This window comes from Paraburkholderia sartisoli, assembly GCF_900107685.1.
Taxonomy (GTDB): Bacteria; Pseudomonadota; Gammaproteobacteria; order Burkholderiales; family Burkholderiaceae; genus Paraburkholderia; species Paraburkholderia sartisoli.
This window is the reverse complement of record NZ_FNRQ01000001.1, coordinates 55,829-517,201: the sequence shown is the minus strand read 5'-3', so window position 1 is coordinate 517,201 and position 461,373 is coordinate 55,829. Positions and strand designations below refer to the sequence as shown.

The following is a 461,373-nucleotide window of genomic DNA, read 5'->3' as shown; positions in this document are numbered from 1 at the left end:
CCGGCTGGTCGGCGATCGGTTCGCCACCGCCTGACCGTACAGCCTTGTCACGCGTGAGTTCTGCACCGAGCCGATTGCGGATCCGGCTCACGGGACTGGCATAAAGCCTATCCCGAAAACTGCAGTCGAAACGAGTATCGCACAACCCGTCAGATCAGGCGGGGGGACGACCGCGATGCCCGTCTGGTCTGAACCTCATGTGAGTCGATTATGCGTCTTTTCAAGATGCGCCGCTTGCGCCACCGCACATAAGAAAAGAAGGAAAAACCCTGGAAATTGGGTCTTTACAACGTGCCCACGGCCGTCTCAAAATTTTCTTGACAGTCGAATTAATAGCCACAACAATCAAGCTGGCACTTTTTTCCACCCAGCCGGAATAACGGAAAAATGCCGTGGTGAGCTTGTAACGAGGAGCGGCAGCAACTGCGGTCGTTAAGCTTTTCGAGGGGCTCGTGGTAGGGACATGAGTTACAGGGGAAGTTGGCATGGCAACTGGTACGGTCAAATGGTTCAATGACGCGAAAGGTTTCGGATTCATTACGCCCGACGAAGGCGGTGAGGATCTGTTTGCACACTTTTCGGCAATCCAGATGAACGGTTTCAAAACGCTCAAGGAAGGCCAGAAAGTAAGCTTCGAGGTCGTGCAAGGCCCCAAAGGCAAACAGGCATCGAACATCCAGGCTGCCGCCTGACCCGTTCGATACCCAGACCCTGAAAACCCGGCCTCGTGCCGGGTTTTTCGTTTTGTGCCTTTGTATTTCCGGCCTGTTGCCGGAATTCCGAGGTCGCGTTCAGATGACCTTGAGCGTGCCCATCATGCCGAGGTCCTCGTGTTCGAGGATGTGGCAATGGAACATCCGGTCGCCCGCCATCTTCTGAACCGTGGCGATGCGCACGGTCTCGCCGGGCTGGACGTTCACCGTGTCGCGCCACGCGAGAAGCGGCTCGGGCGTGACCGCCCCGCCGCGCGCCCGCCCGACGACCTGAAACTGCGTGCCATGCAGATGGAACGGATGATCCATGTCCGTGCGGTTCTCGATGGCCCATTCCTCGACTGCGTCGCGCCGGCTCGTCAACGTAACCCGCTTCGGATCGAACGAGGTGCCGTTGATCATGAACCGCATTCCCGCCGGCATGCCGTGGACCGATGCGCCAGAACGGTGCATCGCGGCCATGTCCATCGCTTCCGAAAAAACCACCGACTTCCGCGCGACTGGTGCAGAAAGCGGCACGATGGTCCGCAACGTTGCAGGTATTGCACGCATTCCTCCGCTGGCCTCGCTGGCCTCGCCAGCCGGTTGCGGCTGGAACGCGACGTCGGCGAGCACGCGCGCCGGGTCGGGCGGCAGGCTGCCCGCCGACATCGCCATCTTGCGACGGTCGTAGACATCGGCGGTGAGCGTTGCCTGCGACGGTGCGCTGCCGGCGCGCACGATCACTTCGGCGCGCTCGCCGGGCGCGAGCAGTAGCTCGGTCAAGCCTTCGCGCGGCTTTTCCAGCAAACCGCCGTCCGTGCCGACCTGAACGAAGCGCTGCCCGGCGCCGAGCGAAAATCTCAGATAGCGGGCACTGCATGCATTCCACAGGCGCCAGCGTTCATCTTCCTTGACGGCGATGCGTGGACGGTGCGCGCCGTTCACCAGCACGAACTGCCCTTCGCGGCCGTTCATCCAGTCCATCATGTCGTTCGCGGGAATCGAGCCGTCGGCCGCGAGTTTCAGGTCGGAGAAAAACAGGTGACGCTCGGGAAAGCCGGCGAGCGGATCGTCGGCGGCGCGGACGATGATCGGTCCGGCGAGCCCGCGAAACACCTGTTCCGCCGACATCATGTGCGGATGCGGGTGGTACCAGTACGTGCCGGCGCTTCCGGGCGGCAGCGTGAAGCGGTACACATGCGTGGCGCCCGGCGCGATCATCAACGACGGGTTGCCGTCCTGATCGGGCGGGACCGGCAGGCCGTGCCAGTGAATCGTCGATGGCTGCGGCAGACGGTTCACGAAACGGATCTCGACGGTATCGCCTTCGCGGACGTCGATCAGCGGACCGGTGACCGGGCCCTGCGCGCTGTCCGCATCCGGTCCGTTGTATTGCCAGAACGTTGTCGGCTGGCCCGCGAGCAGCGTGTGCTTCGCGGGCGCGGCGACGAGCGTCGCGCGAAACGTGCCGGCCTCGCCGCTGGAATTCACCAGCGTGCGCAATTCAGGGAGCGGCGCGCCGGCCGGCAACGCGTCGTCAGCGGCCAGGGAAACCTGAGGCGGCGTTTTGGGCGACGGCATCGCGTGGTGCATGCCGGCCATCCCGGGCATGTCGTCCATGCCTTCCATGCCCTGCATCGAATGGCCGGCGTGCTGGGCGAAAGCGCTGCGTGCAAATAGCGACGCGATGGCCGTGCCCAGCGAGCGGGCGAGAAATTGCCTGCGAATCATGATGGTTTCCTTGTTTCGGCGAACGGGCGCAAGGCGCCGCGCGTTCGCGTGTGGGTCGTGCGTTGGCCCGGCAAGGCGCTTGCCGGGCGCATCTTCGATGGATATCCGCACGATGCGCGCGCATGGACGGCGCGCACATGGCGTGATGTCATGACGCGATCGGCGGACGCAGCAGCGGCGCGTGCGTCACGCTGTCATGGCGCGGTTCGGAAACAGGCAGTCTGATCGGGACATCGGGGGCGCGCGGTTCGAAATACACCGCGCTTGGGAAGACGCAGCAATGAAAACCGCACGCGCTCGTGCAGCAACCGGAATGATCGTGACGACACGGCGCGCCTGTCGCGGGCCCTTCCGGGCGACCCGTCGCGGGCCGGGCGAGTTCACCGGATACCTGCTCAGTGCCTGCCACATGCTGCGCATGCCGCGTCGCACCGGCGCTGGCTAGTTGCGTGACCTGTTCATGCGCGAACGCGCCCTGCCCGAAGAGCAGCGCGATCGAGAACACGACAAGCATTCGCCACATCAACGACATTGCAGGTTAGCCAGACAGGATGTGAAAGCACGAACAAAAGATAATATCAGCAGGTCTCGGCCCATTTGCTCGCTAACGGCTCCGCCGCCAATATTGCCTTGCGTGTGGTCTTTGTCTGGTGTGTGGACGACCTCACTTCGCGCGGTTTTTTTACGACGCTATCAGCAGGAGTGTCCTCGACACCGGGTAATTGACCCCAAACCTCGCAAATAAAAAAAGCCCCGGCGATAAACCGGGGCTTCTTCACAACAGCGAAAACACGCTCACATATTCTCGATCAACACCTGACCAAAGCCCGAGCACGACACCTGTGTCGCGCCTTCCATCAAACGCGCGAAGTCGTACGTCACGCGCTTTTGCAGAATCGACTTTTCCATCGCGGCGATGATCACGTCCGCCGCTTCGGTCCAGCCGAGGTGCCGCAGCATCATTTCAGCCGACAGGATTTCCGAACCCGGGTTCACGTAATCCTTGCCGGCGTACTTCGGCGCCGTGCCGTGCGTCGCTTCGAACATCGCGACCGAATCCGACATGTTCGCGCCCGGCGCGATGCCGATGCCGCCAACCTGCGCGGCCAGCGCGTCCGATACATAGTCGCCGTTCAGGTTCAGCGTGGCGATCACGTCGTATTCAGCCGGGCGCAGCAGGATCTGCTGCAGGAACGCATCCGCGATGACGTCCTTCACGACGACGTCGCCGCCCGTCCCCGGGTTCTTCACTTTCATCCACGGGCCGCCATCGATCAGCTGCGCGCCGAACTCCTTCTGCGCGAGCGCGTAGCCGTAGTCACGGAATGCGCCTTCCGTGAACTTCATGATGTTGCCCTTGTGAACCAGCGTGACCGAGCGGCGATCGTTGTCGAGCGCATACTGGATCGCCTTGCGCACGAGACGTTCCGTGCCTTCGCGCGACACCGGCTTGATGCCGATACCGGACGTATCCGGGAAGCGGATCTTCTTCACGCCCATTTCTTCGCGCAGGAACTTGATGACCTTCTTCGCTTCCGGCGACTCGGCGGGCCATTCGATGCCGGCGTAGATGTCTTCCGAGTTCTCGCGGAAGATCACCATGTTGGTCTTTTCCGGCTCACGCACGGGCGATGGCACGCCCTTGAAGTATTGCACCGGGCGCAGGCACACATACAGGTCGAGTTCCTGGCGCAGCGCGACGTTCAGCGAACGGATGCCGCCGCCAACCGGCGTCGTCAGCGGTCCCTTGATCGACACCACGTATTCCTTCAGCACCTCGAGCGTTTCTTCCGGCAGCCACACATCCGGGCCGTACACTTTCGTCGCCTTTTCGCCCGCGTAGATTTCCATCCAGTGGATCTTCCGCTTGCCCGCGTACGCTTTCTCGAGCGCGGCGTCGACGACCTTGATCATCACCGGCGTGATGTCGAGGCCCGTGCCATCGCCCTCGATATAAGGAATGATCGGCTGGTCGGACACGTTGAGCGAGTAATCCGCGTTGACGGTGATCTTGTCACCGCCCGTCGGAACCTTGATGTGCTGATACGGCATGATCGGACTCCGTGATAGCTATGCTGGTAGAAGCAACGATATGGAAGCTGATGGGGGACTGTGGAACCGGGCGCTCCTCGATACGCGCAATGCCGGACGCCCGCGAGCGGCCAGGCCGCTATTCTAGCCCACGCTACCGTGCAGGCACGGGCGAGGACCGGGCAGGAAAAAACGCAAAAGAAACCGGGCAACGCGAACAGATTGAAGCAACGCCTTTCTCTTATGTCTTATATAAGACATAAGACGTACCGTTCCGTATTATGCATTAATATCCCGCCATCCGCCACAGCGCGCAACGCCTGCGCACGCCGCCCATGCGGCATGGCATGCACGCGAACCGTCGTCTGCGTCGTCAACGGGTGCGGACACGTCCACCGGAATTTATTGCATGCGTCTTATCGCGCTCAACAAGCCATTCGGCACAATCTGCCAGTTCTCGCCGCACGAAACGCGCGCGTCGCTCGCGGATTGGGTGAAGACACCGGGCGTCTATCCCGCGGGCCGTCTCGACTCGGACAGCGAAGGCCTGCTGCTGCTCACCGACGATGGCGCGCTGCAGGCGCGCATCGCCGAGCCGCGCCACAAACTCGTCAAGCGCTACTGGGCGCAGGTGGAAGGCGTGCCTGCCCCCGACGATCTGAAGAAGCTCTCACGCGGCGTCGATCTCGGCGATTACGTGACGCGTCCGTGTCGCGCGGAGTGTGTCGAGCCGCCCGGATCGCTCTGGCCGCGCACGCCGCCGATCCGCTTTCGCGCGGCGATTCCCACTACGTGGATCGAACTCTCGATCACGGAAGGCAAGAACCGCCAGGTTCGACGCATGACAGCGGCGGTCGGATTTCCCACGCTGCGGCTCGTGCGGGTTGGGGTCGGCGCGCTCGATATTTTTGCGCTGGGGCTCGCGCCTGGCGAGCATATCGATGTGTCATCGCAGGCGCCATGGAACGGCATCGTGTGATTCGCGACACGTTCGCAACGCGCGCACGTCAAGTGCGTTTTCGATCTAAGCCGTTGTAGTACCAGTCATTTCTCTTCCCGAAGCAACGCGCTGCAACGCGCGCTGTTCGCGCATTCGCAGCCACGCGCGAACTTTCACGAGAATTCGCGTCAACCACCTCGTAACCTCACGCGTTATTCGACGCAGATGCCATCCGAAGCTATCCGGCATTCAGCCTCAAGGGCCTTTGTGCAAGCCACTCTCGCGGCGAACACATGAGGTCCGTGCGGTGGCGGACATCATCGAGGATTTGTTCGATATGACTGTCAACCGAAAGGTGGATGGCACGTTTACCGATCTGACTCAAGAACCGGGTCATTGGTTAATTAACCGCAACTCATGCTGAGGATTTACAAAATGAACAAACTGATCGCCGCTCTGGTCGCTGGTCTCTTCGCAACGGCAGCATTCGCACAAGCTTCGGCACCGGAAGCATCGGCATCCGCTCCGGCAGCTGCTACGTCGGCAAAGAAGGTCACGAAGACCACGAAGAAGTCGACGCACAAGAAGTCGCACAAGAAGGCAGCAGCTGCTGCTGCAGCTTCGGCCGCTTCGGAGTAAGTTGGTTGTAAAACGCAGTCAAGAACCAGCAGTACTGCCGTTCTTACGGCGTTGAAAGGCAGAAGGCCGCGAGGCACTCTGCCTTTTTCTTTTTTGACGCGCTCGCGTAACATGCGCGGGTCAAGTTCCAGCCAGGAGTCCTGTCGTGCGAATCACCTTGCGTTCACTCGTCGCGCGTTTCGCGTTTGCGATTGCCCTGCCCGTCGCGGCCCTTTCGTTCGTCGCCACCGGTTCGAATGACGCATACGCGCAGCAGATGCCGCCCGGCGCAAAGCAGCCTGGTGACTTTCCGCGCGCGAAGCTCACCGCCGGCATGTTCGTGATCGACGCCGCCGTTGCCGCGAACGATGCAGACCGCGAACAGGGCCTCATGTATCGCACGAAGCTCGCGCCGAACGAAGGCATGATTTTCGTCTTCAACGAAAACGCCGTGCATTGCTTCTGGATGAAGAACACGTTGATTCCGCTGTCGGTCGCGTTCATGCGCGCCGACGGCACGATCACCGACATCGACGAAATGCAGGCCGAAACCACCAGCAATCACTGCCCGAAGAACAACGGCGTGTATGTGCTCGAAATGAGCAAGGGCTGGTTCACGGATAAAGGCATCAAGCCGGGCATGAAGATTCAGGGTCTGCCCGCGCCGCAATAAAACGCAGCGGTCTTCGAAAGACCTCGCGCGCGCATCGGGCAAGGCCGGCGACACCCCTTGGGGTCGCCGGCCTTCTGTTTTCCGCGCCGCGGTTGTCGCCCGAAACCGCTGGATGCCGCGTGAACGCGCCACTTGTCTCCGGGCGCCGACCGGGCCGGACACCGCTGACGGCCCTAGCCGCCCCGTCTGGCAAGATTCCTGCAAAAGCCCGACGGTAGCGCTATGCTTATGGTCTTCACACCGCAGCACCGCGGCCGTCCGGCCGGCGCAAGCCGAAGCCCGACGCCTCCCACCGGCGCGCCTTTCCAAGGAGATTCACGTGCCCAGAAAGACTCCCATTGAACGCTACCGGAACATTGGTATCAGCGCTCACATCGATGCCGGCAAAACCACCACCACGGAACGCATCCTGTTCTACACCGGCGTGACCCACAAGATCGGCGAGGTTCACGACGGTGCGGCGACGATGGACTGGATGGAACAGGAGCAGGAGCGCGGCATCACGATCACGTCGGCCGCGACCACCGCGTTCTGGAAAGGCATGGCCGGCAACTATCCGGAACACCGGATCAACATCATCGACACCCCGGGCCACGTCGACTTCACGATCGAAGTCGAGCGCTCGATGCGCGTGCTCGACGGCGCGTGCATGGTGTACGACTCGGTCGGCGGTGTTCAGCCGCAGTCGGAAACCGTGTGGCGCCAGGCGAACAAGTACAAGGTGCCGCGCATTGCGTTCGTCAACAAGATGGACCGCGTCGGCGCCGATTTTTTCCGCGTGCAGCGGCAGATCGGCGATCGCCTGAAAGGCGTCGCGGTGCCGATCCAGATCCCGATTGGCGCCGAGGAACATTTCCAGGGCGTCGTCGACCTCGTCAAGATGAAGGCGATCGTCTGGGACGAAGAAAACCAGGGCATCAAGTTCGAGTACCGCGAGATTCCGGCTGAACTCGCGGCCACCGCGAAGGAGTGGCACGACAAGATGGTCGAGGCCGCCGCCGAAGCCAGCGAGGAACTGCTCGACAAGTATCTGGGCGGCGAAACGCTGAGCGAAGAGGAAATCAGGCACGGCATCCGTGTGCGCACCATCGCCAACGAGATCGTGCCGATGCTGTGCGGCAGCGCGTTCAAGAACAAGGGCGTGCAGGCGATGCTCGACGCCGTGATCGACTACCTGCCGTCGCCCGCCGACGTGCCGGCCATCACCGGCCACGACGAGCACGACAACGAAATCGAGCGTCACCCGAAAGACGACGATCCGTTCTCGGCGCTGGCGTTCAAGATCATGACGGACCCGTTCGTCGGCCAGCTGATTTTCTTCCGCGTCTATTCGGGCGTGGTGAATTCGGGCGATACCGTCTACAACGCGGTCAAGGAAAAGAAAGAGCGCCTTGGCCGGATCCTGCAGATGCACGCGAACGAGCGCAAGGAAATCAAGGAAGTCTACTGCGGCGACATTGCCGCGGCAGTCGGCCTGAAAGAAGCGACCACGGGCGACACGCTGTGCGATCCGCAAAACGTGATCATCCTCGAAAAGATGATCTTCCCGGAACCGGTGATCTCGCAGGCCGTCGAGCCTAAGACCAAGGTCGACCAGGAAAAGATGGGCATCGCGCTCAACCGTCTCGCGCAGGAAGACCCGTCGTTCCGCGTGCAGACGGATGAAGAATCCGGCCAGACGATCATCTCCGGCATGGGTGAGCTTCACCTGGAAATTCTCGTCGACCGGATGAAGCGCGAGTTCGGCGTGGAAGCGACGGTCGGCAAGCCGCAGGTCGCGTATCGCGAAACGGTGCGCACCAAGGTCGAGGACGTCGAGGGCAAGTTCGTCAAGCAGTCGGGTGGCCGCGGCCAGTATGGCCACGCGGTGATCACGCTGGAGCCGGCCGCGCAGGGCAAGGGCTACGAGTTCGTCGATGCGATCAAGGGCGGCGTGATTCCGCGCGAATTCATCCCGGCCGTCGACAAGGGCATTGTCGAAACGCTGAAGGCCGGCGTGCTGGCGGGCTATCCGGTGGTCGACGTGAAGGTCACGCTGACGTTCGGCTCGTACCACGACGTCGACTCGAATGAAAACGCGTTCCGCATGGCCGGCTCGATGGCGTTCAAGGAAGCGATGCGCAAGGCGAAGCCGGTGCTGCTCGAACCGATGATGGCGGTCGAAGTGGAAACACCGGAAGACTTCATGGGCAACGTGATGGGCGACCTGTCGAGCCGTCGCGGCATGGTGCAAGGCATGGAAGACATCGCGGGCGGCGGCGGCAAGCTGGTGCGCGCCGAAGTGCCGCTCGCGGAAATGTTCGGCTACTCGACGTCGCTGCGTTCGGCGACCCAGGGCCGCGCGACGTACACGATGGAGTTCAAGCATTACGCCGAGACGCCGAACAACGTCGCCGAAGCCGTGATCAACGCGAAGCACAAGTAAGGCGGCCGTTGCAGCATGCGGTCGTTACAGCACGCGGCCGTTACAGCATGTTTTGCGCTGCGATTGAAGAAGGCACGCGAAGCCCGTCCCGCAAGGACGGGCTTTTTTTACATCCGCGCCGCCGCCTGGACCGGACAGCCACACACGCGCTTTTGAACGTGCAAGAATGCAGGACAGCGCCGCTGCGCGAGGCCAGCGAGGAGACACACCATGAGCCACGATCACGACCATCCGCATGACCACGACACCCCGCCGTCGGAGCCGGTAGACTGGCGCGAGCACGGCGTGAAGGTCATCAGGGGCGACCAGCTGGACAGCAACACGGCGCAGACGCCCGGCATGAACCGCGCCGCCGCGATCAACGCGGCGCGCGTCGGTGCGCAGAAGATCTGGGCGGGTACCGTCACGATCCACCCGAACGCGAAGACAGGCGCCCATCATCACGGCGCGCTCGAAAGCGTGATCTACGTGGTGCGCGGCCAGGCACGCATGCGTTGGGGCGAGCACCTCGAATTCACCGCCGAAGCCGGCCCCGGCGACTTCATCTTCGTGCCGCCGTACGTGCCGCATCAGGAAATCAACGCGAGCACCGACGATCCGCTCGAATGCGTGCTCGTGCGCAGCGATAACGAAGCAGTCGTCGTGAACCTGAACATCGACGCGGTCGAGGCGCCCGAAACGGTGTACTGGGTCGATCCGATCCACAAGCATCCGCATGATCATTGAACCGCCCACCGGCCAGCAGACCGTGGACCTCGACAGCCAGCAATCGCTTACACTGAACCCGCCCCGTCGTCGCGCGCCATCGTGTCCAGTTGCGCCGGGTTGGGCCGGAGACACCGGAAGCACCGGAAGCACCGGAGCCCACCCCATGGCGCGCGTCGCCCGATAGAACCCAACGGAACACCATTCGATGAAGAATTCCGCGGATCGCCATCCGGCCCGCCTCGCTCTCGACACCGCGCGGAGCACCGCCAGTGAACTTGGCCAGCACGCCCTCGACGAGTTCGCAGCCGGCCGCCTCACGCGCCGCGAACTGCTGCGCCATGCGGGCGTGATCGGACTTTCGCTCGTGGGCGGCGGCCTGCTCGCAGCGCCGCGCGCGCACGCGCAGGGCACCCCCAAAGGCGCGAACGCGACGATCCGCGTCGCGCATCTGATGCCGGGCGGCGCGGTCGATCCGCTGACCGTGACGGACGCAGGCGGCCTCTCGCTCCTGAACCAGACCGGCGAATTCCTCATCAACGACGACGAGCATTCGCAACTGCAACCCGCCCTCGCGCTGTCATGGCAGCCGAACGCGAAGGGCGACGTGTGGACGTTCAAGCTCCGTCAGAACGTGAAATTCCACGACGGCCAGACATTCGGCGCGAAGGACGTGGTCGCCACGTTCGACCGGCTTGCCGATCCCGCGACCGGCTCGGCCGCGCTCTCGGTGCTGAAGGGCGTGCTGTCGAAAGGCGGCACGAAGGCCGTCGACGAACACACCGTCGCGTTCCATCTCGACGCGCCGAACGGCAACTTTCCGTACTACGTCTCGTCGGACAATTACAACGCCGTGATGCTGCCGGCGAACTACGCGGGCAACTACGAGAAAACATTCATCGGCACGGGCGCGTTCAAGCTCGAGTCGTATCAACCGAAGGTCAGCGCCTCGTTCGTGCGCAATCCCGATTACTGGGGTGAAAAGGCGCTGCCGCAACGCGTGCTGTTTTCGTTTTACGCCGACGAACAGGCGCAGATTCTCGCGCTGCAGGGCCGTCAGGCCGACGTGATGGGCACGTTCACGGTGCAGGGCGGCTCGGGCATTCTCAACAATCCCGGCTTCAAGGTGATCGGCGTGCGCTCGAGCGCGCATCGTCAGATGCACATGCGCAACGACAATCCGCTCTTCAAGGACAAGCGCGTGCGCCAGGCGCTCGCGCTGTCGCTCGATCGCGAGGTGATGGTGCGCGGGCTCTTCAAGGGCCGCGCGATGGTCGCCAACGACAACCCGTTCGCGTCCGTCTTTCCTTCGTCGGACATGAGCGTGCCGCAGCGCAGGCTCGACGTCGCGAAGGCGAAGCAACTGCTCGCGCAGGCAGGCGTTCCCAACGGTTTCGACGCCACGCTCACGACCGAGAAATACATGGAGATTCCCGATCTCGCCGTCGTCGTGCAGAACGCCGCGAAGGCGATCGGCGTGCGGATCAACCTGAAGGTGGAAAGCCAGTCGCTGTATTACGGCGCGGGCACGCCGGGCAAATCGGACTGGCTCGACTCGCCGCTCGGCATCACCGATTACGGTCACCGCGGCGTGCCGAACGTGTTCCTGAACGCACCGCTCACGAGCGGCGGCACGTGGAACGCAGCGCATTTCAGGAACCCGCAGTACGACAGGCTCGTCGCGGATTTCGTCGGCGCGCTCGACGTCGCATCGCAGAAGAAAATCGCCGGACAGATCGAAACCCTGCTGCTGGATGAAACGCCGATCATCATTCCGTACTTCTACGACCAGTTGATCGCGACCCGCAGCGCGCTCTCCGGCGTGCGTTTCACCGCGATCGCGCAGCTGTATTTCGACCGCGCGGTGCTGGCGGCCTGAGCGGTCCAGGCGACCCAGCGGCCACGCCATCCGCACATCGTCGTCGCCTCCCGCGCCAGTACCCCAAGCCCATCAGCGAGCATTCGATGTCGACAACGGCTACTTCTCCCACACAGCGCGCGACGCGCGGCAACGCGGGCCGCGTCGCGCGCTTCGTGGCGAAGCGCGTCGCGCTCTCGCTGGTGACGCTGTGGCTGCTCTCCGTGCTCGTGTTCGCGGGCGGCCAGTTGCTGCCGGGCGATATCGGCCGCGCGGTGCTTGGGCCACTCGCCGATGCGCGCGCGGTCGCCGCGCTCAATCATCAGCTCGGTGCGGACCGGCCGCTTCTCACGCAATACGTCGACTGGATCACGCACTTCGTGCGCGGCGACATGGGCATCTCATACATATTCCGCACGCCGGTCGCGCCGTTTGTCGTCACCGCGCTGGGCCTTTCCGCGAAGCTCGGCCTGCTTGCGTTCGTCGTCGTGGTGCCGCTCGGGATCGCGGGCGGCGTGTGGGCGGCCATGCACGCGGGACGCTGGATCGATCGCACCATCAGCATCACCGGGCTTTCGGCGACGGTCGTGCCGGAGTTCGTGTCGTCGATCGTGTTGATCCTGATCTTCGGCATCTGGCTGCAATGGTTGCCGATCGAGGCGTCGTATCCACCCGGCGCCAGCGTGTTCGAACAACTGAGGCATCTGGTCCTGCCGGTGCTGCCGCTCATATTCGTGTTCTTCGGCTACATCGCGCGGATGGCGCGCGCCGGCACCGTCGAAGCGCTCGACGCCGACTACACGCGCACCGCCATCCTCAAAGGACTCCCGCGGCACGTCGTGATCTGGCGGCACGTGCTGCGCAACGCGCTGCTGCCGACGATCACCGTGGCCGCCACGCAGCTCGGCTACATGATCGGCGGACTCGTTGTCGTGGAGACGCTCTTTCACTATCAGGGCATCGGCTCGCTGATCTACAACGCCGCGAAGGCGAAGGACTTTCCGATGCTCGAAGCCGGCGTGCTGACGATCGGCGTCGTGTACACCGTGGCGAATCTCGCCGCCGATGCGCTACACGTGCTGCTCAATCCGCGTCTGCGTGTGGAGGGGGCCGAATGAGCGCCGTCGTCCCGCCGGAAACCGCGCATCACGAGGCGCCGCGCCATGACCGCCTGCGCGCGCTGCTGCGTTCGCCGACGTTCGTCACCGGTGCGCTGATCGTGCTCGGCTGGGTGGTGTGCGCGATAGCCGGGCACTGGATCGCGCCGCTCGACCCCTACGCGTCCGACCCGCTCAATTCGCTCACGCCGCCCGATCACACGCACTGGTTCGGCACCGATCAACTGGGCCGCGACGTGTTCTCGCGCGTCATCACCGGCGCGCGCGACATCCTGACGATCGCGCCGCTCGCGACGCTGCTCGGCACGCTCGCCGGAGCGGCACTCGGTCTTGTCGTCGGTTATTTCGACGGCTGGATCGACAACGTGATCGGCCGTGCCATCGACGCCGTGCTCGCGCTGCCGCTCGTGATCGTCGCGCTACTCGCGCTGGCGGCTGTCGGCACGTCGAACTTCACGGTGATCCTCGTGATCGGCATCACGTTCACGCCGATGACCGCGCGCACGGTGCGCGCCGCCGTGCTGGCCGAGCGTCATCTCGACTACGTCGCCGCCGCGCAGCTACGCGGCGAAAGCGCGCTGTACATCATGTTCGCGGAGATCCTGCCGAACGTGCTGCCGCCGATCGTCGTCGAAGCGAGCGTGCGGCTCGGGTATGCGATCTTCGCGGTCGCGACGCTGTCGTTTCTCGGCTTCGGCATCCAGCCGCCTTCGGCCGACTGGGGGCTCGCGCTGTCGGAGTCGTACACGCTGATGGCGGGCGGCGCGTGGTGGACCGTGGTGTTCGATGCAGCGGCGATTGCGTCGCTCGTGGTCGGCGTCAACCTGATCGCGGATAGCGTCGAAGGCGTGCTCGACCGATGAACGCGCCGCCCTCCGCTTTCCCCGCCTTCGACGTCTCGAAGAGCGAGCGCACCGATGCGCTGACGATCGTCGGTCTCACGGTCAGTTACCGCTCGCGTGGACGCGATCGCGAGGTGCTGCAGGACGTGTCGTTTCGCGTGAGGCGCGGCGAGGCGTACGGCCTCGTCGGCGAATCCGGCTGCGGCAAGTCGACGGTCGCGATGGCCGCGCTGCGCTATCTGCCGCGTAACGGCAAGGTGAAGGCCGGCCGCATCCTGATCGCCGGCCAGGACCCCAGCGCGCTCGATCCCGACGCGTTGCGCACGATGCGCGCGAAGTCGATCTCGATGGTGTACCAGGATCCGGCGCGCGCGCTCAATCCTTCGCTCACGGTCGCGCGCCAGGTGTCGGAGGCGTTCGAGGCCGCGGGCGCGACGCCTCGCGAAGCGCTGGAGCGCACGGTCGAGATGTTGCGTCGCGTGCAGATCGCGACGCCCGAGCGCGTGATGAGCAGCTATCCGCATCAGCTGTCCGGCGGCATGCAGCAGCGCGTCGTGATCGCGATGGCGCTCGCGTCGAATCCCGCGCTGCTGATTCTCGACGAACCGACGACGGGTCTCGACGCCACCGTCGAAGCCGAGGTGCTCGATCTCGTCGCGCAGCTACGCGCGGAGTCCGGCACGGCGGTGCTCTTCATCAGCCACAACCTCGCGGTGATCGGGCGGATGTGCGAGCGCGTCGGCGTGCTGTATGCGGGCAAGCTCGTCGAGGAAGGCGCGACGCGCGACGTGTTCGCGCGGCCGCGCCATCCGTACACGGTTGGCCTGCTGCGCTGCCTGCCGGTCACGGGTCGCAGCAAGGACACCGACCGGCTCGACACGATCGCCGGGCATCTGCCGCTCGCCGGCCCGGTGACGCACGGCTGCATCTACGCCGAACGCTGCCGTCTCGCCGACGACCGTTGCCGCCGCGAAGCACCGCCGCCGTATCGCGTGAGCGCGAAGCACGGCGACCAGATGTCGCGCTGCCACTATCACGAGCGTGCCATCGATCTGCCGCGCAATGCCGGTGAACCGCCGGACGCCGCCGCGCAGTCCCAGTGCGCACCGTCCGCGCGCGGCGGCACGGAACAACCCGTGCTCGTGCTGCGCGCCGAACACGTATCGAAGACGTTCCACGTACCGGGCGGCACGCTACGCGCGGTCGACGACGTCTCGCTCGATCTGATGAAAGGCGAGACGCTCGGCCTCGTCGGCGAATCGGGCAGCGGCAAGACCACGCTCGCGCGTCTGCTGCTCGGCCTCGTTTCGCCCGATGCGGGCAGCGTCATCGAACTCGACGGCACGCGGTTGCCCGCGCGCGTGACACGCCGCAACGACGCGCAGGTGAAGTCGCTGCAGATCGTGTTCCAGAACCCGGATTCGGCGCTCAACCGCTCGCATTCGGTGAGGCGGCTGATCGGCCGCGCGCTGTCGCGACTCGGCGCGCTGCGCGGTCAGGCGCGCGACGCACGGCTTGCCGCGCTCGCCGCCGCCGTGCGTCTGCCCGACCGGTATCTGGGCGTGCGCACACGCCAGCTGTCGGGCGGCCTCAAGCAGCGCGTCGCGATTGCGCGCGCGTTCGCGGGCGAGCCGCGTGTCGTCGTCTGCGACGAACCCACTTCCGCGCTCGACGTCTCCGTGCAGGCCGCGATTCTCAACCTGCTCGCCGACCTGCAACGCGAACGCGGCGTGAGCTATGTGTTCATCTCGCATGACCTGAACGTCGTGCGCTATCTGTCCGATCGCATCGCGGTGCTCTATCTCGGCCGCCTGATGGAAACCGGCCCGGCCGCCGCGGTGTTCGACGGACCGCATCACCCGTATACCGAGGCGTTGATCTCGTCGATCCCAACGCTCGATTCAAACGGCGACGCGCAACGCGTCCGTCTGTCCGGCGAACTTCCGTCGGCATCAGCGCCGCCTTCGGGTTGCGTCTTTCATACACGCTGCCCACGCAAGCTCGGCGCGATCTGTGAACAGCAGGACCCACCGATGCACATGGCCGGCGACGCGCACCAGATCCGCTGCCACATCCCCGTCGACGAACTGCGCGTGCTTCAACGCGACACCGCGCACAGCACGACATAATCTCGCGCGCCACGCGATGCGTGACATCGCCTGGCGACATCCCGCTTCCTCTGCTGAATGCAGGCGATTCATCGATGACACGTCACGCGTGGCGTATCGCACCCGCGTTTCAGCGTCGAAACGTTTTCACGCGATTTGTAAGCGTCCGCAGCCGTTTCTGTTTGCACGAGCAAGGCTTGGCGCGGGTTTGCGGAGAGTGGCACGGTTGTCGCTATGGAAGGTTCGTGCAGCCGGCACGTGAACAGCGAAAACAGGGTTGAGCTTTCCGGTCCGGTTGACGGGTTGAGATAACTGCTTCGTGCTTCGCCGACAGTCTGCGAAGCGCACACGTGCGGATCTGACACGGGGAGCGATGAGGCTCGCGACGACGAGCCCTCCGCACGCGAGGTGACCAACAAGAGACGGCGACAGGCGAGGCGTCGCCCTCTCGTCGGGAGCGTAGTGATGAATAACACAAGAAATAAGTACTACTACTGGCTACGGGGTGCGACAGCGATTGTCGCTGGCGCGGGGACTTTCTTGACGGCACATGCCGTACACGCTGCATCGGTGAACGAGGTGATCCCGCAATGGATTCTCGTCGCCGATGCGCCTTTGCCGGCCAGCGGCGGACAGGCCGGCACGGCACAGGCGACGCTCGCGGCAGGAGGCGTGGCGGTACTCGCGCAACAGGATTCGTCGTCGACGGGCCAATCTTCCGACGCAGGCGTCACGGCAGCCGACGATGCAGCGGCCGTCTTCAAGGTTTCGCACGGATGTCGTGGCGATACGGTCGACAACTGCGATCCGAAAGGATCCAACGGCGCACGCGGTGGAAGCGGCGGCGCGGCTTCGAGCGGCTCGAACGGCGGCGGTGGTGGCAGTAGCGGCAGCGCGGGTGCGGCGGGATCAGCGGCCGCCGGTGGTGGTGGCGGTGGTGGCGGTGGTGGTGGCGGTGGCGGTGGCGGTGGTGGCGGGGGCGGTGGCGGTGGTGGTGGCGGTGGCGGTGGTGGCGGTGGTGGTGGCGGTGGTGGTGGCGGCTGTGGTTGTGGCGGCGGTGGCGGCGGCAGTGGCGGTAGCAGCAGCGGCGGCCACGGTGGTGGCTTCGGCGCGGGTGGCCCTGGTGGTGGCTTCGGTGCCGGTGGCCCTGGCGGTGGCTTCGGTGCTGGTGGTCCCGGCGGTGGGTTTGGTGGTGGTTTCGGCAGAGGTGGCGGCTCCGGCGGTGGCTATGGTGGCGGCTCCGGCGGCAGTGGTAGAGGTGGTGGCAACGGACGCTAGATCCACGACTACCGGACGGCGCCCCCGCGCCGTTCCGCATACCCGAAACTTCAGACCCTGTCGGTCCGTGCAGGCGGCGGCGTCCCGATCCCCCGGTCGGACGTCGCCGCCCTGACCGGATATCTTTCCCCGAATTTCTCTTCGTAACTTCGCATCACGCGTGCAGCCAATGCAACGCGTCTCCCCGACACACACGCAGCCCGTGTCCATCCCTGAAGCGTTGCGTGTGCATGCGCGTCACAGCATTTCGAGCGACCGCTTGCTGCGCGGCGGCCGGAAATATGCATCGATGGCGGCATGTTCGCCGGCAGTGAGTTGCAGGTCCAGCGCGCGCCGGTTGTCGCGCACATGTTCGATGCGGCCTGACTTCGGAATCGCGAATACCTCCGGCCGGCGCAGCACCCACGCGAGCGCCACCTGAAACACCGACACGCCACGCGCACTGGCAATGTCGTCGAGCGGCGAGCGCTTTGGAAGGCGCGCGTGATCGACCGGGCTGTACGACATGGCCGGCATCGAACGTTGCGCGAGCCACGGCAGCAGATCGAACTCGGGTCCGCGTCGCGCGACGTTGTAGAGAACCTGGTTCGTCGCACACGCGTCACCGCCAGGCACGGAAAAGAGTTCTTCCATGTCGTCGGTGTCGAAATTGCTGACGCCCCAGTGACGAATCTTGCCCGCGCGACGCAGCACCTCGAACCCTTCGACGGTCTCGGCGAGCGGCACCGAACCGCGCCAGTGCAGCAGATACAGATCGATGCGATCGGTCTTCAGACGCTGAAGGCTCTGCTCGCACGCCGCCTGCACGCCGCGACGGCTCGCGTTGTGCGGATAGACCTTGCTGACGAGAAAAACGTCGTCGCGCACGCCGTGCAATGCTTCGCCCAGCAGCGATTCCGTCGCGCCGTCGCCGTACATTTCGGCCGTGTCGATGAGCGTCATGCCAAGGCCGATGCCTTCGCGTATCGCGGCGATTTCGGCGGCGCGGCGCGACGGCTGCTCGCCCATTTCCCACGTGCCCTGCCCCAGCTTCGGAATGCGTTCGCCGTCCGGCAGGCTCACGCTTGCGATCTCATTCGACATGGTTGCTCCTTGTGTGCCGGTTTCCCCGGCGTGCGCCGCGCGGCTCCACCCGCAACCCAGCCGATGAACAACCAGGCAGGCCCGCGCGACGGCCATCATTCGAACGAGTGTATCCGCTCACGAAAGCGCGAACAGATGCACGCGCAAAAGCCCGCCATAACGCAAACGCGCCAATGACATAGAATTGCCGCTTGCCCTTCTTGCGTCCGTCACATGAACTCTGCCTCGGAAGACCGCTGGCGCAACCTGCGCCCGGACCCGGAAAACGACACACCGCTCTACCTGCAGCTCGCCCGCAAACTCGGTCACGCGATCCACGAGAACCGCTGGAACGCCGGCGAAGCGCTGCCCTCCGAACGCGTGCTGTCGGACGCGCTGGGCGTCTCGCGCATCACGGCACGCAAGGCGATCGCGCTGCTGGTCGAACAGGGATTGATCCGGCGCACCCAGGGCGCGGGCAGTTTCATCACACCGCGCTATGAAGATCCGCTGTCGCGTCTGTCGAGCTTCAGCGAAATGCTGCGCCGTCGTGGCTTCACGCCGAGTTCGCAGTGGATCTCGCGCGAGATCCAGCCCGCCAATCGCGACGAGGTGATCCAGTTGGGATTATCGCCGGCGGCGGCCGTGACGCGCCTGCGACGTCTGCGGCTCGCGGACGGCATCGTGATGGCGGTCGAAAATTCGACGTTTCCTTCGTCGGTGATTCCCGATCCGCAGGCGATCGGCGATTCGCTGTATAGCTACCTCGAACAGCGCGGCCTCTCGATCGTGCGCGCGTTGCAGCACTTCCGCGCGGTCAACGCCAGCGAGGAAATCGCGCACCAGATGAGCATCGCGCCGAACGAGGCGCTGCTGTTGATCACACGCGTCGGCTACACCGCCGACCAGCGCGCGATCGAACTCACCGATACCTACTGTCGCAACGATTACTACGACTTCGTCGCCGAGCTTCGCAAGTAGGCGCGTCCAGGTTGCGCGTCATATCCGGCGCGCTTCATCGGTGTCAGCTGGCATGGGCGGGCGCGTTGACCACACGCCCTGCCTGATCGCAAAACGACAAGGCGCCTGCCTGGTTCCGGCCTGCGCCTCCCCACACCGCTTACGACTAACGGCCGACGTTCAGGCCGTGGCGAACCAGCGCGGCATCCAGTCGCGCAGCGAGCGCCCGGACAATCTGGACAGCAGCGATGCGTTCGCCGGGAACATGCGCTCGCGCAGCGTGCAGCCGGCAACCGCCAGCGCGACGCGCGCATTGTCCGGCCCGGCGCTGACCCACGCGCGCGCGCCACGCGGCAGTTCGAAGGTTGCGCCAGGAGCGAGCCAGTAATCTTCCGGATCGCCATCGATCGTGAGCCATACCTGCCCCGCCATCACCTTCAGGATGAGGGGTTCAGTGATGCGCCATGCGGCCGCCGGCTCGTCATGTTCCAGTTCGAAGGTACGGATTTCGCGCATTGCAGTGCTCCTTGAAACGGCTTTGTGGTTGCGTCATTATTGCGACGCGGCGACCGGAACCCCATGCACACTTCCGGACAGTTTCATCGAAACTGTACAGTCGAAAAATCAAACAGTAGCGGTTAACCCGAACCGTACACCGGACCATGAGGTGGTATGAAACTCGAACTCGACCGTGACAACGGCGTGCCGCTCACGGAGCAGATCGTCAATGGCGTGCAGACGTGGATCCGCTCGCGGGTCGCGCATCCGGGCGCGAAACTGCCGTCGATCCGCCAGTTCGCCGCCGATTACCAGATCAGTCGCTTCCCCGTGATCGAGGCGTACGACCGGCTCGTGTCGCTGGGTTTCATCGATTCGCGGCACGGCTCGGGCTTTTACGTCGCCGAACGCTCGCGCGCGATGCTGGCGGGCCAGGGCACGTCCGACCCGCGCCGCGCGGACGAGGAGTCGGATCACATCCTCCAGCAGTTCAACCATCCGGGCGAATCGCTGAAGCTCGGCAGCGGCTTCATTCCCGAAGCGTGGCGCGACATGGAGAGCATCGCGCAGGCGGTCCGTCACGTGTCGCGCGTCGACAGTTCGAGCCTGATCGATTACGCCACGCCGCTTGGCAACGCGACACTGCGCGACCATCTGCAGGGGCGCATCGCGCAGCTCGGCATCCAGGTGGACGCGTCGCAGGTCCTGATCACGAACGGCGCGAGCCAGGCGCTCGACATGCTGATGCGCTACCTGCTGAAAGCCGGCGACACGGTATTCGTCGAGGATCCCGGCTACTACAACCTGAACGGCCTGCTGAAGATGCATGGCGTGCGGCTCGTCGGCATTCCGCGCACGCGCAACGGCCCCGACCTCGACGTGATGCAGGCGATGCTCAAGGAACACCGTCCGCGCCTCTTCTTCGTCAACACGGTGTTCCACAACCCGACCGGCACGACGATCGCGCCGCCCGTCGCGTTCCGTCTGCTGCAACTCGCGCGCGAGCACCAGTTCACGATCATCGAGGACGACATCTACGCGGACTTCCAGCCCGAGCCGACCGACCGCCTCGCCACGCTCGACCAGCTGGAGCACGTGGTGTACGTGGGCGGGTTGTCGAAGACGCTGTCGTCTTCGCTGCGGATCGGCTATCTCGTCGCGAGCCCGACGATCGTCAAGGATCTCGCCGACGTGAAAATGCTGACGAGTATCGGCAGCTCGCGTTTCGCCGAAGCGGTGGCCGTCGCGCTGCTGGAGCGCGGCATGTACCGCAAGTATCTGGAGCGCCTGCGCCGCCGGATGCGCGACGCGCTCGGGCTCACGGTGCAGACGCTCGAAGACAGCGGCTGGGAGCTGTTCGACAAGCCGCTGGGCGGCAAATTCGTGTGGGCGCGCGTGCCGCACGTCGCGGATGCGGCACGGCTCGTCGAGTGCGGCGCGCCGCTTGGCGTGACGGTCGCGCCGGGGACCTACTTCCGCCCGAACGCCGAGCCGAGCCCGTGGATACGCGTGAACGCCGCGTTCACGCACGACCCGCGCGCGCGGGCGTTTTTCGACGCCGCCGCCGCGCTGCCGGGCTGACGCGCGAGCCCTCGCGCAACGGGGCAGCCGGCCCCGCGCGGCCACGTCACGACGTGCCGCGAGCCTGCAGGATCACCCCGGCCTTGCCCGCCGTACTGCGGGCGCCGGCCCGTCTGCCGGTAGAATGGCCGCTCCTCGCCCAGCCTCTTCACGCGTACACGCGCGCCCGCCAGCCCTCATGTCCATTGCCCACACCGCGTCCGCCCCGTCGCCGAAAACCCTCACGATCATGCTGTGGCTGGTCGCCATCGGGTTTTTCATGCAGACGCTCGACGCGACGATCGTCAACACCGCGCTCCCCGCCATGGCGGCGAGCCTTGGCGAACTGCCGCTGCGCATGCAGTCGGTGGTGATCGCGTATTCGCTGACGATGGCGGTCATGATTCCGGTGTCGGGCTGGCTTGCCGACAGGTTCGGCACCCGCCGCGTGTTCATGAGCGCGATCTTCGTGTTCACCGCCGGCTCGCTCCTTTGCGCGAACGCGCACACGCTGAACCAGCTGGTGGTGTTCCGCGTCGTGCAGGGCTTCGGCGGCGCGATGCTGCTGCCCGTCGGGCGGCTCGCCGTGTTGCGCACGTTTCCGGCCGAACGCTATCTGCCGGCGCTTTCTTTCGTCGCGATTCCGGGCTTGATCGGACCGCTGATCGGCCCGACGCTCGGCGGCTGGCTCGTGAAAATCGCATCGTGGCACTGGATCTTTCTGATCAACGTGCCGGTGGGCATTGCAGGCTGCATCGCGACGGCCATCTCCATGCCGGACAGCCGCAACCCGGATACCGCGAAATTCGACCTGAAGGGGTATCTGCTGCTGATCGTTGGCATGGTCGCGATTTCGTTCGCGCTCGACGGGCGCACGGAGTTCGGCATCCAGCACGCCACCGTGCTCGTGCTGCTGATTCTGAGCCTCGCGTGTTTTGTCGCGTACGGGCTGCATGCGGTGCGCGAGCCGCAACCGATCTTCTCGCTCGATCTGTTCAAAATCCACACGTTCAGCGTCGGCCTGCTCGGCAACCTGTTCGCGCGGATCGGCAGCGGCGCGATGCCGTATCTGATTCCGCTGCTGTTGCAGGTGAGCCTTGGCTACAGCGCGTTCGAGGCCGGTCTGATGATGCTGCCGGTCGCGGCGGCGGGCATGTCGTCGAAACGGATCGTGACGTCGATCATCACGAAATACGGCTACCGTCGCGTGCTGGTGACGAACACCGTGCTCGTCGGTCTCGCGATGGCAAGCTTCTCGCTGACGAGCGTCAACCAGCCGCTGTGGTTGCGGCTCGTGCAGCTCGCGCTCTTCGGCGGCGTGAACTCCGTGCAGTTCACCGCGATGAATACGCTGACGCTGAAAGACCTCGGCACGGGCGGCGCGAGCAGCGGCAACAGCCTGTTTTCACTCGTGCAGATGCTGTCGATGAGCCTTGGCGTCACCATCGCCGGTGCGCTGCTCGCGACGTTCACCGGCCTGCTGCCGCGCGTGACGCAAGCCAGCTCGCTGCCGGCGTTTCACGCGACGTTCCTGTGCGTCGGCATTATCACGGCGGGCTCGGCGTGGATCTTCGCGCAACTCGCGCCGGAAATCCGCACGCCGGCGAAGAAAACCGATCCGTCCGAGCGCACCTGACGCCATGGTTTCGCGCCCATGCGCGACGCGGAAAACCGCGCGCTCCGGTCGCGTCGCTTCGCACGACGTTACCCGCCGCGGGGCGCGAGGCGCACCACCGCTGTGCGCGAAGCGGCGCCGAAGTGCGAGCCGCGCCGTCACCTGACGGATAGCGCCGCACGCAGGCAGCGATTTCGCCACGCGCATGCTTCTTGCTGCCCTATCCTGTAAACTTGCATTTTCGGCGGCCTGCGCGCAGCGGCTGATCACCCCACGACCGATATGATGAGCATGATCGACCTCGATCCCCCCGGCTTCCAGCCGCCGCGTCCGACGGCAGGCGACGAAGGCGCGCGTCGAACCGTCCTGTACGGGGCCTATACCGTCTTCAGCGTGTTCCAGCCGGTGTTTTCGGTGTCGCACCGTCGCGCGATCGGTTATCACGCGTCCTTGCGCGCGCGCGACGAAGAGGCGCGCCACGTGCCCTCGCACGAGGTCTTCACGCAGGCGGCGCGGCGCGGCGATCTGCTGGAGCTTGGCCGGCTCGCCGAATCGCTGCATCTCGGCAACTTCAACGCCTTCGACAGCCACGACGAGTGGCTTTTCCTGAGCCTGCATCCCGCGGCGCTGATGGACACGAGCTACGGCGACGCCCTGCTCGCGGGGCTGAAGGCGCTCGGCCTGCCGCCGCAGCGCGTGGTGCTCGAAGTGTCGGAACAGGCTGGCGGCGAGACGACGCGCTTCGCCGAGATCATCGACGCGCTGCGCAAGTCCGGCTTCCTGATCGCGCTGGATGGCTTCGGCGCGAAGCACTCGAACATCGACCGCGTGTGGCACCTGCACCCCGACATCGTCACGCTCGACCGCTGCATTCTTGCGCAGGCGAGCGAGCATTCGCATATCGAACGCGTGTTGCCGGGCCTCGTCTCGATGCTGCACGAGTCCGGACAGCTGGTGCTGATGGGCGGCCTTTCCACTGAACGCGACGCGCTGATCGCGCTCGAGTGCAACGTCGATTTCGTGCAGGGCGCGTATTTCGCGGGCCCGAGCGTCGATCCGGTGAAGCCGCAAGCCACGGCCGGCCTGATGGATGCGCTCTCGGCCGCGTTGCGCGAACGTGTTGCGGCGCGCGAGCATGCGCAGGTTGCGCGCCTCGCGCCGTACGTCAAGGCGCTCGAAGCGGCCAGCGCCCAGCTTTCCGCGGGCGAAACGGTCACCCACGCAACAGCGCCGCTGCTCGCGCTCGGCGAAACCGCACGCTGCTTCCTGCTCGATGCGTCGGGCCGCCAGATCGGCGACAACGTCTTGCCGCCGGGACGCGCCTCGCAGCGCGCGAAGCGCTTCCGTCCGCTGCTGCATTCCGAGGGCGCAAGCTGGGAGCGCCGGCCCTATTTCATCGCGGCGGTCCGCGAACCGGGCCAGGTCCAGCTGACGCCGCCGTATCTGTCGATCAACGAGGCGCACCTGTGCGTCACGGCTTCGATTGCCGCCCAAACGGCGAGCGGGCTGCAGGTGCTGTGCGTCGACATCAACTGGGAAGTCGCCGCGCACCGCAATTAAGCGATGCGGCGCGGCTGCAGCATGCAGCCGCCGCTCGATCAGCACATCACCGGTTCAGCGCGGCCGATGCGCCTCAGAAGACGCATCACCGCGCGCGCGCCCCACGCCGCGTTCACCGCCCGAAGACTCCCCGCCGACGACACGACGCCAAGCCGCACGATGCGTCCGTCGCGTACGCCCACGACGTCCAGCAGCCCGGTGATCTCGCCCTCCGGCGACAGCAGCGCGACGCCTGCCCTGCCGTTGATCGTCACGGCCTCGGCCGTGTGTACGGATGACGACACCTGATCCACCCAGCGCGCCGACGCGATTGCCGCGCCCGCGTCGACCTCTTCCGCGTCGCCCAGCACGACTGCATCTTCCGCGAAGAGGCACAGCAACTGCGCGCGATCCTGTGCCTCGATGGCCGCGCGCAACCGCTCGACCACCCGTGCATGCGCGGACGGATCGACGGTTGGCTCCGGCTTGCCGCCTGCGCGACGTCCGTCGCCTGCGCGCTGCAACCGCGTTTTCGCGCGATGGACGATCTGCCGGCAGTTCGCCACCGACTTGCCGATCGTCTGCGCAATGTCCGCGTAGTCGCAATCGAACGCTTCGTGCAACACGAAGGCCGCGCGCTCGTCGGGCGTGAGCCGCTCCAGCAGCAACAGCAGCCCATACGACATCGCCGACGCGCGCAGCGCCTCCTCTTCCGCCGAAGGCGCGATACCGTCGAGCCACGGCTCCGGCAGCCAGCCCGCCGCCCGCGACTGGCGCTCCATGCGCAGATGCCGCAGGCGATCGATCGCAAGCCGCACGGTGAGGGTGGTGAGCCACGCCGCGGGCGTGAGAACAGTGCTGGCGTCGGCGAGATGCCACTTGAGCCACGCGTCCTGCACGACGTCCTCCGCTTCCGCGCGACTGCCGAGCATCCGGTACGCGAGCGACATCAGTTTTCCACGGGATGCCGCGAACGTCGCGACCTTGTCGATTTCGTCCTGGGTCATGCGTGATGCTCCGTCATCGTGGTGAAAACACTTCGGCGCGTGAAATGCGCGCCCGGTCTTGCTGGACGAACCAGCCGGCGAAAGTGTGACAGCGCCCGGCAAAAATAAATTCTGTCACGCGCCGCGCGGCTCCTGCGTCTTCGAGACAACGTGCGGCGTAGCAGGCCAGCCTGGCGCCGTTTTCGTCCCCCACCGCAAGAGGAACCCATGTCATACCCGCCTCCCCCATCGTTTTCCGGTCTGGGCCTCGTGCCAACCGTCATCGAACAGTCCGGCCGCGGCGAACGCGCGTACGACATCTATTCCCGGCTTCTGCGCGAGAGGATCGTGTTTCTGGTCGGGCCCGTGACCGAACAGTCGGCGAGCCTGATCATCGCGCAGTTGCTGTTTCTCGAATCCGAGAACCCTGACAAGGATATTTCGTTTTACATCAACTCGCCGGGCGGCTCCGTGTACGACGGTCTCGCGGTCTACGACACGATGCAGTTCATCAAGCCCGACGTGTCGACGTTGTGTACCGGCTTCGCGGCCAGCATGGGGACGTTTCTGCTCGCCGCCGGTGCGCGCGGCAAGCGCTACGCGCTGCCGAACGCGCGCATCATGATTCACCAGCCGTCGGGCGGCAGTCAGGGCACCGCCGCTGACGTCGAGATTCAGGCAAGGGAAGTGGTGTATCTGCGCGAGCGTCTTAACGCGATGATGGCGGAGCGCACCGGCCAAAGCGTCGCGCAGATCGAAAAGGACACCGATCGCGACAACTTCATGTCCGCCGAAAGCGCGCAACGCTACGGCCTGATCGACGACGTGCTGACGACGCGCACCGCGCTGTCCGACGAGGCGAAGCGCAACGACATGTGACAGGTGACCGCGAAGCGCGGGTGAAGGTCTGCGCGCCTGGGCTGATGAATACGGAAAGCGACCTTGCGAAGTCGCTGTCTGGTCAGCGCGCGCCGTAAAGCAGCGCGCGAACGAAAAGCCGACGGGCGACACGCAGGTGCCGCCCGCTTTTTTACGCGTGCGGCGAGAGGCCCACACGCGTTATGAAAACACCTTGTCGACGAACGTCAGTACTGCGTCGTTGAAGAGATCCGGCCTTTGCAGCGGCGCGAAATGGCTCACGCCGGGCAGGATCACCCGTTCCGCGCCGGGAATGCTGCGCGCCAGATATTCAGCGTGTTCCGGCTTGATGAACTCATCGTTTTCGCTTTGCACGATCGTGACCGGAACGCGAATTTTCGCGAGATCGTCCGCTGCATAGTTCGGTTGCGTGCGCATCATTTCGCTCACCGCGCCGACAAACGCATCGAACGCATCGGGTGTCGACGAGAGGTGTGCATAGTCCTTGCGATGCCGGCTGAAACATCGGTCGATCACGGGCGTGGGCACGAATTCCTTCGTCCCGCTGGGGTCCATGTTGCAGCCGAAGAAAAACACGCCCGCCACCCGTTCGGGCGCCTGCATGCCGAGAATCAACGCAGTACACGCACCGTCGCTCCATCCCGCCAAGGCGGCTTTTTCGAGCTGCAATGCGTCCATGACGGCGAGCACGTCGGTCGCCATCCGTTCGTACAGGTAGGGCTTCGCATCGCGCGTGCTGCGTCCGTGACCACGGCTGTCGATCACGACGACACGACGGCCGGCGCTCACCAGCGCGGGCACCTGATAGCCCCAGTTGCCGCCATGACCAAGGCCGCCGTGCAGCAGGATCACCGGCGCGCCGGCACCGTATGTTGCGTACCATATGCGGGCGCCGTCGTTGTCCACGGTGCCCTGCTCACCGTTGACAGGTAGCGGCGCCGCGCCGTGGGCTTCGAAGTGCTTGAGGTCGTCGTCGAATTCCATGCGTGTCGAACTCACTCCAGGGTGGACGTTTCAGAAGGATGCCACCGGTCTGGCAAACGTGCTTGCCGCCCGACAACCGCGGGTAGCCTGTCACTCAACGCTCGGTATGCCGCTGGCAGTCGTGACTCAATGAGCGCAGGCCTGCGTCCACAACCACAACTTGTGGGCGCAACATTGACACCATACCCTTCAGCAGCGCGTTATCGATCAACTCAATTGACGGAGATAAAACAATGACAGTTTCGACCACGAGGAAAATCGCGCTTGTCACCGGCGCAGGCAGCGGCATTGGCCGGGCCACCGCGAACGCACTGCTTGCAGACGGGTTTTGCGTCGTACTGGCAGGCCGCCGTATCGAGCCGCTTGCCGCGCTTGTCGAGACAGCAAAAGCAGCGGGCCAGGAAGCGCTGGCCGTCGTGACCGACGTTCGCGATCCGTCGAGCGTCGATGCGCTTTTCGACACGATCGAGCGCACGTACGGCCGACTCGACGTTCTGTTCAACAATGCAGGGGTCAATGCGCCCGCTGTACCGATGGACGAGTTGCCGGTCGAAACCTGGACCAACCTCATCAATACCAACGTGACCGGGGTCTTCCTGTGCGCGCGCGCTGCCTTTGGACTGATGAGACGGCAATCGCCCCAGGGCGGACGGATCATCAACAACGGTTCGATTTCGGCGCATACGCCCCGTCCTTTTACGTCTCCCTATACGGCCAGCAAGCATGCGGTGCTGGGTCTCACGAAAAGTATCGCGCTCGACGGCCGCGCGTTCAACATCGTCTGCAGCCAGATCGACATTGGCAATGCGCTGACCGAACTGTCCGAGCGCATGACGCGTGGCGTACTGCAGGCCAATGGAACGACCGCACCGGAACCGATGGTCGACGTGAAGCATGTCGCCGACGCGGTCCGTTACATCGCGAGCCTGCCCCTGAGCGCCAACGTCCTGAACATGACGGTGATGGCCAGCAACATGCCTTTTGTCGGACGTGGCTAATTCCATTTCCGGTTCAGCAGTGAATCAGTGATCCCGGGCTACGCGCCAGCACGACCAGAAGACAAAAAACCGAAAGCCCTCACGAAGGAGGGCTTTCGGTTTCGATACCATTTCCAGACTTTATTACAGCACTACCGCTACATCGTGTGCTTACGCGAAATTCTTCGCAGCGAATTCCCAGTTCACGATGTTCCAGTACGCTTCGACAAACTTCGGACGCGCATTGCGATAGTCGATGTAGTACGCGTGTTCCCACACGTCGATCGTGAGCAGCGGCTTTGCGTCCGTGGTGAGCGGCGTTGCGGCGTTGCTGGTCGACACCAGGTCGAGTGAGCCGTCGGCTTTCTTCACGAGCCATGCCCAGCCCGAACCGAACGTGCCGACTGCGACCTTCGTGAATTCTTCCTTGAACTTGTCGTAGGAACCCCACTTCGCGTTGATCGCGTCAGCGAGCTTGCCGGTCGGCGCGCCGCCACCTTGCGGCGACAGGCTGTTCCAGAAGAACGTGTGATTCCAGATTTGCGCTGCGTTGTTGAACACGCCACCCGACGACTTCTTGACGATGTCTTCCAGCGACAGGTTCTCGAACTCGGTACCCGGGATCAGCTTGTTCAGGTTGGTCACATAGGTCTGATGATGCTTGCCGTAGTGAAATTCGAGCGTCTCTTCCGACATGTTCGGGGCGAGCGCGTTCTTCGCGAACGGCAGCGGCGGGAGCGTATGTTCCATGATTGCGTTCCTTGTATCGTGTTATGGGGAGTCTGCGGATAACGCTGTAGAGCACTCGATTGTAGGCGACCAGGAATAACCGTGCAAACCGCCGGTCTTTATGGCGAAAATCGCGTGAACACGCAGCAGAGGCAGCGTAAAACATGCTCGTGCAACGCGCGTGACGAGGTCAAAAATACGGAATCAGAAGCCTTCCGTAAGACGCGGCTGCACATCGGAAAGCGCGATGTCCGCGGAACCTTCGGCGAGATGCACGATGAGCCGCCGGCCGGGTTTCAGGGCCGCCGGCGCGCGCAGCGCACGACCGTTCTGCGCATCGAGCAATGCCGCGTAGCCGCGCTCGAGCGTGCGTTGCGGGCTCAGCACCTCGAGCCGCGCGCCGAGCGTCGCGACGCGCGCCGACTGCCGTTCGTGCAGACGCTGCTGCGCGCGTTCGAGCCGTTCAGCGAGCCCGGTCACCTTCGCATGATGTGCGGCGAGATCGGGACGCCAGCGCTGCCAGCGCATCTGCAGGAGCGAGAAGCGCCCGCGTGCGTCACGCACCGGCCGCGCACCCGCGGAGGCCAGCCGCACGGAAAGCTGATGCAGATGCATGCGTTGCCGCGCGAGCCTTTCAGCGGGCGAGACGAGACGGCGCGCGAGCCAGTCGAGTTGCTGCGCGCGGCGCTCCATCATGCGGCCGAAGCCGCGGGCGAGCGTGGCGTGACGGTGATCGAGATCGCGCAGCAGCAACGCACGCTGCGGGCTGACGAGTTCGGCGGCGCCCGTCGGCGTGGGCGCACGCACGTCGGCCGCGAAATCGGCGATCGTGAAGTCGGTTTCGTGACCCACGCCGCTCACCACCGGCACCGCGCTTTCAGCGATCGCGCGCGCGAGCACTTCTTCGTTGAACGCCCACAGGTCTTCGATCGAGCCGCCGCCGCGACACACGATCAGCACGTCGACTTCGCGCCGTGCGTTCGCGGTCTCGACCATCGCCGCGAGTTTCGCGCTGACGCCCGCGCCCTGCACGGGCGCCGGATAGACGATCACCGGAATATGCGGCGCGCGGCGCTGAAGCGTCGTCAGCACGTCGCGCAACGCGGCAGCCTGCAATGACGTGACGATGCCGATCGCGCGCGGATGCGGCGGCAGCGCGCGCTTGCGTTCGGGCGCGAAAAGCCCCTCGGCTTCGAGCTGCGCCTTCAGCTTCAGGAACGCTTCGTACAGACGACCCTGGCCGGTACGCCGCACCGCTTCGACGTTCAGTTGCAGCTCGCCGCGCGGCTCGTACATCGTCACGAGCGCGCGCACTTCGATGCGGTCGCCCTCGCGCGGCGTGAATTCGGCATGCTGCGCGCGGCCGCGGAACATCACGCAGCGCATCTGCGCCTGCGCGTCCTTGATCGAAAAGTACCAGTGACCGCTGGCCGCGCGCGTGAAATTGGACACTTCGCCGGCTACCCAGACGAGCGGAAACGAGCGTTCGAGCATCGTGCCGATCGCACGATTGAGCGCCGATACCGGCACGACGACCTCGCCGCCAGGCTGTGACGACGATGCAAAAGGACTTTCGGGATTCATGCGAGGAATGAGTGTTGACAGGCCGGACAGACGATAGACCGACTGGCCACTCGCGTCCAGCGCACTGTGCAAAATGTGGGAAGTGTCCACATTGGCGCACTATCGTGCGCCCGCGTCTGGCAGACTCCCCGCGAAGGCCGTGAATTCGTGGCATGCGTTTGATTATTATGGGTTTTATATCTCCAAAAGGGTAAGCCATGGTGGCCCGCCGCGAGCCTGGCGGCCCTTCACCGGCGACCACGGGCGGGTTCTCCACAGAGTTATCCACAGGGGCGCCCACACCGTTCTGGCGATTGCCGTGGCACGTTTTGCGCTACCCGACTTGCGGCGTACGCCGCTCGCACGCTAGAGTGCCGGCTTCCCGAAGCACCTTGTTGCCGGCCGGCGTCGAGCGGTTCCCGCTCCTTCTGTTTCATGTCGCCACCCACCGTGCGCGGGTGCCCGGCTCGACCGGCTGGTCGCCATCTTTTCCGTTCACCGCCCGGAGAACCCGCGTTGCTGCCTGCCCTGTCCTTCTCGCGTCCCTCACCCGCCATGCGCTCCGTTGCGGCGGTCCGTTCATGAGCGGACTGAAATCCCGGATCGAAGCGCGTCTCGCGCGGGAATGGCAGCGTCGCGGTCCGCTCGCCTGGGCGCTGACGCCGTTTGCCTGCCTGTTCGGCGCCATAGCCGCGTCGCGTCGTGCCGCGTTTGCGCTCGGCTGGATGAAAAGCGTGCGCATCGGGGTGCCCGTCGTGGTGGTGGGCAACGTGACAGTCGGCGGAACCGGCAAGACGCCGACGGTGATCGCGCTCGTCGATGCGCTGCGTTCCGCGGGCTTTACGCCGGGCATCGTCTCACGCGGCTACGGCGCGAAGATCACGCGCGCCACGCCAGTCACGCCGGCTTCGCCGGCGCAACTGGCGGGCGACGAGCCGCTCCTCATCGCGCGTCGCACGGGCGCGCCCGTCTGGGTCTGTCCCGATCGCGTGGCCGCAGCCGAAGCGTTGTGCGCGGCGCACACCGATGTCGACATCATCGTGAGCGACGACGGCCTGCAGCACTACCGGCTCGCGCGCGACGTCGAGCTCGTCGTGTTCGATCACCGGCTGGGCGGCAACGGCTTCCTGCTGCCGGCGGGGCCGTTGCGCGAGCCGCTGTCGCGTCGGCGGGATGCCACGCTCATCAACAATCCCTATGACCGCACGCTGCCCGCGTGGCCTGACACCTTCGCGCTCGCGCTCACGCCTGGCGACGCATGGCATCTCGAGCGGCCCACGCTGCGCCGCCCGCTTGCGCAGTTCGCCGGCGACCGCGTGCTGGCCGCCGCCGGCATCGGCGCACCGGAGCGCTTTTTCGCGACGCTGCGCGCCGCCGGCCTGTCGCCCGCCACGCGCGCGCTGCCCGACCATTACGCGTACACCACGAATCCTTTCACCGACGTCGACGCCGACGCCATCCTGATCACCGAAAAGGATGCGGTAAAATTGGGGTCCTGGCATGATGCGCGGATCTGGGTTGTCCCGGTCGAAGCCGCGCTGGATCACCGCCTTATCGCTTTAGTCGTGGAGAAAGTCCGTGGACGCTCGCCTGCTTGAAATTCTCGTCTGCCCGATCTGCAAGGGCCCGCTCAGCTACGACCGCGCCGCGCAGGAACTGATCTGCAACGCCGACAAGCTGGCCTATCCGATCCGTGATGGCATTCCCGTGATGCTCGTCGACGAAGCGCGTCAAACCGTCGAAGGCACGCTGGTCGACCCGGCCGGTCCTGGCGGTCCGGCTCCGGACGCATAACGCCTGGACTCACGCCTCGCTGATCGCGGCGCTTCCGGGCGCCTTGCACGCTGTCCCCGCCTCTCTCTCACGCCCGTATCTTCGCGCTTCCGGCTTGCCGCTTCGAGTATCGAACGCCGGGGGCGCAGCGGGCCCTCACGAGCCGTCAAGTCCGTCCCATGACTGAATCTCCCCGTCCCACTGCCCCGCCGTTCATCGCCGTCGTTCCGGCACGGCTCGCGTCCACGCGTCTGCCGAACAAGCCGCTTGCCGACATCGGCGGCAAGCCGATGGTCGTGCGCGTCGCCGAACGCGCGCTCGAGTCGGGCGCGCAGCAGGTACTGATCGCATCGGACGCGCAATCGGTGCTCGACGTCGCCCGCGCGCATGGGATCGAAGCGGTGCTGACGCGCGCCGATCATCCGTCCGGCACGGACCGGCTCGCCGAAGTCGCCGCGCATTTCGGCTGGCGCGACGACACGATCGTCGTCAACGTACAGGGCGACGAGCCGTTGATCGACCCGGCACTCGTGCGCGGCGTGGCGTCGCACCTGGCCGCGAACAGCGGCTGTGCGATCGCCACCGCGGCGCACCCGATCACCGATCCCGCCGAAGTCTTCAATCCGAACGTCGTGAAGGTCGTGCTCGACGCCCAAAGCGTCGCGCTCTACTTCTCGCGCGCGCCGATTCCGTGGGCGCGCGACGCGTATCAGCCGCACTGGCCCGACGTCGCCACGATGCCCGCGCCGCCCGCGCTCGCGCACGTCTACCGGCACATCGGCCTCTATGCGTATCGCGCGAAATTCCTGCGTACGTACCCGACGCTCACGCTCTCGCCGATCGAACAGGCCGAGGCGCTCGAACAGTTGCGCGCGATGTGGCACGGCGAGCGCATTGCGGTGCTCGTCACGCAGGACGCGCCGTTGCCCGGCGTCGATACACCGGCCGATCTCGCTCGCGTACAGGCGTTATTCGGGTCGCGAGCATAAAAACCCATGGCATAATCAAACGGTTGCGCGAGCCGCCCGGAGCCATGCTTCGTCAGGGTTTCCCCCGTTTGTGCCGCTGGCAGCCTTGCAGCGCCGTCGTTCACGACGTGCTGCGCGAGGGCCACTGCCGCACAGGGGTTCTACGGGGTGTCAAAACGGTACTGAGCGAAGTTTCGTCGATATTCCGTCTGCCTCGCGTCACCACAGAATTCACATAGATCTGGAGATATCACAATGCGTTTGATCCTGTTGGGCGCCCCCGGTGCGGGAAAGGGCACCCAGGCAAACTTCATCAAGGAAAAGTTCGGCATCCCGCAGATTTCCACGGGTGACATGCTGCGCGCGGCCGTCAAGGCCGGCACGCCGCTCGGCCTCGAGGCAAAGCGCTTCATGGACGCAGGCGAACTCGTCACCGACGAACTCATCATCAACCTCGTGAAGGAACGTCTGCGCGAGCCGGACTGCGCGAACGGCTATCTGTTCGACGGTTTTCCGCGCACGCTGCCGCAGGCCGAAGCCATGAAGCAGGCCGGTGTCGCGATCGACTACGTGCTGGAAATCGACGTCCCGTTCGACGAGATCATCGTGCGCATGAGCGGTCGTCGCATGCACCCGGCGTCGGGCCGCACGTATCACGTGAAGTTCAATCCGCCGAAAGTCGAGAACACCGATGACGTCACCGGCGAGCCGCTGATCCAGCGCGACGACGACAAGGAAGAAACCGTCAGGAAGCGCCTCGACGTATACGTCGCGCAGACGAAGCCGCTGATCCAGTACTACAACGACTGGGCGAGCCGCGGCGCCGAAAACGGTCTGAAGGCGCCGGCTTACCGTCGCATTTCGGGCCTTGGCGCCGTGGACGAAATCCGCGCGCGCGTGTTCGACGCGCTGAAGTAAGCGCATTCGAACGCCATTGAAGAACCCGCTGCCATGGCGGGTTTTTTATTGCCCGCGTGGCTACATCCCGCCGCGCAGCCACCCCGCCCGGGGTGTTGCGACGGAATTTTCAGCCGTTACAATCGTCGGTCAACCCATCCCCATGCGACCGGCCGACGACCGGAACAACAGGAGCAGTCATGGACATTCGCGACAACGTATTTCTCATCACCGGTGGTGCATCGGGCCTCGGCGCGGCCACGGCGCGTCTCGTCGTTGAAAACGGCGGCAAGGTCGTGCTGGCCGACCTGAACGTGGACGCCGGCAACGCGCTCGCGAAGGAACTGAACGGCGTGTTCGTGAAGTGCGACGTCAGCCGCGAAGACGACGCCACCCAGGCCGTCGCCGCTGCGACGCAGGCCGGCACGCTGCGCGGCCTGATCAACTGCGCGGGCGTCGCGCCGGCCATCAAGACGGTGGGCAAGGACGGCCCGCATCCGCTCGATGCCTTCGTCAAGACCATCTCGATCAACCTGATCGGCACGTTCAACATGATCCGCCTCGCCGCTGCGGCGATGTCGAAGAACGAAACGAACGCGAACGGCGAACGTGGCGTGATCGTCAACACGGCTTCGGTGGCCGCGTTCGACGGGCAGATCGGTCAGGCGGCATACGCGGCTTCGAAGAGCGGCATCGTCGGCATGACGCTGCCGGTCGCGCGCGACCTGTCGCGCAACGCGATCCGCGTGATGACGATCGCCCCAGGCATCTTCGAAACGCCGATGCTGCTCGGCATGCCGCAGGACGTGCAGGACGCGCTCGGCGCGATGGTGCCGTTCCCGCCGCGCCTCGGCAAACCGGCGGAATACGCCATGCTCGTCAAACAGATTCTCGATAATCCGATGCTCAACGGCGAAGTGATCCGGCTGGATGGCGCGATCCGGATGCAGCCGAAGTAACCCTTCTCGCGCGGTGTTTTGTTGTGCGCCGCGATGCCTGCCACAACGAAAAACGCCTGCGATTTTCATCGCAGGCGTTTTTTTGTGCCGTTGCAGAACGCCAGCCGCCGCGCTCAATCCCGGTCGTTGTGCTGCGTGCGCTGACGCAGCTCGTGCAATTGCGACTCGACGACGGTCGCGTCTTCCGCATCCGGACGGTCGCCAAGATAGTGCTCGAGATCTTCCAGCGCCGGGCGCAGGTAATCGAGCCGCGCATACGCGAAGCCGCGATCGCGCACTTCCTCGATGTTTTCCGGCAGCAGGATCACGAGACGCTGCTGCACCGCGAGCAGCCGCTGCCAGCGTTCGGTCTGCAGATAGGTACTCTTCAGGTTGCGCAGCATGCGCGCGATGATCTCGCGCCGCGTGGCCGGTTGCAGCAACATGCGCAACGCACGTCCGACCGATTCCCCGGCCTTCGCGACATACGGTTCCAGCATCTCGACCATCTCCGATTCGGACAGCGAATGCCCGGTTGTCGGATCGAGCATCACGTCGCCGTCGGGCGTCGTCACGCGCAGCAGGAAGTGGCCGGGAAACGATACGCCGCGCACCGGCACGTCGATCTGGCTCGCCATCTCCAGATACAGCACGGCGAGCGAAATCGGAATGCCGCGGCGGCGCCGCAGCACCATGTTCAGATAACTGTTGTCGGGATCGTAATAGTCGTTGAGATTGCTGGCAAAACCCAGCTCGCGGAAGAAAAACCGGTTCAGAACGCCGACTTTCTGCCTGAGATCGGCATCTTCCGGCATGCGGCGCCGCAGGCGCAGCACCAGCTCGTCGATCTCGGCGAGGATGCCGGTCAGGTCGAGATCAGGGTACACATCCTGCGCGAGCGACAGGGCCGCCTCGGTGAGCGGCAGGCTGTCGTCTTCGGCAACGAGCGTGCTGAAATAGTCGAGAACCCGCGTCGTCGTGATCACTTCACCCGCCTTCTGAAATACGCGTACTTGAAGCCCATCAACCAGAGCATACCGAAATATAGCGCGGCGAACAGCACGAGGCACGCACCCAGCAACGCGATGCGGTGCACCGGTTCCGCGTGCATGCCGATCCAGTCGAAACTGATCGCGAACCAGTGCATGACGCCGCCCATCACGAGACACGCGCCAAGCAGTTGCACGAAGAAGCGCATCCAGCCGCTCGACGGCATGTAGATGCCGCGGCGGCGCAGCATCACGAACAGCGCCGCCGCGTTCACGCACGAGCCGAGGCCGATGCTGAGCGTGAGCCCCGCGTGCGCGAAAATCGGCACGAACACATAGTTGCAAAGCTGCGTGACGATCAGCACACCCACCGCGATTTTCACCGGCGTCTTGATGTCCTGCTTCGCGTAGAAACCGGGCGCGAGGATCTTGATGAGAATCAGGCCGATCAGGCCCACGCCGTACGCCGACAGCGCGCGACCGACCATCACGACCGAATTGCCGTCGAACTTGCCGTAGTGAAAGAGCGTGGCCGTCAGGGGCTCGGCGAAGAAGAAAAGCGCGATGGCGCTTGGCGCGGCAAGCAGGAACGTGACGCGCAAACCCCAGTCGAGCAGCGACGAATATTCGTGCGGATCCGCGTCGACGTGCGCCCTCGAAAGACTCGGCAGCAGGATCGTGCCGAGCGCGACGCCGAGCAGCGCGGTCGGAAACTCCATCAGCCGGTCGGCGTAGTTGATCCACGAGACGGCGCCCGGCCCGATATGCGACGCGATGTTCGTATTGATGATGAGACTGATCTGCGACGCCGACACCGCGAACATCGCCGGGACCATCTTCGCGAGCACGCGCTTCACGCCGCGATGCGCGAGCGCGCGCACCGGGTTCAGCCCGATGCGCGGCACCATGTCGATCTTTTTCAGGCCGGGCAGCTGCACGAGAAACTGCAGCACGCCGCCCGCGATCACGGCCCACGCGAGCGCGTACACCGGCGTCTTCATGTGCGGCGCGAAGAACACCGCCGCGACGATGAACGCCACGTTCAGCAGCACCGGCGCGAACGCGGGCAGCGAGAAGTTCTTGTACGTGTTGAGCACCGCCGACGCCAGCGACGTCAACGAAATGAAGATGATGTACGGGAACATGATCCGCGTCATCGCGACGGCGAGCGGATACGCCTGCCCGTCGGCCCGGAGGCCCGACGCGACGACGTACACGACAAACGACGCGCCCGCGATCCCCAGCGCCGACAGCACGACCAGCGCCCACGCGAGCACGGTCGACGTCGCGTCGACGAGCGCCTTGGTGGCGTCGTGGCCCTGCTGGTTCTTGAATTCGGCAAGGATCGGCACGAATGCCTGCGAAAACGCGCCTTCGGCGGAAATGCGGCGCAGCAGGTTCGGGATGCGGAAGGCGACGTAGAACGCGTCGGTGTACTGGCTGGCGCCGAACGCTCGGGCGATCAGCGTCTCGCGGGCCAGGCCGGTCACGCGCGACAGCAGCGTGAATCCGCTGACCGTCAGCAGGGCTCGGAATAGATTCATGGGGCGCTTATTATACGGGTGCCGCTCACATCAGCGGACGACGGGACGAGCCGGAACGCGAGTCGGACCGTTTCCGGCCAGGGACGTTCGCGAAATAATCATCTGGTGCGCGGTTTGTCCGGGGTTTGTCCACGGTTGATGCGCAGTTTGCCCGGCATTCCGGAGCACAGCGGGGCGAAGACTCCGCCCGCGGGCGTCCGTCCAGCAACCGCAGGCGCGGTGCCGCCGGCAAGCCAGCGCGGACGCGGCACAAGAGACGGCGGCCTATTTCCGTTGCCACGTGCCTGATTTTGTTGCTATAATCGCCGGTTTCGAGGCTCGCTCGGCCGTCGGATCACGTCTTTGCATGCATGGGCCTCGCTGCCCGGCACGATGTAACAGGCGTGAAGCGAACGGGGCGCGAACCGAAACAGGTGCGCTTTGTGTCGCTTTCGCGTATCTGCCGGTCTTGAGTTTCGTTCTCGAAGTCAGACCGGATCGGACCCAAACGAACTCTTTTGCGCCTCTGGGCAATCGCTTCCAGAGGTTCGGATCAAAGCAGCGCCAACCCACTTGAAGGCTGGCACTGGAAACAGGAACAGGATAAGGAACCGTCATGGCAAATACCGCACAAGCACGCAAGCGCGCCCGCCAGGCCGCCAAGGCCAACTCGCACAACTCGGCGCTGCGCTCGAAGTTCCGCACCGCGATCAAGGCAGTCCGCAAGGCGATCGACGCCGGCGACCAGGCCAAGGCCGCTGAACTCTTCAAGGCATCGTCGAAGACCATCGACATCATCGCCGACAAGAAAATCGTTCACAAGAACAAGGCCGCTCGCCATAAGAGCCGCCTCGCTGCAGCCATCAAGGGTCTGCAAGCGCCCGCAGCGCAGTAAATCCGGTCAGCTCGCTTCGGCGGGCTACCTCCTGTTTCCGCTGCGTCATGAAAGCCCGCCCTGGCGGGCTTTTTTGTATTCGCGCACGAATAATGCCCGCCGCGCGACGATGTTCGGGCTCCGGCGCGCCCTCGATTCAGCGCGCGACGGACGTAAAAAAACCCGCTTCGGCGGGTTTTTGTTCGCTCGGGCCGTAGCCCTTCTGCTTTGGGCCTTGCGCCCTGCCTGCTATCGCGCTTCGTCGCGCCAGCGAGGCCTTGTGTCCTGTTCCTGTGCCCTGTACTACGCCTGTTCCGCGATCTTCTGCTGCGTACCGTGATGCGCTGGCAGTTCGCACGCCTCGGTCACGACCAGGTCATTGTCTTTTGCAAAATTCATGACGAAATCGAAAGCCATCGGCTCGATGTCACGCAGACGCGAATCGAGAATGACGACCTTGAGATCGCCAAGCAAGGTCGGACGGACGTAGAGCGAGTACTGAAGACGGGCGTTCGGTCCTTTCGCGCCGGGACCGAAACACGACATGACACCGGCAAGCCGTTCCGACCAGTCGCTCGGACGAAACTTCTTTCCTTTCGACGTGATGCCCTGAATGAAATACTCGGTTGGAGGTGCTTCGGCCATGTAGGGATTCCTGTATGACTGCCCTGGGAAGTGCGTGCCCGTGGACCCTTGAGGCTGCCTGAAGATCCGGAACGACGTGTGCAAACCGCGCCGTGACGCCCTGAAACACGCCGCCAGGCGGAAAGCGTATCGCACGAAAGGGATTGCGTGACCCCACGCGCGCGAGCCGTGCCCCGAAAGCTCGGCGCCTGCCTGCCGGGCTTGGGAAAACCCTGAGATTATAGCTCAGCGGGTGTTGTTCCGCACTGCACACAAGCCCCCTGACACAGGGCACAAGGAATGGCGCGCACGCCCCCGCGGACGCTCACATGGCCATCCGGCTGACTCGTCAAACCAGGCAAAATCCTTTATGCTCCATTGAGTTACCACAAACGACGGCGGCGCCGTCCGGCAATTCTGCCGGGTGAGACCGCCGTATTTGTTTCATGACCGCCAAGAAAATTCGTCACTATCTGCAGTTCAAGGATTTCTCGCTGGAAGACTACGAGTACGTGCTTGAGCGCGCCCGCATTCTGAAGCGCAAGTTCAAGAACTACGAGACTTACCATCCGCTGCACGACCGCACGCTCGCGATGATCTTCGAGAAAAACTCGACGCGCACGCGCCTGTCGTTCGAAGCCGGCATCTTCCAGCTCGGCGGCCACGCCGTGTTCATGAGCACGCGCGACACGCAACTCGGCCGCGGCGAACCGATCGAAGACGCCGCGCAGGTCATCTCGCGCATGGTCGACATCATCATGATCCGTACGTTCGGCCAGGACATCATCCAGCGCTTTGCCGACAACTCGCGCGTGCCGGTCATCAACGGCCTCACGAACGAGTTTCACCCGTGCCAGGTGCTGGCGGACATCTTCACGTACTTCGAGCATCGCGGTCCGATTCGCGGCAAGACCGTCGCGTGGGTCGGCGACGCGAACAACATGCTCTACACGTGGATCGAAGCCGCGCACATTCTCGGGTTCAAGCTGCGTATCTCCACGCCGCCGGGTTACAAGCTCGATCGCGCGCTCGTCGCCGCGGAGAGCGCGCCGAGCTGGCAGGCGTTCGACGATCCGAACGAAGCGTGCGCGGGCGCCGATCTCGTCACCACCGATGTCTGGACCAGCATGGGTTTCGAAGCTGAAAACGAAGCCCGCAAGCAGGCGTTCGCCGACTGGTGCGTCGACGCCGACATGATGGCGCGCGCGAATGCCGATGCGCTGTTCATGCACTGCCTGCCGGCGCATCGCGGCGAGGAAGTGAGCGCCGACGTGATCGACGGGCCGCAGAGCGTCGTGTGGGACGAAGCGGAAAACCGTCTGCATGTGCAAAAGGCGCTGATGGAATTCCTGCTGCTCGGCAAGCTCAACCACTGAGCGCGCCACCCCAAAACCGCGGGTACGCCCGCGGTTTAGTGTCAAAATAGCGTTTTTACGTGCCCGGATCAGCCGGCGCGCACCGTTTTCCCGCATTTTTCCAGCTACGAGTTCACCATGAGCGATATCAACAAAGTCGTGCTCGCCTATTCGGGCGGCCTCGACACCTCCGTCATCCTGAAGTGGTTGCAGGACAACTACGACGCCGAAGTCGTCACGTTCACGGCCGACATCGGTCAGGGCGAGGAGCTGGAACCGGCGCGCAAGAAGGCCCTGCAGCTCGGCATCAAGCAGGACAACATCTTCATCGAAGACCTGCGCGAAGAGTTCGTGCGCGACTACGTGTTCCCGATGTTCCGCGCCAACACGATCTATGAAGGCGAGTATCTGCTGGGCACGTCGATCGCTCGCCCGCTGATCGCAAAGCGCCAGATCGAGATCGCGCGCGCGACCGGCGCGCAGGCCGTTTCGCACGGCGCGACCGGCAAAGGCAACGATCAGGTCCGCTTCGAACTCGGTTACTACGCGCTGGAACCGGGCATCAAGGTCATCGCCCCGTGGCGCGAATGGGATCTGCTGTCGCGCGAAAAGCTGCTCGCGTACGCCGAAAAGGCCGGCATTCCGATCGAAATGAAGCACAAGCAGGGCGGCGCGCCGTACTCGATGGACGCGAACCTGCTGCACATCTCGTTCGAAGGCCGTCACCTCGAAGATCCGAAGGCCGAAGCCGAGCCGGATATGTGGCGCTGGACGGTCTCGCCGGAAGAGGCGCCGGACCAGCCGGAATACCTCGACATCGAATACGAGCGCGGCGATCCGGTCGCGCTGAACGGCAAGCGCCTGTCGCCAGCTGAGATGCTGACCGAACTGAACCGCCTCGGCGGCAAGCACGGCATTGGCCGTCTGGATCTGGTCGAAAACCGTTACGTCGGCATGAAGTCGCGCGGCTGCTATGAAACGCCGGGCGGCACGATCATGCTGAAGGCGCACCGTGGTATCGAGTCGATCACGCTGGATCGCGAAGTCGCGCATCTGAAGGACGACCTGATGGCGCGCTACGCTTCGCTGATTTACAACGGCTACTGGTGGGCGCCGGAGCGCCGCGCAATCCAGGTGCTGATCGACCATACGCAGGAAAAGGTCAACGGCTGGACGCGCGTGAAGCTCTACAAGGGCAGCGTTTCGGTGGTGGCGCGCGATTCGAAGGAAACGCTGTTCGACAAGAACATCGCGACGTTCGACGACGACGGCGGCGCCTACAACCAGGCCGACGCCGGCGGCTTCATCAAGCTGAACGCGCTGCGCATGCGGATCGCCGAGAACGCGCGCCGCAAACGCGGTTAAGACCTGCCGCGCCTGCGGCGGTCGAACTGGGCGCAAGCGACAGGCGATGACAGCTGCCGCAAGCTGAACCGAAGCCGTTGCGGCGAGGTTCAGGCAGATCGAAGACGATGCGTGGCTGATCGCGCATTATCGAAAAAAGCACCGGGATCATAGATCCCGGTGCTTTTTTCATATCCTTCGCATGACCCTGAGCAGCGCGCACCCGTCACGCACGCGCTACGAAGCTACACAGCTACAAACAAACCGGCTCCGGCTCCAGTTCCACGCCGAAGCGCGCAAGCACATCCGCCTGGACGGCCCGCGCGAGCGCCAGAACGTCCGCGCCCGTCGCGCCGCCGCGATTCACCAGCACCAGCGCCTGCCGGTCATGCACGGCCGCCGCGCCGATCGCGCGCCCTTTCCAGCCGCACCGGTCGATCAGCCAGCCCGCCGCCAGCTTCACGCTACCGTCCGGCTGACGATACGACACGACATCCGGCTCACGCTGCTGCAACGCGTCGAACCGCGCGCCATCGATCACCGGGTTCTTGAAGAAGCTCCCCGCGTTGCCGAGTTCGAGCGGATCGGGCAGCTTGGCCCGTCGCACGGCGACCACCGCATCGAAGATCGCCTGCGCATCCGGCGCGGCATCGCCCAGACCGCGCGCTGACAGTTCGCGCGCGATGTCCGCATATCCCGTCCGTGGCGCCCACGCTTTCGGCAGACGGAACGTCACCGACGTAATCACGAAGCGATTCCGCCCTTCACGCTTGAAGAAACTGTCGCGGTAGCCGAAACGGCACGCGTCGGCGTCGAACGCGACGGCTTCGCCCGTCGCCAGTTCCACCGCACTCAGCGACGCGAAGCGCTCGCACATTTCAAGGCCGTACGCGCCGATGTTCTGGATCGGCGCCGCGCCGACCGTCCCCGGAATCAACGCGAGGTTCTCGAGCCCCGGCAAGCCCTGCGCGAGCGTCCACGCCACGAACGCGTGCCAGTTCTCGCCCGCCGCCGCCTCGACGTACCATGCATCGTCGTCTTCGCGGACAACTCGCCGCCCGCGCAGCGCAATCAGCAGCACCAGACCGTCGAAGTCGCCCGTCAGCACGACGTTGCTGCCGCCACCCAGCACCAGTCGCGGCAACGCGGCCGCGCGCGGATCGTTCACCGCGGCCGCCAGTTGCGCCTCGTGCTCGATGCTGCACGCGTAGCGCGCCGCCACGTCGAAGCCGAACGTGTTGTGCGCCTTGAGCGGAAAATGCGAAACAAATGAGGCGGGAGCGGCTTGAGGCATCGGGATTGCTGGATAAACGTGTTAAACGCGCGTGTTAAACGTGCGTGTTGAACGGGGTTGCGGCATCGGCTCGCCGCGCGGGCCCGCGGCGCACACGGCAATCAGGCGGAAACCAGCGAGGCCACGCCGCGCACTGTTGCGCGACAGCCTTGGGCAAATGGGAGCGGCGTCGGTAAAATGGCGTCGGTTCGTGATTATAGCGAGTGCGTCACGCGCGGCCTGCCGGCCGCGTCCGCCCCGCGGCACTATTGGGAGAATGCAATGCCATCGTTTGACGTTGTCAGCGAAGCCAACATGATCGAAGTCAAGAACGCGATCGAGCAGTCCAACAAGGAAATTTCCACCCGTTTCGACTTCAAGGGCTCGGATGCCCGCGTCGAGCAGAAAGAGCGCGAGCTCACCGCCTACGCCGACGACGACTTCAAGCTCACGCAGGTCAAGGACGTGCTCGTGTCGAAGATGGCGAAGCGCAACGTCGACGTGCGCTTTCTCGACTACGGCAAGATCGAGAAGATCGGCGGCGACAAGGTGAAGCAGGTCATCACCGTGAAGAAAGGCGTGTCGGGCGATCTCGCCAAGAAGATCGTCAAGCTCGTGAAGGACAGCAAGATCAAGGTCCAGGCGAGCATTCAGGGCGACGCGGTGCGCGTGACGGGCACCAAGCGCGACGATCTGCAAAGCACGATCGCGATGCTGCGCAAGGACGTCACCGATACGCCGCTCGACTTCAACAACTTCCGCGACTAGCCAACGCGAGGCGTCGCGCAATCGTCAGATGAGGCCGCCGCGGCGTGTGCCAGACCGGCCGCCGGAAACTCAATGCGCCTTGCCCGCGGGCGGCGGCGCATGGCGCTTTTTCTTGTCGCCGATGCGGCTTTCCTTGCCGGCAAGCAGCTTCGCGATATTCGAGCGGTGACGCCAGATCAGGAGCGCGCTCATCGCCAGCACGGCCAGCGCGATGATGTTCGCGCCGAACAGGAACCCGTCGAAGAGCGGCGCGAACACGGCGGCCACCAGCGCCGCCAGCGACGAATAGCGAAAGAAGAACGCGATGATCAGCCACGTAAGCGCGGTCGCGATGCCGAGCACCGGGTTGATCGCGAGCAGCACGCCGGCCGCCGTCGCCACGCCCTTGCCGCCCTTGAAGCGGAAAAAGACCGGATACAGATGGCCGAGGAACACGGCGATGGCGGCGAGCGCGATCGCCGGATCATCGAGGCCGTAGCGCGGGCCGAAGTGGCTGGTGAGCCACACGGCGAGCCAGCCCTTGAACGCGTCGCCGAGCAGCGTCAGGATCGCGGCAAGCTTGTTGCCGCTGCGCAGCACGTTGGTCGCGCCGGGGTTCTTCGAGCCATACGAGCGCGGGTCGGCGAGCCCCATCGCGGCGCTCACGATCACGGCAAACGACACCGAGCCGATCAGGTAGGCCAGGACGGCGGCGATCAGGTTTTCCATGCTGGGAACTCTTTTTGTAGTGTGCCGGAAAGGCGAAGGGGTTACGAAAGCGAAACCGTCGGTGCAGCACGAACACGAAGCCGCATATTCTACCGAACGCAGCCGGCGAAACCCGCGCGGACATCATGCGCTGACGTCGGTGCGGTTGCTAGTCGTCGATCGCGCATTGCACCGGCTTTGCCTGCAGCAGATCCGTCACCACCTTCGGCGCGATGCTGACCAGAAACCCGCGACGCCCGCCGTTGAGCCAGATCCGGTCGAGTTCGAGAACCGTCGATTCGACGTACACCGGCATCGTCTTTTTCGTGCCGAACGGCGACGTGCCGCCGATCAGATACCCTGAATGCCGGCTCGCGACCTCCGGCTTGCAGGGCTCGACGCGCTTCGCGCCGATCTGCCGCGCGAGATTCTTCGTCGATACGGTGCGGTCGCCGTGCATCAGGACGATCAGCGGTTTTGCGTGCTCGTCTTCCATCACGAGCGTCTTGACGACGTGATGTTCGTCGATGCCCAGCTGGCGCGCGGATTCCGCCGTGCCGCCGTGGTCGACATAGTCGTAAGGATGCTCGCCGAACGCGACGCCGTGACGTCGCAGAAACTGCGTCGCGGGCGTTTCGGAGACGTGTCTGGATTTGCTCATCGGCGCATTGTAATGGCGTCACCGCGCAACAGCTATTTGCTCAAACCTGAATTGTGCGTGCCGGTTGAATGTGGCACGATCGTTCGAAAATATTCCGCCGCCGCGCGCCGCGGCGCCACGAGGAGACAGTCGTGACGGCCAGCACCGCCCCGCATTCGCACGCATTCGACATCCCCGCGCTGCTCGCCGCCCTGCCCGCGCGCATCGCCGATATTCCGGCGCTGGCGGCCGCGCGCGACCCGCATCGCGTCTCGCTGATCGAGGACGCACGCCAGCTCACGCGCCAGCAACTCGCCGACGCGGTCGAGGAGACCGCCGCGCAACTGCGCGAGCTGGGCGTGCGCGCGGGCGACCGCGTGATGATCGTCGCGGAGAACAGCATCGTGCAGGTGGTGCTTCTGTTCGCCGCCGCGAAACTCGACGGGTGGGCGCTCATGTCGAACGCGCGGCTTTCGGCGGCCGAGCTTGATGCGATCCGCGCGCACGCAGCGCCGCGCGTGATCGCGTACGCGGTCGATGCGTCGTCCGATGCGCGCGGTCATGCGCAGCATCATGGCGCGACAGCCGCACCGGCAAGCGCAAGCGCGGCGGCAATCGATATCGGCGCGTGGTCGTTCGTCGCCGATGCGAACGTGCATGCCGAACCCGTCGAAGCCGCCAGCGAAAAGCAGTGCGCCGCGCTCATCTACACGACGGGCACGACCGGCGCGCCGAAAGGCGTGATGCTCTCGCACCGGAACCTGATGTTCATCGCGACGATTTCGAGCACGCTGCGCCGCGTCGGCCCCGACGACGTCGTGTACGCCGTGCTGCCCATTTCGCACGTGTACGGGCTTGCATCGGTGTGTCTCGGCAGCCTGCACGCAGGCGCGACGTTGCGGCTTGCGTCGCGCTTTGCGCCCGAAGCCGTGCGTCATGCGCTCGCGCACGAGAACGTGTCGATTTTTCAGGGCGTGCCGGCCATGCACGCAAAACTGCTCGAACATCTGCAGGCGCACGGCCATGCGTGGTCGGCGCCGCGTCTGCGGTTTGCGTATTCGGGCGGCTCGCCGCTCGACGCCGCGCTGAAGGCGCGCGTCGAAAGCGTCTACGGCGTGACGCTGCACAACGGCTACGGCATGACCGAAAGCAGCCCGACCGTGTCGCAGACGATGCTCGACGCACCCTGCGCGGACGTATCGGTCGGACAGGTGATCCCCGGCGTGGAAGTGCGTTTCGTGATGCTCGACGGCGTCGAGGCGGCACGCGGCGAAATCGGTGAGCTGTGGGTGCGCGGGCCGAACGTGATGCTCGGCTACTACCGCAACCCGGAGCAGACCCACGCGACCGTCACCGAAGACGGCTGGCTCAAGACCGGCGATCTCGCGCGCGAGGAAGCGGACGGCACGCTCTCCATCGTCGGACGCAGCAAGGAACTGATCATCCGCTCGGGCTTCAACGTCTATCCGGCCGAGGTCGAGCACGTGCTGAACGCGCATCCCGATGTCGTGCAGTCGGCGGTGATCGGACGCGCCGTCGAGGGCAACGAGGAGGTGGTCGCGTTCGTCGAACTCGTGGCCGGCGCGAGGGTCACGCCGGCTGAGCTGATCGAATGGTGCGGCGCGCGGCTCGCGCCTTACAAGCGGCCCGCCGAAGTACGCGTGCTCGCGGCGTTACCCGCGGCATCGACAGGCAAGATTCTCAAGCACCGCCTTCGTGAGATGGCTTGAGCGTGAAATCACGGCGTCATCCACGCGGATGGTGCGTCGCGTGCAGCGACTTCAGCCGCTCGCGTGCGACGTGCGTATAGATCTGCGTCGTTGAAATATCGGTGTGGCCGAGCAGCAGTTGCACGACGCGCAGGTCGGCGCCGTGATTGAGCAGATGCGTCGCGAACGCGTGGCGCAGCGTGTGCGGCGACAGCGGCGCGCGCACGTCCGCAGCCGCCGCGTGACGCTTGATGATGTTCCAGAACTGCTGACGCGTCATGCCTTCCGCGCGCGACGTCACGAAGAGCGCGTCGGTTGCGCGCGCGCCGAGCAACGCGGGCCGCGCCTCGCGCAGATAGCGCTCGATCCAGCCGTGCGCTTCTTCGCCGAATGGAATCAGGCGCTCCTTCGAGCCCTTCCCCATCACGCGCACGACGCCTTCGTTCAGCCCCACTTCCACGGTTTTCAGCGTGACGAGCTCCGTCACGCGCAGCCCGCTCGCGTACATCAGTTCGAGCATCGTGCGATCGCGCAGGCCGAGTGGCGTGTCGATATCCGGCGCGCCGAGGAGCGCCTCGACCTGCGCCTCGGTCAACGTCGAAGGAAAGCGCGGCGGCTGTTTCGCGGAACGGATGCGCAGCGTCGGATCGGCGCTCGCGCGGTGCTCGCGCACGGCCCACGCGTAATAGCGGCGAAACACGGAAAGACGCCGGTTCGCCGACGTCGACTTGTCCTTCTGCCGCGCCGCGCTGTACGCGTTCAGATCGGCTTCGCTCGCGGTATCGAGCGAGCCGTTGCGCGTGCCGGCCAGCCATCCGGCGAAGAGCTTCAGATCGCGGCGATACGCATCGAGCGTGTTGCGCGAAAGGCCGTGTTCGAGCCAGAGCGCGTCGCAGAACGCGTCGATGGACGCGTTGCTCGCGGCGAAGAGCGGCGATTCGATGGGTGCGTCTTCGAGAACGGTTTCGCTCATGCCTTTCGTGCGATTCGTGCGGTTCGTGCCGGTCATGCCCGTCATGCGTAAGGGACACCTTCGTGGGCGAGCAGCCAGCGTTTGACCTTGCGGAAATAGCCGTCGTCGGCGTGATTCGCAAATCCGCCGATGCCGCCCGACGCGACCACACGATGACACGGAATCACCAGCGGAAAATAATTCGCGCCACACGCCTGCCCGACCGCGCGCGGCGCGCTGCCGACCTGCCTCGCGACCTGTCCATACGTGTACACGATGCCCGGCGGAATGTCGCTGATCACCTCCCACACGCGACGCTGAAACGCGCTGCCCACGTCGGCGAGCGGCAGGTCGAACGTTGCCGACGCGCGCTCGAAATAACGCTCGATCTGTCCGACCGCTTCTTTCGCGAGCGGCGAATCCGGCTCGACGTTGCGCATCGAGTCGGGCAGATAGACGATCTCGCGCACGGCATTGCCTTCGATGCGGATGCCGACCTTGCCGAACGGCGCATCCATGACTGCGTTGAACATGACGGCCTCCTTGCCGGTACAGGTGCGGTGCGCTTCCCGGTTTCCGGGTACACAAAGGTTGATCGCAATGCCGGCGCCACGCCGGATTGCCGCTACTTTACGCTGCTTCGAGCGCCCATTCCACGTGCTCGCGGACGATGGCCGATGCGTCGCCCGCGCGCCCGCGCAACGCGTCGACGATCGCCGCGCGTGCATCGATGGAAAGGCTCGCGCGATCCACACGCAACGCGTTGCCCATGCCGACCGCAAGATTGCGCAGCCACGACTCGTAGCCGATGCGGCGGATCGCGCTGCCCTGCATGCGGGTGTCGAAATCGTCGGCGCTCCACGCGAACAGGTCGACGAGCGTCGCCCGGTCGAGGCCGTGCCGCACGTCGAAATCGGCGACGGGCGCGGCCTGCGCGAACTTGTTCCATGGACACACCGTCTGGCAGTCGTCGCAGCCATACACACGATTGCCGATCAGCGGCCGCAAGTCCTGGGGAATACTGCCTTTCAGTTCGATCGTCAGATAGGAAATGCAGCGGCGCGCATCGACCCTGTAAGGTTCGACGATCGCGCCTGTCGGGCAGGCCTCGATGCAGCGCGTGCAGCTGCCGCAATGCGCACCAGGTGTTTCGGGCGCGCGTTCGGGCGTGGTTTGCGCGTCAGTGGGCAGCGGCACATCGACGTAGATCTCGCCGAGAAAAAACAGCGAGCCCGCATCGCGCTGAAGCAGCAGCGTGTGCTTGCCGCGCCAGCCGATGCCCGCCTTCTGCGCCAGCTCGATTTCGAGCACCGGCGCGGAATCGGTGAAGACGCGAAAGCCGAACGCACCGATCTCTGCTTCGACTTTTTCGGCGAGCTGTTGCAAACGGTTACGCATCACCTTGTGATAGTCGCGACCGCGCGCATAGATCGAGACGACGGCCGCGGACGGGTCCGCGAGGCGCAACGTTTCCTGCGCCCGCCAGTCATGCGGGACCGCCTGCGCGGCGCTTTCGGCGAGATTCGATGCAGCCGCCGCGTGGCTTTCAACGCGCTTTCCCACCAGCGTTTCAGCGGGCAAATAAGCGATTCGCGCGGTAATCACGCGTAGCGTGCCGGCCACAAGCTCGGCCGGTCTTGCGCGTTTCATGCCGTGTTTCGCCATATAATCCATCTCGCCGTGGCAGCCCGCTTCGAGCCATGCGGCGAGCCCCGCCTCGGCAGCCGTGAGGTCGGTGTCGCTGATACCGACTGCACTGAAACCGAGTTCGCGGCCCCACGTTTTGATGCGTTGCGCGAGTGCCTCCAGCGCCGCTTCATCGAAATGACGCACGGCACGCACATCGTCATCAGACGCAGGCGTGCAGGATTCTGGGGGTTCCGGACTTCGGTTCATCACGCCATTTTACGAGAATGCCTGACCAAGCCATCACGCCCGCCGCTACCGTCCTGCTCGAACGCCACCTCGCGCTCGCGGACGAAGCCGCCACCAGCGCGTTCGGCGTTCGCCTCGCTCACGCCATCGATAGCGTACGCAAGGCCGCCGGCGAACAGGGCGGCGCGCGTGCGTTCCGTGGCTTGCAGGTGCAGTTGACGGGTGACCTCGGCGCGGGCAAAACCACGCTCGTTCGCGCGACGCTCCGCGCGCTCGGTCACACCGGACGCGTGCGCAGCCCGACCTATACGCTCGTCGAACCGTACGCGGTCGAGAGGCCCGATGGGGAACTTGAGCTGTATCACTTCGATCTCTATCGTTTTACCGATCCGGCCGAATGGGCCGACGCGGGCTTTCGCGAGTATTTCGACAGCGGCGCGATCTGCCTCGTCGAATGGCCGCAGCGCGCGGGTACCCTGCTGGGCGTGCCGGATATCGTCTTCTCGCTCGACGTGGAGGGCGAAGGACGCCTTCTCGTCGCGCGCGCATTCAGCGAATCAGGAAAGGCATGTCTCCAAAGATGTTGATCAAACCGTTCCGCTCGATCGAATCGGCCGCTACCGCCACGCACAACTGGCGTCGCCGGCAGATTCTGCGCGCGGGCGCGTCGACGCTCGTGCTCGGACTCGTCGCGGCGCCGCGTCTTGCGTGGGCCAGTTCGGTGCTCGGCGTGCGCGTCTGGCCCGCTCGCGACTACACGCGCGTCACGATCGAATCGGACCAGCCGCTGGAGAACGAGCAGCATCTGCTGCAAGGTCCCGACCGGCTCGTCGTCGATCTGAACGGGCTCGATCTCGACCAGGCGCTGCGCGATCTCGTCTCGAAGATCACGCCGAACGATCCGCAGATCCAGTCGGTGCGCGTCGGGCAATACCAGCCGCACGTGGTGCGCATGGTGTTCGATCTGAAGGGTTCGGTGAAGCCGCAGGTGTTCACGTTGCCGCCGGTCGGCACGTACAAATACCGGCTGGTGTTCGATCTTTATCCCGCGATCGCGCCGGATCCGCTGATGGATCTCCTCGCGCAGACCGAGCGCAAGGAACAGCGGCTCAACGAAAACAGCGAGCCGCCCGCCACGCTCAGCGGGCCAACCACGCCGGCGCAGAGCGAGAGCGACGCGTTCTTCCAGCGTTACGCGCAGGAAAGCGGGCCGTCGGCGGGATCGCCGGACGCGCCACGTCCGCCCGCGCACCTCACGCCGACACCGCACCCGGCCATCCCGAAGCCGACGCAGCCGCCATCCGCCCTCGCGCGCAACAACGATGGCGCCGACAGCGACGACGACACATACAAGTTCACCGCGCCGAAGTCCGGCCGGGGCAACACGGTGCGTCTCCTGACGGTCGCGATCGATCCGGGCCACGGCGGCGAGGATCCGGGCGCGATCGGCGGCGCGGGCACCTACGAAAAGCACATCGCGCTCGACGTTGCAAAGAAACTGCGCGCGAAAATCGACGCGCAGCCGAACATGCGCGCCATGATGACGCGTGACGCCGACTTCTTCGTGCCGCTCAACGTGCGCGTGCAGAAGGCGCGGCGCGTCGGCGCGGACCTCTTCGTGTCGATTCACGCCGATGCGTTCACCGATCCTTCCGCGCGCGGCTCTTCGGTGTTCGCGCTCTCGGAACACGGCGCATCGAGCGCGGCCGCGCGATGGATGGCGAACAAGGAAAACGCGTCGGACCAGATTGGCGGCATCAACATCAAGTCGAAGGACGCCACCGTGAACCGCGCGCTCTTCGACATGTCGACCACCGCGCAGATCCGCGATTCGATGCGCTACGGCAACTTCGTGCTGAAGGAAATCGGCGACATCAACCGGTTGCACAAGGGTTCGGTCGAGCAGGCCGGCTTTGCCGTGCTGAAGGCGCCGGATATTCCGTCGATCCTCGTCGAGACCGCGTTCATCAGCAACCCGGAAGAAGAGAAGCGCCTGAACGACGATGCCTATCGCGACCGGATGGCCGACGCGATCATGACCGGCATCAAGCGTTATTTCGCGGCGAATCCACCGCTCGCGAAAAACCGCATGACGTGATGCGCTTCTCGTTGCCAGCGTCACGCTAGAAACACATAACGGCCGCTTCGCGCGGCCGTTATGCATTGAGATGCGTTTTGTCCTCGGCCGGGTCGCTGCACGCGGGCACGCAGGTCCCGGTACTCAGCGCGCCGCCGCGAACCTTTGCACGATCCATCCGCCGAACACATTCACGGCGAGGCCCGCCATGACGAGCGCGGCGCCGGCAATCTGCGCCTGCGACAGATGCTCATCGAGAAACAGCGACGCCGACGCCAGTCCGACAATCGGCACGAGCAGCGAGAACGGCGCGACCTGACTGGCCGGATAGCGCGACAGCAGGCGGCTCCACAGTCCATAGCCGAGCAGCGTCGCGATGAACGCGAGGTAGACGACCGCAAAGATCGACTGCGCACCGATACCCGTGAGCGCGGCACCGATCCGCTGCGGTCCTTCGAGGCAATACGACAGCACGAAAAACGGCACGGGCGGGATCAGGCTCGCCCACACCACGAGTCCGACCAGATCGACCTTCCCTGCTTTCTTCGTGACGATATTGCCGAGCGCCCACGACACCGCCGCGCACAGCGTCAGCACAAAACCGGCGATGGTCATCGAATGGCCGCCCTGCATGCCGATCAACGCAAGACCAGCAGCCGCGATCAGCAGGCCGGCAAGATTCTGCACACGCAGACGCTCACTCAGGAACATCACCGCGAACAGCAGCGTGAAGAACGCCTGGGCCTGCAGCACGAGCGAAGCCAGTCCGGCCGGCATGCCGACGTACATCGCGGTGAAGAGAAACGCGAACTGTCCAAAGGAGATCGTCGCGCCGTAAGCGAACAGCCAGCGCAACGGGATGCGCGGACGTTTGACGAAGAAGACCGCCGGCACGGCGGCAAGCAGGAAGCGCAACGCGCCGAGCAGCATCGGCGGCACGCCGTGCAGGCCCACCTTGATCACCACGAAGTTGATACCCCACGCAACCACGACGACCAGCGCCAGTACAAGGTCCTTCGGCGACATTCCAGCTTCCTCTCATTCCGGGTTTCGCTCCATGAGCTTCGAAGTGTAACGGAGCGCGCCACGTAAAACGCAGGGTGAAGCGCGTCCCTCGTGTCCAGTCTTGCGCTTTTTCCGACCGCTTTTCGGACGGCGTCCCGACGCACCGCTGCCGGCGCGAGTTTTCGTCGAGCCGCCACCGGTCGCGCGCGGGCGTTAGAATCACCTGTCCCCTCAAACGCCTCCGCCTGGAACCCACGCCATGTCTTCCTCGATCAAAGCGGTTCTCAAGCCCCATCTGCGCGACGTCGGCAGCCTCACCGTGCGGCGCGTGCTGCCCGCGATGGCCGCGCGGCTCATCGGGCCGTTCATCTTCTTCGATCACATGGGCCCGGCGACGCTCGCGCCCGGCGTCGGGCTCGACGTGCGCCCGCATCCGCATATCGGCCTTGCCACCGTCACCTATCTGTTCGAAGGCACGATCATGCATCGCGACAGCCTCGGCTCGGAGCAGAAGATCGTCCCCGGCGACGTGAACTGGATGACCGCCGGCCGCGGCATCGTGCATTCGGAACGCACGCCCGCCGAAGACCGCGGTCGCGGCCTGTCGATGCACGGCGTCCAGACGTGGGTCGCACTGCCGCTCGCGCATGAGGACGACGAACCGTCGTTCGAACATCACGCCGCCGCCACGCTGCCGCAGATCGAACGCAACGGCGTCACACTGCGCGTGATCGCCGGCACCGCGTTCGGTCACACGGCGCCCACGACGACGTTTTCCGGCACGCTCTACGTTGCCGCGACGTTCAACCCGGGCGGCGCGTTCGCCCTCGAGCCGGAACACGACGAACGCGGCGTCTATCTGGTCGAAGGCGATCTGCGGATCGACGGCGAGCCGCTCGAAGCCGGCCAGATGGCCGTGCTGATGCCGGGCGAAACGGTCACGCTCGCAAGCGCGAACGGTGCGACCGCGATGCTGCTGGGCGGCGAGAAGCTCGACGGCGAACGCTTCATCGAGTGGAATTTCGTTGCGAGTTCGCGCGAGAAGATCGAGCGGGCCAAAACCGCGTGGACGAACCAGGAAATGGGCAAGGTGCCGGGCGAGACGGAATGGATTCCGCTGCCCGAACGCAAAGCGCAGTAACCCTGCATTGAATTCGGGATAAACGTCCCCACTTTCTGCCGAGACAGTTTTTCCGACGAGGACGCAATGGATACCACGCTGGCCACCTTTGAAAAAGACGTGATCGCAGGCTCGACGCTGGCACCGGTGCTGGTCGATTTCTGGGCGCCATGGTGCGGCCCGTGCAAGACGCTCGGGCCGATGCTCGAAAAGCTCGAAGCCGAATACGCGGGCAAATGGACGCTCGTGAAGGTGAACGTCGATGAAAATCAGGAGCTCGCCGCGCATTTTCAGGTGCGCAGCATTCCGCACGTCATCGCGTTCGCCGACGGCCGTCCGGTCGACCAGTTCGTCGGCGTGCTGGCGGAAGGCCAGTTGCGCGAATTTCTCGACCGCCTTGTGCCGGATTCCGCCGATGCCGAACGCAATCACGCGCAGATCGCCATCGCCGAGGGGCGTCTTGACGACGCGCACGATCATCTGAAAGCGGCGCTCGCGTTCGATCCGGGTTACGAAGATGCACGTCTCGACCTGATCGAACTGCTTCTCTCGCAGAACCGCTTCGACGATGCGCGCAACGAAGTCGACCTGCTGTCGCCGAAAACGACGCAGGGCATCGACGCCCGCTTTAATGCGATCAAGACGCGGCTCGACGCCGTGGACGCCGCCGCCGACCTGCCGCCCACCGACGCGCTCGAAGCACGCGTCGCCGCGCAGCCGGACGACCTGGAAGCGCGCTTCGATCTGGCGAGCGCGTTCATCGCGCGACGCAAATATGCCGAGGCGCTGGAGCAACTGCTCGTGATCGTGCAGCGCGACCGCACGTTCCGCGAGGACATCGGCCGCAAGACGATGCTGTCCGTGTTCGATCTCGCCGCGCATCAGCACGAACTCGTCGCGCAGTGGCGACGCAAGCTGAGCGCGGCGTTGAACTGATCGTCCGGGCTGGCGTTTTGCCGGCACGATGAAAAAACGCGACCCACGGGTCGCGTTTTTTTGTGCATGCGTGCTTGCATGCGCCTGGGCGAAGCGCCCGGGCGCTTCGCGCCGCCGGCTATTTCGCGTTGGCCTGCTGGGCGAGTGCGCGCAGCACATGCGCGACCGCGGCGAATCCGAAGCTCGCCGTCACGCACACGCTCGATCCGAAACCCGCGCAGTTGAGCCCGACCGGCCCGGTGTGTCCTGGCGACGTCGTCACGTGCTCCGCTTCCTCGTCGATATCGCAGACAGCGGCTTCCGGATAGATCAGCGGCTCGTCGGAATACACGGCGCTCACCTTGAACTTCGCCTTCGGGCCGCGCGGAAACCCGTGCTGTTTGCGCAGTTGCGCGCGCACTTTCGAGAGCAGCGGGTCCTGGATCGTCAGCGCGAGGTCGTCGATACGGATGCGCGTCGGATCGAGCTGGCCGCCCGCGCCGCCGACCGTGATGAGCGGCAGCTTCTGCGCGACGCACCAGGCGATCAGCGCGGTCTTCGTGCGCACGCTGTCGATCGCATCGACGACAAAGTCGAAACCGCCGCCGCCCAGCACCGACGCGAAATTGTCCGGCTCGATGAAGTCCTCGACGAGACGCACGTCGCACTGTGGATTGATCTGCCTGATGCGCTCCGCCATCGCTTCGACTTTCGGCTTGCCATAGTTGCCGTCGAGCGCGTGGATCTGCCGGTTCGTGTTGCTTTCCGCGACGTTGTCGAGATCGATCAGCGTGAGCGTGCCGATCGCGCTGCGCGCCAGCGCCTCGGCGGCCCACGACCCGACGCCGCCGATGCCGATCACCGCCACGTGAGCCCGCCCGAACGCCGTCAGCGCCGGCGCGCCGTAGAGCCGCGCGATGCCGCCGAAACGCCTCGCGTGATCGGCGGATTCACTCGCGTCGATGCCGGTAGTAACATCGAACAAGGCGTTGGAAGGCGGGGTTGCGTGCGGCGTGGACATGATCGGGGACCTGACGGATACGGGCTTCTACCTGCATGTATGGCTTGCTGCTGTCTTGAAGCCGGCTTGATATGCGCTGGCGTGTGCCCATGGCCGGGCTGGACAGCGCAGCCCGTATTCTGCCTGAACATCGGCTTTCAGGTCGGCGGCCGGAGACGCGCCCGCCCACGGATGCGGCGTTCCCATGGTGACGGCAACGATCCTGCATGAGAGCGAAGTACGTGCTTTGCACGAATCCGGGTTGACAGGACGCAGCGCAGATTTTTCGTTCCTTCGCTATACTGACCCTACTGTAGCGCTCGCATAAGAACATGACGACCCTCGCCGAACTCCGGAAGAATTACTCACTCGGTTCGCTGGACGAAGCCGAGGTCGATCGCGACCCGATCCGGCAGTTCAACACGTGGTTCGCGCAGGCACTGGAAGCCAGGCTCCCCGAACCGAACACGATGACACTCGCCACCGTCGACGGCCGTGGCCGCCCTTCGGCGCGCATCGTGCTCATCAAGGGCGTGGACGAGCGCGGCTTTACCTTCTTCACGAATTACGAAAGCCGCAAGGGCCGCGCGCTGGCGGAGAACCCGCAAGCGAGCCTGCTCTTTTACTGGATCGAACTCGAGCGCCAGGTGCGTATCGAGGGCACCGTCATCAAGACGAGCGAAGCCGAAAGCGACGCGTACTTCGCGTCCCGTCCGGCCAGCTCGCGCATCGGTGCCTGGGCATCCGAGCAGAGTCAGGTAATTGAAAGCCGCGCCGTACTCGAAGCACGCGAGCGTGACTTCACCGAACGCTTTGGCGACGATCCGCCGCGCCCGCCGCATTGGGGCGGTTACCGGCTCGTACCGGACACCATCGAATTCTGGCAGGGACGGCCGTCACGGCTGCACGACCGTCTGCGCTATACGCGCACCGCCGCCGGCGAATGGCAAATCGCACGGTTGTCGCCTTGACGTCATAACAAGATGCCGGTGCGCGGCGCGCCCTTACCGGGTGGCCGCGCCGACCGGCCGGATCGCGTGGGCATCCGGCGTCGGAGTCACACAGCGATCCACAGGCTTTGCTTTTATTTCATTGGACACGGAGAAATCACATGTTCTGGGAGAAGAAGCTGGCGCAGTGGGCAGAAGATGTAAGAAGCACGGCCAACCTGCCGGCGCGTCTCGTGCTGTGGGACGGCCAGCAGCACGACTTCGGGCAGTTCGCCGCGCCTCGTGTCACGCTGCACGTGAAGAGCGCAACCGCGCTGCCCTATCTGCTCGAACCGAGCCTCGACAATCTCGGCGAGGCGTACGTGAAGGGCAAGATCGACATCGAAGGCAAGCTGTCGGACATCATCAACATCAGCTATTCGCTCGCACGCAGCACGGTGACCAGCGCCGGCAAGCTCGCGCGCGTGCGACGCTACTTCAATCACTCGAAAACGTCCGACAAGAAAGCGATCCAGTATCACTACGATGTCTCGAACGAGTTCTACCAGCTCTGGCTCGACGAGAACATGGTGTACTCGTGCGCGTACTTCGAGAACGGCGACGAAGATCTTGCCACCGCGCAGATCAAGAAGATCGATCACATCCTGACGAAAATCCAGTTGCAGCCGGGCCAGCGTCTGCTCGACATCGGCTGCGGCTGGGGCGCGCTCGTGCTGCGCGCCGCGCAGAAGTTCGGCGCGAAATGTACCGGCGTGACGCTGTCGCAGAACCAGTTCGATCTCGCGACGGCACGCGTAAAAGCGGCCGGGCTCGAAGGCCAGATCGAAATCCGTCTGCAGGATTACCGCGACATCGAAGGCCAGTTCGACCGGATCACGAGCGTCGGCATGTTCGAGCACGTTGGGCGCAAGAATCTGCCGGGCTATTTCAAGAGGATTCACGACCTGCTCGTCGACGACGGCATCGCGATGAACCACGGCATCACGTCGACCGACTACAACAGTGGCGAAACGGCGCTCGGCGGCGGCGAGTTCATCGACCGCTATGTGTTTCCGGACGGCGAGCTGCCGCACATCAGCCTCGCGCTCGAAGCGATGCAGCGTGGCGGACTGGAGGCGGTTGACGTCGAAAGCCTGCGCCGGCACTACGCGCGCACACTCGATATCTGGGCCGAGAATTTCGAAGCGCATGCGGACGTTGCGCGCAGTCTCGTCGACGACGAGAAATTCCGCATCTGGCGCGTGTACCTGGCCGGTTGCGCGTACGCGTTCGAAAACGACGACGTCTCGATCTTTCAGGTGGTCTGCCGCAAGGCCGGTCGCAGCGCGAAAACGCTGCGGTGGTCGCGGCGGTATATGTACGACAGGCCGCAGTGATGCAGTGATGCAGTGACGCCGGGCGGTGCGCGGGCGCGCGAGGTCGGGCGCCCGCGCCCGTCACGGAGACGAGCGGACGGGCGGCCCGGGGATTAGCTGGCCTTGATGCGGTGCGCGAACTTCTGGCGGAACTTCGCGACCTTCGGCGCGACGACGAACGCACAATAGCCCTGGTCCGGATGCTGCGCGAAGTAGTTCTGGTGATACGCCTCGGCCGGCCAGTAATTGCCGTCGAGCGGCAGCACCTGCGTGACGATCTTGCCGTCATGGATGCCTTCGGCGGCGATCTCGCGGATCGCCTGTTCCGCCATGTCGCGCTGCGCATCCGAGTGGGTGAAGATCACCGACCGGTACTGCGTGCCGACGTCGTTGCCCTGACGGTTCAGCTGCGTCGGATCATGGATCGCGAAGAAGATATCGAGAATCTCGCGGTAGCTGATCTTCGACGGATCGAAGTCGACATTCACTACTTCCGCATGACCGGTGTCGCCGTCGCAGACCTGTTCGTAGGTCGGCTGGTCGACCTGGCCGCCCGCGTAGCCGGATTCCACGGCGTTCACGCCGTCGACACCCAGATAGACCGCCTCGAGACACCAGAAGCAGCCGCCGCCCAGGGTGGCGACTTCACTTGTCTGACTCATGCTGATCACTCCTTGCTCAATGCGGCATCGCACGCCCCGCCCGTGCAGCGATTCCGGCGGAATCTGTTCAACCTGGCGGGTTTTGCGTACACCGGCCGCGGTGCGCGGCTGGCCTGCCCGCGATTCCGATAGAATTGGGGCAATTCGCCAATTTTCTACATGACTTTCGAATCAATTCTTCCTGCCCGGCGCACTGTACCGCCCGCACCGCTCCCACTGCCCGCATCCGGAGCACGCGTCCGATGAAAACCGCGAGCCCGCCCAACTTCGATCAGGATGCGTTCAGGCGCGCCCTCAGCCAGTTCGCCACCGGCGTCACGGTGATCACCACGCGCGCCCCGTCCGGCCAGCTCATCGGCATCACCGCCAGTTCGTTCAACTCGGTTTCGATGGCGCCGCCGCTCGTGCTCTGGAGCCTCGCGCTCCGCTCGGCTTCGATGCCCGTGTTTCGCGACAACAGTCATTATGTAGTGAATGTGCTGGCGGCGTCACAGCTCGACCTGTGCAAGCGCTTCGCCACCGTCAAGGGCGACCGCTTCGAAGGTGTCTCGCACGCGGCCGGCGACTCCGGCATGCCGGTGCTCGACGGCGCGCTCGCATGGTTCGAGTGCCACAACCGCAGCCGTTACGAAGAAGGCGATCACGTGATCTTCGTCGGCGAAGTGGAGCGCTGTGGTTTCGTCGATCAGGCAGGCGAAGCCCAGCCGCTCGTGTTCCAGAACGGCAACTTCCACGCCCTCGGGCCGCTCTGAGCGCAGCGGGCGCCGGGCCCAACAGCCCGGTTGCTGCAAATCGAGGACGCAGACGAGCGACAGCCGGCCGTCGCGGCGGCTACTTCGCCGCCACGCTGGCGCTTGCGCCCGATACCAGTTGCACCGGCACGCCCGAATCTTCCTTGAGCGTCTGCAGCACGATGTTCGAGCGGATATCCATCACGCCGGGCGCCTTGTACAACCGGCTCAGCACGAAGTCCGAATAGTGCTTGAGGTTGTGCGCCAGCACGCGCAGCACGTAGTGGCTCTCCCCCGTCACGACGAACGCGCCGACCACCTCCGGCCAGTCCCGCACCGCCGCCGCGAAACGCTCGTGCCAGTTCTCCTGGTCGTTGCGCATCGACACCTGCACGAACGCCTCCAGCTCGAAGCCCAGCACCTCGCGGTTCAGGCACGCCCGGTAGCGCTCGATGACGCCCTGCTCTTCCAGCAGGCGCAACCGCCTGAGACAGGCGGAAGGGGACAGCGAAATCCGTTCTGCCAGATCGAGGTTACTGATCCGTCCTTCATGCTGAAGCACCGCCAGGATACGGCAATCGGTGGCGTCGAGCGAGATCGCGTTCATATTCGGTCTCCCTTTCCCATTTATCTCAAATTATGTTCCAGGACAGGCCAAAGAAGGTGATTTTTTCGCAATCACATTTCGCGGGGGCGCGCCTATCATTTCAGGATTGGACCGATATGACGATGGAGACATGGACGGACTCTGGGACATCACCCCGCCGATCGACCCCGCAACGCCCGTCTGGCCGGGCGACACGCCGGTTGGCATCGAGCGTGTCTGGCGCATGGAAGCCGGCTCGCCGGTGAATGTTGCGCGGATGACACTGTCGCCGCACACCGGCGCCCATACCGACGCGCCGCTGCATTACGACGCCGAAGGTGCCGCGATCGGCGCCGTGCCGCTGGATGCGTATATCGGGCGGTGTCGCGTGATTCATTGCATCGGCGCGGCGCCGCGGGTGATGCCCGCGCACATCGCCGCCGCGCTGGACCGGGGCGACGCGCTGCCGCCGCGCGTGCTGCTGCGCACCTACAGGCGCGCGCCGACCACCGCGTGGGACAGCGCGTTCTGCGCGGTGGCCCCGGAGACGGTCGACCTGCTGGCTTCGCGTGGTGTCCAGCTGATCGGCATCGACACGCCTTCGCTCGATCCGCAGGAATCGAAGACGATGGACGCCCATCACCGCGTCCGCGCGCACCGGATGGCGATTCTCGAAGGCATCGTGCTGGATGCCGTCGAAGAAGGCGACTACGAGCTCATCGCGCTGCCGCTCAAGTTCACGACGCTCGATGCGAGTCCGGTACGCGCCGTGCTACGGGCTCTTTGAATCCCTGAACACCTGAACCCCATGGATCGCGTTCGGGCGCACCGCGCGCTGGCTCATCCGAATACCTTTTGACAGGATCATCATGAATACCCGTGAAGAAGCCGTGGCACTCGACAGCGCCGACCCGCTCGCCGCGTTACGCAACGAGTTCGCGTTGCCCGCGGCGACGATCTATCTCGACGGCAACTCGCTCGGCGTCGCGCCGGCCGCCGCCGCGCAACGCGCGCAGACCGTCATCGCCGCCGAATGGGGCGAAGGCCTGATCCGCAGCTGGAACAGCGCCGGCTGGTTCGCGTTGCCGCGGCGGCTCGGCAACAAGCTCGCGCCGCTGATCGGCGCGGGGGAAAACGAAGTGGTCGTCACCGATACGATTTCGGTCAACCTTTTCAAGCTGCTGTCCGCGGCGTTGCGGCTACAGGACAGTCGCGATCCGAAGCGTCGCGTGATCGTGTCGGAGCGCTCGAACTTCCCGACCGATCTGTACATCGCGCAAGGTCTGATCGAACAGCTCGACCGCGGCTATGAACTCCGTCTGATCGACGACCCGTCGGCGCTGCCCGCCGCGCTCGGCGACGACACGGCCGTCGTGATGATCACGCACGTGAACTACCGCACGGGCTACATGCACGACATGCCCGCGCTGACGAAGCTGATTCACGAAGCGGGCACACTTGCGCTGTGGGATCTCGCCCATTCGGCGGGCGCGGTGCCGGTCGATCTGAACGGCGCGAACGCGGATTATGCCGTCGGCTGCACGTACAAGTATCTGAACGGTGGCCCCGGCTCGCCCGCGTTCGTGTGGGTCGCGGCGCGGCATCAGAACGCGTTTTCGCAGCCGCTTTCCGGCTGGTGGGGACATCGCGCGCCGTTCGAGATGAATCCCACGTACCGTCCGGACGACGGCGTCGGCCGCTTTCTGTGCGGCACGCAGCCGATGGTCTCGATGGCGCTCGTCGAATCCGGTCTCGACGTGTTCCTGCAGACCGACATGCAGGCGATCCGCAAAAAGTCGCTGGCGCTGACGGATCTCTTCATCGAACTCGTCGAGTCGCGTTGCCGTGAATTTCCGCTCACGCTCGTCACGCCGCGCGAGCACGCGCAGCGCGGCTCGCATGCGAGCTTCGAGCATCCGGACGGCTACGCAGTGATGCAGGCGCTGATCGCGCGCGGCGTGATCGGCGACTATCGCGAGCCGCACGTGCTGCGCTTCGGCTTCACGCCGCTCTATACGCGCTACGTCGACGTATGGGACGCGGTCGAAACGCTGCGCGACGTGCTCGCGAACGAAACCTGGCGCGCCCCCGAATTCGCGACGCGCGGCGCGGTAACCTGAGGAGCGCGCAATGACCGACCACATGCAGTTGCCCGGCGACGAACCCTCGCAGGGCTGTCCGTTCGGACATGGCGCGGCGACGGGCGCCCACGCGCCCCACGTGCCACCTTCCAGCGCCGAAGGCTGGCACGACGCGCAGCTCGATTTCTCGAAGTCGATGAGTTACGGCGACTATCTGTCGCTCGGGTCGATCCTGTCGGCGCAACATCCGCTTTCGCCGGATCACAACGAGATGCTGTTCATCGTCCAGCATCAGACGAGCGAGCTGTGGATGAAGCTCGCGCTCTACGAACTGCGCGGCGCGCTCGCCTCCGTGCATGGCGACAAACTGCCGCCGGCGTTCAAGATGCTCGCACGCGTGTCGCGCATCCTCGAACAGCTCGTGCAGGCGTGGAGCGTGCTCGCGACGATGACGCCCTCCGAATACACCGCGATGCGGCCTTACCTGGGCGCGTCGTCCGGCTTCCAGTCGTATCAGTACAGACAGCTGGAGTTTCTGCTCGGCAACAAGAACGTGCAGATGCTGAAGCCCCACGCGCATCGCCCCGACGTGCTCGCCGAAGTGCAGGCCACGCTCGAAGCGCCGTCGTTCTACGACGAGGTGATCCGCCTGCTCGCGCGCCGCGGTTTCGCGATCAACCCGGAGCGGCTCGAGCGGGACTGGACGCAACCCACCACGCACGACGCATCCGTCGAAGCGGCTTGGCTCGAGGTGTATCGCAATCCGTCGCAGCACTGGGAACTGTACGAGATGGCCGAAGAACTGGTCGATCTGGAAGACGCGTTTCGCCAGTGGCGTTTCCGGCACGTGACGACCGTCGAGCGGATCATCGGTTTCAAGCAGGGCACGGGCGGCACGAGCGGCGCGCCGTATCTGCGCAAGATGCTCGACGTCGTGCTGTTTCCGGAACTGTGGCACGTGCGCACGGTGCTTTGACGCACGCGCTTCGGCGTTCGCGGCGCGCTTCCGGTGCCTCGCCGGATTGCGCCATATAACCGTTACCGCCTGACCGGCGCAGGATCGGGCCGGCCAAGCAGTAACAGACAAAAAACCAGGGGATCGTCGGACGGATCGTGTGAACGCCGTCACCCTGCGGCAAACGACGCTACTGTCGCAGCGGGCCTCACCGGCGGAACTTCCGGCCCCACGGCGCTTGCCGCATTGAGCTGCTGGTACGCGCGGAACTTCGACGGCGGCATGCCTTTCAGCAACAGGAACTGCCGGTTGAAGTTCGACAGGTTGTTAAAGCCGACCTGATAGCAGATCCCGGTGATGCTCAGTTCATCCGACATCAGCAACTGGCACGCCATGTTGATGCGCAGACGGTTCACGTACTGCACGAACGGCAGGCCGGTATGACGGCGGAAGTAACGTGAGAAAGCGCTGACGCTTTGCCCGGCAAGCTGCGCGAGATCGGCTTCGCGCATCGGCTGCGCGAGGTTCTTGTCGATATACGCGAGCGCGTGGTTGATGCGCGTCGACGCATAGCCCGACGGATCGGTTTGCCACGTCGCGCTTGCGAGCGTCCTGCGCCCCGTGCATTGCGCGAGCAGTTCAAGCAGTTGCAGGAACAGCGTGATGCGCCGGAAGCCATGCGCGTGAAGCAGTTCCGTGAGCACCGGCTTCGCGGCCTCGCCGGCGGCTTCGTCGAACAGCAGGCCCGAGCGCGAATCCTCGAGCATCGTTTCGATGTGCTTCAACTCCGGAAACGTATCGATGCACTTCGCGATGAAGTCGGCGCCGAACTGCAGCACGAGGCACCGCTGCTCGACGGTCTCGCCGCGCGGCACTTCGCTCACCCAGTTGTGCGGCAGGTTCGGGCCCGTCATCACGAGATTGCCCGGCACAAAACTGCCGATGTAATCGCCGACGAACACCTTGCCCGTCGTCGCGGTGATCAGGTGAATTTCGTATTCAGGGTGAAAGTGCCAGCGCACGGTGCGGTACGGATAACCGTGCGACCACACCTTGAACGACTCGTCGCGGCGGACGGCTACCAGTTCGAGATCGGGTTGCACGGAGCCCTCCTGATGACGTCGCGCGCGCTTCATGCGGCGGCAGCCGCATGCAAACGCCGCTGCATTCGGGGAACGGCCTTCGATGCCGATGCGATGGCGATCATCTCGTGTCTTCCTCCATTGGACGTTGGACGGCTGCGGCCCGTGTGGGGCGCCCCTGCACAGTGCGCCGCGGCGCTTCATCCTGTATAGCGAAAAGTAGACGTCAAACGCGTTTCGATCCACTCAAAATGAAACCGCTTACCGATACTTTTTTGCATCGGGGTAAGCACTGACGCGGAAAACGTCAAATTTGATGCATCGCAGCAGCCGGGGGTTGGCGGTCGTGTTGCGCACTGCACACCGCCACCGGCAACGCGCGGAAAGCCTTTCACGCCGCGCTGCGCCACAGAAAGCATCCCGCATTGCCTTGACTTTCGATTCGCCGGATACGATCATTCGTTCACGTACAGAGCAAATGCTCTAGCACCAAGCAAAGCGCACGCTAAAGACGCGCGCAACAGTACAGCAACCATCTTGCATGGGACCAGAGTAAGACGCTAAAGCGTCAACTCTGGTCGACAGGAGACGAGTATGAGCAGCGACGCGAACGTCCAGGTGATCCTGCACATCGGCGCGGGATCGTTTCACCGCGCGCATCAGGCGTGGTATCTGCACCGGCTCAACGCGGCGCGCGCGGCCGGCGAGCCGCACTGGTCGCTGACCGGCGGCAATATCCGTGGCGACATGAACGCCGTGCTGGAGGCGCTTGCCTCGCAGGGCGGCGTCTATACGCTCGAAACCGTCACGCCGCACGGCGAGCGCGCGTACGAAACCATCCGCTCGATCGAACGCGTGCTGCCGTGGTCGGCCGATCTCGCGGGGCTCGTCGAAGCCGGTTCCGATCCGGCCTGCAAGATCATCGCGTTCACCGTCACCGAGGGCGGCTATTACCTCGACGAACACGACCACCTCGATACCGCCAACGCCGATCTCGCCGCCGACCTCAAAGGCGGCCGCATCACCATCTATGGTGCGCTCTCAGCGATCCTCGAAGCGCGGATGAAGCGCAACGCGGGCCCCGTCACGCTGCAGTCGTGCGACAACCTGCGCAGCAACGGCGAGCGCTTTCATGCGGGCATGAGCGAGTTTCTCGACCGGCGCGGCGACACGGCGCTCAAAGCCTGGTTCGACGCGAACACGAGCTCGCCGAATTCGATGGTCGACCGCATCACGCCGCGCCCCACGGACGACGTCCGCGAACGCGTACTCGCGGCAACCGGCTTCAACGACGCCTGCCCGGTGATGGGCGAGGCGTTCATCCAGTGGGTGATCGAAGACAACTTCCGCGCGGGGCGTCCCGCGTGGGAAAAGGTTGGCGCGGAACTGGTCGAATCGGTGCTGCCCTACGAGGAAGCGAAGATCCGGATACTGAACGCGACGCACAGCTGCATCGCGTGGGCGGGGACGCTCATCGGGCTGCGCTATATCCACGAAGGCACGATCGACCCCGACATCCAGAAGCTCGCGTACGACTACGTCACGCAGGACGTGATTCCGTGTCTCACGCCGAGCCCGCTCGACCTCGAACGCTATCGCGACGTCGTGCTGGAACGCTTCAGCAATCCCTTCATCCAGGACACGAACCAGCGCGTTGCCGCCGACGGCTTCTCGAAGATTCCCGGCTTCATCGCGCCCACACTCTCGGAGTGCTTCGCACGCGGCGTCGAACCGGCGGCGACGGCGATGCTGCCCGCGCTGTTCTTCCGCTTCCTCGACCGCTGGCAGGCCGGCACGCTGCCGTACGCGTATCAGGACGGCGTGATGGACGAGCGCGTCGCGCGCGGTTTCTTCGCCGCGCCGGACCCGCTACAGGCGTTCTGCGCCGATCGTCTGCTGTGGGGCAGCATGGCGCAGACACCGAAGCTGGAAAGCGCACTACGGGCCGCGTTGAGCCGCGTCGACGCGTGGCTCGCGAAGCGCGGCTGATCGCAACGCGATCGAACCCGCGCGTGGTGAAACACGGGCTCGACGCGCATGCACGCGAGCCAGGTCTAATGCGCATGGCGATGGCTGCCGTGTGCGGATAAAGTAGCGCATCCCAATGACGAAGGTTCCGCGCCCATGTATCTCGGCATCGACCTCGGCACGTCCGAAGTAAAAGTCCTGCTGCTCGCGCCCACCGGGCGCGTGATCGGCACCGCGGGCTCACCGTTCACCGTTTCGCGCCCGCATCAGCGCTGGGCCGAGCAGAATCCGGCCGACTGGTGGGACGGCACGCGCGCCGCGCTCGCCGCGCTGCGTGCGCGCCATCCCGACGAATTCGCGCAGATCCGCGGCATTGGCCTGTCGGGCCAGATGCACGGCGCCGTGCTGCTCGATGCCGAAGATCGCGTGCTGCGGCCGGCGATCCTGTGGAACGACATGCGCAGCGTCGAGGAATGCGACGAGCTGACCGCGCGCGCGCCGGACCTGCATCGCATCGCGGGCAATCTGGCGATGCCCGGCTTCACCGCGCCGAAGCTGCTGTGGGTGCAGCGGCACGAACCCGAACGCTTCCGCAAGACGGCCTGCGTGCTGCTGCCGAAGGATTACCTGCGTCTGATGCTCACCGGCGAGAAGGTGTCCGATCCGTCGGACGCGGCCGGCACGCTGTGGCTCGACGTCGCGAAACGCGACTGGTCGGACGCGTTGCTCGCCGCGTGCGACATGCGACGCGCGCAGATGCCGCGGCTTGCCGAAGGCAGCGCGCCGTCGGGCACGTTACGGCCGCAGGTGGCGCGCGAATTCGGCTTGCAGGATGGCGTCGTGGTGGCAGCCGGCGGCGGCGACAACGCAACGAGCGCGATCGGCATCGGCGCGATCCAGCCGGGCGACGGCTTCGTGTCGCTCGGAACGTCGGGCGTGCTGTGCGTGGTCGGCGACCGGTTCCGGCCGAACCCCGCATCGGCGGTACACGCGTTCTGCCATGCGATTCCGGACCGCTGGCATCAGATGAGCGTGGTGCTCTCGGCGGCAAGCTGTCTGCGCTGGGTCTGCAAGCTGACCTCGACGGACGAGCCCACGCTGCTCGCCGAAGTCGCCGCCCTTGCGCCCGATGCGCTCGCCACCGCGCCGCTCTTTCTGCCGTATCTCTCGGGTGAACGCACGCCGCACAACGACCCGTACGCGCAGGGCGTGTTCTTCGGCATGACGCACGCGACCGACCGCGCGCTGCTCGGCTACGCCGTGCTCGAAGGCGTGACGCTCGCGCTCACCGATGGCCTCGACGCGCTGCGTGCCGCCGGCACCGAAGCGTGCGCGCTGTCGCTGATCGGCGGTGGCGCGCGCAGCAACTACTGGGCGCAGCTGCTCGCCGACGCGCTCGACACGCCGACGCGCAAGCACGGCGGCGGCGAAACCGGCGCGGCACTCGGCGCGGCTCGGCTCGGCTGGCTCGCAGCCGGCGGCGATCCGGCGACGGTGCTCACGAAGCCGCCCGTCGAAACCGAATTCACACCGGACCCCGCTCGGCATGCCGCGCTGCGCGCGCGGCTCGACACGTACCGCGCGCTCTACCGGCATGTGCGGCCGCTCTTCGATCCGGCGCGCGCACCACTGGCGTGAGCCATTGATGTGAGCGCGTCCGGCGTCTGGACGCGCAACTGGTTTTAGAAAGACGACTGCTATCATCGGCGCGCGATCCCTTCCCGTTCGTCGACGCAGCGAACCCTGTCACGCGGCGCAAGCCGCTCACGTCAAAGATCCATCGTGTCCAGGTCTACCGAAAAACTCGATCTCGCCACCCGCGCCGCGTGGCTCTATTACGTCGCGGGCAACACCCAGAACGAGATCGCCGAAAAACTCCAGGTGTCACGCCCGGTCGCGCAGCGGCTCGTCGCGTTCGCGGTCGAGAAGAACCTGATTCGCGTGCGCGTCGATCATCAGCTGGCCGACTGCCTCGCGCTTGCCGACCAGCTGTCGAAGCGCTACGGGCTGTCGTTCTGCGAAATCGTCCCGGTCGACGACGACACGCCCGAAGAGATCGACCGCAAGCTGGCCGTCGCGGGCGCACAGGTGATGGAGCGCTATCTGCTCGATGAAAAGCCGATGATCGTCGCGGTGAGCAGCGGGCGTACGCTGAAGGCCGCCGTCGACCAGATCGCGCAACTCGACCGGCCGCAGCACCGGCTGGTGTCGATGGTGGGCGCGATCGCGCAGGACGGCTCGTCGAACCGCTACGACGTCGCGCTGCATATCTCCGAGAAAACCGGTGGCAAGCACTTCTTGCTGCCCGCGCCGCTGATCGCCGATAGCGAAGCCGAGCGCGCGCAGTGGGTCAATCACCGGCTGTATCGCATCGTCGAATCGCTGTCGGGGTCGGCGGATGTCGCGTTTGTGGGGATCGGCAATATCGGGCCGAACTGTCCGCTACATGAGGACGGGTTCATCACGTCGGCCGAGGTGAAGGACCTGGTTCAGCGCGGCGCGGTGGCGGAAATGCTGGGGCTGCCGATCAACGCGGCGGGCGCAAGGGTCGTGTCACCGACCGGCAATCGCGTCACGAGCCTCTATCTGGATTCGCCACCGAAGCGGCCGACGATCGGCTTCGCCGGCGGCGAGCGCAAACGCGATGCGGTGATTGCCGCGTTGAAGGGCGGCTGGCTGTCGGGTCTCGTGACCGACGAGCGCTGCGCGCGCGCGGCGCTGGAAGAGGGAACGCAGCAATAACTTGCGTGGGACCGGAGTAACGCGCTAAAGCGCGAACTCCGGTCGACATGAGACGGCCAAAGCCGGCCGCAAGCGCTAACGCAAAAAAAGCTGCGCCGCAGCGGAGACGGCAGACGGCGCAGCAGTCAATTGCCCGTTCGGGCTTTGCGGCGCGACTGGCTTTAGCGCCGCGCCACGACACAACACACCGAAACTTCAGGCCGCCAGCACCTCGATGATCTTGCGCTCGAACGCCTGGCCGTTCGCATCGAACAGATGGCAGTGATCCGGCGTCGCGCCCAGCTTCAGCGTCTCGCCACGGTCATGGTGTTCCAGCGGCGGAATGCGCGCGATGACACCATCGGGCGCCACGCTCGATTCGGCATACAGATACGCCGCGTCGCCGAGCGATTCGATCGCCATCGTCGTCACCGAAACACCGTATTCGCCCGAATTCACGTGCGTGTGTTCAGGCCGGATACCGACAGTCACCTTGTCGCCTTCCTTCACGTTCGAAGGCTCCACGGCCACGCGCTGCGTTTCGCCCGTGTCGTAGCGCACCGTCACGCCATCCGCCGTCACCGACTGCACCGTGCCTTCGAAGAAGTTCATCTTCGGCGAGCCGATGAAACCCGCGACAAAACGGTTCGCCGGCGCGTGATACAGCCGGTTCGGGCTGCCGACCTGCTCGATGTTCCCCGCTGACAGCACGACGATCTTGTCGGCAAGCGTCATGGCTTCGACCTGATCGTGCGTCACGTAGATCATCGTGGTCTTCAGCTCGTCGTGCAGGCGCGCGAACTCGAGACGCATCTTCACGCGCAGTGCCGCGTCGAGATTCGACAGCGGTTCGTCGAACAGAAACACCTTCGGCTTGCGCGTGATCGCGCGGCCAATCGCGACGCGTTGACGCTGGCCGCCCGACAGCTGCTTCGGCTTGCGGTCGAGCAGATGGTCGATGTGCAGGATCTTCGCCGCGTTGCGCACGGCCGCGTCGATTTCCGGCTTTTTCGTGCCGGCGAGTTTCAGGCCGAACGCCATGTTGTCGTACAGCGTCATGTGCGGATAGAGCGCGTACGACTGGAACACCATCGCGATGCCGCGCTTGGCCGGCGGAATGTCGTTGACGCGTGTGCCGTCGATGTTCAGGTCGCCGCTGCTGATGTCCTCGAGGCCGGCGATCATGCGCATCAGCGTCGATTTTCCGCAGCCGCTCGGCCCCACGAATACGACGAACTCGCCGTCCGCGATGTCGAGGTTGATGTTGCGCATCACTTCGGTTTCGTCGTAGCGCTTCGCGATGTCGCGCAGGGTCAGGCTTGCCATGATGTGTCTCCCGATGGTGCTGCTGATGCTTTCACTTTCACGTTAATCGTGCGCGCCGCTTCGCATCAATGCGAGCCAATGGCGACGCGCTCCATCCATTGCGTGACGAATACCGGCAGTTGCCGCATGTCGTCGAACACGTGTACCGCGCCGGCTGCGCGCAGCGCCTCGATCTGCGCCTCGTTCGCGTGGCCGCCGCCGATAAAGCCGATCACGGTCATGCCGGCCGCGCTCGCCGCGCGCACGCCCGTCACGCTGTCTTCAACCACGAGGCACGCGTGCGGCGTCAGGTTCAAACCGCGCGCGGCGGCCAGATAAACGTCCGGCGCGGGCTTCGGTTGCGCGACGCTGTCGGCGCAAAACACGCGATCGCCGAAAAACTCGACGAGCCCGGTACGCGCCAGCACCGCCTGCACATAGGCCGTGTTGCTGTTGCTCGCGCAGGCCTTGCGCAGTGGAACCTGCCCGAGCGCCGCGACGATACCCTCGACGAGCGGCGCTTCCATCGCGCCGACGCTCACCGCATCGCGGATCGCCTCGATGTCGGCGGCGCTCAGCGTGCGCTCGAGCTGCGCGGCCGTCGCATCGAGCACGTGCTCGGTGCGCATGCCGAGGAGCGGCATCACGATGGGCGCGACATCCGCGTCGGGCCAGCGCGATTCCAGTTCGTGTACGAGCATCCGCGCCGCGATCGCTTCGCTGTCGATCAGCACCCCGTCGCAATCGCAGATCAGCGCGTGAGTCGACACTGTCATTTGACCGCCCCGAACGTAAGGCCACGCACCAGCTGCTTCTGCGACAGCCAGCCGACGATCAGGATCGGCGCGACCGCCAGCAGCGAAGCCGCCGAGAGCTTGGCCCAGAAGAGGCCTTCAGGGCTCGAATACGACGCGATGAACACCGTCAGCGGCGCGGCGTTCGAACTCGACAGGTTGATGCTCCAGAACGCTTCGTTCCACGACAGGATCACGAGCAGGAGCGACGTCGACGCAAGACCCGGCAACGACATCGGCATCAGCAGATAGACGATCTCCTGCCACGTCGCCGCGCCGTCGATCCGTCCCGCTTCGAGGATGTCGCGCGGTATTTCAGCGAAATACGTGAACGACATCCAGATCGCGATCGGCAGGTTGATGAGCGTATAGACGATCACGAGGCCAGACACCGTGTCGAGCAGTCCGGTGTCCTTCCACAGCAGATAGATCGGCACCAGCACGCCGACGGACGGCATCATCTTCGTCGACAGCATCCACAGCAGCACTTTCTGCGTGCGGCGCGTCGGGAAGAACGCCATCGCGTACGCGGCCGGCACGGCGAGGATCAGGCACAGCACCGTCACGCCCACTGAAATCAGGATCGAATTCCAGGCGAACGCAAAGTAATTGCTGCGCGCGAACACCTCGCGAAAGCTGTCGAGCGTCGGCGTGAAAAAGAGCGACGACGAGTACGCCTGCTGCTCCGTCTTGAACGCGGTGATCGTCATCCAGAAGATCGGGAAGAACAGCAGCAGCGCGACGAACCACGCGAGGATGCCGGGGATGCTGCGTCGAAGCTTCGCCATCGGCGAATTGATCGACGAAGCCGTTGCAACGGAGGTAGCGGCAAGCTGGCTCATTTTTCGTACTCCCCTTTCAGGTTCTTCGCGAGCATACGCACGAGGAAGATCGACACGATATTCGCCAGCACCACCGCGAGAATCCCGCCTGCGGAAGCCAGCCCGATGTCGAACTGCTGAAGCCCGAGCGCGTAGATCAGGTACGACAGATTGGTTGTCGCCGTGCCCGGACCGCCGCCCGTCGTCGTATAGATTTCGGCGAAGATCGACAGCAGGAAAATCGTTTCCATCATCACCACCACCGCGATCGCCCGTCTCAGGTGGGGCAACGTGATGTAGAAGAACATCGAGATCGGGCCGGCGCCGTCGATGCGCGCCGCTTCCTTCTGCTCCTGGTCGAGCGACTGGATTGCCGTGAACAGGATCAAAAACGCGAACGGCAGCCACTGCCACGCGACGATCATCTCCACGGCGATCAATGGATAGTCGGCGAACCAGTCGATCGGCGTGAGGCCGATCGCACGCATGCCCTGTGCGATGAGGCCATACACCGGGTGCAGGATCATGTTCTTCCAGATCAGCGCGCTGACCGTCGGCATCACGAAGAACGGCGCGATGGCGAGCAGGCGCGCCACGCCCATGCCGTAGAACTTGCGGTCGAACAGCACCGACATCAGGATCCCGCCGACCACGGTAATGAGCAGCACCGAGCCAATCAGCTCCAGCGTGATCAGGATCGACGGCCCGAAGGCTGGATCAGTGGCGAGATACTTGTAGTTGTCGAGACCCGCGAAACCCTTCAGGTCGGGATTGAGCAGGTTGTAGCGCGAGAACGAAAACCAGATCGTCATCGCGAGCGGAATCGCCATCCACAACACGAGCACGGCAACCGATGGCGAAACCAGCCATCGCGCGGACGCCGCCTTGCGGGTCTCGCGTTCCTTTTCGGTTTGGGGAGGGGCTTGCATGAGCGGAAGGCGCAGATGAGGCATGATCGGACCACCTGTCTGGGGTAGTACGCGGGCTACGGGACACCGGCAGCCCGCTGAGCTGCTGCGTTCCGGCTGACGCGTATGCGTCAGCCGGCGCTTTGACCGCGGGTTACGTCTACTTCTGGTAACCCGCCTGACGCACGGCGCGATCGGCGGTTGCCTGACCGGCGGCGAGCGCCTGATCGACCGTCATCTGGCCCGCGACGGCGCCCGAGATGCTCTGGCCGACCACCGTGCCGAACGACTGGAACTCCGGAATGCCGACGAACTGCACACCGGTGTACGGCACGGGCTTCGCGGTCGGATGGTTCGGATCCGCCGTTTCGATCGCCTTCAGCACGAAGCTCGCGAACGGCGCGGCCTTCTGGTACTCGGGGCGCGCGTACGTCGACTGACGCGTACCCGGCGGCACCGATGCCCAGCCTTCATCCTTCGCGACGAGTTCGATGTACTGCTTCGAGGTTGCCCACGAGATGAACTTCTTCGCGGCTTCCTGCTGCTTCGACGACTTCGGAATCGCCAGCGCCCACGACCACAGCCAGTGTGAGCCGTTCGGCGTGACTTCCGTCGGCGCGGCGGCGAAACCGATCTTGTCGGCAACCTGCGATTGCGTCTTGTTGTAGAGCATGCCGGCCGCGACCGTCGCGTCGATCCACATCGCGCACTTGCCCGAGGACATCAGCGTCAGGTTTTCGTTGAAGCCGTTCGAACTGGCTCCCGGCGGGCCGTCTTTCTTCAGCAGGTCGACGTAGAAGTTCACCGCCTTCTTCCATTCCGGCGACGTCAGCTGTGCGTGCCACTTTTCGTCGAACCAGCGGCCGCCGAACGTGTTGACGAGCGTCGTCACGTACGCCATGTTTTCGCCCCAGCCCGCCTTGCCGCGCAGACAGATGCCGTACGTGCCGCTGGCCTTGTCGGTGAGCTTGTCGGCGAATTCCTTGATCTGGTCATAGGTCGGCTGGTCGGGCATCTTCAGGCCCTTCGCCGCGAACAGGTCCTTGCGGTAGAACGTCATCGAGCTTTCGACGTAGAACGGCAACGCGTACAACTGGTTGTTGTACGACAGGCCGTCACGCGCGGTCTTCACGACGTCGTTGAGATCGTAGTCGGCGGAGAGGCCCGTGATCGGCGCGAGCCAGCCGCGCTTGCCCCACTGCGGCGCTTCGTACGTGCCGATCATCATCACGTCGAACTGGCCGCTGTTGGTCGTGATGTCGGTCGTGGCGCGCTGGCGCAGCACGTTTTCCTCGAGAATCACCCAGTTCAGCTTGACGTCCGGATTGGCCTGCTCGAAGTTCGACGAGAGCTTCTTCAGTTCGATCATGTCCGGGTTGTTGAGGGCTGCGATCGTGACGGTCGCGGCCGATGCGTTCAACGCGGCACAGGCGGCCGCGCTGGCGCCGAACAGCTTGAGCGCGGTCTGGAAGGCGGGTTTCATGAGTTGTCTCCTTCTGGATTAGTCGTTCTTCGTGTGATGCTTCTGGCGGATGGGTACAGCGTGCTGGTTCAGCTCATCCAGTTGCCGCCGTCGACGTTGAGCGTCTGGGCGGTGATGTAATCGGCGTCGGCGGACGCGAGGAAGAGCGCCGCGCCGGTCAGGTCGTCCGGCACGCCCATGCGGCCGAGCGGCACCGCTTCGCCGACGAGACGCTTCTTCTCGCCAGGCGGACGGTTTTCATAGCGCGCGAAGAGGGCATCGACCTCTTTCCACATCGGCGTATCCACGACGCCGGGTGCAATGCCGTTCACGTTGATCTGATGCGGCGCGAGCGCGAGCGCGGCGGATTGCGTATAGCTCAGCACGGCGGCCTTGGTCGCGCAGTAGTGCGACACGAGTGCCTCGCCGCGGCGGCCCGCCTGCGACGACATGTTGATGATCTTGCCGCCCTGCCCCTGCTCGACCATCTGCCGCGCGACACGCTGCATCAGAAAGAACATGCCCTTCACGTTGACCGCGAAGAGGCGGTCGAACACATCCCAGGATTCGTCGAGCAGCGGGCGCATGTCGAAGAGCGCCGCGTTGTTGAAGAGAATGTCGATGCGGCCAAAGCGCCCGAGCGTGGCCGACACGATGCGCTCGATGTCATCGCGCCGCGTGACGTCGGCGGAAACGGCCAGCACGCGCTCGCCGTGGCTTTGCGTCAGCGCCTGCGCGAACTCATTCGCGGGCTTCACGTCGACGAGCACGCAGCGCGCGCCTTCGTCGAGATAACGCCGGGCCACCGCTTCGCCGATTCCGCTGCCTGCACCTGTCAGGATCGCCACCTTGTCCTGCAATCGCGCGTTCAATGCTGTCTCCTGTCGACCAGAGTTAGCGCTTTAGCGCTTACTCTGGTCCCATGCAAGGTACTTGCGGTCGACCAGAGTTAGTGCAAAGCACTTACTCTGGTCCCATGCAATTTATTGCTGGGTCGTTTTACATCCTGCGCAGTGAGCGAACGCCCATTACGCGAACAATTGCTCTGTTGGTGATCGAATGATCGGATACGCATCGGGCCATGTCAAGGCGCAATGCAGGATTTCGATGCTGCAACGCGGCAGTGTTTACCCGCCTCCTGCCTGACTCTCCCCGTCCTCGAACACTTGGCGCGCGCACGCGTTGTACCAAAAAAATCACGTTATGTTATATCATTCACGACTCGCGACACGGTGACCCCGGCGTCGAACCTGCCTGACCGCCTGCACCGCGCCCCGCCCATCTTTCAAGGACCGGAAACAACATGATGAGAACACCTGGCTCGCTGTGGAACCGCGTGCGGCACGCGCGCGTTATATCGACGTGTCTCACAGCCGGCGCGCTCATGCTGGCGGCCGGCCACCCCGCCTTCGCCGCCGGCACGAAAATTCCAGTGGTGGCCGCGGAGAATTTCTACGGCGACGTCGTGCGCCAGCTGGGCGGCGATCATGTGAGCGTGGTGAGCATCCTCAGCAATCCGGATCAGGATCCGCATCTGTTCGAAGCCAGCCCGAAGACGGCGCGCGCGTTGCAGAACGCGAGCCTTGTCGTGTACAACGGCGCCGACTACGATCCGTGGATGGCGAAGCTGCTCGGGGCATCGAAGAACGCGAAGCGCACGACGATCGTCGCGGCGGACCTCACCGGCCACAAGAGCGGTGACAATCCCCATCTCTGGTACGCGCCTTCCACCATGCCGGCGGTGGCGCGCGCGGTGAGCGCGGCGCTCGTCGCCGCTGATCCTTCGAACAAAACGGCGTACGATGCGAACCTCGCGACGTTTCTGGATTCGCTGAAGCCGGTCGATGCGAAAATCGCCGCGTTGCGCGCCAGCTATGCGCACGCACCCGTCACGGCAACGGAGCCGGTATTCGGCTACATGTCGGACGCGATCGGTCTGGAGATGCGGAACCTGCGTTTCCAGCTCGCCGCGATGAATGACACGGAAGCGAGCGCATCGGACATCGCCGCGTTCGAGCGCGACCTGCGCGACAAACGGGTGCGCGTGCTGATCTACAACAGCCAGGCAACGGGGGCGCTCACGAAACGCATGTTGCAGCTCGCACAGCAGTCGAACGTGCCGACGGTCAGCGTCACCGAGACGCAACCGGCCGGCCGGACGTTCCAGCAATGGATGCTGTCGCAACTCGACGACCTCGGCGCGGCGCTCGCAAAAGGCGACGCTGCCGGCAAGGCAAAAGGACAATCGCAATGACACCGACTGGCGCCGCGCCGCGCGGCTCCGCACCTGTGCTTGAACTCGACCGCGTCACGCTCGAGATGGGCGGCCGCGCGATCCTGAGCGACGCGAGCCTCGTCGTGAACCAGAACGAGTTCATCGGCGTGCTCGGGCCGAACGGCGCGGGCAAGACCACCTTGATGCGCGCGGTGCTCGGCCTCGTGCCGGCCGCGAGCGGCGCGATCCGCGTGCTGGGCGAGACGGTCGAACGGGGCAATCCGTCGATCGGCTATATGCCGCAGACGCGCAGCGCGCTCGCCGGCCGCCGCGTGCGCGGCCGCGACTTCGTCGCGATGGCGGCCGACGGACACCGCTGGGGCCTGCCGCATCACAACGCGCAGGCGCGCAAGGAAGTCGATCGCGTGCTCGAACTGGTCGGCGCGCGTGAACTCGCGATGCGGCCGCTGTCGGAGCTGTCGGGCGGCGAGCGTCAGCGGCTCCTGCTTGCGCAATGCCTGCTGGGCAATCCGCGTCTGCTGCTGCTCGACGAACCGCTGATCAGCCTCGATCCGCATCATCAGAAGAGCGTCGTCGAACTCGTGCGGCGCGTGCAGCAGGAGCTCGGCATCACCGTGCTGTTCTCCGCGCACGAACTGAACCCGCTGCTGCACGCGCTCGACCGCGTGCTGTACCTCGGCAGCGGCGTGGCGGCGCTCGGCACCGTCGACGAAGTGATCACGAAGCCCGTGCTGTCGCGGCTCTACGGTTCGACGATCGACGTGATGCGCGTACACGGACGCATCTTCGTGATGTCCGGCGACGTCGAAGTCGAAAAGCGCGACCACGAACACGAAGACGATCATGGCCACGACCATGGCGGCGGCCACGCGCACGGCCATGACCATGGACATGCGCATTCACCCGCAAAGACGCACGGACACACGCACGATGTTTGAATACGATTTCATGGTGAACGCATTCGCCGCGTCGGGGATCGTCGCGGTGCTGGCGGGCGTCGTCGGCTATTTTCTGGTGATGCGCGGGCAGACGTTCGCCGGCCACGCGCTGTCACACGTCGGCTTTACCGGCGCGACCGGCGCCGTGCTGATCGGCGTCTCGCCGATCTGGGGAATGATCGGCTTCACGCTCGCCGCGGGCGTTGGCATGGGCGCGCTCGGTGAGCGGCTGGCCGGACGCGACGTCGCGATTGGCGTGATTCTCTCGCTCGCGCTCGGCTTCGGCCTGCTGTTCCTGCACTTCTTCACCGCTTACGCGACGCAGGTCACCGCGCTGCTGTTCGGCAACGTGCTCGGCGTGAACACGTCGACGCTCGCGGTGCTCACCGGCCTCGGCATCGTCAGTCTGCTGGCGCTCGCGGCGATCATGCGGCCGCTGCTGTTCGCGTCGCTGCAGCCCGAACTCGCCGAAGCAAAAGGCGTATCGCCGCGGCTCGTGTCGGTGCTGTTTCTCGCGATCGCCGCGCTCGCCGTCGCGGCGTGTACGCAGATCGTCGGCGTGCTGCTCGTCTTCACGCTGATGGTGGGCCCGGCGGCGGCCGCGCAGAATCTCACGACGCGCCTGTCCACCGGCCTCATTCTCGCCGCGCTGCTCGCGCTCGCGCAGGCGTGGCTGGGCGTCACGCTCGCGTTCTACACCGACTGGCCGACGAGCTTCTGGATCACCGCGCTCGCCGCGCTCGTGTACGGCGCAAGCCTGTTGCGTCAACGCTAGCCGTCGGTTTTGCCCACAAAAAAGGGACGCCGGATCATCTCCGGCGTCCTTTTTTACGTCGTGCTTCTGGACGCGGCGCTTATCCGAGCAGCACCTTCGCGTGATGCGCGAGATGGTCCTCGATAAAACTCTGGATGAAGTAATAGCCGTGATCGTAGCCTTCGTGCCGACGCAGCGTGAGCGGTTGTCCCGCGGCGCGGCACGCTGCTTCGAACACATCCGGATTCAGCTGTTCGGCGAGAAACTGGTCGGCCATGCCCTGATCGATCAGAATGCCTTCGGCGAATGTGTGCGATGCGCGCGCCACCAGTTCGCTCGAATCGTACTGCTGCCACGCGCCGCGATCTTCGCCGAGATAGCCGGTGAACGCCTTCACGCCCCACGGACACCGCGACGGCGCCGCGATCGGCGCGAACGCCGACACCGAGCGGAAGATTTCCGGATTGCGCAGCGCCATCATCAACGCGCCGTGCCCGCCCATCGAGTGACCGAAAATGCCAAGCCGCGCGCCATCGATCGCGAGATTCGCCAGCACGGTTTCGCGCAGTTCGTCGCGCACGTACGAGTACATGCGGAAATGCTTCGACCACGGTGCCTGCGTCGCGTCGACGTAGAAACCCGCGCCGACGCCGAAGTCCCACGCCGCGCTTTCGTTCGGTATACCGGCGCCACGCGGGCTCGTATCGGGTGCGATCAGCGCGATGCCGTGCCGCGCGGCAAGGCGCTGCGCGCCCGCCTTGATCGGAAACGTTTCCTCGGTGCAGGTCAAACCGGCCAGATAAAACAGCGCCGGCACGTTGCCGTGCGACGCCTGCGGCGGCAGATAGACCGAGAAGCGCATCGGCAGGCCGATGGTCGTCGAATCGTGACGATAGAACCGCTGCACGCCACCGAAGCAAGCATGCGAAGACAGTAGTTCGAGCATGGGGGATCTCCGTTGCTTCAGTACAGCACGACGGAGCGGATCGACTCGCCCTTCTTCATCAGATCGAAGCCCTCGTTGATGCGCTCGAGCGGCAGACGGTGCGTGATCAGGTCGTCGATGTTGATCTTGCCTTCCATGTACCAGTCGACGATCTTCGGCACGTCGGTGCGCCCGCGCGCGCCGCCGAACGCGGAGCCTTTCCATTCGCGGCCCGTCACGAGCTGGAACGGACGCGTGCTGATCTCCTCGCCCGCCGCGGCCACGCCGATGATGAACGACTGGCCCCAGCCCTTGTGCGTGCATTCCAGCGCCTGACGCATCACCTTCGTGTTGCCGATGCATTCGAACGAATAGTCCGCGCCGCCATCGGTGAGTTGCACGATGTGATCGACGACGTTCTCGACTTCGTTCGGGTTGATGAAGTGCGTCATGCCGAACTTCTTCGCCAGTTCGACGCGACCCGGGTTCAGGTCGACGCCAATGATCCTGTCCGCGCCAACCATTTTGGCGCCCTGAATCACGTTCAGGCCGATTCCGCCGAGACCGAACACCACCACGTTCGCGCCCGCCTCGACCTTCGCCGAGTACACGACCGCCCCGACACCCGTCGTCACGCCGCACCCGATGTAGCAGATCTTGTCGAACGGGGCGTCTTCGCGCACCTTCGCCACCGCGATTTCCGGCACGACGATGTAGTTCGAAAACGTCGACGTGCCCATGTAGTGAAAGAGCGGCTTGCCGTCGAGCGAGAAACGCGACGTGGCATCGGGCATCAGGCCACGGCCCTGCGTCGAGCGGATCGCCTGGCACAGGTTGGTCTTGCGCGACAGGCAGAACTTGCACTGGCGGCATTCCGGCGTGTAGAGCGGAATCACGTGGTCGCCCTTCTTCAGCGTGCCCACGCCCGGGCCCACATCGACGATCACGCCTGCGCCTTCATGGCCCAGAATCGCCGGGAAGATGCCTTCCGGGTCCGCGCCCGAGAGCGTGTAGTAATCGGTGTGACAGATGCCCGTGGCCTTCACCTCGATCAGCACTTCACCCGCACGCGGGCCTTCGAGATCGACTTCCTCGATCGTGAGTGGTGCGCCCGCTTTCCATGCGATGGCTGCTTTGGTCTTCATCGTGAATGCTCCTAAAGGTCGGTAGATGCGACGATCGATGCCAGGCGCCGATCGCCACGTTGCAAATTCAGTCAGGCGCGGCGGACGCAGGAAACCAGTCCTCCACGCGTGCGTAAAGATCGAGGAAGCGTGCATAGCGGGCGGCCAGCGCGCGATCGTCCCGCGGACCCGCGACGCGGGTTGTCGCCGGCGCCAGCGACGCCAGGTCGGACGCGTGCCAGTGACCGCCCGCAAGACCGCCCAGTATCGCAGCACCGCGCCCCGCCGCGTCAGGACAATCGACCGCGTGCAGCTCGACATCGAGCGCGTCGGCGAGCATCTGCCGCCAGCGTGCATCGACGGAGCCGCCGCCCGCGAGCCGCAGCGTCGTCACTTCGACGCCACTGCGGCGGATCGCGTCGAGCCCCGCACGCAACGAAAACGCGCCGCCTTCGAATGCGGCGCGCATCATCGTGCCGCGCGAATGACCGAGCGCGAGCCCGAGCCAGCCGCCTCGCGCCGACGGGTTGAGCCACGGCGAGCGCTCGCCGGTGAGATATGGAAGGAACGTGAGGCCGGGTGCGGCGTCATCGGCGAACGCATCGCGATAGGCGTCCGTCCATGCGTACGACAGCCAGCCGCGCACCGCTTCGAGCGCGACGCCGACGTTCTGCATGGCCGCCATCCGGTACCAGTGGTCGGTTGCCGCGCGATAGCGATGCAGCCCGCGCGCGGCGGCCGGCTCACCGGTCGCGAGCACGACGATCTGGCCGCCGCTGCCGGTGGTGAGCAGCGCGTCGCCATCGTTTGCAAGACCGCTGCCGAACGCGGCACACGGTGTATCGGCCGCGCCCGTCGCGAGCGTGATGCCGGCACGCAGGCCCAGCGCGCGCGCCGCTTCGTCGGAGAGCACGCCGCCCGATGCGTACGAAGGCGCGAGCGGCGCGAACCATGCGTGCGGTACGCCGAGCCGGTCGAGCATCGCGTGATCCCAGACGCCGGCCGGATCGGCGAGCGCGGTCGCGCACGCATCGGACGGATCGGTGACGAACGCGCCGCCCAGCGCGACGCGCAGCCAGTCTTTCGGTTGCAGGGCCCAGCGCGTGGCGTCCACGGTGTGCGGCTCGTTCAGCATGATCCAGCGCAGCAGCGGGCCCGCCATGCCGGGCGCAACAGGGTTGGGCTGCGGGTCGGGCCATGCATCGAGCAGCGACAGCGCGCGCGTATCGGGCCACAGCATCGCGGGGCGCACCGCGCGGCCGTGCCCATCGGTAAGCACGACGCCGTGCATCTGCCCGGAAAAACCGATCGCGCGAACGTCGTCGCGCTCGGCGGCGGGCAGCTTCGCCGCCGCGTCGCACAGGGCGCGCCACCACGTGTCGACCGACGTTTCGGCCCAGCCGGGATGCGGCGTCGCGATCGCATACGCGACGCTCGCCGTCGCACGTTCGCGCCCTGCTTCATCGACGGTCGAAAGTTTCAGTGAACCGGTGCCGAGGTCGATGCCAAGAAAACGCATGGGCGAGGAAAGGTCGAAAAAGAGGGGAAAACGGGTGCGAAAACAGGCGGCTTTCCGCGCGATGCATCCGCTACGTCAAAAGCGCAAATCGCGGGTTAACCCGGCCAGACGAGCGAGCGCGTCGAAACGACACTATGCGCTGCGTCGAATACGCTTCATCGATTTTCACACATATCGCGACGCAAGGGCTTCGGCGGCTGCATTCGCGCGGTACTCCGCCCCACGGGCCTGAGCGCCGGTTTGCGATGAGCGCGCATTTCACGCAGCTTTCAAATGTACCGCGCGTATATGATCGCCGCGAAGCCCGGAATAGGCCACAGCGGTCTTGTTGCATCTTTTCGTTCCCCCTACCTTGGAGTCATCCCGAAAACGAGATGTGGAGAGAGACAAAATGCAATCGAACACGGTTCACCCGTGCGACGAGCGGCTGCCCGCCGGCCAGTTGCTGACACTGGGCATCCAGCATGTGCTCGTCATGTACGCCGGAGCGGTCGCCGTTCCGCTGATCATCGGCAGCGCCCTCAAGCTGCCCAAGGACCAGATCGCGTTTCTCATCAGCGCCGACCTGTTTTCATGCGGTATCGCCACGCTGATCCAGACGCTCGGCCTGTGGATCTTCGGCATCCGTCTGCCGGTGATCATGGGCTGCACGTTCGCCGCCGTCGGCCCGATGGTCGCGATCGGCACCAATCCGTCGCTCGGCATTCTCGATATCTTCGGCTCGACGATCGCCGCCGGCATTGTCGGCATCCTGCTCGCGCCGGCGATCGGCAAGCTGCTGCGGTTCTTTCCGCCCGTCGTGGTCGGCGTGGTCATTTCGGTGATCGGGCTCTCGCTGATGGAAGTCGGCATCAACTGGGCGGCGGGCGGTGTCGGCAATCCGGATTACGGCAATCCCGTCTATCTGGGCCTGTCGTTTGTCGTGCTGATGCTGATTCTCCTGATCAACAAGTTCGGCAAGGGCTTTGTCGCGAACATTTCCGTGCTGCTTGGCATCGTCGCGGGCTTCGTGATCGCCGCGCTGCTCGGCCGTGTCAACATGGACGGCGTGACGGCGGCGCCGTGGGTCGGCTTCGTGATGCCGTTCCACTTCGGCTTGCCGCACTTCGATCCGCTCTCGATCGCGACGATGGTGACCGTGATGTTCGTCACGTTCATCGAATCGACGGGCATGTTCCTCGCGGTCGGCGACATGGTCGACCGGCCGGTGGACCAGAAGACGCTGGTGCGCGGCCTGCGCGTCGACGGGCTCGGTACGCTGCTCGGCGGCATCTTCAACTCGTTCCCGCACACGTCGTTCTCGCAGAACGTCGGGCTGATCGGCGTGACGGGCGTGAAGAGCCGGTTTGTCTGCGCGATGGGCGGCGTGATCCTCGTGCTGCTCGGCCTCTTTCCGAAGATGGCGCAGGTGGTCGCGTCGGTGCCGGCATTCGTGCTCGGCGGCGCCGGCATCGTGATGTTCGGGATGGTCGCGGCAAACGGCATCAAGGTGCTCTCGAAGGTCGACTTCGTGAAGAATCACCACAACCTCTTCATCGTCGCGGTGAGCGTCGGGCTTGGCCTCGTGCCGGTCGTGTCGCCGCAGTTCTTCTCGAAGCTGCCGCCGGCGCTCTCGCCACTGCTGCATAGCGGCATCTTGCTGGCGGCGGTATCGGCGGTCGCGCTGAACCTGATCTTCAACGGCGTGAAGGGCGAGCGCGCGGCGAAGAACGCCATCCGGCGCGCGGGCCACGATTTCGACGGCCGCGCGCAAGCTGAGCTGCCGTCACGCGACGATACCCTGCAGATGGCGAACGACTTCGAAGCGCGCCCCGCGGACGCGCACTGAAAGACGCGCACCGCGCGATCTGCGTCGTGCGGTGCGGTGATGAAGCGGCGAAGCAGCGCCAGAACTGAAAATGCCACGGTTTTCCCGCTGGCCGTTGCGTCGAGGAAGTGCCAGGGCCGAGTCGGCAGGTTCATTGACAGCTCGCCGGCCTCTGGCGCCAGTGCCTGCCGGACAATCTGCTCAAATCCATGGGTCACCGCGCCTGTCTGCTCAGTATCTGCTCAAAATTTGAAGTATCTGCTCATTCTGCTAGTATCTGCTCAATATTGAGCAGATACTGAGCAGATACATGAGCAGATTGACCCCGGAAGCTATCCTCGACGCCATCCGACGTCTGGCCCAGGCGGGCGAACTGGAAGTTTCCTCTACCGACGTCATCCACGCTACCCACGGCAGTTCTGCCACTGTCCGGCGCCACCTCGATGCGCTGTGTTTCAGCGGGCAGCTCATGCGTAGTGGCGAGGCGCGCGCCACCCGCTACCGGCTGGCCGGCGTGGCTGCGGCCGTCCAGACCGCCCCCCTCGACCCGCCTTCCGCCGGCCTGCATCCGGCATGGTCACCCGAGGCCGTTGAGCTCGGGCGCAAACTCGATGTCCCTCTGGCTGCGCGTGACCCGGTCACCTACCGGCGCGATTTTGTCGAAGACTACGTGCCCAATGAGAGCTGGTTGATGCCACAGGACCTGGCCGAAGAGCTCTATCGCGCCGGTCGCCTGCGCGAACAACAGCCTGCGGGGACCTACGCGCGCAAGGTGCTGGAGCAACTGCTCATCGACCTGTCCTGGTCGTCCTCTCATCTGGAGGGCAACCGTTACACCTTGCTCGCGACAGAGGAGCTGTTCAGGCGCGGGACCGCCGGCAGCGACGCCGACGCGGTGATGCTGCTCAACCACAAGACGGCCATCGAGTTTCTGGTCGAGGCCGTACCGGTGCAGGGCCTCTCGAGCGCGCTCATCCGAAACCTGCATGCGGTGCTCATGCAGGACCTTCTGGCGGATACCGACGCGCTGGGCACCATCCGCAGGAAGCTGGTCAACATCAGTGACACCGTCTACGTGCCGACGCAAGTGCCAGCCGTACTCGAGGAGATGCTGGAGACCATTCTGGCCAAGGCCAGGTTCATCAAGAATCCGGTCGAGGCTGCCTTTTTCCTGTGGGTGAATCTGGCGTACCTGCAACCATTCGAGGATGGCAACAAGCGCACCAGTCGCCTGGCAGCCAACATTCCGCTGATGCTCTATAACTGCTCGCCGTTGTCCTTCCTGGACGTCGACCCTCACGACTACGCCCAGGCGATGCTGGGCGTGTACGAATTCCGTGATGTCTCGCGCGCAGTGGATCTATTCGCCTGGACCTGGCGGCGCTCGATGAAGAAGTATGTCGTCCTGATGGAGTCCATGGGCGCCCCGAACCCTCTGAGACTGCGATACCGGGAGCATCTGACCGAGGCCATTGGCCTCGTGGTTCTCGACAGAAAATCCGCCCAGGCCACCGTGGAGAAGTTGGGGCTCACCGAGGACAAGGCCCCGGGCTTCCCGGCAATGTTGCTTGAGGAGCTGAAGAAACTGGAGGTATTCAACTGCGCGCGATACCGGCTGCCGTTGACCGCCACCCAGGCCTGGATCACCGCCAATCGGCCGCACTAAACAAAAATGCGCTCCAGCCATCGACTGGAGCGCATCTTGTAGCAATCAGGCACCGCGTGGCCACGCCTCATCGGAACGGCTGGCGGTTTCCCGAAGCATTTTTTCTGCTCGCTGCTCACGATCCGGCGGCAACTGCAACGAACCGCCGGACCGATCAACCCACCCGCATCACCCCGCCGACGACGGCGCCGAAGCCGCTGCCGGCGCGCTGGCCGCGCCGTAGTCGACAGGCGCATCGGCCGGACGCGGCGTTTCGCCGGCCCGCTCGATCCACCCACCGCCCAGGAACTGGTACAGATCGACGAGGTTCGTCAGACGCTGCAGGCGCGCGTTGATCAGCGTCTGTTGCGCCGCGTACAGATCGGTCTGCGCGGTCAGCACGGAAAGGTAGCTGTCCACGCCGTTCTTGTAGCGCAGGTCCGACAGATCGAAACGACGCTGCTCGGCAAACGTATTGCGTTCCCGCGCGGCGATTTCCTGATCGAACGTGCCGCGCGCGGCAAGACCATCGGCGACTTCGCGGAAGGCTGTCTGGATCGCCTTTTCGTACTGCGCGATCTGGATGTTCTTCTGCACGTTGGCGAGGTCGAGATTCGCCTTGTTCGCGCCACCTTCGAAGATCGGCAGCGTGATCTGCGGTGCGAACGCCCACGCCGCGGAACCCGCCTTGAAGAGGCCACCGAGCGTCGGGCTCAACGTACCGAAGTTGCCGGTCAGCGAAATCCGCGGGAAGAACGCAGCACGCGCCGCCCCGATATTCGCGTTGGCCGCGAGCAGGTTCTGCTCGGCTTCGATGATGTCTGGACGACGCTGCAGCAGATCCGACGGCAGACCGGCCGGAATATCCGTGAGGAGATTCTGGTCGTTGAGCGGCAGGCCCGGCGGCAGATCGGAAGGCAGCGGCTCGCCCACCAGCAGCACCAGCGCATTTTCAGCCTGCGCCCGCAGACGCGCCTGCGCCTGCAGGTTCGCCTGCGCCTGCTCGACCACGCTCTGCGCCTGACGCAGGTCGAGTTCGGAACCCGTGCCCGTCTCGAACTGCAGCTTCGTGATGTTGTAGGAATCCTGCGCTGTCTTCAGCGTGCCTTCCGTGACCTTGAGCAGGTCGTCGGTGGAAAGCAGCGTCAGATACTGATCCGCCACCGAGGACACCAGCGCGATTTCCGCCGCCTTGCGCGCCTGCGCCGTCGCCAGATATTGCGCCAGCGCCTGATCCTTCAGGCTCTGGACACGACCGAAGAAGTCGATTTCCCACGATGCATTCAACCCGACCGAATACGAGTTGGTGATCGTATTGCCTGAAACCGACAGATTCTTCGGCGTGCGCTGCTTGCTCTGCGATGCGGCGGCGTCCAGTGTCGGGAACAGTTCGGCACGCGTGATCTGGTACTGCGCGCGCGACGCCGCGATGTTCAGCACCGAGACGCGCAGATCGCGGTTGTTCTTCAGCGCGATCTCGATCAGGCGTTGCAGGCGCGGATCAGTGAAGAAATCGCGCCAGCCGATATCCGTGGCCGCCTGGCCGTTCGCGCTACGCGTGCCGTTGTCGGCCGCGCCGGGCTGCGTCGAGTAGACCCCGCCCGTCGGAAAACTGTCCGAAACGGGCGCGGCCGGGCGCTCGTACTTCGGCGCCATCGTGCAACCCGCGGCGAGGAACGCCACCGCGACTGCGATCAATGAATGTTTTTGCATCTCAATGCCCTTCCTTGCCCGAGCCGTTGCCACCCGCGCCGCCTTCCGGATCGTGCGGATGGTGCTGGTTGTAGTGTTCCATCGCAACATCCGGGTCTTCCTTCTCGCCGCCGAACTTCGCGCGGATCACGACGAAGAACATCGGGATCATGAAGATCGCGAGGAACGTCGCGGTCAGCATCCCGCCGATCACGCCGGTACCGATCGCGTGCTGGCTCGCCGAGCCCGCGCCGTTACTGATCGCGAGCGGCAACACGCCGAGAATGAACGCCAGCGACGTCATCAGGATCGGACGCAACCGCAGACGCGAGGCTTCCAGCGCCGCTTCGATCGGCCCCATGCCTTGCGACTGCTGCAGCTCGCGGGCGAATTCCACGATCAGAATCGCGTTCTTCGCCGAGAGCCCCACCGTCGTCAACAGACCGACCTGGAAGAACACGTCGTTTTCGAGCCCGCGCAACGTGGCCGCCAGCAGTGCGCCGATCACGCCGAGCGGCACCACCATGATCACCGAGAACGGAATCGACCAGCTCTCATACAACGCCGCGAGACACAGGAACACGACGAGGATCGAGATCGCGTACAGGATCGGCGCCTGCGAACCCGACTGACGTTCCTGGAACGACAGACCGGTCCATTCGTAGCCGATACCCGCCGGCAGCTTCGCCGCGATGGCTTCCATCGCGTTCATCGCCTGACCGGTCGACTTGCCCGTCGCCGCCGCGCCCTGGATTTCCACCGCGGAAATACCGTTGAAACGCTCGAGCTTCGGCGAACCGTACGTCCACGTACCGGTGGCGAACGCCGAGAATGGCACCATGCCACCCGCGGAATTGCGCACGTACCAGTCGTTCAGGTTTTCCGGAGTCATCCGGAACGGCGCATCGCCCTGCAGGTACACCTTCTTGATCCGGCTGTCGACGTCGAGGAAGTTGTTGATGAACTGCGAAGCCCACGCGATCGAGAACGTCTGGTCGATCGTCGACAGCGACACGCCCAGCGCCGCGGCCTTTTCGTGGTCGATGTCCACCTTGAACTGCGGCGTGTCGTTCAGGCCGTTCGGTCGCACCTGCGCGAGCGTCGGGTCTTTCGCGGCCATGCCGAGCAGCTGGTTCCGTGCGGCCATCAGCGCCTCGTGGCCGACACCCGCGCGATCCTGCAGTTCGAAGTCGAAGCCCGCGGCCGTGCCGAGCTCCGGAATCGACGGCGGATTCACCGGGTACACCGTTGCGTTCTTGTAACCGGAGAAGTGCATGAACAACCGGCCGACCAGCGCCTGCACCTTCTGGTCCGAATGCTGGCGCTCGGCGTAGTCCTTCATCCGCACGAACACGAGACCCGCGTTCTGGCCGCGGCCGGCGAAGCTGAAGCCGTTCACCGTGAAGGTCGATTCGACGATGCTCTTTTCGGTGTTGAGCAGGTAGTCGGAGACGTCCTTCAGCGCGCGCGCCGTCGTTTCCTGCGTCGAGCCCGACGGCGTCTGCACGAGCACGAACATCGTGCCCTGGTCTTCGTCAGGCAGGAACGACTTCGGCAGCTTCACGAACAGCAGGCCGACCGCGAGGATCACCACCATATAGATGATGAGCCAGCGACCCGAACGCTTGATCACGTGGTGAACACCGACGTGATATTTGTCCCGGCTCTTTTCGAACGTGCGGTTGAACCAGCCGAAGAAGCCCTTCTTCTCTTCGTGATGGCCCTGCGGAATCGGCTTCAGGATCGTCGCGCACAGCGCCGGCGTCAAAATCAACGCGACCAGCACGGACAGCACCATCGCCGCCACGATCGTCAGCGAGAACTGCCGGTAAATCGCGCCGACCGAGCCGCCCGAGAACGCCACCGGCACGAACACCGCCGACAGCACCAGCGCGACGCCAATCAGCGCGCCCGTGATCTGGTCCATCGCCTTGCGGGTCGCTTCGCGTGGAGACAGCCCTTCTTCGGCCATCACCCGCTCGACGTTTTCCACCACCACGATCGCATCGTCCACCAGCAGCCCGATGGCCAGCACGAGCCCGAACATCGACAGCGTGTTGATCGAGAAGCCGACGAGACCCATGATCGCGAACGTGCCCAGCAGCACCACCGGCACGGCGATCGTCGGAATCAACGTCGCGCGCAGGTTCTGCAGGAACAGGTACATGACGAGGAACACCAGCACGATACCTTCGAGCAGCGTCTTGACCACTTCCTCGATCGACAGGCGCACGAACGGCGTCGTGTCATACGGGTACTTCACGACGAGACCGGTCGGGAAGTACTTCGACAGCTCGTCGACCTTCGCCCGCACCTCTTTCGCCGTGGCCAGCGCGTTCGCGCCGGTGGCCAGCTGGATACCGAAACCGGCCGTCGGCTGACCGTTGTACTTCGTGTCGAAGTTGTAGTTTTCGCCACCGAGTTCGACCCGCGCGACATCCTTGATCCGGACCTGCGAGCCGTCCTGGTTCACCTTCAGCAGCACGTTGCCGAACTGCTCCGGCGTCTGCAGCAGCGTGGCTTCGGTGATGGTGGCCTGCAGCACCTGACCCGGCACCGAAGGCGTGCCGCCCAGCGAGCCGCCCGCCACCTGCACGTTCTGCGCGAGGAGCGCCGTCTGCACGTCGATCGGCGTGAGGCCGAAGTTGGTCAGCTTGTTCGCATCGAGCCAGATCCGCATCGCGTACTGCGAGCCGAACAGCGTCACCGTGCCCACGCCGTCAAGACGGCTGACCGGATCCTGAATGTGCGACGCGACGTAGTTCGCCAGGTCGTACTTGTTCATGCTGCCGTCTTCGGAGACGAACGCCATCACCAGCAGGAAGCTGCTGCTGGACTTCGTCACCTTGGTGCCGAGCTGCTGGACGACCTGCGGCAACAGCGGCGTGGCGAGCTGCAGCTTGTTCTGCACCTGCACCTGCGCGATGTCGGGGTTGGTGCCGGCCGCGAAGGTCAGCGTGATCGTGGCCGTACCCGAATCGTCCGACGTGGACGACAGGTACAGCAAGTGGTCGAGACCGCTCATCTGCTGCTCGATCACCTGCGTGACGGTGTTTTCAACCGTCTTCGCCGATGCGCCCGGGTACGTTGCGCTGATCTGCACAGCCGGCGGCGCGATGGTCGGGTATTGCGCGATCGGCAGCGTGAAGATCGACGCGATACCCGCGAGCATCAGGATAATGGCGATCACCCATGCAAAAATCGGGCGATCGATAAAGAACTTTGCCATGAAGCGGGCTCCCTGTTATTGCGCGCCCGATGCAGCAGAGGCAGCCTGAGCCGTCTGCGCACCGCTGGCCGCTGGTGCGCCTTGAGCCTCGGCGCCGGAGGCGGGGGTGGCCGGCAGTTGCGCGGCGACCGGCTTCACTGTCGCGCCCGGACGGACCTTCTCCGTACCCTGCACGATCACGCGATCGCCCGGATTCAGCCCGCTTTCGACGACCCAGTTCGACTGGTACGTGGTGGTGGCCACCAGCTGACGCAGCGAGACCTTGTCGTCCGGACCCACGACGAGCGCGGTCGGCTGGCCCTTCTGGTCATGCGTCACGCCGATCTGCGGCACCAGCAGCGCCTTTTCGTTCACGCCTTCCTCGATGCGCGCGCGCACGAACATGCCCGGCAGCAGCACGCGGTCCTTGTTCTGGAAAATGGCGCGGATCGTCACCGAACCGGTGGTCTGGTCGACCGTCACGTCGCTGAACTGCAGCTTGCCGGTTTCGGCATACGCGCGGCCGTCTTCCAGCACCAGCGTGACCTTGGCGGCGTGGATGCCGCTCGTCTTCAGACGCCCTTCCTGGATTTCGCGGCGCAGCTTCAGGCCTTCGAGGCTCGACTGCGTCAGGTTGACGTAGACCGGGTCGAGCTGCTGGACCGTCGAGAGCAGCGTGGCCTGGCTGGCCTGCACGTACGCGCCCGGCGTGACCGACGAAATGCCGATGCGCCCCGTGATCGGCGACGTGACGTCGGTATAGCCGAGGTTGATCTGCGCGGTGTCGACGGCGGCCTTGCCGGCGGCGACGTCAGCCGCGGCCTGACCCTGCGCGGCGACGGCGTTGTCGTAATCCTGCTTGCTGACCGCGTTCGCCGCGACGAGCACCTTGTAGCGGCTCGCCTGCGCGGTGGTCGTGGCGAGGTTCGCCTGCGCCTTGGCAAGCGTTGCCTTCGCGTTATTCAGCGCGGCGATATACGGTGCCGGATCGATCTTGTAGAGACGCTGGCCGGCCTTGACCTCGGCGCCTTCCGTGAATTCACGGCGCAGCACGATGCCGTCCACCCGTGCGCGGACTTCCGCGACGAGGAACGCGCTGGTGCGGCCCGGCAGCTCGGTGGTGACCGGGACGACCTGCGGCTCGACGGTCACGACGCCGACTTCAGGCGTTTGAGGCGGAGGGGCTGATTGTTTTTGACCGCATGCTGCGAGAAATACGGCAGCCGTCGCGGCACAGATTAAGCGGAATGGAACCCGTTCGACGCGCATGGAGCGACCTCTGTCAAAGACTGAGAATGAAAAAGTGCGCGCATCCCTACCCCGGGGACGACGGCGCACACATGCGTCGTTAGACGCCTGATCGATAGCCCTGACAATGCCACGTGCAACCCGGGCGAAGTCCTGACAGAAGCGCGCCAAACCGGGAAATGCCGCACTGCGACGCCCTTTCAGACGATTCGCAAGTGTTTTTAAAGACAACAGTGTCGGATATTAACCGGTCGACACGGCTTGGGCTATCCGATCGATGGGGTGCTATTATATATACATTCATGATTGCACGTAAAAGACCGTTTACAACGTCTCACGTGCCGTTGCGGCAAGATCCATTCCAGATAGCCAGACTATTGAACGGATTGTCACTGGCCGCACTTAATAACATTCGGGACAACCCGCACTCTCGCACACGCAGGACAGACAGATATGGTTCGCCGAACCAAGGAAGAAGCGCTGGAGACGCGCAACGGCATCCTCGACGCCGCAGAGCAGGTTTTTTTCGAAAAAGGCGTGTCGCGCACGTCGCTCGCGGACATCGCGCAGGCCGCCGGTGTGACGCGCGGCGCAATCTACTGGCATTTCGCGAACAAGGGCGATCTCTTCACTGAGATGTTCGACCGCGTGCTGCTGCCGCTCGACGAACTGAAAGCCGCGTCGCTCGATCCCGGGGAACCCGATCCGCTCGGGCGCCTGGTCGATATCTGCGTCGTGTGCCTGCGCGACACGGCGAACGATCCGCGTCGCCGGCGCGTGTTCGACATCCTGTTCATGAAATGCGAATTCGTCGAGGACATGGGCCCCGTGATGGCGCGCTGCCAGAACAACATGCGCGAGGGGCTGGAAAATCTCAGGGGCGGCGTGCGCAACGCGATCTCCAAAGGCCAGTTGCCCGCCGATCTCGACGTGGCGCGCGCGGCGGCGATGATTCACTCGTTTATCAGCGGGTCGTTGCGTGACATGCTGTTTCTGCCCGGCGCGTTCGATTTTGGTGAGCATGCCGAATCGATGGTCCATGCGCTGTTCGATTCGCTGCGGACAAGTCCCGCGCTGCGCACGGGCAGCGCGAACGGTTGAAGGCCCGGCGCGGGCTGCGCGGGGCTCGATGGAAGAGACGGAAATTTCGCGACGTGTGAGCGGCGCTGGAGTCGTCAGGTAAAGGCCGCCTCACCAATCGCTGGACACGCCGACGCACGGCGAGTCACGGCGATCCACCGCAAATCGAAAATGCCCGCCAAAGCGGCGGTGTGCAAACCGCCGCGCCACCGGGACGGCTAACCCTGGCTGAACCACCGCGCCAGATACAGCAGCACCGCAACGAAGAAGATCATCCCGGCCCACGCCCAGTTCGGCACCGCGTGCGGATCATGCTGATGGTCATGCGCGCGCGTACCGAGCATCGTGCTTGCCGCGCGCCCGGTGAGCGCGCCGCCGTGGTCGTGCGGCCGCGCGCGGCGCGCGAGCGCGCTCAGGTTGACCGGCCGCAGGAACACGTGCTGACGCCGCGCCGGCGTGCCCTGCACGCGGTTCGGCTTCATGCCGTGCTTGGCCTGCACGACTTCACAGAACTCGGTGAAAAACGTGTCGGCGAGATCGTGCAGCGCGTTCTCGATCTGGCGGACGGGCAATTGCGACAGCGGCCCGGTAAGCGTCGCCCAGACCGAATAGTCGATGCGCGTATGTGGATGTCTGGAGCCGCTCATCCAGTGGTCGTCCGCGCGCAGTCGCACTTCCATCTGCCCGCGCAGCGCGCCGACCCCTTGTGCGCGCGCCTTGAAGTTGAGCATCCGGTGCATGGTGGCCGGCTCCACGCCGTCCGGGCTCACGACATGCGCGCGGACGTCGTAATGCGCGCGCAGCGGCCCGAGCGGTACCGTCATCGTCAGTGCGTATTCACCGCCGGGCGTGCGGGCGAACGACTCGCAGTTGTCGAGGCTCGCGCGCAACAGCGCGAGATCCTGCAACGCTTCCCACACGTCCGATGGTGCAAGCGGAATCCGCAACGCGTCGTTCAGTTCCATGACGGCCTCCCCATGAGCCCTCTCACCGCGCGATCAGGAGGTCTGATCGATGCGGTCCACCTTCGATGTGTAAAACGCCAGATAACCCGTGATCTGCTGAACGGCCTCGATGGGCGTCTCGTACGTCCACACGGCGTTTTCGACGACGCCTTCTTCGGTCAGCAGATGATAGTAGGACGCCTCGCCCTTGAACGGGCATCGGGAGGTGTGCGTGGAACGTTCAAGCCGCGCCATGTTGACGTCGGCACGCGGAAAATAGAACACGTCCGGAAGGCCTGTTTCGGAGACGGTCAGCGCCGCCTGCGTATCGGCCACGGTCACGCCGAGATGGATGACCCGCACGCGATGCCGGTTAGCGGCGACGCCGACGCGATGACCGCCGCCCAGGCTGCCGTGGCCCGCGCCCGGCTTGCCCGGGTCCTTGCCTGACGGTTTGCCGGTGGCGTCGTCCGGATCGGGACTTGCGTTGCCTGCCGGGGCGTCTTCCATCATGTCCAGCTCCGAGATGCGGTGGAAACCCGCGTGACAGCACGACGGCTATCCGCCGCCAGTCCGCTTGCCGCGCGTGCGCGTTCCGGCAGGCCGCGCGGCTTCGAAACGAAAAAGCCACGGGGCGTGCCCGTGGCTTCATTATCGGCGAAACTTCGGCGGCTTGCGCGGCCTTTGCGTATCCTCGCGCACCTGCACGCAACGTTTGTGCGACGCAGCAAAAGCACTGCGCACGTTACTTTTACTGCGTGTTCCAGGCGAACGCCGCGCGCGTCGTGCCCTTGCCCGTCACCGAAACCGGTTTGGTCTGCTCGCGGTCCTTGTAAGTGGCATGGACCGTGTAGCGGCCCGGACGCAGTCTGACCAGCATATAAGGGCCGCGCGACTTCGCCTCCAGCACGCTGGCGCCATGGGCGTCGACCACCTGCACTTCGACATCAGCGAGGAAGTCGGAGCCCGGCCCCGTGAAGCGCAACGACAGCGGCCACTGGCTTTGCGCGGCCCGCAACGCCTTCGATTCATCCTGGCCAACGCCACCCGACGTGAACGACACGTCGCCCTGCTGCTGGATCTGCGGCAGGCCGCCGCCGTTCGCATTGCCGGCACTGGTGGTGTCGGTCGTCGTGCCACCGGTCGTCCCGCTCGCCTGGGCGAACGCGCCGGTCGCGGTGCAAAGCGTCAGGGCCGCCGCGACCGCCGCGGTGATGACCCTTCGCTGAGTACTCTGTGTTTTCATCTGCATCGCTCCTTGCCATGGTTCGTGCTGAAAACTGTCGGCCGCAAGCTCCATGCCCGGAAACGTCCTGGCGCCGTGAAACACCGCAGCCTCGATGTGGCTGCGGCCCGAAGATCGATGGACCGGCGGGCCGCAGAGCCGGAGAAAAAACCAGCGACGGTATTTCTTACATCAACCGAGGTCGACTGGTACAAAGATCTGCGCATCGTCGCGCTGGATCAGGAGCGCAATGCTGTTGCCCGCTCTTTTCACCATCTGCTTCAACTGGTCGACGGTCGTCACCGGGTTGCCGTTGACCGCGAGGATCACGTCGCCGGGCTGAACGCCGGCGCTCGCGGCGGGACCGTCCGCCTGCTGCACGAGAAGGCCATGCGTCAGCGACGCGCCGCTCTTTTCCTGCGGCGTGAGCGGGCGAACCGCGACGCCCAGACGCCCCTGCTCCTGCGCCGGCGTATCCGCCGATGCCACCTTCTCATCCGACAGCGTGCCGATCGTCACCTTCAGGTCCTTCGTCGCCTTGTTGCGCCATACCTGAACGTCCGCAACCGTACCCGGCTTCATGCTCGCGACCTGCGAGGGCAGATCCGCCGAATCCGCCACCGGCGAGCCGTTGACCGACAGGATCACGTCGCCGGGCTGCAGGCCGGCCTTTGCCGCCGGCCCGGTCGCGTCGACCGAGCTCACCAGCGCGCCTTGCGGCGTCTTCATGCCGAACGAATCGGCGAGCGTCTGGTTCATCGACTGCACCGCGACGCCGAGGCGTCCGCGGCTCACGTGGCCGGTCTTGACGAGATCGTCCTTGACCTTGATCGCTTCGTTGATCGGAATCGCGAACGACAGGCCCTGGAAGCCGCCCGTCTGCGAATAGATCATCGAGTTGATGCCGATCACTTCGCCTTGCAGGTTAAAGAGCGGGCCGCCCGAATTGCCCGGGTTCACGGGCACGTCGGTCTGGATGAACGGCGTGTAGTTTTCGTTCGGCAGCGAGCGCGATTTCGCGCTGATGATGCCCGAGGTCACCGTGTTGTCGAAGCCGTATGGCGAGCCGATCGCGACCACCCACTGGCCGACCTTGCTCTGGCGCGGATCGCCGATCTTCACGGTTGGCAGATTGGTCGCGTCGATCTTCAGCACGGCGACGTCCGACTGCTTGTCCGCGCCGACGACCTTCGCCTTGAACTCGCGCTTGTCGGTCAGCTTGACGGTGACGACGTTGGCGCCATCCACGACGTGCGCATTGGTGAGGATGTAGCCGTCGCTGCTGACGATAAAGCCTGAACCGAGGCTCGCGCTCGGTGCGTCGGGCTGGTCGTCGCCGCCCGCGCCCGGGCCACCCGGCATGCCGCCGAAGAAGTGCTTGTAGAACTGGTAGAACGGATCGGACGGGTCCATCGGCAATTGTCCGGCGTTCCCGCTGCCGCCGCGCTGCGCGACGTGTTTAACCACGTGCTTCGCGCTGATATTGACGACGGCCGGGCCGTAGGTTTCCACGAGGCCAGAGAAATCCGGCACACCGGTTTTGGCAGCCGCTTCCGCGGGCATCATCGCGGCCTGTGCCGGCGCGATGACTTCAGGCGGCGCCACGTTCCGGTGACCGGCCACATAGCCCGCCGACAGTGCCACTGCGACCGCCATCGCGACGGCGCTACGTTTGAGGGTCTTCGCTTGCATCGTGTACTCCTGACAAAGAGGTGCGCTTCTGAATGATTTGAAGCGTACGCGGCGTCACTTAAAGGAGTCTTAATTTCGAAACTGGCCGCACAGCCTTGTCTGTCGACCAGAGTTGGCGCTTTAGCGCGTTGCTCCGGTCCGGCGCAAGATACTTGCTGTCACGGGGTTTCCCGCGACCCGGACGCGCCGCTCAGAACCGCACGGTCACGAGCAGCCCGCCGGAAGCGGATTCGCCGAGCGTCACGTCGGCGTGATGCTGAAGCGCGATGCGCCTCACAATCGCAAGCCCGAGGCCGCTCCCCGCGATATCGCTGCGCGCGCGGTTCGCACCCGCGCCCACGCGATAGAAACGGTCGAACACGCGCTCGCGTTCCTCGAAGGGGATGCCCGGGCCGGTATCCGCGATCCGTACGACGGGATGTCCCTCCTCGACCTTCAGGCTCACGTCGACACGTCCGCCTTCCGGCGTGTATTTCGTCGCGTTGTCGAGCAGGTTGTTGAGCATCACGCGCAGCGCTTCGGGTTCGCCGGTCACCGACGCCGGCGTGGTCGCCTCGATGCCGAGGTCGATGTTGCGCTGCTGCGCGAGCGGCGCGCGCGACGCCACGCACTCCGCGAGCATCGCGTGCAGATCGACGGCGCTCGTCACCGCGTGTCCATCGGGTTCCGCGCGGGCGAGCGCGAGCAACTGTTCCGCAAGGCGGGTCGCGCGCGTCACGCCGGCCTGCAGATCGACAAGCGCTTCGCGGCGCGTGTCGTCGTCGCGCGCGCGGGTTACAAGCTGCGTCTGGATCTGCACGGCGGCGAGCGGCGTGCGCAGTTCATGCGCGGCGTCGGCGACGAACGCCTTCTGCGTATCGAGCGCGGCGGAAAGGCGTGCGAGCAGCCCGTTGAGCGCGCGCACGAGCGGCTGCACTTCGAGCGGCAGACGCTGGTCAGGCAGCGGATCGAGTGCTTCGGGATGACGCGTGTCGAGCGCACCGGCCACGCGCCGCAACGGCTTCAACCCGCGACCGACGACGACCCACACCGCGACGCCGAGTAGCGGCAACAGCACGATCAGCGGCCACAGCGTGCGCAGCGCGACGTTCGCGGCGAGCCGGTTGCGTACGGAAAGCGGCTGCGCCAGCTGCACGACGTTGTCGCCGACGATCGCGCCGTACACGCGCCAGTCGCCGCGCTCGGTACGTTGCGTCGAAAACCCGAGTTCGGCGCGCGGCGAAAGCGGCGCGCGCGGCGTCGAGTAATACATCAGCACGCCGTTGCGATTCCAGATCTGCAGCACGATGCCTTCCTCGCCGGTGTCGCGCGAGCCGAGCACCTGCGAGAACGACTCCGACGGCAGCGCACCGGCGATTTCCTGCAACTGGTAATCGAAGAGTTCGTTCGCTTCGGCGAGTGCCTGACGATAGATGAGCCAGCCCGCGATGCACACGCCCGTGAGCACGATCGCGAGGAGCCAGAACAGCAATTGACGGCGAATCGAGCGCATCGGTTCAGGCTTCCTTCGCGAGCATGTAGCCGAGGCCGCGCACGTTGCGGATCAGATCCGCGCCGAGCTTCTTGCGCAGCGCGTGAATGTAGACCTCGACGGTGTTGCTGCCGATTTCCTCGCCCCATCCGTACATTTTTTCTTCGAGCTGGCTCTTCGACAGCACCGCGCCCGGACGCGCGATCAGCGCTTCGAGCAGCGCGAATTCGCGCGCCGAAAGCGCAACCAGCGCGCCTTCGAGCGTGACCTGATGCGACGCCGGATCGAGCGTGAGCGGACCGTGGCGGATCGTCGAATCGCTGCGGCCCGACTGGCGACGGATCAACGCGCGCATGCGCGCGCCGAGTTCGTCGAGATCGAACGGTTTGACGAGGTAATCGTCCGCGCCCGCATCGAGGCCCTTGACGCGATCGGCGACGGCATCGCGCGCGGTGACGATCAGCACCGGCAGCGCGAGGCCGCGCGAGCGCAGCGTGCGTAACACGTCGAGGCCGTCGCGCTTCGGCAAGCCGAGGTCGAGCAGCACCAGATCATAGGGCTCGCCCGAGACGGCGGTGAGCGCGGCCTCGCCGTCCTGCACCCAGTCGACAGCAAAGCCTTCGCCGCGCAGCGCCTTGCGCACGCCTTCCGCGATCATCCGGTCATCTTCGACAAGCAGTATCCGCATGGCACCCGTCCTGACGTTTTCTGGTTCGGTCGTGGTTCAGTTGTGTTTCAGCCACGCCTGTGAACACGCATTCTATCTTCCGTCGCGTGGGCGGAGCGCGAGCGGTCACGATGGCCGTGCGATGCCAGCGTTTTCGCGCAACGTCGCGGCTTGTCTCTACAATGAGCGCTTTTGCGCGACGCCGTGCGGCTTGCTGTCCAACCGGCTGCCCGCATGTCGCGACGCACAGCCTTACAAAAGCACTCACCTCCAGCTCCCGCATGACGACCGCTTTCCTCCTCGAATTCGCGCGCCGCCTTTCGCCGCGCCGTGCTTCATCCAGTGATGCCGCCACGTCATGCCGCCCGGACGCGGCGGATGCCATGTCGCGCTCCGGCCTCCGTCACGTGTCGCGCACGAGCCCGACGCCTGCCGCGGGCATGGCAAGCGAGCCCCGCACACCCCGCGCCCCGCGCGTGACGCTCGCATGCGCCGCCGTGCTCGCGCTGACGCTCGCGTGCGTCGCGGCGCCCACGCCCGCCTTCGCGCGCACGAAGGCGAAGCACCCCGCGGTCAACGTCACGACGGTGCTGCCGCCGACAGTGATGGCCGGACTCGCGCGCGCGCACGTGCCGCTTTCGTCGGTGAGCGTGGTCGTCGAGAAGATCGGTGACCGCACGCCGATCCTCGCGCTCAACGCCGGCAAACCGATGATGCCGGCCTCGACGATGAAGCTCGTCACGACCTACGCGGGCCTCTCGATACTCGGGCCGGACTATCGCTGGCGCACGAGCGCGTTCACGGACGGCACGCTCGACGCCAACGGCGTGCTGCATGGCAATCTCTACATACAGGGCACCGGCGACCCGAAGCTCGTGCCTGAAGAGCTGATCGATCTCGTGCAGAAGATCCGCAAGTCGGGCATCAACGGCATCGACGGCGCACTTGTGCTCGACAAGCGTTTCTTCGATGTGTCGACCCGCGACCTGCCGCCCTTCGACGACGACACCACCGCCCCGTACAACGTCGGCCCCGACCCGCTGCTGTACGCGTTCAAGTCGCTGTCGTTCTCGCTGTCGCCTTCGCCGGACGGCACCGTTGCCATCGACGTGCTGCCCGCGCTCGCACAACTGCAGATCGACAACCAGCTGCACGCGACGAACGGCCCGTGCCGCGGCGACCTGACCGCCGTGACGCCGACGGTGACGCCGATGCCGGACGGCACCGTCAACGCGACGTTCAGCGGCGACTTCCCGGTGCGCTGCGGCGACCGCACGGTCAACGTCGCCGTGCTCGACCACAGCGCGTTTTTCGCGGGCGGCTTTCTTGCGTTGTGGCAGCAAGGCGGCGGTACGTTCCACGGCACGACACGCGAAGGCGCCGTGCCGGCCACGGCGCGACAGGTCGCCGTTCACCAGGGGCCCGTGCTCTCGGACATCGTTCGCGACATCAACAAGTTCAGCAACAACACGATGGCGCGCAACCTGTTCCTGACGATCGGCGCGGTGATCGACAAACCGCCCGCGACGCCGGAAAAATCCATCGACGCCATCGATACGTTCATGCATCGCAGCGCGCTGCCCACCGAAAATCTGCAGATCCAGAACGGTTCAGGACTTTCACGGGATGAGCATATCCCGGCGCTCTCGCTCGCGGACCTCCTCCAGTCGGCTAACGCGAGCCCCGTCGCCCAGGTGTTCGTCGATTCGCTGCCGATTGCCGGTGTCGACGGCACGATGCGCAATCGCCTGACGCGCCAGCCCGTCAATGGCAACGCGCACATCAAGACCGGCACGTTGCGCGACGTGCGCGCGATCGCGGGCTATGTAGCTTCTTCGGATGGCTCGAGCTACGTCGTCGTGAGCTTCATCAACGATCCGCACGCCGAGGCCGCGCGTGCCGCGCACGACGCACTGCTTGAATGGATCTATCAGGGACCGTCCAGGCCGATGCCAGATATCTCTGATGCACCTCGCGCAAAGCCCAGGAAAAACCCGCATTCGCGCGGCAGGCATTGAGGGATTCTTCTACGGAAGCCGTTCGTCTCCTACACGGGTAGCGTGTACGCTGTCGGACACTGTCCATCGTGCAGGCTCACACAATCGCACGAGGACACGCATCGCGCGCCGCCCCGCGTCGCGCGATGCGATCAAACGACAACGACAGGACGCGAGGAGAAGAAGTCGAAATGAAGCACAACGAAATCGGACATCGAGGATTCGCGCGGATCGCACAGTGCGCGATCGCGAGCGCGGCGTTTGTTTTGCTCGCCGCGTGCGGTGGCGGCGGCGATAACAACAACAACGCGAGCAGCACGCCGCCGGGCGGTGTGAAGCTGCAGGTGGTGTCGTTTGGCGACAGTCTTTCGGATGTGGGCACGTACGCGCCGGCCATTCAGGCCAATTTCGGCGGTGGTCGCTTCACGACGAATCCGGGTGAAATCTGGACGCAAAAAGTTGCCGAGTACTACGGCGACACGCTGACAGCAGCGAACCTGGGCGGCTTCGGCCAGCCGCTGGTCGCGACGGCCGGCCTCGGTTATGCGCAGGGTGGCTCGCGCGTCGGCACGCAGCCGGGTATCGGCTATGCGAGCCCGCCGCTGCCTTCTTACGCACAGGCCACCACGGTGCCGGTCACCGATCAGGTCAATCAATACATCGCGCAACACGGCTCGTTCAACGCGAACCAGCTGGTGCTGATCAACGGCGGCGCGAACGACATTTTCTACTGGGCAACGGTCCTTCAGAAAACAGCCGCGGCGGTGCAGGCTGGCACGCTTCAGCCTTCAGCTCTGGCGGCGGCACAAACGCAGGCCACGGCCGGCATGACGCTGGCCGCGCAGCAGTTCGTCGGTGCGGTTCAACTGATCCTGTCGAAGGGCGCGGCGCACGTCGTCGTGTCGGACGTGCCCGATCTCAAGGTCACGCCTGAAGGCATCCAGGGCGGCCCGACCGCCCAGGGACTGTTCGATTCCCTTACCGTGCCGTACAACAACGCGCTGAAGCAATACCTGGGCAACGTCCCGCAGGTCATCTACGTGAGCGCATACACGTGGCTCGACCAGTCGGTCGCCAGCTACCAGTCGCTCGGCTTCACGGTGTCGAACACCGATACGGGTTGTGCCCTCGGCAAGATGGAAGCGGCGGCAACGACGTATGCGCAGCAAAACCCGAGCGTGCTCGCGCCGGGCCAGTCCGCTGCGGACTTCGGCAGCTCGTTCGGTTCGTCGCTGTTCTGCTCGCCGCAAACGTACACGGTGGCCGGCGCGGATCAGACGTACATGTTTGCTGATTCGGTCCATCCGTCCACGCACCTGCATGCGCTCTTCGCGCAGACCGTCGAGCAGGCAGTGGCTCAACACGGCATCGGCAAGTGATGGTTCTGGAATAGCGATCGGCGCGTCTGCCGATCAGTCATGCCCGGCTCGGCTGAGCCGGGCATTTTTACTGGTGCGAAGGGTGAGATGGATGAGACCGGCGCGTCTAACCCTGCGCCTCGAACGCCGCGGCGGCCCGACCCAGCCGGTCGTTCACCGCGATCCATTCGATCGTATCCGGCAGCTTCTCGATCAGTATCCGCGAAACATCGGCCCGATCCAGCGCACGTAGCAGGCTGTACAACTCACGTGCATAAGCATGCGGATCCTCGGGCGCGGCGACGAAATGCACGCCGTCAGCGTCGGCCCAGTTCCCCGCGCGCGAGACCCGCGCGACGAGCGCCACACGCTCGTTCGCCGCGCGCGCCGCGAGCATCGGTTCCAGCGCTTCGAACGGCAGTAGCGTGAGCGGCGTGCGTGGCGCGTAGTGCGCCTTGAGCGTGCCCGACGCGCGCGGTGCCGTCGCATCCGAGCCATCTGGAAGACGTGGCATCTCGCCCAGCACGTCGGCGATATCCTGCGGCGTTACGCGGCCCGGTCGCAGCAGCGCCGGGAAGCCACGCGAGAGATCGAGAATCGTCGACTCGATGCCGACTTCCGACGACCCGCCATCGAGCACGTGAATCGAGTCGCCGAACTCCTCGCGCACGTGCTGCGCGGTTGTCGGGCTGACATGACCGAACCGGTTCGCCGACGGCGCCGCGACGCCACCATGTCCGCCACGCAGCGCACTGAATGCGGCAAGCAGCGCCTGCGCCACCGGATGCGACGGGCAACGCAGCCCGACCGAATCCTGCCCGCCACTCACCGCCGAAGGAATGCGCGCCGCGCGCTTCAGGATCAGCGTGAGCGGGCCTGGCCAGAACGCGTCGATCAGCCGTTGCGCCTCGGCAGGCAGGCGCTCGACCCAGTAACCCGGATCACCGCCTGGCGCGAGATGCACGATGACCGGATGATTCGCCGGCCGGCCCTTCGCGGCATAAATACGCGCGACGGCATCCGCGCTTTCGGCATCGCCGCCAAGGCCATAGACGGTCTCGGTCGGAAACGCGACGAGTTCCCCCGCGTCGAACAGCGCCGCGGCGTTCGCGATGTCTGCCGCGCTGACGGGAAGCACGCCCTGCTCCGGCGATTTCGGTTGATCCGGCATCGTGACTGCGATCTCAGCTCTTGACGATGTGCAACAGGCGCGCACAGTCACGCGCCGCCGTGCGCGCTTCTTCGAGCGTCGCGGCGGTGAAGTTCACGTGGCCCATCTTGCGGCCCGGCCGCGCCTCTTCCTTGCCGTACAGATGCAGCCGCGCCGCGGGCATCGCCGCCACTTCATGCCAGGGCGGCGTGATTGCCGCGCGCTTCGGGCCATCCTTGAACCAGACATCGCCGAGGATGTTCAGCATCGCAGCCGGCGAATGCTGGCGCGTGTCGCCAAGCGGCATGCCCGTCATCGCGCGAACCTGCTGCTCGAACTGGCTGGTCGCGCAGGCATCGACGGTGTAGTGCCCGGAATTGTGCGGACGCGGCGCCATCTCGTTCGCGACGAGCGAGCCGTCTTCCAGGATGAAAAACTCGACGCACAGCACGCCGACGTAACCCAGCTTCGCGGCGATCTGCAACGCGGCCTGCTGGGCCTGCTCGACGAGCGAAGGGCTCGCATCCGGTGCCGGCACGATCGTGTGCGAGAGCACGCCGTCGCGATGCGTATTCTGCGCGAGCGGATACACCGCCGACGTCCCGTTCGCGCCGCGGGCAATCAGCGCCGAGACCTCGAACTTCAGCGGCAAACGCTTTTCCAGTACGCACGCCACGCCGCCGAGCGACGCATGCGCCTCGCGGACTTCCCCGGCGTTGCGCACGCGAATCTGGCCTTTGCCGTCGTAACCGAGCCGCGCCGTCTTGAGGATGCCGGGCAGCACGGCTTCGAGCTTCGCGTCGTCGATCGCTTCAAGCGCGGCCGACGACTCGATCACCACATGCGGCGCCACCGCCACGCCCGAAGCGGCGATAAAGCGCTTCTCGGCGATGCGGTCCTGCGCGATCGCGACGCATCGGCCAGCCGGGCTGACGAACGTATAGCGCGCGAGGAAATCGAGGCTCGCGGCGGGCACGTTCTCGAACTCGGTCGAAACGGCCGCGCAGAGGCGCGCGAGTTCGGTCAGCGACGCTTCGTCGTCGTACGCCGCGCGCAGGTGCCGGTCGGCGACGGCGCCCGCCGGACTGCCCTCGTCCGGATCGAGCACGGCGACGCGGTAACCCATCGCCTGTGCGGCGAAGCAGAACATGCGGCCAAGCTGGCCGCCACCGACCATGCCCAGCCAGGCGCCAGGCAGAATCGGTGAAACCGGTGTGTTGTCTGAATTCATCTCAGTGGTCGGCAGCGGCCGCAGCGCAGGCAGCCAGGAATCTGATGCGCAACGGCCGGGGTCAGGCAGGAAACATCGGTTCGCGCTTACAGCGCGGGCAATACCATTGCATGTGCCGCCTTGTTCTGATGCACGCGGTATTCAGCAAGCTGGTCCGCGTACTCAGGCAACGCCACGCTCAGGATCGATACGGCAAAAAGCGCTGCGTTCGCCGCACCGGCTTCGCCAATCGCAAACGTCGCGACCGGCACGCCCTTCGGCATCTGGACGATCGAGTGCAACGAATCGACGCCCTTCAGATACTTGCTCGCAACCGGCACACCCAGCACCGGCACCGTGGTCTTGGCGGCCAGCATGCCGGGCAGGTGCGCGGCACCGCCCGCACCCGCGATGATCGCGCGCAGGCCGCGCTCGCGCGCACGCTCCGCGTATTCGAACATCTCGTCGGGCATGCGGTGCGCCGAAACGACCTTCGCTTCGTAGGGCACGCCGAACGCCTGAAGGAGCGCGACGGCGTGTTTCATGATGTCCCAGTCGGAACTGGAGCCCATCAGCACACCAACGAGTGGCGCGGCATGCGTGTGGGTGGTCTGTGCTTCACTCATCGTACGAACTTCCTTATCGGGCGGGCTTCAATCACTGGCACGTCAGGCGAGCTTCTGTCCGGTCAGCCGTTCGAGCGCTTCCTGATACTTTTCGCCCGTCTTCGCGACAACGTCGTCCGGCAGCTTCGGCGCCGGCGGCTCTTTCTTCCACGGCTGCGTTTCGAGCCAGTCGCGCACGAACTGCTTGTCGAACGACGGCGGGTTCGTGCCGACCTGATACTGGTCGGCTGGCCAGAAGCGCGACGAATCGGCCGTCAGCGCCTCGTCCATCAGATACAGCCTGCCGTGGTTGTCGAGACCGAATTCGAACTTCGTGTCGGCGATGATGATGCCGCGGGTGGCCGCGAATTCCGCGGCTTCCTTGTACAGCCTGATCGAGATGTCGCGGATCGTGGCCGACAGTTCGGTGCCGATGCGGCGTTCCATCTCGTTGTACGTGATGTTCTCGTCATGGTGGCCCATTTCGGCCTTGGCTGCCGGCGTGAAGATCGGCTCAGGCAGCTTCTGCGCGTTTTGCAGGCCCGGCGGCAATTCGACGCCGCACACGGCGCCCGTTGCCTGGTAGTCTTTCCAGCCGCTGCCGGCGAGATAACCGCGCACCACCGCCTCGACCAGGATCGGCTCGAGACGCTTGACGACAACCGCACGGCCCCTGACCTGCCCGACTTCGTCCGCCGCGACGACCGTTTCCGGCTCGACGCCCGTCAGGTGATTCGGCACGATGTGCTTTAGCCTGTCGAACCAGAAGTTGGCCATCTGGTTCAGCACGCGCCCCTTGTTGGGAATCGGCTCGCCCATGATGACGTCGAACGCCGACAGGCGATCGGTCGTAACGATCAGCAACTGGTCGTTGCCCACCGCGTAGTTGTCGCGGACCTTGCCGCGGCCTAGCAGCGGCAGCGAGCGGAGCGTGGATTCGTAGAGGGTAGACATCGTCGTAGTTCGCTAGAAATGGGGCAAAAATGAGACCGGAACAAAAGGGAAACGCCGTTCCCCGGATCATGCGGGAACGGCGATCTGACAACAACCTGGCCGGATGGCCAGCCGCTTCGGCAATCCAGCAGCCAGCCACACGCCAGGTCAGTGCTGAACGAACAGCCTAGCGGACCACCTGCCGGAGGTCGCCCGACCTGTACTTCTCCGCCATCCTGTCGAGCGACAGCGGCTTGATCTTCGCAGCCTGGCCTTCGCAGCCGAACGCCATGTAGCGATCGACGCACACCTTCGTGGCAGCTTCACGCGCCGGCTTCAGGTAGTCGCGCGGGTCGAACTTCGACGGGTTTTCGGCCATCGCACGGCGGATCGCACCGGTGATCGCGAGACGCAGGTCCGTATCGATGTTGATCTTGCGCACGCCGTTACGGATGCCTTCCTGGATTTCCTCGACCGGCACGCCGTAGGTTTCCTTCATGTCGCCGCCGAATTCGCGGATTTCCGCGAGCAGCTCCTGCGGCACCGACGACGACCCGTGCATCACCAGGTGCGTATTCGGAATGCGCTGGTGAATTTCCCTGATGCGCTGGATCGACAGCGTATCGCCCGTCGGCTTCTTCGTGAACTTGTACGCGCCGTGTGACGTACCGATCGCGATCGCCAGCGCGTCGCACTGCGTGAGCTTCACGAAATCGGCGGCCTGCTCGACGTCGGTCAGCAGCTGTTCGCGGGTCATCGTGCCTTCCGCGCCGTGGCCGTCTTCCTTGTCGCCCTTCATCGTTTCGAGCGAACCGAGCACGCCCAGTTCGGCTTCGACCGTCACGCCGATCGAGTGCGCCATCTCCACGACCTTGCGCGACACGTCGACATTGTATTCATACGACGCCACCGATTTGCCGTCCGCCTCAAGCGAGCCGTCCATCATCACGCTCGTGAAACCACTGCGCATGGCCGCCATGCACACAGCCGGCGACTGTCCGTGATCCTGGTGCATCACAACCGGAATATGCGGATACGACTCGACTGCCGCTTCGATCAGGTGGCGCAGGAACGGCTCGCCGGCGTACTTCCGGGCGCCGGCCGACGCCTGCATGATGACCGGCGCGCCGACCTTGTCCGCCGCCGCCATGATCGCCTGCACCTGTTCCAGGTTATTCACGTTGAATGCCGGGAGGCCATAACCGTTTTCGGCGGCATGGTCCAGCAACTGACGCATTGATACGAGAGGCATGGTGAAACTCCTTAATTGAAACGAAACCTGTGCCGTCGGCATCTAATTTTTGAGATTTTATCGCGAAGCAAGCCGCATTCCCGTGCGAGCCATCCCTGAGCGTGGCTCAGGGGCGCGCCGCCTCTCCCGGGAACGCGGCCTGTTCGCCGCGCCGATCGGTCAAAAATCCAGTCTGATCAGTACGGTTCACCCACCCGCACGATTTTCAGCGTGTTCGTTCCGCCGGCCTGACCCATCGGCTCGCCGACGGTCAGCACCACCATGTCGCCGTGCGACGCGTAGCCCTTGCTGACCACCACTTCGAGCGCCTGCGCGAGCGCCGTGTCGCGGTCGGTGTTGGTGTCGAGGTGCAGCGACGTCACGTTGCGGTACAGCGCCATCGCGCGCTCGCTGCCGGTGCGCGGCGTGAGCGCGAAGATCGGCACGTGCGTCCAGTGACGCGACATCCACAGCGCGGTGGACCCCGACTCGGTCAGCGCGACGATCGCCTTCGCGCCGAGGTGGAACGCCGTGAAGAGCGCGCCCATCGCGATCGACTGGTCGATGCGCGTGAACGTACGGTCGAGGAAATCCCTGTCCAGTTCCGACTTTTCCGACTTCTCGGCTTCAACGCAGATCGCGGCCATCGTTTCGATGGTCTGCACCGGATACTTGCCCGCCGCCGATTCCGCCGACAGCATCACGGCATCCGTGCCGTCGAGCACCGCGTTCGCGACGTCCGACACCTCGGCGCGTGTCGGCACCGGTGCGTGGATCATCGATTCCATCATCTGCGTGGCCGTGATGACGAACTTGTTCGACTCGCGCGCCATGCGGATCATGCGCTTTTGCAGCGCCGGGACTGCGGCATTGCCCACTTCCACGGCAAGATCGCCGCGCGCGACCATGATGCCGTCCGACGCGTCGAGGATGCCCTGCAGCGCCGGAATGGCTTCGGCGCGCTCGATCTTCGCGATCATCTTCGGCTTGATGCCGTAAGGCGCGCCCGCGATGTTGGCGAGCTGGCGGGCCATTTCCATGTCGGTCGCGTTCTTCGGGAACGATACCGCGACAAAATCCGCACCCAGCGACATGGCTGTCTTGATGTCTTCCATGTCCTTTTCGGTGAGCGCCGGCGCCGTGAGGCCGCCGCCCTGGCGGTTGATGCCCTTGTTGTTGGACAGGTCGCCGCCGATCTTCACCGTGGTGTGAATCTCGGTGCCGAGCACGCGTGTGACGTTCAGGACGATCAGGCCGTCGTTGAGCAGCAGCACGTCGCCTGGTTTCAGGTCGCGCGGCAGGTCCTTGTAATCGAGGCCGACGCGGTCGTCGTTGCCGAGTTCGCACGCGGAATCGAGGATGAACGAATTGCCGGCGATCAGCGTGGTCTTGCCGTTTTCGAACTTGCCCACGCGGATCTTCGGGCCCTGCAGGTCAGCCATGATGGCGACTTCGCGGCCAGCCTTGCGCGCGACTTCACGGACGAACTCAGCGCGTTGGCGATGGTCGTCGGCGGTGCCGTGCGAGAAGTTGAGCCGCACCACATCGCATCCGGCCTGAATCATTTGCAGCAGGATGTCCTGCGTACTGGAAGCCGGGCCGATGGTGGCGACAATCTTGGTGGCGCGATGCATGAGTCTCCTCGTCTGGATGGGTTCGCTGGATTGAGCGTTGCGAGTCGGATTCGATGGCGTGGCCGCGCGGGCGGCTGCCAGGGGTTGCGCGCCGGCTGGAGCTGGCGTCGCTTTGTTTGAGCGTTGCGCAGCGGGCGTGGCCGCTGCTGCGATGTCTGGTGCCTGTGCGCTGGCTTCGGCCAGCGCGGCGGTGTCGGTTGTGGCGGTTTCTGCTGGCGCGCGGGTGTGTCGTGCCGTTACTGCGTGATTCTGTGCGTGTTCCTGCACCGCCGGCTGGCCCGGCGCGCCGGCTGACGCCGGAGCCGCTGCCGGCGGCTTGCTGCCGGAGTGCGCGCTGCTGCGCTCCCCTGCGGCTGTCGTACGCGGCGTGGGCCGGCCTTTTGCTGCTTTCGTCGGGGAGCGCGTTGCCACGTTAAGCCCGCGATTCGAGGATTTCGACGGCGGGCAGTTTCTTGCCTTCGAGGAACTCGAGGAAGGCGCCGCCGCCCGTCGAGATATAGCTGACCTTGTCGTGGATGCCGTACTTGGCGATCGCCGCGAGCGTGTCGCCGCCGCCCGCGATCGAGAACGCCGGCGACTTCGCGATCGCATCAGCCAGCGTCTTCGTGCCGTTGCCGAACTGGTCGAATTCGAACACGCCGACCGGGCCGTTCCAGACGATCGTGCCGGCCTTTTCCAGCTGCGCGGCCAGCGCCTTCGCGGTGTCCGGGCCAATGTCGAGGATCAGGTCGTCGTCCTGCACATCGGCCACCGCCTTCACTTCGGCCTTCGCCGCCGGCGAGAATTCCTTCGCGGTGACGACGTCCGTCGGGATCGGCACCGAGGCGCCGCGTGCCTTCGCGGCGTCGATGATGGCCTTCGCTTCGTTGACGAGATCGGCTTCGGCGAGCGACTTGCCGATCTTCAGGCCCGCCGCCAGCATGAACGTGTTCGCGATGCCGCCGCCGACGATCAGCTGGTCGACCTTGCCGGCGAGCGAATCGAGAATGGTGAGTTTGGTCGACACCTTGGAGCCCGCGACGATCGCCACCAGCGGACGCTTCGGCGCGCCGAGCGCCTTGCCGAGCGCGTCGAGTTCAGCCGCGAGCAGCGGACCCGCGCAGGCGACCGGCGCGTATTTCGCGATGCCGTACGTGGTGGCTTCGGCGCGGTGCGCGGTGCCGAACGCGTCGTTGACGTAGACGTCGCAGAGCTTCGCCATCTTTTGCGCGAGCTCGTCGGAATTCTTCTTTTCGCCCTTGTTCACGCGGCAGTTCTCGAGCAGCACGACCTGGCCCGGCGCGACGTTCACGCCGTTCTCCACCCAGTTCGCGACCAGCGGCACGTCGCGGCCGAGCAGTTCCCCAAGACGCTTCGCGACCGGCGCGAGCGAGTCTTCCGGCTTGAGTTCGCCTTCGGTCGGGCGCCCAAGGTGCGAGGTGACCATCACGGCCGCGCCGGCATCGAGTGCGTCGCGGATCGCCGGCACCGACGCACGGATGCGGGTGTCTTCGGTGATGTTGCCGTGATCGTCCTGCGGCACGTTCAGATCGGCGCGGATGAACACGCGTTGGCCGGCAAGCTTGCCTTCGGCGATCAGATCGGTGAGACGCTTCACTTGGGTCATGGTGTCGGGATGCAGGTTGATTGGAAGGCGGTGATGGACAGCGCAACCTGCCCGACATGACGAGGACAGGGCCGGCGGCATCGGCCGCGGCTTCGCGCAGTGATCCGGAAGACGGCTATTTTAACCGATACCGGTGACGTTCCTGGACGTGTGGCAGCGAATCTCCAGCATTTGGACGGGCGTTGCGCGATGCTGCGATGCAATATTTCCCGCGGCCGGACGCTAGGCAACAAATCGCAGGAAGGTGAACACCGCCATGCCGGCGACAATCGTGCCGATCATGCTGCGCCGCCATAGATACCAGCCGAGCCCCGCGAGCGTGGCGTAGAACTCGTGATTCGACAGGCCGAAGGACAGCCCGTTGCTGGTTTCCACCACGTCGGGCAGCACGACCGCCGCCAGCGCCGCGGCCGGCGCGTAGCGCAGCATGCGCTGCACGCGCTCCGGCAGGACCGTGCGCTCGCCGCCGATCAGGAACATCGCACGCGTCAACGCGGTGACGAACGTCATGCCGAGAATGGCGAGCCAGATCTGCGTGGTGGTCATCGTGAATCTCCCGCGCGCTGGCGGATGCGGCGCAGATCGGCGCGCTCGACGACCAGATCGGTGATGCTGCCCGCGACGATCGCGGTGATCACGGCCAGCGGCAGCGCGAGCCGGTACGGCAGGTCGAACGCCAGCAGCGAAACGACGCCCGCGATGGCGACCGCGACGGCCGTGGAACGCGTGACGATCGCCGACACCATGATCGGCAGCAGCACGAGCGTGCCGGCAAGCCCAAGCCCCCAGTTGTCGGGGAAAAGGCTCGCGAGCAGGATGCCGACCGCCGACGAGACCTGCCACGATGCCCAGCTGGCAATCGCCATGCCCCAGAAATACGCCTCCTTGCCGGGCTGGAAGCCGACCGGAAAGCTCTTCTTCTGGAACAGCAGATAGATGATGTCGCCGTTGAAATAGCCGATCAGCATGCGTCGCCACAGCGGCAGATACGAGAAATGCGGCGCGAGGCCGGCGCTGAAGATCACGAAGCGGGTGTTGACCATCGCGGCGGTGAGCAGGATCGTCCAGACCGGCAGCTTCGCGGCGAAGAGCGGCAGCACGGCCAGTTGCGACGAGCCCGCATACACCGCCAGCGACATGCCGAGCGCCTGGGGCAGCGTCAGCACGGATTTGCTCATCGCGATGCCGGTCACGAGCCCCCACGAGAATATCGCCATGAGCGTGGGCGAATAGTCACGCAGGCCCAGGCGAAAGGCCTGGCGATCAACTTCAGAGAGGCGATGAGACATTGGACGAGGCGGGCCGACGCGCGATGCGCCGCCGTAGCAGAAAAGACACAGCCTGTCGGAAAACCTCCGCCAGCGCATCCGGAACTGATTTATGTGTGCGCAGAATTATAGCGTCCGTAAGGTGGCTGAATGCCCGTTCCGTGTGCAAAAGACGCTAAAATAACGGACTTCGCCGCTTGACGAATCTGTGTTTTGGCTTTTCGCGCCACGCATTCCGGCTTACGCCCGCCGTAAGTCCGCGTCGCGCGGTCCCGCCAGGTCGTCCCAGCGGCGCCACGAACACCTCATTACGCACCGCCTGGAGAATCGTATGTCAATGGCCGACCGCGACGGCAAGATCTGGATGGATGGCAAGCTCATCGACTGGCGCGATGCCAAAATTCACGTCCTCACCCACACGCTGCACTATGGCATGGGCGTCTTCGAGGGCGTGCGAGCCTACAAGACGGACGCCGGCACCGCGATCTTCCGTCTGCAGGAGCACACCAAGCGTCTCCTGAACTCCGCGAAAATCTTCCAGATGGACGTCCCGTTCGACCACGAAACGCTCGCCGCCGCGCAGCGCGAAGTCGTCCGCGAGAACAAGCTGGAGTCGTGCTATCTGCGCCCGATCATCTGGGTCGGCTCGGAAAAGCTCGGCGTGTCGGCGAAGGGCAACACGATCCACGTCGCAATCGCCGCGTGGCCGTGGGGCGCGTACCTCGGCGAAGACGGCCTGAAGAAGGGCATCCGCGTGAAGACGTCGTCGTTCACGCGCCATCATGTGAACGTGTCGATGGTCCGCGCGAAGGCGTCGGGCTGGTACGTGAACTCGATCCTCGCGAACCAGGAAGCCACCGCCGACGGCTACGACGAAGCGCTGCTGCTGGATGTGGACGGCTACGTGTCGGAAGGCTCGGGCGAAAACTTCTTCCTCGTGAACAACGGCAAGCTGTACACGCCTGATCTGTCGTCGTGCCTCGACGGCATCACGCGTGACACCGTCATCACACTCGCGAAAGACGCCGGCATCGAAGTAATCGAAAAGCGCATCACGCGCGACGAGGTCTACACCTGCGACGAAGCGTTCTTCACCGGCACGGCCGCCGAAGTCACGCCGATCCGCGAACTCGACAACCGCACGATCGGCGCGGGCGCGCGCGGTCCGATCACGGAAAAGCTGCAATCCGGCTTCTTCGACATCGTGAACGGCAAGAGCACGAAGTACGCGAACTGGCTGACGAAGGTTTAAGCGTTCGTTCACGGCCTGCGCGTGGCTTTACACCGCGCACCGCGTTTTCATCCGAATACAAAGAGAAAGTCGTCATGAGTGAAATCAAGGAAATGCCGCTGGTCGAACTCTCGGCCAAAGACCTGCCGGCGTATTGCCCGAATCCGTCGATGCCGCGCTGGAGCACGCATCCGCGCGTCTTCATCGACGTGACGCACGGCGAGGCACGTTGCCCGTATTGCGGCACGCGCTACAAGTTGCGCGCCGGCGAAGTGGTCAAAGGCCACTGAGCACGTCCGCATCGCGGCTGGCAGCCGCGGCGAGCTGGACGTCGTTCCGGCCCGCCGCGCTTCGCCCGGCCGTCTTTCCTCCACAACCTGAACGCCGCGCGCCTGTGCGCGCGGCGCTTCGTTTCGACACCGGAAACCCACCCTGATGCGTCGCGCGTTGGTAATCGCACCGAACTGGATCGGTGACGCATTGATGGCTCAGCCGCTGTTTTCGCGGCTCGTGAAACTGCATCCGCGCATCGCGATCGATGCGGTCGCGCCCAGCTGGGTCGCGCCCGTGCTCGAGCGCATGCCCGAGATTCGCGACGTCCACGCCACCGATCTCGCGCACGGCAAGCTGCAGATGCTGCGCCGCTGGCAGCTCGCGAGCGACCTGCGCGAAGTCGGATATGACGCCGCGTACGTGCTGCCGAATTCGCTGAAGTCGGCGCTGATTCCGTGGATGGCGGGCATTGCGCTGCGCATCGGCTATACCGGCGAGAGCCGCTACGGCCTCCTGAACGTGCGTCACGCGAATCCGCGCAAGGACGAACGTCCGCCGATGGTCGGCCAGTACGCCGCGCTCGCCTATGCGCCGGGCGCGAAAGTGCCTGGCGACCTGCCGATGCCGCGTCTCGACGCCGACCTGAACGAGGCGTCGCGCGTGTCGGCGCGCTTCAATCTGGATACGCGCGTGCCGCTCGTCGTGTTCTGCCCGGGCGCCGAATACGGCCCGGCCAAGCGCTGGCCGCCCGAGCATTTCGCCGCGCTCGCGAAGATGATCGGCCAGTCGTTTCCGTACACGCAGATCGTCGCGCTCGGCTCGCCGAAAGACGCGCCGCTCGCCCAGGCGATTGCCGGGCACGCACCGAACGTGCGCAACCTGTGCGGCCAGACCGCGCTCGGCGAGGCGTGTGCGCTGATCTCGCGGGCAAGCGCCGTCGTCACGAACGATTCCGGGCTGATGCACGTCGCGGCCGCGCTGCGCCGGCCGCTGGTGGCCGTCTACGGCTCGACCGATCCGCGCCACACCCCGCCCCTGTCGGAGCTTGCAAAGGTACAATGGCTGCATCTCGAATGCAGTCCCTGCTTCCAGCGCGAGTGCCCGCTCGGCCATCTGAACTGCCTGCGCCAGCTCAGCGCGGAACAGGTCTTCGATGACCTGCGCGGCATGCTGGTCGCGCAACGCTAGAACCGTCTGATCGCCATACGCATGCTTCATCGCGTCATGCCCGCGCCTCACGGCGCGGGCATCCTCGCGGAAGTCCCATCCGTGTACGCACGCCGGGGCGCTGCCGCTGACTGTCGAGCCGGCCCGGAGACGCACCCGGACACGCAACCGCGCGCGCCGCGCACAAGAGACTGACGAGCCATGCCACGTTTTGCCCACATCTTCGAAGCCGCCGCCGACACGCTCAACGCCTGGTACCAGGCCATCGCCGAGGTCAACATCGACAGCTTGATGGGCCTGTGGATCGACGAGGAGTTCGTCAGCTGCATCTGGGCGGACGGCTCGCACCTGCACGGCCTCGAAAGCATCCGCGCGGGTCTGTCCGTGCAGCTCGAAATGAATCCGGTATCGATCGAGCCGCTCGATATCCGCGTCTACGACAGCCTTGGCACCGTGGTCTACGCGATCGCCGAAGCGCATAGCCCGGCCGATCCGGCGGCCGCGCCCGCGATGGTTTTCACCACGTATGTGATGGTTCACGAGCGCGGCGAATGGCGCATCGCGCACATTCATTCGAGCCCGATGCCCGACGCCGCCGCGAGCCAGTTCGCGGTCAAGATGCGGCACGGACAGGGATCGCTGCATTGACGCTGTCCGTTTTTCCTGTCGTTCCTGCTTTTCCGTTTTTTCGATCTGGCTGCTGGCATGAGTACGACGCATAACAAGAACGGTTCGGATACGTTGCCTGTCGAGGACGTCGCGGAGCTGTTCGCCGGTCTGCGCTATCGCGCGCCGTTCTGGCTGCCGAACAGCCACACCCAGACCATCGTTCCCGCGTTGTTCGCGCGCCTGCCGGCCGTCGCCTACCGGCGCGAACGCTGGGACACGCCCGATGGCGACTTCATCGAACTCGACTGGCTGAAGCGCGAGCCCGCATCGGCTGCGCACCCGCGCGATGGCGCTGCACCCCTCTCCCGCTCCGACGACGAAACACCGCTTTTCGTGCTGTTTCACGGCCTTGAAGGCAATTCCGCGTCGCACTACGCGCGCGCGCTGATGGCCGCCGCACGCGATCGCGGATGGCACGGCGTCGTGCCGCATTTCCGTAGCTGCAGCGGCACGCTGAACCTGCTGCCGCGCTTCTATCACCTCGCCGACAGCGACGAACTCGACTGGGTGCTGCGGCGTCTGCGCGGCATGCATCGCGGGCCGATCGTCGCGGCGGGCGTTTCGCTCGGCGGCAACGTGCTGCTGCGCTGGCTGGGCGAACGCAGGCAGGATGCGTCGTTTGTCGCGGCGGCGGCGGCGATTTCCGCGCCGCTCGACGTACACGCCGGTGGACGCGCGCTGTCGCAGGGTTTCGGCAAGGTGTACACGCGCAGCTTCCTGAAGACGCTGAAAGTGAAGGCCGACCAGAAGCTCACGCAATACCCCGGCCTGTTCGATCGTCACGCGATGCTCGCGAGCCGCACGATGTACGAATTCGATAACGTCGTGACCGCGCCGCTGCACGGCTTTCGCGACACCGACGACTACTGGACGCGCGCGACCACGCGCCCGTTGCTGCCGGACATCACGGTGCCGACGCTCGTGCTGAACGCGCGCAACGACCCGTTCCTGCCGGGCTCGGTGCTGCCGTCGCGCCGTGAGGTGTCGGCGGCGGTGGAACTGGACCAGCCGGATCACGGCGGCCACGTCGGCTTCATGACCGGGCCGTTCCCGGGCCGCATCGACTGGCTCGCGCAGCGCGTTTTAGGCTACCTCTCCCCCTTCGCCCATCATGGATGACATCGTCAGGCAGGCCCTCGTCAAATGGCCGAACGTGCCGCATTGCACCGGCTGGCTGCTGCTCGACCGGCGCGGCAACTGGCGCATGCGCGACGAGGCCGCGCAGGCCCAGGGCGCACCCGGCGAGCCGATCCGTCACGAGGCGCTGCTGGGTTTCATTCACCGTAACTACGAAGCCGACGCGCGCGGGCAGTGGTTCTTCCAGAACGGCCCGCAGCGCGTGTACGTGGAACTGGTCTATACGCCGTGGATCGTGCGGCTCGCCGTCGATGCAGGCGGCACGCTGACGCTCACCGATCAGGCGGGCGGCGCGTTCACGCCCGCTGCGGCATGGCTCGACGACGAAGGCGGCATCCTGTTCACGGAGGCGGCGGCCAGCGCGGGACAACAGCCGCGCGTGGCCGCGTTGCACGACCACGACCTCGATCTTTTCTCGGAACACGCGAAAATCGCCGACGATGGCCAGAGCGGCACATTCCACTGGCGCGCCGACGCGACCTTGCCGCTGCAAACCATCCCGCGCGCGGACGTCGCGGCGCGCTTTGGCTTTGTCGCGAGCCCCGCGGCGCAAGCCGCCCAAGCCGCCGACGCGTCCGGCGATCGCGCCTGAGCGGACTATCCGCGATTCTTGTCGTCCTCGCGTTCTTCCTTGTAGCGCGCCTCGAAGTCGTGCAGACGCGCATCGATCGTCGACAGCTCGTAATAGCCGGCCGTCTTGATGTCGCGCGCTTCTTTCAGCTGACGGATCGCCGACGGCCACGCCCCTTCCAGCGCGAATTTTTCCGCGAGCGCGCGATGCTGCGTGAGCGCGTCGCCGGTGCCGACGCTCGCCTGCGCGAGATAGCGCCACCATAGCGGCTGTTGCGGGTCGCTACGCGTTTCCTTGAACGCGAGTGCCTGGGCTTCGGCGAAGCGTCGGGCGCTGAGCAGCGTCTGCAGCCGCATGTCGATCGCGGCGTGTGACTGCGGCCAGCGACGTTGCGCCACTTCTGCGAGACGCACCGCGTCGTCGTTGCGTCCGGCGCGGCGGGCGATATCGACGTCCAGCACGTCGAGGCTCGGCGAGCTGCGGGCCGCGACGCCTTCGCTGCGCCCGGTCGCGTCGAATACCTTGCGCGACATCGCGAGCGATGCAGCCGCGTCGTCGTAGCGCTCGAGCAGCATTTGCGCGAACGCGATGCCATACCAGTTCGCCGCGACGTTCAGCGCGGTTTTGTCCTCGATCTCGATGCGCATCCGCGAGATCTCGTCGGCGTAGTCGCTGCGCGAGCGGTCCTGCAGCACGCGCGCCCGGGCGCGCACGAATCCATATTCCGGCGACTGACGCGGCTGGCGATACGGCGAGCGTCGCGCACGATCTTCCATGTCGGCGATGCGTTCGACGGTCAGCGGGTGCGTGCGCGCGTAGACCGGAATGCCGGCGTCGCCCATCGACGCGCGGTCGAGCCTGCCGAAGAACGTCGGCATTGCGTACGGGTCGTAGCCCGCACCCGCCAGCATCTGGAAGCCGACGCGGTCCGCCTCGTGTTCCGCCGCGCGGGAGAACTTCAGCTGGCTGTCGACCGCATAGGCCTGGCCGCCCATCACGATCGCGCCGCCGAGGTCGCCGCTGTGCGCGACCACGCCTGCGAGCACGCCGAGCAGCATCGCGGCGAGCGCGGCGTAGCCGGTGCGCTCGCCAGCGCTGATCATGCGCGCGATGTGCCGCTGCAGCACGTGTCCCATTTCGTGGCCAATCACAGATGCGAGTTCGGATTCCGTCTGCGTCGTGACGATCAGCCCCGTGTTCACGCCGATAAATCCGCCCGGCAGCGAAAACGCGTTGATCTGCGCGTCGCGCATCGGGAAGAGATCGAAATCCGGCTGGTAGCCGCCGATGTAAAGCGCCGTGGCCGCCGCCGACAGTTTCGCGGAAACCGAATTCAGATAGTCGCGCACGAGCCAGTCGTCGAGATAGTCGGGGTCGGCGCGCACTTCGCGCATCACGCGCTCGCCGAGCTTGCGCTCGGCTTGCGGCGTGAGCGAGCCGCCGGAGCCGTCGCCGAGATCCGGCAGTTGCTGTGTCAGAAGCGGCGCGTGCAGGCTGACGTTGGCACCCGGCGTGCCGGCAAACCGGCTCCCGGCGCCGCCGTAGGTGCCGAACACGCCGGGCGCGATGTTGTCGGGAATCAGCGGTGACGTGTAGGAACGGATCGGCCCGATTTCGAGCGATGGCGCCTTCGGTGTGGCCGGCGTGGAGGATTGCGCGAACGCCCCCGGCGGCGCCGCGAGCGCGATCGAAAGACAGACTGCGAGAAGCCGTTTCAGACGCATTGCGTGATGAGCAAAAGCAAGGTCGGGAACCCGTCGGGCGCTTCGCCACGGCTGCGCGGTGGCGCGGCGGCGTCGGGCGGGCTTTAATTGTACCCAGTGGCAGGTGATATCGAGAACCCTGTGCCCGGGAGCCGCAGTTGTGCCTGCATCGGGCGCCGGGCCTGTCTTCGCGCAGGGTTCGCCGCCGGTTGCCGGCGGGACGTGCATGCGCGCCGCGTGAGGCGGACAATCACCGTCGGATGGGCGCTGTTATGATGGCGCCCTTCAGGGAGCCCACCATGACGGAACTGACTCATTTCGACGCATCTGGCCAGGCGCATATGGTCGACGTCGGCGGCAAGCAGGAGACGAAGCGCATCGCCATCGCGAGCGGCACGATCCGCATGCTGCCCGCGACGTTCGCGCTGATCCGCGACGGCAACGCGAAAAAAGGCGATGTGATCGGCATCGCGCGCATCGCGGCGATCCAGGGCGCGAAGCGTACCGCCGACCTGATCCCGCTCTGCCATCCGCTTGCGCTGACGCGCGTCGCCGTCGACTTCACGCTCGACGAAGCGCTGCCGGGCGTCCACTGCACCGTGCAGGTGGAAACGCTCGGACGCACCGGCGTGGAGATGGAAGCGCTGACGGCCGTGCAGATCGGCCTCCTGACCGTGTATGACATGTGCAAGGCGGTCGATCGCGGAATGACGATCACCGATGTGAAGGTGCTGGAGAAGCACGGCGGGAAGTCGGGGGACTGGGTGGCGGCGAACGCTTGACCGGTTCGATCAGCGCACGTCTACCGCCACCCTCGTTATCCTCTGGCGCCGGCACAGGCATAACACCTTCACGCCCGCGCCTCGAGCACGAGATTGAACGGCGTCTCCGTCGCGCGACGGAACTGCGTGAAGCCGCCCTTCGTCACCACGTCGCGCAGCCTCGCTTCACCGGCCTGCGCGCCGAGCCCCATCTGCCCTTCCTGCGCAAACGACGCCGGCGTGCAGATCATCGTCGATGCCGAATAGAAAATGCGTCCGACGGGATTCATGTTGTCGGCGGCGTTGTCGTTGGCGAACGGTTCGACGATCATCCATGTGCCGCCCGGCTTCAGCGACTGCCGCACGTGCGCGGCCGCGCCCACCGGATCGCCCATGTCGTGCAGGCAGTCGAAGAACGCGACGAGATCGTAGTCGTTGCCCGGGAATTCCTTCGCAGAGCCGACTTCGAACGTGACGCGATCGCGCACGCCGGTTTCCCCCGCAAGCTGACGCGCACGCTGAATCGACGGCTCGTGATAGTCGAAGCCGACAAACGTCGTATTGGGATACGCCTGCGCCATCAGCACCGTCGACGCGCCGTGCCCGCAGCCGACATCCGCGACTTTCGCGCCGCCCGCCTTCAGCTTCGCCTCGACGCCGTCGAGCGCCGGTATCCACGCGCTGCAGAGATTCGCCGCGTAGCCAGGTCGGAAAAACCGCTCGGTGCCGCGAAAGAGCGAATGATCGTGCTGGTGCCAGCCGAGCCCAAGCCCGGTGCGAAACGCGCCTTCGAGCTTATGGACGTCGCGAAACATCGATTCGGCGACCTGGAAGAAACCCGGCACGAACACCGGGCTCGTCTCATCGGCGAAACACAGCGCCTCTTCGTCTTCGAGTTCGAAGGCATCCGCGGCAGCGTCGTAACGAAGAAAGCCGGCGGCCGCCTGGGCCAACAGCCATTCACGCACGTAGCGCTCGTTGACCTGTGCGGCCTCGGCGACCTGCGCGGCGGTCATCGGACCCTGCCCCGCCATCGCCTTGTAGAGACCCAGCCGGTCACCCAGCAGGATCAGCGGCGCTGAAGCAACCGCGCCGAATTCGCCCACCATCCGCCCCATGAAATTCTGCAGCTTGTCCTGATCGATCTGCATGACTGGTCTCCCGTCCAGGTTAAAAATGAAACGGGCATGGCGCGGGGAAATTGAACGGCTCCGCTACGGTCCACTTTCGCGGCGCTCGCTCGGTAACGGAAAGTATAGGTTTGCTGCAGTAAGTTGAAAGACGTTTCACGGACGCACACGCGTTGCACGCGTGCGCCCGGTCAATGTATTAACGACATCACTCGTCGTCGGATCCATCGTCCTGATTGATGTCCGTGGGCGGCGTGCCGTACTTCTTCACGAGCTCGGCCTTGAAGCCGGAAAGCGTCTTCTGCTCGTCGCAAAGGTCATACAGATAGCCGAGTTGCGACGGCCAGTCCTTCAACTCCTGTGCGAAGATTTTCAGACGCTCGACGGTGTCGAACGCGGCGTTGGTGTCGCCATTCAGCGCCTGCAGCACGGCATAACGACGCAGCACCGTCTCGCCCGGCAACAACGCGAGCGCCTGCTTGTGCATCGCCAGCTTGTGCGGCAGATCCTGCCCGTTCATCGGCAACAACGTTGCCATGCCATATTCGCCCCACGCCTGAAACAGGAACGACGGATCGGCCCGATATTCCTCGGCGGGATGTTTGCCGTAGTACAACACCTCGGCGCGCGCGTAGTCGCGATACACCGGATAGAGCGACGCCAGTCCAATGAAAACCACCAGCGCATAGACACCCAATGCCGCGCCCTGCGGCACGAGACGCAGCGGCTTCGTTTCAAGCAGGCCGAAGACGAACATCGCCGGCAGCAGGAAAAACATGTATTGCTGCGGATACTCGACGAGCGCGTGCATCACCAGCACACCGATCATCGCCAGCCCGAAAATGCGCGCCGCCGTATGCGGCGCGCGCACGACGCGGATCAGCCAGCTCACGAGACCGATGACGACGATCGCGGCACCGAGCAGCCCTGTCTTCGCGAGCAGGTCGATAAAAATATCGTGCGAGTTGTTGGCGATTTCCACGCCGCCGAGCGTCTTCGCCAGATCGAACTGATAGCGTGGAAACTCGCCCCAGCCGACGCCCATCAGCGGATGCATCCTGAACATCGTCCAGCCGTACTTCCACAGCGCGAGACGCGGTGCGATCTGACCGGCGTCCTTCATCCGTTCAGCCGCCGACTGCGCGAGATCGAGGTGATAACGCACGTTCGCCCAGCGAATCGCCGCATTGACGACGACGAAGAGCGTCGCCAGCGCCAGCGGGATCAGCCACGAGCGGTCGCTGCGCTTGCCTGTCTTGCGGTCCAGCGGCTCGCTGCGTCGTCCGGCAAACGCCATCCAGAACCCGGCCACGACGATCACACCCATCTGCAGCCACGGCCCGCGCGATACAGTCAACGCGAGCCCGGCGCTGAAAATCGTCGACACGACGGCCCACAGCACGAGATTCAGACGCCGCGTCTGCACCAGATACAGCGCACCGGCCATCGCGAACGCGATGTATGTCGCGAGGTGATTGGCCTGCGCCATGTTGCCAAACGGACGGCGATCGATCGTGATGTTGTACGCCACCACGAGCGGCGTGACCTTCGCCTCCAGATGAAACAGTTGCACGACCTGGCAGAACACCGCGAACAGTCCGCCGACGATCAGCGCCGCAGCCATCCAGCGCAGCGTCGTCTCGCTCAGGTTCGCGCGCGTGAAACCGTAGCCCGCGTGGGTCGCCATGAACGCGGCCAGCAGGAACCCGGCACCGAGCCAGTTCATCGACGGTTGCGCGACAGGCAGCACGAACGACTGCAGCACCAGCACGAGACCGAACGCAAGCGGCACGAGCGCGACAACCGGCGACGCGAACGCAACACGCGGCCGCGCGCTGCTGACCAGCAGCACGACGGCGGCGCCCGTCAGCAGATACAGCGAGAGCGCGGTGAACTCGGCATAGAACGTCGGAATCGGATATGTGTGATTGACCACGGCATACGGCAAGGTCAACGCAAGAGCCAGCAGGACGAAAGACAGATAGCGCGCGAATGGGGTGGGCATGAGTAACCGGTGGCGTCAGCAACCGGCGCACTATACAAAAAAATCAATGGCCTGTGCGCCGGCTGACCTAAATAACGCCAGATTACAGGGATGTACGCATGCGCCCTTCATTTGTGGTCGCGTACGTCTTTCCCTTCGTCATCAGGCGCGGCACTCCGGCGGTGCGAGGTTCGCCGGCAGCGTCGCCGCATCTGCCGGCGCCGGACCCGATCCCGGCGCGGGCAGCGACGAACCGTTCTTGCCGCCCGCGAAGCATTCCCACGTGAGCGCGCCAGGCTGCGACGTCCCCTTGACCAGGCCGACTCTTGCTGTGGGCGTTTCGGGGTTATCCGGCACCGACGGCACGAGCACGATCGTGTTCGATCCCGCAGGCGCGACGCGCGTCGTGAAGGCGACCGTGATCTGGCCGTTGTCGTCGTCGACGTGAATCGACTCGACGTTGCGCGTGGCCGGCGGCGACGCGTATCCGCCGCCCAGCGCACTGCCGCTTGCCGCGTTCTCGGCAACCGACAGACGCGCCGACGAAGCCAGCGACAGGCCTTCGCCCACCCGGCCGCGCGCCAGATAGTCCTGATACGCAGGGATCGCATACGCGGCGATGACACCGACAATCGCCAGCACGATCATCAGTTCGATGAGCGTGAAGCCCGCGTGCCCCCAGCGGGCGTACTGGCCGCACACATGGGCAAGCTCGACAGGCCAGCGTGTGAAACACCGCATGGCGCCCGTGCGAACGCGGCGGGCCATCGATGAAGATGGAGACAAGGAAGGCGATACGGAACAAGGTACAGACACAATCATCAGCAGGCTCCCGAAACGAAAAACGCCTGCTTCACGTATTGAGGCAGGCGCTTCGATCGTAACCAGTGGCAAAAGCGTCAGACAGTCAGCCGGATGGCTAATGTTCCGGGTTCAATGTGCGCCGGGCGGCGCCTGCGCGGCCTCGCGACGCGCGTTGCGGCGCTTGAGCGCGTAGCCGACGATCACGACGAACAGCGCGCACGCGATGCTCATGCCGTACTCGGCGGCCGGCATGTCGAGCACGGGCCAGCGGTCGCCGGCAGGATCGTTGATGATGAGGCCGCCCGCGATCCAGCCGAGGAGCGCCGCGCCCAGCGTGATCACGATCGGGAATCGGTCGAGCAGCTTCAGCACCAGCTGGCTGCCCCACACGATCAGCGGAATGCTGACGAGCAGGCCGAAGATCACGAGCGCAATGCGATGCTGCGGATCGGCGGCTTCGGCGGCGCCGGCAATCGCGATGACGTTGTCGAGGCTCATCACGGCGTCGGCGACGATGATGGTCTTGATCGCGGCAATCAGCTTGTCGGCCGGCTTGACGTTCGCGTGCATGTCGTGCGCCGGCGCCATGAGCCGCACGCCAATCCACAGCAACAGCAGGCCGCCCGCGAACTTCAGCAGCGGCACGTCGAGCAGTGCGACCGCAAACGCAATCAGCGCGACGCGCAGCACGATCGCGCCGGCCGTGCCCCACAACACGCCACGCGTGCGCTGCTCGGCCGGCAGGTTGCGGCAGGCGAGCGCGATCACGACCGCGTTGTCGCCACCCAGCAGGATGTCGATCACGATGATCTGGACAACGGCGCCCCAGTGGAGCGTGGCGAAGAACTCGAGCATGGCAGGTAAGGTAGAAGGACGTGAAACGAAAAACCAGCGAAAACGAAAGGCGCGAAGGCAAATAAAAAAGCGAGGGAAGCAAACGCTCCCTCGCTTTAGGACTTCGCTCTCACGAAAGGGTTTCGTAAGAGTATCAAAATTTCGAGACGGCCGGGGCCGTCGTCGTCATTCGATTACAGCATCGCCTTCAGAAGACGCGCCATTTCCGACGGGTTCTTCGTGACCTTGATGCCGCAGGCTTCCATGATTTCCAGCTTCGCTTCAGCCGTGTCCGCACCGCCCGAGATCAGCGCGCCGGCGTGGCCCATGCGCTTGCCCGGAGGCGCCGTGACGCCCGCGATGAAGCCAACCACCGGCTTCTTCATGTTGCCCTTGATCCACTCAGCAGCGTTCGCTTCGTCCGGACCGCCGATCTCGCCGATCATGATGACGGCGTCCGTGTCCGGATCGTCGTTGAACATCTTCATCACGTCGATGTGCTTCAGACCGTTGATCGGGTCGCCGCCGATACCGACTGCCGACGACTGGCCGAGACCGATCGCCGTCAGCTGGCCAACGGCTTCATACGTCAGCGTGCCCGAACGCGACACGACGCCGATACGGCCCTTGCGGTGGATGTGGCCCGGCATGATGCCGATCTTCAGTTCGTCCGGCGTGATCGTGCCCGGGCAGTTCGGTCCGAGCAGCAGCGTCTTGCTGTTCTTTGCGCGCATGCGTGCCTTGAGCTCGATCATGTCACGGACGGGAATGCCTTCCGTGATACAGATCGCGAGATCCAGGTCAGCCTCGACGGCTTCCCAGATCGCAGCGGCAGCGCCTGCCGGCGGAACGTAGATGACCGACACGGTCGCGCCCGTTTCAGCCTTGGCTTCAGCGACGCTTGCGTAGATCGGAATGCCTTCGAAATCTTCGCCGGCGCGCTTCGGGTTCACGCCCGCGACGTACGCTTCGCGGCCGTTCGCGTATTCACGGCAGGCGCGCGTGTGGAACTGACCGGTCTTGCCGGTAATGCCCTGCGTGATGACCTTGGTGTCTTTGTTGATCAGAATCGACATGTATTGACCTCTGTTCGTCTGGCGTCGCAAGCGCGTGGGCAGGATGTTCTTCGCCCGCGCTGCCTGCGCGCCGCCATTCGTAATCCGTGATGAGCGCCGGGCTGGCTTACGCCTTGCCCTGAGCGGCCGCGACGACCTTCTGCGCAGCTTCTTCCATGCTGTCCGCCGCGATGATCGGCAGGCCGGATTCAGCGAGCATCTTCTTGCCGAGGTCTTCGTTCGTGCCCTTCATGCGGACCACGAGCGGCACCTTCAGCGAGACGGCCTTCGAAGCCGCGATCACGCCTTCGGCGATCACGTCGCAACGCATGATGCCGCCGAAGATGTTCACGAGAATCGCCGTCAGGTTCGGGTTCTTCAGCATGATCTTGAAGGCTTCCGTGACCTTCTCGGTCGTGGCGCCACCGCCCACGTCGAGGAAGTTCGCCGGTTCGCCGCCGAACAGCTTGATCGTGTCCATGGTTGCCATGGCCAGACCGGCACCGTTCACGAGACAGCCGATGTTGCCGTCGAGCGAGATGTACGCGAGGTCGAACTTCGACGCTTCGACTTCAGCCGGATCTTCTTCGTCCAGATCGCGATACGCGACGATTTCCGGGTGACGGAACAGTGCGTTCGAATCGAAGTTGAATTTCGCATCAAGCGCGATGACCTTGCCGTCGCCGGTCAGGATCAGCGGGTTGATTTCGGCGAGCGATGCGTCGGTTTCCCAGAACGCCTTGTAGAGGCCCTGCAGGATCGCGCGCGCTTGCGGCAGCGAAGCGGCGGGCACGCCGATCTTCGTGGCGAGCTCGTCGGCTTCGGCGTCTTTCAGACCGGTCGACGGGTCGACGGCGATCTTGTGGATCAGTTCAGGCGTCTTTTCCGCGACTTCCTCGACGTCCATGCCGCCTTCGCTCGATGCCATCACGACGATCTTCTGCGTAACGCGATCGATCACGAGGCCGACATACAGTTCCTTCTTGATGTCAGCGCCTTCTTCGATCAGCAGACGATTCACCTTCTGGCCTTCCGGGCCGGTCTGGTGCGTGACGAGCTGCATGCCGAGGATCTGGTTCGAGTATTCGCGAACCTGTTCCAGCGTCTTGGCAACCTTCACGCCGCCGCCCTTACCACGGCCACCCGCGTGGATCTGAGCCTTCACGACCCAAACCGGGCCACCGAGCTCTTCCGCGGCCTTGACCGCATCATCCACCGAGAAGACCGGCTTGCCGCGCGGTACCGCGACGCCGAATTTCCGCAGGATTTCCTTACCCTGGTACTCGTGAATCTTCATGCGTGATTCCCTTCAGTCTGAGAGTTGGATTGAACTTCGTTTCCGCTTTTATCGCTGTTCAACGACGCGCCGCTCACGCGGCTTGTCCGTCGGCTGCACTTTCCGCACTTTCCGCGCGCTCCTCTGCTCGCGGCGCGCGGCCGTACCAGCGCGGATAAAACTGCTGCACCGCTTCACCGTCGAATCGCAGCGCATGGCAGCGACCGAGCTGGAAAGGCGGTTTGTCGGTTGATTCCCTTGCCGGCCGGTTGGCCCGCTCATCGACGGATGCATGTCCGCTGGCGCCGCTGGCCGGATCGGCCTCTGCTTTCTCGCCGGGCGCGCCGCTGTTCGTGTTCCAGACATCGCCGGCGAACGCCTGGATGGCGGCCGTGGGCATGACCGCGCACAACTCGGTGAGATGCGTGCAGCCAGCGGTACCACCCAGCAAACGGTTGGCATCGCGACGGAAGTTGTTGAACAGGTTGAGCCCGATGAGGGCCCGATAGGCGGGAGTGGCGGTCTGGCAGATGCCCGGATAGGGCACCCAGTCGGACGACGCTTCGGCGTCGACGACGTTGAGCTTGCGATCGATCGTAATGCGGAGCCAGAGTTCATGGATCGGCAGACCGTTGGGCCGGACGCCCGACGCAAGCGCGACATCGCGTGGCTTTTCGTCGGTGAGGCGCGCCTCGATGTCCCACAGCCCGTCCTCGCGCTCATAGGCTTCCGCGCATATTGCGCGGCGATGGCGCAACTGACGGGAGACTGGCGGGGAAAGCGGCATGCGAGAGGTAAGGCCGGATTGGGAAACCAGCGAATTTTAGCATACTGGGTATTTGACACTATCCGGATAAGGCAACCCACAGCAACCCCGCCCGGCAACGCATGGCGAACTGAAACACGATTTGCGGGCTACTCGCCGCCTTCGGCCCAGTCTTCGTCCATCCCTTTCAGGATTTTGCTGATCGTTGCGCCCGAAAATCCGCGCGCGGCCAGGAAACGTGCCTGTTTCGCGCGCTCGGCGGGGGTTTCAGGGATATGGCCGAATTTCTTGCGCCAGACGCCTTGTGCGCGGGCAAGCTCGGTTTCGCGCAACTGCGCGCTCGCTTCCTCGATCAACGTCTGGCCGACCGCGTGCTGCTTCAGTTCATTGACGATGCGGCTTGCGCCCATACGCGATGAGCGGCGGTGGATCAGGCTTTCAGCGAAGCGCGAATCGGAGAGCCAGCCTTCGGTTTCCAGAATACCGAGCAGCGCGTCGACGTTGTCGTTTTCTTCTACGAACGGAGCGAGCTTGCGGGCGAGTTCAGCGCGGCTGTATTCGCGACGCGACAGATAGCCGAGCGCGCGCCCTTTCAGCGAGCGCGCGGGGCGTTTGGCGTTGGCGGAGCGGTCCTTGCCTGCGGGCGGTGGATCGCCGGGCGCGCGACGCGAACGCGAGTAAGTGGGTTCCGCGGGTGCCTGATCGCTTTCGGACGTGAAGTCTGGAGCGAAGGTGTGGGTGGAATTTGAAGCAGGGGTTGAAGCCCCAGTTGAAACCGGGGCCGCTCTGGACGAAACGGTAGCGCCAGTGGACGCCGCCGATGCCAATGCCGATCGCAATCCCGACGCAGTTGTAGCCGCACCCGACGAACGACGCCCTGTCGCCGCGTGATCATGTGCATCGAACGACTCGAACGGATCGAACGAGTCGTCGTCATGCGGGCCGTCAGCATCTTGCCTTGCACGTCGAACAGACCGTGATTCAGGCCGCGAATCAGACTGCGGTGCAGGCCGGCCCTTGCGTATCACGCGACGATTACTCGTCTTCGCCCGCGATTTCGGCGCTGACCACGGCGACGTCTGCCATCGCGTTCACGCCAAGCGATTCGCGAATGCGGTTTTCGATTTCACGCGCGATGTCCGGATTTTCACGCAGGAATTCGCGTGCGTTGTCCTTGCCCTGACCAATGCGCTCGCCGCTGTAGCTGTACCATGCGCCGGCCTTGTCGACGATCTTTGCCTGCACGCCGAGATCGATGACTTCGCCCTGACGCGAAATGCCTTCGCCGTAAAGAATGTCGAAGATCGCCTCGCGGAACGGCGGCGCCACCTTGTTCTTGACGACCTTCACGCGCGTTTCGTTGCCGATCACCTCGTCGTTCTTCTTGATCGAGCCGATACGACGGATGTCGAGACGCACCGACGCGTAGAACTTGAGCGCGTTGCCGCCCGTGGTGGTTTCCGGGTTGCCGAACATCACGCCGATCTTCATCCGGATCTGGTTGATGAAGATCACGAGACAGTTCGTACGCTTGATCGTACCGGTGAGCTTGCGCAGTGCCTGGGACATCAGACGTGCCTGCAGACCCGGCAGCGAGTCGCCCATTTCACCTTCGATTTCAGCCTTCGGCACGAGTGCCGCGACCGAGTCGATCACGATCATGTCGATCGAGCCCGAGCGCACCAGCGCATCGGCGATTTCGAGCGCCTGTTCGCCCGTGTCCGGCTGCGAAACCAGCAGGTCGGACACGTTCACGCCGAGCTTGGACGCGTACTGGATATCGAGCGCGTGTTCCGCGTCGATAAACGCTGCCGTGCCGCCGAGCTTCTGCATTTCGGCTACGACCTGGAGCGTCAGCGTGGTTTTACCCGACGATTCCGGACCGTAGATTTCGACGACGCGACCACGCGGCAGACCACCGACGCCCAATGCGATATCGAGGCCGAGCGATCCGGTGGAGACCACCTGGATATCTTCGGCAACCTCGCCCGCGCCGAGCCGCATGACCGACCCCTTGCCGAACTGCTTTTCGATCTGCGCGAGCGCGGCAGCCAGCGCCTTGCTCTTTTCAGCAGTCAGTCCAGCCGGGCCTTTCTTGCTTTCTTCCATGAATCGTCCTTTGCTATGATGAACGGCGTCTGACGCAGGGTTGCGGTCCGCGGGTTGAGGTCCCTTTTCGCGGACGGCGCGCTAAACGCAGACACTGTATAAAAAAACAGTGGTTTTGGCAAGCACGTTGCACATTCATTTCGATTTTCGATGCGCAACGCCAGGCCCAACCACCACGATTGTTTCGGAGACCGCCGCGCGCCGGGCGACACCACGACGCGGGCAATGCCAGAGCCTCAACGCCTCATGCGAATTCTCATTGCCGAAGATGACAGCATACTCGCGGACGGTCTCGTCCGATCACTCCGCCAGTCGGCCTATGCCGTCGATCACGTGAAGAACGGCGTCGAGGCCGATACCGCGCTTTCGATGCAGACATTCGACCTGCTGATTCTCGATCTCGGCCTGCCGCGCATGTCCGGGCTCGAGGTGCTGCGGCGTCTGCGGGCGCGCAATTCGAACATGCCGGTGCTGATTCTCACGGCCGCGGACAGCGTCGATGACCGCGTGAAGGGCCTCGATCTCGGTGCCGACGACTATATGGCCAAGCCCTTCGCCCTGAACGAGCTCGAAGCGCGTGTGCGGGCGCTCACGCGGCGCGGCGCGGGCGGCGGGCCGACCGTCGTGAAACATGGCGCGCTGTCGTTCGACCAGGTTGGACGGATCGCATACGTACACGAGCAGGTCGTGGAGCTGTCGGCGCGCGAGCTCGGGCTGCTGGAAGTGCTGCTGCAACGGATCGGCCGGCTGGTGTCGAAGGAACAGCTCGTCGATCACCTGTGCGAATGGGGCGAGGAAGTCAGCAACAACGCCATCGAGGTCTACGTTCACCGGCTGCGCAAGAAGATCGAGCCGAGCGGCGTGCGCATCATCACCGTGCGCGGACTCGGCTACTGCCTCGAAAAGGCCGCACCAGCGCCAGCGCCGGCAGCCGGCGAAACCGCTGCAACACCGGCGACACCGCCAGCAACAGCCGCCGCAACCGCCGTGCCCGCTCCGGGCGCGATGCCCGCGAGCCACTACTTCAAGTAGGACCCGCATGCCCGCTCGCCACGAGCACGCCGCCGTGCGTCACGCCGAAGCGCCGGCGCCGCGCGCACGAACCGCGCAGGCCGTGCCGCCGGGCTCGCCCGATTCATCCGCCGCGAGTCTCGACGACGAAGCCCGCGACGCCCGCTACGCCAACCCCTTCGCCCCACCCGACGAAAGCGAGGCCGCTGCCGCGGCGCGTCCGCGTTCGCTCTTCGGCGAAATTCTCGACTGGATGCTGGCGCCGCTGCTGCTGCTGTGGCCGATGAGCCTGGCGGTCACCTACCTCGTCGCCAAATCCATCGCGAACGGTCCGTTCGACCGCGCGCTCGAAACCGATGCCTACGTGCTCGCGCGGCAGATTCATCCGGTGAACGGTGTCGCGGAACTGTCGCTGCCCGCTTCGACCCGCGACTTCCTGCGCGCGGACAACATCGACAGCGTGTTCTATCAGGTGCTCGGCACGCGCGGCGAACTGGTCGGCGGCGACCGCGACATGCCGCTGCCGCACGAGGAAGACCGGCCGCAAGCGGGCATCGTCGCGTTTCGCGACGACGTATTGCGCGGCAACGACATCCGTGTCGCGTACACGACCGTCGAGTTTCCGCAGATGCCCGGTGCGCAGCCGGTGTTGCTGCAGGTGGCCGAAACGCTCGACAAGCGCAGCCAGCTTGCCAACGACATCATCAAAGGCGTGATCCTGCCGCAGTTCGTGATCCTGCCGCTCGCGATCCTGCTGGTGTGGTTCGGGCTTTCGCGCGGGCTCGCGCCGCTGCACGCGCTGCAGTCGAACATCCGCGCGCGCCGTCCAGACGACCTGTCGCCGCTCGAAGCCCGGCGCGCGCCGCCGGAAATCGAGCCGCTCGTGACGTCGTTCAACGACCTTCTGACCCGCCTCGAACAGAACATGGAGCTGCAAAAGCGCTTTATCGCCGACGCCGCGCATCAGATGAAGACGCCGCTCGCCGGCCTGCGCACGCAGGCGGAACTGGCGCTGCGGCAGGACGCGTCGGCGGAAGTGCATCGTTCGCTCGAACAGATCGCGACCAGTTCGGAGCACGCCGCGCGGCTCGTCACGCAGTTGCTCGCGCTCGCGCGCGCCGAAAACCGCATGTCCGGGCAGATCTTCACTCCGGTCGAAATCACGGAAGTGGCGCGCAACGCCGTGCGCGACTGGGTTCAGGCCGCCCTCGCCCGCCAGATGGATCTCGGCTACGAAGGCCCCGACGATATCGACGGACCCGACGGCGGGCGCATCGAGGTGGACGGCAACCTCGTGATGCTGCGCGAAATGCTGTCGAACCTGATCGACAACGCGATCCGCTACACACCCGAAGGCGGACGCGTCACCGTGCGCGTCAAACCCGAACCCGCGGCGGGACGCGTGCATCTCGAAGTGGAAGACACGGGCATCGGCATTCCGGCCGCCGAGCGCGACCGGGTGATCGAGCGCTTCTACCGGATTCTCGGCCGCGATGGAGATGGCAGCGGCCTCGGTCTCGCCATCGTCCGCGAGATCGCGACGATGCATGGCGGCACGCTGACCATCGGGGACAACGTCTATCAAACCACGCCGCGGCTCGCCGGGACGCTCGTGCGTGTCAGCCTGAGACTGCTGGAACGCGCCCGGGACTTACCCTAACTGACGGTTTTCCCGCAGGCACCATGCCCCGCTCATCCGTTAGATTGACACCACATTTGACGATTTTGGCTTCACATTAACAGACGTAAGAAGACATTGAAGCCTCGATACAGTGCTCTTATTTACGGGACAAGCGTCAGTAGGCAGTAAGTTTTCGCTCCAATAATCGGCTCACGGGTTCGCCTTGCCGGCGGGTCCGCACGCTTATATCAATATTGGAGACGACATATGGCAACCGTTGGCGGGCAAATCTCGCACGCGCCGATGACACGCGACGAGAAGCGGGTGATCTTCGCTTCGTCGCTCGGCACCGTTTTCGAATGGTACGACTTCTACCTGGCCGGCTCGCTGGCTGCTTACATCAGCAAGAGCTTCTTTTCCGGCGTCAACCCGACTGCGGGGTTCATCTTCACGCTGCTCGGTTTTGCGGCCGGCTTCGCGGTGCGTCCGTTCGGCGCGATCGTGTTCGGCCGGCTCGGCGACATGGTGGGCCGCAAGTACACGTTCCTCATCACGATCGTGATCATGGGTCTGTCGACGTTCGTCGTCGGCTTCCTGCCGGGTTACGCGGCCATTGGCTTTGCGTCTCCGGTGATCTTCATTGCGATGCGCCTGCTGCAGGGCCTCGCGCTCGGCGGCGAGTACGGCGGCGCGGCGACCTACGTCGCCGAACATGCGCCGGCTAACCGTCGCGGTTACTACACCGCGTGGATCCAGACGACGGCCACGCTCGGCCTCTTCCTGTCGCTGCTGGTGATTCTCGGCGTGCGTACGTCGATGGGCGAAGACGCGTTCGGCGTATGGGGCTGGCGCATTCCGTTCATCGCGTCGATCCTGCTGCTCGCGATCTCGGTGTGGATCCGTCTGCAACTGCACGAATCGCCGGCGTTCGAGCGCATCAAGGCCGAGGGCAAGACGTCGAAGGCGCCGCTGACCGAAGCGTTCGGTCAATGGAAGAACCTGAAGATCGTGATCCTCGCGCTGGTCGGCCTGACGGCGGGTCAGGCGGTGGTCTGGTACACGGGCCAGTTCTACACGCTGTTCTTCCTCACGCAGACGCTGAAGGTGGACGGCACGAGCGCCAACATCCTGATCGCGCTGGCGCTCCTGATCGGCACACCGTTCTTCCTGTTCTTCGGCTCGCTGTCGGACAAGATCGGCCGCAAGCCGATCATCATGGCCGGCTGCCTGATCGCGGCGCTCACGTACTTCCCGCTGTTCCACGCGCTCACGCACTACGCGAACCCGGCGCTCGAAGCCGCGCAGCAGAAGTCGCCGATCGTCGTAATCGCGAACCCGGACGAATGCTCGTTCCAGTTCAACCCGGTCGGCACGGCGAAGTTCACGAGCTCGTGCGATATCGCGAAGAGCGCGCTGTCGAAGGCCGGCCTGAACTACGACAACGTGGCTGCTCCGACGGGCACGCTGGCCGAGATCAAGGTGGGCGACACCGTCATCAACACGTATGACGGCAAGGCTGCGGACGCGAAGGATCAGGGCAAGACGTTCGACAAGACGCTCGGCGACGCGCTGAAGACGGCCGGCTACCCGCCGAAGGCCGATCCGTCGCAGATCAACTGGCCGATGACGGTCGTGATCCTGACGATCCTCGTGATCTACGTGACGATGGTGTACGGGCCGATCGCGGCGATGCTGGTGGAAATGTTCCCGACGCGGATCCGCTATACGTCGATGTCGCTGCCGTATCACATCGGCAATGGCTGGTTCGGCGGCTTCCTGCCGGCGACCGCCTTCGCGATCGTCGCGGCGAAGGGCAACATCTATTCGGGGCTCTGGTATCCGATCGTGATCGCGCTGGCGACGTTCGTGATCGGCATGCTGTTCGTGAAGGAGACCAAGGACTCGAACATCTACGCCGACGACTGACGGTGCGGCTGCGGCGCCCGCTCGAGGAGGGCGCCGCTGGATGAGCGGCCACAAATATGGCGCGCGGGGGTTGACAGCCCCTGCCGCCATCCGCATAATCTCGCTTCTTTCGGCGAATTAGCTCAGTTGGTTAGAGCGACGGAATCATAATCCGCAGGTCCGGGGTTCGAGTCCCTGATTCGCCACCAGTTGTAAAAAAAGCCGCTGCTTCTCACGAAGCAGCGGCTTTTTTGTTTCCAGCGCGCTCAGCCCAACGCAACGCTACTTCCCCTTCAGCGTCGAAAACGGCTGCACCAGCTCAAAGCACGCAAACTGCGCCTCCGGCATGCGCGTCTTCTGCTCGATCTGGTGCTGCTCGATACACTTGAACGCGCCCTGTTCCCGCTGCAGATAAAACGTCTGCGTCGAATTCGCCTCGCCATGCCGCTCGTCGATCACCGATACGATCCGGTAACCGTCCTGCACGAGCGTGAACAAGGTTGCCTGGCTGGGCTGCCACTGGCTCTCGGGAACAGGCTCCGCCTGCACGGCCAGCGAGGCCATCGCAGGCAGAAACGCCAGGGCAAGCGCGAGCCTGCGCGCGACGAAACTGACTGACATGAACGACCCTCCTCTGCTCGGTTGACTGAACGCCTCCGCAGCCAGTTGCCAGCATTCACGCCAGCACCAGCGTTACTTCAGCAGCACAATCCGGGCCTCAGACCTTAGCACGCCACCCGCGCACGTTCACCCTTCGATGCGCCGGCGCGTCACGCCGAGCAGGCTCGCCATCGCCTGACGGGCGGCCTCGGCGTCGCGATCGCGGATCGCCTCGAAGACCGCCGTGTGCTCCGCGAGCGACGCGTTGAACACGTCCGCCCGCCGCGCGTTCAGTTGCAGTTGCGCCTCGAGCGTGCGCTCGATCAGCGTGCCGAGCGGAATCAGCAACTCGTTGCTGCACGCCGTCAGCACGTTCAGATGAAACTGAAGATCGGCCCGCACCCATTCGTCGACGTTGCGCGCCGCCACCATCGAAGCATGCGCGGCATCGAGCGCGGCAAACGTCCCGTCGCTCCACGACGACGCGGCAAGCGCCGCCGCATATGGCTCGATCATCTCGCGCATTTCCTGCAGCTTGAGCGCGAACGCCATCGGCGGGGCGACGCGCGAGTACCAGTCGAGCACGTCGGCATCGAGCAGATTCCACGCGCTTTTCGGACGCACACGCGTGCCCACCCGCGGACGCGACTCGATCAGGCCTTTCGACGTCAGCGTGCGCAGCGCCTCGCGCAACACCGTCCGGCTAACACCGAACGCCTCCATCAGCTCCGCTTCGCGCGGCAGGATAGATTCGGGCGCATAGTCGCCGCGCAGGATGGCGGTCGCGAGCAGGTGGGCGACGCGCCCGTGCAGATCATGCTGAATAACGTTTCTCCGCTTTCTTTTGCCATCGCTGCGCGACGGGTAACTCACTGGAACGTCCCGGATTATCCGGCATCAGACCGGGAACGTGAGCGAACGATTCAAGCCATGCACAGCAGTCGATGCCCACACCAATAGTACTATTAATACTACTTAACGGCGATTTTGTTGTAGGATGGGGTCCCCGTATCCATGATTTCACGGTTCCACCGTCCCACGATCTGGCCCGCAGCGGCAGTCAGGAGAGTCCCAGCATGAAAATCACCAAACTCGAAACCTTCATCGTCCCGCCGCGCTGGTGCTTCCTGAAGATCACGACGGACGAAGGCATCGTCGGCTGGGGCGAGCCGGTTGTCGAAGGCCGCGCGCACACGGTCGCGGCAGCCGTCGATGAGCTGTCGGACTACCTGATCGGCAAGGATCCGCTCCTGATCGAAGATCACTGGCAGGTGATGTACCGCGCGGGCTTCTACCGCGGCGGCCCGATCACGATGAGCGCGATCGCCGGCGTCGACCAGGCGCTGTGGGACATCAAGGGCAAGCATCACGGCGTGCCGGTGCATGCGCTGCTCGGCGGCCAGGTGCGCGATCGCATCAAGGTGTATTCGTGGATCGGCGGCGACCGCCCGAGCGACGTCGCGAACAACGCGCGTGCCGTCGTCGAACGCGGCTTCAAGTCGATCAAGATGAACGGCTCGGAAGAGCTGCAGATCATCGACACCTTCGACAAGGTGCAGGGTGTGATCGACAACGTCGCCGCCGTGCGTGAAGCGGTGGGTCCGAACATCGGCATCGGCGTCGACTTCCACGGCCGCGTACACAAGCCGATGGCGAAGGTGCTGGCGAAGGAACTCGATCCGTACAAACTCATGTTCATCGAGGAACCAGTGCTGTCGGAAAATGCCGAAGCGTTGCGCGATATCGTCAACCAGACGAACACGCCGATCGCGCTGGGCGAGCGTCTGTATTCGCGCTGGGACTTCAAGCACATCCTCGCGAACGGTTTCGTCGACATCCTGCAGCCGGACGCGTCGCACGCGGGCGGCATTACCGAGTGCCGCAAGATCGCGACGATGGCCGAAGCGTACGACGTCGCCATCGCGCTGCACTGCCCGCTTGGCCCGATCGCGCTCGCCACGTGCCTGCAGATCGACGCGGTGAGCTACAACGCGTTCATCCAGGAACAGAGCCTCGGCATTCACTACAACCAGGGCAACGACCTGCTCGACTACATCAAGAACCCGGAAGTCTTCAAATACGAAGACGGCTTCGTGTCGATTCCGCAGGGCCCGGGTCTCGGTATCGAAGTCAACGAAGAAAAGGTTCGTGAGATGGCGAAGGTCGGACATCGCTGGCGCAATCCGGTGTGGCGCCACGCAGACGGCAGCGTCGCCGAGTGGTAAGCACGGGAAACGCACAAGCGTGACTGCGTGACGGACGCCGCCTTTGTGGGCGGCGTTTCTGTTTGCGTCGCGCCTCTATGACGAAGCCGCGCATCGACGTGTTACGTGACGTCGATCCGGCGGCGTTTCAGTAACGTAACGTTCAAGCTCAAAAACGATGGAAACCGGCCGGACGCGTCGACGTCCGCGTTGCTCTCGCCAGGGCTGAAGCATTGCTGCATCACGCGTTGCGCGCGACGCGCCGGGTTCTGTCTGAGCTCTGGCCCACTCCTTGCTGAACTGGTTGAAAACGACATGAACCAGAGGCAGACATGGGTGAGTATCTTCCTGACTATCTGATCCGCGAACAGGCTGCCGTGGGCGCGCTGGTGGTATTCGCGGTATCGCGGATCATCTTTGCGGCGGTTGCATGTGATCGCGGCTGGCGCATCCCGATCGTCGAACGATGTTTCATCGCTGCAGCGGCGCTTTACTGCGTGCCGCAACTATTCGATCTGCTGATACACGCGTACGGCACACGCGCGGCGTTCGCCGAACTCGAAGGCAAGGTGGCGGGCGCGGCGATCGCGCTGTTCTTCGCGCCGATCGTCGGACACAAGCTGGGCTACGAATAGGCTCGCTTTCGACACGCAATGGGCGCAGTGAATACGACCATCGTGCGTCATGCACACCACCGCCTGCTTCCTGCCGGGTAACCATGTTCTTGCGTGTTCGTCGCCGGCTGACCGGCGGCGATCGTTCAACCAGTAGAGAACAGTCCGGATCAGCCCATCGCGGCGAAGGCAGGAATGCTGTGCGACAGCACGGCCGCCGCGACGAACACGCCCAGCATCGCGAGCGCTTCCAGATACATCACGTTGTTGAACGTGTGCGCATCCACGGTCGACGCGCTGCGCCGCAGGCGCGGCAGCGCCGAAAAGCGGTTGAGTCCGCCCAGCACGAGCGCGAGCGCGACCAGCGCCAGCTTGAGGATCAGCACATGGCCCCACGTGCTGGTGTCGATGGCTTCGAACGAGCCGCCCGAACCGCGCGCCGCGTTGAACGCGCCCGTCAGCAGCACGAACACGACCGCGACGAGCGACACGCTGGACACCTGGCCCGCCGTGCGGATCAGCACGCCGCGCGCGGTCGACGTATCCAGCGCCGGTAGCACGGTCAGCCCCGCGGACAGCGCGAGACCGCCCCACACGCTCGTGACGAGCACATGCAGCGTATGCATGCCGATTGCCGCCGACGCAATGCCGGCATCCGCCGCGTGGCCGAGCGCCGCCTTGCCTGCCGCGACGGCGATCACCGCAAGCCACAGCAGCGCGTTGCGCAACACCCCCTCATGGCTGGCCACCGACGTCAGCAGCAGCACAAGCGCGCCGCCGAACGCGAGACTCCAGGCAAAGCCGACGTGCGTCTGCGTGAGTACGGAGGGCACGACGCCGAACGCCTCGGGCAAACCGACGCCGCTCATCGTCGCACTTTCATACACAAGCCAGCCGAGATCGGCGAGCACCAGCACGACGGCCCCCGTCACCAGCGCGCGTTGCGCGCACAGCAACGCCGGACGCGCGGGCGCGATAGTCTGGCCACCGTCCTTCGCGAGCCACGCCGCGAGGAGCGCCGACCCGACGGCAAACGCAAAAGCAATGTTCATCAGCGAGGCCATCGCGACCTGCCCGATCCACAGTCCATTGACGCTCATCGCGCGGCGCCTGTGCTGTCCACGCGGCAACGCGCGCCCGGCGCCGCTTCATGCGTCAAAGACGGGTTTTCGATCACGGAATCCGGCAGCAGCAGGCAGACAAAATCAGTTGGCTTCATGAATGAAATGAGGAGATGAACAGAAAAAAACGGGAAAAACCAGGAAAAACGGAGTGAACGCGAAAGCAGACCGGACACGGAGCAGCGACGCCGGCAAGACCCGCGAGTGTACGCTTCGATGCCCTCGACGCGCGATGGTTTCAAACGTCTCGCCGGCCCCTTCGATGCAGGTGGCGCACATTCTGCGGCAAACTGTCGCATCGATGCGCAAGGCCGGAACTCACGTCAATGAGTCAAATAGTCACCATCAGTCATCGATGATAGAATGCTGCGTCGCCGCAGCGCCGGCTGGCTTCCACACCGAGCCGCTCGAAGTTCGGTCAGGTCCCCTGATTTTGATGGAGTTACGCGTGTCTTCAAGACGCATTTTCCGCCCATTGCTCGCCGTTCTGTTGATCGGCAGTGCAGGCGTCTTCAGCGCAGCGAATGCGCAGACCCAGCCCAAAGCCCCGGACACGATGGAGTCACGCGTGCAGGGTTGTACTGCGTGCCACGGCTCCCATGGTCAGGGTACCGATAACGACTACTTCCCGCGCCTCGCGGGCAAGCCGGCTGACTATCTGTTCAACCAGCTGCAGAATTTCCGCGAAGGCCGTCGCAAGTACCCGCCGATGAACTACCTCGTCACGTATCTCTCGGACGACTATCTCCATCAGATCGCGACGTACTTCTCGCAACAGCGTCCGCCCTATCCGCCGCCTGCGAAGCCGACCGTTTCGGCCACGACGCTCTCGCGCGGCGAGCAGATCGTGCTGCACGGCGATGTCTCGAAGCAGATTCCCGCGTGCGTGGCCTGTCACGGCAAGGCCCTGACGGGCATGGAACCGGCCATTCCGGGCCTCGTCGGCCTGCATGCCGACTACATCAGCGCACAGCTCGGCTCATGGCGCTCGGGTACGCGCCACGCGGTCGACCCCGATTGCATGCACACGATCGCCACGCGCCTTACCGATGAAGACGTGAACGCCGTCGCGGCATGGCTTTCCACGCAGCCGGCTCCGCATAACCCCGTGCCGGCTCCTGCCCGTTCGATGAAGACTCCGCTTGCCTGCGGCAGCGAACCGCAATAAGGCACCGGGAGAGATATTCAAATGAAACGCAAGTCCCTTTTCGCACTTTCGGCTGTTGTCGTCGCAGCAGCCGCCGCGCTTGTTCCGGTCCTGTGGACCGGCGGCGACAACCTGCATAACGGTTCAGCCGTTGCGGCAACGCCCGCCGACCAGGCCGAACTGATCAAGAAGGGCGAGTATCTCGCCCGCGCCGGCGACTGTATCGCGTGCCACACGGTGCGCGGCGGCAAGACGTTCGCCGGCGGCCTGCCGATGGCCACGCCGTTCGGCACGATGTTCACGCCGAACATCACGCCGGACGACCAGTACGGCATCGGCAAGTGGACCCAGGACGACTTCTACCGCGCGATGCACACGGGCCGTTCGAAGGACGGCAGCCTGCTGTATCCGGGCTTCCCGTTCACGAGCTACACGAAGGTCACGCGCGCCGATTCGGACGCGATCTACGCGTATCTGCGTTCGGTCACGCCGGTGAACGTGCCGAGCCGTCCGCACGAACTCCGGTTCCCGTTCAACCAGCGCAACATGCTGATTGGCTGGCGCACGCTGTTCTTCCGTGAAGGCGAGTACAAGGCCGATCCGACCAAGTCGGTCGAATGGAACCGCGGCGCGTACCTGATCGAAGGCCTTGGCCACTGCGGCATGTGCCACACGTCGATCAACGCGATGGGCGGTCCGGTGAGCTCGGCGGCGTTTGCTGGCGGTCTGATCCCGCTGCAGAACTGGTATGCGCCTTCGCTGACGTCGAACAAGGAAGCCGGCCTCGGCGACTGGGACACGAAGGACATCGCCGATCTGCTGAAGACCGGTGTGTCGAACCGTGGCGCGGTGTTCGGTCCGATGGCTGAAGTGGTTCACAACAGCCTGCAGTACATGTCGGACGACGACATCCACGCGATGTCGACGTACCTGAAGACCATTCCGCAGAAGAAGGAAGCGCCGGAAGGTCTGCAGCTCGAAACGTCGGAACAGTTCGGCGGCGAACTGCTGAAGCAAGGTCAGAAGATCTACACTGACAACTGCGCGAAGTGTCACGAAGCGAATGGTCTCGGCCAGCCGCCTAACTTCCCGCCGCTCGCGAACAACCAGTCGATCCAGATGCCGTCGGCTGTGAACCCGATCCGCATGGTGCTGAACGGCGGTTATCCGCCGAGCACGGGTGGCAATCCGAAGCCGTATGGCATGCCGCCGTTTGCCCAGTCGCTGTCGAATCAGGAAGTGGCTGCAGTGGTGACGTACATCCGTATGTCGTGGGGCAACCACGGCCAGCCGGTGTCGCCGCAACAGGTCAGCGATCTGCGTTCGGCGCCGCTCGATTAAGCGACGCCGGATGCATCCGGGGCGCGGCCAGCGGTTTTCGCGGGCTGCGCCCTTTGTTTTTGCCGGGTTCTGGTTTTGAGGTTCAGTTGCCGTCGCGCGTGTAGCATGAAGCGCATGAGGGCAGGCAGGAGAGTGCCGTGCATTTCGGTGAGCGATTCAACAGCATTACCCACCTCGTCGGCGCCGTGCTGTCGGTGGCGGGGCTGGCGACGCTCGTCACGATGGGCGCGCTCGATGGCGATGCGTACAAGGTCGTCAGTTTCGCCGTCTACGGTGCAATGCTGTTCGTGCTGTATGCTATCTCCACGCTTTACCACAGTGTTCGCCATCCGCGTCTGAAGGCGATCCTGCAAAAATGCGACCATTCGGCGATCTATCTGCTGATCGCCGGCAGTTACACGCCGTTCACGCTGGTTACGCTGCGTGGTCCGTGGGGCTGGTCGCTGTTCGGTGTGAGCTGGGGGCTCGCAGCCCTCGGTATCACGCAGGAACTGACGCTCGGGCGACGCACCCGCAGCGTTTCGATGGTGCTGTATGTATTGATGGGGTGGCTCGCGCTCGTTGCCATTCGTCCGCTGGTGGAAGCATTGCCGCCAGCAGGCACCGCATGGCTCGTGGCCGGCGGTCTCATCTACAGCGCCGGCATCTACTTCTTCATCAACGACGAGCGCATCCGGCATGGACATGGCATCTGGCACCTGTTCGTGCTGGCCGGCAGTCTGTGCCAATTCGTCAGTGTCGCGCGCTACGTCGCATGACATTCCACGGCGGCGAAATGCAACTTAACGCCAGTCGACGTGTCTTGATAGCGCGTTGATGCATCCGGTACGCCAGCGAGCGTACCGCCGATTTCCCGGCGATCAGCTTCAGGCCCCGGCTCACGCCCCGGTCTTTGCTTCCGCTTTCATCGCGCCTTTTCCGGCTGCGAACGAGCGGGTCGCCACATCTGCATTTACAAAGAGTTTCTATGTCTTTTGATTCCCTCGGCTTGTCCGAACCGCTGGTCCGCGCTGTACACGAACTGGGCTACACCTCCCCGACGCCGATCCAGACGCAGGCGATACCTGCCGTGCTGAATGGCGGCGATCTTCTTGCCGGCGCCCAGACCGGCACCGGCAAAACTGCCGGCTTCACCCTGCCGATCCTGCAACGTCTGACGACGATGCAACCGGTCAACAACGCAAGCGGCAAGCGCGCGGTGCGCGCGCTGATTCTCACGCCGACGCGCGAACTCGCCGCGCAGGTCGAAGAAAGCGTGCGCCAGTACGGCAAATACCTGAAGCTGAAGTCGACCGTGATGTTCGGCGGCGTCGGCATCAATCCGCAGATCGATGCGCTGCGACGCGGCGTCGATATCGTCGTGGCGACGCCGGGCCGTCTGCTCGACCACATGCAGCAAAAGACGATCGATCTGTCGCAGCTCGATATTCTCGTGCTCGACGAAGCCGACCGCATGCTCGACATGGGCTTCATCCACGACATCAAACGCGTGCTCGCGAAGCTGCCGGCGAAGCGCCAGAATCTGCTGTTCTCCGCGACGTTCTCCGACGAGATCAAGACCCTCGCCGACAATCTGCTCGACTCGCCGGCGCTGATCGAAGTCGCGCGCCGCAATACGACGGCCGAACTGGTCGCGCAAAAGATCCACCCGGTCGATCGCGACAAGAAGCGCGAACTGCTCACGCACCTGATCCGGCAACACAACTGGTTCCAGGTGCTGGTGTTCACGCGCACGAAGCACGGCGCGAACCGCCTCGCCGAACAGCTGACGAAGGATGGCATCAGCGCGCTCGCCATTCACGGCAACAAGAGCCAGTCGGCGCGCACCCGTGCGCTCGCCGAGTTCAAGGATGCGACGCTGCAGGTGCTCGTCGCGACCGATATCGCCGCGCGCGGGATCGACATCGACCAGTTGCCGCACGTCGTCAACTTCGATCTGCCGAACGTGCCGGAAGACTACGTTCACCGCATAGGCCGTACGGGTCGCGCGGGCGCGACGGGCGAGGCGATCTCGCTCGTGTGCGTCGACGAGCTGCAGCTGCTGAAGGACATCGAGAAGCTGATCAAGCGTCCGGTACCGCAGGAAGTGATCGCGGGCTTCGAGCCGGATCCGACGGCAAAGCCGGAGCCGATCCTGCGCCGCGGGCAAGGTGGCGGCGGTGGCGGCCGTCAGCCGCGGCAACCGCAAGGCGGCGCGCCGAAGCGTGACGGTGCGTCTTCGTCAAAGCCGGCGCAGTCGCGCCAGAACCCGCGTGGCGGTGCGCAGCAAAAGCCACAGCAGGCGCATGCCCAGGGCGGCAAGCCCGTGAGCAACGGTCCGGCCCAGGTGCGCAAGGACAATCCGCGTCACGAAACCACGCGTCATCACGACAAGCCGCGCGCCGCGTCGCACGAGGGTGGCAACGGCAGTGCGAACGGACAGCACGCGCCGCGCAAGCCGCAGCAGGCGGGCGGCAATGCCGGCGCCCTGCTGGGCGGCGGCGCGCCGCGCGGATCGCATCCTGCGCGTAACGGTGGACAGCGCGGTCGCTAGACTGCAGGTTCCATCGCTCGCATCAGCGAACTAACGGCCGGGGCTTGCTCCGGCCGTTTTTTTCAGGTGCTCGATCTGTTGCTTCCATCGGTCGAGCACCGTCTCGCGCTCCCCTTCCAGATCGAACGTAATGCCGCCGGTGAGGCGCGCATAACGCACGCGCTGCGCTTCGCCCGTATCGATTGACCCCGTGAAGCACGCCAGGTCGCCGCCCGTCCCGGGCAGCGGTTCGATATCGAGTTGCACCTGATAGAACGCATCGTCGAAGACGAAGGTCAGCGCCGCGCGGCCGCCTCCAGAGAGCGCGCGGGCAGCACGCGAATGCGGCCACAGCGCGAGACACAGCGTGCGCGAGTCCGGCGCGTACAACTCGCCGACGCCGAGCAGCGACGTGCGCAGATGACCGTTCGCATCGCGGGTGATGAGCGATGCGGTGAAGCCGATCTTCGTCTCCAGCGATGTTCCATCGAACGCCGCTCGCAATGCGGGCGGCCATTCGTCGAACACGTCCTGCTCGAGTGCTCGCTCGCGATCCGTTGAGGCGGTCATTACGTCGCTCCATGTGGGGTCATACAACACAGAATGCAGAATGGCCCGCGCAGGCGGGCCATCCGGTCACTGCCACGCCGCGGCATGCGCCGCGCGCGTTGTTCGGGGCTACCGAAAGAACACGTGCTGCGTGATCTTCGCGAGTGGATAGTGCACGCCCGGCTGGATCTTCGCGGGCAGATCGAGCGGCTTGAGCAGCATCTTCACGCACATATCGGCCGACAGATTGCGCCGCACCAGCGTATTGACGCGCGCCGCGCGGCTGCGATTGTAGGCCGGATCGTTGACGCGCTCGGGATAACGGATCGCAAACACATGACGCAGCGCGATCTCCGAGTCTTCGTTCTTGATCTCCATCACACGACGCATCAGCGCACCCAGCACAGCCAGCCGGCCGTTACCTTCGATCCGGTTGTACTTCTTGAAGTATCGGAGAAAGTGTTTGTAGTGGCGCACTTCATCGGTACGGATGTTGTCGGTGATTTCCTTCAGCACGGGTTCATCCGAGCATTCGCCGATCGCCCGATACAGCGTTGCCGTGCCCGTTTCGACGACGCACCGCGCAACCATTTCGAGCGCACGCGTCTTTTCGAAGTCTTCGAACGAACAGGTCAGCTTGTACTCTTCGAAGAAGTTGTGAAACGCCGTATCCCAGTCGAATTCCGGCCACACGTGCGCGATGTAGGTCTTGAGCGCGCGCCCGTGCTGCATTTCCTCGGGCTCCCATTCATTGTTGAGCCACGCGGACACTTCGCGGTCGCCATTGAAGAACGTGCTGAGATTGCTCGTGTAGAGATCGGTGCCGCTTTCAATGAACGACGCCGCGCACAGCAACAACAGCAGATCCTCGTTGACGGCCGCCTTCTGCCGGTCGATCCGGCTAAGATCGATGTCCTCGATACGCCAGGGCATCGCGTGCATGGAGTCTGTTCGCATTGTTCGTGCTCCCAAAAGCTGTCGCGACACGGGAACTTGCCAGGCCGTATGCCGCTTGCCCGGCTCGCTGCGCATCGTTGCCACATACAGCGCTTTGAAATGTTTAACCCCCCTCAACTGCATCTTAGCCAATGTTGCGCAAATATGCAGATACCACAGCACAGACCATGCCGACTGCCCGCAGTTCCGCGCGATACCAGGGAAAGCGCCCAGCCCGTCGACATTCGTCAAACGCCGGTTGCACCACATTGGTAACCGGCCGAAATCACGCGTAAGGCGGACGAAAAAAAGCAGCCGCGAACAACGGCTGCCGTTTTTTGCTGCGCCTGATATCTCGCCCACTGTTGCGTCGAACGCCTGAAGTAAGACACCTGGAGTAAGCGCGGTTCTCACCGGCCGGTCATGGAACGCGCGCGACCTCACCCAGCGGGAAAAACGCAAGACGGACACGACGGGCGGCGCTGCGTTTCACGCGCCGTCGCATCCGGGGCATGGCTTCTCCCCTGTACTAGAACCCCGCGGCGAGCCCGTCGCGCCGGCTGTCGCTCGCCGCCACATAGCCGCGCTCCGGCTCATTGCGGTCGAGCTTCCAGATGTACTGGCCCGAGCCGAAATCCATGTACGGGTCGTCGACGGACTTGATCGTGTGACCGAGGCCTTCCAGCGCGCTGGCAGTTTGCGGGTCGAGGGTGGATTCGATGTCGATCGTGAAGTCGTGGTTGACCTTCCAGCGCGGCGCATCGCACGCGGCCTGCGGCTGCTGGCCATAGTCGAGCATCCGCACGACGGATTGCAGATGGCCCTGCGGCTGCATGTCGCCGCCCATCACGCCGAAGCTCATGACCGCTTCCTGCTGGCCGTCGACCTGCTGCGTGAGGAACGCCGGGATGATCGTGTGGAACGGCCGCTTGCCGCCCTCGACGACGTTCGGCGACTTCGGATCCATCGAGAAGCCACAGCCACGGTTCTGCAGCGCGATCCCGCTGTCCGGCACGACGATGCCCGAGCCGAAGCCCATGTAGTTCGACTGGATGAAACTCACCATCATGCCGCGCTCGTCCGCCACCGACATATAGATCGTGCCACCCGCCTTCGGCATGCCGAAGTCGAACTGCTTTGCGCGCTTCGGATCGATCAGCTTCGCGCGCGAGGCCAGGTACGCGTCGTCGAGCATCTGTCCGGGCGTGACATCCATCGAGCGGGGATCCGCGACGTAGCGGTAAACGTCGGCGAATGCCAGCTTCATCGCCTCGATCTGCAGATGCTGCGACTCGATGTCATCGACCGCCAGCGACTTGATGTCGAAATGCTCCAGGATGCCAAGCGCGATCAGCGCGGCGATACCCTGGCCGTTCGGCGGAATTTCATGCACGGTATAGCCGCGGTAATCTTTCGCGATCGGCTCGACCCAGTCGGCGCGATAGTTGCGCAGATCGTCGAGCGTGAGCGCCGCGCCGCTCTGGCGGGCGAAGCCGGCGATCTGTCCGGCGATTTCGCCCTCGTAGTACGCGCGCGGGCCGAGTTCCGCCAGCTTGCGCAACGTCTTCGCGTGACCGGGAAAGCGCACCAGTTCGCTCACTTCGGGCGCGCGGCCGCGCGGCATGAACGTCTGTGCGAAGCCCGGCTGATCCTTCAGTTCAGGCACGGCCGCTGCCCATTTGTACGCCACGATGCTCGCCACCGCGTGGCCGCGTTCGGCGATCTCGATCGCGGGTTCCATCAGGTCGGCAAACGGCAGCGAGCCGAATTTCTGGTGCAGCGCTTCCCAGCCGGCAATCACGCCCGGCACGGTGACTGCGTCCCAGCCGCGCTTCGGCTGCCTCGCAAGGCCGTTTTCCTCACCGTACTTCTGCCTGAAATAGTCGACGTTCCATGCCGCCGGCGACACGCCCGACGCATTCAACCCGTGCAGCTTCCTGCCGTCCCACACGAGCGCGAATGCGTCGCCACCCAGGCCGCACGACACCGGCTCGACCACCGTGATGGCCGCCGCCGCCGCGATCGCCGCGTCCACCGCATTGCCACCCTTCCACAGCATGCGCAGGCCGGCCTGGGCCGCGAGCGGATGCGAAGTCGAGACGATGTTGCGGGCGAAGACAGGCAGGCGCGGTGTCGGGTAAGGGTTTTGCCAGTTGAAGCGGGTCATGTCAGACACTCTCAGTAATACGTGGCTTGACGCGGCATACAGCGTCGAGCCACTGGAAACGGGAACCCGAAATTGCATCGTGTTCGGGCACAAAAAACAAATTCATTTATTGACTGAATAAATGCAATAAACATCTGAATCCAGACCGGCGATCGTGCATGCCGGCAACCTTGCTGACAAGTCGCCCGAAGGTCTTACAATACGTCGACTCCAATATCTGCCCGCCAGAGGCGCGCCATGCGGCCCGCGCCGCTGAACCACGGCCAACGATCCTTTTGCCATGACCCGAGACCCACGCCTGACCCTGAACGCGCGCCAGCAGGAACTGCTCGAATGGGTCCAGCGCGACGGGTTCGTGACGGTGGACGACCTGGCGGCTCACTTCGACGTGACGCCGCAAACCATCCGGCGCGACGTGAACTGGCTCGCGGACATGAATCTCCTGCGTCGCTATCACGGCGGCGCCAGCCTGCCGACCAGCTCCGAGAACGTCTCGTACACCGCGCGTCAACGGATGTTCCACGACGAAAAACGGCGCATCGCCACGTTGGTGGCCACTCACATTCCCGATCAGGCATCGCTCTTCATCAACCTCGGCACGACGACTGAAGAGGTGGCGCGCGCGCTCAACCGCCATCGCGGCCTACGCGTGATCACCAACAACCTGAACGTCGCCAGCATGATGAGCGGCTACCCCGACTGCGAGGTGCTGGTGACGGGCGGCATCGTGCGGCCGTGGGACAAGGGGATCGTCGGCGAGCTGGCCATCGATTTCATCCGCCAGTTCAAGGTCGACTTCGCGATCATCGGCACGTCGAGCATCGAGGCGGACGGCACGCTGCGCGATTTCGACACCCGCGAAGTGCGCGTCGCGGAAGCGATCATCGAACACGGGCGCACCGTCTTTCTCGCCGCCGACCATTCGAAGTTCGGCCGCCCGGCACTGGTCCGGCAAGGGCATCTCGACCAGATCGACGCGCTTTTCACCGATGCCGCGCCGCCGCCCGACATGACCGAAACCCTCACGAACGCCGGCACGCAGGTCTACGTCGCCGAATAGTCGCGAGTGTCGCGATAGCCCGTACACGACACCCGGGCATGCGCGCTGCGTTTGCTGCACCGCACGCAAAACTTCGAGTGAAATCAAGGATCTGGCGGCGAAGCCAGACCGCCTCCAGCGCACCTTTCTGTCAACGGGAAAATTTTCCGGGGACGGTTTGGCGTTCTGCGTGCGGTTGACTACACTCCAGTTCCCCGGCGTACATACCGTGCGCGCCGGGGTGACTGCCCATGCCGCTGCCGTACAGCCGGATATCCTGCGCTGGTGCGGCGCGTTGCGCGCAATTCCGGGAACATTGACATGGAGAGAACAATGCTGAGTCCGCATGAATTCGCCACGTTGTTGCTCGTGAAAGACTCCCCCAATCAGACCGACATGGAACGCGACGAACTCGACGCGCTCCTCGAACGTCAACTCGTTCAGCTCGAAAAGCTTGCGTCCGGCCTCCAGCAGTGGCGTCTCACCGAAGTTGGCGATTCTGCGCTCAGGGCAATCAAGCGTTTCTCCTGACTGTTGCGCCCGTCATCTTTATCAGTATCGTCATCCGCGCCCACGGCGTGCGGCGACCGTACGCGTGTTCACGCCACAATCACCACGCGCTTCCCGCCCAGCGGTCGTGCGCGGCCGCGTGCTAGCCGCCGCGCAGGGTCGGATCGACTGTCGCCCGCCAGCTGAGCGCCTTCGCGCGCTGCGCGGTGAGGTACGCCACCCACTGGTTTCGCACCTGCGCGTCACCGCTCGTACCCTCTGCCGTGTAGTGCTGCGCGAGTTCCGACTGGAACGCGCAGTACGCCTCTTTCGATCCTTTCCCATGGCGGCTGCCGATGTACGCATCGAATAGCGTCGAATACACCGGCTGCGCGTCCTTGCCGTAATCGAGCGCCTGCCCGCCACACATTTCCTGCAGCGACGCGAACGACGGCGCGCCCATCGTGCCGCTCAGGCTCGGCGTACCGACGCACCCCGCCAGCAGCGCCGCCACGCCAGCTATCCAGATTCCACGCATGTTTCTCACCCCTTTTTGGCTCGTCTCGTGAGTATCGTCCGCGAGCGTGTACCGTGTCACCCTGGCCGTTCGGCTATCCGGTTAGCGAACTTTACTTTTTCGAATATGTTCATTAAAGTTCGTAAACGAACATTATGATTTCGTCAAAATTTCCTTCGGGATTCAGAGGGTACAGCCGGTGACGCAAGGTGCGAGATACGATCTGCTCGTCGTGGGCGGCGGAATCAATGGGGCGGGCATCGCGCGCGACGCCGCCGGGCGGAGCCTTTCCGTGTTGCTGTGCGAGCAGGACGATCTGGCGGCGCACACGTCGTCGGCGAGCACGAAGCTCATTCACGGCGGTTTGCGCTATCTCGAGTACCGCGAGTTCGGGCTCGTGCGCAAGGCGCTGCAGGAACGTGAAACGCTGCTGCGCGCCGCGCCGCACATCATGTGGCCGTTGCGTTTCGTCATGCCGCACATGCCGGACCTGCGGCCGGCGTGGCTCATCCGGGCCGGCCTCTTTCTCTACGATCACCTCGCGCGTCGCGAACTGCTGGCCGGTTCGCGCGGCATCGACATGCGCCGCCATCCGGCGGGCGAGCCGCTCGTCGACTCGATCCGTCGCGGCTTCGTGTATTCGGATGGCTGGGTCGACGACGCGCGGCTCGTCGTGCTGAACGCGCTCGACGCCGCCGAGCGCGGCGCCACCGTCCTCACCCGCACGAAACTCATCAGCGCGGTACGCGCGGGCGGCGAATGGCACGCGCGGCTCGAAAACGCGGACGGCCGCCTCATCGACATGCGCGCGGGCGCCATCGCGAACGCGGCGGGCCCGTGGGTCGGCGAACTGCTGCAGGGCGCGCTCGGGCGCGGCGCGGCGCACGGCGTGCGTCTCGTGAAAGGCAGCCATATCGTGACGCGGCGCCTCTTCACGCACGATCACGCATACATCTTCCAGAATCCGGACAAGCGGATCATCTTCGCCATTCCGTACGAGCACGACTACACGCTGATCGGCACGACCGATATCGAATACCACGACGACCCCGCCCAGGTCGCGATCACCGCCGGCGAAACGCAGTACCTGTGCGACTCGATCAACCGCTACTTCAAGCGCAGGATCACGCCGGCAGACGTCTGCTGGACCTATTCCGGCGTGCGCCCGCTGCTCGAGGAAGAAGGCGCGGACAACCCTTCGGCCGTCACGCGCGACTACCGCCTGGAACTCGACGCGCCGCCTGGGCAGGCACCGCTGCTGTCGGTGTTCGGCGGCAAGATCACGACGTTTCGCAAGCTCGCGGAAGAAGCGGTCGACGAACTTTCCCGCGTGCTCGAAGCGCCTGCGCCGGCCTGGACGGCCGGTGCACCGCTGCCGGGCGGCGACATCGCGAAGGCCGGTTTCGAGCGCTTCGCCGCGCAGTTTCAGCAGCAGCACGCGTGGCTGCCCGCCGACCTCGCGCACCGCTACGCGCGCGCCTATGGCACGCGCGCGGCGTATGTCGTCGGCCATGCGCGCGCGCTTGACGATCTCGGCCACGCGTTCGCGCCGGGTCTTTACGAAGCGGAACTGCGCTATCTTCGCGATACCGAGTGGGCCCGCTGCGCGCACGACGTGCTCTGGCGACGCTCGAAGCTCGGCCTGCATCTCATCGGGTCGGGCAGGCTCGACGTGGTCACGCACGAGATCGACGCGTGGTTCGCGCGCGAAGAAGACGTCGCCCAGCAAGCATGAAACCGGCGCGGCCGCATGTGGTGCTTGCGGCATGAGTACGCGCAAACGCAAAAGTAAACGCACGCGCATGACGGCCGGCCGTCGTGCATGACACGCCGCGCTAGCCGAAGCACGACCGTTACTGCATGCTGACGGAAACTGGAAACCGGAAACCCGCAGCCCGCGAACGCGCCGCGTCATGAAAAACATGGAGAAGACACAATGCAGGACCAGTACATCCTCGCGCTCGATCAGGGCACGACCAGCTCGCGTGCGATGCTGTTCGACCATGACGGCAATGTCGTGTCGATTGCGCAGAAGGAGTTCCAGCAGTTCTATCCGCACCCGGGCTGGGTCGAACATGATCCGCGGGAAATCTGGTCGACGCAGGCGGGCGTCGCCGCCGAAGCCGTCACGCGCGCCGGCCTGAACGGCACGTCGATTGCCGCGATCGGCATCACGAACCAGCGCGAAACGACGATCGTATGGGATCGCGAAACCGGCCAGCCGGTCTACAACGCGATCGTCTGGCAGGATCGCCGCACCGCGGATTTGTGCGACCAGTTGAAGGCACAAGGCCTCGAGGAAAAAGTGCGGGCGAAAACCGGCCTGCCGATCGACTCGTATTTTTCCGGCACCAAGATCCGCTGGATTCTCGACAACGTCGAAGGCGCGCGCGAAAAGGCGCGTCAGGGCAAGCTCGCGTTCGGCACGGTCGACAGCTGGCTCGTGTGGAATTTCACGCAGCACGGCCTGCACCTCACCGACGTGACCAACGCATCGCGCACGATGCTCTTCAACATCCACACGCTGCAATGGGACGACGAACTGCTCGACGCGCTCGATATTCCGCGCAGCATGCTGCCCGAGGTGCGTCCTTCGTCCGAGATTTATGGGCCGACGAAGACCACGGTGTTCGCTTCGAAAATTCCGCTCGCGGGGATCGCCGGCGACCAGCATGCCGCGCTGTTCGGGCAGATGTGTACGCAGTCGGGCATGGTGAAGAATACGTATGGCACCGGCTGCTTTCTCGTGATGAACACCGGCGACAAGCCGATCGAATCGAAGAACAATCTCGTCACGACCATCGCCTGGCAGATCGGCGACCAGATCAACTATGCGCTCGAAGGCAGCATCTTTATCGCGGGCGCGGTCGTGCAGTGGCTGCGCGACGGGCTCGGCATCATCAAGAGCGCACCGGAAATCGAGCCGCTCGCGCGCAGCGTGCCGCATTGCGACGGCGTCTATCTCGTGCCGGCGTTCACGGGACTCGGCGCGCCACACTGGAACGCACGCGCGCGCGGCACGCTCTTCGGCGTGACGCGCGGCACGACGTCCGCGCATATCGCGCGCGCGGCGCTCGATGCGATCGCCTATCAGTCGGTCGACGTGCTGCGCGCGATGGAAGCGGATTCGGGCATTCGCATCGCCGAGCTGCGCGTTGACGGCGGCGCGTGTACGAACAATCTGCTGATGCAGTTCCAGGCCGATATTCTGGGCGTGGATGCGGTGCGTCCGAAGGTCAGCGAAACGACCGCGCTCGGCGCGGCGTATCTCGCGGGGCTGGCGGTCGGGTACTGGAAGGACGTCGGCGAACTGCAGAGCCAGTGGAAGCTCGACCATCGCTTCTCACCCGCAATGCCGCCTGCCGACGTGAAAAGCTGCATCGACGGCTGGCATCGCGCCGTGCGTGCCGCGACGGCGTGGGCCGATTCACCGGAGCATTGAGCGGGTTAATGGTTTGGGCTGCGGGTTTGGGCTGCGGGTTTGGGCTACGGGTTTGGGCTGCGGGTTTGGGCTGCTCCTCGCCTTGCAGGCCGAAAACCCGCGCAGCACGGGCGCGCTGGCGAGCGCCCGCGCGCGACAACCACGTATGATGGCGTTTTCGATCCACGCCGGCCAACGCGTCACGAGGCCGACCGGCCCGCCCACCTGACCTCCGCACCCGTTTTACGCATGCTCGACCACCTCATCTGTGATTGCGACGGCGTTCTCGTCGACAGCGAAGTCATCGCCGATCACGTCATGCTCGATACGCTGACGTCCACCTTCCCCGGCATCGACTTCGAAGCCGCCGTGAAGACCGCGTTCGGCCAGCAGACCTCACGCTTCCTCGAAAACCTCGAAGCGAGCCAGAACATCATGCTGCCGGCGGATTTCCTGCAGACCGTCGAACACAACGTCGAGCGCGCGCTGGCTTCTTCGCTCTGCGCGATCAGCGGCGTGCGCGACGCGTTGCAACGCGTGACTTTACCGGCAGCGGTCGTATCGAACAGCCGGATGTCGCGCGTGCTCGCTTCGGTGAAACGCGCGGGGCTGACGGAGATTTTCGCGGGACGCATCTTCAGCGCCGAGCAGGTCGCGCGGCCGAAACCGTACCCCGACGTCTACCTGCTCGCCGCGCAGCAACTCAACGTGGAGCCGGCGCGCTGTGTCGTCGTCGAGGACAGCATTGCGGGGTTGAATGCGGCGCGCGCGGCGGGCATGAAGACGATTGCGTTCGTCGGCGCGAGTCACATCCCCGACGGTTACGCGGACGTGCTGCGCAACATGGGCATCACGCGGATCATGGAACACATGGACGAACTGCCCGCGCTGGTCGAAGCCGGCCGACGCGGCGAATTCGGCGACGTGCAGTCGTAGGTCACAGCGCGCGGGCCGATGTAGCGACGTCAGCTTCAATGTCGACGCAACCGGCTACGGCCCGCGTTTTCGTTTCTCAAAGCAAAGGCATCGCGCAACGAACCTGCCTTTCTTTCTTCACGCAGCGTCCGTGCAGCACTCACGCACCGTCGCCAGCGCTTCACGAAACGCCGCGAGTTCCGCGATCGTCAGCATCGGCAGATTGTGTCGCGCGGCGAAGCGCTCCACGTCGGCGCCGCGCGTCATCGTGCCATCGGCGTTCATCAGTTCGCACAGCACGCCAGCCGGCTTCAGCCCCGCGAGGATCGCGAGGTCGACAGTGCCTTCGGTGTGGCCGCGTCGCGCGAGCACGCCGCCTGGCATCGCGCGCAGCGGGAACACGTGCCCCGGACGGACGATATCGGCGGGCTTCGCATTATCGGCGATGGCCGCGCGGATCGTCGTCACGCGGTCGGCGGCGGAAACGCCCGTCGACACCCCTTCACGCGCCTCGATCGACACGGTGAACGCCGTGCCGTGACGGCTTTCGTTGTTGACGGCCATCGGCGGCAGTTCGAGCGCGCGGATCTTTTCGTCGGGCAGGCACAGACACACGATGCCGCTGCATTCGCGGATCAGCAAGGCCATCGTTTCGTTCGTGAGACGCTCGGCGGAAACGATCAGATCGGCTTCGTTCTCGCGGTCGTGGTCGTCCTGAAGCACGACGGCGCGACCCTCGCGCATCGCCTCCAGTGCTGCGGCGATACGGGGCGGAACAGCTTCGGTGGAAAGCAGGGGGAGATCGGCAAATGCGCTCTCGACATGCGCAGCCGGTGCAGGAAATGTAGCAAAAGACATGTGAAACGCTCCTCGCGGAAGTTGGGCGAAAAACGTTTCAGGGCATTGCAAACAGACAGAACCCCGTGCGCGCATCAGATGCGATGCGGTACACGTCCACGCGCCCCCGTTTGCATAGACGGACGAAACGCATGGGTTGGACCATGACCATCTGCACATCTTCTCTCATCCGGACTATGACCGTCGGCTCTGGCATTTCACCAGATCTGCTGACCCCGCTACAACGTGAAGCGCGGGCGCTCGCGGGCTCGCGGGCCGGACTGCCATGGCCTGCATACCGCCGGTGGGGAATTGCACCCCGCCCTGAAGACGCACTGATTGCCGGCTGGAACCGGCCGGCAAAGGATACACGAATTCGACGAAAGCGATCGCGCCGGACAACTCAACCCGGCGCTTTCACGACGCCGCCGGCCGCGTCGCCGCGTCGTGCGGGACGTCCCGGCGCGGCGGTGTCTCGGCGTTGAGCGTCACGCGAAACGCGCGCGTTTCGGTGTCGCCGGGATTGCGAAAACTGTGGGGCTGGTCCGCATCGAAGACGATCGCGTCGCCGGTTGCCAGCAACTGGCGCTGGTCATGCACGCGGACTTCGAGCGTGCCGTCGCTGACAACCAGGTTCACCGTCGTACCTGGCGCGCGGCGCGTTCCGGCTTCGGTGTGCAGCGGCGCGATCCGCAACTCGTGAAACTCGGCCGCGACGGGGGCGCCTTCGGGATACAGCGCGCGCGTCGAGTATCGCCCGCTGGCGCTGACCACGCGCGCCGCCTGCCCTGCCGGCAGATGCTCGAAACCGTTCACCGCGTGACGCCGCAAGAACGCCGCCACCGAAACCTTCAGCGCCGCCGCGACCTTGCACAGCACCTTGATCGACGGCACGCTGCGCGCGGATTCGATCTGCGCGAGCATCGCCCGCGAAACGCCGGACGCGCGTGCGAGTGCATCGAGCGAGAGCTGGCGTTCGGCACGCAGCCGGGCCAGGTTGATGCCGACGATCTGCTCGAGCGCGTCGAACGGTTCGGGCGCGCGGGGGCCGTCGGGCAGATCGGCCGCCGGGTCGCGAACCAGCGCAAGCGGAGAATGCATGGTGGCCTCCAGAAGCGCCGCCATCGGGCGGACGCACATCAGTGAAGAACCAGACTATCAGTGGATTTCGCCGCGCCCAACGAAGTTATCGTCACACCGTTATCAGCAATGCCGGTGCGCCCCGCTCACACCCGCTGCGGCACGATCGCCGAAGGCGCATCCATGCGCGCCGCCACGACGGTAAGCGCGAGCGCGAGCACCGTCACGCCGGCCGCCACCCACGGCAGCACATCCAGCGCATAGCCATGACCGATCGCGAGACCGCCGAGCCACGCGCCGCCCGCATTGCCGACGTTGAACGCACCGATGTTCAGCGTCGACGCGAGATTCGGCGCGGCGCTCGCCTTTTCGACGACGCGCATCTGCAGCGGCGGCACCGTCGCGAACGCGGCAATGCCCCACACGAACACCGTGATGCCGGCGGCGATCTGCGAATGGCTCGTCTTCGCGAAGATCGCCATGACCACGGCGAGCGCCACGAGAATGCCCATCAGCGAAGGCATCAGCGCGCGGTCCGCGAGCTTTCCGCCGATCGTGTTGCCGACAGTCAGCCCGATGCCGAAGATCACGAGGATCAGCGTCACGCCGTGCGGCGCGAAGCCGCTCACCTGCTCGAGAATCGGCGCAATGTAGGTGAAGACGACGAACACGCCGCCAAAGCCCAGCACGGTCATCATCAGCGCGATCCAGACCTGCGGGTCCTTCAGCACGCGCATTTCGTGGCCGAGGCCGGTCGGGCCGGCGTCATGCCGGTTGGGCACGAGCGCGGTGACGCCTGCCAGCGAGAGCACGCCGAATGCCGCGACGATCCAGAACGCGACGCGCCAGCCGAACATCTGGCCGATGAAGGTGCCGAACGGCACGCCCAGCACGTTCGCGAGCGTGAGGCCCGTGAACATCAGCGCGATCGCACTCGCGCGCTTTTCCTGCGGCACGAGCGAAGCCGCCACCACCGCGCCGATGCCGAAAAACGAACCGTGCGCGAACGACGTCACCACGCGCGCGACCATCAGCATCGAATAATTCCCCGCGACCGCGCACAGCACGTTGCCGACGATGAACACGCCCATCAGCAGTTGCAGCGCGAGCTTGCGCGGCATCCGGCTCGTGAGCGCGGCGAGGAGCGGCGCGCCGGCCGCGACACCCAGCGCATAACCGCTGACGAGCAGCCCCGCCGAAGGCAGCGTCACCGCCAGATCCCGCGCGACCTCGGGCAGGAGGCCCATGATCACGAACTCGGTCGTGCCGATGGCAAACGCGCTGATCGCCAGCGCTAAAAGTGGAATGGGCATCGCGCTCTCCAGGTTTCACAGGGGCGCATTGTCCCGGGTACGCATCGATTTGAGAATGGGCGTAGCATTTGAATCATTATCAAATTATTTTGAAAGATCGATGGACAACCTCGGAGACATTCGCCTCTTCGTCGAGGCGGCGCAACTGGGCAGCCTGTCCGCCGCGGGCCGCAAGCTGGGCCTCACGCCCGCCGCCGCCAGCGCGCGGCTCACGAAGCTCGAAACCGGCCTGCGGGCGCGTCTCTTCGAGCGCACGACGCGCCAGTTGCGGCTCACCGACGAAGGCCGCCTGTACCTGAACTGCTGCCGCCAGGCGCTGCAGGCGCTCGACGACGCCGAAGCCGCGTTGCAGGCCGGCCAGAACGTCGTGCGCGGCAAGGTGCGGATTTCCGCGACCTCCGACTTCGGCCGCAACCTGCTGATGCACTGGCTCGACGCGTTCAACGTGCAATACCCGGAAGTCACGTTCGCACTCACGCTGTCGGATTCGCTGTCGAACCTGCTGCAGGACGACATCGATCTCGCGATCCGTTTTGGCGTGCCGCCCGACAGCTCGCTCGTCGCGAAGCCGCTCGCGCCGAACCGGCGCGTGCTGTGCGCGTCGCCGGAATACATCGCGAAGCACGGCGAGCCGAAAGACCCGCGCGATCTGGCGCGCTTTGACTGCATCGTGCTCGGCACGGCTTCCGGCGCGATCAACGAATGGCGCTTCACGCGCGGCGACGAAGTGCAGCACTACACCGTGCCGCTCGATACGGCCCGCGAAACCAATGACGGCGCCATCGCCCGCGAATGGGCGCTACGCGGCTACGGCATCGTGATCAAGTCGATGTGGGACGTCGAAGCAGACCTGCGCGGCGACGGCCTGCGCGTGCTGCTGCCGGACTGGCGCTATCCGGATGCGCCGCTGCACGCGCTCTATCACCGCAACCGCTTCATGGCGCCGCGCGTGCGGGTGCTGCTCGACTTCCTGAGCGCGCGTTTCGCGCAGGTTTCCGGCGAACTGGAGGCGCTGCTGGGCTTCCCGGCACCCGCGCGGGCGCGCAAAACCGTCCGTCAGCAGGGGATATAATGTCGGACTACGCTACATGGATGGCAACAGCCACAAGCGCTGCTTCAGCGCCCCGTGCAGTTCCTTCGTTCCCCCTTACTACCGCGCCCCCAGGTTAACCACTGCGACCGGCGAAATTCGATGACCAAGAAAGTTTATGTAAAGACCTTTGGCTGCCAGATGAACGAGTACGACTCCGACAAGATGGTCGACGTACTCGGCGCGGCTGAAGGCCTCGTGAAGACCGATTCCCCCGAAGACGCGGACGTCATTCTCTTCAACACGTGTTCGGTGCGCGAAAAGGCGCAGGAAAAAGTCTTCTCCGATCTCGGCCGCGTGCGCGAGCTGAAGGAAGCGAACCCCGATCTGATCATTGGCGTCGGCGGTTGCGTCGCAAGCCAGGAAGGCGCTGCGATCGTCGCGCGCGCGCCGTACGTCGATCTCGTGTTCGGTCCGCAAACGCTGCACCGCCTGCCGCAGATGATCGACAAACGCCGCGCAAGCGGCCGCGCGCAGGTCGACATCTCGTTCCCGGAAATCGAAAAATTCGACCATCTGCCGCCGGCGCGCGTCGATGGCCCGAGCGCGTTCGTGTCGATCATGGAAGGCTGCAGCAAGTACTGCAGCTACTGCGTCGTGCCGTACACGCGCGGTGAAGAAGTGTCGCGCCCGCTCGACGACGTGCTCACCGAAATCGCCGGCCTCGCCGACCAGGGCGTGCGCGAAGTCACGCTGCTCGGGCAGAATGTGAACGCATATCGCGGCACGCTGACGCTGGGCGAAACGGAAATCGCCGATTTCGCGACGCTGATCGAATACGTCGCCGAGATTCCGGGCATCGAACGGATTCGCTACACCACGTCGCATCCGAAGGAATTCACGCAACGTCTCATCGACACCTACGCAAAGGTGCCGAAGCTCGTGAGCCACCTGCACCTGCCGGTGCAGCACGGCTCCGACCGCATCCTGATGGCGATGAAGCGCGGCTATACCGTGCTCGAATACAAGTCGGTGATCCGCCGGCTGCGCGCGATCCGTCCGGACCTGTCGCTGTCGACCGACATGATCGTCGGCTTCCCCGGCGAGACCGGGGAAGACTTCGACAAGATGATGTCGCTGATTCACGAGATGCAGTACGACACGAGCTTCTCGTTTATCTACAGCCCGCGCCCCGGCACGCCGGCCGCGAACCTGCACGACGACACGCCGCGCGAAGTGAAGTTAAAACGCCTGCAACATCTGCAGGCCACGATCGAGGAAAACGTCGCGCGCATCAGCGCGGCGATGGTCGGCAAGGTCGAGCGCATCCTGGTGGAGCGCCCGGCGCGCAAGGACCCGAACGAGCTCGCGGGCCGCACCGAAAACAACCGCGTGGTCAACTTTCCGGCGCCCGTCGAGTCGCACGCGCGCCTGACCGGCCAGATGGTCGACGTGAAGATCGTCCAGGCGTATCCGCACTCGCTGCGCGGCGAACTCGTGCTGCTGCACGACGACGTCCCGATGACCACGCATTAAGCCACTTCCCGAAGCGCAACGAAACCGACAGGATCGACCCACCGCCTTGAAGACCACTCAGCAGCATCTGGAATTCACCGCGCCGCGCGAAGACAACGCGCGGCTTGCCAACCTCTGCGGCCCGCTCGACGAAAACCTGCGGCAGATCGAGCAGGCGCTCGACGTCACGCTGCAACGCCGCGGCCATCGCATCACGATTCGCGGACGCGGCGCGAAGGTCGCGCTCACCGCGCTCGAGAACTTCTACAACAACGCGCGCGAGCCGCTGTCGGTCGACGATATCCAGCTCGCGCTCGTCGAAGCGCGTCACCCGGCGCGCCCCCGGGCAAACGGCGCGAACGGCGCGGATAACGTGGATGCCCGCTTTCCCGGCAACCCGGATCACCCGTTCGACCAGCCCGCCGACACCGGCGACGAAGACCTGGAAGAACTCGGTCCGAAGCTGTACACGCGTCGCGCGGATCTGCGCGGCCGCACGCCCGCGCAACGCGAATACCTGAAGCAGATCGTCTCGCACGACGTGACGTTTGGCATCGGGCCGGCCGGCACGGGCAAGACGTATCTCGCGGTGGCGTGCGCGGTCGACGCGCTGGAGCGCGACCAGGTGAAGCGCATCGTGCTGACGCGACCAGCCGTCGAAGCCGGCGAGCGTCTCGGGTTCCTGCCGGGCGATCTCGCGCAGAAGGTCGATCCGTATCTGCGTCCGCTGTACGACGCGCTTTACGACCTGCTCGGCTTCGATAAAACCGCGAAGATGTTCGAGCGGCAGATGATCGAAATCGCGCCGCTCGCGTACATGCGCGGCCGCACGCTGAACCACGCGTTCATCATCCTCGACGAGGCGCAGAACACCACGCCCGAACAGATGAAGATGTTCCTCACGCGGATCGGCTTCGGCTCGAAGGCCGTGGTGACCGGCGACACGACGCAGGTCGACTTGCCGCGCGGTCACAAGAGCGGCCTGATCGAAGCGCAGCAGGTGCTCGCGAACGTGCGCGGCATCGCGCTCACGCGCTTCACGAGCGTGGACGTGGTGCGTCATCCGCTCGTCGCGCGCATCGTCGAGGCGTATGACGCGCATTCCGCGAAGACCGCCGAGAAACCCGCCGACGCGCGCTGACCGCTGAACCATCGAACCGACGCAAAGAAAAGCATCCGCATGAGCCGCGCTCCGAAACTTTCGCTGAATCTGCAGTTTCCGGCTTCGAAAGCCTTCCCCGGGCACAAGGCGATCCTGCCGCGTGCGACGGTCGCCGGCTGGATCAGGGCCGCGCTCTTCGCGGATGCCGAACTGACCGTGCGCCTCGTCGACGCCGAAGAAGGCCGCACGCTGAACCGCACGTATCGCGGCAAGGATTACGCGACCAACGTGCTGACCTTCGCGTACGCCGAATCGGAAGACGATCCGGTGACGGGCGACCTGATCCTGTGCTGTCCGGTGGTCGAGAAAGAAGCCGCCGAACAGGGCAAGTCGCTCGAAGCGCACTATGCGCACCTCGTGGTTCACGGCACGCTTCACGCGCAGGGCTACGATCACGAAGTCGAAGAAGAAGCGCAGGAAATGGAAGGCATCGAGACCGACATTCTCGTGAAACTCGGTTTCCCCGATCCTTACTGACACGCCGGATTTCACCGTGAGCGCCCGTTACCCCAGCCCCGCTGAACACAACACCGCGCCCTGCCCGGACTATCCGCCCGCGCTCGGCGAATCGCGGTTGCTGACGGACGCGGAACTCGCGGCCTCGCTGGAATGCACGCTGCGCTCGTGGGACCACAAGAGCGACCTGTGGCTCTTCGGTTACGGCTCGCTGATCTGGAATCCCGGGCTGCCGACCATCGAAGCCACGCGCTCGAAGGTACACGGCTATCACCGCGGCCTCTATCTGTGGTCGCGCGTGAACCGCGGCACGCCGGAACAGCCGGGTCTCGTTCTCGCGCTCGATCGCGGCGGCTCATGCACCGGCATCGCGTTCCGGCTCGCCGCCGAAGGCGCGATGCCGCATCTCGAAGCACTCTGGCGACGCGAAATGCCGATGGGCTCCTACCGGCCCGCATGGCTGCCGTGCGTACACGCCGACGGCCGCCGCGTCGCGGCGCTCGCCTTCGTCATGCGTCGCGACGTGCCGAGCTATACCGGCAAGCTGCGCGACGACACCGTGCGCACCGTGCTCGGTTGCGCCTGCGGCCGCTACGGCACGACGCTCGACTACGTCAGCCGCACCGTCGCCGCGCTGCGCGAAAGCGGCATGCCGGATCGCGCGCTCGAGGCGCTGCTCGCCCGCTGCCGGTAACCGGACGCCGGCCGCCGGCCAGCGGCGAAATGCCCGTCACCCACCCGAACCGCCCGCATTTCTGGCGAAAAATCCTGTCGCGCAGTTTCCGTGTCGGGGTTGAAGCGCGCGTCGCACGACCCGCGCGGCTGTTTCCGGGCATCCTCGGGCGTGGCGTAGCCATCCGGCCAGGTGCGGCCGGACACGGAGCCGCCATGTGCGTGGTGTATCCTTGATGCTCTGCCATCACGCGCCCAGCGTTGCCGGGCGCACCATCATGAACGACACGTATCCCAGTCGACGCCATACCGACAAACCGCCAGAAAAGCGCTCGCTCCTCGAGCGGCTGACCGACTTCATCTCGCCCGAGCCCGACTCCCGCGGCGAACTTCTCGAAATCCTGCAGGACGCGCACGAACGCAATCTGATCGACGCCGATTCGCTGTCGATGATCGAAGGCGTGTTCCAGGTGTCCGAACTCTGCGCGCGCGACATCATGATCCCGCGCGCCCAGATGGACGCGGTCAACATCGCGGAAACCCCTGAAGAATTCATGCCGTACGTGCTGGAGAAGGCGCACTCGCGCTATCCGGTGTACGACGGCAACCGCGACAACATCATCGGCGTGCTGCTCGCGAAAGACCTGCTGCGCTACTACGCGGAAGAAGAGTTCGACGTGCGCGGCATGCTGCGCCCGGCCGTGTTCATCCCGGAATCGAAGCGCCTGAACGTGCTGCTGCACGACTTCCGCGTGAACCGCAATCACATCGCGATCGTCGTCGACGAATACGGCGGCGTCGCGGGTCTCATCACAATTGAAGACGTGCTGGAACAGATCGTCGGCGACATCGAGGACGAATACGATTTCGACGAGGAAAGCGGCAACATCATCGCCTCGCCTGACGGACGTTTCCGCGTGCGGGCGCTGACCGGCATCGAGCAGTTCAACGAGGCGTTCAACACGCACTATTCCGACGAGGAAGTCGACACGATCGGCGGGCTGGTCACGCATCACTTCGGGCGGGTGCCGCACCGTGGCGAAAAGGTCCGCCTCGACGACCTGATCTTCGAGATCCTGCGCGGCGATGCGCGGCAGATTCACATGCTGCTGGTGCGCCGCGACCCGATGGCCGGACAGCGCGAGCGCGACGCACAGCACGTCCAGACCTGATTTTCGCCGACGTATCCCGTCTTTCCTTCACCTTCACCTTTACCGCCGACCGCGTAACGATGGCCGACCCGACCTCTTCCCGTCTGCGCCGTGGCGTGACGTCCACCACCGCGCAAGCGGGCGGCCGCGCGCTGCCGCGCTGGCATTACCTCGTTGCGCTCGTTGCGGGCGCGGCGAACACCCTCTCCTTCGCCCCCACGCCGCATGGCGGCTGGCTCGAACTCGCGCTCTTCGTGTTCCTGTTCGCGTGGCTCACGCGCGCGACCGGCTGGAAAAGCGCGGCGCTGACGGGTGGCGCGTTCGGCTTCGGCAATTTCGTGACCGGCGTGTGGTGGCTGTACGTCAGCATGCACTTCTACGGCGGCATGGCCGCGCCGCTCGCGGGCACGGCGCTGGTGCTGTTTTCGCTCTATCTCGCGCTGTATCCGGCGCTGGCCGCGGGCGTCTGGTCGTTTTGCGCCGGACACGCGCGTAACGGCCGGCTCGGCGACAAACCGTTTTCACCGACGTGGCACGGCGCGTTCGCGTTCGCGAGCGCCTGGGCGATCGGCGAATGGGCGCGCGGTACGGTGTTCACCGGCTTTCCGTGGCTCGCGAGCGGCTATGCGCAGGTCGACGGCCCGCTCGCCGGCTTTGCGCCCGTCGCCGGCGTGTACGGCGTCGGCTGGGTGCTGGCGCTCGTGGCCGCGCTGATCGTGCAGGCCGCGACGCGTTCGCGCGGAACCACGGGCGGCGGGACGCGAACCGGCAACGCACGCCTTGTCCGCACGCTCACGCCGGCCGTCGTCGCGCTCGGCCTGCTCGCGGCGGGCATGATGCTGCCCTGGGTCCAATGGACGGTGCCGTCCGGCGCACCGCTTTCCGTGCGGCTGCTCCAGGGCAACGTGAAGCAGGAAATGAAGTTCGAGGAATCCGGCGTCATCACCGCGATCAACGAATTCCAGCAGATGATCGTAGCGAAGCCGGCCGATCTGATCGTCACGCCGGAGACCGCGATTCCGGTGCTGGCCCAGCAGGTTCCTCAATCGTTCGCCACCGCCGTGCGCCAGTTCGCCGACTCGACGGATTCGTCGATCGTGTTCGGCGCGATCGGCGGCACGATCACGCCGGAAGGCCAGGTCGTCGACTATACGAACAGCCTGTTCGGCATCACGCCGGGTTCGCGCGACGTGTACCGCTACGACAAGCATCATCTCGTGCCGTTCGGTGAATTCGTGCCGTGGGGCTTTCGCTGGTTCGTGAACCTGATGCGTATCCCGCTCGGCGATTTCGCGCGTGGCGATCCGGTGCAAAAGCCGTTCATGGTTCACAACCAGCCGATAGCGCTCGATATCTGCTACGAGGACATCTTCGGCGAAGAGATCGCGCGGACCGTGCGCGAGAGCGACGCGTCGCCGGGCGTGCTCGTCAACTCGACGAACCTCGCGTGGTTCGGCGACACGATCGCGCTCGACCAGCATCTGCAGATTGCGCGGATGCGCTCGCTGGAAACCGGCCGGCCGATGCTGCGCGCGACGAACACCGGCACCACGGCGGTGATCGATGCGCAGGGCAAGGTGATCGCGCGCCTGCCCGTGTACACGAAAGGCTCGCTCGAAGCGACCGTGCAGGGCACGGCGGGGGAAACGCCATACGTGACGAGCGGCAACAACACGGTGCTGGCGGTTTCGCTGCTGCTGCTCGCATTCGGGTTTGCGTTTGGGCCGGGGCGGGAACGGCGCGAAAATGAGGAGTCGGGGGGATAAGGCGTTGGCTTTGGGTGCCGTGGGAGGCAAAGGCGCGCGCTTTCGCCTCTTCGTTGACCTGTTTTTTGGGAGCGATGGCCGACTTTCTTGTTACTCGCGCAGATCAGGACCTCACATTAAACAAATTGACCCGCGTCAATTGCCTGGTTTCATCGGGCTCGCCATAAATCAGTAGCGCGCGGCGCGTTATACCTGTCTTCGTCGAATGAAAATCAACTAAAACTGCGCAGTCAGCTGAAATCCAGCCGTCACACGCGCGGTCGGAAAATCTGACGGTTTGTAGATCGGCGTACCCACGAAGACGTCGTAGGAGTACGCGCCGAAGCGGGTCGGCAAGCCTCCGCGCAGGCCGACCACCGCGCCGGCGAGTTGCGTGCCGGCGAGAAACGCTGTGTTCGGCCCGAGCACGTGACCGTAGTCGATACCCGCGTACACCGCCTGCCCCGTCGCACCTATTGCCGCCTGCAGTTCGTTGCGCCAGTAAAAACCGCGCTCGGCCGCGAGCATCGTTTCGCCGTCGAAACCGCGTACCGTGTAGCGACTGCCGATTGTCAGGTCGTCGATATAGAACAGAGTGTCGTTCGTGAACTGTCCGTGTAGCGTCGTCACGTATCGCAAGTTCTGGTTCGCGACTGCGAATGGCACCGAGAGATTCGCATCGAGCACGGCCATGTGGAAGCGATACGTCGGACCGCCGGATTGCACCAATGTGTCCGGCGTCGCGCCGAGCCAGCCGATACCCTGCCGGTATGCGAGACTCCCGTCGAACTGGGCCGCGCCGAAATAATGCCGATCAGTCACGCCGGCCTCGACGAACGTATTGTCACGGCGCTGTTGCGAAATCTCCGCGTCGTCGATGAAACTCGCCCCCCAGCGCTTCGTCAACTGGAACTCGACGCCAAACACATCGTTCTGTGTGCGGCTCACGACGCGCTGGAGCTTCGCTCCCAGCGTCTGCTGGTTGCCGCTCGACACGAAAGTCTGGTTCACACCCGCGATCTGCTGATAGTACGTGTTGGCGTTGCCGGATACGGTGGCGGTCCAGTAGCCCCAAGGCACTGAATAGAAGCTGTTGAAGCCATGTGAGCCGAGACGCTTGTCACCAAGTTCGAGATCCTGATTCGCCCCGATGTTGAACAGATCGTTCAGGCCGAGTGGGTTGTCAATGCCCAGCGACAGATTGCCCTGCAATTTGCCTGTCGCGCGTTGGCCGGAATTGTCGACCGACGCGACGACGTTCCATGGTTTTGCGCGTTTCACGTCGATCACCACATCGCTTTCACCGGGAACACTGGTCGGCTCGATCTGCATCTCGACATCCTGGTTGGGAACGCGCTTCATCTGCTCAAGCCCCTGTTCAAGATCGCGCAGGTTCACCACGTCACCGCCTCGAGCAGGGAATGCTGATTTCCACGTGCCACGCGTAACCGGATCGGCAAAGCGGATCTGCCTGATCACACCGGGCACCAGCGACAAACGTAGCGTGCCCGTCGACAGGTCCTGTTCGGGGACCAGCACGCGGGTCGTGACGTACCCGCGACCCAGGATCAACTGCGACAGGCCCTTGACGATCAGCTCGACGCCCTGCTTGCCGACGCACTGGCCGCTGTAGTGGTCGAGCCATTCGCGAGCGAACGCAAAGCGGTCCTGCGGCAATGCCGACGCTCCCTGCGCACGTACGGCGTCCGGCAGCGTGGCAGGCACCTCAAGTGCGAAGGTATTGACCCGAAAGCACGGCTGTTCAGAAGGCAACTCTGGGTACATTCCAACCAACGGTGCGGCAAAGCGTACGCCCGGCGCATTCAGGGTTCGCTCGCGTTCGGCCGCCTGGCGTTGTTGCTCGATGAGCTGCTGTTGCTGGGCCGAGCTGCGTGCCGCATTTGCGAAATCGGACGAGGGTGGCGACAATTGGGCTGAGGCGTCGAGCGCAACAAACGCGAGGCCGACTGACAGGGCGGTCGCAATGCGCGAATAATGCATTGAATTTTTCTCTATTATTTTTTATGGACTTGACTGCGTGCCGCCGTTCACGGCCCCCGTCGTGTTGTGGTCTCCGTGTCGGGCGACGGACATTTAGGCGCGTAACGTGTTTGCACAGGTTCGTCCAGTCCGCCTGCGTCGATTCGGCGAACCTCGATCGAACAGCTATGCGACTTGCGTCCTTCTTCCTGCAAAGCCATGTACACGTCGTAGTCTTGCCCAGCGACCGGCGTGAAAGTCATCTCGTGCGGCTTGCAGGACCACGAATAGCCGCCATACTTGCTGCTACCTACGTCACCGGCTGTACTCATCGATAACGTGATCGGCTGCCCAGCTGGAACGACGTATTCCCGGATTATGTCCTTGAAACGCAGGCCTTCAATACGCATCCACGACCGAGGACTCTGTGGCATACCAATCACGACGCTGCGTGACGAGTATTTGTAGCGTGCCCAGAAACCATCATCTACGCTGACCCGCTGCGAGTCGCTCTGCCACGCATTCGAGTAGCACGCGCCCACTCTGAACGAAGCGGCTTGCAGGTCGTTGCCTGACTGGATACGCATGCGCGCCGATACGGTCGAATCGTAATCGGGCGTTGCAGTAGTGACATAGTGCGTTGGCGTGCAACCGGCCGTGAATATGAAAATGCCACCTGCCGTTAATGTACGGACAAAAAGCTGCAAATTGCGCATCATCGCGCTTCCTCAATTTTCAATTGTTCTCCGAAAGAATAGAAAAAGTAAAGTGTCATCACGCCGGATTGAACGACTCTACAAACAGCGAACTCGGTCCTATGGCTGGGCTTGCTGTTTGTTACGTTAGCGACTCATACCCATCATCTTCCCAGCGATATTTAATGGTGCCGGGTAGACGATCTGCTGCTTGTCAAGAACACAAGTCAGCAACTCATAAGCCACGCCATATTCACCAAACTCAATATATTCGGCGACGTCGTTGCGATCTCGTTCAGATATTTCTCTTTCAACTTGCGCGAGCGATTCACTCATCAATCGCTCAATCTCGTCATAAGGTTCTTGTTGAACATCGCTATCACCACCGTTTTTGAGTATCGCATTACCGGGCACATACCCCGACCAACTATTCGCACTATTCGCATAGAGATTTGCTAACTCAGAAATCAAACACGAATCTGGACCACGCGCGACCGCATCCCACGTCCGCATACCTATGCCTTCGAGCAATGCGTTGAGCTTTTCTGTTCCATTGAAGTACAAAGCGTCCCAAACGATATCGGTCGGCAACCCATTCTCCATATCCCCCTGCCTCAAGAGGACTTCGAGTGCTTGCACATCTCGGCGTTGCGAAAGCTCAGGTCTGTGCGTAGCTTCAATAAGCCCACACCTTAGATTGATGCAAAGAAAGTCCAATACCGCTTGCTTCCATACTTCAGGATTGGACCCATACTGCCCACCCAAAAAATCCGGAAAGGCTGCATTCGGCGTGAAGTCATCTAGAGCAGCAACAATGAGTTGCCGCTGGTAACTATTAGCTGGAAACGAGAACATTGGCTCCTCACTCGCCGGGAAATTTGAACTTAGCCACATTGCCATTGTTGATGTTTCTAACCGCTGCGCTGTTGATTTCAACGGTCGCCGTAGTTGTCGCCGTTGCTGTGGAAGCCTGTCCCGCAGGTCGATAAGTAATGGCTGTTCCGTCGGGCATGATAGCAACCCAACTCCCTTCGCCCGTAATGTTATTCACGACCTTGACCGGCATCTGACCGTTGAACGCCGCCTTTGCGAATTGCTCTGCTGTTGCGCTAGGGTTGCTGGTCGGCTCCATCGGGATCGGCGTACCCGTCCCGCCAATCCCGGCCGGTAACTTTCCATCACGACCCAGGATCGAAGACGGAACTTTAGTGTTTGCTGGATCGGATTTCCCCGACTGATTTGTTGAATTGCTCGCGCTCGACGCATCAGTACTACCGTCCCCGACGCTAAAAATAGCATTACTGGGCCCATACGCGGCAACGACTCAGCAGACGCAACTGAACAACACTCGCAAACAACAACCCCGGCCAGCGCCGGGGTTGTTGTCAACTCCGTATTTTCATCCAGGCCATCAGCGCAAATGCTAGCGATATGAAGAAAGCAAGTCGAACTACAGCAGCTACATCACGCAATCCCGGAGAGTAATGTAAGCCATTAAAAGTAGCGTACAGGTAACTGCCTCCAACCCACGCGATCGAACACGCAACCAACCAAATACAACTCGTGCGCAAGAACACCACGGCTAATCGGCCAATCATTTCCCGCTCCCTGGTTTTTGCATATTGCTGATTGTGCTTTGTATGATTTCCTGCATCGTTCCGCCAAGGAATCCTGCACCGATAACTGCCGTATTGTTTGGGTTAAAAATATTGTAGCCACCGCCTGACCAAACCCCAGTGCTAACCCAAGATCCTGCGTTATCAATAGTTGGTCGCATCGCCGAATTGATCGTGTTCCCCGTAAGCAAACCTGCGCCGTAACCAACCGTGCTAAACGCGCCACTTGTAATGCCCGATCCAATGATGCTGTCGTTCTTGCCATATACAACGTTATTGATCGCCGTACCTGCCGCACCACCCGCGCCGTTCACAAACACATTCCACGCCAGCCCGCCATATGCACCTGCCATGCCGGTACCAAAGCTGGTTGCCAGGTCCACCGGGTTGATCGTCCCATTCTGAAGGTATTGCGAACCCGCACTGATCAACCCTGTCCCAACCGGCGAGACCCACGTACCCGAACCTAGAATGCCGCTCGCACTAAAGATTGGTGCACCTGGCAAAGCGGCCAACGCCGGACCCGCAGCAAGACCGCCCGTTATCAGCGCCGCAGCGGCGAGACCCGCAGCCGGATTAGCAACCGCCCCTGGAAGTGCCGCCTGCTCCGGCGTCAATGAGTGATTGCTATTGCCATACAGGAACGGACTGTTGTACTCCGCCGGCGTCGCCGTGAACAGTCCGTTGCTGTTCTGGCTAATAAGTCGCGTCGCCACCAGGCCCCTTGCTTGCTGCTGCATCGACCAGACGGTAACCGTTCGCCAGCAACATGTTCTGCGCCTGATCCGCCGTGATCGACTGGCCGGTCTTGTCCTCGTAGAACTGTGCAAACTGTTTGGCGTTATCTTTCGCCCATTGCCGCTCGTCCGGATGTAGCTGCCGGTTGTACATGTCGATGATTCGCCCGGATTTATCGGCCAGACGCCTTCTTTTCGCAAAACCACGTCACTGTGCCCGCAAAGAAGCCCATGAATACAATGAACAAGGTCATCCGGCCTGCACGCTCCCATGTGGGCAGCCGGTAGGGAATGTCATTCAATAGCCATTGAAGGGCAGGGCCAACTGCCAGCTCAATGATGGCGACGCCAAGTCCCATAACAATTAGCCAGAGCAACACGTAGTACATCCAGCGAAACAGTTCGAAGCTAGTCTTGGGCTTCATTTATTGGTGGCTCCATCTACTTTGTTTTGCACCGCTCCCCCGGCCTTCTCCTGCGCAACACCGCCCAAGGCGGCACCAGCCCACGATGGAATTAGGCTCTCCGGCACATACTTTGAAATCCCGATCCCAATATCTATCCATTCCTGGCGATACCACGGATTCAACGCCTTGTTGAGACCAGACTCAGCAGCGGCGCCAAGTGGATAGCCCACAGCCGTTCCCGCAGCCGCGCCTGCCATCGAACCATTCGGGTTCTGACCGGCGATTGCCGAGCTAGCCAGCGCTCCGCCGGTATTGATAAGCAATGCGGGTATAAATCCCATTCCGGTAGAAGCGCCGCCAGTCAGACCCGCCATTCCGAAACCCGCCCAGTCGAACGGCTGGCTGTTGTACAACTGGACACCGCCATTTGCAGCCATCCCTATTGTGGAACCTGCGCCCATCATCCCCAATGTAGCGAGCCCCGCGCCGGTCACAGTACCCAATCCAATCATCCCTGCGCCAGCAATCGCAGTACTTATCGGGTTGTTCTGCACATTACTCGTAACGAGGCCATTGTACGTTTGCCCGTTGGTGCCTTGCGAAAGACCAAGTGTGTACGCGACCTGATTCGATGCTATGTACTGGGAGTTATATCCGTGATTCCAGTAGTTCGGATCGATCGATGACGCATTGCACTCAAGCATCTGGCAACCAAGGATAGATCGCACCTGGTAGTCATGCACACCACCGTCAGCCTGTGCCGTCTGCCCATCAACGTTACGCTGCAACTCCGCAACGATTCGGCCTTCAGCATCTTCAACCGAAATACCGAGTTGCTGTGCGACCAACTTAGCTTCCTTCTTGGCGAGGTCGTATTCGCTCTGATGCAACTGCCGGTTGTACATGTCCGTATTCGACGCGGTAAAGGCACCCGCATTGCCACCCACGGCCGCCCCCGCCGCTCCGGCCACGACGTTTGCAATACCCTGCCCCAGCATTCGGTCGACGGTGGCATTGCCGGTCGGATCCGCATCCGCAATCGTCTGGCTCAGATCATTCAGCTTCGGCGCCAGCGTCGCAGACAGGCCCGCACCGGCTGCACCACCCAGCGCGTCGATGGCCCCGCCTCCACCCAGTCCGCCAATCACCGCACCCGCAACAATGTGCATACCAACACGATCCGCACCACCTTCCGACCAGTCCGCCGCGTCCTGCTGGTATTGAGCGGCCTGGTCTGTTTCCCCCAGCAGGTTTGCCGCTTTCGCACCGTCCTTCGCCGACTTCTCACGATAGTCCGCATAGGTCCCAACATCCTTCGCCACTGCCTCGCCAGCCGCGTTCGCCGCGTTCATCACATCGGTCTCTTTCCCCAGCACCGTGCTCACATCCGGCAGCTTCGCGACCGTCCCGTTCAGGCTCGACGTATCGCGATTCAGACTGGCGACGTCCTGTGTCTGGCCCGCTGCGTTGGTCAGGGTGATCGTGCCCGGGCTGACGGCGCTCTTCGCCGTGGCACTCGAATGGCCGCTGTCGGACTGACCGATCATGGGCGTGGCGCCCTGTGTACTGGCGCTGAAACCGCTCGTCGACGAACTGTAATCCGAGTGATTCTGAATGTTCGAATACGTCAAGGTGCCTGTGGTGAGCGTGTTACGCGTGGGGTCCGCATCGCTCGCAATGTACGCCCCCGTCAGGTCCGTGTTGCCCTTCACGTTGATGTCGAAACCGCCGGTGCCCGCCTGAATCCCCGCCTGCTCGCTGACCGCCGCATAGCTGCCGCTCGCGCTGCCGTGCTGGCTGCTGAAGCTCGCGCTGCCGCCGCCCTGGCTGATGCTGAACCCGCCGCTCGTGCTTTCCTGATGGGCGCTACTCTGCGTCGTGTCCTGTATCGATGCGATATTCAAGTTGCCGCCCACATCCGCCGACACGTGCTTGCCGCTCACATCCGCACCGATGATGTTCGTGTCGCCGCCCGAGACGATCAACACGGCATTGCTCGCCGTCACATGCGTGTTGTTCTGGGTTGCCGCATCCGAATTCGCGTCGCCATGGGCATTGGACATCGAGGCCGATACACCCCAGCCTTTGGTGCCATACGACACGCCAACGCTCGCGCTGCTCGATTTATTGGTGCTACGGGTCGAATCCGCGTTCGTCGAGTTCAGCAGATTCACCTGGTCTTTTGCAGTCAGCGCAACGTCCTTTCCGCTCACGTCCGAGCCTGCAATAGTGATGTTGCCGCTGCCCGGCGTGTCGTTACCAGTCGCCGTGAACGCCACCGTGCCGCCTGCTTTCACGGTCGAGCCTGTCTGCGTCGCCTGGTCTTCCGTGAAGGTGTTCTTCGACTGGCTCGTCCCCCAGCTCAACTCGATGCTCACGTCCGGCGTGCCCCCCGAAGCGAGCTGCCCGGCTGCATCCCCCGCATTGCCCACCGCCGCGATCGCGTGCAGCGCCTTGGCACGCCCATCCTGACTGTCGCCCTCGGCGTGAGCCTGGTCAACTGCGCTGGAGATCGCCTGTCCCACGGACCCGCCTATACCGAGCGTAAATCCACTCGTCTTCGTCTCCTGCGTTTCGTCGTGATGATTCGTGCCGGTCGCCGCATCGATGATCACGTTCGCCGCCGTACCCGTTACATCCTGCGCCGCGATCACGTCGCTGCCGGTGATGTGCAGGTTGTTGCCCGCCGTCATCCTCACGCTGCCGTTCGTGCTGCCGACCAGACTGCCGTTCTGCGCCACCGAACTGTCGTTCGTCGTGTCCTTCGTATCGCTCGTGCCATACGAAATACCCGCCCCGCCGGTCGCACCAAGCCCCGACTTCGTTTCCTCATGAAAATGGCTGCTCTCGCTCGTGTCCTGCGTGGTCGTGATCGTCAGGTCGTGTCCGGCCGACAGCGCCATGTCGTTCGTCGAAGCGACGGTCGACCCCGCGATTGTCAGGTCGTGGCCGGCCATTGCGCTCACCGTATCGCCCGAGACGGTCGAGCCGGCCGCATCAACCGTGTGCGAGGACGTCCGGTCAGTCGTTTTGTCGCTCGACAGGAAACCCGAGTGATCCGTATGCGACCAGCTCTGCGAATCGTGGGTTTCGCTCACCGAGCCGATCGTCACGTCGCCAGTTGCAGCGAGCGTGGTCACGCCACCGTTTGTCGTACCGTCCGCAGCCGTGGAACCGGTCGTTGCGCTAGAACCCAGCACCGACAGATTGCCACCGCCGCCCGGCGCATCCCCGGCCACACTCACGTGATACTGCGATAGCAGCCCGGAAGCAGTCGCCGTCTGGCCCGCGCCCAGCGTCAGGTTGTTGCCGGCGTTCAGGTTGCTGCCCTGTACCGTCTCGTCGTAGCTCGAACTCGTGTGCTTCGACAGGGGTCCGCCAAGCGACTGCTCATTGTGGGAATGCGTATCTGTCGCCGCCGTCACCGTCAGATTGTTCGCCGCGATCAGCGTCGCATCGCTACCCGACTTCACTGTGGCATCGGTGAGCGTGGTGTCGCCGCCCGACACACTCGTGAAGCTGCCGCCCGTCGTGATCGTGCTACCGACATTCTTCGTCGTGCCGTCATGGCCGCCATTCAGCCCGTCGTTGGTGCCCGCGTCCTGCGTTGCCGCCAACGTCGTCGTGCCAACATTGATATTCCGACCCGCACCGACGAATGTGTTGTTGCCCGACTGGATCGCCGCACCGGCAAGGTTCACATCACGCCCGGCCAGAACCACCGCATTGTCAGACGCCGAGATCGTGCCGGTCGCCTGCGTGCTCTGGGAAGACGCGCTTGAAGTGAAGCCGCCCTCGTGCAGCGTGTTCGAAACGTTGGAGGTCGCCGTTTCGTCGACCACATCCCGCCCGGCCAGCACCACGGTTTCGGCACCACCGATACGGCCACTCACATTGCGCACATCCTGAACAGCCGCGACCGTCGTCGTGCCACTACTGCCGATCACGCCACTGTTGACGATGTTGTTGCCGAGCACGGTCGTCGCCACGTCGCTCACGATGTGGCCGCTATTGCTCACGTCGCCCGTGGCGTTCAGGCTCACCGCGTTACCCGCGACGATTGCACCGCTATCCTGCAGGTCGACGGTGTCGCCCTGTGCCAGATAGAGCCTGGGCACCAGCACGGTCTGCTGCGTGCCATCCGGCAAGGTCACGGTCTGCGACACGAGCCAGACCATGTCGGTCGTAAGCTGCTGCATCTGCGCATCAGTCAGCCCGACGCCCGGGGTCAGATCGAACGCCTTCGCATACGCGACGCCGTTGTTCATCAGCGCCGTGTATTCGTCGAGATTGTCGGTGTACGAACCCAGAAACGTGCGACCGGTCAGTTGCGTGACCTGGTCCATCACCAGTTGCTCTTCATAGGCGCCATCCCCCAGCCGCTTCTCCGTGGTTTGCGGATTCAGGCCAAGCGCGCTGAGCATGTAGTTGCTCGAGATGAAACTGCTGTAGCTTGTCAGGCGCGGATCGGTTGCGATCAGGTACGTCGAGCCGGGCAACGTCTGGTATGTGTACAGCCCGTTCACGGGCAACGTCAGGTTCGGAATGCCACCCGAGGCGCTACCCAGGGTCTGCGGACGATGCGTCTGTCCCGACAGGTTGCCGAGCTGCGTGCCCGTCGCGTCGCCGCCGGTCACGCCGGAGCCGCTCACGGTCTGGCCAACGCGATTGACGCTTGCGACATTAATGGTCTGTGCGCCGGTCTGCACCGCGCCATTGGCCGTCGCGATCGCGGGCAGCGCCGCCACGGTCGTCGTACTCTGCGTGATGCCGTCGTCGACAACCTTTGTATCGGAGTCGCCGCCTGTCTTCTGGTGCCAGTAGTAGGTCGACTGCGCATCCTGCGTGATGGTCTGCTGCAGCACCGTACCCGTGTCGTTCACGCTGCCGCCCGTGGCGCGACGGATGAGATCACCGCCCGCAGCCATCGTTGACGAGGCATTGTTGATGGCGCCGCCGTCCGAGTTGATACGGATCGCGCCCTGCGCCCGGAGAGTGGCCTGCGTGCCCGCGCTCACGAGCTGGTCGGTGGTGCCAGTCGTCGTCACCGTGCGCGACATCTCGGCGTAGTCGTGGCTGTCGGTGCCCAGGTCATAGCGCATCGACACCTGGTCCGGGCGGATGTTCGTGCTGGGGTTGTAGTCCGGCCAGAACGTGATCGTGTACGTGCTGCCGTTATCGGCGATGCTGTTGTACCACTGGGTCGCATTGTTCGTGATGGTGCGCGTCGCGCTGGTGTTTTCGTAGTGGCAAAAGTCGTGACTGTTGCAAACCTGAACCAGCGGAGTTGAGGCACTGACGTACGTGTCGGTCAACGGCTGCGTAAGTGAAAACGTCTGGGCCGTCGCATCCAGGTTCGTGACCTGCGATTTGGGCACCGTCACCGTAATGGGCTGCGCAAGCTTGCCGATGCTCTCCGTGCCGATGCCGCCCGGATTCCAGTTCCACTGCGAGTACACCGAACTCTGGTAGGAGCCGAGTTCATCGATCGACATGCCCCCCGTCCAGAGCGTAAGCGTTGTGGAGCCGGTATTCTGCGCGGCGCCGGCCTGCGTAACGACGCCCGTGCGAAGGTTGTTGACGGTGTGCGCGGCAATGTCGATGTCACCCGCCGCCTCGATCGTCGAGGCACTGTTCGTGAGGGTGCCGGTCTGGTCCGCGAGCATGCCCGACCCATCGCGCACACCGTCCTTTGCGATTTCGAGGTTCCCCGCGCTGTAGATCAATGCACCATCGGTGTTCGATACTGAATTGGACGCGTGGATTTTCAGCGTCTGTGCGGCCGCGATCACGGCCGCAGCACCACTGTTCTGCACATCGCTGGCATTGACCTGCACGGTATTGCCGATCACCGTGCCCGTGTTGGCAAGCGTCGAGCTGTTCGTCGTGACCGTGTTGCCCTCGATACGGCCCGCGTTAATGAGCGAGCCCAACGCGTTGACTGTCGTGGTTGTGCCGTCGATATCGGCGCCGGCCTGGTTGACCACGCTCGCGCCGGACACTGTCGTGGCGCCGCCTGCGGCAAGCGCGCCGCTGTTCGTGAGCGTCCCTGTCGCCGCGACCGACAGGTTACCGTCCGCATGCAGGCTGTTTGATGCGCTGTTGGTGTAGTCGCCGGTGGCCGTCAGCGACAGGTTGCCACCCGCTGCCATCACGCCGTCACCGCTCATCGCGCCACTCGCCGTGATGTCCCGGTTGGCCCTGATCGCACCACCTGCGTTGGAAAGCGATGCGACCTGCACCGATATGTCCTGGCTACCTTCGAGCGTGCCACCATCGTTTGTCACCGTGGCGCCGGACTGGTTGATGTTCAGCGCCGTGCCGCCGTATATCGTACCGCCCGAATTATTGAGGCCACCCGACACGTTCAGGTTAGCTGCGCCGCCCGCGACAAGCTTCGCGTTTGCGGTATTGGTGAGCGTCTGCGCGTCAACCGTCACGTCTCCGTTACCGCCCAGCGTGCCGCCGGTATTCGTGATGCCAGTGACCGCCGTGGCCGCGGTCGAGCCATCGCCGCTGTTCGTGAGCATGCCGGAGGTGTTATCGATGCTCGCGGCCGAAACAGTCGCCGCGCCATGCGCTCCGTTCGCCGAAATCGTGCCATTCGCATTCGAGAGCGCGCCGCCGGCCATCACCGACAGATTGCCGCCTGTTTGCACGGAGCCCGCGCTGTTGTCGAACGCGCCCTGCGTGGTCGCCGTCAGACCAGCCTGCCCGTAAAGCGTGCCGCCGTGGTTCATGACGCCATTGCCCGCATCGAGCGTCATCGCATCCTGCGCAGATATGCTGCCCGTCGTGTTGTCCAGGCTTGCGGCCTGTGTGTTGAGCGCACCATTGGTCGCGATCTGCCCGTTGACGTTCGACAATGCGCCCAGCGTCGTGACAGTGAGTGTCCCCGTGCCGGCGTGCTGGATTATCCCGCTGTCGTTCGTGAGTGACTGCGCTGATACGTTGAGGTTATTCGCATTGGACGCGATCGTGCCGCCCGTATCGTCAAGCGTGCCGCCGACGGAAACGCTCTGGTCGGCGCTTCCGTACTGGCGGATGTTGCCGCCATTGCGATTGACGAGGTCACCTGTGGTCGAAAGGGCCAGCTGGTCGCCTTCGATCGTGCCCGTGGTGTTGTCCACCGAGACGGCCGACACCGACGTGTCAGAACCTGAGAGCGTACCGCTGCGGTTGCTGAGCGCCCCGCTGACCGTCATGGCGAGATTGCCGCCTGCGGCGATGCTGCCAGCATCGTTGACCAGCGACTGGGCGCGCACGCTTGCGTTACCGCTTGCGTCGATTTGCCCCTGGTTCGAGATCGAGGCTGCGGACAGGTCCAGCGCACCGTTGCCGCCGATGACGCCGCCTGTTGCGCCTGTGGCCGTGGTGCCCGTCGCATTGACGAGCGCGCCGCTCGTGCTCACGCCCAACCCGTCCGCGTTTAACGAAACAACACGGCCTGCCGTATTGTCGAGCGAGGCGGCATTGACATTCTCATGCCCGGCCGCCTGGAGGATGCCCTGGCGGTTGTTTACGGCGCCAGCGGTATGGATGTCGAGTGTCGACTGCGAAATGATCTGGCCGCCCGCGTTCGACAGGGCGCCAGCCACAATCGTTTGCCCGCCGGACGCGGCAAGCGCACCGTTGTCATTCGTCAACGTCCCCTGCGCGTTCGCTGACAGCGTGCCGCCTGCGGTGGTAGTAGCACCCGTGAGGTTCAGATCGCCCGCGCCCGCGCTGAGGGCGAGGTTACCGTTGGCCGACGTCTGAGCGCCCGCGAGGTTCATTGACGCCCCAAAAAGGGACGCGTTGCCGCCCGCCGCGTTGTGGCCCGTCGCCGACAGCACGCCGGATGCGGACACGTTCAGGTCGCCTGCGTTCGCAATCGAACCGTCGGTGTTGATCCCGGCGCCAAGCGTGCCAGTCGAGGCGACGGTGCCCGCGTTGACAGTCGTATTCTGCTGCGCGGCGAGCGTGCCGCTGTTCGTGAGGTCCGCGGCGGTATTGATCGATATGCCCTGCTGTGCGTATGTGGTGCCGCTATTGTCGAGCCCACCGGTGGCCGAGAGCGCCATATTGCCGCTTGCGGTGGTGCGGCCCGACAGCACAAGACGACCTTGCGTGGTGAGTGTCAGGTCGCCCACCTGAGCGGCAATGACACCTTCGTTCGAAACGCCCACGCCATGTTCGTTACTGGCAAGAAAAATCCGGTTCGCATACATGCCGCCGAGCTGGCTCACGTCAATCGCAACCGAAGGAGCGGCGCCGCTCCCCGCGATCGGTGTTGCCGCGAGCGTATCGTGATCGACGTGGTTCGCGCCCGTGACGACATTCAGCGTGTTGCCGTAGATCGCTGCGTTTGCCTGCACGGCGCGGGCAATCAGGTCCACCTGATCAACGTTAGACGCGTTCAGCCCCTGTCCCTGAACCGCCACCAGTCCACCCGAAACATCGAAGCCCGTGAGTGCGCCACTTCCATCAAACTGAGGAACACCAGTCGTCAGGATCGCGCGGCTGGTGTTGATAAATCCGCCCCCGTCGATCACCAGACCTGATGGGTTTGCCACCACCACCTCTGCCCGGCTGCCTGCCACCTCTACGTAACCCCGTAGCTGGGATGGATTGAGGCTGTTGACCTGATTGACGATGATGCGTGCGGACTGGCCCGGGCCGAAATTCGGATTGCCGTTGACATAGCCCGCCTGCTGCGTGTTCACGACTGTGGGCGAGTTATTGAGGATCGCCCCGCTTTTCTGAACGTCGAACTGGCTATAGGTATTCATCGATACCCCGCCGCCCGACGGTCTGTTCACATTGACCTGTGGCAGACCGTTCTGTGTCTGGATCACCGACGGCGCGTTGGTGCCACCCGGCACAATCTGCGCATGTACCGCCGTCACCGCACCGGCCAGCATCAATGCACCCAGTGCCGCGTGCCGCAACATGAACAGCGAAACCGCCGGGCGCGTGGAAGAACGATGCGCGGTGGTTTCACCCCGATCTGCTTTGCCTGTCGCAACAGCCGTTTCGGCGACAGCGACCAGCATGCCCCGCGGCCTGCTGAACACAAGCCGGTAGATATGATTATTCATCGTCCGTTGTCCGGATTTTTTACATTTTATTGACTATTTCATACTACGAATTACTTTTCGAAACGCGAAAGTAGCATAAGCGTGGCCACACTCCAAAGTAGAAAATCTCGAAATTCACGCTTTTTCACATATGAAAACCTAAAGAATTTCCGTCGCGGGCCGTTACGACGTACAGCGGGTTTGTTGGCACCGTCGCGCCGCGACAGACAGACCGATTACGATTTCCGCCAGCGACGTGATGTTCAGCCACATGAGCGCTCATGCGCGGACTCGTTGGCAGTGCCGCCGAACGTGCGGCTGGCTCCGCTGTCGATGCAACAATCGACGACAACGCGCTCGACAACCATCATTGCCTGTATGCGGACGTGCATGCATTCAGCGCCACGTGCCCGTGCGTGGGTTCGCTCCGACGCGCGCTTGACGCATCCATCGTCATTCATTCTCAAGGGAGCTTCATATCCCCCACCTTCCCGCTCGACTATCTCGCGGCGATCGCTCTTTCGCGCGTGGTCGGCAGTTGGCGCATCGCGCCCAGTTCGGTTATTTCTTCGCGGCGCAGACGGTCGACGGTACCGGTCAATACGTCGCCGGTGTAAAGCGGCAAGGGCGAATGGAGTCGTGCATGGTCCGGTTGCATCAGCGAATGATCGATCGCACGGGTACCGAGCCCACGCAGTTCGCGCAAACGCAGGCATGTCAGGACGGCGACTCGATCACCGGATCGTCTGTAGAAGTCGAAAATGGCCTGCCACTCACCAATAACGTAAAAGGACGCACCCAGCGCCCTTTCCGTTAAAATCCATGACTTGGCACTTTGCTCACGGCCACCCTCCTGCGTGCCCTGGCGCCCGCGGCGTGGCCCTTATGCCTGAAAGGCACTTCATGCTCACGTTTCAGCAAATCATCCTGACGCTGCAATCCTACTGGGACAAGCAGGGTTGCGCGCTGCTCCAGCCGATCGACATGGAAGTCGGCGCGGGCACGTCCCACGTTCACACGTTCCTGCGCGCGATCGGCCCCGAGCCGTGGCGCGCCGCGTACGTCCAGCCGTCGCGCCGGCCGAAAGACGGCCGCTATGGCGAAAATCCGAACCGTCTGCAGCACTACTACCAGTATCAGGTCGTGCTGAAGCCCGCGCCGGAAAACATCCTCGACCTGTACTTAGGCTCGCTCGAAGCGCTCGGCTTCGACCTGAAGCAGAACGACGTGCGTTTCGTCGAGGACGACTGGGAAAACCCGACGCTCGGCGCATGGGGTCTTGGCTGGGAAGTCTGGCTGAACGGCATGGAAGTCACGCAATTCACGTATTTCCAGCAGGTGGGCGGTCTCGACTGCAAGCCGGTGCTCGGCGAAATCACCTACGGGCTCGAGCGTCTCGCGATGTATCTGCAGAAGGTCGAGAACGTGTACGACCTCGTCTGGACCGAATGGGAAGAACAAGGCCCGAACGGTCCGGAAATGCGTCGCCTCACGTATGGCGACGTGTATCACCAGAACGAAGTCGAGCAGTCGACGTACAACTTCGAACACGCGAACGTCGATCTGCTGTTCACGTTCTTCAACAGCTACGAAGCGGAAGCGAAGCGCATGATCGACGCGCAGATCGCGTTGCCCGCGTACGAGCTCGTGCTGAAGGCCGGCCACACGTTCAACCTGCTCGACGCGCGCGGCGCGATTTCCGTGACAGAGCGCGCGGCGTATATCGGCCGCATCCGCGCGCTGTCGCGTCTCGTTGCCCAGGCCTACTACGATTCGCGCGAAAAGCTCGGCTTCCCGATGCTCGGCAATCCGGTACACGGCGTGCCCGGCCTCACCACCGATGCACAGGACGCCGCGATGCCCGCCTGGGCGCCGCCGCTCAAAGTCGAACGCAAGATCGATCAGGACTGACGAGACCACGAACACATGACTCATCCCCAACACACCCTGCTCGTCGAACTGCTGACCGAGGAACTGCCGCCGAAAGCGCTCGCGCGTCTCGGCGACGCATTCGCCGAAGGCATCGCGCAGCGCCTCGCGGCGCGCGACCTGATCGACGGCGAGCCGTCGTTCGAACGTTACGCCACGCCGCGGCGTCTCGCGATCGTCATCCAGAACGTGCGCGACGTCGCGCCTGAAAAACACGTGCGCGAGAAGGTGCTGCCCGTCTCCGTGGCGCTCGACAAGGACGGCCAGCCCACCGCGCCGCTCGCGAAGAAACTCGCGGCGCTCGGCTTCCCCGATTTCCCGGTACACGATCTCGAACGCGCACCGGACGGCAAGGCCGAAGCGTTCTTCCTGCGCTATGCGGCACCTGGCGCCACGCTCGCCGAAGGCCTGCAGGCCGCGCTCGACGAAACGCTGGCAAAGCTGCCGATCCCGAAGGTCATGACGTATCAGCGTCCCGACGGTGCCAACGTGCAGTTCGTGCGTCCGGCACATCGTCTGACCGCATTGCATGGCAACACGGTCGTGCCGGTCAGCGCCCTCGGCGTCGACGCCGACGACACGACGCTCGGCCATCGCTTCCTGTCGGAAGGTTTCGTGCAGATCCAGCACGCTGACGCCTACGCGGAAACGCTGATGCACAAGGGCCGCGTGATCGCGAATTTCGCGGAGCGCAAGGAAACGATCCGCACGCATCTACTCGCGCAGGCTGAAGGCGATCAGGTCGTGATGCCCGAAGCGCTGCTCGACGAAGTGACGTCGCTCGTCGAATGGCCGGCTGTGTACGCCTGCAACTTCGAGGACGAATTCCTGCAGGTGCCGCAGGAATGCCTGATCCTCACGATGCAGACGAACCAGAAGTACTTCGCGCTCACCGATGCGGCGGGCAAGCTGCGCTCGCGTTTCCTGATCGTCTCGAACATCGAGACGAAGACGCCGGGCGACATCATCGAGGGCAATGAGCGCGTGGTGCGTCCGCGTCTTGCCGATGCGAAGTTCTTCTTCACGCAGGACAAGAAGAAGCCGCTCGCCGATCGCGTGCCGCTGCTCGCGAACGTCGTGTATCACAACAAGCTCGGCTCGGCGCTGCAACGCGTCGAACGCGTCGAAGCGCTGGCTGGCGCGATCGCCGGCATGCTGAACGCCGACGTCGCGCTCGCAAAGCGCGCGGCGCGTCTCGCGAAGGCCGACCTGATCACCGACATGGTCGGCGAATTCCCGGAACTGCAGGGCACGATGGGCACGTACTACGCGCGCCACGACGGCGAGCCGGAAGAAGTCGCGCTCGCGTGCTCGGAACACTATCAGCCGCGTTTCTCGGGCGATGCGCTGCCGGCCACCCCCACCGGCACGATCGTCGCGCTCGCGGACAAGCTCGAAACGCTCGTCGGCATCTGGGGCATCGGCCTGCAACCGACCGGCGAAAAAGACCCGTTCGCGCTGCGCCGTCATGCGCTGGGCGTGCTGCGTATCCTCGTCGAGAAGCAGTTGCCGGTGGACCTCGTCGAACTGCTGCGCGCGGCGTATGCGCAGTTCGCATCGGTGCCGAACGTCGCCGATTCGACGGCGGCGATCTACGAATTCAGCATGGATCGCCTGAAGGGTCTCCTGCGCGAACGCGGCCATGCGGCAGGCGAAATCGATGCGGTGCTTGCGCTGAACCCGACGCGCCTCGACGACATCGTCGCGCGGCTCGACGCGGTGCGCGAATTCGCGGCGCTCGCCGAAGCGGCCTCGCTCGCGGCGGCGAACAAGCGGATCTCGAACATCCTGAAGAAGTCGGAAGGCGCGACGGCGGGTGGCGTGCAGCCCGCGCTCTTCATCGAACCGGCCGAAAAGGCGTTGTACGCGCAGCTCGAACAGGTTGCGCCACGCGTGCAGGCGCAACTCGCCGGGCGCAACTACACGGGCGCGCTCACCGCGCTTGCCGCGTTGCGCGAACCGGTCGATGCGTTCTTCAACGATGTCATGGTCAACGCCGAAGACCCGGCGTTGCGCGCGAACCGTCTGGCGCTCCTCGGTACACTGCATCAGCAGATGAACTGCGTCGCCGATATTTCGCGGCTCGCCACCTGAGCGCCACATCATGCCGACCAGCGTGAAAAAAATCGTAGTGCTCGACCGCGACGGCGTGATCAACGCCGATTCGGATGCGTACATCAAATCGCCAGACGAATGGATCCCGCTGCCGGGCGCGCTCGAAGCGATCGCGCGCCTCACGCAGGCGGGATATCGCATCGCGGTCGCGACGAACCAGTCGGGCATCGGGCGTGGCCTTTTCGACATGAACACGCTGAACGCGATGCATCTGAAGATGCACAAGATGGTCGCGGCAGTCGGCGGCCGCATCGACGCCGTGTTCTTCTGTCCGCATACGGCGGAAGATCAATGCGAATGCCGCAAGCCGAAGCCCGGCATGCTGAAGATGATCGCCGAGCGCTTCGAGATCGATCCGGAAGACACGCCGTGCGTCGGCGATTCGCTGCGCGATCTGCAGGCGGCCGCGGCGCTCGGTTTTGTTCCGCATCTGGTGCTGACCGGCAAGGGCAAGAAAACGCTCGCCGCGGGCGGCCTGCCAGAAGGCACGATCGTGCATGATGACCTGCGTGCGTTCGCGCTCGACTTCCTGTCAGAAGAACTCGAGTGATGCGGCCCATACGCGTCACTTTCATGGATTGACCACACCGATGCGCTTTATCCGTTCGCTCCTGTTGCTGATCTATTTCGTCGTATTCACCGTGCCGTACGCAACCGCGTGCTTCATCGCGTTTCCGTTCATGCGTGCCGACAACCGCTACTGGATGGCCGCGGGCTGGTGCAGGTCGACGCTGCACGTCGCGCGCTGGCTGACCGGCATCCGCTACCGGATCGAAGGTCTCGAGAATCTGCCCGACGGCCCCGCCGTGCTGCTGTCGAAGCATCAGTCGGCGTGGGAAACGCTCGCGTTTCCGGCGCTGATGCCGCGACCGCTTTGCTATGTGTTCAAGCGCGAACTGCTCTTCGTGCCGTTCTTCGGCTGGGCGCTCGGCATGCTGAAGATGGTTCACATCGATCGCAAGGAAGGCAAGTACGCGTTCGACTCCGTGATCAGACAGGGCAAGGCACGCATGGCCGAAGGCGCATGGGTCATCATGTTCCCGGAAGGCACGCGTACGCCGACGGGCAAGCAGGGCAAGTACAAGACGGGCGGCCCACGCTTTGCGATCGCGAGCGGCGCACCGGTCGTGCCGATCGCGCACAACGCGGGCCGCGTGTGGCCGCGCAACTCGTTCATCAAATATCCGGGTATAGTCACAGTGTCGATCGGCAAGCCGATTGAGACAACGGGGCTCACGCCCGACGAAGTGAACACGCGCGTCGAAACGTGGATCGAAGCGGAAATGCGTCGCATCGATCCTGCTGCGTACAGCGCTGCGCAAAGCACGCCTGCCGCTGCCCGAATCTGACGCGCCCCACGCCATCACGTGGCGTATAGCGCGAAGCCGAAGCCGATGCCGAAGTCTCCCAAGCCGCAGCCCGCCGCGGCGCTCGATAGCCGGCAACTCGATCTGCCGCTCTTTGCCGAGCCGGCCGTCCCGATGCCGCCCTCCCCCGCGTCACCGCCCTCCTCTCTGACGCCGCCTTCGTCACAGAAACCGGGCGCCCTGTACGCGCCCGACGGCACGAAGCTGCGCAGCCTCACCCTCGGTTCGCAGACGCTCCACTATCTGTTGAAGCGCTCGGCGCGCCGGTCGATCGGTTTCGCGATCGACAGCACGGGTCTCATGATCACCGCGCCGCGCTGGGTCACGCTCGCCGATATCGAAACGGCCATCACCGAAAAGCAGCGCTGGATTTTCACGAAGCTCAACGAATGGCAGAACCGCGTCGAGCAGCGCGCGCTGCCGCAGGTCGACTGGAAAGATGGTGCGCAGGTGCCGTATCTCGGCAAGCCCATCAGCGTGACGCTGGCGGCTTCACGCGGCACGCTCGCGTTCGATGCACGCAGCGCCGCGCTCCTGCTGCCGTTGCCACAGCACGCCGATCCGCAGCAGATCAAGGACCGCGTGCAGGGCTGGCTGCAGAGCGAGGCGAAACGGATTTTCGGCGAGCGGCTCGCGATCTATGCCGAGAAGCTCGGCGTGGATTATCGCGCGTACGCGTTGTCTTCAGCAGCGACGCGCTGGGGCAGTTGTTCCAGCGACGGGCGCATCCGCCTTAACTGGCGGTTGATCCACTTTCCGCTTTCGATCATCGATTACGTCGTCGCGCACGAACTCGCGCATCTGCGCGAGATGAACCACAGCCCGCGATTCTGGGAAACGGTCGAGTCGATCTTTCCCGAGTTCCGCGAGGCGCGGCAAACGCTCAAGCATCATCCGCCGGAATTGCTGCCCACGCTTTAACATCGCGCGAATCTCGCGACCATGCAGAAGGCCCGCTTGCAAAGCGGGCCTTCTGTTTTGTTGCCGCGCTACACATGTGGCGTGTAGCGTGTGGGCGTTACGGTTTCTTCTGGATGAATTCGATCTTGTAGCCGTCCGGGTCGGTCACGAACGCGATGACGGTCGTGCCGTGTTTCATCGGGCCGGCTTCGCGCACGACCGTGCCGCCCTGTGCCTTGATCTTTTCGCACGCGGCGTAGGCGTCGTCGACTTCGACGGCCAGATGGCCGAACGCCGTGCCCATCTCATACGATTCCGTGTCCCAGTTGTGCGTGAGTTCGAGCACGGTGCCATCGCGTTCGTCTTCGTAGCCGACGAACGCAAGCGTGAATTTTCCTTCCGGATAGTCGTTGCGGCGCAGCACTTTCATGCCGAGCAGTTCGGTATAGAAGGCGATCGAACGGTCGAGATTGCCGACCCGGAGCATGGTGTGAAGCAGACGCATCGTAGACCCCCTGTTGCATGTGACGTCGAGGACGTAAATGTACCAAGGAACCCACGAAGCCGCTGGCGCTCAGCTCAACCGGCGTCGTCGCGCAGCGCGCGCCGCAGGATCTTGCCGACCGCGCTCTTTGGCAGCTCGGTGCGGAATTCGATCAGCTTCGGGTGCTTGTAACCGGTGAGCTGCTGCGCGCAGAACGCGAAGATGTCCGTCTGCGAAAGCGCCGGATCTTTCCTGACGATGAAGAGCTTCACGACTTCGCCCGAATGCGCATCCGGCACGCCGACCGCCACCACTTCGAAGACACCCGGATGTTTCGCGACGACATCCTCGATCTCGTTCGGATACACGTTGAAGCCCGACACGATGATCATGTCCTTCTTGCGATCGACGAGCTTCACGAAACCGCGCTCGTTCATCACGCCGATGTCACCCGAGCGGAAGAAGCCGTCGGGCGTCATCACGCTCGCCGTTTCTTCCGGACGGTTCCAGTAGCCCGCCATCACCTGCGGCCCGCGAATGCAGATTTCGCCGGGTTCGCCCAGCGGCATTTCGCGGCCGTCGTCGTCGCGAATCGAGATTTCCGTCGACGGCAGCGGCACGCCGATCGAGCCGCTGAACGCCGTCGCGCCGGGCGGACTGGTGCTGACCGAAGGCGACGTCTCCGACAACCCGTAACCTTCGACGATCGGCACGCCCGTCACCGCCTGCCAGCGCGCCGCGACGGCCTGCTGAACGGCCATGCCGCCGCCCGTCGCCTGAACCAGCTTCGAGAAATCGAGCGACGCGAAATCCGGATCGTTGACGAGCGCGTTGAAGAGCGTGTTCACCGCCGGAAACGCGTTGATCGCAAAGCCGCGCAGCGTGCGAACCATCGCGGGAATATCGCGCGGATTCGGAATCAGGATGCCGAGACCGCCGGTTCGCATCGACAGCAGCCCGCACACGGTGAGCCCGAACACGTGATACAGCGGCAACGCGACGACCGTGACGTACTGCCCGATATCGTCGCGGCCGCGCAGGGCCGCTTCGCGCCATGCTTCGGATTGCAGCACGTTCGCGATCAGGTTGCGATGCAGCAGCGTCGCGCCTTTCGACACGCCGGTCGTGCCGCCGGTGTACTGCAGCACGGCGACGTCGTCGGGCGAGATGGCGACGCGCGTGAAGGGCGCATCCGCGCCCTGCTGAAGCGCCTGGTCGAACGTCACGTGCGAAGTAGACGCTGTGTCCGTCTGGCCGCCCGCCGAAGCCACCACCACGTGACGCACCGGTGTATTGTGCCCAAGCGCGTTGAACGTCGGCAGGAAGGTGTCGAGCAGCACGATCGCCTGCGCGCCGCTGTCGTTCAGCTGATGTTCCAGTTCGCGCGCCGTGTACAGCGGATTCACGTTCACGACGACATAACCGGCGCGCAGGATCGCGGCGAGCGTCACCGGATACTGCAACAGGTTTGGCAGCATCACGGCGATCCGCGCGCCAGGTTCGAGACCTTGCGACTGGAACCACGCGGCCAGTGCGCGCGAGCGGTTGTCGAGTTCGGCGTAGGACAGCTCGCGCCCCATGCAGACGAACGCGGTGCGCGTCGCGAACGTGAGAAAGGCCGCTTCGAGCAGCCCGGCGAGCGAACCGTGCGGTGTGGTGTCGATTTCCGCGGGCACGCCGGGTGGGTACGATTTCAGCCAGATTTTTTCCATGTCTCCTCCATTTTCGCGTCGGGTCGGGTCGGGACGCGTCGCCGTGCGTCTGCGTTATCGTGCGGCAAGTGCCGGCATGCGTCGCGACGGTTGATCAAAACACGCGAAGAACGCCTGCAACTGCTCCAGCGCAACTTCCTTGCTGCTCACGCCCACCGCCAGCATGGCGGGCAGGTCGCTTAAGGCATCCAGCGCAATCGATACCGGAATTCCTGTTCCGTTTCATGCAAAAAAATACTACGCTGCCGGCAGATCGAGGCAACGGCGAAACTGACGCTGAAGGTAAGGCGCAAGACGGCGACTTGTCAGCGACAGCGGCCCCGGGTCGTTCAACACGCTGTTCACCAGCATGCCAAGCACCAACTGCAACGCGGCGAGCACTTCGAATTCGAGCGCGGCGCGCTCCGCTTTCGGGCCGGCTCCGAGTGCGAGGGCATCGACCAGCTTCGGCACGATCAACCCCTGGACTTCATCGTTGCTGTGGCGGATCGCGTCCCAGGTCGATTTGCGCTGCGACGCGCGCAGGAGCGACGCGTGGTACAGCCCGCGGTTGCGGCGAAACGCGCGCAGGTACAGCTGGATCACCGCATCGGCGATGGCGCCCGCTTCGTTCGACTGCCACACGGCGTCGGACGTCAGCGCTTCGCGCACGTTGTCGAGCCCTTCGGCAATCACGCGTTCCTGCACGACGTCGAAAAACGTGTCCTTGTTGTCGAAACGCCGGTAAAACGCGCCGATCGACGTACCCGCGCGCTCGACGATATCCGTGATCGACAGGTCGTCGAGATTGCCGCTCTCCTCGATCAGCGCGCGCCCCGCCTCCAGCATCTTCGCGAAGCCGAGCTGACTGCGGGTCTGAAGCGGAGCGCTGGTGGTCTGGAGCGGTTCGCGGGGGCGTCGTTGAGCGGTGGGCATGCGTGTCGCGGCAATCTGGCGGTACTGCGTGGCGTCTCGCGGTGCAATGCCAGCGGGCATCGAACCGGAATCTGGATTCCGGATCGTCCGCGATCGGGCGGCCGTTGTCAACGGCATCCAGGGAAAGTCCCCGGTCTATGCGGTCGTGTGCAGGAAGTTTTCGGCCTCGGCTTTCGCGTCGGCCATCACCTGTTCCGCGATCGCCAGCGCGGAACGCGCGGCGGGCGAAGGGGTGCGCTCGGCGAGCGACACGAGCGCGAATTCGAGCCCCAGTCTGGGCGAATTGCTCAGCGTGACGCGCGCGAGCCGCCGCGCGCCGAGGTCACGCCGCAGGGCGGATGCCGTTGAGAACATCACGGCGTCGGTCTGCGCAACCACGCCCTTTAGCACCGCGATATCGTTGCACTCGGTCTGCAGCGGAATCTGTTCGTGCGAGCGGAACTTGAGCATCCGGTGCAGCGCGTCCTTCATGAACGCGGGCAGCGACACCGACACGAGCGGAAACGCCCGCAGCGCCGACAGCGGCACCGCGGCGCCCGCCAGCAGCGGATGCCCCGGGCGGACGAACCATCCGCCCTCGTGACGCGGCAGCCGGTGCATCGTCACGTCGGGCACGATGGGCGGCACGCGCCGGTCGGTCACGAGAAAATCGATCTGCTCGGTGCGCAGCTTGGCGAGGAGCACCTCGCCGTCGCCCAGTTCGATCGATACCTTGATCTTGGGAAAACGCTGCGCGAACTCGACCAGCAGGTCGGGCAGTAAAATCGCAGCCACGTACGGACCCAGCCCGATGCGCACCTCGCCGAGTTCATGCGCGTTCAGCAGTTCGACGTCGCGAAAAAGACAGCGGGTTTCGAACAGCACGCGCCGCGCCCGGTCCACGAGCAGACGCCCGGCCGCGGTCACCGCGACGCCCCGCGTGGCGCGGTCGAAGAGCTTCATGCCGAGTTCGTCTTCCAGCGCCTGGATGCTGCGGCTCAGCGCCGGCTGGCTCAGATGCACGCGCACCGCGGCACGCGCGAAGCTGCCTTCCTCGGCGAGCGCGACAAGATGGGTGAGGCGGCGGGAACTGATCTCATGCATTTGATGCAACGTCCTCATAATGAGATTGCACTTGAATTATTCCTTTATACCACCTCAAATGGGCGAAAACACGGCGACCAACCCGCTGCGTGGCAAACCATCAGGGTTGCCACGCACTGAACGTTGGGCCAGAACAGAAAGATAAGGAGACAACTTTTGCCCACTTCGTATTTCGCCTTGCGATCCGGTTCGCCGGCATGCGCGCAGCGCTTCCACGCGTCAGCGCGGGCGACCCACAACGCCCATCCTGTCCGCTCGAACCCGCCGCGACGCCGCCGCCTCCGGGGAGGTTTCCATGCCTGAAGCACAAGGTTCGGGGCTCGGCATCGCACACGCGGCGCCGGTACAGGCCAGTGGAAGCCGCCGCTGGGTGATCGTTGCATCGCTGTTCCTGTTCATGGTGATCAACTTCGCGGACAAGGCCGTGCTCGGCCTCGTCGCGGTGCCGATGATGCGCGACATGCACCTGACGCACGCGCAGTTCGGCCTCGTTGGCAGCGCGTTTTTCCTGCTGTTTTCGCTATCGGGGGTCGGCTTCGGGCTCATCGCCGATCGCGTCGACGTCAAATGGCTGCTGGCCGGGCTCGCGCTGACCTGGGCCGTCGCGCAGTTGCCGCTCGCGTGGCCGGCCAGCTTCGCGGTGCTGATCGCGTGCCGCGTGCTGCTCGGCGCGGGTGAAGGCCCCGCGGCGGCGCTCGCGCTGCACGTCGCGTACACGTGGTTCGACGATCACGAACGCAGCCTGCCGACGACGTTCGTCCAGTTGGGTGCGACCGCGGGCGTCGTCATCGCCGGGCCGCTGCTCACCTGGGTGACCGGGCGCTGGGACTGGCACGCGGCGTTTCTCGCGCTGGGCGTGGTGGGCGTGCTGTGGACGCTGCTGTGGCTGTGCGTCGGCAAGACGGGCGGTGCAGGCGGCGGCACGGCCAGCGACAATGCGTCCGCGATGCCGCGCAACCGTGTGCCCGCACTGCGCGTTGCGGTTGATCCGCGCACACGCGTGAGCTACCGGCGCCTGCTCGCCGATCGCACGGTGATCGGCGTGCTGCTGCAATGTTTCGTCGGATATGCGGTGATCGCGATCGGGCTCACCTGGGTGCCGGCTTATTTCCGCGTCGGGCTCGGCTTCGATGCGACGCAGACCGGCAACCTGTTCGGCCTGCAGGTCGCGACGCAGATTCCCGTCGGCATCGCGCTCGCCGTCTTCTCACACCGTCTGTTGAAACGCGGCGTGACGACGCGCCGCGCGCGCGGCACGCTGATCAGCGTGGCCTGCGTCGTCAGCGGCATCGCGTACTGCATGCTGTATTCGGGCACGTCGCCGCTCGTCAAAGTCGGCCTGCTGGCCGTTGCGTTCGCGCTGGCAAGCCAGGTGTTCACGTTCGGACCGCTGCTCGTCGCGGAGATCGCACCCACTGCGCAACGGGGCGCGTTGCTGGCGATCACGAACGCGATCGTGACGGTGGCGGGCCTGATCGGACCTGTCGCGATGGGCAAACTGCTCGGTGTAGCCAGCGATCATGTGGGCTATGAGACTGGCTTCGCGGTCACGGGTGTGCTGCTGATCCTGACGGGCATTGCCGGCTTCACGCTGCTCGATCCGCAGCGCTCGCGGCAGAAGCTGCAGGCGGTCGCCGGGCCTGGCTATTGAGGGAACACGAAAGAAGCACGAAGGAAGCGCGCGTGGGCTCGCGAACAACGACGTCACGCGCGCGCCGCAGCCGGGCGCGAACCTGAGCGCCCTCGCCCCTCCCGCTCAGAACAGATGACGCAGGCCCGCCATGATGCCAAGCTGCGTGCTCTTCTGCGCGAGCCCGACACCGTTCACGCCCTGCAGCTGCGCGCCGATCAGGTCGCCGCGATACTGCGCATAGTCGCCTTCGAGATAGACGTCGGTGCGCTTTGACAGCGCGTAGTCAGCGACGAGCTGATACTGCCACGCCGAGCCGTCCTGGGCGGCCGTCTTGCCGTCCTGCAGCGTGCGCCAGACGTTCGCGGCCAGATGCCACGCCACGCCGATCTGCTGCGTGATGCCGCCCATGATCATGCGACGCTTCGAGAAGTCCGTGTACTTGAGCGCCGCGAGCGCGGCCGCCGTGAACGGGCCATTGGCGAAGTTGGAAAAGCCCGCGTCGTTCTGGTTGACGATGTAGCCGAGAGCAAAACGCGTCTTGTCCCACGTGTACGAACCGCCGACCGTCCACGCGAGCGACCCCGAACCGTTGACCGAATCCTTCGACTCCTCGTACGCCGCGCCGAGACTGACCGGGCCGCCCTTCGGCGCATACGCCATCGCCGCGCCATACTGGCTGCCATACGACGTGTGGCCCGCGACGCCGCCCACCGCATACGCCGCCGAGAACAGGATGTCGTGAAAATGCGCCTGATACTGAACCTGGTTGCTGGTCCAGATGCCACCGGACAGCGTGACTTCCGGCTGGTAGCTGAAGTCGTACGGAATCCACGGATTGCTGCCGTATCCGCCGATCGTGATGCCTTCGATCATCACGTTGAACTGGCGCCCGATGATGACCTGGCCATATGACGTGGACCGGATGCCGATCTGCGCTTCGTTGAAGAACGGCAGCGTCGGATCGCTCTGGCCGCCGTTCAGATAGAAGCGGTTTTCGAGCTTGAAGAAGGTGCTCCAGCCACCGCCCAGGTCTTCGACGCCCTTCATGCCCCAGCGGCTCTCGCTCATGCCGCCGTTGCCCATCGCGACTTTCGAATCGCCCGCCCTGTCGACGTTCGTCATGTAGCGGATGCTGCCGTCGACGATTCCATAGAGCGTGACGCTGGATTGCGCGTGCGCCATCTGGCACGCGAGCGCCGCCGGAATCAGTGCAAAACGCCACGTGCTCAGCTTCGTCATACGGTCTCCCCTGGCAGTGCAGGATTGCGAACCTTGCATGACGGCCACTCTCGGAACGAGAGGCCGGTGGAACGTCTGAGGAATGTACCCCAGAGCGTCGCGAGCGGCCAGAAGGTCCGTGCGTGGCGTGGTGAAATGGAAGCACGCGCGCGTAGTGGGGTCATCGCATCGGTGACACGTGCCTTTTGATATGGTATGGCCTGCCCTTATACGAGACCGCCCATGATCCTGCGTTTTTGCACCACAGCATGCGCAAAGGCGCTTGCCGCCACACGTGCTACACGTGCCGCGCATGCCACGTGTGCCGTGCGGGCCGCACGATGAGCGCCGGCGCCGTTGCGGCTCGCCGTCCACCCGACACCGCTGCCATTCTGCTGATGGTCTTGCTGTGCGCGATCTGGGGCTTTCAGCAGGTCGCCATCAAGACTGCGAATGCCGCACTTCCACCGATATTCCAGGCGGGCCTGCGCTCGACGATCGCCACCGTGCTCGTGTACGGCTGGGCACGGCTGCGCGGCACGCCGCTCTTTCGCGACGACGGCACGCTCGGTGCCGGACTGCTCGCGGGTGTGCTGTTCGCGAGCGAATTCGTCTGCATCTTTCTTGGCCTGACGCTCACGAGCGCCTCGCGCATGGCGGTCTTTCTGTACACGGCGCCGTGCTTCACGGCACTCGGGCTGCACTGGTTCGTCGCGGGCGAACACATGCGGCGCATTCAGTGGGCTGGCGTCATCACCGCGTTCGCGGGCATGGCGCTCGCGTTCGCGGACGGCTTCGCGCGCGCCGGGTCGGAGAGCCATGCGGCGATGCTGGCGGGCGTAGCGGGCGATGCATTAGGTGTGCTCGGCGGCGTCGCATGGGCCGCGACGACGGTCGTCGTGCGCGCAACGAAGCTCGCGCATACGAGCGCGAGCAAGACGCTCTTCTATCAGCTGGCGGTATCGGCGGTGGTTCTGCTGGCGCTATCCGTGCCGCTCGGGCAGGTACACGTGGCGACGGTGACGCCGCTCGCGGTCGCGAGTCTCGCGTATCAGGCGGTGGTGGTCGCGTTCGTCAGCTATCTGGTCTGGTTCTGGCTGCTCACGCGCTACATGGCGTCGCGCCTCTCGGTGTTTTCGTTTCTGACGCCGCTCTTCGGCGTGACGTTCGGCGTGCTGCTGCTCGGCGAATCGTTCAACCTGCGGTTTCTGATGGCGGCCGTGCTCGTGCTCGCCGGCATCTCGCTCGTGAACGCGCCCGCGCTCCGGCGCACCACCTGAAACGCTAAAGCGTTTCAGGTAGCGACGCCCGGCGTAAAACGCGCGCGTTTACGCGGGTTCCGCGCCGCCTGGTCGCGCTTTCGGCGAAGCCGACACCGTCTGCGCGACGCGCACGTATTCGTCGACCGGCACGTCTTCCGCGCGACGCTGCAGATCGAAGCCGAGCGCATCGAAATCGACGACGTCGCGATACGCCGAGAGCGTGTTGCGCAGCATCTTGCGACGCTGTGAAAACGCGGCCATGACCACTTCGCCGAGCGTGCGAACGTCGACGTCCGGCAACTCGTGCGGCGCGTACGGAATCATGCGCACGATCGCCGAATTCACTTTCGGCGGCGGCTGGAACGATTCGGGCGGCACGTCGAGCAGCTTGTCGATCACGTAGCGATACTGCAGCATCACGGAAAGGCGGCCAAACGCCTTGCTGCCCGGCTCCGCGACCATGCGCTCGACGACTTCGTCCTGCAGCATGAAATGCTGGTCGATCACCACCGGCGCGAACGTCGTGAGATGAAACAGCAGCGGACTCGAAATGTTGTACGGCAGATTGCCGACGATCCGCAGCGACGGCTTGTCGCCCGGCACGGCGAGCGTGCCGAAGTCGAACGCGAGCGCGTCGCCCGCGTGCAGTTCGAGCCGGTCGCCGAACTGCTTCGTGAGACGCGCGATCAGGTCGCGGTCGAGTTCCACCGCGTGCAACGGCGCTTCGGGCGTCGAAAGGCGTTCGATCAGCGGACCGGTGAGCGCGCCGAGACCCGGCCCGATCTCGACCATGCGTTCGCCGCGTTTCGGCGCGATCACGTCGACGATCGAGTCGATCACGCCCATGTCGACCAGAAAATTCTGTCCGAACCGCTTGCGGGCGAAATGGCCCTGATGCTGTCTGCTGCCTGGGCTGTTGGACATCGAAAAAACAGTAAAAAAGAGTTCAGGCCGCGCGACGATGGCGCGCCATCGAAACGGCGGTGTCGATGGCGGCGATCAGGCTGCCCGCGTCCGCACGGCCCGTGCCGGCGAGATCGAGCGCGGTGCCGTGATCGACAGAAGTGCGGATGATCGGCAGGCCGAGCGTAACGTTGATGCCTTCGCCGAACGTGGCGTATTTCAGGACCGGCAGGCCCTGATCGTGGAACATCGCCAGCACGCAGTCGGCGTCTTTCAGATAGCGCGGCTGGAACAGCGTGTCGGCGGGATACGGGCCGCGTGCGTCGATGCCCGCTTCGTTTGCCCGCTTCAGCGCCGGCGCGATGACGTCGATTTCCTCGTGGCCGAGATAACCGTTTTCACCCGCGTGCGGGTTGAGCCCGGTGACCAGAACGCGCGGCGCGGGAATGCCGAAGTGATGACGCAGATCGTGATCGATGATACGCAGCGTCTCGACGAGACCGTCGATCGTGAGCGCCGCCGACACGTCCTTCAGCGGCAGGTGCGTCGTGGCCAGCGCGACGCGCAGCGGCCGCTGGCCGGTGCCCGCGAGCATCATCACGACACGCGGTGTGTGAGTGCGCTCCGCGAGATATTCGGTGTGGCCGGTGAAGGGCACGCCGGCATCGTTGATCGTGCTTTTTTGCAGCGGCGCGGTGACGATCGCATCGAATGTGTGCGCGAGCGCGCCGTCGATCGCGTGGTCAAGCAGCGTGAGCACGTAACGGCCGTTCGCCGCGTCGAGCCTGCCGGCCTGCGACGGCGCGTCAAGCGGCACGTGCTGCATCCGGATGCGGCCGCCCGCGCGCGCGCCGGTGAGCGCGGCCCAGTCGACGCCCACTGCCTGGGCGCGCTCTGCGATGAGCGCTGCGTCGCCGAGCACGGTGAACTGTGCGTCGGGCCAATGCGCCGCCGCAGCCGCGAGCGCCTGCGCCGTCAGTTCGGGACCGACACCGGCGGGTTCACCCGTCGTGATCGCGATCTGCAGCGGGGCGCCTTGCGGCTGGGCGGAGGGTGTCATGACCGTGACCGTTACTGCGCGCCCGGCTGGTCGATCTTGAAGTCGACGTACGCCGTGTCGCGCAGTTCGCGCAGCCAGTCGGCGTAGGCCTGCTCGGCCTTGCGCTGGCCGATTGCCTGACGCGCCAGATCCATCTGATGCGAAATCGAGCCCTCGGCTTCGCGGCGGCCCAGCACCTGGATCAGGTGATAGCCGTACTCGCTGCGCACCGGATCGCTGATCTGGCCGTCCTTCAGCGAATTCATCGCGCGCTCGAATTCCGGCACCGTTTCGCCCGGGCTGATCCAGCCGAGATCGCCGCCCTGCTGCGCCGAGCCGTCCTGCGAATACGTGCGCGCGAACTTGTCGAAGTCACCGCCGCTCTCCAGGATTTCACGCTTGATATCGAGCAGCTTCTGGCGCGCTTGCGGCTCCGACATGCCGTCGCCGACGCGCAGCAGGATGTGGCGCACGTGCGTCTGCACGAGCTTCGATGCGTCGGCCGAAGCCGAGCCCTGCGAGTTGCGGCGCTCGACGAGGCGCACGATTTCAAAGCCGTCCGCCGTGCGGATCACCGACGGACTCACCTCGCCCGGACGCAGCGTCGAGGCCGCCGTGACGAACTCGGGCGGCAGCTTCGACTGCGACAGGAAGCCCATGTCGCCGCCCTTCGCCGCGTCGGGCGCCTGCGAGTTCGACTTCGCGAGCCTTTCGAAATTCGCGCCGCCGGTGGCTTGCTGCAACAGCGCCTGCGCACGTTGCTGCGCCGCTTCGATGTCCGTTTCCGGCGCGTTCTGCGGGGCCTTCAGCAGGATGTGCTCGAAGTGCAGGTCGCTGGTCTGGCCAGGGTTCGGTCCGCGCTGGCTCGCGATGTAGTTCGCGACTTCGCCGTCCGTCACCGTGACCTTGCTGTCCACTTCCTTCTCACGCAGCTTCGAGAGCGTCAGTTCCGTACGCGCGTCGTTCGTGAACACGGTCCAGGGCACGCCTTCCGCCTCGATCCGCGAGCGGTAGACGTCGAGCGTCAGGCCGTTCGACTGCGCGAGACGCTCGAGCGTGCGCTGCACGGCCGCGTCGTCGACGACGATGCCGTCTTCTTTCGCGCGCTGAAGCTGGATGCGTTCGAGCACCATCTGGTTCAGCACCTGCGTGCGCAGCTGGTCGGCCGGCGGCACCGGTGCGTTCTGTTGCGTGAGCCGCCGTGAAATCAGGCCGACGCGCTGGTCGAGCTCGCGCTGCGTGATGACCCCGTTGTTCACCACGGCTGCGATCGTGTCGACTGTCGCGCCGTTATTGTTGCCGAGCGCCTGTGCCTCAGCGGATGAAACCGGCAGAAAGGACGCCACGGCGGCGAGACCCGCTGCGAGCGTTGCGAGGCGAAGCTTTTTCATGATTGCCACAGATACTCCAGTGATGTCGGGCGCGCCCCGCCCGTTTTTTCGCATTTTATAAATGACCGGACGACGGTCATTCGTAGTTGGTGAAACGCGACTGAGGCGGCGTGCCCGTCGGCAGCGGCGTGTAACCCGGCACGCTGGCGCGGAACGCCGAGATCAGCCCGTTGTCGACGTTCGACAAGCCCTTCAACGTCAGCTGCGCGAGGAACTTCGTGCTCGACGTCTGGGTACCCGATGTGTTCAGCCCGTTTGCATAACGCTGAAAACCAACGCCAAGCGTCCAGCAATCGGCATCGTATTGCAGGCCGATCAGGCCGTCGACCAGCCGGTGCCCGCCCAGGTCGTAGTTCAGGCGCGCGACGCTGTAGACACGATGCGTCAGCGGCCACTGCCCCGACACCAGGATCTGGTTGATCGGCTGGTTGTCGAGCGTGGTGTTCGCGCGCGTGTAGCGGTACGCGATGTTGATCACCTTGCCCGATGCCGGACTGAAGCCGAAACCGACGCTGGTTTTGGTCAGCTGATTGTTGTCGGCATTATATTGGAACGCGGTTTCCGACGCGAAACCGGCCCCGAGCTTCAGCGACGCGCCCGCGATCAGGTCCGAATGCGTCGCCTGCGCGGTCGACTGACCCGGCAGCAGCGTGACGCGCTGATCCTGGAAGTAATACTGCTGCGCGATCACGAAGCGCGCGCGTTCGTCGCCGGTGGCCGGGTTGATGAAGCGCGTCGTGAGAGCGGCCGTCAGCCGGTTCGCATCCGCGATCCGGTCGCCGCCGACAAACGTGTTCGGCGTGAAGATTTCCGCGAGACCGAAGTCGGAATCGGCGGTATCGAAGAGCGGCGCGAACTGCTGGTTGCGATACGGCGTGTAGACGTAGTAGAGCCGCGGCTCCAGCGTCTGGATGTAATCCTCGCCGAAGAGCCGCACCGAGCGGTCGAACACCAGCCCGGTGTCGAAGCTGAACGTCGGGATCGACTCGGTGAAATTCTTCGGCTGTCCGGCCGGCGCGCCCGTCCCGATGTTGCTGAGATCGTACGACGCGAAGTGCCACTGCACCTTCGGCGTGACGAAGTAACCTGGCCCCACGACCGAATACGACAGGTACGGGTTGAACATCAACCGCTGACCTTCGGTCGCGTTGTCCTGCGTGATCTTGAAGCGCGTGTAGTCGGCTTCCGCACCGAAGTCGAAGCCGTCGACGTTGTACTTCGTGTACTTCACGTTCAACTGCGGCTCGCGCGAATACGGCGGCACCGACGGTTCGAGCGTCTGCCAGTGCTGCTCGCGCGCGAGCACGGACCACGGGCCGTTGTTGTACGTGAGGCCGGCTTCCTGCTGGTACAGCAGCTGCGTGCCGTTCAGGAACTGGTTCGACGTCGACGAAAGGTCTTCCGGATAGGTATTGTCCGAAACCTTGTTGTAATAGACGTACCCGGCGAATCCGTTGCCGAAGTTCTGGTTGTGCTGCAGGTAGATCGCGTAGCGGTCGGTCTTCGTGATCGCGTCGTGCGGCAGGAATTCACCGGTGATCGTGCCGCTGTAAGTCGGCGACAGATAGCGGAACGACGCCTGCGTCTGGACCCCGCGCTTCGAGATGATCCGCGGTGTCAGCGTCAGGTCGCGATTCGGCGCGATGTTGAAGTAATACGGAACCGACAGCTCGAACCCGTTGTTCGAGCTGAGCGACGCGACCGGCGGCAGAAAACCGCTGCGCCGCTCGCCCGACAGCGGGAACGACAGCCACGGGCTCGCGAAAATCGGCAGGCCCTGGAAAAACAGCACGCCGTTATGCGCGACGCCTTCGTCCGAGCCGGTGTCGAAATCGAATTCGGTGCCCTTGATGTACCACGCCGGGTCGGTCTCGCACTGGCACGCCGTGTAGGTGCCGTGCGAGAACACGGTGCGCTCGCTGTCGAGCATGTCGACGCGCTCCGCGCTGCCGGAGCCGCCCGTCACGTTGAAGTGGTACTTCGGCGCGGGCATGTAGCCTTCGCTCGCCTCGACGCGCATGTGCGCCTCGGGGCCGGCAAACGAAATGCCGTTGTTGATGACGTGCACCGAGCCGTAGGCGTCGGCCATGTCGGTGTCTTCGTCGTAATGGAGCGCGTCGGCCTTGATCACCGACGTATAGCGGCGCACCTCGGCCGAACCCTTCGCGGCCATGTCCTGGCCGCCCGTGCCCGTGGTGGAATCGCCGAGCACGAAGGTGGCGGGCCGCTGGCCGCCCGCGACCGGGTGCTCCTCGAGCTGGGGAGCGAGCCGCAGGCCCCATGGCGCGTCGACAGGCTGCGCCTGCGCGGCGTCGCCGACCAGCTGGGCGTGCGCAAGCGCGGGCATCAGGCCCGGCACGGCGATCAACGCCGCGACGAGCCGCCTTTTGCGCGGTACGCCGTCACAAGAAGGTGTCGTTCGGAAAAGCTGTCTGGGCGGCATGTATCGTTTGGCGAATCGACCCGCCGCCAGCCCACGCCATTACTGTCCGCCGCCTGCGCAATCGGGCCATGTCAGCCAGAATGCAGGCCAATAAGCACAATCTGTCGATCGACAAGGCGGACGGTCAAACGGGATGGGCGAAAAGCTGGCGCAAGTCGCGTCAAAAAAGTCGTGGGGTATTATATGGCAAGACGTTGCCCCCCAGAATTTGCCTCGGGTTTTCATGACCTTTTCCACGCCTTCCGGCGCCAGCGCCGCCGCCTCGCCTACCTCCGACCGCCGTCTGGATCTGCTCACCACCTGGCTTCGCCCGCATGCCGACCGTTATGGCCTCGATGTGGCCTCGCTCGCGCCGGCTTCGTCGGACGCGAGTTTCCGGCGCTATTTCCGGCTCGCCGCGCGCGGTGAACATGGCGCGTCGCTGATTGCGGTCGATGCGCCGCCACCCGAGAAGTGCCGCGAGTTCGCGCAGATCGCGCAACTGCTCGCGCAGGCGAGCGTCCACGTGCCGCGCGTGCTCGAGGTCGATTTCGACGCGGGCTTCATGCTGGTCACGGATCTCGGCACGCAGTCGTACCTGCACGCCCTGACCGGCGCCCAGGTCGAAGCCCAGGCTGAAGCCCGGGTTGAAGCCCGGATCGAAGCCGGCAGCACCGTCCCGCGCACGCTGATGCGCGACGCGCTCGATGCGCTGATCCGCTGGCAGCTCGCATCGCGGGAAGGCGTCCTGCCGCCGTTCGACGAGGCGTTCCTGCGCCGCGAAATGGAATTGATGCCGGAGTGGTTTATCGAACGGCATCTGAACCAGGCCGTCGACGACAACACCCGTGGCGTGCTCGATCGCACGTTCGCGCTGCTGGTGGCGAGCGCGCGGGCGCAGCCGCAGGTGTTCATGCTGCGCGATTTCATGCCGCGCAACCTGATGATCGCGACCCCGAACCCGGGCGTGCTCGACTTCCAGGACGCCGTCCACGGCCCGATCACGTATGACGTCGCCTCCTTGTTGCGCGATGCGTTTCTGAGCTGGGACGAAGCGTTCGAGCTCGATTGCTTCGTGTACTACTGGGAGCGCGCGAAAAAAGCCGGCCTGCCGGTCGATCCCGATTTCGGCGAATTCTTCCGCCAGCTCGAATGGATGGGCCTGCAGCGGCATATCAAGGTGCTCGGGCTCTTCTGCCGGATCAACTATCGCGACGGCAAGCCGCACTACCTCGCCGACCTGCCGCGCTTTATCGGCTACGCGCGCAAGGTGGCCGAACGGTATCGTCCGCTCGGACCGTTCGCGAAGCTGCTCGACCAGCTGGAAGGCCGCGCCATCGACGTCGGCTATACGTTCTGAGCCTCTTCACCCAGGACCGCCCCCTCTGTGAATTCCCTGAAGAAAGCGATGATTTTTGCCGCGGGACGCGGCGAGCGGATGCGTCCGCTGACGGATTCGCGCCCCAAGCCGCTGCTCGAAGCCGGCGGCCGCGCGTTGATCGAGTGGCAGGTCGAGCGGCTCGCGCGGGCCGGCTTTGACACCATCGTGATCAATCACGCGTGGCTTGGCGAGCAGATCGAAGCCGCGCTCGGCGACGGCTCGCGCTGGAACGTCGCGCTGCGCTATTCGCCTGAAGACGAAGCGCTGGAGACGGCGGGCGGCATTGCACAAGCCCGGCCGCTGCTGGAAGACGCGGGCAAGCCGGAAATCTTCGTCGCGGTCAGCGGCGACGTGTACGCGGATTTCGACTACGGCACGCTCGATGCTCACGCCGCGCGGCTCGCCACGCTGCCCGAACCGGGCATGCATCTCGTGATGGTGCCGAATCCGGCGTTTCATCCGGCGGGGGATTTTGGGCTTGTCGACGGCGTGCTTTCGCTCGATGCGTCGCCGCGTTTCACGTTCGGCAACATCGGGCTGTACGACACGCGGATGTTCAGCGACCTGCAACCCGGCACGCGCCGCGCGCTGAAGCCCTACTACCGCGACGCGATCGCCCATGGGCGCGCGACGGGCGAACTGTACGAAGGATTGTGGGAAAACGTCGGCACACCGGCGCAGTTGCAGGCGCTCGACAAAACGCTCACGGCACGCCGCTAGCGAGCCGTGGCCGCGCCGCGCTGTCGTCGCGCGACGGGGTTGCAACAGCCACGGCGGCGGCATTCACCTGCGCCTGATCGCGAGGCGCGAATCCACGGCTATCGCGCGTCAGTGCCCGGCGCTGCCCGCTTCGGCTGCCGGCTCCGCCGCCTCGTCCGCGTGTTCCGCGCGTTGCTGCTGCAACGCCCACATCTGCGCGAACAGACCGCCCGCGCGCACCAGTTCCGCATGCGTGCCGCGTTCGACGATCCGTCCGCGATCCATCACGATAATCTGCTGCGCGTGGACGACCGTCGACAACCGGTGCGCGATGATGAGCGTCGTGCGCTCGCGGGCGATCTGGTCGAGCTCGTGCTGGATCGCGCGTTCGGAGCGCGAGTCGAGCGCGGACGTCGCTTCGTCGAAGATCAGGATCGGCGGATTCTTCAGGATCGTGCGCGCAATCGCGACGCGCTGTTTCTCGCCGCCCGACAGCTTCAGGCCCCGCTCGCCCACCGGCGTCTCGTAGCCCTTCGGCAGCCCTTCGATGAAATCGTGAATGTGCGCCGCGCGCGCCGCCGCGATCACTTCGTCGCGCGTCGCCGCCGGGTGGCCGTAGGCGATGTTGTAGTAGATCGTGTCGTTAAAGAGCACCGTATCCTGCGGCACGATGCCGATCGACGCGCGCAGCGAAGCCTGCGTCACGTCGCGGATATCCTGGCCGTCGATCGTGATCGCGCCGCCCGTTGCGCGGTCGAGATCGTAGAAGCGGAACATCAGGCGCGCGAGCGTCGACTTGCCCGAGCCGCTATGTCCGACGACCGCCGTCGTCGTGCCGGCCGGAATCGTGAAGCTCACGTCGTGCAGAATCTGGCGCTCGGGTTCGTACGAGAAATTCACGTGATCGAGCCGCACCTGCGCGCCGCGCACGGTGAGCGCGGACGCGTTCTCCATGTCGGGCACTTCCTGCGCGGCGCCGAGCAGCGTGAACATGCGGTCCATATCGGTGAGACTCTGCTTGAGCTCGCGATACACCACGCCGAGGAAATTCAGCGGAATGTAGAGCTGCAGCATGAACGTGTTGATCAGCACGAGATCGCCGAGCGTGACCTTGCCCGCCATGACGCCTTGCGTCGCGCGCCACAGGATGAACACGAGGCCCGTGCCGATGATCGTCTGCTGGCCGAAATTCAGCGCCGACAGCGAGTTCTGCGACTTGATCGCCGCCGCGCGATAGCGCTTCAGGTTTTCGTCGTAGCGCTTCGCTTCCCACTCTTCATTGCCGAAGTATTTGACCGTTTCGTAGTTGAGCAGCGAATCGATGGCGCGTGAATTCGCGCGCGAATCGAGGTCGTTCATCGTGCGACGGAAATGCGTGCGCCATTCGGTCACTTTCACGGTGAACGTGATGTACGCGGCGAGCGCGATAAACGTGACGATCGCGTAATACGCCTCGTATTTGACGACGAAAAATCCCAGCACGAGCCCGACTTCGACGAGCGTCGGCAGGATGCTGTAGAGCGAATACGAAATGAGCTGCGTGATGCCGCGCGTGCCGCGTTCGATGTCGCGCGACATGCCGCCCGTCTGCCGCTCCAGATGAAACCGCAGCGAGAGCGCATGCAGATGCCGGAACACTTTCAGCGCGAGTTGCCGCACCGCGCTTTCGGTCACCTTCGAAAACAGGATTTCGCGCAGTTCGGTGAAAAGCGACGTGGACAGCCGCACCACCGCGTACGCGACCACGAGCAGCCCGACGCCGCCTAGCAGCACGATGCCTGGCGCGTGATCCGCGCGCCCGAGCGCCGTCAGGTGCTGCACTGACACGAGACTGTCGATGATCCGCTTCATCACGATCGGCACGCCAAGGTTCGCGACCTTCGCGCCGATCAGGCAGCTGAGCGCGAACGTCACGCGCCACTTGTACGTCGCGAGATACGGCAGCAGCGAGAGGATCGTCTGCCAGTCGTTGCGCGGCTGGGTCGAGATCGGCGAAGGCTCGGACGAGGCGGAATAACGGCGCATGAAGGTCGGCTGTGGGGAGGGGGATCGACTGTATCGGAGTGCGCCTGCCCGCAGGCTTCCGGCTTGTGCGCTTTCCCGTACAATTCCTGATCTTCCTATTGTCGCAGAAGCCGGCTGGCGCCGCTTTCGCCGCGCTGGCCGGGCACCGGCCACGCCGACGGCGCGAAAAGCGTGTCTCTTCCGTATGAAGCGAAGCCAGCCGGCACGAAGCCAACCCGCTCCCTGGATGTCACGATGACCCAAAATCTCCAACTCCCGCAAAAGCCGCCTGCTCTGCGTGTCGTCCCGCAACCGTCGGATTCGAACGTGCATGGCGACGTGTTCGGCGGCTGGATCATGGCGCAGGTCGACATCGCCGGATCGATCCCGGCGAGCCGCCGCGCGAACGGCCGCGTCGCGACGATCGCGGTCAATTCGTTCGTGTTCAAGCAGCCGGTTTTTGTCGGCGACCTGCTGAGCTTTTACGCGGATATCGTGAAGACGGGCAATACGTCGGTCACGGTTTCGGTTGAGGTGTACGCGCAGCGTATGAGCCTCGCCGAGCACGTCGTGAAGGTGACCGAAGCGACGCTCACGTATGTCGCGACCGACAGCGACCGTCGTCCGCGGGCGTTGCCGGCGCTGGATTGAGTCGTCCATTTGTGTTTCGGGATGGTAGTTCCCGAATTCGCAGCGACAAGCCGCACGTCGCGTCGGCGATTTCCTTCGCGCATGTTCTGACTGTATTGCGCGTCCCATACAGAGTCTCGCCGTACGCGTTGAGCCACCACAATTCTTGACAATCCCGAGATGGCAGCCTGCTAGCGTGGCAGACAATCAAATTGTCTGGCTTCGCAAAAGCCAATCCCGGAGGTTCCTATGGAGCGACACAACTGCGTTCAGGGCGACAAGACGACGACAGGTGGCTATATCGTCGGCGCGGCCGATATGCGGATGACAAACAAAGAGAAGGCACTGGCCCTGGAGGGCGACGAAGTCTATTGCCCGGCGTGCAAAACGACGGGACGCATCCTTTGTGTCGGACCACATCACAACAACTCGCTCCACGGCAGGAAAGATGCCCTCGAAGGCGATCTCTGCATGTGCAGGTGTGACCCGAAGCCGCAACTCATTGCTTCCATGACGAACGTGAAACACCGTTTCACTCATGAGGAACTCGTTGCCCTGGGCTACGCAAAGTCTCCCGTGGAGACCGGATTTGCCGGTGAAGTGGGACTGTTCGACGAGCAGGTACAGCTCTCGCGGTCAATCCATGGTCGTGATCTGGCTGGCTTGCCCTTCCTTGTTCAAACTAAAGATGGCCGACGTTTCGGCGGACAACTGGATTCGAACGGTCAGTTGCCGCGTATCGCAACCGAAGGGCCAGGAATGTACGAGATTTTCTGGGGTGACGAAGCCCTTGCAAGGGTTTGACCATGCCGCAGCATGTGCCCGCAGCCGGCCGCCACACGGTCAGGACCAACTCGACACCAGGCTCCGTTCTCAGCCTGCAAGTGCAGCCTGTTATGTTTCAGCAACTATGGGACAACTATGCAACAGGAAATCCCTATGACGATCCGACAGGTGCTTATTCGAACCAGTGCGCAATTCGAATGAGCGTCACACTGCACCGTGCCGGAATTGACATGAAGTCCTTTTCGTCGAAAGTGGTAAAGCCGGCTGCGGGAAAAACAGGCATCGGACGGATCGTCCTCAACGGCAAACCCACGGCAACCCGCGCCGACGAACTGGCTCAGTGGCTCAGTCTCAAGCCTTTCGCCGGCCTGCCAGCCAGGCCCGAAAACATCAGCGGCGCGGACTGGCAGCGCGCAGTCGCAAGACGCACCGGTATCATATTTTTTGGCGGCTACTGGCGCCGCGACGGTGAATCGGAAGAGTCAGCATCAGGTGGCCATATCGATCTCTGGAATGGCAGCAGACTGACGAGCAACGGCTTTTTCGGGACTATCGAAACATTCATGCGATTCAGGCTGAATATCCAGAACCCATGGATACCGATGTACTCGGATCTTCGAAACTCGAAGGTCATTCTTTTCTTCGAGATCAAATGATGCGCCGCACTGTCGTGGTGGTTGCGGGCAGCATGATCGGACTGCTGATCGGGTGCCTGTTCGACCTTATACCGGTTGCGATCGAGAAATCGACCGGTGTCTATCTATGCAGGGAATCCTGTCCGCCATGGTTCAGGCTAGGGTCACTTTGCGTCTATCTGGTTGTGCCCATTGTCTGGGCCGTCCTTCCTGCATTTTCCGCCGGGGAATCCGCAGCACGAACAGTGCGCGCAGTGATGGCTTTCGCTATCGGCTCCAGCGCACTGATGCTGGCAATCACATGGTTTGCCTATGCGCACCAGGCGCAACTGATATAGAAGCGGCGAAGATGCTGGCGGGAACATCTAGGTGCCTGCCACCTCCTGCGCCGCCTCCTGCCGCAACAACGCCGGAACCGCCTCGTGCGGCATCGGCTTCGCGAAATAGAAGCCCTGCATTTCGTCGCAGGCACGCTCGCGCAGGAAGTCGAGTTGCGCCGACGTCTCCACGCCCTCCGCGATTACCTGCAGTTTCAGCGAGTGCGCGAGCGCGATGATCGCTGACGTGATCGCCTCATCGTCGCTCGATGCGCCGATATCCGACACGAACGAGCGGTCGATCTTCAGGCGGTCAACCGGGAAACGCTTCAGATAGCTCAGGCTCGAATAACCGGTGCCGAAGTCGTCGATGGCGAGACCGATGCCCAGCGCGTGCAGTTCGGTGAGCATCGTCACGGCGTCCTCGGCGTTGCGCATGATCGTGCTCTCGGTCAGTTCGAGTTCGAGATACTTCGGTTCGAGCCCCGTCTGCGCGAGCACCTGCTTGACGAGCACCGCGATGTCGCGCTGCTCGAATTGCCGCGCCGACAGGTTCACCGACACGCGCGCCGGCGGCAAGCCCGCGTCCTGCCACGCCTTGTTCTGGCGGCACGCCTCGTGGAGCACCCATTCCGACAGCGGCCCGATCAGCCCGCTTTCTTCCGCCACCGGAATGAACGATGCCGGCGACACCAGCCCGGCTTCCGGATCGAGCCAGCGCACGAGCGCTTCCATCCCGACAATCCGCCCGCTCGCGATATCCACCTGCGGCTGGTAATGCAGCAGGAATTCGCCGTCGCGCAGCGCGCGCCGCAAATGCCGCTCGAGGTTCATCCGCGCGCTCGCGTTCGCGTTCATCTCCGGCTGGAAGAACTGGAACGTGTTGCGGCCCATCTCCTTCGCGCGGTACATCGCGAGGTCGGCCTTTTTCATCAGCGTTTCGGCATCGTGCCCGTCCTGCGGGAAGAGGCTCGCGCCCAGGCTGCAGCCCACATACAGTTCGGTGCCGTCGAGCCAGACCGGCTCCGAGATCAACGCGCGCACGCGCTCCATCCACGCAATCAGAAACTGTTCGTCGACGGTGTCGGTCATCACGATCACGAACTCGTCGCCGCCGTGACGCGCGACCGTGTCGCTCGCCCGCGCGCAACGCGCGAGCCGCTCCGCGACCACGCCGAGCAGCCGGTCGCCGACGCTGTGTCCGAGGCTGTCGTTCACGTTCTTGAAGCCGTCGAGATCGATGAACACCACCGCCACGCCCCGCTCGCGACGCTGCGCGGCGATCAGCGCGTGTTGCAGCCGGTCGCGCAGCAGGTTGCGGTTCGGCAGGCGCGTGAGGCTGTCGTAATTCGCCTGGTATTCGAGCTGCTCCTGATAGCGGATCAGTTCGGTCACGTCGTTGATGACGCCGATGTGGTGCGTCGTCTGGCCGTCGGCGTTCGGCACCGGCGCGATGAACAGCTGGTTCCAGAAGAGCGCGCCGTCCTTGCGGTAATTGCGCAGCACGGCGCTCACCTCGCGATTGGCGGCGAGCCCCTGGCGAATCGCGGCGAGCCCTTCCTGATCGCGGTCGTCACGCTGCAGCAGGCGGCAATCCTGGCCCAGCACCTCGGCCGGATCGTAGCCCGTGATGCGCTTGAACGCGGGGTTCACATATTCGATCAGGTTGCCGGTTTCCGCCGGCCCGGTGATCAGGATCGCGTTCACGCTCGCGTCGAGCGCACGGCTTTGCAGGCGCAGCGCGAGATCCGAACGCTTGCGCTCGGTGACGTCCGTGTACGAGCCGAGCACGCCGATCACGCTGCCGTCGCTGTCGGTGAACGGCAGCTTGCTCGTGACGGTCGTGCGATGCACGCCGTCGAGCACAAGATCGAACTCGAAGTTCATCTTCGGCACGCTCGACGCGATCACTTCCGCGTCGTGCATACGTATGTCCGGCGCGAGTTCGCGCCACGGCATGTCGAAGTCCGTCTTGCCGATCACCTGCTCCGGCCAGGCCAGCCCGGCGTCGCGCGCGAACGCCATGTTGCAGCCGAGATAGCGCGATTCGCGATCCTTCCAGAAGATGCGCTGCGGAATGTTGTCGATGACGGTTTCCAGCATCTGGTTCGAACGCTGCGCCTCGGCTTCGGCGTTGATCTGTTCGGTGACGTCGTCGGCCAGCACGAAAAACGCCGGGCGGCCGGCGAAACTCAGCGCGTGATACGAAATGTCGACGCTGATCAGCGAGCCGTCCTTGCGACGATGACGCCACACGCCGGCCATCGTCCGTCCGCTGGCCGGCACGACATCGCTGCGCTGCAGATGCGACTCCAGCCGCGCGACTTCCGCGACCGGGCGGATCGCGCGGATCGTCATCGCGAGGAATTCGGTTTCGGAATAGCCGTACTGCTGCACGGCCGCGCCGTTCACCGCGAGAAAGCGCAGCGTCTCGCGATCGAAGATGTACATCGGCACCGGATGCGCGTCGAACAGGCCGCGAAAGCGCTCGTCATTGCGGCGCAGCGCCCGCACGATGCGGATCTTTTCGCGCGCGGCGCTCTCGCGCACGCCGAACGTGTAGATCAGGAGCGCGCTGCCGGCGAGCGTCGTGACGAACAGGAACAGCATCGCGACCTGGGTCGCCTTCGCCGATTCGTTGAGCGCGACCTCCAGCGCCCGGTCCTCGTCGTTACGCATCGCCGTCAGGCCGGAATCGAACGCGTCGAGTTGCGTGGCGAGGCGCGTGTATTCGACTGCCGCCCACGCCCGCGAAGCATCGAGCCCCGGTTGCGCGGCTCGCGCGAGCGCCGTGTCGACGCCGCGCTGCAACCCGCGCGAGGCCGGCACGAGCCGGCCGAGGCTGTCGATCTGACGCGGCTCGGCGTCGAACCGGGCGCGCAGCGATGCCTCCAGTCTGCTGAGTTCGACGGCCCGGCCTGTGGCGGCGTCGGCGGGCTCGATGGCGCCGGATGCCTCGAAACGGCCGAGCGCGGCCAGCCCGCCTTCGAGCGTTTCCCGCCAGGCATCGAGATCCTGCTTGACGCTCATCGAGCGCAAGGTCCGCTCGTCCGCGGCGCGCTGGCCGCAGATCTGCGTGTAGGCAACAAAAGCGTTCGCGCCGACGGCCGCGGCGACGACTGCCAGATTAATCAGCAGCCGCTTCGAAAAGAGATAAGTCATGAGTTCCGAACGTCGGGTCGTTCTGCGGGCGGAAAGCCCGGGCTGGCCTGCTTTTCGCAGCCGTGTACGGCGGCACGAACGCGGGTCTTTTGCGCGCTAACTTCTGGTTAACGACCGGTTTCGGAGGAGATTGAGGGTTGGCCGGGAAATAATCCGGCGCGGATGACCGCGACCCGGCCGTGATATCCGGCCATGACCCGCCTTGCCGCTTCGGGCGTTCAGCGCAGGTCGTGTCCGGAAGCCGCGATGCCGAACTCGGTCATCGCCGGGATGAAATCGTGATTGCCTTCTGGCTTGCGCGACAGCTTGGCGAGCACATAACGCTGGAACGGATTGAGGCGTGCCCATTGCTCGGGCGTCGGCGCCCGCAGCCGCGCGACGAGCGACTGATGCACGACGCCATCCGGCACTGCTTCGGCGTTGCGCCAGGCGGGCGTTTCTTCTGGCGTGAACCACTCCGGCTCGACATTCGCGTGCGTGCGCAGCATTTCGAAGAGCGCGTGATCGAAATTCGGCTCGATGGCGGCGTCTTCCTCGACCGGAAAACGTGCCAGCAGCGCACGGTCTTCGTGCGGCAGCATCTGCCACTGCGCGAGCGAGATGCGCAGGCCGAAACGGTCGAGATTGAAGCGCACGGACATCGGAATAAAGGTGAGATTCTCCGATGAAGCAACTTCGAAGTTGAAGAGGAGTGGCGCTTCGTTGAGTCCCATTTCAGTTTCCTCGTTGGTGGCGGGCAACGCGTGGTGCCAGCTTGAGGTATTTTAGAACCTTATTCGCGGGCCGGAGACGCATTGGCGCATCGGCCGCGCATCCCGCTTGCGGCAATTCAAGGAGTGGACGCTTGAACGAACTGGAAACCACCGGCCAGCCCGGCGCCGTCGAGCAGATCGTGCGCCGGCATCGGGGAGAGTCGGTCGAAACGCTCGCCGATCATGTCGGTCAGGAATGGCCCGTCGCGCTCGTTTTCAACGGCATTTCACATGCCGTGATGATGTGTACGCCGCGCGACCTCGAGGCGTTTGCCGTCGGCTTCGCGATTTCGGAAGGCATTGTCGGGCGCAGCAGCGACATTCAGGACATCGAGGTGGCCTGCTTCGACGGCGAGATGCCGTACGCCGAGGTGCATCTGACGGTCGTGCAGCAGGCGTTTGTCGCGCTGAAGGAGAAACGCCGCGCGCTCGCGGGGCGCACGGGCTGCGGCGTCTGCGGGATCGAAAGTATCGATCTGCTCGATCTGCAGCCGGAAGTGGTGCCGGATACCGGCTTCCTGACACGGCTCGCGCCCGACGCGATTGCATGCGCCGCGCGCGCATTGCCGGCCCATCAGGCGCTGACGAAACTGACGGGCGGCCTGCACGCGGCCGCATGGTGCGATGCAGAAGGCGCGATCCGCTACGCGTTCGAGGACGTCGGTCGCCATAACGCGCTCGACAAGCTGATCGGGCAACTGGTGCTCGATCGCGCGGATGCGAAGGACGGCTTCGTGTTCCTGTCGAGCCGCGCGAGTTACGAGCTGGTGCGCAAGGCGGCGCGCGTCGGCATTCCGATGCTCGCGACGATTTCCGCGCCTTCTTCGCTTGCGATTGCGATTGCGAAGAAAGCGCAGCTCAGGCTGGTGAGCTTTTGCCGCGAATCCGGTTACGTCGAATACGGTACGCGGTGATCCTCGCATGACGGGCGCTGCGAGTTCATGCCGCCGCGCCCGTCATGCGCGTCGCCCGAAGACGCTCAGTCGAACTGCCGGAAATCCGGCTTGCGCTTCTCGAAGAACGCCTTGAACGCCTCGCGCGCTTCCGGCGCGAGCAGCATCTTGCCGAAATGCACGGCCTCTTCGGCGATCTGCGTCTGGATCTCGTGCTGCGCGGCGCGCTTCATCAGCGCTTTCGTCACGCGCAGCGACGAAGCGGGCAGCGACGCCAGCTTGAGCGCCTGCGCCTTCGCGAACGCGTCCACCTCGGCTGCGGGCAGCAGGCGGTTTACGAAGCCCATGCGCTGCGCTTCCTTCGCATCGAATGCCTCGCCGAGCAGCAGCTTTTCCGCCGCGCCCTGATAGCCGGCCACGCGCTGCAACAGCAACGACGAAGCCGCTTCCGGGCACAGGCCCAGTTGCGCGAACGGCAGCGAGAACGTCGCCGACTCCGCCGCATAGACCAGGTCGCAATGCAGCAGCAACGTCGTGCCGATGCCGATCGCCGGCCCCGCCACGGAAGCCACCACCGGCTTTTCCGCCGAACTGATGCCGCGCAGGAACTGGAACACCGGCGAATGCTCACCGCCCGCCGGCGATTTCATGAAATCTTCCAGATCGTTGCCGGCGCTGAAAATGCCGACGCTGCCGCGAATCAGGATCGCGCGCACGGATGCGTCGCTGTGCGCCTCAACGAGCGCGTCGGCCATCGTCTGGTACATCGCGGCCGTGATCGCATTTTTCCGCTCCGGCCGGTTAAAGGCAATCGTCAGCACGCCGTCTGCGCGCTCGACCAGAATATCCATCGCCGTCTCCTCGTTATCGCTTCGATTTCCTGAATGGAAAAAACGGTTCGCAAGCCATGAAACCCGCGAACCGTTCGTCTTTTCGTCTTGCCCGTGCGCCGTGCCGTCCGCGCTTACAGGCGTTCGATGATGCCCGCTGCGCCCATCCCCGTACCGACGCACATCGTCACCATGCCGTATCTGAAGTTACGGCGACGCAGCCCATGCACGACCGTCGACGCGCGGATCGCACCCGTCGCGCCGAGCGGGTGACCCAGCGCGATCGCGCCGCCAAGCGGGTTGATCTTCGACGGATCGAGGCCCAGGTCCTGGATCACCGCGAGCGACTGCGCGGCGAACGCTTCGTTCAGCTCGATCCAGTCCATGTCGTCGATCTTCAGGCCGGCGGCCTTCAGTGCGGCCGGAATCGCTTCCTTCGGACCGATGCCCATGATTTCCGGCGGCACGCCGCGCACCGCGAAGCTGACGAAACGGGCGAGCGGCGTCAGGTTGAATTGCTTCAGCATCTTCTCCGACACGACGATCAGCGCGCCCGCGCCGTCCGACGTCTGCGAGCTGTTGCCCGCCGTGACCGACCCCTTGTTCGCGAACACCGTACGCAACCTGGCGAGGCCTTCCATCGACGTATCGGCGCGCGGGCCTTCGTCGAGCGCGACTTCGCGTGTCGTCACCTTCACTTCGCCGGTGGCGAGATCGGGGAAGCGTTCGGTGATCGTGTACGCGGCGATTTCATCGTTGAATTCGCCCGCCTGCTGCGCGGCGATCGCGCGACGATGCGACTCGACCGAGAACTGGTCCTGCGCTTCGCGGCTGATCTTCCAGCGCTCGGCGACCCTCTCCGCGGTCAGGCCCATGCCGTAGGCGATGCCGATGTCTTCATTGCGATCGAAGATATGTGGCGACATCGACGGCTTGTTGCCCATCATCGGCACCATGCTCATCGATTCGCAGCCGCCGGCGATCATCGCGTCCGATTCGCCGACGCGGATGCGGTCCGCCGCCATCGCCAGCGCCGTCAGGCCCGACGCGCAGAAGCGGTTCACCGTCACGCCGCCCACCGTGTTCGGCAGGCCGGCCAGCAGCGCGCCCATCCGCGCGACGTTCAGGCCCTGCTCCGCCTCGGGAATCGCACAGCCGACGATCGCGTCTTCGATCACGTTCGTATCGAGGCCCGGCACCTGCGCCACGGCCGATCTGATCGCGTGTACCAGCAGTTCGTCCGGGCGTGTGTTCTTGAACATCCCGCGCGGCGCCTTGCCGATCGGCGTGCGGCTCGCGGCGACGATGTATGCGTCCTGCAATTGCTTTGCCATTTTCAAACTCCTTTGTCGACCAGAGTTGGCGCTTTAGCGCTTACTCTGGTCCCATGCAATCTGCGGTCGACCGGAGTTAGTGCTTCAGCACTTACTCCGGTCCCATGCAATCTGCGGTCGACCAGAGTTAGTGCTTTAGCTGTCGACTGGAGTTCGCGCTTTAGCGCGTTACTCCGGTCCCATGCAAAGCACTTACTCTGGTCCCATGCAATCTGCGGTCGACCGGAGTTAGTGCTTCAGCACTTACTCCGGTCCCATGCTGTCGGCACGCGTCGCGCGTTAGTTACGCACCGGCTTGCCGGTCTGCAACATCCCCATGATCCGTTCCTGCGTCTTCTGCGTACCGAGCAGATCGACGAACGCACGGCGCTCGAGTTGCAACAACCATTCTTCGTCGACGAGGCTGCCCGCTTCGACGTCGCCACCACACACGGCTTCAGCGATGCGGCTCGCGATCAGGTAATCGTGCTCGCTGATGAAGCGGCCGTCGCGCATGTTGACGAGCGATGCCTTGATCGTCGAAATGGCCGAACGTCCCGCGACCGGCACCTGCGTCACGCGCAGCGGCGCGCGGTAACCGGAAGCCGACAGCGCCCGCGCCTCCTTCTTCGCGGTGTCGAGCAGTTCGAATACGTTGAAAACGATCGTGTCGGACGGCTTCAGATAGCCCATCGCGCGCGCGTCGAGCGCCGAGGACGAGACCTTCGCCATCGCGGCGTTTTCGAACGACTTCTGCAGGAACTTCAGCAGGTCGGTTGTCGCGCCCACTTGCGTCGCGGCTTCGGCGGCACGCAGCGCGGCTTCCTTCAGGCCGCCACCCGCCGGCACGAGACCGACGCCGACTTCGACGAGACCCATGTAGCTTTCGACATGCGCGACGCGCTTCGCGCTATGCAGCGCCAGCTCGCAGCCACCGCCGAGCGCAATGCCCGACACGGCGGAAATCACCGGCACGCTCGCGTACTTCACGCGCAACATGCCCTGCTGGAACTTCTTCACGAACGGCTCGATGCCCTTCGCGCCGCCCATCATGAACGCGGGCATCGCTTCTTCGAGATTCGCGCCCGCCGAGAACGGGCCGCCCGGCGTGCCGAGCTTCAGCGACGTGGGCTGCCACACCACGAGGCCCTTGTAGTCTTTTTCGGCGAGCTCGATCGCCTGCACGAGGCCGTCGATCACCGACGGTCCGATCGTGTTCAACTTGCTCTTGAACGACACGATGAGCACGTCGTTCTCGCCCGCACGGTCGTCGACCCATGCGCGCACGGCATCGGTTTCGAACAGCGTTTTGCCGTAAGTCTTCGGGTCGGCAGCGGTTTCGCCCGCGAGCGGCGCACGAAACACCTGCCTGTCGTACACGGACAAGGTTGAACGCGGCACGAACGACTTCGAAGCCGGCGACCACGAGCCATCGTTCGTATGCACGCCACCCTTTTCCGCAACCGGCCCTTCCAGCACCCACGCCGGCAGCGGCGCGTCCGACAGCGCCTTGCCGGCGGCGATATCTTCCTGCACCCATCCGGCAACCTGTTTCCAGCCGGCCGTCTGCCAGCTTTCGAACGGGCCTTCATTCCAGCCGAAACCCCAGCGGATCGCGAGGTCGACGTCGCGCGCGTTGTCCGCGATCGATTCGAGATGCACGCCGATGTAATGGAACACGTCGCGGAAAATCGCCCACAGGAACTGCGCCTGTGGATGCTGCGATTCACGCAGCAGCTTCAGACGTTCTTCCGGCGGACGCTTCAGGATGCGGCCAATGATTTCGTCGGCCTTCGCGCCGCCGTCGACGTACCCGCCCGTCTTCGGGTCGAGCACCTTGATCGCCTTGCCTTCCTTCCTGTAGAAGCCGGCGCCGGTTTTCTGGCCGAGCGCGCCCTGCTTCACGAGTCCGGCGAGCACCGCGGGCGTCTCGTAGACCGCGAAGAACGGATCGTCCGTGAGCGTGTCCTGCATCGTCTTGATGACGTGCGCCATCGTGTCGAGACCGACCACGTCGGCGGTGCGGAACGTCGCCGACTTCGCGCGGCCGAGACGGCTGCCCGTCAGATCGTCCACTTCGTCGAAACGCAGGCCGAACTTTTGCGCTTCGGCGATCACCGCGAGGATCGAGAAAACACCGACGCGGTTCGCGATGAAGTTCGGCGTGTCTTTCGCCCGCACGACGCCCTTGCCGACCACGCTGGTCAGGAACGATTCGAGCTGGTCGAGGATTTCCGGGCGCGTGGCCGCAGTCGGGATCAGCTCGACAAGGTGCATGTAGCGCGGCGGATTGAAAAAATGCACGCCGCAAAAGCGCGACTTCAACTCATCCGAAAAGCCTTTCGACAGTTCCGTGATCGACAGGCCCGACGTGTTCGTCGCGAAGATCGCGCCCGGTGCGATATGCGGCGACACCTTCCCGTACAGGTCGTGCTTCCAGTCCATGCGCTCGGCGATCGCTTCGATCACGAGATCGCATTCTTCGAGCTTCGCGATGTCGTCGTCGTAGTTCGCGGGCTGGATGTACTGCGCGTCTTCCTTGACGCCGAACGGTGCCGGCGACAGCTTCTTCAGGTTCTCGATCGCTTTCAGCGCGATCGCGTTCTTCGGGCCTTCCTTTGCAGGAAGGTCGAACAGCAGCACGGGCACCCTGGCGTTGATCAGGTGCGCGGCGATCTGCGCGCCCATCACGCCGGCGCCGAGCACGGCTACCTTGCGAATGATCAGATTGCTCACGTCGTTCCTCCGGAGAGTTAATGCGGTATCGCCCGTCGCGCGAATGCGCGACAGGGCAAACGCGCCGCGCGGTCTGCGTGATGCTGCGCGCGGCGCGTGCCGGAATGGGTTTAGAACAGCGACTCGTCGACTTCCATCAGCGACTTCGAACCGGCGCGCGCCTGACGGATCGTCATCGCGGTTTCCGGCAGCAGCTTCGCGAAGTAGAAGCGCGCGGTGGCGAGTTTCGCCTTGTAGAACGGATCGTCCGACGCTTCGTGATCCAGCGCGATGCGTGCCATGCGCGCCCAGAAGTACGAGAACACCAGGTGGCCGACGGTACGCAGATACGGCACGGCGGCGGCGCCCACTTCGTCCGGATTCTGCATCGCCTTCATGCCGATTTCCATCGTGAGCTTCTGCACCTTTTCGCCGATGTCGGCGAGCGGGTTGATGAACTCCTGCATCTCCGGCTTGATGCCTTCGGCCTCGACGAATCCGGCGACCAGCTTGCCGAACGTCTTCATCTTCGCGCCCATGTCGCCGAGCACCTTGCGGCCCAGCAGGTCGAGCGACTGGATCGCGTTCGTGCCTTCGTAGATCATGTTGATGCGCGCGTCGCGCACGTACTGCTCCATGCCCCATTCAGCGATGAAGCCATGGCCGCCGTAGATCTGCATTGCGTGGTTCGTGCCTTCGAACGCGTTGTCCGACAGGAACGCCTTCAGGATCGGCGTGAGCAGCGCGACGAGATCGGCGGCTTCCTTGCGGACGGCTTCGTCCGCGTGCGACAGCTCCTTGTCGATGTGCAGCGCCGACCAGTACGAGAACGCGCGCGCGCCTTCCGCGTAAGCCTTCTGCGTGAGCAGCATGCGACGCACGTCCGGATGCACGATGATCGGATCGGCGGTCTTTTCCGGTGCCTTCGGGCCCGTCAGCGAACGCATCTGCAGACGTTCCTTCGCGTACGTCAGCGAGTTCTGGTACGCGACCTCGGTGAGCCCGAGGCTCTGCATGCCGACGCCGAGACGCGCCGCGTTCATCATCACGAACATCGCGTTGAGGCCCTTGTTCGGCTCACCGACGAGCCAGCCCTTCGCGCTGTCGAGATTGATCACGCAGGTTGCGTTGCCGTGAATGCCCATCTTGTGTTCGATGGAGCCGCATTTCACGCTGTTGCGCGTGCCCGGTTCACCCGCTTCATCCGGCACGAACTTCGGCACGATGAAAAGCGAAATGCCCCGGGTGCCCTTCGGTGCGTCCGGCAGGCGGGCGAGCACGAGGTGGACGATGTTCTCCGCCATGTCGTGTTCGCCGCTCGAGATGAAAATCTTCGTGCCGCTGATCGCGTACGAACCGTCGCTGTCCGGTTCGGCCTTCGTGCGCAGGATGCCGAGGTCGGTGCCGCAATGCGGCTCGGTCAGACACATCGTGCCAGTCCACGTGCCGGACACCAGCTTCGGCAGATACAGTTGCTGCAGCGCCGGCGTGCCGTGCGCGTGCAGGCATTCGTACGCACCGTGCGAGAGGCCCGGATACATCGTCCAGGCCTGGTTCGCCGAATTGAGCATTTCGTAGAGCGCGTTGTTCACGAAGGCGGGCAGCCCCTGGCCGCCGTATTCGGGATCGCAGCCGAGCGCCGGCCAGCCGGCCTCGACGTACTGCTGGTAGGCTTCCTTGAAGCCCTTCGGCGTGATCACGACGCCGTCGCCGACGTACGTGCAGCCTTCCTGGTCGCCGCTCTGGTTGAGCGGGAAGAGCACTTCGGAGCAGAACTTGCCGGCTTCCTCGAGCACCTGGTTGATCGTCTCGGCGTCGAGATCCGCGTGCTTCGGCATCTGCCTGATCTCGGCTTCGACGTTAAGCAGCTCGTGCAACACGAATTGCATGTCGCGCAACGGCGCGGCGTACTGTCCCATGACTCTTCTCCACTCCAAAGGTGTTGGCTTAAAGCGTCGCCACCAGCCAGCGTCCAGAACCTGAACCTGAACTTGAACCTGTTACGCCGACGCCCCCCGATGGACCCGGAGGCGCGGCTAGTGGCTGTTGCTTTGATACGAAACGATCAATTTATCCAGCGAGGCCCACGTCAGGCGCACGGCATCCGGCAGGTGCAGGAAGCGTGCATCGTGATGCAGGCCCAGCGTGAGGCTGTACAGTTCGAAGAGCATCAGCTGCGGATCGGCGTCCGCCCGCAGATGCCCTTCTTCTTTCGCCTGCGAAATGGCTCGCGTGAGCGCGGCGCGCCAGATGCTCACGCTCAGCACCAGTTGCTCGCGCACCGGGTTGTCCGCACGGTCGTCGTACTCGACCGCGCCGCTGATATAGATGCATCCAGTCGTGACTTCCTGAATGCGCTTCTCTATCCAGCGCGAGATCATCGCCCGCAGACGCGGCAGCCCGCGCGGTTCACGCAGGCTGGGGAAGAACACCTCCTCCTCGAAACGGTGGTGATATTCCCTGACCACTTCGACCTGCAAATCCTCGCGCGACCCAAAATGCGCGAACACGCCGCTTTTACTCATCTGCATGCGCTCGGCCAGAAGGCCGATCGTCAAACCCTCGAGTCCGTCGCGGCTGGCGAGGTCGAGTGCTGCGTCGAGAATTGCTGCTCGCGTCTGTTCGCCTTTTCGCATAGCTTTTATACCGTTCTGATTTGATCGAAAGAAAATCGAACGTCCGTACTATTGTTGGGTACGACCGTCCGTGAAACAAGTACTTTATTAGAAACCGGTTTCTAACTGGCCTCCAATTTTGCGGCATCCGTCAATCGGACGAGGCGTAATTTTCGGGATTGTTCGCTCATGCCGCTTAATGGCAGTTTTACCGGCTCGACGCGCCGGTGTATCCAGGTGAATCACCCGGATTGCGCCGGGCCGCTGGACAGGATCGGCGATGGCTTTAGCGGGCTGATGAGGCCGCATGGCCTGGCATGCCCGGGCGGGTGCGCGCCGGGTGTCAGTCGTAACCGCCCACGGTCAGCACCTTCATGACCGCCCGATACGTGTTGTAGGCCAGCCAGTTGAGGATGCGCTCGCCGCGCGGACGCGCTTCGTAGCGCGCGAGGTCGATGCGGCGCGACTCGTCGAACGCGGTCAGGATCGCGGCGCGCAGGTCGTGGATCCCGGGATCGGCCACCAGCACGACGTTCGCCTCGTTGTTGACGAGCAGGCTGAGCGCGTCGAGGTTCGACGAACCCACCGTTCCCCAGCTCGAATCGACGACTGCGACCTTGCCGTGCAGCAACGTCTTCTCGTATTCGGCGATCTTGACGCCGGCGCGCAGCAGCGCCCGGTACAGGAACGGCACCGCGTAATCAAGCGCGGCGAACTCCTTGCGGCCGATGACGAGCCGCACCTCGACGCCGCGCCGCGCCGCATGCGTGAGCGCACGGCGCAGCTTGCGGCCCGGCATGAAATACGGATTGGCGAGCAGCACCTCGGTGCGCGCCTGGCCAATCGCGGCCAGATACGCCTTTTCGATCGCACGACGATTGACGAGGTTGTCGCGCGCGACGAACCCAACGCATGGCTGCCCGGTGCCGCGAGGGTCGCCGTGCCCGTGACGGCGCATCCGCAAACGCGCGGCGCGGCCCGGATCGGGCTGCGCCGCGCCGTCCACACCGGACGATTCGACCGGCTTGTAGCCGGTGCGAATGCGGCGCCACTGCACCTCGAACGCCTCGCGAATGTCCGTCACCACCGGCCCGCTCAGTTCGACCGCGAAATCCCAGCGCGGGTACGGCAGGCGCTCGCCGTTGTTGTCGAGGTCGTCGACGACGTTGATGCCGCCGCAGTACGCGTACGTGTCGTCGATCACCGCGAGCTTGCGGTGGGTGCGCGAGAAGCCGAAGCGGCCAAAGATATGCGGGTTGTAAATGCGGTGTTCGACGCCGTTCGACGGCCAGTCGTTGGAAAGCGCGAGCCTCGCGGTGCCGATGCCGTCGGTGATCACGCGTACCCGCACGCCCCGCGCCGCGGCTCTCGATAGCGCGGCGGACACTGTCTGGCCGGCTTCGTCGTCGCAGAAGATGTAGGTTTCGAGCGCGACATCGCGTGTCGCGGCGTCGATGCGACGGATCAGCGTGTCGAAGTATTCGCTGCCGGAGTGAAAGAGCTCGACACCGTTGCCGGTGGTGAAGCGGTATCGCCGCCAGTAACGCCGGCTGCGAAGACTCTGGCGGAGCCGCGCGAAACGCCGCGTGGCGAGGCTCGTCATCCCAGGCGCGCCGCGAGGCGCGTCGGCAGCTGCAGGATGGCTTCCCGGTTCGACGACGAGAAACAGCGCGCCGCCGCCTCTTCATACGGCAACCAGGCGTAAGCGGTGTGCTCGCGCGGTGCGAGCGTCACCTCGACGCGGCCCGGCACCTGAAGGCTGAACCAGTGCTCCACGTTGCGCGTGACGCCTTCTGCATAACGATGACGCCACACCGGGTAAATCTCGTATTCGATCTGATGCTGCCAGTCGAGCAGCGCGCCGGCCGGCACCGCGGGTGAACCGACGACGATACCCGTTTCCTCACCGACCTCCCGCATGGCCGTCTCGACGATGGGCTCGCAGGCGTGATCCTTCGATCCCGTCACAGATTGCCAGAAACCCGGCCGGTCGACCCGTTCGATGATCAGCACGTCGAGTTGCGGCGTATGGATGACGACAAGGACAGACTCCGGAATCTTCGGCGGTTTCGGCATGGTGATCGGCAATCGGGCAACGCACCGTGCATGCGCAGGTTACGTACGATACGTGTCAGTCAGTGGATCGAGTTCGCTTCGACTGTAACGCAAAATAAGAAAAAGGCGCATGACGCGCCTTTTTCCCTGATGCAGTTGAAGCCGGTTCGGACGTTCGGAGAACGCTTATTGAACCTTCGGTTCCGGCTGGCGCAGACGGATGTGAAGTTCGCGCAGCTGGCGCTCGTCCACTTCGCTCGGTGCCTGCGTGAGCAGACATTGCGCGCGTTGCGTCTTCGGGAACGCGATCACATCGCGGATCGAATCGGCACGCGCCATCATCGTAACGATGCGGTCGAGACCGAACGCGATACCGCCATGCGGCGGCGCGCCGTACTGCAGCGCGTCGAGCAGGAAGCCGAACTTCGCACGGGCTTCCTCGGCGCTGATCTTGAGCGCGCGGAACACCTTGCTCTGCACTTCTTCCTGATAGATACGCACCGAACCGCCACCGATTTCCCAGCCGTTCAGCACCATGTCGTAGGCCTTCGCGAGGCAACGACCCGGGTCCGTTTCCAGATATTCCAGGTGCTCGTCCTTCGGGCTCGTGAACGGATGGTGAGCGGCGACGTGGCGCGCTTCTTCCTCGTCGTACTCGAACATCGGGAAGTCGATCACCCACAGCGGCTTCCAGCCGTCCTCGACGAGACCGTTCGCCTTGCCGAATTCCGAATGGCCGATCTTCAGGCGCAGCGCGCCGAGGCTGTCGTTCACCACCTTCGCGCGGTCTGCCGCGAAGAAAATGATGTCGCCGTCCTGCGCGCCGGTGCGCTCGAGGATCGCCGCGATCGATGCGTCGTGCAGGTTCTTGACGATCGGGCTTTGCAGGCCGTCACGGCCCTTCGCGACTTCGTTGACCTTGACCCACGCGAGACCCTTCGCGCCGTAGATGCGCACGAATTCCGTGTAGCTGTCGATGTCGCCGCGCGTAAGTTCGCCGCCCTTCGGCACGCGCAGCGCCGCAACGCGGCCGTCCTTCGTGTTGGCCGGCGTGCTGAACACCTTGAAGTCGACGTCCTTCATGACATCGGTCAGGTCGGTGAATTCGAGCTTCACGCGCAGGTCCGGCTTGTCCGAACCGAAACGGCGCATGGCTTCCGAATACAGCATGACCGGGAATTTCTCGTCGAGCTGGACGCCGATCGTTTCCTTGAACACGTGACGGATCATCGCCTCGAACAGGTCGCGGATTTCCTGTTCGGTGAGGAACGAGGTTTCGCAGTCGATCTGCGTGAATTCCGGCTGACGGTCGGCGCGCAGGTCTTCGTCGCGGAAGCACTTGACGATCTGGTAGTAGCGGTCGAAGTTCGCCACCATCAGCAACTGCTTGAAGAGCTGCGGCGACTGCGGTAGCGCGAAGAACTGGCCCGGGTTCGTGCGCGACGGCACGAGGTAATCGCGCGCGCCTTCCGGCGTGCTCTTGGTGAGCATCGGCGTTTCGATGTCGATGAAGCCCTGCGCGTCGAGATATTTGCGCACTTCCATCGCCACGCGATAGCGCAGACGCAGGTTGTGCTGCATCTGCGGACGGCGCAGGTCGAGCACGCGATGCGTGAGGCGCGTGGTTTCCGACAGGTTGTCGTCGTCGAGCTGGAACGGCGGCGTGACCGACGCATTCAGCACGGTCAGCTCGTGGCACAGCACTTCGATCTTGCCGCTCTTCAGGCCGGCGTTCACCGTGCCTTCCGGACGGTTGCGGACAACCCCCTGCACGCGCACGCAGAACTCGTTGCGCACGCCTTCGGCGATCTTGAACATCTCCGCGCGATCCGGATCGCAGACGACCTGAACGAGGCCTTCGCGGTCGCGCAGGTCGATGAAGATGACGCCGCCGTGGTCGCGACGACGGCTCACCCAGCCGCACAGCGACACGGTTTGGCCCAGCAGGTGTTCGGTCACCAGACCGCAGTATTCAGATCTCATCGACATGATGTTTGTCTTTCGTTTTGCATTGATCGAACGGTGCGCGCCGGCTAGCGACGCGCTCCGGCATTACAGCGGAGGTTCGATGGTGGTCGCGCGGCGCACCGGCGCCGGCTGCACGGGCACGGACGGCGCCACGACGCCCATCGAAACGATGTATTTGAGCGCGGCGTCGACCGTCATATCGAGTTCGACGACCTCGCTCTTCGGCACCATCAGGAAGAAGCCGGACGTCGGATTCGGCGTCGTGGGCACGTACACGCTCACGTGCTCTTCCTTCAGGTGGTTGACCACGTCGCCGCCGGGAATGCCCGTCAGAAACGCGATCGTGTAGGAACCCTTGCGCGGATACTCGATCAGCAGCGCCTTGCGAAACGCGTTGCCGCTGCTGGAAAGCAGCGTGTCCGACACCTGCTTCACGCTGGTATAGATCGGACCGACCACCGGAATATGACGCACGACGACTTCCCACCACTTCACGAGCGTCTGCCCGATGAAGTTCTGCGTCAATAGTCCGACGATAAAAATGAAGGCGAGCGTCAGCACCGCGCCGAGCCCCGGCAGGCGGAACCCGAGCGCGCGCTCCGGCTGCCATGATTCCGGCAGCAACAGCAGCGTCTGATCCATCGTGCCGATGATCAGACCGAGCACCCACAAGGTGATGGCGAGCGGCACCAGCACCAGCAGGCCGGTCAGGAACACCGATTTGAGCGTCGTCTTTTTCGTCGTCATGTATACCGCCAGTGAACCGCGCGGTATCGATCCGCCGCGGTGTGCTTGTCGCCCTTGCGGGCTGCGATGCTGCTATGCGCTGTCCGCGCTCGAACCCGATGCGGGCGCTGCGGCAGCCGGTGCGGCCGGCGCGGCTTTCGCGCTGTCCGTGCCAGCGGATGACGCACCCGCATCGCTCTTGCCACTATCGGCCTTCGCTGGTTCGGCAGCGCCGTTTTCACCGGCAGCGGGCTTCGCGGCTGCATTCGCACCGCCCGAGCCACCTCGAAAGTCGGTGACGTACCAGCCCGAGCCCTTCAGCTGGAAGCCCGCGGCCGTAACCTGTTTGCGGAACGTGTCCTTGCTGCATTCCGGACATTGCGTCAACGGGGCGTCGCTCATCTTCTGAAGCACGTCCTTCCCAAAGCCGCATGATTCACAACGATAAGCGTAGATCGGCATGATCTTTATTCCCTGCGAAAATCCTGTAAACGCCTGCAAAGCCTTGAATTATAGCCGCAAACGGTTTGCCACCCCGGAAATCGGGGCCTGCGGCGGACAGAGCCGCCGCCGGACTAAATGGGGGCGTTGCGGCCTGGATCAAGCTGCCGCAACACCCCGGCGACGCCATGTCATCCAGCGTTCACGCCCGGCGAATATAGGTATTGAATCCGCGACGGCCTCGTCTTCGATCAGTTCGAAATGCGGGGCCAGCAACGCGTCCAGTTCTCCACGCTCGATGCCGAACGGCGGCCCTTTCGGCGTCGCGCCGAGAAAGTAAAAGCCGGCGAGCAACGCCCCTGCCGGCAGCAACGCGGCCATCCGCTGCGCATAATCGCCCCAGCGGGCTTTCGGCAGTGCGCAGAGAAAGGCACGCTCGTAAATCCAGGCTGGCGCGAACGGCGGCTCATACGCGAAGAAATCCGCCTGTTCGACGACCGGCGCGTAAGCGCCCAACCGCTCGCGCGCGGTGACGACCGCGTTCGGCGAAAAATCGATGGCGCGCACCTGGCGCCCAGCCTGCGCGAGCGCCAGTGCTTCCCATGCGCTGCCGCAGCCGGGAATCAGCACCGCGCCCTCCGTATGTCGCGCGGCGAATGCCTTGAACGCCGGCGGCACGCCCGCCTGATCCCACGGCATGAAACCGCGCTCGAAGCGCTCGTCCCAGAACGCAGGCGAATCCGGATCGCGCGAGGCGAATTCCGGCGCGGTCTGGCGCGCGTCGGCGGGCGGCTTCGGACGGTTTGAATCAGCGCTCATCGATATCTCCCGGTCAGGCTAAGATCAGGCAACGATCACCCGCCATACAACATGGCCACCCAGACCCGCGCGAGCACCGCGCCCACGCCCGCGGCAACGCCGAACATCAGCAGCCCCTGCAACAGCCGGTTGGTCCGCTTCTGCTCCAGCAGGATCATGCGCATGACGTCGTCGTGTGGCTGGCCGTGCTGGGCGTCGTGACGCGACGCCAGCGCGTGATGGATCAGGCGCGGCAGTTGCGGCAGCGTCTTGCTCCACTGCGGCGCTTCGATCTTGAGCCGCTCGTACCATCCGGACAGCCCGATCTGCTCGTTCATCCAGCGTTCGAGATACGGCTTTGCCGTTTTCCACAGATCAAGTTCGGGATCGAGCGAGCGGCCGAGACCCTCGACGTTCAGCATCGTCTTTTGCAGCAGCACGAGCTGCGGCTGGATCTCGACGTTAAAGCGCCGCGACGTCGAGAACAGACGCAGCAACACCTGACCGAGCGAAATATCCTTCAGCGCGCGATCGAAGTAGGGTTCGCATACCGCGCGAATCGCGCTTTCGAGTTCTTCGACGCGGGTCGTTTTCGGCACCCAGCCCGACTCCAGATGCAGCGTCGCGACGCGATGGTAGTCGCGCTTGAAGAACGCGAGAAAGTTCTGCGCGAGGTAGTTTTTATCGAAGTCCGACAGCGCGCCGACGATGCCGAAATCGAGCGCGATATAGCGCCCGAAGTGCCTCGGATCGAGGCTCACCTGGATGTTGCCCGGATGCATGTCGGCGTGAAAAAAGCCGTCGCGGAACACCTGGGTGAAGAATATCTCGACCCCTTCGCGCGCCAGCTTCGGAATGTCGACGCCCGCGGCGCGCAGCGTTTCCACCTGGCTGATCGGTACACCGACCATCCGTTCCATCACGAGCACATTGGGTGTGCAGAATTCCCAGTACATCTCGGGCACGAGCAGCAAATCCAGCCCGGCGAAATTGCGGCGCAGCTGGCTGCCGTTCGCGGCCTCGCGCATCAGGTCGAGTTCGTCGTGCAGGTATTTGTCGAATTCGCCGACCACCTCGCGCGGTTTCAGGCGCTTGCCGTCCGCCCACAGGCGCTCGGCCCACACGGCGAGGTCGCGCATCAGCGCGAGGTCGGAATCGATCACGGGCAGCATGTTCGGCCGCAGCACCTTGACCGCGACCGGCTTGCCCGCGTGCTGGCCGGTCTTCACCTTCGCGAAATGCACCTGCGCGATCGACGCGCTCGCCACCGGCACCCGTTCGAAGTCGTCGAACAGCACGCCGACCGGCGCGCCCAGCGATTTTTCGACAATCGCGATCGCGACATCCGAATCAAACGGCGGCACCTGGTCCTGGAGTTTCGCGAGCTCGTTGGCGATATCGACGGGGAGCAGATCGCGCCGCGTGGACAATACCTGACCGAACTTCACGAAGATCGGCCCGAGGCTTTCGAGCGCCAGACGAAGACGCACGCCCGGCGGTTGCTCGAACTTGCGGCCGATCGTGGTGATACGCAGCAGCAGACGCACGCGCCGGTCGTTGACGCGGCTCAACATCATTTCGTCGAGACCAAAACGGATGACGGTAAAGAATATTTTTAGAAAGCGCAGAAAACGCATCGTAGAGCCCGGTGACTAGCGCGTGCCGCGCGAAGTGGCGGCTCCGCCCGACGCATCGGCGTCACGGGCTTCAACCTTGTGTTCAAGACGTTCGACGCGCTTTTCGACGCGCGCCAGCGCATCGCGCGCGCGGGCGAGTTCGGCGTTGAAGTCCTCCAGCGCCGCGCGCCGCACCAGTTGCGGCTTTTCGTCGAGCAGATATTCCGCGACCGAATCGAGCAGATTGCGGCCCGTGCGCAGCGCCTGCCCGTGCGCCGAACGCACCAGGGTCGCGACGCGCACCGCCGGGCCGTCGCCGATCAGCTTCGCCAGATCTTCTTCCGGCTCCCAGCGCAGATGCTCGGCGAGCTTCGCGATCACCGTGGCGAACTCGGCGTCGCCCTCGATCTTCACGTGCTTCATGACCGCGGCCTGACCGCCCTGCACGAACGCAGGCAGCGCGTCCGACGGTACGAACACCACGACGTCGAACTGCTGCGTGACGGATTCGTCGACCGCGGACAGATAGCCGTCCGGCCCGACGAGCAGTATCAGCGTGACAGGTGAGCAGGTGAGCCGGGCGGTCTTGCCGGCGTAGGGAGCGAGGCGCTCGCGTGCCCACGATTCGCGGGCGAGCAGATGGTTGACGGCAGCAGCGAAGGGCTTGGCGGCGAGGGTCATCGGAAGTGGAAAGAAAAAACCCGCGCCGGCGATCTGCCAGCGCGGGTTCCTATTGTAACGTCCGTTGGCTTGCGGACTGTCTATGCCGAACGGCCAGTCAGACGGCCAGTGAATCAGCGACCGGGTGCCTGCGCGGCGTGCCCGGCCTTCAGGATCAATGCTGCGCGACCTGCTGGATGCCGGCGAGCAGCCAGCCTTCGTTGGCGTGCGTCGACTTCGACAGGTTCCAGATTTCCACGAACGGCTCGGCCGAAGCGCCCGCCGACTCGCGAATCAGGCCTGAGAAACGCACGCTCGCCAGATACTCGCTGCCGCGGTCCTCGACGCCCAGCAGATCCGCGTTCAGTTGCACGACGTCCGTCTGGTTGGCTTCCGCGCCGCGCGAGGAGAGATCCACCTTCACCTCGGCGAACATTTCCGGCGTCGTGAATTCGCGGATGTCTTCCATGTTGCCGACGTCCCACGCGGCCTGCAGTCGCACGAAGTACACCTTCGCGTTGCGCAGGAACGCTTCCGTGTCGAAGTTCGCCGGCACCGAAGGCGCGGCGCCGATTGCCGGCGTATCCGACGGACCGCCCAGCGGCGCGGAATACGGGCCCGACGGCGGCGCCGTATAGGCCGGCTCCCGCGTCGAATAGCCGGTACCGCCTGCGTTCAACGTCGGCGAACCGGCGCCGCCCGCGTAGGCCGGCGTACCGGCGTCACGCCTGCGTCCGATGAACTTGCGGATCAGCCAGATGGCCACCATCGCGATCAACGCGATGATGATGAAGTTCGCCATCGCGCCGGCAAACGCCTCGCCAAGGCCAAAGTGCGACAGCAGCGCGGCGATACCGAGACCGGCGGCGAGACCCGCGATCGGGCCAAGCCAGCGCGAACGGTTCGGCGCCGGCGTGGCACCGGGGGCCGGCTGCGCGCGCTGCGCCTGGGCGCCTTGCGCCGATTGCTGCGTGGGTTGTGCGGGCTGCGCCGGCGGCGGCGTGGTGGAACGCTGCATGGTGTTCGACTGGCGGCCGAAGCTACGCCCGCCGCCCATGCGACGCGCCTCGGCGTCGAGCGAGGCGAGCGTGCCAGCCATGATCAGACCGACCATCGCCAGCAGTCCGATTCGCCTCGCCCAGGAACCCGATTTCTTACGGGAAGCTAACACAACGGAATCAGACATTTTTCACATTCCTTAAAAAACAATGGATTAGGACGCTAGTATTTCGTCCCCACATGTAAAGCTACCACACCAGCTGACAAATTGTAATATTTGACGGCATCGAGGCCAGCTTGTTCCATCATTGTTTTCAAGGTTTCCTGATCCGGATGCATGCGGATCGATTCGGCGAGGTACCGATAGCTTTCGGCGTCTTTCGCAAAACGGTCGCCGAGCCACGGCAGCACCTTGAACGAATAGACATCGTAGGCTTTCTTCAGCGGATCCCAGACTTTCGAGAACTCCAGCACGAGCAGCCGCCCGGCCGGCTTCAGCACGCGGCGCATTTCGGCCAGCGCCACGTCCTTGTGCGTCATGTTGCGCAACCCGAAGGCGACTGTGACCACGTCGAAGTAGTTGTCCGGAAAGGGGATTTTTTCGGCGTCGCACAACAGCGCCGGCGTGATCACGCCCTTGTCGATCAGACGGTCGCGGCCCACGCGCAGCATCGATTCGTTGATGTCCGTGTGCCAGACCTCGCCCGTCGCGCCCGCCTGCTTCGCGAACGCCTTCGAAAGATCGCCCGTCCCGCCCGCGATATCGAGCACCTTGAAGCCCGGGCGCACGTTCGCCTGGGCGATCGTGAACATCTTCCACGCGCGATGCAGCCCGCCCGACATCAGGTCGTTCATCAGGTCGTAGTTGGTGGCGACCGAGTGGAACACACCCGCCACCTTCTTCGCTTTTTCCTGTTCGTCGACTGTCTGGAAGCCGAAGTGGGTTTTGTTCATCGCGCTTGTCCTTTCGCGTATTCTGAAATGTTGCGCCGCACGATCCGGCGCGCAGGCCGCATCGTACCAGCGGACGACCCAGTCAGTGGCAATGTCCGTGCCCGTGGCCGTGGGCGGCGCCCGCCGCGTCCATCGGCGCGTCGCGGTCGACGCCCGCCGCTTCGAGCTTGCCGAGGTACTCACGCCACAGTTCGTCCTGGCGGATCGCGATGTCGTACAGCAAATCCCACGAGTAAAGGCCGGTCGAATGGCCGTCGGAGAACGTCGGCTGCAGCGCATAATTGCCGACGCCTTCGATCGATACGATCGACACGTCACGCTTGCCGGTTTGCAGCGTTTCCTGACCCGGACCGTGCCCGCGCACTTCCGCCGAAGGTGAAAACACGCGCAGCAGCTCGAACGGTACGCGGTAGCTGTTGCCGTCGCCGTACTGGAGTTCGAGCACGCGCGATTTCGCGTGAACGACCACGCCGGTCGGAACCAGCGTGTCAGGAGTCAGTCCGCTCATGATGACCTCAGGCGAGAGCCTGTTCGATTTCGTTGCGCACCGCTTCGCGCAGCAGCGTGGCCTGCGCGCGGCGCTGCGACAGCAGCGCCTCCGACACCGTCCGCTGGCGCGGCGCCCAGATAGGCAGCGGAAAATGCGCGTCGTTGGAAAAGCGCGGAATCACATGCCAGTGCACGTGCGGCACCTGGTTGCCAAGACTCGCGAGATTCACCTTCACCGGTTGCATGACGCGGCGTATCGCGCGCTCGACCGCGTAGACCGCGCGCATCACGCGACCGCGCTCTTCTTCAGACAAATCGGAAAACTCGGCGACATGCGCGTTCCAGATCACCCGGCAAAAGCCCGGGTAATCGTGTTCATCGGCGAGAACGACACGCAGCGTATCGTTCTGCCACAGCACGTCGCCGCCTTCCTCACGGCAAAATACACAATCCATCATCTTCCTCGAACGGATATGTCAGCCGTGTCATTAGACCAGCACGCGCTCGATTCCGCCATTGTTCGCCCGTTGCACGTAGTCGGCCATCCAGTCTTCGCCCAGCACGAGACGCGCCATTTCGACGACGATGTAATCCGCTTCCGTGCCCGAATCCTCGTTATAGCGGGACAGGCCCTGCAGGCACGACGGGCAGCTGGTGAGAATCTTCACGTCCGGCGCCTTGCCCGGCTGCGGGCCGCTGCCGACCTTCAGCACTGAACCTTCGGCCGCACCCGCTGCACCCGCCGGATTGAGCGCGTTCGCCCCCGCCTCGCCGACTAGCGGAATCGCACGCAGCTTCGCCGCGCCCTTGCGCATCTCCTCTTCCTTGCGGAAGCGGACCTGCGTCGAGATATCCGGACGCGTCACGGCGAGCGTGCCCGATTCGCCGCAGCAGCGATCGTTCTTCTCGATCCTGTAGCCGTCGTGTTCGGAGCCCATCAGTTCATTGACGAGCTTTACCGGGTCCATCGTCTTGATCGGCGTGTGACACGGGTCGTGATACATGTAGCGCGTGCCGCTGACGCCTTCGAGTTTCATGCCCTTTTCAAGCAGGAATTCGTGGATGTCGATGATCCGGCAACCCGGGAAGATTTTCTCGAATTCGTAGCCCGCGAGCTGGTCGTAACACGTGCCGCACGACACCACCACGGTCTTGATGTCGAGATAGTTCAGCGTGTTCGCGACGCGATGGAACAGCACGCGGTTGTCGGTGACGATCTTCTCGGCCTTGTCGTACTGGCCCGCGCCGCGCTGCGGATAGCCGCAGCACAGGTAACCCGGCGGCAAGACCGTTTGCACGCCCGCTTCCCACAGCATCGCCTGCGTCGCGAGGCCAACCTGCGAGAAGAGACGCTCCGAGCCGCAGCCCGGGAAGTAGAACACCGCCTCCGAATCCGCGGTGGTCGTCTTCGGGTTGCGGATAATCGGCACGATCTTGTTGTCTTCGATGTCGAGCAGCGCGCGGGCCGTTTTCTTCGGCAGATTGCCCGGCATCTTCTTGTTCATGAAGTGGATCACCTGCTGCACGGCCGGCGGCTTGCCGACCGTCGCCGGCGGGTGCGCCGTCTGCTTCTTCGCGAACTTCTTCAGCACGTCGTTGCCGAGGCGCTGCGCCTTGTAGCCGATGCCCATCATCGCGGTGCGCGCGAGGTTGATGGTCTGCGGATTCGTTGCGTTGAGGAAGAACATGCCGGCCGCGTTGCCCGGGTTGAACTTCTTCTTGCCCATCTTGCGCAGCAGGTTGCGCATGTTCATCGTCACGTCGCCGAAGTCGATCTTCACCGGACACGGCGTCACGCACTTGTGACAGACCGTGCAGTGATCGGCGACGTCGTTGAACTCGTCCCAGTGCTTGATCGACACGCCACGGCGCGTCTGCTCTTCGTACAGGAACGCCTCGACCAGCAAGGACGTAGCAAGAATCTTGTTGCGCGGGCTGTACAGCAGGTTCGCGCGCGGCACGTGCGTCGCACACACCGGCTTGCACTTGCCGCAGCGCAGGCAGTCCTTCACCGAATCGGCGATCGCGCCGATGTCGGACTGCTGCATGATCAGCGATTCATAGCCCATCAGGCCGAAGCTCGGCGTGTACGCGTTGCGCAGGTCAGCGCCTTCGAGCAGCTTGCCCGCGTTGAAGCGGCCATGCGGATCGACGCGCTGCTTGTACGCGCGGAATTCGCCGATTTCGTCTTCGGTCAGAAATTCGAGCTTCGTGATGCCGATGCCGTGCTCGCCGGAAATCACGCCGTCGAGCGAACGCGCGAGCTTCATGATGCGCGCGACCGCCGTGTGGGCGTCCTGCAGCATCTCGTAGTTATCGGAATTGACCGGAATATTCGTGTGAACGTTGCCGTCGCCCGCGTGCATGTGCAGCGCGACGAACACGCGGCCGCGCAGCACCCGCTTGTGGATGGCCTGCGCTTCGTCGAGGATCGGCTTGAACTCGCCGCCCGCGAAAATCTGGCGCAGTTCCGCGCGAATCTCGTTCTTCCACGACACGCGCACCGTGCGGTCCTGCGTCACGTGGAAAACGGTGGCGTCCGGTTGCGCATCGACACGGTCCGCGAATTTCTCCGCGAGACCTGCGTAGCCGAGCTGCACCATGTAGTGCTGCGCCTCGCGCAGCGACAGGTCGAGCTTGTCGCGCAGGAATTCCCAGCGCGCCCGCACGTGTTTCAGCAGATCCAGCGCCTGCTGCACGCGGTCTTCGAGCAGCTCGGCGCTCGGGATTTCGTTCGCGTCGTCGCTCTTGCCGAGCGGCAGCTTGCCGGCGTTGAAGAACGCTTCGAGCGCGTCGATCAGTTGCAGCTTGTTCTTGATCGACAGCTCGATGTTGATGCGCTCGATGCCGTCCGTGTACTCGCCCATCCGGTTGAGCGGAATCACGACGTCTTCGTTGATCTTGAACGCGTTCGTGTGCTTCGCGATCGCGGCCGTGCGGCTGCGGTCGAGCCAGAAGCGCTTGCGCGCTTCGGCGCTCACGGCGACAAACCCTTCGCCGCTCTTGCTGTTGGCCATCCGCACGACTTCCGACGTGGCGTGCGCGACCGCATCGGCGTCATCGCCGACGATGTCGCCGATCAGCACCATCTTCGGAAACGCGTTGCGCTTGCTCTTCGTCGCGTAGCCGACCGCGCGCAGATAGCGCTCGTCGAGGTGTTCGAGGCCCGCGAGAATCGCGCCGCCCTTCTTCGACGTCTCGAACAGGTAATCCTTGATTTCGACGATGCTCGGAATCGCCTCGCGCGCCTGGCCGAAAAATTCGAGGCAGACGGTGCGCGTATTCGCGGGCATCTTGTGCAGCACCCAGCGCGCCGACGTGATCAGGCCGTCGCAACCTTCCTTCTGGATGCCGGGCAGACCGGCCAGGAATTTGTCGGTGACGTCCTTGCCGAGCCCTTCCTTGCGAAAGCGCCGGCCTTCGATGTCGAGCGACTCGGTGCGCAGCAGCTTTTCGCCCGGCGCGTATTCGCCGTCGAACCACTTCAGCTCGAAACGCGCGACCGCGATGTCGTGGATCTTGCCCATATTGTGGTCAAGACGCGTGACTTCGAGCCAGTTGCCTTCCGGGTCGACCATGCGCCACCAGGCGAGGTTGTCGAGCGCCGTGCCCCACAGCACCGCCTTCTTGCCGCCCGCGTTCATCGCGACGTTGCCGCCGATGCACGATGCGTCGAGCGACGTCGGGTCGACCGCGAACACGAAGCCCGCCTGCTCGGCGGCTTCGGTCACGCGACGCGTGACGACGCCCGCGCCCGAGAAGATCGTCGCGACGCGCCGGTCAACGCCGGGCAACTCGGTCATCTCGACCGCTCCGAGTTCTTCGAGCTTTTCGGTGTTGATGACGGCCGAGAACGGCGTGAGCGGCACCGCGCCGCCCGTGTAGCCCGTGCCGCCGCCTCGCGGGATCACGGTCAGACCGAGTTCGAAGCACGCCTTGATGAGGCCGGCGATTTCGGCTTCGCTATCCGGCGTCAGGACGACGAACGGGTATTCGACGCGCCAGTCGGTCGCATCGGTGACGTGCGACACGCGCGACAGGCCATCGAAGCGGATGTTGTCCTTCTGCGTCTGGCGGCCCAGCACCTTGGTCGCACGCTTGCGCAGGTCGGCGGTTTTGTCGAACTCGCTCGCGAAATCGGCGACGGCGCGGCGCGCGGCGGCGACCAGCGTTTCGACGCGCGCCGCGCGGTCGATGCCCGCTTCGTCGCCGTGTTCGATCAGGTCGGCTTTACGGCGCTTCTCGATTTCGGTCAGACGATGGTTCAGCGCTTCGATCAGCTGCGCGCGGCGCTTCGGGTTGTCGAGCAGGTCGTCCTGCAGATACGGATTGCGGCGCACGACCCAGATGTCGCCGAGTACTTCGTACAGCATCCGTGCCGAACGGCCGGTGCGGCGCTCGGCGCGCAGTTCGGCGAGCGCCGCCCAGGCTTCGTCGCCCAGCAGGCGGATGACGATTTCGCGATCGGAGAACGACGTGTAGTTATAGGGGATTTCGCGCAGGCGCGGTTCGAGGTCGACGGCTACCGCGGCGGCGGCACCGTGCGGATCGAAAACTTGAGGTGCGTTCATATTCGGACGACTCGGTGGGTCAGCGAAGCCCGCTTCAGACGAAGGGGCCGGCTGACAGTGCGCGTGGGGCGCAATTCTGGAAATCTTTCTGTTGGGTGAAGCCCGGACGACGGGAAATCACGTCGACGGCCTCACAGCGCTAGCAGCTACACGATCGTGCATGCCGGACGTGCCGCTGCGCCGCGGGACGAGACTCACGCGGTACGGGCATCAAATGGTCGATCCGGGGCTGCCAGTGCATCTTCCGATCCTTGTTCCAAAATGGGATTCTAACGCATGATGCATGCGCGCGCCGGAGGCGGAATAAGGCTTCGACGGGTGTTTCACGCCTCTGCCCCGCCGATGGACGATCCGTTTCGTACACAGGCACGCCGCCCGACGCTCGCGCGGGTCGGGCGACAGACAGGGGATGGGTCCGCCGCAATCGGCGATGCCACGCAGATGGGGCGCTCACCGACGTCGTGCGACGTGGCCTGCGTCCTGGCCAGATGGTCGACGCTCACGCGTCCGGGGCCAGCCTGACGACGGTTGGCGCTATCATTAGCCCTTTCCCGTCCCGCAAAGCGCGTTGCGCGCCACCCGCATGGCTTCCCACGACTATCTGAAGAAAACCCTGACCGCGCGCGTCTACGACGTGGCCCGCGAGACCGAGCTCGAACGTGCGCCGAATCTGTCGGCACGGCTGCGCAACCCGATTTATCTGAAGCGCGAGGACAATCAGCCGGTTTTCTCGTTCAAGCTGCGTGGTGCGTACAACAAGATGGTGAACCTGCCGGCCGACGCGCTGGAGCGCGGCGTCATCACGGCGTCGGCGGGCAATCACGCGCAGGGCGTGGCGCTGTCCGCGGCGCGGCTTGGCGTGAAGGCGATCATCGTGGTGCCGGTCACGACGCCTCAGGTGAAGGTCGACGCGGTGCGCGCTCACGGCGGCCCGACCGTCGAAGTCGTGCAGTTCGGCGAATCGTTTAGCGACGCCTACGTGTACGCCACGAAGCTCCAGGCCGAACGCGAGCTCACGTTCGTGCATCCGTTCGACGATCCGTATGTGATCGCCGGCCAGGGCACGGTCGCGATGGAGATCCTGCGCCAGCACCAGGGGCCGCTGCACGCGATCTTCGTGCCGATCGGCGGCGGCGGCCTTGCGGCGGGCGTTGCGGCCTACGTCAAGGCGGTGCGCCCCGAGATCAAGGTGATCGGCGTGCAGACCGAGGATTCGTGCGCGATGGCCGAATCGCTGAAGGCGAAAGCGCGTGTCACGCTGAGCGAGGTCGGCCTGTTCTCCGATGGCACGGCGGTGAAGCTGGTGGGCGAGGAGACGTTCCGCCTGTGCAGCGAGTATCTCGACGACGTGCTGGTCGTGAACACCGACGCGCTGTGCGCCGCCATCAAGGATGTCTTCCAGGACACGCGCAGCGTGCTGGAACCGGCGGGCGCGCTCGCGGTGGCGGGCGCGAAGCAGTACGCGGAACGCGAGGGCATCGAAGGGCAGACGCTGGTCGCGATCACGTCCGGCGCCAACATGAATTTCGACCGGATGCGCTTCGTCGCGGAGCGCGCCGAGGTGGGCGAGGCGCGCGAGGCGGTGTTTGCCGTCACGATTCCCGAGGAGCGCGGCAGCTTCAAACGCTTTTGCGAACTGGTCGGCACGCGCAGCGTCACCGAGTTCAACTACCGGATTGCGGATGCCAGTTCGGCGCACATCTTTGTCGGCGTGCAGATCAGGGACCGTGGTGAATCGGCCGAGATCGCGACGGCGTTCGAGGAACACGGTTTCGCGACCGTCGACCTGACGCACGACGAACTCTCGAAGCAGCACATCCGTTACATGGTGGGCGGCCGCTCGCCGCTTGCCCACGACGAACGCCTGTTCCGCTTCGAGTTTCCCGAGCGGCCGGGCGCGCTGATGAAGTTCCTGTCGTCGATGGCGCCGAACTGGAACATCAGCCTCTTTCACTACCGCAATCAGGGCGCCGATTACAGTTCGATCCTCGTCGGCATCCAGGTGCCGGGCGCGGAGAACGGAGAATTCGCGCGCTTCCTCGGTTCGCTGGGTTATCCATACTGGGAAGAAAGCACGAATCCGGTTTACCGGCTGTTCCTTTCCTGACGGCACCGGACGTCGACGCATATGGCTTTTTCGCTCGAGGACAAGCTGGTCGTGGCGATTTCATCGCGGGCGCTGTTCGACTTCGAGGAAGAGAACCGCGTCTACGAAGCCGGCGACCTGCAGGCTTACGAAGCGTTGCAGCGCGAGCGCCTGAACGTGCCGGCGCCGCCGGGCGTCGCGTTTCCGCTGATTCGCAAGTTGCTGGCGCTGAACACCGGCGCGCATCGGGTGGAGGTCGTGATCCTGTCGCGCAGCGATCCGATCAGCGGGTTGCGCGCGTTCAGTTCGTGTCGCGAGCATGGCCTTGCGATCGAGCGCGGCGTGTTCACGCGCGGGCGGGCGCCGTTTGGCTACCTGAAGCCGCTGAATGCATCGCTCTTTCTCTCGGCGAATCAGGACGACGTGCGCGACGCACTGGCGGCCGGATTTCCGGCTGCGCGCGTGCTGCCGGAATCGGCGAAAATGGCGAGCAGGCATCCGGACGAGATTCGCATTGCCTTCGACGGCGACGCCGTGCTGTTTTCCGACGAAGCCGAGCGCGTGTTTCAGAGGGAGGGTCTGGGCGCGTTTATCGGCCACGAGACGGACAAGAAGGATCTGCCGCTCGCGGACGGGCCGCTCAAGCCGCTACTGGGCGCGCTGCATCGCCTGCAGAAACTTGCTGACGAGGCCGCGCCGACGCAGAGTGCGCCGATGCGCATCCGTACCGCGCTGGTGACGGCGCGCTCCGCGCCCGCGCATGAGCGCGCGATCCGGACGCTGATGCAATGGAACATCGAAATCGACGAAGCGATGTTCCTCGGTGGGCTCGACAAGGGGGAATTCCTGCGCGAGTTCGAGCCGGACTTTTTCTTCGACGACCAAATTCGCCATTGCGAATCGGCCCGCGTGGTTACGGCGACCGGGCACGTCGTGAGTGGCATCGTGAACGCATCATGACACCTGAACAATCGCCGCTTGGCAAACCTTCTTCCTATACGGAACAGTACGACGCATCGCTGCTCTTTCCGATCGAGCGTAGCGCTGCGCGCGAGACGATCGGCATTGGCGCGCGGTTGCCGTTCTTTGGCACGGACATCTGGAATGCGTATGAGCTTTCGTGGCTGAACCCGCGGGGCAAGCCGCAGATCGCGGTGGCGACGTTTTTTATTCCGGCGGATTCGCCGAATATTGTCGAGTCGAAGTCGTTCAAGCTTTACCTTGGCTCGTTTGCGCACACGGCGTTCGAGTCGATCGATGTCGTGCGCGAGACGATCAGGCGGGATGTGTCGGCTGCGAGTGGCGCTTCGGTTTCGTTGCATCTTGCGCCGCCGGCCGAGTTTGGCAAGCTTGCGCTGGAGGAGTTCGAGGGGTTGTCGCTGGACCGGCTGGATCTTGATGCGTCTGTGTACCATCCGGAGCCTTCGTTTTTGACTGCGGCTTTAGATGAGGCGCCTGTTGAGGAGACGTTGTTCTCTAATCTGTTGAAGTCGAATTGCCCTGTGACCGGGCAGCCGGATTGGGGAAGCGTGCAGATTCATTATGTCGGTCCGCAGATCGATCATGCGGGGTTGTTGCGGTACATCATTTCCTACCGTAACCACACCGGGTTTCATGAGCAATGCGTCGAGCGGATTTTTGTCGATGTGATGAGGGCCTGCCGGCCTGTCAAACTGGCGGTTTATGCGCGCTATACGCGGCGCGGAGGGCTGGATATCAATCCGTTCCGGACTAATTTTAATCTGCCTATGCCGGATAATTTGCGTACCGCGCGGCAGTGATTTTTTTGTTTTTTTGTTGTTCTGGCTTTTTGGCCCCTTTGGCGGGGCGGCATTCTGGTTTTTTCGTGCCGAAGCTGGGGTTTTTTGTTGTTCTGGCTTTTTGGCCTTTCCTTGAATTCACGTCGGTCTATTAGCGTTGCCCCTGTGCAGGGCGGCATTTCGGGTTTTTCGTTTTCTGGCCTGATGTTTCTTTGGCCTTTCCTTGCGTTCATGTCGGTCTATTAGCGTCGCCCCTGTGCGGGGCGGCACCTACTTTTCTTTGTCTTCCAAAGAAAAGTAGGCAAAAGAAAGGCGCTCCGAAAACTCACCTTTTCCAGGCGCGTCATCGTTGGGGAATGGCAACCCATGAAGTGTCGCCCCCGCACTTCACCCGCCTTTGGTCCCCACACGATTCCGTCCCGCGCGCATTCAGCGTCCGTGACAAAGCCGTCATCCACCCGACTCCGCGCTACGCGCATCGCCGACCGGCATAACCCCTCCCGCGCATTCGCGCGGACACCTACACCTACACCCACATTGGCATTGGCATTGGCATTGGCATTGGCATTGGCATTGGCATTGGCATTGGCATTGGCGTTGGCGTTGGCGTTGGCGTTGGCGTTGGCGTTGGCGTTGGCGTTGGCGTTGGCGTTGGCGTTGGCGTCGGTAATCGAAGTCGAAGTCGCGTCCGCACTCGCACTCGCACTCGCACCTGCACTCGCAATCGCAATCGCGTCCTCGATCTCAATCGGTGATCTTCGGTCCCTGATGACGGCACCATTGAGCGGGCACTCCGCGACGCACGTAGTGCGGAGTGGGATGAATGAGCCCTGTGTCACGGGCGGTGCTGTGCGGGAGATCAGATCGTGCGCGGACCAGCGCGGCATCGAGCGCGAGAGCGACACCTCACGGGGTGCCATTCGCCAACGATGACGCACCTGGAAAAGGTAAGTTTTCGGAGCGCCTTTCTTTTGCCTACTTTTCTTTGGAAGACAAAGAAAAGTAGGTGCCGCCCCGCACAGGGGCGACGCTAATAGACCGACATGAATGCAAGGAAAGGCCAAAAACCCAGAACAACAAAAAAACGCCGCCCCGCCAAAGGGGCAGCCCAAACAGACCGAAAGCAAAACAAGGAAAGGCCAAAGAAAACCCCAACCCCTAGCCGCCAGGCGCCTTATAAGCGACACAATCCACTTCCACCCGGCAATCGATCACCATGCTGGACACAACACAGGCTCGCGCAGGCGGATTCTCACCAAAGTACTCCCGAAACACCTTGTTGAAAGAAGCAAAATCACGCGGATCATCGAGCCACACACCACACCGCACCACATGCTCCGCCCCATATCCAGCTTCCTTCAGAATGGCAAAAACATTCTGAATCGCCTTGTGCGATTGCTCAACGATGCCACCGTTGATCACCTCGCCGTTCTCCATCGGCGTCTGCCCGGAAACAAACAGCCAGCCATCCGCTTCGACCGCGCGAGCAAAAGGCATATGCTGCCCGCCAGTACCCTTTCCACCTTCCACGCCATAACGCTTCATCACATCACTCCTCAATCAAAACCGGCGAAGCCAGACCAACCAGCCACACCATAAAAATTAACAAACAAAAAAACCAGAAATCAGAACCCGCCCGCCGCATCACCCTTCGACGCCGCGCCGCGTGCAACAAAATGCCCTGCCCGCTCGCCAGTCGGCTGCCCGTCGCGATACGACAACACACCGTTCACCCACACCGCGTCGATACCGTCGGCGGCCTGCTGCGGCTTCTCGAACGTCGCCGCATCACGTACTCGCGCCGGGTCGAACAGCACCAGATCGGCGTGATAGCCCACATGCACCTCACCCCGCTGCACAAGACCAAACCGCCGCGCCGACAAACTGGTCATCTTGCGCACCGCCTCTTCCAGCGCAATCAAACCCGTGTCGCGCGCGTAGTGCCCAAGCACACGCGGAAACGCGCCCCACAACCGCGGATGCGGCAACGGATCGTTCGGCAATCCGTCCGACCCGACCATCGTTGCCGGATGCGACAGGATGCGCCGCACGTCGTCCTCCGACATGTTGTGATACACCGCGCCCGCCGGCTGCAACCGCTTGCCCGCCTCCTGCTGCGTCACGCCCCATTCGGCGGCAATCTCCTTCACGAGCTTGCCCGCCATCTCGGGATGCGGCTCCGACCAGGTGATCGTGATGTCGATGTCGCCGGTCACCTGCTTTACATCGAGCGTCGACGAACTGCGGTTGTATGGATAGCAGTCGCAGCCAATCGGCTGCAAACGGCGCGCCCCCTCCAGCGAGCCGAGCACCTCGGCGCTGCGCCCCCAGTTCGACGGCCCCGCGCACTTCAGATGCGAAATGATCACCGGCACGCGCGCATGACGCCCGACCCGATACGCCTCGTCCATCGCATCGAGAATCGCGTCGAACTCGGTGCGCATGTGCGTCGTGTACAACGCGCCCGCCGCGGCGAGCGGCTCGGCCAGCGCCATCACCTCTTCTGTCGGCGCGGAAAATGCCGAGCCGTACGCAAGGCCGCTGCTCAAACCCAGCGCACCGTTCGCGAGCGCCTCTTCGAGCTGCGCCACCATGCCTTCGATTTCCCGCGCCGTCGCCGCGCGGTCCAGCCGGTCCATCTGGTTGTTGCGCAGCGCCGTATGGCCGATCAGCGCGCCCACGTTGACCGCCGGCCGCGCCGCGTTGACCGCCTCGATGTAGGCGGCGAACGTCGGATACCTGAACGCGTCGCGCTCGCCGAGCAGGTTCATCGGATCAGGCGGATCGCCCTTCAATGCCACCGGCGAAGCACTGATCCCGCAGTTCCCGACGATCACCGTCGTCACGCCCTGCGTGATCTTCGGCAACATCTGCGGCGAGCGGATCACGTGCGTGTCGTCGTGCGTGTGGACGTCGATGAAACCGGGCGCCAGCGCGCGGCCGTTCGCCTCGACGACGTCTTCGGCGAGCCAGTTCGACAGGTTGCCGATCGCGACAATCCGGCCGTCGCGCACCGCGACGTCACGCTCGACCGGCGGCACGCCCGTGCCGTCGTAAAGCTGCGCGCCGACAATCAGCGTATCGGCGGCTTCGGGATGCGAATGCATGGATCAATCTCCTAGCGGTTGTCGTTCGCCGCCACCGCGATGGGCGTCGAGCGCGTGTTTCATGCGACGCAGCAACTCGCGGCTCTCGTCGCCGAGGCTGACGGCAAGCTCCGTGACGAGCACGTCCAGCGCCATCATCATCGCGTAACGTGACGACGACGGCTTGTAGATGAAATCCGTCTCGAACGCGACGATCGGAATCACCCAGTCGGCCAGCTTCGCGAGCGGCGAGGCGGGCGCGGTCAGCGCGATCACGGTCGCGCCGTAGTCGCGCGCGATCCGGCAGTTTTCGACCATCTCCGGCACGCGCCCGCTCGCCGACAGCGCAACCACGACGCAATCGCGCGACACGGTACTCGCCACCATACGCTGCAGCAGTCCATCCTGATACGTCGCGACCGGGCGGCCCAGCCGCACCAGCCGGAACCGCATCTCGTCGGCAAGCGCGGTCGAGCCGCCGCCCATGCCGAACACGTAGATCATCCGCGCGCCGCGCAGCACGGTTGCGGCATCGGCGAGCGGCGCCTCGCGCAACAACTGGTGGTTGTGAGCAAGCGTGGTCTGGAGTTCGTCGAAAATGCGCGTGGCAAGCGGCTCAGGCGCGTCCGCAGCCGCACTCGCCCGCAGAAACCGCTGCCCGACGGCGGCGGCCTGCGCGAGCCGCAGTTTCAGTTCGCGCACGTCGCGGCAACCCACGGTCTTTGCAAAACGCGTCACCGTCGCGATACTGACGCCCGCCTGCTGCGCCAGCGCACCGATGCTCGCGCGCGATGCGCCCGTCAGGTCGTCGAGAATCAGCGCGGCGACCTTGCGCTCGGCCGAACGCAATTCGGGCGCGTGCCCGGCGATGCGAGCGACAATGTCGAAAGTGAGCGTCTCAGCGGTCGAATTCATGGAAAACGGTGGGAACGCGGCGCGGCAAGGGGTATCGTTCGACTTAGCACGTTTGTCGTATACGAAACCATGCATGGTACTAAATAACATTTCTTCTACCATGCTACTTTCGCTAAGATATGGCTGTCAACCCGGCATCAATTTAACTGGACGATGGAGCAGGAGTACATGAAAGTTACAAACTATCAGGGCGCGACGATTGATCCTTATAGCAAGGGCTTGGGCATGGTTCCGGGCGCCAGTATCCAGCTGACGGACGCCGCGCGCCTTGAGTGGAATCTGCTGGATGAGGACGTCAGCCTGCCGGCGGCCGTGCTCTACGCGGACCGCATCGCGCACAACCTGAAGTGGATGCAGGCGTTCGTCGCGGAATACGGCGTGAAGCTCGCGCCTCACGGCAAGACGACGATGGCGCCGCAACTCTTCCGTCGCCAGCTGGAAACCGGTGCATGGGGCATCACGCTCGCCACCGCGCATCAGGTGCGCGCGGCGTATCACGGCGGTGTGCAGCGCGTGCTGATGGCGAACCAGCTGGTCGGCCGCCGCAACATGATGATGATCGCGGAGCTGCTGAGCGATCCGGAATTCGAATTCTTCTGCATCGTCGATTCGGCAGAAGGCGTCGAGCAGCTCGGCAAGTTCTTCGGCTCGGTGCGCAAGCAGCTGAACGTGCTGCTCGAACTGGGCGTGCCGGGCGGACGCACCGGCGTGCGCAGCCCCGGCCAGCGCAACGCGGTGCTCGAGGCGATCGCGCGCTATCCGGATTCGCTGAAGCTCGCGGGCGTCGAACTGTATGAAGGCGTGTTGCAGGACGAAGGCCAGGTTCGCGAATTCCTGCGCAGCGCGGTCGAGATCACGCAGACGCTCTCGAGCGAAGGCCGCTTCGCGCGCGCGCCGGCCATCCTGTCGGGCGCGGGTTCGGCGTGGTACGACGTGGTGGCGGAAGAATTCGCGAAAGCGTCCGCCGAAGGACAGATCGAAATCGTGCTGCGTCCGGGCTGCTATCTGACGCACGACGTCGGCATCTACAAGAAGGCGCAGAACGATATCTTCGCGCGCAATCCGGTTGCGAAGAAAATGGGCGAAGACCTGTTGCCGGCGCTGCAGCTGTGGGCGTACGTGCAGTCGATCCCGGAACCGGATCGCGCGATCATCGGTCTCGGCAAGCGCGATTCCGCGTTCGATGCCGGCATGCCGGAACCCGCGAAGCACTATCGTCCGGGCACCAAAGCGCCGCGCACGATCGCGAAAGATGAAAAGTGGGAAATCTTCGGGCTGATGGACCAGCACGCGTATCTGCGCATTCCGATGAACGCGGATATCAAGGTCGGCGACATGATCGCGTTCGATATCTCGCACCCGTGCCTGACGTTCGACAAGTGGCGCCAGTTGCTGGTCGTCGATCCGTCGTATCGCGTGACCGAGGTGATCGAGACGTTCTTCTGAGTCTCGCGTTCCGCGCGTCGCACACGTAAAAACGCCGACACTTTCGTCGGCGTTTTTACGTTCGGGCGGCGTTCGCGAAACGCGGTGTTGCGTGGCCTTACACAGGCTCGGCAGGCGCCGTCGCGGCCACTTCGCCGATGCGCGCTTCCAGCATCGACAGCGCGCCCGACAGCGCGGCGAGCGCGTCGTCCGGCAGCGTCGCGATCGTCTCGTGAAGAAACGTATTGCGTCGCGGCATGCTGGCTTCGATCGCAGCGCGCCCCACCGGCGTCAGCTTCACGTTCGTCACGCGGTTGTCGCGCGCGTCCATGCTGCGCGCGATCCAGCCCATGCCTTCGAGCGTCTTGAGTTGCCGCGTCAGTGCGCCCGGATCGACCAGCAGCTGCTCGACCAGCCGCTTCTGCGAAGACTCGCCCGCCTGACTGTAGAGCGCGAGCAGAATGCGCCAGCGCGGCATCGGATGGCCGACGTGCGCCTCGAACGCCGACATGAACGTCCGGTACGTGCGTCCGAACTGCTGGACGATGGCGATGCGATCCTGTTCTTCCATGATTTATCGATAGGGCAGCGCTCGGGTCGTCAGTCGACGTGAATCACCGGTTCGGCATGACGGACAAGCTTGATGGGCGGCACGCGGCGACTCTGCCACACCGAGACGACGGCAATTGCCGCCGCCACGGCGAGGCCGATGTGAATCGCCGAAACGAGCGATTCGCGCGCCGCTTCGAGCAGCAGCGCGCCGTTGTGACCGGCGTGGGCCAACTGGCTTAGCAGCGTCGCCTGCGCTTCGTGATTGATCAGGATCTGCGGGTCGCCGAGATCGTCGAACCACTGCGTCGCGTGATCGTTTTCCAGCGCGGTGCGCACGCCGCTCGCATACATGTGGCTCACGAACGTGCCGGTCAGCGCCGTCCCGAGCATGCCGCCGATCATCCGCAGCGATTGCAGCAGCGCCGTCGCGATACCGAGGTGCTCGCGGCCGGCCGTCTGCTGCGCGAAGATCGTCAGGTTCGGCATCACGAAACCGAGACCCATGCCGCCGAGAATCATGAACGTCATCAGGATCGAGCGAGGCATGCCGCGCGTCGCGACCACCACGCCCAGGCACGCGATCGCCAGCAGCGTGAAGCCCGCGTAGAGCATCAGATTCGGATTGCGCATCCGCGACACGAGCCGGCCATTCGCAATGCTGCCGATCGTGATGAACACGACGAGCGGCGTAATGACGAGCCCCGCTTCCTTCGGCGACAGCCCGAAGCCGCCCTGAAACAGCAGCGGTGCATAGAACAGCAGCGAAAACATGGTGAAGCCGCCCAGCACGGAAAGCGTGAACAGCGCGGAGAGGCTGCGGTTGCGGAACATGTCGAGTGGAAGAATCGGCTGCGCGAAGTGTTTCTCCCACTTCAACAACGCCCATCCCGACACCAGGCTGACCGCCAGCAGGAGCGGCGCGACGCCGCTGATGCCGTGCTTCGGCAACAGCTCGACGAACAGTTGCAGGCTGCCGAGCGCCACGGCGATCAGCAATGCACCGGGCCAGTCGAGCCGCATTTTCGTCTCATGCTCGATGTGGCGCAGATGGGGCAGGAAGCGCCACACGAAAAACAGCGACACGAGGCCGACCGGCAGATTGACGTAGAACACCGAGCGCCAGCCGTAATACTGCGTGAGAAAGCCGCCCAGCGACGGCCCGACGGCGTTCGCAATGCCGAACGCCGAACTCATCAGCACCTGCCAGCGCAGCCGCACGACGGAATCGGGAAACAGATCGGCAATGCACGCGAACGCGGTGCCGACCAGCATGCCGCCGCCGATGCCCTGCAATCCGCGCGCGAGGACAAGGAACAACATGGAATTCGCCATGCCGCACAGCACGGAAGCGCCGGTGAACACGACGATCGATGCGATCACGAACGGTTTGCGCCCGTAATAATCGCCGAGACGCCCGAAAATCGGCACGGTGATCACAGACGTCAGCAGATACGACGTCGCGACCCACGCGTAAAGCTCAAACCCCTTGAGTTCCGCGACGATGGTGGGCAGCGCGGTGCCGACGACGGTCTGGTCGAGCGCGACCAGCATGGTGACGAACGAGATGCCGAGCATCGCCATCAGCGATTCCCGGAACGGCAGGACTTGCCCGCTCGAGTGATGTGCAGCGGTATGGACAGCCATTTTTTGATTGCGCAACTGTTGACAGATCAACGAATATTGAATCATAGCATGACGACGGGTTCTAAACTGGCGGAACGGGCGGCTTTGTCGCCTCCGAATGCCTCACACAGGGAGACTCATGGAATCCATTCCCCGCGTCGCACAGGATTTGTCCGCCGAGGATCTGAACGCGCTGCGCCGCGCGAAACACGAACTCGAAAGCCCGGCGCTTGCGATGAAGCTGGCGAGCATCGTCGGTGCGCCGCTGGAGAAGCTGATCGCGCGCCTGCCGGGCGTCGCCAACGAAAAGGTGGCGGACGCGACGCAGGTCGCGCTGCGCAAATGCCTGCAGATCGCCTTGAAAACGCTGGGCCGCCCTGTGGGCGCCGGTCCGTTCGCCGCGCCCGACAAGCCGAGCAATCTGCTGCACAAATTCGCCGTGGCGACGACCGGCGCGGCAGGTGGCGCGTTCGGCCTGTTCGCGCTGCCGGTCGAGTTGCCAGTCACGACCATGCTGATGTTCCGCTCGATCTGCGACATCGCGCGCAGCGAAGGTGAAGATCTGTCGGATATCGACACGCAGCTGCAATGCCTGACGGTGCTCGGCATGGGCGGCACGTCGAAAGCCGACGATGACGCCGACCTCGGCTATTTCATCGTGCGCGGCGCGCTGGCGCAGTCGGTATCGAAGGCGACCTCGGAAATCGCCACGAAAGGCATGACCTCGCATGGCTCGGCGGCGTTGCTGCGGCTCCTCAACACAATCGCTTCACGGTTTTCAGTGCAGGTCAGCGAACAGATCGCGGCGAAGTCGATTCCCGCGATCGGCGCGGTACTGGGCGCGATGGTCAACACGGTTTTCATCGACCATTTCCAGCAGGTCGCGCACGGCCATTTCACCGTGCGCCGGCTGGAGCGCCAGTACGGACAGGCGCTCGTCGAGGCAACATATCAGACGATCGACGTCTCGCTCGACGGCTGAGCCGCACGCACCGACGTCACCCGGTCGACGAACGCGGCCGCGTTGTCGAGCGCCGCGCTGGCTTCGGGGATGAACGGCGCGAAGATCTGCCAGACGTGTGGCATCTTCGGCCAGATTTCGCATTCGACGTCCACGCCAGCTTCGCGCGCCCGGGTGGCGACGCGCCGCGTGTCGTCGAGCAGCACTTCGGTGTCGCCTGCCTGCATGAAGAGCGGCGGCAACCCGTGCAGGTCCGCGTATAACGGCGACGCGTGAGGATGCGTCGCCGCGGTATCGCCCAGATAGACCTGTGCGGCACGCTTGATGGCCGGGCCGCTGAACATCGGGTCGTGGCCATCGTTGCTGCGGATCGTGTCACCCGTTGCGGCGAGATCGGTCCATGGCGAGAACAGCACGCCGCCGGCCGGCATCGGATCGCCGGCATCGCGCAGCGCGACAAGCGTCGCGAGCGCAAGACCACCGCCCGCGGAATCGCCGGCGATCACGATCGATCCGGCCGGTGTTCCATCCATCAGCAACTGGCGCCAGGCGGCGACGGCGTCGTCGAGCGCCGCGGGAAAGCGATGCTCGGGCGCGAGACGATAGTCGAGTGAAAACGTACGCGCATTGGCGCGCTTCGCCAGTTCGAAAACGAGCGAACGATGCGATTGCGGCGAACAGAAGTAATATCCGCCGCCGTGAAGGTACAGGATCGTGCGTCGCGGTGCGGCCCCCGTCACGGACGGTTCGAGCCATTCGCCCCGCAAAGGCGCGTCGCCCGGCCGATACTGCTCGCGCAACGTCCAGCCGCGCGGCACGCGCGGCGCCCACACCCGTTTTGCAGTGAGCGCGCGGACGTGCTCCACGTCGATCACCGGTTTCAGGGTTCGCGGACGGAACTGCCTGCGCAGAAACCAGCATGCGAGCGTGCTTTGCCAGCTCATCGGGTCGATCTCATCGAAAGGTGAGCGGTCATGATACGTGCGATCACGGGCGCAACGCCTGAGCGCCCGTTCGAACACCAAAAGCCGCCCGCAGCGCAGCCCCCGGCCGCGCTGCGCGTGAACGGCTAGTTCGCCGGCAACACCTGTCCGCGGATTTCACCGCTCGGATTCTGTGCCGTGTGGATATTGAAGTACCACTGGCCGCCCATCAGATCCGTCACCTGCTGCTCGGTCAGCGTCGCCGATCCCTTGATCGGACTGGCGAGCGCGCCCTTCTCGATCGGCACCTGGACCTTCGCGTTCTGCCCGACCGGCGCAGGACCGTGGAAATGCGCCATCGTCGCCGGGCCGGAAAGGTCGCCGTAAGTGATGGTCCATTGCAGGGTTTTCGTCGACGTATCGAATGTCGCGTTCAGGTCGCCGTGGCCATGGCTCACACGCGGCGGTACTTCGCTGGACGGTTGCAGATCGGCCTTCAGCGCGACGGTATCCGCGAACGCCACCCCCGACGCCAAGGCCCACAACACGACAGCCAGATTCAGCCTGCGAAACGTGTTCATCTCGTTCTCCTGGTCTTGTGCAGCGCCGGGCGTCAAGGAATCGATCGCACGGGACGCATCACATACTAGTGCAAATCGACCAGGGTCGTTTGTGGTCACCTGTTCGCCAGGCGCCAGACGAAAAAAAGCACCGCGATGAACGGTGCTTTTCTCACTACCCGTGCGACCTGCAAGCTTCCAGGATGCGATCTGGAAGCTTGCAGGAAGTGGCTTAGAAGCGGCTTAGAAGCAGCTTAGAAGCGGTGACGCAGACCCGTCGTGACCACGACCTGGTTACGCGAGCTCGACGGCGCGTTCGTACCGAAGACCTGCGTCGGGATCAATGCGCCGTTGCCACCCGCCGACATCACGCCTTCTGCATAGATGTCCGTGCGCTTCGACAACGCGTAGTCAGCCTGCAGGCCGAACTGGTTCCAGTGGCTGGACGTGTTCGCTGCGTTGAGTGTCGACTCCACGGCCTGCGTGTACGTGTAGGCCGCACCCACTGCCAGTGCCGGCGTCAGGTTGTAGCGCGCGTTGACTTCGTAGTTGTTGAAGCGGATCGAACCGTCGCCGTAGGCAAACTGGTAACGGCTTTGCGTGTACACCGCGCCGACCGTCGCAGCACCGAACTCGTAGCTGCCGCCGAGGCCCCACGTGCGCTGCGTCTCGCTAACCGCGGCGTTGCCCGCGAACGGACCGTCCTGCACGGCGCCGCTGCTGTTCAGGTTCGAACCTTGAATCTGGAGGTAGGCCGCGCCCAGTTTCAGGCCGCCTGCCTGGTAGCCGGCACCGACGCTGTACGCACGGTTGTCCGCGAAGCCGTCGGTCTGGTTCGAGAACGCGTACAGGCCGCTAAACGACAGGCCCGCGTAGTTTGCGCTCTGATACTTGACCGAGTTGTTCATCCGGATCGAGTTGTTCGCATTGTCGTTGTCGCCCGGGTGCGCGAAATACGTGCCGCCCCAGCTACCCGTCGCCGTCAGCGGCCCGAGGTAGTCGACCACGGAGTCATACTGGCGACCCATCGTCAGCGTGCCGTAATCGCTCGACAGGCCCACGAACGCCTGGCGGTTGAACAGCTTGTTGTTCACGTCGTTGTGGCCGTTCATGACGTCGAAGCCGCTTTCGAGGGTGAACACAGCCTTCATGCCGCCGCCGAGATCTTCTGCGCCGCGCATGCCCCAGCGGCTACCCTGAAGGTTGCCGCCCGTCATGCGATAAGCGGGGCCGTGCGCGTCCGGATCGGTCACGCTCGTGCGTTCGTTCTGGACGTACGTGAAGCCTGCGTCGATCACACCGTACAGCGTGACGCTGCTCTGCGCGCTGGCGGCGGTGGCGAAAGTTGCGGACACGGCCGCGAGAACCAGAGTTTTTTTCATGTAAAGCCCCTTGATACTGAGTCGACTGACTCGATTGATTGCGTGGCGCAACTTCAGGCCTGAGCGATATCGGTGCATGCGCCAGACCTGGACCGTTACCGGCTCTATCTGCATGCCAAAGTGTGGGGGCTGGGTTTTATCGGGGCCACTCGCAAGCGCACAAAACATTTTTCGATTTATTCAAAAACCGCGCGAACTTACGTGCATTGACCTTGATGACAAAGGTTTTTCTCTTGTCTCTATATTTATTTCGTCATGCTTATCTAGATAAAGCGTTGTCGATGCACCACATGTGTTTTTCCGACTAAATCGAGATACGCGAGTCCTTGCGAATGTTTCGGAGAATTCCCGTTTCGACTGCGATCGCACTCACCTAACATCCGGCTCTTTCACGCGCCATACGCGCGCTTTCCGGTATAAAAACTGTCGATGAATCTGCTTCAGGCCATGCGCGTCTTTCTCCAGGTCGCGGAGAACAATTCGTTTGGGCGCGCCGCCGCAAGTCTCGGTCTGTCGAACGCCGTGGTGACACGCTATGTCGCGTTGCTGGAAACGCATCTGGACACGCGGCTCGTCAACCGCACCACGCGCAGCCTTTCGCTGACCGAAGCCGGCCATGAATACGCGGACGGTTGTCGCCAGGTGCTCGACCAGATCGAGACGGTGGAATCGCAGGTCGCGCGCAATGCGAGCGAGCCCTCGGGAACGCTCAAGCTCGTCGCTGTCGCATCGTTCTCGCTCTTTGGTCTGACGCCTCTGTTGCAGCACTATCACGTGCAGCATCCGAAGGTGAAGCTGTCGGTCACGCTGTTGCACCGGCCGGTCGATCTGATCGAAGAAGGTTTCGATGTCGGCATCGTCGTGCCGGGGCAAATCAGCAGCGAAACCATGATCCGCCGTCCGCTTTTCAAGGTGAATCCGGTCGCCGTCGCGTCCGCGCGTTATCTGGAGGCGCATCCCGCGCCGGCGCAACCCGGACAGCTGGTCGCGCACACCTTTCTGGCGCCGTCAGCCGATATTCACAGTTCGACCTGGCGTTTCGCGCACGCGGACGGGCACGCCCAGACGGTCAGTCTTGACCCCGCTTACGCCGTCAACAATTCGGTCATGCTGCGGCAGGCCGCGCTGGCGGGCATGGGCATTACGATTCTTCCCGAGAACCACGTCGCAGCGGACCTCGCACAGGGTGTGCTGGTACGCGTGCTGCCCGGCTGGCGCATCCTCGATGCCGACAAGGAGCTGTCGCTCGTCTACCCGGGTCGCCGGCACGTTTCGGCCAAGACGCGTTCGTTCGTGGATTTCACGGTGAATTACTTTCGCACCGGCCTGCCGCCCGCGCACCGTTGCACAGATTCCAATAGTTAATTGCGCAATCTGGCCTCAATCTTTAGACACGGAACGCGTACTCTCCGATTTGCGAGAAGTGACTCCTTCATCGAAGGGTGTCTCCAAACCTTTAACGCGGCTACGGCCGCGTTTTTTTTCGTCTGCGCCGCGCGCGGGTCACGTTGCTTTTCTTGCCAGTGACACAGCTACGTCACACGTCGTCAGGCGAGCAGTGCCGCCTGCTCTTCGATTCCGTCCAGAATCGTCCCGCACTGTGCCACGAGTGCGTGTCCCTCCGCGCGAAGCTGTGTGGCGCTCCACTGCCGCATCCCTTGCCGGTAGCGCTCCAGCAACTCGAGCAACGGCGGATACTGCAGCACGCCCGCTGCGCCCATCACGCGGTGATGCCACTCCCGCAACGGTTCGATATCCCGTGAATCGACGGGCTGCGTCCCGTCGATGCCATCCAGCAGCACGGGCAACGCGCGCAGGTCGTCGCGCACCGCGGAGACAAACGCATCGAGCAGCGACTTTACCGTCGACTCGCTTCCCCACAACTGCGTCATGTACGCGAGGTCGACCGGTACGAATGCGTGCGTCGGCGCGAGCGCGGGCGTGGGCCGGTTCATCAGGGGGATGTCACCGGCGTCCGTCATCCGCGAGGTTTCGCCCGATGCATGCGTGGTATCCGCACCAAACCAGCGCGCGAGGTAATCCCGCAAGGTGGCGAGACGCGTGGGTTTGACAAGGCAGTCGTCCATCCCGGCTTCGCGGCAAGCCCGCAAATCCTCCGGCGCGGTGTTCGCGGTGATGCCGAGAATCGGCAGCCGCGTCGCATCGCCCTGCCCGCGTCTGCCTTCACGCGCACGCACTTCCCGCGCCAGTTCGTAGCCCGACAGATTGGGCATGTGACAGTCGGTTATCAGAAAGCCGTACCGCGTGCGCCCGAGTGCGGTGAGGGCTTCGGCGCCGTCATCGACCACGTCGCACGCGAAGCCGAGCAACGCGAGCTGATGGCGGATCAGTTCCTGGTTCACCGGATGATCTTCTGCTACGAGCACGAGCCGCCCGCTCGCCATCGCGCGCTCGCGATCGGGCTCGACAACGCCGGTTTCGATCGCGCCGGTCTGCCGCGAAGGCACGCTCGCGAGGCCGCTCAGCGCCGCGGCGCACGCCGCCCCCAGCCCGCGCCAGGAGATCGGATTGACACTGAGCCTGACGTTATCGTCGACGATGCGATAACCCGTCGGCTTCGGCTTTTCCGTCAGGCAGATCACGCGCACATGCGATGGAACATCGTTCGGGACGACGAGGCCTTCGGCAATGAAAAGCAGATCGACGGCAGCGAACGTCGCAGGCTCCGGATTGTCGAGCGCAGCCGGCAAGATGCGCTTCAGCGCAAGCCCTAGCGCCTTGCCGAAATGCACCATCGCCTCGGCCACCTGCGTGTCGGCGGTGACGACCACGCCGCGTTTGCCTCGCAGCCGGCCCGCGGTATGGCTTTTCCGTTCGACCGGCATCGCGAGCCGCAGCGTCATGCGCGTGCCGGTTCCAGGCGTGCTTCGCAGTTCGAGCGTGCCGCCCATCAGATCGACCAGCTTGCGGCAGATCGTCAGCCCGAGCCCTGTGCCGCCGAACCGCCGCGTCGTCGACGATTCGGCCTGCACGAACGGCTCGAAAAGTCGTGCCTGCACGTCCGGCGCGATGCCGATGCCGGTGTCTTCGACGACGATATCGACGCTCTGCACGCTGTCCGTCTGCTCATGCAACGCGACCCGCACGGCCACTTCGCCGGCTGGCGTGAACTTGATCGCGTTGCCCAGCAGATTGAAGAGGATCTGCCGCAGCCGCACGCTGTCGCCGCGCAGGCTCGCGGCCACGTCGGGTTCGACGTCCACGCGCACTTTCAGTCCTTTTTCATGCGCGCGCCCCGCGAGCAGCCCGACCGCGTTGTCGACCAGTTCGCGCAGTTCGATCGGCTCCGATTCGATCGTGAGGCGGCCCGCTTCGATCTTCGAATAGTCGAGCAGATCGTCGAGAATCTGCAGCAGCGCGCCCGCCGACTCGTGGATCATGCCGAGCATCTCGCCCTGATCGGCCTTGAGCGGCGTACGTTCCAGCACTTCGACGAGACCCAGCACGCCGTTCATCGGCGTGCGGATTTCGTGGCTCATCATCGCGAGAAAATCGTCCTTCGCGCGCGACGCGGCTTCGGCGACGTCGCGGGCGCGCGCCAGTTCGTCGGCGCGGGCGTGGTCGACGCTCGCGTCGACGCCGTAGCCGCTCCACACGATGCTATGCGCCGCCTCGCGACGCGGCACCAGTTCCGCGCGCACCCAGCGAAAACCGGGCCCGCCGCCGTCGAAGCGGAATTCGACGTGAACCGGCTGCAGCGAGCGCGCCGAGCGCTCGAGCACCACCATCAACGCGCGGCGATCTTCCGCGCAGACGCGCCCGAAATCGAGGCTGCCCGGTTCGGTCAACGCGCGGCCATCGTTGCCCAGCAGACCCTGCGTGTCGCCGCCGACGTAGAGAAAGGAGTACGCGCCGGACGGGTCGCGGCGCAACTGGAACACGACGGCCGGAAGCGAGCGCGTGACGTCGAAGAGACGTCGCTCGGTTTCGTGCGCGTGGACTTCCGCCTGACGGATATCGGTGATATCGACGAGCGTCCCAAGCACGCACGAGGGCGTGCCGTCGAAGCCCGTACACAGGCATGTCCAGAACAACCCGTGTCGAACGTCGCCCGCGCGGCCGGTGAATTCCAGCTCGACCTGCTGCCACGCGCCGCTTTCCAGCGTGCGCCGCGTCATGCGGTCGAGACTCTCGCTGTTCGCGGCGCCCCACGCCTTGACGTCGAGGCTCGTCCTGCCAGTCACCACTGAACGGGCGAGCCCTGTGGACGCCTCATACGCACGATTGACGGCGATGTACCGCCCGTCGAGATCCTTCGCGACGAGCGGGTAAGGCACCATCTCCATCATCGTCTGCTGGAAGTTGAGCTGTGTCGCGAGTTCGCGCTCGGTGCGCTTGCGCAGGCGCATTTCACGTTGCAGCAGTGCATAGGCGCGCAACGTCACGATCAGGATTGCGCCGATCGCAATCAGGAACGGCAGCAGACGCATCGCGCTGATGGACCCGATTCCGCGCGGTGGTGCAGGCGGAGCGATCCACCGGCTGCGGATACGACGCCGCTCATCCTGCGACATCGCCGACAGCGCGCGATCGAGATCGTCGCGCAGCGCGGGATGCTGGCGCGGCACGGCGAAGCGCAATTCGCCAGTGCGCCCTATGTCGTCGAACGCGACATCGAGGGAAGCGAATGCCCCACTGGAGAGCAGCGCGCGGACCGCGGGCGCGAAGCCGAGATACGCATCGGCTTCACCGCGCTCGACAGCAGCGAGCGCGGCCAGCGTATTGGCATAGGTAAGAACGTGTGCACGTGGATAGCGCTCGCCAAGGAAGTCTTCGAGGGCGAAACCCTTTTCGGTGGCGAGACGGGCGCCCTGCAACTGGCCGCGCGTGAAAGACGCGGCGCGCTCCTCGCGCGTCACCACGGATAACGGCGCACGAAAGTACGGCGCGGTGAACAACAGGCAACGCTCGCGCTCAGGTGTGCGCGCGGCGCTCATCAGAACGTCGATCTGCCCTTTGCACGCGGCGTCGAGCAGTTGTGGCATGTCGGCGTACGTGCGGGTTTCAAACGTCACGCCTGGGCCCACGAGCGCGCGCAGATAGTCGACGCTCAGGCCGTTCAGGTTCGCGCCATTGACGCTCTCGAACGGGGCCCAGCCGCCCGCGAGCATGCCGATGGTCAGCCCGGTCGTGGATACATCGGCCAGCGCGGCCGACGCGGACTCCAGCGGTACAACCGCGAGCGCGACCTGAGCGACTGACGCAACCGCGAACACCACGCAAACCAGCACGCAACGCATCGCGCGCTGCACGACGTTCCGCCGCGAAAACGCGAACTGAATCTTCATTTGGGTTCTGGATATCGACGCGGTGGAGTCACGGGTGTTCGGGCGTCTTGCGCGCCAACCCGGCTGCATGCGTTTTCCGGCTGACGCCCGGGCGCGAATGCAAAAGACCGGCGAGCACGCCGCCGGCGATCGGCGCGGCCCAGAAAAGCCAAAGCTGATCGAGCGCCCAGCCACCGACGAAGAGCGCCGGTCCGCTCGAACGCGCCGGATTGATCGAACCGTTCGTGACCGGCACGGCGATGACGTAGATTGCACATAGACAGGCGCCGTTCACGAAGGGCGCGACCTGGCGCAACGCACGTCGGGATAGCTGAAGATTCAGCCAGACGAACGCGAGCGACATCGTCAGTTCGAGTACGAGCGCCGACTGCAACTGGAAGTCAGCGGGCGAGTGTTCCGCATAGCCGTTCGCACCGAAGTCGCTGATCGCAAGATCGAACCCGGGCCGGCCACTGGCGACGATGTCGAGCAAGGCGGCACCCGCCGTCGCGCCGAGAATCTGCGCGGCGATATAAGGCAGCAGATGGCTCACGCGGAAACGTTGCGCGACGGCGAAACCGATCGTCACGGCGGGATTGAAGTGCGCACCGGACAGCCCGCGCGCGGCATAACTGGCGATGGCGAGCGCAAGCCCGAACGCGACCGGCACCGCCAGGCCCGCGCCGCCGCCTGGCGAAAGCGCACTGTTCAGAATCAGACTGCCGCAGCCGACAAACACGATCCAGGCCGTGCCCGCTGCTTCTGCAAGCAGACGACTGCTCAGGCGGGACATGCGATCTCCGTCGGCTCGCCGCCGCTCGCCACGACAATGCAATCCATCTTGAGAATAAAACGTTCAATATGCATAACGAAATATGTAAAAGCCTGCTTCACTTGGGACGCGCGAGTATGAGGCGCGCCTTCCGCGCTACTTATAGGACAATTCCTAAATCGACCACCTCAGCGGAACCGTCAACGCAATCAGATCAAACCGATTTGTCGAGCGTAATCCGCAAGCTCGGCTTCAGAAGTGAGGCCGAGCTTGCGCATTGCGCTGCGCTTCTGGGTGCTGATCGTCTTGCTGCTGCGATCGAGTGTTCGCGCGATGCCATCGATCGTCATGCCGCTTGCATACATCTGGAAAATTTCCCACTCACGCGGGCTCAACACGCCCAGTCGCGGTCGCAAGGACGGATCGGCGGCTTCCAGGGCGCGCCGCGCGTGATCGGACAGCCACACCGTACCGGCAACCACGGCTTCGATGGCACCCAGCAGCGAACCGGGCGCATCGCGCTTGTCGACGATTGCGCTCACGCCGATGTGCAGCAGCCCGAGCAGCGTGTGCGTGTGATGGATCATCGTCAGCACGACAACCCGCGGATGCGGCGACTCCCTCAGCACACGGCGCAGCAGCGACACCGAATTGCTCTCGCCACCGACGCCGGGCATGCCGATGTCGGAGATGATCACGTCGCAGTGGTACTCATCCAGCAGTTCGGCCAGCGCCTGGGTATCGGCGGCCTCGCCGACGACCCGCACATGCGGCGCGGCCGACAGCAATGCACGCAGACCGTACCGCACGCTGCTGTGATCGTCGGCAAGGATGACGCGAACGGTTTCCTTCAACGCGCGGCCTGTATGGCGGCTTCGGTCACGACACCATGGTCGACTGCGAAGCGAAACAGTTCGACGTCGGTGTGCAGTGCGAGCTTTTTCATTGCCGTGCATTTTTGCGCGCTGATCGTCTTGACGCTCCGCCCGAGCCGCGTTGCGATTTCAGTCACTCCAAGACCGGTCGCGTAATGCGTGAACACTTCCATCTCGCGGCGCGACAGAAGCTGGCGCACCTGGTCGAGCTGACGTATTCGCGTGGCATCGGAAAGCTGCGCGCGAACGGTGGGGCCAAGGTAGCACTCGCGGGCAAGCACGGTCACGATGGCCACGTTGATCAGATCGATGCGGTCGCGCTTGCTCACCACCGCGTTTGCACCAAGATTGACGGCCTGTTGCAGGGCCTCCGCGTCGGATTCCATGGTTAGCAGGACCAGCGCGACATGCGGATGACGGGCCCGAAAGCGCGCAATGGTTTCAAGACCATCGCCCTGCTCGCCACATGGCATATGCAGGTCCATCACCACGAGGTCGCAGGGCGTCTTTTCCGCCAGTTCGAGCACCTCGGCCGAGTTCGACGCGCGCCCCACGATCCTGATGTTCGGAAAGCCCGACAACAGGTGTTCCACAGCGAGCAAAACGAGCGGATGGTCGTCGGCGATGAGGGTGCGAATCGCGGCGGCAGGTTCGCCGGTGTCGCTATTGTCGCTAAGGCGGGGGGTGATCATGAGGTTCGTCTCCGGCGCGGGTCTGCACGTGGATGCCCGCGTGCTGCGGGCAGCCTGTCTGCCAGATCGAGAATCGAATATTTACCATCCGATCGACATAAGAAAGGTCTTAAATCCCCTATCTTCCCCGACGACGATATCTATTTACTTAGTCATCCGATTCTTTTCATGCCATGCCGTGGGCGCGCACGAATGCGAACAGACCTGGATCGTTGCTCACGCCCAGCTTGAGCATCGCGTCGCGCTTCTGACGGCTGACGGTGCGCACGTTGCGATCGAGCCGGCGCGCGATTTCGCTGATCGACAGCCCGCTGACGAAGAGGCCGACCACTTCGGTTTCGCGCGGTGACAGGCGCGGGACGACCGTCATCTCGCTCGCTTCCGAGCCGGCTTCCGCCAGCGTGGCGAGAATCGACTTGCTGACGTAAGAGCGTCCGTAGCCGACCGTGCGCACCGCCGTCGCCAGTTCTTCCATCGAACCGGTTTTGTTGAGCACGCCAGAGACGCCGTCGGTCATGATCGAGCGCAGGATGCCGGCGTTCGTGAGACTCGTCAGCACGATGATGCGGATTTGCGGCCAGTTCCGGCGGATGCGGCGCATGAGACGCAAGCCGTCCTCGGCGGGCGCACCGCCCGCTTCCGGCATGGTCAGGTCGGTCACGAGCACGTCGCACGGCTGGCTCTCGAGCAGCCGCATCAGCGACTGAGGACCGGTCGCCTCACCGACGACCTCGATGTTCTCGTGCAACGCAAGCGACGCACGAACGCCGATCACGACAAAGGGATGATCGTCGGCGACGACGACCCGTATTTTCGGCATGCTTTCTCTCCATGTTGGTATAGGTGTGAAGGTGTGAGGTCGATACCCGGCGCGCGCCAGGGAAAATCGGGGCGCGCCACACCCAATCACATCACCGCAAAAAGAGAACAAAAATCAGAGTGCTCCGAATCGTATGACAAATCGTAATTTGTCCAGAAATCGCCGCCTGCCCGACCGGTGCTGGTTCTTGCCTCATGCCTGCGCCGGCCTGGCGCAACGCGAAACGGCGGCCCGCGGAAAGACGGGCAGCGCAACCAGTGCGCAGAGACTTCCCATTGCCCAGACGAGCGGCCACGATCCGATCGACAGCACGAGCGGAATGGCGAGCGGCGTGAGGAACATCGTCATGAACACACAGGTGTTGCCGATCGCGAGCGCGGTGCCGGCGCGGTTCGTGCCGGCGAGCGTCGCCAGTTCGGTGTAGGCGACGCCGTGCCATGCCGAGGCCGACACGCCACCCAGCACGATCATCGCGGCGAACACGATCGCCATCGCCGCATGGGACGCACCCACGCCCGCTGTCACCACGGCAAGCGGCGCGAACAGCAGCGCGGTAACCAGACTGCACGCACGCATGTATGCGCGGCGATTGCCGTGACGATCGGTCCAGTGACCGCTCCAGACGCGCATGATGGCCGCCCCCGTCTGCACCGCCGCCATCGTGACGCTGATCGTGAGCAGACCCGCGCGGCCGAAGTCGTGCAGAAAAACGGTGGCGAACGTCAAGACGGTCAGTTGCGGCACGCACAGCACGCCCATGCCGAGCGCCGTGCGCCAGATCCGGACGTCACGCAGCGGCGAGGCTTGCGGCGCCGGGCGCGCCTCATCACGTGCGACACGTGTGGCGTGGGCGGCACGCGCGCCGCCTTCCGCGGCGGGCGGCTCATGCAGCCAGTGCCATGCGAATCCGGCGGTCACCGTACACAGCACCGCCAGCACGCCATACACGCACGCGAAGCCGTGCCACGCGGCCAGCGCCGGCAGAACCAGCGCGCCAATTCCTCCGCCTGCCGGCACGGCCGTCTGCCGGATGCTCATCGCGAGGCCGCGTTCGCCTTCGCGAAACCACGCCATGACGGCGCGACCGCTCGAACCGTTGACACTGCCGCCCAGCAGCCCGACCAGCAGCAGCCCCGCCGCTAGCATCGGGATGCCCGGTACGTACGCGCCCTTCGGCGACACGAACGCGGCCATCGCCGCGAGCGCCGCCGCCGTGAGCCCGAGGCCGAGCAGCAGCACGCGCCGGTCGCCCCAGCGGTCCGTGAGCACACCCCATGGCAGCTCGCTCACTGCAATGCCGAGGCCGAGCATGCCAAAGAGGAGCCCCAGCGCGTGATTGTCGACGTGATAGCCCGAGCGGATAAACACCGCCGTGGTGGGGATTCCGGAAAACGCCGCCGAAAAACTCGCGTTGGCCGCAAAACCGACGCCCAGCACTTTCCAGCGATGGCCACGCCCCCGCGCGCCGGATACATCCGGGGAAAGATAACCGCTCATATGCGCTCCCGATGGTTCGATGACGCCATCGTACGGATGGACTATCCATCGGAAAAGCGGGAAAATCAGATCACTTTCATCGGATATTCCGAATCATGAACCAGCGTGCATTCGATCTTGCGCAGCTTCGAACTTTTGTCGCCGTGGCCGAAGCCGGTACCGTTTCCGGGGCGGCGGAGCGGGTGTTCCTGTCGCAGTCGTCGGTCAGCGAACAGGTGAAAAAGCTCGAGGAGCGCGCGGGGCAGCCGCTCTTCGTGCGCAGCAAACAGGGCGTCACCGCGACGCCCGCCGGCACGAAGCTGCTCGACCACGCGCGCCGCATTCTCGCGATGAGCGAAGCGGCGTTCGAGGACATGCAAGGGCGCGCGCTCGACGGCGAACTGCGGATCGCGATCACCGACTACTACCGCCCGCACGAAATCTCGGGCGTGCTGAAGAGCTTCTCGGAACAGCATCCGCGTCTGCGCCTGCACGTGACGGTGCTGCCGAGCGCGGTCATCGACAGTGCCGGTGACGGCGCTAACTTTGACATCGGCCTGTCGCTGCGCCTCGTGACGCCCGAAAGCAAACGCGCCGCCGCCGGCAACAGCCGCCAGAAAGGCTCGGTCATCCGCCGCGAAAAACTGGTGTGGGTGACGTCGGCCGATGCGGAGCCGCGTATCGCCACGCCCTATCCGCTGGTGCTGCTGCCATCCAGCTGCCAGTTACAGCGCTTCATCGTGAAACTGCTGGATGAACGCGACGTGCCGTATGTGATCTCGCACTCGGCGTCCGGCGTGGCAGGCCTGCTGCTCGCGTTGAAGGCGGGGCTCGGCATCTCGTGCCTGAACGAGTCGTCGATTGGCGCGGGGCTTGTCGCGTGTTCCGCTTCGGTGCGGCTTCCCGCGTTGCCGACGGTGGAGTTTCATCTGCTGCCGGGCCGTACCGGCGAGGACGATCTCGTCACCAACGCCCGCTCAGCGTTACAGCGCCTTTTCAGCTGAGTCGAAAAAAAGCGACGCGCCGCGAAGACGCGGGCGTCGCTTTCACTTCGAAACCAGAGGTTTCGGTCAGACCGGACCTGAGGTCAGATTGCCACTGGCTCCTGCAACACGGCCGCTGGCGCGCTGGCCGGGCGCTGCTCGGTGCGTGCCTTCAGGGAAGCCTGTGTGCCCGTGCCCGTATGGAACACCGCGACCGCGGCCGTCAGACGCCGCGCCTGGTCTTCGAGCGAACTCGCCGCGGCGGCAGCCTGTTCGACGAGCGCCGCGTTTTGCTGCGTCACCTCGTCCATCTGCGCGACGGCGAGATTCACCTGATCGATACCCGTGCTCTGCTCCAGCGCAGCCGCCGCGATCTCGCTCATGATGGCGCTCACGCGCGTGATGGCGTCGACGATTTCCGTCATCGTCGAGCCCGAGCGCTCGACCAGATCCGCGCCCGCTTCGACACGCGCCGTCGATTCGCCGATCAAGCCCTTGATCTCCTTCGCGGCGCCGGCGCTGCGCTGCGCGAGCGAGCGCACTTCGCTCGCGACCACGGCGAAGCCGCGGCCCTGTTCGCCGGCACGCGCCGCCTCGACGGCCGCGTTGAGCGCGAGAATGTTGGTCTGGAACGCGATGCCTTCGATCACGCCGATGATGTCGCCGATCTTGCGCGAATCGCTGACGATGTGATTCATCGTGCCCACCACCTGCTGCGTGAGTTCGCCGCCCTGAGCGGCGAGACTCGAGGCGCCGTGCGCGAGCGAACTGGCCTGCTTCGCGTTCTCGGCCGTCTGCTTGACCGTCGACGTAAGCTGCTCGATGCTCGCCGCGGTTTCCTCGAGCGAAGCCGCCTGTTCTTCCGTGCGCTGCGACAGATCGGCGTTGCCCGAAGCGATCTCGCTCACGCCGGTGTCGATCGATTCCGTCCCGCCGCGCACCGTGTTCACGGTCTCGATCAGCGATTCCTGCATCTTGCGCAATGCGGCGGCGAGCTGACCCATTTCGTTGTCGCCGGTAATCGCGACGCGACCGCTCAGGTCACCGCTCGCGATGCGCTGGAACTGCGCGATCGTCGCGTTCACCGGATGCACGATCGCGCGCACCATCGCCACGCGGCCCAGCCACGCGAGCAGAAGCGACACCACCATGCCGACCGCGACCGCCACGCTCACGGCGTTGAAGCGAACCTGTGCGTCGCCGTAGCGCTGCTCGCCGTGATCCAGCTGCAGCTTCTCCAGCGCGAGCATCGACTTCTCGAAGCTGCTGTAGAGCGACGGCAGCTTGTGCGCCTGGACCTGCTGGAAAGCGGTTCTGTCGCCGGCTTTCAGCGCGGCCAGCGCAGGTTCGACACCTTCGTGCAGGAACGTGTCGCGCTTGTCCTGCATGTCCTTGATGAGGCGCTGCTCTTCGGCGCCGGTGCCCGCGTTACCCAGATAATGGGCGAGACGCTCGTTCGATGATTTCTGATACTGATCAAAGCGCTTGAGCACGGCGTCGGCGCCGGCCTGGTCGTTCAGGTCGACGAGCGACGCATAGGTCGCGAGCGCGAGGCGCAGGCGCAGCAACTGGCCGGCGCTGCCTTCCAGATCCGCGACCGCCGGGGTATCGACCGTGTACATCTGTTGCAGCGATTCGTTGCTGGCGCGCAGCGACAACAGACCGGCCGCCGCACCGACGAGCAGGACGACTCCGAAAAAGGCAATCATCAGGCTCAGGTACGCGCGAATCGACAAATTCTTCAACATACAGTGTTCTCCGTGATGCAGCCCCGGTGGGTCCGGTGCCTCTTGTACGGCTGGACTCCCGCGTGTTCGCTGTATCCCGGCCGCTGTGCTCCATCCGTTTAAGCGGACGCAACATATCTGGTTGACGGCCTGGCTGCCGAAAACTTGATGGCGCGAGTGCGCCGCACGCGTGTCGACGTTGACGCGGCGCAATATTCCGGAAGTAGCGGCTGAGAGTGTGGTGCAGGGCAACGGCTCGCCGCCGCTCATTCCGCCATCGTGTGGGACGACGCTTCGGGTTCCTTCTGGATCCGGTACCAGAACGTCCACACCGTCAGCCCGCCGTAGATGGCCTGGCGAAGCAGCACCGACGCGTGCGCGACGCTGCTTCGCCAGGCCACGAATCGACGATGGCGCACCGACCGGGATGTCCAGCATTGCCTGCCGGGGCGGCTTGGCGGAGAGTAGCGAAGCTGCAATTACGGGAGCATCGCGATATGACCGAAGTCGAGTCGGGGCTGGTGGTGTTCGTCGTGCTTCTGGTCGCGACAGGGGGCGGGGTGCTGGTGCGGCCGTTGCTGCCGGAAGAGCACAAGGCGCATGAAACCGTGCAGCTGATCCAGCTCGTGATCGGCATGCTGGTCACGTTCGCCGCACTGGTATTGGGGCTGATGACGGCATCGGCGAAAACCAGTTTCGACACCGTCGCGAACGACTTTCGCGCCTACGCCGCCGATCTGATCCAGCTCGACGTCAAGCTGCGCGACTACGGTCCGGACGCAACGAAGGCACGCGCGCTGCTGCGCGCCTACACAGCCGAAGCGATCGCGACGACCTGGCCGGAGGAAACGCCGCCGCCCGGCGACTACTACCAGAAGAACTTCCCGCACGATCCGCGGAACCTGGAGAACCGCCGGCTCGGCCACATGCTCGACCTGGCTGAAAGCGAGATACGCGGCCTGAATCCGTCCGACGCGGCCCATCGGACGCTGGCGTCCGAAGCGCTCGACCGGTTCACCGTCCTCAGCAACGCGCGCTGGAAACTGATCGAGGAATCGCACAGCTCGATTTCCGATCCGTTCTTCCTGACGCTCACGTTCTGGCTGTCGGTGATCTTTCTGAGCTTCGGACTGATCGCGCCGCGTAACGCGCTCGCGCTGGTGACGATCACGCTCGGCGCGCTATCGATTGCATCGGCGATTTACGGCATCGTCGATCTGGATACGCCGTTCACCGGGCCGATCGTCGTTCCCAGCCAGCCCATGCGCGATGCGCTCGCGCATCTGTTGTCGTGATCCACGCGATCGGTCCTCGCGCGATAAGGTTCGTCACCGGATTGCCGGGTGCCGAAAAATCGATATCCATGACTTTCGGGCAACTGGAACGAAACATGCTTTTATCGAAGAACCATGGGCCCATCGATTCGGGAACGACATGCAGGTTTTCACGTGTTCAGCACTCAAAAACAGCAGTCGGTCGCGCGCGCCTTGCGCTCGCCAACGTACAGACTGCAATGCACCCTCGCCGCACAGTGAAGGTGCGCGGGGCTGTACACACCGTGTCCGTTTCGAGTCCAGCTGTTGCTATTTAACCAAACACTAGCAGTGGCGGCCTTTTCGATCCTATAGTTAAAGTGCTTTATCAAGTTTGGTGTGCAGTGCGGGGAGGTGTGAAATGAAACGCAGAACAGCGCGTCAACTGGTTCGACTGCTTTCCGACATCCGGCATGCGGCTGATTGCCGGATGCTTCGGGCAGCCGCCGCCAGCCGTGAACTGGAGCGCATCCAGAACGAAGAAGACCCGGCGCCGTCAGGGCACGCCGAAGATGCGGTGGATTCGCGGCGGGAAGTGTTCGCTGGAGCCCGACATGAAAAATTCCAGTGAACAGTCGCTGCGCGGGCAGATCGAGAAATGGCTCGCGCCCTCCCCGTCGATTCCGCTGCACGTCACCCGCTTTAGTCGCGCCGCGCGCAACGGCAAACGTTACGTGTGTGTAGAGACATCCTTACCCGCCGGCACCCGCGCACTGTTTTTCTTCCGGCATCCTGATGGTTGCTGGTGCGTATTCCCGCCGGCAGCCGATATTCCACGGCTTCACTTCATCTAGGCCTTTCCGCCCACATCCGCTGAAATATCAGCAGGTCCAGTTCGGGTGCGACGCCGGTGAGTCCGGTGAGCATCGTGTGGACCTGCGCGCGATGATGAGTCTGATGATTGAACCAGTGCGCAAGACCGGGCGCGAGCGCCTGCGTCTTCACCTCCGGTGACGACACTCTTCGATAGGTGATGATGCTGTCGAGCGCGGTTTCGTCGAGCGACGTCACGTACGCCGTGATGCGCGTGTCTTCAAGATCGCGTGCGCGACGCAGATCGTCGAAGTGCTCGTACAGGATGGCGTCGAGTCTGTCGGGCGCGTCGCCTTCCGACGTGAACCGGTGCATCCAGACGCGGTCGGTGACGAGCAGATGATTCAGCGTGCCGTGTATCGAATGAAAGAACGCGCCGCGATCGGCACGGTAATCGACGTCGCTCAACAGGCTGACCGCGTGATAAAGCCGTGCGTTGGCCCAGGCGTTGTAGTGCGCGAACGTATCGAAATGATCTTTCAGCAACATGGCAACTCCCATGTGTTTCCGCTATATGTCAAAGATCCATGCCATGGCGATGGATCGTGACGGATAGCGCAAGGCAGCTCAAACCAGCCGCAGGTAAATCAGCTCGCGCTTGATATACGCGTAGAAGACAGGCGCCGCGATCACGCCGGGAATGCCAAACGCGGCTTCCATCACGAGCATCGCCACCAGCAGTTCCCACGCCCGCGCCTCGATCTGTCCACCGACGATCCGCGCGTTGAGAAAGTATTCGAGCTTGTGGATCAGCACGAGGAACACCAGCGACATCACCGCCGCGGGAAAACTGACCGACAGCGCGATCGCGACGATCAGCGTATTGGAAATCAGGTTGCCGATCACCGGCAGCAGGCCGACGATGAACGTCACCATCACGAGCGTTTTCGACAGCGGCAACCGCTGGTGAAAAAGCGGCAGGACCAGCAGAAGGAAAATGCCGGTGAACGTCGCGTTGATCGCGGAAATCTTGATCTGCGCAAAGACGATGCGCCGGAACGCATCGGCAAACCGCGCCACGCGCGTGACGAACGCCGTCGAAAGCGGCAGCCGCTGCATCTGACGCGTCGCGCCGACGGCGATGATCGCGCCGATGATCATGCCGATCACGACGTGCCCAAAAACCCGCGCCACGCTCTTGCCGCCCTGCTGCAGCATGCTCGCGTGCTCGTGCATCAGCATCGACGCCTTCGACTTCATCTGCTCGGCGTCGACCGGCAGATACGCGGCAATGGAAGACGGAATACGCCCGCGCGCCTGGTCGACCAGCTGCATCATCTGTTCGAGCAGCTTCTGCACGCTAGGCACGTCCTGCTCGAAGTGCTCGATGATGCCGATCGTCACGCCCGTCAAGCCGCCGACGATCACCGCCGACAGCAGCACCACCGAGATCCAGCGCGCCCAGTGGCTCGACACCCGTTTTTCGATCAGCGGCGCGATCGTGTGTACAAGCTGGTAGACGAGCATGCCCGCGAGGAGCGCACCGAGCAGGTGCAACTGCAATACCGCCCACATCCCGAGCAGCGCCACGATATAGCTGCCGATCTCGACGGCGGAGAGCTTCGGCAGACTCATGTCGCTCGTCAGCCTCACCGGGCGAGGGCGCAGATCCTGCACGTGCCTGTCGTCAGGTGCCTGGTTTCGCTTCGTCATGACTCTCCCGTCCCCAACCTGGTGACGCAGTTTTATTTTTGAACCGCCGCCTGGCGCTTCAGCAACGGCGCCAGATACTTTCCGGTAAAACTGGCCTTCGACTTCGCCACCTGCTCCGGCGTGCCCTGGGCAACGATCTGCCCACCGCCCGCGCCGCCTTCCGGCCCGAGATCGATCAGCCAGTCGGCCGTTTTGATCACGTCGAGATTATGCTCGATGATTACGACAGTATTACCTTGATCTCGCAGCCGGTGAATCACTTCGAGCAGCAGCGCGATATCGTGGAAGTGCAAACCGGTCGTCGGTTCGTCGAGGATGTATAGCGTGCGACCGGTGTCGCGCTTGCTCAGTTCCAGCGAAAGTTTCACGCGCTGGGCTTCGCCGCCGGACAGCGTGGTCGCCGACTGGCCCAGGCGGATGTAGCCGAGGCCCACGTCGAGCAGCGTCTTCAGCTTGCGCGCGACCACCGGCACCGGCCGGAAGAACTCATACGCGTTCTCGACCGTCATCTCCAGCACTTCGCTGATGTTCCTGCCTTTGTACTGGACGTCGAGCGTTTCGCGGTTGTAGCGCTTGCCGTGACACACGTCGCACGGCACGTAGACGTCCGGCAGAAAGTGCATTTCGACCTTCAGCACGCCGTCGCCCTGACACGCTTCGCAGCGGCCGCCCTTCACGTTGAACGAGAAGCGGCCCGGATCGTAGCCGCGTTCCTTTGCCGCCGGCACGCCGGAAAAGAGCTCGCGGATCGGCGTGAAGAGGCCTGTATACGTGGCCGGATTCGAGCGCGGCGTGCGGCCGATCGGCGACTGGTCGACGTTGATGACCTTGTCGAAATGCTCCAGCCCTTCGATCGATTCGTACGGCGCGGGCTCGGTGGACGAGCCGTACAGGTGATGCGCGACCGCCTGGTATAGCGTGTCGTTGATCAGCGTCGACTTGCCCGAACCGGACACGCCGGTCACGCAGGTCAGGAGCCCGACCGGCAGATCGAGCGTGACGTGCTTCAGGTTGTTGCCGTACGCCTCGACGATACGCAGATGCCGCTCGTCGGGCTGCTTGCGATCGTCCGGAAACTCGATGCGACGCGCGCCCGACATGTACTGGCCGGTCATCGACGCCGGATCGGCCTCTACCTGCTTCGGCGTGCCCTCGGCGATCACCATGCCGCCATGCTCGCCGGCGCCCGGCCCCATGTCGACGACATAGTCGGCCATGCGAATCATGTCTTCGTCGTGCTCGACGACGATCACCGAGTTGCCGAGATCGCGCAGATGCTTGAGCGTCGAGATCAGCCGGTCGTTGTCGCGCTGGTGCAGGCCGATGGACGGCTCGTCGAGCACGTACATCACGCCCGTCAGGCCCGAGCCGATCTGCGAGGCGAGCCGGATACGCTGCGCCTCGCCGCCGGAGAGCGTTTCCGCGCTGCGTTCCAGCGACAGATAATCCAGCCCGACGTTATTCAGGAACATCAGGCGCGCGACGATTTCCTTCACCACCTTGTCGGCGATCTCGCGCTTCGCGCCTTCCAGACGCAGCGTCTGGAAGTAACCGAGCGTGTCGCGCAGCGGCATGCCGCTCACCTCGAAAATGCCACGGGCGTCGCCATCGGTGCCGATGCGCACGAAACGCGCCTCGCGACGCAGACGCGTGCCTTCGCAGGCCGGGCACGCCTGGTTGTTCTGATACTTCGAGAGTTCCTCGCGCACCGCGACCGAATCGGTCTCGCGATAGCGCCGCTCCAGATTCGGGATGATCCCTTCGAACACGTGCTCGCGGATCGACGTGCGGCCGCGCTCGTTCATGTACGAGAACGGAATGGTCTGCTTGCCGGAGCCGTACAGCAGGATCTTGCGGATTTTCTCGGGCAGGTCCTCGAACGCGGTGTCGATGTCGAATTCGTAGAACGACGCGAGGCTTTGCAGCATCTGGAAGTAGAACTGGTTGCGCCGGTCCCAGCCTTTCACCGCGCCCGCCGCGAGCGACAGCGACGGATGCGCGACCACCCGCTTCGGATCGAAGAACGTGATCTGGCCCAAGCCGTCACATTCCGGACACGCGCCCATCGGGTTGTTGAACGAGAAAAGCCGCGGCTCCAGTTCCTGCAGCGAATACGAACAGATCGGGCACGCGAACTTCGAGCTGAACAGATGCTCCTTTCCGGTGTCCATTTCCAGCGCGATCGCGCGGCCGTCGGCGAGACGCAGCGCGGTTTCGAACGATTCGGCGAGGCGCTGCTTCATGTCGGCGCGCACCTTCAGGCGGTCGACGACGACGTCGATCGTGTGCTTGTCGTTCTTCTTCAGCTTCGGCAGCGAATCGACATCATGGATTTCCGCGACGCCTTCGTTTGCCGTGCCGCCGCCCGAGCTCACCCGGAAGCGGATGAAACCCTGCGCCTGCATCGCCTCGAACAGCTCGACGTGCTCGCCCTTGCGGTTCGCCACGACGGGCGCGAGGATCATCAGCTTCGTGTCTTCCGGCAGCGCGAGCGCGGCGTCCACCATCTGCGAGACGCTTTGCGACTCGAGCGGAATTTCGTGGTCCGGGCAATACGGCGTGCCGACGCGCGCGTACAGCAGACGCAGATAGTCGTGGATTTCGGTGACCGTGCCCACGGTGGAGCGCGGATTGTGCGAGGTCGCCTTCTGCTCGATTGAAATGGCGGGCGAAAGCCCCTCGATCAGGTCGACGTCCGGCTTTTCCATCAATTGCAGGAACTGCCGCGCGTACGCCGACAGACTTTCGACGTAGCGACGCTGCCCTTCCGCGTAGAGCGTATCGAAGGCGAGCGATGATTTGCCCGAGCCGGACAGGCCGGTGATCACAATCAGCTTGTGACGCGGCAAGTCGAGATTGACGTTCTTCAGGTTGTGGGTGCGGGCCCCACGGATACGGATTTGTTCCACGCGTTATTCCATGACCTGGCGGAAAGAGAGGGGGCTAAACCTGCTACTATAACGACTTTTCCAGACCGTCGTTACGGCTTCCTGACAACGCCCGCAAGGCGCAGAGCAGGGGTTGTCGTGCCACGGTCGGGCGCCGCGGCGGGCGGGCTTCAGGCCCTTCAGATGGGGACGTTTGCCGCGACAGCAAGCCAGCAGCGGGCCACCGGGCAACGCACCGTGCCGCATGCCGACTGTCGCGCGCGGTACACCGCCGGGCTGAACGCATCGCGCACAGCTGCCCCGCGGTTAGCCGCCCCGATCACTCGAATATCGCTTCCGATGTCCAATCCATCCGCAACATCTTCACGCATGAGCGCGCCTGAACTGCGCGCGACCGTGTCACTCGCTGCGATTTTCGCGTTGCGCATGCTCGGCCTCTTCATGATCATGCCGGTGTTTTCGATCTACGCGAAAACGATTCCGGGCGGCGACAACGTGCTGCTCGTCGGCATCGCGCTCGGCGCATACGGCGTCACGCAGTCGCTGCTCTATATTTTCTACGGCTGGATTTCCGACAAGATCGGCCGCAAGCCCGTCATCGCGACAGGCCTGCTGATTTTCGCGCTGGGCAGTTTCGTCGCGGCGGGCGCGCACGACATGACGTGGATCATCGTCGGACGGGTGATCCAGGGCATGGGCGCCGTGTCGTCGGCGGTGATCGCGTTCATCGCGGACCTGACCGCCGAGGAACACCGCACGAAGGCCATGGCGATGGTGGGTGGCAGCATTGGCGTGTCGTTCGCCGTGGCGATCGTCGGCGCGCCAATCGTGTTCGAGTGGGTCGGCATGAGCGGCCTCTTCGCGCTCGTCGGCGTGTTCTCGATTCTCGCGGTCGGCGTCGTGCTGTGGATCGTGCCGGATGCGCCGAAGCCGGTCCACGTGCGCGCACCGTTCGCCGAAGTGCTGCACAACGTCGAATTGCTGCGCCTGAACTTCGGCGTGCTCGTGCTGCACGCCACACAGACAGCGCTCTTTCTCGTCGTGCCGCGCATCCTGGAAGCGGGCGGCCTGCCGGTCGCGTCGCACTGGAAGGTGTATCTGCCGGTGATGGGGCTCGCCTTCGTCATGATGGTGCCGGCGATCATCGCGGCCGAAAAGCGCGGCAAGATGAAGGCGGTGCTGCTGGGCGCGATTGCGCTTATCCTGATCGGCCAGTTGTTGCTCGGCCTCGCACCCCATACCATTCTGTCTGTCGCGGCGATTCTTTTCGTCTACTTCCTTGGCTTTAACGTGCTGGAGGCGTCGCAACCTTCGCTCGTGTCGAAACTTGCACCCGGAACACGCAAGGGCGCGGCTGCCGGCGTGTACAACACCACGCAGTCGATCGGGCTGGCAATGGGCGGCGTGATCGGCGGATGGCTGCTGAAAGTGGACGGCCAGAGCGCCGTGTTTTTTGCCTGCTCGGGACTCGTGTTTTGCTGGCTTATAATCGCCGCAAACATGAAGCAGCCGCCGCGCAGGGCGTAACAGAACTTATCGGCGGACGGCTGCGGCGCGGCTTCGATCTCCGGCCCAGGGGGTCGCAGCACGAAACCGCGCATTGCCGGCCGCCCGCAACGGAATCAACAGGAGAAACGCATGGCATCCGTGAACAAGGTCATTCTCGTCGGCAATCTCGGAGCCGATCCCGAGGTCCGTTATCTGCCGAGCGGCGACGCCGTGGCGAATATCCGGCTCGCCACGACCGATCGCTACAAGGACAAGACGTCGGGCGAAATGAAGGAATCGACCGAATGGCACCGCGTGTCGTTCTTCGGCCGGCTCGCTGAAATCGTCAACGAATACCTGAAGAAAGGCTCGTCGGTGTATATCGAAGGCCGCATCCGCACGCGCAAGTGGCAGGCGCAGGACGGCACCGACCGTTACTCGACGGAAATCGTCGCTGAACAGATGCAGATGCTCGGCGGCCGTGGCGGCGCGTCGGGTGGCGGTGGCGGCGACGATGGCGGTTATAGCCGTGAGCCGTCCGAGCGTAGTGGCGGTCGTGGTCAGGCCAGCGCGCCGCGTGGCGGTGCTGGCGGTGCGAGTGGCGGCGGGGGTGCCAGTCGTCCGAGCGCACCGGCCGGCGGCGGGTTTGATGAGATGGACGACGATATTCCGTTCTAAATCTGACTAACGCAGTTTTCTGTTGGTAGACGCCCGCCCTCCCTATGGAGCGCGGGCTTTTTCTTTACCCACATATTTTTTGTGCTCTACTGAATGAATGACTAAACCATTACTTTGAAAAAAGTGGGTTGATGCCGTATTGCGTCAAGCTTGGGGCTCGAGCCGATGTAGGTCATTAACCCTTGGACTCGATTCTTCAGATGTCGTCCAGCGTAGCTTTTCCATACGTGACGGCGTTGGTCCCGAGAAACACGGACGTAACGAACTGATGTCCCGCAATGCAATAGCATTACTGCGTCAACGATGGGCCAACTTTCCCTCAGTTTGAGGGAAAGTTGGCCGCTGAATGGTCAGCCACTTGACCTGATTCGATGCAGGAACGTGGTCACGATGAGATGAATGTGTAGCGTGGCTCGAGTGGTAGCGAGTAGCGTTTGTTCCGGGATTCGTTGCCGGGAATGAGGGGGTAACCCTTCACCCTACTCGATTGGGGGGATTCACCTTCGGGCCGGACGCATTTGCCTGGCTTGATGTCGGCGATTTTCTGATCATCGAAAAACTGCGCGTCCGCCCCATGGCGAACCCTGGCAAGCTGCTAAAATTTCACCCATTTCAGCGTCCCTCAGCCGCCGAGGCCTGAGCGGGTTGACTGAACGCACGAATGCTACCTGGGCGCACCGCCTCATGAATGCAGTAGAAATCGAACAAGCCATTTCCGAGTTGGCTGAACAGCCATTTGATGCGGTGGAATTCCCGTATCAGTTCCTTGCTGCGTTCGGCCACAAGGAAACGACCTTGAAGCGGTTGCGGGCAGGCAACAACAATCCGTCTGACGTGGCCGGCGGGATGCTGCTGCGTAATCACATTCACCTGGCCGTATGTGCACCGGAGCAAGTTGGCGCAACCCTGGCCGCGCTGAAAGCCAGCCCGGCAACTGCTCACGCGAAGGCCAAGGTCAAGTTCCTGCTGGCTACCGATGGACAGACGCTGGAGGCTGAAGACGTCGGCAGCGGCGAAACCGTTGCCTGTGCCTATTCCGATTTCCCCAACCACTTCGGTTTCCTTTTGGCGTTGGCTGGTATCTCCACCATCAAGGAGATCAAGGACAACCCCATCGACGTGCGCGCCACTGGGCGCTTGAACAAACTGTACGTCGAACTGCTGCGCGAGAACCCTGACTGGGCCACCGATGCGCGCCGCGCCGACATGAACCACTTCATGGCCCGGTTGATCTTCTGTTTTTTTGCCGAAGACACCGGCATCTTCAACGGCATGGGGCTGTTCACGCAGACCATCGACCAGATGACCGAGCGTGATGCCAGTAACGTGCATACCGTGATGTCGGAAATCTTCCGTGCAATGGACATCCGCGCTGCCGACCGCAACGCTGCCGTGCCGCGCCTTCCTAACTATGCCAACGGTTTTCCTTATGTGAATGGCGCGCTGTTTTCCGGCAGTACTGAGGTACCGCGCTTCACTCGCATGGCGCGCACTTACTTGCTGCACGCGGGTGGGTTGAACTGGAAGAAGATCAACCCGGACATTTTCGGCAGCATGATTCAGGCCGTGGCCGATGATGAAGAGCGCGGTGCACTGGGCATGCATTACACCAGCGTGCCGAACATCCTGAAGGTGTTGAACCCGCTGTTCCTGGATGATTTGCAGGCGCAACTGGAGTCCGCTGGGCAGGACAAACGCAAGCTGCTGGCGTTGCGCCGGCGTATTGCGCGCATTCGCGTGTTTGACCCGGCATGCGGTTCAGGTAATTTTCTGGTGATTGCCTATAAGCAGATGCGGGCGATTGAGGCAGAGATTAATGTGCGCCGTGGCGAGCCCGATCTTCGGAGCGAGATACCGCTGACCAATTTTCGTGGTATTGAGTTGCGCGATTTTCCGGCGGAAATTGCGCGACTGGCGCTGATTATTGCTGAATTTCAGTGTGATGAACTATATCGTGGCCAGCGCGAGGCGCTAGCAGAGTTTTTGCCGCTAGCGAAGGAAAATTGGATCGTTCGAGGCAACGCACTACAACTGGCCTGGCTGGGGGTGTGTCCGCCGATGGGAGCAGGTGTAAAGCTTGAGGTCGATGATTTGTTCGATACGCCTCTGGATCAGGCTGAGATCGGCTTCGAGAACGAGGGGGGGGAGACGTATCTGTGTGCAAACCCGCCATATCAAGGAAGCGTCGGTCAAACGGGGCAGCAGAAGGCGGACATGGCAAAAGTGTTCGCGCCGCTGCTTAATACCTATAAGGACCTAGACTACGTTGCTGCGTTTGCTCTCAAGGCGGCGCAGTATAACAACAAGACTGGATCGGCAAGCGCCTTCGTTACCACCAACTCGGTGACTCAGGGGGAGCAGGTTGCAATGCTATGGCCTCTGATTTTTCAGGAAAGGAACGTCATACATTTCGCGCATACGTCCTTCCTGTGGAGCAATCTTGCAAGCAATAAGGCAGCGGTCACCTGTGTGATTCTCGGCCTAACGGCAAATCCGGGCAGCGATAGACGACTGTTCGATGGCGAGATCGTCAGAGCCGTTTCAAATCTTAGCCCTTACTTGGTCGCAGCACCTACGGTAATTGTCACGAAAAGGTCAAGCGCTCTATCTGCCATCGGTCATATGCAGTCGGGAAACAAGCCAACTGATGGGGGTTACCTTACACCTTCGACCGAGGAAAAAGATGAAATTCTGGCGATAAATCCTAACGCCAGCCGCTTCATCAAGCGCTACGTTGGATCGCGTGAATTGATCAATGGCGGTGGCCGCTGGTGCATTTGGGTCGAAGACGACGACCTAACGGAGGCTCAGAAGATTAGTGTGTTTCGTGCTCGGTTCGATAAAGTGCGTCAGATGCGATTGACGAGTAATGGGACTCAGGCAAACGAAAATGCAGCGACCCCACACCGTTTTGTCTTTGCCCCCCATAGTCATCACGCTGCGATTGCGGTTCCGAATGTATCGTCGGAGCGACGGCTGTACTTGCCATGCGAGTTGACTGGATACGACACTGTTGTTTCCAATCTCGCATCTGTGATCTATGACGCGCCCCTATGGAACATGGCCCTTATCGCAAGCCGTTTGCACTTGGTCTGGATTGCGACTGTTTGCGGCAAGTTGAAAACGGATTTTCGGTACTCAAATACGTTGGGATGGAACACTTTTCCCGTGCCACTTCTTACCGAGCAAAATAAGGCCGATTTGACGGCTTGTGCCGAAGCTATTCTGCTGGCTCGCGAGGCGCATTTCCCCAAGACGATTGCTGATCTATACGATCCGGAAGAAATGCCGGAGAACTTGCGCCATGCCCACGAGCACAACGACGAAACGCTGGAGCGTATCTACATTGGCCGCAAGTTCAGGAACGACACCGAGCGCTTGGAGAGGCTGTTCGATCTCTACACAAAGATGACGGCGGAGGCAGCGAAAAGGGCTCCGACCAAGAAGCCGGCAGGAAGAAAGAAGGCAGCAAGCGGTTCCGCGCAAGGCGAGTTGCAATGAGCCAAGCCAAATTCGCCCCGCATTTGCCGACATCTGAATCGCTGACCGTCGAGTTCAAGAGCGACCGCAAGCGCCTGCATGATGACGAACTGGTCGAAGCACTGGCCTGCATGGCCAATAGCGATGGCGGTGAGCTATGGCTGGGTGTGGAAGATGACGGTACGCCGACGGGCCTGCATGCAGATCATCAAAACCTGATCGGTCTGCCGGGGTTGGTGGCTTCGCGCACGTCGCCGTCGTTGACTGTTGCCGTTCAGGCTGCCGAAATCGCGGGCATCCGAGTGGCATGTATCCGCGTGTCCAAGTCCGCCAGCGAGGTGGCAACCACCTCAGGAAAATACCTGCGCCGCCGTATCAAGCAAGATGGCACGCCTGAATGTGTAGCGATGCTGCCGCATGAGCGCAGCAGCCGTGCCAGCCGCTTCGGCCTGAGCGACGTGTCTGCACAAGCCGTGGCGGGGGCCACTTTGGTTGACTTCGACCCGTTGGAGCGTGAACGCCTGCGCCAGACCGTGCAGCGCTATGGCGGGGATCGTGTGCTGCTTGAGCTGGACGACGAAGCCCTAGACGGTGCGCTGGGCTTCACCACCCGGAATGACGCCGGTGAACGTGTTCCCACGCTCACCGGCTTGCTGGTGATCGGCCGTGAAACCGCTTTGCGCGACTTGGTGCCCACGCACGAATTGGCCTTCCAGGTCTTGGGGAGCGAGGCGGTCCGCTTCAACGAGTTCAGACGTTTCCCGTTGCTTAAGGCGATGGATTGGCTGGAAACCAATTTTCGGCCTTATAACCCTGAGCACGAATTGCAGATTGACCTGTTTCGCGTGCCGGTGCCAAAGGTTGACATGGGTGCTTTCCGTGAGGCGGTGGCGAATGCGCTGGTACATCGGGACTACCACCGGCTCGGTGCGGTGCATGTGCGCCTGAACGATGACGGTCTGACTATCAGCAACCCCGGCGGTCTGGTCGAGGGGGTGACCCTCAATAATCTGCTGATAACCGAACCGCGCCCGCGTAATCCATCACTTGCCGATGCAATGAAGCGCATTGGTCTGGTGGAGCGCTCAGGGCGCGGCGTGGACAAGATTTATCGCGGTATGTTGCGCTTCGGTCGCCCGGAGCCTGATTACAGCCGCACCGACGGCAACAGCGTTGTGCTGCAACTCGCCACGGTTGATGCTGATGAACTGTTCCTGCGACTGGTGGTCGAGCAAGAGGGCCGACAGAGTGGCGAGTTGCCCATCGATAGCTTGATCGCGCTTTCTGCATTGCGTGAGCATAAACGCCTTGATGCTGAAGAGCTGGCTGGACATATCCAGCGTGACCCAGCTCAGGCCAAGCGCACGCTGGAGAAATTACTGGAGGCCGGGCTGGTGGATGCACATGGCGCTACCCGCAACCGCAGCTATACCCTGTCCGTAGATATGTACCGGGCCAAGGGCGACAAGCTGGCCTATACCCGGCAGGTGGGGTTCACGCATATTCAGCACCCGGAAATGGTGCTGAACTATGTACGCCAGCATGGTCGCATCCAGCGCAGCGAGGTGATGGAGCTATGCCATCTGGACGGAAATCAGGCTGGCAAGCTGCTGTCGCGGCTGTATGCGGAGGGGCGGCTAGTGATGCACGGTCAGAAGAAAGGGGCGTATTACACGCTCGCGGTATAAGGCGATATGCGCCGATTTAAGCTGATATAAGCTTTTATAAGCCACCCGTGAGTCATATCACGAGGGTATAGACATAAGACCACATACGCAAAACATGAGCCAGAGCCCCAATCCGGTCAATCAGCGCACCGTCCCGGCGGTATCCATCTCCACGGCGCGCACCGGTGCATCCGCCAAGGCCGATGCGCTAGGCATGCGCGAAATGCAGGCGCAGGCATGGGCCATGCGGGGCGAGCAGTACCTGCTCATCAAGTCGCCGCCGGCGTCGGGCAAGAGCCGGGCGCTGATGTTCATCGCGCTGGATAAGCTGAACAATCAGGGTTTGCGGCAGGCAATTATCGTGGTGCCGGAACGCTCTATCGGGGCCAGTTTTGCGGACGAGGCTTTGACGAAGCATGGATTCTATTGGGACTGGACAGTGGCCCCGCAATGGAATCTGTGCAATGCACCCGGCGTGGATGAGCCGCGCGTGGCGAAATCCAAGGTTGAGGCCGTTGGCAAATTCCTGCAAAGCGGCGACAAGGTGCTGGTCTGTACTCATGCCACCTTCCGTTTTGCGGTGGAGGAACTGGGCGTCGAGGCATTCGACAATCGCATGATCGCCATTGATGAGTTCCATCATGTGTCTTCCAACCCAGACAACAAACTCGGCAGCCAGTTGAGTGCGCTGCTGGCTCGCGACAAGGTACATCTGGTCGCCATGACCGGCAGTTACTTCCGGGGCGACAGCGAGGCGGTGTTATCGCCGGAAGATGAAGGCAAGTTCGAGCGCATCACTTATACCTACTACCAGCAACTCAATGGCTACCAGTGGCTGAAGTCCCTCGACATTGGCTACTTCTTTTACACCGGCCGCTACGTCGAGGCGGTGGAAAAAGTGCTGGACTCGACGCTGAAGACCATCGTTCATATCCCCAGCGTCAATTCGCGAGAGTCTTTGCAGGACAAAGAGCGCGAAGTGAACGAAATCATGGGCGCGCTCGGCGAGTGGAAAGGGCTGGACGAGAAAACGGGTTTTCACATGGTTCAGCGCAAGGACGGGCACATACTCAAGGTGGCCGATCTGGTGGACGATAGCGATGCCGCCAGGCGCTCGCGTGTGCTTGCTGCGCTGAAAGACCCGGCGCAGAAGGATAACCGTGACCATGTGGACATCATCATCGCCTTGGGCATGGCCAAGGAAGGCTTCGACTGGATTTGGTGTGAACACGCGCTGACCATTGGGTACCGGAGCAGCTTGACTGAGATCGTTCAGATCATCGGTCGTGCCACGCGAGATGCCAAGGGTAAGGAGCGTGCCCGCTTCACCAACCTGATTGCTGAGCCGACTGCTGAACAATCTGCTGTGGCCGAAGCCGTCAACGATATGCTCAAAGCTATTTCTGCCAGCTTGCTGATGGAGCAGGTACTGGCGCCGCGTTACGAGTTCACGCCCAAGGATATCGGACAGAGGGAAGGCTTTGATTACGGCCCGGATGGCTACGTTGATGGTGGCAAAAACGTCGGCGTCAACAAACATACCGGCGCAGTACATCTTGAAATCCCGGGACTGAAAACACCGACGAGCCCGGAGGCCACCCGCATCTGCAAGGAAGATTTGAACGAAGTCATTGCTGGTTTCATTCAGGACAAGCTGGCGCTGGAGCAGGGTACACTCAACAGCGAAAACACGATTCCCGAGGAGCTGACCGTACAGCGTATGGGCAAGATCGTGCGCGAGCGCTACCCAGAGTTGAGCGATGAAGATCAGGAGGCGGTGCGTCAGCATGCCGTTGCCGTGCTCAACATCACTCAGCAGGCAAAGCTGGCATTGGCTGCTGGCGATGCAGCGGGCGACTCCACCGGCAGTGCAGAGGGCGCGCAGTTGGGCAATGCCTCGCTGATTGACGGTGTTCGCAAGTTCGTTAATGTGCGCGATCTGGACATTGACCTGATCGACCGCATCAACCCGTTTGAAGCCGCGTATGCGGTGCTGGCCAAGACGATGGATGAGAAATCGTTGCGCCAGATTCAAGCCAGCATCGCCACCAAGAAGTTGTCGATCAGCGAAGAGGAAGCGCGCGAGTTGGCCAAGCGTGCGCTGGCGTTCAAGGGCGAACGAGGGCGTCTGCCAGATATCAACTCGGCTGATGCATGGGAAAAACGTATGGCTGAGGGCGTGGCGGCTTTGGCACGCTATCGTGCGCAGGCCAAGGCCAAGGAGGCCGCTGGTGAGTGAGATGGACGACGACGCGCTGCTGGACGCTCTTGGCGTTCCCGTTGAGCCCGTCAAGGCGAGCAGCCGAACGCCGCAGGAAGAGCGCGTCATTGCTGGCTTTGAGGACATCCTGCGCTTTCATCAGGCGCATGGGCGCGCCCCTCAGCATGGCACTGACCGCGACATCTTCGAGCGGCTGTATGCCGTGCGCCTGGATCAACTGCGCAAGCTGCCTGATGCTCGCATCCTCCTGTCTGAAATGGATACGCCAGGCCTGTTGGGCGATGCTACGACAGCCCCTGTCATGGATGAGCTGGATGCAGATGCTTTGCTGGCCGAACTGGGTGTTGCTGCCGAACCGGCCGGCGACGATATCCGGGTGCTTAGGCATGTGCGCTCCCATGCTGAAATCAAGGCTGCGGAAGAAATCGCAGACCGCGCTCCTTGTAAGGATTTCGAGACATTCAAGCCGCTTTTCGATGAGGTAGAGGCTGGCCTTAAGCAAAAGCTTTGGGTAACGAGGCCGTTTGGTAAGGACGCCGGTATTGAGGTCGGAGACTTCTTCATCCTTGGTGGATTGATCACCTACATTGCGGAGGTGGGGGATACTTACAAGACACCCAATGCTGAGACCAATGGCCGCTTGCGCGTCATTTATTCCAATGGCACGGAGAGCGATCTGTTGCTACGGTCATTGCAGCGAGCGCTCTACAAGGACACCGAGGGGCGAGTCGGTAGCCGGGTGATCAAGGTGGACACTAGCTCGTTTTCTGGACCACTATTCGGTGACTCTGCCGAACCGGACGATATCGAAAGCGGCACAATCTATGTGCTACGTAGTCGGTCGAATCATCCGTTCGTGGAGCAACACCGTGAGCTGATCCACAAGATTGGCGTTACCGGCGGCAAGGTAGAAGCCCGCATTGCGGACGCTGAAACCGAAGCGACCTATCTGCTGGCCGGTGTGGATATCATCGCCGAGTACAAGCTCCATAACATCAAGCGTAGCAGGATGGAGCACATCTTCCACCGGCTGTTTGCTGCTGCACAGTTAGACCTGACCATTCCAGATCGCTTTGGCAATCCAGTTCGGCCGAAAGAGTGGTTCCTGGTGCCGCTACAGGTGATCAATGAAGCCGTGCAGCGGATCGTTGACGGTTCCATCACTGGCTATGTTTACGATCCGGCTACGGCATCGCTCGTTGCGGCTTGATCTGCATTAGCCTGGACCTGATCTGACAGGTAGTCGGGGAAGCGAAGCCAAAAAACTGGGTTAGTGAGGGATCAGTTTCTCCCTGCCGCGGGCCTTTTTACGTGCCGCGCCAACTTACCCCGCGCCGCACCGCTACCCGACAGGAAACACAACCCCACCGCCAGGCACGCATCTCAACGGAAAACCACCGTCTTGCTTCCGTTCAGCACAACGCGGTGTTCCACATGCCACTTCACCGCACGCGCAAGCGTCACGCACTCGACATCGCGACCAATCGCAGTCAGTTGCTCCGGCGTCATGCTGTGATCCACGCGCTCGACTTCCTGCTCGATGATCGGGCCTTCGTCGAGATCGGTCGTCACGTAGTGCGCGGTCGCGCCGATCAGTTTCACGCCGCGATCGAACGCCTGGTAATACGGCTTGGCGCCCTTGAAGCTCGGCAGAAACGAATGGTGAATGTTCATCGCCCGTCCAGACAGCCGGTCGCACAGTTGCGGCGACAGAATCTGCATGTACCGCGCGAGCACGACCAGATCGGCCTGGTGTTCTTCGATCACTTCAAGCACGCGCGCTTCCTGCGCGGCCTTCGCGTCGGGCGTCGAACCCGTCAGCGGAAAATGATGGAACGGAATGTCATAGCTCGCCGCGAGCTGATAAAACTCCTTGTGGTTCGAAATGATCGCGGGAATTTCGATGCCGAGCTGACCGGTGCGATAGCGAAACAGCAGATCGTTCAGGCAATGGCCGATCTTCGAGACCATGATCACGACGCGCGGCCTCACCGATGCATCGTGCAATTCCCACTTCATGCCGAACTGTTCGGCGAGCGTTGCGAACGACACGCGCAGCGCATCCAGCCCCGGATCGCCGCCAACCTGCTGGAAATGAACACGCATGAAGAACTCGCCCGTGTGGCTGTCGCCAAACTGGGCCGAGTCGAGAATATTGCTGCCGCATTCGAACAGAAAACCGGACACCGCATGCACGATGCCTGGCCGGTCGGCACACGACAGTTTGAGAATAAAGCTATGTTCGGTCGACATGACCTGGGTGACTCCCTTCTTCAATCCGTAATTCATTCAGTATCAATATGACAGCGCGCGGCGCTTCAGATAACCGCCGGGGCGAACACCGTGGCAATGCCCTCGCAAGCGTCCTCATCGATCCAGTGATGACGCAGCAGACAGTCGAGCGTGGCGAGGCTCGCGTCGACCGTCATCGCGCCTTCCTCGATCCAGCGCGCGACTTCGTCGATCCGCGCGAGGCGGTGCTCGCCCACTTCGCCATCCTGATTGCGCGGCGCGAAATCCGGCGGCAACGGCAGGTCGTAGATGAACACCTGTTCGGCCTGCGTGCCTTCGGGCAACGACTGCAACACATGCGCGGTGCGCCCCGCCACCGCGCGCGCGGCAATGTCTTCCGGAATGCCCGCTTCTTCCCAGCACTCCTTGACGATGGTTTCTTCGATGCCGAAGCCCCAGCCGATGCCGCCCGCGACGACGTTATCCAGCATGCCGGGATCGGTCGCCTTCGTGTCGCTGCGGCGCGCGATCCACAATTGCGGCGCGCGGTCGGCATATTCTACGACGCCGTTCAGATGCACCGCGTACGTCATCGTCCCGAAGAAGCGCGACGCGGCCCGTTCGATGTACGCGAGCGGCGGTGCATCGAACGCGTTGCGGATCGCGTACGTCTCGTCGCGCCAGCCCGGAATGCGACCCTCGGCGGCGAGCGCGCCGATCACCGCGCCGAGCGCCGCGCTGCGCGGATCGAGCGTGTCGAATCGCGCCGACAGTGTGACGCGCGCGTCGTCAATGTCGAATACATCCGGCCAGCGCGTGAGCAGCGGCACGTCGGAGGTACGGATCCAGCCGACCCGCTCGTCACCGATCCAGAACGGCGCATGAGCGCGCGCGTCGAAACGGCGCGCGGAAATGATGCAGGGCAAAGTCATGATCGACGCTCCCGCCACTCAGTCGCGCAACGCAACGCGAATGCCGATCGCGATGAACGTCGCGCCGGCAAGGCGGTCGAGCCACACGCCGACGCGCGGCCGGCGACGCAGCCAGCTGCCGATCATGCCCGCGCACACGCCGAACAGCGAAAACACCACCACGGTCTGCAGCATGAACGTGACGCCGAGTTCGAGCATCTGCAGCGTGACGCTCTGCGCGCCGTGCGGATCGACGAACTGCGGCAGGAACACGATGAAGAACAGCGTGACCTTCGGGTTCATGACGTTGCCGAGCACGCTTTGCCGGAACACCGACCGTAGCGGCTGCGGCGGACGCTCGTGCGCCGTCGCGAGACCCTGGCTGCGCAGCGCCTTGATGCCGATCCAGACCAGATACGCGGCGCCGGCCAGCTTGATCGCCTGAAACGCAACCGGCGACGAGCGCAACACGGCCGCGACGCCAAGCGCGGCGAGCGTCGTATGGAACGTGATGCCAGCGGCAAAACCGAGCGCGGCGACAAAACCCGCCGCGCGGCCTTGAGAAATGCCGCGCGCGAGCACCTGCAGGTTGTCAGGACCGGGCGCCAGTGTGATCGCGATGGATGTCGCGAGAAACAGCAGGAAATTGGGCATCGTTTTTATCCAGGTGCGTTGGACGAGTACGCGGCGTGCGGTCAGTGTCCGCCGAATTCGGTCACGGTGTAGAGCGGCAGCCCCGCTTCGCGCAGAAGCCGCGCGCCGCCCAGGTCCGGCAGATCGATGATCGCCGCGCCTTCCACCACCAGCGCACCGAGTCGTTCGAGCAGCTTCTTGCCGGCCATCATCGTGCCGCCGGTTGCGATCAGATCGTCGATGAGCACGACGCGGTCGCCCGGGCCGCACGCGTCCTCGTGAATCTCGACGGTCGCCGTGCCATATTCGAGGTGATACGACTCCGCGACCGTCCTGTACGGCAGCTTGCCGACCTTGCGGATCGGGATGAAACCGAGATTCAGTTCGAACGCGAGAATCGGCCCGATGATGAAACCGCGCGCGTCCAGCCCCGCGATGTAGTCGAGCTTCGCGTCGATATAGCGCAGCACGAACAGGTCGATCAGCACGCGCATTGCTTTTGGCTGCTGCAGCAACGGCGTGATGTCGCGAAACTGCACGCCGGGCTGCGGCCAGTCGGGCACCGTGCGGATCTGGCTCTTCACGAACTCAGCCGCGTTCAGTGGCGCATCGGCGGGCGCGAGCGAAGTTGCGTTGGACATGATGTCTCCAGTATCCCGGGTAATGGCTTCAATGTTGGTCGCGCTGGCGGCGCTTCGGAAACCGCCCATGGCGGTATTGCCGCGCGAGGCATGCGGCCCGTGAAAAAGTGGGCGGCCGGTACAGCCCGCTCAGGCCGCGACCGCACCCGCACGCCGATGTTTCGACAGCCGCTCTTCCGCTTCGGCCAGCGCTTCAGGCAAACCGCGCAGCACGACGATGTCGAGCGCGCGCAGACGCGTTTCCGGATCCGGCTCGACGCCGCGAATGCCGTGCCGCCTGATCGCCGTCACTTCGACGCCGAGCTCGTAAAGCCCCAGTTCCGCAAGCGTGCGACCCACCGCGTCGGCCTTTTCGTCGACCGGCACCGATTGTAGCCGCACCTGTTCGTGACTGTCCTCGTCGCCCTGGTCGTCGGCGCCGTGGAAATAGCCGCGCAGCAGGCTGTATCGCTCGTCGCGCATCTCCTCGACGCGCCGCACGACGCGCCGCATCGGCACGCCCATCAGCACGAGCGTGTGCGACGCCAGCATCAGGCTGCCTTCCACGATCTCCGGAATCACCTCGGTCGCGCCGGCGGCGAGCAGCTTCTCCAGGTCGGCGTCGTCGACGGTCCGCACGATCACCGGCAGCGTCGGCTCGAGTTCGTGAATGTTGTTCAGCACGCGCAGCGCGGACGGCGTGTTCGCATACGTGATCGCGACCGTCGCGCAACGATGGAGACCGGCGGCGAGCAGCGACTCGCGCCGTCCGGCGTCGCCGAACACGACCGATTCGCCTGCCGCCGCGGCGGCCGCCACGCGATCCGGGTCGAGGTCGAGCGCGACGTACGAAAGGCCTTCGTGTTCGAGCATGCGCGCGAGATTCTGCCCCGCGCGGCCGTACCCGCAGATGATCACGTGGCCGCTCTGCTTCAGGCTCTGCGTGGCGATGCGCGTCATCTGCAACGATTGCATCATCCATTCCGACGACGACAGGCGCAGCACGATCCGGTCCGCGTTCTGGATCAGGAACGGCGCGGCCAGCATCGACAGCAGCATCGCGGCGAGGATGGCCTGCAGCAACGTGGCGTCGACGAGATGCTTGTCGAGAATCAGGTTCAGCAGCACGAAGCCGAATTCGCCCGCCTGCGCAAGGCCGATACCCGTGCGCATCGCGACCCCGGGCGAGGCGCCGAAAAGCCGCGAGAGCGCCGTGATCATCACCATTTTCAGCAGGATCGGCCCGAGCAGGAAGCCGAGCACGATGAACGGATGCTGCCAGACCACCTGCGGGTTCAGCAGCATGCCGGTCGTCACGAAGAAGAGCCCGAGCAGCACGTCGCGAAACGGCCTGATGTCCTCTTCCACCTGATGCCGGTAAGGCGTTTCGGCGATCAGCATGCCGGCGATGAACGCGCCAAGCGCTAGCGACAGACCGAATTTCTCCGTGATGAACGCGGCGCCCAGTGTCACCAGCAGCAGGTTCAGGATGAACAGTTCCTGCGAGCGCCGCCGCGCGACCACGTTGAACCAGCGCGTCATGAAGCGCTGCCCGACGATCAGCAGCACGGCGAGCGCGATCACGATCTTCACCGCGGCGAGGCCGAGCGCCTCCATCAGATGCTTCGAATCGCTGCCGAACGCGGCGATGATGATGAGCAGCGGCACCACGGCCAGATCCTGGAACAGCAGCACGCCGAAAATATTGCGGCCGTGTTCCGTTTCGATTTCGAGCCGCTCGGCGAGCATCTTGCTGACGATCGCCGTCGACGACATCGCGAGCGCGCCGCCCAGCGCCACGCTCGCCTCCCATGTGATGTGTACCCAGCGCTCCAGCACGTAGCCGAGCGCAAGCGCGACCGCGATCGTGCCGAGCACCTGGAGCAGGCCCAGCCCGAACACCAGCCGGCGCATCGAGCGCAGCTTCGCGAGCGAAAACTCCAGCCCGATCGAGAACATCAGGAACACGACGCCGAACTCGGCGAGATTCTGCGCGCCCGCGGAATCCGGCACGATCCCGAGCGCGTGCGGACCGACGACGATGCCCACCGTCAGATACCCGAGCATCGGCGGCAGGTTCAGATAGCGGAACACGACAACGCCCGCCACCGAAGCCAGCAGCAGGAACAGCGTCATTTCGAGCGGGGAAATCATCGGCGAATGCGCATCGGGAAAGCGTCCTCGTTCGTCAGGAACCGCCGCGCGCGAAACGCCCGCGCGACAAGGTCAGGGGGCCCGTGAAGGCAGCGGCCGGGCACGTCCCGCCCGGCGCGGCGAACAAACGCCTTTGCTATACTCCGCGAATGATAGCGAAAATCAATGGCGATCGGGCGCTCGCGCTCGCTCGCGACGTGCTCGACATCGAAGCGGACGCCGTGCGCGCCCTTCGCGATCAACTCGACGATGGTTTTGTCGAGGCGATCGACTTTATCCTCAGTTGCCGTGGACGCGTCGTCGTTTCCGGCATCGGCAAATCCGGCCACGTGGCCCGCAAGCTGGCCGCGACGCTCGCGAGCACCGGCTCGCCGGCGTTTTTCGTGCATCCGGCCGAAGCGAGCCATGGCGACCTCGGCATGGTCACCGCCGAGGACGTCTTCATCGCGATGTCGAATTCGGGCGAATCCGAAGAACTCGTCTCGATCCTGCCGCTCATCAAGCGTCTCGGCGCCAGGCTGATTGCCATCACCGGCAAGCCGGCCTCGACGCTCGCCAAGCTCGCGGACGTCCATCTGAACGCCGGCGTCTCGAAAGAAGCCTGCCCGATGAATCTCGCGCCCACAGCCAGCACCACGGCCGCGCTCGCGCTCGGCGACGCGCTCGCGGTGGCCGTGCTCGACGCGCGCGGCTTCGGCGCCGACGACTTCGCGCGCTCGCATCCGGGCGGCGCGCTCGGCCGGCGCCTGCTCACCTACGTGCGCGACGTCATGCGCACCGGCAGCGAAATCCCGAAGGTACCTGACAACGCCACGCTGCGCGAAGCGCTGATGCAGCTCACGGCAAAGCGCATGGGCATGACGGCGATCGTCGATTCGAACGATCACGTCGAGGGCATTTTCACCGATGGCGACCTGCGGCGCGTGCTCGAACGTGCGGGCGACTTCCGCGAACTGCCGATCGCGGACGTGATGACGAAGGGCCCGCGCATGATCGGCCCCGACCACCTGGCCGTCGAAGCCGTGGAACTGATGGAGCGGCACCGGATCAACCAGATGCTGGTTGTCGATGAATCCGGCAAGCTCATCGGCGCGCTCAACATGCACGACCTGTTCTCCAAGAAGGTGATCTGATGGCCGCCGCCCCGCTTACCGCCACTGAACGCGCGAGCCGCGTGAAGCTGATGATCTTCGACGTCGACGGCGTGCTGACCGACGGTGGTCTGATGTTTACCGCCGAAGGCGACACGATGAAGGCGTTCCATTCGATGGACGGCCACGGCGCGAAACTGCTTCGCCAGGCGGGCATCGACACGGCCATCATCACGGGCCGCAAATCGGGCATCGTCGCCGTGCGCGCGAAGGAACTGAAGATCACGCACCTGTATCAGGGCATCGAAAACAAGCCTGAAGCGTTCGCCGAACTGCTGAAGGAAACCGGCCTGAGCGCCGGGGAATGCGGCTACATGGGCGACGACTGGGTCGATCTCGCGGTGATGCTGAAGGTCGGCTTCGCCGCCGCGCCGGCGAATTCGCATCCGGAAGTGATCGCGCGCGCCCACTGGGTCTCCGAGGCGCGCGGCGGCCACGGCGCGGTGCGTGAAGTCTGCGACACGCTGCTGCGCGCACAGCACAAGTATGACGCACTGCTCGCGGCAGCCTGCGGCGGCGGCGACCAGCAGGGCCTCGTCGGATGAACCAGTTCCGCCTGACTTCGCTGATTCCGCTCGTCGCGATGGCGGCGCTCGCCGGTATCACGTGGTGGCTGCTGCAGGCCACGCTGCCGCCGCCCAACGAGGGCGCGCCGCACAAGAAGGCGCACACGCCCGACTATTTCGCCGACAACTTCTCCGTCTCCGAACTCGACCAGTCGGGCGCCACGCAATACCGCCTGACCGCGGCGCACATGGTCCATTACGAGGACGACGAAGACAGCGACCTGACCAAACCTGCGATCCGCGCGTTCCAGCCGGGCAAGCCGATCGTCACGGCAACGGGCGATCGCGGCACGGTGAACGGCGATGCATCGATCGTCAACCTGTACGACAATGCGCGGATCCTGCGCGCCGCGGGCTACGGCGACCCGGCCATGCAGGCCGATTCCGAGCATTTCCGCGTGCTGGTGAACGACGATGTCATCGAGACCGAAAAGCCGGTTAAACTTCAACGCGGTCCGTCTGTCATGACGGCCAGCGGCATGAACTACAACAACGTCACCCGGGTTATGCAACTGTTCGGCAACGTGCGCGGCGCCATCGCCGCGTCCGATAGCGCCGGCTCTCCCCGGCAACCCGGGTAAATCCATTCCAGGCGTGACTGCATGAACGAATCGTTCCCTCGTCCTGATACCGGCCGCGCCCACGCGTGGTCCGTGTACCGTGCCGCGCTCGCCGCGCTGCTCGTCGCGTTGCCGCTCGCCGGCTTCGCGCCGGTTGCGCACGCCGAGCGTGCCGACAAGGACAAACCGCTGAATATCGAAGCGGACAACATGACTTACGACGACCTGAAACAGGTCAACATTTTCACGGGCCACGTCGTGGCCACGAAAGGCACGATCGTCATCAAGGCGGACCGCGTCGAGGTGCATCAGGACCCGCAGGGCTATCAGTACGCGACGGGCACGTCGACCGGCAAGAACCTCTCGTACTTCCGCCAGAAGCGCGAAGGCGTCGACGAATACGTCGAAGGCGATGCGGAACGTATCGACTACGACGGCAAACAGGACCTGACCACGCTGACCACCCGTGCCACCGTGCGCCGCCTGCAGGGCCTGACGACGCTGATGGACGAAGTGCATGGCAGCGTGATCACGTACGACGGCCAGAACGATTTCTATACGGCGAAGGCCGGCAAGGACGTCGCGGGTCCGGGCAATCCGACGGGCCGCGTCCGCGCGATGCTCGCGCCGCGTAACGGTGGCCCCGCGCCGCTGAACGGCGCATCGGCCACGCTCGTGCCGTCCACGCAGCTGCCGGCGCAGGGTCAAGCCCAGGGCCAGGGAGTAACGAAGCCGTGAGCGCACCCGCCCTGCCCAATCGCAAGCCAGCCGGCACCAGCAGTTCGCTTTCCGTGCGCAACCTGAAGAAACGCTACGGCTCGCGCACGGTCGTGAAGGACGTGTCGCTCGAGGTGAAGAGCGGAGAAGTGGTCGGTCTGCTCGGCCCGAACGGCGCCGGCAAGACCACGTCGTTCTACATGATCGTCGGTCTCGTGCCGCTCGACGCTGGCGCAATCGATCTCGACGGCAGGTCGATCAGCCTGCTGCCGATCCACAAACGCGCGTCGCTCGGACTGTCGTATCTGCCGCAGGAAGCGTCCGTGTTCCGCAAGCTCACCGTCGAGGAAAACATCCGCGCGGTGCTCGAACTGCAACACGACGACGACGGCAAGCTCCTCACGAAAGACGCGATTTCCGCACGCACGGAAGCATTGCTCGACGAGTTGCAGATTGCGCATCTGCGCGAGAATCCGGCGCTGTCGCTGTCGGGCGGCGAGCGCCGGCGCGTTGAAATCGCGCGTGCGCTCGCGACCAATCCGAGCTTCATTCTGCTCGACGAACCGTTCGCCGGCGTGGACCCGATCGCGGTGCTGGAAATCCAGAAGATCGTGAAGTTCCTGAAGCAGCGCAACATCGGTGTGCTGATCACCGACCACAATGTGCGCGAAACGCTCGGCATCTGTGACCACGCGTACATTATCAGCGACGGTAGCGTGCTAGCGGCCGGCGCACCCGGCGAAATCATCGAAAACGAAAACGTGCGGCGCGTCTACCTGGGCGAGCATTTCCGCATGTAATCGACGGCCTCGCGGACGGCAATTCCGGTTTCATGCCGTCCGCGAGGCCAGTACACCCTCGCTCCTGGACATCCGGGACACGCTGGCGGGGCGCTTCAAACGCACCCACCAACATCGAATCCACGCAACGGGCATTTTTGTGACTGTTGCAAGGTATCGCGCTCGTGGCAAACTCTCTACAATGAATCTCAACCTGCCATGAAAGCCAGCCTCCAACTCCGCCTGTCGCAGCATCTTGCGCTGACCCCACAACTTCAGCAGTCCATCCGGCTGCTGCAGTTGTCTACGCTTGAGTTGCAGCAGGAAGTCTCGATGGCGATCTCCCAGAATCCGCTGCTCGAAAACGAGGACGACTGGATCGCGAGTCCGCTGCGTGTCGCAGCGGACGGTTCGCTGATCACGCAGGCGCCGGGCAACGCGCCCCCGCAGGAGCAGATGGGCAGCACGAGCTCGTCTTCGTCCTCTACCTCCGAGCGCGCGGAGAACGGCGAGCCGCGGGGCGTCGATGAATACAACGGCCTCTCGTCCGACAGCAATGGCGACTCGAGCCAGTGGAATCTGGACGACTACGGCCGCTCGGGTAGCGCTTCGGACGACGACGATCTGCCACCATTGCAGATCCACGAATCGAGCACGAGCCTGCGCGACCATCTGGGCGCGCAGCTGCGCGTCACGCAGGCGGGTCAACGTGACCGCGCGCTCATCACCTTCCTGATCGAATCGCTCGACGACGACGGCTACCTGACCGCCACGCTCGAAGAAGTGATCGCCGACCTGCCCGACGAACTCGAAGTCGATCTCGACGAGCTGAACGCGGCGCTTGCGCTGCTGCACAGCTTCGATCCGGCGGGGGTCGGCGCACGTTCGGCATCCGAATGTCTGAAGCTGCAACTTCTGCGGCTCGAATCGTCGCCCACGCGCACGCTTGCACTCGACATCGTCGCCCACCATCTGGAACTGCTCGCGGCGCGTGATTTCACGCGTCTGCGCAAGCACCTGAAGGCCAACGACGACGAACTGCGCGACGCACACGCGCTCATCCGCTCACTCGAACCGTTCCCAGGCGCCGCGTATGGCAAGGCGGAAGCGGACTACGTCGTGCCGGACATCATGGTGAAGCGCACGGCCCAGGGATGGATTGCGGAGCTGAACCCGGAAGTGGTCCCCAAACTGCGCATAAACCACCTTTATGCAAACATTCTTCGCAATAGCAGGGGCGATCCGGGGAGCGGTTCGTTGCGCCAGCAACTCCAGGAAGCGCGCTGGCTGATCAAGAATATCCAGCAGAGATTCGAGACGATCCTTCGGGTTGCACAGGCGATTGTCGAGCGTCAGAAGAGCTTTTTTGTGCATGGCGAAATTGCCATGCGCCCCTTGGTTTTGCGGGAAATTGCTGATACGCTGGGACTACACGAGTCGACTGTCTCGCGTGTGACAACGGGCAAGTACATGCTCACGCCCTTCGGGACGCTTGAATTTAAGTACTTCTTTGGATCGCACGTTTCCACTGACACGGGTGGCGCAGCCTCATCAACGGCTATTCGCGCACTCATCAAGCAACTGATAGGAGCAGAAGAGCCGAAATCTCCTCTTTCAGACAGCCGCATAGCCGAACTGCTGGCGGAACAGGGCTTTGTCGTGGCGCGGCGAACCGTCGCGAAGTACCGTGAAGCCCTGAGAATCCCCGCGGTGAACCTGCGCAAGTCTCTGTAGCCGGTCGCATACTGTGGCCGGCATTTACCGGCCGCGGCGCGATGGGCGACAAGGCTGGCCGATGCGACCCGTCAACAGCCAGTCACAGGGGAAGACTGGAAGGCGAGCCGACAGTTCGACCGGCGCTTGCTGGGCATGCACGTCAAGGCGGCCACTAGCATGGAGAAGCACTATGAATCTGAAGATCAGTGGACACCATCTCGAAGTAACGCCTGCGTTGCGCGAATACGTGATCTCCAAACTGGATAAGGTGCTAAGACATTTCGATCAGGTAATCGATGGCAGTGTGGTCCTCTCGGTCGACAACCACAAGGAAAAGGAAAAGCGGCAAAAGGTTGAAATCAACCTGCATGTGAAGGGCAAGGACTTATTTGTCGAAAGCGCGGATGGCGACCTGTACGCCGCAATCGACCTGATGATCGACAAGCTGGACAGGCAAGTCATTCGTCACAAGGATCGCCTCCAGGGCCATCAGCACGAAGCGATCAAATATCAGCCGCTGGCACCGCAAATCGAAGTGCCGCCGCAATAAGGGTCCATCACCAGAAGCGTTCCTTCAGGCATTTCCGCCAGACCGCCCGATTACGGGCGGTTTTTCGTTGGACGCCCCACCCGTCCGCACCACACACCCTCACCCGGCGAATCCGCCGCGGAAAACCCCGCTTTTCATCGATGGCGCGCCGCACCATCCGTGATCACCCTGTTCTATAATGTTCCGGTTACTATCGGGGTCAATCAGCGGTAGTCCTGCGCTTTCGGTCTCCACCGTCTATCGCCATATCGCCGTGTGTGCCTGTTGAACATGGAACGCCACCCAAACGCTACGGCGAGGAGAATCCAGGCCACGTTTCCGCCTGCCAACATGAATCGTCTAGCCAAATATCTTCCCCTCGACAATGTCGTCGTCGGTCTTGCCGTTACCAGCAAAAAGCGTGTCTTCGAACAGGCCGGCCTGATCTTCGAGAACCAGAACGGCATCGCCCGCAGCACGGTCACCGACAATCTGTTTGCGCGCGAGCGCCTCGGGTCAACAGGGCTCGGCGAAGGCGTTGCGATTCCTCACGGCCGGATCAAGGGCCTGAAGCATCCGCTCGCCGCGTTCGTGCGTCTCGCCGACCCTATTCCCTTCGAATCCCCCGACGGTCAGCCGGTGTCGCTGCTGATCTTCCTGCTCGTGCCGGAACAGGCCACCCAGCAGCACCTGGAAATCCTGTCGGAAATCGCGCAGTTGCTGTCCGATCGCGAAGCACGCGAGCGGCTGCACACGGAAGAAGACCGCGAGGCGTTGCATCGCCTGCTCACTCAGTGGCAACCTTGATGTATTGAAGGCGAAGCTCGCCAGATACAGGTCCGGCAACAGCACCCGAACCGGCCCGGCTCACGCCGGCCGGACCGGCCGCGATACACACAGGCCAGCCAGGGCCAGACGCGCGGGCCAGCGGCCCATAACGGAGTCACGGACTCATGGATACGTCCAGCATCAACGCCCAGAGCATTTTCGACGACAACGCCGCCGTGCTGAAACTCAGCTGGCTGACCGGGCATGAAGGCTGGGAGCGCGGGTTTTCGGCGGAAACGGTTGCGTACGCCACCTCCAGCGCCGACCTCGTCGGCCACTTGAACCTGATTCACCCGAACCGGATCCAGGTGCTGGGCGACGCCGAAGTCGAGTATTACCAGCGCCAGGCCGACGAGAGCCGCTCGCGTCACATGGCCGAGCTGATCGCGCTCGAGCCGCCGTTCCTCGTCGTCGCGGGTGGCGTTGCCGCGCCGCCGGAACTGGTGCTGCGCTGTACGCGCTCGTCCACGCCGCTCTTCACCACGCCGATGTCGGCCGCGGCTGTCATCGACAGCCTGCGGCTCTATATGTCGCGCATTCTGGCGCCGCGCGCCACGCTGCACGGCGTGTTCCTCGACATCCTCGGCATGGGCGTGCTGCTGACGGGCGACTCCGGTCTTGGTAAAAGCGAACTCGGCCTGGAACTGATCAGCCGTGGCCACGGCCTCGTTGCTGACGACGCGGTGGATTTCGTGCGGCTCGGGCCCGACTTTGTCGAAGGCCGCTGCCCGCCGCTGCTGCAGAACCTGCTCGAGGTGCGCGGCCTGGGCCTGCTCGACATCAAGACGATTTTCGGTGAAACCGCCGTGCGCCGGAAAATGAAGCTGAAACTGATCGTCCAGCTGGTGCGCCGGCCGGATGGCGAGTTCCAGCGTCTGCCGCTCGAAAGCCAGACCGTCGACGTGCTGGGCCTGCCCATCAGCAAGGTCACCATTCAGGTGGCCGCCGGCCGCAACCTCGCGGTGCTGGTCGAAGCGGCCGTGCGCAACACGATCCTGCAATTGCGCGGCATCGACACGCTGCGCGACTTCATGGACCGCCAGCGTCTCGCGATGCAGGATCCGGACAGCCAGTTTCCCGGCAAGCTGATCTAGCCGGCGTGCGCGCCTCCCGGCACGTCAGGGCATCGCGTCACCGGCACGCGGGGCGCGATGCTATGATGAAACGAACGGATTTCACGACCTCATGCGCATTATCCTGATCACCGGCATTTCCGGCTCCGGCAAGTCTGTCGCACTGAACGCGGTCGAAGACGCGGGGTACTACTGCGTCGACAACCTGCCGCCGCGCTTCCTGCCGCCGCTCGCCGCCTACCTCGGCGAGCACGGCCACGAACGGCTCGCCGTCGCGATCGACGCGCGCTCCAGCGCCTCGCTCGACGAAATGCCCGAGATGATCCGTGACCTCGCGCGTGAACACGACGTGCGCGTGCTGTTTCTGAACGCGAGCACGCAATCGCTGATCCAGCGCTTTTCCGAGACACGGCGGCGTCATCCGCTGTCGGGTTCGCCGTCGCACGATGCAAACGTTGGCGTGTTGCGTTCGCTCGAAGAAGCCATTGAAAACGAACGGGAACTCGTCGCGAATCTCGCCGAGTTCGGCCATCAGATCGACACCAGCAATCTGCGCGCGAACGTGCTGCGCGCGTGGGTCAAGCGCTTCATCGAGCAGGAACGCGCGGGCCTCACGCTGATGTTCGAATCGTTCGGTTTCAAACGCGGCGTGCCGCTCGATGCCGATTTCGTCTTCGACGTGCGCATGCTGCCAAATCCTTACTACGACCGCGAACTGCGTCCGCTCACGGGTCTCGACAAGCCCGTGATCGACTTTCTGGGTGCGTTGCCGGTCGTCACGCAGATGATCGACGACATCCACGGGTTCATCGCGAAGTGGTTGCCGCATTTCCGCGACGACAACCGCAGTTATCTGACCGTCGCGATTGGCTGCACGGGCGGTCAGCATCGCTCCGTGTTTATCGCCGAGACGCTCGCCGCGCGTCTTTCGGGCGAATCGAATGTGATTGTGCGGCACCGCGATGCGCCGCTCGACGTCGGCGAATCTTCGAAGCTACTGGCTTAACCGGTCGCATCGCGCGGCCTTAACCTTCGAGCGTTGCGCAATGTCCACTACTCCTGCCGTGCTTGCCGATCTGCCGCTTTTTCCGCTGCATACCGTGCTGTTTCCCGGCGGTCTGCTGCCGCTGAAAATCTTCGAGACGCGTTATCTGGACATGGCAAGCGAGTGTCTTCGCGAGAAGACGCCGTTCGGCGTCTGTTTGCTGAAGAGTGGCGGCGAAGTGGCGCGGCCCGATGAGCCGTCCGTGCCTGAATCAATCGGCTGCCTCGCTGAAATCGAGCAATGCGATGTGGAATCGTTCGGCATGCTGCTGATCCGCGCGCGCGGCACGCGGCGCTTCCGGCTGCTGTCGCACCGTGCGCAACCGGACGGGCTGCTGGTCGGCATGGCCGAGCCGATCGGCGACGATATTCCGCTCGAAGGCACCGTGCATCTGGAGCGGTTCGGCGCCTGCGCGGAAGTGCTGGAGCGCATCATCGCGACGATCCGCGAGCGCGACGCCGACAGCCTGCCGTTCGCCGAGCCGTTCCGGCTCGACGATCCTTCGTGGGTATCGAACCGTCTGTCAGAAGTACTGCCGATTGCGTTGCGCGCGCGGCAAAAGCTGATGGAACTACAGGACGCCGGCGCACGGATCGACGTCGTGCATCACTACATGCAGCAGCATCAACTGCTATAGCATCGCGCGCCTAAAGCAGCGATCCCTGCATCGTATCGAGCAGCCTGCGAACCGGGGCCGGCACGCCATACGCGTCGAGTTCGTGCAGCGCGACCCAGACCGTTTCGTCGTCGCCTACACTGGCGAGCGTCGCCCGCAAACTACCCAGTTCGACGACGCGCGGCTCGATATCCAGACGGAAATGCGTGAACGTATGCGTGAGTGTCGCGAGCGGCATCATGGTGCCCGATGCGCCGTATCCTTGCGCGCGATCGGCGAGCGCCGCTTCGCCGGACGCTTCCGGCAGGCTCCACAAGCCACCCCAGATTCCCGACGGTGGACGTTTTTCCAGCATCACCGCGTTACCGTCGCGCAGCACGAGCATCCACGTGCGCCGCGTTGGAATCGCTTTCTTTGGACGCGCAACCGGCAACTCGCGCTGGCGTCCGGTGACGTTCGCCACGCAGTCGGCGGCGAACGGGCAGCGCACGCAGTCCGGCTTGCCGCGCACGCACAGCGTGGCGCCAAGATCCATCAGACCTTGCGTGTAGGCGCTCACATCATCGTCGTTTGCGTTTGAAGGCAGCAGCGATTCAGCCAGCGTCCACATCGCGTTCTCGACCCGTTTTTCGCCCGGAAATCCTTCGACGCCGAACACGCGCGCAAGCACCCGCTTCACGTTGCCGTCGAGAATCGTCGCGCGCGCGCCAAACGCGAACGAGGCAATCGCAGCCGCCGTCGAGCGGCCGATGCCCGGCAACTCCGCCAGCGCCTCGACCGGTGCGGGGAATGCGCCGCCATGCTGCTCGACAACCGTCTGCGCGCAGCGATGCAGATTGCGCGCACGCGAGTAGTAACCGAGGCCGGCCCACAGCGCCATCACGTCGTCGAGCGGCGCGGCGGCTAGCGCGGCGACATCCGGGAAACGGCCAAGAAAGCGCTCGTAGTACGGGATCACCGTCGAGACCTGCGTCTGCTGCAACATGATCTCGGAGAGCCAGATGCGATAGGGATCGCGCGTGTTCTGCCACGGCAGGTCGTGACGGCCATGCACGCGCTGCCACGCGATCAGCCGCGCGGAAAAATCGGTCAACGCAGCAGGAACGGAAAGGGAAAGAGTGGACATCAGCGCTGGCAGGTCGGGCAAAAGTAAGTGGATCGCTGACCTTGCACGATCTGTCTGATCGGCGTGCCGCAGACGCGGCATGGCAGCCCGGCGCGATCATAGACGAAATAGTCGAGCTGGAAATAACCGCTTTCCCCATCACTGCCGACAAAATCGCGCAACGTGCTGCCGCCTTTCTCGATGGCGGCGGCAAGCGTCAGCCGCACGGCATCCGCGAGCAGTTCGTAACGAATGAGCGAAACGCGGCCAGCGGCCGTGGTCGGACGGATGCCCGCGCGAAAAAGGCTCTCGGAAGCGTAGATATTACCCACGCCGACCACGATTTCACCCGCGAGCAGCACCTGCTTCACCGACACCTTGCGGCCCCGTGTTTTCCGGTGCATCAGCGCGCCGGAAAACGCCGGCGTGAACGGCTCGGCGCCGAGTCCGGCGAGCAGCGGATGATCGAGTACATCACCGGCCGCGCGCGGATGCCACAGCACGGCGCCGAAGCGTCGGGGATCGCGATAGCGCAGGATAAATTCGTCGAAAATCCAGTCGATATGATCGTGCTTCGCCGCGGCCGGCGGATGAGACACGTTGCGCAGCACGCGCAGCGTGCCCGTCATGCCGAGATGCACGATGAACCAGCCCTCGTCGAGCTCGAAGAGCAGATATTTGCCGCGCCGTTCGACCTTGCGGATCACGCGGCCCCGCAATGTTTTTGCAAGGTCGGCCGGAATCGGCCAGCGGAGCGCGGGCGTGCGCACGTCGACACGTTCGACGCGTCGTCCGGACACATACGGTTCAATTCCCCGTCGGGTAACCTCAACTTCTGGCAACTCTGGCATGTCTAACTGGTCTGCAACTTGCGTGGGTGGTTGTGCGCTTATTGTAGCGAGCGCGTTACAATCGACCGAAACATTGATCGGATTTCCATGAACGTGTCCTTCGTGAAGCTGTTTTACCGGCGCCCGGCCATCGTGACCCGTGTGCCGCGCACTGTCTCAGTCCAGCGGATGCTCGGCGCGGCGGTTGTCGCCGCGTGGGCGCTCGTCGCGCTGCCTGCGCACGCGCAGGATCCGTCGACGGATTCCGACGACAGTTCCCTTACAGTGCAGGACGCGCTGGGGCAACCCTCGGCGGAAGAGCAGAAGAATCTGCCGGATGTCGCGCTGTCCAGCCAGATCGTCTTCCAGGTGCTTGCGGCTGAAGTCGCGTTACAGCGAAACCAGCCGGCGCCCGCCTACCAGACGTACCTCGCGCTCGCACGCGACACGCACGACCCGCGCATGGCACAGCGCGCAACCGAAATCGCGCTTGGCGCACAGAGCCCGGCCGATGCACTCGCCGCCGCGCAATTGTGGCAGCAGTATGCGCCGGGTTCGGAGCGCGCGGCGCAACTCGACGCGTCGCTGCTCGTGCTTTCCGGCAAGCCTGACGAAGCCTCGCCGATCCTCGCGAAAGAACTGGCAAAGGTTCCGGTCGACATTCGCGGCAACGCGATCCTCGCGCTGCAGCAGCTGCTTTCGCGCGGCCCCAATCGCATCGGCGGCCTGCACGTGCTGCAGGATCTGCTGAAGGACGACCAGAACCGTCCGGAAACGCAGCTTGCCATTGCCCGGCAGCAGATTCTCTGCGACGACGCACCGGGCGCGCGCAAATCGCTTGAACAGGCGCTGGCGCTGAAGCCCGACTATCTGCCGGCCGCGCTGACGCTGTCGCAGATGGGTCCGGAAGAGCGCAAGGAAGGCATCGCCTCGCTCGAAAATTATCTGCGGCAGAATCCGAAATCGCACGACGCGCGTCTCGCGCTCGCGCAGATGTATCTGGCAAGCGATCGCCTCGACGACGCGCAGAAGCAGTTCGAAGTCATGCGTCAGGACAACCCGAACGACCTGACGCCGCTGATGGCGCTCGCGCTGATCAGGATCCAGCAGAAAAATTTCGCCGATGCGCAGACATATCTGAAGCAATACGCGAAGCAGGCCGAAAAGACGCCGGGCGCCGATGCGGGTCAGGCGTACATCTATCTCGCGCAACTGTCGCTCGAACAGAAAGACGAAACCGCCGCCAGCGACTGGCTCAACCGCATCCAGCCGTCCAGCCAGCAGTACATCCCGGCGCAGATCACGCGGGCCCAGCTGCTCGAAAAGCAGGGCAAGCCCGACGACGCGCGCAAGCTGCTCGCGGCCCTGCAGTCGCCCGATCCGCGTGACCAGTCGCTGATCGCGCGCACCGACGCGGCGATCCTGTTCGACGCGAAGCGCTACCCCGAAGCCGAGTCACGCCTCGCCCAGGCCAGTTCGGAATTCCCCGACGATCCGGATGTCTCGTACGACTACGCAATGGCCGCGGAAAAAACCGGCCATTACGACGTGATGGAAACGCAGTTGCGCAAGCTGATGCAGACGCAGCCGGACAATCCGCAGGCGTACAACGCACTCGGCTATTCGCTCGCGGACCGCAACCAGCGCCTTCAGGAAGCCGACAAGCTGATCGAGAAGGCCGCATCGCTCGCGCCGGACGACGCGTTCATCATGGACAGCGTCGGCTGGGTGAAATATCGCCTTGGTGATACGTCGGATGCGATCAAGATGCTGCGCAAGGCATACGATCTGCAGCCGAACGCCGAAATCGGCGCGCATCTGGGCGAAGTGCTGTGGAAAAACGGCAATCAGGATCAGGCGCGCGACGCCTGGCGCCAGGCCCGCAAGCTCGAACCCGACAATGACACCCTGGTCAAAACGCTTCAACGTTTCCAGGTGAACGATCTCTGATGCGCATGCCCAGTCTTGTCCGTCCGGCGACGGCGCCGCGTCGCGCGGCGCTGGGTCTCGCGGCTGCTGCCCTCGTGGTGCTCGCGGGCTGTGCGTCCGTCAAGCCGGAAGGCCCGTCCACGTCGAACGCCGCCACGGCCGTTACCGCGCAGACCACGCGTGAGTATCACGGCCGCTTTGCCGTGCAGTACAACGACCAGAACGGCCAGCAGCGCAACGCTTACGGCAACTTCCAGTGGCAGGAAACCGGCGACACCGTGAACCTTCAGCTGCGCAATCCGCTCGGGCAGACGCTTGCGATCATCACGTCGTCGCCGGCTTCGGCCACGCTCGAACTGCCGAACCGCCAGCCGCTGACCGCTGACAACGTCTCCACGCTGATGCAGAATGCGCTCGGTTTCGCGCTGCCGGTCGAAGGGCTGCGCTACTGGCTGCAGCCGTCGGCGGCGCCCACTTCGCGGGCGAAAACGGTAACCGATCCGCAGCAGGAAACGCATCTGAAGCAGATCCAGCAGGACGGCTGGACGATCGACTACCTCGCCTACGCCGACGCGCCCGCCACCGGCGTGAAGCGCGTCAATCTGAGCCGCGAGACCCCGCCGCTCGACATCAAGCTCGTGCTGGACCAGTAAGCTCCGTATTTCACCGAATTCATGATCGAAACAAACAACGCGCTGCGCGACTGCCTCGCACCCGCGAAGCTCAACCTCTTCCTGCACATCAACGGACGCCGCCCCGACGGCTATCACGCGCTGCAGACGGTATTTCAGCTGCTCGACTGGGGCGACACGCTGCACTTCACGCTGCGCACCGACGGCCGCATCACACGCGTCACGGAAATCGCCGACGTCCCCGCGGAACACGATCTGACCGTGCGTGCCGCGACGCTTCTGAAGGCGCACACGGGCACGGGCGCGGGCGTCGACATCGAGATCGACAAGCGCCTGCCGATGGGCGCGGGGCTCGGCGGCGGCAGCTCGGACGCCGCGACCACGCTGCTGGCGCTCAACCGGCTGTGGAAGCTCGAATTGCCGCGCACCGAACTGCAGGCGCTCGCCCTGAAGCTCGGCGCGGACGTGCCTTTTTTCGTCTTCGGAAAAAATGCGTTCGCAGAGGGTGTCGGAGAGGCGCTCCAGGTTGTACAATTGCCGCCGCGTTATTTCCTCGTTGTGACGCCCAAGGTTCACGTCCCGACCGCAGCGATTTTTTCCGATAAATCGTTGACAAGAGACACGGAACCCCGCACAATTACGGACTTTCTTGCACAGCAAAGTTGCAGCCCAGAATGGCCTGACAGTTTTGGCCGGAATGACATGCAGCCAGTTGTCGTGGGAAAATACGCGGAAGTTGCGCGGGTGCTGAGATGGTTCGATAACATCGCACCGGCGCGGATGACCGGATCGGGCGCGAGTGTTTTTGCAGCGTTTCGTGATCGCGGTGAAGCAGAAGCGGCGCAAGCCAGACTGCCAGCCGGATGGAACAGCGCAGTAACCGCAAGCCTGGATTCACATCCACTCTTTGCTTTCGCGGCATAAGGTTTTGCATCGTCGGGTGGTTCTCCACATCCGGCGGCGCTCAAAGTTAGTGTAGGGGAGTCGCCAAGTTGGTTAAGGCACCGGATTTTGATTCCGGCATTCGAAGGTTCGACTCCTTCCTCCCCTGCCAAAATTCTCGCATTCTCTCGCCCTCCCAGCCTGAAACAGGTGCACGATGAGCAGCCATGACGGCCTGATGGTTTTTACTGGCAACGCGAATCCCGCGCTTGCACAGGAAGTCGTCAAGATCCTCGGTATTCCCCTCGGCAAGGCCATGGCCAGCCGTTTCTCGGACGGTGAAATCCAGGTCGAGATTCAGGAAAACGTTCGCGGCAAGGATGTCTTCGTCCTGCAGTCCACGTGCGCACCGACGAACGACAACCTGATGGAACTGATGATCATGGTCGATGCGTTGAAGCGCGCATCCGCTGGCCGGATCACCGCAGCCATCCCCTATTTCGGCTATGCCCGTCAGGATCGACGCCCGCGTTCGGCGCGCGTCGCCATCTCGGCGAAGGTCGTGGCGAACATGCTGGAAATCGCCGGCGTCGAGCGGATCATCACGATGGATCTGCACGCCGACCAGATTCAGGGCTTCTTCGATATTCCCGTCGACAACATCTATGCAACGCCCGTGCTGCTCGGCGATCTGCGCAAGCAGAACTACGAGAACCTGCTGGTCGTTTCGCCGGACGTTGGCGGCGTGGTGCGCGCACGTGCGCTTGCGAAGCAGTTGAACTGCGATCTCGCGATCATCGACAAGCGCCGTCCGAAGGCGAATGTTGCCGAAGTGATGAACATCATCGGCGAAGTCGAAGGTCGTACGTGCGTGATCATGGACGACATGGTCGACACCGCCGGCACGCTCTGCAAGGCAGCGCAGGTGCTGAAGGAACGCGGCGCGATGCAGGTTTTCGCCTACGCGACACACCCGGTGCTGTCGGGTGGCGCGGGCGAGCGTATCGCCGCTTCGGCGCTCGACGAACTCGTCGTCACCGACACGATTCCGCTGGGCGAAGAGGCCCGCTCCTGCGCGAAGATCCGTTCACTGACGAGCGCTGGCCTGCTCGCCGAAACGTTCTCGCGTATCCGTCGCGGCGACTCGGTGATGTCGCTGTTCGCGGAATAGTCAGGAATTTGCGAAGGTGCGGCACGATGCTGCGCTTTGGCACAATCGGCATGAACGGACGAAGGTTCGTGCCGTCGCTTCTGGGGCCTGCGCTTAAAGCGTGAAGGCCCCGTTTTTACTGCCTGGTCGCGGGCAGTGCATTGGAGAATCAAGATGAAAGTAGTCGCTTTCGAGCGTAGTCTGCAAGGTACGGGTGCGAGCCGCCGCCTGCGTATTACCGGCAAGACGCCGGGAATCGTATATGGCGCTGAGGCTCAACCGCAACTGATCGAACTCGATCACAACGCGCTGTGGCACGCGCTGAAGAAAGAAGTTTTCCACTCGTCGATCCTCGATCTGGAAGTGGCCGGCAAGTCGCAACAGGTTCTGCTGCGCGACGTGCAATACCACCCGTTCCGTCAGCTCGTGCTGCACGTGGACTTCCAGCGCGTCGACGCGAAGAAGAAGCTGCACACCAGGGTGCCGCTGCACTTCATGAACCAGGAAAGCAACCCGGCAGTGAAGCTGTCGAGCGCGGTGATCTCGCACGTTCTGAACGAAATCGAAATCGAGTGCCTGCCGTCGGTGCTGCCGGAATTCCTCGAAGTCGACCTGGCGAAGATCGAAGCCGGCCAGACGATGCACGCGAAGGACATCGTGCTGCCGAACGGCGTCTCGCTGGTCGCACACGTTGAAGCAGAAAACCCGGTCATCGCTTCGGCGACGATCCCGGCTGGCGCCGTCGCTGACGAAGCCGCTTCGGGTGCTGCAGCTGAAGGCGAAGGCGACAAGCCGGCTGCCTGATCGCACGGGAAGCGAACAAATCCTCTCGATCCGTTTCATTGAGACGGTCGACGTGACCCGCCGCGGTTCGCCCCGGCGGGTTTTTTTTCGGCTTTTTTCGTGCCCCCGTCAGGTGGGTAACGGGACAATCATCGAATCATGATCAAGCTGATCGTCGGGCTCGGCAATCCGGGCGCCGAATATACCGCGACCCGTCACAATGCCGGCTTCTGGCTGGTCGACCAGCTCGCGCGCGAAGCGGGTACCACGCTGCGCGACGAGCGGCGCTTTCACGGTTTTTACGCGAAGGCGCGGCTGCATGGCGAGGAAGTACATCTGCTCGAACCGCAGACGTATATGAACCGCTCGGGGCAGTCGGTCGTCGCCGTGGCGCAGTTCTTCAAGATCCTGCCCGATGAGATTCTCGTCGCGCACGATGAGCTCGACATGTCGCCGGGTGCCGTGAAGCTGAAGCTGGGCGGCGGTAGCGGCGGTCACAACGGACTGAAGGACATCACCGCCCATCTGTCGTCGCAGCAATACTGGCGGCTGCGGATCGGCATTGGCCATCCGCGCGACCTGATTCCCGAAAGCGCGCGCGCCGGCGCGAAACCCGATGTCGCGAACTTCGTGCTGAAGCCGCCGCGTCGCGAGGAGCAGGACGTGATCGATGCGTCGATCGAGCGCGCGCTCGCGGTGATGCCGGTGATCGTCAAAGGCGAGCTCGAACGCGCGATGATGCAGTTGCACCGGAACGCGCAGCCGTAGGCCGTCGATTCCATCATCGGCACGTCCACTCGAACAACAGCCAAAGGAGCCGCGTCTTGAGCCGTTTCTGGAGCGCCATCGTTCACCGGTTGAAGCCGTACGTGCCGGGTGAGCAACCCGTACACGCGAACCCGGTGAAGCTGAACACCAACGAGAATCCCTATCCGCCGTCGCCGCGCGTGCTCGATGCGATTCGTCACGAACTCGGCGAGACGGCCGATACGCTGCGCCGCTATCCCGACCCGACCGCGCTCAGGTTGCGCGAAACGGTCGCGAAGTATCACGGCATTCATGCGGAGCAGGTGTTCGTCGGCAACGGTTCGGACGAAGTGCTCGCTCACGTCTTCCAGGCGTTGCTGAAGCACGGGCATCCGGTGCTCTTCCCCGACATCACGTACAGCTTCTATCCGACGTACGCGCGTCTTTACGACGTCGAATACCACACCATCGCGCTCGACGAAGCGTTCGCGATCCGCCTCGACGACTATGCGGCGCCCAACGGCGGCGTGCTGTTTCCGAATCCGAACGCACCGACTGGCCGCGCCCTGCCGCTCGCCGATATCGAGCGGTTGCTCGAGCGAAACACGGAATCCGTCGTGGTCGTCGACGAAGCGTATGTCGATTTCGGCGCGGAATCGGCGATCGGCCTGATCGACCGCTATCCGAATCTGCTGGTCGTCCATACGGCTTCGAAGGCGCGCTCGCTCGCCGGCATGCGCGTGGGCTTCGCGTTCGGCGACGCCGCGTTGATCGACGCGCTCAATCGCGTGAAGGACAGCTTCAACTCGTATCCGCTCGACCGGCTGGCGCAGGCCGCCGCGACTGCCGCGTACGAAGACGATGCGTGGTTCCGCGACAGTTGCGCCAGGGTGATCGCGAGCCGCGAGCGGCTGTCCGCCGGGCTTACCGCGCTGGGATTCGAAGTGGTGCCGTCAGCGGCGAATTTCGTGTTCGCGCGGCATGAAGGCCATGAGGCGGCGGCGCTCGCCGCCCGTCTTCGCGAGAAAGCGATTTTCGTGCGTCATTTCAACGCACCTCGCATCGATCAGCATCTGCGCATTTCCATCGGCACCGATGCCGAGTGCGATGCGTTGCTCGACGCGCTGCGCGATGTCATCAGGGGTGGCGTGGCGTAGGTTGGGGTGCGCCGAGGACGAAAAAAAACGGGCAAAATCGCCCGTTTTCATGTTCTTGCGCCAACCTTGCCGGGAGGCGTTACTGCACCTTTGCGGCCATCAGCGCGTGATACTTCGCCATCAGGCCATCGGGCGTTTCGGCGTGTTGCGGATCGCGTGGAATGCATTCCACAGGGCAGACCTGCACGCATTGCGGTTCGTCGAAATGTCCGACGCATTCGGTGCATTTCTTCGGGTCGATCACATAGATTTCCGGGCCCATCGAGATTGCGTCGTTCGGGCACTCGGGCTCGCACACGTCGCAGTTGATGCACTCGTCGGTAATCATCAGGGCCATGCTTCTTCTCACTTCGCGCCGGCAACGGGCCAGCAATCATTCCGCCAGCCGCCAGTTTACGCCGCTTACGGCTGCGCTGCCTGGCCCGGCTCCGCATCGAGCGCCGCGACCTTGTCCTGCAGCCATTTTTCCACTGACGGAAAAACGAACTTGCTGACGTCGCCGCCCAGCTGTGCGATTTCGCGGACGATCGTGCCCGAAATGAACTGATACTGATCGGACGGCGTCATGAACATCGTTTCGACGTCGGGCAACAGGTAGCGGTTCATGCCGGCCATCTGAAACTCGTATTCGAAGTCGGACACGGCGCGCAGCCCGCGCACGATCACGCGCGCATTGTTCGTGCGGACGAAGTCTTTCAGCAGCCCCTTGAAGCTCATGATCTGCACGTTCGGATAGTGGCCCAGCACTTCGTGCGCGATATCGAGACGTTCTTCGAGCGTGAAGAAAGGCTTCTTGTTACGGCTGTCGGCAACCCCGACCACCAGCGTATCGAAAATGCTCGACGCGCGCCGAACGAGGTCTTCGTGACCGCGCGTCAGCGGGTCGAATGTGCCCGGGTACACGGCGACTACCATGAGACTTCTCCTCTCTGTTCACTGAAGCGGGCCGTTCAGCGCCCGTGAAATGCTTCTGTCAGGGTGCGTGCGTGACGGCAGGCGTCCAACGCTTGTTATGGAAGGCGCATTATTCCTCATTTTCGCGCTGCAGCAAATGATAGTGGACCGCGCCCGCCTTGCCCTGGCGGACGATACTCCAGCCGGCCAGCGCCTCTGTCTGTGCGATGTCGAGCGCATCGCCTGCTTCGACATACAGAAAGCCGCCGGCGCTCACGAGCGGCACGACGAGCGTCAGCGCGCGGGCAAGCAGGTCGGCGTCGAACGGCGGATCGAGGAATACGACGTCGAACGAGCCAGGCGCGAGACTCGCGCCGAGACGCAGCGCGTCGGCTTCGGCGATTTCGATGGCGCGCGCCGCCAGTTTCGCCTGATTCGCGCGCAACTGCGCGGCCGCGCGCCCGTTGCGCTCGACCATCAACACGCGCGCCGCGCCGCGCGACGCCGCCTCGAAACCGAGCGCGCCGCTGCCGGCGAAGAGATCGAGGCAGCGCAGGCCGTCGAGCCGCTGGCCGAGCCAGTTGAACAGGGTTTCGCGCACGCGGTCGGGTGTCGGACGCAGGCCGTCCAGATCGAGCACTGGCAGCGGCGTGCGCTTCCAGTCGCCGCCGATGATGCGGATTGCGTGCGGCGCCTTGCTGCGGCCTGAAGATGCGCCGTGCGCGCGGGAAGGAGAGGGTCGGGGCATGCGGAAATCGTTTTGCTGGAGAGTTGCCCGCGTTTGCGACGGCGGGCCGGAGCGCCAACGTTACCACAGGCCCGCGCCGCTTCGGCGTGGACGCCACGTGGACCGGCGCGCCGGCGCCGTGGGGCTTCGGCACGGCGTCCGGCGACGGGCCAGAGCGCGCCTGATAAAATGTGCGGCTTCCAGCGCCTTGCATCCCGCATTGCCACGCTGCCTGCCGCTTTCGCGTGGTCCCGCGTCGCGGGAATCGGCGCGCGCTCTCACCACGCCAGATCATGTTCAGCTTTTTCAAACGATTCAAGGGCTCGAAAACGTCCGATGCCGCGCCGCAGGAAGAGCCGGTAGTCGAGGCGCCTGAGGCGCCGGGCGCACCGCCGGCAGTCGAGCCGGCGCCTGGTTCGGCGCCTGTCGCTCCTGTGGCGCCCGTGCCAGCAACTGCGCCCGTGCCAACCAATGCACCAGTGCAACGCGCCGATACGCAGACGTCCACGGCGGCGGTACAGCCTTCGCCGGCTGCCCCGCCCGCCGATCCCGCGTCCGGTCGCATCGCTTCGCCGGCTACGCAACCGGCGTCTGCGGCCCGCACCCCTGACACCGCGTCGCCCACCCCGGTCGATCGGCCAGGTGTGCCCGTTTCCGCGTCGCCAGCGCCCGCCTCCGTGGCAACTGCTGCGCCGACAGCCGCACCGCAGTCGCCGCAACCCGTCGCGGCGCCGGCCACCGCAGCCGCTCCCGTCGCGGCACCGTCGTCGGCCTTCGTCGCGCCTGCCGCGCCCGCCGCGGAGGATGAAACCGCCGACGAAACCGTCGAAATCGTCCCGCCGCCCGCGCCCGAACCGGCCGCGAGGAAATCCTGGCTGACGCGCCTCAAGACCGGCCTGTCGAAGACCAGTTCGAGCCTGACGGGCATCTTCGTCGGCGCGAAAATCGACGAAGACCTGTACGAGGAACTCGAAACCGCGCTGCTCATGTCCGACGCGGGGGTCGACGCCACGGAATTCCTGCTCGAAGCGCTGCGCGAAAAAGTCCGCAGCGAACGGCTGACCGATCCGCAACAGGTGAAGACGGCCCTCCGCGCGCTGCTGGTCGATCTGCTGAAGCCGCTCGAAAAATCGCTGATGCTGGGCCGTGCGCAGCCGCTCGTGATGATGATCGCGGGCGTGAACGGCGCGGGCAAGACGACGAGCATCGGCAAGCTCGCCAAGCATCTGCAACGTTTCGACCAGTCGGTGCTGCTCGCCGCCGGCGACACGTTCCGTGCCGCCGCGCGCGAGCAGCTTGCCATCTGGGGCGAGCGCAACAACGTGACGGTGGTCGCGCAGGAAAGCGGCGACCCGGCCGCGGTGATCTTCGATGCCGTCGGCGCCGCGCGCGCGCGCAAGATCGACGTGCTGATGGCCGACACGGCCGGCCGTCTGCCGACCCAGCTGCATCTGATGGAAGAACTGCGCAAGGTGAAGCGCGTGATCGGCAAGGCGCAGGACGGCGCGCCGCACGAAGTGCTGCTCGTCATCGACGCGAACACCGGCCAGAACGCGCTCGCGCAGGTCAAGTCATTCGACGACGCGCTCGGCCTGACCGGCCTCATCGTCACCAAGCTCGACGGCACCGCGAAAGGCGGCATTCTGGCCGCGATCGCGCGGCAGCGTCCGGTGCCGGTCTACTTCATCGGCGTCGGCGAAAAAGTCGAGGATCTGCAGCCGTTCAGCGCCGAGGAATTCTCCGACGCACTGCTCGACTTCTAGCCATTCGAAGCGGCGCCACCCTCGAAACTGGCTAAAAAAAGCGTCGAGTGCATGAATCGCACTCGACGCTTTTTTGTCTCTTGCATCCTGCACGCACGCAGGGTGCGGCCGGCGTCCGCGCTACTCCGCGTCCGGCTGGGCACCCGGCGCCGCACGCTGGAACGCATCGAGCGTCATCGCGTGCTCGTAGATCCGGTGAATCGTCGGATACGGCGCCGTGTCGACCTTGAAGCGATGCGCGTTGAACACCTGCGGAATCAGGCACGCATCCGCCAGCGTCGGCATATCGCCGAAGCACAGCGTGCCGGTGCGCGAGTCGCCGGCCAGATGCGTCTCCAGCGCCGCGAAACCCGATTCGATCCAGTGGCGATACCACGCATCCTTCGCTTCGTCGCCGACGGCGAGCGTGTGCTTCAGATACTTCAGCACGCGCAGGTTGTCGAGCGGATGGATCTCGCACGCGATCTGCAACGCGATCGAGCGGACATACGCACGATCGCGCGGCGTGGCCGGCAGCAACGGCGGCTCAGGATGCGTTTCGTCGAGCCACTCGATGATCGCGAGCGACTGCGTGAACACGTCGTCACCGTCGACGAGCGTCGGCAGGATCGCCTCCGGATTCAGGCGGCGGTACTCGGGCTTCAACTGCTCGCCGCCATCGCGCAACAGATGAACCGGCACGCACTCGTACCGCAGGTTCTTCAGATTCAGCGCGATCCGCACGCGCCAGGCCGCCGAGCTACGAAAATAACTGTAGAGCTTCATTCGACGTGTCTCCTCCGTCCGGTGCGCTCAGGCAACGCGCACGCTGAAATCGCCCAGCCCGTCGACGCCGCCCTTCATCACCTGGCCCTTCACCACCGCGCCGACACCTTCCGGCGTGCCCGTGAAGATCAGATCGCCGGGTTGCAGTTCGAAGAGCGTCGACAGATACGCGATCGTGTCCGGAATCGACCAGATCAGGTCCGACACGTCCGAGCGCTGCTTTTCCTCACCGTCGACGGTGAGCCAGATCGCGCCCTTGTCGATGTGTCCGACCTTCGCGGCCGGGTGGATCGGACCGAGCGGCGCCGAATGATCGAAACCCTTCGCGGTATCCCAGGGGCGGCCGAGCTTTTTCGCTTCGGCCTGCAGGTCGCGGCGCGTCATATCGAGCCCGAGTGCATAGCCGTAGACGTGTTCGAGCGCGCGCCCAGCGGGGATGTCCTTGCCCGCCTTGCCGATCGCCGCGACGAGTTCCATCTCGAAGTGCACGTTGTTCGAGAGCGACGGATACGGGAAGCGGCCGGTTTCACCGGGCGCGACATACACGACGGCGTCGGCCGGCTTGCAGAAGAAAAACGGCGGCTCGCGGTCGGGATCGTGTCCCATCTCGCGCGCATGCGCCGCGTAATTGCGGCCCACGCAATAAATCCGGCGCACCGCAAACTGCTCGCTCACTCCGACAACAGGCACCGCGACAACCGGCGCCGGCGCAAACACGTAACTCATCCCGTTCTCCGTTTTCTGAGGAAGGCCGCCCGAGGCGGCGACGAAACGCCAAGTGTAACGCGCAGCCGTCACTTTGCCGGATCGCGACAGATGCGATACTGGAGGCCTTGACCGTCCCGCTGGCCTGCCGTGAGCGCCGGTTTCCCGATAACCGGGTCGTACGCGCGGCTCGCCCGCACCACCGACACATCCGCACCCGCCCCATCCGATGACCGAATCCGCCGAATCCGCTAACGCCTCCGACACGCTCTCCTGCGCCCGCTTCATCAAGGAAATCGGCCGCGGGCCGCACGGCGCCCGTGCGCTCTCCGCCGAGGACACGCATACGCTGTACAGCGCGATGCTCGACGGCCGCGTGTCCGATCTGGAGCTTGGCGCGGTGCTGCTGGCGTACCGCGTGAAAGGCGAGAGCGCGGACGAGCTGGCGGCGATGCTGGCGGCCGCGCATGCTTCGTTCGAGCCGGTGCGCGTGACGCACGATGCGTATCAGGCCGTATCGATCCCCAGCTACAACGGCGCGCGCAAACAGGCGAATCTCGTGCCGCTGCTGGCGCTGCTGCTCGCCCGCGAAGGCGTGCCGGTGCTGGTACACGGCGTCACTGACGATCCGGGCCGCGTGACGAGCGCGGAAATTTTCACGCACCTGGGTGTCGATCATGCGCAAAGCCGCGCGGACATCGAAGACACACTCGCCGCGCGCCGCCTCGCGTTCTCGCCGGTTGCGACGCTCGCGCCGAAGCTCGCGCGCCTGCTCGCGCTGCGCCGGCGGATGGGCGTGCGCAATTCGACGCATACGCTCGTCAAGCTCCTGCAGCCGTTCGAGCCGCGCGGGCTGCGCCTCGTGAACTACACGCATCCGCCGTACCGCGAAAGCCTCACCCAGCTGTTCGCGGCGCATCCGGATGCGGCCATTGGCGGCGCGCTGCTCGCACGCGGCACGGAAGGCGAGGCGGTCGCCGATACACGGCGTCAAGTGCAGATCGACTGGCTGCACGACGGCGCATGCGAAACAGTTGTCGCGGCTGAGCGCTCGTCGCCGGACGCGCACGAAGTGCCGCTGCCAGAAACCCGCGACGCAGCGACCACGGCGGCATGGATCCAGGCCGCCATGCGCGGCGAGGTGCCAGTTCCGCAGGCGATCAGCCGCCAGGTCGAACTGATCGCCGGAATCGCGAAACGCGCCGCCTGACCCTGTCTGGCGCGGCGGCGGGCCCGTTCATGCACGGTTCGCCGCGCCGTTCGACCTGTCGCTGGAAGATCAGCCGGAAGATCGCCGGTTGACAGATTCCTGCGTGCTGACATACAGTCACCGGATGCGTTACCTTCCGAACACCCTCCGAATTACCCTCAGCCGCCTACCGCGGCTTCTATCGCTACGTCTAGCGTAAGTCAGGCGTAGCGCCGCGCATCCAGCTTCAGCGCGCGGTCCTCCAGCAGTTCCGCAGTCCGTTTTACCCCAGATCCGCAGTTCCTCTTACAACCTGTCGTCAGTGTTCGTCCGTTTATCCAGCGGATGAATCGCGAGGTCAAAATGCACGTTGCATGGGCACAAGCCATCACCGTCAACAGCGTCATCATCGCGATGACCCTCTTCGTTCGCGCCCGTTCGTTGCTGCCGCTAGCCGCCCGCCGGCCGTCGCCCAGTCTTTTTGCACGCAGACACGCACACGAACACAACACCACGAACGAGGCTCACCATGTTGCGCAATCCCGCTGAGAAATACCGCCCTTTTCCCACCGTCCGTCTGACGGGCCGCAAGTGGCCGAGCCGCACGATCGAGCGCGCGCCGGTCTGGATGAGCACCGATCTGCGCGACGGCAACCAGTCGCTGATCGAACCGATGAGCATCGCGCAAAAGCTCGAATTCTTCGAGACGCTGGTCGCCATCGGCTTCAAGGAAATCGAAGTCGGCTTTCCGTCGGCTTCGCAGACTGACTTCGATTTCGTTCGCAAGCTCATCGATGAAAAGCGCATTCCCGACGACGTGACGATCGAAGTGCTCGTGCAGTCGCGCGAAGAACTGATCGCGCGCACGTTCGAGGCGCTCGAGGGCGTGCCGCGCGCGATCGTGCATCTGTACAACGCGATCGCGCCGTCGTTCCGCAAGATCGTGTTCAACCAGTCGAAAGACGAGGTGAAGGCGCTGGCCGTGGACGGCACGCGGATCATCCGGCAATACGCCGACGCCCGTCCGCAGACGCACTGGATCTACCAGTACTCGCCGGAAACGTTCAGCATGACCGAGCTCACCTTCGCGCGCGAAGTGTGCGACGCGGTCGCGCAGACGTGGCGTCCGACGCGCGATCACAAGATGATCGTAAATCTCCCGGCCACCGTCGAGGCGGCGACACCGAACGTGTTCGCCGACCAGGTCGAATGGATGGACCGCAATCTCGGCTATCGCGACAGCATCGTGCTGTCGGTGCATCCACACAACGACCGCGGCACGGCCGTCGCCGCCACCGAACTGGCGTTGATGGCGGGCGCGGATCGCGTCGAAGGCTGCCTCTTCGGCAACGGCGAGCGCACCGGCAACGTCGACATCGTCACGCTCGCGATGAATCTCTACACGCAGGGCGTCGATCCGGAACTCGATTTCTCCGATATCGACGCGGTGCGCCGTGTCGTCGAGCGCTGCAACCAGATTCCGGTGCATCCGCGCCATCCGTATGCCGGCGACCTCGTGTTCACGGCGTTCTCCGGCTCGCATCAGGACGCGATCCGCAAGGGTTTCGCGCAGCAGTCGCCCGATGCCGTCTGGGAGGTGCCATATCTGCCAGTCGATCCGGCCGACCTCGGCCGCAGCTACGACGCGGTCATCCGCGTGAACAGCCAGTCCGGCAAGGGTGGTTCGACCTATCTGCTGGAGCGCGGCATGGGCTTCACGCCGCCGCGTCGCGTGCAGATCGAGTTCAGCCACGCGGTCCAGGCGGTCGCGGATCAGTCCGGCGAGGAAATCACCGGTGACGCGATCTGCGCGCTCTTCACGCGCGAGTACTTCGAAACCCGTGGGCCGGCCGCGCGTGTCAGCGCGACGTCCGTGCGCTGGGAAAACCGCGACATCAGCGTCGCGGCACCCGCCGGCGCGGAAAGCGGCGCCGGTTCGCACGCGCATGCGGTGGCGCAGGCCATGACGTCGGTGGCCGGTCAGCCGGTCGAGATCACGTCGTGTGAAATCCAGCGAACGACGGACGGACGTGTCGCCGCGTTCGTGGGCTGCCGCGTCGGCGGACAGGCGGTGCGCTACGGCGTCGGCGTGAGCGACGATGAAGCAACCGCCGTCGTCGATGCGGTGGTCAGCGGTGTCAATCGTGCGGTGTGGGCGCCGGTGGACCGGCGCGTGGCGGCCTGACGGGGCGATTTGAAGGGACGCCGCGAAAAAGTGACTCCGCCGTCAGATTCAGGACGGCACATCAGGTGGTGAAGCGTCGAAACATGGCGCAACGCCGTGCGTCATGCGCCCAGGCGGCTCACAAGGCTGCCTCGTGATGGGGGGAAACCGACCGGTTTCACTCGATTGCGCAACGCGTCGCCTGCCAGGCGATCAGCCGCCAGTGTCCGGCTTCCTGCGTCTGGATGGCGGTATAGGCGATCGGGAAAAGCAGCGCGCCGCTGTTCGCTTCCATCTCGATCAGCGCGCGGCCCGTGACGACGCAGGCCTCGTTGCCCACGGTCAGGACGTCCTGCGACTGGATTTCGATCTGCCGGTAACGGCGACGGCCCGCCGTGATGGCGTCGATGAACTGCTGTTTCGACTCCCGCTTGCCGTTGGTATGGACGTAGACGACACTGTCCGACAGCAGTGCGTCGAGCAGTTCACCATTGCCATCGACCATCGCGCGAAAGCGGTCGCGCTCCAGCCCGCGAATCGCCTCGATCACTTTTGCCGCCATCGCTCTGCCCCTTTGCACCGAAAGGCGCGCCGCACGCGGCGGCCCCGACCGTCAGAAGTTGTATTGCAGATATAGCTGGGTGAAATTTATACCAGGATTGGGCTCTTTGATACTGGCGTTAGACAGATGCTGGAAACGAAAGCCCGCCTCGTATTGCTGGCGGTCGCCGAACTGGGCACCCACGCCCGCCATGTCGGCGAACTGGAACGCGGATGACAACGTGTACGAATTCGAAATCGTCGGGCTGGTCAGCACGCGCACACCGGCGCCGGCTTCGACGAACGGCCGGAACCAGCCCGAGCTCTTGATAAACCGGATCACCGGCGTGATGCCGAGCTCACCAGTGTTTTGATGCACGTTGCCCTCGCTGCTGTGCCACCACGAAACGTGCGCCTCGCCGATCAGCGCGAAGTGCCAGCCGCCGATCTCCCACCACGTCAGCCCCGGATCCCACACCACGCCCAGGTCGAGCTTGTTGACGTGATGATCGGCCATCCCGCCCGCCACCTGGATGCCGAACTGATCCGCAGAAGCCAGTCCCGAAAAGGTCAGCAGTGCCAGTGCGAAGGCGCCCCGAAGCGCCCAGCCGGGCCGTGCATTATTCTTCTTCATCGAACACCTTCGCCCAGATTTGACGGCCATCACCCGAGGCGATCGCCGTCATTTTAGAGATAAGTGAAGTAAAAGAAACCTTATAAACGGAGCCTGGCTTTGGCAAATAATTGCTTCAAATCAGACGAAAGCAGGTCATTTATCGACGCCCCTACCCCGTAAAAGCAGATTGTACGAGCCCCGCAAAATTCCTGCAGATGACGTACAATGCTATTAGAACTTAAATTCCAATAGATTTAACGGAACTCTCAAGTCCCTACGGCCTCTAAGTATTAGCACTCACGTTACTGGAGTGCTAACATCCACGGGAGTCGTTTTCTGACTGAGCATTTGGTTGATTCCATAGGAGTTTCTTACGTGAGCAATGCATTGACCCTTCCGCGTACGCTGAGCCCATCGTCGGCTAAGGCCGCTCCGGCAGGCGCTCTGGCGCTCGCGCATTCTTCGCTGCTGCCCGGCCAGCTGGGCAATATCGACGCCTACATCCAGGCCGTGAACCGGATCCCGATGCTGACGCCGGCGGAGGAACGCCAGTTCGCCACCGAATTCCGCGAGCAGAACAATCTGGATTCCGCCCGTCGCATGGTGCTGTCGCACCTGCGTCTTGTCGTGTCGATCGCGCGTAACTACCTGGGCTACGGCCTGCCGCATGCCGACCTGATCCAGGAAGGCAACATCGGCCTGATGAAGGCGGTGAAGCGCTTCGATCCGTCGCAGAACGTGCGGCTGGTTTCGTACGCCATGCACTGGATCAAGGCGGAGATCCACGAATACATCCTGCGCAACTGGCGCATGGTGAAGGTCGCCACCACCAAGGCGCAGCGCAAGCTGTTCTTCAACCTGCGCAGCCACAAGCAGGGTTTCCAGGCGTTCACGCCGGAGGAAATCGAAGGGCTTGCGACCGAGCTGAACGTGAAGCGCGAAGAAGTGGCTGAAATGGAAACGCGTCTGTCCGGCGGCGATATCGCGCTCGAAGGCCAGGTCGACGACGGTGAAGAAGCCTGGTCACCGATCGCGTGGCTGGCCGACTCGCATAACGAGCCGACTGCGGTGCTCGCCGCGCGTCAGCGCGACAGGCTGCACAGCGACGGTATCGCCAGCGCGCTCGACGCGCTCGACGCCCGCAGCCGCCGCATCATCGAGGCCCGCTGGCTGAAAGTCGACGACGACGGTTCGGGCGGTTCGACGCTGCACGAACTCGCGAGCGAATTCGGCGTATCGGCGGAGCGTATCCGTCAGATCGAGGCCAGCGCGATGAAGAAAATGCGCGGGGCGTTGAGCGAATACGCGTAACGCACAAGCCGGCTGGTCCGGCACCGCTGTTGTACCCGGCCCCGCCTTCGAAAGACGGCGGGGCTTTTTTTCGTTTATCGCGGATTTCCGGCGAACACGGCACCCACACAGGGCGCCGCGTTTTTCATTGCGTCCGTCTAACGCGTGAAGCGCATCAGGCCGGTTGCGGCGCGGCGCCGCCGGTCGCCGGCAGACGTGCCGCCAGGTGCTGCGCGTAACGCGCCGCCGCCTGACCCACGACGATGTGGAACGTATCCGCCGACACCCACGCGACGTCCAGCCCCGCCATGCGCTGCCTGTCCACCGCCGACGGGTCGCTGACCACGACACGCAGGCGCGTCGCCGCGACGGCGTCGAGCGAGACAACATTGGTCGCGCCGCCAAACACGGCGAGCCAGCGGGCCGGGTCCGGATCCAGCGGACCGCTTTCCGATGCGGCAACCGCAGCCGCTGCTACCGGGACTGCCGCTACCGCAGGTTTCGCTGCAACCGCGCCACCCTGGTCGATCGTCGTGCGGATTTCGTCGGCGATCATGTCCGCTTCCGGTCCGATGATCACCTGCACGTTCGTCGCGCCGCGCTTGAGCACGCCGCGCGCACCGATCGTCTTCAGATCGGCTTCCGACACGCGGTTCGCATCCACCACCGAAAGGCGCAGACGCGTCGTGCATGCATCGACGAGCGTCAGATTCGACACACCCCCCAGTGCCGCGATGTAACGCTGCGCGCGTGTCGCGGCCACAGCCGTTGCCGGCGCGGCAACACCCTCCGGCGTTTCGACGGCCGCATCATCGGCGTTGAGGGGTTCACGCCCCGGCGTCGCCATGTTGAACCTGCGGATGAAGAAGCGGAACAACCCGTAGTACACAACGGCGTAGACCACGCCAATCGGAATCGCCATCCAGCCCTTCGTCGACAGACCGTAGTTCAGGACGTAGTCGATCGCGCCCGCCGAGAACGTAAAGCCGAGGTGAATGCCGAGCGCCGAGCAGATCGCGAGCGAGAGACCCGTCAGCAGCGCGTGGATCACGTACAGCACCGGTGCGAGGAACATGAAGCTGAATTCGATCGGCTCGGTCACGCCCGTCAGGAGCGAGGTCAGCGCCATCGAGAACAGCAGGCCGCCCACCAGCGCACGGCGTTCCTTCGGTGCTTCATGGAACATCGCGAGACATGCCGCCGGCAGACCGAACATCATGACCGGGAAGAAGCCCGTCATGAACGTTCCGGCCGTCGGATCGCCCGCGAAGAAACGATGCAGGTCGCCCGTCACGGCTGCGCCGCCCGGCGGCGTGAACGTGCCGAACACGAACCACGTCAGCGAATTCAGGATGTGGTGCAGGCCCGTGACCAGCAGCAGACGGTTCAGCACGCCGAATACGAACGCGCCGATAGCGCCCGCGGTCGTCAGCCAGTGGCCGGCCAGGTCGATGGCGGCCTGAACCGGCGCCCACACATAGCCGAACGCGATCCCTATCACCAGACACGCAACCCCGGTGACGATCGGCACGAACCGTTTCCCTCCGAAAAACGCGAGGTAGTCGGGCAGCTTGATGTCCTTGTAGCGGTTGTAGAGCAACCCGGCCACGATACCGGCCACGATCCCCGACAGCACGCCCATGTTGAGCTTGTCGTTGATGTCCTTCATCACGGCGATCTCGATCAGATAGCCGATGGCGCCCGCCAGCGCCGCGACGCCGTTGTTGTCCTTCGCAAAGCCGACCGCCACGCCGATCGCGAACAGCAGCGGCAGGTTGTCGAAAATCGCGCCGCCCGCGTCGGCGATCATCTTGATGTTGAACACATCGGGCTGACCGAGGCGCAGCAGCAGGCCGGCAACCGGCAGCACTGCGATCGGCAGCATCAGCGCGCGACCGAGGCGCTGAATCTTCAGAAACGGATTCCCATCCATTGATATCTCCAATCCCTTCATTGAGTCGTGGTCGTAGTTATTGCCTACGTCGTTGCGTTACGTCCTGCGCGGTCTTCTTGTTGCGAAGGCTGTGGCGAACCTGTGGGGTTCAGTCCTGCGGCCAGACTTCGCGGCTCACTGCCCTTACCGCCTGCGCCGAGTCGAGCGCCAGGGCATCGTGGGCGCGCTGACGGCACAGTTGATAATCGAGATTGCGCACCCGCGCCTTGATGCCCGGCACCGACACCGGGTCCACCGAAAGCTCGGTCACCCCGAGGCCGACGAGCAGCGGCACCGCGAGCGGATCGCCCGCCAGCGCGCCACACACGCCCACCCACTTGCCATGCTTTTCCGCGCCCTTCACCGTGGCGTCGATCAGGCGCAGCACCGCCGGATGCAGCCCGTCCGCCTGCGCGGCGAGGTCCGGCTGGCAGCGGTCCATCGCGAGCGTGTATTGCGTCAGGTCGTTGGTGCCGATCGACAGAAAATCCGCGTGCTGCGAAAGCTGGTCGGCCAGCAGCGCCGCCGACGGCACCTCGATCATCACGCCGACTTCGATCGCGTCCGTGCGGCCCGCTTCGCGCGCGAGTTCGTCGATGCGCCTGCGCAGACGGATGAGTTCGCCCGCATCGGTAACCATCGGCAGCAGGATGCGCACGGCGCCCACCGGACGCACGGCGAGCAGGCCGCGCAACTGGTCGTCGAGCAGATCCGGGCGCACCTGCGCGAGACGGATGCCACGCAGGCCGAGCGCCGGGTTCGTTTCCGGCGGCAGCGTCAGGTAGTCGACTTCCTTGTCCGCGCCCACGTCGAGCGTGCGGATGATCGCGGTGCGGCCGTCGAGCGCATCGACGATCGCCTGGTAGCTCTGGCGATGCTCATCGACGTTCGGCGCCGCCTGGCGATGAATGAACAGCAATTCCGTGCGAAGCAGGCCGACGGCATCCGCGCCGTTGTCGACGGCGGTCTTCGCGTCGTCGAGCGTCGCGATGTTGGCGGCGACTTCGATCGCGCGGCCGTCGTTCGTGGCGGCTGTCTGTTGCGACGTGCGACGGTTCGCTTCACGCACGCCGGCAAGACGCTGGCGCTCGCTGCGCGCACGCTCGACGTCGAGCGCGGTGGGCGCGTATTCGACGCGGCCCGCGCCTGCATCGACGACGACCTGCGTACCTTCCGGCACCGCGAAGAGCGCGTCGCCGATCGCGACCAGCGCCGGAATGCCGATCTGACGCGCGATGATCGCGGCGTGCGACGTCGCGCCGCCGCGCGCCATCAGCAGCGCCGTCACGCGCGTGCGATCGAGCGATGACAGATCCGACGGCGTGAATTCTTCCGCGACGAGCACCGCTTCGTCCGGCAACGCGCGCGCCACGCTCTTCGAATAGCCGAGTGCGCGCAGCACGCGCTTTTCGATGTCGCGCAGATCGGCTGCGCGTTCGGCGAGCAGCGCGTCATCGATATTCGCGAGCACCGCGATCTGCGCGCGGATCGCCGAGCGCCACCCGAAGCCTGCGCTCTTGCCGAGGCTGATCAGATCGCGCGCGGCGTCGAGCAGCGTCGGATCTTCGAGCAGCACGCGATGCACCGCGAAAATGCCCGCCTCGCCGACCGCGCCGCGTTGCGACGCGTCGCGCACCACCGTGTTCAGCTCCGCATCGACGCTGGCAAGCGCCTTGTCGAGCAGGCGGCTTTCCGCCGCCGACGTGCCGCTCGCCACTTCCGGCGGATCGAGATCGGCGTCGTCCCAGCGCACGATCTTGCCGAGCGCGATGCCCGGCGCCGCGCACACGCCAGCCAGCGTATCCGGCGCGAGCGATGCGCCAGCCGCGCGCGCAACCTGCTGCGGCGCGGGTGAGCTTTGACGTGCCGGCTTTTCGTCGACTTCACCGTGTACTTCGCGCAGCAGTTCGTGCGCGACGGCTTCGACCGCTGCCGCCGCCTGCGGACCGACGCCGAGAAGCTCGACCGTCGCGCCTTCACCGGCGCCAAGCCCAAGCAGGCCGACAACGCTCTCAATCGCCGCCTTGCGTCCTTCGTAACGGACTTCGACGCGCGCATCGAAACCGCGCGCCGCTTCGCGGGCGCGCGCCGCCGGCCGCGCGTGCAGGCCGCCGGCGTGCGCAAGCGTGATCTGCCGGCGCGACTCCTCGGTGACGTTGGTCGCCTGGCGCGATGCTTCCGCGGCGGCGCCATCGCGGGCGCGCAGCGTGAAGAGCGGGCTTTCGCCGGCCTTCAGCATGCCGCGAGCCGAGCGTTCGACGATTTCGAACGCATCCGAATTCGCAATCGCGATCACCGACACGAGGCTCGGCGCCATTGATGCAACGTAGTCCAGATCGAATTCGATCAGCACGTCACCGGTACGGACCGTTGCGCCTTGCGACACCTTCGGCGTGAAGCCCTTGCCGGCCAGCTCGACCGTGTCGATGCCGATATGCAGCAGGATTTCGGCGCCTTCGGCGGTGGTCAGCGTCAGGGCGTGACCGGTGCGCGCGAGATGCATGACCACGCCGTCGCACGGCGCGACCAGCTGGCCGGCGAGCGGATCGATACCGATGCCGTCGCCGAACATGCCGCCCGAAAACACCGGGTCGGGTACGTCCGCCAGCGCCACGACCGGACCGGTCAGCGGCGCGAGCAACACTACAGGGCCTTGGGATTGGCTCATCAAACGGGACTCCTCGACACGTCGCATCTGCTATCTCGATCAGTGAGTTTCGGTGACTTTATTCAGATGGCGCGGCGCATCGGGATTGCGTCCGCGAGCGGCGGCAAGACCGTCGGCCATCACATAAAAGGAAAGAATCGCGGCGACGGGATCGAGCGCCGGATGATCGGTCAAGACGAGCGGCAACGTCGCTTCCGGCACGTCGGCCGGTGCGGCGAGCAGCACGTGTGCGCCGCGCGCCCGCATGTCGCGCGCGAGCTGAATCAGGCCTGCCTGTTCGGGACCGCGCGGCGCGAACACCAGCAGCGGATAGTCGCGGTCGATCAGTTCCATCGGACCGTGACGCACTTCCGCGCTCGAAAACGCTTCCGCCTGGATACCCGAGGTTTCCTTCAGCTTCAGCGCGGCTTCCTGCGCGACCGCGAGGCCGAGCCCCCGGCCGATCACGATCATGCGTTCGACGCCGCGCAGCGCCTCGACGGCCGTGCGCCAGTCGAGCGCACCGGCCTGGCGCAACGCGTCGGGCAGCGTGTTCAACGCGGCCAGCAGGGCTTCGTCGCGCTGCCAGTGCGCGACGAGCTGCGCGGACAACGCCAGCATCGCGATGTAGCTCTTGGTCGCGGCGACGCTCAGTTCCGGGCCCGCCAGCAGCGGCAGATGAAACTCGCACGCATCCGCGAGCGGTGACGACGGCGCGTTCACGGCGGCAATCGTCAGCGCGCCGGCATCGCGCAACGCGACCATCGTGCCGACGAGGTCCGGGCTCTTGCCCGACTGGGAAAACGCGAGCGCGACCTGATCGCGCACCTGCAGCGGCGCCTGCTGCAGCGTCGCGACCGACATCGGCAGCGACGCGACCGGCACGCCGAGACGGCTCATCGTCAGGCTTGCGAAGTAACTCGCAGCGTGGTCCGAGCTGCCGCGTGCGACCGTCAGCGCGACGTGCCGCGGCAGTGCCACGAGTTTGCGGGCGAGCGCTTCGACACGCGACGTATCCGCAAGCTGTGCGGCGACTACGTCGGCGGACGCCAACGCTTCATCAAGCATATTCGACAATCGATTCTCCTTCGACGTATGTCGCGGTCAACGCCAGTTCACGATCGAACACGACGACATCGGCCCACGCACCGCGCGCGATGCGGCCGCGATCCTCGATGCCCAGGTAGTCGGCGGCGTAGCGCGACAGACGGTTTGAAACATCGGCCATCGGCAGGCCGAGCGAGACAAGGTTGCGCAGCGCCTGATCCATCGTCAGGGTGCTGCCGGCGAGCGTGCCGTCGGCAAGACGCACGCCGCCGAGACACTTCGTGACATGCTGGCTGCCAAGGCGATACTCGCCGTCCGGCATGCCGGTTGCCGACGTGCTGTCGGTCACCACATACAGACGCGGAATCGCGCGCATCGCGGCGCGGATCGCGCCCGGATGCACGTGCAGCAGGTCAGGAATGATTTCGGCGAATTCGGCATGCGCGAGCGCGGCGCCGACAAGGCCAGGATTGCGGTGATGCAGCGGCGACATCGCGTTGAACAGGTGCGTGAAACCGCACGCGCCGTGCTTCAGCGCGGCGACGGCGTCGTCGTACGTGCCGAGCGAATGGCCGAGCTGCACGCGCACGCCGCGCGCCGCCATCTCGCTGATGATGTCCATGTGGCCGGAAATTTCCGGCGCCAGCGTGACGACACGGATCGGCGCGATCGACAGATACTTCAGCACTTCGTCGAGCACCGCGGAGACCGCGGCGTCCGGCTGCGCGCCAAGCTTGCCCGGGTTGATGTATGGACCTTCCAGATGCACGCCGAGCACGCGGGCACCGCCCGGCGTGCGCACGCGCACCACGTCGCCGAGATTCGCGACAACGTTCATCAGTTCGGCGCGCGGCGCGGTCATCGTGGTGGCGAGCAGGCTCGTCGTACCGAAGCGCGCGTGCGTGCGGGTGATCGTCTCGATCGCGTTGCCGGCTTCCATCACGTCGGAGCCGCCGCCGCCATGCACGTGCAGGTCGATGAAGCCCGGCAGGATGTACGGATCGTCGTTCTGCGAAGGATCGGCGCGCTCGCCTTTCAGCGACGTGATGCGGCCGTTTTCGAATTCGATCGTGCCGTTGATCCAGCCATCGGTGGTGAGTATGTTTCCGGTCAGCATGTGTCTCTCGGATGATGCGTCGTGCATTTTCATGACTGCTTCCGCCTGGTTCCTGTTCCGCGCTACTGCCGCAATTCGGCGACGAAGTCGTAGTAGTCGTCGCGGCAATAGGTGTCGGTGAGTTCGATCGCGCGCTGGTCGGCGCTGTAGCCGATGCGGGTGATCACGAGCAGCGCGGTGCGCGGCTCGATGTCCATCAGGCCGGCGATCTCGCTCGTTGCGTTGACGGCCCGGAAGTGCTGCAACGCGCGTACCACGGCCATGCCGCGCTGCTCCAGATAGCTGTAAAGCGACAGGCCGATGGCCTGCGGATCCGGCACGATCGAAGCGGGCAGCGCCGAGTGTTCGACCGCCATCACGATGCCGTCGGCGCGGCGCAGACGCCGCAGGCTCGCGACCGGTGCGCCCGGCGACAGGCCGAGATGCACGACTTCTTCGCGATTGGCCGAACGGATCTCGCGTTCGAGCCACACGGAATCGGGGTGAAAGCCGCGCTGCTCCATCTTCTTCGTGAAACCCGTGAGACGGGAGAGCGGATCTTCGACGCGCGGCGTGATGAAGCTGCCGGCGCCCCGCGCGCGGCGGATCAAGCCCTGCTCGACGAGCAGTTCGATCGCCTTGCGCGCGGTAATGCGCGAAACGCCGATGGCGTCGGACAGCGAGCGCTCGGACGGCAGCGCCTCACCCGCCGACCAGACGCCGCAATGGATCGCCGTCGCGAGATTGCGCGCGAGTTGCAGGTAGAGCGGCGTGACGTTACGCACGTCAGGCATCAGGGCGGACCAGCGAGTTTCCATGGGGCTCCGGCGGTCGGGGAACGAGAGCGCGGCTTGTCGAAATTGGAGCCCATTATATAACCAACATAATACCAGTCAAACTCGGTCGATCTTGAGTCAGGAAACCAGTATAACATTTTGATAATTAACGAATTATCATGGCTCTCAAGAGCGTTTCGATAGCAGAAACAGGATCGGGATTTACCCGTACAGACCTGATTTTGGCATTCATAAACCGCCACTGGTCCGCCTCAAAAGAGCCCAGTTCGCGCAGAACACATACCTCTTTAATACCAGCGTATCGACCTCGTCCGCTTTTGACCCTGGTTTGTAAAAGGGATGGAATCACATATAGAGTGACGGCTTGATCGTCGAAGAAAACGTCGGAGAGCCTGCGTTGAATGATTCCGCGGTACGACAGCGCGCTCACGTGGTGCGCCATTTCAACCGCTTCTATACGCAGCGCATCGGCGCGCTGCACGAGCGCCTGCAGAAAAGTCCGTTCTCGCTGACCGAGGTGCGCGTGCTACACGAATTGCAGCGGGGTCGCGCGAATACCGCGGCGGCGCTCGCCCGCAATCTGGGCCTCGACAGCGGCTATCTGAGCCGCCTGCTCACGGGCTTCGAGCGTCGCAACCTGATTTCGCGTCGCCCTTCGGAAGCCGACGCGCGCCAGTCGCTTCTCACGCTCACCGACGCAGGGCGCGCCGCGTATGAACCGCTCGACGAAGCCGCCAACGCGGAGGTATGCGCGCAGTTGATACGGCTCGATCCGGCGGAACAGGAGCAGCTCGTCGCGGCGATGCAACTGATCGAGCGGCTGCTCGGCAACGGGATCCAGCACGGCGAAAACTGATCGACGGTTGCGGGGACTGGCGACTGAATTTTCGTCTGGCTACGTCGTGGGCAACAAAAAAGCGCCAGGGTTGCCCGTGGCGCTTTTGCTTGCCGCTCGATGGTTCAGGATCGTGGATTGCCCTCGATCCTGCGTGCTACGGCGTGCAAATCAGAATGACGGCACGACCGAGCCCTTGAACTCCGTCTTGATGAACTGGCGCACGTCTTCCGACTGATACGCCGCGACCAGTTTCTTCACCCACGGCTTGTCCTTGTCCTGCGCGCGCACGGCGATCAGGTTCGCGTACGGACTGTGGATGTCTTCGAGCGCGATCGCATCTTTGGTCGGTTGCAGCCCGGCGGCGAGCGCGAAATTCGTGTTGATCGCGGCAGCGTCGACGTCCGACAGCGAGCGCGGCAATTGCGCCGCGTCCAGTTCGATCAGCGTCACCTTCTTCGGGTTTTCGGCGACGTCGAGCGGCGTCGCGTTGTTGCCGTTCGTGCCCGCGCCGGCCTTCAGCCTGATCACGCCCTGCGATTGCAGCAACAGCAGCGCGCGGTTTTCATTCGACGGATCGTTCGGCACGGCGACCTTCGCGCCCTGCGGCAGATCCTTCACCGACTTCAGCTTCTTCGAATAGATGCCGAGCGGCGAGATGTACGTGAGGCCGGCGGTCACGATCTTGTAGCCGCGCTGTTTGACCTGGCTGTCGAGGTAGGGCTGATGCTGGAAGCTGTTGGCGTCGAGGTCGCCCGCGTCGAGCGCGGCGTTCGGCTGCACGTAGTCGTTGAATTCGATGACCTTCACGTTCAGGCCGTCGCGCTTCGCGACTTTCTGCACGACCGCCCAGATCTGCGCGTCAGGGCCGCTGATCGTACCGACCTTGATGACCTTGTCGTCGGCGTGCGCGGTGAAGCTGGTCGCGAATGCGGCCGTCGCGAGGAAGGTGGAGAGGGTTTTGAGGAGTGTTCTACGCTGCATGGATTATCCGATTGTGTTGCATTGATTCAGTTTCGATAGTTCGCGAGAGGCGCGCCGGGACTGTCTTCTGCCTTCGCAGTCCGCTGGACCCCAAATGGTCTCATACGCCCCATGCGAAGGGAAATATCGCGATGGCATATGGGTATGCGGGCCAGACGTGGAAAGCAAAGCGGATGAAGGGAAAAGCGAGGGGTATCGGACAGCGGGCCGCTGGTTCACCGGCGGCCCGTCTGGGTGAAGCGTGAATCAGAACGTCGTCCAGTCGTCGCCGGACGCGGCGGCTTTGGCTGCAATCGCGTCCACCGGCGACTTCGCGGTGTTCGTCGTGTCGCGGGCTGCGTTGGCGCCGATGGCATGGTCGCGCGCGGCGGGCTTCGGCGCGGGCTTTGCCGCCGTGCCTGCGCTTGCGCTTGCGGTCGGGCGCGTAGCCGTGGACGCGGATGCAGTTGCACGCGTCGTCGACGATTGCAGGGCGCGCGCGGCGACACGCGCGGACGGCTCGACGCGGTCCGCCTGTCCTTCGACACGGAACGCGCTCACGGTGTCGTGCAGACGCGCCGCCTGATCCTGCAGGGAAGCCGCACCGGCGGCCGCTTCCTCGACGAGCGCCGCGTTCTGCTGCGTGACTTCGTCCATCTGCGTGACCGCGCGGCCGACCTGCGAAATGCCGCTGCTCTGTTCTTCGGATGCCGCCGCGATCTCGCCCATGATGTCGGTCACGCGACGCACCGCCTGCAGGATTTCGCCCATCGTCGAACCGGCCTGGCCGACGAGCTCCGAGCCGTTGTGTACGCGTTCCACCGAGTCGCCGATCAGCTGCTTGATTTCCTTCGCCGCGGTCGCCGAACGCTGCGCGAGACTGCGCACTTCGCCCGCCACCACCGCGAAGCCGCGTCCCTGCTCACCGGCACGCGCCGCTTCCACCGCGGCGTTCAACGCGAGAATGTTGGTCTGGAAGGCGATACCTTCGATCACGCCGATGATGTCGGAAATCTTGTGCGAGCTTTCGTTGATCTCGCTCATCGTGCCGATCACGCGGCTCACGACGTCATTGCCGCGCGTCGCGATATCCGACGCGTTGTGCGCGAGTCCACTCGCCTGACGCGCGTTGTCGGCGTTCTGCTTCACGGTCGCCGTCAACTGCTCCATGCTCGCGGCCGTTTCCTGCAGCGATGCGGCCTGTTGCTCCGTGCGCTGCGACAGGTCGCTGTTGCCGGTCGCGATCTGCTGCGTCGCCGATGCAATCGATTCCGCCGAGCGGCGAATCTCGCCGATCGTCCGTTGCAGGCGCGCCTGCATCTGGCTCATCGCGGCCATCATGCTGGTGGTGTCGTTCGGGCGCAGCACGACGGTCTGCGTCAGATCGCCCTGTGCGATGCTGCCGGCAAGACGCGCCGCGAGCTCAGGCTCACCGCCGAGGCTGCCACGCACGTTGCGGATGATCAGCACCATCGCCACCGAAATCACCGCGCCGATCAGAAGCACCACGATCAGGTGACCGAGCAGCGTTTGATAGTACGTCGTGTCGATGTCGCGGATAAAAACGCCGCTCGTGATGTTCCAGTCCCACGGCGCGAAATGCACCACGTAGCTGATCTTCGGCACCGCCGTTTCGCTGTGCGGCAAGCGGCCACGATACTCGGCGAAACCACGGCCGGTGGCCTTCGCCGCATCGACGATCGAGACGTAGAGCAGCTTGCCGTCCGGATCCTTGAAGTCGCCGACGGATTTGCCGTTCATTTGCGGCAACGTCGGATGCATCAGCACGGTCGGCTTCGAATCCATCACGAAGAGGTATCCGGATTCACCGTAGCGCATGGTCGCGAGACGCGCGAGCGCTTCGCGCTGCGCGTCGGCTTCGCTCAGCTTGCCGCTCTGCGCCTGCGTGTAATAACCGTTGACGACGCCCTGCGCCGCCTCGACGAGGTTCACCATACCGGCCTTGCGCTCGACGAGCATGGTGCCGCGCGTCTCGACCGCGCTCCATAGCCCGACGCCCAGCAACCCCAGCCATACGAGCGCAAGCGCCAGCCACAGCTTGCGGTTCAGACTCATCCTGCTCATTGTGTTGGTCTCTTTCGTGTGGTTTCTTCCAGTTCACATCCGCTCGCGCCTTTTGGGCGCAAACGATTGCAAGCTGTATAACGGCTGAAAGCTTCACCAACTTGAGAGAAACAGAGACACGGCCAGAACGGCTGCCACGGACACACCGTCCGGATGTATCGCCCGGATCCGGCGGCACCGGTTTTCGCGCTGAACGATAATGACGAAGCGCCGGCGGGCTGCGCCGGTCCATTTTTCAGGAGCTTTCATGTACGTCGTCAATATCACCTACACGGCACCGCTCGATCGCGTCGACGACGCGCTCGAAGCGCACCGCGCATTCCTCGAACAACAATTCAATGCAGGCGTGTTTATCGCCGCCGGGCCGAAGTTGCCGCGCACGGGCGGGATCATTCTTGCCGCGCGAATCGGGCGGGAACGGCTGGACGCCATCCTCGCCACCGATCCATTCGCGCAGCAGCAGCTCGCCACCTACGCCGTCGAGGAATTCAAGGTCACGCGGCTCGCCCCGGGGCTGAATCTGCCCGCGCTGTCGTGAAACGCCGGCGCCAATAGACAACGGCCGGTGAGATTCACCGGCCGTTCGTTGTTGTTTCGTCGCCGTTTCGTTATTTCGCGCTGCACTGCGCTCGCGCGCGTCAGCCGGTCGAACAGCCGTCAGTCGAGCAACAGCTTGATGTCATGCACCCAGGGCGCGGCGCCCTGCCCGTCGCGGGCGAAGAGCCTCAGCTTGCCGTCCGGATCGAACACATAGCTCGCGGCGGTGTGATCCATCGTGTAGCTGTCGGGCGTCTTGCCCGGCACCTTCGCGTAGTAGACCCGGAAGTCCTTCGTCACCTTGACGAGCTGTGCATCGCTGGCCGGCCGCAGGCCGATAAACGTCGGATTGAACGCCGGCACGTATTGCGCCAGCAGCGCGGGCGTATCGCGCTCAGGATCGACGGTTACGAACAGCACCTGCACGCGCCCTGCATCCTTCGGCCCGAGCTGTTGCAGCGCCTGCGAGAGTTCGGCCATCGTCGTCGGGCAGACATCCGGGCAGTGCGTGTAACCGAAGAACAGCACCACCACCTTGCCCTTGAAATCGGCCATGGTGCGCGTCTTGCCGTTCGTATCGGGCAACGAAAAATCGGCGCCGAACTGCGTGTTGCCGGTGATATCGAGGTTCTGGAACGCGGGCGCCTTGTTGCAGCCAGCCATCAACAGCGCGCCGCCAAGCGCGCAGGCTGCCACGGCGACGCGCGCAGCGCGCGCAAGCCTGAGTGTGAGCATGGTGTTATGCGCCGACAAGGACGCGAGCGTAGTGGTCGACCAGAAGCGCCAGGAACAGCAGCGACAGATAAACGATCGAGTAACGGAAGGTTTTACGGGCGAGCGCGTCGGAATATTCCCGATAGATTTTCCACGCATAGCCGAGAAACACGGCGCCGAGCACCACGGCCGCCGCGAGATACAGGGCGCCGCTCATGCCGGAAACGAACGGCATCAGCGTGACGGCGAAAAGAATCACCGTATAGAGCAGGATGTGCAGACGCGTGTACTGCTCGCCGTGCGTGTTGGGCAGCATCGGCAGGCCGGCGTTTTCGTAATCCTTGCGGCGGTAAAGCGCGAGCGCCCAGAAATGCGGCGGCGTCCAGACGAAGATGATCAGCACGAGAATCCACGCGTCGCCCGGCACGTGACCGGTGACGGCCGCCCAGCCGAGCGCGGGCGGCATCGCGCCCGATGCGCCGCCGATCACGATGTTCTGCGGCGTGGCGGGCTTGAGCAGCAGCGTATAGATGACCGCGTAGCCGACAAACGTGGCCACCGTGAGCCACATCGTCAGCGGGTTGGCGAACGTGTAGAGCGTCCACATGCCGAGGCTGCCGAGCACGGCCGAAAACACGAGGATCTGCGTCGTGGTGATCTCGCCGCGCGCGGACGGACGCCATGCGGTGCGACGCATCTTCGCGTCGATTTTCTGTTCGACGAGGCAGTTGATCGCAAATGCGCCGGCGGCCAGCAACCAGATGCCGATCGTGCCGCCGATCAGCGGCTTCCACGGCACCATGCCGGGCGTCGACAGGAACATGCCGATGACCGCGCAGAAAACGGCGAGCTGCGTGACACGCGGCTTCGTCAGCGCGATGTACTGGGAGATCCGGCTACCGGGATGCTGGGGAAGAGTTGTGCTGTCCATGTGGGGTCACGCTGGCGCGGCATCGCGCGCGGGCAACACGGCGCGGCCGGGACGGCTATAAGCGATTCGAAAGTTTAGCATAACGAGCAGCAGCAGCAGGATCGCGGCGCCGCCGTTATGGGCGACTGCAATGGGCAGCGGCCATTGCAGGACGATGTTCGACAGGCCCGTGATGAACTGGATCGCGACGACCAGCAACACGCCGTTCGCCGGCCGCCGCAACGATTCGAAGCGGCGCACTTTCAGCGCGAACCACACGAGATACGCGATCACGACGAGCGCGAACGTGCGATGCGTCCAGTGAATCGCAACCAGTGCGTCCTGCGTGATGAAGTCGCCGTCGCCGGTCATGCCGAGCGCACGCCACAGGTGAAAGCCGCGCTCGAAGTTCATCGGCGGAATCCACTGCCCGTTGCAGGTCGGGAAATCGGTACATGCGAGAACCGCGTAGTTCGTGCTCACCCAGCCGCCCAGCGCGATCTGCACGATCAGCAGAACCAGCGCGGCGAGCGCGGCCGCGCGCCAGCGCGCGGCTTCGGGCTCAAAGGCAGGCAGCGGCGTCTGGCGCGCCGCCAGCCAGCCGAGCGTGCCGAGCAGCGCGAGGCCGAGCAGCAGGTGCGTCGTCACGATCGCGGGCTGCAGCTTCATCGTCACCGTCCACGCGCCGAACGCGCCTTGCACGAGGATCAGCAGCAACAGCGAAGTCGGCCACCACGGCGACACGTGCAGCGGCCGGCGACGCAGCTTCGCCGTCCACGCGATCAGTGTCTGCGCGATGATCAGCACGCCGATCGCCATCGCGAAGTAGCGGTGGATCATTTCGATCCACGCCTTCGACATGCTCACCGGCCCGTCCGGCATCGCCTGATGCGCGGCACGGATCGCGGCATGCGCGATGAACGGCGACGACGTACCGTAGCAGCCCGGCCAGTCCGGACAGCCGAGGCCCGAATCGGTCAGCCGCGTGAAACCGCCGAACATCACGAGGTCGAGCGTCAGGAACGTCGTGATCCAGACAAGCTTGCGAAACTTGTTGTCGTCGGCCTTGACCCAGACGTACGACAGCGGCAACAGCGCAATGCACAGACCAATCAGGCCGAGTTGCAAAACAAACATCTCTCTACCCTTCTCGCGAAAAACGGTGCGCCACGGCGCGGGCGCCGCACCATCACATCAGCCGATACTCGACCACTTGAGCAGCTTCGTCACGTCGCTCCTGATCTTGCTCGGGTCCGGATCTTTCGGAAACCGCATCATCAGATTGCCGTTCGGATCGACCACGAAAATGTGGTCGGTCAGTTTCGTGCCGCTGTCCACCGGCAGCCATGCGGCCACGGCGGACGGATCGGCGATCAGCATGTCGGTGTCGTCGTAGGCGTGTTTGACGACATCCGGAACAGCCGACGAATCGGTGCGCAGCCACACATTGACGACGCGCTCGCGCTCGCCACCCTGCGTCGCGCGGATCTGGCGCATGAAATACAGCTTCGTGACGCAGGCCTTGTCACACGCGCTGCCGTCCACCGAGACCAGCAGCCAGCGACCGCGCAGCGACGTGAGCGGCATTGGCTTGCCGTCTTCGCCGATAACGGTGAGCGAGTCGGGAATCGGACGCTGCGGTTCGACGAGCGTGCCGTAACTCGTCGTGCCGCCCTTCGGCTTGATCACGTAGTACGTGATGTACGACGCGATCACGGGCGCCGCGCAGATGAACGCGATCAGCAGCATCATCCAGCGGCCGCGTTGCCACGAGCCCCGGCGTGCGGGCGGCGTGCCGTTCGATGCGTCTTTGGAAGCCGGCTGGCCGCGCTGCGCGGCTTTTCCGGATTGCGGGGAACGGGGAGATTGCGTCGACACTACTGGACCTCTTTCCATGATTGCGCGATGACGGCCGGTAACGACCCGCGACATGTCGTCGCACGCGATGCATTTACGCGCTGGGCGCGTGCTCTTTCTTCGCGGCGCGACGGGCCGCGTACAGCCCGAATCCGATCGCCGCGGCGGCCATGCCCCACCACTGGAACATGTAGCCATAGTTCGTCTCGACACCCGTCGCGGGCACCGGCCAGTCGCGCACGAGCGTGTCGCCGTCGTCGCTCAGTTGCTGGATCACGAACGGTTGCAGCGTCAGGCCCGTTTCAGTTGCGTAGGCGTTGACGTCGAGATTCTGGCGAATCTGCTGATGCGCGGCCGATCCTCCTTGACCCAGCTCATAAGCCTTGCTCGCATCGGCACGCGCGATGCCCTCGATTTCGATCTCGCCCTTCGGCGTGACGAACGGCTTTATTTCCGTGCGGTCGTTCATGTTGCGCGGCAACCAGCCGCGATTGACGAGCACGTAGCCGCCATCATGCAGTTTAAAGGGCATCACGACGTAAAAGCCGGGCTGGTCGTTATACGGTCGATTGTCCAGGTACACGACCTTCTCCGGCACGAAGCTGCCAAGCGCGCGCACGCGATGGAACTCGATGTCCTTCAACGCGACGGGCGCGGCGGTAATCGTTTGTGCCGGCGCGTGTTCGAACTGCATGATGTGCGCCTGCAGCGCTTCCTTCTGATGCGCGCGGTCGCGCTGCCAGAAACCCAGCCGCACCGTCACGGCGACGACGATCAGAATCAGCACGACGGGGACAAGCCGAAACTTCATCGCACACCACCTGCGGGCACACGCCTCGCAATACACGGTGAGATAATGAGCGTCTTACGTACACGTTCCTGACCGTCAACGGGTTCCATGCATATCCTCATTCCCATCGCCTTCGTCCTCATCATCGCCAGCATGGCTTCGGCGCTGTATTTCATGATGCACGACCGGGGCCAGTCGAAGCGGATGGTCTGGTCGCTCGCCACGCGCGTCGGCCTCTCGATCTCGCTTTTCCTGTTCATCCTGTTCGCACACTGGATGGGCTGGATCCAGTCGACCGGCATTCCGCTCGGCCGCTGATGTTTCGGCGGGCGCTCACTGGCGCCTGCCGGCTCGCTGTGACATCCAGCGCGCTCACCTGACCCTGGGCACTGAGTCGTGCTCACGATAAAGCCCGTCACGTCGCCCGGCCCACGAAGCAAAAACGCCGCCCTGACAGGGTCGAGGGCGGCGCTGCGTCAATACGGCTTACTACCTGACCATTCATTTTTCCGCGCTTCGTTCGAACCACCCGAGGCGCGGCAGGCCGCATCCGCGAAATAAACGCCGATGCAGGCCCGACAGCTTTACAGCCAGTACACGACAACGTACAGCCCAAGCCACACGACGTCCACAAAGTGCCAGTACCAGGCCGCGCCTTCGAACGCGAAGTGATGATCCGCCGTGAAATGGCCGCGGATCATGCGCACCAGAACGACCGCCAGCATCGTGCCGCCGAGGAACACGTGGAAGCCGTGGAAGCCGGTCAGCAGGAAGAACGTCGAGCCATACACGCCCGAAGCCAGCGTCAGGTTCAGTTCGTTGTACGCGTGGAAATATTCGAAGGCCTGAAGGAACAGGAAGCTGACGCCGAGCACGAGCGTCGCGGCGAGCCAGGCGATTGCCTTGCGACGATGATCCTCACGCAGCGCATGGTGCGACACGGTCAGCGTCGCGCCCGACGACAGCAGCAACGCAGTGTTGATGGTCGGCACCGGCCACGGCTGCATCGACTTGAAGTGCGAGACGAGCGCAGCAGGACCATTGTTCGGCCACACCGCCGAGAAATCCGGCCAGATCAGCTTGTAGTCGAGGCTGCCGAGCTGATGCAGCGCGATTTCGCGCGCATAGAACAGCGCACCGAAGAACGCGCCGAAGAACATCACTTCGGAGAAGATGAACCAGCTCATGCTCCAGCGGTACGATGCGTCGACACGCTTGCCGTACATGCCGCTTTCCGATTCGGAGATGGCGTCGCCGAACCAGTGCCACAACGTGAAGAGCAGCCACAGCAGGCCGACGGCCACGCCGAGGGGCCCCCAGCTCGCGTCGTTGATCCACGACGCAAGCGATCCGAGCATGACCAGCAGCCCGACCGCCGCGCTGATCGGGTGCCGCGACGGATGCGGTACGAAATAGTACGGGCTCTCGTTTTGACCGCTCATTCTTGATTCTCCACTTCAGTCCAGTTGTTCCGCTTGGTCCGGTTGGTTCCGGTTTTATCTTCGACGGCGCGTGGATACCGCACCGTTTCACGCTAATTCATGGGTCTTCCTGGACCCGCGCTGCCCGCTTTCATCCGGTACAGCTTTATCCGACCACAAGGCGCACCACGAAGATCAGCACGCCAATGAAGATCGCCGCGCAGATCACTGCTGCGACAACCACATGCAGCGGATTGAGCTGGGTGGCGTCGGCTTCGAGATCGCGCCGTTTGCGCACCCCCAGAAACGACCACAACACCGCCCTCAGCGATTGCCCAAAACTGCTTCTGCGCCTACCGTTGTCGCTCATTCGCCGTCTTCCTCCGCCTCTATCGCACGCCGTCAGGCGGGGTTCCGCGCCCGGGTGTCCGCAGCCGCCTGGTTCGCGGTGTCCTTCGTTGTCGGCGCCGGCGTATTCAGTTCAAAGAACGTGTACGACAGCGTGATCGTCTTCACATCCTTCGGCAGTTTCGGATCGACGACGAACACCACCGGTAACCGCTTCGTTTCGTTGGCAGCCAGCGTCTGCTGCGTGAAACAGAAACACTCGATCTTCTTGAAGTACTCGGTCGCCTCGCGCGGCGCGTAGCTCGGAATCGCCTGCGCATGAACCGTGCGCGCCTGTTCGTTGCTGACCTGGTACATCACCGTTGTTACTTCGCCTGGATGCACGTCCATACTGTGCTGTTCCGGCTTGAAACCGAGCGGGCCGCGCGCGTTCGCATCGAATTCGATCGAAATCGTGCGGCTCATGTCGACCTGCGTATTCTTCGCCTCACGCTCCGTTGCATCGCGCTGCACAAGGTTGTTGATACCCGTAACCTGACAGATCGCGCGATACATTGGCACCAGCGCGAACCCGAAGCCGAACATCATCAGCGCGACGATGAACAGCTTGATCAGCATCGAACGGTTAAAAGAGCGGTCGGCCTCGGCCGGCGGGTGCTTCGACATCGAACTTCCTCAATCACGCTGCCTGGGCAGGTTCAGACAACGCGGTCAACTAAACCAGACCTGCTTGATCACCGCAGCCGTAAAGAAGGCAATCACCACGACGAGCAGGATCAAACCCAGCCGTTTGTTGCCCGCGCGAATCTGCTCGGGAGTACGTCTTTGCTGTGAATTCCGGGTCATGCTCAATTTCTGGGTACCTTGACCTGGCGGCTACGCGGCCACCGCCCGTCTGGCCTCGCGGTCCAGACGGCTTCCGACCGGACCGGGAGGCATTGACCGAAGCGTCTTATTCGACGGTCGGCGGGTTTTCGAACGTGTGGAATGGAGCCGGGCTCGGCACGGTCCATTCGAGGCCCGTTGCGCCGTCCCACGGCTTGTCCGGTGCCTTCTCGAGTTCGCCACCGCCGCGGTAGGCCGGCAGCGCGACGGCGAACAGGAAGTACACCTGTGCCAGACCGAAGCCGAACGCGCCAATCGACACAACCTGGTTCCAGTCGGTGAACTGCGCCGGGTAGTCGGCGTAACGACGCGGCATGCCGGCGAGACCCACGAAGTGCATCGGCAGGAACGCGAGGTTGAAGAAGATCATCGACGCCCAGAAGTGGATCTTGCCGCGCGTCTCGTTGTACATCCAGCCGGTCCACTTCGGCGACCAGTAGTACCAGCCGGAGAAGAGACCGAATAGCGACCCCGCCACCAGCACGTAGTGGAAGTGGGCGACCACGAAATAGGTACCGTGATACTGGATGTCAAGCGGTGCCATCGCGAGCATCAGGCCCGTCAGGCCGCCGAACGTGAACACGAACAGGAAGCCCACCGCGAACAGCATCGGCGTTTCGAAGGAGAGCGAACCGCGCCACATCGTGGCAACCCAGTTGAACACCTTCACGCCCGTCGGCACGGCGATCAGCATCGTCGCGTACATGAAGAACAGCTGGCCCGTCACCGGCATGCCGGTTGCGAACATGTGGTGCGCCCAGACCATGAAGGACAGGATCGCGATCGAAGCCGTTGCGTACACCATCGAGCTATAGCCGAACAGCGGCTTGCGGGCGAAGGCCGGAATCACCTGCGAAACGATCCCGAACGCCGGCAAGATCATGATGTACACCTCCGGGTGACCGAAGAACCAGAAGATGTGCTGGTACATCACCGGATCGCCGCCGCCAGCCGCGCTGAAGAACGACGTACCGAAGTGACGGTCGAACAGCACCATCGTGATCGCGCCAGCCAGAACCGGCATCACGGCGATCAGCAGGTAGGCGGTGATGAGCCACGTCCACGCGAACATCGGCATCTTCATCAGCGTCATGCCCGGTGCGCGCATGTTCAGGATCGTCACGACGATGTTGATACCGCCCATGATCGACGAGGCACCCATCAAGTGGATCGCGAAAATCGCAAAGTCCATGCCCGGGCCCATCTGGGTGGACAGCGGTGCATACAGCGTCCAGCCCGCGGCGGTCGCGCCGCCCGGTGCGAAGAACGAGCTGATCAGCAGCACGGCCGCGACCGGCAGGAGCCAGAAGCTGAAGTTGTTCATCCGCGCGAAGGCCATGTCCGATGCGCCGATCTGCAGCGGCACCATCCAGTTCGCGAAGCCGACGAACGCCGGCATGATCGCGCCGAACACCATGATCAGGCCGTGCATGGTGGTCAACTGGTTGAAGAACTCGGGACGCATGATCTGCAGACCCGGCTCGAACAGTTCGGCGCGGATCGCCAGCGCCATCACGCCCCCGGACAGGAACATGACGAACGAGAAGATCAGGTACAGCGTACCGATATCCTTGTGGTTGGTGGCGTGCAGCCAGCGACGCCAGCCGTGCGGCAACTCATGGGCGTGGTCGCCGTGCTCGTGACCAGCGGCTACATCGTGTCCGATGCTAGACATGACAATCTCCTAAAACGAATACTGCAATGCTGACCGTGACACGTCAGGCCGCTGCGCTGATCTCGACACGCCGGGCTTCTTTCGCGTCAGCACCGCCCGTGATCGTTTCCGGCTTCTTCAGAATAATGTGGTCTTCGGCGATGCCCGCGGCCTTCAGCGCGTCACGCACAGCGAGCGCACGGCTTTTGGCCAGCTTCGCGTTGGCGTCGGCCGAACCTGTCTTGTCGGTGAACCCCGACAGCGTGAACATCGCGTCAGGATGCGCCTTCGCCCAGGCTGCCGCTGCGTCCACCGCCGCTTTCGCGTCGGCCGGCAGCGCGCTCTTGCCCGTCTCGAAGTAGACGCTTGCCGGCAGACCAGCCTGCGGAGCCGAAGCCGCGCTGTCCGGGCCTGCTGCACCCGCCGATGCTGGCGCCGCGCCCGAAGCCGCTTCGGCGCCGCTGGCCGCGGCGGCGTCGCTCGCGCCGGCTGCTGCGCCCGCGCCCGCGTCGGCCAGATGGTTGCCGCCTTCCGGCAGCTTGCCGTTACGGGCGTCGGCGACCTGCTTCGGCTGCAGGATGTCGCCGGTGTGGTTGCCCCATGAGTTACGTTCGTACGTGATAACCGAAGCGATCTCGACGTCGCTCAACGTCGGCGCCCACGAAGGCATCGCGTTCTTGCCCTTCAGCACGAGACTGACGTGTTCCGCGATCGGACCGTTGGCGATCTTGCTGCCGTCGAGCGCCGGGAATGCGCCCGCGCCCTTGCCGTTCGGCTGGTGGCAGACCGCGCAGTTCGCCGCGTAGACCTTGCTGCCGCGCGCCATCAGTTCGGCGAGCGTGTACGTCTTGTTCGGATCGTCGGCGCCGGCGGCCATCTTCTTCTTTTCGTTGTCGACCCACGCTGCGTAGTCTTCTGCCGACAGGACCGTCACGACGACCGGCATGAACGCGTGTTCCTTGCCGCAAAGTTCGGTGCAGAAGCCACGGAAGGTGCCCGTTTTGTCGGCCTTGAACCACGTGTCGCGCACGAAGCCCGGAATCGCATCCTGCTTCACGCCGAAGGCCGGCACGTACCAGGAGTGAACGACGTCGTTCGCGGTGGTGATGATCCGGATCTTCTTGTTGACCGGCACGACGAGCGGGTTGTCGACTTCCTGCAGATACGTATCGGAAATCGGCTGGCGGCCATCCGTTTCAGCACGCGGCGTGGCCAGCGTGGAAAGGAAGCTGATGCCCTCGCCCGGGCCTTTCACGTAGTCGTAGCCCCACTTCCACTGGTAGCCGGTGACCTTGACGGTGAGATCGGCGTTGGTCGTGTCCTTCATCGCAACGACGGTTTTGGTGGCGGGCAGCGCCATCAGAACGACGATGATGAACGGCACGATCGTCCAGATGATTTCGACGGTGGTGCTTTCGTGGAAATTGGCGGCTTTGTGGCCCTTCGATTTGCGGTGAGCAAAGACCGAATAGAACATCACGCCGAACACGCCGATGAAGATCACCGTGCAGAGAATCAGCATGAACGTGTGGAGGCTGTAGAGCTCCTCAGCGATTTTTGTCGCAGGCGGCTGGAGATTGATCTCGTTGACGGCTGGGCCGCCCGGACTATCGCCGACTGCCATGGCCGCACCGGCGAAGAACAGACCGCTAAACGCCAGCACGCCCATGAGGGCTCGCTTGATTGTTTTCATAGCTTCCTTACCCAAATTTTCCATTCAAACCCTCGACCCCGCTGGAAGGCTTTCCGCGCTTTTAACCGCGCATTTTCCGCTCGCTCCGGGAACGGCATACGGTGCGGTGTATCTAGTCGCACCGTCCAAGCCATGCTCGCAATTCGCCGGCGAACTGGGCACGCCGGTACTGCGCGAGATGCTGCCCGACCATCACCGCCTGACCACGCGACACCAGCGTGATCCGGTCACGTGGTGTCGCTCCGGCTTCGACCCGCACCCAGCGCGGATTGAATTCGAATTGCGTGACCTGTTCCGCACTCACCTGCTCGATCAGCAGCCGGTTCGGATAGAGCCGGATGCGTTCGTAATCCACAGCGTGGCGCGCATAGATGGCAAACGCGACACCTACCGTCAGCAGCTCGATACCCGTGAACGGTAACACCAGCCACGCGCCGCACAGCAAAAGCATGAAAGCGATCGCCGACGAAACCAGCGCAAGCGATACATAGAAGCCAACAAACTGCCGCGGCGAAACCGAACAGTTGCGCTTCATGGTCCAGTCTTTCAGGACCAGTTCTGAATCCGCCAGCAGACCTGTCGCTTCCATCGCTGCCTCCCTGCGCCTCGCAACGTGCCGGGCACTGCACCGACACTGCCACTTTCGGCGCTTTCGGCCTGATTTCTCTCTTTTCCTGCCTTGATCTGCCGCACCAGATGTGGGAACTCCGGGCGACAAACTGACGCATTATAGGCGCGTTCAATGGCATCCACAAGCAATGCACCATCGGCTTGCAAGCCAGTCGCGACAAGCCTCTGCGCCGTTTTGACGCACCTCGTTGACGTCTCGCGCAGCGGTAATTTCAGACATAACAGATGTCCTCTTTACCGCGTCACCGATTCTTCGATGAACCTCGTCCGATGTCCTCGATCCGCACGATACCGTGGCCTTCGGCCGTGGTCCGCGGCACGGCTTTCCATGCGTGCCCGTAGATGACTTCGAAGGTGAGCGCGATCGTGCCGTCGGGCCGCCGGCGGGCTTCGAGCGCCGACAGCAGCGCCTTGTGCAGGCGCCTCGACGTGCCCGGCGAAGCGGCTTCGCGCTCGAACGGATAGGCGCCCCAGCGGCGCACATCCGCGAGCAGCGACTCTGGCGACCTGTAGGTAATGGTGAGCACTTCCTGGTCCATGACCGGGATCTCGAATCCGCTCTCGACGAGCATGTCGCCAAGATCGTGCATATCGACGAAGTCGATCACATGCGCGCGCGAACTCACGCCGTGCGACGCCTCGACTTCGGCCCACGCGCCCCGCAGCTCCTTGAGCGTGTCGGGGCCGACCGTGCTGAACATCAGCAGACCGTTCACCTTCAGAACACGCTGCCACTCGGGAAAGACGAGATCGGGCCGCGAATGCCAGTGCAGCGCCAGGTTGGACCAGACGAACTCGAACGCGCCATGCGCGAACGGCAACGCCGAGAAATCGGCCTGGGCGAAACGCGGACCGCGCACACCCAGCGCCTTGCCGATCGATGCCGGCAGAAAGCGTCGCCAGCTGGTGTCGCCAGCGTCGTGATGCAATGCGCGGCGCAACATCGCGTGCGACAGGTCGGTGCCGAATACCGGCGCTTCGGGGAACCGCTCGCGCAGCAGGGGAAGATCGTCGCCCGCGCCGCAGCCTGCATCGAGCACGCTCGCCGGACTCATCTTGATGAAGTCGAGACGCTCGCGCATGCGTTGCGCGATTTCGCGCGGCAGGAACGCGACTTCGTCGAAAGTCGCGGCGCGGCGGTCGAAAATCCGTCGCAAACGCCGCGAATCGTAGGCCGGACGGCTGGTTTTGGCGGAAGTTGGGGGCATGGCGGTCGAACGGACGAAGAGTGCGAAGTATACTCGCTCGCTCCCTTTGGTTCAGTGCAGGAGGCCTTTGCGGGCACATTCAGCCATGCCGGTCACGTTCGTTTCCCCGTCGTCGCGAAGCCGTTTCGCGATCGTCTCGCGTCAGGTTCGCTCACTGTGCCAGCAGGTGACGGCGTTCGCGTTGCCGACGCTCTGCGGTCTGTGCGGCAATTTGTCGCAGCGAACGTTATGCGACGGCTGCGACGCGGCGTACTGGAACGAAGCGCGTCTGCGCTGCACGGTCTGCGCGATTCCGCTCGCGGTTTCGGCGCGGCGACGCAGCCCGAAGGGCGACCGCTATCGTTGCGGCGACTGCGTCACCTCGCCGCCCGCATTCGACGCGACCTTCGCGCTCGCCGATTATCGTGCGCCGCTCGATTCGCTGGCGCTCGGGCTGAAGTTTCGCGCGCGGCTGATGCTGGCCCGCGAGTTCGGCGAACGGCTCGCGCGCCTCGCCGGAGATTCGCTCGAAACCGGCTCGCGCCCCGACGTGATCGCGCCCGTCCCGCTTGCACGCCGTCGGCTGGTCGCGCGTGGGTACAACCAGGCGTGGGAAATCGCCAGGCCGCTCGCCGATGCACTGGAAATACGGCGCGACGCGACGCTGATCCGGCGCATCATCGATACCGCGCCGCAGTCGCGGCTCGATCTGGATGCGCGGCGCGACAACGTCGGGCGCGCGTTTGCCGTGGCAAAACCCGTGGCCGGGCTGCACGTCGGCATTGTCGACGACGTGATGACCTCGGGCGCCACGCTCGAAGCTGTCGCGCGTACGCTCAGGCAGGCAGGCGCACGACGCGTCACCTGCTTCACCGCGCTGCGCACACCGAAAAACTAGCTTTCAACCTGTTCAAACCATGTTCAACGTCGTTCTCGTCGAGCCCGAAATTCCGCCGAATACCGGCAACGTGATCCGCCTGTGCGCGAACACCGGCGCGCGGCTGCATCTGATCGAACCGCTCGGCTTTCCGCTCGACGACACGAAGATGCGCCGCGCCGGCCTCGACTATCACGAGTACGCGCAGATGCACGTGCATGCCAGCTGGGATGCGTTCATCGCCGCCGAGTCGCCCGATGCCGCGCGCATGTTCGCGTTCACGACGCGCGGCTCGGGGCGCTTTCACGATCACGCGTTTCTGCCGGGCGACTGGTTCGTGTTTGGCGCCGAGACGCGCGGGCTACCCGATCAGGTGTTGTCGCAATTCGCAGGCGAACAGCGTGTGCGCCTGCCGATGCGGCCTGGCAACCGCAGCCTGAACCTGTCGAATACCGTGGCTGTGGTCGTGTTCGAAGCGTGGCGTCAGGCAGGCTTCGACGGCGGCGCCTGACGGCCGTTCAGCTCGCGTTCGTATAGCTGGAACATCGGGTCGTCGAAGCAGGCGAACGTTACGTGACTGATCGAACCGGCTGCCTGCTGCAAGGTTGCGATCACTGTGCTCACGGCGATCCGTACCGCCTGCTGTGCAGGGAAGCGATAAACGCCGCAACTGATGGCGGGAAACGCGATGCTCACGCAATGCGCGTCTTGCGCGAGTTCCATCGAACGTCGATAGCAGGAAGCGAGCAGTTCCGCCTCGCCGTGACCGCCGCCGCCCCACACCGGGCCCACTGCGTGAATCACGTGTTTCGCGGGAAGCCGGTAGCCAGCGGTGAGCTTCGCGTTGCCGGTGGCGCAGCCGCCGAGCGTCTCGCATTCGCGTAGCAGGTCGCGCCCCGCGGCCCGATGGATCGCGCCATCGACGCCACCTCCGCCCAGCAACGACGTATTCGCCGCGTTGACGATTGCATCGACGGCGAGCGTCGTGATATCGACGACCCGCGCTTCGAGCCTGCATTGACCGATCGGGAGCATGGAAACCTCCATATCCGCACGCCTGTCTTCACATCGACAACAGGGTAACGCAGCGGTTCGGAACCGCGCGCGGGAATGGAGAGAATGAGGTGGAAATCCGGCGTCGGGAACACGGCGCCGGACGCCGGAACTATTCGGCCTTCGAATCCCGGCGCAAAAGCGCGCTGACGGCGTCGCGTGGCGCGACACCGTCGAACAGCACGGCGCAAACCGCCTGTGTGATCGGCATTTCGATGGCATGCGCGCGGGCGATGGCCAGCACCGCCTGCGCGCATCGCACGCCTTCGGCCACATGACCGAGGCCGCCAAGAATATCGTCGAGCGTGCGACCCGAGGCGAGTTGCACGCCGACTGTCCGGTTGCGGGACAGGTCGCCTGTCGCGGTGAGGATCAGATCGCCGAGACCCGTGAGACCCGTGAACGTTTCCGCCCGGCCGCCGAGCGTCACGCCGAGCCGCGACATTTCCGCGAGCCCGCGCGTGATCAGCGCCGCACGTGCGTTGAGGCCGAGGCCGAGGCCATCTGAAATGCCCGTCGCGATCGCGAGCACGTTCTTGACCGCGCCGCCGACTTCGACGCCGACGAGGTCGTCGCCGGTATAAATGCGCATCGCACCGTGATGAAACGCCGCGACCGTGCGCTCGCGGCACGCGGCCGCGCCGCTTGCCACCGTCAGCGCAACCGGCAGCCCTTGCCCGACCTCACGCGCGAAACTCGGTCCGGACAACACGCCGTTGCTCGCGTGTCCCGCCAGTTCCGCCGCGACGACCTGATGCGGCAATAACTGCGTATCTGCCTCGAAACCCTTGCACAGCCACACGACGTGCGCAGGCACGCGGCCCGCATCGCGCATCGCGCGAAACAGTCCGCGCAATCCGGCGACCGGCGTGGCGACGACGCACAACGCGTCGTCTGCCGCGCAATGCGCGAGCACGGCCGGAAGATCCGCTTCGTAGCGAAGCGCCGGCGGCAAGGAAACGCCCGCCAGATAGCGGGCGTTTTGCTGCGTCGTGGAAAGCTCCGCGATGAGCGCGCTGTCGCGCGCCCAGAGCACCGTGTCGTGCCGCGCGGCCAGATGGCCCGCGAGCGCGGTGCCCCATGCGCCCGCGCCGAGAACGGTGACCTTCATGCCCGGCACCGGACGCGTCCCTTAATGGGTCGCGTTGCCGTTGGGCACGCCTTCCTGGCCGCCGAGCTGCGCGAGGCGCTGCTCGTAGAGCGCCTGGAAGTTGATTTCGGCGAGATGGATCGGCGGGAAGCCCGCGCGCGTGATCGCGTCGGCGATGTTCGAGCGCAGGTACGGGAACAGGATCGTCGGGCAAGCAATGCCGACGAGCGGATCGATCTGTTCCGCCGGGATGTTGCGGATGTCGAAAATACCCGCCTGCTTGGCTTCGATCAGGAACGCGACCTTGTCGTTGACCTTGGCGGTGACCGTGCCGGTCACGAGGACTTCAAAAACGGTGTCGGCGAGGCGCTCAGCCTTCACGTCGACTTCGACTTCAACCGACGGCATGTCCTGTTCCAGGAAAATGGCCGGCGAGTTCGGCTGCTCGAGCGACATGTCCTTCAGGTAAATGCGCTGGATATTGAAGAACGGCTGGTTGTTCTCGTCAGACATGATTGAATGGTTCCTGGATAAATTCATAACGGCGGGCCATCACCGATGGTCCGCCGGATTTTCTGGCGAGCCGCGTCAAACGTACGGCGGCTCGCCGGTCAAGGCGACGCGGGCCGCTACGTTACACGGCCGCTTCGAGCAGCGGCGTCAGACCGCCCGCGCGATCGAGCGCGGAAAGATCGTCGTAGCCGCCAACATGCGTCTCGCCGATGTACACCTGCGGCACGGTCCGCCGCCCGGTGCGCGTCATCATTTCCTGACGGCGGGTCGGGTCTTTGTCGATGAGCACTTTTTCAACGTGGTCGACGCCGCGCGACTTTAAAAGACGTTCGGCCATCTGGCAATACGGACACACCTGCGTGCTGTACATGATCACTTTGTTCACTTCGCAACTCCTTGTTTCACGACCGGCATGCCGGCCTGCTGCCAGGCGTTGAGCCCGCCCTGCAACACGTGGACTTCGGCGTAGCCCGCATCCTGAACGACGCGCACTGCCTTGTTCGACTGCTGGCCGGTCTGGCACACCAGCAGCACCGGGTTGCTCTTGTTCTTCACGAGCTGGCCGGCTTTCGCCTGCAACTCTGCGAACTCGACGTGGCGTGCCGACGGAAGATGACCTTTGGCGAAATCCTCGGTGGAACGAAGGTCGATGACCACGGCATTGCGCCGGTTGATCAGTTGCGTGGCTTCGGCGGCGGAAAGGCCGCCGCGGCCACGCCGGATGATCGCCGGCCACAGGAGCAACGCCCCGGAGATGAGGGCAATCGCAATGAGTACAAGGTTTGTGTAATCGGTGAAAAACTTCACGGAAAATCCGCCGAAAAAGAGAGAAATCGGAAAGGGCAATCTTCCCATTATAAAATAACCGCCTGACGCGATGGCGACGGCCCGTCGGGCCCCCTGCAAAGGACCTGCCAGCGTGCTTTACCGCTTCCTTACTACCGACCGGCACCATGTACAAACTCGTTCTCATCCGCCACGGCGAATCGACGTGGAACAAGGAAAACCGATTCACCGGCTGGGTCGACGTCGACCTGACCGAACAGGGTAACCGCGAAGCACGGCAGGCGGGCGTGCTGCTGAAGGAATCAGGCTACACGTTCGACATCGCGTACACGTCGGTGCTCAGGCGCGCGATCCGCACACTATGGCACGTGCAGGACCAGATGGACCTGATGTATCTGCCGGTCGTCCATTCGTGGCGGCTGAACGAGCGTCACTACGGGGCGCTGTCGGGCCTCAACAAGGCCGAAACGGCGGCGAAATACGGCGACGAACAGGTGCTGGTCTGGCGCCGCAGCTACGATACGCCGCCGCCCGCACTCGATCCGTCCGACGACCGCACGGCTTACAACGACCCGCGTTACGCGAAGGTGCCGCGCGAACAGCTGCCGCTCACCGAGTGCCTGAAAGACACCGTGGCGCGCGTGCTGCCAGTGTGGAACGAATCGATCGCGCCCGCCATCAGGTCGGGCCGCAAGGTGCTGATCGCCGCGCACGGCAATTCGATCCGCGCGCTCGTGAAGTATCTCGACGGCATCTCCGATGCCGACATCGTCGGGCTGAACATCCCGAACGGCGTGCCGCTCGTGTACGAACTCGACGAAAACCTGAAACCGCTCAAGCACTACTACCTCGGCGATGCCGACGCGATCGCGGCAGCGCAGGCCGCGGTTGCCAAGCAGGGCAAGGCAGGCTGAACACCGCATGGCCGACAGACCGGCAATGCCGGGAAACAGGCGGCGCATGTCCCGGGAAGAACGACCGGTGCATGCGCCGTCCCGCTATCCAGGCGGGTCAACTGGCATCCCGACGGGCCGGTTGACTGTTACCGCACATTACTTCGCCATCCGGGCGCCGCTGCGACGAACCTGAGGCATCTGCCGCTGTCGAATTCCGGAAAGCCGATTATCCGCCCCCTACACTTGCGCACGTGCTGCACGGGTGTGCAGTTATACTTGTCCGTCCCTTCTCTTTGACGTTGCCACGCGCATCCGACCGCACCAGACTCTATGCGAAAGAACCTGAAAAATATCGGCCTGATCGCCGCGGGCCTTGCTACTGGCGTTTTTGCCACCCTGCAGCTTTCCGCTTCGGCCCAGCAAACCGCGACCACGCCACTGCCACTTGACCAGCTCCGGCTCTTCGCCGAAGTCTTCGGGCAGATCAAGCATGAGTACGTCGAGCCGGTCGACGACAAAAAACTGCTCACCGCTGCGATCAAGGGCATGGTGTCGAGCCTCGACCCGCACTCGTCGTATCTCGACAAGACCGATTACGAAGAGCTGCAGGAACAGACCAAGGGCCGCTTCGCCGGTCTTGGCATCGAGATCTCCTCGGAAGACGGCTTGATCAAGGTGATCTCGCCGATCGAGGACACGCCCGCGTTCCGCGCCGGCATCCGTCCGGGCGACCTGATCACGCGCATCAACGACAAGCCGGTGCGCGGCATGACGCTCGACAAGGCCGTCAAGCAGATGCGCGGCGAGCCGGGCACGAAGGTCACGCTCACGATCTTCCGCAAGACCGACGACCGCACGTTCCCGCTCACCGTCACGCGCGCCGTGATCCGCGTGCAGAGCGTGAAGATGAAGATTCTCGCGCCGGGTTATGCATACGTTCGCATTACGAGCTTCCAGGAACGCACCACGCCTGATCTCGCCGCGAAACTGCAGGACATCGCGCGCCAGCAGCCTAACCTGAAGGGCTTCGTCCTCGATCTGCGCAACAACGGCGGTGGCCTGCTGCAAAGCGCGGTCGGCGTCGCCGGCGCGTTCCTGCCGCCGGATTCGGTCGTGGTGTCGACCAATGGCCAGATTCCGGATTCGAAGCAGGTCTACCGGGATACCTACGATAACTACCGCCTGCCTTCGTTCGACGGCGATCCGCTGAAGAACCTGCCGCCGATCTTCAAGACGGTACCGATGATCGTGCTGACGAACGCGTATTCGGCGTCGGCGTCGGAAATCGTCGCGGGCGCGCTGCAGGATCAGCATCGCGCGCTGATCGTCGGCAAGACGACGTTCGGCAAGGGTTCGGTGCAGACGGTGCGTCCGATGACCGCCGACACCGCACTGCGCCTCACCACGGCGTACTACTACACGCCGAGCGGCCGTTCGATCCAGAACAAGGGCATCCGCCCGGACGTCGCGGTGGATCAATACGCGGAAGGCGATCCGGATGACGCACTCGTGACGCGTGAAGTGGATTACTCGAACCACCTCGCGAACACGCAGGATCCGAACGAGAAGAAGGAACAGGAACAGCGCGAAAACGAGCGCATGGACCAGTTGCGCCAGCTCGAGGAACAGAACGACAAGAAGACGCCGGAACAGCGTCAGAAGGATCGCGATCGCAAGCCGGTCGAGTTCGGTTCCCCCGACGACTTCATGCTGCAACAAGGCCTGAACAAGCTGGAGGGCAAGCCGGTTCAGGAATCGAAGTCGCTGAGCGAGCGCCGTCTCGCGCAGAACAAGCCGCCTGCGTCGGCTTCGGCGCCCGTCGCCGTGAAGCCCGCGCAGGCCGTTACGCCGGGCGCATCGGGTCCGGCACCGGCTTCCGCACCGGCGCCCGCATCGCAAGGCAACTAACGTTTCATGTCTCACCGGCCTTCGCAGCGTCCGCTGCGAAGGCCGTCTTCCTCGTCAGAGCGCCCGCGCGATTAAAATAACGACAACTACGACGCGCCCCGCCATGAACGACGACCAGCTCCTCCGCTATTCCCGCCATATTCTTGTCGATGAACTCGGTATCGAGGCGCAGCAGCGCTTTCTCGACGCGCACGCGATCGTCATTGGCGCGGGCGGCCTTGGGTCGCCCGCGGCGATGTATCTGGCGGCGGCCGGTGTCGGCACGCTGACGCTCGTCGATGCCGATACGGTCGATCTCACGAACCTGCAGCGGCAGATCCTGCACGTCACCGCTTCGGTGGGCCGCCCGAAAGTCGAATCGGGCCGCGACGCCATCGCGCAACTGAATCCCGACGTGAAGGTACACGCGGTCGCCGCGCGCGCCGACGACGCCTGGCTCGACGCGCACGTGCCGCACGCGACGGTCGTGCTCGACTGCACCGACAACTTCGCGACGCGCCACGCGATCAACCGTGCGTGCGTGCGGCACCGCGTGCCGCTCGTGTCGGGCGCGGCGCTGCGCTTCGACGGCCAGATCAGCACGTTCGATTTTCGCGACGAAGCGTCGCCCTGCTACGCGTGCGTGTTCCCCGAAGATCAACCGTTCGAGGAAGTCGCGTGTTCGACGATGGGGGTTTTTTCGCCGACGGTCGGCATCATCGGCGCGATGCAGGCCGCCGAAGCGTTGCGCGTGATCGCCGGCATCGGTACGCCACTCGTCGGGCGTCTGATGATGCTCGACTCGCTGCGCATGGAGTGGAACACGATGCGCCTCGCGCGTCAGCTGGATTGCCCCGTCTGCGGCGATACGCATCGTGAATGACATCGCGCGCGGCCGCCCGGGCCGCTTAAGCCACTTATAAACCGCTTATAAGCCGCTCAGGCCGCGGCGAGGCGCCTGAGCGCTGCCTGAACTTCCTCCGGTTCGAACGCAGCGAGCACGTCCGCGACGGGCTTTTCGAGCGCCTTGAGGTTCGAGCGCAACACTTCCTGTTTGACGACCAGCAACTGGCTCGGATGCATCGAGAACTCGGTGAGTCCCATGCCGAGCAAAAGACGCGTCAACGCTGGATCGCCCGCCATTTCCCCGCAGACCGACACGGGCACGCCCGCGCGTTTCGCCTCGCGCAGCGTGAGCGCGATCAGATGCAGCACGGCCGGATGCAGCGGGTCGTACAGATGCGCCACCGAGTTGTCCGCCCGATCGATGGCAAGCGTGTACTGGATCAGGTCGTTCGTGCCGATCGACAGGAAGTCGAGCCGCTTCAGGAACAGCGGCACCGCAATCGCCGCAGCTGGAATCTCGATCATCGCGCCGACACGTACGTTCGGATCGTAGACGAGGCCCGCGTCGTCGAGCTGACGTTTGGCTTCGCGGATCAGATCGAGCGTCTGGTCGATTTCCTGCGCGTGCGCGAGCATCGGAATCAGGATTTTCACCTGACCGAACGCGGACGCGCGCAGGATCGCGCGCAGTTGCGTGAGGAACATCTGCGGCTCGGACAGGCTCCAGCGGATCGCCCTCAGCCCCAGCGCCGGGTTCGCGGCCGTTTCGTAGCCATCGCCACCGCCCATCGAATCGAGCGGCTTGTCGGCGCCTACGTCGATCGTGCGGATCGTCACTGGCAGGCCGTTCATGCCTTCCACCGCGCGACGATACGCGTCGAACTGCTCCTCTTCCTGCGGCAGGTGCTGCTTGTGGTTCATGAACAGGAATTCGGTGCGGAACAGGCCGACGCCGGTCGCGCCCGCCTCGAGCGCGGCGTGCGCGTCGTCGGGCAATTCGATGTTCGCGGAGAGCTCGATTTTCGTGCCGCACAGCGTTTGCGTCGGCGAAAACTTGAGGCGTTGCAGCTTGCGCTGTTCCAGCGCCTTTTCGCTCTGACGGTACGAATACTCTTCCAGCACGATCGGCGCCGGATCGACGATCACGATGCCGCGGTCGCCATCGACGATGATCAGGTCGTCCTGCCGGATCAGCGCACTCGCGTGCTGCACGCCGACGGTCGCCGGAATGCCGAGACTGCGCGCGACGATCGCCGTGTGCGACGTGCGGCCGCCCAGGTCGGTGACGAAACCCTGGAACGTCTGCGTCTTGAACTGCAGCATGTCGGCGGGCGCGATGTCATGCGCGACGACGATCATCTCGCTGCATGCGCCATGCACGGCATCACCGAGTGCAGAGGTCGACGCGCCCGCGAGCGCCTTCAGCACGCGCTCCACCACCTGCTCGATGTCGGCTTTGCGCTCGCGCAGGTATTCGTCTTCGATGTCGTCGAAGTGGCGTGACAGGCGTTCGAGCTGCTCGGTGAGCGCCCATTCGATGTTGTAGCGGCGCGTGCGGACGAGATCGATGGTTTCCTGCACGAGCATCGCGTCGTTCAGGATCATCGAGTGGACGTTGATGAATGCGCCCATTTCGCTGGGCGCGTCGGCGGCGAGGTCGGCGCGCAATGCGTCGAGCTCGGTATGGACAAGTTGCTGGGCCGTGCGAAAGCGCTCGATCTCGCCCTCGATCTGGGCGGACTCGATCAGATAGTGGTCGACGTCGAGTGCAGCCGGGGCGATCAGATAGGCCCGCCCGATGGCGATACCGCGTGACACGGGAATTCCATGCAGCGTGAACGACACGCACGCCTCCTCTAGTTGTGTAATGCCGCGGCAAACCGCTGCAATGCTCTCAGACCCCGACGTTCATTATAAATTCCGCGCTCTCAGGCGACTGCGTGCAGTGCAGCAATACTGAATCTTCGTAAACGACTGGATGCGCGTCTTTCTGAAAACAGGCAGGGCAGCCCGATCGTGCCACATATCGGCGGTATCGGTGATGTCACGAGGCAATCGTTGATTGTGGCGCAATCAAAAAACGCCGCGTCGATGAACGCGGCGTTTTCTTGTAGCTGTCGGGTCGATGCAAGCGAACCGCGCAGATCACTGACCTTCGCCGAACTTATCCGAGATCAGTTTCAGCAATGCGTCCATGGCTTCGGTTTCGTCCGGACCTTCGGTTTCAATCGTCACCGTGCTGCCGATGCCGGCCGCGAGCATCATCACGCCCATGATGCTCTTCGCGTTGATCCGTCGACCGTTACGGCTCATCCAGATCTCCGCCTGAAAGTTACCCGCGAGTTGCGTCAGTTTCGCCGACGCGCGCGCGTGCAGGCCAAGCTTGTTCACGATTGTCGTTTCTTTTTGCAGCATCTGGTCTTCCGGAGCGCGGGTTGAAGGTGAGGGTGTAAAGCGGGTGTCAAGCCGATGTGAAGCGGGTGTGAAGCGGTTAAACGGGATCTGCTCCGGGCACCTGCACGGGCAGACATTCAGCGGGATCGATCCTCGCCGCGGCCGGCACCGGCGTACCCGGAACAATCGTATGAATACCTTTTGTCGCGCCGGCGAGCGCCTTGTCGACCAGCGTGTCGAGGGGCGTCGCGCGATAGCAGACGGCGCGCACCAGCATCGGCAGATTAACGCCCGCCAGCACGCGCACATCCGGTAGCGTGGCCAGACGCGCGGCGATGTTGGCCGGCGTCGCGCCGAATACGTCGGTCAGCACGAGCGCACCGTTGTCTTCCCTTAGCCGCTCGATCTCGGCGTACGCGAATGCGATGACTTCGGGAGGATCGCAGTCGGGCATGACGTCGATCACGCCGATGCGGGCGGGCAAGCCGCCATATATGTGGGCGATACACTCCCGCAGCGCGGTGGCGAGCGGGGCATGCGCAACAATCAGAATGCCAGCCATGTCAGTGTTACAGCAAAAAACGGCTTGAGAACGGGGGAGCGGGCATTGTAGCAGCACCATTTTCCCGCTTTCGACGCATCCGTGCAGGCGCCGCGCCGGCCGTAGCACCTCCCGCCGGCCGGACCTGCGAGGCCTGCCACGCCCGTCCCGCGCGCCGTTCAGCCGGCGGCGCGCTCCAGCGCATCGATGAACATGCCGGCGACGTCGAAGCCGGTCTGCTCCATGATCTCGCGAAAGCACGTCGGGCTCGTGACGTTCACTTCAGTCAGCCAGTCGCCGATCGCGTCGAGCCCGACCAGCAGCAAGCCGCGCGCGGCGAGCACCGGGCCGAGCGTATCGGCGATCTCACGATCGCGCCCGGTCAACGGCTGCGCGACGCCGAGGCCGCCCGCCGCCAGATTGCCGCGCACCTCGTTGCCCTGAGGAATCCGCGCGAGCGAATACGGCACCGGCTGGCCGCCGATCAGCAGAATGCGCTTGTCGCCCGCCTTGATCTCGGGGATGAACTTCTGCGCCATCACCGAGCGTGCGCCATCGTGGCTCAACATTTCGATAATCGAGCCGAGGTTCATGCCGTCCGCCTTCACGCGGAACACGCCCATGCCGCCCATGCCGTCGAGCGGCTTCAGGATCACGTCGCCGTGTTCTTCGTGAAACGCGCGCAGACGCGCCGGATCGCGCGTAACCAGGGTAGGCGCGACGAATTGCGGAAACTCGCCGATCGCAAGCTTTTCCGAGTGATCGCGAATCGACTGCGGCTTGTTGAAGATCCGCGCGCCGCCGCGTTCGGCCAGTTCCAGCAGCCACGTCGACGTGACGTATTCCATGTCGAACGGCGGATCCTTGCGCATGATCACGGCGCCAAAACTTTTGAGCGAGCGCGCCGCGGCCGGATCGGCGGCGTACCACGTGTCGCGCTTCAGGTCCGCACCGTCGCCGACAATCGCAAAGCGCCGGGCATTCGCCTCGACATCGCCGCCCGTCCACGCCAGATGCCGGGGCTCGCACGCGTACAGCGTATGCCCGCGCCGCGCGGCTTCGGCCATCATCGCGTAGGTCGAATCCTTGTAGATCCTGAAGCGGTCGAGCGGGTCGGCGACAAAGAGAATATCCATGAAGGTCCTGGTGCGCCCGTGCGGGCATTGCGTTGATCAGGTCGATCAAGTTGATCGTTCAAACAGCGCGCGGACGACGCCTGGCCGCCCCGCGCGCCAGCATGTGGAAGCCTTAGACCTGGATCGCTTCCGGATCCGTCTTTTCGAGCTCCACCGATGCGGCCAGCAACCCGAGCCGCGCGACCACGCCGTACATATAGAAGCGGTTCGGCGGCGCCGCACCCGGCTTCGCGTGCGCGTCGGGCAGCGCCGTGTGCTCGAAACCGAGCGGCACGAAGTGCATGCCGGGCGCGTTGAGGTTCTGGTCGCGTTCCCGGCTGCCATGCACACGATAGAAACCGCCGACCACGTACCGGTCGATCATGTACACGACCGGCTCCGCGACTTCCTCGCCGATGCGCTCGAACGTGTACACGCCTTCCTGAACGATCACGTCATGCACTTCGAGGCCGTCTTTCGTGGCCGCCATCTTCGCGCGTTCGCGCCTGGTGAGCGCCGCGACTTCCGATGCGTCATGCACGGTCATCACGCCCATGCCATAGGTGCCCGCGTCCGATTTGATGACGACATACGGCCGTTCGGTGATGCCGTACTCGCGATACTTCTTCGCGATTTTCTTCAGCACGCCGTCGATCGCACTGGCCAGCGCTTCCTCACCGGTGCGCTCCTGGAAATCGACGCCTTCGACGTGCGCGAAGTACGGATTGATCATCCACGGATCGATCTCGACCAGCTTTGAAAACTTCTTCGCGACGTCGTCATAACACGAGAAATGCGTCGATTTGCGGCGTACGGCCCACGCGGCATGCAGCGGCGGCAGCAGATACTGCTCGTGCAGATTTTCGAGCACGGGCGGGATGCCGCCCGACATGTCATTGTTCAGCAAAATCGAACAGGGATCGAAATTCTTCAGGCCGAGGCGACGCTGCGAGCGTTCGAGCGGTTCGATCACGAGCTTCTGCCCGTCGGACAACGCGATCGTCACCGGCCCGGCAACGTTTTCATCGAGCGTGCCGAAGCGCACGTTCAGGCCGGCCTGACGCATGATCGTCGCGAGCCGCGCCACATTCTCCAGATAAAACGCGTTGCGTGTATGACGCTCCGGAATCACGAGCAGGTTCTTGGCGTCCGGGCAGATCTTTTCGATCGATGCCATCGCGGCCTGCACGGCGAGCGGCAGCGTTTCCTGCGGCAGATTGTTGAAGGCGCCGGGAAACAGGTTCGTATCGACCGGCGCGAGCTTGAAACCCGCGTTACGCAGATCGACCGAGCAATAGAACGGTGGCGTATGTTCCTGCCATTCGAGGCGGAACCAGCGTTCGATGGCGGGCGTCGCGTCGAGGATCTTCCGCTCGAGATCGAGCAGCGGGCCGTTTAACGCCGTAACTAGGTGCGGAACCATTGATCACTCGCAGACTGGAGAAAAAAGATTGTAGAGCAATTGCCCAGCCCATTTGGGGATGGTTTCTCCAAACGCAAGTTTCGCTATGGATGCATTCCTGCTATCGCGTCGATAGCAGGCAGTCTGTACTGTTTTCAGGATAGACCGGAAATGGCCCGACAAAGAAAAAGACCCGCCGTGAGGCGGGTCAAAGGTCGCTGTTGCCTGTTCTTTCCCAAACCGGGCGTGGCGCAATAATCTCTCGCGTTATTCCACGTGCTCGCCGTGCAGCACCACGTCGAGGCCTTCGCGTTCTTCTTCTTCCGTCACGCGCAGACCCATCACCATGTCGATGATCTTCAGCAGGACGTAGCTCACCACGCCGCTGTAGATCAGCGTCGTCAGGACGCCCTTGGCCTGCAGAACGACGCTGCCGTCCGCGCCGCCGATGTCCTTGACCGCGAACACACCCGTCAGCAGCGCACCCACGATACCGCCGATGCAATGCACGCCGAATGCGTCGAGCGAGTCGTCGTAGCCGAGCTTGTGCTTGAGCCACGTTGCCGACCAGAAGCAGATCACGCCTGCCGCGATGCCGATCACGAGCGCGCCCGTCATGCCGACGAAGCCCGAAGCCGGCGTAATCGCCACCAGACCCGCCACGGCGCCCGACACGATGCCGAGCACCGACGGCTTACCCTTGGTTGCCCATTCGGCGAACATCCAGGCGAGTGCCGCCGCCGCGGTTGCCACTTGCGTCGCGAACATCGCGAAACCGGCACGGCCGTCTGCCGCCACGGCCGAACCCGCGTTGAAGCCGAACCAGCCTACCCACAGCATGGCGCCACCGATCAGCGTGAGCGTCAGGTTGTGCGGCGCCATCGCTTCCTTGCCGTAGCCGACACGCTTGCCGAGCACCAGAGCGCAGACCAGCGCCGCGATACCGGCGTTGATGTGCACCACCGTGCCGCCCGCGAAGTCGAGAATGCCCGCGCTAGCCAGCCAGCCGCTCGGTTCCCAGACCATGTGCGCGATCGGCGAGTAGACGATGATCGACCACAGCGTCATGAACACCAGCATCGCCGAGAACTTCATGCGATCGGCAAACGCGCCCGTGATCAGCGCCGGAGTGATGATCGCGAACGTCATCTGATAGACGACGTAGACCGTTTCCGGGATCGTCGGCGCGAGATGGCTGACGGTCAGCGTCGTGGCCTTGTCGCCCTTGATGTAGTTCATGCCTGACATGAAGAAGCGCGAGAAGCCGCCGACGAACGCGTTGCCCGGCGTGAAGGCGAGGCTGTAGCCCACCACGACCCAGATGATCGACACGAGGCAGGTGATCGCAAAGCTTTGCATCAGGATCGCGAGCACGCTCTTCTTGCGGACCATGCCGCCGTAGAACAGTGCCAGGCCCGGGATCGTCATGAACAGCACGAGCGCGGTGGAAGTCAGCATCCAGGCGGTGTCGCCCGAGTTGATCTTCGACGAATCGACCGAGAACGGTGCGGTCGGGGCTGCCGGAGCGGCGTCAGAAGCGGCGGCCGGTGCCGATGCGTCGGCGGCCGGTGCGGCTGAAGCGTCGGCCGCCGGTGCTGCCGATGCGTCCGGAGCCGGTGCGGCGGCCGTCGTATCCGAAGCGGCAACCGACGCTGCCGCGGGCGCGGACGCGTCGTCCGCGAGGGCGGCCCCGATACCACCCGCCATCAGCGAGCCGGCCACCAGCAAGGACATCAATAATTTGCGCATCTCTATTTCCTCTTGTCGCTGTTTTTTTGTTACAGGGCGTCCGCGCCGGTCTCCCCGGTACGAATCCGGATCACCTGTTCGACCGGCGTGACAAAAATCTTGCCGTCACCAATCTTGCCGGTGCGCGCGGCGCGTTCGAGGGCCTCGATCGCCTGGTCGACGATGTCGTCCGAGACGGCTGCCTCGATCTTCACCTTCGGCAGGAAATCGACGACGTACTCAGCGCCGCGATACAGTTCGGTGTGACCTTTCTGGCGCCCGAAGCCTTTCACTTCGGTCACCGTGATGCCGGAGACGCCGATGGCCGACAAGGCTTCGCGCGCCTCATCGAGCTTGAACGGCTTGATGATTGCGGTAATGAGCTTCATGAAATCCTCGCTGTGGTTGCTAAACCCTGTGTGCGTGTGCCGCTGCGTCGACTGACGGGTACTCCCGAAACCGCGTCGATGCGCCACCGGCAAATCTTCCCGGCAGAGCGCGCGGGGCAGTAAGAGCAACTCGCATGCCATGTTGAAACGCGGGGAACAGCGCGACGGCGCGCAGAACGTTTGCGCGACGCTGCCCTGGCCGGACGGCCAACGTTGGGGAACCACGGTGGCGCGACCGGTGGATCGTTGCTAGAGTGTCCGCAGGCTCCACGGACCGGACCGCACCAAAGGCGCACATCCGGTCAGGAGGCGAGACTGCGCATGCACCACATTCGACCATCAGTCATCGCGGGGCACAGACGTAACGACTCATGCACATTTTTTGTGCAACCAAGGGGAACACCTATGAAACAACCGAACGACGTCTTCAACGATTTCCAGGCGCGAATGAGCGACCTGCTGAAGAACTCGCCGGCGAAGGACGTTGAAAGGAACGTGAAGGCGATGCTGTCGCAAGGCTTTTCGAAGCTGGATCTCGTCACGCGCGAGGAATTCGACACGCAAACCCAGGTGCTGGTGCGCACGCGCGCCCGTCTGGAAGAACTGGAGCGCCGCGTGGCCGAGCTCGAACAGAAGCTGCCGGTCACACAGACACCGTGAACAATGACGTGAACTGAACTGGATTGAGCATCACCGGCAAGCGAGCCGCGTCGTCTCACCAGCATGAGCGTTTTAGCGTTTCAGACGGCGGATGCGCGCAACGCGCGTCGCCCGACGGGGAGAAAACATGTCGCTTGCCGTGGTGCGCAGTCGCGCGCCGGCCTCTGGCCGCGCGCCCGAAGTAACGGTCGAGGTTCACCTCGCCAACGGATTACCCTCTTTTTCGATCGTCGGCCTGCCCGACCTCGAAGTCCGCGAAAGCCGCGAACGCGTGCGCGCCGCGCTGCAGAACTGCAACTTCGATTTTCCCGTCCGGCGCATCACCGTCAATCTGGCGCCAGCCGATCTTCCCAAGGAGTCCGGCCGCTTCGATCTGCCGATTGCGCTCGGCATTCTCGCGGCGAGCGGGCAGATTCCCGTCGATTCGCTGAACCAGCGAGAGTTTGCAGGCGAACTCTCGCTGACCGGCGCGTTACGGCCGATGCGCGGCGCGTTCGCCATGGCATGTGGCACGGCGCGCGCGGGCGCGCAGTCGGAACGCGCACCCGAGCTGTATTTGCCGGCGGGCAGCGCGAACGAGGCGGCGCTCGTGCCGGGCGTCGACGTCTATGGCGCGCACGATCTGCCCTCGCTCTGCGCGCATCTGGCCGGTGCGCCGGATCAGCGGCTGTCGCCGGCATCCGCGCCGGAAGCCCTGCGCGACGAGGCTGCCGCTTATCCGGATATGGCGGAAGTGATCGGCCAGCGCGGTGCGCGGCGGGCACTCGAAGTCGCGGCGGCGGGCGGCCATCATGTCCTGATGGTGGGCCCTCCGGGTGCGGGCAAATCGATGCTGGCCGCGCGCCTGCCGAGCCTTTTGCCGCCCATGACCGATGACGAAGCACTCGCTTCGGCCGCGCTGCTTTCAGCAAGCGCCTCCGGATTTTCGCCGGCCCACTGGCGCAAGCGCCCGTTCCGCGCGCCGCATCACTCTTCGAGCGCGGCCGCGCTCGTTGGCGGACGCAATCCACCGCAACCCGGCGAAATCACGCTGTCGCATCTCGGTGTGCTGTTCCTCGACGAGATTCCCGAGTTCGATCGCCACGTGCTGGAAACGCTGCGTGAGCCGCTTGAAGCCGGGCGCATCACGATTTCGCGAGCCGCGTTGCAGGCGGATTTTCCGGCAGCCTGCCAGTTGATCGCCGCCATGAATCCGTGTCCATGCGGCTGGCGCGGCGATCCGAACGGCCGCTGCCGCTGCACGCCCGAAATCGCCGGGCGCTATTTGCGCAAATTATCGGGGCCGCTGCTCGACCGGATCGACATCCAGATCGAGATACCCGCGCTGACGCCGGCCGAGTTGTCCGCCCGCGCCGCCGAACCCGGCGAAACAAGCGCGGTGATCGCGGAACGCGTGAGCGCGGCGCGTGACCGGCAACTACGCCGGCAGGGCAAGACCAACCGCGAACTGAGCGGTCGCGAAGCCGATCAGGTCTGCCGGCCGGGCGCGGCGGGCGAGGCGTTATTGCGCGAGGCCGGTGAGCGTTTCGGCTGGTCCGCGCGCGCCTATTACCGCGTCCTGAAAGTGGCCCGCACGATCGCCGACCTTGCTGGCGCTGAAACGCCCAATGCGGGCCAGATCGCGGAAGCGATCCAGTACCGGCGCGCGTTCGTGCCTTTATGAAGTAAAAAAATGGCTGTCAAGACTTGACTTATGCACACGCCTCTCTCTCGCATACCTTTTGATACATTTGAAAGGTGCCATCGAGGGACATCGTCGAACACGTTGATTCAATTGAGTTTTTTGATTTGCCGAGATCGCGGGCAAACTAACAGCAAGCCCACAGGACGGGCCTGTGCGCGACAACCAGCAGAGTTTTCAACAATGTTATCCACAGGTCCTGTGGGTAACAAAAAAAGCTCCATGAAATCCGGCGATTAGCGCCGTCTTCTGCGAAGGAACTTTCACTGCATCAGGCGTTCGGCAGAAGCGGGAAAGGCCATTCCTTCCACTTCAATAAAGTTTGAAGGACTGAAAAAACTGGTCGAGCTGCTCCACCGGCAGTTCATGATCGGCGACGACGGCGGCCTGGTACACATGCCGCCCATGCACGACGAGCCGCGCATGCAGCGTCCGCGTTTCGTGTTGTGGGCCGGCCTTGCCGCTGAAGGCCATTTCGATGCCGGGTACCTGTCCGCCCGCTACCAGTGGAATTTGCGTCGCGTGGGATTCCGGCGTTGCGCCCAGGTTGCGCGCGAGGCCGGTGCGCAGGAAGTCGAGTGCGGCTTGCTGCATCTGCGGGTCGTCGCCCGGCAGCACGACTGTGCCGACCGCGAACACGGCGTGGCCGGCCTCGGCGGTCTGCATGCGCATCTTCATCTGCGTGCCGCCGACATCGATCGTGCGCTCGTCGTTGCCTGGTTTGGCCGGCAGATCGACGGTGTAGCCGTTGTCGTTGTTCATGATCGTGCGCCAGTCAAACGTCGGCGAACACGCCATCAGGACCGCGCCGGCAACCAGCGCGCCGACGGTGGCGCGAGCCATCCGCGACAGGTCCGGCATGGTGCGCGCGGCGAAGCGAGGCGCAAAACGGGACGCAAAACGGAGAGAGAATCGGGACGGACTGAACGCTGATCGATGCATGTGGCAGTTTATAAATGCTTGGAGCGGGGTAAACGGCGGAAACAAACCGTCATTATCCGCTGTCGGGTGGCGTCCTGCCGCCGGGCGGGTTTGACGCTACAATACCGAGATAAAGACGCCGCAGATTGTCTGCGGCTTACGCCTTTTCGCATTTCCGCGCTCCAGCGCGCTCTTGAGGTCCATTCATGAGCCCCACTCCAGATTCCCGCCGCGTCAGCCCGGTTCGCTATATCGCGATCGCGGTCGTCGCCGGTGCGATCGCGATTGCCGGTTACTTTGCGTTCGGCAGCCAGCAACACGTGCCGGATGCCACGTTCACGCTGCTGTCCGGCCAGAAAGTGTCGACCGCCGATCTGAAAGGCAAGGTCTATCTGGTCAACTTCTGGGCGACGAGTTGCGACACCTGCATGAAAGAAATGCCGCAGATGATCAACACGTACAACCGCTACAAGGGCAAGGGCCTCGAGTTCGTCGCGGTGGCGATGAACTACGACGCGCCGATGTACGTGGCGAACTACTCGCAAACGCGTCAGCTGCCGTTCAAGGTTGCAATGGACGACGGCTCGGCCGCGAAAGAGTTCGGCAATGTCCAGTTGACGCCGACGACGTTCCTCATCGACCGCAACGGCAAGATCCTGAAGCGCTATGTCGGCGAGCCTGAGTTCGGCGAGCTCGACAAGCTGCTCGACAAGGCGCTGGCAACCTGATCCGGCCGCCGGATCAGGCGCTGGCCTGATCACCCGGCACGCGCGACGATATATGGACCTTCACGTCGTCGCGCTTTAACTTCCTTCGCCTCGACGTACTCCCGGCCTTATCCGGGAAGCCCCGCCGCGCCTCTCCCGGATGGGCGTCCTTTCGCGACGCATCGCGCATTCAGCCTCACCGCTCGTTTTCACCTCGCGCCGTCAGGCCATATCGCTTGATCTTTTCGTAGAGCGTCGCCTTGCCCAGTTGCAGGCGATCCGCGGCCATCGACACCACGCCGCCCGTCCGCTCCAGCGCCTCCGCGATCACCGTCCGCTCGAATTGCTCGACGCGCTCCTTCAGCGATTGCGTCGTGGCGTCGTCCGCCGAAGACCCGACCGTCTCGTCGGCGACGCCGAGCACGAAGCGGTCCGCGGCGTTGCGCAGTTCGCGCACGTTGCCGGGCCACTCGCGCTGCATGAGGCTCGTGCGCTGACGGTCGGTGAGAATGGGCGCTGGCCGCTGGTAGCGCACCGCGGCGCCAAGCAGGAAATGCTCGAAGAGCGGCAGGATGTCCTCGCGACGCTCCGACAGCGGCGGCAACGCGATCGTCACCACGTTCAGGCGGTACAGCAGATCGCGCCGGAAGGTGCCCGCCGCGACGTGGTCGGTCATCTCGCCCTTCGCCGCCGCGACCACGCGACAGTTCACGCGCACAGGCTGGTTCGAGCCGAGCCGCTCCAGCACGCCGTCCTGCAGCACGCGCAGAAGCTTGACCTGCAGCGCAAGCGGCATGCTTTCCACCTCGTCCAGAAAAAGCGTGCCGCCCGAGGCATGTTCGAGCTTGCCGATCCGGCGTTTCACCGCGCCGGTAAACGCGCCGGGCTCGTAGCCGAACATCTCCGACTCGAACATCGGCTCCGGCAACGCGCCGCAATTCACCGCGATGAACGGCTTGTCGCGCCTCGGCGACAGATCGTGCAGGCTGCGCGCGATCAACTCCTTGCCGGCGCCGGTGTCGCCGTTGATCAGCACGGAGGCGTCCGTCGGCGCGACGTTCGCGATCAGCCGCCTGACCTGCTCGATCGCGGGACTGCGCCCGATGATGCCCGGCGTCAGCGTGTCCTGGCCCGCCAGTTCCCGCCGCAACGCCAGATTCTCCAGAACGAGCTTGCGCCGCTCGAGCGCGCGTCGCACGGTTTCGATCAGACGCTCCGAAGCGAACGGCTTTTCGATGAAGTCGTACGCGCCATCGCGCATCGCCTGCACGGCCATCGAGATGTCGCCGTGACCGGTGACGAGAATCACGGGCACGTCGGGCGCGCGCTCCTGGCATTGCGCGAGCAGGTCGAGCCCGCTTGCGCCCGGCAGACGAATATCGCTCACGATCACGCCGGGGAAATCCGCGCGAATCGCCCGAGCGGCGGATTCAACTGACGCGTGTCCCACGACCTCGAAGCCGGCCAGTTGCAGACTCTGAACGCTCGCGCGTCGCACGAGTTCGTCGTCTTCGATGTAGACCACCTGCAAACCACTGTTGCTCATAGCATTGCCACCTGAAGCCACTGAATTCATGAACCGGACGCCACGGCCTGCGCCGGATGCACCTGCGCGCGTCGCAGCGTCAGCACGAACATCGCGCCGCCATCGGGGGCGTTACGCGCGACGAGCGAGCCGCCGCAGTCGCGCGCGATCGACGACGAAATCGCCAGACCCAGCCCCAGACCCTGCCCCATTTCCTTCGTTGTGAAAAACGGTTCGAAGAGACGCGGCAGTACATCGTCCGGGATCCCGGGGCCGTTGTCATGCACGACGATCAGCAGCGCCGCCTCACCCACCTCGATGTCGATCCCGATGCGCGGCGACGGCAGGCCGGCCACCACGTCGAGCGCGTTCGCGAGCAGGTTGATCAGCACCTGTTCGAGCCGCAGATCGTCGCAGTTCGCGATGAGCGCCGGATGTTCGTCCTCGATGTCGAGGCGCTCCGTGCGCCCCGTACCGGTGTCGGTCAGCGACAGCTGCACCGTTACGTCCCGCAGGCGTTTCTGTAACAGCACCAGCACGTTACGCAACGCGCGCGCGACTGGCGCACGCGCGCTGCGCGGCCGCGCCCGGCCGACGAACAGCTTCAGCTGGTTGGTGATCTTGCCCATGCGCTCGGTCAGCGACGCGATCGCCTCGAGATTTTCGCGCGCGGACACCTGGTCGCCGCGTTCGAGCAGCACGCGCGTGTTGTCCGAAAAGCCGCGCAGCGCGGCAAGCGGCTGGTTGAGCTCGTGCGTGATGCCCGCGGCCATCTGACCCAGCGCGGCAAGCTTGCTCGTCTGGATCAGCTCTTCGTGCGCCGCGCGCAGTTCCTGCTCGGCGCGCGTGCGTTCGGCGACTTCCTTCTGAAGCTGCTCGTTGGCCTGCGACAGATCGGCTGTGCGTTCAGCGACGCGCTGGTTCAGTTCCGCATACGCCTTTTGCAGCAGCGCGCGGCTGCGCATCACTTCGCGAACGCGCGCGCGGCGCATGCGCCAGTAGAACGCGAGAAGACACAGCGACACGTAACAGAGGCCCGTCACGATCGACGCGTTGCGCGCGTCGGCATTGACCGGATCGATCGGCGCCATCGTGATCAGATGCCAGTCCGGCTCGCCGATCGCGCGACGGGTCGCCAGAAACCGTTGCGCGCCGCGTCCGCCGCCCACGCGCACGATCTGCGCGCCGCCTTCCAGCGTACGCTCGATCGTGACCGGCAGCGCCGCGATCGGCTGCTGCGCGTATTGCCGCGTCTGCCAGATCACGTCGGCGATCGCACCCGACAGCGGCCGCACCGTGTGGTATTTCCATGCCGGCACGGACGACAGAAAGATCACGCCATGGTCGTCGGTGACGACGAGCGGCTCGGATGAGTCGGCGCCCTGTAGCCATTCGAGACTCAGCTTGACGACCGCGACGCCGACAATGCGTCCGTCGCGCAGCACCGGCTGCGAAATGTAGTACCCCGGATCGTGCGAGGTCGTGCCGATGCCAAAAAAGCGCCCCACGCCACCTTTCATCGCATCGATGAAATACGGCCGGAACAGATATTCCGCCCCGACGAAACTGTCGGCGCCGCCGCGCCAGTTACTCGCCGCGACGCAGATGCCGTCCGCGCGAATGATGTACGTCGCGGTTGCCCGCGCGCGTTGGTTGAGGTCTTCAAGATAACGGTTCGCGCGCTCGACCAGAACCGGGCTGGGCGTGTCGAGGACTTCCTGGACGAATGGATGACTGGCTAGCAGGTAAGGCAGCGATTCGTAGCGGTCGAGCGTGCTTTTCAGCGTGTTCGTGGTGCGATCGACGCGCACCGCGGCGTTGCGCCGCAGCGTGTCGATGCCGTGCCGCCAGGTGATCGTCCAGGTGAGACTGCACGCCGCGATGAGCCCGGCGGCGAGCGCAGCGAGGATCAGTAGACGGCGCGTCACGATGGCGATTTCCAGTCCGGCGAGCGGAGGCGTGAGATCGACTATTGTGGCATATCGTGACGCATCGCCCGCCGGCTGGGCGGACGGCAGCGCGGAGCGCGCCGCCGTCTCCATGACATCAGGCTCCGGCCGTTTCGCGATCGATGACGGGCGTCTCGCCGCGAATCACCGAATTCAGCTTCTTGCGGTCCAGCTCCTTCTCCCACGCCGCCACGACAACCGTTGCCACGCCGTTGCCGACGATGTTCGTCAGCGCGCGGCATTCGCTCATGAAACGGTCGATGCCGAGAATCAGCACCATGCCCGACAGCGGGATCGTCGGCACCACGGCGAGCGTTGCGGCCAGCGTGATGAAGCCGGCACCCGTCACGCCGCTTGCGCCCTTCGACGTCAGCATCGTGACGGCGAGCAGCGTGAGCTGCTGGCCCCACGTCAGATCGATGTTGGTCGCCTGCGCGATGAACAGCACGGCCATCGTCATGTAGATGTTCGTGCCATCCAGATTGAACGAGTAGCCCGTTGGCACGACGAGACCAACCACCGAGCGCGAGCAGCCGAGCTTTTCCAGCTTCTGCATCAGTTGCGGCAGCGCCGCTTCCGACGAGCTCGTGCCCAGCACGATCAGCATCTCTTCCTTGATGTACGCGACAAAGCGGAAGATGTTGAAGCCCACGAGGCGCGCGATGGTGCCGAGCACGACGATCACGAACACCACCGACGTCAGATAGAACGTGCCGATCAGCTTGAGCATCGGGATCAGCGAGCCGATGCCGTACTTGCCGATGGTGAACGCCATCGCGCCGAACGCGCCGATGGGCGCCAGCTTCGTGATGATGCGCACGATGCCGAACAGCACGTGCGACAGGCCGTCGATCAGGTTCGTCACGACCTTGCCCTTCTCGCCGGCGGTGGCGAGCACCGAGCCGAACAGCAGCGCGACGAGCAGGATCTGCAGGATTTCGCCTTGCGCGAACGCCGACGAGATCGTGTTCGGAATGATGTGCATCAGGAACTCGACGGTGCTCTGGCCGTGCGCCTTGGCGGCGAACGACGCGACCGACGAACTGTCGAGTGTCTTCGGATCGATGTTGAAGCCGGCGCCCGGCTTCAACACGTGCGTGGCGATGAGGCCAAGCACCAGCGCGAACGTCGAGACGATCTCGAAGTACAGCAGCGCCTTGCCGCCCACGCGACCGACCTTCTTCATGTCTTCCATACCCGCGATGCCGCTCACAACCGTACAGAAGATGATCGGGCCGATCACCATCTTGATGAGCTTGATGAAGCCGTCACCGAGCGGCTTCATGTCGACCGCGAGCGTGGGCCAGTAGTGGCCGAGCGCGATCCCGATCAGGATCGCGACGATCACCTGGACGTACAGCACTTTATGAATGGATTTTTTCACGATGGTGTCTCCTTGCTCTAGTTTGTCGGGCCGTGGCGGCCACGGCTTCTGGTTTGCAAGGTCAGTGCCAGCCCGGCACCGCTCGTTTATCTTTGATTTATATGGGATTTTTCGGAGAGCGACGCAACGGGCGTCCGGGTTTCCGGAAATCCGGAATCCGTCCGTCGGAGAATCCGGACGCGCGTCCGCCCGGATTGCGTCGAAGTCCGGGTTGCAGTTTGTCGAGGACGAGGGCTCGCGGACAGACCCAGGCCATCCGGTCTATTGCTGCACCTGGAGGCGCAGCGCGATCATCAGGGACCGATCTACCTGCTTCGCCGCGACAGACGCGGCGAAGCCCCCTGAACCGACCCAATGACAGACCTTTTCAGTTTCGCCGGCTGGTTATTCGTGAACGTTGGCGTGCCGGTGTTCGCACCGGTAACGTTGCTTCCGCTGCTCACGTTCAATCGCTTTTATCGAGACCTCGGACATAATTTCCTGTTCCGGGCAGTACAGGAAGGCCAGCTTTTCTGGACGGCAATCGGCATGTGCGCCGCCGCCTGCTACGACCTTGGAGGCGCACTGAACGAATCCTCGTCGCCATCCACGCGTGGATATGCATGGTTGTGGCTCATCTGGCATGTCTTCTTTCTCGTGATCTCCGCGGTGCTCGTATTGAACGGGACGATTGATTCCGTAATGCGATCAGCGGAAAACTCACGCGATAGATCGACGAACAAGAACTTTGTCCGCGCATCAATCTTGATCACGATCATTACATCGAGCAGCTTCACGCTAGTACATTATTGGTTCACCTGAACAATCCTCTCAGGTTCCGCATTTTTTCTTTTCAGGGAGGTTCGACATGTCAAACCTGATCGACGCATACATCGCAAACGTCGCATTCCGCCAGAAATTTATCGTGGCGGTCGAGCGCTTTGCCGTCGTGGGCGGCATTCTGCTTGTCGCCGTGACGGTCATCGGAATGAAGTACTTTCCTTAACACTGGCACTATCCCACCGTCGAAACGCGCTCCACAAAAAAGCCCGCAAAATTTTTGCGGGCTTTTTTGTCAACAGAAACGAAAACGCATCGGGCTCAAACCACGCCGGCCCCATGCGCCTGCACGTCCGCGTGATAGCTGGAACGCACCATCGCGCCCACGGCGGCATGCGTGAAGCCCATCTTGTACGCTTCTTCCTCGTACATTTTGAAGGTGTCGGGATGCACGTACGAACGCACCGGCAGATGGTGTTCCGACGGCTGCAGATACTGGCCGATCGTCAGCATGTCGACGTCGTGCGCGCGCAGATCGCGCATCACCTGAAGAATTTCCTCTTCGGTTTCGCCTAGACCCACCATCAGGCCAGACTTCGTCGCGACATTGGGATGCAGCGCCTTGAAGTCCTTCAGCAGCTTCAGCGAGTGCGCGTAGTCCGAACCTGGGCGCGCTTCCTTGTACAGACGTGGCACCGTTTCGAGATTGTGGTTCATCACGTCGGGTGGCGCGGCATTCAGGATGCCGATCGCGCGGTCCAGACGGCCGCGGAAATCCGGCGTCAGGATTTCGATGCGGGTTTCCGGCGAAAGCTCACGCGTCTGGCGGATACATTCGACGAAGTGCGCCGCGCCGCCGTCGCGCAGATCGTCGCGGTCGACGCTCGTGATCACCACGTATTTCAGCTTCAGCGCGGCAATCGTGCGCGCCAGATTGCCCGGCTCCTCGGTGTCGAGCGGATCGGGGCGGCCGTGGCCGACGTCGCAGAACGGGCAACGGCGCGTGCACTTGTCGCCCATGATCATGAACGTCGCGGTGCCCTTGCCGAAGCATTCCCCGATGTTCGGGCAGCTCGCCTCTTCGCAGACGGTGTGCAGGTTGTGTTCGCGCAGGATCTGCTTGATCTCGTAGAAACGCGAATTGCCGGTGGCGGCCTTGACGCGAATCCAGTCCGGTTTCTTCAGTTTTTCGATCGGAATGATCTTGATCGGAATGCGCGCGGTCTTGGCCTGCGCCTTCTGCTTCGCGGTGGCGTCGTAGGCTGCGGGCGCCGGGGCGGCGTCGGTGGCGGGAGTGCCGGCGAGATTCGCGGTAACGTCAGTCATTCGTTTGATCCAGTCAGGCGGTGACGGCACCGGCCTGCGGTTGGGCGACGGCCGCGGTTGTGCCGTCGATGTTTGCGGTGAGGCGTGCTGCGAACGTCCGGGCCACGTCGTCCCAGCCGGCGGCGACGCCCAACGTCGCCATGTCGACCGTTTCGAGGCCAGCGTAGCCGCACGGATTGATCGCCAGAAACGGCTGCAGATCCATGTTCACGTTCAGGCTGACGCCGTGATAGCTGCATCCGTTGCGGATTTTCAGGCCGAGCGCGGCGATCTTGGCGCCGGCATGCAGGCCTGCGTCCGGACCGGGCGCCACGTAGATGCCGGGCGCGCCCGCCTTGCGTTCTCCGGCGAGATTATACGCCGCGAGCGTTTCGATTACGGCCTGCTCGATCCGCGTGACCAGCTCACGCACCATCAGCTTGCGCCGGCGCAAGTCGAACAGCAGGTAGGCGACGACCTGTCCCGGGCCGTGATACGTGATCTGACCGCCGCGATCGACCTTGATGAGCGGAATGCCGCTGTCGGCGGCCAGCAGATGGGCCGGGTCGCCGGCCTGGCCGAGCGTGAAGACAGGGGGATGTTCAACGAGCCAGATTTCGTCGACGGTGTCCGCGGCGCGCGCGTCGGTGAACGCGCGCATGGCGTCGAAACTGATTTCGTAAGACTCGACGCCGCGCCAGCGCACCGTGACCTGCCGCGCGGCGGGCGCGGAACTGTCGCTACCGGCGGCGGGAGCAGCCAGACTGGACGGGGTTGAACCGGGGGACAACGTAGACGGGAAAACCGGCGTGGCGCACATGATTTCGCCAGTTTACCGAAATACGGCGTGCCCCGCCGGCGTGCGCCCGGTTCCAGAACGCACAACGGCGGAGCGACGCCCGCTCAAACGGTCCGCCAGCCCTGCCGCAGCCAGCATCCGAGCCGGTCAGTCACGCGGGCGAACCAGTTTATCGCGCGCTCGTCGGCACGGGTCGGCACCGAGAAGGCCAGCCGCGCCACCGGACCGCCTTCGACGCTCAGCCACAGCCGCTCGCCGCGCCGCAACCGCAGCGTGTGGCCGGCCTCCAGCCAGTAATCCTCGATATCGTCGCTACGGGTCACCCACACGGCGGCGCCGCTCACCTTCAGACGTGTGCTGCGCATCACCATCAGCGGCACCGTTTCACCGGCCTGGATTTCAAAGGTTATGCTAGAGGAAATTTCTCGCATGGTCTGCTCCGACAAAGTCATTCTGACGACTACAATCGTAGACGTATCAAGGGTTAGCGCAAAACGACCAATTTTCACGGATATGTGAGAAAAACTGCGATGGACCTCCGACAACTTCCTGCCCTGAACGCCGTCAAGGCGTTCGAAGCCGCCGCCCGGCACGAGAGCTTTTCGCGTGCCGCCGACGAACTCTTCGTCACGCACGGCGCGGTGAGCCATCAGATCCGCGCGCTCGAAGCCGAACTCGGCGTGGCGCTGTTCGCCCGCGAAGGCAAGCGCGTGCGGCTCACCGAAGTGGGCGGCCGCTACGCGACGCAGGTGCGCGCCGCGCTCATGGCGCTCGCCGATGCGACGCGCCAGATCCGCGCCGGCGACCGCGAGCGGCGACTGGTCGTGACGATGCTGTCGTCGTTCGCGGCGCGCTGGGTGACGCCGCGCGTCGGCAGCTTCATCGAGGCGAATCCGCAGTGGGACCTCGAATTGCTGTCCACGAATGTGCTCGCCGATTTCGCGCGCGACGACGTCGACGCGGCGATCCGGTTCGGTTTCGGCAAATATCCGGGCCTGCACTCGGAACTGCTGCTCGAGGAGATTTTCTTCCCGGCATGCTCGCCGGACTTCAACGGCGGCAATCTGCCGAAAACACCGGCCGATCTCGCGAACGCGCCGCTGCTGCGCTCCGACGACGAGCTATGGCGCCCGTGGTTCGAAGCCGCCGGGCTCACCGACCTGCCGGAGCCGAAGCGCGGCGTGCTGTATCAGGATTCGTCGAACCTGCTGCAGGCGGCCATCGACCGTCAGGGGATCGCGCTCGTCCGGCGCTCGCTGGCCATGCACGAGATCGCGAGCGGGCGGCTCGTGCGCCTGTTCGATATCGACGGCCCGAGCCCGTGGCAGTACTACTTCATCTGCCCGCCGCCAATGCTTCAGGCGCCGCGGGTCGCGGCGTTCAGGGAGTGGGTGTTCGCAGAAGTGGCGCGCTTCAGGCAGCTCTTCGAGCGCGCGTGCGCCGGACGTTCGTGCGCGGAAAATGCTACGGACGCGTTGCACGTCCAGTCGTAGTGGTCACCGCGGCAACGCATACCCGCATGTGCGGGCCGGCGCGGCGACAGCGCATCACAGCACCACTTTCACCATCGGATGACCGGTGAGCGCGCGGTAAATATCGTCGAGATGAGCGCGGCTCCGTGCGCGTACCGTCACCGTCAGGCCGGTGTAGTTGCCGCTACTCGACGGGCGCGTTTCGATGCGCGTCGCGTCGAATTCGCCGTCGAACTCGCGGATCACCGTCACGATCGTTTCGTGGAAATCCGGATGCGACTTGCCCATCACCTTGATCGGGAAATCGCAGGGAAACTCGAATAGCGAGTCGTTTGCTGAATCCATCGTTTGCTCCTTCCGGCGCCGCATGCCTCAATTCACCGATGCGCCGCCCTGTCTACCCTCGACGCGACGCGCGGCTCGCGGCAAACACCACCGGCACGCGCCGCGTCGACCTTCCCAAGCTTACTTCTTCTTGTTGAACATCAGCATCATCGAATCCCATACGCGTCCGACGATGCCGGCCTGCGGCACCGCCTGCAGCGCGACGACCGGGATTTCCGCGAGCGTCTTGCCATCCGCGACGATCTTCGCGGTGCCGACCTGCTGGCCGTCCGTGATCGGGGCGATCAGCGGGTCCGTGAGCTCGACCTGCGGCTTCGCCTTGTCGCCCACGCCCTTCGGCACGGTGATGAACTGGTCGCTCTTCACGCCGATCCTGATGGTGTCAGCCGCACCCTTGTAGACGCGCGGTGTCCCGATCACCTGACCCGCCTTGTACAGGCGCACCGTGTCATACGCGGTGTAGCCGTAGTTCAGCATCTTCAGGCTGTCCTGCACGCGATCGTGTTCCTTCGGCTCGCCCATCATCACCGTGACGAGACGGCGCGTCGCGTCGGGTGAACCCGGCAGCGGACGCTTCGCCGTTGCGATCAGGCAGTAGCCGGCAGCCTGCGTGTGCCCCGTTTTCAGGCCGTCGACGGTCGGATCGAGCCACAGCAGACGGTTGCGGTTCGGCTGCTTGATCTTGTTGTACGTGAATTCGCGGACCGAGAAGATGCTGTAGTAGTCCGGGAAATCGCGGATCAGGCGCGTCGAGAGAATCGCGAGGTCGCCTGCCGTCGTGTAATGCTGCGGGTCAGGCATGCCGTTCACGTCGGCGTAGTGCGTGCTCTTCATGCCGAGGCGCAACGCTTCCGCATTCATCATCGACACGAACTGCGTCTCGCTGCCGCCGACCAGTTCGGCGAGCGCGATCGCCGCGTCGTTGCCGGACTGCACGATCATGCCGTACACGAGATCATGCACGGTGACCGGCTTGTTCGCTTCGATGAACATGCGCGACTCGTCCGTGCGCACGCGGCGCACGGCTTCGCTCGGCATGATCGTCTGGTCCATCGTGATCTTCTTTTTTTGCAGCGCGTCGAACACCAGATACGCGGTCATCAGCTTCGTGAGCGACGCCGGTTCGACCCGCTCGTCGGGATTGCCCGAGGCGAGCACCTGGTTGGCGGTGGCGTCGACGAGTACCCACGAGCGTGCGTTCACGCCCGGAGGCGCCACCTGCGCGAACGCCGTGCTCGCCACAAGTGCCGCGGGCAGCAGGACGCCGAGCGCAACCGTGCGACGGATCGAAGAAGGTGCGAAAGACGCGAGGGACATCGGGGACGAAGTGCCGGAGGAGGAAAAGCGCATAGGATCGATTCGGGCAGAAATGTGCTTTGCGCGCGGGGGCACGCAGATGGGAAGAGCCGGTCGGCGGGCGCTCGCCGGCTGCATATGCAGTTCGGCGGTGCGGCGCCCGTTGGACTTCCGGCCACGCGATCGGTTCGCGCAGCGTTACCGCCCATCCGGCGATGCGAGCGGGCATCGAGCCGGACAGAGGGGCAACGCTGCGCCCAAAAAAGAGCGCTCATTATACGCGTCGCAATCCGACAATCCGCCGACAACGGGGGCGATAAATTCACATTTCGTGCGTACCTGTACCCCGAAATCGTGTGCGAGGCGGTTGCAGCGGCGTCTTCCGCGCACGGTGACTTCGGGTGAGCGCCGCGTTACCGCCAGGCGTCGACGATGATCCGCTTCAGAATATGCAACTTGCGATGCAGGAAATGCTCGGCGCCCGGAATCACGACGACCGGCAGTTCCTGCGGCGCGGCCCAGTCGAAGACCGACTGGATCGGCACCGTTTCGTCGGTTTCACCGTGAATCACGAGCGTGTTTTCCGGCACCGGCGCAACTTCCCAGTTGCTCGCGGCCGTGCCGACGAACACGATGCGTTCGATCGCGTGGCCTTCCTCCTTTAACCGCGCGGCCACGTGCGAGAGCACGAACGTGCCGAACGAAAATCCCGCCAGCACGAGCGGCAGATCCGCCTGCCCTGCCTGCGCGCGCATGAAATCGAGCACGGCGCGCAGATCGTCACGCTCGCCGATGCCCTTGTCGTGCTCACCCTGCGTTTGCCCGACGCCGCGAAAATTCGGGCGATACGTCACGTAGTTCAGCTGCACGAGCGTGCGTGCGAGCGTCTGCGCGACCTTGTTGTCCATCGTGCCGCCGAAGAGCGGATGCGGATGCGCGACGAGCGCGATACCGCGCGGCGCGGCGCCGTTGTCGCGCGCTTCGTCGGGCGTGTCGACGGCGACCTCGATCTTGCCGGCAGGGCCGTCGATCAGGATTTTTTTTGTATGAACGTTCATGGGCGGATCAGATTTTCAGACGTTCGACGACCTTGCCGTTCACCAGATGCGAATCGACGATTTCATCGATGTCGGTTTCGTCGATGTACGTGTACCAGGTTCCTTCCGGATACACCACGATCGTCGGACCTTCCTCGCAGCGATCGAGACAGCCGGCCTTGTTGATGCGCACCTGGCCGGGACCCGCGAGGCCGAGCTTCTTCACGCGTTTCTTCGCGTATTCCTGCATTGCCTGCGCGTTGCAGTTCGCGCAGCTGGGTCGCTCCGCGCCGGGTTCGCGCTGGTTGAGACAGAAAAACACGTGGTACTTGTAGAAAGAATCCATGGTGTCCGGCGAGTGGGCAGAAAGCGTTTGAGTTGCGTGACGCGGACGGTGGATGCAGGTCCGCCATGTGGGTACTGGGTCCGGACGATTATAGCGAGCGCGCCCGTCAGCCGCTGGCGCGGCCCCGCGAAACCCACGCCCGTTCGGCCGAAAACGCCAGCCAGACGAGCGCCGCGTACGGCCACATCCACGCGAGCCAGCGTGCAAGACCGTTGAAATGCAGATAGCGGCCCTGGCGCCAGTCGGCGAGCACGACATCGAAATACGGATTCACCGGCAGCAGGTTGCCGAACACCAGCATCAGCACGAGCGCGAGCGCCGCAAGCGCCGCGCGCCACGCCGACGGCAGACCGAGCGCAAGCAGCCCGGCGAGCACGCCGCACAGCAGGCCGGTCAGCGCACCGGGCGTCGCCCAGTCGAACGCGAGGCCCGTCTGCGACTGCAGGAACGTGGCGCCGACTTTCACGAAGAGCGTCACCGCGACGAACGTCAGCAGCAGCCGGATGCGTGGCGCCCGGTCGCGCACCGGCAGCGACGCCAGCGCACACGCGGCGAACAGGCTGAGCGCGGTGATCACGGCTTCCCATGCATCGTCGGGCAGCCAGGCGGCGACGTGCGCGGGCCACGACGGCACATTCCAGCGCCCGGGCGTCCACGCGAGGAGCGCGTCCTGCATCGTCGAATCGAAGTGCAGCCAGAGTTCACGCGGCCAGTCGCCGATACCGAAGAGGCGCGGCGCTGGATACATCGTCGCGAACGGCCACAGCAGCGCGAGCCCGAGGAGCGCGGCCGCATCGCGATGGAACCACAGGAAACGCATGCGCCGGAGGACGCCGCGATCGAGCAGCGGGCCGGTCGCCGGCGCCATCATCGCCGCGCCGAGAAGCGCGCCGAGCGCGTTGGCGGCGAGATCGAGATTCGACGCGACGCGCGTCGGCAGATACGTCTGAATGGCTTCCATCGTGCCCGAGAGCCACGCGCCCAGCACGAATGCGACGCCGGCGGCCAGCGCGCCGCGACAGCGCGGATACATCGCGAGCACGACGAGCGCGCCGAACGGCATGTAGCCGAGCACATTGGTGACGACGTCGAACGCGGTGAGGTATTGCGGAAGCGGATCGAACAGAAAATCAAGCGGCCCGAGCCCCAGCGAGCGCCAGCCGGAAAACGGATACAGCGAGCCATACACGATCAGGGCCGCATACAGCGCGAGCGCCTGTCTTGCGAACGCCGACGGGCGGCGCTGCCAGGACTTCACTGACATGCAGCGCTCCGGTGTACGCGCCGCGAAGTGGTCATTGCGCGGCGACGAGCGGCTGCACGCCGAGCCACGCGCTGATCTGCGAGACGAGTTCGTCGCTGGCGGCGGCAAGCGCGCGCGCGCCGCCCGCCGCGTCCGGCGAACTCGCCGGCGCGCGCGAGACGAACGTGCGCTGGCCGACGACCTTGCCATCCTGGAACAGCGTGGCGCGGGCCGTCACGGCGCCGTGGCTTTCCGCCTGGCCGTCGAACACCTGCTCGAACTCCTGCAGCTCCACCTTCAGCACCGGCGCGCGCACGCTGTCGGCGCCCGTCAGCACGGCACCGCGCGAACTGAGCGCCGCGCGCAGACGCTGCGTCAGCAGTTGCGTGGGCGGCATGGTCCAGTGGCTGTTCGCGTACGCGGAGAGCTGCTGCGCGTCGCTGTAGCTCAACCGGTAGCTAAGCTTGTCGGAGCCGAGCGTTTCGGGCGCCTCGACGTCAAGCACCTTGATGGCCGGCATCGGGCCCACCGACGCAGCCGGCGGCGGCGGCCCGAAGTCGTAGCGGATATCGGAGATGGCCGCCGGATTGCCGGCGCATCCCGACAGCACGCCGAGTGCGAGCACGAGTGCGAACGCAGCGCCGGACGGGAAGAACCGGCGTGTGTGCGTGAAAGGGCTAGGCGAGCGTGGCATTGCAATGTTCCTTGTCAGTCATTTCGTGGCGTGGGCCGCGGGCCAGGCAAAGCCTGGCTCACCGGGGCCCGGCGCGGCCGGCGCGGCGCCGAACAGCACGCTGCGCGGGTTGTTGCTGAACGTGTCGGCGGCACGGTCGACCGAGCGCGCGGCGCTGCGCACGTCGTCGGCAAGCGTGTTCACGTGCGGCAGCGTGTCGTAGCCGACGCGCGCCGACAGCACCTGCACCGTCTCGTTGATCGACGTCAGCGCGACGCCCGCCTGCTGCGCCGCTGTGCCGACCTTGTTCAGGTTGACTTCGAACGGGCCGTCGGGCCGGTTCAGGCTGGTGATCAGCTGGTTCGTCGAGGCCAGCGTGCTGTCCAGCTGGTTCAACGTCGCCGGCAGCTTACCGGCGGCGGGCGCCATCTGCTGCGTCAGGGTCGCGACGCCATCCGCTGCGTGCTGCAGGCTCGCCGTGGTCGACATCAGCTGCGCGCGCATTTCCGGCGACATCAGTTCATCGACGTCGTCCGCCACCCGTTCCAGCTTGCGCAGCAGGATGTCGCCGCGCTTCTGCAACTGGTCGAGCAGGCCTGGATGCATCGGAATCTGCGCGATCTGCTTCGGCGTCGACGGCATCGGCGACGGGTCCTTGCCCGTGTCGTCGAGCTGGATGAACGCGATGCCCGTCACCCCCTGGAAGCCGAGGCTGCCGTACGTGGAATGCGTGATCGGCGCGTTCCGGTCGACCAGAATGCGGATCAGGATCTGCCCTGGATGGTCGTGATCGAACTTGATCGACTGCACCTTGCCGACGTCGAGCCCGCGATAGCGCACGGCGGCGTCGGTAAAGAGGCCCGTCACGTTCGTGCGCGCGATCAGGTCGTACGGTTCGCGCACGGACCGGTCGACGTTGAACAGGAACGCCGCGATGCCGATCGCGACCACCAGCACGACGGTGAAGAGTCCAGCCCAGAAGGCATGTGATTTGTTTTCCATGGTCAGGTTCCCGGATTCACAACTGGACTTCGGACGATGCCGGCTCGAGGGCGGCGGCAGGCAGCTTCGCGCGCCGCTCCGGCGGCAGCGCCTGCAACGCGCGCCGGCCGCGCAGGCCAAGAAAATACTCGCGGATAAACGGATGATCGACGCCCGCGGCCTCCTCGACGGGCGCGGCGACCAGCACCTTGCGGTCGGCCAGCACCGCAACGCGCGTCGAGAGCGCGACCATCGTGTCGAGATCGTGCGTGACCATCACGACGGTGAGTCCAAGCGCGCGATGCAGCGTGCTGATCAGATCGACGAACTCTTCCGACGCCTGCGGATCGAGGCCGGCCGTCGGCTCGTCGAGAAACAGCAGTTCCGGTTCGAGCGCGATCGCCCGCGCGATGCCGACGCGCTTGATCATGCCGCCCGACAGCGCCGCCGGCATTTTCGACGCGTGCTTGCACGGCAGGCCGACCATTTCGAGCTTCAGCATCACGATGTCGCGCAGCAGGTCTTCGGGGATGTCGCCGAGTTCGCGCAGCGGCTGCGCGATGTTGTCGAACACCGACAGCGACGAGAACAGCGCGCCCTGCTGGAACAGCATGCCGTAGCGGCTGCGCATGAGGCGCGCCTCTTCCGGCTCGATCTTCGAGGTGTCTTTGCCGAATACCTTGATCGTCCCCGACGACGGCCGCTCGAGGCCGAGAATCTGCCGTACGAGCGTCGTCTTGCCCGATCCCGAACCGCCGACGATCGACACGATCTCGCCGCGCCGCACCTCGAAGTCGAGATGCTGGTGCACGATGTTGCGCCCATAGCGCTTGCTGAGGTTGTGGACCTCGATGACCGGTTCGGCGATCTCCGGCACCGGCTGGTCACGGACAGCGGTCGCGAGCGGTGCGGTCATCCGAGCCCCACGTTCTGAAAGAGGATGGCGAACACGGCGTCCGCGAGAATCACGATCGTGATCGACGTCACCACGGAAGTGGTCGTGCCTTCACCGAGACTCTGCGAATTCGCCTTGATGCGAAACCCGAAATGACAGCCGACGATCGCGATCAGCATCCCGAACGCGACGCCCTTGCCGAGGCCGATCCACAGGTTCGCGATCGGCACGACGCCCGGTAGCGCCCGCGCGAAGTAGCTCATGTCGATGCCGAGCACGATTTTCGCGGCGAGCGCACCGCCCGTCAGCGCGACGATGTTCGTCCACATCACGAGCAGCGGCATCGCGATGCCGAGCGCGAGCACGCGCGGCAGGATCAGCCGCAGGCCGTGCGGAATGCCCATCACGCGCATCGCGTCGAGCTCCTCGGTGACCCGCATCACGCCGATCTGCGCGGTGATGGCCGAGCCGGAGCGTCCCGCCACCAGAATCGCCGAGAGCACCGGCCCGAGTTCGCGGATCACCGAAAGCCCGAGAATATTGACGATGAACTGGTTGGCGCCGAAAAGCCGCAACTGCTGCGCCGAGAGATAGCTGAGCACGATGCCGATCAGGAACGCGACGAGCGCCGTGATCGCCAGCGCCCTGGCGCCGGCGTTATAGACGTTCGCGGAAATCTCGGTCCATGGAATCAGCTTCGGGTTGCGCACGATGGCGAGCAGATCGAGCACGACCCGCCCGAACATCGCGATGCCGCCATACAGGTGCTCGAAGAACGAGAAGATCGCGAGACCCAGCCGCGTGAACGGATCGAAGCGCTGGATTGCCTCGGGGTTTTCGCGGGCCAGGTCGAGCAACGCGATACGGTTGAAGATCTCGCGCTGCGTGGCGTTCAGCTCGACGAGACCGGCGGGCATCCGGTAGCCCCACACGCGCCACAGCGCCTGGCCGCCGACGTGATCCAGCCGGTCGACCCGTGACAGGTCCCATTGGCCGATCTTCTCGGTCGCGACGGCGCGCAGCCTGAGCACGGCGCCGCTGCGATCGCGGTCGCGCGCGAGCGCGAGCGCCGTCCACTGGCCGGATAGCCGGACGATCTTTCCCTGGCTGCCAGCCGCGACTTCGAGGCCGGGCGGAGTATCGTGGTTCAAGGATCGCGGGTTCGCTTGATGGAGTCAGCGGCCATTGTAACGAAGGTGCTGCATCTGGGCGGTCCGGGAGCACCTGGTTACGTCCGCTAGCGCTCCCTCGCGCCCACTTGCGGCGATGGACAACTACAATACGCCACATGAATCCCCGCACACCTTCCCCCGACGCCACGCCAGCCGGCGACTGGCGCATCGACCGGGCGCGCGCCGTCACGCTGTTCGGACCGGCCGCGCACGACTGGCCCATCGACATCGTCGAAGAAACCGGCTCGACCAACGCCGACCTGATGGCCCATCTGAAGTCGCTGCCGCGCGAGCACGATGCGCTGCCGCGGCCGATGGTCCGCGTTGCCTATCTGCAGACCGCCGGGCGGGGCCGGCGCGGCCGTCCGTGGTACGCCGAGCCCGGCAACGCGCTGCTGTTCTCGGTGGCGTGCGTGCTGCCGCGCCCGCTGGAAGGGCTGGCCGGGTTGAGCCTGGCGGTCGGCGTCGCGCTGGTCGACGGATTGCGCTCGCTGCCGCTCGCGGCGCCGGGCCAGATTTCGCTGAAATGGCCGAACGACGTGCTCTTCGAAGGCGACAAGCTCGCCGGCATCCTGATCGAGACGGCGTGGAGCACGGCGGACGCGAGCGCGGTCGTGATCGGCATCGGCACCAACGTGAAAGGCGCCGACGAGCTGGCGGCGAAAGTCGGCGCGCTCAATGCCGGCGCCCCTGCGCAGACGCGCGGCACGACGCCGACAGCGTTGTCCCGTGCGCTGCCGAACGCGAATCTAACCGATACGCTCGCGGCCGAGCTGAACGCGCTGGAGCCGGCGCTGCAGCGCTTCGCCGCCGACGGCTTCGCGCCGTTCCGCGCGCGCTGGAACGCGTGCCACGGTTACGCCGGGCGCGAAGTCGTGCTGGTCGAACAGGGCGTCGAGGTGATGCGCGGCGTCGCAGCGGGTGTCGACGACAGCGGGCTTCTGCTGCTCGACACCGCGACGGGCCGCGAAGCCATCTCGACCGGCGACGTGTCGCTGCGCCTCGCCGACGGGGTCGCATGAACGGCAAGCCCTTTTTGCTGATCGACGCGGGTAACAGCCGCATCAAATGGGCGCTGGTGCAACGCGACGGCACGCCGCTGCGAAGCGGCGCGTTTGCACACGACACGGCGCAAACGGACGTCCCAGCCGACGATCCGGACTGGTCCGCATTAGCCGCATCGTCGTTACCGGCGCCTGAAAGCGCGTGGATTTCGAACGTCGCGGGCGAAGCTGTCGCGCGCCGCATCGAGCGATTGGTCGACGCGCATTGGCCCGTGCTGCCGCGCACGACGATTCGCGCCGTCGCGCGCCAGTGCGGCGTGACCAACGGCTACACAACGCCGTCGTCGCTCGGCAGCGACCGGTGGGCGGGCTTGATCGGCGCGCACGCGGCGTTTCCCGGCGAGCCGCTCCTCATCGCCACGTTCGGTACCGCGACGACGCTCGAGGCGCTGAGCGCCGACGGCACGTTTGTCGGCGGCGTGATCGCGCCGGGCTGGTCGTTGATGATGCGCTCGCTCGGCGAGCATACCGCGCAATTGCCGACGCTCGATGCCGCCTCCGCCCGCGATCTGCTGGATCAGGGTAAAAGCCCGGGCACGCGTCGCGGGCCGTCGTTCGCGACCGATACGCCGCGCGCGCTCTCGGCCGGCTGCGCACTCGCGCAGGCGGGCCTGATCGAGCGCATGTGGAGCGATCTCTGCGATGCGTGGAAGGTGCCCGTGCGGCTCGTGACCGGCGGCGGCGCCGCGGATGGGGTGACAGCGGCGCTCAAGGTGCCGCATACTCGCCACGATTCGCTGGTGCTGTCCGGTCTCGCGCTGATTGCTGCCGAAGTCAGCGGCGCCGGACACAGCTGATCTGACCCAAACTATTTGCCGACGGAGAACCCGACGATGCTGCGCTGGCTGATCGCCATCCTGTTTCTTGCCAACATGCTGGCGTTTGCCGCCGTGCGCGGCGTGTTCGGACCGCTGCCGTCCGCCGGGCTGCGCGAGCCGAACCATGTGAGTCGCCAGGTTCACGCCGAATCGCTACGGATTCGACCGATGACAGCCGCCGAGGCCGCCGATCAGGCGGTAGTCGGGGAACCGGCGCCCTCCGCGCCGATCGCGGCGTCTGCGTTGACGCAGTAAGCACCCGGACGGGCGCCGTCGCCCGCGCCATCAGCCCTGCGTGCGCACCTTCCTGAGTAGCGCCGTGGTCGAGCGGTCGTGCTCGAACGGAATCGCGAGCGCGCGACCGCCCCAGCCGCGCACCAGCGCCGATTCGGGCAGCACGTCCATGTCGTAGTCGCCGCCCTTCACCAGCACGTCCGGACGCAGCGCTTCGATCAGCGCAACCGGCGTCTGCTCTTCGAAACACACCACCCAGTCGACGCTTTCGAGCGCGGCGAGCAACGCCATGCGGTCGGCTTCGTTGTTGATCGGGCGGTCGTCGCCCTTGCCGAGCATGCGCACCGACGCATCGCTGTTCACGCCGACAATCAGCGAAGCGCCGAGCGCCTTCGCGTCGGCGAGATACGTCACGTGCCCGCGATGCAGGATATCGAACACGCCGTTCGTGAACACCACCGGCCCCGTCAGCGACGCACGCAGTTGTGCGAGCGCGTCGCGGGTCATGATCTTGCGTTCGAAAATGGCGGACATGGCGAGGAAATCAGAAAGAAGAACCCGTCAGGATCGCACTTGCCGCTGCAACGCGCGACAACACAGGTTCGTTGAAAAATGAGAATGCGCGCCCCGGTTCCGGACTGAACGCGAAATCTGGACGGCAACCAGAACAACGGCCCGGAAAGCTTGCGCTTGCCGGGCCGTTTCGATTCCTGGCTGCATCCAGTGCGTTCGTCACGAAACGAGCGCAACGGGGCAGCGCGACGCGTCAGGCCGGTTGCTGCTGGGGCGCACCGGTGCCCTGCTCCGCCTGCAGCCGCGTCACCACTTCCTTGCGATAGCGGTTCAGTTCCTGCGCCGTCGTGAACGTGCGCTCGAACAGGATCGACAGGTTGTGCAGAATGCGCTCGACGACCTTCTTTTCCCAGCCGTCATCGAAGCGGATCTGTTCGTCGAGCCAGCGCTCGAGCCATTCCGGATCCGGCAGACGCGACTGGATCGTGTCGCGCGGGAACAGTGCCTGGTTCACGTGCAGGTTCGTGGGGTGCAGCGGCTTTTCCGTGCGACGCGCCGACGCCATCAGCACGCCGATCTTGGCGAAGGCGGCACGCGCGATATCGCCCGTTTGCGCCATCGCTTTCTTCATGTAACGCAGATACGCGCCACCATGACGCGCTTCGTCGCGCGAAATGGTTTCGTAGATGTGCTTGATAACCGGTTCGGTATGCCATTCAGCCGCGCGGCGATACCAGTGGTTCAGGCGGATTTCGCCGCAGAAGTGCAGCATCAGCGTTTCGAGCGGCGGCGCCGGATCGAATTCGAAACGCACCGCGTGCAGTTCCTCTTCCGTCGGGCACAGCTCCGGCCTGAAGCGACGCAGATATTCCATCAGCACCAGCGAATGCTTCTGCTCCTCGAAAAACCAGACGCTCATGAATGCCGAAAAATCGCTGTCGTGATGGTTGTCGCGCAGGAACATTTCCGTGGCGGGCAACGCCGACCACTCGGTGATCGCGTTCATTTTGATCGTTTCCGCCTGCTCGTCGGTGAGCAGCGACGCATCGAACCTGGACCATGGAATGTCTTTCTCCATGTCCCATCGAACGGATTCGAGCGATTTATAAAGTTCCGGATAAAGCATGGTGTTCATAGTCCCACCCCTGTTCTGCGCAATGCGACGTCTGTTTGTATCTGTTTGCTGCGAGCAAGCCGGAGCCCGCTATCGCGACCTGAGAATCATTCAATTTTACGCGGTAATCGGGCGTCCAGATGCACCGCCTGGCAAAGAAGCTGGCGGCAAAACATGCACTTGCGAAAACCGGAATGCTTGAATCGGTCGACCGTGGGTGAGGAAAAACCATGCCTGGGTCGGACCGGCCCGCGCCGGACTGCACCGTCAAACCGCCTGCCGGCCTTGCCGATGGCGGTTCGAGCTGCTCGAATCATTGTTTTCAGTGTGCGCAAACGGGCCCAAAAAGCTTACAGGATAATAGCACGGGCCCTATGACAGTTCGGCGGAAGAGACCGCCTGCAGCGGTGTCGATTGTGGCGTCGATGCCGCTATTTGCGCCCGCTTGTTGCGCGAGCGCAAAAACCGTGCGGGCATGCATGTTCAGGCCCCCGAAGCAGGCGTTTTCTTCGCGGCGCGACCTTCAGCTGTGCTTTTCGACGACGGCGCACGCTTCGTCGCCGGGCGCTTCGCCGCGCCAGATGACTTCGGCGCGGCCTCGCGGGTTGCGCCGGTGCCGCTGGCGACGCCGGGTTCGTCCGCGTCGTGCGCCGCTTCGGCCAGGTCTTCCGCCGTGGTCGTCGCGCCCGGCGCCGCGGCCGGCTGCGCCATCGCGAACTGCGCCAGCTGGTTGAACTGCGATTGCAGCAGGTTCCACCACGCCGAGGCTTCGAAAGGCGGCGCCTGTCCGGTATCACCGGCTTCGTCCGCTGCATCGGACGCGCTCGCCTTCGTTCCGGCAGGCCCGGCCCGCCCTGCCGCCGATGTCTCAGATGCCTCCGGTGGCATCCACGACGGCATCGATGACGAGGACGTGGACGCCGAACCCGGCGTGGAAGCCGCCGCCTTCATCGACGACTGCGCGAACGCGCCGAATGCCCGCAGTGTGGCGAGCGTCGCGCGTTGCACCTCGAGCGCCTGGATGGCCGACTGCAGCATGTTCAGATTCAGCTTCAGCCACTGTTCGACGGCGCGCATGTCGGTGATGCGCTTGTCGAGTTCCTCGACGTTGGTGAGCGGCGCCATCATGTCCGACATCATCGAAAGCGACGGCCCCAGACCCTGCGCCGCGCCGGCCTGCGCGCCGGGAAAGGCCGAGCCGAACGGCGTGAGCCGCATCATGTCCCACATCCGGTCGAGCATTTCAGCGGGCGGAAAACCCGGGAAGCCGGGAAAGGGCGGCGTGGAGCCGGTTGTATCGGTCATGGTTTTCTCCTCGCACCTGGAATTGGCGGGACGCAGCGGCCACGCCGCGTCGGGTTCGCCCGGTTCGTCCGATCATACCGCGCGTATCAGTACCCGCGAGTACCCGCGAGCACCCGCGCGCGCCAGAAAACCCGCGCCGCGTGGACGCCACGCGGCACGGCCAGCGGCATCAGAATGGATCGCCGCGTCTGAAGTCGGGGGCGCGGCGCTCGCGCAGCGAGCTCACGCCTTCGCGCACGTCGGGGCCGGCAAAGCCCATGAATTCAAGCGCGAGCGACGTATCGAAGGTCGGCCCCGCCAGGCGCAGCCAGTTGTTCAGCGCGTACTTGGTCCAGCGGATCGCCGTCTGCGAACCGCTCGCGAGTTTCTGCGCGACTTCGAAGGCTTTCGGCAGCAGATCGTTTTCATCGACCGCGAGCGACACGAGACCGATCCGCTCCGCCTCTTCGCCGCTCACCGGTTCGCACAGCAACAGGTAATACTTCGCCTTCGCCATGCCGCACAGGAGCGGCCACACGATCGCCGCGTGGTCGCCCGCCGCGACGCCAAGACGCGTATGGCCGTCGATGATCCGCGCGCTCCTCGCCGCGATCGAAATATCGGCGAGCAGCCCGGCGACGAGGCCCGCGCCCACCGCCGGCCCGTGCATCGCGGACACCACCGGCTTGCTGCAGTTGATCACGTTGTAGACGAGGTCGCGCGCCTCCCGCCACACGCGCGTGCGCACGTCGAAATCGGTGGCCATCTGCTCGACGAGCCCGAGATCGCCGCCGGCCGAAAAACCCTTGCCCTCGCCGCGGATCACCGCGACGCGCACTTCCGGATCGCGGTCGATGTCACGCCAGATATCCGCGAGCTCGCGATGCATGTGCGCGTCGGCGGTTGCGAGGCCGCTTTTGTTCACGCCTTCGCCGCTCATCACGATTTCGAGAATGCCGTGCGAATGTCGCCGCAATCGCAGCGCGTGATAACCGGCGTAGAAATCCGGATTCGGTGTGCCCGGGGCCTGCGAATCGTGAGACATGACGGTCGATCCAGTAGAACGGTTCGTTTCGGAAAAGCCGCGGCGAAAGACGCAAGACGGGTGAACGTTCGCGCATCAGCGCGCCTGATACACCCACTTGCTGTCGCGAATCTCCACCATGACGCGGGCGCGCTGGTCGAGTCCAAGGTGATCAGTCGTGCTCATGTTGACAATACCATTGGAGTCCGCGAGACCGCGCGTCGCCTCGAGTGCGTCGCGCAGCGCCTGGCGAAACTCGGGCGTGCCAGGCGCCGCGGCCTTCAGCGCGACCGGTATGGCGTTACCCAGCAGCAGCCCCGCATCCCATGTGTACGCGCCGAACGCCGATACGCTGCCCGCGCCGTGCTGCGCCTCGAAGCGCGCGATGTAGTCGAGCGCGAGCCGCCTGGCCGGATGGTCGACGGGCAGTTGCGCGGCGACCAGCACCGGGCTCGCGGGCAGGAACGTGCCGTTGCAATCCGCGCCGCACACGCGCAGGAAGTCGTTATTGCCCACGCCGTGGTTGTGATAGATCAAGCCCTTGTAGCCGCGCGCTTTCAGCGTTTTCGGCGGCAGCGCGGCGGGCGTGCCGGCGGCGCCGACGACCACAGCATCCGGATTCGCCGCCATGATCTTGAGAATCTGCCCGGTGACGCCCGGATCGGTGCGATTGAAGCGCTCGTTCGCGACGAGCGTGATCTTGTGGAGTTGCGCGAATTTCGCGACTTCGGCGTAAAAGGTTTCGCCGAGCGCATCCGCCTGGCCGATATACGCGATCGTCTTCACGCCGTGCTCGCTCGCGTGTTCGGCGATCGCCGAGGCCATCATCGCGTCGGTCTGCGGCGTCTTGAACATCCAGTGACGCTTCGCGTCCACCGGCTCGATGATCTTCGCGGACGAGGCGAGCGAGATCGCCGGCGTCTGCCCTTCGGCGATCACGTCGAGCATCGCGAGCGAATTCGGCGTGATCGACGAGCCGATGATGGCGTCGACGTGTTCCTCGGAGATCAGCTTCTTCGTGTTCTGGACGGCCTGGGTGGTGTCCGACGCGTCGTCGAACACGAGGTATTCGACTTTCTGGCCAGCCAGTTCCTTCGGAAAGAGCGCCACTGTGTCGCGCGCCGGAATGCCGAGCGAGGCCGCTGGCCCCGTCAGCGACAGCACGAGCCCGATCTTCACCTGGGCTGCCGCCGTGACAGGAAGCGCGACGCTCACCGAGACGGCGAGCCCGAGCGCGAGCCATCGAAGAGCGCGAGCCGGCGCGGAAGAGCCGACGGGTTGAACCTGTGTCCGGGGACGACCGGATCTGGACATGAACGACCGGATTCGCATGCAAGTCTCCTCACCGTGGCAACGTGTTTTTTGTTCTGGCGCCCGTCCCATGCAAGACGGATGCGGTCTCGACGGGGATGTCCGGGCATCGCGCGGGGCACGGCACAGGCCGCGCGGATGCACGCGTGTGTCAGTGTAGCGACGCCTGCATACGGCGGAATCGGGCGAAACCCTCCTGAAAGATCACCCGGGCGTGAATTACCCACGCAACCCGGGGGATTTCCTCAGGACAACCGGATCAATGCAATCCTTCGATGGGCGCGACCGACTGGTCGATCGCGCCGAAAATCGATTTGCCGGCTTCGTCGAACATCTCGATCTTCACTGTGTCGCCGTATTTCATGAATTCTGTCTGCGGCGCGCCGTGTTCGATCGTCTCGAGACAACGCTTCTCGGCGATGCAGCAATAGCCGCGCTTCGCATCCTTGTTCGACACCGTCCCCGAACCGACGATCGCGCCCGCCCGCAGATTGCGCGTCTTCGCCGCGTGCGCGACCAGCTGGCCGAAATGAAACACCATGTCGATGCCGGCATCCGGCTGGCCGACTTTCCTGCCGTTCCAGTGCACGATCATCGGACGATGCACGCGCCCCTCGCGCCAGTGTTCGCCGAGTTCGTCGGGCGTGACGGCGACAGGTGCGAACGACGTCGCCGGCTTGCTCTGGAAGAAGCCAAAGCCCTTGGCGAGCTCGGCGGGAATCAGGTTGCGCAGCGAAACGTCGTTCGCGAGCGTCACGAGGCGCACGGCCTTGAGCGCCTGATCGGGCGTGGCGCCCATGCGCACGTCGCCGGTGATGACGACCACTTCGGCCTCGAAGTCGATGCCGTATTCTTCCGACTCGCACACGATGTCTTCTTTCGGGCCGATGAAGTCGTCGCTGCCGCCCTGGTACATCAGCGGATCGGACCAGAATTCGGGCGGCATGTCGGCGCCGCGCGCGCGGCGCACCAGTTCGACGTGATTCACGTAAGACGAGCCGTCAGCCCACTGGAACGCGCGCGGCAGCGGCGCCATGCAGGCCTTTGCATCGAACGCAAACGTGTTGCGGGCGCGGCCCTGGTTCAGCGCGTCGTACAGGTCGATCAGTTGCGGCGCATAGAAGGTCCAGTCGTCGAGGACGCGCTGGAGCGTCGGCGCGATCGCGTCCGCGATCGCCGCGGTGTGCAGGTCGCGGGACACGACGATCAGTTGACCGTCGCGCGTGCCGTCCTTCAGCGTGGCAAGTTTCATAGGCGATTTCAGCAGTGTGGATGACGATGGAAGGAATCTATTCTACGATGGTGAATCGTCGCAGCCCAAACGCGTGCGTTTCGTGAGCCTTATGAGCCCGCACGCGTCGGGTTGCCGTTGCGCGCATCGGGGGGAAGCCTGCTACCGTCCGTTGCCGGTTTTCACGCGTGACCGCCTGCGTGCAGCACGTGCTGCCCGTGCCTTCCGGTGACGGGCGAGACGCCACTCCATCCCACATGACTGCGAGACCAATGCATTCCACCGACGACGACGCCACCGATACGCACGAAGCCGGCGAGGAAAAGCTGCGCTCGGGCATCCAGTCGATCGAAGTCGGGTTCCGCCTGCTCGAGGTGCTGACCGACGAGCCGCGCGCGATGATGCTGCGCGACCTCGCGCAGCGCGCCGGCATGAGTCCGGCGAAGGCGCATCGCTACCTGGTGAGCTTTCTGCGACTGGGCGTCGTCGCGCAGGATCCGCTGTCGGGGCGCTATGAACTGGGCGGCTTTGCGTTGCAGCTGGGTCTCGCGAGACTGGCGCGCGTCGATGGCGTGAAGCTCGCGCGCATCGCGCTTGCCGACATGCGCGACCAGCTCGATTTCACGGTCGGTATCGCCGTGTGGGGCAACCAGGGGCCGACCGTCGTACACTGGATGGAGTCGAGTCATCCGGCGAAAGCGTCACTGAAGCTGGGCGACGTGATGCCGCTGCTCGGTTCCGCAACCGGTCTGCTGTTCGCCGCGTATCTGCCGCGCAGCAAGACGGGCGCGATGATCGAGCGTGAGCTTGCCGATTCGCGGCGTTCGACCTGGGCACACACGCCGCGCACGCACGATGACGTCGAGGCCGCGCTGGCCGACGTGCGTGAACATGGCGCGGCACGCGTCGAAGGCATGTTGCTGCCCACCATCCACGCGTTCTGCATGCCGGTATTCGACTCGACCGGCGATCTCGCGCTGGGCCTGATCGCGCTTGGACACGAAGGCGCGTTCGATATCCGCTGGAACGGAACGGTCGACACGGCGATGCGCGAATGCGCGGGGAAACTGTCGTATGAACTGGGCTACAGCGCGCATGCGCGCTGATCGACGAACCAACGCTCACGGGCCCGCACGTATCGATGTTGTCGCACGCAACCGCTTCCATTTCTGAACGCACGTCGCCGGCTCCATCCGCGAGCCGGAGCAGGCGTGCGTTGCGCTGGGTCGCCGTGCTGCTCGTCGTGATGCTGCTGCACTGGATCGCCGCGCAATGGGTCGAGCGTCATCGCAGCGCTTCACAGCCACTCGAACCGGATCATGCGCCCGTGCAGGTCGCACTGCTCAAGCCCGAACGCGTCGAGCAGGCGCCCGCGAACACCGCGCCGCCGGCCGCGGCACCCGCTCACCGCGCACCCGCACGCAAGCCGGCTGAACATGTGCTGACCATCACGCGCCCCGAAGCCAGGCATGCCGTAGCAGATGCGCCGGCTGCCGAGAGCGAACCGGCTTCCGCTACATCGGAAACGACATCGGCCGTATCGCCGGCTTCGTCAACCGGAGCCGCGACTGCGGCCACAGCAGGCGCTGCATCGGGTATCGGGAACGCCGGGGCATCGCAGGGCGTGAAGTTCTCCGTGCCGCCTTCGGGCGACCTGCAATACGACACGTTCTATAACGGTGTGCGCAACCAGCCCGGCACGATCCACTGGACGAGCGACGGGCACACCTACGAGATGGTCGTCTCCGTACCGTTGCCGTTTGTCGGCATCTTCACCTACGCGAGTCATGGTCATGTCGATGCGTTCGGCATTGCGCCGGATCAGTACATCGAAAAGCGCGGCCATCGCGCCGAAGACGTGACGATTTTCAATCGCGCGGACAAGCAGATCGCCTTCACGCGCACGCCCACCACCCTCGCGCTGCCCGATGGCGCGCAGGATCGTTTCAGCATGGTCATGCAACTGGCGAGCCTCGTACGCGGCGACCCTGCCGCATACAAACCGGGCGTCACGCGCGAGTTCTATGTCGCCGACAACGACAGCGGCGAAATCTGGCCCATCGAGACGATTGGTGACGAAAGCGTGCGCATACCGGGCGGCTACGTCGAGGCCCGTCACTTCATGCGTCTGCCGCGACGCGAAGGCGACCGGCGACGTATCGATGTATGGCTCGCGCCATCGCTCGGCTGGTTGCCCGCGCGACTCGTGCAGACCGAACCGAACGGCACGCAGATCGAACTGCGCTGGCGCGGCAGCGCCGCCACGCCAGGTTCAGACAGCGACGACACGGCCAACCCGTCCGCGCCTTCGGATGGCCCAGGCGGCGCCATCGAAAAACCCTGAATCTGGCGGAGAAGTTTTCCCGGCGTTTCAGAAACTTCCCGTCGACGGCTCACTCGCACCTCGAGCAACGCACGTTGCATGCGCGATCGGTCGACTTCCAGAAAGCGCATCCGTACGCTATCGAACAGATCAATGAAGTGTTGTTGCGAATACACACCGAAGAATGCGCATGCGCATGCGAAGCACCGCGCGATTTCGATGTATGTGACGCGGCGAAACGCATCGACCAACCAGCGCGGATCGTTGCCGGGCGTGCAATACGGGTACGACACAGGCGACCGCAAAGGCCATTCCCAGGTGTCGTTTCGCGTTGCTGAAGGCGGCCCATCCTGCACCGGTTAAACAATCGCACCGTTTTGCTGCGTTACTTGAAACGTTTCTCGCCACCCGGGTCTAAACTGTAGATCCGGACCTTTCACGCGCGTTACTCCGGGTCCACCCCTTGAATTCCACACCATATGCTCCATTTACAGCGCAGGAACGGCCTGGAGCCAACGGAAATATAAGGAGTGTCGCCATGCAGATGATCTATAACAGCCCCAACTATTGTGTTGTCGAGTTTCCGCCGGAAGACGGCCATCTCGCCATGCGTTCCGGTGGCTACGAGATTGTTGACAAGACCATGCAGCGCGAAATCTACATTGATGGTGCAATGGCGGCACGCTTTCGTGAACACGTACAGAAACTGATCGAAGACGAACCGTCGCTCGACGAGGTAGACGAATTCCTCGGCCAGTTCGACAGCCTGATGCATCAACCGGTGATCCTCCACTGAACCGTCGCCCGGGCGACACAACGCCTCGAAACCCCGTCCGGCATGCCGGACGGGGTTTTTCTTTTGGCGCGGCGCAAACGTGTGCCAGACCGCATGGCTCTGTCCCTCGAAGGGCAGAGCCGTGCCGCTCCGGCTACAATGATGCGTTTACCGCATCTTTCAGGCGCAAGCCTTGCCAGCCATGAACCAGCCTGCCCAAACCGTTGCTCCAGACTCCACTGCGGCCTATACGCGCGGCACCGCCCTGCCAGAACTCCTGAAGTCGCGCATCCTGATCCTGGACGGCGCAATGGGCACGATGATCCAGCGCTACAAGCTCGACGAAGCAGGCTATCGCGGCGAGCGCTTCAAGGACTACGGTCGCGACATCAAGGGCAACAACGAGTTGCTGTCGATCACGCAGCCACAGGTCATCAGCGAGATTCACGAGCAGTACCTCGCGGCAGGCGCCGACATTCTCGAAACCAACACGTTCGGCGCGACCCGCGTCGCGCAGGCCGACTACGGCATGGAAAGCCTCGCGATCGAAATGAATCTCGAATCGGCGAAGCTCGCGCGCGCAGCCTGCGACAAATACTCGACGCCCGACAAGCCGCGCTTCGTCGCGGGCGCCATCGGACCGACGCCGAAAACCGCGAGTATTTCTCCAGACGTAAATGATCCGGGCGCGCGCAACATCACGTTCGACGAGCTGCGCACGGCGTATTACGAACAGGCGAAGGCGCTGCTGGATGGCGGCGTCGACCTGTTCCTCGTCGAAACGATCTTCGACACGCTGAACGCAAAGGCCGCGCTGTTCGCGCTCGACGAACTGTTCGAGAACACCGGCGAGCGTCTGCCGGTCATGATCTCCGGCACCGTGACCGATGCCTCGGGGCGCATCCTGTCCGGCCAGACGGTCGAGGCGTTCTGGAACTCGCTGCGTCACGCGAAGCCGCTCACGTTCGGCCTGAACTGCGCGCTCGGCGCGGCGTTGATGCGTCCGTACATCGCCGAGCTTGCGAAGCTCTGCGATACGTACGTGTCGTGCTATCCGAATGCCGGCCTGCCGAATCCGATGAGCGATACGGGCTTCGACGAACTGCCCGCCGATACATCGGGGCTGCTGAAGGAATTCGCACAGGCGGGGCTCGTGAACATCGCGGGCGGCTGCTGCGGCACGACGCCGGAGCACATCGCCGCGATCGCGAAGGCGCTGGCCGACATCAAGCCGCGCAAGTGGCCGACGCAATACCGCGACGCGGCCTGAACGGCCACCGCCCACCGTTCGTCTTCAATCCGGCAACAAGCAATCAGGCGCGGCAACCACCCGCAGCACGCAACCGAATCAGGCACAAGACATGACCGATCACACCATGCGCCTTTCCGGCCTCGAGCCGTTCAACGTCACCTCCGGCTCGCTTTTCATCAACGTCGGGGAACGAACCAACGTGACGGGCTCGAAAGCGTTCGCCCGCATGATTCTCAATGGCCAGTTCGACGACGCGCTCGCGGTGGCCCGCCACCAGGTCGAGAACGGCGCGCAGGTCATCGACGTCAACATGGACGAAGCGATGCTCGATTCGAAAGCGGCGATGGTCCGCTTCATGAATCTGATCGCCTCCGAGCCGGACATCGCGCGCGTGCCGATCATGATCGACTCGTCGAAGTGGGAAGTGATCGAAGCGGGCCTGAAGTGCGTGCAGGGCAAGGCGATCGTGAACTCGATCTCACTGAAGGAAGGCGAAGAGGCGTTCCGCCATCACGCGAACCTGATTCGCCGCTATGGCGCGGCAGCGGTGGTGATGGCATTCGACGAACAGGGCCAGGCCGATACGTATGAGCGCAAGACGCAGATCTGCAAGCGCTCGTACGACTTCCTCGTGAACGAAGTCGGCTTCCCGCCGGAAGACATCATCTTCGATCCGAACATTTTCGCGATCGCGACTGGCATTGAGGAGCACAACAACTACGCCGTCGACTTCATCAACGCGACGCGCTGGATCAAGGAAAACCTGCCCTATGCGAAGGTGAGCGGCGGCGTGTCGAACGTGTCGTTCTCGTTCCGCGGCAACGATCCGGTGCGCGAGGCGATTCACACCGTGTTCCTGTACTACGCGATCCAGGCAGGCATGGACATGGGCATCGTCAACGCCGGCCAGCTCGGCGTGTATGCCGACCTCGACCCGGAACTGCGCGAGCGCGTCGAAGACGTCGTGCTGAACCGGCGCGACGACGGCACCGACCGCCTGCTCGAAATCGCCGACAAGTTCAAAACCGGCGCCGCGAAGAAAGAAGAGAACCTCGAGTGGCGCAACCAGCCGGTCGAAAAGCGTCTCGCCCACGCGCTCGTGCTCGGCATCACGAATTTCATCGTCGAGGACACCGAGGAAGCGCGCGCGAAGATCGCAGCCGCGGGTGGCCGCCCGATCAACGTGATCGAAGGTCCGCTGATGGACGGCATGAACGTGGTCGGCGACCTGTTCAGCCAGGGCAAGATGTTCCTGCCGCAGGTGGTGAAGTCGGCCCGCGTGATGAAGCTGGCGGTCGCGCACCTGATCCCCTTCATCGAAGAAGAAAAGAAGCTGCTCGAAGAAGCCGGCGGCGACGTGCGCGCGAAGGGCAAGATCGTGATCGCCACGGTCAAGGGCGACGTGCACGACATCGGCAAGAACATCGTGTCGGTGGTGCTTCAGTGCAACAACTTCGAAGTGGTCAACATGGGCGTGATGGTGGCGTGCAACGACATCCTCGCGAAGGCGAAGGTCGAGGGCGCGGACATCGTCGGCCTGTCCGGGCTCATCACGCCGAGCCTCGAGGAAATGGCTTACGTCGCGTCGGAAATGCAGCGCGACGACTACTTCCGCATCAAGAAAATTCCGCTCCTGATCGGCGGCGCGACCACGTCGCGCGTCCACACGGCCGTGAAGATCGCGCCGCATTACGACGGACCGGTGGTGTACGTGCCGGACGCGTCGCGCTCGGTTTCGGTGGCGTCGAGCCTGCTGTCCGATCAGGGCGCGGCGAAGTACCTCGAAGACCTCAAGACCGACTACGACCGTATCCGCGAACAGCACGCCAACAAGAAGGCCGTGCCGATGGTCACGCTCGCCGAAGCGCGCGCGAACAAGACGAAGATCGACTGGAACGGCTATCAGCCGGTGAAGCCGAAGTTCATCGGCCGTCGTGTGTTCAGGAATTTCGACCTGAACGAACTGGCCCCGTACATGGACTGGGGTCCGTTCTTCCAGACGTGGGATCTCGCGGGCCCCTACCCGGCGATCCTGAACGACGAGATCGTCGGCGAATCGGCGCGCAAGGTGTTTTCGGACGCGAAGTCGATGCTCGCGCGCCTGATCCAGGGGCGCTGGCTGCAGGCCAGCGGCGTGATCGCGCTGCTGCCCGCCAGCACCGTGAACGACGACGACATCGAAATCTACACCGACGAATCCCGCTCGGACGTCGCGCTGACCTGGCGCAACCTGCGCCAGCAGAGCGTGCGCCCGATCGTCGACGGCGTGATGCGGCCGAACCGGTCGCTCGCCGATTTCATCGCGCCAAAGGATTCGGGCGTCGCCGATTACATCGGGATGTTCGCGGTGACGGCGGGAATTGGTGTCGACGTGAAGGAACAGCAGTTCCTGAAGGATCACGACGACTACAACGCGATCATGCTGAAAGCGCTGGCCGACCGTTTCGCGGAAGCGTTCGCCGAAGCGATGCACGCCCGCGTGCGCCGCGACCTGTGGGGCTATGCGAGCGGCGAAACGCTGTCCAACGACGACCTGATCGGTGAAAAGTACAAGGGCATCCGCCCGGCGCCGGGCTATCCGGCGTGCCCGGACCATCGGGTCAAGCGCGACATGTTCGACTACCTGCAGGCCGGCGAAGCCGGCATGAGCGTGACCGAATCGCTCGCGATGCTGCCGGCGGCAAGCGTGTCGGGCTTCTATCTGTCCCATCCGGACAGCACGTACTTTTCGGTCGGCAAGATCGGCGAAGACCAGCTGGAGGACTACGCGCGACGCGCCAGCCTGTCGGCCTCCGATGCCCGCAGGGCGCTGGCTCCCCAGCTGTAGGCGGCCCGCGCGGAACGGACTATATCGTTGCGCATATAAGCTGGATATTTCAGGCAGCCCGTTTTTCGGCTTTGTAGACTGCGATGGCCTGACCCCGCCAGACGCGGCTCAAAAACGCGTCGGTTCAATGACTTGCAACCGTCATGGAGAAAAATCGCATGAAGAAGCTGACGCTGATCTTGACTGGACTTTCACTCGCTTCCAGCGCCTCGGTGGCGCTGGCGCAACAGCCGGCAGCCCCGGCACAGGCGAGTTCGGTAAGTTCGTACTCGCCGCCCACGATAAAGCACGTGAAGAAGCCGAAGAAGGCGAAGACGAAAAAGGGCGCCTCGGCGCCGATGGCCGCACCGGCGGACGCTGCCAGCCAGTAAGTAGCGGCGATCCATCAGCCGCAAATGAAAGAGCCCGCATGACACAAGCGGGCTCTTTTTTTGTCCGGCGAGGACCGGCAGGCGCGCGGGCGTCGCGCGCCATCAGCGCACTGGCGCGCTGCCTGCCCTGTCAGACGCCCCAGAGGACGTCTGTGTTTTCCTTCTGCGCCGCGCGCAGCATGTCGAGGAACGGGAACGCGCGTTGCGCGAGGCCGATCGGAATCTCGTGGTGCTCATGGCCTTCTTCCCCTTCGTGGAAGTGGCCGTCGTGCTCGGCGCGCTCCTGCTTGTCGGTGTGAATCGCGGATTCGAGTTTCGTGATCGCACCGGGGAGCTCGTCGTGCGTGATGACGCCACGCTCGCCCAGCCGCTTGCCCACGATACCGACCAGATACTGGGCGAGATTCTCCAGCATCACCACGTCCGGACAGGAGCGGCACTTAAAAGTAATCAACATGACATTTCCCTTTTCATTTTGTTGGATCCGCGCGCGCGGCGTCAGTCAGAACGCGTCCGCGCTGGTCCCGCAGACGCTTTCGCGCGTGCCGGCGGGCCCGGCTGTAGCCGGGTATCTCATTGGATATATTAGCACCTGCTAAAATCCGTCTGAACGGAAAAGCGCCGACTGGTGCGCAGGACAGGGCTTTGCCAGCATCGTCACGCGCCGCGATGGCCGGACATGTCGATGCCGCCGCCGCGACTGCCACGGTACGGCGCCCGCTTTCCACCCCATTCGACGGACCGGCCGGAAGCATTGAACAAGGCCGGCGCCGCGCCCGAACACACGGACTGTCTCACTGGACTCGCAACACGCATGCTGCCTGCACATAAACAAACCCTCGAAGCCCTCTTCGCCGATGCCGTGAAGCAGGTCGCCCAGACGACTCAGGGCGCGACCGAAGCCGCCTTCGTCGCGCCGGTGATCACGCTCGAACGCCCGAAGGTCGCCGCGCACGGCGACGTCGCGTGCAACGTCGCCATGCAACTCGCCAAACCGCTGCGCGCGAATCCGCGCCAGCTCGCGCAGCAGATCGTCGACGCCGTGCTCGCGCACCCGCGGGCAGCGGGGCTCGTCGAAGGCGCGGAAGTGGCGGGTCCGGGCTTCATCAACCTGCGTCTTGCCGCGACCTCGAAGCAGGCCGTGGTCGGCGCCGTGTTCGCCGAAAAGGAAGCGTTCGGCCGCTCGACGCGCGAAGCCGGCAAGCGGGTGCTGGTCGAATTCGTGTCGGCGAACCCGACCGGACCGCTGCACGTGGGTCATGGCCGTCAGGCCGCGCTCGGCGACGCGCTGTCGAACGTGCTCGCTTCGCAGGGCTATGCGGTACATCGCGAGTTCTACTACAACGACGCCGGCGTGCAGATCGCCACCCTCGCCGCCTCGACCCAGGCACGTGCCCGCGGCCTGAAGCCGGGCGACGCGGGCTGGCCGGAGCCGGCCTACAACGGCGAGTACATCGCCGACATCGCGCGCGACTACCTGGCGGGCGAAACCGTTTCCGCGAGCGATGGCGAGCCGGTCAAGGGCGAAGGCGACATCGACAATATCGACGCGATCCGCCGCTTTGCCGTGGCGTACCTGCGCCACGAGCAGGACATGGACCTGCAGGCGTTCGGCGTGAAGTTCGACCAGTACTATCTGGAATCGTCGCTGTACAAGGAAGGTCGCGTCGAAAAGACGGTCGAGGCACTCGTCGCCGCCGGCAAGACGTACGACCAGGAGGGCGCGCTGTGGCTGCGCACCACCGACGACGGCGACGACAAGGACCGCGTGATGCGCAAGACCGACGGCACGTACACGTACTTCGTGCCGGACGTCGCGTATCACGTCGCGAAGTGGGAACGCGGCTTCACGAAGGTCATCAACGTGCAGGGCTCGGATCACCACGGCACGATCGCGCGCGTGCGCGCCGGCCTGCAGGGGCTCGGCATCGGCATCCCGAAGGGCTATCCCGACTACATCCTGCACAAGATGGTCACCGTGATGCGCGACGGCGCCGAGGTGAAGATCTCGAAGCGCGCGGGCAGCTACGTGACGGTGCGCGACCTGATCGAATGGTCGGGCGGCGCGACGCCGGGCACCGAAGTGTCGCCGGACCTGCTCGACGAAGAGACGATCCGCCGCGGCCGCGACGCCGTGCGCTTCTTCCTGATCTCGCGCAAGGCCGACACGGAATTCGTGTTCGACGTCGACCTCGCGTTGAAGCAGAGCGACGAAAACCCGGTGTACTACGTGCAGTACGCGCATGCGCGGATCTGCTCGGTGCTGAACGAATGGAAGTCGCGCTACAACGCCGACGAGGCCATCCTGCCGACGGCCGACGTTTCGCCGCTCGTCACGGAGCGCTCGCTCGCGCTCCTGCAGAAGATCGCCGAATTCCCGGACATGCTCGAACACGCCGCGAATGAACTCGCGCCGCACGCGGTGGCGTTCTACCTGCGCGATCTCGCGGGTGAATTTCACTCGTTCTACAATGACCGCGCCGAACGCGTGCTGGTCGACGACGAAGCGGCCCGCAACGCGCGCGCGGCGCTTCTCGCCGCGACGCGCCAGGTGCTGGCCAACGGCCTCGCGACGATCGGCGTTTCAGCGCCCGAAAAGATGTAAGCGGCGCAGTGCGACTTGTGTGCGGCCGTCGTTATAATCGACGGTCGTTGCAGACTCTTTTCTAGACTCATTTCTCTGGCAGGTGATTCAGACGATGGCACAACCACGCCGCACAACGAAGCAGTCAAAGCAGTCCGGGGGCACGTTCCTCGGCATCGTGCTGGGCCTCATCGTAGGTCTCGCGATCGCGGTGGTGGTGGCGCTCTATATCACGCGCGCGCCCACGCCATTTGTCTCGAAAGTCGCGCCGCCCGCCGCATCCGACGCCGGCGCAAGCCAGCCGCAATACGATCCGAACCGTCCGCTGCAGGGCAAGACGCCGGGGCAGCCTGTGCCGCAGGCCGCCCAGCCCGCGCCGCCGAACACCGCGCCCGGCCAGACGACCAACCAGACGCAGTCGTCGGGCCTGCTCGAAGAGCCGCAGATCGTCGAGGTGCCGCCTTCGAACGCGAACGGCGTCGCCGTGCCGCCGAAGGCCGCGGCCGACAACGGCACCAGCGCGACGCCTGGCAAGAAGCCGCAACCTTCGGGCGCAACCGCGGGCACCGCGACGTCGGCGCCGAAACCGGCTGAGGCGAACGCGAAGCCAGGCTCCACGCCTTCCGCCGCGGAAGCGAACACCGGCTATTTCCTGCAGGTCGGCGCCTACAAGACAGCCGCCGACGCCGAGCAGCAGCGCGCGCGTCTTGGCTTCCAGGGTTTCGAGTCGAAGGTCACGCAGCGCGATGCGGGCGGCGTCACGTACTATCGCGTACGTATCGGGCCGTTCTCGAAATTCGAGGATATGAACACAACACGCCAGCGGCTGTCTGATGCTGGAGTGGACACCGCCGTGATCCGCTTCACCCGACAGTAACCACGGGCCAACGTCATTCCGCCTTCACAGGTCAACACACAACATGATCAAAAAACTACTCGGCATTCTCTTTCTCTCGCTCGGCCTCGTGGCCGCTGGCGCTGCGGAGGCTTCGCCCGCCGCGCCGGTCTCCGGCAAGGACTACACGGTGCTCGCCTCGCCGCAACCGGTCGAAGTGCCGGCCGGCAAGATCGAAGTCACCGAATTCTTCTGGTACGGCTGCCCGCACTGCAATGAATTCGACCCGTTCCTCGAAGCGTGGATCAAGAAGCAGGGTCCGGATGTCGTCTTCAAGCGCGTGCCGGTCGCCTTCCGCGACGACTTCATTCCGCACTCGAGGATGTATCACGCACTCGACGCGCTCGGTCTCGCGCAGCAGCTCACGCCGAAGATCTTCAACGAAATCCACGTCAACAAGAACTACCTGCTGACGCCGGAAGATCAGTCGAAATTCCTCGCGAAGAACGGCGTCGATCCGAAGAAGTACATGGACGCGTACAACTCGTTCTCGACGCAGAGCGAACTGCAACGCGACAAGAAGCTGCTCGACGCCTACAAGATCGAAGGCGTGCCGACGCTCGCCGTGCAGGGCAAGTATGAAACCGGCCCGGCCGCGACCGACAGCCTGCCGGGCACGATCCAGGTGCTGGATTACCTCATCGCACAGATCCGCGCGAAGAAGATGTAACGCACGGGCGCCGGTATGAATTCACCGTTGAAGGTTTTCATTACCGGCGCGTCGAGCGGCATTGGCCAGGCACTCGCCGCCGAATATGTGCGGCGCGGTGCGATTCTCGGCCTCGTCGCCCGTCGCGGCGAAGCACTCGCCGCGTTTCAGCAGGCGCATCCGCAGCACCCCATCTCTGTTTATCCCGTCGATGTTCGCGATGCCGACGCGCTGGCGTCCGCAGCCGAACGGTTCATCGCGCAACATGGCTGCCCCGACGTCGTGATCGCCAATGCGGGCATCAGCCAGGGCGCGGTCACCGGCCATGGCGATCTGGGCGCGTTTCGCGACGTGATGGACATCAACTACTTCGGCATGGTCGCGACGTTCGAGCCGTTCGCGCGCGCGATGATCGCGGCACGCAAAGGCACGCTCGTTGGCGTGACGAGCGTCGCGGGCATACGTGGGCTGCCGGGTTCAGGCGCGTATAGCGCGTCGAAATCGGCGGCGCAGAAGTATCTCGAGGCGCTGCGCGTCGAGATGCGGCCGCTCGGCGTCTCGGTCGTGACGATCGCGCCCGGCTACATCCGCACGCCGATGACCGGGCACAATCCGTATCCGATGCCGTTCCTCATGGACGCAGACCGCTTCGCCGCGAAGGTCGCCAATGCGATCGCGAGGAAGACCGTGTTTGCGACGTTCCCGTGGCAGATGCGCATTGCAGGTGCGGTGCTGCACGTGCTGCCGCGCTGGCTGTACGACATCGCGTTCGAAAAGGCACCGCGCAAGCCTCGCGCGTCCGGATAGCCAGCCGGTCGCGACGCGTGCGGTCGAGACACGAAAGCATCGCGCAAGGCTCCAATCCGCCCGCCTGATCCTCAGGCGCGAGACCACCGGCAAACGCCGTCGCCCATATCGGTATGCCGATTAAGTTGTTGTCGTCGCAACCACCCAGCGTTTAAGCTTTCTCCCGGGCGGGCACGCCCGCATCGAAAGAGCTTCACAATAAAGCGGACTGTATGAGCCGCGATCCACGTCCTCGCAGCGCCCATGCAACGCGCCCGGCGCACTGCCTGACCACGTTTGTTACCGGAGATCCTATGCGCTTCAAACTGCTCGTCGCCGCCGCCCTGCTCGCCACAGCGCCCGTGCTCGTCCTCGCGAAGCCGCTGACCGTCTGCACGGAATCGAGCCCGGACGGCTTCGACGTCGTCCAGTTCAACTCGCTCGTGACCACCAACGCTTCGGCCGACGTGATCTTCAACACACTCGTGTCGTACGACGAAGCCGCGAAGAAAGTCGTGCCCTCGCTCGCCGACAAATGGGACGTGAGCGCCGACGGCCTCACGTACACGTTCCATCTGCGCCCGCACGTGCAGTTCCAGACGACCGATTACTTCAAGCCGTCGCACGCGCTGAACGCCGACGACGTCGTCTTCACGTTCGATCGCATGCTCGACGATAACAATCCGTGGCACAAGGTGGCAGGCGCAAGCGGTTTTCCGCATGCGCAGTCGATGGGTCTCGTGAAGCTGGTCAAGGCCGTGACGAAGGTCGACGACAACACGGTGAAATTCGAGCTGAACGAGCCGAACGCGACATTCGTGCCGATTCTCTCGATGGGCTTCGCATCGATCTACTCCGCCGAATACGCGGACCAGTTGCTGAAGGCCGGCAAGCAGGCCGACCTGAACGCGAAGCCGGTCGGCACCGGCCCGTTCGTGCTGAAAAGCTACACGAAGGACGCGGTCATCCGTTACGACGTGAACCCGACCTATTGGGGCGCGAAGCCGAAGATCGACCGCCTGATCTACGCGATCACGCCGGACGCCTCCGTGCGCGCGCAGAAGATCAAGGCCGGCGAATGTCAGATCGCGCTGTCGCCGAAGCCGCAGGACGTCGCCGATGCGAAGACCGACAAGTCGCTGAAGGTCGTGCAGACGCCCGCCTTCATGACCGCGTTCGTCGCGCTGAACACGCAAAAGAAGCCGCTCGACAATCCGAAGGTGCGCCAGGCACTGAACATGGCGTTCGACCGCACGACGTATCTGAAGACGGTGTTCGACAACACCGCATCGCCCGCGACGAATCCGTATCCGCCGAACACGTGGAGCTACGACAAGGCGATCCAGCCGTATCCGTATGACGTCGCGAAGGCGAAGAAGCTGCTCGCCGACGCGGGTGTCGCGAACGGCTTCGAAACGACGATCTGGGTGCGCCCGAACGGCAGCGTGCTGAATCCGAATCCGAAAGCGGGCGCGGAACTGCTGCAGGCCGACTTCGCGAAGATCGGCGTGAAGGCCGACGTGAAGGTGATCGAATGGGGCGAGCTGATCAAGCTGGCGAAGCAGGGTCAGCACGACGCGCTTTTCATGGGCTGGGCCGGCGACAACGGCGACCCCGACAACTACCTGTCGCCGCTCTTTAGCTGCAATGCGGTGAAGTCGGGGATCAACTTCGCGCGCTATTGCGATCCGCAACTCGACAAGCTGATCGACGAAGGCAAGGCGACGCCAGATCAGGCGAAGCGCACGAAAGCCTATGAGGCCGCGCAGAAGATCATCCACGACGAAGCGCTGTGGATTCCGCTGGGTTATCCGACCGCGGCGGCGCTGACGCGAGCGAACGTGAGCGGCTATAGCGTGAGTCCGTTCGGCCGGCAGAACTTCTCGACGGTCGTGGTGCAGTGACGCTGCTAGCGGTCTTCTAACGGCGAGCAAAAGAACAGGCCCATGCGGGCCTGTTTTTCCATCAGCGGCGATATGTCGGCGTTGGCGTCAGCGTCACGCGGAAAAGCGGATCACGCCGTCGCTGTCGAACTGCCGCTTCAACTCTCCTTCGAGCCACAGCACGTGCAGATGGGCGAGCGCCTCGCCCATCGCGAACGTCAACTGATGGATATCGAGCTGACGTTTGAACATCAGCGGTACGATATCCGCCGCGCTATGCGGTTTTTCCGCGCACGCGGCGCGCACCTCGGCGAGACGCGCATCGTGATGGTCGCGTAGCTGGCCGATACGCGTACGCACGCCCCTGAACGGCTTGCCGTGCGACGGCAGCACGAGCGTATCGGGCGCCATCGTTTCGTAACGGCCGAGCGACTCCAGATACAGCGCAAGCGGATTGCCCTCCGGCTCGATGTCGAACACCGACACGTTCGTCGAGATGCGCGGCAACACCATGTCGCCGGAAATCAGTACGCCGGTTTCCTCGCAATGCAGCGCGCAGTGTTCCGGCGAATGGCCGAAACCCGTGACGACGCGCCACGTGTACCCGCCGATCGCGAGCGCGTCGCCCTCGCGCATGCGACGGTATTGCGCGGGTATCGAAGGCACCAGGCTCGCGTAATAGCTCGTGCGGTTGCGCAGCTTGTCGATCGACGCCTCGTCGGTCAGACCGTGCCGCGCGAAGTGGGCCGCCGCGCGCTCGCCGCCGGCGTTCGAGCCGTCGCCGGATGCCATCACGCGCCCCAGCATGTATTCGCCGAGCGAGATCCATAGCCGGACGTCCCAGCGCTTCTGCTCGCCGCCCGTGCAGATCCAGTCCGCAAGGCCCAGATGGTCGGGATGACAGTGCGTGACGATCACCCGCAGCACGGGCAGGCCTTCGAGCGCCGTATCGAAGACCGTTTCCCAGTTCGCCTTGATCGTGTCGCTGGCGACGCCGCAATCGACGACCGTCCAGCCGGCCTCGCCGTCTATCTCGTCGCGCAGCAGCCAGAGGTTGATGTGATCGAGCGCGAACGGCAGCGGCATGCGCAGCCAGCGCACGCCGGGTGCGACTTCGAGCGCATGGCCCGGTTCGGGAAGCGTGTCGCGAAACGGATAGTCGAGTTGATGTTCAAGGGCATTCATCGTGGAGATCGGTCCAGAGGCGTGGCAGGCGTATTGCGATATCGGGCGCACCCTGCTGCGAGGCAATGTTGCGCTTTACCAAGGTTGACGATAACGTAAACGTCTATCTCACGTCCAATCCGCTTTGGCCCCGTCGAGTCGACCATTCACGGAATATCCGATGAACACGCAATACACGATCACTGAACTCGCGCGCGAATTCGACGTCACGCCGCGCGCCATCCGCTTCTACGAAGATCAGGGTTTACTCTCGCCCAGCCGGGAAGGATCGAGCGGGCTGCGACGCGTGTATTCCGGTCGCGACCGTACGCGCCTGAAGCTCACCCTGCGCGGCAAGCGGCTCGGCTTCACGCTGTCGGAGATCCGCGCGCTGCTCGACCTGTATGAATCGCCGACCGACACCGTGCCGCAACTGAACGCGTTCCTCGCGACGGTGAGCCGCCATCGCGAGGTGCTCGAACGCCAGCTGGAAGACCTGAACGCGACGCTCGAGGATCTCGCCCAATACGAAACACAGGCGCGCGCGCTGCTCGAAGGCGGCGCGCGAGGCGGGGTGAAAAACGCCACCGCACCGGCTGCTGGCGATGCCGGGCGCACGCCGGCTCAGCACGCGCTGCCGGTAGACGGCAAAGCGGCGCATTAGCTTCGGGGTGCGCCCGGGGCGATACAATTACGGGTGACTTCACGGCATCAAACGCACGCACGGTCGGTATGAGTCAATTTCCCAAACTGCTTTCGTCGCAGATCGGCTTCGATGTCGCGCAGACCATGCTCGAGGGATTTGATCGTCACTACCGGATCTTTCGCGAGGCGGCGGTCCACGCAAAAACGCTGTTCGAAGCCGGCGACTGGCTCGGGCAACAAAAGCTCGCCCGCGAGCGCATCACGTCGTATGACGAACGTGTCGCGGAATGCGTCGTCCTGCTCGAAGACGAATACGACGCGGAGAACATCGACGACGAAGTGTGGCAGCAGATCAAGCTGCACTTCATCGGGCTGCTGACGCGGCATCGCCAGCCCGAATGCGCGGAAACGTTCTTTAATTCCGTGTGCTGCAAGATCCTGCATCGCTCGTATTTCAACAACGACTTCATCTTCGTGCGCCCGGCGATCTCGACCGAATACATCGAGAACGACGAACCCGCCGCGAAGCCGACGTATCGCGCGTATTACCCCGGCAAGGACGGTTTCGCGGCGACGCTCGAGCGCATCGTCACGAACTTCCAGCTCGAGCCGCCGTTCGAGGATCTGACGCGCGACGTCGGCTGCGTGATGCAGGCCATTCACGATGCGTTCGGCACGTTCGAAGCAGCCGCCAACTTCCAGATTCACGTGCTGTCGTCGCTCTTTTTCCGCAACAAGGCCGCGTATATCGTCGGACGTATCATCAATGGCGAGGCGGTGCTGCCGTTCGCGATACCGGTACGCCATACGCGGCCCGGCATCCTCGCGCTCGACACGGCTTTGCTCAGGCGCGAGCAGCTACTGATCATCTTCAGCTTTTCGCATTCGTATTTTCTCGTCGACATGGAAGTGCCGTCGGCGTACGTGGAGTTTCTGCAAACCATCATGCCGGGCAAGCCGAAGGCCGAAATCTATACGTCGGTCGGCTTGCAGAAGCAGGGCAAGAACCTGTTCTATCGCGACCTGCTGCATCATCTGAAGCATTCGAGCGATCCGTTCATCGTCGCGCCCGGCATCAAGGGGCTCGTGATGCTGGTGTTCACGCTGCCGTCGTTTCCGTACGTGTTCAAGCTGATCAAGGACAGCTTTCCCCGACCGAAGGAAACCACGCGCGAGCAGGTCCAGCAGAAGTATCAGCTCGTCAAACGGCACGACCGCCTGGGGCGCATGGCCGACACGCTCGAGTATTCGAGCGTCGCGCTGCCGCTCTCGCGCCTCGACGACGCACTGCTCCGCGAGCTGGAAAAGGAAGTGCCGTCGCTGCTCGAATACGATGGCGACAGCGTCGTGATCAGGCACCTGTACATCGAGCGAAGGATGGTGCCGCTCAATCTCTACCTGCAAAACGGCGCGGATGCCGACGTCGATCACGGCATCAAGGAGTACGGCAACGCGGTGAAGGAGTTGATGCAGGCGAACATCTTCCCCGGCGACATGCTGTACAAGAACTTCGGCGTGACGCGCCACGGACGTGTCGTGTTCTACGACTACGACGAAATCGAATATCTGACGGACTGCAACGTGCGCGCCGTGCCGGCGCCGCGCAACGAGGAAGACGAACTGTCGGGCGAGCCGTGGTATGGCATCGGAGCGCACGATATCTTCCCCGAAACGTGGGGCACGTTCCTGCTCGGCGACCCGCGGGTGCGCAAAAGTTTCATGACGCACCATCCGGATTTCTTCGAGCCGGCACTATGGCAAACCTGCAAGGAGTACCTGCTCGCGGGCGAACTACCCGACTTCTTTCCCTATGACCCAGGCATGCGATTCTGCAACCGCTATCCAGAGCGCTTCAGCGTTCCGGACGCGCAACCGCAAAACGCGGACGGCGAACCTGCTGTACGCGCTGAACGTGTCGCGTGATGTCGCGCGCAATATGCTTTGACCGTCCATGCCGCCTGGTCCTGCTGTTAAGACACTGGGCGCATGACCGGCCCTGAACCTGACCCGATACCTATGAATATGACTGCTCAACGTGCTGCCAACCCGCTCTCGCGTCTGTTCGACAACAACGAGGCGTGGGTTGCACGAAAGCTCGCCGAAGATCCGAATTATTTCTCGCGGCTCGCGCATCAGCAGACGCCGGAATACCTGTGGATCGGCTGCTCCGATTCGCGCGTGCCGGCGAACCAGATCATCGGCCTGCCGCCGGGCGAGGTGTTCGTCCACCGCAATATCGCGAACGTCGTCGTACACACGGATCTGAACTGTCTGTCGGTGATCCAGTTCGCCGTCGATCTGCTGAAGGTCAAGCACATCATGGTGGTCGGCCATTACGGATGCTCCGGCGTCGGCGCGGCGCTGCACGGGCGACGCATCGGTCTCGCCGACAACTGGCTGCATCACGTGCAGGACGTGCGCGCGAAGCACGCGGCGCTGCTCGAGGAATGGCCGCTTGGCGACGCGCGTCATCGTCGTCTCGTCGAACTGAACACGATCGAGCAGGTCGTCAACGTATGCCGCACGACGATCGTCAACGACGCGTGGGCGCGCGGCCAGGAGCTTGCCGTGCATGGCTGGGCGTATGGCATTCATGACGGCCGCGTGCGCGATCTCGGCATGACGACGAGCGCGCCCGACACGCTCGCCGCAACGTACGAACATTGCGTGGCCGCCGTATCGGCGGGCCGCGCGCATGAAGCCGACAATGACGTCGTCGCCGCCGATGCCGCGAAGCTCGGCGACGTGCAGGCCGTCGTCGAAGGTGTGATCAAGGAGCTGAAACATGAGTGAGACACAACGTGATCCGGTCGTGATCGTTTCGGTGGCGCGTACGCCGATGGCCGCATTCCAGGGCGATTTCGCCGCATTGACCGCGCCGCAACTCGGTTCCGTCGCGATCAGGGCAGCCGTCGAACGTGCCGGCCTGAAACCGGAGCAGGTCGAAGAGGTCGTGATGGGCTGCGTGCTGCCCGCCGGCCAGGGCCAGGCGCCCGCGCGGCAGGCCGCGCTCGGCGCGGGCCTGCCGCTCGCCACGGGCAGCACCACCGTCAACAAGATGTGCGGCTCGGGCATGCGCGCGGCGATGTTCGCGCATGACATGCTCGTCGCCGGTTCCGTCGACGTGATCGTCGCGGGCGGCATGGAAAGCATGACGAACGCGCCCTATCTGCTACCGAAGGCGCGCGGCGGCATGCGCATGGGGCACGGACAGGTGCTCGATCACATGTTCCTCGACGGCCTTGAAGACGCCTACGAAAAGGGCCGTCTGATGGGCACGTTCGCCGAGGAATGCGCAGGCTCATTCGACTTCACGCGCGCGGCCCAGGATGCGTTCGCGATCGAATCGCTGCAACGCGCGAAGCGCGCCAACGAAGACGGCTCGTTCGCATGGGAAATCGCCCCGGTTACCGTCGAGAGCCGCAAGGGTGACGTGACCGTCGACCATGACGAGCAGCCGTTCAAGGCGAACCTCGACAAGATCCCGACGCTCAAGCCCGCGTTCAGCAAGACGGGCACGGTGACGGCGGCGAATTCGTCGTCGATTTCCGACGGCGCGGCGGCGCTCGTGATGATGCGCGAATCGACCGCGAAAAAACTCGGCGTGACGCCGCTCGCGCGCGTCGTCGGTCACACGACGTTCGCGCAGGAGCCGGCGAAGTTCACGACGGCGCCCGTCGGCGCGATCCGCAAGCTGTTCGAAAAGAACGGCTGGCGTGCCAACGACGTCGACCTGTATGAAATCAACGAAGCCTTCGCGGTGGTCACGATGGCCGCGATGAAGGAACACAATCTGCCGCACGAGAAGGTCAACGTACACGGCGGCGCGTGTGCGCTGGGTCACCCGATCGGCGCATCGGGCGCGCGCATTCTCGTCACGCTGATCGGCGCGCTGAAACAGCGCGGGTTGAAACGCGGTGTCGCGAGCCTGTGCATCGGCGGCGGCGAAGCGACCGCGATGGGCGTCGAACTGGTTTGACGCCGGTGTTTCGCGTGCGGCGTACACGTCGCACGCGAATGGACGCAAAGCGGGCGCGCGGCACATGACAGGCAGGCAAACCGTACATCAGGGCGAGGTCGACAGATGAAGACAGCGTTGATCGTGGGCGCATCACGCGGCATTGGTCGCGAGTTCGCCCGGCAGTACCGGCGTGCCGGCTGGCGCGTGCTGGCCACCGCACGCGACGAAGCCGCGCTCGATGCGCTGGCCGATCTCGGCGTGGAGACGTTTTCGCTCGACATCGCAGCGCCCGAAGAGATCGCCGCGCTCGGCTGGAAGCTCGACGGCGAGCCGCTCCATGCTGCGGTGATCGTCGCGGGCGTGTACGGTCCGCGCACGGAAACCGTCGAGACTTTCACCGCCGAGGATTTCGATCACGTGATGACCACCAACGTGCGCGGACCGATGCAGCTGATTCCGGTTCTGCTGCCGCTCGTCGAGGACGCGGGCGGCGTGCTCGCCGTGCTGTCGAGCAAGATGGGCAGCATCAGCGAGGCGAGCGGCACGACTGGCTGGCTCTATCGCGCGAGCAAGGCGGCGCTCAACGACGCGATCAAGGTCGCGTCGCTCGAAACCGTACGCGCGACGTGTCTGTCGCTGCATCCCGGCTGGGTGCGCACCGACATGGGCGGCGCGCAGGCGGCCATCGATCCGGAACGCAGCGTCGCCGGCATGCGCGACGTGCTCGCGCAGGCCGCTGGCGCGCGTGAGGCGTTTAATGGCCGCTTCTACCAATACGACGGCACGCCACTCGAGTGGTGAGGAGACGAGGCAGTCATGGTGCTTGATCAGGACCACCAGATGATCCGCGACGCGGTTCGCACCTTCGTACGCGAAGCGGTCACGCCGCACGCCGCGCAATGGGACCGCGAGCAGACGTTTCCGAAGGACGTGCATCGCCAGCTCGCGGAACTCGGCGCGTACGGCGTGCTCGTGCCCGAGGAATACGGCGGCGCGGGGCTCGACGCACTCGCGCTCGCGGTGATCCTCGAAGAAATCGCGGCCGGCGACGGCGGCACGTCGACGGCGATCTCGGTCAACAACTGCCCTGTGTGCAGCATCCTGCTCACATATGGCGACGATGCGCAGAAGCGCGACTGGCTCACGCCGCTGGCACGCGGTGACATGCTGGGCGCGTTCTGCCTGACCGAGCCACAGGCGGGCTCCGACGCGTCGGCGCTGCGCACCACCGCCACGCGCGACGGCGACGCGTACGTGCTGAACGGCGTCAAACAGTTCATCACGAGCGGCAGGAACGGCGACGTCGCCATCGTGATGGCCGTCACCGACAAAAGCGCCGGCAAGCGCGGCATCAGCGCGTTTGTCGTGCCGACATCGACACCGGGTTATATCGTCGCGCGCATCGAAGAAAAGCTGGGACAGCATTCGTCGGATACCGCGCAGCTGATCTTCGAGAACTGCCGCGTGCCGGCCGCCAACCGGATCGGCGCGGAAGGCGAAGGCTACCGGATCGCGCTGTCCGGCCTCGAGGGCGGGCGCATCGGCATTGCCGCGCAAAGTGTCGGCATGGCCCGCGCCGCGTTCGAAGCGGCGCTTGCCTATGCGAAGGAGCGCGAGAGCTTCGGCCAGCCTTTGTTTTCGCATCAGGCCGTGCAGTTCCGCCTGGCCGACATGGCGACGCAACTCGAAGCCGCGCGGCAACTGATCTGGCATGCGGCGGCGCTGAAGGACGCCGGTGAGCCGTGCCTCACCGAAGCCGCGATGGCCAAGCTGTTCGCATCGGAAGCGGCCGAGCGCATCTGTTCGGCCGCGCTGCAGATTCACGGCGGCTATGGATATCTGAGCGACTTCCCCGTCGAGCGCATTTATCGCGACGTCCGCGTGTGCCAGATCTACGAAGGCACGAGCGACATCCAGAAGATCCTGATCGCGCGCGGACTGAACTGAACCTCCGACGATGACCCTTTCTGCCTCGAAGACGACGCGCCCGTCCGGTTGTCCATGCGGCGGCGCCGCGCCCAACCTGCACGGCAGCGCGAAGCCGCCGCGTTTTGCGGCGTGTTGCGGCCGGTTCATCGACGGCGGCAAGACCGCATCTGACGCGCTTGAACTGATGCGCTCGCGTTACAGCGCATACGTGCTGGGCGAAACGGCGTATCTGCGCGCGACGTGGGCGCCGCAAACCTGCCCCGCCGACCTCGACGTCGATCCCGAAGCCGCCGATGCGCCCCGCTGGCTCGGACTGCAGATCAAACGCTTCGCGGCCGTTGACGCCCTCCACGCCGAGGTCGAATTTGTCGCGCGCTACAAGGTGGGTGGGCGCGCGCACCGGTTGCAGGAACTCAGCCGCTTCGTGCGCGGCGAAGATGGCCAGTGGCGTTACGTCGACGGCGATGTAAGCGAACGCTGATTTCGGTCAGCTTACGATTGCCCTGTCCGGATAGCACGATCCTTCATGGCCCTCAAAATCGCCCGTATTTCCTGTTGGCCTCGCACCACTACCTCTTTTGGGGCCGATGCGTCCGCAGGCCGCGCCGGCTCTTGCTCTACCTGTTTCGCCGACCTGTCTCGCCTCGGTATTGCCTCGACCCGGGGGTTCTCCTGCATTGCACAAAGATAATTTGTCGTGCCAGGATGCCCATGTGGATCTTGCGGTGCCGGCGTTTGTCGCTGGTGCTCAAATAACGGCGTGAGTGGCTTGCGCGCCGGCCGGCTTTCGGTTCATCCCGTACGAATTGCACCTGTATGTGCGTGCTTTGCGCCACATACACGAGATTTTTTTTGCGCTCCAGTGGACGCTGAAAACGATTCGTCAGGTGAGAACCGGGAAGCGGCAATTCTCAGATGGCGTTCAGGGCAGGCGGGCAGAGCGGATGGTGTTCAGAAACATTTTTACCGGATGGATCGTCATCGCGTGTGCGACGCTTGCCGCATCGCCGGTCCGCGCCGATCCGCTTCACGACGCCCCGGCCGGTCCGCTTGGAAGCGCGCGCGTGGCGCCGCTTGTCCTCGACGACGCCTACCTTCCTGCTGTTCCTGCGAGCCTGAATGAGCAGATCATTCGCATTCCGGCGGACGCTTCCGGCTCGATCACGCTCGAAACGACGATCTACAAGCCGGACGGCGCGGGTCCGTTTCCGATGATCGTTTTCAACCACGGCAAGATTCACGGCGATCCGCGCACGCAGGAGCGCAGTGATCCGTTGCCGCTTGCGCGCGAGTTCGTGCGACGCGGCTACGTGGTTGTGGCGCCGAACCGTCGCGGCTTTGCGGAATCAGGTGGCACCTACGAGCAGGATGGTTGCGACGTCGCGCGCAACGGGTTGGGTCAGGCGGCCGACGTGGCGGCGACGGTGAATTTCATGTCGAAGATGCCCTACGTCGACGCGACGCATATCGTTGTGTCCGGCACGTCGCACGGTGGCCTCGCGACGATCGCGTACGGCTCCGAAGCGGCGTCGGGCGTGCGGGCGCTGATCAATTTTTCGGGTGGGTTGCGGCAGGACTCGTGTACTGACTGGCAGGGCAACCTGACGCAGGCGTTTGGCGACTACGCTGAAAAGACGCACGTTCCGTCGCTGTGGCTGTATGGCGACAACGATTCGATCTGGCCGTCCGCGCTGATCGGGAAGATGTACACCGCGTACGTCGCGCATGGCGCGAGCGCGAAGATGGTCGATTTTGGCGCGTACAAGAATGACGCGCATCGGCTGGTGGGCGATCGCGACGGCGTGCGGGTGTGGTGGCCGGCTGTCGAGGCGTTCCTCGCGCGGGTGGGGATGCCCACGGGCGTGCAGTATCGGGTGAACGATCCGGCGCCGCCGAAGCCGACGGGGTTTGCATCGATCGATGCCGTCGATGCCGTGCCGTTTCTCGATGAGGCGGGACGCAATGGGTATCGGAACTTTTTGCATCAGTATCCGAGCCGGGCGTTTGCTGTTTCGGATTCCGGATCGTGGTCATGGGCGGAGGGGGGCGATAATCCGATGTCGGTGGCCGTGGCCAACTGCCAGAAACATAGTGAGGATGCCTGTCGGCTGTATGCGGTGAATGAAGCTGTCGTATGGAAGGGGTCTGCGGATACGCAGACGGCCGAGGGGGCGGGGGATTCTGCTGTTGAGGGGAAAGGAGCGCTTGCTGCTCGCTAGCGCGAGCGGTTTTTTGTTTTTTCTGTTCTTTCTTTTCTTTTTTTTCTCGCTGGTCCTGCTATTTTCTTCACGGGCTTTTGCTCTTCCTTTGGCCTTTCCTTGTGTTCATGTCGGTCTATTAGCGTCGCCCCTGTGCGGGGCGGCACCTACTTTTCTTTGTCTTCCAAAGAAAAGTAGGCAAAAGAAAGGCGCTCCGAAAACTCATTTCTTCAAGGCGCATCTTCAGCGGGGAACGGCAACCCATGAAGTGTCGCCCCCACGCCTCACCCGCCATTGGTCCCCGCGCGATTCCGTCCCGCGCGCGTTCAGTGCCCGTGACAAAGGGGTCATCCACCCGACTCCGCGCTACGCGCATCGCCGACCGGCATAACCCCGCCCGCGCATTCGCGCGGATACCCACACCTGCACCTGCACCTGCACCTGCAATCGAAGTCGAAGTCGCGTCCGCGCTGGCACTCGCATCCGAATTGTGATTGCAATCGCATCCACAATCGCGCTTTCAATCGCAATCGGTGATCTTCGGCCCCTGATGCCGGCACCGTTGAGCGGGCGCTCCGCGATGCACGTAGTGCGGAGTGGGATGAATGAGCCCTGTGTCACGGGCGGTGCTGCGCGGGAAATCAGATCGTGCGCGGACCAGCGCGGCTCAGAGCACGAGGGCGACACCTCATGGGGTGCCATTCCCCAAAGGTGACGCACCTGGAAAAGGTGAGTTTTCGAAGCGCCTTTCTTTTGCCTACTTTTCTTTGGAAGACAAAGAAAAGTAGGTGCCGCCCCGCACAGGGGCGACGCTAATAGACCGACATGAATTCAAGGAAAGGCCAAAGAAACACCAGGCCAGAAAACGAAAAACTCGGAATACCGCCCCGCACAGGGGCAACGCTAATAGACCGACATGAATGCAAGGAAAGGCCAAAAACCCAGAACAACAAAAAAGCATGCAGCCCCGCCAAAGGGGCAAAAGACTCCCTATTGGTCAGCATGACTTTGCCGTCGTCATCAACGCCCATCTACGGCGTTCGCAGACCAACACCCCCGACCTGCACCAAACCCCCGTCAACCCCGGGACAAACAAAAAAACCCCACCAACTCCAGCTAATGCAAACAACAAGATAAACAGCTAATCTGAGCCCCGCATCGCGCACGATGCCCCTCACCGTCGTGAAGAAACCCCCGACGATTGAACGAAAAACCACCAACCCAACCCGCCTGAAAAAAACAGGCCTCCGCATGACCATGCGCACAACACCTACGCCAACCGAAGACTGGATCACCCGCAGCCTGCGCGCCGTCTGGCATCCCTGCACGCAAATGAAACATCACGAACGCCTGCCGCTCGTCGCCGTCGCGCGCGGCGCGGGCCCATGGCTTTATGATCGCGACGGTCGTCGCTATCTCGATGCCATCAGTTCCTGGTGGGTCAACCTCTTCGGTCACGCCAATCCCCGCATCAACGCCGCGCTCAAAACGCAACTCGATACGCTCGAACACGCAATGCTCGCCGGCTGCACGCACGAACCGGCAATCGAACTCGCCGAACGCCTGCACACGCTCACGCACGACACGCTCGGTCACGCGTTCTTCGCGTCGGACGGCGCGTCGGCCGTCGAAATCGCGCTCAAGATGAGCTTCCACACATGGCGCAATCGGGGCCACGACGAGAAACGCGAATTCGTCTGCGTCGCGAACAGCTATCACGGCGAAACGATCGGCGCGCTAGGCGTCACCGACGTCGCCCTCTTCAAGGACGCCTACGATCCGCTGATCCGCAACGCACACGTCGTGGCGTCGCCCGATGCCCGCCTCGCACGGGACGGCGAAACAGCCGCCGACGTCGCACAACGCGCGCTCGACAACGTACGCACGCTCTTCGATGCCCGCGCCCCCCACATCGCCGCGCTGATCGTCGAGCCGCTCGTGCAATGCGCCGCCGGCATGGCGATGCACGACACGTCGTACATCGCCGGCCTGCGCGCGCTATGCGACCAGTACGGCATCCACCTGATCGCCGATGAAATCGCCGTCGGCTGCGGCCGCACTGGCACCTTCTTCGCGTGCGAACAGGCCGGCGTGTGGCCCGATTTCCTGTGTCTGTCGAAAGGCATCAGCGGTGGCTATCTGCCGCTTTCGATCGTGCTGTCACGCGACGAAATATTCGAAGCGTTCTACGACGACGACACCACGCGCGGCTTTCTGCACTCGCATTCGTACACAGGCAATCCGCTCGCGTGCCGCGCCGCACTCGCGACACTCGATCTCTTCGAAAGCGATGACGTCCTCGCCGCCAACGCGAAGAAATCCGCGACGCTGCGCGCCGCGCTCGAACCGCTCGCGACACATCCGCAGGTGCGCAATCTTCGCCAGTGCGGAACGATCTTCGCGTTCGACGCCGTCCTCGAAAACGCCACAGAAGCCGCGACCTTCTCGCGCCGCTTCTTTGAAAACGCGCTGCAACGCGAACTGTTGCTGCGCCCGATCGGCACAACGGTGTATCTGATGCCACCGTACATTCTCGACGACGCAGAACTCGCGCTGCTCGCAGCGCGCACGTGCGAAACGTTCGACGCCACACTCAAGAGAGCTCGCTAATGCATTTGCTGGACACACTCACGCAAGGTCTGAACGATATCGACGCTCACGGCCTGCGACGTCGCCGCCGCACCCTCGATACGCCTTGCGCCGCGCACATGACGGTCGACGGTCGCGCGATCATCGGCTTCGCAAGCAACGACTATCTGGGCCTCGCCGCCCATCCGGAACTCATCGCGGCCGTCGCCGAGGGCGCACAGCGCTACGGCGCGGGTAGCGGCGGCTCGCATCTGCTCGGCGGCCACTCGCGCGCACACGCACAGCTCGAAGAGGATCTCGCCGCGTTCGCGGGCGGCTTCAGCGACGCGCCGCGCGCGCTCTACTTCAGCACCGGCTACATGGCGAACCTCGCCACCGTGACGGCGCTCGCGGGCCGCGGCACGACGCTCTTCTCCGACTCGCTGAATCACGCTTCCCTGATCGACGGCGCGCGGCTCTCGCGCGCGGACGTGCAGATCTATCCGCACGCGGACGCGGATGCGCTTTCGGCAATGCTCGACGCGTCGGACGCCGCGATGAAGATGATCGTCACCGACACGGTCTTCAGCATGGACGGCGACATCGCCCCGCTCGCCGCGCTCGTCGCGCTGGCGGAAAAGCACGGCGCGTGGCTCGTCGTCGACGATGCGCACGGCTTCGGCGTGCTCGGCCCGCAAGGTCGCGGTGCGCTCGCACACGAAGCGCTGCGCTCGCCGCATCTCGTGATGGTCGGCACGCTCGGCAAGGCCGCGGGCGTGTCCGGCGCGTTCGTCGTCGCGCACGAGACCGTGATCGAATGGCTCGTGCAGCGCGCGCGTCCCTACATTTTCACGACCGCGGCGGCGCCCGCCGTGGCGCATGCGGTCTCGGCGAGCCTGCGCATCATCGGCGGCGACGAAGGCGATACGCGTCGTGCGCATCTGCACACGCTGATCGAACGTACGCGCGCGACACTCAATGAAACCTGCTGGCTGCCGGTCGATTCGCACACGGCCGTGCAACCGCTCATCATCGGCGCGAACGAAACCACGCTCGAAGTCGCCGCCGGACTCGATCGCGCAGGCTTGTGGGTACCGGCGATCCGTCCGCCGACCGTGCCCGCCGGCACGTCGCGCCTGCGCATCTCGCTGTCGGCGGCGCATTCGCACGCGGATATCGACCAGTTGGAAACCGCGCTGAAAACGCTGAGCGGGTGCGCTGCATGAACGCGCCGCTCTCGGTCTTCGTCACCGGTACCGACACCGAGATCGGCAAGACGCTCGTCTCGGCGGCGTTGCTTCGCGGCTTCTCGCGTGAAGGGCTGCGCGCCGCCGCGATGAAGCCGGTCGCCGCCGGCGCCTTCGAGCGCGACGGCGTGTGGCATAACGAAGACGCCGACCAGCTCGACGCCGCCGCCAGCGTGCTGCTGCCCGCCGCGATACGCACGCCGTTTCTGCTGCGCGAACCCGCCGCGCCGCACATCGCGGCCGCGCTGGAAAACGTGTCGCTCGATATCGCGCACATCGTCGCCTGTCACGCCGAGGCGCTGACGCTTGCGGATGTCGTCGTGGTCGAAGGCGTCGGCGGCTTTCGCGTGCCGCTCACCGATGCACACGATACGGCCGACCTCGCGCTCGCGCTCGACCTGCCGGTGGTGCTGGTGGTCGGCATGCGGCTCGGCTGCATCAGCCACGCGCTCCTCACCGCGGAAGCAATCGCTGCACGCGGACTGAAACTGGCCGGCTGGGTCGCGAACCGCGTCGACCCGAGCATGCATTTCGCCGACGAAAACATCGCCACGATCCGCACCTGGCTGGACCGGCAGCACGACGCGCCGCTCATCGGCGTCGTGCCGCACCTGAACCCCACATCACCCGACGACGCCGCGAATCATCTGGACGTCGCCACCCTGTTGCACGTGCTGCGCGAAGCGCGGCACTGAACCCGAATTGAATCACCGTCTACGAGGATTGACGCCATGACCGATCTCCACACCGAAGCCCCATCCGGCGAACCCGCCGCGCAGCGTGCGACGGCCACCGCGAATATCGCAAATGCAGCAAACGTAGCGTCGGCGCCCGCGCGCTGGCGCGTGGCGGATATCGTCGCGTTGTACGAGCTGCCGTTCAACGATCTGCTGTTTCGCGCGCAGCAGGTGCATCGCGAGCATTTCGATGCGAACAGCGTGCAGCTTTCGACGCTGCTGTCGATCAAGACGGGCGGCTGCGAGGAAGACTGCGCGTACTGTCCGCAATCGGTGCATCACGACACGGGCCTGAAGGCCGACAAGCTGATGCCCGTCGACGAGGTGCTCGCGGCTGCCCGCGTCGCGAAAGAGAACGGCGCGACGCGCTTCTGCATGGGCGCGGCGTGGCGCAATCCGAAGGACCGTCATCTCGAGCCGATCAAGGACATGATTCGCGGCGTGAAGGCGATGGGTCTCGAAACGTGCGTGACGCTCGGCATGCTCGAGCCGCATCAGGCGCACGGGCTGCGCGAAGCCGGCCTCGACTATTACAACCACAACCTGGACACGTCGCCGGAGTTCTACGGCCAGATCATCTCGACGCGCACTTACCAGGACCGTCTCGATACGCTGGAGCGCGTGCGCGATGCGGGCATCAACGTGTGCTGCGGCGGAATCGTCGGACTGGGCGAATCGCGTCGCGAGCGCGCGGGCCTTATCACGCAGCTGGCGAACATGGAGCCGTATCCGGAGTCGGTGCCGATCAACAACCTGGTGCAGGTCGAAGGCACGCCGCTCACCGGCACCGAGGCACTCGATCCGTTCGAATTCGTGCGCACGATCGCGGTCGCGCGCATCACGATGCCCAAAGCGATGGTGCGTCTGTCGGCCGGACGCGAGCAGATGGACGAGGCGTTGCAGGCGATGTGCTTCCTCGCGGGCGCGAACTCGATTTTCTACGGCGACCAGTTGCTGACCACCCGCAACCCGCAAGCCGAAGCCGACCGCAAACTGCTGGAACGCCTCGGCATCCGCGCCGAAGCGGCGCAGCAGATGCCCGTCGAGCAAAGCGGCTGCGAGCATGGCTGCGACCGTCACTGAGTTGCCGGCGTGATGCGTGGCGCGGCGCCCTGATCGCGTCATGCCGGGCCTCCGCCATGCAAAAGGCCGCCTGAGCGATCAGGCGGCCTTTCTCATGGCGCTACGGGCGTAAGTGCACCCGGCGCATCACTTCCGGTCGACGATGATCTGATCGAATGTGCCGCCATCGGAGAAGTGCGTTTGCTGCGCCTTCTGCCAGCTGCCGAATTCCTGCTCGACGGTGAACGTCTTCAGCGGCCTGAATTCGCTTGCATGCTTTGCGAGCACACCGGCATCACGCGGGCGCAGATGATGTTGCGCGATGATTTCCTGCGCTGCCGGCGAATACAGATACTCCAGATACGCCCGCGCCTCCTTGCGCGTGCCGCGCCTGTCGACCACCTTGTCGACGAGCGTCACCGGCGGCTCGGCCAGCAGGCTGATCGACGGATAGACCGCTTCGAAACTGTCCGCGCCGACACCGCTGGCAATCAGCGAAACCTCGTTCTCGAACGTCACGAGCACGTCGCCGATATTGCGCTGGGTGAACGTCGTGGTCGCGCCACGGCCACCTGTGTCGAGCACCGGCACGTTCCTGAAGATGGCTTTTTCGAAATCGAGCGCCTGGGCGTCCGTGCCGCCGTGCTGCTTGCGATAGCCCCACGCCGCGAGATAGGCGTAGCGGCCGTTACCCGACGTCTTCGGATTCGCGATCACGACCTGCACGCCCGGCTTCGCGAGATCGTCCCAGTCCTTGATGTGCTTCGGGTTGCCCTTGCGCACGAGGAACACCATGGTCGTCGTGTACGGCGCGCTGCCGTTCGGCAGGCGCGTACGCCAGTTCGCCGGCACGAACTGGCCGCGTTCGGCGAGCAGGTCGATGTCGTTCGGCTGGTTCATCGTGACGACGTCCGCCTGCAGGCCCTGCGTCACCGAGAGCGCCTGGGCACTCGACGCGCCGTGCGACTGGCGGATGGATACGGTTTCGCCCGTCTGCTGCCGGTAGGCAGCAACGAAGCTCGTGTTGATGTCCTTGTACAGCTCGCGTGTCACGTCATAGGACACGTTCAGCAGCGACACGTCCGCCCGCGCGCTGCCCACGCAGCCCAGCGACAGCGTGAGCACCGCCAGCCCCCCTGCCAGCCAGCGCGCCTTCCCCGATTTGCCTGCGTTGCCCGTCATGACTTCTCCGCTCATTGATGATGAATGCATGGGCCGCCAGCGAAAGCTTCGCGGCCAGAAGCGCGATTTTATCGAATCGACCCGAATGGCGCTGACAGGCCGCGACGCCTCCTACGCCATCCGGCCGAATGCCCGACATGATCCGGATTCCATACGATTGATCCAGTGCTGTTATCTCACGGCCTTGTTCGGTCATTCGCCATGAATATGCGAATGAATCTGTCAATTTTGTTTGCAGGATGGTTTGCCACATTATGGATGTCCTATACGATGATTCTCCCAGGTTGATCGATGCAAATACGCACGAAACGTCGCATTCAGCGTTTCGCCGAAGTGAGGAGGAAGAGATGACCGTACACATCAGCAGACTCGATGCTGCCTGGAGGCAACTCAAGGAAGACGTCCAGGTATTGCGGCACGACATCCGCGACGTTCGCGACGTCGTGTTCAACGGTTTCCGTGACCTTCGCGCAGAATTTCGGGCAGAACAAGGCGCGCTTCGGGATCAGTCCCGCGCCGACAATAGCGCGCTGCGAGTCGAGATTCGCGCCGACGTCAGCGAAATTCGCACGGAGCTCGGTCAAGGCCGAACTGAAGCCCATACCGATATCGGCGACCTTGGGACCGAAACGCGCACGGAATTCAAATCGGTCCACACCGAGATCAGCGATCTCAGAACCGAAATGCATGCCGACTTCAAGTCGGTCCACACCGAGGTCGGTGACCTTCGAACCGAAACGCGCACGGAATTCAAATCGGTCCGCACCGAGATCAGCGATCTCAGAACCGAAATGCATGCTGATTCCAGGTCGCTCCACACCGAGGTCGGTGACCTTCGGACCGAAATGCGCGCTGAAATCGGTGGCCTTCGGACCGAAATGCACACTGAAATCGGTGACCTTCGAACGGAAATGCACGCTGAAATCGGCGGTCTTCGAACGGAAATGCATGCTGACATCGGCAGCCTTCGAACGGAAATGCACGCTGAAATCGGTGACCTTCGAACGGAAGTGCGCACTGACATCGGCGGCCTTCGAACGGAAGTGCGCACTGATATCGCCAATGTCCGTACCAGCATCGCCGGCTTCCGAAGCGAGCTTCGCCTGGAAATCCGTCTCATGTGGGCAGGATTCTTTGCGTTGGCCGGCATCATGGCGAAAGGCTTTAACTGGTTCTGACTGGCGCAGACCGGTCGCTCACACCAGTGCCTGCACCTCGCGCTCCGTCGCTTCCTCACGAAATCGCAGCGGCGCCGCGCAATGCGCCAGCGTATCGACAAAGTACTTCGCTCGGGGCCAGGGTCCAAACCCTGCCGCCGTATTGATGTGCCCCGCGTCGCCCAGATTGACGAACGCACTCCCCAGACGCGCTGCCATTTCGCGCGCGCCGGCAAGCGGCATCCACGGGTCGGTTTCGCTCGCGATCAGGATGGACGGGATGCCCAGCCTTCGTGCGTCGAACGCGCCGGCGAACGCGAATTTCTCCGGGCTCGCCGGTGCGACGAACAGCACGCCCACGACATCGCTTGCGTACGCGGCCTGCTGCAACGCATGCGCAGTCGCCAGGCACCCGAAGCTATGCGCGGCGAGTACGAATGGACCACGCTCGCGCGCGATCAGATCGCGGACCGATCGTGACCACTGGACGAGTTCAGGTGCATCCCAGTCAGTCTGTTCGACGCGCAGCGAGCGGGCGAACTGCCGTTCGAGCCAGGTTTGCCAGTGCGCGCCTTCGCTGCCATGCAGGCCGGGCACGGTGACGAGGCGCGGCGGCCACGCCGATTTGCTGCAGGACATGATTCTCCTCACGGGCGGAATCCTTAAAATGCATTGTCGCGTGCGATTCCCCGCCGTCGAACCAATTTATCGTGCTTTGTTTATCGTATGAATCGGTACGGCAGGCCCGCGGCGGCGATGTTCAGACACAGCGCGCCGCCAGGCGGCGCGCGCGTTGCCTCGTGAAAAAGTAGAATGAGGCCTGGCCATAAAAGGAGAACGCTTCATGTCGCAAGCACCGTCCCCACACGCGCGTGGACTGCAACCGTTCCACCTTGCATTTCCGGTAACCAGCCTCGCGAACGCCCGCGCGTTCTACGGTGACCTGCTGGGTTGCGCCGAGGGCCGCAGTTCGCCGGAATGGGTCGACTTCGATTTCTTCGGCCATCAACTGGTCGCCCATCTGGCGCCGGACGAGGTGAGCCGCGCCGCCGTCAACGCCGTCGACGGCGACGACGTACCGGTCCGTCACTTCGGCGTCGTGCTGTCCATGGACGACTGGCACGCGCTCGCGGAACGTCTGAAGGCTGCGGGTACGCGCTTCATCATCGAGCCGCATATCCGCTTCAAGGGCGAGGTTGGCGAGCAGGCAACCATGTTCTTCCTCGATCCGTGCGGCAATGCGCTCGAATTCAAGGCCTTCAGGGACATTGGAAGGCTCTTCGCGAAATGACACGCTTCGCCACCGCCACCGGCCTGCACACGTGAGCCTATGAGGATACTTTTCTACATGCCGCATGCAGACGCGGGCGCGTGGCTGCATGACTTCGCCCGCGCGCTGCCGGATGCCGATCTGCGTGAGTGGCAGCCAGGCGACCGCGCGCCGGCCGACTTCGCCGTCGTGTGGCGCCCGCCGCGCGAAATGTTCGAAGGCCGCGACGACCTGCGCGCCGTGTTCAATCTCGGCGCCGGTGTCGATGCGATCCTCGCGCTCGAACAGGCGCATCCCGGCACGCTCCCGCGTCACGCGCAGGTCGTGCGTCTCGAAGACTCCGGCATGGCGCCGCAGATGGCCGAGTACGTCACGTATGCCGTGCTGCGCCACATGCGCCGGTTCGACGAGTACGAACGTCAACAGGCCGAACGGCACTGGCGGGAACTCGACCCGCATCCGCGCGCGACGTTCACCGTCGGCGTGCTCGGCCTTGGCGTGCTCGGCGCGCATGTCGCGAAAACGCTCGCGTCGTTCGGTCTGCCGGTGCGCGGCTACAGCCGCGGCGCCAAACAGATCGACCGCGTGACGACATACGCGGGCGAAGCGCAGCTCGATGCGTTCCTCGATGGCGTCAAGGTGCTGGTGAACCTGCTGCCGCACACGCCTGACACCCGCGATGTGCTGAACGCCCGAACCTTTTCGAAGCTTGCGCGCGGTGCGTATCTCGTCAACGTGGCGCGCGGTGGACACCTTGTCGAACAGGATCTGCTCGACGCGCTCGCGCACGGCCAGCTCGCCGGCGCGATGCTCGACGTCTTCCGCGAAGAACCGTTGCCGCCCGGACATCCGTTCTGGCGCGAGCCGCGCATCACGATCACGCCGCATATCTCGGCCGCGACGTTGCGCGAAGACAGCGTCGTGCAGGTCGCGCGCAAGATCCAGGCGCTGATGCGCGGCGAGCCGGTCACCGGCGTGGTCGATCTCGTTCGCGGATACTGAACACAACACAATCAATACGCCGCCCGATGCGGCAGGAGACAGGTCATGGCGTTGCCCCAGTCAGTCAAGATCGTTGAAGTCGGTCCGCGCGACGGACTTCAGAATGAAAAAGAGTTCGTCCCGACCCCCATCAAGGTTGACCTGATCAACCGGCTGTCGGCGGCGGGATTTCGTAACGTCGAATCCGCGTCGTTCGTTTCGCCGAAATGGGTGCCGCAGATGGCCGACGGTGCCGACGTGATGGCTGGCATCGCGCGCCGTCCGGGCACGATTTACTCGGTGCTGACGCCGAACCTGCGCGGCTTCGAAGGCGCGCTCGCCGCGAAGGCCGATGAGATCGTGATCTTCGGCGCGGCGAGCGAGGCGTTCTCGCAGAAGAACATCAATTGCAGCATCGCCGAAAGCATCGCGCGCTTCGAGCCGGTTGCGCAGGCCGCGAAAGCGGCCGGGCTACGCATTCGCGGCAGCGTGTCGTGCGCGCTCGGATGTCCGTATCAGGGCGAAGTGCCGGTCGCATCGGTGGTCGACGTGGTCGAACGCTTCGCGGCGCTTGGCTGCGACGAAATCGATATCGCCGATACGATCGGCGTCGGTACCCCGAAACGCACACGCGAAGTCTTCGCGGCCGTGACGAACGTGTTCCCCCGCGAACGCCTGTCGGGCCACTTCCACGATACGTACGGTCAGGCACTCGCCAACATCTACGCCGCGCTGAACGAAGGCATCGAGATCTATCACGCGTCAGTGGCCGGGCTGGGCGGCTGCCCTTACGCGAAAGGCGCGACCGGCAACGTCGCCACCGAGGACGTCCTGTATCTGATGAACGGTCTCGGCATCGAAACCGGCATCGACCTGGCTCAGGTCGTCGCGATTGGCGACTTCATCTCGACCGCGACCGGCAAGCCGAACGCATCGCGCGCGGGCAAGGCGCTCCTTGCGAAAGCGCGCAGCGAAGAGGCGCGGTGCGCCTGATGCCACATCACCGCCACATTAGCGCCACGCGATCACAGCAAACAGAAAGCAGAACGGAACAGCAACCATGACGGACAGCACCTCCACGACCTCTCACGAATCCGGCAACCTCGGCGATCTGCCCGACTCCGCCCGCCGCGTCGCGCTGCTGCTGCGCGAACACGGTCACGCGAAGCCGGTTGTCATGCTGCCGGAAACGGGCAAGACATCGGCGGAAGCGGCGGCCGGGCTCGGCTGCTCGGTGGCGCAGATCGCCAAGTCGATCCTGTTTCGCCGGCGCGACGACGACGCGCCCATACTCGTGATCGCGAGCGGCGTGAACCGCGTCGACGAAAAGAAAGTGGCGGCACGAGTCGGTGCAATCGGACGCGCGGACGCGAAGTTCGTGCGCGAGAAAACCGGCTACGCGATCGGTGGTGTGTGCCCGATCGGCCATGCGACGCCGCCCGTCACGCTGATCGACGCCGACCTGCTCGCACTCGACAGCCTGTGGGCCGCGGCCGGCCATCCGCACGCGGTGTTCAACCTTTCGCCGCAGGAACTCGTCGCGCTGACCGGCGCACCGGTTGCCGACGTCGCGCTTCGCGAGCCTGCATGACGACGGGCAGCAACGCCGCAAACGGAAAAAGCGGCACAGCGAACATCGCACCGGTGCCGTCGCCGTGCATCGACGTCTGTCGCATGAACCGTGCAACCGGGTGGTGCGAAGGCTGTCTGCGCACGATCGATGAAATCGCCGGCTGGTCGTCGCTCGACGATCGGCAAAAGCATGCGGTCTGGGACGCCATCGATGCGCGCCACGCACGACTCATCGCTGAAAAGAAGGTGCCGACGTGAACGCGCCGCCCCGGGTTGTGACAATCGGCGAGACGTTCAGCAGCACGCTCGCGCTATCGGCGGATTCGGTGAAGTCGTTCGCTTCGCTGGTAAACGATCTGAATCCGCTCCATCACGACGACGCCTATGCGGCCGCAAGCCGCTTTGGCGGACTGATCGCATCGGGCACGCAGCCGTCGGCGCATTTCATGGCGCTGCTCGCGACGCATTTCTCGACGTACGCGCAGCCACTCGGTCTCGAGTTCGACATCAAGCTGAAGAAGGCCGTCTACGCGAACGACATGCTGACCATCACGTGGCGCGTGCGCGATGCGTGGTGGAAGCCGGGCCTCAACGGCGACCTCACGCAACTCGACGGCAACGTCGTGAACCAGCGCGGCGAAACGGTGCTGATCGGCACCTCCACTATTCTCGTCATGCCGAAACCGGAGCGCGCCGCACGATGATCACGCTACCCGCGTCGATGCGCGTCTTCGAACGCGGCTGGCTGTCGTCAAACAATGTACTGCTCGTCGACGAAGCGTGCGCGGCGCTCGTCGACACCGGCTATGCGTCGCACGCACAGCAAACGCTCGCGCTCGTTCAACGGGCGCTCGGCGAGCGGCCGCTGGATCTGATCGTCAACACGCATCTGCATTCGGACCATTGCGGCGGCAACGCGCTGTTGCAGGCAACCTGGCCATGCCGAACGGCGATTCCGTCGCTGGAAGCGGACGCCGTGCGCGCATGGGACGAAGCGCGCCTCACCTTCCGCGCGACCGGGCAAACGTGCGGGCGCTTCGGGTTCACCGAGACGATTGAGCCCGGCGCGACGCTCACGCTCGGCGCGCTGCAATGGGACGTGGTCGGCGCGCCCGGACACGATCCGCATTCGCTGATGCTGTACTGCCCGGCCGAACGTGTGCTGATCAGCGCCGATGCGCTGTGGGAAAACGGCTTCGGCGTGATCTTTCCCGAACTGGAAGGCGAAAGCGGCTTCGCGGAGGAACAGGCGGTGCTCGAGCGGATCGCGCAACTCGACGTGCGCGTAGTCATCCCCGGCCACGGCGCGCCGTTCACCGACGTCCTGCCGGCACTCGAACGGGCGTTTTCGCGCGTGGCGTGGCTGCGCGCCGATCCCGCGCGCAACGCGAAGAACGCATTGAAGGTCTTGATCGTGTTCAAGCTGCTGGACGTGCGCTCAATGACGTTCGACACGCTGCTGGCCATGCTGGATGAAGCGGACGCGATGCGCGCCGCCGCCACGATGCTCGCACCGCGAGCATCGTGGCCGGCGCTGCTGGCGGAACTGGTCGACGGGCTGGCGAAGAGCGGCGCGCTGGGCGTCGATGGCGAGCGCATTCTCGCGCCCACGGCGTGAGGCCGCCCGCGGACGCCCTCTGCGCACGGCTACGTCCAAAAGGGACAGCACAAAAAAGAAAGCCGCTCACCAGCGATGGCGAACGGCGCAATTTTTTGACGACGTGATCAACGTCGAGACGGATGATACCGAGCGGACCTTTCGAACGCATCGGTGATTTCCCTACAGGAGCATGACAATCGCTGTAAACCCGCATGCCGCTTGATGATGCGAGCCGCACGTCGTAAGCGTTCGTCGCCTTCACGACCGGTCATTGAACGCGGCAATCCACGAAAAAACCGCCCCTCAAGATGCCGAATAACGTCGCTGCGGCACGATGCGCCAGCCGAGATTGACGCCCGCGGCGGCGAGCAGAATGAGCACCGCGCCCGCCACCTGCATCCACGCGAGCTTCTGCCCGAACGCCACGCGATCCACGGCGATGGCGACGACCGGATAGATGAACGAAAGCGCGCCGGTCATCGCGGTCGGCAGCTTCTGGATCGCGCCGTAGAGCAGCACGTACATCACGCCGGTATTGACGATGCCGAGCGTCGCCAGCTTCAGCCATTGCGTGCCGCTCTCGGGCAGCGCGTCGAAATGGACGAACGGCGCGAGCATCAGCACGCCGAGTCCGACCTGGATCAGCGCGATCAGATGCGGCGGCGTACCCTTCAGGTGCTTCGTGATGATCGACGACACGGCATAAAGAAACGCCGCGCCAACCGCGAACGCGACGCCTTCGAGATACTCGCCGGGCACCGCGAGCACCGCCGGCTCGACCTTGACGACCAGCACGAGCCCGACGAACGCCACGAGCAGCCACGCCACGACAGATGCCGTGATGCGCTCGCGAAACACGACCGCCCCGAGCGCGACCAGCATGAACGGCTGCGTGTTGTAGACGGCCGTCGCCATCGAGATCGACGCACGCGAATACGCCGCGAACAGCAGAATCCAGTTGGCGACGATCGCCGCGCTGCCGAGCGCCGTGAGCCCGAGCATGCGCCACGAGAACAGCTCGCGACGAAAGAGGCCGAGCGCCGCGCACACGATGGCGAGCGTCGCCGAGCCGAAGACGCACCGGAAGAACACCACGTTTTCCGACGATTGCCGCGACGACACGACGAGCCAGCCGATCGCGCCCGACATCAGCATTGCAACGGTCATTTCGGCGGCGCCGCGCCGGATTTCGCCTGAAGCCATGATTCGATCCTTCCTGCCGGTTCCTTACCTAGCAGGAGTGTAATTAATCCGGCGAATCGAATACATGGATAAACTTAAGCCACAGGCTGGAATCACCTTTCGAATGAAGGTTGACATGACAAAACGCCTTTTCTCCGACGTCGCCCCCGTCGCGCTCGACGACATCGACCGCGCGCTCATCGCCGCACTCGCCGAAGACGCGCGCATCGCGGTGAGCGAACTCGCGCGCCGTGTGGGACTGTCGGCGCCGAGCACCGCGGACCGTTTGCGCAGGCTCGATGCGCAGGGCGTGATCGAGCGCTTCACCGTGCAGCTCGACCCGCGCGCGCTCGGCTACACGCTGCAGGCGATCGTGCGCGTGAAGCCGTTGCCTGGCCAGTTGCATCTCGTGGAAGACGTGATCCGCCGCATCCCGGAGTTCGTGGAATGCGACAAGGTGACCGGCGACGACTGTTTCGTTTGCCGGCTCTTTCTGCGCTCGATCGATCAGCTCGACGCGATCCTGTCGAAGGTGACGGAGCGCGCCGAAACGAGCACGGCGATCGTGAAATCGACGCCCGTCGCGCGCCGGCTGCCGCCGCTCGCTTTCACCGATCAGTAATCGACAACCCGCAGCCCGTGGCCGGCGAACGAAAAAGCACGCGTCGCCCTTACTGATCGACGGCTTCGAAGAACGCGAGCATTTCAGCGACGAGCGCATCCGGCGCTTCTTCCGGAATGTAATGCCCGCACGGCAGCGCGCGTCCGCTGACATCGCGCGCAACGTGCCGCCACTCGTCGAGCGGCTCGAAGCATTTTTCGACGACGCCCTGCGCGCCCCACAGCACGCGCAACGGACAGCCGATCTTGTGACCGCGCTCGATGTCGGCGCGGTCGTGCTCCAGATCGATCGTCGCGGACGCCCGGTAGTCCTCGCACATGGCATGGACCGCGCCCGGCTGGCGCAATGCGTCGCGATACGCGGCGAGCGCTTCGGGCGCGAACGGCGCAAGCCCGGCATGACGGCCGCCCATCACGCGATCGACGTACACATCGGGATGCGCGCCGATCAGCGTCTCCGGCAGCGGCTCGGGCTGGATCAGGAAGAACCAGTGGAAATAAAGCGTGGCGAACGTGCGATCGGTGGCTTCGTACATCGCGAGCGTCGGCGCGATGTCGAGCAGCATCAGACGCTCGACGGCGTCCGGATGATCGAGCGCCATCCGGTGCGCGACGCGTGCGCCGCGATCGTGCGCGCACACCAGAAAGCGCTCGAAGCCGAAGTGCTTCATGAGCGCAACCTGATCCGCCGCCATCGCGCGCTTCGAATAGGGTGTGTGCGACGCGTCGCTCGCCGGTTTCGCCGATGCGCCGTAGCCGCGCAGGTCGGTGGCGATCACGGTGAAATGGTCGGCCAGCCGGGCGGCGCAGCGATGCCAGATCATGTGCGTCTGTGGATGGCCGTGCAGCAGCAGGAGCGGCGGCCCCGCGCCGCCCTTGACGCCGAAAATGTCGATATCGCCGGCGGCGACGCGAAACGGCGTGAATTCCTCGAACGACATGGCTGGCCTCTGGTCATTTTGTGTGTCCCGGCATTGTAGAAGGGGGATGTGTCCCCGGGAGGTGTCCCAGACCACCAATCCATGAAAACCGAACACTCCTTCACAAGCACGTCCGTACTATTCCCTTATAATCGAACGATCGTTCTGAAAAATGATGCGCTGATACGCTGATGACGAACGGCGCGCGCCGCGCCGGCCTCGTCCGCTGCGCTCAGCCGCTACACTCACAGGACCGGGCGCGCCTCGCACCGCGTGTACCGTTCCGCCCACAAGGAGACTTGCGCCATGGCATTGCCCGCCGTCCTGCAGAATCTTGCGTTGCCCGTCGTCGCCTCGCCGATGTTCATCGTCAGCTATCCCGAACTCGTGCTTGCGCAATGCAAGGCCGGTATCGTCGGTTCCTTTCCCGCGCTGAACGCGCGCCCCGCCGAACTGCTCGACGAGTGGCTCACGCAGATCCAGGCATCGCTTGCCGAGCACAAGGCCGCGAATCCGCACGCGGTGATCGGGCCGATCGCGGTCAACCAGATCGTCCATCAGTCGAATACGCGGCTGGAGCACGACGTGCGCGTGTGCGTCGAACACAGGATTCCGATTTTCATCACCAGCCTGCGCGCGCCGTCGAAGGAAATCATCGACGCCGTGCATGGCTACGGCGGCATCGTGCTGCACGACGTGATCAACCTGCGGCACGCGGCGAAAGCGCTGGAAGCGGGCGTCGACGGCCTGATTCTCGTCGCGGCCGGCGCCGGTGGTCACGCGGGCACCACGTCGCCGTTCGCGCTGACCGGCGAAGTGCGAAAAATGTTCGACGGCCCGATCGTGCTGTCGGGCGCGATCGCCAACGGCGGTTCGATCCTGGCGGCCCAGGCAATGGGCGCCGATCTCGCCTACATGGGCACGCGCTTTATCGCGACGCAGGAAGCGCACGCGGTCGAAAGCTACAAGCACGCGATCGTGAATTCCAGCGCATCGGACATCATCTACACGAATCTCTTCACGGGCGTGCATGGCAACTACATCCGCGAGAGCATCGTGAACGCCGGACTGGATCCGGACGCACTGCCGGAATCCGACAAGACCAAGATGAACTTTGGCGGCGACAAGGCCAAGGCGTGGAAAGACATCTGGGGCGCAGGCCAGGGCGTCGGCCTGATGGACGACGTGCCTTCGGTGGGCGAACTCGTCGCGCGTCTGAAGCAGGAATACGAAGCGGCAAAGTCGCGGCTGCGCATCTAGCGCGGCGTTAGCCGTCCTGCGTTGGGCCGATCAGGCTCAGCGCACGGCGGCGGCCTTGATCTGATCGAGCGTCGGCCAGAGCGTCTCGCTCGCAAACCGTTCGGCGAGAAAATCGACGAACGAACGCACCTTCGCCGACAGATGCCGCCGGCTCGCGTACACGACGTGAATCGGCAACTCGCGCGGCGCAAGTTCATCGACGAGGAGCGGCACGAGCCGGCCGGCCGCGAGGTCGTCGCCGATCACTTCGGTGCCGAGCATCGCGATGCCGGCACCCTGCAGCACGACGACGCGCTGCGCCTCCAGATGGTTGACGATCATGTTGCCGGCGAGGCGCAGGCGCGCGCCGGCCAGATCGACGCCCTGCGCGAGGTCCTGCGCCGACACGCCGGTGTACTGGATGAAGTTGTGCTTTTCGAGGTCGGCGAGCGTCTTCGGCGTGCCGTGGCGGCGCAGATAATCCGGCGAAGCGCACAGCACGATGTGCGCCAGCGCGATCTGCCGCGCGATCAGCGAAGACGACTTCAAGCCTGTCGGCGACGCCCGGATCGCGACGTCGAACCCTTCGTCGATCAGTTCGACGACGCGATCCGACAACGTGATGTCGACCGTGACCTGCGGAAACCGCGCCGCGTAATCGGCCAGCGCGCTCATCACGTGACTCAACCCGAACGCCGTGAGCGACGAAACCCGCAGCTTGCCTTGCGGCACCACGCTCACCGCGCCGACCGCCTGCCCGGCTTCGTCGAGTTCGGTCAGCACCTGCGAGAGCCGTTCGTAGTATTCGCGGCCGGCCTCGGTTGGGGCCACCCGGCGCGTCGTGCGGTTGAGCAGGCGCGCACCGAGCTGCTGCTCGAGATGCATCACATGCTTGCTCGCCATCGCAGCCGAAATATCCATCCGCTCCGCCGCGGCGACGAAGCTGCCCGCTTCGACGACGTGGCGAAACACTTTCATGCTGACGAGGGTATCCATGGCTAATCGCTCACAACAGGAATGAATCGGGACTGTCGGAAAGACTTTATCAAGGATCAGTGAGGAAAGCGCGACAGGACCCGGTTGAGCGCGAACAAAAAAGCCCCACGCTCCGAAAGGAGGTGAGGCTCCAGGACTTCTCGCGGCGCCGTTTTCAGGCCGGGCCGCGTTGCGCTGCGAACGAGACCCGTGATGCGCGTGTGCGACGCTATGACGCCTAGAACTTCGCGCGGATACCGACGCCGAACGTGTCGCCCGACGACTGCGAGCTGATCTTGTCGTACATGTAGGCCGCGTAGACGTCCGTGCGCTTCGAGAGCGGATAGTCGTAGCCGAGCGCTGCCGTTTGACGCGTCTGGTCGAGGCCGCCGCCGTCACGCGAGTACGCGTACGACGCCATGACCGTGCCCGGACCCGCCGGCACGGTCACGCCGCCCTGCGCCGTATTGACGTGCCAGCTACCAAGCGCGCCCTGATCGTTCTTCGTGTACATGTACTGGCCGAAGAACTTCACGTACTTCAGGTCGTACGTCAAACCGAGCTGACCCACGCCCTGGCTCTTCAGGCCGAGCACGCCCGACGCACCCGGATTCGTCAGGTCGCCCGGGCTGTTGTTGAAGTTCACGTACTGATACACGGCGGTCGCCGCGAACGGGCCGTGGAAATACAGCACCTGGCCGCTCCACTTCTTCGCGCCGTTCTCGGTCGTGTTGCCGAGCGCGTACATCGCACTCGCCGACAGGCCGTTGAAGTTCGGCGACTGATACTGCACCGCGTTGCTCCAGCCCGAATCGCCGGTCACGCCCTGATCGGTGTTGTACGTCGGGAACGTGCCAAGGCCGAGATAGGTGTGATACACCATCGGCGAGAAGACGTACGAGTCGGTGAACGGGTTGAACAGAATCGTCGAGACGAACAGCGACGTCGTCAGGCGGCCGGCGGTCAGCGTGCCCCACGGCGCTTCGATACCGACGTACGCGTTACGCGAGAACATCGTGTCGCCGGTGAAGCGGCCGTACTGACCGTTCTGCGCGAGGAAGAAGCCTTCCAGGGTGAAGATCGCCTTGTAGCCGTTGCCGAGGTCTTCCGCACCCTTCATGCCCCAGTACGAAGTCGACATCCCGCCACCCGACACAACCCACGACCGCTGGTTGCCCGGAAATTTCTGCGAGCCAACCCACTCGTCTACCTGTCCATAGAGTTGAACGCTCGACTGCGCGAACGCAGTCGATGCGCCTGCCAGCAGCCCGGCGATCACGGTTGCCTTGAGAGCGGTCTTCAGCGTGCGGCTGACGTTTGTTTTCATGGATTCTCCTGTCTTTGTCGAAAGTAAGCGTGGCTGGCGCGGCGGGTTCACTCGCGCAAACGGTTGTTGTTGTCCGTCAGGTCGTCGAGCTGATCTGGGTCAGTGGGCGGAGACTATCTTTGCGGACCATTTTTGTGAAAAAAAATATGTCTGGTTATTGCCGGTATATGGGCCCGCTTAGTTTCTTCGGATAACGGCCTGATAAAGCACGCTCGTACCTGGCGCAGACCGCAGTGCGACATGCGTTCCAGTTCGCCGCAAGCACGCTGGCCATTGCCCCTGTAGACGCGCGGCACGCGCAAACCGTGCGTGCATGATGCGTTGCCGCAACCGGCTCTTCACCGAAGGCCGAATCGTGCCGTGAAGATTGGGTTGGTCAAAAAAGTGTGGTGCGCGCGCGTCATATTGACGGGCGTCAGCGAAGCGCGCCCGCTGCCCGACGACGACCGGTGGCTGATCACAGGTGCAGGAAAAGACGGGCTGGCGCGGAAAACCATGCAGGCCATGACGTTCGGGAGACCGAAATCTTGAGCGATGTCGGACAGCAAACGCACGGAATCTGTTCAGGCGGGTGTAAGGAGAATGTTCGCGTGGGGTGGGTGAGCTTCGCCAGAGTCAGGGTGATGACTCATTCAGTATGGAACGGCGAGGCACGGCAGGCGCTCCGCAGCGACAATCAGCTGCGCTCAATTGCGATACGGCGAGGGTGGCGGTGGACGCGCAACGTCATCCGGCGGATGGGGAATGGAGCGCACGGCACCGCGCTCTTCGTTATAGCGGGCGACGTCGGCACGGATCGATCCGGTGCGGACAACCGGTGCGTTGACGGGAGGACGCGGCACTGGGCGACCTTCGGCGCTCACCGGCGTGATCGCGCCCGCATAACGGACCGGCTTGCCGTCGGCGCGGAACGGACGATCCTGTGCGGCAAGGCGCGTCAAGCCGCTATACGCCGGCGCCGGGCGTCGGGTCATGCCAGGATTGCGGTCGCCCTGGCCCATGCGGGTAGCGGCTTGCAGACCATACCAGTGACCGCCCGGCGCATTCTGCTGCACCGGCCGGAAGAACCCGCCGCCGGGAGCGGCACCGCGAGGCAGGTTGTCGTGCGGAGCAAACGACGGTTTCGCGAAGGCGAGCGTAGCCATGAGCGCAAACAGTGCGCCCAGCAGCCAGTGCAACCCCCTCGAATACCCTGCGTTCACGATCCTTCACCTGCTCGACGATCCGCCGCAGGTTCACCGTTCGAGCATCGGCGGAACCTGATTTGAGCGTCGTGTACACCGGCGACCGGGCACCGGGCCCGACGACTTCCCAATGGCCTGTGAGCAGTAATTTATGGGTGGCCATCCGACGTGTCGAGCCAAAAAATGTTATGCCGCCGGAAGGGTTGTAACACCATGTTACGGCAGGGTTTTTCGTGAAAAATCGCATGAATCAAGGTTCTCCGGGGAGTGGATTGCAGAAGTCCGGCACACCTGATCCGGCGACCCGGAACGGGTCAGTCAATTCAGCCGGATGCATTGCGTCAGACGAAATCGAACCTTTGACCAGAGGCGTAGCGCGCCTGCAACATGCGCGATACGCATTAATCGATTCATCAAATGAATTTGCTTATTCAATCGAAAACGCCGGACAATAGGCGTTTCCATTGATTGCTTTTCGTGACCGGCGCCCTTCTTCGCGCGCCAGTGTTTTTCGCGTCACACTGCATCTATTGCTTCGAGATTTCCGAGATGGCCCGCCCCAAACTGCTTCCCGACAATTTCACGCTGTGCCTCGTCGGCACCGTCATCCTGGCCAGCCTGCTGCCCGTGTCCGGCCAGCCAGCCGTGGCGTTCAACTGGGTGACGAACATTGCCGTCGGGCTGCTGTTTTTCCTGCACGGCGCGAAACTGTCGCGTGAGGCGATCATCGCGGGCGCAACGCACTGGCGACTGCATCTGGTGGTGCTGCTAAGCACGTTCGCGTTCTTTCCGCTGCTCGGCCTCGCGCTCAAACCGCTTCTTTCGCCGCTCGTCACGCCGGCGCTCTATGCGGGCATTCTCTTCCTCTGCACGCTGCCATCGACGGTCCAGTCCTCCATTGCGTTCACCTCGATTGCGAAGGGCAACGTGCCCGCCGCGGTGTGCAGTGCGTCTGCGTCGAGCCTGCTCGGGATCTTCATCACGCCCGCGCTCGTCAGCGTCATCATGACGAACCAGGCTGCCAGCGGCACTTCGGCGTGGCACACGGTATGGAGCATCGTGCTGCAACTGCTCGTGCCGTTCGTGGCCGGGCAGCTGCTGCGCCCGGTGATCGGCCGGTGGATCGAGCGTAACCGCGGCGTGCTGAAGTTCGTCGACCAGGGCTCGATCCTGCTCGTGGTGTATGGCGCCTTCAGCGAAGCCGTGAACGAAGGCATCTGGCATCACATTCCGCTCGCCGCCCTGGCGGGCCTCCTCGTGGTGTGTTCGGTGCTGCTCGCCGTCGCGCTCGCGCTCACGATGTTCGTCAGCAAGCGGCTTGGCTTTAACCGCGCGGATCAGATCACGATCATCTTCTGCGGTTCGAAGAAAAGCCTCGCCGCCGGCGTGCCGATGGCCAAGGTGATTTTTGCCTCGCATGCGGTGGGGGCCGTGGTGCTGCCGCTGATGCTGTTCCACCAGATCCAGCTGATGGTGTGTGCCGCGCTCGCGCAGCGCTGGGGCGCCCGCGATATCAGCCCCGAGAAGCGCGCCGCCAGCAAGGAAGCCGGGCCAGCCACGGTTGCGCGCCGCTGAGCGGATGGATGCGTCGAACAGATAAACCATGAAATCTCCTGAGCGAGAGTACGACGAGGCAACAACCCTCGTGAAACTGGAAAGCCGCCGTGTGCGGCTTTTTTGTTATTTCACGCGACGCCGCGCCCGCCGTCACCTCGGCCGGATGGCCTAGCCAACGACACCCACAACACATCCGCCACGCACCAGCACGGTGCAACGATTCACGAAAGATTCACTTAATTGCGACGCATAACGGCCGTTAAGCCGACAGTCCCCTCGTTTCGGCAAACCCGTCCATGTCTGTTCGCTCGCCCCTCGGCCAACCCTCGTCGGGCATCGAAGATCTGATTGCCCGTCGCGATCTGTCCGCGGTGTTCCAGCCCATCGTCGATTTCGACGACGGGACGATCCTCGGCTACGAAGGCCTGATCCGCGGTCCGTCCGGCTCGCTGCTGGAAGCGCCGCACGCGCTCTTCGCGCAGGCGGCAGCCGAAGGCTGCGCGATCGCACTCGAACGTGCCGCGGCGCGCACATGCATCGAGGCATTCGCGCGCCTCGAATGCGAAGGCAAGCTGTTTCTCAACTTCAGCGCCGGCGCCATCCACGCGCTCGCCGATGCAAGTGAGAGCACGCTTTCGCTCCTGCGGCAGTCGGGCGTCGCGGCGAACCGGATCGTGATCGAACTGACGGAGCAAAGCGCGATTCCGGACATCGGCAGCTTCCTGCCGATCATCCGGGCGCTACGTTCGTCCGGCGCGCAGTTCGCGCTCGACGATTACGGCACGGCGAACGCGAGCATGAACCTGTGGGTGCGCCTGCAACCGGACGTCGTGAAGATCGACCGCTTCTTCATTCACGACATCGCGAGCGACCCGCTCAAGTTCGAGGCCGTCAAGGCGATGCAGCATTTCGCGAACGCGAGCGGCGCGCGGCTCGTCGCGGAGGGCATCGAGAACGAAGCGGACCTGATCGTCGTGCGCGACATGGGGATCGGTTGCGGACAGGGGTATTTCTTCGGGCGCCCACACGCGCGGCCGTCGCGCCTTGTCAGCGACGACGCCCGCGAGGCCATCCGCGCGCATCACATCGCGGTGTTCCCGGAGACGACGCGTACCGTGAGCGCATCGCCGTCGGGCGGCATGGCGTCGGACAGGATGCTCGTGCATGCGCCCGCGCTGCCGCGCGAAGCGACGAATAACGACGTGCTCGATCTCTTCAACCGCCTGCCGGACCTGCATGCGGTTGCCGTCGTCGAGAACGACGAGCCGGTCGCGCTCATCAACCGCCGCGCGTTCATGGACCGTTACGCGCTGCCGTATCACCGCGAGCTGTTCGGCAAGCGCCCGTGCCTGCTGTTCGCGAACGCGTCGCCGGTCGTCATCGAAAAATCGATGACGGTCGAGCAGATGGCGAAACTGCTCGCGAGCGACGACCAGCGCTATCTCGCCGACGGCTTCGTCATTACCGATGACGGCAGGTACGCCGGCCTCGGCACCGGCGAGAAACTCGTGCGCGCGGTCACGGAGGTGCGCATCGAAGCGGCGCGCTACGCGAATCCGCTGACGTTCCTGCCGGGCAACATTCCGATCAGCTCGCACATCGGGCGGCTCGTCAACAACGATGCCACGTTCTGCGCGTGCTACGTCGACCTGAATCACTTCAAGCCGTTCAACGACGAATACGGCTACTGGCAGGGCGACGAGGTGCTGAAGTTCGCGGCCGCCGTGCTCGCCGACGTGTGCGAGCCGACGCGCGATTTTCTCGGGCACGTCGGCGGCGACGATTTCCTGATCCTGTTCCAGAGCGAGGACTGGCTCGAACGGGCAATGGGCGCGATCCACGCCTTCAACGAAGGCGCGCAGCGTTTCTACGCGCCGGCAGACCGGCTGGCGGGCGGCATTCACGGCGAAGACCGGCGCGGCAATTCGACGTTCTTCAGTTTCGTGACGATGGCGATCGGCAGCGTGCGCGTGAAACCGGATAGCGACGCGCGCTATACGAGCGAGGAAATCGCCTCGGTTGCGGCGCTGGCGAAGCGTCGGGCGAAACAGGAACCTTCGGGTTTCGTCCTGATCGACAGCGCCGAAAGCGATGCGCTCCTGCGCGGGCGCATCGAATCGCAAAGCATGGACGACGGCTGAACGCCCGCCCGAAGCAACCCGCACGCGCGCCCACGGCAAGCGCCACGAACGCGCTGCGGCTCGATCCAGACATCACATCGAACTGACACGGCAACCCGGCATCGTGAGGATGCCGTCGCCCGCGCTCGCCCACCAGACGCATGAACAGCGGCTCGTTTAGTTCATTTTACTAAACACATAAAAGTACGATCACAGCCATTGAATACAGCGCTTTACGCGGGTTAACACCGTGCCGTACGGGTTTTCTGGAGACCGTTTTACTATACAATCTCCGGACTCGAAACCAGCGGCCTTCCCGGCCAGCCATACGTACATGGGGACAACCATCCGTGACGTCGCGCGCGCGGCCAGCGTGTCGATCGGCACCGTCTCACGCGCGTTGAAGAACCAGCCCGGTCTCTCCGATGCCACGCGTGTGCGCGTCGTCGAGGCCGCGCGACAGCTCGGCTACGACGCCGCGCAACTGCGTCCGCGTATCCGCCGGCTCACGTTCCTGCTGCATCGCCAGCACAACAATTTCACCGTCAGCCCGTTCTTTTCGCACGTGCTGCACGGCGTCGAGGACGCGTGCCGCGAACGCGGCATCGTGCCGTCGCTGCTGACGGCTGGCCCGACCGAAGACGTGATCCAGCAGATGCGCGTCCATTCGCCGGACGCGGTCGCCGTCGCCGGGTTCGTCGAACCGGAGACGCTCGCCACGCTCGTCGCAATGCAGCGGCCGCTCGTGCTGATCGATCTGTGGGCACCCGGCCTGCGTTCGGTGAATCTCGACAACGCCGAAGGCGCGGCGCTCGCGATGCGGCATCTGTTCGCGCAGAAGCGCACCCGCATCGCGTTTATCGGCGGCTCGCTCGCGCATTTCAGCATCGCGCAGCGCGCGCTCGGCTACCGTCGCGCGTTCTTCGAGGCGGGCCTGCTGTTCGACCCGTCGCTCGAAGTCGCCATGAACGCTGGCCTCGATCCCGACACCGGCGCCGCCCAGGCGATGGAGCGCCTGCTCGACGCCCCGGGCGCGCGCGTCGACGCGGTATTCGCCTACAACGACGCCGCCGCGCTCGCCGCGATGCGCGTCTGTCTCGCGCGCGGCCTGCGCGTGCCGGAAGACATCGCCATCATCGGTTTCGACGATATTCCCGCGGCGGCCCATGCCACGCCGCCGCTGTCGACGATCGCCGTCGACAAGGAAGCGCTCGGCCGGCGCGGCGTCGAGCTGCTGCTCGAAGACGCGCCAGCCGAAACGGAAGTCCGCCTGCCTGTTCAACTCATAGCCCGTGCCAGCACTTCGGTGAAAAAGCCATGACGCAACCCGACCTGAATCACGCCAACCCTCACGCCGAAGCCGCGGTGTCCGTGCCGCCCGTCGCCAGCTTCCGCGAACCGGAATTCCTGCTCTCGCACATCGAGGACACGCTGCGCTTCTACGCGCCGAACGTGCTCGATCCGGGCGGCGGCTTCTTCCACTTCTTCCGCGACGACGGCTCGATCTACGACAAGACCACGCGCCACCTGGTGAGCAGTTGCCGCTACGTCTTCAACTATGCGATGGCATACCGTCAGTTCGGCGATCCGCAGCATCTCGAATACGCCCGCCACGGCATGCGCTTTCTGCACGACGCGCACTGGGACGCCCAGCACGAAGGCTACGACTGGGAGCTCGAATGGCGCGACGGCCACAAGCGCGTACTCGATTCGACGCGCCACTGCTACGGCCTCGCGTTCGTGCTGCTCGCGTATTCGCACGCGGCGATGGCGGGAATCGAGGAAGCGAAGCCGATGATCGCCGCGACCTTCGAGCTGATGGAACACCGCTTCTGGGACGCCGCCGCCGGTCTTTACGCCGACGAGGCATCGGCCGACTGGCACGTGTCGAGCTATCGCGGCCAGAACGCGAACATGCACACCACCGAGGCGCTCCTCGCCGCGTACGAAGCGACCGGCCATCTCGTGTATCTCGACCGGGCGGAACGCGTCGCGTCGAATATCACGCTGCGGCAGGCGAAGCTGTCGCAAGGTCTCGTGTGGGAACATTTCCACGCGGACTGGTCGGTGGACTGGCATTACAACGAGGAAGACAGCTCGAACATCTTCCGTCCGTGGGGTTTTCAGCCGGGACACCAGACCGAATGGGCGAAGCTGCTGCTGATTCTCGAACGTCATCGTCCGCTGCCGTGGCTGCTGCCGCGCGCCATCGAACTCTTCGACGCCGCGATGACGCACGCATGGGACGAAAACCACGGCGGCCTGTACTACGGCTTCGGCCCGGACCACACGGTCTGCGATCATGACAAATACTTCTGGGTGCAGGCCGAAACCTTCGCGACGGCCGCGCTGCTCGGCAAACGCACGGGCAACGAGCGTTTCTGGGACTGGTATGACGAGATCTGGCGTTACAGCTGGGCGCACTTCGTCGATCACCGGTATGGTGCGTGGTATCGCATCCTCACGTGCGACAACCGCAAGTACAGCGACGAAAAGAGCCCGGCCGGCAAGACCGACTATCACACGATGGGCGCGTGTTACGAAGTGCTGACGCACGCACTGGCCGACGCGCCTGTCGAATCCGCACGGTGAGCACCATGACAACGAGCACCGAATTTCCCTTCTTCGTTTCAGCCGGCGACATCCTGACCGACATGGTCCGCACCGACGACTCGCGCTGGCTCTCCGTGCCAGGCGGCGCCGGCTGGAACGTCGCGCGCGCCGTCGCGCGGCTCGGGCTGCGCACGGCCTCGGTGGGTGCGCTCGGCAACGACTGCTTCTCCGACGCGATCTGGAACGCGAGCGTCGCGGCCGACCTCGACATGCGCTTCATGCAGCGCTTCGACCGCTCGCCGCTGCTGGCGATCGTCCACGAGACGCATCCGCCGACCTACTTCTTCATGGGCGACAACAGCGCCGATCTCGCGTTCGATCCGTCGCTGCTGCCGCAAGGCTGGATGGAACAGGTGAAGTGGGCACACTTCGGCTGCATCAGCCTCGTGCGCCAGCCGCTTGGCGATACGCTCGCAAAGCTCGCCGCCGACCTGCGCGCGCGCGGCGTGAAGATCAGCTACGACCCGAACTACCGCAACCTGATGGAACACGGCTACGAGCCGATCCTGCGCAAGATGTCCGCGCTCGCCGACCTGATCAAGGTCTCCGACGAAGACCTGCGCCTGCTGTTCAGGACCGGCGACGAAGCCGCCGCGCTCACGCAGTTGCGCGCGCTGAATCCTGCCGCGACGGTGCTCGTCACGCGCGGGCCGGACACGTCGACGCTCTTCGTCGGCGATGCGGTATACGAAGACCGGCCGCCGCGCGTCGAAGTGGCCGACACCGTCGGGGCCGGCGATGCGTCGATCGGCGGCTTGCTGTTCAGTCTGATGACCGCGCCGCAACGCACGTGGCCCGAACATCTGGCGTTTTCGCTGGCGGCGGGCGCGGCCGCGTGCCGCCATTCGGGCGCGCATTCGCCGACGCTCGACGAAGTCGTCGCGCTGCTGGAAGACTAGGCGGCCAATGCATCGAGACGCGCCGCGCGGCCTGCGTGCGGCGCGCGCGTTTGAGTTCGATACGCCCGATGCACTCGCATGAGCATGCGCCGGTAAGGGTTTAATCCGCGTGCTACGATGGAATCTCCCACTTGCCGGAGTTGCATCATGGCCGAGCTCACCTACACCAAGGGTATCTACACGGCGATCGCAACCGTCCGGGAACTGGCAGTCGACAAGTATCAAGGCGTCGTCTCGCTCGGGCGCGACGACGGTGACGAGCAGGAGAACACCGTCTACGAAGTCGAAGCCACGTCAGCGACGCCCGAAGAGGCGCTCGAGGAAGCCAAGGCGCTCGCCCACCGCATCCTCGGCGAAATCGAACTCTAGACGCAGCAGAAGGTCACACGGTCTATGTAGACCCGGCGCCGCGGCCACGCCGCCGCCGACGCCATTTCCGGACCAACCGGCTGGAGGCGAAGATGGCTGAACAGCTCTTCCTCTACGGTGTGTACGCGATCCATGTGCGCCCGCTCGAACTGCAGGGCGCGCGATGGGACGCGGAATACGAAATCCGTCACCGCGATAAACCTGTCCAGCCGTGGACCACGGTGGGCGGCGACGCGGGCTTCGGCGAACCCGGCGAAGCAGTCGAATCCGCGCATCGTCAGGCGGTCGCCGATATCGAGCACGGCGCGGGCATTCCCAGGCCACGTTCGTTCCCGTAAGCACACGTTTCCACACTCAACGATCCTGCTTGCGGCGCCCCGTCGCGCGGCAAGCGGACCCGGTTGCGCATGCGATATCCAACAGCGCGCCGGCACGCTGGAACGGCGCCGGTAGAACTCACTCAAAAGGGCGAAAAATCGCCCGGGGGCTCGCGCGAATACGCGCGCGTCGCCCCGAGTTAGTAAAAAAACACTCCAATTGGCGATAAAAAATAGAGTCTCTTTCGCTGCAACGGCGTTGCGCTGTCTTTTCCGTTCCAGCGAAGCGATAACAAGGAGACACCCCCAATGACCGCACGACTGCCTGTCGACGGCACGCCCGCCCTCGCCGAATACCGTCTTTCCGACAATCTGACTGCCACGCGCGGCCGCATCTTCCTGACCGGCACGCAGGCGCTCGTGCGCCTGCCGCTGATGCAGCGCGCGCTGGACAAGGCGGGAGGACTGAACACCGCCGGCTTCATCAGCGGCTATCGCGGCTCGCCGCTCGGCATGGTCGACCTGCAGTTGTGGAAGGCGCAGAAACTGCTCGACGCGAGCGACATCCGCTTCCTGCCCGCGATCAACGAGGAACTCGGCGGCACCGCCGTGCTCGGCACGCAGCGCGTGGAGTCGGATCCGGAGCGCACCGTCGAAGGCGTGTTTGCGATGTGGTACGGCAAGGGGCCGGGCGTCGATCGCGCCGGGGATGCGCTGAAGCACGGCAACGCGTACGGCTCGTCGCAGCATGGCGGCGTGCTGGTGGTGGCGGGCGACGATCACGGCTGCGTGTCGTCGTCGATGCCGCATCAGAGCGACTTCGCGATGATGGCGTGGCACATGCCGGTCGTGAATCCGTCGAACATCGCGGACATGCTGGAGTTCGGCCTGTACGGCTGGGCGCTGTCGCGCTTTTCGGGGGCATGGGTCGGCTACAAGGCGATTTCGGAGACGGTCGAATCCGGTTCGACCGTCGATCTCGACGCGCTGCAAACGGAATGGAGCGTGCCGACCGGTTTCGTCGCGCCCGCCGACGGGCTGCACAACCGCTGGCCCGATCTGCCGAGCCTGTCGATCGAAGCGCGGCTCGAAGCCAAGCTCGATGCGGTGCGCCACTTCGCGCGCACGAACAGCATCGACAAATGGATCGCGCCGAGCCCGCACGCGGATGTCGGCATCATCACCTGCGGCAAGGCGCATCTGGACCTGATGGAAGCGCTGCGCCGGCTCGACCTCACCGTCGCCGATCTCGAAGCGGCCGGCGTGCGGATCTACAAGGTCGGCTTGTCGTTCCCGCTGGAAATGGGGCGCATCGATACGTTCGTCGACGGGCTGTCGGAAGTGCTCGTGATCGAGGAGAAAGGTCCGGTCGTCGAACAACAGATCAAGGACTATCTGTACAACCGCCGCGAAGGCGCGCGCCCGGTCGTACTCGGCAAGTACGCCGCGGACGGTTCGCTGCTGCTGTCGGCGCTGGGTGAGCTGCGGCCGTCGCGCATCCTGCCGGTGTTCGCGAACTGGCTCGCGCGGCACAAGCCAGCGCTCGACCGCCGTGAGCGCGTGGTCGATCTGGTCGCGCCGCAGATTCTCTCGAACGCCGCCGACGCCGTGAAGCGCACGCCGTACTTCTGCTCGGGCTGCCCGCACAACACGTCGACGAAGGTGCCGGAAGGCTCGATCGCGCAGGCCGGCATCGGCTGCCACTTCATGGCTTCGTGGATGGAGCGCGACACGACGGGCCTCATCCAGATGGGCGGCGAAGGCGTCGACTGGGCATCGCATTCGATGTTCACGAAAACGCGCCACGTGTTCCAGAACCTCGGCGACGGCACCTACTTCCACTCGGGCATTCTCGCGATCCGCCAGGCGGTCGCGGCGAAAACCAACATCACGTACAAGATTCTCTATAACGACGCCGTCGCGATGACCGGCGGCCAGCCGGTGGACGGCAGCATCTCGGTGCCGCAGATCGCGCGTCAGGTGGAGGCGGAAGGCGTGTCGCGCTTCGTCGTGGTCAGCGACGAGCCTGAAAAGTACGACGGCCATCATGGCCTCTTCCCCGCCGGCACCACGTTCCATCACCGCGACGAAATGGACGCGGTGCAGCGCGTGCTGCGCGAGACGAACGGCGTCACGGTGCTGATCTACGACCAGACCTGCGCGGCGGAGAAGCGCCGCCGCCGGAAGAAAGGCGAGTTTCCCGATCCGGACAAGCGTCTTTTCATCAACGAAGCCGTCTGCGAAGGCTGCGGCGATTGCGGCGTGCAGTCGAACTGCCTGTCGGTCGAGCCGCTTGAAACCACGCTGGGCCGCAAGCGCCGTATCGACCAGTCGTCGTGCAACAAGGACTACTCGTGTGTCAACGGCTTCTGCCCGAGCTTCGTCACGGTCGAAGGCGGCAAGCTGAAGAAGGCCGCCGGCAACGCGTTCGATCCGGCCGCGCTCGCGCAGCGCGTCGACGCGCTGCCGGTGCCGGTCACGCATCTCGACGCCGCGCCGTACGACATTCTGGTGACGGGCGTCGGCGGCACGGGCGTCGTGACGGTGGGCGCGCTGATCAGCATGGCCGCGCATCTGGAAGGCAAGAGCGCGTCGGTGCTCGACTTCATGGGCTTTGCGCAGAAGGGCGGCTCGGTGCTGTCGTTCGTGCGCTTCGCCGCGCGCGACGAATGGCTCAATCAGGTGCGCATCGACACGCAGCAGGCCGACGTGCTGCTCGCATGCGACATGGTGGTCGGCGCGAGCAGCGATGCGCTGCAAACGGTGCGTCATGGCCGCACGCGCATCGTCGTGAACACGCATGCGATTCCGAACGCGTCGTTCGTGCAGAACCCGGACGCGAATCTTCACGCCGACGCGCTGATCGACAAGATGCGCCACGCCGCCGGAGAAGAACGACTGTCGACGTGCGACGCGCAGGCGCTCGCGGGCCGCTTCCTTGGCGATACGATCGGCGCGAACATCCTGATGCTCGGGTTTGCGTGGCAACTGGGTCTCGTGCCGGTGTCGTTCGCGGCGCTGATGCGGGCGATCGAACTGAACAACGTGGCGATCGAAGCGAACAAGCTGGCCTTCGCCATCGGTCGCGTGGCCGCCGCCGATCCGGCTGCGCTCGATGCATTGCTACACACACGCGCCGATGCAGTCGCGCTGCCGTTCGCCGTGGCCAATCACGAAGCGCTCGACGTCGATGCCGTGATCGCCGATCGCGAGACACGTCTCGCGGCATACGGCGGTGCAAGGTATGTGAAGCGCTTCCGTGCGCTGGTCGACCGGGTGCGGACCGCGGAACGGCAGGTTTCTTCTGCCACGGCGACGGGCACGCCGGCCAGCGAACCGCTGACGCGCGCGGTCGCGACAACCTTCTTCAAGCTGCTCGCGGTCAAGGACGAATACGAAGTCGCGCGCCTCTACGCCGACGACGCATTCAGGAAAGCGATCGAAGCGCAATTCGAAGGCATCGCGGGCCGCGACTTTCGCATCGGCTTCAACATGGCGCCGCCGACGGTCACGCGCGCCGCACACGGCGAGCGTCCGAAGAAGGTGAAGTTCGGCCAGTGGATGTGGCCGGTGCTGGGCGGCCTCGCGAAGATCCGCTCGCTGCGCGGCACGCCGCTCGATCTGTTCGGCCGCTCGCTCGAACGCCGGATGGAACGCACGCTGGCAACGGACTACGAAACGACCACCGACGCCCTGCTGCGCACGTTGACGCCCGCTTCGCTCGATCAGGCGATCGAGTTTGCCCAGATCATGCAGCGCGTGCGGGGGTACGGTCCGGTGAAGCTGAACAGTCTGGTCGCGGCAAAGGCACGCGAACGCGCGCTCGCGCGCGGCATGAACGTGGAACCGGCGACTTCGGCTGTCGTGCAGGAAGCGCTGTCGCATATGCGCGGCAGCGGCGCGTTGAGCGGCATTCCCGTGGTGGTCGCGAAATAGGAACGAGGCCGGCGCTGAATGGCGCCGGCCGAAGCGGCAGATCGGGCGCTACCGCGCCCGATCTGCCGTTTTTCAACCGTCCGTGGTCGTCCCGCGGGACGATACGGACCTGCTCAGCCGGAGCCGCCTCAACGGATGCGCTTGACCGACGCGTAACCGTCCTGGCTGTCCACCGAGCCGCCGTCCAGCACGAAATCGCCGGCGGTCAGATTGACATTGCCGAGGGCGCTGATCTTGCCCGACGCGTTGTTCAACGTGTTGGTCACCTTCATGTTCAACGCACTCTGCGCAAGCAGGCTGCCCTCGTTCGCGTTGTTCACGCTGTCGGCTACGATTCTGACGTCGTTTGCGCGCACCTTGCCCGCATGGTTGTCCAGCGTGCCGACGTTAAGGCTGACGCTGCCGGCGACCAGTCCGGACGTCGGGCGGCCCCATCCATCCTCTCCGCTCGAATAGGTGTCGACGTCGACAAGCGTATTGGCGTTGACGAGCGTGCCGGTCGTGACATCGATCCGGCTGGTCGCGTTGACGGCGCCGCGCGTGTTGTCGAACCGGTCACCGCGCACGGCGATGGTGTTGCCCTTCATGACACCGCCGGCATTGCTGAGCGAACTGGCGGTGACGTCAAGGCGGCCATCCGTATTGAGCCAGCCGTCGTTGTCGTTGACCACGCGCGCGGCGTTGATCTGCACGGACTTTTCACCGAACACCGTACCGCCGTTGCTGTTGTCGAGCGAACCGGCGGAGACGCCGACTGCACCCAGACTTTCAATCAACCCGCCGTTGCTGTTGTCGATCGTGCCGGCGCCCCCACCCGCGACGAGCCTGATGCTGTTTTCACCATAAATGAAGCCCTGGTTCGACAGCCCGGCCGACTGGATCGTCGCCGCGTTTCGCGCGCCGAGTACCCCCTGGATCGACACGTCGCCCGAGGTGGTGACCTTCGTGTCGTGCGTCGAGCGCAAGCCGCCACCGGCCTTGATCGACAGCGCGCCTGCATTCGACAGCTCGAGGTCGCCCGACAGCGAATCGACCATGCCGCCGATGTTCACGCCGACGCCGTTCTCCGTGCCCACCATGCGCACGCTGCTGCCGTACATGCTGCCAAGCGCACCGACGTCGATCGCCACTTGCGGCGCACTGCCCGTCGCGGCTTTGGCGGTTTCCTTGCCGCTCGCGTAGTCGACCGTGTTGGCGCCCGCGATCGCGGTCACTTTCGAACCCACCTTCACGGCGCCGTTGATGCGCATGGCGCGCGCGATCAGGTCGATCTGGCTGGCGGGAGCAGAGAGGCCGTCGGCGCCGACCGAAATCTCGCCCTTGCTCACGTCGATGTTCGCCACGTTGCCGTTCTTGTCGAGATTGACGGCGCCCGTCGTCAGTGTCACGCGCGGCGCGTTCACGAAGCCGCAGCCGTTGCACGTGATGCCGTTCGGATTCGCGACGATCAGGTTGGCCTTGTTGCCCGCGATTTCGGTCGTGCCAAGCAGTTGCGAAGCGTTACCCGACGTGACCTGGTTCAGGATCACCCTGGCGGCGCTGCCGCCGAGCTGATCGTTGGCCGCGAGGCGTCCGGCAAGCGTGCTGTTCGTCGCCGCGGTCGCGTTGTTCAGCACAAGGCCGTTTGCACCGACGTTGTACGCCGTGAAGTTGTTCACCGACACACCGCCCGCAGTCGGCTTTGCGATATTGACGATCTGCGAACCGTTCATGCCGCCCGAGAGCGTCGGACGTGCGCCCGCCGCGCCCGTGTCGACGACGACCTGCGCCCAGCTCGACGCAACCGGCACGAGCAGCCCGGCGGCGACGAGCAGGGTGAGTGGGCGGACCCGGACAGCTTTTTGAGTGATTTTTGACATTGTGTCTCTCTTAAGGAGGAGGGAGGCGATTGCCTCGGGGAATCCGACACGCCGATACGGCTCGCATCAGTTAAAACTGCCCGCTCAACTGCGCAAGCAGCACCGGCTTGTGTGTCGAAAAAGTGGCGGGCCTGCTTAGGGGCATGCCCAGGCTGATTTCATAGGACAACGCGGCCGGCCCAGGACGATCGATCTGGCCGCGCACGCCGACCACCGCGCCAGCGAGCGACGTGCCGCTCAGATTCCTTGCACTCGGGCCACTGACCTTGCCGAAGTCGACGCCTGCGAAGGCCGTCTGGCCGTGCAGAGGCAGTTGCAACTCGTTTTGCACGGCAAAGCCGCTTTCGGCGGCGAGCGTCGTCTGGCCGTCGAAGCCGCGTACGGTCGCGCGCGTGCCGATCGGGAAGAAATCGTTGGCGGTCATCCGGGTGCGGCCGTACTGGCCGGTCCACGTCATCTGATACGCGGTCTTGTGGCCGGCGAGCGTCAGGGGCACGTACGCGATCAGCGTGCCGGTCAGCGCCTGGAGCGCCGGCGTCACGCCGATACCGGGCGCCATGCCCGGCACCGCCGAGAGCCCCGCGAAGTTCTGGCGCCAGCTCACCGTGCCCATTACGCCGGCCGTGCTGAAGTACTGGCGGTGCGTGGCGCTGAGCTCGAACCCGGTCACGTCCTGATGCTGGACGGCAAGTTCCGCGTCGGCCAGATAGTTGCGGTAAATGCGCCGGTAGACACGGGCGCTCACCTGGGTACGGGCCGTCGAATTGCGAAACACGACGCGGCTCGCGCCGGCCGTCACTTCGGAGCTGGTGCCCCTGTAGACGAAGGGCATGCTCGCGAGCGACAGCGTTTGCTGATAGCGGGCACGCGTGGCGCCCACAAAAAGTGAGCCATAGCCGAACGGCACGTTCCAGTTGCCGCCGTAGGAGAGGTTCCCCTTGCCGGCGCCATAGTCGGCATTCGCGCCGGCCCAGACTTGCAGCTGGTCGGCAAGACCCAGCGGGGATTCGATGCTCAGCGTGCCCGCGAGCTGATATTTTCCGGTCGCATCGAGCCCCAGGTTATCGGCGCCGAGGCCGGCCTGAACGCGCCGGCCGGTACCTGGATGGATGCGAACGATCGACTGGGCGAAGGCATCGCCCGGGACGATGTCGATCGTCGCATCGCTCTGGCCGACGAGGCGGCGCAGGTTTTCGAGGCCCTGATCGACGTCGCGCTGGTTCAGGAGGTCACCGGCGCTCATGGCCATGGCACGCGCAAGCCGTTGCGGAGCCGGTGCTTCGCCTCCGTCTTCGCCCTCGCCTTCGCTAGCGACTTCGATCGCCGCGACGCGGCCAGCCACGATGTCGAACGTCAGCACGCCGCCCGACAGCGTCTGCCCGGGAAGCAGCACGCGCGACGTGATGTAGCCCCGCTGGATCAGCGCATCATTGGCGTGCCGCTGCAGCCAGAGCAGACCGTTTCTGCCGATGCATCGCCCTTCCGCCTGGCGCAGCCACTGCTCGAGCCACGGAAACTCCGGGGAAGACGCCTGCACACGGACGATGTCGAAACACGCCGCGTCCTGCGGTATTTCGTCATCCTGAGCGGCGCTGGCCTGACTGTCGGTGAAGACGTCCGGGCGGCTATTGGCCTGGTCGCGAATGGATTCGGCCTGCTGGTTCTGCCGGCGCTGGATGTCGGCCGGCGCGGCCACTTCCACCGCTGCGTGAGCAACTTGCCCCAGAGAAAATCCGGCGACACAGGCGGCCACCAGTGCGCGCCGTCGCAGCCCGAAGACGGGCGCCCGGCAATCGCCCGACAACACGACAGCAACATTGCGTTGATCCACCTTTCTGAACCCCGATCACCTTGAAAGGCGCCGAGTATGTAAGCCATCAGAAAGCAAATCAATCGTTTGCCGCCCTTGTCGGAGAGAATCAGATTGGTCTTAAATTTGGGACAACAAACCTTTACAAAACATCGTCCCGTGCGGGGTTTTTCCAATGTTTTCCGATGCCGTCACACCTGCGACGGGTTCGGAGATTCCACCATTTCACCTTGCCAGTCGATGTCCGCGCACAGCACGCATAATCGGTCGCCGACGCGTGTGGCGATCGACAGCGTCACGCACATCGTCGCTTCATTGATCGACAGATAGGGGCGCGTAACCTGCACGCGCTGCGGTTCGCGCATCGCGGAGCGAAAGTACGGCCGGCGCAGCCAACTCGCGCCCTTCGCATCCGAGAGCGGCAAAAAGCGCGACATCTGCACGGCCCGGTCCGCGCGCAGCACGACGTTGCGCTCCGACTGCCGGCCGTTCTCGTCGAGCAGGAAGCAGCGGGCCGCGTGATCGAGCGACAGGAAATTCCAGCACACCTCGTCGAGCGGCTCGCCGGCGGACAGCCGCTCGGCCGCCCGCTCGAACGCACGGATGTACGGTGCAAGGCGTGACGCATCGCGTTTTTCGCGCGTCCCGGTCAGATGCCGGTTGCGCTCGGTCAACTCGCCGATCAACGCCGCGCTCGCCGAAGCATCGACCGTCGCGGCGCTCGGCCGGCCGAAGAAAAATCCCTGCACGAAGTCGGCGTCGCACGCGAGCGCCATGTGCGCCTCGCTCTCGGTCTCGACCCCTTCGACCAGCACCAGCTTGCCCGCCTCATGCAGCAGCGCCACGAGCCCCGGCAGGATCGACGAACCCTGCGGCCGGATCGCTCCCGGCGCGAGCAGCGAACGGTCGAGTTTCACGATGTCGGGATTCAGTTGCCAGATACGCTCGACGTTCGAATGCCCCGCGCCGAAGTCGTCGAGCGCGATCAGGAAGCCGCGCTCGCGAAACTCGCGCACCGCTTCGGCGAGACGTTCGAGATCGTCCGCGCGCTGTTCGAGCACTTCGAGCACGATGCGGCGCGGGGGCAGATCGAGCCGCCGCAGGTTGGCGAGCAGCGCGGCTGCGTGATACGGATCGGTGAGCGCGCCCGGATGCACGTTCAGGAAGAGCCACTCCGTTTCCGCGCCGAGCGCCTTGAAGTTCTCCAGATGCAGCGCCTGCGCGAGACGGTCGACCTGGAGCACGTCGCCGAGACGGGCGGCCTGGCCAAACACGTCGAGCGGCGAAACCGGGCGGTCAAGCGAATCGTGCGCGCGCAACAGTCCCTCGTAGCCGACCGCGCGCATGTGCGACAGGCTGAAGATCGGCTGGAACACGCTCGTGAGTTCCAGCTCCCCGTGCTGCGTCGAATAACGTTGCAGGCCCGAGGCGAAACTCACCTCGAACCCGTGCGGCGCGACGGCCGTTCTGTCCTGCTGCGCAATGCTCATGCAATCCTCTCACGCGCGCGTGGAGCGATCCTGTCGAGGGACGACCGGACGGGCTCCACGCTCAAAATGTGCGTCATCGATATAGCTTAAGCAAGCTCCGTGCGCACGTTGGCGCACATATCGCGTTAGTTCGCGCGCCTGCCGGGCTCCGATCGTCAGTTTCGTGCGTCGAGGCGGGGCGGCGGGGCACCGTAACGGTGCAACAAGGGACACACCCGCGTCCCGGTCCAGCGTGCGTTTCGCGGCAGGATCCGGGGGCGCCGGCTACACTGCGGGCTCGTGTTCCTGCTGGCGTCGCTGTCCGCGCCATGTCGCTGGCCGCGCTCGCGGCTGCTTCGGCGCGCCGTCGATGCCGCTCCGCAACCTCCAGAAAAGACCTGATGGAAATCGTTTTTACCGTTCTTATCCTGCTGCTCGCGGTCGCCAGTTCGGGCGTCCTGATCCGGGTGCTGCCCGTCAAACCGCCGCTGCCGCTCGTGCAGATCGCGATCGGCGCACTGCTCGCGTGGCCGAAGCTCGACTTGCACGTCACGTTCGATCCCGACATCTTCATGGTGCTGTTCATTCCGCCGCTGCTCTTCGCGGACGGCTGGCGCATCCCGAAGCGCGAGTTCTTCATGCAGCGGCGCGCGATCCTGATGCTCGCGCTCGGGCTCGTGTTCATGACAGTGCTCGCGGTCGGCTACTTCGTGCATGCGCTCGTGCCGGCGATTCCGCTGCCGGTCGCGTTCGCGCTTGCCGCCGTGCTGTCGCCGACCGACGCCGTCGCGCTGACCGGCATCGCCGGCAAGGGAAGGATCGCGCCGCAGCTGATGCATATCCTCGAAGGCGAGGCGCTGATGAACGACGCGTCGGGCCTCGTCGCACTGAAGTTTGCGATTGCGGCGGCGCTGACCGGCGTGTTCTCGCTGCGTGACGCGTCGATCAGCTTCGTGATCATCGCCGCCGGCGGCCTCGCGACCGGCGCCGCGGTCGGCTGGGTGTTCAGCTTCGTCTCGTCGCGCTTTCTGAACATGACCGAGGAAGGCGACCCGGCTCCGGGCGTCGTGATGACGCTGCTGATTCCGTTCGCGTCATACCTGTTCGCCGAGCACTTCGGCTGGTCGGGCATTCTGGCGGCTGTCGCAGCCGGAATGATGATGAACTACACCAGCATCATGCATGTCGGGCCGGTTTCGACGCGCATGCGCGCGGCGAGCACGTGGACGATGATCGAGTTCGTCTTCAACGGAATGGTGTTCATTCTGCTCGGGCTGCAGTTTCCTCACATCCTCGGCGATGCGCTGCTCGACGCGCATCACACGAGCGACGGGCAGGTGCTGCGGCTGATCGGCTACGTCGCGGCCGTGCTGCTCGTGCTGTATGCGCTGCGCTACGTGTGGGTGTGGGTGCTGCGGCTCTTTGCAAGCCGCGGCGCCAAACGCAAGGGCGTCACGAACGCCGTGCCGGGCGTCCGGATGGTCGCGGTGACGACGATCGCGGGCGTGCGCGGCGCCGTCACGCTGGCGGGCGTGCTGTCGTTGCCGGTCTCGCTCGCGGGGCGCGACCTGGCGATCTTCATCGCATCGGGCGTGATACTCGCGTCGTTGCTGGTGGCGGTGATCGTGCTGCCGTTCATCACGCACGGCAACCGTCGCGATCCGCACGAAGCCGAAGAAAAGCTCGCGCGAACGCACGCGGCGCAGGCGGCGATCCGCGCCATCGACGACATGCACGACACGGTGAACGCTGGTCTCGACGAATCGGAGTCGGCCTCGGCCGCCGACGTGACGGCACGCGTGATGGACATTTACCGGCGCAGGCTCGCGACGCTCGGCGAGGAAGGCGCGCCACGCAAAATGGCGCAGCAGGCGGAAGCACTGGAACTGCGGATGCGGCTCGCCGCGATTCATGCCGAGCGCGCGACGCTGGTCGCGCTGCGCAACGCCCAGAAGATCAACGACGAGACCCTGACACGGCTGATGCGCGAGGTCGATCTGTCGGAGACCGCGCTGACGATGCGCGGCCGCGCGCGCGGATGACGGGTCAATGACGGGCGGGTGGCACGCGGGTGGCGCGCGGCCGGGAGGGTTGAAAGTCGCGCGTCGTCGCCGGTTGAACCGGGGTGCGGCGCGCGGCTGATTTGCTGCCTTCGCCTAAACGACCGGCTGCTGTGCCGGCTTGCGACGCAGCAGCGCGTACAGGATGATCGCGCCGAACGTCGCCGTGCCGATACCACCCAGACCGAAGCCACCGAGTTTCAGCGTGAAGTCGCCCGCGCCGAGCACGAGCGTGACGGCCGCGACGATCAGATTGCGGTTGTCGGAGAAGTCGACCTTGTTGACGACCCAGATACGCGCGCCGGTCACCGCGATCAGGCCGAACACGACGATCGATACGCCGCCCAGCACCGGACCCGGAATCGTCTGGATGACCGCACCGAACTTCGGCGAGAAACCGAGCACGAGCGCGATCAGTGCGGCGATCACGAACACGAGCGTCGAATAGATCTTCGTCACGGCCATCACGCCGATGTTTTCGGCGTACGTCGTGACGCCGGTGCCGCCGGCGAATCCCGACACGATGGTGGCGAGGCCGTCGCCGATAAACGCGCGGCCGATATAGCCGTCGAGGTTCTGGCCGGTCATCGCGCTCACCGCCTTGATGTGCCCGAGGTTTTCCGCGACGAGAATCACGGCGACCGGCGCGAGCAGCGTCATCGCCTGCAGGTTGAAGACGGGCGCCGTGAAGTGCGGCATGCCGAACCACGCGGCATTCGCGACGACCGCGAAGTCGATCGGCTTGCCCATCCCCAGACCGTTCGTGACGATCGCATAGATCACATACGCGATCAGCAGGCCGACGAGAATCAGCAGGCGCTGCAGCATGCCGCGCGCGAACACCGCGACCGCGCCGACGCACAGCACCGTCACGAGCGCCATCCACGAATCGAACGCGTTCGCGCTCACGCCTTTCACCGCGATCGGCGCAAGATTCAGCCCGATCACCGCGACAATCGCACCGGTGACGACGGGCGGCATCAACGTTTCAATCCATTTCGTGCCGATCGCCGACACGATGAAGCCGATGATCGCGTACACGACGCCGCACGCGATGATCCCGCCGAGCGCGACGGGAATGTTCAGGTTCGGACCGTGTCCGCCGTAACCCGTCACCGCGATCACGAGGCCGATGAACGCGAAGCTCGAACCGAGATAGCTCGGCACGCGCCCACCCACGAGCACGAAGAAGAGCAGCGTGCCGATGCCTGACATGAAGATGCACAGATTCGGATCGAAGCCCATCAGCAGCGGCGCGAGCACCGTCGAACCGAACATCGCCACGACGTGCTGGATACCCATCGCGAGCATCTGCGGCCCGGCGAGCCGCTCGTCGGGCCCGACGACGCGGCCCTCGATGGCTCGCGGCTGGACGCGCCAGCGGGGGAAGTAGGAATCGGCCATGGCGGGATGTCTCCTCTAATCGGCGTGAAAGCAGGGGAAGCACCGCAAAAGCGGCACTGTTCTGGAATTACGCGCGAGTGTACGGAGCAGGCCTGCCGATGACAAGCCGTCAGTATGTTGCCGGGTTGTCGCGGTGCGCTTCGGTCTTGCTGGGCGACGTCACTCAGCCGGCCTTGCGGCGCCGTTTGGGCGGTTCCACCGAAGGCGCCGCTGGCGCTGGCGTTGTGCAGGCTGGCGCTTGCGTTGCGCAGATCAGCGCGACGCCGGCCGCCGCTGTTGCGCGCAGCGTTGCGCGCGTATCCCCCGCGCGCGAGCGCAGCGCGAGGCTGTGCATGATCGCGGATGCGACTCTCGCCAGCACCGCGGCGTCGGCGGCGGGATCGAGTTCGCCCTGCGCCTGGGCACGCAGCAGACGCCGCTCCAGCGCGCCATCGAAGGTCCGGAGGCCATCGGCGAGCTTCGCGCGAACGTCCGCGTCGCGCTTCGCTTCGACCACCGCCGTGCCGATCAGGAAGCATCCGCGCGGCTCGCCGCCAGCCGGCAGATAAATCGCGAGCGCCGCATCGTAGACGCGCATCAACGCCTGCGCGAGCGGCAGGTCGCCGCCGAGCGCCGCTTCCATCCCCTTGAGCCCGGCGTCGATGTAACCGTCGAGCGTATCCAGATAGAGCGCGTGCTTGTCGCCGAACGCGCCGTAAAGGCTCGGACGGTTCATGCCCGTCGCGACGCTCAGGTCGTCGAGCGACGTGCCCGAATAGCCGCCTTGCCAGAACGCCTGCGTGGCACTGGCAACCGCTTCGGTTGCGTCATAGGCGCGAGGCCTTCCGCGAGGTCGTTTTTCTCTTTTTGTACCGGTATGCATAAAAATATCTGGCGTCGTCGAATTTTGTTCACTATAGTACAAAACTCAAACCAACGACTGGAGGCACCGGAATGGATCTGTATTTTTCTCCCATGGCCTGCTCGCTCGCGACCCGCATCACGCTTTACGAAGCGAACGCGCACGCGAACTTCATTCAGGTCGACACGAAGAAGAAGCGCGTCGCCGACGGCACGGATTTCTATCAGGTCAGCCCGCTCGGGCAGGTGCCGGTGCTGCGCACGAACGATGGCTGGCTGCTCACCGAAAACACGGCGATCCTGCCGTACGTCGCCGACCAGTTCCCGCACGCGCACCTGATGCCGCCCGCCGGCACGGCGGAGCGCGCGAAAGTGCAGCAGTGGCTCGGGTTCATCAGCACGGAATTGCACAAGGCCGTGTTCGTCGCGTTGCTCGATCCCACCGCCGCGGAAGACGTGCTGAATTACACGCGCAAGCGGGTGCCGCTGCGTCTCGCTGTACTGGATGCGCATCTGGCCGCGAATGCGTTCTTGCTGGAGCGGTTCACGGTCGCCGATGCCTATCTTGCGACCGTGCTGAACTGGGCGCAGTACTCGGGTGTGAGTCTCGCCGCATGGCCTTCGGTGGATGCGTATTGCCGGCAGATCGCGCAGCGGCCCGCGGTCGCGAAAGCGTTCGCGGAAGAGATGGCGTTGTATCTCGAGGAACAGGCGCGCGAGAAAGCAACTGCATGAAATGATGCATGGCACGAAGCGCACCCATGCGTGGCGCGGGCGACGAAACGTTCATGCTTAGTCGCCCGCAGGGTGTGACGACGATCAGGCCGCGCGTGCCCTCACGGTGAACACCGAAACGGCCACCTTCAGCTGCCGCGCCTGATCCGCCATCGAACCCGCAGCCGCGGCCGCCTGTTCGACGAGGGCCGCGTTCTGCTGCGTCACCTGGTCCATCTGCGCGACCGCGCGGTTGACCTGCTCGATGCCAGTGCTCTGCTCAGTCGACGCCGCCGAAATCTCGCCCATGATGTCGTTCATGCGCTTGACCGCGTGCGTCACCTCGGCCATCGTCTGGCCCGCGCGCTCGGCCAGTTCGGCGCCGCTGCCCACACGCGTCGTCGAGTTTTCAATCAGCTCCTTGATTTCCTTCGCCGAGACCGCGCTGCGCTGCGCGAGCGAGCGCACCTCGCCCGCGACCACCGCGAAACCGCGACCCTGCTCGCCCGCACGTGCCGCTTCGACAGCCGCGTTCAACGCGAGGATGTTGGTCTGAAACGCAATGCCCTCGATCACGGCGATGATGTCCGTCATCCGCTTCGAGCCCGCGGCCAGGTCGCGCATCGTGTCGACGACGTCGTTCACCAGCACGTTGCCGCGTGCCGCCACTTCCGCTGCGCCGTGCGCGACGCCGCTCGCCTGCTGCGCGTTGTCCGCGTTCTGCCGCACGGTCGCGGTGAGCTGCTCCATGCTCGACGCGGTTTCCTCGAGCGAAGCGGCCTGCTCTTCCGTGCGCTGCGAGAGATCGGTATTGCCCTGGGCGATTTCACCCGAAGCAATCAGGATCGATTCGCTCGACGTGCTGATGCCGCCGACGATGCCCGCCAGCCGCTCACGCATGTTGCGGAGCGCGAAGAGCAGGCTGTCGTTGTCGCCCGCGCGGGTGTCGACGCGCACGGCGAGATCGCCGGCGGCGATGCGGTTCGCGATTTCAGCCGCGTAAGCCGGCTCGCCGCCGAGTTGCCGCGACAGACGCCGCGCGATCAGCCACGCGAGCACCATGCCCGTGACCATCGACGCGAGCACCAGCACGATCATGACGAGGCGCATGCGTTCGTAGCGGGCGGTGGCTTCCGCCTGCGCGTCGGTCGAGCGCTGACGGCGATATTCGATGACGACGTTGATGCGCTCGCGCATCGCGACGCTCGCCGCGATCGCACGGCGCACGAGCTCCGCGTTGTCGACGCCCGCCGGAACCGGATCGAGGCCGATCTGCTCACGCACGATCCCTTCCCAGACTGTGTTCGCTTTCATCACATCGTCGAGCAGCGTCTGGCCCTTGCTGGTCGTGATGGTCGCGGCGAAGCTGTCGAACGCCGAGTGCATCTCCTTCAGCGAGACGACGATTTCTTCTTTCAGACGCTGACGGCCCGCATCGTCGGGGGCGTAGCCGAGGTTCGCCGCGGCGAGGTCCGTGTCGACCTTGTGGCGGTTTGCCTCTTCCATCCAGTAGAGACCGTCCATGTAGCGGCCACCGATTGCTTCCGTGAGTCCGTGCAGCGCGGACAGCGCCGTCATGCCCGCGACGCCGGTCACGGCACCAAAACCCGTGACGAGCGCAAACGCCAGCAGCAATTTTCTCAGCACGGTCAATCGCTCAAACCACTTCATGTCATTCGCCTGTTCGTACATCCGGATCCTGGAGGAGATTTCCCGCACCACACACCATGCAGCGCGGATATCACATTCGCACGTCTTGTTTACGGCCGGGAGCGGAGCCGACTTGACGCACGAATACCCAGAATTCAAGTCTGCTAATGAAGTACGAAAGGCCCTCGAAAGCAGACTTCGACGTTCAGATCAGGCGTTCGACCGATTGGGATTCATCTGATGTTTGGCGTACCCACGCGTGGCTACACTGCAACCGCTGCGTGATTCCATGTGTAACGCCAGCACTGTTGTAACTCTCCGACTTTCCGTTCACGCGCTTTCTGCGTGAACGGTTTTTTTTTGCTCTTCACGGATTACCGCGTTTCAGGCCGAAGCGCCGAGCGCCGGCTCCGACAGACTCCGCACGTGATCGCGAACGTCAGTGGGCCATGGCGCTGTCAGGTCGTCGAAACGCGCGCGGTCGTTCGCAAAGAGCGCGCGCGTTGCGTCTTCGAATCCAGCCAGGTTGCCGGCCAGCGCGGTCATGAAACGGTACGTCGCTTCCTGCGCCCGACGCACGCGGTCGTGGTCCTCGTTTGCCGCACGGGCCGCGTCCACCAGCCTGCGCAGCGCAACCGACGCACCGCCCGGCTGGCCGTTGAGCCAGTCCCAGTGACGCGGCAGCAACGTCACCTCACGCGCGACGACGCCAAGCTTCGGGCGCCCGCGTCCACGCGGCGCTTCTTCGTTCGCAGCCAGCGGCGGCGCTACGTCCGCACCCGCCAGTCGCCCAATGACTTCATCGACCGGGCCTCGCAGATCGAACTCGACAGGCTGGCTCGTCACGCTGTCGAAAATCAGCACGGGCGCACTTTCGCCCCGGTCGACGACGGCTTTCACCGCAACGGCCACGTCTTTCAGCGCGCCGGACGCAATGCGGCGAACGCCTTCGAAAGCGATGCAGGTGGCTGGACTGGTCATGCCGAACTCCCTTCAATGGATGAATTCGACGGATTATACCCGGGTGTAAATATAGAACGCAATAACATCCGGGTAAAATAAATGACTGTGCCGGGCGTCGGCATGTGTCTCGATGGCGCCGTTCTTCCACTCGCGCGTCAACCAGCCACGCGTTGACGCGATTGCGTTGCTTTTCCCTCGTAGAGCGCCGCGCCGGCGGCATTGAGCATGGGCGCGGCCTCTCGAAGCGCTGCGTTTCCGTCGTCGCGATGCCGATACAGTGGATGGTCCTGAGCGCGGACTGGAAAAGCGGCCCGTTGTGGGCCGCCTTGTTCGTTGCTAGTTGCAGCGCGTTTCGCTTGCGGCACGGATGATCCGGGCGCCGACCAGCAATCCGGCGTCGTATGCGGCTTCGAGCGCGCATGCGAGATTTTCGATGCTGATTACGCGGAAATCCTCGGTCGGCTTGCCAGTCAGTTGGAGCGAAGCTATTCCCAACGTTTCGTGGGCGATCGACTGCAGGAGTTCGAGACGTTCGTCGTTCACGGTATTCATGACGTCTCCCTCCCGCCATGCGATGTCCGGCTGAGCAGATGCCGCGATGAAGCGGTTTTGCCCAGCAGGAGTGACGAAGCGTCGACGCGTTCATCGCGAGTCGCCTGCGTGCGGTTTAACGCCGCACGTGCGACGGACGCGATCATGCAGGCGCGGCTTGCATTCAGGGCGAACCACGATGAATGCACAGCACAGGTCGCTGTGGCGTGGGCGTGGGGGGCCTGTTCCAGACAGGCCAGATGATAGTGCAGACGGATTTTCATGATATTTCTCTCGCAGAGAGAGATGCGTTTTCCTCTCTTTATCTGATTGAAGTCATTGTGATTTCAAGCATAGAAGCCAGGAGAGGGCGCAGTACGCGGTGCGCTGACGCAGTTCGACGCTCTATTCTATTTTTTACGTGCGCGCGAACGTCGCAGGGTCGCAGGATTCGGGCGATGGAATAACAAATCCATGCTCACTCCGTTTTGCAGCAAGGACCTTGGATAGTGTGGATTATCACGAGGGCGTAGCCGTCCGTGACTGCGCTGGTCGACGCCTTCAGGCCGGTCAGCGCAGTGACCGACAGGCCGGATCCGGCATATCGGTCTCTTTGGCCCTGATCGCGTTGCCGCGACAGAGCCGTTGCACATCACTTGCGCTTAAGTTGCGAGAGATCCCGCACCGCGCCACGGTCGGCCGAGGTCGCCAGCGCGGCGTAGGCCTGCAACGCCTGCGACACCACGCGTGTACGATCAGCCGGCATCCAGGCCTTGTCGCCGCGTGCCTCCATGGCTTCGCGACGGCGTGCCAGTTCCGCGTCCGACACCGCCAGGTGCATCTTGCGCGCGGGAATATCGATCTCGATCACATCGCCCTCTTCCACCAGACCGATCGTGCCGCCTTCGGCGGCTTCCGGCGACGCATGCCCGATCACGAGCCCCGACGAACCACCCGAGAAGCGGCCATCGGTAAACAGCGCGCAGGTCTTACCCAGGCCTTTGGATTTCAGATACGACGTGGGGTAAAGCATTTCCTGCATGCCCGGGCCGCCCTTGGGGCCTTCGTAACGGATCACGACCACGTCGCCCGCCACAACCTGGTCGCCCAGAATGGCTTCGACAGCGTCATCCTGGCTCTCGAAGACGCGCGCGCGCCCGGAGAACATCCATTGCGATTCGTCGACACCCGCTGTCTTGACGATACAGCCCTTCTCCGCGAGATTGCCGTAGAGCACGGCGAGGCCGCCGTCTTTCGAATACGCGTTCTGCCTGCTGCGGATGCAACCAGTCTTGCGGTCGATATCCAGCGACGCGAACGTGGCTTCCTGGCTGAACGCAACGGTGGTCGGAATGCCGCCCGGGGCCGCGCGGAAGAATTTCTGCGCTTCTTCGCCCGCGCCGCCAGCGATGTCCCACGCGGCAATCGCGTTGCCGAGCGTGCCGCCAAGCACGTTGCCGCACGACAGGTCGAGCAGATCCGCGCGGGCCAGTTCGCCGAGAATGCCGGGAATGCCGCCGGCACGATGCACGTCTTCGATATGGAATTTGTCGGTTGCGGGCGCCACCTTGCACAGGCACGGCACCTTGCGCGAGATGCGATCGATGTCGGACATCGTGAAATCGACGCCGCCTTCCTGCGCCGCTGCCAGCAGGTGCAGCACGGTATTGGTCGAACCACCCATCGCGACGTCGAGCGCCATCGCGTTCTCGAATGCCTGTTTGCTGGCGATGCTGCGCGGCAGGACCGAGGTGTCGTCTTCCTGATAGTAGCGGCGGCACAGGTCTACCACCAGACGGCCGGCCTGTTCGAACAGGCCCTTGCGCCATGCGTGCGTGGCGACGATCGTGCCGTTGCCGGGCAACGCGAGGCCGATCGCCTCGGTCAGGCAATTCATCGAGTTCGCGGTGAACATGCCCGAGCAGGAGCCGCACGTCGGACAGGCACTGCGCTCGATTTCCGCCACTTCGGCGTCGCTGATCCGGGAGTCGCCCGCCTTGATCATCGCGTCGATCAGGTCGATCTTCGCGATCACCTGGCCGTCGGTCGGCGATTTGACCTTGCCCGCTTCCATCGGACCGCCGGAGATGAAGACGACCGGGATGTTCAGGCGCATGGCGGCCATCAGCATGCCCGGGGTGATCTTGTCGCAATTGGAGATGCAGACCATAGCGTCGGCGCAGTGCGCGTTGACCATGTATTCCACCGAGTCGGCAATCAGCTCGCGCGAGGGCAGCGAATACAGCATGCCGCCGTGGCCCATGGCAATGCCGTCGTCCACGGCGATGGTGTTGAATTCCTTCGCCACGCCGCCGGCCGCTTCGATTTCCTTCGCCACCAGCGCGCCCAGGTCGCGCAGATGCACATGGCCCGGCACGAACTGCGTGAACGAGTTCACCACCGCGATAATGGGCTTGCCGAAGTCACCGTCCTTCATGCCGGTGGCGCGCCACAACGCGCGCGCGCCGGCCATGTTGCGACCGTGAGTCGAAGTTCGTGAGCGATAGTCAGGCATCTGGGTCCTCAGGTATTGGGGTTGTCGAAACTGGAATGGTGTCCGGGCCAGCCGATGCACCGTTGCGGACGGTGACGGCGCGCCAATAGCCCGCAGGCGGCGGGCTATCGGTAGCGGGCAGGGCGTGTGCCGGGAATGTACGAATAATGCGAGAGCACCGGTAAGACGTCCAATATATTTTTACGGCACAATCAGGTCGTAAAAGATATTAATTGACGTTTGGTTGATGCAATGGAGGGGCGGTGATCATCCCGCATCCGCGAACATATCCCTGCGCCTGAGGTAGAAATATGGCTGCCGTTTCACACAGAACGTCATGGATATTCGTTCATGGAGCGGGTGAGAACGCGCGCGGAAAAACCGCACCCACGCCACGTCATTCGGTTCGATGCGGAACGTCGTTGGGGAAAGGATACGGTGCGTGGGGGCCTGGCCATTCTGGTGCGGGCGGTCCGGTGAACGCGTCGCATCCCGCAAAGCTGGCGAGGAGCAGGCATGCGAGCAAACCGGCCCCAAGCCGCCACCACGTCTTTCGAGCGTCCATCTCACACCTCCTGCCACGCCACGCTGCATGCGCTACTGATTGGACCGGCAATCGGGACGCGGGTTGCGCTGCGGCAGCCTTGACGGCCGCATGGGTCCAGAAGTGTTCGATGACATCGTGCTCAGGCGGGCGACAGTTCCGGCGCCATCCATGCCTGCCTGTGAGGTTCCTCGCCCTGCGGCTGGCGGGATTCATGCAATCGGAACACGGCAACGGCATCGTCAAGGGCGCCCGCCTGACCTTCAAGCGACGCCGCCGCTGCCGCGGCCTGCTCAACCAGCGCGGCGTTCTGCTGGGTCGCGTTGTCCATCTGCGTGACCGCGCGGTTGATCTGCTCGATGCCCCGCGACTGCTCTTCAGAAGCCACGCTGATTTCGCTCACGATGCGGGTTACGCTGCGCGCGGCGCTGACGATTTCCGCCATGGTGGCGCCCGCGCGAATCGCGAGTTCGGCTCCATTCTGAACCTTGGCGACCGACCCACCGATCAGCTCCCGGATCTCTTTCGCCGCTGCCGCCGAGCGTTGTGCCAGGGCGCGTACCTCGCCTGCCACCACTGCGAATCCACGCCCTTCGTCACCCGCACGCGCAGCTTCGACGGCGGCATTCAGCGCGAGTATGTTGGTCTGGAATGCGATGCCCTCGATGGCGCCAATGATGTCGACGATCCTGCTCGACCCCGACGACATGTCCGCGATCACGTCGATGACCTGCTCGACAACGTCGCCGCCGCGCGCCGCGATCTCCGACGCGTTTTCGGCGAGCGCACTGGCCTGCCGTGCGTTGTCGGCGTTCTGCCTGACCGTCGAGGTCAACTCTTCCATGCTCGACGCCGTTTCCTGCAGCGTCGCCGCCTGCTGTTCGGTGCGCGTCGACAGATCGACGTTGCCGCTTGCGATCTCGCGCGCGCCGTGTCCGATTGCCGCCGTCCCGCGCCGAACCTGACTGACCGCGGCAACAAGGCTCTCCTGCATGCGGGCGAGCGCGGCCATCAGGCGGCCCATTTCGTTCACACGCGTGCTGGCGATGTGCCCGGTGAGATCGCCAGTGGCGATCCGCTCGAAGTGCTGGATCGCCGCGTTGATCGGCCGCACGATCGACGCCGTCACCATGAAGCGCGCGAACAGGCCAAGTGCGATCGCGACCAGCCCGATGGCGCCAAACACCCAGCACAGCAGATGAAAATGCGCCTGGGCCAGATCGAAGCGCGCCTTCTGCTGCTGCAGCTGAACGTTCTCCAGCGCAAGCTGGGCGCTTTTATAGTCGCTGAACACCGTGTCAGGCGCCTGACGCTCCGTGGTCCGGAACGTGATGAAATCGTTCTGGTCGAGCGCGGCGACCTCGGGGGCCAACACCTGTTTCATCAACTGCTCACGCCTCGCGCGCAGTGCGTCAGCCAGTCCCTTCTCCACGTCGTCGGCCGGCGGCTGCGTCAGGTAGGCCGCGAATTCACGATCGCTGTCCGCCAGCCCGGCGTGTACCCGGGCGAGCACCGCGTCGGTGGGTTTTCCCTGCGCGACGAGCGTTTCGTAGGCACCCAGATCGACCCGCGCCTGCAGAATCGCTTCGCCGCTCGCGGCGAGGTGGCGCAAGGCGACCGTTTCTTCGGTGTACATCTTTTCGAGCGCCGCGTTGGCCGTCTTGAGACCCACGACAGATGTAGCGATCACGAACACCAGTGCGGCCGTATAGCCGGCGATCGTGACCGTCAGGGCGAGGCGGATCGTGGTATTTCTGAACATGGTAGTCGTCCTCGACTCGCGAAACAGAAAAAGCGGCGAACGGATTTATCCGTCGCCGCAAACAGGAGCACTTTTCGTCGATGAATCAGCCAGGAGGAGCGGCTGCCACGATCAGAAGCGGGTGCGCACGCCCGTCGTCAGTTCAAGCTGGTTGGTCGAACCAAACGTGGTTCCGACCGTATAGCCGCCGTGAAGCCTCATGTAGTCGCCGGCCAGATACAGTTCAGTGCGCTTGGACAGGTGGTAGAACGTCGACCAGTACAGCGTCTCCTTATAGCCGTTGTGGAGGCCGGATGTCGGATCGAAAGCGCCAACGTTCGCGTTCGGGATGTCGCCGTCGCTGTTGTAGGCGGCGTTGTGTACGCGCATCTGCTGGTAGCCGAGTTCGTAGTCGAGCGGCCCCTTCGGTGACAGCTTGAGCGACACCGTCCATGCGTTGTCCTGACGCTGACCGAGCGAACCCTGGTTGCCGAGATAGCGGAAATAGCCCGCGTTGGCGCGCAGGATGCCGAACGTATAGTTGCCGCCCACCGAATACGACTGGTTCATGAAGCCGTCGCGGTTGACGTGGCCATAGAAGCCCGACACGTTGAACGGGCCACCGTTGTAGCCGAGCGCCACCTGATAGGTGGAATTCGTGCCGAAGCTCGTGCTGTTGCCGAATGCGTACCCGGCGCTGGCGTAGATGCCGTTGCTGAACAGTTTCTTCCATGCGAGACCGTTGTTATAACGGGTGCCCGTCGGGCCGGCCGCATAGAAAATCATCTGCTTGAAGTTGTTCGAATTGGTGAAGCCGCCTTCGTTGGTCGAAAGTCGCGGACTACCGTATGCATCACCGTAGATGGCCGCCGCATCGCGCGCGATCGTGTTCTGGAACCCTGCCGTAAACTTGCCGAACGTATCGTTCTGGATGCCGACCCACGCGTCACGGTCGAAGATCTGGTTCGGATCTTCCATCTGCCCGTTCGCGACGACGTATTCACTCTCGAGCCGGAAAATGATCTTCGAGCCGCCGCCGATGTCTTCCGCACCCTTCACGCCCCAGCGGCTGCCGCTGAACCACGGTTCACCGTCGTTGCCCATGCCGATGGCGTGATTGCCGTTGGCGTCGGCGTGCGTCCGGTAGCTCGGGAAGCTCAGGTCCATCAGGCCGTAAAGCTGCACGCTCGACTGCGCGTGCGCGGCAGTCGCGCCGAGCGCACTCGCCGCGATCGCCAGGGTTAAGTACTTTTTCTTCAAGTCCGTCTCCTCAGGTTGCTGGTTTGAAAATCTGATTTTTCTGCTCGCGACTGATGCGGTCCGTCTGGTCGGGTATTCGATCCCCGGTATGCGAACGAATCCGATTCTGGTGACCTCAATCCTTCACGCTCCTTTCCCGTGTTTTTTGTACAACTAAGTGTATTCACTGATATGCCTGACAGCGCCCGGTTAATTATTCGAAATCTCTTTGCCGGAGGATGTAGCCAAGGCCCAGCAGCGTCATGATCTCTGCGCTGGACCTTCGAGACGTTTGCGCAAGCAGTGCATATAGATGTCGATGGCGTCCGCGCGCGGTTCGTCGTCCAGACTGAACACGCTTTCCATCTGCATGGTTTTCGAAACGGTCTCGCCCTGTCGCAACATCCGCGTTTCGAGGATGGCGTGCTCGCGACGCCACAACGCCACGGGTGCGTCGTGGTGAAGAAACTCCCGCGTATCGAACATGTACTGCAGGTCGCCACAGGCGAGGCATGACGACACGCCGCCCGAATGCGGACGGATCAGCGCCTTGATACGCGCGACAAGCTCGCGTGCATCAAGCAACTTGACAACATGGTCGTCGGCATCCGCATCCACGCGCTCACCGCGAGCGCAACGGAGCCAGACGGCGCCCGTTGCACAAACGCTCCGGGCGCGCCCGTCACCTATTTCGCGCTGACAAACTCGTTGGTGTAGGTTTTTTCCAGCTCGATATGTTTGCCCTTGACCGCCGGGTTGAACGCCGAGAGCACCTTGAGCACGGTCGCCGGACCATCAGGCGGCATCTTGCCGTCGACGGTGTACATCGGCAGCGACGCCTTCAGCGCGCTCACGTAAAGCGTCTTGTCTTTCTGATAGTCAGCGGGCATCTTCGCCGCGATCTCTTCCGCGCTATGCGTGTGGATGAACTGCATCGTGCGAACGAAGGCATGCGCGAGCTTCGCCGCTTCCGCCTTGTGCGCATCGGCCCATGCGGCCTGCACGTAGAGACTCGACGCCGGATAGGTGCCGCCCAGCGCCGCCCTCGTGCCCTCGACCGAGCGCATGTCGACGAGCACCTTCGCCTCGCCCGTCTTCAGCAATGCCGACACCGTGGGCTCAGTGGTCATGCCGGCGTCGATACGGCTCTGCTTGATCGCCGCAATGAAGCTCGCATCGGCACCCACCGGCAGCATCGTGTATTCCGTCGACTGGATACCGTGCTGTCCAGCAAGGTATTGCGTGAGAAAGCTGGTCGACGAACCCAGGCCCGTCACGCCGAGCGTCTTGCCCTTGACGTCGGCCATCGATTTGACCGTATCGGCCGCTTTGGTCGACACCATTTCGACTTCGCCTGGCACCTGACCAAACACGACAATCGCCTTGGCGTCCTTGCCCTTGGTCTGCAGATCGATCGTGTGATCGTAGAAGCCCACGACACCCTGGACGGCGCCCGCCAGCAGCTCGTTCTCTGCGTCGACACCAGCGGGCTGCGACAGCAGTTCAACGTCGAGCCCTTCGTCCTTGAAGTAGCCGAGTTGTTCGGTCAGGCGCGCCGGCAGATAGATCAGCTTCGTGATGCCACCCACCATGATCGTGATCTTCCCGCTGTCGGCCGCCGACGCGTGTTGCGAGGCAAGGCTGAACAGCAGGCTGGAAGCAAGGGCAACATGGCGAAACGCACTGAAGTTCGGTCGCATCGATAGTCTCCGTTATTGTTGGCGGCGGAATGCCGCCTGTCAGCATCGATGGCGCGATTATGGGAGGGCGCATCCTTCCTTCGGCTTTCACGGCAAAGCCATTTGCTTAAGGGATTTCCATGAGGTGGACGTCGCTATCCGCGGAATCACGACAGCACTGTTCCGTCATCGCCCGATTCACGGAAGATCACGCATTTCCGACCCCGGTCCAGGAGATGTTCCAGAGAACACGCCGGCATGAAACCATCGCAGGGCGCCGTGTCGGAACGTCTATCGGATAAGTCGAGGCCGGCGAGGACGCGATGAAATTCCGCGGGTGGTGAGCGATATATCCGGTGGGGTCGAACGCCCGTGAAGTGCAGATCAGCGCACCTTGGGTGCATTAACAGGTCAGCATGTCATTAGAATTACAGGCGATTTTTTCGCGAATCTTTTTTATTGCTGCACATACTTGTAGTCCTGCTGACAGGAATCAGGCCGTCACTTGGTCAGTCGTGCGATTTTTTGTTTATTTTCTTCAGGCACGAAACCGTGTTACATAAACTTACATCAGGGGAAGATCAATGGCTACTATTATCGGGCTTTCCAGCTCGGTGAGCGGCTAAAAAAGGCGTAGTGCATGCTCATTTCCTTCTTGAAGAATGTTAAATGGAGCGCGCGATTTCCGCTTAACCATGCTGATAAAGCAGGGCGTCATGGAACTGTCGCCATCAGCGCGACAAGGAAGTCCGGCTTGCCACACAGGTCTCATGTTTATCTTGCCGGGTTGTCGCTCATGCTGGCCAGCGCTGCCCATGCGGATCCCGATCTGCTCCAGCTGGATGTAGATGGCAACATCGAGTACCAGGCTGCGTCTCCTCACAACGAGCGTATCTTCACGCGCCAGGAACTGCTCGCCATGCCCGTGCATACGATTCAGACTTCGACCAACTGGACAGGCTCCGAAGTCTGGGAGGGGCCGCGATTAATCGACGTGCTGAAGAAAGCCGGGATTCGAGGTTCAAGCATTCGCGTGTTTGCCTACGACGATTACAGCCAGGAAATTCCCGTGGCATTCATCGAGAAATATGAACCCATTCTGGCCTATCGTGAAAACGGACGCGAGTTGCGCCTGAACGACTTTGGCCCTCTGTTCATTATTTTTCCACGCGATCAATATCGCGACGAATTGAGCACCATCAGCAACACAAGGCGATTTGTCTTTCAGGTTCGTAGAATCGAGGTTAAATGAAAATCCCGGGATCGAGGGCAAGCAGGATCAGGGTGTCGCTGTCCGCGACGCTACTGGTTTTACTCGCCATCTTGTGGGGTTATTCCGCTTACCTGTTCATCGTGTCACGCGCTGACAGCCAGAGCTTCGCCCGACACAAAACACAAGGCTACGATCTGGTGATCGGGCAGCTGGAACAATCGGCCCTGAAAACGGAAATCGCCGTGTTG

At 64.1% G+C, this 461,373-nt stretch carries 410 protein-coding genes, 2 tRNA genes, 3 pseudogenes and 1 riboswitch (1 of these 416 running past the window's edge); of the genes and pseudogenes, 194 read left to right on the top strand and 221 right to left on the bottom strand.

Going from position 1 to position 461,373, the window contains the following annotated elements; genetic code table 11:
- Nucleotides 1-485: 485 nt before the first annotated feature.
- Nucleotides 486-692 carry a cold shock domain-containing protein CspD gene (cspD, locus tag BLV45_RS02340; RefSeq protein ID WP_017776809.1) on the top strand — a complete coding sequence of 69 codons (207 nt, stop codon included), beginning with the start codon at nt 486-488 and terminating at the stop codon, nt 690-692.
- Nucleotides 693-791: 99 nt separating this feature from the next.
- Here the strand turns inward: cspD and BLV45_RS02335 are convergent, their stop codons facing one another.
- The 3 genes from BLV45_RS02335 to icd all read right to left on the bottom strand — a co-directional run bounded on the left by BLV45_RS02335 (nt 792) and on the right by icd (nt 4,478).
- Nucleotides 792-2,426 (bottom strand): multicopper oxidase family protein, encoded by a 1,635-nt coding sequence (locus tag BLV45_RS02335; protein WP_090528407.1) that lies wholly within the window; start codon nt 2,424-2,426, stop codon nt 792-794.
- A gap of 148 nt (nt 2,427-2,574) precedes the next feature.
- On the bottom strand, nt 2,575-2,949 hold the full coding sequence (locus tag BLV45_RS02330) for a hypothetical protein (RefSeq protein ID WP_143130377.1): 375 nt from the start codon (nt 2,947-2,949) through the stop codon (nt 2,575-2,577).
- Between the two features lie 272 nt (nt 2,950-3,221).
- Complete coding sequence (icd, locus tag BLV45_RS02325; RefSeq protein WP_090528401.1) at nt 3,222-4,478, bottom strand: NADP-dependent isocitrate dehydrogenase; 1,257 nt, start codon at nt 4,476-4,478, stop codon at nt 3,222-3,224.
- 388 nt (nt 4,479-4,866) lie between these two features.
- Here icd and BLV45_RS02320 point away from each other — a divergent pair, with 388 nt between their 5' ends.
- From BLV45_RS02320 to BLV45_RS02275, 10 genes are all read left to right on the top strand, one after another.
- The gene (locus BLV45_RS02320; RefSeq protein WP_090528399.1) at nt 4,867-5,436 is read left to right on the top strand and encodes a pseudouridine synthase; all 570 of its coding nucleotides are present in this window, start codon (nt 4,867-4,869) and stop codon (nt 5,434-5,436) included.
- Nucleotides 5,437-5,832: 396 nt separating this feature from the next.
- On the top strand, nt 5,833-6,036 hold the full coding sequence (locus tag BLV45_RS02315) for a hypothetical protein (protein ID WP_090528396.1): 204 nt from the start codon (nt 5,833-5,835) through the stop codon (nt 6,034-6,036).
- Between the two features lie 145 nt (nt 6,037-6,181).
- Nucleotides 6,182-6,688, top strand: coding sequence for a DUF192 domain-containing protein (locus tag BLV45_RS02310; protein ID WP_090528390.1), 507 nt, complete (start codon nt 6,182-6,184; stop codon nt 6,686-6,688).
- A gap of 319 nt (nt 6,689-7,007) precedes the next feature.
- On the top strand, nt 7,008-9,113 hold the full coding sequence (gene fusA, locus BLV45_RS02305; protein WP_090528387.1) for an elongation factor G: 2,106 nt from the start codon (nt 7,008-7,010) through the stop codon (nt 9,111-9,113).
- 210 nt (nt 9,114-9,323) lie between these two features.
- Entirely contained in the window at nt 9,324-9,839 is a 516-nt protein-coding gene (locus BLV45_RS02300) for a cupin domain-containing protein (RefSeq protein WP_090528384.1), read from the top strand.
- Between the two features lie 187 nt (nt 9,840-10,026).
- The gene (locus BLV45_RS02295; protein ID WP_090528382.1) at nt 10,027-11,697 is read left to right on the top strand and encodes an ABC transporter substrate-binding protein; all 1,671 of its coding nucleotides are present in this window, start codon (nt 10,027-10,029) and stop codon (nt 11,695-11,697) included.
- A gap of 86 nt (nt 11,698-11,783) precedes the next feature.
- Nucleotides 11,784-12,794, top strand: coding sequence for an ABC transporter permease (locus tag BLV45_RS02290; protein ID WP_090528380.1), 1,011 nt, complete (start codon nt 11,784-11,786; stop codon nt 12,792-12,794).
- The gene (locus tag BLV45_RS02285) at nt 12,791-13,657 is read left to right on the top strand and encodes an ABC transporter permease (protein ID WP_090528378.1); all 867 of its coding nucleotides are present in this window, start codon (nt 12,791-12,793) and stop codon (nt 13,655-13,657) included. Before BLV45_RS02290 ends, BLV45_RS02285 begins: the two co-directional genes overlap by 4 nt.
- On the top strand, nt 13,654-15,765 hold the full coding sequence (locus BLV45_RS02280; protein WP_090528373.1) for an ABC transporter ATP-binding protein: 2,112 nt from the start codon (nt 13,654-13,656) through the stop codon (nt 15,763-15,765). The genes BLV45_RS02285 and BLV45_RS02280 overlap by 4 nt, the downstream gene beginning before the upstream one ends.
- A 444-nt stretch (nt 15,766-16,209) precedes the next feature.
- Nucleotides 16,210-17,022 carry a hypothetical protein gene (locus tag BLV45_RS02275; protein ID WP_143130376.1) on the top strand — a complete coding sequence of 271 codons (813 nt, stop codon included), beginning with the start codon at nt 16,210-16,212 and terminating at the stop codon, nt 17,020-17,022.
- Nucleotides 17,023-17,259: 237 nt separating this feature from the next.
- Here the strand turns inward: BLV45_RS02275 and BLV45_RS02270 are convergent, their stop codons facing one another.
- Complete coding sequence (locus tag BLV45_RS02270; protein ID WP_090528367.1) at nt 17,260-18,105, bottom strand: aldo/keto reductase; 846 nt, start codon at nt 18,103-18,105, stop codon at nt 17,260-17,262.
- Nucleotides 18,106-18,318: 213 nt separating this feature from the next.
- Here BLV45_RS02270 and BLV45_RS02265 point away from each other — a divergent pair, with 213 nt between their 5' ends.
- The gene (locus tag BLV45_RS02265; protein ID WP_090528364.1) at nt 18,319-19,065 is read left to right on the top strand and encodes a GntR family transcriptional regulator; all 747 of its coding nucleotides are present in this window, start codon (nt 18,319-18,321) and stop codon (nt 19,063-19,065) included.
- Nucleotides 19,066-19,224: 159 nt separating this feature from the next.
- On the opposite strand, the gene BLV45_RS02260 is transcribed toward BLV45_RS02265, so the two are convergent.
- A complete protein-coding gene (locus BLV45_RS02260) occupies nt 19,225-19,560 on the bottom strand; it encodes a DUF2917 domain-containing protein (RefSeq protein WP_090528361.1) in 336 nt (111 codons plus the stop codon).
- Between the two features lie 156 nt (nt 19,561-19,716).
- On the opposite strand from BLV45_RS02260, the gene BLV45_RS02255 reads away from it, so the two are divergent.
- The 3 genes from BLV45_RS02255 (at nt 19,717) to BLV45_RS02245 (ending at nt 24,277) form a co-directional block, all read left to right on the top strand.
- Nucleotides 19,717-21,123, top strand: coding sequence for an aminotransferase-like domain-containing protein (locus BLV45_RS02255; protein ID WP_090528358.1), 1,407 nt, complete (start codon nt 19,717-19,719; stop codon nt 21,121-21,123).
- A 178-nt stretch (nt 21,124-21,301) separates the two neighbouring features.
- Complete coding sequence (mdtD, locus tag BLV45_RS02250) at nt 21,302-22,738, top strand: multidrug transporter subunit MdtD (RefSeq protein ID WP_090528355.1); 1,437 nt, start codon at nt 21,302-21,304, stop codon at nt 22,736-22,738.
- A 264-nt stretch (nt 22,739-23,002) separates the two neighbouring features.
- Nucleotides 23,003-24,277 (top strand): EAL domain-containing protein, encoded by a 1,275-nt coding sequence (locus BLV45_RS02245; protein ID WP_090528352.1) that lies wholly within the window; start codon nt 23,003-23,005, stop codon nt 24,275-24,277.
- 38 nt (nt 24,278-24,315) lie between these two features.
- On the opposite strand, the gene BLV45_RS02240 is transcribed toward BLV45_RS02245, so the two are convergent.
- Nucleotides 24,316-25,263 carry a sigma-70 family RNA polymerase sigma factor gene (locus tag BLV45_RS02240; protein ID WP_090528349.1) on the bottom strand — a complete coding sequence of 316 codons (948 nt, stop codon included), beginning with the start codon at nt 25,261-25,263 and terminating at the stop codon, nt 24,316-24,318.
- A 207-nt stretch (nt 25,264-25,470) separates the two neighbouring features.
- Here BLV45_RS02240 and clpP point away from each other — a divergent pair, with 207 nt between their 5' ends.
- Nucleotides 25,471-26,121, top strand: a complete 651-nt coding sequence (gene clpP / locus BLV45_RS02235; RefSeq protein ID WP_090528345.1) for an ATP-dependent Clp endopeptidase proteolytic subunit ClpP — start codon at nt 25,471-25,473, stop codon at nt 26,119-26,121.
- A 180-nt stretch (nt 26,122-26,301) separates the two neighbouring features.
- Here clpP and BLV45_RS02230 read toward each other — a convergent pair whose 3' ends face one another.
- The gene (locus tag BLV45_RS02230) at nt 26,302-27,105 is read right to left on the bottom strand and encodes an alpha/beta fold hydrolase (RefSeq protein WP_090528342.1); all 804 of its coding nucleotides are present in this window, start codon (nt 27,103-27,105) and stop codon (nt 26,302-26,304) included.
- 233 nt (nt 27,106-27,338) lie between these two features.
- Here BLV45_RS02230 and BLV45_RS02225 point away from each other — a divergent pair, with 233 nt between their 5' ends.
- Nucleotides 27,339-28,103: an SDR family oxidoreductase gene (locus BLV45_RS02225; protein WP_090528338.1), complete on the top strand. Its 765-nt coding sequence runs from the start codon at nt 27,339-27,341 to the stop codon at nt 28,101-28,103.
- A gap of 150 nt (nt 28,104-28,253) precedes the next feature.
- On the opposite strand, the gene sodB is transcribed toward BLV45_RS02225, so the two are convergent.
- Both sodB and xseA read right to left on the bottom strand, forming a co-directional pair.
- Entirely contained in the window at nt 28,254-28,832 is a 579-nt protein-coding gene (gene sodB / locus BLV45_RS02220) for a superoxide dismutase [Fe] (protein ID WP_090528335.1), read from the bottom strand.
- Nucleotides 28,833-29,015: 183 nt separating this feature from the next.
- On the bottom strand, nt 29,016-30,395 hold the full coding sequence (gene xseA, locus BLV45_RS02215) for an exodeoxyribonuclease VII large subunit (protein WP_090530972.1): 1,380 nt from the start codon (nt 30,393-30,395) through the stop codon (nt 29,016-29,018).
- A gap of 560 nt (nt 30,396-30,955) precedes the next feature.
- Between xseA and lpxK the strand changes: the two genes are divergently transcribed.
- From lpxK to BLV45_RS02190, 5 genes are all read left to right on the top strand, one after another.
- Nucleotides 30,956-31,972 (top strand): tetraacyldisaccharide 4'-kinase, encoded by a 1,017-nt coding sequence (lpxK, locus tag BLV45_RS02210; protein ID WP_090528332.1) that lies wholly within the window; start codon nt 30,956-30,958, stop codon nt 31,970-31,972.
- Nucleotides 31,953-32,168, top strand: a complete 216-nt coding sequence (locus tag BLV45_RS02205; RefSeq protein WP_090528329.1) for a Trm112 family protein — start codon at nt 31,953-31,955, stop codon at nt 32,166-32,168. The genes lpxK and BLV45_RS02205 overlap by 20 nt, the downstream gene beginning before the upstream one ends.
- Before the next feature lie 158 nt (nt 32,169-32,326).
- Nucleotides 32,327-33,136, top strand: coding sequence for a 3-deoxy-manno-octulosonate cytidylyltransferase (gene kdsB, locus BLV45_RS02200; RefSeq protein WP_090528326.1), 810 nt, complete (start codon nt 32,327-32,329; stop codon nt 33,134-33,136).
- A 234-nt stretch (nt 33,137-33,370) separates the two neighbouring features.
- Nucleotides 33,371-34,033, top strand: coding sequence for an adenylate kinase (gene adk / locus BLV45_RS02195; RefSeq protein ID WP_090528325.1), 663 nt, complete (start codon nt 33,371-33,373; stop codon nt 34,031-34,033).
- A 179-nt stretch (nt 34,034-34,212) separates the two neighbouring features.
- Nucleotides 34,213-34,971, top strand: coding sequence for a 3-hydroxyacyl-CoA dehydrogenase (locus tag BLV45_RS02190; RefSeq protein ID WP_090528322.1), 759 nt, complete (start codon nt 34,213-34,215; stop codon nt 34,969-34,971).
- Nucleotides 34,972-35,084: 113 nt separating this feature from the next.
- Here BLV45_RS02190 and BLV45_RS02185 read toward each other — a convergent pair whose 3' ends face one another.
- Together BLV45_RS02185 and murJ are read right to left on the bottom strand one after the other, a co-directional pair.
- The gene (locus tag BLV45_RS02185; protein WP_090528320.1) at nt 35,085-35,936 is read right to left on the bottom strand and encodes a SirB1 family protein; all 852 of its coding nucleotides are present in this window, start codon (nt 35,934-35,936) and stop codon (nt 35,085-35,087) included.
- On the bottom strand, nt 35,933-37,483 hold the full coding sequence (gene murJ, locus BLV45_RS02180; RefSeq protein WP_090528315.1) for a murein biosynthesis integral membrane protein MurJ: 1,551 nt from the start codon (nt 37,481-37,483) through the stop codon (nt 35,933-35,935). Before murJ ends, BLV45_RS02185 begins: the two co-directional genes overlap by 4 nt.
- 595 nt (nt 37,484-38,078) lie before the next feature.
- On the opposite strand from murJ, the gene rpsT reads away from it, so the two are divergent.
- Nucleotides 38,079-38,357 (top strand): 30S ribosomal protein S20, encoded by a 279-nt coding sequence (rpsT, locus tag BLV45_RS02175; protein ID WP_090528310.1) that lies wholly within the window; start codon nt 38,079-38,081, stop codon nt 38,355-38,357.
- 282 nt (nt 38,358-38,639) lie between these two features.
- Here rpsT and BLV45_RS02170 read toward each other — a convergent pair whose 3' ends face one another.
- Nucleotides 38,640-38,981, bottom strand: a complete 342-nt coding sequence (locus BLV45_RS02170; protein WP_090528306.1) for a DUF3579 domain-containing protein — start codon at nt 38,979-38,981, stop codon at nt 38,640-38,642.
- Between the two features lie 425 nt (nt 38,982-39,406).
- On the opposite strand from BLV45_RS02170, the gene argF reads away from it, so the two are divergent.
- Together argF and BLV45_RS02160 are read left to right on the top strand one after the other, a co-directional pair.
- Nucleotides 39,407-40,336, top strand: coding sequence for an ornithine carbamoyltransferase (gene argF / locus BLV45_RS02165; protein WP_090528302.1), 930 nt, complete (start codon nt 39,407-39,409; stop codon nt 40,334-40,336).
- Between the two features lie 117 nt (nt 40,337-40,453).
- Entirely contained in the window at nt 40,454-41,680 is a 1,227-nt protein-coding gene (locus BLV45_RS02160) for an argininosuccinate synthase (RefSeq protein ID WP_090528299.1), read from the top strand.
- 232 nt (nt 41,681-41,912) lie between these two features.
- Here BLV45_RS02160 and murB read toward each other — a convergent pair whose 3' ends face one another.
- A complete protein-coding gene (murB, locus tag BLV45_RS02155) occupies nt 41,913-42,953 on the bottom strand; it encodes a UDP-N-acetylmuramate dehydrogenase (RefSeq protein ID WP_090528296.1) in 1,041 nt (346 codons plus the stop codon).
- A gap of 261 nt (nt 42,954-43,214) precedes the next feature.
- Here murB and BLV45_RS02150 point away from each other — a divergent pair, with 261 nt between their 5' ends.
- Entirely contained in the window at nt 43,215-43,700 is a 486-nt protein-coding gene (locus BLV45_RS02150) for a YajQ family cyclic di-GMP-binding protein (RefSeq protein WP_090528293.1), read from the top strand.
- Between the two features lie 69 nt (nt 43,701-43,769).
- On the opposite strand, the gene plsY is transcribed toward BLV45_RS02150, so the two are convergent.
- On the bottom strand, nt 43,770-44,408 hold the full coding sequence (gene plsY / locus BLV45_RS02145; RefSeq protein ID WP_090528290.1) for a glycerol-3-phosphate 1-O-acyltransferase PlsY: 639 nt from the start codon (nt 44,406-44,408) through the stop codon (nt 43,770-43,772).
- A gap of 148 nt (nt 44,409-44,556) precedes the next feature.
- On the bottom strand, nt 44,557-45,048 hold the full coding sequence (gene ybaK / locus BLV45_RS02140) for a Cys-tRNA(Pro) deacylase (protein WP_090528287.1): 492 nt from the start codon (nt 45,046-45,048) through the stop codon (nt 44,557-44,559).
- A gap of 68 nt (nt 45,049-45,116) precedes the next feature.
- On the opposite strand from ybaK, the gene BLV45_RS02135 reads away from it, so the two are divergent.
- Nucleotides 45,117-46,757: a class I adenylate-forming enzyme family protein gene (locus tag BLV45_RS02135; RefSeq protein ID WP_090528284.1), complete on the top strand. Its 1,641-nt coding sequence runs from the start codon at nt 45,117-45,119 to the stop codon at nt 46,755-46,757.
- A gap of 16 nt (nt 46,758-46,773) precedes the next feature.
- On the opposite strand, the gene xerD is transcribed toward BLV45_RS02135, so the two are convergent.
- The 3 genes from xerD to queG all read right to left on the bottom strand — a co-directional run bounded on the left by xerD (nt 46,774) and on the right by queG (nt 49,584).
- The gene (xerD, locus tag BLV45_RS02130; protein ID WP_090530969.1) at nt 46,774-47,709 is read right to left on the bottom strand and encodes a site-specific tyrosine recombinase XerD; all 936 of its coding nucleotides are present in this window, start codon (nt 47,707-47,709) and stop codon (nt 46,774-46,776) included.
- 41 nt (nt 47,710-47,750) lie between these two features.
- Nucleotides 47,751-48,221, bottom strand: a complete 471-nt coding sequence (locus tag BLV45_RS02125; RefSeq protein WP_090528281.1) for a methylated-DNA--[protein]-cysteine S-methyltransferase — start codon at nt 48,219-48,221, stop codon at nt 47,751-47,753.
- Nucleotides 48,222-48,318: 97 nt separating this feature from the next.
- Nucleotides 48,319-49,584, bottom strand: a complete 1,266-nt coding sequence (gene queG, locus BLV45_RS02120; RefSeq protein WP_090528278.1) for a tRNA epoxyqueuosine(34) reductase QueG — start codon at nt 49,582-49,584, stop codon at nt 48,319-48,321.
- Between the two features lie 17 nt (nt 49,585-49,601).
- On the opposite strand from queG, the gene tsaE reads away from it, so the two are divergent.
- Nucleotides 49,602-50,150 (top strand): tRNA (adenosine(37)-N6)-threonylcarbamoyltransferase complex ATPase subunit type 1 TsaE, encoded by a 549-nt coding sequence (tsaE, locus tag BLV45_RS02115; protein WP_090528275.1) that lies wholly within the window; start codon nt 49,602-49,604, stop codon nt 50,148-50,150.
- Nucleotides 50,132-51,661, top strand: a complete 1,530-nt coding sequence (locus tag BLV45_RS02110; RefSeq protein ID WP_090528272.1) for an N-acetylmuramoyl-L-alanine amidase — start codon at nt 50,132-50,134, stop codon at nt 51,659-51,661. The genes tsaE and BLV45_RS02110 overlap by 19 nt, the downstream gene beginning before the upstream one ends.
- Before the next feature lie 123 nt (nt 51,662-51,784).
- Here the strand turns inward: BLV45_RS02110 and BLV45_RS02105 are convergent, their stop codons facing one another.
- The gene (locus BLV45_RS02105) at nt 51,785-52,666 is read right to left on the bottom strand and encodes an EamA family transporter (protein WP_090528269.1); all 882 of its coding nucleotides are present in this window, start codon (nt 52,664-52,666) and stop codon (nt 51,785-51,787) included.
- A 238-nt stretch (nt 52,667-52,904) separates the two neighbouring features.
- Here BLV45_RS02105 and BLV45_RS02100 point away from each other — a divergent pair, with 238 nt between their 5' ends.
- Nucleotides 52,905-53,786: a pirin family protein gene (locus tag BLV45_RS02100; RefSeq protein ID WP_090528266.1), complete on the top strand. Its 882-nt coding sequence runs from the start codon at nt 52,905-52,907 to the stop codon at nt 53,784-53,786.
- A 66-nt stretch (nt 53,787-53,852) separates the two neighbouring features.
- On the top strand, nt 53,853-54,701 hold the full coding sequence (trxA, locus tag BLV45_RS02095) for a thioredoxin (protein ID WP_090528263.1): 849 nt from the start codon (nt 53,853-53,855) through the stop codon (nt 54,699-54,701).
- A 118-nt stretch (nt 54,702-54,819) separates the two neighbouring features.
- Here the strand turns inward: trxA and tcdA are convergent, their stop codons facing one another.
- The gene (gene tcdA / locus BLV45_RS02090; protein ID WP_090528260.1) at nt 54,820-55,701 is read right to left on the bottom strand and encodes a tRNA cyclic N6-threonylcarbamoyladenosine(37) synthase TcdA; all 882 of its coding nucleotides are present in this window, start codon (nt 55,699-55,701) and stop codon (nt 54,820-54,822) included.
- A gap of 311 nt (nt 55,702-56,012) precedes the next feature.
- On the opposite strand from tcdA, the gene pdxH reads away from it, so the two are divergent.
- Entirely contained in the window at nt 56,013-56,651 is a 639-nt protein-coding gene (gene pdxH / locus BLV45_RS02085) for a pyridoxamine 5'-phosphate oxidase (protein ID WP_090528257.1), read from the top strand.
- A gap of 140 nt (nt 56,652-56,791) precedes the next feature.
- Nucleotides 56,792-58,006, top strand: coding sequence for an SAM-dependent methyltransferase (locus tag BLV45_RS02080; RefSeq protein ID WP_090528254.1), 1,215 nt, complete (start codon nt 56,792-56,794; stop codon nt 58,004-58,006).
- 92 nt (nt 58,007-58,098) lie between these two features.
- Here the strand turns inward: BLV45_RS02080 and msrA are convergent, their stop codons facing one another.
- A complete protein-coding gene (gene msrA / locus BLV45_RS02075; protein WP_090528252.1) occupies nt 58,099-58,647 on the bottom strand; it encodes a peptide-methionine (S)-S-oxide reductase MsrA in 549 nt (182 codons plus the stop codon).
- Nucleotides 58,648-58,889: 242 nt separating this feature from the next.
- Here msrA and BLV45_RS02070 point away from each other — a divergent pair, with 242 nt between their 5' ends.
- Nucleotides 58,890-59,399: a flavin reductase family protein gene (locus BLV45_RS02070; RefSeq protein WP_090528250.1), complete on the top strand. Its 510-nt coding sequence runs from the start codon at nt 58,890-58,892 to the stop codon at nt 59,397-59,399.
- Nucleotides 59,400-59,478: 79 nt separating this feature from the next.
- On the opposite strand, the gene BLV45_RS02065 is transcribed toward BLV45_RS02070, so the two are convergent.
- A complete protein-coding gene (locus BLV45_RS02065; protein ID WP_090528247.1) occupies nt 59,479-59,985 on the bottom strand; it encodes an Lrp/AsnC family transcriptional regulator in 507 nt (168 codons plus the stop codon).
- 130 nt (nt 59,986-60,115) lie between these two features.
- On the opposite strand from BLV45_RS02065, the gene kynB reads away from it, so the two are divergent.
- The 3 genes from kynB (at nt 60,116) to kynA (ending at nt 63,021) form a co-directional block, all read left to right on the top strand.
- A complete protein-coding gene (kynB, locus tag BLV45_RS02060; RefSeq protein WP_090528244.1) occupies nt 60,116-60,751 on the top strand; it encodes an arylformamidase in 636 nt (211 codons plus the stop codon).
- Between the two features lie 82 nt (nt 60,752-60,833).
- On the top strand, nt 60,834-62,084 hold the full coding sequence (gene kynU, locus BLV45_RS02055) for a kynureninase (protein ID WP_090528242.1): 1,251 nt from the start codon (nt 60,834-60,836) through the stop codon (nt 62,082-62,084).
- Nucleotides 62,085-62,094: 10 nt separating this feature from the next.
- Nucleotides 62,095-63,021 (top strand): tryptophan 2,3-dioxygenase, encoded by a 927-nt coding sequence (gene kynA, locus BLV45_RS02050; protein WP_090528239.1) that lies wholly within the window; start codon nt 62,095-62,097, stop codon nt 63,019-63,021.
- Nucleotides 63,022-63,170: 149 nt separating this feature from the next.
- Here the strand turns inward: kynA and BLV45_RS02045 are convergent, their stop codons facing one another.
- Entirely contained in the window at nt 63,171-64,103 is a 933-nt protein-coding gene (locus tag BLV45_RS02045; RefSeq protein WP_090530967.1) for an AraC family transcriptional regulator, read from the bottom strand.
- 573 nt (nt 64,104-64,676) lie between these two features.
- On the opposite strand from BLV45_RS02045, the gene dalD reads away from it, so the two are divergent.
- From dalD to BLV45_RS02030, 3 genes are all read left to right on the top strand, one after another.
- Nucleotides 64,677-66,071: a D-arabinitol 4-dehydrogenase gene (gene dalD / locus BLV45_RS02040; protein WP_090528236.1), complete on the top strand. Its 1,395-nt coding sequence runs from the start codon at nt 64,677-64,679 to the stop codon at nt 66,069-66,071.
- A gap of 135 nt (nt 66,072-66,206) precedes the next feature.
- The gene (gene xylB, locus BLV45_RS02035; protein ID WP_090528233.1) at nt 66,207-67,688 is read left to right on the top strand and encodes a xylulokinase; all 1,482 of its coding nucleotides are present in this window, start codon (nt 66,207-66,209) and stop codon (nt 67,686-67,688) included.
- Nucleotides 67,689-67,832: 144 nt separating this feature from the next.
- The gene (locus tag BLV45_RS02030; RefSeq protein WP_090528231.1) at nt 67,833-68,792 is read left to right on the top strand and encodes a sugar-binding transcriptional regulator; all 960 of its coding nucleotides are present in this window, start codon (nt 67,833-67,835) and stop codon (nt 68,790-68,792) included.
- A gap of 195 nt (nt 68,793-68,987) precedes the next feature.
- Here BLV45_RS02030 and BLV45_RS02025 read toward each other — a convergent pair whose 3' ends face one another.
- The 6 genes from BLV45_RS02025 to BLV45_RS02000 form a co-directional block, all read right to left on the bottom strand.
- Nucleotides 68,988-70,097, bottom strand: coding sequence for an ABC transporter ATP-binding protein (locus BLV45_RS02025; RefSeq protein WP_090528228.1), 1,110 nt, complete (start codon nt 70,095-70,097; stop codon nt 68,988-68,990).
- Nucleotides 70,098-70,162: 65 nt separating this feature from the next.
- The gene (locus BLV45_RS02020) at nt 70,163-70,852 is read right to left on the bottom strand and encodes an HAD family hydrolase (protein ID WP_090528225.1); all 690 of its coding nucleotides are present in this window, start codon (nt 70,850-70,852) and stop codon (nt 70,163-70,165) included.
- Entirely contained in the window at nt 70,849-71,658 is an 810-nt protein-coding gene (locus tag BLV45_RS02015) for a carbohydrate ABC transporter permease (protein ID WP_245753139.1), read from the bottom strand. Before BLV45_RS02015 ends, BLV45_RS02020 begins: the two co-directional genes overlap by 4 nt.
- Nucleotides 71,659-71,708: 50 nt before the next feature.
- Nucleotides 71,709-72,644, bottom strand: coding sequence for a carbohydrate ABC transporter permease (locus BLV45_RS02010; RefSeq protein ID WP_090528219.1), 936 nt, complete (start codon nt 72,642-72,644; stop codon nt 71,709-71,711).
- A gap of 115 nt (nt 72,645-72,759) precedes the next feature.
- Nucleotides 72,760-74,082, bottom strand: a complete 1,323-nt coding sequence (locus BLV45_RS02005; RefSeq protein ID WP_090528216.1) for an ABC transporter substrate-binding protein — start codon at nt 74,080-74,082, stop codon at nt 72,760-72,762.
- 68 nt (nt 74,083-74,150) lie between these two features.
- Nucleotides 74,151-74,933: an L-iditol 2-dehydrogenase gene (locus tag BLV45_RS02000; RefSeq protein WP_090528213.1), complete on the bottom strand. Its 783-nt coding sequence runs from the start codon at nt 74,931-74,933 to the stop codon at nt 74,151-74,153.
- A 434-nt stretch (nt 74,934-75,367) separates the two neighbouring features.
- Here BLV45_RS02000 and BLV45_RS01995 point away from each other — a divergent pair, with 434 nt between their 5' ends.
- Genes BLV45_RS01995 through BLV45_RS01985 form a run of 3 tightly spaced genes read left to right on the top strand, consistent with a single transcriptional unit; the run spans nt 75,368 to nt 78,010 of the window.
- The gene (locus BLV45_RS01995; protein ID WP_090530963.1) at nt 75,368-76,315 is read left to right on the top strand and encodes a metal ABC transporter solute-binding protein; all 948 of its coding nucleotides are present in this window, start codon (nt 75,368-75,370) and stop codon (nt 76,313-76,315) included.
- The gene (locus tag BLV45_RS01990; RefSeq protein ID WP_090528210.1) at nt 76,312-77,235 is read left to right on the top strand and encodes an ABC transporter ATP-binding protein; all 924 of its coding nucleotides are present in this window, start codon (nt 76,312-76,314) and stop codon (nt 77,233-77,235) included. Before BLV45_RS01995 ends, BLV45_RS01990 begins: the two co-directional genes overlap by 4 nt.
- Nucleotides 77,228-78,010, top strand: coding sequence for a metal ABC transporter permease (locus tag BLV45_RS01985; RefSeq protein ID WP_090528208.1), 783 nt, complete (start codon nt 77,228-77,230; stop codon nt 78,008-78,010). Before BLV45_RS01990 ends, BLV45_RS01985 begins: the two co-directional genes overlap by 8 nt.
- Nucleotides 78,011-78,089: 79 nt before the next feature.
- On the opposite strand, the gene fghA is transcribed toward BLV45_RS01985, so the two are convergent.
- From fghA to BLV45_RS01970, 3 genes are all read right to left on the bottom strand, one after another.
- Nucleotides 78,090-78,935 carry an S-formylglutathione hydrolase gene (gene fghA, locus BLV45_RS01980; protein WP_090528205.1) on the bottom strand — a complete coding sequence of 282 codons (846 nt, stop codon included), beginning with the start codon at nt 78,933-78,935 and terminating at the stop codon, nt 78,090-78,092.
- Nucleotides 78,936-78,952: 17 nt separating this feature from the next.
- Nucleotides 78,953-80,059 carry an S-(hydroxymethyl)glutathione dehydrogenase/class III alcohol dehydrogenase gene (locus BLV45_RS01975; RefSeq protein ID WP_090528202.1) on the bottom strand — a complete coding sequence of 369 codons (1,107 nt, stop codon included), beginning with the start codon at nt 80,057-80,059 and terminating at the stop codon, nt 78,953-78,955.
- Nucleotides 80,060-80,126: 67 nt separating this feature from the next.
- Nucleotides 80,127-81,557: a xylulokinase gene (locus BLV45_RS01970; protein ID WP_090528199.1), complete on the bottom strand. Its 1,431-nt coding sequence runs from the start codon at nt 81,555-81,557 to the stop codon at nt 80,127-80,129.
- Between the two features lie 391 nt (nt 81,558-81,948).
- Between BLV45_RS01970 and BLV45_RS01965 the strand changes: the two genes are divergently transcribed.
- Together BLV45_RS01965 and BLV45_RS01960 are read left to right on the top strand one after the other, a co-directional pair.
- The gene (locus tag BLV45_RS01965) at nt 81,949-83,385 is read left to right on the top strand and encodes a nucleobase:cation symporter-2 family protein (RefSeq protein ID WP_090528197.1); all 1,437 of its coding nucleotides are present in this window, start codon (nt 81,949-81,951) and stop codon (nt 83,383-83,385) included.
- A gap of 289 nt (nt 83,386-83,674) precedes the next feature.
- Nucleotides 83,675-85,030, top strand: coding sequence for a Fic family protein (locus tag BLV45_RS01960; RefSeq protein WP_176954052.1), 1,356 nt, complete (start codon nt 83,675-83,677; stop codon nt 85,028-85,030).
- 168 nt (nt 85,031-85,198) lie between these two features.
- Here BLV45_RS01960 and BLV45_RS01955 read toward each other — a convergent pair whose 3' ends face one another.
- The 3 genes from BLV45_RS01955 to BLV45_RS01945 are packed head-to-tail and all read right to left on the bottom strand — an operon-like array spanning nt 85,199 to nt 91,178.
- Nucleotides 85,199-86,722 (bottom strand): efflux transporter outer membrane subunit, encoded by a 1,524-nt coding sequence (locus BLV45_RS01955; protein WP_090528194.1) that lies wholly within the window; start codon nt 86,720-86,722, stop codon nt 85,199-85,201.
- Nucleotide 86,723: 1 nt separating this feature from the next.
- On the bottom strand, nt 86,724-89,930 hold the full coding sequence (locus tag BLV45_RS01950; protein ID WP_090528191.1) for an efflux RND transporter permease subunit: 3,207 nt from the start codon (nt 89,928-89,930) through the stop codon (nt 86,724-86,726).
- Nucleotides 89,931-89,945: 15 nt separating this feature from the next.
- Nucleotides 89,946-91,178: an efflux RND transporter periplasmic adaptor subunit gene (locus BLV45_RS01945; RefSeq protein WP_090528188.1), complete on the bottom strand. Its 1,233-nt coding sequence runs from the start codon at nt 91,176-91,178 to the stop codon at nt 89,946-89,948.
- Between the two features lie 432 nt (nt 91,179-91,610).
- On the opposite strand from BLV45_RS01945, the gene BLV45_RS01940 reads away from it, so the two are divergent.
- Complete coding sequence (locus BLV45_RS01940) at nt 91,611-92,258, top strand: TetR family transcriptional regulator (protein WP_090528185.1); 648 nt, start codon at nt 91,611-91,613, stop codon at nt 92,256-92,258.
- A gap of 197 nt (nt 92,259-92,455) precedes the next feature.
- Here the strand turns inward: BLV45_RS01940 and BLV45_RS01935 are convergent, their stop codons facing one another.
- The 6 genes from BLV45_RS01935 to BLV45_RS01910 form a co-directional block, all read right to left on the bottom strand.
- Nucleotides 92,456-93,202, bottom strand: a complete 747-nt coding sequence (locus tag BLV45_RS01935) for a CoxG family protein (protein WP_090528182.1) — start codon at nt 93,200-93,202, stop codon at nt 92,456-92,458.
- Between the two features lie 33 nt (nt 93,203-93,235).
- The gene (locus BLV45_RS01930) at nt 93,236-93,589 is read right to left on the bottom strand and encodes a DUF427 domain-containing protein (protein WP_407670971.1); all 354 of its coding nucleotides are present in this window, start codon (nt 93,587-93,589) and stop codon (nt 93,236-93,238) included.
- A 343-nt stretch (nt 93,590-93,932) separates the two neighbouring features.
- Nucleotides 93,933-94,427 carry a hypothetical protein gene (locus BLV45_RS01925; protein WP_090530954.1) on the bottom strand — a complete coding sequence of 165 codons (495 nt, stop codon included), beginning with the start codon at nt 94,425-94,427 and terminating at the stop codon, nt 93,933-93,935.
- A 171-nt stretch (nt 94,428-94,598) separates the two neighbouring features.
- Nucleotides 94,599-96,098, bottom strand: a complete 1,500-nt coding sequence (locus tag BLV45_RS01920) for a DegQ family serine endoprotease (RefSeq protein ID WP_090528180.1) — start codon at nt 96,096-96,098, stop codon at nt 94,599-94,601.
- Nucleotides 96,099-96,288: 190 nt separating this feature from the next.
- Nucleotides 96,289-97,590, bottom strand: a complete 1,302-nt coding sequence (locus BLV45_RS01915; RefSeq protein WP_090528178.1) for an ATP-binding protein — start codon at nt 97,588-97,590, stop codon at nt 96,289-96,291.
- 4 nt (nt 97,591-97,594) lie between these two features.
- The gene (locus BLV45_RS01910; protein WP_090528175.1) at nt 97,595-98,257 is read right to left on the bottom strand and encodes a response regulator; all 663 of its coding nucleotides are present in this window, start codon (nt 98,255-98,257) and stop codon (nt 97,595-97,597) included.
- Between the two features lie 362 nt (nt 98,258-98,619).
- Between BLV45_RS01910 and dacB the strand changes: the two genes are divergently transcribed.
- Both dacB and BLV45_RS01900 read left to right on the top strand, forming a co-directional pair.
- A complete protein-coding gene (gene dacB, locus BLV45_RS01905) occupies nt 98,620-100,254 on the top strand; it encodes a D-alanyl-D-alanine carboxypeptidase/D-alanyl-D-alanine endopeptidase (protein WP_407670970.1) in 1,635 nt (544 codons plus the stop codon).
- A gap of 170 nt (nt 100,255-100,424) precedes the next feature.
- Nucleotides 100,425-101,612 (top strand): SGNH/GDSL hydrolase family protein, encoded by a 1,188-nt coding sequence (locus BLV45_RS01900; protein WP_090528169.1) that lies wholly within the window; start codon nt 100,425-100,427, stop codon nt 101,610-101,612.
- A 106-nt stretch (nt 101,613-101,718) separates the two neighbouring features.
- Here BLV45_RS01900 and BLV45_RS01895 read toward each other — a convergent pair whose 3' ends face one another.
- From BLV45_RS01895 to BLV45_RS01855, 9 genes are all read right to left on the bottom strand, one after another.
- Complete coding sequence (locus BLV45_RS01895) at nt 101,719-102,762, bottom strand: L-threonylcarbamoyladenylate synthase (RefSeq protein ID WP_090528166.1); 1,044 nt, start codon at nt 102,760-102,762, stop codon at nt 101,719-101,721.
- 13 nt (nt 102,763-102,775) lie between these two features.
- Nucleotides 102,776-103,972, bottom strand: coding sequence for a 5-(carboxyamino)imidazole ribonucleotide synthase (locus tag BLV45_RS01890; protein WP_090528164.1), 1,197 nt, complete (start codon nt 103,970-103,972; stop codon nt 102,776-102,778).
- Between the two features lie 86 nt (nt 103,973-104,058).
- Nucleotides 104,059-104,577, bottom strand: coding sequence for a 5-(carboxyamino)imidazole ribonucleotide mutase (gene purE / locus BLV45_RS01885; RefSeq protein WP_090528160.1), 519 nt, complete (start codon nt 104,575-104,577; stop codon nt 104,059-104,061).
- A gap of 42 nt (nt 104,578-104,619) precedes the next feature.
- Nucleotides 104,620-105,510, bottom strand: coding sequence for a phosphoribosylaminoimidazolesuccinocarboxamide synthase (locus tag BLV45_RS01880; RefSeq protein ID WP_090528157.1), 891 nt, complete (start codon nt 105,508-105,510; stop codon nt 104,620-104,622).
- Between the two features lie 166 nt (nt 105,511-105,676).
- Nucleotides 105,677-106,741 (bottom strand): class II fructose-bisphosphate aldolase, encoded by a 1,065-nt coding sequence (gene fba, locus BLV45_RS01875; RefSeq protein ID WP_090528153.1) that lies wholly within the window; start codon nt 106,739-106,741, stop codon nt 105,677-105,679.
- A 176-nt stretch (nt 106,742-106,917) separates the two neighbouring features.
- Complete coding sequence (gene pyk, locus BLV45_RS01870) at nt 106,918-108,354, bottom strand: pyruvate kinase (RefSeq protein WP_090528150.1); 1,437 nt, start codon at nt 108,352-108,354, stop codon at nt 106,918-106,920.
- A gap of 412 nt (nt 108,355-108,766) precedes the next feature.
- Nucleotides 108,767-109,960, bottom strand: a complete 1,194-nt coding sequence (locus BLV45_RS01865) for a phosphoglycerate kinase (RefSeq protein ID WP_090528148.1) — start codon at nt 109,958-109,960, stop codon at nt 108,767-108,769.
- A gap of 222 nt (nt 109,961-110,182) precedes the next feature.
- Nucleotides 110,183-110,506, bottom strand: a complete 324-nt coding sequence (locus tag BLV45_RS01860; RefSeq protein WP_090528145.1) for an AzlD domain-containing protein — start codon at nt 110,504-110,506, stop codon at nt 110,183-110,185.
- On the bottom strand, nt 110,503-111,249 hold the full coding sequence (locus tag BLV45_RS01855) for an AzlC family ABC transporter permease (RefSeq protein ID WP_090528142.1): 747 nt from the start codon (nt 111,247-111,249) through the stop codon (nt 110,503-110,505). Before BLV45_RS01855 ends, BLV45_RS01860 begins: the two co-directional genes overlap by 4 nt.
- Before the next feature lie 310 nt (nt 111,250-111,559).
- On the opposite strand from BLV45_RS01855, the gene BLV45_RS01850 reads away from it, so the two are divergent.
- From BLV45_RS01850 to BLV45_RS01825, 6 genes are all read left to right on the top strand, one after another.
- A complete protein-coding gene (locus tag BLV45_RS01850; RefSeq protein WP_090528139.1) occupies nt 111,560-112,480 on the top strand; it encodes a branched-chain amino acid transaminase in 921 nt (306 codons plus the stop codon).
- Between the two features lie 74 nt (nt 112,481-112,554).
- Nucleotides 112,555-112,749: a zinc-finger domain-containing protein gene (locus tag BLV45_RS01845; RefSeq protein WP_090528136.1), complete on the top strand. Its 195-nt coding sequence runs from the start codon at nt 112,555-112,557 to the stop codon at nt 112,747-112,749.
- 145 nt (nt 112,750-112,894) lie between these two features.
- Nucleotides 112,895-113,920 (top strand): lipopolysaccharide heptosyltransferase II, encoded by a 1,026-nt coding sequence (waaF, locus tag BLV45_RS01840; protein WP_090528133.1) that lies wholly within the window; start codon nt 112,895-112,897, stop codon nt 113,918-113,920.
- 180 nt (nt 113,921-114,100) lie between these two features.
- Nucleotides 114,101-114,547, top strand: a complete 447-nt coding sequence (locus BLV45_RS01835) for a nuclear transport factor 2 family protein (RefSeq protein WP_090528128.1) — start codon at nt 114,101-114,103, stop codon at nt 114,545-114,547.
- Nucleotides 114,548-114,604: 57 nt separating this feature from the next.
- Nucleotides 114,605-115,687: a hydrolase gene (locus tag BLV45_RS01830; protein WP_090528125.1), complete on the top strand. Its 1,083-nt coding sequence runs from the start codon at nt 114,605-114,607 to the stop codon at nt 115,685-115,687.
- Nucleotides 115,680-116,297 carry a DUF2946 family protein gene (locus BLV45_RS01825; protein ID WP_090528122.1) on the top strand — a complete coding sequence of 206 codons (618 nt, stop codon included), beginning with the start codon at nt 115,680-115,682 and terminating at the stop codon, nt 116,295-116,297. Before BLV45_RS01830 ends, BLV45_RS01825 begins: the two co-directional genes overlap by 8 nt.
- 5 nt (nt 116,298-116,302) lie before the next feature.
- On the opposite strand, the gene BLV45_RS01820 is transcribed toward BLV45_RS01825, so the two are convergent.
- Nucleotides 116,303-118,000 (bottom strand): M48 family metalloprotease, encoded by a 1,698-nt coding sequence (locus BLV45_RS01820; RefSeq protein WP_090528119.1) that lies wholly within the window; start codon nt 117,998-118,000, stop codon nt 116,303-116,305.
- Nucleotides 118,001-118,278: 278 nt separating this feature from the next.
- Here BLV45_RS01820 and moaC point away from each other — a divergent pair, with 278 nt between their 5' ends.
- Nucleotides 118,279-118,761 (top strand): cyclic pyranopterin monophosphate synthase MoaC, encoded by a 483-nt coding sequence (gene moaC / locus BLV45_RS01815; RefSeq protein WP_090528117.1) that lies wholly within the window; start codon nt 118,279-118,281, stop codon nt 118,759-118,761.
- 68 nt (nt 118,762-118,829) lie between these two features.
- Here the strand turns inward: moaC and BLV45_RS01810 are convergent, their stop codons facing one another.
- From BLV45_RS01810 to recA, 9 genes are all read right to left on the bottom strand, one after another.
- Complete coding sequence (locus BLV45_RS01810) at nt 118,830-119,891, bottom strand: class I SAM-dependent methyltransferase (RefSeq protein WP_090528113.1); 1,062 nt, start codon at nt 119,889-119,891, stop codon at nt 118,830-118,832.
- 187 nt (nt 119,892-120,078) lie between these two features.
- A complete protein-coding gene (locus BLV45_RS01805) occupies nt 120,079-121,875 on the bottom strand; it encodes a PglL family O-oligosaccharyltransferase (protein WP_090528110.1) in 1,797 nt (598 codons plus the stop codon).
- A gap of 141 nt (nt 121,876-122,016) precedes the next feature.
- Nucleotides 122,017-122,595: a pilin gene (locus tag BLV45_RS01800; RefSeq protein ID WP_090528108.1), complete on the bottom strand. Its 579-nt coding sequence runs from the start codon at nt 122,593-122,595 to the stop codon at nt 122,017-122,019.
- Between the two features lie 192 nt (nt 122,596-122,787).
- Nucleotides 122,788-123,513 (bottom strand): TerC family protein, encoded by a 726-nt coding sequence (locus BLV45_RS01795; RefSeq protein ID WP_090528105.1) that lies wholly within the window; start codon nt 123,511-123,513, stop codon nt 122,788-122,790.
- A gap of 173 nt (nt 123,514-123,686) precedes the next feature.
- Nucleotides 123,687-124,568, bottom strand: coding sequence for a succinate--CoA ligase subunit alpha (sucD, locus tag BLV45_RS01790; protein ID WP_090528102.1), 882 nt, complete (start codon nt 124,566-124,568; stop codon nt 123,687-123,689).
- Between the two features lie 106 nt (nt 124,569-124,674).
- On the bottom strand, nt 124,675-125,844 hold the full coding sequence (gene sucC, locus BLV45_RS01785) for an ADP-forming succinate--CoA ligase subunit beta (protein ID WP_090528099.1): 1,170 nt from the start codon (nt 125,842-125,844) through the stop codon (nt 124,675-124,677).
- A 73-nt stretch (nt 125,845-125,917) separates the two neighbouring features.
- The gene (locus BLV45_RS01780; protein WP_090528095.1) at nt 125,918-126,610 is read right to left on the bottom strand and encodes a DUF2889 domain-containing protein; all 693 of its coding nucleotides are present in this window, start codon (nt 126,608-126,610) and stop codon (nt 125,918-125,920) included.
- 128 nt (nt 126,611-126,738) lie between these two features.
- Nucleotides 126,739-127,617, bottom strand: a complete 879-nt coding sequence (recX, locus tag BLV45_RS01775) for a recombination regulator RecX (RefSeq protein ID WP_090528092.1) — start codon at nt 127,615-127,617, stop codon at nt 126,739-126,741.
- Nucleotides 127,618-127,624: 7 nt separating this feature from the next.
- The gene (gene recA, locus BLV45_RS01770) at nt 127,625-128,698 is read right to left on the bottom strand and encodes a recombinase RecA (RefSeq protein ID WP_090528089.1); all 1,074 of its coding nucleotides are present in this window, start codon (nt 128,696-128,698) and stop codon (nt 127,625-127,627) included.
- Between the two features lie 246 nt (nt 128,699-128,944).
- Between recA and BLV45_RS01765 the strand changes: the two genes are divergently transcribed.
- The 4 genes from BLV45_RS01765 (at nt 128,945) to BLV45_RS01750 (ending at nt 133,444) form a co-directional block, all read left to right on the top strand.
- Nucleotides 128,945-129,730 (top strand): response regulator transcription factor, encoded by a 786-nt coding sequence (locus BLV45_RS01765; RefSeq protein WP_090528085.1) that lies wholly within the window; start codon nt 128,945-128,947, stop codon nt 129,728-129,730.
- Nucleotides 129,731-129,737: 7 nt separating this feature from the next.
- The gene (locus BLV45_RS01760) at nt 129,738-131,369 is read left to right on the top strand and encodes a sensor histidine kinase (protein WP_245753095.1); all 1,632 of its coding nucleotides are present in this window, start codon (nt 129,738-129,740) and stop codon (nt 131,367-131,369) included.
- Nucleotides 131,370-131,597: 228 nt separating this feature from the next.
- Nucleotides 131,598-133,256, top strand: a complete 1,659-nt coding sequence (locus BLV45_RS01755; protein WP_090528082.1) for an MFS transporter — start codon at nt 131,598-131,600, stop codon at nt 133,254-133,256.
- A gap of 111 nt (nt 133,257-133,367) precedes the next feature.
- Nucleotides 133,368-133,444 (top strand) — tRNA-Met (locus tag BLV45_RS01750).
- 73 nt (nt 133,445-133,517) lie between these two features.
- On the opposite strand, the gene BLV45_RS01745 is transcribed toward BLV45_RS01750, so the two are convergent.
- Both BLV45_RS01745 and BLV45_RS01740 read right to left on the bottom strand, forming a co-directional pair.
- On the bottom strand, nt 133,518-133,856 hold the full coding sequence (locus tag BLV45_RS01745) for a hypothetical protein (RefSeq protein ID WP_090528079.1): 339 nt from the start codon (nt 133,854-133,856) through the stop codon (nt 133,518-133,520).
- A 126-nt stretch (nt 133,857-133,982) separates the two neighbouring features.
- Nucleotides 133,983-134,708, bottom strand: coding sequence for a FadR/GntR family transcriptional regulator (locus BLV45_RS01740; RefSeq protein WP_245753094.1), 726 nt, complete (start codon nt 134,706-134,708; stop codon nt 133,983-133,985).
- 203 nt (nt 134,709-134,911) lie between these two features.
- On the opposite strand from BLV45_RS01740, the gene dgoD reads away from it, so the two are divergent.
- Both dgoD and BLV45_RS01730 read left to right on the top strand, forming a co-directional pair.
- Nucleotides 134,912-136,060, top strand: a complete 1,149-nt coding sequence (gene dgoD / locus BLV45_RS01735) for a galactonate dehydratase (protein WP_090528075.1) — start codon at nt 134,912-134,914, stop codon at nt 136,058-136,060.
- A gap of 311 nt (nt 136,061-136,371) precedes the next feature.
- Nucleotides 136,372-136,674: a hypothetical protein gene (locus BLV45_RS01730; RefSeq protein WP_090528073.1), complete on the top strand. Its 303-nt coding sequence runs from the start codon at nt 136,372-136,374 to the stop codon at nt 136,672-136,674.
- Nucleotides 136,675-136,823: 149 nt separating this feature from the next.
- On the opposite strand, the gene BLV45_RS01725 is transcribed toward BLV45_RS01730, so the two are convergent.
- A complete protein-coding gene (locus BLV45_RS01725; RefSeq protein WP_090528070.1) occupies nt 136,824-137,753 on the bottom strand; it encodes a CopD family protein in 930 nt (309 codons plus the stop codon).
- Complete coding sequence (locus tag BLV45_RS01720) at nt 137,750-137,950, bottom strand: hypothetical protein (RefSeq protein WP_090528067.1); 201 nt, start codon at nt 137,948-137,950, stop codon at nt 137,750-137,752. Before BLV45_RS01720 ends, BLV45_RS01725 begins: the two co-directional genes overlap by 4 nt.
- 260 nt (nt 137,951-138,210) lie before the next feature.
- On the opposite strand from BLV45_RS01720, the gene BLV45_RS01715 reads away from it, so the two are divergent.
- From BLV45_RS01715 to BLV45_RS01700, 4 genes are all read left to right on the top strand, one after another.
- Entirely contained in the window at nt 138,211-138,942 is a 732-nt protein-coding gene (locus tag BLV45_RS01715; protein ID WP_090528064.1) for a c-type cytochrome, read from the top strand.
- 21 nt (nt 138,943-138,963) lie between these two features.
- Complete coding sequence (locus tag BLV45_RS01710) at nt 138,964-140,262, top strand: c-type cytochrome (RefSeq protein ID WP_090528062.1); 1,299 nt, start codon at nt 138,964-138,966, stop codon at nt 140,260-140,262.
- Nucleotides 140,263-140,399: 137 nt separating this feature from the next.
- Nucleotides 140,400-141,020, top strand: coding sequence for a PAQR family membrane homeostasis protein TrhA (gene trhA / locus BLV45_RS01705; RefSeq protein WP_090528059.1), 621 nt, complete (start codon nt 140,400-140,402; stop codon nt 141,018-141,020).
- A 209-nt stretch (nt 141,021-141,229) separates the two neighbouring features.
- Entirely contained in the window at nt 141,230-142,795 is a 1,566-nt protein-coding gene (locus BLV45_RS01700; RefSeq protein ID WP_090528056.1) for a DEAD/DEAH box helicase, read from the top strand.
- A gap of 30 nt (nt 142,796-142,825) precedes the next feature.
- Here BLV45_RS01700 and BLV45_RS01695 read toward each other — a convergent pair whose 3' ends face one another.
- The 3 genes from BLV45_RS01695 to BLV45_RS01685 form a co-directional block, all read right to left on the bottom strand.
- A complete protein-coding gene (locus tag BLV45_RS01695; RefSeq protein ID WP_090528053.1) occupies nt 142,826-143,344 on the bottom strand; it encodes a hypothetical protein in 519 nt (172 codons plus the stop codon).
- Between the two features lie 108 nt (nt 143,345-143,452).
- Nucleotides 143,453-144,256 carry a ferritin-like domain-containing protein gene (locus BLV45_RS01690; RefSeq protein ID WP_407670969.1) on the bottom strand — a complete coding sequence of 268 codons (804 nt, stop codon included), beginning with the start codon at nt 144,254-144,256 and terminating at the stop codon, nt 143,453-143,455.
- A 532-nt stretch (nt 144,257-144,788) separates the two neighbouring features.
- Entirely contained in the window at nt 144,789-146,426 is a 1,638-nt protein-coding gene (locus tag BLV45_RS01685) for a gamma-glutamyltransferase family protein (protein ID WP_090528046.1), read from the bottom strand.
- Between the two features lie 280 nt (nt 146,427-146,706).
- Here BLV45_RS01685 and BLV45_RS01680 point away from each other — a divergent pair, with 280 nt between their 5' ends.
- Nucleotides 146,707-147,486 carry a DeoR/GlpR family DNA-binding transcription regulator gene (locus BLV45_RS01680; protein WP_090528043.1) on the top strand — a complete coding sequence of 260 codons (780 nt, stop codon included), beginning with the start codon at nt 146,707-146,709 and terminating at the stop codon, nt 147,484-147,486.
- 312 nt (nt 147,487-147,798) lie between these two features.
- A complete protein-coding gene (locus tag BLV45_RS01675; protein WP_176954051.1) occupies nt 147,799-147,996 on the top strand; it encodes a hypothetical protein in 198 nt (65 codons plus the stop codon).
- Between the two features lie 121 nt (nt 147,997-148,117).
- On the opposite strand, the gene BLV45_RS01670 is transcribed toward BLV45_RS01675, so the two are convergent.
- Nucleotides 148,118-148,492, bottom strand: coding sequence for a hypothetical protein (locus BLV45_RS01670; protein WP_090528039.1), 375 nt, complete (start codon nt 148,490-148,492; stop codon nt 148,118-148,120).
- Nucleotides 148,493-148,670: 178 nt separating this feature from the next.
- On the opposite strand from BLV45_RS01670, the gene glpD reads away from it, so the two are divergent.
- From glpD to BLV45_RS01655, 3 genes are all read left to right on the top strand, one after another.
- Nucleotides 148,671-150,206, top strand: coding sequence for a glycerol-3-phosphate dehydrogenase (gene glpD / locus BLV45_RS01665; RefSeq protein WP_090528036.1), 1,536 nt, complete (start codon nt 148,671-148,673; stop codon nt 150,204-150,206).
- A gap of 201 nt (nt 150,207-150,407) precedes the next feature.
- Complete coding sequence (glpK, locus tag BLV45_RS01660) at nt 150,408-151,913, top strand: glycerol kinase GlpK (RefSeq protein WP_090528033.1); 1,506 nt, start codon at nt 150,408-150,410, stop codon at nt 151,911-151,913.
- Nucleotides 151,914-152,141: 228 nt separating this feature from the next.
- A complete protein-coding gene (locus BLV45_RS01655) occupies nt 152,142-152,828 on the top strand; it encodes an HAD family hydrolase (protein ID WP_090528030.1) in 687 nt (228 codons plus the stop codon).
- A 117-nt stretch (nt 152,829-152,945) separates the two neighbouring features.
- Here the strand turns inward: BLV45_RS01655 and ribB are convergent, their stop codons facing one another.
- The 3 genes from ribB to BLV45_RS01640 form a co-directional block, all read right to left on the bottom strand.
- Nucleotides 152,946-153,665, bottom strand: a complete 720-nt coding sequence (ribB, locus tag BLV45_RS01650; RefSeq protein ID WP_090528026.1) for a 3,4-dihydroxy-2-butanone-4-phosphate synthase — start codon at nt 153,663-153,665, stop codon at nt 152,946-152,948.
- Between the two features lie 153 nt (nt 153,666-153,818).
- A riboswitch (FMN riboswitch) is annotated at nt 153,819-153,980 on the bottom strand.
- A gap of 81 nt (nt 153,981-154,061) precedes the next feature.
- The gene (locus tag BLV45_RS01645) at nt 154,062-154,745 is read right to left on the bottom strand and encodes a helix-turn-helix domain-containing protein (RefSeq protein ID WP_090530945.1); all 684 of its coding nucleotides are present in this window, start codon (nt 154,743-154,745) and stop codon (nt 154,062-154,064) included.
- A 125-nt stretch (nt 154,746-154,870) separates the two neighbouring features.
- Nucleotides 154,871-156,037, bottom strand: coding sequence for an MFS transporter (locus tag BLV45_RS01640; protein ID WP_090528023.1), 1,167 nt, complete (start codon nt 156,035-156,037; stop codon nt 154,871-154,873).
- Nucleotides 156,038-156,137: 100 nt separating this feature from the next.
- On the opposite strand from BLV45_RS01640, the gene BLV45_RS01635 reads away from it, so the two are divergent.
- From BLV45_RS01635 to lnt, 7 genes are all read left to right on the top strand, one after another.
- Entirely contained in the window at nt 156,138-157,109 is a 972-nt protein-coding gene (locus BLV45_RS01635) for a LysR family transcriptional regulator (protein ID WP_090528020.1), read from the top strand.
- A gap of 120 nt (nt 157,110-157,229) precedes the next feature.
- Nucleotides 157,230-158,603 carry a tRNA (N6-isopentenyl adenosine(37)-C2)-methylthiotransferase MiaB gene (gene miaB / locus BLV45_RS01630; RefSeq protein ID WP_090528017.1) on the top strand — a complete coding sequence of 458 codons (1,374 nt, stop codon included), beginning with the start codon at nt 157,230-157,232 and terminating at the stop codon, nt 158,601-158,603.
- Nucleotides 158,604-158,649: 46 nt separating this feature from the next.
- The gene (locus BLV45_RS01625) at nt 158,650-159,723 is read left to right on the top strand and encodes a PhoH family protein (protein ID WP_090528013.1); all 1,074 of its coding nucleotides are present in this window, start codon (nt 158,650-158,652) and stop codon (nt 159,721-159,723) included.
- Nucleotides 159,724-159,762: 39 nt separating this feature from the next.
- Nucleotides 159,763-160,221 carry an rRNA maturation RNase YbeY gene (gene ybeY / locus BLV45_RS01620; RefSeq protein WP_090528010.1) on the top strand — a complete coding sequence of 153 codons (459 nt, stop codon included), beginning with the start codon at nt 159,763-159,765 and terminating at the stop codon, nt 160,219-160,221.
- Between the two features lie 16 nt (nt 160,222-160,237).
- Nucleotides 160,238-160,894 carry a gamma-glutamylcyclotransferase gene (locus BLV45_RS01615; RefSeq protein ID WP_090528007.1) on the top strand — a complete coding sequence of 219 codons (657 nt, stop codon included), beginning with the start codon at nt 160,238-160,240 and terminating at the stop codon, nt 160,892-160,894.
- Between the two features lie 256 nt (nt 160,895-161,150).
- Nucleotides 161,151-162,044: an HlyC/CorC family transporter gene (locus tag BLV45_RS01610; RefSeq protein ID WP_090530942.1), complete on the top strand. Its 894-nt coding sequence runs from the start codon at nt 161,151-161,153 to the stop codon at nt 162,042-162,044.
- 59 nt (nt 162,045-162,103) lie between these two features.
- Entirely contained in the window at nt 162,104-163,789 is a 1,686-nt protein-coding gene (gene lnt / locus BLV45_RS01605; protein WP_090528004.1) for an apolipoprotein N-acyltransferase, read from the top strand.
- Nucleotides 163,790-164,005: 216 nt separating this feature from the next.
- On the opposite strand, the gene BLV45_RS01600 is transcribed toward lnt, so the two are convergent.
- The 8 genes from BLV45_RS01600 to BLV45_RS01575 all read right to left on the bottom strand — a co-directional run bounded on the left by BLV45_RS01600 (nt 164,006) and on the right by BLV45_RS01575 (nt 178,283).
- Complete coding sequence (locus tag BLV45_RS01600) at nt 164,006-165,769, bottom strand: ShlB/FhaC/HecB family hemolysin secretion/activation protein (RefSeq protein WP_090528001.1); 1,764 nt, start codon at nt 165,767-165,769, stop codon at nt 164,006-164,008.
- A 47-nt stretch (nt 165,770-165,816) separates the two neighbouring features.
- Nucleotides 165,817-166,467 carry a hypothetical protein gene (locus tag BLV45_RS01595; protein WP_245753093.1) on the bottom strand — a complete coding sequence of 217 codons (651 nt, stop codon included), beginning with the start codon at nt 166,465-166,467 and terminating at the stop codon, nt 165,817-165,819.
- A 123-nt stretch (nt 166,468-166,590) separates the two neighbouring features.
- The gene (locus BLV45_RS01590; protein ID WP_090527998.1) at nt 166,591-167,298 is read right to left on the bottom strand and encodes a hypothetical protein; all 708 of its coding nucleotides are present in this window, start codon (nt 167,296-167,298) and stop codon (nt 166,591-166,593) included.
- Between the two features lie 7 nt (nt 167,299-167,305).
- A complete protein-coding gene (locus BLV45_RS26900) occupies nt 167,306-167,575 on the bottom strand; it encodes a hypothetical protein (protein ID WP_143130375.1) in 270 nt (89 codons plus the stop codon).
- 462 nt (nt 167,576-168,037) lie between these two features.
- Nucleotides 168,038-168,799: a hypothetical protein gene (locus tag BLV45_RS26895; protein ID WP_143130374.1), complete on the bottom strand. Its 762-nt coding sequence runs from the start codon at nt 168,797-168,799 to the stop codon at nt 168,038-168,040.
- Nucleotides 168,756-168,950 (bottom strand): hypothetical protein, encoded by a 195-nt coding sequence (locus BLV45_RS01585; protein WP_090527995.1) that lies wholly within the window; start codon nt 168,948-168,950, stop codon nt 168,756-168,758. Before BLV45_RS01585 ends, BLV45_RS26895 begins: the two co-directional genes overlap by 44 nt.
- A gap of 19 nt (nt 168,951-168,969) precedes the next feature.
- Nucleotides 168,970-169,221, bottom strand: coding sequence for a hypothetical protein (locus tag BLV45_RS01580; protein WP_090527992.1), 252 nt, complete (start codon nt 169,219-169,221; stop codon nt 168,970-168,972).
- Nucleotides 169,218-178,283, bottom strand: a complete 9,066-nt coding sequence (locus tag BLV45_RS01575; RefSeq protein ID WP_090527989.1) for a two-partner secretion domain-containing protein — start codon at nt 178,281-178,283, stop codon at nt 169,218-169,220. Before BLV45_RS01575 ends, BLV45_RS01580 begins: the two co-directional genes overlap by 4 nt.
- A 260-nt stretch (nt 178,284-178,543) precedes the next feature.
- Between BLV45_RS01575 and BLV45_RS26890 the strand changes: the two genes are divergently transcribed.
- From BLV45_RS26890 to BLV45_RS01545, 6 genes are all read left to right on the top strand, one after another.
- Nucleotides 178,544-178,879, top strand: a complete 336-nt coding sequence (locus tag BLV45_RS26890; protein WP_143130373.1) for a hypothetical protein — start codon at nt 178,544-178,546, stop codon at nt 178,877-178,879.
- 286 nt (nt 178,880-179,165) lie between these two features.
- The gene (glyQ, locus tag BLV45_RS01565) at nt 179,166-180,173 is read left to right on the top strand and encodes a glycine--tRNA ligase subunit alpha (protein ID WP_090527984.1); all 1,008 of its coding nucleotides are present in this window, start codon (nt 179,166-179,168) and stop codon (nt 180,171-180,173) included.
- A 15-nt stretch (nt 180,174-180,188) separates the two neighbouring features.
- The gene (gene glyS, locus BLV45_RS01560; RefSeq protein ID WP_090527981.1) at nt 180,189-182,285 is read left to right on the top strand and encodes a glycine--tRNA ligase subunit beta; all 2,097 of its coding nucleotides are present in this window, start codon (nt 180,189-180,191) and stop codon (nt 182,283-182,285) included.
- A 10-nt stretch (nt 182,286-182,295) separates the two neighbouring features.
- A complete protein-coding gene (gene gmhB, locus BLV45_RS01555; RefSeq protein WP_090527978.1) occupies nt 182,296-182,856 on the top strand; it encodes a D-glycero-beta-D-manno-heptose 1,7-bisphosphate 7-phosphatase in 561 nt (186 codons plus the stop codon).
- Nucleotides 182,857-182,896: 40 nt separating this feature from the next.
- The gene (locus BLV45_RS01550) at nt 182,897-183,655 is read left to right on the top strand and encodes a lysophospholipid acyltransferase family protein (RefSeq protein WP_090527976.1); all 759 of its coding nucleotides are present in this window, start codon (nt 182,897-182,899) and stop codon (nt 183,653-183,655) included.
- Nucleotides 183,656-183,700: 45 nt separating this feature from the next.
- Nucleotides 183,701-184,594 carry a M48 family metallopeptidase gene (locus BLV45_RS01545; protein WP_090530936.1) on the top strand — a complete coding sequence of 298 codons (894 nt, stop codon included), beginning with the start codon at nt 183,701-183,703 and terminating at the stop codon, nt 184,592-184,594.
- Between the two features lie 97 nt (nt 184,595-184,691).
- Here BLV45_RS01545 and gloA read toward each other — a convergent pair whose 3' ends face one another.
- From gloA to BLV45_RS01525, 4 genes are all read right to left on the bottom strand, one after another.
- Complete coding sequence (gene gloA, locus BLV45_RS01540; RefSeq protein WP_090527973.1) at nt 184,692-185,078, bottom strand: lactoylglutathione lyase; 387 nt, start codon at nt 185,076-185,078, stop codon at nt 184,692-184,694.
- Nucleotides 185,079-185,152: 74 nt separating this feature from the next.
- Nucleotides 185,153-186,769, bottom strand: a complete 1,617-nt coding sequence (locus tag BLV45_RS01535; protein ID WP_090527971.1) for an AMP-binding protein — start codon at nt 186,767-186,769, stop codon at nt 185,153-185,155.
- 237 nt (nt 186,770-187,006) lie between these two features.
- On the bottom strand, nt 187,007-187,684 hold the full coding sequence (locus BLV45_RS01530; protein ID WP_176954050.1) for a TetR/AcrR family transcriptional regulator: 678 nt from the start codon (nt 187,682-187,684) through the stop codon (nt 187,007-187,009).
- Nucleotides 187,685-187,819: 135 nt separating this feature from the next.
- Complete coding sequence (locus BLV45_RS01525; protein ID WP_176954049.1) at nt 187,820-188,767, bottom strand: LysR family transcriptional regulator; 948 nt, start codon at nt 188,765-188,767, stop codon at nt 187,820-187,822.
- Nucleotides 188,768-189,062: 295 nt separating this feature from the next.
- On the opposite strand from BLV45_RS01525, the gene BLV45_RS01520 reads away from it, so the two are divergent.
- Nucleotides 189,063-190,418, top strand: a complete 1,356-nt coding sequence (locus tag BLV45_RS01520) for an MFS transporter (protein ID WP_090527963.1) — start codon at nt 189,063-189,065, stop codon at nt 190,416-190,418.
- A gap of 105 nt (nt 190,419-190,523) precedes the next feature.
- Here BLV45_RS01520 and BLV45_RS01515 read toward each other — a convergent pair whose 3' ends face one another.
- Entirely contained in the window at nt 190,524-191,639 is a 1,116-nt protein-coding gene (locus BLV45_RS01515) for a porin (RefSeq protein WP_090527960.1), read from the bottom strand.
- Nucleotides 191,640-191,959: 320 nt separating this feature from the next.
- Here BLV45_RS01515 and BLV45_RS01510 point away from each other — a divergent pair, with 320 nt between their 5' ends.
- Entirely contained in the window at nt 191,960-192,898 is a 939-nt protein-coding gene (locus tag BLV45_RS01510) for a DMT family transporter (RefSeq protein ID WP_090530933.1), read from the top strand.
- Between the two features lie 48 nt (nt 192,899-192,946).
- Here BLV45_RS01510 and rsmA read toward each other — a convergent pair whose 3' ends face one another.
- The 4 genes from rsmA to BLV45_RS01490 form a co-directional block, all read right to left on the bottom strand.
- Complete coding sequence (gene rsmA / locus BLV45_RS01505; protein WP_090527958.1) at nt 192,947-193,804, bottom strand: 16S rRNA (adenine(1518)-N(6)/adenine(1519)-N(6))-dimethyltransferase RsmA; 858 nt, start codon at nt 193,802-193,804, stop codon at nt 192,947-192,949.
- Nucleotides 193,805-193,826: 22 nt separating this feature from the next.
- Nucleotides 193,827-194,843 carry a 4-hydroxythreonine-4-phosphate dehydrogenase PdxA gene (pdxA, locus tag BLV45_RS01500; RefSeq protein ID WP_090527955.1) on the bottom strand — a complete coding sequence of 339 codons (1,017 nt, stop codon included), beginning with the start codon at nt 194,841-194,843 and terminating at the stop codon, nt 193,827-193,829.
- A gap of 11 nt (nt 194,844-194,854) precedes the next feature.
- Nucleotides 194,855-196,222, bottom strand: coding sequence for a peptidylprolyl isomerase (locus tag BLV45_RS01495; RefSeq protein ID WP_090527952.1), 1,368 nt, complete (start codon nt 196,220-196,222; stop codon nt 194,855-194,857).
- Between the two features lie 67 nt (nt 196,223-196,289).
- A complete protein-coding gene (locus tag BLV45_RS01490) occupies nt 196,290-198,656 on the bottom strand; it encodes an LPS-assembly protein LptD (protein WP_090527949.1) in 2,367 nt (788 codons plus the stop codon).
- Between the two features lie 223 nt (nt 198,657-198,879).
- On the opposite strand from BLV45_RS01490, the gene BLV45_RS01485 reads away from it, so the two are divergent.
- Together BLV45_RS01485 and murU are read left to right on the top strand one after the other, a co-directional pair.
- Entirely contained in the window at nt 198,880-199,995 is a 1,116-nt protein-coding gene (locus tag BLV45_RS01485; RefSeq protein WP_245753092.1) for an aminoglycoside phosphotransferase family protein, read from the top strand.
- Nucleotides 199,996-200,043: 48 nt separating this feature from the next.
- The gene (gene murU, locus BLV45_RS01480) at nt 200,044-200,736 is read left to right on the top strand and encodes an N-acetylmuramate alpha-1-phosphate uridylyltransferase MurU (protein ID WP_090530931.1); all 693 of its coding nucleotides are present in this window, start codon (nt 200,044-200,046) and stop codon (nt 200,734-200,736) included.
- 108 nt (nt 200,737-200,844) lie between these two features.
- Here murU and BLV45_RS01475 read toward each other — a convergent pair whose 3' ends face one another.
- Nucleotides 200,845-202,740 carry an ABCB family ABC transporter ATP-binding protein/permease gene (locus BLV45_RS01475; protein ID WP_090527944.1) on the bottom strand — a complete coding sequence of 632 codons (1,896 nt, stop codon included), beginning with the start codon at nt 202,738-202,740 and terminating at the stop codon, nt 200,845-200,847.
- A gap of 234 nt (nt 202,741-202,974) precedes the next feature.
- On the opposite strand from BLV45_RS01475, the gene BLV45_RS01470 reads away from it, so the two are divergent.
- The 4 genes from BLV45_RS01470 to BLV45_RS01455 all read left to right on the top strand — a co-directional run bounded on the left by BLV45_RS01470 (nt 202,975) and on the right by BLV45_RS01455 (nt 205,108).
- Entirely contained in the window at nt 202,975-203,370 is a 396-nt protein-coding gene (locus BLV45_RS01470) for an acyl-CoA thioesterase (RefSeq protein ID WP_090527941.1), read from the top strand.
- Nucleotides 203,371-203,598: 228 nt separating this feature from the next.
- A complete protein-coding gene (locus BLV45_RS01465) occupies nt 203,599-204,153 on the top strand; it encodes a PAAR domain-containing protein (protein ID WP_090527938.1) in 555 nt (184 codons plus the stop codon).
- 92 nt (nt 204,154-204,245) lie between these two features.
- A complete protein-coding gene (locus BLV45_RS01460; RefSeq protein ID WP_245753091.1) occupies nt 204,246-204,791 on the top strand; it encodes a type VI secretion system amidase effector protein Tae4 in 546 nt (181 codons plus the stop codon).
- Entirely contained in the window at nt 204,788-205,108 is a 321-nt protein-coding gene (locus tag BLV45_RS01455) for a hypothetical protein (RefSeq protein ID WP_090527931.1), read from the top strand. Before BLV45_RS01460 ends, BLV45_RS01455 begins: the two co-directional genes overlap by 4 nt.
- A gap of 27 nt (nt 205,109-205,135) precedes the next feature.
- Here BLV45_RS01455 and BLV45_RS01450 read toward each other — a convergent pair whose 3' ends face one another.
- The gene (locus tag BLV45_RS01450; protein WP_090527928.1) at nt 205,136-208,249 is read right to left on the bottom strand and encodes a sensor domain-containing protein; all 3,114 of its coding nucleotides are present in this window, start codon (nt 208,247-208,249) and stop codon (nt 205,136-205,138) included.
- A 218-nt stretch (nt 208,250-208,467) separates the two neighbouring features.
- A complete protein-coding gene (locus BLV45_RS01445; RefSeq protein WP_090527925.1) occupies nt 208,468-208,962 on the bottom strand; it encodes a nitrate reductase associated protein in 495 nt (164 codons plus the stop codon).
- Between the two features lie 131 nt (nt 208,963-209,093).
- Here BLV45_RS01445 and fdhD point away from each other — a divergent pair, with 131 nt between their 5' ends.
- Nucleotides 209,094-209,915 (top strand): formate dehydrogenase accessory sulfurtransferase FdhD, encoded by an 822-nt coding sequence (fdhD, locus tag BLV45_RS01440; protein ID WP_090527922.1) that lies wholly within the window; start codon nt 209,094-209,096, stop codon nt 209,913-209,915.
- 65 nt (nt 209,916-209,980) lie between these two features.
- Here the strand turns inward: fdhD and BLV45_RS01435 are convergent, their stop codons facing one another.
- The 18 genes from BLV45_RS01435 to BLV45_RS01350 all read right to left on the bottom strand — a co-directional run bounded on the left by BLV45_RS01435 (nt 209,981) and on the right by BLV45_RS01350 (nt 232,644).
- Nucleotides 209,981-210,745: an enoyl-CoA hydratase gene (locus BLV45_RS01435; RefSeq protein WP_090527919.1), complete on the bottom strand. Its 765-nt coding sequence runs from the start codon at nt 210,743-210,745 to the stop codon at nt 209,981-209,983.
- A 113-nt stretch (nt 210,746-210,858) separates the two neighbouring features.
- The gene (locus tag BLV45_RS01430; protein WP_090527916.1) at nt 210,859-212,058 is read right to left on the bottom strand and encodes an acetyl-CoA C-acyltransferase; all 1,200 of its coding nucleotides are present in this window, start codon (nt 212,056-212,058) and stop codon (nt 210,859-210,861) included.
- A gap of 279 nt (nt 212,059-212,337) precedes the next feature.
- Nucleotides 212,338-214,773, bottom strand: a complete 2,436-nt coding sequence (locus BLV45_RS01425; RefSeq protein WP_090527913.1) for a 3-hydroxyacyl-CoA dehydrogenase/enoyl-CoA hydratase family protein — start codon at nt 214,771-214,773, stop codon at nt 212,338-212,340.
- A 110-nt stretch (nt 214,774-214,883) separates the two neighbouring features.
- Nucleotides 214,884-216,671 carry an acyl-CoA dehydrogenase C-terminal domain-containing protein gene (locus BLV45_RS01420; RefSeq protein ID WP_090527909.1) on the bottom strand — a complete coding sequence of 596 codons (1,788 nt, stop codon included), beginning with the start codon at nt 216,669-216,671 and terminating at the stop codon, nt 214,884-214,886.
- Nucleotides 216,672-216,788: 117 nt separating this feature from the next.
- Nucleotides 216,789-217,388, bottom strand: a complete 600-nt coding sequence (locus BLV45_RS01415; RefSeq protein ID WP_090527906.1) for a TetR/AcrR family transcriptional regulator — start codon at nt 217,386-217,388, stop codon at nt 216,789-216,791.
- 322 nt (nt 217,389-217,710) lie between these two features.
- Complete coding sequence (locus BLV45_RS01410) at nt 217,711-218,970, bottom strand: phospholipase D-like domain-containing protein (RefSeq protein ID WP_090527903.1); 1,260 nt, start codon at nt 218,968-218,970, stop codon at nt 217,711-217,713.
- A complete protein-coding gene (gene nudB, locus BLV45_RS01405; RefSeq protein ID WP_090530928.1) occupies nt 218,967-219,443 on the bottom strand; it encodes a dihydroneopterin triphosphate diphosphatase in 477 nt (158 codons plus the stop codon). The genes BLV45_RS01410 and nudB overlap by 4 nt, the downstream gene beginning before the upstream one ends.
- 165 nt (nt 219,444-219,608) lie before the next feature.
- Nucleotides 219,609-221,411 carry an aspartate--tRNA ligase gene (aspS, locus tag BLV45_RS01400; RefSeq protein WP_090527901.1) on the bottom strand — a complete coding sequence of 601 codons (1,803 nt, stop codon included), beginning with the start codon at nt 221,409-221,411 and terminating at the stop codon, nt 219,609-219,611.
- Nucleotides 221,412-221,474: 63 nt separating this feature from the next.
- Nucleotides 221,475-222,137: a DUF502 domain-containing protein gene (locus BLV45_RS01395; RefSeq protein WP_090527898.1), complete on the bottom strand. Its 663-nt coding sequence runs from the start codon at nt 222,135-222,137 to the stop codon at nt 221,475-221,477.
- 72 nt (nt 222,138-222,209) lie between these two features.
- Nucleotides 222,210-222,578 carry an FmdB family zinc ribbon protein gene (locus BLV45_RS01390; protein WP_090527896.1) on the bottom strand — a complete coding sequence of 123 codons (369 nt, stop codon included), beginning with the start codon at nt 222,576-222,578 and terminating at the stop codon, nt 222,210-222,212.
- Between the two features lie 138 nt (nt 222,579-222,716).
- Entirely contained in the window at nt 222,717-223,376 is a 660-nt protein-coding gene (locus BLV45_RS01385; protein WP_090527891.1) for a methyltransferase domain-containing protein, read from the bottom strand.
- Between the two features lie 35 nt (nt 223,377-223,411).
- Nucleotides 223,412-224,992 (bottom strand): ubiquinone biosynthesis regulatory protein kinase UbiB, encoded by a 1,581-nt coding sequence (gene ubiB, locus BLV45_RS01380; RefSeq protein WP_090527889.1) that lies wholly within the window; start codon nt 224,990-224,992, stop codon nt 223,412-223,414.
- Nucleotides 224,993-225,007: 15 nt separating this feature from the next.
- Complete coding sequence (locus BLV45_RS01375; protein ID WP_090527886.1) at nt 225,008-225,652, bottom strand: ubiquinone biosynthesis accessory factor UbiJ; 645 nt, start codon at nt 225,650-225,652, stop codon at nt 225,008-225,010.
- A 154-nt stretch (nt 225,653-225,806) separates the two neighbouring features.
- Complete coding sequence (locus BLV45_RS01370; RefSeq protein WP_090527884.1) at nt 225,807-226,817, bottom strand: Tim44 domain-containing protein; 1,011 nt, start codon at nt 226,815-226,817, stop codon at nt 225,807-225,809.
- A gap of 35 nt (nt 226,818-226,852) precedes the next feature.
- A complete protein-coding gene (gene ubiE, locus BLV45_RS01365) occupies nt 226,853-227,584 on the bottom strand; it encodes a bifunctional demethylmenaquinone methyltransferase/2-methoxy-6-polyprenyl-1,4-benzoquinol methylase UbiE (RefSeq protein WP_090527881.1) in 732 nt (243 codons plus the stop codon).
- Nucleotides 227,585-227,666: 82 nt separating this feature from the next.
- Nucleotides 227,667-228,092, bottom strand: coding sequence for a gamma-butyrobetaine hydroxylase-like domain-containing protein (locus BLV45_RS01360; protein WP_090527878.1), 426 nt, complete (start codon nt 228,090-228,092; stop codon nt 227,667-227,669).
- Between the two features lie 7 nt (nt 228,093-228,099).
- A complete protein-coding gene (locus BLV45_RS01355; RefSeq protein ID WP_090527875.1) occupies nt 228,100-228,528 on the bottom strand; it encodes an HIT family protein in 429 nt (142 codons plus the stop codon).
- Nucleotides 228,529-228,561: 33 nt separating this feature from the next.
- On the bottom strand, nt 228,562-232,644 hold the full coding sequence (locus tag BLV45_RS01350) for a DUF3683 domain-containing protein (protein ID WP_090527871.1): 4,083 nt from the start codon (nt 232,642-232,644) through the stop codon (nt 228,562-228,564).
- A 583-nt stretch (nt 232,645-233,227) separates the two neighbouring features.
- Between BLV45_RS01350 and ilvA the strand changes: the two genes are divergently transcribed.
- Genes ilvA through queF form a run of 3 tightly spaced genes read left to right on the top strand, consistent with a single transcriptional unit; the run spans nt 233,228 to nt 236,511 of the window.
- A complete protein-coding gene (ilvA, locus tag BLV45_RS01340; protein ID WP_090527869.1) occupies nt 233,228-234,751 on the top strand; it encodes a threonine ammonia-lyase, biosynthetic in 1,524 nt (507 codons plus the stop codon).
- Nucleotides 234,752-234,772: 21 nt separating this feature from the next.
- Nucleotides 234,773-235,690, top strand: a complete 918-nt coding sequence (locus tag BLV45_RS01335; protein ID WP_090527866.1) for a 5'-nucleotidase — start codon at nt 234,773-234,775, stop codon at nt 235,688-235,690.
- Nucleotides 235,687-236,511, top strand: coding sequence for an NADPH-dependent 7-cyano-7-deazaguanine reductase QueF (queF, locus tag BLV45_RS01330; protein WP_090527863.1), 825 nt, complete (start codon nt 235,687-235,689; stop codon nt 236,509-236,511). The genes BLV45_RS01335 and queF overlap by 4 nt, the downstream gene beginning before the upstream one ends.
- Nucleotides 236,512-236,732: 221 nt before the next feature.
- On the opposite strand, the gene BLV45_RS27380 is transcribed toward queF, so the two are convergent.
- The 4 genes from BLV45_RS27380 to BLV45_RS01310 form a co-directional block, all read right to left on the bottom strand.
- Nucleotides 236,733-237,395, bottom strand: a complete 663-nt coding sequence (locus tag BLV45_RS27380) for a hypothetical protein (RefSeq protein WP_176954048.1) — start codon at nt 237,393-237,395, stop codon at nt 236,733-236,735.
- 253 nt (nt 237,396-237,648) lie between these two features.
- Nucleotides 237,649-238,035: a RidA family protein gene (locus BLV45_RS01320; protein WP_090527857.1), complete on the bottom strand. Its 387-nt coding sequence runs from the start codon at nt 238,033-238,035 to the stop codon at nt 237,649-237,651.
- 80 nt (nt 238,036-238,115) lie between these two features.
- On the bottom strand, nt 238,116-239,597 hold the full coding sequence (locus BLV45_RS01315; RefSeq protein ID WP_090527854.1) for an N-acyl-D-amino-acid deacylase family protein: 1,482 nt from the start codon (nt 239,595-239,597) through the stop codon (nt 238,116-238,118).
- A 3-nt stretch (nt 239,598-239,600) separates the two neighbouring features.
- Complete coding sequence (locus BLV45_RS01310; protein ID WP_090527851.1) at nt 239,601-240,491, bottom strand: MurR/RpiR family transcriptional regulator; 891 nt, start codon at nt 240,489-240,491, stop codon at nt 239,601-239,603.
- A 168-nt stretch (nt 240,492-240,659) separates the two neighbouring features.
- Between BLV45_RS01310 and BLV45_RS01305 the strand changes: the two genes are divergently transcribed.
- The gene (locus BLV45_RS01305) at nt 240,660-241,937 is read left to right on the top strand and encodes an amino acid deaminase (RefSeq protein WP_090527850.1); all 1,278 of its coding nucleotides are present in this window, start codon (nt 240,660-240,662) and stop codon (nt 241,935-241,937) included.
- A 97-nt stretch (nt 241,938-242,034) separates the two neighbouring features.
- Here BLV45_RS01305 and BLV45_RS01300 read toward each other — a convergent pair whose 3' ends face one another.
- Both BLV45_RS01300 and BLV45_RS01295 read right to left on the bottom strand, forming a co-directional pair.
- Nucleotides 242,035-242,487, bottom strand: a complete 453-nt coding sequence (locus BLV45_RS01300; protein WP_090527847.1) for a MarR family winged helix-turn-helix transcriptional regulator — start codon at nt 242,485-242,487, stop codon at nt 242,035-242,037.
- 29 nt (nt 242,488-242,516) lie between these two features.
- Nucleotides 242,517-244,112, bottom strand: a complete 1,596-nt coding sequence (locus BLV45_RS01295; RefSeq protein WP_090530925.1) for an MDR family MFS transporter — start codon at nt 244,110-244,112, stop codon at nt 242,517-242,519.
- A gap of 118 nt (nt 244,113-244,230) precedes the next feature.
- Here BLV45_RS01295 and BLV45_RS01290 point away from each other — a divergent pair, with 118 nt between their 5' ends.
- Nucleotides 244,231-245,073 (top strand): EcsC family protein, encoded by an 843-nt coding sequence (locus BLV45_RS01290; protein ID WP_090527845.1) that lies wholly within the window; start codon nt 244,231-244,233, stop codon nt 245,071-245,073.
- Here BLV45_RS01290 and BLV45_RS01285 read toward each other — a convergent pair.
- From BLV45_RS01285 to BLV45_RS01275, 3 genes are all read right to left on the bottom strand, one after another.
- Entirely contained in the window at nt 245,043-245,996 is a 954-nt protein-coding gene (locus BLV45_RS01285; RefSeq protein WP_090527842.1) for an alpha/beta hydrolase, read from the bottom strand. The two genes, BLV45_RS01290 and BLV45_RS01285, sit on opposite strands and share 31 nt — an antisense overlap.
- Before the next feature lie 125 nt (nt 245,997-246,121).
- Entirely contained in the window at nt 246,122-246,556 is a 435-nt protein-coding gene (locus BLV45_RS01280; protein WP_090527839.1) for a CHRD domain-containing protein, read from the bottom strand.
- 233 nt (nt 246,557-246,789) lie between these two features.
- The gene (locus BLV45_RS01275) at nt 246,790-247,917 is read right to left on the bottom strand and encodes a porin (RefSeq protein WP_090527836.1); all 1,128 of its coding nucleotides are present in this window, start codon (nt 247,915-247,917) and stop codon (nt 246,790-246,792) included.
- A 429-nt stretch (nt 247,918-248,346) separates the two neighbouring features.
- Here BLV45_RS01275 and BLV45_RS01270 point away from each other — a divergent pair, with 429 nt between their 5' ends.
- Nucleotides 248,347-249,282 carry a LysR family transcriptional regulator gene (locus BLV45_RS01270; protein ID WP_090527834.1) on the top strand — a complete coding sequence of 312 codons (936 nt, stop codon included), beginning with the start codon at nt 248,347-248,349 and terminating at the stop codon, nt 249,280-249,282.
- Nucleotides 249,283-249,464: 182 nt separating this feature from the next.
- Here BLV45_RS01270 and BLV45_RS01265 read toward each other — a convergent pair whose 3' ends face one another.
- The 6 genes from BLV45_RS01265 to BLV45_RS01240 all read right to left on the bottom strand — a co-directional run bounded on the left by BLV45_RS01265 (nt 249,465) and on the right by BLV45_RS01240 (nt 257,861).
- Nucleotides 249,465-253,226: an ATP-binding protein gene (locus BLV45_RS01265; protein WP_090527831.1), complete on the bottom strand. Its 3,762-nt coding sequence runs from the start codon at nt 253,224-253,226 to the stop codon at nt 249,465-249,467.
- Nucleotides 253,227-253,254: 28 nt separating this feature from the next.
- On the bottom strand, nt 253,255-253,998 hold the full coding sequence (locus BLV45_RS01260) for an aquaporin (protein WP_090527827.1): 744 nt from the start codon (nt 253,996-253,998) through the stop codon (nt 253,255-253,257).
- Between the two features lie 188 nt (nt 253,999-254,186).
- On the bottom strand, nt 254,187-254,831 hold the full coding sequence (locus BLV45_RS01255; RefSeq protein WP_090527824.1) for a response regulator transcription factor: 645 nt from the start codon (nt 254,829-254,831) through the stop codon (nt 254,187-254,189).
- Nucleotides 254,828-255,544 carry a response regulator transcription factor gene (locus BLV45_RS01250; RefSeq protein WP_090527821.1) on the bottom strand — a complete coding sequence of 239 codons (717 nt, stop codon included), beginning with the start codon at nt 255,542-255,544 and terminating at the stop codon, nt 254,828-254,830. The genes BLV45_RS01255 and BLV45_RS01250 overlap by 4 nt, the downstream gene beginning before the upstream one ends.
- 166 nt (nt 255,545-255,710) lie before the next feature.
- Complete coding sequence (locus BLV45_RS01245) at nt 255,711-256,364, bottom strand: response regulator transcription factor (protein WP_090527817.1); 654 nt, start codon at nt 256,362-256,364, stop codon at nt 255,711-255,713.
- 192 nt (nt 256,365-256,556) lie between these two features.
- Complete coding sequence (locus BLV45_RS01240) at nt 256,557-257,861, bottom strand: MFS transporter (RefSeq protein WP_090527813.1); 1,305 nt, start codon at nt 257,859-257,861, stop codon at nt 256,557-256,559.
- Nucleotides 257,862-257,956: 95 nt separating this feature from the next.
- Here BLV45_RS01240 and BLV45_RS01235 point away from each other — a divergent pair, with 95 nt between their 5' ends.
- Nucleotides 257,957-258,844, top strand: coding sequence for a LysR family transcriptional regulator (locus tag BLV45_RS01235; RefSeq protein ID WP_090527810.1), 888 nt, complete (start codon nt 257,957-257,959; stop codon nt 258,842-258,844).
- A gap of 83 nt (nt 258,845-258,927) precedes the next feature.
- On the opposite strand, the gene BLV45_RS01230 is transcribed toward BLV45_RS01235, so the two are convergent.
- On the bottom strand, nt 258,928-260,571 hold the full coding sequence (locus BLV45_RS01230) for a methyl-accepting chemotaxis protein (protein WP_090527805.1): 1,644 nt from the start codon (nt 260,569-260,571) through the stop codon (nt 258,928-258,930).
- 245 nt (nt 260,572-260,816) lie between these two features.
- Nucleotides 260,817-260,969: a hypothetical protein gene (locus BLV45_RS27375; RefSeq protein WP_176954047.1), complete on the bottom strand. Its 153-nt coding sequence runs from the start codon at nt 260,967-260,969 to the stop codon at nt 260,817-260,819.
- 78 nt (nt 260,970-261,047) lie between these two features.
- Between BLV45_RS27375 and BLV45_RS01225 the strand changes: the two genes are divergently transcribed.
- Both BLV45_RS01225 and BLV45_RS01220 read left to right on the top strand, forming a co-directional pair.
- Nucleotides 261,048-261,845 carry a bestrophin-like domain gene (locus BLV45_RS01225; RefSeq protein ID WP_090527802.1) on the top strand — a complete coding sequence of 266 codons (798 nt, stop codon included), beginning with the start codon at nt 261,048-261,050 and terminating at the stop codon, nt 261,843-261,845.
- A 572-nt stretch (nt 261,846-262,417) separates the two neighbouring features.
- A complete protein-coding gene (locus BLV45_RS01220; protein ID WP_090530922.1) occupies nt 262,418-262,657 on the top strand; it encodes a hypothetical protein in 240 nt (79 codons plus the stop codon).
- Here the strand turns inward: BLV45_RS01220 and BLV45_RS01215 are convergent.
- The 3 genes from BLV45_RS01215 to uvrA all read right to left on the bottom strand — a co-directional run bounded on the left by BLV45_RS01215 (nt 262,650) and on the right by uvrA (nt 267,238).
- Nucleotides 262,650-263,165, bottom strand: a complete 516-nt coding sequence (locus BLV45_RS01215; protein ID WP_090527799.1) for a DinB family protein — start codon at nt 263,163-263,165, stop codon at nt 262,650-262,652. The genes BLV45_RS01220 and BLV45_RS01215 overlap by 8 nt on opposite strands.
- Before the next feature lie 78 nt (nt 263,166-263,243).
- Nucleotides 263,244-264,329, bottom strand: a complete 1,086-nt coding sequence (locus BLV45_RS01210; protein ID WP_090527796.1) for an AI-2E family transporter — start codon at nt 264,327-264,329, stop codon at nt 263,244-263,246.
- 32 nt (nt 264,330-264,361) lie between these two features.
- On the bottom strand, nt 264,362-267,238 hold the full coding sequence (gene uvrA / locus BLV45_RS01205) for an excinuclease ABC subunit UvrA (protein WP_090527792.1): 2,877 nt from the start codon (nt 267,236-267,238) through the stop codon (nt 264,362-264,364).
- 318 nt (nt 267,239-267,556) lie between these two features.
- On the opposite strand from uvrA, the gene BLV45_RS01200 reads away from it, so the two are divergent.
- The 6 genes from BLV45_RS01200 to BLV45_RS01175 all read left to right on the top strand — a co-directional run bounded on the left by BLV45_RS01200 (nt 267,557) and on the right by BLV45_RS01175 (nt 277,961).
- Complete coding sequence (locus tag BLV45_RS01200; RefSeq protein WP_090527789.1) at nt 267,557-268,744, top strand: MFS transporter; 1,188 nt, start codon at nt 267,557-267,559, stop codon at nt 268,742-268,744.
- Nucleotides 268,745-268,855: 111 nt separating this feature from the next.
- Nucleotides 268,856-269,383 carry a single-stranded DNA-binding protein gene (locus tag BLV45_RS01195; protein ID WP_090527786.1) on the top strand — a complete coding sequence of 176 codons (528 nt, stop codon included), beginning with the start codon at nt 268,856-268,858 and terminating at the stop codon, nt 269,381-269,383.
- A gap of 684 nt (nt 269,384-270,067) precedes the next feature.
- A complete protein-coding gene (locus BLV45_RS01190; RefSeq protein ID WP_090527783.1) occupies nt 270,068-272,884 on the top strand; it encodes a class I SAM-dependent DNA methyltransferase in 2,817 nt (938 codons plus the stop codon).
- On the top strand, nt 272,881-274,551 hold the full coding sequence (locus BLV45_RS01185; RefSeq protein ID WP_090527780.1) for an ATP-binding protein: 1,671 nt from the start codon (nt 272,881-272,883) through the stop codon (nt 274,549-274,551). The genes BLV45_RS01190 and BLV45_RS01185 overlap by 4 nt, the downstream gene beginning before the upstream one ends.
- A gap of 94 nt (nt 274,552-274,645) precedes the next feature.
- Nucleotides 274,646-276,769, top strand: a complete 2,124-nt coding sequence (locus BLV45_RS01180; protein ID WP_090527777.1) for a DEAD/DEAH box helicase — start codon at nt 274,646-274,648, stop codon at nt 276,767-276,769.
- Nucleotides 276,762-277,961 carry a GIY-YIG nuclease family protein gene (locus BLV45_RS01175; RefSeq protein ID WP_090527775.1) on the top strand — a complete coding sequence of 400 codons (1,200 nt, stop codon included), beginning with the start codon at nt 276,762-276,764 and terminating at the stop codon, nt 277,959-277,961. The genes BLV45_RS01180 and BLV45_RS01175 overlap by 8 nt, the downstream gene beginning before the upstream one ends.
- Nucleotides 277,962-278,134: 173 nt before the next feature.
- Here the strand turns inward: BLV45_RS01175 and purU are convergent, their stop codons facing one another.
- From purU to BLV45_RS01150, 5 genes are all read right to left on the bottom strand, one after another.
- The gene (gene purU / locus BLV45_RS01170) at nt 278,135-279,004 is read right to left on the bottom strand and encodes a formyltetrahydrofolate deformylase (RefSeq protein WP_090527772.1); all 870 of its coding nucleotides are present in this window, start codon (nt 279,002-279,004) and stop codon (nt 278,135-278,137) included.
- A gap of 65 nt (nt 279,005-279,069) precedes the next feature.
- Nucleotides 279,070-279,915 (bottom strand): NUDIX hydrolase, encoded by an 846-nt coding sequence (locus BLV45_RS01165; protein WP_090527769.1) that lies wholly within the window; start codon nt 279,913-279,915, stop codon nt 279,070-279,072.
- 18 nt (nt 279,916-279,933) lie between these two features.
- Nucleotides 279,934-280,548: a LysE family translocator gene (locus BLV45_RS01160; RefSeq protein ID WP_090527765.1), complete on the bottom strand. Its 615-nt coding sequence runs from the start codon at nt 280,546-280,548 to the stop codon at nt 279,934-279,936.
- A 41-nt stretch (nt 280,549-280,589) separates the two neighbouring features.
- The gene (locus BLV45_RS01155) at nt 280,590-281,168 is read right to left on the bottom strand and encodes an adenine phosphoribosyltransferase (RefSeq protein WP_090527763.1); all 579 of its coding nucleotides are present in this window, start codon (nt 281,166-281,168) and stop codon (nt 280,590-280,592) included.
- 129 nt (nt 281,169-281,297) lie between these two features.
- Nucleotides 281,298-283,301: a monovalent cation:proton antiporter family protein gene (locus BLV45_RS01150; protein WP_090527760.1), complete on the bottom strand. Its 2,004-nt coding sequence runs from the start codon at nt 283,299-283,301 to the stop codon at nt 281,298-281,300.
- A gap of 149 nt (nt 283,302-283,450) precedes the next feature.
- On the opposite strand from BLV45_RS01150, the gene kdsD reads away from it, so the two are divergent.
- The 11 genes from kdsD to BLV45_RS01095 all read left to right on the top strand — a co-directional run bounded on the left by kdsD (nt 283,451) and on the right by BLV45_RS01095 (nt 292,902).
- Nucleotides 283,451-284,434: an arabinose 5-phosphate isomerase KdsD gene (gene kdsD / locus BLV45_RS01145; RefSeq protein WP_090527757.1), complete on the top strand. Its 984-nt coding sequence runs from the start codon at nt 283,451-283,453 to the stop codon at nt 284,432-284,434.
- Nucleotides 284,434-284,997 carry a KdsC family phosphatase gene (locus BLV45_RS01140; RefSeq protein WP_090527754.1) on the top strand — a complete coding sequence of 188 codons (564 nt, stop codon included), beginning with the start codon at nt 284,434-284,436 and terminating at the stop codon, nt 284,995-284,997. Before kdsD ends, BLV45_RS01140 begins: the two co-directional genes overlap by 1 nt.
- Nucleotides 284,994-285,599, top strand: a complete 606-nt coding sequence (lptC, locus tag BLV45_RS01135) for an LPS export ABC transporter periplasmic protein LptC (protein ID WP_090527751.1) — start codon at nt 284,994-284,996, stop codon at nt 285,597-285,599. Before BLV45_RS01140 ends, lptC begins: the two co-directional genes overlap by 4 nt.
- Nucleotides 285,600-285,620: 21 nt before the next feature.
- On the top strand, nt 285,621-286,316 hold the full coding sequence (gene lptA, locus BLV45_RS01130) for a lipopolysaccharide transport periplasmic protein LptA (protein WP_090527748.1): 696 nt from the start codon (nt 285,621-285,623) through the stop codon (nt 286,314-286,316).
- Nucleotides 286,313-287,095, top strand: a complete 783-nt coding sequence (lptB, locus tag BLV45_RS01125; protein WP_090527745.1) for an LPS export ABC transporter ATP-binding protein — start codon at nt 286,313-286,315, stop codon at nt 287,093-287,095. Before lptA ends, lptB begins: the two co-directional genes overlap by 4 nt.
- Before the next feature lie 198 nt (nt 287,096-287,293).
- The gene (locus BLV45_RS01120; RefSeq protein WP_090527742.1) at nt 287,294-288,808 is read left to right on the top strand and encodes an RNA polymerase factor sigma-54; all 1,515 of its coding nucleotides are present in this window, start codon (nt 287,294-287,296) and stop codon (nt 288,806-288,808) included.
- A gap of 172 nt (nt 288,809-288,980) precedes the next feature.
- A complete protein-coding gene (hpf, locus tag BLV45_RS01115; RefSeq protein ID WP_090527739.1) occupies nt 288,981-289,340 on the top strand; it encodes a ribosome hibernation-promoting factor, HPF/YfiA family in 360 nt (119 codons plus the stop codon).
- A 270-nt stretch (nt 289,341-289,610) separates the two neighbouring features.
- Entirely contained in the window at nt 289,611-290,126 is a 516-nt protein-coding gene (locus tag BLV45_RS01110) for a PTS sugar transporter subunit IIA (RefSeq protein ID WP_090527736.1), read from the top strand.
- Between the two features lie 146 nt (nt 290,127-290,272).
- Nucleotides 290,273-291,241 carry an HPr(Ser) kinase/phosphatase gene (gene hprK / locus BLV45_RS01105; protein WP_090527733.1) on the top strand — a complete coding sequence of 323 codons (969 nt, stop codon included), beginning with the start codon at nt 290,273-290,275 and terminating at the stop codon, nt 291,239-291,241.
- A 91-nt stretch (nt 291,242-291,332) separates the two neighbouring features.
- Entirely contained in the window at nt 291,333-292,226 is an 894-nt protein-coding gene (rapZ, locus tag BLV45_RS01100; protein WP_090527731.1) for an RNase adapter RapZ, read from the top strand.
- Between the two features lie 40 nt (nt 292,227-292,266).
- Nucleotides 292,267-292,902 carry an LON peptidase substrate-binding domain-containing protein gene (locus tag BLV45_RS01095; RefSeq protein WP_090527728.1) on the top strand — a complete coding sequence of 212 codons (636 nt, stop codon included), beginning with the start codon at nt 292,267-292,269 and terminating at the stop codon, nt 292,900-292,902.
- A gap of 10 nt (nt 292,903-292,912) precedes the next feature.
- Here the strand turns inward: BLV45_RS01095 and mutY are convergent, their stop codons facing one another.
- Nucleotides 292,913-294,007 (bottom strand): A/G-specific adenine glycosylase, encoded by a 1,095-nt coding sequence (mutY, locus tag BLV45_RS01090; RefSeq protein WP_176954046.1) that lies wholly within the window; start codon nt 294,005-294,007, stop codon nt 292,913-292,915.
- Nucleotides 294,007-294,837 carry a bifunctional DNA-formamidopyrimidine glycosylase/DNA-(apurinic or apyrimidinic site) lyase gene (gene mutM, locus BLV45_RS01085; protein WP_090527722.1) on the bottom strand — a complete coding sequence of 277 codons (831 nt, stop codon included), beginning with the start codon at nt 294,835-294,837 and terminating at the stop codon, nt 294,007-294,009. Before mutM ends, mutY begins: the two co-directional genes overlap by 1 nt.
- A gap of 87 nt (nt 294,838-294,924) precedes the next feature.
- Between mutM and BLV45_RS01080 the strand changes: the two genes are divergently transcribed.
- The 8 genes from BLV45_RS01080 (at nt 294,925) to hisC (ending at nt 302,096) form a co-directional block, all read left to right on the top strand.
- Nucleotides 294,925-296,766 (top strand): tetratricopeptide repeat protein, encoded by a 1,842-nt coding sequence (locus BLV45_RS01080; protein WP_090527719.1) that lies wholly within the window; start codon nt 294,925-294,927, stop codon nt 296,764-296,766.
- 5 nt (nt 296,767-296,771) lie between these two features.
- On the top strand, nt 296,772-297,398 hold the full coding sequence (gene lolB, locus BLV45_RS01075) for a lipoprotein insertase outer membrane protein LolB (protein WP_245753090.1): 627 nt from the start codon (nt 296,772-296,774) through the stop codon (nt 297,396-297,398).
- A gap of 21 nt (nt 297,399-297,419) precedes the next feature.
- The gene (gene ispE, locus BLV45_RS01070) at nt 297,420-298,301 is read left to right on the top strand and encodes a 4-(cytidine 5'-diphospho)-2-C-methyl-D-erythritol kinase (RefSeq protein ID WP_090527713.1); all 882 of its coding nucleotides are present in this window, start codon (nt 297,420-297,422) and stop codon (nt 298,299-298,301) included.
- Between the two features lie 53 nt (nt 298,302-298,354).
- Nucleotides 298,355-298,431, top strand: a tRNA-Gln gene (locus BLV45_RS01065).
- A gap of 45 nt (nt 298,432-298,476) precedes the next feature.
- Nucleotides 298,477-299,430, top strand: coding sequence for a ribose-phosphate pyrophosphokinase (locus BLV45_RS01060; protein ID WP_090527711.1), 954 nt, complete (start codon nt 298,477-298,479; stop codon nt 299,428-299,430).
- Nucleotides 299,431-299,583: 153 nt separating this feature from the next.
- Complete coding sequence (locus BLV45_RS01055) at nt 299,584-300,213, top strand: 50S ribosomal protein L25/general stress protein Ctc (protein WP_090527708.1); 630 nt, start codon at nt 299,584-299,586, stop codon at nt 300,211-300,213.
- A 138-nt stretch (nt 300,214-300,351) separates the two neighbouring features.
- On the top strand, nt 300,352-300,960 hold the full coding sequence (gene pth, locus BLV45_RS01050) for an aminoacyl-tRNA hydrolase (RefSeq protein ID WP_090527705.1): 609 nt from the start codon (nt 300,352-300,354) through the stop codon (nt 300,958-300,960).
- 56 nt (nt 300,961-301,016) lie between these two features.
- Entirely contained in the window at nt 301,017-302,096 is a 1,080-nt protein-coding gene (hisC, locus tag BLV45_RS01045) for a histidinol-phosphate transaminase (protein ID WP_090527702.1), read from the top strand.
- Nucleotides 302,097-302,175: 79 nt separating this feature from the next.
- On the opposite strand, the gene BLV45_RS01040 is transcribed toward hisC, so the two are convergent.
- The 3 genes from BLV45_RS01040 to rsmD form a co-directional block, all read right to left on the bottom strand.
- On the bottom strand, nt 302,176-302,433 hold the full coding sequence (locus tag BLV45_RS01040; protein ID WP_090527699.1) for a YfhL family 4Fe-4S dicluster ferredoxin: 258 nt from the start codon (nt 302,431-302,433) through the stop codon (nt 302,176-302,178).
- Between the two features lie 65 nt (nt 302,434-302,498).
- Entirely contained in the window at nt 302,499-303,011 is a 513-nt protein-coding gene (gene coaD / locus BLV45_RS01035) for a pantetheine-phosphate adenylyltransferase (protein WP_090527696.1), read from the bottom strand.
- A gap of 109 nt (nt 303,012-303,120) precedes the next feature.
- On the bottom strand, nt 303,121-303,738 hold the full coding sequence (rsmD, locus tag BLV45_RS01030; protein WP_090527693.1) for a 16S rRNA (guanine(966)-N(2))-methyltransferase RsmD: 618 nt from the start codon (nt 303,736-303,738) through the stop codon (nt 303,121-303,123).
- Between the two features lie 542 nt (nt 303,739-304,280).
- On the opposite strand from rsmD, the gene ftsY reads away from it, so the two are divergent.
- Nucleotides 304,281-305,480, top strand: a complete 1,200-nt coding sequence (ftsY, locus tag BLV45_RS01025; protein WP_407670967.1) for a signal recognition particle-docking protein FtsY — start codon at nt 304,281-304,283, stop codon at nt 305,478-305,480.
- Between the two features lie 120 nt (nt 305,481-305,600).
- Here the strand turns inward: ftsY and maiA are convergent, their stop codons facing one another.
- Both maiA and BLV45_RS01015 read right to left on the bottom strand, forming a co-directional pair.
- Complete coding sequence (gene maiA / locus BLV45_RS01020; RefSeq protein ID WP_090527687.1) at nt 305,601-306,245, bottom strand: maleylacetoacetate isomerase; 645 nt, start codon at nt 306,243-306,245, stop codon at nt 305,601-305,603.
- Between the two features lie 27 nt (nt 306,246-306,272).
- Nucleotides 306,273-306,971 carry a fumarylacetoacetate hydrolase family protein gene (locus BLV45_RS01015; RefSeq protein WP_090527684.1) on the bottom strand — a complete coding sequence of 233 codons (699 nt, stop codon included), beginning with the start codon at nt 306,969-306,971 and terminating at the stop codon, nt 306,273-306,275.
- 208 nt (nt 306,972-307,179) lie between these two features.
- Here BLV45_RS01015 and ybiB point away from each other — a divergent pair, with 208 nt between their 5' ends.
- Nucleotides 307,180-308,160 carry a DNA-binding protein YbiB gene (ybiB, locus tag BLV45_RS01010; RefSeq protein ID WP_090527682.1) on the top strand — a complete coding sequence of 327 codons (981 nt, stop codon included), beginning with the start codon at nt 307,180-307,182 and terminating at the stop codon, nt 308,158-308,160.
- Between the two features lie 508 nt (nt 308,161-308,668).
- Entirely contained in the window at nt 308,669-310,324 is a 1,656-nt protein-coding gene (gene leuA / locus BLV45_RS01005; RefSeq protein WP_090527679.1) for a 2-isopropylmalate synthase, read from the top strand.
- Between the two features lie 157 nt (nt 310,325-310,481).
- Here leuA and BLV45_RS01000 read toward each other — a convergent pair whose 3' ends face one another.
- Both BLV45_RS01000 and BLV45_RS00995 read right to left on the bottom strand, forming a co-directional pair.
- Nucleotides 310,482-310,865 (bottom strand): nuclear transport factor 2 family protein, encoded by a 384-nt coding sequence (locus BLV45_RS01000; protein WP_090527676.1) that lies wholly within the window; start codon nt 310,863-310,865, stop codon nt 310,482-310,484.
- A 51-nt stretch (nt 310,866-310,916) separates the two neighbouring features.
- Nucleotides 310,917-311,477 (bottom strand): acyloxyacyl hydrolase, encoded by a 561-nt coding sequence (locus tag BLV45_RS00995; protein WP_090527673.1) that lies wholly within the window; start codon nt 311,475-311,477, stop codon nt 310,917-310,919.
- Nucleotides 311,478-311,834: 357 nt separating this feature from the next.
- Between BLV45_RS00995 and rpoH the strand changes: the two genes are divergently transcribed.
- A complete protein-coding gene (rpoH, locus tag BLV45_RS00990; RefSeq protein ID WP_090527670.1) occupies nt 311,835-312,770 on the top strand; it encodes an RNA polymerase sigma factor RpoH in 936 nt (311 codons plus the stop codon).
- A gap of 154 nt (nt 312,771-312,924) precedes the next feature.
- Here rpoH and nagE read toward each other — a convergent pair whose 3' ends face one another.
- The 5 genes from nagE to BLV45_RS00965 form a co-directional block, all read right to left on the bottom strand.
- Nucleotides 312,925-314,682: an N-acetylglucosamine-specific PTS transporter subunit IIBC gene (nagE, locus tag BLV45_RS00985; protein ID WP_090527667.1), complete on the bottom strand. Its 1,758-nt coding sequence runs from the start codon at nt 314,680-314,682 to the stop codon at nt 312,925-312,927.
- Nucleotides 314,683-314,791: 109 nt separating this feature from the next.
- Complete coding sequence (gene ptsP, locus BLV45_RS00980) at nt 314,792-317,350, bottom strand: phosphoenolpyruvate--protein phosphotransferase (protein ID WP_090527664.1); 2,559 nt, start codon at nt 317,348-317,350, stop codon at nt 314,792-314,794.
- Between the two features lie 39 nt (nt 317,351-317,389).
- On the bottom strand, nt 317,390-318,406 hold the full coding sequence (locus tag BLV45_RS00975; RefSeq protein ID WP_176954045.1) for an SIS domain-containing protein: 1,017 nt from the start codon (nt 318,404-318,406) through the stop codon (nt 317,390-317,392).
- Nucleotides 318,390-319,493, bottom strand: a complete 1,104-nt coding sequence (gene nagA, locus BLV45_RS00970) for an N-acetylglucosamine-6-phosphate deacetylase (RefSeq protein ID WP_090527658.1) — start codon at nt 319,491-319,493, stop codon at nt 318,390-318,392. The genes BLV45_RS00975 and nagA overlap by 17 nt, the downstream gene beginning before the upstream one ends.
- A gap of 62 nt (nt 319,494-319,555) precedes the next feature.
- On the bottom strand, nt 319,556-320,290 hold the full coding sequence (locus BLV45_RS00965) for a GntR family transcriptional regulator (RefSeq protein ID WP_090527655.1): 735 nt from the start codon (nt 320,288-320,290) through the stop codon (nt 319,556-319,558).
- A gap of 376 nt (nt 320,291-320,666) precedes the next feature.
- Here BLV45_RS00965 and BLV45_RS00960 point away from each other — a divergent pair.
- Nucleotides 320,667-321,113, top strand: a pseudogene (locus BLV45_RS00960) (MarR family winged helix-turn-helix transcriptional regulator); the annotation flags it as partial.
- A 162-nt stretch (nt 321,114-321,275) separates the two neighbouring features.
- On the opposite strand, the gene BLV45_RS00955 reads toward BLV45_RS00960, so the two are convergent.
- Complete coding sequence (locus BLV45_RS00955; RefSeq protein WP_090527652.1) at nt 321,276-322,088, bottom strand: MetQ/NlpA family ABC transporter substrate-binding protein; 813 nt, start codon at nt 322,086-322,088, stop codon at nt 321,276-321,278.
- Between the two features lie 246 nt (nt 322,089-322,334).
- Nucleotides 322,335-324,152, bottom strand: coding sequence for a methyl-accepting chemotaxis protein (locus BLV45_RS00950; RefSeq protein WP_090527649.1), 1,818 nt, complete (start codon nt 324,150-324,152; stop codon nt 322,335-322,337).
- 247 nt (nt 324,153-324,399) lie between these two features.
- Here BLV45_RS00950 and BLV45_RS00945 point away from each other — a divergent pair, with 247 nt between their 5' ends.
- Complete coding sequence (locus BLV45_RS00945; protein ID WP_090527646.1) at nt 324,400-324,690, top strand: YciI family protein; 291 nt, start codon at nt 324,400-324,402, stop codon at nt 324,688-324,690.
- A gap of 119 nt (nt 324,691-324,809) precedes the next feature.
- On the opposite strand, the gene BLV45_RS00940 is transcribed toward BLV45_RS00945, so the two are convergent.
- From BLV45_RS00940 to BLV45_RS00920, 5 genes are read right to left on the bottom strand one after another with little or no spacing between them, the layout of a single operon-like run.
- Nucleotides 324,810-325,424, bottom strand: coding sequence for an SCO family protein (locus tag BLV45_RS00940; protein WP_090527642.1), 615 nt, complete (start codon nt 325,422-325,424; stop codon nt 324,810-324,812).
- Nucleotides 325,425-325,428: 4 nt separating this feature from the next.
- A complete protein-coding gene (gene cyoE, locus BLV45_RS00935; protein WP_090527639.1) occupies nt 325,429-326,334 on the bottom strand; it encodes a heme o synthase in 906 nt (301 codons plus the stop codon).
- A 6-nt stretch (nt 326,335-326,340) separates the two neighbouring features.
- Nucleotides 326,341-327,450 carry a COX15/CtaA family protein gene (locus tag BLV45_RS00930; RefSeq protein WP_090527636.1) on the bottom strand — a complete coding sequence of 370 codons (1,110 nt, stop codon included), beginning with the start codon at nt 327,448-327,450 and terminating at the stop codon, nt 326,341-326,343.
- 57 nt (nt 327,451-327,507) lie between these two features.
- On the bottom strand, nt 327,508-328,209 hold the full coding sequence (locus BLV45_RS00925; RefSeq protein ID WP_407670925.1) for an SCO family protein: 702 nt from the start codon (nt 328,207-328,209) through the stop codon (nt 327,508-327,510).
- A gap of 55 nt (nt 328,210-328,264) precedes the next feature.
- Nucleotides 328,265-328,981, bottom strand: a complete 717-nt coding sequence (locus BLV45_RS00920) for an SURF1 family protein (RefSeq protein WP_090527631.1) — start codon at nt 328,979-328,981, stop codon at nt 328,265-328,267.
- An 87-nt stretch (nt 328,982-329,068) separates the two neighbouring features.
- Here BLV45_RS00920 and BLV45_RS00915 point away from each other — a divergent pair, with 87 nt between their 5' ends.
- Complete coding sequence (locus BLV45_RS00915; RefSeq protein WP_090527628.1) at nt 329,069-329,278, top strand: twin transmembrane helix small protein; 210 nt, start codon at nt 329,069-329,071, stop codon at nt 329,276-329,278.
- Nucleotides 329,279-329,544: 266 nt separating this feature from the next.
- Here BLV45_RS00915 and BLV45_RS00910 read toward each other — a convergent pair whose 3' ends face one another.
- The 8 genes from BLV45_RS00910 to BLV45_RS00875 form a co-directional block, all read right to left on the bottom strand.
- Nucleotides 329,545-330,402 carry a cytochrome c oxidase subunit 3 gene (locus tag BLV45_RS00910; RefSeq protein WP_090527626.1) on the bottom strand — a complete coding sequence of 286 codons (858 nt, stop codon included), beginning with the start codon at nt 330,400-330,402 and terminating at the stop codon, nt 329,545-329,547.
- Nucleotides 330,403-330,547: 145 nt separating this feature from the next.
- Nucleotides 330,548-330,751 carry a DUF2970 domain-containing protein gene (locus BLV45_RS00905; protein ID WP_090527623.1) on the bottom strand — a complete coding sequence of 68 codons (204 nt, stop codon included), beginning with the start codon at nt 330,749-330,751 and terminating at the stop codon, nt 330,548-330,550.
- Nucleotides 330,752-330,783: 32 nt separating this feature from the next.
- Nucleotides 330,784-331,395: a cytochrome c oxidase assembly protein gene (locus tag BLV45_RS00900; protein WP_090527620.1), complete on the bottom strand. Its 612-nt coding sequence runs from the start codon at nt 331,393-331,395 to the stop codon at nt 330,784-330,786.
- A gap of 45 nt (nt 331,396-331,440) precedes the next feature.
- Nucleotides 331,441-331,575 (bottom strand): cytochrome oxidase small assembly protein, encoded by a 135-nt coding sequence (locus BLV45_RS27730; protein WP_090527618.1) that lies wholly within the window; start codon nt 331,573-331,575, stop codon nt 331,441-331,443.
- A 106-nt stretch (nt 331,576-331,681) separates the two neighbouring features.
- Entirely contained in the window at nt 331,682-333,289 is a 1,608-nt protein-coding gene (gene ctaD / locus BLV45_RS00890; RefSeq protein ID WP_090527615.1) for a cytochrome c oxidase subunit I, read from the bottom strand.
- Nucleotides 333,290-333,332: 43 nt separating this feature from the next.
- Nucleotides 333,333-334,985 (bottom strand): cytochrome c oxidase subunit II, encoded by a 1,653-nt coding sequence (coxB, locus tag BLV45_RS00885; RefSeq protein WP_090527613.1) that lies wholly within the window; start codon nt 334,983-334,985, stop codon nt 333,333-333,335.
- An 88-nt stretch (nt 334,986-335,073) separates the two neighbouring features.
- Nucleotides 335,074-335,550 carry a DUF2244 domain-containing protein gene (locus tag BLV45_RS00880; RefSeq protein ID WP_090527610.1) on the bottom strand — a complete coding sequence of 159 codons (477 nt, stop codon included), beginning with the start codon at nt 335,548-335,550 and terminating at the stop codon, nt 335,074-335,076.
- Nucleotides 335,551-335,833: 283 nt separating this feature from the next.
- A complete protein-coding gene (locus BLV45_RS00875; protein ID WP_090527607.1) occupies nt 335,834-336,799 on the bottom strand; it encodes a methyltransferase domain-containing protein in 966 nt (321 codons plus the stop codon).
- An 85-nt stretch (nt 336,800-336,884) separates the two neighbouring features.
- Between BLV45_RS00875 and BLV45_RS00870 the strand changes: the two genes are divergently transcribed.
- Both BLV45_RS00870 and trmL read left to right on the top strand, forming a co-directional pair.
- Entirely contained in the window at nt 336,885-337,676 is a 792-nt protein-coding gene (locus BLV45_RS00870) for a ComF family protein (RefSeq protein ID WP_090527604.1), read from the top strand.
- Nucleotides 337,677-337,695: 19 nt separating this feature from the next.
- On the top strand, nt 337,696-338,166 hold the full coding sequence (gene trmL, locus BLV45_RS00865) for a tRNA (uridine(34)/cytosine(34)/5-carboxymethylaminomethyluridine(34)-2'-O)-methyltransferase TrmL (RefSeq protein WP_090527601.1): 471 nt from the start codon (nt 337,696-337,698) through the stop codon (nt 338,164-338,166).
- Here the strand turns inward: trmL and BLV45_RS00860 are convergent.
- The 5 genes from BLV45_RS00860 to BLV45_RS00840 form a co-directional block, all read right to left on the bottom strand.
- Nucleotides 338,139-338,690, bottom strand: a complete 552-nt coding sequence (locus BLV45_RS00860; RefSeq protein ID WP_090527598.1) for an O-acetyl-ADP-ribose deacetylase — start codon at nt 338,688-338,690, stop codon at nt 338,139-338,141. The two genes, trmL and BLV45_RS00860, sit on opposite strands and share 28 nt — an antisense overlap.
- 130 nt (nt 338,691-338,820) lie before the next feature.
- Nucleotides 338,821-339,819: an NAD(P)H-dependent glycerol-3-phosphate dehydrogenase gene (locus BLV45_RS00855; RefSeq protein ID WP_090527595.1), complete on the bottom strand. Its 999-nt coding sequence runs from the start codon at nt 339,817-339,819 to the stop codon at nt 338,821-338,823.
- 21 nt (nt 339,820-339,840) lie between these two features.
- The gene (gene secB, locus BLV45_RS00850) at nt 339,841-340,311 is read right to left on the bottom strand and encodes a protein-export chaperone SecB (protein ID WP_090527592.1); all 471 of its coding nucleotides are present in this window, start codon (nt 340,309-340,311) and stop codon (nt 339,841-339,843) included.
- A 121-nt stretch (nt 340,312-340,432) separates the two neighbouring features.
- Nucleotides 340,433-340,696: a glutaredoxin 3 gene (grxC, locus tag BLV45_RS00845; RefSeq protein WP_090527589.1), complete on the bottom strand. Its 264-nt coding sequence runs from the start codon at nt 340,694-340,696 to the stop codon at nt 340,433-340,435.
- Nucleotides 340,693-341,118: a rhodanese-like domain-containing protein gene (locus tag BLV45_RS00840; protein WP_090530916.1), complete on the bottom strand. Its 426-nt coding sequence runs from the start codon at nt 341,116-341,118 to the stop codon at nt 340,693-340,695. Before BLV45_RS00840 ends, grxC begins: the two co-directional genes overlap by 4 nt.
- Nucleotides 341,119-341,264: 146 nt before the next feature.
- Between BLV45_RS00840 and gpmA the strand changes: the two genes are divergently transcribed.
- From gpmA to BLV45_RS00825, 3 genes are all read left to right on the top strand, one after another.
- Entirely contained in the window at nt 341,265-342,011 is a 747-nt protein-coding gene (gene gpmA / locus BLV45_RS00835) for a 2,3-diphosphoglycerate-dependent phosphoglycerate mutase (protein WP_090527586.1), read from the top strand.
- A gap of 312 nt (nt 342,012-342,323) precedes the next feature.
- A complete protein-coding gene (locus BLV45_RS00830; RefSeq protein ID WP_090527584.1) occupies nt 342,324-343,901 on the top strand; it encodes a S41 family peptidase in 1,578 nt (525 codons plus the stop codon).
- Between the two features lie 103 nt (nt 343,902-344,004).
- Entirely contained in the window at nt 344,005-344,763 is a 759-nt protein-coding gene (locus tag BLV45_RS00825) for a HesA/MoeB/ThiF family protein (protein WP_090527581.1), read from the top strand.
- Between the two features lie 56 nt (nt 344,764-344,819).
- Here the strand turns inward: BLV45_RS00825 and ptsP (BLV45_RS00820) are convergent, their stop codons facing one another.
- The 7 genes from ptsP (BLV45_RS00820) to BLV45_RS00790 form a co-directional block, all read right to left on the bottom strand.
- Nucleotides 344,820-346,571, bottom strand: a complete 1,752-nt coding sequence (ptsP, locus tag BLV45_RS00820) for a phosphoenolpyruvate--protein phosphotransferase (protein ID WP_090527577.1) — start codon at nt 346,569-346,571, stop codon at nt 344,820-344,822.
- Between the two features lie 300 nt (nt 346,572-346,871).
- On the bottom strand, nt 346,872-347,141 hold the full coding sequence (locus tag BLV45_RS00815; protein ID WP_090527574.1) for an HPr family phosphocarrier protein: 270 nt from the start codon (nt 347,139-347,141) through the stop codon (nt 346,872-346,874).
- Between the two features lie 76 nt (nt 347,142-347,217).
- Complete coding sequence (locus tag BLV45_RS00810) at nt 347,218-347,682, bottom strand: PTS sugar transporter subunit IIA (protein WP_090527571.1); 465 nt, start codon at nt 347,680-347,682, stop codon at nt 347,218-347,220.
- Between the two features lie 158 nt (nt 347,683-347,840).
- Nucleotides 347,841-348,797 (bottom strand): glutathione synthase, encoded by a 957-nt coding sequence (gene gshB / locus BLV45_RS00805; protein ID WP_090527569.1) that lies wholly within the window; start codon nt 348,795-348,797, stop codon nt 347,841-347,843.
- Nucleotides 348,798-348,909: 112 nt separating this feature from the next.
- Nucleotides 348,910-350,199, bottom strand: a complete 1,290-nt coding sequence (gene gshA, locus BLV45_RS00800) for a glutamate--cysteine ligase (RefSeq protein WP_090527566.1) — start codon at nt 350,197-350,199, stop codon at nt 348,910-348,912.
- Between the two features lie 246 nt (nt 350,200-350,445).
- Complete coding sequence (locus BLV45_RS00795) at nt 350,446-351,927, bottom strand: ammonium transporter (RefSeq protein WP_090527563.1); 1,482 nt, start codon at nt 351,925-351,927, stop codon at nt 350,446-350,448.
- Between the two features lie 29 nt (nt 351,928-351,956).
- On the bottom strand, nt 351,957-352,295 hold the full coding sequence (locus BLV45_RS00790) for a P-II family nitrogen regulator (protein ID WP_090527560.1): 339 nt from the start codon (nt 352,293-352,295) through the stop codon (nt 351,957-351,959).
- Between the two features lie 405 nt (nt 352,296-352,700).
- Here BLV45_RS00790 and BLV45_RS00785 point away from each other — a divergent pair, with 405 nt between their 5' ends.
- The gene (locus BLV45_RS00785; protein WP_064267170.1) at nt 352,701-352,955 is read left to right on the top strand and encodes an accessory factor UbiK family protein; all 255 of its coding nucleotides are present in this window, start codon (nt 352,701-352,703) and stop codon (nt 352,953-352,955) included.
- Between the two features lie 127 nt (nt 352,956-353,082).
- The gene (locus tag BLV45_RS00780; protein WP_090527558.1) at nt 353,083-354,618 is read left to right on the top strand and encodes a YifB family Mg chelatase-like AAA ATPase; all 1,536 of its coding nucleotides are present in this window, start codon (nt 353,083-353,085) and stop codon (nt 354,616-354,618) included.
- Between the two features lie 330 nt (nt 354,619-354,948).
- Here the strand turns inward: BLV45_RS00780 and BLV45_RS00775 are convergent, their stop codons facing one another.
- Nucleotides 354,949-355,479, bottom strand: a complete 531-nt coding sequence (locus BLV45_RS00775; protein WP_245753089.1) for a hypothetical protein — start codon at nt 355,477-355,479, stop codon at nt 354,949-354,951.
- Nucleotides 355,480-355,763: 284 nt separating this feature from the next.
- Between BLV45_RS00775 and BLV45_RS00770 the strand changes: the two genes are divergently transcribed.
- Nucleotides 355,764-356,285 carry a TlpA disulfide reductase family protein gene (locus BLV45_RS00770; protein WP_090527552.1) on the top strand — a complete coding sequence of 174 codons (522 nt, stop codon included), beginning with the start codon at nt 355,764-355,766 and terminating at the stop codon, nt 356,283-356,285.
- A gap of 175 nt (nt 356,286-356,460) precedes the next feature.
- On the opposite strand, the gene BLV45_RS00765 is transcribed toward BLV45_RS00770, so the two are convergent.
- From BLV45_RS00765 to BLV45_RS00755, 3 genes are read right to left on the bottom strand one after another with little or no spacing between them, the layout of a single operon-like run.
- On the bottom strand, nt 356,461-357,810 hold the full coding sequence (locus BLV45_RS00765) for a sigma-54-dependent transcriptional regulator (RefSeq protein ID WP_090527549.1): 1,350 nt from the start codon (nt 357,808-357,810) through the stop codon (nt 356,461-356,463).
- Between the two features lie 26 nt (nt 357,811-357,836).
- Complete coding sequence (locus tag BLV45_RS00760; protein ID WP_090527546.1) at nt 357,837-359,831, bottom strand: sensor histidine kinase; 1,995 nt, start codon at nt 359,829-359,831, stop codon at nt 357,837-357,839.
- Between the two features lie 4 nt (nt 359,832-359,835).
- A complete protein-coding gene (locus BLV45_RS00755) occupies nt 359,836-361,122 on the bottom strand; it encodes a dicarboxylate/amino acid:cation symporter (RefSeq protein ID WP_090527543.1) in 1,287 nt (428 codons plus the stop codon).
- 354 nt (nt 361,123-361,476) lie between these two features.
- Here BLV45_RS00755 and BLV45_RS00750 point away from each other — a divergent pair, with 354 nt between their 5' ends.
- Entirely contained in the window at nt 361,477-361,923 is a 447-nt protein-coding gene (locus BLV45_RS00750; protein WP_090527540.1) for a hypothetical protein, read from the top strand.
- Nucleotides 361,924-361,969: 46 nt separating this feature from the next.
- The gene (locus BLV45_RS27370; protein ID WP_176954044.1) at nt 361,970-362,107 is read left to right on the top strand and encodes a hypothetical protein; all 138 of its coding nucleotides are present in this window, start codon (nt 361,970-361,972) and stop codon (nt 362,105-362,107) included.
- A 95-nt stretch (nt 362,108-362,202) separates the two neighbouring features.
- Here the strand turns inward: BLV45_RS27370 and lipA are convergent, their stop codons facing one another.
- The 3 genes from lipA to BLV45_RS00735 all read right to left on the bottom strand — a co-directional run bounded on the left by lipA (nt 362,203) and on the right by BLV45_RS00735 (nt 364,416).
- Nucleotides 362,203-363,207: a lipoyl synthase gene (gene lipA / locus BLV45_RS00745; protein WP_090527537.1), complete on the bottom strand. Its 1,005-nt coding sequence runs from the start codon at nt 363,205-363,207 to the stop codon at nt 362,203-362,205.
- A 13-nt stretch (nt 363,208-363,220) separates the two neighbouring features.
- Nucleotides 363,221-364,006, bottom strand: a complete 786-nt coding sequence (lipB, locus tag BLV45_RS00740; RefSeq protein WP_090527534.1) for a lipoyl(octanoyl) transferase LipB — start codon at nt 364,004-364,006, stop codon at nt 363,221-363,223.
- A gap of 83 nt (nt 364,007-364,089) precedes the next feature.
- On the bottom strand, nt 364,090-364,416 hold the full coding sequence (locus tag BLV45_RS00735) for a DUF2917 domain-containing protein (RefSeq protein ID WP_090527532.1): 327 nt from the start codon (nt 364,414-364,416) through the stop codon (nt 364,090-364,092).
- Nucleotides 364,417-364,515: 99 nt separating this feature from the next.
- Between BLV45_RS00735 and BLV45_RS00730 the strand changes: the two genes are divergently transcribed.
- Nucleotides 364,516-365,478 carry a transcriptional regulator GcvA gene (locus BLV45_RS00730; protein ID WP_090527529.1) on the top strand — a complete coding sequence of 321 codons (963 nt, stop codon included), beginning with the start codon at nt 364,516-364,518 and terminating at the stop codon, nt 365,476-365,478.
- 54 nt (nt 365,479-365,532) lie between these two features.
- On the opposite strand, the gene BLV45_RS00725 is transcribed toward BLV45_RS00730, so the two are convergent.
- The 9 genes from BLV45_RS00725 to BLV45_RS00685 all read right to left on the bottom strand — a co-directional run bounded on the left by BLV45_RS00725 (nt 365,533) and on the right by BLV45_RS00685 (nt 373,424).
- On the bottom strand, nt 365,533-365,802 hold the full coding sequence (locus BLV45_RS00725) for a DUF493 family protein (RefSeq protein WP_090527526.1): 270 nt from the start codon (nt 365,800-365,802) through the stop codon (nt 365,533-365,535).
- Nucleotides 365,803-365,922: 120 nt separating this feature from the next.
- The gene (locus tag BLV45_RS00720) at nt 365,923-367,152 is read right to left on the bottom strand and encodes a D-alanyl-D-alanine carboxypeptidase family protein (protein WP_090527523.1); all 1,230 of its coding nucleotides are present in this window, start codon (nt 367,150-367,152) and stop codon (nt 365,923-365,925) included.
- A 359-nt stretch (nt 367,153-367,511) separates the two neighbouring features.
- Nucleotides 367,512-368,156, bottom strand: coding sequence for an alpha/beta hydrolase (locus BLV45_RS00715; protein WP_090527520.1), 645 nt, complete (start codon nt 368,154-368,156; stop codon nt 367,512-367,514).
- A 7-nt stretch (nt 368,157-368,163) separates the two neighbouring features.
- Nucleotides 368,164-368,481 carry a (2Fe-2S) ferredoxin domain-containing protein gene (locus BLV45_RS00710; protein ID WP_090527517.1) on the bottom strand — a complete coding sequence of 106 codons (318 nt, stop codon included), beginning with the start codon at nt 368,479-368,481 and terminating at the stop codon, nt 368,164-368,166.
- A gap of 106 nt (nt 368,482-368,587) precedes the next feature.
- A complete protein-coding gene (locus BLV45_RS00705) occupies nt 368,588-369,745 on the bottom strand; it encodes a VanZ family protein (protein WP_090527514.1) in 1,158 nt (385 codons plus the stop codon).
- Between the two features lie 31 nt (nt 369,746-369,776).
- The gene (locus BLV45_RS00700) at nt 369,777-370,418 is read right to left on the bottom strand and encodes an ABC-type transport auxiliary lipoprotein family protein (protein WP_090527511.1); all 642 of its coding nucleotides are present in this window, start codon (nt 370,416-370,418) and stop codon (nt 369,777-369,779) included.
- Between the two features lie 18 nt (nt 370,419-370,436).
- On the bottom strand, nt 370,437-371,399 hold the full coding sequence (locus BLV45_RS00695; RefSeq protein WP_090527508.1) for an MlaD family protein: 963 nt from the start codon (nt 371,397-371,399) through the stop codon (nt 370,437-370,439).
- A 16-nt stretch (nt 371,400-371,415) separates the two neighbouring features.
- The gene (locus tag BLV45_RS00690; protein WP_090527504.1) at nt 371,416-372,294 is read right to left on the bottom strand and encodes an ABC transporter ATP-binding protein; all 879 of its coding nucleotides are present in this window, start codon (nt 372,292-372,294) and stop codon (nt 371,416-371,418) included.
- Nucleotides 372,291-373,424: an MlaE family ABC transporter permease gene (locus BLV45_RS00685; protein ID WP_090527502.1), complete on the bottom strand. Its 1,134-nt coding sequence runs from the start codon at nt 373,422-373,424 to the stop codon at nt 372,291-372,293. Before BLV45_RS00685 ends, BLV45_RS00690 begins: the two co-directional genes overlap by 4 nt.
- Nucleotides 373,425-373,561: 137 nt before the next feature.
- Here BLV45_RS00685 and BLV45_RS00680 point away from each other — a divergent pair, with 137 nt between their 5' ends.
- From BLV45_RS00680 to BLV45_RS00670, 3 genes are read left to right on the top strand one after another with little or no spacing between them, the layout of a single operon-like run.
- Nucleotides 373,562-374,467, top strand: coding sequence for a biotin--[acetyl-CoA-carboxylase] ligase (locus BLV45_RS00680; protein ID WP_090527499.1), 906 nt, complete (start codon nt 373,562-373,564; stop codon nt 374,465-374,467).
- Nucleotides 374,464-375,306 carry a type III pantothenate kinase gene (locus BLV45_RS00675; RefSeq protein WP_090527496.1) on the top strand — a complete coding sequence of 281 codons (843 nt, stop codon included), beginning with the start codon at nt 374,464-374,466 and terminating at the stop codon, nt 375,304-375,306. The genes BLV45_RS00680 and BLV45_RS00675 overlap by 4 nt, the downstream gene beginning before the upstream one ends.
- Nucleotides 375,307-375,342: 36 nt before the next feature.
- On the top strand, nt 375,343-375,582 hold the full coding sequence (locus BLV45_RS00670) for a hypothetical protein (RefSeq protein WP_090527493.1): 240 nt from the start codon (nt 375,343-375,345) through the stop codon (nt 375,580-375,582).
- Between the two features lie 30 nt (nt 375,583-375,612).
- Here BLV45_RS00670 and rfaE2 read toward each other — a convergent pair whose 3' ends face one another.
- The 6 genes from rfaE2 to BLV45_RS00640 all read right to left on the bottom strand — a co-directional run bounded on the left by rfaE2 (nt 375,613) and on the right by BLV45_RS00640 (nt 382,059).
- Nucleotides 375,613-376,095, bottom strand: coding sequence for a D-glycero-beta-D-manno-heptose 1-phosphate adenylyltransferase (gene rfaE2 / locus BLV45_RS00665; protein ID WP_090527490.1), 483 nt, complete (start codon nt 376,093-376,095; stop codon nt 375,613-375,615).
- Nucleotides 376,096-376,327: 232 nt separating this feature from the next.
- Nucleotides 376,328-377,209, bottom strand: a complete 882-nt coding sequence (locus tag BLV45_RS00660; RefSeq protein ID WP_090527487.1) for a ferritin family protein — start codon at nt 377,207-377,209, stop codon at nt 376,328-376,330.
- 462 nt (nt 377,210-377,671) lie between these two features.
- A complete protein-coding gene (locus BLV45_RS00655; RefSeq protein WP_090527484.1) occupies nt 377,672-378,493 on the bottom strand; it encodes a PhaM family polyhydroxyalkanoate granule multifunctional regulatory protein in 822 nt (273 codons plus the stop codon).
- Between the two features lie 169 nt (nt 378,494-378,662).
- On the bottom strand, nt 378,663-379,517 hold the full coding sequence (locus BLV45_RS00650; protein WP_090527481.1) for an enoyl-CoA hydratase/isomerase family protein: 855 nt from the start codon (nt 379,515-379,517) through the stop codon (nt 378,663-378,665).
- A 75-nt stretch (nt 379,518-379,592) separates the two neighbouring features.
- Nucleotides 379,593-380,810 (bottom strand): ABC transporter substrate-binding protein, encoded by a 1,218-nt coding sequence (locus tag BLV45_RS00645; protein WP_090530913.1) that lies wholly within the window; start codon nt 380,808-380,810, stop codon nt 379,593-379,595.
- Nucleotides 380,811-381,066: 256 nt separating this feature from the next.
- Nucleotides 381,067-382,059, bottom strand: coding sequence for a fumarylacetoacetate hydrolase family protein (locus BLV45_RS00640; protein WP_090527478.1), 993 nt, complete (start codon nt 382,057-382,059; stop codon nt 381,067-381,069).
- 251 nt (nt 382,060-382,310) lie between these two features.
- Here BLV45_RS00640 and BLV45_RS00635 point away from each other — a divergent pair, with 251 nt between their 5' ends.
- The 6 genes and pseudogenes from BLV45_RS00635 to BLV45_RS00605 all read left to right on the top strand — a co-directional run bounded on the left by BLV45_RS00635 (nt 382,311) and on the right by BLV45_RS00605 (nt 389,586).
- Entirely contained in the window at nt 382,311-383,144 is an 834-nt protein-coding gene (locus BLV45_RS00635) for an IclR family transcriptional regulator (protein ID WP_245753088.1), read from the top strand.
- 35 nt (nt 383,145-383,179) lie between these two features.
- Nucleotides 383,180-384,382, top strand: coding sequence for a DUF3108 domain-containing protein (locus tag BLV45_RS00630; RefSeq protein ID WP_090527472.1), 1,203 nt, complete (start codon nt 383,180-383,182; stop codon nt 384,380-384,382).
- Between the two features lie 517 nt (nt 384,383-384,899).
- Nucleotides 384,900-385,157, top strand: a complete 258-nt coding sequence (locus tag BLV45_RS00620; protein WP_090527467.1) for a BTH_I0359 family protein — start codon at nt 384,900-384,902, stop codon at nt 385,155-385,157.
- 181 nt (nt 385,158-385,338) lie between these two features.
- Nucleotides 385,339-386,406: a homocysteine S-methyltransferase family protein gene (locus tag BLV45_RS00615; RefSeq protein ID WP_090527464.1), complete on the top strand. Its 1,068-nt coding sequence runs from the start codon at nt 385,339-385,341 to the stop codon at nt 386,404-386,406.
- 67 nt (nt 386,407-386,473) lie between these two features.
- Nucleotides 386,474-389,215, top strand: a pseudogene (metH, locus tag BLV45_RS00610) (methionine synthase); the annotation flags it as partial.
- Between the two features lie 158 nt (nt 389,216-389,373).
- Complete coding sequence (locus BLV45_RS00605; protein WP_090530910.1) at nt 389,374-389,586, top strand: acid-shock protein; 213 nt, start codon at nt 389,374-389,376, stop codon at nt 389,584-389,586.
- A gap of 130 nt (nt 389,587-389,716) precedes the next feature.
- Here BLV45_RS00605 and BLV45_RS00600 read toward each other — a convergent pair whose 3' ends face one another.
- Nucleotides 389,717-390,043, bottom strand: coding sequence for a DUF1840 domain-containing protein (locus tag BLV45_RS00600; RefSeq protein ID WP_090527458.1), 327 nt, complete (start codon nt 390,041-390,043; stop codon nt 389,717-389,719).
- Between the two features lie 357 nt (nt 390,044-390,400).
- On the opposite strand from BLV45_RS00600, the gene argS reads away from it, so the two are divergent.
- The 5 genes from argS to BLV45_RS00575 all read left to right on the top strand — a co-directional run bounded on the left by argS (nt 390,401) and on the right by BLV45_RS00575 (nt 396,404).
- The gene (gene argS / locus BLV45_RS00595; protein ID WP_090530907.1) at nt 390,401-392,191 is read left to right on the top strand and encodes an arginine--tRNA ligase; all 1,791 of its coding nucleotides are present in this window, start codon (nt 390,401-390,403) and stop codon (nt 392,189-392,191) included.
- 94 nt (nt 392,192-392,285) lie between these two features.
- On the top strand, nt 392,286-393,047 hold the full coding sequence (locus BLV45_RS00590) for an SPOR domain-containing protein (protein ID WP_090527453.1): 762 nt from the start codon (nt 392,286-392,288) through the stop codon (nt 393,045-393,047).
- A 46-nt stretch (nt 393,048-393,093) separates the two neighbouring features.
- Nucleotides 393,094-393,735, top strand: coding sequence for a thiol:disulfide interchange protein DsbA/DsbL (locus BLV45_RS00585; RefSeq protein ID WP_090530904.1), 642 nt, complete (start codon nt 393,094-393,096; stop codon nt 393,733-393,735).
- Between the two features lie 15 nt (nt 393,736-393,750).
- Complete coding sequence (locus BLV45_RS00580; RefSeq protein ID WP_090527449.1) at nt 393,751-394,521, top strand: SDR family oxidoreductase; 771 nt, start codon at nt 393,751-393,753, stop codon at nt 394,519-394,521.
- A 293-nt stretch (nt 394,522-394,814) separates the two neighbouring features.
- The gene (locus BLV45_RS00575; protein ID WP_090527446.1) at nt 394,815-396,404 is read left to right on the top strand and encodes an ABC transporter substrate-binding protein; all 1,590 of its coding nucleotides are present in this window, start codon (nt 394,815-394,817) and stop codon (nt 396,402-396,404) included.
- Between the two features lie 93 nt (nt 396,405-396,497).
- On the opposite strand, the gene BLV45_RS00570 is transcribed toward BLV45_RS00575, so the two are convergent.
- Complete coding sequence (locus BLV45_RS00570; RefSeq protein WP_090527444.1) at nt 396,498-397,568, bottom strand: MBL fold metallo-hydrolase; 1,071 nt, start codon at nt 397,566-397,568, stop codon at nt 396,498-396,500.
- A 160-nt stretch (nt 397,569-397,728) separates the two neighbouring features.
- Here BLV45_RS00570 and BLV45_RS00565 point away from each other — a divergent pair, with 160 nt between their 5' ends.
- The 12 genes from BLV45_RS00565 to bioB all read left to right on the top strand — a co-directional run bounded on the left by BLV45_RS00565 (nt 397,729) and on the right by bioB (nt 411,915).
- Complete coding sequence (locus tag BLV45_RS00565; RefSeq protein WP_090527439.1) at nt 397,729-398,211, top strand: MerR family transcriptional regulator; 483 nt, start codon at nt 397,729-397,731, stop codon at nt 398,209-398,211.
- A 68-nt stretch (nt 398,212-398,279) separates the two neighbouring features.
- Complete coding sequence (aceK, locus tag BLV45_RS00560) at nt 398,280-400,115, top strand: bifunctional isocitrate dehydrogenase kinase/phosphatase (RefSeq protein ID WP_090527437.1); 1,836 nt, start codon at nt 398,280-398,282, stop codon at nt 400,113-400,115.
- Between the two features lie 93 nt (nt 400,116-400,208).
- Complete coding sequence (gene can, locus BLV45_RS00555) at nt 400,209-400,985, top strand: carbonate dehydratase (protein WP_090527434.1); 777 nt, start codon at nt 400,209-400,211, stop codon at nt 400,983-400,985.
- Nucleotides 400,978-402,171 (top strand): acetyl-CoA C-acetyltransferase, encoded by a 1,194-nt coding sequence (locus tag BLV45_RS00550; RefSeq protein WP_090527431.1) that lies wholly within the window; start codon nt 400,978-400,980, stop codon nt 402,169-402,171. Before can ends, BLV45_RS00550 begins: the two co-directional genes overlap by 8 nt.
- A gap of 105 nt (nt 402,172-402,276) precedes the next feature.
- Nucleotides 402,277-402,954, top strand: coding sequence for an SDR family oxidoreductase (locus BLV45_RS00545; protein WP_090527428.1), 678 nt, complete (start codon nt 402,277-402,279; stop codon nt 402,952-402,954).
- 15 nt (nt 402,955-402,969) lie between these two features.
- Entirely contained in the window at nt 402,970-404,100 is a 1,131-nt protein-coding gene (locus tag BLV45_RS00540) for an acyl-CoA dehydrogenase family protein (protein ID WP_090527425.1), read from the top strand.
- Between the two features lie 10 nt (nt 404,101-404,110).
- On the top strand, nt 404,111-404,563 hold the full coding sequence (locus BLV45_RS00535; RefSeq protein WP_090527421.1) for a YchJ family protein: 453 nt from the start codon (nt 404,111-404,113) through the stop codon (nt 404,561-404,563).
- 463 nt (nt 404,564-405,026) lie between these two features.
- The gene (locus BLV45_RS00530) at nt 405,027-406,301 is read left to right on the top strand and encodes an alpha/beta hydrolase family protein (protein ID WP_090527419.1); all 1,275 of its coding nucleotides are present in this window, start codon (nt 405,027-405,029) and stop codon (nt 406,299-406,301) included.
- 1,230 nt (nt 406,302-407,531) lie between these two features.
- Nucleotides 407,532-408,890, top strand: a complete 1,359-nt coding sequence (bioA, locus tag BLV45_RS00525) for an adenosylmethionine--8-amino-7-oxononanoate transaminase (RefSeq protein WP_407670924.1) — start codon at nt 407,532-407,534, stop codon at nt 408,888-408,890.
- On the top strand, nt 408,890-410,074 hold the full coding sequence (bioF, locus tag BLV45_RS00520) for an 8-amino-7-oxononanoate synthase (protein WP_090527417.1): 1,185 nt from the start codon (nt 408,890-408,892) through the stop codon (nt 410,072-410,074). The genes bioA and bioF overlap by 1 nt, the downstream gene beginning before the upstream one ends.
- Nucleotides 410,071-410,790: a dethiobiotin synthase gene (gene bioD, locus BLV45_RS00515; protein ID WP_090527414.1), complete on the top strand. Its 720-nt coding sequence runs from the start codon at nt 410,071-410,073 to the stop codon at nt 410,788-410,790. The genes bioF and bioD overlap by 4 nt, the downstream gene beginning before the upstream one ends.
- A gap of 36 nt (nt 410,791-410,826) precedes the next feature.
- Nucleotides 410,827-411,915: a biotin synthase BioB gene (gene bioB, locus BLV45_RS00510; RefSeq protein WP_090527411.1), complete on the top strand. Its 1,089-nt coding sequence runs from the start codon at nt 410,827-410,829 to the stop codon at nt 411,913-411,915.
- Between the two features lie 126 nt (nt 411,916-412,041).
- Here the strand turns inward: bioB and BLV45_RS00505 are convergent, their stop codons facing one another.
- Nucleotides 412,042-413,076: a sulfate ABC transporter substrate-binding protein gene (locus tag BLV45_RS00505; protein ID WP_090527407.1), complete on the bottom strand. Its 1,035-nt coding sequence runs from the start codon at nt 413,074-413,076 to the stop codon at nt 412,042-412,044.
- Here BLV45_RS00505 and BLV45_RS26880 point away from each other — a divergent pair.
- Complete coding sequence (locus BLV45_RS26880) at nt 413,075-413,281, top strand: hypothetical protein (protein WP_143130371.1); 207 nt, start codon at nt 413,075-413,077, stop codon at nt 413,279-413,281. The genes BLV45_RS00505 and BLV45_RS26880 overlap by 2 nt on opposite strands.
- A 112-nt stretch (nt 413,282-413,393) precedes the next feature.
- Here the strand turns inward: BLV45_RS26880 and BLV45_RS00500 are convergent, their stop codons facing one another.
- Entirely contained in the window at nt 413,394-413,993 is a 600-nt protein-coding gene (locus BLV45_RS00500; protein WP_143130370.1) for a hypothetical protein, read from the bottom strand.
- Here BLV45_RS00500 and BLV45_RS00495 point away from each other — a divergent pair.
- Nucleotides 413,988-414,254 carry a hypothetical protein gene (locus BLV45_RS00495; RefSeq protein ID WP_143130369.1) on the top strand — a complete coding sequence of 89 codons (267 nt, stop codon included), beginning with the start codon at nt 413,988-413,990 and terminating at the stop codon, nt 414,252-414,254. The two genes, BLV45_RS00500 and BLV45_RS00495, sit on opposite strands and share 6 nt — an antisense overlap.
- 18 nt (nt 414,255-414,272) lie before the next feature.
- On the opposite strand, the gene BLV45_RS00490 is transcribed toward BLV45_RS00495, so the two are convergent.
- Entirely contained in the window at nt 414,273-414,875 is a 603-nt protein-coding gene (locus BLV45_RS00490) for an RBBP9/YdeN family alpha/beta hydrolase (RefSeq protein ID WP_090530898.1), read from the bottom strand.
- A gap of 202 nt (nt 414,876-415,077) precedes the next feature.
- On the opposite strand from BLV45_RS00490, the gene BLV45_RS00485 reads away from it, so the two are divergent.
- From BLV45_RS00485 to BLV45_RS00455, 7 genes are all read left to right on the top strand, one after another.
- On the top strand, nt 415,078-415,524 hold the full coding sequence (locus BLV45_RS00485; RefSeq protein WP_176954043.1) for a VOC family protein: 447 nt from the start codon (nt 415,078-415,080) through the stop codon (nt 415,522-415,524).
- Between the two features lie 39 nt (nt 415,525-415,563).
- On the top strand, nt 415,564-416,505 hold the full coding sequence (locus BLV45_RS00480; protein ID WP_090527399.1) for a 2-hydroxyacid dehydrogenase: 942 nt from the start codon (nt 415,564-415,566) through the stop codon (nt 416,503-416,505).
- Nucleotides 416,506-416,550: 45 nt separating this feature from the next.
- A complete protein-coding gene (locus BLV45_RS00475; protein ID WP_090527396.1) occupies nt 416,551-417,477 on the top strand; it encodes a hydroxymethylglutaryl-CoA lyase in 927 nt (308 codons plus the stop codon).
- Between the two features lie 67 nt (nt 417,478-417,544).
- Entirely contained in the window at nt 417,545-418,075 is a 531-nt protein-coding gene (locus BLV45_RS00470; RefSeq protein WP_090527392.1) for a YbaK/EbsC family protein, read from the top strand.
- Nucleotides 418,072-418,314, top strand: coding sequence for a DUF1289 domain-containing protein (locus tag BLV45_RS00465; protein ID WP_090527390.1), 243 nt, complete (start codon nt 418,072-418,074; stop codon nt 418,312-418,314). The genes BLV45_RS00470 and BLV45_RS00465 overlap by 4 nt, the downstream gene beginning before the upstream one ends.
- The gene (locus BLV45_RS00460; protein ID WP_090527388.1) at nt 418,311-418,760 is read left to right on the top strand and encodes a MaoC family dehydratase; all 450 of its coding nucleotides are present in this window, start codon (nt 418,311-418,313) and stop codon (nt 418,758-418,760) included. The genes BLV45_RS00465 and BLV45_RS00460 overlap by 4 nt, the downstream gene beginning before the upstream one ends.
- On the top strand, nt 418,757-419,674 hold the full coding sequence (locus BLV45_RS00455; protein ID WP_090527385.1) for an MBL fold metallo-hydrolase: 918 nt from the start codon (nt 418,757-418,759) through the stop codon (nt 419,672-419,674). The genes BLV45_RS00460 and BLV45_RS00455 overlap by 4 nt, the downstream gene beginning before the upstream one ends.
- A 285-nt stretch (nt 419,675-419,959) precedes the next feature.
- Here BLV45_RS00455 and BLV45_RS00450 read toward each other — a convergent pair whose 3' ends face one another.
- Nucleotides 419,960-420,859 (bottom strand): DMT family transporter, encoded by a 900-nt coding sequence (locus BLV45_RS00450; RefSeq protein WP_090527382.1) that lies wholly within the window; start codon nt 420,857-420,859, stop codon nt 419,960-419,962.
- Nucleotides 420,860-420,974: 115 nt separating this feature from the next.
- Between BLV45_RS00450 and BLV45_RS00445 the strand changes: the two genes are divergently transcribed.
- Entirely contained in the window at nt 420,975-421,460 is a 486-nt protein-coding gene (locus BLV45_RS00445) for an Lrp/AsnC family transcriptional regulator (protein ID WP_090530891.1), read from the top strand.
- 49 nt (nt 421,461-421,509) lie between these two features.
- Here BLV45_RS00445 and BLV45_RS00440 read toward each other — a convergent pair whose 3' ends face one another.
- Entirely contained in the window at nt 421,510-422,400 is an 891-nt protein-coding gene (locus BLV45_RS00440; protein WP_090527380.1) for an alpha/beta fold hydrolase, read from the bottom strand.
- Between the two features lie 285 nt (nt 422,401-422,685).
- On the opposite strand from BLV45_RS00440, the gene BLV45_RS00435 reads away from it, so the two are divergent.
- Nucleotides 422,686-423,639 (top strand): NAD(P)H-dependent flavin oxidoreductase, encoded by a 954-nt coding sequence (locus BLV45_RS00435; protein WP_090527377.1) that lies wholly within the window; start codon nt 422,686-422,688, stop codon nt 423,637-423,639.
- Between the two features lie 36 nt (nt 423,640-423,675).
- Here BLV45_RS00435 and BLV45_RS00430 read toward each other — a convergent pair whose 3' ends face one another.
- Both BLV45_RS00430 and BLV45_RS00425 read right to left on the bottom strand, forming a co-directional pair.
- Entirely contained in the window at nt 423,676-424,614 is a 939-nt protein-coding gene (locus tag BLV45_RS00430) for a LysR family transcriptional regulator (protein ID WP_090527373.1), read from the bottom strand.
- Nucleotides 424,615-424,831: 217 nt separating this feature from the next.
- Nucleotides 424,832-425,920 (bottom strand): porin, encoded by a 1,089-nt coding sequence (locus BLV45_RS00425; protein WP_090527369.1) that lies wholly within the window; start codon nt 425,918-425,920, stop codon nt 424,832-424,834.
- Nucleotides 425,921-426,280: 360 nt separating this feature from the next.
- On the opposite strand from BLV45_RS00425, the gene BLV45_RS27365 reads away from it, so the two are divergent.
- Complete coding sequence (locus BLV45_RS27365) at nt 426,281-426,451, top strand: hypothetical protein (RefSeq protein WP_176954042.1); 171 nt, start codon at nt 426,281-426,283, stop codon at nt 426,449-426,451.
- Between the two features lie 155 nt (nt 426,452-426,606).
- Here the strand turns inward: BLV45_RS27365 and BLV45_RS27360 are convergent, their stop codons facing one another.
- Nucleotides 426,607-427,065, bottom strand: a complete 459-nt coding sequence (locus tag BLV45_RS27360) for a hypothetical protein (protein WP_176954041.1) — start codon at nt 427,063-427,065, stop codon at nt 426,607-426,609.
- Between the two features lie 588 nt (nt 427,066-427,653).
- Between BLV45_RS27360 and BLV45_RS00415 the strand changes: the two genes are divergently transcribed.
- From BLV45_RS00415 to BLV45_RS00380, 8 genes are all read left to right on the top strand, one after another.
- The gene (locus BLV45_RS00415; protein ID WP_090530888.1) at nt 427,654-428,679 is read left to right on the top strand and encodes a bile acid:sodium symporter family protein; all 1,026 of its coding nucleotides are present in this window, start codon (nt 427,654-427,656) and stop codon (nt 428,677-428,679) included.
- 278 nt (nt 428,680-428,957) lie between these two features.
- Nucleotides 428,958-430,802 carry an EAL domain-containing protein gene (locus BLV45_RS00410; protein WP_090527366.1) on the top strand — a complete coding sequence of 615 codons (1,845 nt, stop codon included), beginning with the start codon at nt 428,958-428,960 and terminating at the stop codon, nt 430,800-430,802.
- Between the two features lie 313 nt (nt 430,803-431,115).
- Entirely contained in the window at nt 431,116-432,102 is a 987-nt protein-coding gene (locus tag BLV45_RS00405) for a LacI family DNA-binding transcriptional regulator (RefSeq protein ID WP_090527363.1), read from the top strand.
- A complete protein-coding gene (locus BLV45_RS00400) occupies nt 432,099-433,373 on the top strand; it encodes an AGE family epimerase/isomerase (RefSeq protein ID WP_090527360.1) in 1,275 nt (424 codons plus the stop codon). Before BLV45_RS00405 ends, BLV45_RS00400 begins: the two co-directional genes overlap by 4 nt.
- Before the next feature lie 5 nt (nt 433,374-433,378).
- A complete protein-coding gene (locus BLV45_RS00395; RefSeq protein ID WP_090530884.1) occupies nt 433,379-434,293 on the top strand; it encodes a carbohydrate kinase family protein in 915 nt (304 codons plus the stop codon).
- A gap of 147 nt (nt 434,294-434,440) precedes the next feature.
- Nucleotides 434,441-434,662: a hypothetical protein gene (locus tag BLV45_RS00390; RefSeq protein ID WP_090527358.1), complete on the top strand. Its 222-nt coding sequence runs from the start codon at nt 434,441-434,443 to the stop codon at nt 434,660-434,662.
- Nucleotides 434,663-434,754: 92 nt separating this feature from the next.
- The gene (locus tag BLV45_RS00385) at nt 434,755-435,000 is read left to right on the top strand and encodes a hypothetical protein (RefSeq protein WP_090527355.1); all 246 of its coding nucleotides are present in this window, start codon (nt 434,755-434,757) and stop codon (nt 434,998-435,000) included.
- 288 nt (nt 435,001-435,288) lie between these two features.
- Nucleotides 435,289-438,915: an indolepyruvate ferredoxin oxidoreductase family protein gene (locus BLV45_RS00380; protein ID WP_090527352.1), complete on the top strand. Its 3,627-nt coding sequence runs from the start codon at nt 435,289-435,291 to the stop codon at nt 438,913-438,915.
- Nucleotides 438,916-439,043: 128 nt separating this feature from the next.
- Here BLV45_RS00380 and BLV45_RS00375 read toward each other — a convergent pair whose 3' ends face one another.
- The 3 genes from BLV45_RS00375 to BLV45_RS00365 form a co-directional block, all read right to left on the bottom strand.
- Nucleotides 439,044-440,774, bottom strand: a complete 1,731-nt coding sequence (locus BLV45_RS00375; protein ID WP_090527349.1) for a two-partner secretion domain-containing protein — start codon at nt 440,772-440,774, stop codon at nt 439,044-439,046.
- Between the two features lie 70 nt (nt 440,775-440,844).
- Entirely contained in the window at nt 440,845-442,605 is a 1,761-nt protein-coding gene (locus tag BLV45_RS00370; RefSeq protein WP_090527346.1) for a ShlB/FhaC/HecB family hemolysin secretion/activation protein, read from the bottom strand.
- Between the two features lie 170 nt (nt 442,606-442,775).
- On the bottom strand, nt 442,776-444,074 hold the full coding sequence (locus BLV45_RS00365; protein ID WP_090527344.1) for an EAL domain-containing protein: 1,299 nt from the start codon (nt 444,072-444,074) through the stop codon (nt 442,776-442,778).
- A gap of 380 nt (nt 444,075-444,454) precedes the next feature.
- On the opposite strand from BLV45_RS00365, the gene BLV45_RS00360 reads away from it, so the two are divergent.
- Entirely contained in the window at nt 444,455-446,095 is a 1,641-nt protein-coding gene (locus BLV45_RS00360) for a Na+/H+ antiporter (RefSeq protein ID WP_090527341.1), read from the top strand.
- A 114-nt stretch (nt 446,096-446,209) separates the two neighbouring features.
- Here BLV45_RS00360 and BLV45_RS00355 read toward each other — a convergent pair whose 3' ends face one another.
- Both BLV45_RS00355 and BLV45_RS00350 read right to left on the bottom strand, forming a co-directional pair.
- A complete protein-coding gene (locus BLV45_RS00355) occupies nt 446,210-447,517 on the bottom strand; it encodes a solute carrier family 23 protein (RefSeq protein ID WP_090527338.1) in 1,308 nt (435 codons plus the stop codon).
- A 163-nt stretch (nt 447,518-447,680) separates the two neighbouring features.
- Nucleotides 447,681-448,379: a TetR/AcrR family transcriptional regulator gene (locus tag BLV45_RS00350; RefSeq protein ID WP_090527335.1), complete on the bottom strand. Its 699-nt coding sequence runs from the start codon at nt 448,377-448,379 to the stop codon at nt 447,681-447,683.
- A gap of 71 nt (nt 448,380-448,450) precedes the next feature.
- Between BLV45_RS00350 and BLV45_RS00345 the strand changes: the two genes are divergently transcribed.
- On the top strand, nt 448,451-449,092 hold the full coding sequence (locus tag BLV45_RS00345; RefSeq protein ID WP_090527331.1) for a glutathione binding-like protein: 642 nt from the start codon (nt 448,451-448,453) through the stop codon (nt 449,090-449,092).
- A gap of 84 nt (nt 449,093-449,176) precedes the next feature.
- Here BLV45_RS00345 and BLV45_RS00340 read toward each other — a convergent pair whose 3' ends face one another.
- The 9 genes and pseudogenes from BLV45_RS00340 to BLV45_RS00305 all read right to left on the bottom strand — a co-directional run bounded on the left by BLV45_RS00340 (nt 449,177) and on the right by BLV45_RS00305 (nt 459,933).
- Entirely contained in the window at nt 449,177-450,742 is a 1,566-nt protein-coding gene (locus BLV45_RS00340; protein ID WP_090530881.1) for a methyl-accepting chemotaxis protein, read from the bottom strand.
- A 363-nt stretch (nt 450,743-451,105) separates the two neighbouring features.
- Complete coding sequence (locus BLV45_RS00335) at nt 451,106-451,702, bottom strand: DUF2239 family protein (RefSeq protein WP_090527328.1); 597 nt, start codon at nt 451,700-451,702, stop codon at nt 451,106-451,108.
- Nucleotides 451,703-452,020: 318 nt separating this feature from the next.
- Nucleotides 452,021-452,236: a DUF6900 domain-containing protein gene (locus tag BLV45_RS00330; RefSeq protein ID WP_090527326.1), complete on the bottom strand. Its 216-nt coding sequence runs from the start codon at nt 452,234-452,236 to the stop codon at nt 452,021-452,023.
- A complete protein-coding gene (locus BLV45_RS26875; protein WP_143130368.1) occupies nt 452,233-452,499 on the bottom strand; it encodes a hypothetical protein in 267 nt (88 codons plus the stop codon). Before BLV45_RS26875 ends, BLV45_RS00330 begins: the two co-directional genes overlap by 4 nt.
- Before the next feature lie 368 nt (nt 452,500-452,867).
- A complete protein-coding gene (gene ilvD, locus BLV45_RS00325; protein WP_090527323.1) occupies nt 452,868-454,730 on the bottom strand; it encodes a dihydroxy-acid dehydratase in 1,863 nt (620 codons plus the stop codon).
- 665 nt (nt 454,731-455,395) lie between these two features.
- A complete protein-coding gene (locus BLV45_RS00320) occupies nt 455,396-457,015 on the bottom strand; it encodes a methyl-accepting chemotaxis protein (RefSeq protein WP_090527321.1) in 1,620 nt (539 codons plus the stop codon).
- A 111-nt stretch (nt 457,016-457,126) separates the two neighbouring features.
- Entirely contained in the window at nt 457,127-458,254 is a 1,128-nt protein-coding gene (locus BLV45_RS00315) for a porin (protein WP_090527318.1), read from the bottom strand.
- Between the two features lie 193 nt (nt 458,255-458,447).
- Nucleotides 458,448-458,845 (bottom strand): annotated as a pseudogene (locus BLV45_RS00310) (winged helix-turn-helix domain-containing protein); the annotation flags it as partial.
- 74 nt (nt 458,846-458,919) lie between these two features.
- On the bottom strand, nt 458,920-459,933 hold the full coding sequence (locus BLV45_RS00305) for an ABC transporter substrate-binding protein (RefSeq protein ID WP_090527315.1): 1,014 nt from the start codon (nt 459,931-459,933) through the stop codon (nt 458,920-458,922).
- A 619-nt stretch (nt 459,934-460,552) separates the two neighbouring features.
- On the opposite strand from BLV45_RS00305, the gene BLV45_RS00300 reads away from it, so the two are divergent.
- Entirely contained in the window at nt 460,553-461,164 is a 612-nt protein-coding gene (locus BLV45_RS00300) for a molybdopterin-dependent oxidoreductase (protein ID WP_090527312.1), read from the top strand.
- On the top strand, nt 461,161-461,373 hold the start of the coding sequence (locus tag BLV45_RS00295; protein WP_090527308.1) for a hybrid sensor histidine kinase/response regulator. 1,620 nt of this gene lie beyond the right edge of the window; 213 of the gene's 1,833 nt are visible here — the first part of the coding sequence; its start codon is at nt 461,161-461,163; the stop codon falls past the right edge of the window. Before BLV45_RS00300 ends, BLV45_RS00295 begins: the two co-directional genes overlap by 4 nt.

Bases quoted from the DNA above. Each gene is read 5' to 3' on its own strand.
- BLV45_RS01295 (WP_090530925.1), bottom strand. From the start codon at position 244,112: ATGGCTGTCCATACCGCTGCACATCACTCGAGCGGGCAAGTCCTGCCG.
- BLV45_RS01080 (WP_090527719.1), top strand. From the start codon at position 294,925: ATGAACGTGTCCTTCGTGAAGCTGTTTTACCGGCGCCCGGCCATCGTG.
- BLV45_RS01250 (WP_090527821.1), bottom strand. From the start codon at position 255,544: ATGATCACCCCCCGCCTTAGCGACAATAGCGACACCGGCGAACCTGCC.
- lpxK (WP_090528332.1), top strand. From the start codon at position 30,956: ATGAGCGGACTGAAATCCCGGATCGAAGCGCGTCTCGCGCGGGAATGG.
- BLV45_RS01270 (WP_090527834.1), top strand. From the start codon at position 248,347: ATGAATCTGCTTCAGGCCATGCGCGTCTTTCTCCAGGTCGCGGAGAAC.
- BLV45_RS01385 (WP_090527891.1), bottom strand. From the start codon at position 223,376: ATGAGCGCTGATTCAAACCGTCCGAAGCCGCCCGCCGACGCGCGCCAG.
- BLV45_RS01810 (WP_090528113.1), bottom strand. From the start codon at position 119,891: ATGCAGATCGATCAGGACAAGCTGCAGAATTTCATGGGGCGGATGGTG.
- BLV45_RS01055 (WP_090527708.1), top strand. From the start codon at position 299,584: ATGAAAGTAGTCGCTTTCGAGCGTAGTCTGCAAGGTACGGGTGCGAGC.
- icd (WP_090528401.1), bottom strand. From the start codon at position 4,478: ATGCCGTATCAGCACATCAAGGTTCCGACGGGCGGTGACAAGATCACC.
- ilvA (WP_090527869.1), top strand. From the start codon at position 233,228: ATGGCTTCCCACGACTATCTGAAGAAAACCCTGACCGCGCGCGTCTAC.
- pdxH (WP_090528257.1), top strand. From the start codon at position 56,013: ATGACGACCCTCGCCGAACTCCGGAAGAATTACTCACTCGGTTCGCTG.
- rsmA (WP_090527958.1), bottom strand. From the start codon at position 193,804: ATGTCCAACAGCCCAGGCAGCAGACAGCATCAGGGCCATTTCGCCCGC.
- BLV45_RS00870 (WP_090527604.1), top strand. From the start codon at position 336,885: ATGCCGGTCACGTTCGTTTCCCCGTCGTCGCGAAGCCGTTTCGCGATC.
- BLV45_RS00305 (WP_090527315.1), bottom strand. From the start codon at position 459,933: ATGCGACCGAACTTCAGTGCGTTTCGCCATGTTGCCCTTGCTTCCAGC.
- BLV45_RS01950 (WP_090528191.1), bottom strand. From the start codon at position 89,930: ATGGCAAAGTTCTTTATCGATCGCCCGATTTTTGCATGGGTGATCGCC.
- BLV45_RS26890 (WP_143130373.1), top strand. From the start codon at position 178,544: ATGCGCGGACTCGTTGGCAGTGCCGCCGAACGTGCGGCTGGCTCCGCT.
- BLV45_RS00475 (WP_090527396.1), top strand. From the start codon at position 416,551: ATGGCGTTGCCCCAGTCAGTCAAGATCGTTGAAGTCGGTCCGCGCGAC.
- BLV45_RS01310 (WP_090527851.1), bottom strand. From the start codon at position 240,491: ATGAATTCGACCGCTGAGACGCTCACTTTCGACATTGTCGCTCGCATC.
- BLV45_RS01835 (WP_090528128.1), top strand. From the start codon at position 114,101: ATGCCACGTTTTGCCCACATCTTCGAAGCCGCCGCCGACACGCTCAAC.
- BLV45_RS01585 (WP_090527995.1), bottom strand. From the start codon at position 168,950: ATGTACAACCGGCAGCTACATCCGGACGAGCGGCAATGGGCGAAAGAT.
- BLV45_RS01140 (WP_090527754.1), top strand. From the start codon at position 284,434: ATGGCCGCCGCCCCGCTTACCGCCACTGAACGCGCGAGCCGCGTGAAG.
- BLV45_RS01910 (WP_090528175.1), bottom strand. From the start codon at position 98,257: ATGCGGATACTGCTTGTCGAAGATGACCGGATGATCGCGGAAGGCGTG.
- BLV45_RS01970 (WP_090528199.1), bottom strand. From the start codon at position 81,557: ATGCGTTTTCTTGGCATCGACCTCGGCACCGGTTCACTGAAACTTTCG.
- BLV45_RS01820 (WP_090528119.1), bottom strand. From the start codon at position 118,000: ATGCGTCTGAAACGGCTTCTCGCAGTCTGTCTTTCGATCGCGCTCGCG.
- ispE (WP_090527713.1), top strand. From the start codon at position 297,420: ATGATCGAAACAAACAACGCGCTGCGCGACTGCCTCGCACCCGCGAAG.
- BLV45_RS26880 (WP_143130371.1), top strand. From the start codon at position 413,075: ATGACTTCTCCGCTCATTGATGATGAATGCATGGGCCGCCAGCGAAAG.
- lolB (WP_245753090.1), top strand. From the start codon at position 296,772: ATGCCCAGTCTTGTCCGTCCGGCGACGGCGCCGCGTCGCGCGGCGCTG.
- recA (WP_090528089.1), bottom strand. From the start codon at position 128,698: ATGGAAGAAAGCAAGAAAGGCCCGGCTGGACTGACTGCTGAAAAGAGC.
- BLV45_RS02230 (WP_090528342.1), bottom strand. From the start codon at position 27,105: ATGGAATTCGACGACGACCTCAAGCACTTCGAAGCCCACGGCGCGGCG.
- tsaE (WP_090528275.1), top strand. From the start codon at position 49,602: ATGCCTGACCAAGCCATCACGCCCGCCGCTACCGTCCTGCTCGAACGC.
- trmL (WP_090527601.1), top strand. From the start codon at position 337,696: ATGTTCAACGTCGTTCTCGTCGAGCCCGAAATTCCGCCGAATACCGGC.
- BLV45_RS01200 (WP_090527789.1), top strand. From the start codon at position 267,557: ATGTCCAATCCATCCGCAACATCTTCACGCATGAGCGCGCCTGAACTG.
- BLV45_RS00715 (WP_090527520.1), bottom strand. From the start codon at position 368,156: ATGAACGTTCATACAAAAAAAATCCTGATCGACGGCCCTGCCGGCAAG.
- BLV45_RS00920 (WP_090527631.1), bottom strand. From the start codon at position 328,981: ATGAAGTTTCGGCTTGTCCCCGTCGTGCTGATTCTGATCGTCGTCGCC.
- adk (WP_090528325.1), top strand. From the start codon at position 33,371: ATGCGTTTGATCCTGTTGGGCGCCCCCGGTGCGGGAAAGGGCACCCAG.
- BLV45_RS02280 (WP_090528373.1), top strand. From the start codon at position 13,654: ATGAACGCGCCGCCCTCCGCTTTCCCCGCCTTCGACGTCTCGAAGAGC.
- BLV45_RS01230 (WP_090527805.1), bottom strand. From the start codon at position 260,571: ATGTTGAAGAATTTGTCGATTCGCGCGTACCTGAGCCTGATGATTGCC.
- BLV45_RS00905 (WP_090527623.1), bottom strand. From the start codon at position 330,751: ATGAGCGACAACGGTAGGCGCAGAAGCAGTTTTGGGCAATCGCTGAGG.
- BLV45_RS01670 (WP_090528039.1), bottom strand. From the start codon at position 148,492: ATGCGTGGAATCTGGATAGCTGGCGTGGCGGCGCTGCTGGCGGGGTGC.
- BLV45_RS01685 (WP_090528046.1), bottom strand. From the start codon at position 146,426: ATGACCCGCTTCAACTGGCAAAACCCTTACCCGACACCGCGCCTGCCT.
- rsmD (WP_090527693.1), bottom strand. From the start codon at position 303,738: ATGCCCCGACCCTCTCCTTCCCGCGCGCACGGCGCATCTTCAGGCCGC.
- BLV45_RS02100 (WP_090528266.1), top strand. From the start codon at position 52,905: ATGTCTTCCTCGATCAAAGCGGTTCTCAAGCCCCATCTGCGCGACGTC.
- BLV45_RS01015 (WP_090527684.1), bottom strand. From the start codon at position 306,971: ATGAGTTACGTGTTTGCGCCGGCGCCGGTTGTCGCGGTGCCTGTTGTC.
- BLV45_RS01245 (WP_090527817.1), bottom strand. From the start codon at position 256,364: ATGCCGAAAATACGGGTCGTCGTCGCCGACGATCATCCCTTTGTCGTG.
- BLV45_RS01395 (WP_090527898.1), bottom strand. From the start codon at position 222,137: ATGACGACGAAAAAGACGACGCTCAAATCGGTGTTCCTGACCGGCCTG.
- murJ (WP_090528315.1), bottom strand. From the start codon at position 37,483: ATGAATCTATTCCGAGCCCTGCTGACGGTCAGCGGATTCACGCTGCTG.
- BLV45_RS01110 (WP_090527736.1), top strand. From the start codon at position 289,611: ATGGAACGCCACCCAAACGCTACGGCGAGGAGAATCCAGGCCACGTTT.
- murB (WP_090528296.1), bottom strand. From the start codon at position 42,953: ATGCCTCAAGCCGCTCCCGCCTCATTTGTTTCGCATTTTCCGCTCAAG.
- BLV45_RS01895 (WP_090528166.1), bottom strand. From the start codon at position 102,762: ATGCCGGATCAACCGAAATCGCCGGAGCAGGGCGTGCTTCCCGTCAGC.
- BLV45_RS00780 (WP_090527558.1), top strand. From the start codon at position 353,083: ATGTCGCTTGCCGTGGTGCGCAGTCGCGCGCCGGCCTCTGGCCGCGCG.
- bioB (WP_090527411.1), top strand. From the start codon at position 410,827: ATGACCGATCTCCACACCGAAGCCCCATCCGGCGAACCCGCCGCGCAG.
- BLV45_RS02265 (WP_090528364.1), top strand. From the start codon at position 18,319: ATGAACTCTGCCTCGGAAGACCGCTGGCGCAACCTGCGCCCGGACCCG.
- BLV45_RS01975 (WP_090528202.1), bottom strand. From the start codon at position 80,059: ATGAAGACCAAAGCAGCCATCGCATGGAAAGCGGGCGCACCACTCACG.
- BLV45_RS00615 (WP_090527464.1), top strand. From the start codon at position 385,339: ATGAACCAGCCTGCCCAAACCGTTGCTCCAGACTCCACTGCGGCCTAT.
- BLV45_RS00345 (WP_090527331.1), top strand. From the start codon at position 448,451: ATGGATCTGTATTTTTCTCCCATGGCCTGCTCGCTCGCGACCCGCATC.
- glyS (WP_090527981.1), top strand. From the start codon at position 180,189: ATGACTCATCCCCAACACACCCTGCTCGTCGAACTGCTGACCGAGGAA.
- kynA (WP_090528239.1), top strand. From the start codon at position 62,095: ATGACCGACCACATGCAGTTGCCCGGCGACGAACCCTCGCAGGGCTGT.
- BLV45_RS01150 (WP_090527760.1), bottom strand. From the start codon at position 283,301: ATGATTTCCCCGCTCGAAATGACGCTGTTCCTGCTGCTGGCTTCGGTG.
- BLV45_RS02070 (WP_090528250.1), top strand. From the start codon at position 58,890: ATGAAAACCGCGAGCCCGCCCAACTTCGATCAGGATGCGTTCAGGCGC.
- ubiE (WP_090527881.1), bottom strand. From the start codon at position 227,584: ATGAACAAAACCCACTTCGGCTTCCAGACAGTCGACGAACAGGAAAAA.
- BLV45_RS02150 (WP_090528293.1), top strand. From the start codon at position 43,215: ATGCCATCGTTTGACGTTGTCAGCGAAGCCAACATGATCGAAGTCAAG.
- BLV45_RS01795 (WP_090528105.1), bottom strand. From the start codon at position 123,513: ATGCTCGAGTTCTTCGCCACGCTCCACTGGGGCGCCGTTGTCCAGATC.
- trxA (WP_090528263.1), top strand. From the start codon at position 53,853: ATGGATACCACGCTGGCCACCTTTGAAAAAGACGTGATCGCAGGCTCG.
- BLV45_RS00620 (WP_090527467.1), top strand. From the start codon at position 384,900: ATGCAGATGATCTATAACAGCCCCAACTATTGTGTTGTCGAGTTTCCG.
- BLV45_RS01755 (WP_090528082.1), top strand. From the start codon at position 131,598: ATGGCAACCGTTGGCGGGCAAATCTCGCACGCGCCGATGACACGCGAC.
- BLV45_RS01610 (WP_090530942.1), top strand. From the start codon at position 161,151: ATGAACGACACGTATCCCAGTCGACGCCATACCGACAAACCGCCAGAA.
- BLV45_RS01940 (WP_090528185.1), top strand. From the start codon at position 91,611: ATGGTTCGCCGAACCAAGGAAGAAGCGCTGGAGACGCGCAACGGCATC.
- BLV45_RS01210 (WP_090527796.1), bottom strand. From the start codon at position 264,329: ATGACGAAGCGAAACCAGGCACCTGACGACAGGCACGTGCAGGATCTG.
- BLV45_RS01530 (WP_176954050.1), bottom strand. From the start codon at position 187,684: ATGCCCACCGCTCAACGACGCCCCCGCGAACCGCTCCAGACCACCAGC.
- BLV45_RS00730 (WP_090527529.1), top strand. From the start codon at position 364,516: ATGGACCTCCGACAACTTCCTGCCCTGAACGCCGTCAAGGCGTTCGAA.
- BLV45_RS01715 (WP_090528064.1), top strand. From the start codon at position 138,211: ATGGAGTTACGCGTGTCTTCAAGACGCATTTTCCGCCCATTGCTCGCC.
- tcdA (WP_090528260.1), bottom strand. From the start codon at position 55,701: ATGTCCACGCCGCACGCAACCCCGCCTTCCAACGCCTTGTTCGATGTT.
- glpK (WP_090528033.1), top strand. From the start codon at position 150,408: ATGCAGGACCAGTACATCCTCGCGCTCGATCAGGGCACGACCAGCTCG.
- BLV45_RS00995 (WP_090527673.1), bottom strand. From the start codon at position 311,477: ATGAAGAAGAATAATGCACGGCCCGGCTGGGCGCTTCGGGGCGCCTTC.
- hprK (WP_090527733.1), top strand. From the start codon at position 290,273: ATGGATACGTCCAGCATCAACGCCCAGAGCATTTTCGACGACAACGCC.
- BLV45_RS02315 (WP_090528396.1), top strand. From the start codon at position 5,833: ATGAACAAACTGATCGCCGCTCTGGTCGCTGGTCTCTTCGCAACGGCA.
- BLV45_RS02065 (WP_090528247.1), bottom strand. From the start codon at position 59,985: ATGAACGCGATCTCGCTCGACGCCACCGATTGCCGTATCCTGGCGGTG.
- gloA (WP_090527973.1), bottom strand. From the start codon at position 185,078: ATGCGTCTGCTTCACACCATGCTCCGGGTCGGCAATCTCGACCGTTCG.
- BLV45_RS01860 (WP_090528145.1), bottom strand. From the start codon at position 110,506: ATGACCACCACGCAGATCTGGCTCGCCATTCTCGGCATGACGTTCGTC.
- dacB (WP_407670970.1), top strand. From the start codon at position 98,620: ATGTCGCGCTCCGGCCTCCGTCACGTGTCGCGCACGAGCCCGACGCCT.
- BLV45_RS00725 (WP_090527526.1), bottom strand. From the start codon at position 365,802: ATGGATTCAGCAAACGACTCGCTATTCGAGTTTCCCTGCGATTTCCCG.
- BLV45_RS01415 (WP_090527906.1), bottom strand. From the start codon at position 217,388: ATGCGAAAAGGCGAACAGACGCGAGCAGCAATTCTCGACGCAGCACTC.
- BLV45_RS01515 (WP_090527960.1), bottom strand. From the start codon at position 191,639: ATGACGAAGCTGAGCACGTGGCGTTTTGCACTGATTCCGGCGGCGCTC.
- BLV45_RS00855 (WP_090527595.1), bottom strand. From the start codon at position 339,819: ATGAAGGTCACCGTTCTCGGCGCGGGCGCATGGGGCACCGCGCTCGCG.
- BLV45_RS01040 (WP_090527699.1), bottom strand. From the start codon at position 302,433: ATGGCCCTGATGATTACCGACGAGTGCATCAACTGCGACGTGTGCGAG.
- leuA (WP_090527679.1), top strand. From the start codon at position 308,669: ATGTTGCGCAATCCCGCTGAGAAATACCGCCCTTTTCCCACCGTCCGT.
- BLV45_RS00535 (WP_090527421.1), top strand. From the start codon at position 404,111: ATGACCCTTTCTGCCTCGAAGACGACGCGCCCGTCCGGTTGTCCATGC.
- mutM (WP_090527722.1), bottom strand. From the start codon at position 294,837: ATGCCAGAGTTGCCAGAAGTTGAGGTTACCCGACGGGGAATTGAACCG.
- BLV45_RS00860 (WP_090527598.1), bottom strand. From the start codon at position 338,690: ATGCTCCCGATCGGTCAATGCAGGCTCGAAGCGCGGGTCGTCGATATC.
- BLV45_RS02225 (WP_090528338.1), top strand. From the start codon at position 27,339: ATGACAGTTTCGACCACGAGGAAAATCGCGCTTGTCACCGGCGCAGGC.
- BLV45_RS01780 (WP_090528095.1), bottom strand. From the start codon at position 126,610: ATGCCGCTTTCCCCGCCAGTCTCCCGTCAGTTGCGCCATCGCCGCGCA.
- mutY (WP_176954046.1), bottom strand. From the start codon at position 294,007: ATGTCCACTCTTTCCCTTTCCGTTCCTGCTGCGTTGACCGATTTTTCC.
- BLV45_RS01185 (WP_090527780.1), top strand. From the start codon at position 272,881: ATGAGCCAAGCCAAATTCGCCCCGCATTTGCCGACATCTGAATCGCTG.
- gmhB (WP_090527978.1), top strand. From the start codon at position 182,296: ATGCCGACCAGCGTGAAAAAAATCGTAGTGCTCGACCGCGACGGCGTG.
- BLV45_RS02080 (WP_090528254.1), top strand. From the start codon at position 56,792: ATGTTCTGGGAGAAGAAGCTGGCGCAGTGGGCAGAAGATGTAAGAAGC.
- BLV45_RS02025 (WP_090528228.1), bottom strand. From the start codon at position 70,097: ATGGCAAGCCTGACCCTGCGCGACATCGCGAAGCGCTACGACGAAACC.
- lnt (WP_090528004.1), top strand. From the start codon at position 162,104: ATGGCCGACCCGACCTCTTCCCGTCTGCGCCGTGGCGTGACGTCCACC.
- BLV45_RS00470 (WP_090527392.1), top strand. From the start codon at position 417,545: ATGACGGACAGCACCTCCACGACCTCTCACGAATCCGGCAACCTCGGC.
- BLV45_RS00705 (WP_090527514.1), bottom strand. From the start codon at position 369,745: ATGTCAGTGAAGTCCTGGCAGCGCCGCCCGTCGGCGTTCGCAAGACAG.
- BLV45_RS00405 (WP_090527363.1), top strand. From the start codon at position 431,116: ATGGGGACAACCATCCGTGACGTCGCGCGCGCGGCCAGCGTGTCGATC.
- queF (WP_090527863.1), top strand. From the start codon at position 235,687: ATGACACCTGAACAATCGCCGCTTGGCAAACCTTCTTCCTATACGGAA.
- nagE (WP_090527667.1), bottom strand. From the start codon at position 314,682: ATGGATGGGAATCCGTTTCTGAAGATTCAGCGCCTCGGTCGCGCGCTG.
- BLV45_RS26900 (WP_143130375.1), bottom strand. From the start codon at position 167,575: ATGGAGCCGACCAGCAACCCTAGCGCAACAGCAGAGCAATTCGCAAAG.
- BLV45_RS00330 (WP_090527326.1), bottom strand. From the start codon at position 452,236: ATGAATACCGTGAACGACGAACGTCTCGAACTCCTGCAGTCGATCGCC.
- purE (WP_090528160.1), bottom strand. From the start codon at position 104,577: ATGAGTGAAGCACAGACCACCCACACGCATGCCGCGCCACTCGTTGGT.
- BLV45_RS00440 (WP_090527380.1), bottom strand. From the start codon at position 422,400: ATGTCGTTCGAGGAATTCACGCCGTTTCGCGTCGCCGCCGGCGATATC.
- BLV45_RS01690 (WP_407670969.1), bottom strand. From the start codon at position 144,256: ATGCCCTGGCGTATCGAGGACATCGATCTTAGCCGGATCGACCGGCAG.
- ybiB (WP_090527682.1), top strand. From the start codon at position 307,180: ATGACCGAATCCGCCGAATCCGCTAACGCCTCCGACACGCTCTCCTGC.
- BLV45_RS01490 (WP_090527949.1), bottom strand. From the start codon at position 198,656: ATGCCGCCCAGACAGCTTTTCCGAACGACACCTTCTTGTGACGGCGTA.
- BLV45_RS00340 (WP_090530881.1), bottom strand. From the start codon at position 450,742: ATGAAGTGGTTTGAGCGATTGACCGTGCTGAGAAAATTGCTGCTGGCG.
- BLV45_RS01350 (WP_090527871.1), bottom strand. From the start codon at position 232,644: ATGAACGCACCTCAAGTTTTCGATCCGCACGGTGCCGCCGCCGCGGTA.
- BLV45_RS02270 (WP_090528367.1), bottom strand. From the start codon at position 18,105: ATGTCGAATGAGATCGCAAGCGTGAGCCTGCCGGACGGCGAACGCATT.
- BLV45_RS02015 (WP_245753139.1), bottom strand. From the start codon at position 71,658: ATGGCGAAGCTTCGACGCAGCATCCCCGGCATCCTCGCGTGGTTCGTC.
- BLV45_RS01000 (WP_090527676.1), bottom strand. From the start codon at position 310,865: ATGGCGGCAAAAGTGATCGAGGCGATTCGCGGGCTGGAGCGCGACCGC.
- xylB (WP_090528233.1), top strand. From the start codon at position 66,207: ATGTATCTCGGCATCGACCTCGGCACGTCCGAAGTAAAAGTCCTGCTG.
- BLV45_RS00455 (WP_090527385.1), top strand. From the start codon at position 418,757: ATGATCACGCTACCCGCGTCGATGCGCGTCTTCGAACGCGGCTGGCTG.
- moaC (WP_090528117.1), top strand. From the start codon at position 118,279: ATGACGGAACTGACTCATTTCGACGCATCTGGCCAGGCGCATATGGTC.
- BLV45_RS01305 (WP_090527850.1), top strand. From the start codon at position 240,660: ATGAAAGTTACAAACTATCAGGGCGCGACGATTGATCCTTATAGCAAG.
- BLV45_RS02105 (WP_090528269.1), bottom strand. From the start codon at position 52,666: ATGTCGCCGAAGGACCTTGTACTGGCGCTGGTCGTCGTGGTTGCGTGG.
- clpP (WP_090528345.1), top strand. From the start codon at position 25,471: ATGTCATACCCGCCTCCCCCATCGTTTTCCGGTCTGGGCCTCGTGCCA.
- BLV45_RS00395 (WP_090530884.1), top strand. From the start codon at position 433,379: ATGACAACGAGCACCGAATTTCCCTTCTTCGTTTCAGCCGGCGACATC.
- pth (WP_090527705.1), top strand. From the start codon at position 300,352: ATGATCAAGCTGATCGTCGGGCTCGGCAATCCGGGCGCCGAATATACC.
- BLV45_RS02020 (WP_090528225.1), bottom strand. From the start codon at position 70,852: ATGACAGTGTCGACTCACGCGCTGATCTGCGATTGCGACGGGGTGCTG.
- BLV45_RS01355 (WP_090527875.1), bottom strand. From the start codon at position 228,528: ATGGATTGTGTATTTTGCCGTGAGGAAGGCGGCGACGTGCTGTGGCAG.
- BLV45_RS01700 (WP_090528056.1), top strand. From the start codon at position 141,230: ATGTCTTTTGATTCCCTCGGCTTGTCCGAACCGCTGGTCCGCGCTGTA.
- kdsB (WP_090528326.1), top strand. From the start codon at position 32,327: ATGACTGAATCTCCCCGTCCCACTGCCCCGCCGTTCATCGCCGTCGTT.
- BLV45_RS00925 (WP_407670925.1), bottom strand. From the start codon at position 328,209: ATGGAAAGAGGTCCAGTAGTGTCGACGCAATCTCCCCGTTCCCCGCAA.
- BLV45_RS01455 (WP_090527931.1), top strand. From the start codon at position 204,788: ATGATGCGCCGCACTGTCGTGGTGGTTGCGGGCAGCATGATCGGACTG.
- sucD (WP_090528102.1), bottom strand. From the start codon at position 124,568: ATGTCGATTCTGATCAACAAAGACACCAAGGTCATCACGCAGGGCATT.
- BLV45_RS00415 (WP_090530888.1), top strand. From the start codon at position 427,654: ATGGCCCGCCCCAAACTGCTTCCCGACAATTTCACGCTGTGCCTCGTC.
- BLV45_RS01635 (WP_090528020.1), top strand. From the start codon at position 156,138: ATGGACAACCTCGGAGACATTCGCCTCTTCGTCGAGGCGGCGCAACTG.
- BLV45_RS02320 (WP_090528399.1), top strand. From the start codon at position 4,867: ATGCGTCTTATCGCGCTCAACAAGCCATTCGGCACAATCTGCCAGTTC.
- BLV45_RS01960 (WP_176954052.1), top strand. From the start codon at position 83,675: ATGAGCAGATTGACCCCGGAAGCTATCCTCGACGCCATCCGACGTCTG.
- BLV45_RS01890 (WP_090528164.1), bottom strand. From the start codon at position 103,972: ATGAATTCAGACAACACACCGGTTTCACCGATTCTGCCTGGCGCCTGG.
- xerD (WP_090530969.1), bottom strand. From the start codon at position 47,709: ATGAGCGAAACCGTTCTCGAAGACGCACCCATCGAATCGCCGCTCTTC.
- BLV45_RS01320 (WP_090527857.1), bottom strand. From the start codon at position 238,035: ATGAAGCGTTATGGCGTGGAAGGTGGAAAGGGTACTGGCGGGCAGCAT.
- nudB (WP_090530928.1), bottom strand. From the start codon at position 219,443: ATGCCGAAACCGCCGAAGATTCCGGAGTCTGTCCTTGTCGTCATCCAT.
- BLV45_RS00720 (WP_090527523.1), bottom strand. From the start codon at position 367,152: ATGCGCTTTTCCTCCTCCGGCACTTCGTCCCCGATGTCCCTCGCGTCT.
- BLV45_RS01435 (WP_090527919.1), bottom strand. From the start codon at position 210,745: ATGGATATTCTGGTCGAGCGCGCAGACGGCGTGCTGACGATTGCCTTT.
- sucC (WP_090528099.1), bottom strand. From the start codon at position 125,844: ATGAAGATTCACGAGTACCAGGGTAAGGAAATCCTGCGGAAATTCGGC.
- BLV45_RS01235 (WP_090527810.1), top strand. From the start codon at position 257,957: ATGAACCAGCGTGCATTCGATCTTGCGCAGCTTCGAACTTTTGTCGCC.
- BLV45_RS00695 (WP_090527508.1), bottom strand. From the start codon at position 371,399: ATGGAAAACAAATCACATGCCTTCTGGGCTGGACTCTTCACCGTCGTG.
- BLV45_RS01180 (WP_090527777.1), top strand. From the start codon at position 274,646: ATGAGCCAGAGCCCCAATCCGGTCAATCAGCGCACCGTCCCGGCGGTA.
- BLV45_RS00910 (WP_090527626.1), bottom strand. From the start codon at position 330,402: ATGAGCGGTCAAAACGAGAGCCCGTACTATTTCGTACCGCATCCGTCG.
- ybaK (WP_090528287.1), bottom strand. From the start codon at position 45,048: ATGAGCAAATCCAGACACGTCTCCGAAACGCCCGCGACGCAGTTTCTG.
- BLV45_RS00545 (WP_090527428.1), top strand. From the start codon at position 402,277: ATGAAGACAGCGTTGATCGTGGGCGCATCACGCGGCATTGGTCGCGAG.
- BLV45_RS00570 (WP_090527444.1), bottom strand. From the start codon at position 397,568: ATGAATGCCCTTGAACATCAACTCGACTATCCGTTTCGCGACACGCTT.
- fba (WP_090528153.1), bottom strand. From the start codon at position 106,741: ATGCCTCTCGTATCAATGCGTCAGTTGCTGGACCATGCCGCCGAAAAC.
- BLV45_RS01920 (WP_090528180.1), bottom strand. From the start codon at position 96,098: ATGCAAGCGAAGACCCTCAAACGTAGCGCCGTCGCGATGGCGGTCGCA.
- gpmA (WP_090527586.1), top strand. From the start codon at position 341,265: ATGTACAAACTCGTTCTCATCCGCCACGGCGAATCGACGTGGAACAAG.
- BLV45_RS00670 (WP_090527493.1), top strand. From the start codon at position 375,343: ATGCTGCGCTGGCTGATCGCCATCCTGTTTCTTGCCAACATGCTGGCG.
- BLV45_RS00645 (WP_090530913.1), bottom strand. From the start codon at position 380,810: ATGTCCAGATCCGGTCGTCCCCGGACACAGGTTCAACCCGTCGGCTCT.
- plsY (WP_090528290.1), bottom strand. From the start codon at position 44,408: ATGGAAAACCTGATCGCCGCCGTCCTGGCCTACCTGATCGGCTCGGTG.
- can (WP_090527434.1), top strand. From the start codon at position 400,209: ATGAATATGACTGCTCAACGTGCTGCCAACCCGCTCTCGCGTCTGTTC.
- kynB (WP_090528244.1), top strand. From the start codon at position 60,116: ATGGACGGACTCTGGGACATCACCCCGCCGATCGACCCCGCAACGCCC.
- BLV45_RS01825 (WP_090528122.1), top strand. From the start codon at position 115,680: ATGGATGACATCGTCAGGCAGGCCCTCGTCAAATGGCCGAACGTGCCG.
- BLV45_RS01510 (WP_090530933.1), top strand. From the start codon at position 191,960: ATGAGCGCCGGCGCCGTTGCGGCTCGCCGTCCACCCGACACCGCTGCC.
- BLV45_RS01655 (WP_090528030.1), top strand. From the start codon at position 152,142: ATGCTCGACCACCTCATCTGTGATTGCGACGGCGTTCTCGTCGACAGC.
- BLV45_RS01850 (WP_090528139.1), top strand. From the start codon at position 111,560: ATGTCAATGGCCGACCGCGACGGCAAGATCTGGATGGATGGCAAGCTC.
- BLV45_RS01520 (WP_090527963.1), top strand. From the start codon at position 189,063: ATGCCTGAAGCACAAGGTTCGGGGCTCGGCATCGCACACGCGGCGCCG.
- cspD (WP_017776809.1), top strand. From the start codon at position 486: ATGGCAACTGGTACGGTCAAATGGTTCAATGACGCGAAAGGTTTCGGA.
- BLV45_RS02190 (WP_090528322.1), top strand. From the start codon at position 34,213: ATGGACATTCGCGACAACGTATTTCTCATCACCGGTGGTGCATCGGGC.
- nagA (WP_090527658.1), bottom strand. From the start codon at position 319,493: ATGCTGACCGGAAACATACTCACCACCGATGGCTGGATCAACGGCACG.
- BLV45_RS01525 (WP_176954049.1), bottom strand. From the start codon at position 188,767: ATGCATGAGATCAGTTCCCGCCGCCTCACCCATCTTGTCGCGCTCGCC.
- ctaD (WP_090527615.1), bottom strand. From the start codon at position 333,289: ATGTCTAGCATCGGACACGATGTAGCCGCTGGTCACGAGCACGGCGAC.
- cyoE (WP_090527639.1), bottom strand. From the start codon at position 326,334: ATGGACAGCACAACTCTTCCCCAGCATCCCGGTAGCCGGATCTCCCAG.
- BLV45_RS01095 (WP_090527728.1), top strand. From the start codon at position 292,267: ATGTCCACTACTCCTGCCGTGCTTGCCGATCTGCCGCTTTTTCCGCTG.
- maiA (WP_090527687.1), bottom strand. From the start codon at position 306,245: ATGAAGCTCTACAGTTATTTTCGTAGCTCGGCGGCCTGGCGCGTGCGG.
- BLV45_RS00445 (WP_090530891.1), top strand. From the start codon at position 420,975: ATGACAAAACGCCTTTTCTCCGACGTCGCCCCCGTCGCGCTCGACGAC.
- rpsT (WP_090528310.1), top strand. From the start codon at position 38,079: ATGGCAAATACCGCACAAGCACGCAAGCGCGCCCGCCAGGCCGCCAAG.
- BLV45_RS00785 (WP_064267170.1), top strand. From the start codon at position 352,701: ATGAAACAACCGAACGACGTCTTCAACGATTTCCAGGCGCGAATGAGC.
- BLV45_RS01390 (WP_090527896.1), bottom strand. From the start codon at position 222,578: ATGCCGATCTACGCTTATCGTTGTGAATCATGCGGCTTTGGGAAGGAC.
- BLV45_RS01675 (WP_176954051.1), top strand. From the start codon at position 147,799: ATGCTGAGTCCGCATGAATTCGCCACGTTGTTGCTCGTGAAAGACTCC.
- BLV45_RS02125 (WP_090528281.1), bottom strand. From the start codon at position 48,221: ATGTTCAACGCAGTCATGGATGCGCCGTTCGGCAAGGTCGGCATCCGC.
- BLV45_RS00830 (WP_090527584.1), top strand. From the start codon at position 342,324: ATGCGAAAGAACCTGAAAAATATCGGCCTGATCGCCGCGGGCCTTGCT.
- BLV45_RS00435 (WP_090527377.1), top strand. From the start codon at position 422,686: ATGGCATTGCCCGCCGTCCTGCAGAATCTTGCGTTGCCCGTCGTCGCC.
- BLV45_RS00940 (WP_090527642.1), bottom strand. From the start codon at position 325,424: ATGCTCACACTCAGGCTTGCGCGCGCTGCGCGCGTCGCCGTGGCAGCC.
- BLV45_RS01225 (WP_090527802.1), top strand. From the start codon at position 261,048: ATGACCGAAGTCGAGTCGGGGCTGGTGGTGTTCGTCGTGCTTCTGGTC.
- BLV45_RS00655 (WP_090527484.1), bottom strand. From the start codon at position 378,493: ATGACCGATACAACCGGCTCCACGCCGCCCTTTCCCGGCTTCCCGGGT.
- BLV45_RS01545 (WP_090530936.1), top strand. From the start codon at position 183,701: ATGCCGAAGTCTCCCAAGCCGCAGCCCGCCGCGGCGCTCGATAGCCGG.
- BLV45_RS00915 (WP_090527628.1), top strand. From the start codon at position 329,069: ATGCATATCCTCATTCCCATCGCCTTCGTCCTCATCATCGCCAGCATG.
- BLV45_RS00350 (WP_090527335.1), bottom strand. From the start codon at position 448,379: ATGCATACCGGTACAAAAAGAGAAAAACGACCTCGCGGAAGGCCTCGC.
- BLV45_RS00690 (WP_090527504.1), bottom strand. From the start codon at position 372,294: ATGACCGCACCGCTCGCGACCGCTGTCCGTGACCAGCCGGTGCCGGAG.
- ptsP (WP_090527664.1), bottom strand. From the start codon at position 317,350: ATGAGCCAATCCCAAGGCCCTGTAGTGTTGCTCGCGCCGCTGACCGGT.
- BLV45_RS00450 (WP_090527382.1), bottom strand. From the start codon at position 420,859: ATGGCTTCAGGCGAAATCCGGCGCGGCGCCGCCGAAATGACCGTTGCA.
- bioF (WP_090527417.1), top strand. From the start codon at position 408,890: ATGCATTTGCTGGACACACTCACGCAAGGTCTGAACGATATCGACGCT.
- BLV45_RS02335 (WP_090528407.1), bottom strand. From the start codon at position 2,426: ATGATTCGCAGGCAATTTCTCGCCCGCTCGCTGGGCACGGCCATCGCG.
- BLV45_RS01535 (WP_090527971.1), bottom strand. From the start codon at position 186,769: ATGGAAAAAATCTGGCTGAAATCGTACCCACCCGGCGTGCCCGCGGAA.
- msrA (WP_090528252.1), bottom strand. From the start codon at position 58,647: ATGAGTCAGACAAGTGAAGTCGCCACCCTGGGCGGCGGCTGCTTCTGG.
- BLV45_RS01265 (WP_090527831.1), bottom strand. From the start codon at position 253,226: ATGAAGATTCAGTTCGCGTTTTCGCGGCGGAACGTCGTGCAGCGCGCG.
- bioD (WP_090527414.1), top strand. From the start codon at position 410,071: ATGAACGCGCCGCTCTCGGTCTTCGTCACCGGTACCGACACCGAGATC.
- purU (WP_090527772.1), bottom strand. From the start codon at position 279,004: ATGTCGACCGAACATAGCTTTATTCTCAAACTGTCGTGTGCCGACCGG.
- BLV45_RS01595 (WP_245753093.1), bottom strand. From the start codon at position 166,467: ATGATGCGCAATTTGCAGCTTTTTGTCCGTACATTAACGGCAGGTGGC.
- BLV45_RS00380 (WP_090527352.1), top strand. From the start codon at position 435,289: ATGACCGCACGACTGCCTGTCGACGGCACGCCCGCCCTCGCCGAATAC.
- BLV45_RS01215 (WP_090527799.1), bottom strand. From the start codon at position 263,165: ATGTTGCTGAAAGATCATTTCGATACGTTCGCGCACTACAACGCCTGG.
- BLV45_RS00660 (WP_090527487.1), bottom strand. From the start codon at position 377,209: ATGAACACCATGCTTTATCCGGAACTTTATAAATCGCTCGAATCCGTT.
- BLV45_RS02285 (WP_090528378.1), top strand. From the start codon at position 12,791: ATGAGCGCCGTCGTCCCGCCGGAAACCGCGCATCACGAGGCGCCGCGC.
- BLV45_RS01335 (WP_090527866.1), top strand. From the start codon at position 234,773: ATGGCTTTTTCGCTCGAGGACAAGCTGGTCGTGGCGATTTCATCGCGG.
- BLV45_RS01240 (WP_090527813.1), bottom strand. From the start codon at position 257,861: ATGAGCGGTTATCTTTCCCCGGATGTATCCGGCGCGCGGGGGCGTGGC.
- BLV45_RS01855 (WP_090528142.1), bottom strand. From the start codon at position 111,249: ATGTCTCATCGCCTCTCTGAAGTTGATCGCCAGGCCTTTCGCCTGGGC.
- BLV45_RS01730 (WP_090528073.1), top strand. From the start codon at position 136,372: ATGGGTGAGTATCTTCCTGACTATCTGATCCGCGAACAGGCTGCCGTG.
- BLV45_RS00650 (WP_090527481.1), bottom strand. From the start codon at position 379,517: ATGTCTCACGATTCGCAGGCCCCGGGCACACCGAATCCGGATTTCTAC.
- lptC (WP_090527751.1), top strand. From the start codon at position 284,994: ATGAACCAGTTCCGCCTGACTTCGCTGATTCCGCTCGTCGCGATGGCG.
- BLV45_RS01285 (WP_090527842.1), bottom strand. From the start codon at position 245,996: ATGAGCTGGCAAAGCACGCTCGCATGCTGGTTTCTGCGCAGGCAGTTC.
- BLV45_RS02330 (WP_143130377.1), bottom strand. From the start codon at position 2,949: ATGTGGCGAATGCTTGTCGTGTTCTCGATCGCGCTGCTCTTCGGGCAG.
- BLV45_RS01745 (WP_090528079.1), bottom strand. From the start codon at position 133,856: ATGTCAGTCAGTTTCGTCGCGCGCAGGCTCGCGCTTGCCCTGGCGTTT.
- BLV45_RS00900 (WP_090527620.1), bottom strand. From the start codon at position 331,395: ATGTCGAAGCACCCGCCGGCCGAGGCCGACCGCTCTTTTAACCGTTCG.
- BLV45_RS01880 (WP_090528157.1), bottom strand. From the start codon at position 105,510: ATGTCTACCCTCTACGAATCCACGCTCCGCTCGCTGCCGCTGCTAGGC.
- kdsD (WP_090527757.1), top strand. From the start codon at position 283,451: ATGATAGCGAAAATCAATGGCGATCGGGCGCTCGCGCTCGCTCGCGAC.
- BLV45_RS00495 (WP_143130369.1), top strand. From the start codon at position 413,988: ATGCACGCTGAAATCGGCGGTCTTCGAACGGAAATGCATGCTGACATC.
- BLV45_RS00945 (WP_090527646.1), top strand. From the start codon at position 324,400: ATGTACGTCGTCAATATCACCTACACGGCACCGCTCGATCGCGTCGAC.
- gshA (WP_090527566.1), bottom strand. From the start codon at position 350,199: ATGGTTCCGCACCTAGTTACGGCGTTAAACGGCCCGCTGCTCGATCTC.
- argS (WP_090530907.1), top strand. From the start codon at position 390,401: ATGCTGCCTGCACATAAACAAACCCTCGAAGCCCTCTTCGCCGATGCC.
- BLV45_RS00640 (WP_090527478.1), bottom strand. From the start codon at position 382,059: ATGAAACTTGCCACGCTGAAGGACGGCACGCGCGACGGTCAACTGATC.
- BLV45_RS01830 (WP_090528125.1), top strand. From the start codon at position 114,605: ATGAGTACGACGCATAACAAGAACGGTTCGGATACGTTGCCTGTCGAG.
- BLV45_RS01710 (WP_090528062.1), top strand. From the start codon at position 138,964: ATGAAACGCAAGTCCCTTTTCGCACTTTCGGCTGTTGTCGTCGCAGCA.
- rfaE2 (WP_090527490.1), bottom strand. From the start codon at position 376,095: ATGTCCGCCATTTTCGAACGCAAGATCATGACCCGCGACGCGCTCGCA.
- argF (WP_090528302.1), top strand. From the start codon at position 39,407: ATGACCGCCAAGAAAATTCGTCACTATCTGCAGTTCAAGGATTTCTCG.
- BLV45_RS00605 (WP_090530910.1), top strand. From the start codon at position 389,374: ATGAAGAAGCTGACGCTGATCTTGACTGGACTTTCACTCGCTTCCAGC.
- kynU (WP_090528242.1), top strand. From the start codon at position 60,834: ATGAATACCCGTGAAGAAGCCGTGGCACTCGACAGCGCCGACCCGCTC.
- BLV45_RS00505 (WP_090527407.1), bottom strand. From the start codon at position 413,076: ATGACGGGCAACGCAGGCAAATCGGGGAAGGCGCGCTGGCTGGCAGGG.
- BLV45_RS01430 (WP_090527916.1), bottom strand. From the start codon at position 212,058: ATGGCAAAGCAATTGCAGGACGCATACATCGTCGCCGCGAGCCGCACG.
- ubiB (WP_090527889.1), bottom strand. From the start codon at position 224,992: ATGCGTTTTCTGCGCTTTCTAAAAATATTCTTTACCGTCATCCGTTTT.
- BLV45_RS00360 (WP_090527341.1), top strand. From the start codon at position 444,455: ATGGAAATCGTTTTTACCGTTCTTATCCTGCTGCTCGCGGTCGCCAGT.
- BLV45_RS00430 (WP_090527373.1), bottom strand. From the start codon at position 424,614: ATGGATACCCTCGTCAGCATGAAAGTGTTTCGCCACGTCGTCGAAGCG.
- BLV45_RS02010 (WP_090528219.1), bottom strand. From the start codon at position 72,644: ATGCCTCATCTGCGCCTTCCGCTCATGCAAGCCCCTCCCCAAACCGAA.
- BLV45_RS01220 (WP_090530922.1), top strand. From the start codon at position 262,418: ATGAAAAATTCCAGTGAACAGTCGCTGCGCGGGCAGATCGAGAAATGG.
- BLV45_RS00930 (WP_090527636.1), bottom strand. From the start codon at position 327,450: ATGTTTGTTTTGCAACTCGGCCTGATTGGTCTGTGCATTGCGCTGTTG.
- BLV45_RS00335 (WP_090527328.1), bottom strand. From the start codon at position 451,702: ATGACCAGTCCAGCCACCTGCATCGCTTTCGAAGGCGTTCGCCGCATT.
- BLV45_RS02255 (WP_090528358.1), top strand. From the start codon at position 19,717: ATGAAACTCGAACTCGACCGTGACAACGGCGTGCCGCTCACGGAGCAG.
- BLV45_RS00735 (WP_090527532.1), bottom strand. From the start codon at position 364,416: ATGCGAGAAATTTCCTCTAGCATAACCTTTGAAATCCAGGCCGGTGAA.
- BLV45_RS01060 (WP_090527711.1), top strand. From the start codon at position 298,477: ATGAGCAGCCATGACGGCCTGATGGTTTTTACTGGCAACGCGAATCCC.
- BLV45_RS01275 (WP_090527836.1), bottom strand. From the start codon at position 247,917: ATGAAAAAAACTCTGGTTCTCGCGGCCGTGTCCGCAACTTTCGCCACC.
- dgoD (WP_090528075.1), top strand. From the start codon at position 134,912: ATGAAAATCACCAAACTCGAAACCTTCATCGTCCCGCCGCGCTGGTGC.
- BLV45_RS02160 (WP_090528299.1), top strand. From the start codon at position 40,454: ATGAGCGATATCAACAAAGTCGTGCTCGCCTATTCGGGCGGCCTCGAC.
- BLV45_RS00400 (WP_090527360.1), top strand. From the start codon at position 432,099: ATGACGCAACCCGACCTGAATCACGCCAACCCTCACGCCGAAGCCGCG.
- BLV45_RS01695 (WP_090528053.1), bottom strand. From the start codon at position 143,344: ATGACCGCCTCAACGGATCGCGAGCGAGCACTCGAGCAGGACGTGTTC.
- BLV45_RS00825 (WP_090527581.1), top strand. From the start codon at position 344,005: ATGAACGACGACCAGCTCCTCCGCTATTCCCGCCATATTCTTGTCGAT.
- BLV45_RS01845 (WP_090528136.1), top strand. From the start codon at position 112,555: ATGAGTGAAATCAAGGAAATGCCGCTGGTCGAACTCTCGGCCAAAGAC.
- BLV45_RS02295 (WP_090528382.1), top strand. From the start codon at position 10,027: ATGAAGAATTCCGCGGATCGCCATCCGGCCCGCCTCGCTCTCGACACC.
- murU (WP_090530931.1), top strand. From the start codon at position 200,044: ATGATTTTTGCCGCGGGACGCGGCGAGCGGATGCGTCCGCTGACGGAT.
- BLV45_RS01190 (WP_090527783.1), top strand. From the start codon at position 270,068: ATGAATGCAGTAGAAATCGAACAAGCCATTTCCGAGTTGGCTGAACAG.
- BLV45_RS01360 (WP_090527878.1), bottom strand. From the start codon at position 228,092: ATGAGCGGACTGACTCCTGACACGCTGGTTCCGACCGGCGTGGTCGTT.
- BLV45_RS00425 (WP_090527369.1), bottom strand. From the start codon at position 425,920: ATGAAAACAAACGTCAGCCGCACGCTGAAGACCGCTCTCAAGGCAACC.
- BLV45_RS01765 (WP_090528085.1), top strand. From the start codon at position 128,945: ATGCGAATTCTCATTGCCGAAGATGACAGCATACTCGCGGACGGTCTC.
- BLV45_RS00750 (WP_090527540.1), top strand. From the start codon at position 361,477: ATGACAGACCTTTTCAGTTTCGCCGGCTGGTTATTCGTGAACGTTGGC.
- secB (WP_090527592.1), bottom strand. From the start codon at position 340,311: ATGTCTGACGAGAACAACCAGCCGTTCTTCAATATCCAGCGCATTTAC.
- BLV45_RS00875 (WP_090527607.1), bottom strand. From the start codon at position 336,799: ATGCCCCCAACTTCCGCCAAAACCAGCCGTCCGGCCTACGATTCGCGG.
- BLV45_RS01410 (WP_090527903.1), bottom strand. From the start codon at position 218,970: ATGACGAGCCTCGCCACGCGGCGTTTCGCGCGGCTCCGCCAGAGTCTT.
- BLV45_RS01290 (WP_090527845.1), top strand. From the start codon at position 244,231: ATGGAATCCATTCCCCGCGTCGCACAGGATTTGTCCGCCGAGGATCTG.
- BLV45_RS01485 (WP_245753092.1), top strand. From the start codon at position 198,880: ATGACCTTTTCCACGCCTTCCGGCGCCAGCGCCGCCGCCTCGCCTACC.
- BLV45_RS00815 (WP_090527574.1), bottom strand. From the start codon at position 347,141: ATGCTGCAAAAAGAAACGACAATCGTGAACAAGCTTGGCCTGCACGCG.
- coxB (WP_090527613.1), bottom strand. From the start codon at position 334,985: ATGGAAAATTTGGGTAAGGAAGCTATGAAAACAATCAAGCGAGCCCTC.
- waaF (WP_090528133.1), top strand. From the start codon at position 112,895: ATGCGTCGCGCGTTGGTAATCGCACCGAACTGGATCGGTGACGCATTG.
- ybeY (WP_090528010.1), top strand. From the start codon at position 159,763: ATGAGCCGCGCTCCGAAACTTTCGCTGAATCTGCAGTTTCCGGCTTCG.
- hpf (WP_090527739.1), top strand. From the start codon at position 288,981: ATGAATCTGAAGATCAGTGGACACCATCTCGAAGTAACGCCTGCGTTG.
- BLV45_RS01370 (WP_090527884.1), bottom strand. From the start codon at position 226,817: ATGTCTGATTCCGTTGTGTTAGCTTCCCGTAAGAAATCGGGTTCCTGG.
- BLV45_RS00565 (WP_090527439.1), top strand. From the start codon at position 397,729: ATGAACACGCAATACACGATCACTGAACTCGCGCGCGAATTCGACGTC.
- BLV45_RS01315 (WP_090527854.1), bottom strand. From the start codon at position 239,597: ATGCATTCGCATCCCGAAGCCGCCGATACGCTGATTGTCGGCGCGCAG.
- BLV45_RS00355 (WP_090527338.1), bottom strand. From the start codon at position 447,517: ATGGCCGATTCCTACTTCCCCCGCTGGCGCGTCCAGCCGCGAGCCATC.
- aspS (WP_090527901.1), bottom strand. From the start codon at position 221,411: ATGTCGATGAGATCTGAATACTGCGGTCTGGTGACCGAACACCTGCTG.
- BLV45_RS01600 (WP_090528001.1), bottom strand. From the start codon at position 165,769: ATGCATTATTCGCGCATTGCGACCGCCCTGTCAGTCGGCCTCGCGTTT.
- sodB (WP_090528335.1), bottom strand. From the start codon at position 28,832: ATGGAACATACGCTCCCGCCGCTGCCGTTCGCGAAGAACGCGCTCGCC.
- BLV45_RS00390 (WP_090527358.1), top strand. From the start codon at position 434,441: ATGGCCGAGCTCACCTACACCAAGGGTATCTACACGGCGATCGCAACC.
- BLV45_RS02110 (WP_090528272.1), top strand. From the start codon at position 50,132: ATGTCTCCAAAGATGTTGATCAAACCGTTCCGCTCGATCGAATCGGCC.
- BLV45_RS26895 (WP_143130374.1), bottom strand. From the start codon at position 168,799: ATGCAGCAGCAAGCAAGGGGCCTGGTGGCGACGCGACTTATTAGCCAG.
- BLV45_RS00600 (WP_090527458.1), bottom strand. From the start codon at position 390,043: ATGTTGATTACTTTTAAGTGCCGCTCCTGTCCGGACGTGGTGATGCTG.
- BLV45_RS02170 (WP_090528306.1), bottom strand. From the start codon at position 38,981: ATGGCCGAAGCACCTCCAACCGAGTATTTCATTCAGGGCATCACGTCG.
- BLV45_RS01590 (WP_090527998.1), bottom strand. From the start codon at position 167,298: ATGTTCTCGTTTCCAGCTAATAGTTACCAGCGGCAACTCATTGTTGCT.
- BLV45_RS02275 (WP_143130376.1), top strand. From the start codon at position 16,210: ATGAATAACACAAGAAATAAGTACTACTACTGGCTACGGGGTGCGACA.
- BLV45_RS01945 (WP_090528188.1), bottom strand. From the start codon at position 91,178: ATGCGCGTCGAACGGGTTCCATTCCGCTTAATCTGTGCCGCGACGGCT.
- BLV45_RS01120 (WP_090527742.1), top strand. From the start codon at position 287,294: ATGAAAGCCAGCCTCCAACTCCGCCTGTCGCAGCATCTTGCGCTGACC.
- ribB (WP_090528026.1), bottom strand. From the start codon at position 153,665: ATGTCTTTTGCTACATTTCCTGCACCGGCTGCGCATGTCGAGAGCGCA.
- BLV45_RS01300 (WP_090527847.1), bottom strand. From the start codon at position 242,487: ATGGAAGAACAGGATCGCATCGCCATCGTCCAGCAGTTCGGACGCACG.
- BLV45_RS00795 (WP_090527563.1), bottom strand. From the start codon at position 351,927: ATGCGCAAATTATTGATGTCCTTGCTGGTGGCCGGCTCGCTGATGGCG.
- BLV45_RS01450 (WP_090527928.1), bottom strand. From the start codon at position 208,249: ATGACTTATCTCTTTTCGAAGCGGCTGCTGATTAATCTGGCAGTCGTC.
- BLV45_RS01925 (WP_090530954.1), bottom strand. From the start codon at position 94,427: ATGAAAACACAGAGTACTCAGCGAAGGGTCATCACCGCGGCGGTCGCG.
- BLV45_RS01280 (WP_090527839.1), bottom strand. From the start codon at position 246,556: ATGAACACGTTTCGCAGGCTGAATCTGGCTGTCGTGTTGTGGGCCTTG.
- BLV45_RS00550 (WP_090527431.1), top strand. From the start codon at position 400,978: ATGAGTGAGACACAACGTGATCCGGTCGTGATCGTTTCGGTGGCGCGT.
- ilvD (WP_090527323.1), bottom strand. From the start codon at position 454,730: ATGCCTGACTATCGCTCACGAACTTCGACTCACGGTCGCAACATGGCC.
- gshB (WP_090527569.1), bottom strand. From the start codon at position 348,797: ATGGATATTCTCTTTGTCGCCGACCCGCTCGACCGCTTCAGGATCTAC.
- fghA (WP_090528205.1), bottom strand. From the start codon at position 78,935: ATGCTCGAACTACTGTCTTCGCATGCTTGCTTCGGTGGCGTGCAGCGG.
- BLV45_RS00680 (WP_090527499.1), top strand. From the start codon at position 373,562: ATGAATCCCCGCACACCTTCCCCCGACGCCACGCCAGCCGGCGACTGG.
- BLV45_RS02260 (WP_090528361.1), bottom strand. From the start codon at position 19,560: ATGCGCGAAATCCGTACCTTCGAACTGGAACATGACGAGCCGGCGGCC.
- BLV45_RS02240 (WP_090528349.1), bottom strand. From the start codon at position 25,263: ATGACCCAGGACGAAATCGACAAGGTCGCGACGTTCGCGGCATCCCGT.
- BLV45_RS00580 (WP_090527449.1), top strand. From the start codon at position 393,751: ATGAATTCACCGTTGAAGGTTTTCATTACCGGCGCGTCGAGCGGCATT.
- BLV45_RS26875 (WP_143130368.1), bottom strand. From the start codon at position 452,499: ATGAAAATCCGTCTGCACTATCATCTGGCCTGTCTGGAACAGGCCCCC.
- BLV45_RS27730 (WP_090527618.1), bottom strand. From the start codon at position 331,575: ATGACCCGGAATTCACAGCAAAGACGTACTCCCGAGCAGATTCGCGCG.
- BLV45_RS01725 (WP_090528070.1), bottom strand. From the start codon at position 137,753: ATGAGCGTCAATGGACTGTGGATCGGGCAGGTCGCGATGGCCTCGCTG.
- aceK (WP_090527437.1), top strand. From the start codon at position 398,280: ATGAGTCAATTTCCCAAACTGCTTTCGTCGCAGATCGGCTTCGATGTC.
- BLV45_RS01680 (WP_090528043.1), top strand. From the start codon at position 146,707: ATGACCCGAGACCCACGCCTGACCCTGAACGCGCGCCAGCAGGAACTG.
- lipA (WP_090527537.1), bottom strand. From the start codon at position 363,207: ATGACTGACGTTACCGCGAATCTCGCCGGCACTCCCGCCACCGACGCC.
- BLV45_RS01160 (WP_090527765.1), bottom strand. From the start codon at position 280,548: ATGCCCAATTTCCTGCTGTTTCTCGCGACATCCATCGCGATCACACTG.
- BLV45_RS01645 (WP_090530945.1), bottom strand. From the start codon at position 154,745: ATGCATTCTCCGCTTGCGCTGGTTCGCGACCCGGCGGCCGATCTGCCC.
- BLV45_RS00700 (WP_090527511.1), bottom strand. From the start codon at position 370,418: ATGCCACGCTCGCCTAGCCCTTTCACGCACACACGCCGGTTCTTCCCG.
- BLV45_RS01760 (WP_245753095.1), top strand. From the start codon at position 129,738: ATGCCCGCTCGCCACGAGCACGCCGCCGTGCGTCACGCCGAAGCGCCG.
- BLV45_RS01470 (WP_090527941.1), top strand. From the start codon at position 202,975: ATGACCCAAAATCTCCAACTCCCGCAAAAGCCGCCTGCTCTGCGTGTC.
- BLV45_RS00775 (WP_245753089.1), bottom strand. From the start codon at position 355,479: ATGGCTCGCGCCACCGTCGGCGCGCTGGTTGCCGGCGCGGTCCTGATG.
- BLV45_RS00810 (WP_090527571.1), bottom strand. From the start codon at position 347,682: ATGGCTGGCATTCTGATTGTTGCGCATGCCCCGCTCGCCACCGCGCTG.
- BLV45_RS01195 (WP_090527786.1), top strand. From the start codon at position 268,856: ATGGCATCCGTGAACAAGGTCATTCTCGTCGGCAATCTCGGAGCCGAT.
- BLV45_RS01965 (WP_090528197.1), top strand. From the start codon at position 81,949: ATGCAATCGAACACGGTTCACCCGTGCGACGAGCGGCTGCCCGCCGGC.
- BLV45_RS00675 (WP_090527496.1), top strand. From the start codon at position 374,464: ATGAACGGCAAGCCCTTTTTGCTGATCGACGCGGGTAACAGCCGCATC.
- lptA (WP_090527748.1), top strand. From the start codon at position 285,621: ATGAACGAATCGTTCCCTCGTCCTGATACCGGCCGCGCCCACGCGTGG.
- BLV45_RS01445 (WP_090527925.1), bottom strand. From the start codon at position 208,962: ATGGGACTCAACGAAGCGCCACTCCTCTTCAACTTCGAAGTTGCTTCA.
- BLV45_RS00465 (WP_090527390.1), top strand. From the start codon at position 418,072: ATGACGACGGGCAGCAACGCCGCAAACGGAAAAAGCGGCACAGCGAAC.
- BLV45_RS00410 (WP_090527366.1), top strand. From the start codon at position 428,958: ATGTCTGTTCGCTCGCCCCTCGGCCAACCCTCGTCGGGCATCGAAGAT.
- BLV45_RS00365 (WP_090527344.1), bottom strand. From the start codon at position 444,074: ATGAGCATTGCGCAGCAGGACAGAACGGCCGTCGCGCCGCACGGGTTC.
- BLV45_RS27360 (WP_176954041.1), bottom strand. From the start codon at position 427,065: ATGGCTACGCTCGCCTTCGCGAAACCGTCGTTTGCTCCGCACGACAAC.
- mdtD (WP_090528355.1), top strand. From the start codon at position 21,302: ATGTCCATTGCCCACACCGCGTCCGCCCCGTCGCCGAAAACCCTCACG.
- BLV45_RS01865 (WP_090528148.1), bottom strand. From the start codon at position 109,960: ATGACCCAAGTGAAGCGTCTCACCGATCTGATCGCCGAAGGCAAGCTT.
- BLV45_RS00630 (WP_090527472.1), top strand. From the start codon at position 383,180: ATGTTGTCGCACGCAACCGCTTCCATTTCTGAACGCACGTCGCCGGCT.
- BLV45_RS02300 (WP_090528384.1), top strand. From the start codon at position 9,324: ATGAGCCACGATCACGACCATCCGCATGACCACGACACCCCGCCGTCG.
- BLV45_RS01800 (WP_090528108.1), bottom strand. From the start codon at position 122,595: ATGCGGTGTTTCACACGCTGGCCTGTCGAGCTTGCCCATGTGTGCGGC.
- BLV45_RS02005 (WP_090528216.1), bottom strand. From the start codon at position 74,082: ATGAAACCCGCCTTCCAGACCGCGCTCAAGCTGTTCGGCGCCAGCGCG.
- BLV45_RS01465 (WP_090527938.1), top strand. From the start codon at position 203,599: ATGGAGCGACACAACTGCGTTCAGGGCGACAAGACGACGACAGGTGGC.
- BLV45_RS00540 (WP_090527425.1), top strand. From the start codon at position 402,970: ATGGTGCTTGATCAGGACCACCAGATGATCCGCGACGCGGTTCGCACC.
- BLV45_RS00790 (WP_090527560.1), bottom strand. From the start codon at position 352,295: ATGAAGCTCATTACCGCAATCATCAAGCCGTTCAAGCTCGATGAGGCG.
- BLV45_RS00590 (WP_090527453.1), top strand. From the start codon at position 392,286: ATGGCACAACCACGCCGCACAACGAAGCAGTCAAAGCAGTCCGGGGGC.
- BLV45_RS00765 (WP_090527549.1), bottom strand. From the start codon at position 357,810: ATGAGCAACAGTGGTTTGCAGGTGGTCTACATCGAAGACGACGAACTC.
- BLV45_RS01165 (WP_090527769.1), bottom strand. From the start codon at position 279,915: ATGACTTTGCCCTGCATCATTTCCGCGCGCCGTTTCGACGCGCGCGCT.
- BLV45_RS02135 (WP_090528284.1), top strand. From the start codon at position 45,117: ATGTGGCACGATCGTTCGAAAATATTCCGCCGCCGCGCGCCGCGGCGC.
- BLV45_RS00530 (WP_090527419.1), top strand. From the start codon at position 405,027: ATGGTGTTCAGAAACATTTTTACCGGATGGATCGTCATCGCGTGTGCG.
- bioA (WP_407670924.1), top strand. From the start codon at position 407,532: ATGACCATGCGCACAACACCTACGCCAACCGAAGACTGGATCACCCGC.
- pyk (WP_090528150.1), bottom strand. From the start codon at position 108,354: ATGCATCGCGCCACCAAGATTGTCGCCACCATCGGCCCGGCTTCCAGT.
- BLV45_RS00385 (WP_090527355.1), top strand. From the start codon at position 434,755: ATGGCTGAACAGCTCTTCCTCTACGGTGTGTACGCGATCCATGTGCGC.
- coaD (WP_090527696.1), bottom strand. From the start codon at position 303,011: ATGGTAGTCGCCGTGTACCCGGGCACATTCGACCCGCTGACGCGCGGT.
- BLV45_RS01955 (WP_090528194.1), bottom strand. From the start codon at position 86,722: ATGCAAAAACATTCATTGATCGCAGTCGCGGTGGCGTTCCTCGCCGCG.
- BLV45_RS01375 (WP_090527886.1), bottom strand. From the start codon at position 225,652: ATGACCCTCGCCGCCAAGCCCTTCGCTGCTGCCGTCAACCATCTGCTC.
- BLV45_RS00955 (WP_090527652.1), bottom strand. From the start codon at position 322,088: ATGCAGCGTAGAACACTCCTCAAAACCCTCTCCACCTTCCTCGCGACG.
- BLV45_RS01475 (WP_090527944.1), bottom strand. From the start codon at position 202,740: ATGCGCCGTTATTCCGCCTCGTCCGAGCCTTCGCCGATCTCGACCCAG.
- xseA (WP_090530972.1), bottom strand. From the start codon at position 30,395: ATGAATCCCGAAAGTCCTTTTGCATCGTCGTCACAGCCTGGCGGCGAG.
- BLV45_RS01935 (WP_090528182.1), bottom strand. From the start codon at position 93,202: ATGGAACTGAACGACGCGTTGCGGATTCCGCTTGCACCATCGGACGTG.
- BLV45_RS01460 (WP_245753091.1), top strand. From the start codon at position 204,246: ATGTTTCAGCAACTATGGGACAACTATGCAACAGGAAATCCCTATGAC.
- lipB (WP_090527534.1), bottom strand. From the start codon at position 364,006: ATGTGCGCCACGCCGGTTTTCCCGTCTACGTTGTCCCCCGGTTCAACC.
- BLV45_RS00575 (WP_090527446.1), top strand. From the start codon at position 394,815: ATGCGCTTCAAACTGCTCGTCGCCGCCGCCCTGCTCGCCACAGCGCCC.
- miaB (WP_090528017.1), top strand. From the start codon at position 157,230: ATGACCAAGAAAGTTTATGTAAAGACCTTTGGCTGCCAGATGAACGAG.
- pdxA (WP_090527955.1), bottom strand. From the start codon at position 194,843: ATGACACCCTCCGCCCAGCCGCAAGGCGCCCCGCTGCAGATCGCGATC.
- queG (WP_090528278.1), bottom strand. From the start codon at position 49,584: ATGAACCGAAGTCCGGAACCCCCAGAATCCTGCACGCCTGCGTCTGAT.
- glyQ (WP_090527984.1), top strand. From the start codon at position 179,166: ATGCTCACGTTTCAGCAAATCATCCTGACGCTGCAATCCTACTGGGAC.
- BLV45_RS02290 (WP_090528380.1), top strand. From the start codon at position 11,784: ATGTCGACAACGGCTACTTCTCCCACACAGCGCGCGACGCGCGGCAAC.
- BLV45_RS00300 (WP_090527312.1), top strand. From the start codon at position 460,553: ATGCTCATTTCCTTCTTGAAGAATGTTAAATGGAGCGCGCGATTTCCG.
- BLV45_RS01805 (WP_090528110.1), bottom strand. From the start codon at position 121,875: ATGCCCACCCCATTCGCGCGCTATCTGTCTTTCGTCCTGCTGGCTCTT.
- BLV45_RS01990 (WP_090528210.1), top strand. From the start codon at position 76,312: ATGACACCGACTGGCGCCGCGCCGCGCGGCTCCGCACCTGTGCTTGAA.
- BLV45_RS00950 (WP_090527649.1), bottom strand. From the start codon at position 324,152: ATGAGCAGGATGAGTCTGAACCGCAAGCTGTGGCTGGCGCTTGCGCTC.
- BLV45_RS01995 (WP_090530963.1), top strand. From the start codon at position 75,368: ATGAGAACACCTGGCTCGCTGTGGAACCGCGTGCGGCACGCGCGCGTT.
- rapZ (WP_090527731.1), top strand. From the start codon at position 291,333: ATGCGCATTATCCTGATCACCGGCATTTCCGGCTCCGGCAAGTCTGTC.
- BLV45_RS00965 (WP_090527655.1), bottom strand. From the start codon at position 320,290: ATGGAAACTCGCTGGTCCGCCCTGATGCCTGACGTGCGTAACGTCACG.
- BLV45_RS01580 (WP_090527992.1), bottom strand. From the start codon at position 169,221: ATGAAGCCCAAGACTAGCTTCGAACTGTTTCGCTGGATGTACTACGTG.
- BLV45_RS00635 (WP_245753088.1), top strand. From the start codon at position 382,311: ATGCATTCCACCGACGACGACGCCACCGATACGCACGAAGCCGGCGAG.
- BLV45_RS02245 (WP_090528352.1), top strand. From the start codon at position 23,003: ATGAGCATGATCGACCTCGATCCCCCCGGCTTCCAGCCGCCGCGTCCG.
- BLV45_RS01260 (WP_090527827.1), bottom strand. From the start codon at position 253,998: ATGTCCCGCCTGAGCAGTCGTCTGCTTGCAGAAGCAGCGGGCACGGCC.
- BLV45_RS01575 (WP_090527989.1), bottom strand. From the start codon at position 178,283: ATGAATAATCATATCTACCGGCTTGTGTTCAGCAGGCCGCGGGGCATG.
- BLV45_RS00320 (WP_090527321.1), bottom strand. From the start codon at position 457,015: ATGTTCAGAAATACCACGATCCGCCTCGCCCTGACGGTCACGATCGCC.
- BLV45_RS00760 (WP_090527546.1), bottom strand. From the start codon at position 359,831: ATGGAGACGGCGGCGCGCTCCGCGCTGCCGTCCGCCCAGCCGGCGGGC.
- BLV45_RS00770 (WP_090527552.1), top strand. From the start codon at position 355,764: ATGAGCCCCACTCCAGATTCCCGCCGCGTCAGCCCGGTTCGCTATATC.
- BLV45_RS00485 (WP_176954043.1), top strand. From the start codon at position 415,078: ATGTCGCAAGCACCGTCCCCACACGCGCGTGGACTGCAACCGTTCCAC.
- BLV45_RS27370 (WP_176954044.1), top strand. From the start codon at position 361,970: ATGTCAAACCTGATCGACGCATACATCGCAAACGTCGCATTCCGCCAG.
- BLV45_RS01155 (WP_090527763.1), bottom strand. From the start codon at position 281,168: ATGTCCAACGCAACTTCGCTCGCGCCCGCCGATGCGCCACTGAACGCG.
- BLV45_RS01985 (WP_090528208.1), top strand. From the start codon at position 77,228: ATGTTTGAATACGATTTCATGGTGAACGCATTCGCCGCGTCGGGGATC.
- BLV45_RS00880 (WP_090527610.1), bottom strand. From the start codon at position 335,550: ATGGAAGCGACAGGTCTGCTGGCGGATTCAGAACTGGTCCTGAAAGAC.
- BLV45_RS01900 (WP_090528169.1), top strand. From the start codon at position 100,425: ATGAAGCACAACGAAATCGGACATCGAGGATTCGCGCGGATCGCACAG.
- BLV45_RS00480 (WP_090527399.1), top strand. From the start codon at position 415,564: ATGAGGATACTTTTCTACATGCCGCATGCAGACGCGGGCGCGTGGCTG.
- BLV45_RS00375 (WP_090527349.1), bottom strand. From the start codon at position 440,774: ATGTCAAAAATCACTCAAAAAGCTGTCCGGGTCCGCCCACTCACCCTG.
- BLV45_RS00710 (WP_090527517.1), bottom strand. From the start codon at position 368,481: ATGGATTCTTTCTACAAGTACCACGTGTTTTTCTGTCTCAACCAGCGC.
- BLV45_RS01915 (WP_090528178.1), bottom strand. From the start codon at position 97,590: ATGCGCTCGATTCGCCGTCAATTGCTGTTCTGGCTCCTCGCGATCGTG.
- BLV45_RS01420 (WP_090527909.1), bottom strand. From the start codon at position 216,671: ATGGGACAGTACGCCGCGCCGTTGCGCGACATGCAATTCGTGTTGCAC.
- BLV45_RS01640 (WP_090528023.1), bottom strand. From the start codon at position 156,037: ATGCCCATTCCACTTTTAGCGCTGGCGATCAGCGCGTTTGCCATCGGC.
- BLV45_RS01550 (WP_090527976.1), top strand. From the start codon at position 182,897: ATGCGCTTTATCCGTTCGCTCCTGTTGCTGATCTATTTCGTCGTATTC.
- dalD (WP_090528236.1), top strand. From the start codon at position 64,677: ATGAGCAGCGACGCGAACGTCCAGGTGATCCTGCACATCGGCGCGGGA.